The 341,791-nt window shown below is 71.8% G+C and carries 321 protein-coding genes, 5 tRNA genes, 5 pseudogenes and 1 riboswitch (1 of these 332 running past the window's edge); of the genes and pseudogenes, 154 read left to right on the forward strand and 177 right to left on the reverse strand.

Translation table 11 applies throughout. The features are described from left to right. The 9 genes from rpoB to ACH4VO_RS16845 form a co-directional block, all read right to left on the reverse strand. Positions 1-2,258: the 5' portion of a DNA-directed RNA polymerase subunit beta gene (gene rpoB, locus ACH4VO_RS16805; RefSeq protein ID WP_360997724.1), read on the reverse strand. Its footprint begins 1,228 nt before the window's first position; the window shows 2,258 of its 3,486 coding nt (coding positions 1-2,258); it begins with the start codon at positions 2,256-2,258; its stop codon lies beyond the left edge, outside the window. 601 nt (positions 2,259-2,859) lie between these two features. Then, a complete protein-coding gene (gene rplL, locus ACH4VO_RS16810) occupies positions 2,860-3,243 on the reverse strand; it encodes a 50S ribosomal protein L7/L12 (RefSeq protein WP_360997726.1) in 384 nt (127 codons plus the stop codon). A gap of 84 nt (positions 3,244-3,327) precedes the next feature. Then, the gene (gene rplJ, locus ACH4VO_RS16815) at positions 3,328-3,885 is read right to left on the reverse strand and encodes a 50S ribosomal protein L10 (RefSeq protein WP_360997727.1); all 558 of its coding nucleotides are present in this window, start codon (positions 3,883-3,885) and stop codon (positions 3,328-3,330) included. Between the two features lie 293 nt (positions 3,886-4,178). Next, entirely contained in the window at positions 4,179-5,102 is a 924-nt protein-coding gene (locus ACH4VO_RS16820) for a hypothetical protein (RefSeq protein WP_360997729.1), read from the reverse strand. A gap of 123 nt (positions 5,103-5,225) precedes the next feature. Next, positions 5,226-5,948, reverse strand: a complete 723-nt coding sequence (gene rplA, locus ACH4VO_RS16825) for a 50S ribosomal protein L1 (RefSeq protein ID WP_069171193.1) — start codon at positions 5,946-5,948, stop codon at positions 5,226-5,228. Positions 5,949-6,030: 82 nt separating this feature from the next. Then, positions 6,031-6,465 (reverse strand): 50S ribosomal protein L11, encoded by a 435-nt coding sequence (gene rplK / locus ACH4VO_RS16830; RefSeq protein ID WP_003967000.1) that lies wholly within the window; start codon positions 6,463-6,465, stop codon positions 6,031-6,033. A 195-nt stretch (positions 6,466-6,660) separates the two neighbouring features. Next, positions 6,661-7,572: a transcription termination/antitermination protein NusG gene (nusG, locus tag ACH4VO_RS16835; protein ID WP_360997731.1), complete on the reverse strand. Its 912-nt coding sequence runs from the start codon at positions 7,570-7,572 to the stop codon at positions 6,661-6,663. 73 nt (positions 7,573-7,645) lie between these two features. Beyond that, the gene (secE, locus tag ACH4VO_RS16840) at positions 7,646-7,933 is read right to left on the reverse strand and encodes a preprotein translocase subunit SecE (protein WP_069171195.1); all 288 of its coding nucleotides are present in this window, start codon (positions 7,931-7,933) and stop codon (positions 7,646-7,648) included. A gap of 106 nt (positions 7,934-8,039) precedes the next feature. Beyond that, a tRNA-Trp gene (locus ACH4VO_RS16845) sits at positions 8,040-8,112 on the reverse strand. A gap of 214 nt (positions 8,113-8,326) precedes the next feature. On the opposite strand from ACH4VO_RS16845, the gene ACH4VO_RS16850 reads away from it, so the two are divergent. Next, positions 8,327-9,553: a pyridoxal phosphate-dependent aminotransferase gene (locus ACH4VO_RS16850; protein WP_360997733.1), complete on the forward strand. Its 1,227-nt coding sequence runs from the start codon at positions 8,327-8,329 to the stop codon at positions 9,551-9,553. A 125-nt stretch (positions 9,554-9,678) separates the two neighbouring features. Next, on the forward strand, positions 9,679-10,692 hold the full coding sequence (locus ACH4VO_RS16855) for an adenosine deaminase (RefSeq protein WP_360997734.1): 1,014 nt from the start codon (positions 9,679-9,681) through the stop codon (positions 10,690-10,692). Positions 10,693-10,710: 18 nt separating this feature from the next. Here ACH4VO_RS16855 and ACH4VO_RS16860 read toward each other — a convergent pair whose 3' ends face one another. The 6 genes from ACH4VO_RS16860 to ACH4VO_RS16885 form a co-directional block, all read right to left on the reverse strand. Then, entirely contained in the window at positions 10,711-11,766 is a 1,056-nt protein-coding gene (locus ACH4VO_RS16860; protein ID WP_360997735.1) for a UDP-N-acetylmuramate dehydrogenase, read from the reverse strand. Positions 11,767-11,919: 153 nt separating this feature from the next. Next, positions 11,920-12,348, reverse strand: coding sequence for a MaoC family dehydratase (locus ACH4VO_RS16865; protein ID WP_360997737.1), 429 nt, complete (start codon positions 12,346-12,348; stop codon positions 11,920-11,922). Next, the gene (locus tag ACH4VO_RS16870; RefSeq protein WP_360997739.1) at positions 12,348-12,800 is read right to left on the reverse strand and encodes a MaoC family dehydratase N-terminal domain-containing protein; all 453 of its coding nucleotides are present in this window, start codon (positions 12,798-12,800) and stop codon (positions 12,348-12,350) included. Before ACH4VO_RS16870 ends, ACH4VO_RS16865 begins: the two co-directional genes overlap by 1 nt. Before the next feature lie 112 nt (positions 12,801-12,912). Continuing rightward, positions 12,913-13,077, reverse strand: a complete 165-nt coding sequence (gene rpmG / locus ACH4VO_RS16875; protein ID WP_003956487.1) for a 50S ribosomal protein L33 — start codon at positions 13,075-13,077, stop codon at positions 12,913-12,915. 89 nt (positions 13,078-13,166) lie between these two features. Next, positions 13,167-13,239, reverse strand: a tRNA-Met gene (locus ACH4VO_RS16880). A 45-nt stretch (positions 13,240-13,284) separates the two neighbouring features. Continuing rightward, positions 13,285-13,357 (reverse strand) — tRNA-Thr (locus ACH4VO_RS16885). Between the two features lie 467 nt (positions 13,358-13,824). Here ACH4VO_RS16885 and ACH4VO_RS16890 point away from each other — a divergent pair. Both ACH4VO_RS16890 and ACH4VO_RS16895 read left to right on the forward strand, forming a co-directional pair. After that, the gene (locus ACH4VO_RS16890; RefSeq protein ID WP_360997741.1) at positions 13,825-15,093 is read left to right on the forward strand and encodes a hydrolase; all 1,269 of its coding nucleotides are present in this window, start codon (positions 13,825-13,827) and stop codon (positions 15,091-15,093) included. A 34-nt stretch (positions 15,094-15,127) separates the two neighbouring features. Next, a complete protein-coding gene (locus tag ACH4VO_RS16895; protein ID WP_360997743.1) occupies positions 15,128-15,784 on the forward strand; it encodes an SDR family oxidoreductase in 657 nt (218 codons plus the stop codon). Positions 15,785-15,896: 112 nt separating this feature from the next. Here ACH4VO_RS16895 and ACH4VO_RS16900 read toward each other — a convergent pair whose 3' ends face one another. Together ACH4VO_RS16900 and ACH4VO_RS16905 are read right to left on the reverse strand one after the other, a co-directional pair. Next, positions 15,897-16,253 (reverse strand): DUF1330 domain-containing protein, encoded by a 357-nt coding sequence (locus ACH4VO_RS16900; RefSeq protein ID WP_360997745.1) that lies wholly within the window; start codon positions 16,251-16,253, stop codon positions 15,897-15,899. 250 nt (positions 16,254-16,503) lie between these two features. Further along, complete coding sequence (locus ACH4VO_RS16905) at positions 16,504-17,673, reverse strand: spore photoproduct lyase family protein (RefSeq protein ID WP_360997746.1); 1,170 nt, start codon at positions 17,671-17,673, stop codon at positions 16,504-16,506. Positions 17,674-18,181: 508 nt separating this feature from the next. On the opposite strand from ACH4VO_RS16905, the gene ACH4VO_RS16910 reads away from it, so the two are divergent. Next, positions 18,182-19,771: a cryptochrome/photolyase family protein gene (locus ACH4VO_RS16910; RefSeq protein WP_360997747.1), complete on the forward strand. Its 1,590-nt coding sequence runs from the start codon at positions 18,182-18,184 to the stop codon at positions 19,769-19,771. 98 nt (positions 19,772-19,869) lie between these two features. Here ACH4VO_RS16910 and ACH4VO_RS16915 read toward each other — a convergent pair. Beyond that, positions 19,870-19,951: transfer RNA gene (locus tag ACH4VO_RS16915), tRNA-Tyr, on the reverse strand. Between the two features lie 164 nt (positions 19,952-20,115). Between ACH4VO_RS16915 and ACH4VO_RS16920 the strand changes: the two genes are divergently transcribed. Further along, a complete protein-coding gene (locus tag ACH4VO_RS16920; protein WP_069171205.1) occupies positions 20,116-20,604 on the forward strand; it encodes a YajQ family cyclic di-GMP-binding protein in 489 nt (162 codons plus the stop codon). Positions 20,605-20,799: 195 nt separating this feature from the next. Continuing rightward, entirely contained in the window at positions 20,800-21,318 is a 519-nt protein-coding gene (locus tag ACH4VO_RS16925) for a methylated-DNA--[protein]-cysteine S-methyltransferase (protein ID WP_360985101.1), read from the forward strand. A gap of 57 nt (positions 21,319-21,375) precedes the next feature. On the opposite strand, the gene ACH4VO_RS16930 is transcribed toward ACH4VO_RS16925, so the two are convergent. From ACH4VO_RS16930 to ACH4VO_RS16995, 14 genes are all read right to left on the reverse strand, one after another. After that, positions 21,376-21,648 carry a GlsB/YeaQ/YmgE family stress response membrane protein gene (locus tag ACH4VO_RS16930; RefSeq protein WP_267074168.1) on the reverse strand — a complete coding sequence of 91 codons (273 nt, stop codon included), beginning with the start codon at positions 21,646-21,648 and terminating at the stop codon, positions 21,376-21,378. A gap of 143 nt (positions 21,649-21,791) precedes the next feature. Continuing rightward, a complete protein-coding gene (locus ACH4VO_RS16935) occupies positions 21,792-22,184 on the reverse strand; it encodes a YccF domain-containing protein (RefSeq protein WP_360985104.1) in 393 nt (130 codons plus the stop codon). Next, complete coding sequence (gene htpX / locus ACH4VO_RS16940) at positions 22,181-23,044, reverse strand: zinc metalloprotease HtpX (protein WP_360985107.1); 864 nt, start codon at positions 23,042-23,044, stop codon at positions 22,181-22,183. Before htpX (ACH4VO_RS16940) ends, ACH4VO_RS16935 begins: the two co-directional genes overlap by 4 nt. 283 nt (positions 23,045-23,327) lie before the next feature. Beyond that, positions 23,328-23,792, reverse strand: a complete 465-nt coding sequence (gene mscL / locus ACH4VO_RS16945; protein WP_069171209.1) for a large conductance mechanosensitive channel protein MscL — start codon at positions 23,790-23,792, stop codon at positions 23,328-23,330. Between the two features lie 115 nt (positions 23,793-23,907). Continuing rightward, positions 23,908-25,443: an NADH-quinone oxidoreductase subunit N gene (locus ACH4VO_RS16950; protein WP_360985111.1), complete on the reverse strand. Its 1,536-nt coding sequence runs from the start codon at positions 25,441-25,443 to the stop codon at positions 23,908-23,910. Next, positions 25,440-26,990 (reverse strand): NADH-quinone oxidoreductase subunit M, encoded by a 1,551-nt coding sequence (locus ACH4VO_RS16955; RefSeq protein WP_360985876.1) that lies wholly within the window; start codon positions 26,988-26,990, stop codon positions 25,440-25,442. Before ACH4VO_RS16955 ends, ACH4VO_RS16950 begins: the two co-directional genes overlap by 4 nt. Positions 26,991-27,017: 27 nt before the next feature. Continuing rightward, positions 27,018-29,018, reverse strand: a complete 2,001-nt coding sequence (locus tag ACH4VO_RS16960; protein ID WP_360985114.1) for an NADH-quinone oxidoreductase subunit L — start codon at positions 29,016-29,018, stop codon at positions 27,018-27,020. After that, complete coding sequence (nuoK, locus tag ACH4VO_RS16965; protein ID WP_360985117.1) at positions 29,015-29,425, reverse strand: NADH-quinone oxidoreductase subunit NuoK; 411 nt, start codon at positions 29,423-29,425, stop codon at positions 29,015-29,017. The genes ACH4VO_RS16960 and nuoK (ACH4VO_RS16965) overlap by 4 nt, the downstream gene beginning before the upstream one ends. After that, positions 29,425-30,204: an NADH-quinone oxidoreductase subunit J gene (locus ACH4VO_RS16970; RefSeq protein WP_360985120.1), complete on the reverse strand. Its 780-nt coding sequence runs from the start codon at positions 30,202-30,204 to the stop codon at positions 29,425-29,427. The genes nuoK (ACH4VO_RS16965) and ACH4VO_RS16970 overlap by 1 nt, the downstream gene beginning before the upstream one ends. Continuing rightward, on the reverse strand, positions 30,201-30,749 hold the full coding sequence (locus ACH4VO_RS16975; protein WP_360985123.1) for an NADH-quinone oxidoreductase subunit I: 549 nt from the start codon (positions 30,747-30,749) through the stop codon (positions 30,201-30,203). The genes ACH4VO_RS16970 and ACH4VO_RS16975 overlap by 4 nt, the downstream gene beginning before the upstream one ends. After that, a complete protein-coding gene (locus ACH4VO_RS16980; protein ID WP_360985126.1) occupies positions 30,749-31,717 on the reverse strand; it encodes a complex I subunit 1 family protein in 969 nt (322 codons plus the stop codon). The genes ACH4VO_RS16975 and ACH4VO_RS16980 overlap by 1 nt, the downstream gene beginning before the upstream one ends. After that, positions 31,714-33,681, reverse strand: coding sequence for an NADH-quinone oxidoreductase subunit C (locus ACH4VO_RS16985; RefSeq protein ID WP_360985129.1), 1,968 nt, complete (start codon positions 33,679-33,681; stop codon positions 31,714-31,716). Before ACH4VO_RS16985 ends, ACH4VO_RS16980 begins: the two co-directional genes overlap by 4 nt. Next, positions 33,678-34,304, reverse strand: a complete 627-nt coding sequence (locus ACH4VO_RS16990) for an NADH-quinone oxidoreductase subunit B family protein (protein ID WP_360985132.1) — start codon at positions 34,302-34,304, stop codon at positions 33,678-33,680. Before ACH4VO_RS16990 ends, ACH4VO_RS16985 begins: the two co-directional genes overlap by 4 nt. After that, a complete protein-coding gene (locus ACH4VO_RS16995; protein WP_360985135.1) occupies positions 34,295-34,696 on the reverse strand; it encodes an NADH-quinone oxidoreductase subunit A in 402 nt (133 codons plus the stop codon). The genes ACH4VO_RS16990 and ACH4VO_RS16995 overlap by 10 nt, the downstream gene beginning before the upstream one ends. A 172-nt stretch (positions 34,697-34,868) precedes the next feature. Between ACH4VO_RS16995 and ACH4VO_RS17000 the strand changes: the two genes are divergently transcribed. The 5 genes from ACH4VO_RS17000 (at position 34,869) to ACH4VO_RS17020 (ending at position 42,230) form a co-directional block, all read left to right on the forward strand. Continuing rightward, positions 34,869-36,137 (forward strand): sensor domain-containing protein, encoded by a 1,269-nt coding sequence (locus ACH4VO_RS17000; protein ID WP_360985138.1) that lies wholly within the window; start codon positions 34,869-34,871, stop codon positions 36,135-36,137. A 304-nt stretch (positions 36,138-36,441) separates the two neighbouring features. Next, positions 36,442-37,797, forward strand: a complete 1,356-nt coding sequence (locus tag ACH4VO_RS17005; protein WP_360985141.1) for a sensor domain-containing protein — start codon at positions 36,442-36,444, stop codon at positions 37,795-37,797. A gap of 274 nt (positions 37,798-38,071) precedes the next feature. Beyond that, complete coding sequence (locus tag ACH4VO_RS17010) at positions 38,072-38,731, forward strand: response regulator transcription factor (protein ID WP_360985879.1); 660 nt, start codon at positions 38,072-38,074, stop codon at positions 38,729-38,731. A 486-nt stretch (positions 38,732-39,217) separates the two neighbouring features. Then, a complete protein-coding gene (locus ACH4VO_RS17015; protein ID WP_360985144.1) occupies positions 39,218-41,173 on the forward strand; it encodes a 2-oxoacid:acceptor oxidoreductase subunit alpha in 1,956 nt (651 codons plus the stop codon). Then, on the forward strand, positions 41,166-42,230 hold the full coding sequence (locus ACH4VO_RS17020; protein WP_360985147.1) for a 2-oxoacid:ferredoxin oxidoreductase subunit beta: 1,065 nt from the start codon (positions 41,166-41,168) through the stop codon (positions 42,228-42,230). Before ACH4VO_RS17015 ends, ACH4VO_RS17020 begins: the two co-directional genes overlap by 8 nt. A gap of 66 nt (positions 42,231-42,296) precedes the next feature. Here ACH4VO_RS17020 and ACH4VO_RS17025 read toward each other — a convergent pair whose 3' ends face one another. After that, the gene (locus ACH4VO_RS17025) at positions 42,297-42,692 is read right to left on the reverse strand and encodes a helix-turn-helix domain-containing protein (protein ID WP_360985150.1); all 396 of its coding nucleotides are present in this window, start codon (positions 42,690-42,692) and stop codon (positions 42,297-42,299) included. A gap of 108 nt (positions 42,693-42,800) precedes the next feature. On the opposite strand from ACH4VO_RS17025, the gene ACH4VO_RS17030 reads away from it, so the two are divergent. The 6 genes from ACH4VO_RS17030 to ACH4VO_RS17055 all read left to right on the forward strand — a co-directional run bounded on the left by ACH4VO_RS17030 (position 42,801) and on the right by ACH4VO_RS17055 (position 48,466). Then, entirely contained in the window at positions 42,801-43,673 is an 873-nt protein-coding gene (locus tag ACH4VO_RS17030; protein ID WP_360985153.1) for an SDR family oxidoreductase, read from the forward strand. 155 nt (positions 43,674-43,828) lie between these two features. After that, entirely contained in the window at positions 43,829-44,854 is a 1,026-nt protein-coding gene (rarD, locus tag ACH4VO_RS17035) for an EamA family transporter RarD (protein WP_360985156.1), read from the forward strand. A 69-nt stretch (positions 44,855-44,923) separates the two neighbouring features. Next, the gene (locus tag ACH4VO_RS17040; RefSeq protein ID WP_360985159.1) at positions 44,924-46,603 is read left to right on the forward strand and encodes an FAD-dependent oxidoreductase; all 1,680 of its coding nucleotides are present in this window, start codon (positions 44,924-44,926) and stop codon (positions 46,601-46,603) included. Next, positions 46,560-47,009: a hypothetical protein gene (locus ACH4VO_RS17045; RefSeq protein ID WP_360985162.1), complete on the forward strand. Its 450-nt coding sequence runs from the start codon at positions 46,560-46,562 to the stop codon at positions 47,007-47,009. The genes ACH4VO_RS17040 and ACH4VO_RS17045 overlap by 44 nt, the downstream gene beginning before the upstream one ends. Positions 47,010-47,115: 106 nt before the next feature. Then, positions 47,116-47,565, forward strand: coding sequence for a VOC family protein (locus ACH4VO_RS17050; RefSeq protein ID WP_360985165.1), 450 nt, complete (start codon positions 47,116-47,118; stop codon positions 47,563-47,565). Positions 47,566-47,653: 88 nt separating this feature from the next. Then, the gene (locus tag ACH4VO_RS17055) at positions 47,654-48,466 is read left to right on the forward strand and encodes an HAD family hydrolase (RefSeq protein WP_360985168.1); all 813 of its coding nucleotides are present in this window, start codon (positions 47,654-47,656) and stop codon (positions 48,464-48,466) included. Between the two features lie 58 nt (positions 48,467-48,524). Here ACH4VO_RS17055 and ACH4VO_RS17060 read toward each other — a convergent pair whose 3' ends face one another. The 5 genes from ACH4VO_RS17060 to ACH4VO_RS17080 form a co-directional block, all read right to left on the reverse strand. Then, positions 48,525-49,124 carry a TetR/AcrR family transcriptional regulator gene (locus ACH4VO_RS17060; RefSeq protein ID WP_360985171.1) on the reverse strand — a complete coding sequence of 200 codons (600 nt, stop codon included), beginning with the start codon at positions 49,122-49,124 and terminating at the stop codon, positions 48,525-48,527. Positions 49,125-49,323: 199 nt separating this feature from the next. Then, positions 49,324-50,220: an ABC transporter permease gene (locus ACH4VO_RS17065; RefSeq protein ID WP_360985174.1), complete on the reverse strand. Its 897-nt coding sequence runs from the start codon at positions 50,218-50,220 to the stop codon at positions 49,324-49,326. After that, a complete protein-coding gene (locus tag ACH4VO_RS17070; RefSeq protein WP_360985177.1) occupies positions 50,207-51,199 on the reverse strand; it encodes an ABC transporter ATP-binding protein in 993 nt (330 codons plus the stop codon). Before ACH4VO_RS17070 ends, ACH4VO_RS17065 begins: the two co-directional genes overlap by 14 nt. Positions 51,200-51,298: 99 nt before the next feature. Then, positions 51,299-52,528 carry a DUF2092 domain-containing protein gene (locus ACH4VO_RS17075; protein WP_360985180.1) on the reverse strand — a complete coding sequence of 410 codons (1,230 nt, stop codon included), beginning with the start codon at positions 52,526-52,528 and terminating at the stop codon, positions 51,299-51,301. 207 nt (positions 52,529-52,735) lie between these two features. After that, the gene (locus ACH4VO_RS17080) at positions 52,736-53,746 is read right to left on the reverse strand and encodes a polyprenyl synthetase family protein (RefSeq protein ID WP_360985183.1); all 1,011 of its coding nucleotides are present in this window, start codon (positions 53,744-53,746) and stop codon (positions 52,736-52,738) included. Positions 53,747-54,059: 313 nt separating this feature from the next. Here ACH4VO_RS17080 and ACH4VO_RS17085 point away from each other — a divergent pair, with 313 nt between their 5' ends. From ACH4VO_RS17085 to ACH4VO_RS17095, 3 genes are all read left to right on the forward strand, one after another. Beyond that, positions 54,060-56,081: a CocE/NonD family hydrolase gene (locus tag ACH4VO_RS17085; protein ID WP_360985186.1), complete on the forward strand. Its 2,022-nt coding sequence runs from the start codon at positions 54,060-54,062 to the stop codon at positions 56,079-56,081. 110 nt (positions 56,082-56,191) lie between these two features. Further along, positions 56,192-57,421: a fumarylacetoacetase gene (fahA, locus tag ACH4VO_RS17090; protein ID WP_360985189.1), complete on the forward strand. Its 1,230-nt coding sequence runs from the start codon at positions 56,192-56,194 to the stop codon at positions 57,419-57,421. A 276-nt stretch (positions 57,422-57,697) separates the two neighbouring features. Further along, positions 57,698-58,306 (forward strand): Uma2 family endonuclease, encoded by a 609-nt coding sequence (locus ACH4VO_RS17095; RefSeq protein WP_360985192.1) that lies wholly within the window; start codon positions 57,698-57,700, stop codon positions 58,304-58,306. Between the two features lie 29 nt (positions 58,307-58,335). Here ACH4VO_RS17095 and recQ read toward each other — a convergent pair whose 3' ends face one another. The 15 genes from recQ to ACH4VO_RS17170 all read right to left on the reverse strand — a co-directional run bounded on the left by recQ (position 58,336) and on the right by ACH4VO_RS17170 (position 76,489). Beyond that, entirely contained in the window at positions 58,336-60,306 is a 1,971-nt protein-coding gene (gene recQ, locus ACH4VO_RS17100) for a DNA helicase RecQ (protein WP_360985195.1), read from the reverse strand. Between the two features lie 140 nt (positions 60,307-60,446). Next, positions 60,447-62,111: an NADH-quinone oxidoreductase subunit NuoN gene (gene nuoN / locus ACH4VO_RS17105; RefSeq protein ID WP_360985198.1), complete on the reverse strand. Its 1,665-nt coding sequence runs from the start codon at positions 62,109-62,111 to the stop codon at positions 60,447-60,449. Next, on the reverse strand, positions 62,108-63,718 hold the full coding sequence (locus ACH4VO_RS17110; protein WP_360985201.1) for an NADH-quinone oxidoreductase subunit M: 1,611 nt from the start codon (positions 63,716-63,718) through the stop codon (positions 62,108-62,110). Before ACH4VO_RS17110 ends, nuoN begins: the two co-directional genes overlap by 4 nt. Before the next feature lie 4 nt (positions 63,719-63,722). After that, positions 63,723-65,669 carry an NADH-quinone oxidoreductase subunit L gene (gene nuoL / locus ACH4VO_RS17115; protein ID WP_360985204.1) on the reverse strand — a complete coding sequence of 649 codons (1,947 nt, stop codon included), beginning with the start codon at positions 65,667-65,669 and terminating at the stop codon, positions 63,723-63,725. A gap of 12 nt (positions 65,670-65,681) precedes the next feature. Next, positions 65,682-65,981 carry an NADH-quinone oxidoreductase subunit NuoK gene (gene nuoK / locus ACH4VO_RS17120; protein WP_069171239.1) on the reverse strand — a complete coding sequence of 100 codons (300 nt, stop codon included), beginning with the start codon at positions 65,979-65,981 and terminating at the stop codon, positions 65,682-65,684. Next, positions 65,978-66,814 carry an NADH-quinone oxidoreductase subunit J gene (locus ACH4VO_RS17125; RefSeq protein ID WP_360985208.1) on the reverse strand — a complete coding sequence of 279 codons (837 nt, stop codon included), beginning with the start codon at positions 66,812-66,814 and terminating at the stop codon, positions 65,978-65,980. Before ACH4VO_RS17125 ends, nuoK (ACH4VO_RS17120) begins: the two co-directional genes overlap by 4 nt. Beyond that, positions 66,811-67,407 carry an NADH-quinone oxidoreductase subunit NuoI gene (gene nuoI, locus ACH4VO_RS17130; protein WP_360985211.1) on the reverse strand — a complete coding sequence of 199 codons (597 nt, stop codon included), beginning with the start codon at positions 67,405-67,407 and terminating at the stop codon, positions 66,811-66,813. The genes ACH4VO_RS17125 and nuoI overlap by 4 nt, the downstream gene beginning before the upstream one ends. Next, on the reverse strand, positions 67,400-68,803 hold the full coding sequence (nuoH, locus tag ACH4VO_RS17135; protein ID WP_360985214.1) for an NADH-quinone oxidoreductase subunit NuoH: 1,404 nt from the start codon (positions 68,801-68,803) through the stop codon (positions 67,400-67,402). The genes nuoI and nuoH overlap by 8 nt, the downstream gene beginning before the upstream one ends. Next, the gene (locus ACH4VO_RS17140) at positions 68,800-71,307 is read right to left on the reverse strand and encodes an NADH-quinone oxidoreductase subunit G (protein ID WP_360985217.1); all 2,508 of its coding nucleotides are present in this window, start codon (positions 71,305-71,307) and stop codon (positions 68,800-68,802) included. The genes nuoH and ACH4VO_RS17140 overlap by 4 nt, the downstream gene beginning before the upstream one ends. Further along, the gene (gene nuoF, locus ACH4VO_RS17145) at positions 71,304-72,671 is read right to left on the reverse strand and encodes an NADH-quinone oxidoreductase subunit NuoF (RefSeq protein WP_360985220.1); all 1,368 of its coding nucleotides are present in this window, start codon (positions 72,669-72,671) and stop codon (positions 71,304-71,306) included. The genes ACH4VO_RS17140 and nuoF overlap by 4 nt, the downstream gene beginning before the upstream one ends. After that, the gene (nuoE, locus tag ACH4VO_RS17150; RefSeq protein WP_360985882.1) at positions 72,668-73,492 is read right to left on the reverse strand and encodes an NADH-quinone oxidoreductase subunit NuoE; all 825 of its coding nucleotides are present in this window, start codon (positions 73,490-73,492) and stop codon (positions 72,668-72,670) included. Before nuoE ends, nuoF begins: the two co-directional genes overlap by 4 nt. Positions 73,493-73,521: 29 nt before the next feature. Next, complete coding sequence (locus tag ACH4VO_RS17155; RefSeq protein ID WP_360985223.1) at positions 73,522-74,844, reverse strand: NADH-quinone oxidoreductase subunit D; 1,323 nt, start codon at positions 74,842-74,844, stop codon at positions 73,522-73,524. Further along, the gene (locus ACH4VO_RS17160; RefSeq protein WP_360985226.1) at positions 74,844-75,560 is read right to left on the reverse strand and encodes an NADH-quinone oxidoreductase subunit C; all 717 of its coding nucleotides are present in this window, start codon (positions 75,558-75,560) and stop codon (positions 74,844-74,846) included. The genes ACH4VO_RS17155 and ACH4VO_RS17160 overlap by 1 nt, the downstream gene beginning before the upstream one ends. Next, the gene (locus ACH4VO_RS17165) at positions 75,557-76,111 is read right to left on the reverse strand and encodes an NADH-quinone oxidoreductase subunit B family protein (RefSeq protein WP_069171248.1); all 555 of its coding nucleotides are present in this window, start codon (positions 76,109-76,111) and stop codon (positions 75,557-75,559) included. The genes ACH4VO_RS17160 and ACH4VO_RS17165 overlap by 4 nt, the downstream gene beginning before the upstream one ends. Positions 76,112-76,129: 18 nt before the next feature. After that, positions 76,130-76,489 (reverse strand): NADH-quinone oxidoreductase subunit A, encoded by a 360-nt coding sequence (locus tag ACH4VO_RS17170; protein ID WP_031093067.1) that lies wholly within the window; start codon positions 76,487-76,489, stop codon positions 76,130-76,132. Positions 76,490-77,802: 1,313 nt separating this feature from the next. Between ACH4VO_RS17170 and ACH4VO_RS17175 the strand changes: the two genes are divergently transcribed. Then, on the forward strand, positions 77,803-78,648 hold the full coding sequence (locus tag ACH4VO_RS17175; protein WP_360985230.1) for a C40 family peptidase: 846 nt from the start codon (positions 77,803-77,805) through the stop codon (positions 78,646-78,648). An 82-nt stretch (positions 78,649-78,730) separates the two neighbouring features. On the opposite strand, the gene mptB is transcribed toward ACH4VO_RS17175, so the two are convergent. From mptB to ACH4VO_RS17190, 3 genes are all read right to left on the reverse strand, one after another. After that, positions 78,731-80,221 carry a polyprenol phosphomannose-dependent alpha 1,6 mannosyltransferase MptB gene (mptB, locus tag ACH4VO_RS17180; RefSeq protein ID WP_360985885.1) on the reverse strand — a complete coding sequence of 497 codons (1,491 nt, stop codon included), beginning with the start codon at positions 80,219-80,221 and terminating at the stop codon, positions 78,731-78,733. A 225-nt stretch (positions 80,222-80,446) separates the two neighbouring features. Next, positions 80,447-81,019 carry a hypothetical protein gene (locus tag ACH4VO_RS17185; protein WP_360985233.1) on the reverse strand — a complete coding sequence of 191 codons (573 nt, stop codon included), beginning with the start codon at positions 81,017-81,019 and terminating at the stop codon, positions 80,447-80,449. A 362-nt stretch (positions 81,020-81,381) separates the two neighbouring features. Continuing rightward, positions 81,382-82,665, reverse strand: a complete 1,284-nt coding sequence (locus ACH4VO_RS17190) for a geranylgeranyl reductase family protein (protein ID WP_360985236.1) — start codon at positions 82,663-82,665, stop codon at positions 81,382-81,384. 96 nt (positions 82,666-82,761) lie between these two features. On the opposite strand from ACH4VO_RS17190, the gene ACH4VO_RS17195 reads away from it, so the two are divergent. Continuing rightward, complete coding sequence (locus tag ACH4VO_RS17195; protein ID WP_360985239.1) at positions 82,762-83,280, forward strand: GNAT family N-acetyltransferase; 519 nt, start codon at positions 82,762-82,764, stop codon at positions 83,278-83,280. 97 nt (positions 83,281-83,377) lie between these two features. Here ACH4VO_RS17195 and ACH4VO_RS17200 read toward each other — a convergent pair whose 3' ends face one another. After that, positions 83,378-84,070 (reverse strand): demethylmenaquinone methyltransferase, encoded by a 693-nt coding sequence (locus ACH4VO_RS17200; RefSeq protein WP_360985242.1) that lies wholly within the window; start codon positions 84,068-84,070, stop codon positions 83,378-83,380. Between the two features lie 249 nt (positions 84,071-84,319). Between ACH4VO_RS17200 and ACH4VO_RS17205 the strand changes: the two genes are divergently transcribed. Together ACH4VO_RS17205 and ACH4VO_RS17210 are read left to right on the forward strand one after the other, a co-directional pair. Next, entirely contained in the window at positions 84,320-84,871 is a 552-nt protein-coding gene (locus ACH4VO_RS17205; protein WP_360985245.1) for a hypothetical protein, read from the forward strand. Between the two features lie 214 nt (positions 84,872-85,085). Beyond that, entirely contained in the window at positions 85,086-85,865 is a 780-nt protein-coding gene (locus tag ACH4VO_RS17210; RefSeq protein ID WP_360985248.1) for a DUF3152 domain-containing protein, read from the forward strand. Between the two features lie 105 nt (positions 85,866-85,970). Here the strand turns inward: ACH4VO_RS17210 and ACH4VO_RS17215 are convergent, their stop codons facing one another. The 4 genes from ACH4VO_RS17215 to ACH4VO_RS17230 form a co-directional block, all read right to left on the reverse strand. Beyond that, a complete protein-coding gene (locus ACH4VO_RS17215; protein WP_360985251.1) occupies positions 85,971-86,618 on the reverse strand; it encodes an imidazolonepropionase-like domain-containing protein in 648 nt (215 codons plus the stop codon). Between the two features lie 7 nt (positions 86,619-86,625). Continuing rightward, on the reverse strand, positions 86,626-87,825 hold the full coding sequence (gene mqnC, locus ACH4VO_RS17220; protein ID WP_360985254.1) for a cyclic dehypoxanthinyl futalosine synthase: 1,200 nt from the start codon (positions 87,823-87,825) through the stop codon (positions 86,626-86,628). A 72-nt stretch (positions 87,826-87,897) separates the two neighbouring features. Next, the gene (locus ACH4VO_RS17225) at positions 87,898-89,532 is read right to left on the reverse strand and encodes a serine/threonine-protein kinase (protein WP_360985257.1); all 1,635 of its coding nucleotides are present in this window, start codon (positions 89,530-89,532) and stop codon (positions 87,898-87,900) included. A gap of 732 nt (positions 89,533-90,264) precedes the next feature. Then, positions 90,265-91,143, reverse strand: coding sequence for a menaquinone biosynthesis protein (locus ACH4VO_RS17230; protein WP_360985260.1), 879 nt, complete (start codon positions 91,141-91,143; stop codon positions 90,265-90,267). Between the two features lie 284 nt (positions 91,144-91,427). Here ACH4VO_RS17230 and ACH4VO_RS17235 point away from each other — a divergent pair, with 284 nt between their 5' ends. The 3 genes from ACH4VO_RS17235 (at position 91,428) to ACH4VO_RS17245 (ending at position 95,494) form a co-directional block, all read left to right on the forward strand. After that, positions 91,428-91,631 carry a cold-shock protein gene (locus ACH4VO_RS17235; protein WP_003967102.1) on the forward strand — a complete coding sequence of 68 codons (204 nt, stop codon included), beginning with the start codon at positions 91,428-91,430 and terminating at the stop codon, positions 91,629-91,631. 524 nt (positions 91,632-92,155) lie between these two features. Further along, positions 92,156-95,125 carry a BTAD domain-containing putative transcriptional regulator gene (locus ACH4VO_RS17240; RefSeq protein WP_360985263.1) on the forward strand — a complete coding sequence of 990 codons (2,970 nt, stop codon included), beginning with the start codon at positions 92,156-92,158 and terminating at the stop codon, positions 95,123-95,125. Between the two features lie 195 nt (positions 95,126-95,320). Then, the gene (locus ACH4VO_RS17245) at positions 95,321-95,494 is read left to right on the forward strand and encodes a hypothetical protein (RefSeq protein WP_360985266.1); all 174 of its coding nucleotides are present in this window, start codon (positions 95,321-95,323) and stop codon (positions 95,492-95,494) included. 175 nt (positions 95,495-95,669) lie between these two features. On the opposite strand, the gene ACH4VO_RS17250 is transcribed toward ACH4VO_RS17245, so the two are convergent. Beyond that, positions 95,670-96,218: a hypothetical protein gene (locus tag ACH4VO_RS17250; protein WP_360985269.1), complete on the reverse strand. Its 549-nt coding sequence runs from the start codon at positions 96,216-96,218 to the stop codon at positions 95,670-95,672. Positions 96,219-96,446: 228 nt separating this feature from the next. Between ACH4VO_RS17250 and ACH4VO_RS17255 the strand changes: the two genes are divergently transcribed. After that, complete coding sequence (locus ACH4VO_RS17255) at positions 96,447-97,088, forward strand: hypothetical protein (protein WP_360985272.1); 642 nt, start codon at positions 96,447-96,449, stop codon at positions 97,086-97,088. A 132-nt stretch (positions 97,089-97,220) separates the two neighbouring features. On the opposite strand, the gene ACH4VO_RS17260 is transcribed toward ACH4VO_RS17255, so the two are convergent. Together ACH4VO_RS17260 and ACH4VO_RS17265 are read right to left on the reverse strand one after the other, a co-directional pair. Continuing rightward, positions 97,221-99,584: a PQQ-binding-like beta-propeller repeat protein gene (locus ACH4VO_RS17260; protein ID WP_360985275.1), complete on the reverse strand. Its 2,364-nt coding sequence runs from the start codon at positions 99,582-99,584 to the stop codon at positions 97,221-97,223. Between the two features lie 300 nt (positions 99,585-99,884). After that, on the reverse strand, positions 99,885-100,682 hold the full coding sequence (locus ACH4VO_RS17265; RefSeq protein WP_360985278.1) for a VOC family protein: 798 nt from the start codon (positions 100,680-100,682) through the stop codon (positions 99,885-99,887). A gap of 376 nt (positions 100,683-101,058) precedes the next feature. Here ACH4VO_RS17265 and ACH4VO_RS17270 point away from each other — a divergent pair, with 376 nt between their 5' ends. The 5 genes from ACH4VO_RS17270 (at position 101,059) to ACH4VO_RS17290 (ending at position 105,400) form a co-directional block, all read left to right on the forward strand. After that, positions 101,059-101,706: a TetR family transcriptional regulator gene (locus tag ACH4VO_RS17270; RefSeq protein WP_360985281.1), complete on the forward strand. Its 648-nt coding sequence runs from the start codon at positions 101,059-101,061 to the stop codon at positions 101,704-101,706. 169 nt (positions 101,707-101,875) lie between these two features. Next, positions 101,876-102,541 carry a pyridoxal 5'-phosphate synthase gene (locus ACH4VO_RS17275; protein WP_360985284.1) on the forward strand — a complete coding sequence of 222 codons (666 nt, stop codon included), beginning with the start codon at positions 101,876-101,878 and terminating at the stop codon, positions 102,539-102,541. A gap of 71 nt (positions 102,542-102,612) precedes the next feature. Further along, the gene (htpX, locus tag ACH4VO_RS17280) at positions 102,613-103,521 is read left to right on the forward strand and encodes a zinc metalloprotease HtpX (protein ID WP_360985888.1); all 909 of its coding nucleotides are present in this window, start codon (positions 102,613-102,615) and stop codon (positions 103,519-103,521) included. A 9-nt stretch (positions 103,522-103,530) separates the two neighbouring features. Further along, a complete protein-coding gene (locus ACH4VO_RS17285) occupies positions 103,531-104,121 on the forward strand; it encodes a hypothetical protein (RefSeq protein WP_360985287.1) in 591 nt (196 codons plus the stop codon). 91 nt (positions 104,122-104,212) lie between these two features. After that, the gene (locus ACH4VO_RS17290; protein WP_360985290.1) at positions 104,213-105,400 is read left to right on the forward strand and encodes an NAD(P)/FAD-dependent oxidoreductase; all 1,188 of its coding nucleotides are present in this window, start codon (positions 104,213-104,215) and stop codon (positions 105,398-105,400) included. 359 nt (positions 105,401-105,759) lie between these two features. Here the strand turns inward: ACH4VO_RS17290 and ACH4VO_RS17295 are convergent, their stop codons facing one another. From ACH4VO_RS17295 to ACH4VO_RS17305, 3 genes are all read right to left on the reverse strand, one after another. Continuing rightward, a complete protein-coding gene (locus ACH4VO_RS17295; protein WP_360985293.1) occupies positions 105,760-106,209 on the reverse strand; it encodes an ATP-binding protein in 450 nt (149 codons plus the stop codon). 666 nt (positions 106,210-106,875) lie between these two features. Continuing rightward, entirely contained in the window at positions 106,876-107,424 is a 549-nt protein-coding gene (locus ACH4VO_RS17300) for an EF-hand domain-containing protein (protein WP_360985296.1), read from the reverse strand. 108 nt (positions 107,425-107,532) lie between these two features. After that, positions 107,533-107,907, reverse strand: coding sequence for an STAS domain-containing protein (locus ACH4VO_RS17305; RefSeq protein WP_360985299.1), 375 nt, complete (start codon positions 107,905-107,907; stop codon positions 107,533-107,535). A 316-nt stretch (positions 107,908-108,223) separates the two neighbouring features. Here ACH4VO_RS17305 and ACH4VO_RS17310 point away from each other — a divergent pair, with 316 nt between their 5' ends. Both ACH4VO_RS17310 and ACH4VO_RS17315 read left to right on the forward strand, forming a co-directional pair. After that, positions 108,224-108,805: a sigma-70 family RNA polymerase sigma factor gene (locus ACH4VO_RS17310; RefSeq protein ID WP_360985302.1), complete on the forward strand. Its 582-nt coding sequence runs from the start codon at positions 108,224-108,226 to the stop codon at positions 108,803-108,805. Next, positions 108,802-110,091 (forward strand): maleylpyruvate isomerase N-terminal domain-containing protein, encoded by a 1,290-nt coding sequence (locus tag ACH4VO_RS17315; RefSeq protein ID WP_398440956.1) that lies wholly within the window; start codon positions 108,802-108,804, stop codon positions 110,089-110,091. The genes ACH4VO_RS17310 and ACH4VO_RS17315 overlap by 4 nt, the downstream gene beginning before the upstream one ends. 94 nt (positions 110,092-110,185) lie before the next feature. On the opposite strand, the gene purU is transcribed toward ACH4VO_RS17315, so the two are convergent. Further along, positions 110,186-111,085 carry a formyltetrahydrofolate deformylase gene (purU, locus tag ACH4VO_RS17320; RefSeq protein ID WP_360985308.1) on the reverse strand — a complete coding sequence of 300 codons (900 nt, stop codon included), beginning with the start codon at positions 111,083-111,085 and terminating at the stop codon, positions 110,186-110,188. A gap of 28 nt (positions 111,086-111,113) precedes the next feature. Beyond that, a complete protein-coding gene (locus ACH4VO_RS17325; RefSeq protein ID WP_360985891.1) occupies positions 111,114-111,560 on the reverse strand; it encodes a hypothetical protein in 447 nt (148 codons plus the stop codon). 174 nt (positions 111,561-111,734) lie between these two features. Here ACH4VO_RS17325 and ACH4VO_RS17330 point away from each other — a divergent pair, with 174 nt between their 5' ends. After that, complete coding sequence (locus ACH4VO_RS17330) at positions 111,735-113,003, forward strand: ABC transporter substrate-binding protein (RefSeq protein WP_360985311.1); 1,269 nt, start codon at positions 111,735-111,737, stop codon at positions 113,001-113,003. Positions 113,004-113,215: 212 nt separating this feature from the next. On the opposite strand, the gene ACH4VO_RS17335 is transcribed toward ACH4VO_RS17330, so the two are convergent. Next, a complete protein-coding gene (locus tag ACH4VO_RS17335; protein ID WP_360985314.1) occupies positions 113,216-114,703 on the reverse strand; it encodes a hypothetical protein in 1,488 nt (495 codons plus the stop codon). A 158-nt stretch (positions 114,704-114,861) separates the two neighbouring features. Continuing rightward, a complete protein-coding gene (locus tag ACH4VO_RS17340; protein WP_360985317.1) occupies positions 114,862-116,244 on the reverse strand; it encodes a transcriptional regulator in 1,383 nt (460 codons plus the stop codon). 280 nt (positions 116,245-116,524) lie between these two features. Between ACH4VO_RS17340 and ACH4VO_RS17345 the strand changes: the two genes are divergently transcribed. From ACH4VO_RS17345 to ACH4VO_RS17355, 3 genes are read left to right on the forward strand one after another with little or no spacing between them, the layout of a single operon-like run. Next, positions 116,525-117,202 (forward strand): bifunctional DNA primase/polymerase, encoded by a 678-nt coding sequence (locus tag ACH4VO_RS17345; RefSeq protein WP_360985320.1) that lies wholly within the window; start codon positions 116,525-116,527, stop codon positions 117,200-117,202. Between the two features lie 39 nt (positions 117,203-117,241). Next, on the forward strand, positions 117,242-118,099 hold the full coding sequence (locus ACH4VO_RS17350; protein WP_360985323.1) for an ABC transporter ATP-binding protein: 858 nt from the start codon (positions 117,242-117,244) through the stop codon (positions 118,097-118,099). After that, complete coding sequence (locus ACH4VO_RS17355) at positions 118,096-119,745, forward strand: transporter (protein WP_360985326.1); 1,650 nt, start codon at positions 118,096-118,098, stop codon at positions 119,743-119,745. Before ACH4VO_RS17350 ends, ACH4VO_RS17355 begins: the two co-directional genes overlap by 4 nt. 147 nt (positions 119,746-119,892) lie before the next feature. Here the strand turns inward: ACH4VO_RS17355 and ACH4VO_RS17360 are convergent, their stop codons facing one another. Further along, entirely contained in the window at positions 119,893-120,786 is an 894-nt protein-coding gene (locus ACH4VO_RS17360; protein WP_360985893.1) for an alpha/beta hydrolase, read from the reverse strand. 754 nt (positions 120,787-121,540) lie between these two features. After that, the gene (locus tag ACH4VO_RS17365; RefSeq protein ID WP_360985329.1) at positions 121,541-122,233 is read right to left on the reverse strand and encodes a metal-dependent transcriptional regulator; all 693 of its coding nucleotides are present in this window, start codon (positions 122,231-122,233) and stop codon (positions 121,541-121,543) included. A gap of 197 nt (positions 122,234-122,430) precedes the next feature. Here ACH4VO_RS17365 and ACH4VO_RS17370 point away from each other — a divergent pair, with 197 nt between their 5' ends. Next, positions 122,431-123,186, forward strand: a complete 756-nt coding sequence (locus ACH4VO_RS17370; RefSeq protein WP_360985332.1) for an SIS domain-containing protein — start codon at positions 122,431-122,433, stop codon at positions 123,184-123,186. Between the two features lie 214 nt (positions 123,187-123,400). On the opposite strand, the gene ACH4VO_RS17375 is transcribed toward ACH4VO_RS17370, so the two are convergent. Beyond that, a complete protein-coding gene (locus ACH4VO_RS17375) occupies positions 123,401-124,795 on the reverse strand; it encodes a PAS domain-containing protein (protein ID WP_360985335.1) in 1,395 nt (464 codons plus the stop codon). A gap of 414 nt (positions 124,796-125,209) precedes the next feature. Continuing rightward, positions 125,210-125,836 (reverse strand): pyridoxamine 5'-phosphate oxidase, encoded by a 627-nt coding sequence (gene pdxH, locus ACH4VO_RS17380; RefSeq protein WP_360985896.1) that lies wholly within the window; start codon positions 125,834-125,836, stop codon positions 125,210-125,212. 281 nt (positions 125,837-126,117) lie between these two features. On the opposite strand from pdxH, the gene ACH4VO_RS17385 reads away from it, so the two are divergent. Further along, positions 126,118-127,224, forward strand: coding sequence for a citrate synthase 2 (locus ACH4VO_RS17385; protein ID WP_360985338.1), 1,107 nt, complete (start codon positions 126,118-126,120; stop codon positions 127,222-127,224). A 30-nt stretch (positions 127,225-127,254) separates the two neighbouring features. Here the strand turns inward: ACH4VO_RS17385 and ACH4VO_RS17390 are convergent, their stop codons facing one another. Beyond that, positions 127,255-128,208 carry a peptidoglycan-binding domain-containing protein gene (locus ACH4VO_RS17390; RefSeq protein WP_360985341.1) on the reverse strand — a complete coding sequence of 318 codons (954 nt, stop codon included), beginning with the start codon at positions 128,206-128,208 and terminating at the stop codon, positions 127,255-127,257. Between the two features lie 256 nt (positions 128,209-128,464). On the opposite strand from ACH4VO_RS17390, the gene ACH4VO_RS17395 reads away from it, so the two are divergent. Further along, on the forward strand, positions 128,465-128,962 hold the full coding sequence (locus tag ACH4VO_RS17395; protein WP_360985344.1) for a hypothetical protein: 498 nt from the start codon (positions 128,465-128,467) through the stop codon (positions 128,960-128,962). Positions 128,963-129,086: 124 nt separating this feature from the next. Here the strand turns inward: ACH4VO_RS17395 and ACH4VO_RS17400 are convergent, their stop codons facing one another. The 8 genes from ACH4VO_RS17400 to ACH4VO_RS17435 all read right to left on the reverse strand — a co-directional run bounded on the left by ACH4VO_RS17400 (position 129,087) and on the right by ACH4VO_RS17435 (position 139,403). Continuing rightward, the gene (locus ACH4VO_RS17400; protein WP_360985347.1) at positions 129,087-129,704 is read right to left on the reverse strand and encodes a TetR/AcrR family transcriptional regulator; all 618 of its coding nucleotides are present in this window, start codon (positions 129,702-129,704) and stop codon (positions 129,087-129,089) included. After that, entirely contained in the window at positions 129,692-130,435 is a 744-nt protein-coding gene (locus ACH4VO_RS17405) for an enoyl-CoA hydratase family protein (protein ID WP_360985350.1), read from the reverse strand. Before ACH4VO_RS17405 ends, ACH4VO_RS17400 begins: the two co-directional genes overlap by 13 nt. Further along, complete coding sequence (locus ACH4VO_RS17410; RefSeq protein ID WP_360985353.1) at positions 130,432-132,006, reverse strand: 4-coumarate--CoA ligase family protein; 1,575 nt, start codon at positions 132,004-132,006, stop codon at positions 130,432-130,434. The genes ACH4VO_RS17405 and ACH4VO_RS17410 overlap by 4 nt, the downstream gene beginning before the upstream one ends. 98 nt (positions 132,007-132,104) lie before the next feature. Then, entirely contained in the window at positions 132,105-133,268 is a 1,164-nt protein-coding gene (locus ACH4VO_RS17415) for an acyl-CoA dehydrogenase family protein (RefSeq protein ID WP_360985356.1), read from the reverse strand. Beyond that, a complete protein-coding gene (locus ACH4VO_RS17420; RefSeq protein ID WP_360985899.1) occupies positions 133,265-135,199 on the reverse strand; it encodes a biotin carboxylase N-terminal domain-containing protein in 1,935 nt (644 codons plus the stop codon). Before ACH4VO_RS17420 ends, ACH4VO_RS17415 begins: the two co-directional genes overlap by 4 nt. Before the next feature lie 102 nt (positions 135,200-135,301). After that, on the reverse strand, positions 135,302-136,900 hold the full coding sequence (locus ACH4VO_RS17425) for a carboxyl transferase domain-containing protein (RefSeq protein WP_360985359.1): 1,599 nt from the start codon (positions 136,898-136,900) through the stop codon (positions 135,302-135,304). Next, the gene (locus tag ACH4VO_RS17430) at positions 136,897-138,600 is read right to left on the reverse strand and encodes an acyclic terpene utilization AtuA family protein (protein WP_360985362.1); all 1,704 of its coding nucleotides are present in this window, start codon (positions 138,598-138,600) and stop codon (positions 136,897-136,899) included. The genes ACH4VO_RS17425 and ACH4VO_RS17430 overlap by 4 nt, the downstream gene beginning before the upstream one ends. Beyond that, entirely contained in the window at positions 138,597-139,403 is an 807-nt protein-coding gene (locus tag ACH4VO_RS17435) for a TIGR03084 family metal-binding protein (RefSeq protein ID WP_360985365.1), read from the reverse strand. Before ACH4VO_RS17435 ends, ACH4VO_RS17430 begins: the two co-directional genes overlap by 4 nt. Before the next feature lie 88 nt (positions 139,404-139,491). Here ACH4VO_RS17435 and ACH4VO_RS17440 point away from each other — a divergent pair. Further along, a pseudogene (locus ACH4VO_RS17440) lies at positions 139,492-139,761 on the forward strand (VapC toxin family PIN domain ribonuclease); the annotation flags it as partial. A 237-nt stretch (positions 139,762-139,998) separates the two neighbouring features. On the opposite strand, the pseudogene ACH4VO_RS17445 reads toward ACH4VO_RS17440, so the two are convergent. Continuing rightward, a pseudogene (locus tag ACH4VO_RS17445) lies at positions 139,999-140,949 on the reverse strand (EamA family transporter); the annotation flags it as partial. Between the two features lie 140 nt (positions 140,950-141,089). Between ACH4VO_RS17445 and ACH4VO_RS17450 the strand changes: the two are divergent. Next, on the forward strand, positions 141,090-142,013 hold the full coding sequence (locus tag ACH4VO_RS17450) for a LysR family transcriptional regulator (RefSeq protein ID WP_360985368.1): 924 nt from the start codon (positions 141,090-141,092) through the stop codon (positions 142,011-142,013). Between the two features lie 95 nt (positions 142,014-142,108). Here the strand turns inward: ACH4VO_RS17450 and ACH4VO_RS17455 are convergent, their stop codons facing one another. Further along, complete coding sequence (locus tag ACH4VO_RS17455; protein ID WP_360985371.1) at positions 142,109-143,893, reverse strand: LCP family protein; 1,785 nt, start codon at positions 143,891-143,893, stop codon at positions 142,109-142,111. Positions 143,894-144,337: 444 nt separating this feature from the next. Here ACH4VO_RS17455 and ACH4VO_RS17460 point away from each other — a divergent pair, with 444 nt between their 5' ends. From ACH4VO_RS17460 to ACH4VO_RS17500, 9 genes are all read left to right on the forward strand, one after another. Then, positions 144,338-145,825 (forward strand): ATP-binding protein, encoded by a 1,488-nt coding sequence (locus tag ACH4VO_RS17460; protein WP_360985374.1) that lies wholly within the window; start codon positions 144,338-144,340, stop codon positions 145,823-145,825. Next, entirely contained in the window at positions 145,822-146,271 is a 450-nt protein-coding gene (locus ACH4VO_RS17465) for a roadblock/LC7 domain-containing protein (protein WP_360985377.1), read from the forward strand. Before ACH4VO_RS17460 ends, ACH4VO_RS17465 begins: the two co-directional genes overlap by 4 nt. Continuing rightward, a complete protein-coding gene (locus ACH4VO_RS17470) occupies positions 146,268-146,639 on the forward strand; it encodes a DUF742 domain-containing protein (RefSeq protein WP_360985380.1) in 372 nt (123 codons plus the stop codon). The genes ACH4VO_RS17465 and ACH4VO_RS17470 overlap by 4 nt, the downstream gene beginning before the upstream one ends. Continuing rightward, positions 146,620-147,273 (forward strand): ATP/GTP-binding protein, encoded by a 654-nt coding sequence (locus ACH4VO_RS17475; RefSeq protein ID WP_360985383.1) that lies wholly within the window; start codon positions 146,620-146,622, stop codon positions 147,271-147,273. Before ACH4VO_RS17470 ends, ACH4VO_RS17475 begins: the two co-directional genes overlap by 20 nt. Continuing rightward, on the forward strand, positions 147,270-148,505 hold the full coding sequence (locus ACH4VO_RS17480; RefSeq protein WP_360985386.1) for a cytochrome P450: 1,236 nt from the start codon (positions 147,270-147,272) through the stop codon (positions 148,503-148,505). The genes ACH4VO_RS17475 and ACH4VO_RS17480 overlap by 4 nt, the downstream gene beginning before the upstream one ends. After that, positions 148,502-149,710 (forward strand): cytochrome P450, encoded by a 1,209-nt coding sequence (locus ACH4VO_RS17485; protein WP_360985389.1) that lies wholly within the window; start codon positions 148,502-148,504, stop codon positions 149,708-149,710. The genes ACH4VO_RS17480 and ACH4VO_RS17485 overlap by 4 nt, the downstream gene beginning before the upstream one ends. Positions 149,711-149,807: 97 nt before the next feature. After that, positions 149,808-150,926 (forward strand): phosphoserine transaminase, encoded by a 1,119-nt coding sequence (gene serC / locus ACH4VO_RS17490; protein ID WP_360985392.1) that lies wholly within the window; start codon positions 149,808-149,810, stop codon positions 150,924-150,926. 143 nt (positions 150,927-151,069) lie between these two features. Continuing rightward, positions 151,070-151,681: a Uma2 family endonuclease gene (locus ACH4VO_RS17495; RefSeq protein ID WP_360985395.1), complete on the forward strand. Its 612-nt coding sequence runs from the start codon at positions 151,070-151,072 to the stop codon at positions 151,679-151,681. 45 nt (positions 151,682-151,726) lie between these two features. Beyond that, positions 151,727-152,233: a DinB family protein gene (locus tag ACH4VO_RS17500; RefSeq protein WP_360985398.1), complete on the forward strand. Its 507-nt coding sequence runs from the start codon at positions 151,727-151,729 to the stop codon at positions 152,231-152,233. Here the strand turns inward: ACH4VO_RS17500 and ACH4VO_RS17505 are convergent. Continuing rightward, entirely contained in the window at positions 152,218-152,730 is a 513-nt protein-coding gene (locus tag ACH4VO_RS17505; RefSeq protein ID WP_360985401.1) for a GNAT family N-acetyltransferase, read from the reverse strand. The genes ACH4VO_RS17500 and ACH4VO_RS17505 overlap by 16 nt on opposite strands. Positions 152,731-152,954: 224 nt before the next feature. On the opposite strand from ACH4VO_RS17505, the gene ACH4VO_RS17510 reads away from it, so the two are divergent. Beyond that, positions 152,955-153,356 (forward strand): PPOX class F420-dependent oxidoreductase, encoded by a 402-nt coding sequence (locus tag ACH4VO_RS17510; RefSeq protein ID WP_360985404.1) that lies wholly within the window; start codon positions 152,955-152,957, stop codon positions 153,354-153,356. 36 nt (positions 153,357-153,392) lie between these two features. On the opposite strand, the gene ACH4VO_RS17515 is transcribed toward ACH4VO_RS17510, so the two are convergent. Next, positions 153,393-154,379: a WD40 repeat domain-containing protein gene (locus ACH4VO_RS17515; RefSeq protein WP_360985407.1), complete on the reverse strand. Its 987-nt coding sequence runs from the start codon at positions 154,377-154,379 to the stop codon at positions 153,393-153,395. Positions 154,380-154,437: 58 nt separating this feature from the next. On the opposite strand from ACH4VO_RS17515, the gene ACH4VO_RS17520 reads away from it, so the two are divergent. Both ACH4VO_RS17520 and ACH4VO_RS17525 read left to right on the forward strand, forming a co-directional pair. Then, positions 154,438-155,136 (forward strand): GDSL-type esterase/lipase family protein, encoded by a 699-nt coding sequence (locus ACH4VO_RS17520; RefSeq protein WP_360985410.1) that lies wholly within the window; start codon positions 154,438-154,440, stop codon positions 155,134-155,136. Between the two features lie 110 nt (positions 155,137-155,246). Continuing rightward, positions 155,247-156,233, forward strand: a complete 987-nt coding sequence (locus ACH4VO_RS17525; RefSeq protein ID WP_360985902.1) for an endonuclease/exonuclease/phosphatase family protein — start codon at positions 155,247-155,249, stop codon at positions 156,231-156,233. Between the two features lie 141 nt (positions 156,234-156,374). Here the strand turns inward: ACH4VO_RS17525 and ACH4VO_RS17530 are convergent, their stop codons facing one another. Further along, the gene (locus ACH4VO_RS17530; RefSeq protein WP_360985413.1) at positions 156,375-157,016 is read right to left on the reverse strand and encodes a TetR/AcrR family transcriptional regulator; all 642 of its coding nucleotides are present in this window, start codon (positions 157,014-157,016) and stop codon (positions 156,375-156,377) included. A 315-nt stretch (positions 157,017-157,331) separates the two neighbouring features. Between ACH4VO_RS17530 and ACH4VO_RS17535 the strand changes: the two genes are divergently transcribed. Then, entirely contained in the window at positions 157,332-157,805 is a 474-nt protein-coding gene (locus ACH4VO_RS17535) for a carboxymuconolactone decarboxylase family protein (RefSeq protein ID WP_360985416.1), read from the forward strand. A 40-nt stretch (positions 157,806-157,845) separates the two neighbouring features. Beyond that, positions 157,846-158,772 (forward strand): RNA polymerase sigma-70 factor, encoded by a 927-nt coding sequence (locus ACH4VO_RS17540; protein ID WP_360985419.1) that lies wholly within the window; start codon positions 157,846-157,848, stop codon positions 158,770-158,772. 124 nt (positions 158,773-158,896) lie between these two features. Here the strand turns inward: ACH4VO_RS17540 and ACH4VO_RS17545 are convergent. Next, a pseudogene (locus ACH4VO_RS17545) lies at positions 158,897-159,127 on the reverse strand (transposase); the annotation flags it as partial. 326 nt (positions 159,128-159,453) lie between these two features. Between ACH4VO_RS17545 and ACH4VO_RS17550 the strand changes: the two are divergent. Continuing rightward, positions 159,454-159,993: an ester cyclase gene (locus ACH4VO_RS17550; RefSeq protein ID WP_360985422.1), complete on the forward strand. Its 540-nt coding sequence runs from the start codon at positions 159,454-159,456 to the stop codon at positions 159,991-159,993. A 118-nt stretch (positions 159,994-160,111) separates the two neighbouring features. Here ACH4VO_RS17550 and ACH4VO_RS17555 read toward each other — a convergent pair whose 3' ends face one another. After that, complete coding sequence (locus tag ACH4VO_RS17555; protein ID WP_360985425.1) at positions 160,112-160,606, reverse strand: hypothetical protein; 495 nt, start codon at positions 160,604-160,606, stop codon at positions 160,112-160,114. A 354-nt stretch (positions 160,607-160,960) separates the two neighbouring features. Between ACH4VO_RS17555 and ACH4VO_RS17560 the strand changes: the two genes are divergently transcribed. After that, a complete protein-coding gene (locus ACH4VO_RS17560) occupies positions 160,961-161,956 on the forward strand; it encodes an aldo/keto reductase (RefSeq protein WP_360985428.1) in 996 nt (331 codons plus the stop codon). Between the two features lie 144 nt (positions 161,957-162,100). On the opposite strand, the gene thpR is transcribed toward ACH4VO_RS17560, so the two are convergent. Next, positions 162,101-162,673, reverse strand: a complete 573-nt coding sequence (gene thpR, locus ACH4VO_RS17565) for an RNA 2',3'-cyclic phosphodiesterase (RefSeq protein ID WP_360985431.1) — start codon at positions 162,671-162,673, stop codon at positions 162,101-162,103. 99 nt (positions 162,674-162,772) lie between these two features. Between thpR and ACH4VO_RS17570 the strand changes: the two genes are divergently transcribed. Continuing rightward, entirely contained in the window at positions 162,773-163,363 is a 591-nt protein-coding gene (locus ACH4VO_RS17570; RefSeq protein ID WP_360985434.1) for a Uma2 family endonuclease, read from the forward strand. Positions 163,364-163,436: 73 nt separating this feature from the next. Here ACH4VO_RS17570 and ACH4VO_RS17575 read toward each other — a convergent pair whose 3' ends face one another. Next, on the reverse strand, positions 163,437-164,594 hold the full coding sequence (locus tag ACH4VO_RS17575) for a transposase (protein WP_360985437.1): 1,158 nt from the start codon (positions 164,592-164,594) through the stop codon (positions 163,437-163,439). A gap of 23 nt (positions 164,595-164,617) precedes the next feature. Here ACH4VO_RS17575 and tnpA point away from each other — a divergent pair, with 23 nt between their 5' ends. After that, positions 164,618-165,046, forward strand: coding sequence for an IS200/IS605 family transposase (tnpA, locus tag ACH4VO_RS17580; protein WP_360985440.1), 429 nt, complete (start codon positions 164,618-164,620; stop codon positions 165,044-165,046). A gap of 164 nt (positions 165,047-165,210) precedes the next feature. On the opposite strand, the gene ACH4VO_RS17585 is transcribed toward tnpA, so the two are convergent. Both ACH4VO_RS17585 and ACH4VO_RS17590 read right to left on the reverse strand, forming a co-directional pair. Next, the gene (locus ACH4VO_RS17585) at positions 165,211-166,545 is read right to left on the reverse strand and encodes an MFS transporter (protein ID WP_360985443.1); all 1,335 of its coding nucleotides are present in this window, start codon (positions 166,543-166,545) and stop codon (positions 165,211-165,213) included. An 88-nt stretch (positions 166,546-166,633) separates the two neighbouring features. Further along, the gene (locus ACH4VO_RS17590) at positions 166,634-167,074 is read right to left on the reverse strand and encodes a MarR family transcriptional regulator (RefSeq protein ID WP_360985446.1); all 441 of its coding nucleotides are present in this window, start codon (positions 167,072-167,074) and stop codon (positions 166,634-166,636) included. A gap of 134 nt (positions 167,075-167,208) precedes the next feature. Between ACH4VO_RS17590 and ACH4VO_RS17595 the strand changes: the two genes are divergently transcribed. Beyond that, complete coding sequence (locus ACH4VO_RS17595; RefSeq protein WP_360985448.1) at positions 167,209-167,424, forward strand: hypothetical protein; 216 nt, start codon at positions 167,209-167,211, stop codon at positions 167,422-167,424. A gap of 36 nt (positions 167,425-167,460) precedes the next feature. Here the strand turns inward: ACH4VO_RS17595 and ACH4VO_RS17600 are convergent, their stop codons facing one another. Continuing rightward, positions 167,461-168,915, reverse strand: coding sequence for an NCS2 family permease (locus ACH4VO_RS17600; RefSeq protein WP_360985451.1), 1,455 nt, complete (start codon positions 168,913-168,915; stop codon positions 167,461-167,463). Positions 168,916-169,167: 252 nt separating this feature from the next. On the opposite strand from ACH4VO_RS17600, the gene ACH4VO_RS17605 reads away from it, so the two are divergent. After that, on the forward strand, positions 169,168-169,467 hold the full coding sequence (locus ACH4VO_RS17605; RefSeq protein WP_360985454.1) for a DUF2530 domain-containing protein: 300 nt from the start codon (positions 169,168-169,170) through the stop codon (positions 169,465-169,467). Between the two features lie 117 nt (positions 169,468-169,584). Then, complete coding sequence (locus ACH4VO_RS17610; RefSeq protein WP_360985457.1) at positions 169,585-171,993, forward strand: HAD-IC family P-type ATPase; 2,409 nt, start codon at positions 169,585-169,587, stop codon at positions 171,991-171,993. Between the two features lie 22 nt (positions 171,994-172,015). Here the strand turns inward: ACH4VO_RS17610 and ACH4VO_RS17615 are convergent, their stop codons facing one another. From ACH4VO_RS17615 to ACH4VO_RS17625, 3 genes are all read right to left on the reverse strand, one after another. Beyond that, the gene (locus ACH4VO_RS17615) at positions 172,016-172,882 is read right to left on the reverse strand and encodes a DUF5707 domain-containing protein (RefSeq protein WP_360985460.1); all 867 of its coding nucleotides are present in this window, start codon (positions 172,880-172,882) and stop codon (positions 172,016-172,018) included. 377 nt (positions 172,883-173,259) lie between these two features. Further along, positions 173,260-176,439, reverse strand: a complete 3,180-nt coding sequence (locus tag ACH4VO_RS17620; RefSeq protein ID WP_360985463.1) for a sacsin N-terminal ATP-binding-like domain-containing protein — start codon at positions 176,437-176,439, stop codon at positions 173,260-173,262. Positions 176,440-176,666: 227 nt separating this feature from the next. Continuing rightward, positions 176,667-177,599, reverse strand: coding sequence for a DUF3027 domain-containing protein (locus tag ACH4VO_RS17625; RefSeq protein ID WP_360985466.1), 933 nt, complete (start codon positions 177,597-177,599; stop codon positions 176,667-176,669). Between the two features lie 461 nt (positions 177,600-178,060). Between ACH4VO_RS17625 and ACH4VO_RS17630 the strand changes: the two genes are divergently transcribed. The 4 genes from ACH4VO_RS17630 to ACH4VO_RS17645 are packed head-to-tail and all read left to right on the forward strand — an operon-like array spanning position 178,061 to position 181,620. After that, positions 178,061-179,488 (forward strand): MFS transporter, encoded by a 1,428-nt coding sequence (locus ACH4VO_RS17630; RefSeq protein ID WP_360985469.1) that lies wholly within the window; start codon positions 178,061-178,063, stop codon positions 179,486-179,488. Positions 179,489-179,515: 27 nt separating this feature from the next. After that, positions 179,516-179,998: a DUF2771 domain-containing protein gene (locus ACH4VO_RS17635; protein WP_360985472.1), complete on the forward strand. Its 483-nt coding sequence runs from the start codon at positions 179,516-179,518 to the stop codon at positions 179,996-179,998. A gap of 25 nt (positions 179,999-180,023) precedes the next feature. Then, positions 180,024-180,740, forward strand: a complete 717-nt coding sequence (locus ACH4VO_RS17640) for a futalosine hydrolase (RefSeq protein ID WP_360985905.1) — start codon at positions 180,024-180,026, stop codon at positions 180,738-180,740. After that, complete coding sequence (locus ACH4VO_RS17645; RefSeq protein ID WP_360985475.1) at positions 180,712-181,620, forward strand: 1,4-dihydroxy-6-naphthoate synthase; 909 nt, start codon at positions 180,712-180,714, stop codon at positions 181,618-181,620. The genes ACH4VO_RS17640 and ACH4VO_RS17645 overlap by 29 nt, the downstream gene beginning before the upstream one ends. A gap of 58 nt (positions 181,621-181,678) precedes the next feature. On the opposite strand, the gene ACH4VO_RS17650 is transcribed toward ACH4VO_RS17645, so the two are convergent. Continuing rightward, the gene (locus ACH4VO_RS17650) at positions 181,679-182,062 is read right to left on the reverse strand and encodes a cold-shock protein (protein WP_360985478.1); all 384 of its coding nucleotides are present in this window, start codon (positions 182,060-182,062) and stop codon (positions 181,679-181,681) included. A gap of 166 nt (positions 182,063-182,228) precedes the next feature. Between ACH4VO_RS17650 and ACH4VO_RS17655 the strand changes: the two genes are divergently transcribed. Then, on the forward strand, positions 182,229-182,465 hold the full coding sequence (locus ACH4VO_RS17655; RefSeq protein ID WP_360985481.1) for a hypothetical protein: 237 nt from the start codon (positions 182,229-182,231) through the stop codon (positions 182,463-182,465). Between the two features lie 9 nt (positions 182,466-182,474). Here the strand turns inward: ACH4VO_RS17655 and ACH4VO_RS17660 are convergent, their stop codons facing one another. Further along, on the reverse strand, positions 182,475-183,095 hold the full coding sequence (locus ACH4VO_RS17660; protein ID WP_360985484.1) for a haloacid dehalogenase-like hydrolase: 621 nt from the start codon (positions 183,093-183,095) through the stop codon (positions 182,475-182,477). 137 nt (positions 183,096-183,232) lie between these two features. Between ACH4VO_RS17660 and ACH4VO_RS17665 the strand changes: the two genes are divergently transcribed. The 3 genes from ACH4VO_RS17665 to ACH4VO_RS17675 are packed head-to-tail and all read left to right on the forward strand — an operon-like array spanning position 183,233 to position 186,221. Further along, complete coding sequence (locus ACH4VO_RS17665; protein ID WP_360985487.1) at positions 183,233-184,240, forward strand: iron ABC transporter permease; 1,008 nt, start codon at positions 183,233-183,235, stop codon at positions 184,238-184,240. Then, the gene (locus ACH4VO_RS17670; protein WP_360985490.1) at positions 184,237-185,331 is read left to right on the forward strand and encodes an iron ABC transporter permease; all 1,095 of its coding nucleotides are present in this window, start codon (positions 184,237-184,239) and stop codon (positions 185,329-185,331) included. Before ACH4VO_RS17665 ends, ACH4VO_RS17670 begins: the two co-directional genes overlap by 4 nt. Next, a complete protein-coding gene (locus ACH4VO_RS17675) occupies positions 185,328-186,221 on the forward strand; it encodes an ABC transporter ATP-binding protein (RefSeq protein ID WP_360985493.1) in 894 nt (297 codons plus the stop codon). Before ACH4VO_RS17670 ends, ACH4VO_RS17675 begins: the two co-directional genes overlap by 4 nt. Positions 186,222-186,878: 657 nt before the next feature. Here ACH4VO_RS17675 and ACH4VO_RS17680 read toward each other — a convergent pair. Further along, positions 186,879-188,036, reverse strand: a complete 1,158-nt coding sequence (locus ACH4VO_RS17680) for a hypothetical protein (protein ID WP_360985496.1) — start codon at positions 188,034-188,036, stop codon at positions 186,879-186,881. A 65-nt stretch (positions 188,037-188,101) separates the two neighbouring features. Between ACH4VO_RS17680 and ACH4VO_RS17685 the strand changes: the two genes are divergently transcribed. After that, positions 188,102-190,567, forward strand: coding sequence for a helicase C-terminal domain-containing protein (locus tag ACH4VO_RS17685; RefSeq protein ID WP_360985499.1), 2,466 nt, complete (start codon positions 188,102-188,104; stop codon positions 190,565-190,567). Positions 190,568-190,612: 45 nt separating this feature from the next. Here the strand turns inward: ACH4VO_RS17685 and ACH4VO_RS17690 are convergent, their stop codons facing one another. Both ACH4VO_RS17690 and ACH4VO_RS17695 read right to left on the reverse strand, forming a co-directional pair. Then, positions 190,613-191,395: a uracil-DNA glycosylase gene (locus tag ACH4VO_RS17690; RefSeq protein WP_360985502.1), complete on the reverse strand. Its 783-nt coding sequence runs from the start codon at positions 191,393-191,395 to the stop codon at positions 190,613-190,615. A gap of 83 nt (positions 191,396-191,478) precedes the next feature. Next, positions 191,479-191,925 (reverse strand): DUF1772 domain-containing protein, encoded by a 447-nt coding sequence (locus ACH4VO_RS17695; protein ID WP_360985505.1) that lies wholly within the window; start codon positions 191,923-191,925, stop codon positions 191,479-191,481. Positions 191,926-192,014: 89 nt separating this feature from the next. Here ACH4VO_RS17695 and ACH4VO_RS17700 point away from each other — a divergent pair, with 89 nt between their 5' ends. Together ACH4VO_RS17700 and ACH4VO_RS17705 are read left to right on the forward strand one after the other, a co-directional pair. Then, a complete protein-coding gene (locus tag ACH4VO_RS17700) occupies positions 192,015-192,596 on the forward strand; it encodes a TetR/AcrR family transcriptional regulator (RefSeq protein WP_360985508.1) in 582 nt (193 codons plus the stop codon). 343 nt (positions 192,597-192,939) lie between these two features. Next, positions 192,940-194,580 (forward strand): DNA repair helicase XPB, encoded by a 1,641-nt coding sequence (locus tag ACH4VO_RS17705; RefSeq protein ID WP_360985511.1) that lies wholly within the window; start codon positions 192,940-192,942, stop codon positions 194,578-194,580. Between the two features lie 496 nt (positions 194,581-195,076). On the opposite strand, the gene ACH4VO_RS17710 is transcribed toward ACH4VO_RS17705, so the two are convergent. Further along, on the reverse strand, positions 195,077-195,274 hold the full coding sequence (locus tag ACH4VO_RS17710) for a hypothetical protein (protein WP_360985514.1): 198 nt from the start codon (positions 195,272-195,274) through the stop codon (positions 195,077-195,079). A gap of 453 nt (positions 195,275-195,727) precedes the next feature. On the opposite strand from ACH4VO_RS17710, the gene ACH4VO_RS17715 reads away from it, so the two are divergent. Continuing rightward, positions 195,728-197,794 (forward strand): UvrD-helicase domain-containing protein, encoded by a 2,067-nt coding sequence (locus ACH4VO_RS17715; protein ID WP_360985517.1) that lies wholly within the window; start codon positions 195,728-195,730, stop codon positions 197,792-197,794. A 162-nt stretch (positions 197,795-197,956) separates the two neighbouring features. Here ACH4VO_RS17715 and ACH4VO_RS17720 read toward each other — a convergent pair whose 3' ends face one another. After that, a complete protein-coding gene (locus ACH4VO_RS17720) occupies positions 197,957-198,646 on the reverse strand; it encodes a copper homeostasis protein CutC (protein ID WP_360985520.1) in 690 nt (229 codons plus the stop codon). 198 nt (positions 198,647-198,844) lie between these two features. Here ACH4VO_RS17720 and ACH4VO_RS17725 point away from each other — a divergent pair, with 198 nt between their 5' ends. Beyond that, on the forward strand, positions 198,845-199,489 hold the full coding sequence (locus ACH4VO_RS17725; RefSeq protein WP_360985523.1) for a hypothetical protein: 645 nt from the start codon (positions 198,845-198,847) through the stop codon (positions 199,487-199,489). A 189-nt stretch (positions 199,490-199,678) separates the two neighbouring features. After that, a complete protein-coding gene (locus ACH4VO_RS17730) occupies positions 199,679-200,905 on the forward strand; it encodes a Cmx/CmrA family chloramphenicol efflux MFS transporter (RefSeq protein ID WP_360985908.1) in 1,227 nt (408 codons plus the stop codon). A gap of 41 nt (positions 200,906-200,946) precedes the next feature. Here ACH4VO_RS17730 and ACH4VO_RS17735 read toward each other — a convergent pair whose 3' ends face one another. Continuing rightward, positions 200,947-201,228: a DUF4031 domain-containing protein gene (locus ACH4VO_RS17735; protein ID WP_069171341.1), complete on the reverse strand. Its 282-nt coding sequence runs from the start codon at positions 201,226-201,228 to the stop codon at positions 200,947-200,949. Then, positions 201,225-201,593, reverse strand: coding sequence for a hypothetical protein (locus ACH4VO_RS17740; RefSeq protein WP_360985527.1), 369 nt, complete (start codon positions 201,591-201,593; stop codon positions 201,225-201,227). The genes ACH4VO_RS17735 and ACH4VO_RS17740 overlap by 4 nt, the downstream gene beginning before the upstream one ends. A gap of 168 nt (positions 201,594-201,761) precedes the next feature. Between ACH4VO_RS17740 and ACH4VO_RS17745 the strand changes: the two genes are divergently transcribed. From ACH4VO_RS17745 to ACH4VO_RS17765, 5 genes are all read left to right on the forward strand, one after another. Beyond that, positions 201,762-202,679, forward strand: coding sequence for a MurR/RpiR family transcriptional regulator (locus ACH4VO_RS17745; RefSeq protein WP_360985530.1), 918 nt, complete (start codon positions 201,762-201,764; stop codon positions 202,677-202,679). Positions 202,680-202,847: 168 nt separating this feature from the next. Beyond that, the gene (gene murQ / locus ACH4VO_RS17750) at positions 202,848-203,846 is read left to right on the forward strand and encodes an N-acetylmuramic acid 6-phosphate etherase (RefSeq protein ID WP_360985533.1); all 999 of its coding nucleotides are present in this window, start codon (positions 202,848-202,850) and stop codon (positions 203,844-203,846) included. 36 nt (positions 203,847-203,882) lie between these two features. Further along, positions 203,883-205,388: a PTS transporter subunit EIIC gene (locus ACH4VO_RS17755; RefSeq protein ID WP_360985536.1), complete on the forward strand. Its 1,506-nt coding sequence runs from the start codon at positions 203,883-203,885 to the stop codon at positions 205,386-205,388. Positions 205,389-205,532: 144 nt separating this feature from the next. Beyond that, the gene (locus ACH4VO_RS17760; RefSeq protein ID WP_069172072.1) at positions 205,533-205,703 is read left to right on the forward strand and encodes a hydrophobic protein; all 171 of its coding nucleotides are present in this window, start codon (positions 205,533-205,535) and stop codon (positions 205,701-205,703) included. Between the two features lie 162 nt (positions 205,704-205,865). After that, positions 205,866-206,219: a PRC-barrel domain-containing protein gene (locus tag ACH4VO_RS17765; protein ID WP_360985539.1), complete on the forward strand. Its 354-nt coding sequence runs from the start codon at positions 205,866-205,868 to the stop codon at positions 206,217-206,219. Positions 206,220-206,448: 229 nt separating this feature from the next. Here ACH4VO_RS17765 and ACH4VO_RS17770 read toward each other — a convergent pair whose 3' ends face one another. Next, the gene (locus ACH4VO_RS17770) at positions 206,449-206,685 is read right to left on the reverse strand and encodes a hypothetical protein (RefSeq protein WP_360985542.1); all 237 of its coding nucleotides are present in this window, start codon (positions 206,683-206,685) and stop codon (positions 206,449-206,451) included. Next, positions 206,675-206,929, reverse strand: a complete 255-nt coding sequence (locus tag ACH4VO_RS17775; RefSeq protein ID WP_398440957.1) for a hypothetical protein — start codon at positions 206,927-206,929, stop codon at positions 206,675-206,677. Before ACH4VO_RS17775 ends, ACH4VO_RS17770 begins: the two co-directional genes overlap by 11 nt. 103 nt (positions 206,930-207,032) lie before the next feature. Between ACH4VO_RS17775 and ACH4VO_RS17780 the strand changes: the two genes are divergently transcribed. The 4 genes from ACH4VO_RS17780 (at position 207,033) to ACH4VO_RS17795 (ending at position 211,009) form a co-directional block, all read left to right on the forward strand. Next, complete coding sequence (locus tag ACH4VO_RS17780; RefSeq protein WP_360985545.1) at positions 207,033-207,875, forward strand: helix-turn-helix transcriptional regulator; 843 nt, start codon at positions 207,033-207,035, stop codon at positions 207,873-207,875. Further along, positions 207,856-208,122: a DUF397 domain-containing protein gene (locus ACH4VO_RS17785; protein WP_360985548.1), complete on the forward strand. Its 267-nt coding sequence runs from the start codon at positions 207,856-207,858 to the stop codon at positions 208,120-208,122. Before ACH4VO_RS17780 ends, ACH4VO_RS17785 begins: the two co-directional genes overlap by 20 nt. A gap of 389 nt (positions 208,123-208,511) precedes the next feature. Beyond that, positions 208,512-210,227: a histidine kinase gene (locus ACH4VO_RS17790; protein ID WP_360985914.1), complete on the forward strand. Its 1,716-nt coding sequence runs from the start codon at positions 208,512-208,514 to the stop codon at positions 210,225-210,227. Positions 210,228-210,355: 128 nt separating this feature from the next. Further along, on the forward strand, positions 210,356-211,009 hold the full coding sequence (locus tag ACH4VO_RS17795) for a response regulator transcription factor (RefSeq protein ID WP_360985551.1): 654 nt from the start codon (positions 210,356-210,358) through the stop codon (positions 211,007-211,009). A gap of 15 nt (positions 211,010-211,024) precedes the next feature. Here ACH4VO_RS17795 and ACH4VO_RS17800 read toward each other — a convergent pair. Beyond that, positions 211,025-211,120, reverse strand: a pseudogene (locus ACH4VO_RS17800) (zinc-binding dehydrogenase); the annotation flags it as partial. Positions 211,121-211,411: 291 nt separating this feature from the next. Here ACH4VO_RS17800 and ACH4VO_RS17805 point away from each other — a divergent pair. Continuing rightward, a complete protein-coding gene (locus ACH4VO_RS17805) occupies positions 211,412-212,314 on the forward strand; it encodes a hypothetical protein (RefSeq protein WP_398440958.1) in 903 nt (300 codons plus the stop codon). Between the two features lie 229 nt (positions 212,315-212,543). Here ACH4VO_RS17805 and ACH4VO_RS17810 read toward each other — a convergent pair. The 5 genes and pseudogenes from ACH4VO_RS17810 to thrC all read right to left on the reverse strand — a co-directional run. Further along, positions 212,544-212,708: pseudogene (locus ACH4VO_RS17810) on the reverse strand (SDR family NAD(P)-dependent oxidoreductase); the annotation flags it as partial. A gap of 326 nt (positions 212,709-213,034) precedes the next feature. Next, entirely contained in the window at positions 213,035-214,657 is a 1,623-nt protein-coding gene (groL, locus tag ACH4VO_RS17815; RefSeq protein ID WP_069171351.1) for a chaperonin GroEL, read from the reverse strand. A gap of 506 nt (positions 214,658-215,163) precedes the next feature. Beyond that, on the reverse strand, positions 215,164-215,370 hold the full coding sequence (locus tag ACH4VO_RS17820) for a cold-shock protein (RefSeq protein WP_003967346.1): 207 nt from the start codon (positions 215,368-215,370) through the stop codon (positions 215,164-215,166). 435 nt (positions 215,371-215,805) lie between these two features. Next, complete coding sequence (locus tag ACH4VO_RS17825) at positions 215,806-216,081, reverse strand: MoaD/ThiS family protein (RefSeq protein ID WP_360985554.1); 276 nt, start codon at positions 216,079-216,081, stop codon at positions 215,806-215,808. Positions 216,082-216,109: 28 nt separating this feature from the next. After that, positions 216,110-217,408, reverse strand: coding sequence for a threonine synthase (gene thrC / locus ACH4VO_RS17830; RefSeq protein WP_360985557.1), 1,299 nt, complete (start codon positions 217,406-217,408; stop codon positions 216,110-216,112). Between the two features lie 18 nt (positions 217,409-217,426). Beyond that, a riboswitch (SAM riboswitch) is annotated at positions 217,427-217,554 on the reverse strand. Between the two features lie 152 nt (positions 217,555-217,706). Here thrC and ACH4VO_RS17835 point away from each other — a divergent pair. Together ACH4VO_RS17835 and ACH4VO_RS17840 are read left to right on the forward strand one after the other, a co-directional pair. Further along, the gene (locus ACH4VO_RS17835) at positions 217,707-218,657 is read left to right on the forward strand and encodes a glucosyl-3-phosphoglycerate synthase (protein ID WP_360985560.1); all 951 of its coding nucleotides are present in this window, start codon (positions 217,707-217,709) and stop codon (positions 218,655-218,657) included. 43 nt (positions 218,658-218,700) lie between these two features. Beyond that, positions 218,701-220,080: a trehalose-6-phosphate synthase gene (locus ACH4VO_RS17840; protein WP_360985563.1), complete on the forward strand. Its 1,380-nt coding sequence runs from the start codon at positions 218,701-218,703 to the stop codon at positions 220,078-220,080. A 57-nt stretch (positions 220,081-220,137) separates the two neighbouring features. On the opposite strand, the gene otsB is transcribed toward ACH4VO_RS17840, so the two are convergent. The 3 genes from otsB to ACH4VO_RS17855 all read right to left on the reverse strand — a co-directional run bounded on the left by otsB (position 220,138) and on the right by ACH4VO_RS17855 (position 222,886). Further along, positions 220,138-221,007 (reverse strand): trehalose-phosphatase, encoded by an 870-nt coding sequence (otsB, locus tag ACH4VO_RS17845; protein WP_360985566.1) that lies wholly within the window; start codon positions 221,005-221,007, stop codon positions 220,138-220,140. Positions 221,008-221,415: 408 nt separating this feature from the next. Continuing rightward, positions 221,416-221,658, reverse strand: a complete 243-nt coding sequence (locus ACH4VO_RS17850; RefSeq protein WP_360985569.1) for a DUF3263 domain-containing protein — start codon at positions 221,656-221,658, stop codon at positions 221,416-221,418. A 10-nt stretch (positions 221,659-221,668) separates the two neighbouring features. Then, complete coding sequence (locus ACH4VO_RS17855; RefSeq protein ID WP_360985920.1) at positions 221,669-222,886, reverse strand: extracellular solute-binding protein; 1,218 nt, start codon at positions 222,884-222,886, stop codon at positions 221,669-221,671. 246 nt (positions 222,887-223,132) lie between these two features. On the opposite strand from ACH4VO_RS17855, the gene ACH4VO_RS17860 reads away from it, so the two are divergent. The 4 genes from ACH4VO_RS17860 (at position 223,133) to ACH4VO_RS17875 (ending at position 226,534) form a co-directional block, all read left to right on the forward strand. Then, positions 223,133-224,065, forward strand: coding sequence for an ROK family protein (locus tag ACH4VO_RS17860; RefSeq protein ID WP_360985572.1), 933 nt, complete (start codon positions 223,133-223,135; stop codon positions 224,063-224,065). Then, positions 224,065-225,222 (forward strand): N-acetylglucosamine-6-phosphate deacetylase, encoded by a 1,158-nt coding sequence (gene nagA / locus ACH4VO_RS17865; protein ID WP_360985575.1) that lies wholly within the window; start codon positions 224,065-224,067, stop codon positions 225,220-225,222. The genes ACH4VO_RS17860 and nagA overlap by 1 nt, the downstream gene beginning before the upstream one ends. A 155-nt stretch (positions 225,223-225,377) precedes the next feature. Beyond that, positions 225,378-226,328, forward strand: coding sequence for a 1-phosphofructokinase family hexose kinase (locus ACH4VO_RS17870; protein ID WP_360985923.1), 951 nt, complete (start codon positions 225,378-225,380; stop codon positions 226,326-226,328). A 62-nt stretch (positions 226,329-226,390) separates the two neighbouring features. Further along, positions 226,391-226,534: a hypothetical protein gene (locus ACH4VO_RS17875; protein WP_360985578.1), complete on the forward strand. Its 144-nt coding sequence runs from the start codon at positions 226,391-226,393 to the stop codon at positions 226,532-226,534. A gap of 48 nt (positions 226,535-226,582) precedes the next feature. On the opposite strand, the gene ACH4VO_RS17880 is transcribed toward ACH4VO_RS17875, so the two are convergent. Together ACH4VO_RS17880 and cdgB are read right to left on the reverse strand one after the other, a co-directional pair. Further along, positions 226,583-227,569 (reverse strand): CBM35 domain-containing protein, encoded by a 987-nt coding sequence (locus tag ACH4VO_RS17880; protein WP_360985581.1) that lies wholly within the window; start codon positions 227,567-227,569, stop codon positions 226,583-226,585. Between the two features lie 132 nt (positions 227,570-227,701). Next, a complete protein-coding gene (gene cdgB, locus ACH4VO_RS17885) occupies positions 227,702-229,360 on the reverse strand; it encodes a diguanylate cyclase CdgB (RefSeq protein ID WP_360985584.1) in 1,659 nt (552 codons plus the stop codon). 354 nt (positions 229,361-229,714) lie between these two features. Between cdgB and ACH4VO_RS17890 the strand changes: the two genes are divergently transcribed. Beyond that, a complete protein-coding gene (locus ACH4VO_RS17890) occupies positions 229,715-230,221 on the forward strand; it encodes a flavin reductase family protein (protein ID WP_360985587.1) in 507 nt (168 codons plus the stop codon). Positions 230,222-230,461: 240 nt separating this feature from the next. Here the strand turns inward: ACH4VO_RS17890 and arfB are convergent, their stop codons facing one another. Further along, positions 230,462-230,896 (reverse strand): alternative ribosome rescue aminoacyl-tRNA hydrolase ArfB, encoded by a 435-nt coding sequence (arfB, locus tag ACH4VO_RS17895; RefSeq protein WP_360985590.1) that lies wholly within the window; start codon positions 230,894-230,896, stop codon positions 230,462-230,464. 172 nt (positions 230,897-231,068) lie between these two features. Here arfB and ACH4VO_RS17900 point away from each other — a divergent pair, with 172 nt between their 5' ends. Next, entirely contained in the window at positions 231,069-231,644 is a 576-nt protein-coding gene (locus ACH4VO_RS17900; RefSeq protein WP_360985593.1) for a TerD family protein, read from the forward strand. Positions 231,645-231,941: 297 nt separating this feature from the next. Beyond that, complete coding sequence (locus ACH4VO_RS17905; RefSeq protein WP_360985596.1) at positions 231,942-232,439, forward strand: hypothetical protein; 498 nt, start codon at positions 231,942-231,944, stop codon at positions 232,437-232,439. A gap of 39 nt (positions 232,440-232,478) precedes the next feature. Here ACH4VO_RS17905 and ACH4VO_RS17910 read toward each other — a convergent pair whose 3' ends face one another. Next, complete coding sequence (locus tag ACH4VO_RS17910) at positions 232,479-233,183, reverse strand: pentapeptide repeat-containing protein (protein WP_360985599.1); 705 nt, start codon at positions 233,181-233,183, stop codon at positions 232,479-232,481. 108 nt (positions 233,184-233,291) lie between these two features. On the opposite strand from ACH4VO_RS17910, the gene ACH4VO_RS17915 reads away from it, so the two are divergent. Both ACH4VO_RS17915 and ACH4VO_RS17920 read left to right on the forward strand, forming a co-directional pair. Continuing rightward, positions 233,292-234,482: an NAD(P)-binding protein gene (locus ACH4VO_RS17915; RefSeq protein ID WP_360985602.1), complete on the forward strand. Its 1,191-nt coding sequence runs from the start codon at positions 233,292-233,294 to the stop codon at positions 234,480-234,482. Between the two features lie 46 nt (positions 234,483-234,528). Further along, entirely contained in the window at positions 234,529-235,527 is a 999-nt protein-coding gene (locus ACH4VO_RS17920; protein ID WP_360985605.1) for a zinc-binding dehydrogenase, read from the forward strand. Positions 235,528-235,534: 7 nt separating this feature from the next. On the opposite strand, the gene ACH4VO_RS17925 is transcribed toward ACH4VO_RS17920, so the two are convergent. Continuing rightward, positions 235,535-236,011 carry a GNAT family N-acetyltransferase gene (locus ACH4VO_RS17925; RefSeq protein WP_360985608.1) on the reverse strand — a complete coding sequence of 159 codons (477 nt, stop codon included), beginning with the start codon at positions 236,009-236,011 and terminating at the stop codon, positions 235,535-235,537. 37 nt (positions 236,012-236,048) lie between these two features. Next, entirely contained in the window at positions 236,049-236,960 is a 912-nt protein-coding gene (locus ACH4VO_RS17930) for an aminoglycoside phosphotransferase family protein (RefSeq protein ID WP_360985611.1), read from the reverse strand. Positions 236,961-237,053: 93 nt separating this feature from the next. Here ACH4VO_RS17930 and ACH4VO_RS17935 point away from each other — a divergent pair, with 93 nt between their 5' ends. After that, positions 237,054-238,463 carry an FAD-dependent oxidoreductase gene (locus ACH4VO_RS17935; RefSeq protein ID WP_360985614.1) on the forward strand — a complete coding sequence of 470 codons (1,410 nt, stop codon included), beginning with the start codon at positions 237,054-237,056 and terminating at the stop codon, positions 238,461-238,463. Between the two features lie 493 nt (positions 238,464-238,956). Here the strand turns inward: ACH4VO_RS17935 and ACH4VO_RS17940 are convergent, their stop codons facing one another. Next, on the reverse strand, positions 238,957-239,391 hold the full coding sequence (locus ACH4VO_RS17940) for an Rrf2 family transcriptional regulator (protein WP_030942118.1): 435 nt from the start codon (positions 239,389-239,391) through the stop codon (positions 238,957-238,959). Positions 239,392-239,519: 128 nt separating this feature from the next. Here ACH4VO_RS17940 and ACH4VO_RS17945 point away from each other — a divergent pair, with 128 nt between their 5' ends. Further along, a complete protein-coding gene (locus ACH4VO_RS17945; RefSeq protein WP_360985617.1) occupies positions 239,520-240,269 on the forward strand; it encodes an SDR family oxidoreductase in 750 nt (249 codons plus the stop codon). 766 nt (positions 240,270-241,035) lie between these two features. Here the strand turns inward: ACH4VO_RS17945 and ACH4VO_RS17950 are convergent. Next, a tRNA-Thr gene (locus ACH4VO_RS17950) sits at positions 241,036-241,110 on the reverse strand. 176 nt (positions 241,111-241,286) lie between these two features. On the opposite strand from ACH4VO_RS17950, the gene ACH4VO_RS17955 reads away from it, so the two are divergent. From ACH4VO_RS17955 to ACH4VO_RS17965, 3 genes are all read left to right on the forward strand, one after another. After that, positions 241,287-242,423, forward strand: coding sequence for a sn-glycerol-3-phosphate ABC transporter ATP-binding protein UgpC (locus tag ACH4VO_RS17955; RefSeq protein ID WP_360985620.1), 1,137 nt, complete (start codon positions 241,287-241,289; stop codon positions 242,421-242,423). A 372-nt stretch (positions 242,424-242,795) separates the two neighbouring features. Beyond that, entirely contained in the window at positions 242,796-243,209 is a 414-nt protein-coding gene (locus ACH4VO_RS17960; RefSeq protein ID WP_360985623.1) for a hypothetical protein, read from the forward strand. Positions 243,210-243,245: 36 nt separating this feature from the next. After that, positions 243,246-243,965 (forward strand): nucleotidyltransferase family protein, encoded by a 720-nt coding sequence (locus tag ACH4VO_RS17965; RefSeq protein ID WP_360985626.1) that lies wholly within the window; start codon positions 243,246-243,248, stop codon positions 243,963-243,965. 189 nt (positions 243,966-244,154) lie between these two features. Here ACH4VO_RS17965 and ACH4VO_RS17970 read toward each other — a convergent pair whose 3' ends face one another. The 9 genes from ACH4VO_RS17970 to ACH4VO_RS18010 all read right to left on the reverse strand — a co-directional run bounded on the left by ACH4VO_RS17970 (position 244,155) and on the right by ACH4VO_RS18010 (position 255,144). Next, complete coding sequence (locus ACH4VO_RS17970) at positions 244,155-245,840, reverse strand: DoxX family membrane protein (RefSeq protein ID WP_360985629.1); 1,686 nt, start codon at positions 245,838-245,840, stop codon at positions 244,155-244,157. Between the two features lie 277 nt (positions 245,841-246,117). Beyond that, the gene (gene rlmB / locus ACH4VO_RS17975) at positions 246,118-247,074 is read right to left on the reverse strand and encodes a 23S rRNA (guanosine(2251)-2'-O)-methyltransferase RlmB (protein ID WP_360985632.1); all 957 of its coding nucleotides are present in this window, start codon (positions 247,072-247,074) and stop codon (positions 246,118-246,120) included. Between the two features lie 109 nt (positions 247,075-247,183). After that, entirely contained in the window at positions 247,184-248,584 is a 1,401-nt protein-coding gene (gene cysS, locus ACH4VO_RS17980) for a cysteine--tRNA ligase (protein WP_360985635.1), read from the reverse strand. Positions 248,585-248,587: 3 nt separating this feature from the next. Beyond that, entirely contained in the window at positions 248,588-250,588 is a 2,001-nt protein-coding gene (locus tag ACH4VO_RS17985; protein WP_360985638.1) for an ABC transporter permease subunit, read from the reverse strand. A gap of 4 nt (positions 250,589-250,592) precedes the next feature. After that, a complete protein-coding gene (locus ACH4VO_RS17990; protein WP_360985641.1) occupies positions 250,593-252,110 on the reverse strand; it encodes an ABC transporter substrate-binding protein in 1,518 nt (505 codons plus the stop codon). Between the two features lie 38 nt (positions 252,111-252,148). After that, on the reverse strand, positions 252,149-252,784 hold the full coding sequence (locus tag ACH4VO_RS17995) for a GNAT family N-acetyltransferase (protein WP_398440967.1): 636 nt from the start codon (positions 252,782-252,784) through the stop codon (positions 252,149-252,151). Positions 252,785-252,865: 81 nt separating this feature from the next. Beyond that, the gene (gene ispF, locus ACH4VO_RS18000) at positions 252,866-253,378 is read right to left on the reverse strand and encodes a 2-C-methyl-D-erythritol 2,4-cyclodiphosphate synthase (RefSeq protein WP_360985647.1); all 513 of its coding nucleotides are present in this window, start codon (positions 253,376-253,378) and stop codon (positions 252,866-252,868) included. After that, complete coding sequence (gene ispD / locus ACH4VO_RS18005; protein ID WP_360985650.1) at positions 253,368-254,132, reverse strand: 2-C-methyl-D-erythritol 4-phosphate cytidylyltransferase; 765 nt, start codon at positions 254,130-254,132, stop codon at positions 253,368-253,370. Before ispD ends, ispF begins: the two co-directional genes overlap by 11 nt. A gap of 529 nt (positions 254,133-254,661) precedes the next feature. Then, a complete protein-coding gene (locus tag ACH4VO_RS18010; protein ID WP_006380568.1) occupies positions 254,662-255,144 on the reverse strand; it encodes a CarD family transcriptional regulator in 483 nt (160 codons plus the stop codon). A gap of 633 nt (positions 255,145-255,777) precedes the next feature. Here ACH4VO_RS18010 and ACH4VO_RS18015 point away from each other — a divergent pair. Continuing rightward, positions 255,778-256,437, forward strand: a complete 660-nt coding sequence (locus ACH4VO_RS18015) for a DUF461 domain-containing protein (protein ID WP_360985653.1) — start codon at positions 255,778-255,780, stop codon at positions 256,435-256,437. A 68-nt stretch (positions 256,438-256,505) separates the two neighbouring features. Here the strand turns inward: ACH4VO_RS18015 and ACH4VO_RS18020 are convergent, their stop codons facing one another. Further along, positions 256,506-257,186 carry a response regulator transcription factor gene (locus tag ACH4VO_RS18020; protein WP_069171393.1) on the reverse strand — a complete coding sequence of 227 codons (681 nt, stop codon included), beginning with the start codon at positions 257,184-257,186 and terminating at the stop codon, positions 256,506-256,508. Beyond that, a complete protein-coding gene (locus ACH4VO_RS18025) occupies positions 257,183-258,454 on the reverse strand; it encodes an ATP-binding protein (protein WP_360985656.1) in 1,272 nt (423 codons plus the stop codon). Before ACH4VO_RS18025 ends, ACH4VO_RS18020 begins: the two co-directional genes overlap by 4 nt. 199 nt (positions 258,455-258,653) lie before the next feature. Between ACH4VO_RS18025 and phoU the strand changes: the two genes are divergently transcribed. Both phoU and ACH4VO_RS18035 read left to right on the forward strand, forming a co-directional pair. Continuing rightward, positions 258,654-259,331 carry a phosphate signaling complex protein PhoU gene (gene phoU, locus ACH4VO_RS18030; protein WP_360985659.1) on the forward strand — a complete coding sequence of 226 codons (678 nt, stop codon included), beginning with the start codon at positions 258,654-258,656 and terminating at the stop codon, positions 259,329-259,331. A gap of 166 nt (positions 259,332-259,497) precedes the next feature. Then, positions 259,498-259,647, forward strand: coding sequence for a hypothetical protein (locus ACH4VO_RS18035; RefSeq protein WP_360985662.1), 150 nt, complete (start codon positions 259,498-259,500; stop codon positions 259,645-259,647). Positions 259,648-259,874: 227 nt separating this feature from the next. Here the strand turns inward: ACH4VO_RS18035 and ACH4VO_RS18040 are convergent, their stop codons facing one another. Next, positions 259,875-261,296 (reverse strand): MFS transporter, encoded by a 1,422-nt coding sequence (locus ACH4VO_RS18040; RefSeq protein ID WP_360985665.1) that lies wholly within the window; start codon positions 261,294-261,296, stop codon positions 259,875-259,877. Between the two features lie 197 nt (positions 261,297-261,493). Here ACH4VO_RS18040 and ACH4VO_RS18045 point away from each other — a divergent pair, with 197 nt between their 5' ends. Then, a complete protein-coding gene (locus tag ACH4VO_RS18045; RefSeq protein ID WP_360985668.1) occupies positions 261,494-262,255 on the forward strand; it encodes a phosphoglyceromutase in 762 nt (253 codons plus the stop codon). 280 nt (positions 262,256-262,535) lie between these two features. Here ACH4VO_RS18045 and ACH4VO_RS18050 read toward each other — a convergent pair whose 3' ends face one another. Next, positions 262,536-264,326, reverse strand: a complete 1,791-nt coding sequence (locus ACH4VO_RS18050) for a carboxylesterase/lipase family protein (RefSeq protein WP_360985671.1) — start codon at positions 264,324-264,326, stop codon at positions 262,536-262,538. A gap of 357 nt (positions 264,327-264,683) precedes the next feature. On the opposite strand from ACH4VO_RS18050, the gene ACH4VO_RS18055 reads away from it, so the two are divergent. From ACH4VO_RS18055 to ACH4VO_RS18070, 4 genes are all read left to right on the forward strand, one after another. After that, positions 264,684-264,932, forward strand: a complete 249-nt coding sequence (locus tag ACH4VO_RS18055; protein WP_069171399.1) for a hypothetical protein — start codon at positions 264,684-264,686, stop codon at positions 264,930-264,932. Next, the gene (locus ACH4VO_RS18060; protein ID WP_360985674.1) at positions 264,929-265,171 is read left to right on the forward strand and encodes a hypothetical protein; all 243 of its coding nucleotides are present in this window, start codon (positions 264,929-264,931) and stop codon (positions 265,169-265,171) included. The genes ACH4VO_RS18055 and ACH4VO_RS18060 overlap by 4 nt, the downstream gene beginning before the upstream one ends. 82 nt (positions 265,172-265,253) lie before the next feature. Then, positions 265,254-265,487 (forward strand): hypothetical protein, encoded by a 234-nt coding sequence (locus ACH4VO_RS18065; RefSeq protein WP_398440959.1) that lies wholly within the window; start codon positions 265,254-265,256, stop codon positions 265,485-265,487. Positions 265,488-265,534: 47 nt separating this feature from the next. Beyond that, positions 265,535-265,891 (forward strand): EamA family transporter, encoded by a 357-nt coding sequence (locus ACH4VO_RS18070; RefSeq protein ID WP_398440960.1) that lies wholly within the window; start codon positions 265,535-265,537, stop codon positions 265,889-265,891. On the opposite strand, the gene ACH4VO_RS18075 is transcribed toward ACH4VO_RS18070, so the two are convergent. The 3 genes from ACH4VO_RS18075 to mshA all read right to left on the reverse strand — a co-directional run bounded on the left by ACH4VO_RS18075 (position 265,875) and on the right by mshA (position 268,953). Then, positions 265,875-266,663, reverse strand: coding sequence for a hypothetical protein (locus ACH4VO_RS18075; RefSeq protein WP_360985677.1), 789 nt, complete (start codon positions 266,661-266,663; stop codon positions 265,875-265,877). The genes ACH4VO_RS18070 and ACH4VO_RS18075 overlap by 17 nt on opposite strands. A gap of 315 nt (positions 266,664-266,978) precedes the next feature. After that, positions 266,979-267,488: a YbjN domain-containing protein gene (locus tag ACH4VO_RS18080; protein WP_360985680.1), complete on the reverse strand. Its 510-nt coding sequence runs from the start codon at positions 267,486-267,488 to the stop codon at positions 266,979-266,981. Positions 267,489-267,561: 73 nt separating this feature from the next. After that, entirely contained in the window at positions 267,562-268,953 is a 1,392-nt protein-coding gene (gene mshA, locus ACH4VO_RS18085; protein WP_360985683.1) for a D-inositol-3-phosphate glycosyltransferase, read from the reverse strand. A 266-nt stretch (positions 268,954-269,219) separates the two neighbouring features. On the opposite strand from mshA, the gene ACH4VO_RS18090 reads away from it, so the two are divergent. The 3 genes from ACH4VO_RS18090 (at position 269,220) to ACH4VO_RS18100 (ending at position 273,020) form a co-directional block, all read left to right on the forward strand. Further along, positions 269,220-270,008: a class I SAM-dependent methyltransferase gene (locus ACH4VO_RS18090; protein ID WP_360985686.1), complete on the forward strand. Its 789-nt coding sequence runs from the start codon at positions 269,220-269,222 to the stop codon at positions 270,006-270,008. A gap of 214 nt (positions 270,009-270,222) precedes the next feature. Then, entirely contained in the window at positions 270,223-271,305 is a 1,083-nt protein-coding gene (locus ACH4VO_RS18095; protein WP_360985689.1) for an NlpC/P60 family protein, read from the forward strand. A gap of 374 nt (positions 271,306-271,679) precedes the next feature. Next, positions 271,680-273,020: a fused response regulator/phosphatase gene (locus ACH4VO_RS18100; RefSeq protein ID WP_360985692.1), complete on the forward strand. Its 1,341-nt coding sequence runs from the start codon at positions 271,680-271,682 to the stop codon at positions 273,018-273,020. Here the strand turns inward: ACH4VO_RS18100 and ACH4VO_RS18105 are convergent. The 4 genes from ACH4VO_RS18105 to ACH4VO_RS18120 form a co-directional block, all read right to left on the reverse strand. Beyond that, entirely contained in the window at positions 273,002-273,334 is a 333-nt protein-coding gene (locus ACH4VO_RS18105; protein ID WP_069172085.1) for a DUF2516 family protein, read from the reverse strand. The two genes, ACH4VO_RS18100 and ACH4VO_RS18105, sit on opposite strands and share 19 nt — an antisense overlap. Before the next feature lie 113 nt (positions 273,335-273,447). Beyond that, positions 273,448-274,116: a hypothetical protein gene (locus ACH4VO_RS18110; RefSeq protein ID WP_360985695.1), complete on the reverse strand. Its 669-nt coding sequence runs from the start codon at positions 274,114-274,116 to the stop codon at positions 273,448-273,450. Between the two features lie 28 nt (positions 274,117-274,144). Continuing rightward, the gene (locus tag ACH4VO_RS18115; RefSeq protein WP_360985698.1) at positions 274,145-274,663 is read right to left on the reverse strand and encodes a helix-turn-helix transcriptional regulator; all 519 of its coding nucleotides are present in this window, start codon (positions 274,661-274,663) and stop codon (positions 274,145-274,147) included. Positions 274,664-275,027: 364 nt separating this feature from the next. After that, positions 275,028-275,876, reverse strand: a complete 849-nt coding sequence (locus ACH4VO_RS18120; RefSeq protein WP_360985701.1) for a putative RNA methyltransferase — start codon at positions 275,874-275,876, stop codon at positions 275,028-275,030. A gap of 701 nt (positions 275,877-276,577) precedes the next feature. On the opposite strand from ACH4VO_RS18120, the gene ACH4VO_RS18125 reads away from it, so the two are divergent. From ACH4VO_RS18125 to ACH4VO_RS18135, 3 genes are all read left to right on the forward strand, one after another. Then, positions 276,578-277,432 (forward strand): alpha/beta fold hydrolase, encoded by an 855-nt coding sequence (locus ACH4VO_RS18125; protein WP_360985704.1) that lies wholly within the window; start codon positions 276,578-276,580, stop codon positions 277,430-277,432. 182 nt (positions 277,433-277,614) lie between these two features. Then, positions 277,615-278,283 carry a class I SAM-dependent methyltransferase gene (locus tag ACH4VO_RS18130; RefSeq protein ID WP_360985707.1) on the forward strand — a complete coding sequence of 223 codons (669 nt, stop codon included), beginning with the start codon at positions 277,615-277,617 and terminating at the stop codon, positions 278,281-278,283. Positions 278,284-278,621: 338 nt separating this feature from the next. After that, positions 278,622-279,266 (forward strand): dihydrofolate reductase family protein, encoded by a 645-nt coding sequence (locus ACH4VO_RS18135; protein WP_360985710.1) that lies wholly within the window; start codon positions 278,622-278,624, stop codon positions 279,264-279,266. 146 nt (positions 279,267-279,412) lie between these two features. Here ACH4VO_RS18135 and ACH4VO_RS18140 read toward each other — a convergent pair whose 3' ends face one another. From ACH4VO_RS18140 to ACH4VO_RS18155, 4 genes are all read right to left on the reverse strand, one after another. Further along, positions 279,413-280,054, reverse strand: a complete 642-nt coding sequence (locus ACH4VO_RS18140; RefSeq protein WP_398440969.1) for a TetR/AcrR family transcriptional regulator — start codon at positions 280,052-280,054, stop codon at positions 279,413-279,415. 779 nt (positions 280,055-280,833) lie between these two features. Then, positions 280,834-282,087: a GNAT family N-acetyltransferase gene (locus tag ACH4VO_RS18145; protein ID WP_360985713.1), complete on the reverse strand. Its 1,254-nt coding sequence runs from the start codon at positions 282,085-282,087 to the stop codon at positions 280,834-280,836. Between the two features lie 228 nt (positions 282,088-282,315). Beyond that, the gene (locus tag ACH4VO_RS18150; protein WP_360985716.1) at positions 282,316-283,281 is read right to left on the reverse strand and encodes an asparaginase; all 966 of its coding nucleotides are present in this window, start codon (positions 283,279-283,281) and stop codon (positions 282,316-282,318) included. 53 nt (positions 283,282-283,334) lie between these two features. Continuing rightward, the gene (locus tag ACH4VO_RS18155) at positions 283,335-284,024 is read right to left on the reverse strand and encodes an ABC transporter substrate-binding protein (protein ID WP_360985719.1); all 690 of its coding nucleotides are present in this window, start codon (positions 284,022-284,024) and stop codon (positions 283,335-283,337) included. A gap of 115 nt (positions 284,025-284,139) precedes the next feature. Here ACH4VO_RS18155 and dtd point away from each other — a divergent pair, with 115 nt between their 5' ends. Continuing rightward, positions 284,140-284,589 carry a D-aminoacyl-tRNA deacylase gene (dtd, locus tag ACH4VO_RS18160; protein WP_360985722.1) on the forward strand — a complete coding sequence of 150 codons (450 nt, stop codon included), beginning with the start codon at positions 284,140-284,142 and terminating at the stop codon, positions 284,587-284,589. 32 nt (positions 284,590-284,621) lie between these two features. Here the strand turns inward: dtd and ACH4VO_RS18165 are convergent, their stop codons facing one another. Genes ACH4VO_RS18165 through ACH4VO_RS18175 form a run of 3 tightly spaced genes read right to left on the reverse strand, consistent with a single transcriptional unit; the run spans position 284,622 to position 286,742 of the window. Beyond that, positions 284,622-285,587 (reverse strand): folate-binding protein, encoded by a 966-nt coding sequence (locus tag ACH4VO_RS18165; RefSeq protein ID WP_360985725.1) that lies wholly within the window; start codon positions 285,585-285,587, stop codon positions 284,622-284,624. Positions 285,588-285,609: 22 nt separating this feature from the next. Next, positions 285,610-286,116 carry a transcriptional repressor gene (locus tag ACH4VO_RS18170; RefSeq protein WP_360985728.1) on the reverse strand — a complete coding sequence of 169 codons (507 nt, stop codon included), beginning with the start codon at positions 286,114-286,116 and terminating at the stop codon, positions 285,610-285,612. A 53-nt stretch (positions 286,117-286,169) separates the two neighbouring features. Then, entirely contained in the window at positions 286,170-286,742 is a 573-nt protein-coding gene (locus ACH4VO_RS18175) for an FABP family protein (RefSeq protein WP_360985731.1), read from the reverse strand. Positions 286,743-287,103: 361 nt separating this feature from the next. Here ACH4VO_RS18175 and ACH4VO_RS18180 point away from each other — a divergent pair, with 361 nt between their 5' ends. Further along, positions 287,104-287,466 carry a DsrE family protein gene (locus tag ACH4VO_RS18180; protein ID WP_360985734.1) on the forward strand — a complete coding sequence of 121 codons (363 nt, stop codon included), beginning with the start codon at positions 287,104-287,106 and terminating at the stop codon, positions 287,464-287,466. Between the two features lie 30 nt (positions 287,467-287,496). Here ACH4VO_RS18180 and ACH4VO_RS18185 read toward each other — a convergent pair whose 3' ends face one another. From ACH4VO_RS18185 to ACH4VO_RS18220, 8 genes are all read right to left on the reverse strand, one after another. Continuing rightward, the gene (locus ACH4VO_RS18185) at positions 287,497-287,865 is read right to left on the reverse strand and encodes a DUF3099 domain-containing protein (RefSeq protein WP_360985737.1); all 369 of its coding nucleotides are present in this window, start codon (positions 287,863-287,865) and stop codon (positions 287,497-287,499) included. A 95-nt stretch (positions 287,866-287,960) separates the two neighbouring features. Then, complete coding sequence (locus tag ACH4VO_RS18190) at positions 287,961-288,248, reverse strand: DUF1416 domain-containing protein (protein ID WP_014154938.1); 288 nt, start codon at positions 288,246-288,248, stop codon at positions 287,961-287,963. 62 nt (positions 288,249-288,310) lie between these two features. Further along, positions 288,311-289,150 (reverse strand): sulfurtransferase, encoded by an 840-nt coding sequence (locus tag ACH4VO_RS18195; RefSeq protein ID WP_360985740.1) that lies wholly within the window; start codon positions 289,148-289,150, stop codon positions 288,311-288,313. Between the two features lie 146 nt (positions 289,151-289,296). Continuing rightward, positions 289,297-289,377 (reverse strand): putative leader peptide, encoded by an 81-nt coding sequence (locus tag ACH4VO_RS18200; RefSeq protein WP_350310325.1) that lies wholly within the window; start codon positions 289,375-289,377, stop codon positions 289,297-289,299. Positions 289,378-289,613: 236 nt separating this feature from the next. After that, on the reverse strand, positions 289,614-290,309 hold the full coding sequence (locus ACH4VO_RS18205) for a DUF2993 domain-containing protein (protein ID WP_360985743.1): 696 nt from the start codon (positions 290,307-290,309) through the stop codon (positions 289,614-289,616). Positions 290,310-290,505: 196 nt separating this feature from the next. Next, positions 290,506-291,918, reverse strand: coding sequence for a hypothetical protein (locus ACH4VO_RS18210; RefSeq protein ID WP_360985746.1), 1,413 nt, complete (start codon positions 291,916-291,918; stop codon positions 290,506-290,508). 10 nt (positions 291,919-291,928) lie between these two features. Beyond that, positions 291,929-292,183 carry a MoaD/ThiS family protein gene (locus tag ACH4VO_RS18215; protein ID WP_360985749.1) on the reverse strand — a complete coding sequence of 85 codons (255 nt, stop codon included), beginning with the start codon at positions 292,181-292,183 and terminating at the stop codon, positions 291,929-291,931. A 41-nt stretch (positions 292,184-292,224) separates the two neighbouring features. After that, on the reverse strand, positions 292,225-293,127 hold the full coding sequence (locus ACH4VO_RS18220; RefSeq protein WP_360985752.1) for an alpha/beta fold hydrolase: 903 nt from the start codon (positions 293,125-293,127) through the stop codon (positions 292,225-292,227). A 300-nt stretch (positions 293,128-293,427) separates the two neighbouring features. Here ACH4VO_RS18220 and ACH4VO_RS18225 point away from each other — a divergent pair, with 300 nt between their 5' ends. The 5 genes from ACH4VO_RS18225 (at position 293,428) to ACH4VO_RS18245 (ending at position 298,794) form a co-directional block, all read left to right on the forward strand. Continuing rightward, positions 293,428-294,231 carry a response regulator transcription factor gene (locus ACH4VO_RS18225; protein ID WP_360985755.1) on the forward strand — a complete coding sequence of 268 codons (804 nt, stop codon included), beginning with the start codon at positions 293,428-293,430 and terminating at the stop codon, positions 294,229-294,231. Positions 294,232-294,255: 24 nt separating this feature from the next. After that, positions 294,256-295,299 (forward strand): LacI family DNA-binding transcriptional regulator, encoded by a 1,044-nt coding sequence (locus ACH4VO_RS18230; RefSeq protein WP_360985758.1) that lies wholly within the window; start codon positions 294,256-294,258, stop codon positions 295,297-295,299. Positions 295,300-295,399: 100 nt separating this feature from the next. After that, complete coding sequence (locus tag ACH4VO_RS18235; RefSeq protein ID WP_360985761.1) at positions 295,400-296,461, forward strand: trypsin-like peptidase domain-containing protein; 1,062 nt, start codon at positions 295,400-295,402, stop codon at positions 296,459-296,461. Between the two features lie 195 nt (positions 296,462-296,656). Next, the gene (locus ACH4VO_RS18240) at positions 296,657-297,388 is read left to right on the forward strand and encodes a response regulator transcription factor (protein WP_360985764.1); all 732 of its coding nucleotides are present in this window, start codon (positions 296,657-296,659) and stop codon (positions 297,386-297,388) included. Then, positions 297,385-298,794, forward strand: coding sequence for a HAMP domain-containing sensor histidine kinase (locus ACH4VO_RS18245; RefSeq protein WP_360985767.1), 1,410 nt, complete (start codon positions 297,385-297,387; stop codon positions 298,792-298,794). Before ACH4VO_RS18240 ends, ACH4VO_RS18245 begins: the two co-directional genes overlap by 4 nt. Positions 298,795-298,801: 7 nt before the next feature. Here the strand turns inward: ACH4VO_RS18245 and ACH4VO_RS18250 are convergent, their stop codons facing one another. Together ACH4VO_RS18250 and ACH4VO_RS18255 are read right to left on the reverse strand one after the other, a co-directional pair. After that, on the reverse strand, positions 298,802-299,692 hold the full coding sequence (locus tag ACH4VO_RS18250; protein ID WP_360985770.1) for a phosphatidylinositol-specific phospholipase C: 891 nt from the start codon (positions 299,690-299,692) through the stop codon (positions 298,802-298,804). Positions 299,693-300,055: 363 nt separating this feature from the next. Next, positions 300,056-301,873 carry a bifunctional metallophosphatase/5'-nucleotidase gene (locus ACH4VO_RS18255; RefSeq protein WP_360985773.1) on the reverse strand — a complete coding sequence of 606 codons (1,818 nt, stop codon included), beginning with the start codon at positions 301,871-301,873 and terminating at the stop codon, positions 300,056-300,058. 376 nt (positions 301,874-302,249) lie between these two features. Here ACH4VO_RS18255 and mshD point away from each other — a divergent pair, with 376 nt between their 5' ends. From mshD to pstB, 11 genes are all read left to right on the forward strand, one after another. Continuing rightward, positions 302,250-303,173: a mycothiol synthase gene (gene mshD / locus ACH4VO_RS18260; protein ID WP_360985776.1), complete on the forward strand. Its 924-nt coding sequence runs from the start codon at positions 302,250-302,252 to the stop codon at positions 303,171-303,173. 93 nt (positions 303,174-303,266) lie between these two features. Beyond that, positions 303,267-303,677: a GntR family transcriptional regulator gene (locus ACH4VO_RS18265; protein WP_360985779.1), complete on the forward strand. Its 411-nt coding sequence runs from the start codon at positions 303,267-303,269 to the stop codon at positions 303,675-303,677. Then, positions 303,674-304,576 (forward strand): ABC transporter ATP-binding protein, encoded by a 903-nt coding sequence (locus tag ACH4VO_RS18270; RefSeq protein ID WP_360985782.1) that lies wholly within the window; start codon positions 303,674-303,676, stop codon positions 304,574-304,576. Before ACH4VO_RS18265 ends, ACH4VO_RS18270 begins: the two co-directional genes overlap by 4 nt. Continuing rightward, positions 304,573-305,547 (forward strand): hypothetical protein, encoded by a 975-nt coding sequence (locus ACH4VO_RS18275; protein WP_360985785.1) that lies wholly within the window; start codon positions 304,573-304,575, stop codon positions 305,545-305,547. Before ACH4VO_RS18270 ends, ACH4VO_RS18275 begins: the two co-directional genes overlap by 4 nt. Positions 305,548-305,829: 282 nt before the next feature. Next, positions 305,830-308,082, forward strand: a complete 2,253-nt coding sequence (locus ACH4VO_RS18280; protein ID WP_360985788.1) for an RNA degradosome polyphosphate kinase — start codon at positions 305,830-305,832, stop codon at positions 308,080-308,082. Further along, the gene (locus ACH4VO_RS18285) at positions 308,069-309,058 is read left to right on the forward strand and encodes a CHAD domain-containing protein (protein WP_360985791.1); all 990 of its coding nucleotides are present in this window, start codon (positions 308,069-308,071) and stop codon (positions 309,056-309,058) included. Before ACH4VO_RS18280 ends, ACH4VO_RS18285 begins: the two co-directional genes overlap by 14 nt. Further along, entirely contained in the window at positions 309,055-309,474 is a 420-nt protein-coding gene (locus ACH4VO_RS18290) for an NUDIX hydrolase (protein WP_360985794.1), read from the forward strand. The genes ACH4VO_RS18285 and ACH4VO_RS18290 overlap by 4 nt, the downstream gene beginning before the upstream one ends. A gap of 820 nt (positions 309,475-310,294) precedes the next feature. Next, complete coding sequence (pstS, locus tag ACH4VO_RS18295) at positions 310,295-311,431, forward strand: phosphate ABC transporter substrate-binding protein PstS (RefSeq protein ID WP_360985797.1); 1,137 nt, start codon at positions 310,295-310,297, stop codon at positions 311,429-311,431. 130 nt (positions 311,432-311,561) lie between these two features. Then, positions 311,562-312,554, forward strand: a complete 993-nt coding sequence (gene pstC, locus ACH4VO_RS18300) for a phosphate ABC transporter permease subunit PstC (RefSeq protein WP_360985800.1) — start codon at positions 311,562-311,564, stop codon at positions 312,552-312,554. Next, on the forward strand, positions 312,551-313,639 hold the full coding sequence (gene pstA, locus ACH4VO_RS18305; protein ID WP_360985803.1) for a phosphate ABC transporter permease PstA: 1,089 nt from the start codon (positions 312,551-312,553) through the stop codon (positions 313,637-313,639). The genes pstC and pstA overlap by 4 nt, the downstream gene beginning before the upstream one ends. A 39-nt stretch (positions 313,640-313,678) precedes the next feature. Then, complete coding sequence (gene pstB, locus ACH4VO_RS18310; RefSeq protein ID WP_360985806.1) at positions 313,679-314,455, forward strand: phosphate ABC transporter ATP-binding protein PstB; 777 nt, start codon at positions 313,679-313,681, stop codon at positions 314,453-314,455. A 166-nt stretch (positions 314,456-314,621) separates the two neighbouring features. Here pstB and ACH4VO_RS18315 read toward each other — a convergent pair whose 3' ends face one another. Continuing rightward, complete coding sequence (locus ACH4VO_RS18315) at positions 314,622-315,620, reverse strand: inorganic phosphate transporter (RefSeq protein WP_360985809.1); 999 nt, start codon at positions 315,618-315,620, stop codon at positions 314,622-314,624. 5 nt (positions 315,621-315,625) lie between these two features. Continuing rightward, positions 315,626-316,246 (reverse strand): DUF47 domain-containing protein, encoded by a 621-nt coding sequence (locus ACH4VO_RS18320; RefSeq protein WP_069171443.1) that lies wholly within the window; start codon positions 316,244-316,246, stop codon positions 315,626-315,628. Between the two features lie 222 nt (positions 316,247-316,468). Between ACH4VO_RS18320 and ACH4VO_RS18325 the strand changes: the two genes are divergently transcribed. After that, positions 316,469-316,816: a metal-sensitive transcriptional regulator gene (locus tag ACH4VO_RS18325; protein WP_360985813.1), complete on the forward strand. Its 348-nt coding sequence runs from the start codon at positions 316,469-316,471 to the stop codon at positions 316,814-316,816. A 93-nt stretch (positions 316,817-316,909) separates the two neighbouring features. Here the strand turns inward: ACH4VO_RS18325 and ACH4VO_RS18330 are convergent, their stop codons facing one another. Then, positions 316,910-317,215 (reverse strand): hypothetical protein, encoded by a 306-nt coding sequence (locus ACH4VO_RS18330; RefSeq protein WP_360985941.1) that lies wholly within the window; start codon positions 317,213-317,215, stop codon positions 316,910-316,912. 294 nt (positions 317,216-317,509) lie between these two features. Continuing rightward, positions 317,510-318,442 carry a hypothetical protein gene (locus ACH4VO_RS18335; RefSeq protein ID WP_360985929.1) on the reverse strand — a complete coding sequence of 311 codons (933 nt, stop codon included), beginning with the start codon at positions 318,440-318,442 and terminating at the stop codon, positions 317,510-317,512. 153 nt (positions 318,443-318,595) lie between these two features. On the opposite strand from ACH4VO_RS18335, the gene ACH4VO_RS18340 reads away from it, so the two are divergent. Next, the gene (locus tag ACH4VO_RS18340) at positions 318,596-318,787 is read left to right on the forward strand and encodes a hypothetical protein (RefSeq protein ID WP_360985816.1); all 192 of its coding nucleotides are present in this window, start codon (positions 318,596-318,598) and stop codon (positions 318,785-318,787) included. A gap of 478 nt (positions 318,788-319,265) precedes the next feature. Here ACH4VO_RS18340 and ACH4VO_RS18345 read toward each other — a convergent pair whose 3' ends face one another. From ACH4VO_RS18345 to ACH4VO_RS18365, 5 genes are all read right to left on the reverse strand, one after another. Then, on the reverse strand, positions 319,266-320,000 hold the full coding sequence (locus ACH4VO_RS18345; protein ID WP_360985819.1) for a phosphatase PAP2 family protein: 735 nt from the start codon (positions 319,998-320,000) through the stop codon (positions 319,266-319,268). 327 nt (positions 320,001-320,327) lie between these two features. Then, complete coding sequence (locus ACH4VO_RS18350; RefSeq protein ID WP_360985932.1) at positions 320,328-321,317, reverse strand: bifunctional lytic transglycosylase/C40 family peptidase; 990 nt, start codon at positions 321,315-321,317, stop codon at positions 320,328-320,330. Between the two features lie 115 nt (positions 321,318-321,432). After that, on the reverse strand, positions 321,433-321,888 hold the full coding sequence (locus ACH4VO_RS18355) for a hypothetical protein (protein WP_360985822.1): 456 nt from the start codon (positions 321,886-321,888) through the stop codon (positions 321,433-321,435). Between the two features lie 98 nt (positions 321,889-321,986). Then, on the reverse strand, positions 321,987-323,768 hold the full coding sequence (locus tag ACH4VO_RS18360; RefSeq protein ID WP_360985825.1) for an alpha/beta hydrolase: 1,782 nt from the start codon (positions 323,766-323,768) through the stop codon (positions 321,987-321,989). After that, the gene (locus ACH4VO_RS18365; protein WP_398440961.1) at positions 323,765-324,166 is read right to left on the reverse strand and encodes a hypothetical protein; all 402 of its coding nucleotides are present in this window, start codon (positions 324,164-324,166) and stop codon (positions 323,765-323,767) included. The genes ACH4VO_RS18360 and ACH4VO_RS18365 overlap by 4 nt, the downstream gene beginning before the upstream one ends. 189 nt (positions 324,167-324,355) lie before the next feature. Here ACH4VO_RS18365 and ACH4VO_RS18370 point away from each other — a divergent pair, with 189 nt between their 5' ends. Further along, complete coding sequence (locus ACH4VO_RS18370; RefSeq protein WP_360985828.1) at positions 324,356-324,979, forward strand: histidine phosphatase family protein; 624 nt, start codon at positions 324,356-324,358, stop codon at positions 324,977-324,979. A gap of 93 nt (positions 324,980-325,072) precedes the next feature. After that, complete coding sequence (locus ACH4VO_RS18375) at positions 325,073-326,668, forward strand: adenosine deaminase (RefSeq protein ID WP_360985938.1); 1,596 nt, start codon at positions 325,073-325,075, stop codon at positions 326,666-326,668. 284 nt (positions 326,669-326,952) lie between these two features. On the opposite strand, the gene ACH4VO_RS18380 is transcribed toward ACH4VO_RS18375, so the two are convergent. Next, the gene (locus ACH4VO_RS18380) at positions 326,953-327,414 is read right to left on the reverse strand and encodes an ATP-binding protein (RefSeq protein ID WP_360985831.1); all 462 of its coding nucleotides are present in this window, start codon (positions 327,412-327,414) and stop codon (positions 326,953-326,955) included. A 209-nt stretch (positions 327,415-327,623) separates the two neighbouring features. Between ACH4VO_RS18380 and ACH4VO_RS18385 the strand changes: the two genes are divergently transcribed. The 4 genes from ACH4VO_RS18385 (at position 327,624) to ACH4VO_RS18400 (ending at position 329,554) form a co-directional block, all read left to right on the forward strand. Next, entirely contained in the window at positions 327,624-328,475 is an 852-nt protein-coding gene (locus tag ACH4VO_RS18385) for a helix-turn-helix transcriptional regulator (RefSeq protein ID WP_360985834.1), read from the forward strand. Positions 328,476-328,480: 5 nt separating this feature from the next. After that, positions 328,481-328,675, forward strand: coding sequence for a DUF397 domain-containing protein (locus ACH4VO_RS18390; RefSeq protein ID WP_360985837.1), 195 nt, complete (start codon positions 328,481-328,483; stop codon positions 328,673-328,675). Beyond that, positions 328,668-328,910 (forward strand): DUF397 domain-containing protein, encoded by a 243-nt coding sequence (locus ACH4VO_RS18395; protein WP_360985840.1) that lies wholly within the window; start codon positions 328,668-328,670, stop codon positions 328,908-328,910. The genes ACH4VO_RS18390 and ACH4VO_RS18395 overlap by 8 nt, the downstream gene beginning before the upstream one ends. 407 nt (positions 328,911-329,317) lie before the next feature. After that, complete coding sequence (locus tag ACH4VO_RS18400; protein WP_360985843.1) at positions 329,318-329,554, forward strand: hypothetical protein; 237 nt, start codon at positions 329,318-329,320, stop codon at positions 329,552-329,554. Between the two features lie 233 nt (positions 329,555-329,787). Here ACH4VO_RS18400 and ACH4VO_RS18405 read toward each other — a convergent pair whose 3' ends face one another. Continuing rightward, on the reverse strand, positions 329,788-330,306 hold the full coding sequence (locus tag ACH4VO_RS18405; RefSeq protein WP_360985846.1) for a proline dehydrogenase: 519 nt from the start codon (positions 330,304-330,306) through the stop codon (positions 329,788-329,790). Positions 330,307-330,502: 196 nt separating this feature from the next. Here ACH4VO_RS18405 and ACH4VO_RS18410 point away from each other — a divergent pair, with 196 nt between their 5' ends. From ACH4VO_RS18410 to ACH4VO_RS18445, 8 genes are all read left to right on the forward strand, one after another. Continuing rightward, on the forward strand, positions 330,503-331,402 hold the full coding sequence (locus ACH4VO_RS18410; RefSeq protein WP_360985849.1) for an aldo/keto reductase: 900 nt from the start codon (positions 330,503-330,505) through the stop codon (positions 331,400-331,402). Continuing rightward, on the forward strand, positions 331,399-332,064 hold the full coding sequence (locus ACH4VO_RS18415; RefSeq protein WP_360985852.1) for a DUF402 domain-containing protein: 666 nt from the start codon (positions 331,399-331,401) through the stop codon (positions 332,062-332,064). The genes ACH4VO_RS18410 and ACH4VO_RS18415 overlap by 4 nt, the downstream gene beginning before the upstream one ends. 371 nt (positions 332,065-332,435) lie before the next feature. Next, the gene (locus tag ACH4VO_RS18420; protein WP_014047394.1) at positions 332,436-332,744 is read left to right on the forward strand and encodes a hypothetical protein; all 309 of its coding nucleotides are present in this window, start codon (positions 332,436-332,438) and stop codon (positions 332,742-332,744) included. 183 nt (positions 332,745-332,927) lie between these two features. Further along, positions 332,928-333,791, forward strand: a complete 864-nt coding sequence (locus tag ACH4VO_RS18425) for a hypothetical protein (protein ID WP_360985855.1) — start codon at positions 332,928-332,930, stop codon at positions 333,789-333,791. After that, positions 333,781-335,124: a hypothetical protein gene (locus ACH4VO_RS18430; RefSeq protein ID WP_360985858.1), complete on the forward strand. Its 1,344-nt coding sequence runs from the start codon at positions 333,781-333,783 to the stop codon at positions 335,122-335,124. The genes ACH4VO_RS18425 and ACH4VO_RS18430 overlap by 11 nt, the downstream gene beginning before the upstream one ends. Beyond that, on the forward strand, positions 335,121-336,671 hold the full coding sequence (locus ACH4VO_RS18435; RefSeq protein ID WP_360985861.1) for an SCO6880 family protein: 1,551 nt from the start codon (positions 335,121-335,123) through the stop codon (positions 336,669-336,671). The genes ACH4VO_RS18430 and ACH4VO_RS18435 overlap by 4 nt, the downstream gene beginning before the upstream one ends. Before the next feature lie 18 nt (positions 336,672-336,689). Continuing rightward, a complete protein-coding gene (locus ACH4VO_RS18440) occupies positions 336,690-338,108 on the forward strand; it encodes an ATP-binding protein (RefSeq protein ID WP_360985864.1) in 1,419 nt (472 codons plus the stop codon). A gap of 1 nt (position 338,109) precedes the next feature. After that, positions 338,110-339,708, forward strand: a complete 1,599-nt coding sequence (locus ACH4VO_RS18445) for a type VI secretion protein (RefSeq protein WP_360985867.1) — start codon at positions 338,110-338,112, stop codon at positions 339,706-339,708. A 111-nt stretch (positions 339,709-339,819) separates the two neighbouring features. Here ACH4VO_RS18445 and ACH4VO_RS18450 read toward each other — a convergent pair whose 3' ends face one another. Together ACH4VO_RS18450 and ACH4VO_RS18455 are read right to left on the reverse strand one after the other, a co-directional pair. After that, a complete protein-coding gene (locus ACH4VO_RS18450) occupies positions 339,820-340,371 on the reverse strand; it encodes a GNAT family N-acetyltransferase (RefSeq protein ID WP_360985870.1) in 552 nt (183 codons plus the stop codon). Between the two features lie 521 nt (positions 340,372-340,892). Beyond that, positions 340,893-341,462 (reverse strand): SMI1/KNR4 family protein, encoded by a 570-nt coding sequence (locus ACH4VO_RS18455; protein WP_360985873.1) that lies wholly within the window; start codon positions 341,460-341,462, stop codon positions 340,893-340,895. Positions 341,463-341,791 lie beyond the last annotated feature (329 nt).

The raw sequence follows: 341,791 nt of genomic DNA on the forward strand, positions 1-341,791 counted from the left end.
TCCGGGCCGAGCTTGGTGTCACGGGCGTCGACCTCGTGCTCCTCGATGTGGATCGAGGAGAGGACGTCGTCCTGCACGAGGCGCTGCGACAGGATGATCGCGTCCTCGTAGTTGTGACCCTCCCACGGCATGAACGCCACGAGCAGGTTCTTGCCGAGGGCCATCTCGCCGTCCTCGGTGGCCGGACCGTCGGCGAGCACCTGGCTCTCGACGACCCGGTCGCCCTCGGAGACGACGACCTTCTGGTTGACCGAGGTGCCCTGGTTGGACCGCATGAACTTGGCGATGCGGTACGTGGTGTACGTGCCGTCGTCGTTCGTGACGGTGATGTAGTCCGCGGAGACCTCCTGGACCACACCCGACTTCTCGGCCTTGAGCACGTCACCGGCGTCGGTGGCACAGCGGTACTCCATGCCGGTACCGACCAGCGGCGCCTCGCTCTTGATGAGCGGGACGGCCTGACGCATCATGTTCGCGCCCATGAGGGCACGGTTGGCGTCGTCGTGCTCGAGGAACGGGATCATCGCGGTGGCGACCGACACCATCTGGCGCGGCGAGACGTCCATGTAGTCGACGTCGTCGCCGGGGATGTAGTCGATCTCGCCGCCACGACGGCGGACCAGGACGCGGGCCTCGGTGAAGCGCATGTCCTCGGAGAGCGTCGCGTTCGCCTGGGCGATCACGAAGCGGTCCTCTTCGTCGGCCGTGAGGTAGTCGACGTCGTCGGTGACGACGCCCTCGACGACCTTGCGGTACGGCGTCTCGATGAAGCCGAACGGGTTGATGCGCCCGTAGGAGGCGAGCGAGCCGATCAGACCGATGTTCGGGCCTTCGGGCGTCTCGATCGGGCACATGCGGCCGTAGTGCGACGGGTGCACGTCGCGGACCTCGAAGCCGGCCCGCTCACGGGAGAGACCACCCGGGCCGAGGGCGTTGAGACGACGCTTGTGCGTCAGGCCCGACAGCGGGTTGTTCTGGTCCATGAACTGGGACAGCTGGCTGGTGCCGAAGAACTCCTTGATGGAGGCGACGACCGGCCGGATGTTGATCAGGGTCTGCGGCGTGATCGCCTCGACGTCCTGGGTGGTCATGCGCTCGCGCACGACACGCTCCATACGGGCGAGACCCGTACGGACCTGGTTCTGGATCAGCTCACCGACGTTACGGATACGGCGGTTGCCGAAGTGGTCGATGTCGTCGGTCTCGACCATGATCGAGCGGCCGGACTCGCCGACCGTCTCGGTCACACCGGCGTGCAGCTTCACCAGGTACTTGATGGTGGCGATGATGTCGTCGCTGGTGAGGACACCCGCGTCGAGCGGCTCGTCGGCGCCGAGCTTCTTGTTCACCTTGTAGCGGCCGACCTTCGCGAGGTCGTAGCGCTTCGGGTTGAAGTAGAGGTTCTCGAGCAGCGTCTGAGCGGCCTCACGCGTGGGCGGCTCGCCCGGGCGCAGCTTGCGGTAGATGTCGAGCAGCGCGTCGTCCTGCCCCTGGGTGTGGTCCTTCTCCAGGGTGGCGCGCATGGACTCGTACTCGCCGAACTCCTCGAGGATCTGCTCGGTGGTCCAGCCGAGAGCCTTCAGGAGGACGGTGACGGACTGCTTGCGCTTGCGGTCGATGCGGACACCGACCATGTCGCGCTTGTCGATCTCCATCTCCAGCCAGGCACCCCGGGACGGGATGATCTTGGCGGAGAAGATGTCCTTGTCGGACGTCTTGTCGATGGAGGAGTCGAAGTAGACGCCCGGCGAGCGGACGAGCTGCGACACGACGACACGCTCGGTGCCGTTGATGACGAAGGTGCCCTTGTTGGTCATGAGCGGGAAGTCGCCCATGAAGACCGTCTGGGACTTGATCTCGCCGGTCTCGTTGTTGGTGAACTCGGCGGTGACGAAGAGCGGGGCGGCGAAGGTGAAGTCGCGCTCCTTGCACTCGTCGATCGAGTTCTTCGGGGGCTCGAAGCGGTGGTCGCGGAACGTGAGCGACATCGACCCGGAGAAGTCCTCGATCGGGGAGATCTCTTCGAAGATTTCCTCGAGGCCCGACTTGGTGGGGACGTCTTGTCCGCTGTCCAGAGCAGCCTCGACGCGAGCCTTCCAGGCGGCATTGCCGAGGAGCCAGTCAAAGCTCTCGGTCTGCAGCGCGAGGAGGTTCGGAACCTCGAGGGGCTCCTTGATCTTTGCAAAAGAGATGCGCAGCGGGGCGGTGCTGGCACCGTTGTTCGTATTCGAGGTCGAGGCGTTGCGCGAGGCGGCCAAGAGGGGGTCCTTCCGAGGGCTCGGACTCACTACGCGCGTACCGGCCCCAAGCCGCACACAGAGACAGAGATCCCAAGGTCAGGGACTGATCGGTCATCGGCGTCAGGCGTGGGCATGCCCCTGGTGACGGGCAGGAGGCAGCTAACAGGCAGCGCAAAGGGTCAGTGTAGCCAAACGCCACACTGATGTCCAGTCGCGGTTCTCAGAGACCCACGTTGTTCTCAACAGCTGTTCTCAACACCCATGAATAGCCCTCGCGCGGTGTGCGCTCTTCTTTACTGCCCTCTTCGCTCTCGATCCATGCCTCGGATGCGGATCGGGATGACGACGCGTCCTGAGAATTGCGCGCCGCGTGCGGTTCGTCAAGGCCTCCAGGCCACGGACGCACAGCCGACGATCTTCACCCTGCGCCCGGAGGACCCCGGTTGACGCCTGGAGAAGCGCACGGCGAAAGATCACCCTACTCGTCGCGGCCGGAAGATCAAGGCAGCCTCCGCACGCACGCCGAAGGGCGACCACCCGGATGGGTGATCGCCCTTGGCGATGTGACATCTCCGCCTCGCGGCAGAGACGGTCCTGAGGAGTCAGAGGACTCGCAGGGTCACTTGACCTCGACGGAGGCGCCGGCGCCCTTGAGGGACTCGGCAGCCTTCTCGGCGGCCTCCTTGGCGACCTTCTCGAGGACGGGCTTCGGGGCGCCGTCCACGAGGTCCTTGGCCTCCTTGAGGCCCAGCGAGGTCAGCTCACGCACGACCTTGATGACCTGGATCTTCTTCTCGCCGGCGCCGGTGAGGATGACGTCGAACTCGTCCTTCTCCTCAGCGACCTCGGCGGCCGGGCCGGCGCCGGCGGGGCCGGCAACGGCGACCGCGGCGGCGGCGGTGACGTCGAACTTCTCCTCGAACGCCTTAACGAACTCGGAGAGCTCGATGAGGGTCATCTCTTCGAACTGCGCGAGCAGGTCGTCCTGGGACAGCTTCGCCATGACAGGCGTCCTTCCACTATTCGGCAGGTGCCGGATGTATATGTCGGCGGGCGTACGTGGAGCCCGCTGGACCGCTGAGCGAAATTACTCGGCGGCCTCGGCGGGAGCCGGAGTACCGGCACCGCCCTGCTCTTCCCTCTTGGCACGAAGCGCTTCCGCGGTGCGGACGAACTTCGACGGCAGAGCCTGGAAGAGCTGCGCAGCCTGAGTCTGCTTGCCCTTCATGGCCCCGGCCAGCTTGGAGAGCAGAACCTCGCGGGACTCGAGGTCCGCAAGCTTCTTGATCTCATCGGCGGACAGCGCCTTACCGTCAAGGACACCGCCCTTGATGATGAGGTTGGGGTTCTCCTTGGCGAAGTCACGAAGACCCTTCGCCGACTCCACCGGGTCACCGGTGACGAAGGCAACCGCCGTCGGACCCGAGAACAGGTCGTCCAGCGCGTCGATCCCGGCCTCGTTGGCCGCAATCTTGGTCAGCGTGTTCTTCACCACGGCGTACTGGGCGTTCTCACCGAGCGAACGGCGCAGCTGCTTGAGCTGTGCCACGGTGAGACCCCGGTACTCGGTCAGCACGGCGGCGTTCGAGCTGCGGAACTGGTCCGTCAGCTCGGCTACCGCGGCAGCCTTGTCGGGCCTTGCCATGAGCGTCGGCCTCCTTCCGGGTGATGAGGACCGCTCAGAAGGGGCCGGTAAAGACGAAACGCCCCGGCGCAGGCGCCAGGGCGTAGCTCGACCGGACAGAGTCCGGGAGCTTTCCACAGTCACCTGCGCAGGTCGCCCGTTCTCGACGGATCCTTCGGTCACCGGCCTCTTGCGAGGGCACGGCAACGACCAGCGGTCTTTGGCTTCCTGTGGAGCGTACGCGACCGGGGCCACGCGGAGCAAATCCGTCCAGGTTCGACCGGTGCGGGAGGTTTACGGCGGGGCCGCGGGGGTCAGGACGCGCCCGCCGTGCCGCCCTGCTGCTGTCCCAGGATGTCCTTGAAGTCGACCGTGTCCCCGGCCGCCGGCTTCTCCACCCGGACCTTCGCACCGTAGTCGCTGTAGAAGACCGTCGAATTGAGCGCGCCGGTCTTCGTCTCGCCCTTCTCGGTCTTCTTCACCAGCAGGTTGTCCTTGTCGACCCAGATGTCGACGGTCTCCGTCGTGATGCCGAGCCCGCTCAGCTGCTTCTTGAACGCGGCCAGCTGACCGGCGTCCAGGGCCGACGTCTTCGCGCTCAGCTCGGCGATGTCGACCGTGCCGGAGTAGTGGGTCGTGGCGACGCCCCGTACGTCCTCCTGGCCGACCTTCTTGACGTCTCCCGAAGCCAGCAGGGCGTTCACCCCCTGCTGGGGGGTGCTGTTCCGCATCTGCTCCTTCATGACCTCACCCGAGGCGCCCGCGAGCTCGGCCAGCTCCGCGTATCCGTAGCGGATCCAGTGCTTGCCGCCCACGTTGGCCGCGAAGGCGTCGCCCATGTTCGCGTAGTACTCGTCCTTGAGGTAGCGGGCCCGCATCGAGCCGTCTCCGCCGGACTGCTTCAGGGCGTCCCCCATGGTGCCGCCGGTGTACGTGATCGTCAGCGCGCCCGTGATCCCGTCCGACCAGTCGATCGCGCCGGACTGCCTCATGGACATGGCGGAGCCCATGACCGTGGTGCCCTCCACCATGGCCGACTGCGCCCCGCCCGTCTCCTTCTGCACCAGGCGCAGCGCGGCGACGGCGTCGGTCCCCAGCGCTCCCGGGCCGCTCCGGCCGCCGCCGTCCGCCGTGGAGGTTCCCGTGGAGCCGCCAGGCCCTCCACAGGCGGCCACCGACATGAGCGCCGTCACCGCCGCGACCGCGATCCCCGTCCGCCGCACCGTTGTGATCATCATGTAACGCTCCACCCCTTGGTCCACAGACGCGTCCTGCACATACGAGGACGGGCCCCGCACCTCGAAAGGTTGCGGGGCCCGTCACATGCCGTGAAAAACCGGCTACCGGATGACCACGGTGGCTCAGACGGCGGCCGGGTCCTCCTCGACGAGGAGGTTGCGCACGCGGTTGGCGTCCAGCGGGATGCCGGGGCCCATCGTCGTGCTCAGGGTCGCCTTCTTGATGAAGCGGCCCTTGGCGGCGGACGGCTTCAGACGGAGGATCTCCTCCAGCGCCGCGCCGTAGTTCTCGACCAGCTTCGTGTCATCGAACGAGGTCTTGCCGATGATGAAGTGCAGGTTCGAGTGCTTGTCGACGCGGAACTCGATCTTTCCGCCCTTGATGTCGTTGACGGCCTTGACGACATCGGGGGTGACGGTGCCGGTCTTCGGGTTCGGCATCAGACCACGCGGACCGAGCACGCGGCCCAGGCGGCCGACCTTGCCCATGAGGTCCGGCGTGGCGACGACGGCGTCGAAGTCCAGACGGCCCTTCGCCACCTCGTCGATGAGCTCGTCGGCGCCGACGATGTCGGCGCCCGCGGCTTCCGCGGCCGCAGCACGGTCACCGGTCGCGAAGACCAGGACCCGGGCGGTCTTGCCGGTGCCGTGCGGGAGGTTCACGGTGCCACGGACCATCTGGTCGGCCTTGCGAGGGTCTACACCCAGGCAGAACGCGACCTCGACGGTGCCGTCGAACTTCGTGGTGGCGGTGTCCTTGGCGAGACGGACGGCCTCGAGCGGGGCGTACGTACGCTCCCGGTCGATCTTCGCGTCCGCAGCGCGGAGGTTCTTGCTGCGCTTCACTTCTACTCCTGTGGGTTTGCGAGTGTGGAGTCGTGGTGCGGACCAGCGCTTGGTCCTACCACTGAGGGCTTACGGGGCTGAATCAGCCTTCGACCGTGATGCCCATGGAACGGGCGGTGCCAGCGATGATCTTCGACGCGGCGTCGAGGTCGTTGGCGTTCAGGTCGGGGAGCTTCGTCGTGGCGATCTCGCGGACCTGGGCGGCCGTCAGCTTGGCGACCTTGGTCTTGTGCGGCTCGCCGGAGCCCTTGTCCACGCCCGCGGCCTTGAGGATCAGCTTGGCGGCCGGCGGAGTCTTGGTCACGAAGGTGAAGGAGCGGTCCTCGTAGACCGTGATCTCCACCGGCACGACCATGCCACGCTGCGACTCGGTCGCGGCGTTGTAGGCCTTGCAGAACTCCATGATGTTGACGCCGTGCTGGCCGAGCGCGGGGCCGACCGGCGGGGCCGGGTTGGCCGCACCGGCGTTGATCTGGAGCTTGATAAGCCCCGTGACCTTCTTCTTCTTGGGAGGCATTGCTCTCTCCGGGTCCTAGTGAGAGTGTTTCGCCGCCATTCCGGTCTTCCGGACGGAGGCATACCGCGCAACGATAACGGGTATAGGTGCGCGACCAAAAACCGAGCAGGTCAGACCGGCTGCGAAGCCGGTCTGACCTGCTCGGTAGGCATGTGTCCAGAAGCGTCCGGACGTCCCTGCTGTCGCAGGAGGACGCTAATTCTTCTGGATCTGGTCGAAGCTGAGCTCGACCGGGGTCTCGCGGCCGAAGATCTCGACGAGGCCCTTGACCTTCTTCGAGTCGGCGTTGATCTCGTTGATCGTCGCCTGCAGGGTGGCGAACGGTCCGTCGGTGACGGTGACCGAGTCGCCCACCTCGAAGTCCAGCACCTGGACCTCGACCTTGCGGGCCGGAGCCGGCTTGCCCTCGGCCTCGGCGGCCTCGCGGGCCGCCTTCTCCTCGGCCTCGGGGGCGAGCATCTTGACGATCTCGTCCAGGGTCAGCGGGTACGGGTCGTAGGCGTTGCCCACGAAGCCGGTGACGCCGGGGGTGTTGCGGACAACGCCCCAGGACTCGTTCGTCAGGTCCATGCGCACCAGGACGTAGCCCGGGAGCTTGTTCTGACGGACGTTCTTCCGCTCGCCATTCTTGATCTGGACGATCTCTTCCTCGGGCACCTCGGCCTGGTAGATGAAGTCCTCGACGTTGAGCGAGACGGCGCGCTGCTCCAGGTTGGCCTTCACACGCTTCTCGTAGCCGGCGTACGTGTGGATGACGTACCACTCGCCGGGGAGACCGCGCAGCTCCTCGCGCAGTGCTGCCACCGCGTCGACGGGGGCGGCCGGCTCGGCGGGCTCCGCCTCGTCCTCGGCGGACTCGTCCTCGGCGGCGTCGGTCTCGTCCGCGTCCGTCTCCTCGGACGCGGCGGCCTCCTCGGCCTCCGCCTCCTCGTCGGACCCGACGCTCACGGCGTCCTGCTCGGCGGGCTCGCCCGCAGCGGCGTCAGCAGCCTCGACCTGGTCCGGGGCCACGGCATCCGCCGCCTCGACGATGTCGAGCTCGTCCTCGGCGGACTCGACGGCGCTCGCCGTGGGCTCGGCGTCGTCGTTCAGGTTCGGGTCAGACACGATGGCTGCTTCTTCCTGGATACATATGGGTGGAACATGCGAAAGGAGCGCCCATGAGGCGCCCTCCGCGGGATCAGCCGAAGACGTACTTGATGACCCGCGCGAAACCGAAGTCAATCACGGTAACGAGACCGATCATGACGACCACGAACATGATCACGACGGCCGTGTACGTCGTCAGCTGGCTGCGCGTCGGCCATACGACCTTGCGGAGCTCGGCGACGATCTGTCGGTAGAAGAGCGCGAGGCGGCCCAGCGGGCCCTTCTTGCCGCGCTTGCCGCCCTTGCGGTTCTTCTTCTTCGACTCGAGGGCTTCGTCCTCGGCATCAGGCATGTCGATGGAGCCCACGGCGTCCGTCACGCTACTCACCTGATTCCGGGTCATGGCCGTGCCGCGCCCGGTGGAGCCGCACGGCGGTGCATTGAAGTACGTACATGCGCACACATCCTGGCGAAGGAGTGTGTAGCAGGGCCGGAGGGACTTGAACCCCCAACCGCTGGTTTTGGAGACCAGTGCTCTACCAATTGAGCTACGACCCTTTGTGGTTTCCACCAACCTACCGCATCCTGCCCGGGGTGCCGGGTGCGAAAACGGTGCGGCTGATGAAGGCCAACGACAGGTGAGTGTACGTGCTCGGCGGCGCCGCGTCGAACAGACAACTACCGACCGGTCCTGTCCGGATGCTGTCCGAGTCCTGTCCGGTCCCTGAAACCCGCGTGCCCGGGCCGATTCCGGTCTGCGAGCATGGGGGGCATGAGCGCTGCAACTTCTCCCACCGAGCGCCGGGTCTCCGCCCGCGTCGGTGCGATCTCCGAGTCCGCCACCCTCGCCGTGGACGCCAAGGCGAAGGCCCTCAAGGCCGCCGGGCGTCCGGTGATCGGCTTCGGCGCCGGCGAGCCCGACTTCCCGACCCCCGGGTACATCGTCGAGGCCGCGGTCGAGGCCTGCCGCAACCCGAAGTACCACCGCTACACCCCGGCCGGCGGGCTTCCCGAGCTGAAGGCCGCCATCGCGGAGAAGACGCTGCGCGACTCGGGCTACGAGGTCGACACCGCCCAGGTCCTGGTCACCAACGGCGGCAAGCAGGCCATCTACGAGGCCTTCGCCGCGATCCTCGACCCGGGCGACGAGGTCATCGTCCCCGCCCCCTACTGGACGACCTACCCGGAGTCCATCCGTCTGGCGGGCGGCGTCCCGGTCGAGGTGGTGGCCGACGAGACCAGTGGCTACCGGGTCTCCGTCGAGCAGCTCGAGGCCGCCCGTACCGAGCGCACCAAGGTCGTCCTGTTCGTCTCGCCGTCCAACCCGACCGGCGCCGTGTACAGCGCGGCCGACACCGAGGCGATCGGCCGCTGGGCCGTCGAGCACGGTCTGTGGGTGATGACCGACGAGATCTACGAGCACCTGGTCTACGGCGACGCGACGTTCACCTCGCTCCCGGCGGTCGTGCCGGAGCTGCGCGACAAGTGCATCGTGGTCAACGGCGTGGCCAAGACGTACGCCATGACCGGCTGGCGGGTGGGCTGGATCATCGGCCCCAAGGACGTCGTGAAGGCCGCGACCAACCTGCAGTCGCACGCCACCTCCAACGTGAGCAACGTCGCCCAGGTCGCCGCGCTGGCCGCCGTCTCCGGCTCGCTGGACGCGGTCGCCGAGATGCGGACCGCCTTCGACCGCCGCCGCCGGACGATCGTGCGCATGCTCAACGAGATCGAGGGCGTCTACTGCCCGGAGCCCGAGGGCGCGTTCTACGTGTACCCGTCGGTCAAGGCCCTGCTGGGCAAGGAGATCCGCGGCAGGCGCCCGGCGGACTCGGTCGAGCTGGCCGCCCTCGTCCTGGACGAGGCCGAGGTCGCCGTCGTCCCCGGCGAGGCGTTCGGTACGCCCGGCTACCTCCGGCTGTCGTACGCCCTGGGTGACGACGACCTCGTCGAGGGCGTCTCGCGGCTCCAGAAGCTGCTGGGCGAGGCCCGCGACTGATCGGCGTACTCACCGCGCGTGAGTCGGCCCCCGGTTCCGGCCGGGGGCCAGTTTTTTTGTTCGACGGGCAACTCAGGAGGGAATCCGGCTACCGCTCGGCGGGGTCTCTGCGGCAAGATCCTGAGATGGAGCGTGACGTACGGCTGTTGCCCAAGGCCCACCTGCACCTGCACTTCACCGGGTCGATGCGGCCCACGACGCTGCTCGAACTGGCGGACAAGTACGGCGTCCGCCTGCCCGACGCGCTGACCGGCGGCGAACCGCCCGAACTGCGGGCGACCGACGAGCGCGGCTGGTTCCGCTTCCAGCGCCTCTACGACATCGCCCGCTCCTGCCTGCGCGCCCCGGAGGACATACAGCGGCTGGTGCGCGAGACCGCCATGGAGGACGTCGCGGACGGCTCCGGGTGGCTGGAGATCCAGGTCGACCCGACCTCGTACGCCCCGCTGCTCGGCGGTCTCATCCCGGCCATCGAGATCATCCTGGACGCCGTGGACAGCGCGGCCCGCGAGACCGGGCTCGGGATCCGGGTCCTGATCGCTGCCAACCGCATGAAGCACCCGCTGGACGCCCGGACGCTGGCCCGGCTGGCCGTGCGGTACGCCGACCGCGGGGTCATCGGCTTCGGGCTCTCCAACGACGAGCGCCGCGGGATGGCCCGTGACTTCGACCGCGCCTTCGCCATCGCACGGGAGGGCGGGCTGCTCGCGGCGCCGCACGGCGGCGAACTCGCGGGCCCTTCGAGCGTCCGGGACTGCCTGGACGACCTCGACGCGGCCCGGATCGGGCACGGTGTGCGCGCCGCCGAGGACCCGAGGCTGCTGGCCCGCCTCGCGGAGCGCGGGGTCACCTGCGAGGTCTGCCCCGCCTCCAACGTGGCGCTCGGCGTCTACGAGAAGCCTGCGGACATCCCCCTGCGCACTCTGTTCGACGCGGGCGTCCCCATGGCGCTCGGCGCGGACGACCCGCTGCTGTTCGGCTCCCGGCTGGCCGCCCAGTACGACCTGGTCCGCCGCCACCACGGCTTCGACGACGCGGAGCTGGCCGAGCTGGCGCGGCAGTCGGTCCGGGGCTCGGCGGCGCCCGCCGACGTCCGGCAGAAGCTGCTGAGCGGCATCGACGCGTGGCTGGCCGGCTGATCCCCGCCGGCGCGGCCCCTACAGGCTGACGCCGACCGTCACCGGCTCGTTGACCAGCGTGATCCCGAAGGCGTCGTGGACCCCCGCGACGACCTCACGGGCCAGGGCGAGCAGGTCCTCGGTGGTCGCGTCGCCCCGGTTGGTGAGGGCGAGGGTGTGCTTGGTGGAGATGCGGGCGGGGCCCGCCCCGTACCCCTTGGTGAAACCGGCCCTGTCGATGAGCCAGGCGGCGGAGGTCTTCACCCGGCCGTCGCCGGCCGGGTAGGCGGGGGGCTCGGTGTCCTGGCCCAGGCGGTCCTTGGCACGGGCGAGGAAGGCGGCGTGCTCGGCGGTGTCGAGGACCGGGTTCATGAAGAAGGAGCCGGCCGACCAGGTGTCGTGGTCCTCCGGGTCGAGGACCATCCCCTTGCCGGCCCTCAGCCGCAGGACGGTCTCGCGGGCGGCCGAGGCGGGGACGCGCTCCCCCTGGCGGACGCCCATGGCCCGCGCCGTCTCCGGGTACAGGAGGGGCGCCGACAGGCCGTCCGCGTCCTCCAGCCCGAAGCGGACCCGGAGCACCACGAAGCGGTCGGGCTCCGCCTTGAAGCGGCTGTGGCGATAGGAGAACGCGCACGCACCGGCGGGGAGGGTGACCGTCTCACGGGTGTACCGGTCGTAGGCGACGACCTCGGTGATGACCGAGGACACCTCCTGGCCGTACGCCCCCACGTTCTGGATGGGCGTCGCCCCGGCGGATCCGGGGATCCCGGCGAGGCACTCGATCCCCGCGAGGCCGGCCTCGACCGTACGGGCCACGGCGTCGGTCCAGACCTCACCGGCGGCCAGCTCCAGCGTCGTACCGGAGAGGTCGAAGCCCTCGGTCGCGACGCGCAGGGCGATGCCGTCGAAGCCCTTGTCGCCGATGACCAGGTTGGAGCCGCCGCCGATGACCAGGAGCGGGGTGCCGCTCTCGTCGGCCTCGCGGACGGCGGCGATCACCTCGGCGTCGGTGGTGGCCGTCAGGAGGCGGTCGGCGGGGCCGCCGAGCCGGAAGGTGGTCAGGGGGGCGAGGGGGGCGTCGTGGAGTTCCTGCACGGGGACAAGAGTACGGTCCGTGGCCCCGCCGCTCGGGCGGGGCCACGGACCGTACTGACGCGGGCCTGACCGGGGCGTCCAGCCGTGGTGACCCGGGCCTCAGCGACCGTCCGGCCGTCGAGGGCCGGGCGGCGCCGCCTCGCCCGTAGCGGCTCAGGCCAGCCGTACGACCGCGCGGGACATGCCCAGCACCTTCTTACCCTCGCTCATCGCGGTCAGGTCGACCCGCACCAGGTTGTCGTCCAGCAGTGCGGCGACCTTGCCGCTGACCTCGACGGACGCGCCCGTGTCGTCGTTCGGTACGACGACCGGCTTGGTGAACCGCACCCCGTACTCGACGACGGCGCCCGGGTCACCGACCCAGTCCGTGACCACCCGGATCGCCTCCGCCATGGTGAACATGCCGTGGGCGATCACGTCCGGGAGGCCGACCTCGTGTGCGAACTTCTCGTTCCAGTGGATCGGGTTGAAGTCACCCGAGGCACCGGCGTACTGCACCAGCGTCGCCCGGTTCACGGGGAACGACTGCGCCGGCAGCTCCGTACCGACCTCGACCGAGCCGTAAGCGATTCCCGCAGTCATCACGCCTCCTCGGCGGCGCGCGCCACCAGCTTCGTCCACGCGGTCACGACATGCTCCCCGGACTCGTCGTGCACCTCGCCCCTGACGTCCACGATGTCGTTGCCCGCGAGCGACTTGATGGCCTCGATCGTCGAGGTGACCGTCAGCCGGTCCCCCGCCCGCACCGGACGGGTGTACGCGAACTTCTGGTCACCGTGCACCACACGGCTGTAGTCCAGGCCCAGCTGCGGGTCCTGCACCACCATGCGCGCGGCCTTGAAGGTGACCGAGAAGACGAACGTCGGCGGGGCGATCACGTCCGGGTGCCCCAGGGCCTTGGCCGCTTCCGGGTCCACATACGCGGGGTTACCGTCCCCCACCGCCTCCGCGAACTCCCGGATCTTCTCCCGGCCGACCTCGTACGCCGGGGTGGGCGGATAGGTCCGCCCCACGAAGGACTGGTCGAGCGCCATGAGCCCGCTACCTCCTGATGAAAAGTCGAGTGGTGCGCGGAACCACCCGAGCCGTCGGACAAAACGACACGAGGCCGCCCCCAGTGGGGACGGCCTCGTGTACGAGCCTGATTCAGCGCGTTTCGCGGTGCGCCGTGTGCGAGTTGCAGCGCGGGCAGTGCTTCTTCATCTCAAGACGGTCCGGGTTGTTACGCCGGTTCTTCTTGGTGATGTAGTTCCGCTCCTTGCACTCCACGCAGGCCAGCGTGATCTTCGGGCGGACGTCGGTGGCAGCCACGTGAGTGCTCCTTGGACGGACGGATGGACGGATGAACGCAAAAAAGAGTAGCCGATCGAAGGACCGACCCCACAATCGGCTACCGTAAGTAGCGGTGACCGGACTTGAACCGGTGACACAGCGATTATGAGCCGCTTGCTCTACCGACTGAGCTACACCGCTTTGATGACGAGCTCCCCCGCCGAAGCGGGGAGACCCGATCACCAGAGCCCCAATGCGGAATCGAACCGCAGACCTTCTCCTTACCATGGAGACGCTCTACCGACTGAGCTATTGGGGCGAGCGAGGAAGACATTACACGCTCCGTCGCCGATCGCCCAAATCCGTTTCCGCGACCCGCACCCGGTCCGTGATCACCCCCCGGGACGCGATCGCCCCTGGCCCCCTGACCGGCCGCTGATCAGGCCTTGATCAGGTCGTACGGCGTCCCTCCGCCCGCCCGGCGAGCCCTCGGACCCCCGCACGCCCCGGCCGCCCCGGAGGGCCACATTCGTACGACTTTTCCGCTCCTCCTCGGAGCGAGCCGGACACCCCCTGAGAGCTGTCCCGCACGTCCCCGGCGGGCGCTGCGACCACAGCTACGGCACCTCGCCGCGTTACCGGAACCTCCCCGTGCGTCCGTACGCGGACGCTCCTTTGCCGTGCGACGCACCGCATCCGACGCCGCGCGCTGATCCACCGGGAATCGCGGGACACCCCTTAGGCTCGGCCCACTCCGAGTGATCTTGTCCCTCTCCCAGGAGCGCGATGCCCGACAGCCGGCCGCGGCGGCCAGACGACAACGCGGCCGGCCCCGGCACCCCGGCCGGCACCTCCGCGCTCCTGCTCGGCGGCGCACGGCTCACGGACGGGCGCGTCGTGGACGTACGGATCAGCGGTGGGCGGATCGAGGCCGTCGGCACCGCGGGCAGCCTGACCACCCGGGGCGCCCGCCTGGACCTGCGCGGCTACCTCCTGTTGCCGGCCCCCGCGGAGCCGCACGCGCACGGCGACACGGCCCTCACCGCCGCCGCGGAGGGCACCGGCCCGGCGTCCCACCGCCCCGAGGACATCCGGCGCCGCGCCACCGAGGCGGCCCTCCTCCAGCTGAGCCACGGCGCCACGGCGGTCCGCGCCCATGTGCGCGTCGGCGACGTCCAGGGCCTCGCCTCCCTCGAAGCCGTCCTGGAGGCCCGCCGCTCCCTGCGCGGGCTCGTCGACGTGACCGCCGTCGCCGTCCCCCGGCTCCTCACCGGCGTCGCGGGCGCGGACGGCCTCGCCATGCTCCGCGAGGCCCTGGACATGGGTGCCGGGGTGGTCGGCGGCTGCCCCGACGTGGACCCCGACCCGGCGGGCTACGGCGAGGCCGTGCTGAACCTCGCCGCCGCTCGCGGCCGCCCCGTGGACCTCCACACGGACGCCGAGGACCCTGCCCGCCTCGCCCGGCTCGCCGCCATGGCCGGCGGGCTCCGCCCGGGCGTCAGCGTCGGCCCCTGCGCGGGCCTCTCCGGGCTTCCGGCCGGCGCGGCGGGCCGTGCGGCCGACCAGCTGGCCGCCGCCGCCGTGACGGTGGTCTGCCTCCCCCAGGGCGGCTGCTCGGGCGCCCGGATCACCGGGGCGGCCCCGGTCGCCCTGCTGCGGGCCGCCGGGGTGCGCGTGGCCGCGGGCAGCGGCGCGCTGCGCGACGCCGCCAACTCCGTGGGGCGGGGCGACCCGCTGGAGGCGGCCTACCTCCTGGCCTCGCAGAGCGGCCTCGGCCCCGGACAGGCCTACGACGCCGTCTCGTCCACCGCCCGAGCGGTCATGGGCCTGCCCGGCGTACGCATCGAGGCCGGCTTCCCCGCGGAACTGCTCGCCGTCCGCGGGGAACTGCTGTCCGGGGCCCTCTCGCTCGCGTACAGCCGGATCGTGGTGCACCGCGGACGCGTGGTGGCCCGGACCAGCGCCGTGCGCGAGTACTGCGGCTCCGAGGCGACCGCCGCCCTGGACCTGCCCCGCCAGGGCCGCACCGATTCCGGCCCCGGCGGCGGACCTTGAGCGCGAGTGGGCGCTGCGGCGTACCGTCGGAAGCATGCGCATTGTCATTGCAGGAGGACACGGTCAGATCGCGCTCCGCCTCGAGCGGCTGCTCGCCGCGCGCGGCGACGAAGCGGTCGGCATCATCCGCAACCCCCAGCAGAGCGAGGACCTCCGCTCGGCCGGGGCCGAGCCCGTCGTGCTCGACCTCGAATCCGCCACGACGGAGGAGGTCGCCGAGGTCCTGCGGGGCGCCGACGCGGCGGTCTTCGCGGCCGGCGCCGGCCCCAGCAGCGGGATCGAACGCAAGGCCACGGTGGACCGCGGCGCGGCCGTGCTCTTCGCGGACGCGGCGGAGCAGGCGGGCGTGCGCCGCTACGTCGTCGTCTCCTCCATGGGAGCCGACCCCGGCCATCCGGGCGACGAGGTCTTCGACGCCTATCTGAGAGCCAAGGGCGAGGCGGACGCGTACGTACGGTCGAGGGCCGGCCTCGACTGGACGATCCTGCGGCCCGGGATGCTCGTGAACGACGCCGGTACGGGCCGGGTCCTGATGGCCGCCTCCACGGGCCGCGGCCCGGTCCCGCGCGACGATGTGGCGGCCGCACTGCTGGAGTTGCTGGACACCCCCGCGACGGCGGGCCTGACCCTGGAGCTCATCTCGGGCGAGCAGCCGGTGACGGTCGCGGTGAAGGGCGTCGCGGGCAACTGAGCCGGGCCCGGAGCCCGCTGCCCGACCGGGTGGCTCCCGTCGTCGTGCGACGTACGCGCCCCGGGGTCACCGCGCGAACTGCGGTCGTCGTGCGACGTCCTCGCGCTGGCGGTTACCGCGCGGGCTCCCCGGACAGGGCGTCCCGCATCGTCTTCGCGGTGGCCCGCGGGTCGTAGCCCTCGGGGACGCCCTCGACCAGGATGATGTCGCCCGCGATGTGCCGCGAGCGCCGTGGAGCGATCTCCTGGTACGCGGGCGAGTCCCACCACGCCCGGGCCTCGTCGATCCCGGGGAAACCGATGATCACGACGGCTCCGGCCCAGCTGCCCTCCCTCACCTCGTGCGGTGTGGCGTGCACGAGGAAGCGGCCGCCGTACGGCTCGAAGGTGCCGGGAATGCGCTCGATGTACTCGGCGATCTCGGGGTGGGGGGCGGAGTCCTGCAGGTGGGCTACGGCGTAGGCGGGCATGGTGTCCTTCCGGTCGGTCGGGCTCCGTACGCCGGAGATCGTGGCATGGCGGTGAGGTCGGGGTCGATGACCTGAGAGGTAAGCGAACCGGTCCGGGGGTGTGCCCGTCCCGCCGGGGGACGAGGGGTGTCGCGGCGGTCCCGGGCGCCGGCCGTGTCCCCGTGGGCGGGTGGGGGCCGGACGGAGCCGTCGAGGGCCGCGGTGGTCATCCCCGCCACGGCTGACGACGAGCGCAGGACGCCGAACGGGCTCAGAACGCGTACCGGATCCGCAGCCACGGTGTGTGGGCCCTCATCAGCTCCCGCAGGCTGCTGAGGGCCTCGTGCTTGACCTCGCGGGCGTAGCGGACGTTGAGGGCGCCGTTCTCCGAGCGTTTGGTCTCCTGCGCCGTCGGCTGCCACAGAACGTCCTCGGCCCGCGGGTGCCAGCCGAGGTTGACCTCATGGAGCTGCTGGTTGTGGGTCAGCATGATGATCTCGGCCGCCGCCTGCTCCTTCACCCGGGCGGGGAGGACGTCGTCGAGGTGGACGAGCAGCTGGGCCCAGTCGTGTCGCCAGCCGGGGCGCAGCACCACCGGTGAGAGGTTGAAGTGCACCTCGTAGCCCGCGTCCACGAAGTCGGCAGCGGCGGCGATGCGGTCCGCGACCGGGCTGGTGCGGATGTCCAGCAGGCGGGAGTCCTCGGCGGGCATCACCGAGAAACGCACCCGGGTACGGGCGCGGGGGTCCAGCGCGAGCAGATCCGGGTTGACGAACTTGGTGGCGAACGACGCCTTCGCGGTGGGCAGCCCCCGGAACGCGGCGACGAGGTCGGCCGTGTTGTCGCTGACGAGGGCGTCGACGGAACAGTCGCCGTTCTCGCCGATGTCGTACACCCAGGACCGCGGGTCGCACTGGTTGGGCTGCTGTTTGGGGCCCTGCGCCTGTACGTGCCGCCTGACGTGGGCGACGATCGCCTCGATGTTGGTGCACAGCGTGATCGGATTGGCGTAGCCCTTGCGGCGGGGAACGTAGCAGTAGGCGCAGGCCATGGCGCAGCCGTTGGAGGCGCCCGGGGCGATCCAGTCGGCCGACCTGCCGTTGGGCCGGGTCGTCAGGGTCTGTCTGACCCCCAGGACCAGTGTCTCGGTCTTGACGCGGGCCCAGCGCTCGACGTTGCCCTCGTTTCCGTGCAGCGAGGGGATGCGCCAGTGGCTGGGCACCTCCGTGACGGGCACTCCCGGCAGCCGTGCGAGGATCTGCCGGCCACGGGGGGCGGCGAGCGCGGCGGGTTCGGCGTACACCTCCCGGATGTCCAGCATCCGCCGCGCCTGAGGGCTGTCACGGAACCCGCCGGCCGCCGGCGGGGAGGCGTCCTCCCAGTCGAAGAGCGCCGGCTGCTCGGGCCCTTCCGGTGAGGGCCCCGCGGGACGAGGGTTCACGGCACTGCCCCTGTTCCTGTTCCAGGTGTGCGTTCGGGTTCCTGGTTTCGTTCCTGGCACGCCCGGCCTCCGGGAGCCCGTACCGAGACCTTCCCGGTGCGGGGCCTCCGGGCGCGAGGCCCTCTCGCGCGAGCCGCACGTGTCCGCGGACGGGTTCGAGGGTACGCCGGGGTGCCGCGGGGAGGCGCCTGCCCCGCGGTACCGCGGCGCGCGGCCCAGGCAGCACGTCCTGCGGCTCGGACACCGCGTGCCCGTCCGCCGCAGGAGCGGCCGGTGTGCCGGGGCCGTCCCCCCGCGCCGGTCCGGCGGAGTGTCGGCGCGCGGGCGGCGGCGGAGGCTGGCAGCATCGGCCGGGCGGGAGACCCGTGGCCAGGGTGGTCGCGGTACGGCCACGCCGGTCACCCTCTCCGGCCGCTGCGCCGGACCCTTCGACCCGCCCTCGCCCCGGTCGCGCCGTCAGCCCGGCGCCGTACCCGCGCGGGCCTCCGGCCGCGAGAGGCGGAACTCCATGACGCCACGCCCCCACTGGCTGTTCGGGGACCAGCTCGGCCCGCATTTCCTCGACCCGCGCCACGGCGGTCCCGACGTCCGGGCGCCGGTGGTCATGATCGAGGCGCGCTCGGTGCTGCGCCGGCGCCGTTTCCACCGCGCCAAGGCCCACCTGGTGCTGTCGGCGATGCGGCACCGTGCGGCCGAACTCGGAGACCGGGTCACCTACGTCCGGGCCGAGACGTACGCCGAGGGCCTGGAGCGGGCCCTCGGCCGCCCGGTGCCCCGCGGGCCGATACCTCGAGGCAGGGCCACGGGCCCGTCCGGGGACCGCGGCGCCGGGGACCGCGGTGCCGGGGACCGGCTGACGGTCTGCGGCCCCACCTCCCGCCGGGCCCGGGATTTCGCCGGCGCCTTGGAGGGCGTGCAGATCCTGCCGCCGAGAGGCTTCATGGTGAGCCAGGACGACTTCGCCGCCTGGGCCGGGCGGAGCAGCGGACAGGGCCTGCGTCTGGAGGGCTTCTACCGCTGGGTGCGCGAGCGGCACGACCTGCTCATGGACGGCGACGGGCCTGCCGGCGGGAGGTGGAACCTGGACCACGAGAACCGTGAAGCCCCGCCGCGGGGCCGGGACACCCTCGAGGTCCGGGGCCCCTGGCAGCCGCGCGAGGACGCCATCGACGAGGAGGTCCGCCACGACCTCGACCGCTGGGAGCGCGACGGTGATGTCTCCTTCGTCGGCCGCGACGGCCCGAGGCGCTTTCCCGCCACCCGTCGCGAGGCGCTGTCCACGCTGCGGCACTTCGTCACCCACCGCCTGCCGACGTTCGGGCGGTACGAGGACGCCATGCTCGCGGCCGACCCGGTGATGAGCCACAGCCTCCTCTCCGCCCCGCTGAACCTCGGTCTCCTCGACCCGGCCGAGTGCGTGGAGCGGGCCGAAGATGCCTACCGCGCCGGCGACGCCCCTCTCAACAGCGTCGAGGGCTTCGTCCGGCAGATCGCCGGCTGGCGTGAGTACGTCTGGCACCTGTACTGGCACTTCGGGGAGGACTACCGTCACCGCAACGCACTGCACCACACCGCCCCGCTGCCCGACTGGTTCCTCGACCTGGACGCCGACGCGGTCACCGCCAACTGTCTGTCCACCGTGCTCGCGCAGGTGCGGGACACCGGCTGGACCCACCACATCCCGCGCCTGATGGTGCTCGGCAGCCGCGCTCTGCAGGACGGCTGGGATCCGGCTGCCGTCACCGACTGGTTCCACCGCTGCTTCGTCGACGGCTACGACTGGGTCATGCTGCCCAACGTCACCGGCATGTCCCAGTACGCCGACGGGGGTCTCATGACCACCAAGCCGTACACCTCGGGCGGCGCGTACATCAACAGGATGAGCGACCTGTGCGGACCCTGTGCCTACCACCCGGCGCACCGCACCGGCGACGACGCCTGCCCCTACACCGCCGGCTACTGGGCCTTCCTTCACCGCCACCGCACGCGCCTCGCCGCCAACCACCGCACCGCCCGCGCCGTCCGGGGCCTCGACCGGCTCACGGACGTCCAGGAGGTCCTCGACACGGCGGCCCGGCGGGGGGCCACGCCCCCTTGAACCGCCCGCGGCGCACCGCTCGGTGGCCCGGCCCGTACACATGCAGAAACCCCGCCCGACCTGGTGTTCAATCAGGTCGGACGGGGTTTCCCCTCCTGTGGCGGCGCCAGGGTTCGAACCTGGGTAGGCGAAGCCGGCAGATTTACAGTCTGCTCCCTTTGGCCACTCGGGCACACCGCCTGGAACGACGCGTCGGAATCCGTTACGGGGCTCCTTGGCGACGACGTAAACGATACCCGATGCTCAGGGGTGCTCCGCCACCCGATTGATCAGTGCTCGGGGCGCGCGGGGGTGGCTAGGCTTTGTGCCGTACCCAACGCTTACGACACAAGGAGCCACACGTCATGGCCGACTCCAGTTTCGACATCGTCTCGAAGGTCGAGCGGCAGGAGGTCGACAACGCCCTCAACCAGGCCGCCAAGGAGATCTCCCAGCGTTACGACTTCAAGGGCACGGGTGCCTCGATCGCGTGGTCCGGCGAGAAGATCCTGATGGAGGCGAACGGCGAGGAGCGGGTCAAGGCGATCCTCGACATCTTCCAGTCCAAGCTGATCAAGCGCGGGATCTCCCTCAAGTCGCTGGACGCGGGCGAGCCGCAGCTGTCCGGCAAGGAGTACAAGATCTTCGCCACGATCGAGGAAGGCATCTCCCAGGAGAACGCCAAGAAGGTGGCGAAGATCATTCGCGATGAGGGGCCCAAGGGTGTCAAGGCGCAGGTCCAGGGCGACGAGCTGCGGGTCAGCTCGAAGAGCCGGGACGACCTGCAGGCGGTGCAGGCGCTGCTGAAGGGCAAGGACTTCGACTTCGCCGTGCAGTTCGCCAACTACCGGTAGCCGGATCGCTGCCGTGTGCAGCGTTGCGGGCGGGGCGGCCCGCGCCGGACGGACGGCGCGGGCCGCCCCGCTTCCGCCGTAGGGGTGCGCGATGTCCGAATACCGCCGGTCATGGCCTTCCCGGAACCGCAGACTCGGGGGTGTACGGACGTGAGCGGACCGGTTGCGGGGCCCGCCGGACAGGGAGCGTGAGGCGTGACGGCGACGGTGTACGCGAGGGTGGACAGCCCGCTGGGTGAGCTGCTGCTGGTCGGCGAGGAGCGTACGGACGCGGCGGACGGGGTGGTTCTCGCCTCGCTGTCCCTGCCGGGACAGAAGGGTGCCGCGGTCGTGCGGGAGGACTGGCGGCACGCACCGGAGGCGTTCACCGGGATCACCGAGCAGCTGGCCGCCTACTTCGCGGGGCGGCTGACCCACTTCGACATCCCGTACGCGGACGGCGTGGGCACGGAGTTCCAGCAGCGGGTCTGGAAGACCCTGGACACCATTCCGTACGGGGAGACGGTGTCGTACGGGCAGATCGCCGCTCAGGTGGGGTCACTGGGGGCGGGGGTGCGGGCGGTCGGCACGGCGATCGGGCGTAATCCGCTGCTGGTGGTCCGCCCGTGTCACCGCGTGATCGGTGCGGACGGAGCTCTGCGGGGCTACGCCGGCGGGGTGGGGCGCAAGGAGCAGCTGCTGGGGCTGGAGGGCGCGCTGCCGGCGGTGCGGTGAACCGTGGGTCCCGGGGCCGCCGTGTCGACGTCTTGCGACGCCGCGCGCCCGGCCGGGTCAGCGGCGGTCGCGGGAGTTGCCGAAGAGCAGGCGGTAGGCGATCAGCAGGACCAGGGATCCGGCGATGGCCGCGACCCAGGTGGCCGTGTCGTAGAAGTCGGTCGAGATCGGGCGGTCGAGGAAGCGGGACGACAGCCAGCCACCGAGGAAGGCGCCCACGATGCCGATCAGCGTGGTGCCGACGATCCCGCCCGGGTCGCGGCCGGGCAGCAGGAGCTTGGCTATGGCGCCTGCCAGGAGACCGAGAATGATCCAGCTGATGATGCTCATGATCACGAACCTACCCGTCACTTGATCCTGTACGCCAGGACGTGTGACGGGCGGTCACGGTTGCCCCCAGGAGGTCGTGGTTGCCGCGGGCAGCGCGGTCGCCAGGCGGTCGCGGTTGCCGGGCGCCCTCTGCCCGTCAGCCCTCAGCGAGCGGCGAAGGCCTGGTCGGTGCGGACGATCTCCTTGCCGAAGGGCATCAGCGAGACCGGGATGAGCTTGAAGTTGGCGATGCCCAGCGGGATTCCGATGATGGTGACGCACAGGGCGATGCCGGTGAAGATGTGGCCGAGCGCGAGCCACCAGCCGGCCAGGATCACCCAGAGGATGTTCCCGATGAGGGAGGGGCTGCCGGCGTCGTGGCGGTCGACCACGGTGTAGCCGAAGGGCCATAGCGCGTACACGCCGATGCGGAACGCGGCGACCCCGAAGGGGATGCCGATGATCGTGATGCACAGCAGGAGGCCCGCGGCGACGTAGCCGAGGAACATCCAGAAGCCGCACAGGATCAGCCATATGACGTTCAGGATTGTGTTCACGGTCGATACCCTGCCATCTGCTCGAGTCGGGCGATGCGTTCCGCCATGGGCGGGTGGGTGGAGAACATCTTGGACATGCCCTGGCCGGGGCGGAACGGGTTCGCGATCATCATGTGGCTCGCGGTCTCGATCCTCGGTTCGGGCGGCAGCGGGAGCTGTTCGGTGCCGGCTTCCAGTTTGCGCAGGGCGCCGGCGAGGGCGAGCGGGTCGCCGGTCAGCTGGGCGCCGGAGGCGTCGGCCTCGTACTCCCGGGAGCGGCTGACGGCGAGCTGGATGACGGAGGCGGCGAGGGGGCCGAGGATCATCACCAGCAGCATCCCTACGATGCCGGGGCCCTCGTCGTCGTCGGACCGGCCGACCGGGATGAGCCAGGCGAAGTTGACCAGGAACATGACGACGGAGGCGAGTGCGCCCGCGACGGACGAGATGAGGATGTCGCGGTTGTAGACGTGGCTGAGCTCGTGGCCGAGAACGCCCCGCAGCTCCCGCTCGTCGAGGATCTGGAGGATGCCCTCGGTGCAGCAGACGGCGGCGTTGCGCGGGTTCCGACCGGTGGCGAAGGCGTTGGGTGCCTGCGTCGGGGAGATGTAGAGCCGGGGCATGGGCTGGCGGGCGGCCGTCGAGAGCTCACGGACGATGCGGAAGAGCTGCGGCGCCTCGAACTCACTGACCGGCCGGGCCCGCATGGCGCGCAGGGCCAGCTTGTCGCTGTTCCAGTACGCGTAGGCGTTGGTGGCGAGCGCGACGAGCAGGGCGATGATCAGGCCCGTGCGTCCGAAGAAACTGCCGATGACGATGATGAGCGCGGACAGTCCCCCGAGGAGTACTGCGGTCTTCAGCCCGTTGTGCCGGCGGTGCACGGTACGCCCTCCAAGTGGTGCGGTAGGGGAACCCTTGCTCGGTGGTGCTCCACTCCCAGTGGAGCCTCCCGTACCGGTCAACGCGAGGCGGCGGGAGCTAGTTCCCTTGTGCGGCGGGGCGGGGCACAGGGCGAAGGGGCGGAGCTGGTCCAGGGTGGACCGATCCGCCCCTGGGCCGTACGGGTGGCATGTGCCCGCCGGGCCGGCGGAGGGGGCGCGCCTGCCGCGCGGAGGGTGCCTGTCCGCCTGGGGCGGATGCGCCGTACGCCGGTGGCGGGCGGGGTCAGCGCTGGGCGGGGAGGCCGGCGAGTGCGCGGGCCTCCGGGTCCGGCTCGACGTCGCTGGTGCAGTGGCCGCAGCGGGTGGCGATGGCGGGGATCTCGGTGAAGCAGCGCGGGCAGTCGCGCAGCGCGGCCTTGATGTCGGCCTGCTTCTCGTCCTCCTTGGCCGTGAAGCGGTTCTGGACCTGGGCCATGGGGACGACGACCAGGAAGTAGAGCACGGCGGCGGTGATGACGAAGGCGATGGCCGCGCTGACGAAGAGGCCGTACGGGAACTTCACCCCGTCGACCGTGAAGACGGCCTTGCTGAAGTCGCCGGTTCCCCGGGTGAAGAGCCCGATCAGAGGAACGATGAACGCGTTGCTGAAGCCGGTGACGACTGCGGTGAACGCGGCTCCGACGGCGAGGCCGATGGCCATGGAGATGACGTTTCCGCGCAGAATGAAGTCTTTGAACCCGTTCAGCACCGCTTTGCTCCTTGTTGCTCTGTTCAGGTGACGCGTGCACGCAAGACCATGCCCTGTGCGCGCCCGCACGGGCAAGCCGATGTTCCTACGGTCCAGGGGGTCACGCGCGCAGGGGTCAGAAGAGACTGACGGCGGCGAAGCGGAGAACCAGCTGGGGGGCGCCGGAGAGGGCGAGCGCGGCGGCTGCGGTGAGCGCGATCGCGGTGGTCAGAGGCACCGGGACGCCGAGCGTGCGGGCAACGGGTGCCTGCACGCCCTCCGGTGCGCCTTCCGGGGCGCGGAAGAGTGCCGCGGTCCACCGGAGGTAGTAGTACAGCGCGATCACCACGTTGACGGCCATGACGACGGCGAGCCAGCCGAGCCCGGCGTCGACAGCCGCCGAGAAGACCGTGACTTTGGCGAAGAGGCCGATGATGCCGGGTGGCAGTCCGGCCAGGCAGAGCAGGAAGAAGGCCATGACGAGGGCCGCCACGGGGCGGGTGGCGTACAGGCCGCCGTAGTCGGCGAGGCGGTTGCCGGGGTGGCTGCGTGCGACGAGGGCGACCACGGCGAACGCCCCGAGGTTCACGGCGGCGTACATGAGGGCGTACGCGACGGTGGAGCCGATCTGCTCGTCGCCGGAGTACGCGGCGGCGGCGATGGGGACGAGCAGGTAGCCGGCCTGGCCGACGGACGACCAGGCCAGCAGGCGTACGGCGCTGCGTGCGCGGGTGGCGCTCTGCCGGAGTGCGGCCACGTTCCCGACGGTCATGGTGAGGGCGGCGAGGACCGCGAGGGCGGGCCCCCAGACGTCGGCGTACGCCGGGAAGCCGATCACGGTGACGAGGATCAGCCCGGAGAACCCGACGGCCTTGCCGACGACGGAGAGGTAGGCGGCGATGGGGAGCGGGGCTCCGACGTAGGTGTCGGGGACCCAGAAGTGGAAGGGCGCGGCGGCCGTCTTGAAGGCGAAGCCGACGAGCGTGAGGACGACCCCCGCCTCGGCGAGGGTTGCGAACCGGCCGGGTACGTCGTCGAGACGTGCGGCGATCTCCGTGAGGTGCAGGGTGCCGGTCGTCGCGTAGACGAAGCTGACGCCCAAGAGCATGACGGCGGTGGCGACGACGGAGGACAGGAAGAACTTCAGGGCCGCCTCGGAGGAGCGGCGGTCACCGCGTTTGATCCCGACGAGGGCGAAGGCGGGGAGTGAGGCGACTTCGAGGGCGACGACGAGGGTGGCGAGGTCGCGGGCGGCGGGCAGCAGCGCGGCGCCCGCCACGGAGGACAGCAGCAGGAACCAGAACTCGCCCGCCGGGAGCCTGCGGGTGTCGCCGAGTGACAGCAGTGCGGTGAGCAGTGCGCCGCCGAGCACGAGGGCCTGGATGACGAGGGCGAAGTGGTCGGCCGCGTAGCTGCAGGCCTGCGTCCCGCCGGTGAGGCAGAAGGTGGAGCGGTCTCCGGCCCGCAGGGGGACGAGCAGGGCGAGCGCGGCGACGAGCCCGGCGACGGCTCCGTAGCCGAGCAGCGGCTTCTGCCGCTCGGGGACGAACAGGTCGGCGACCAGGACGAGCAGCGCCACGGACGCGGCGACGACGGGGGGCGCGACGGCGAGCCAGTCGACGGACTGGACGAGGCTCGCGGCCCCGGTTGCGCTGTCGGCTGCCACGGTCACGACTTGCCTCCTGCGAGGAGCTTCTGCACGGCCGGGTCGGTGAGGCCGAGAAGGACGGCCGGCCAGAGTCCGGCGAGGACGGTGAGAGCGGCGAGCGGGGTCCAGGTGGCGAGTTCGTAGCCCTGGACGTCGGCGAGCGGGTGCGGCTGTTCACGGTTCCCGCCCATGCAGACACGGCGGACGACCATGAGCATGTACGCGGCAGTGAGCAGGGTGCCGAGGGCGCCGAGGGACATGTACGTGAGGAAGGCGGGGCGGCTGAGGCCCTCGGCGGGGTCGAAGGCACCGAACAGGGTGAGCATCTCCCCCCAGAACCCGGCCAGGCCGGGGAGACCGAGCGAGGCGATGGCCGCGAACGCGAGCAGGCCGCCCAGGCGGGGGGCGCGGCCGTAGAGGGCGGCCCCGGTCGCTCCCGACAGGGTGTCCAGATCGGCTGTGCCGTAGCGGTCCTTGACGGCTCCGACCAAGAAGAACAGCAGGCCGGTGATGAGGCCGTGGGCGATGTTGGCGAACAGGGCGCCGTTGACTCCGGTGGGGGTCATGGTCGCGATGCCGAGGAGGACGAAGCCCATGTGGCCCACGGAGGAGTAGGCGATGAGGCGCTTGAGGTCGCCCTGGGCGCCGCGGCGGACGAGGGCGAGGCAGGCGAGGGACCCGTAGATGATCCCGACGACAGCGAACGCCGCGAGATACGGCGCGAAGGTCCGCATCCCGTCGGGGGCGACGGGGAGCAGGATACGGACGAATCCGTACGTACCCATCTTGAGCAGGACGCCGGCGAGGAGGACGGAGCCGACGGTCGGGGCGGCGGTGTGGGCGTCGGGCAGCCAACTGTGCAGCGGCCACATGGGGGTCTTCACCGCGAGGCCGACGCCGATGGCCAGTACGGCGGTGACCTGCACGGACGCGGTGAGACCGCGGCCGTTGTCAGTGGCGAGTGCCACCATGTCGAAGGTGCCGCTCTTCAGCCCGACAAGGAGCAGCCCCAGCAGCATGATCACGGAACCGAGCAGGGTGTAGAGGATGAACTTCCAGGCGGCGGGCTGCTTCCGGTCGCCGCCCCAGCGGGCGATGAGGAAGTACATCGGGATGAGGACCGTCTCGAAGGCCAGGAAGAACAGCAGCAGGTCGAGGACGGCGAAGGTCGCCAGCGTGCCGGACTCGAGGAGGAGGACGAGTGCGACGAAGCCCTTCGCGGAGGGGCCCGCGGGGAGCTTGAAGTAGCTGTAGAGCGCGCAGAGGAAGGTCAGCAGCGCGGTCAGGACGAGAAGGGGGAGCGAGATGCCGTCCGTACCGAGATGGATCCGCACGTCGAGTGCCGGGATCCAGCTGATGTCCGTGGTGGCCTGCATCCTCGACGGGTGGCTGTGGTCGAAGCCCGCGGCCAGGAGGAGGGCGGCGAGCAGGACCGCGCCGGTCACGGTCACGCCGTGGCGGAGTACGGCCTGGCCGGGGTCCCTTCCCCTGAGTCCCGGCGGGGCGGGCAGCAGTGCGGCGACCGCGCCGAGGAGCGGGGCTACGACGATGAACGCCAGAAGGAACTGCATCACGGATGCGCTGATATCGATCACGGCTCACGCCCCGGCGTTGACGTTGGCAAGGACGACGGCGGCGATCACCAGGACGAGGGTTCCGGCGAGCAGCGCGCCCAGGTAGGTCTGCACGTTGCCCGTCTGGGCGCGACGGACCGCTGCGCCGAGTCCGCGGGCGAGGGTGCCGGAGCCGCGCACGTAGGTGTCGACGACCTCGCGGTCCAGGAAGCGGACGAGGAGGGCGGCGGCCCGGACGGGGCGTACGAAGAGCGTCGTGTAGAGGGCGTCGAGGTGGAATCCGGTGACCGCGTGGCGGTGCAGGGGGCCGAGCAGGAGGCGGCCGGGGTCCGAGGGGTCGGGGGCGCCCGCGATGGTGCCGTAGGCGGCGGTGTGCGACGCCATCGCCTCGGCTTCGACGAGGGCCGGTTCGGCGTCGGGGTGGGCGGCGACCGCGCCCACCGGGGGGCGGCCGGCGAGCGTGGTGGTGTGGCGCCAGGCTCCGTAGGTCACGAGTCCGCCGACGAGGCCGACGCCGGTGGACAGGACGGCGGTCGTGAGGGTGGGGGTGAGGCTGTGTCCATCGAACCAGCCGGTGAGAGACCCGGCCGTGAGGCCGAAGGCGATCGTGGGGACGGCGAGCACCCACAGGACGGAGGTCATCGCTGCGGGCTGCTTGCCGTGGTCGGGCACCTCGGTGCCGCGTCCGCGGAAGGTGAGGAGCCACAGGCGAGTGGCGTAGGCGGCGGTCAGCAGCGCCGCGGCGAGTCCGGCGACGAGGATCGTCCAGCCGGCCGCCACCGGGGCCACGTCGCGCTCGCCGAGGGCGGTGTGTTCGGCGGCGACCAGGACGGCTTCCTTGGAGAAGAAGCCGGCGAACGGGGGGATGGCGGCGAGCGCGAGCAGGGCGACGGTCATCGTCCAGTAGGCGTCGGGGATGCGCTGGGCGAGGCCGCTCATGCGGGACATGGCCGCGAGTGAGTTGGTCCCTGCCGCGTGGATGACGACACCCGCGGCGAGGAAGAGGACGGCTTTGAACGCACCGTGCGACAGGAGGTGGAAGACGGCGGCTCCGCGGTCGCCGACGGCCAGGGCACCGGACATGTAGCCGAGCTGGCCGATGGTCGAGTAGGCGAGGACACGTTTGATGTCGTCCTGCGCGAGGGCGGCCAGGCCCGAGCCGATCATCGTGACGGCCGCCATCACGGCGAGGACGACGAGCGCCGCCCCGGAGGCGGCGAAGACGGGAAGGAGCCGGGCGACGAAGTAGATGCCGGCGGCGACCATCGTCGCGGCGTGGATGAGCGCGGAGACGGGGGTGGGGCCGGCCATCGCGTCGGGCAGCCAGGTGTGCAGGGGGAACTGCGCGGACTTGCCGGCGACGCCCGCGAGCAGCAGCAGGGCGATGAGGGTGGGGTGGTCGAGTCCGCCGTTGCCGACGGCGGCCAGGATGCCGGTGACGCGGAAGGTGCCGGTGTCCGCGGCCAGGGCGAACAGGCCGATGAGGAAGGGCACATCACCGAGCTTGGTGACGAGGAAGGCCTTGAGGGAGGCGGCGCGGGCCTCGGGCGTCTCCCAGTAGTGGCCGACGAGGAAGTACGAGCAGATGCCCATGACCTCCCAGCCGACCAGGAGCACCATCAGGTCGCCCGAGTAGACGACGAGCAGCATCGCGGAGGTGAAGAGGGAGACGAGGGCCGCGTACGAGGGGTAGCGGGCGTCGTCCTTCAGATAGGCGGTCGAGTAGACCTGGACGCAGGTCGCGACGAGTCCGACGAGAACGGCGACGAGGACGGCGAAGCCGTCGAGGTGCAGGGCGAGGTCAATGGGGACCGAGCCGGTGGGGGTGAGCTGGGTCGCGGCGTCGATGGCACGCCCACCGCCCTGGCGGGCGGCGACGACGGCGGCGATGACGGCCGCGACGAGGGTGGGCAGCACGGCGAGGGGCCGCACGAATCCGGGGACGGTCCTGCCGAGCAGGAGTCCGGCGACGGCGCCCAGGAAGGGGAGGAGGGGGACGAGGACGGCAAGGGTCGTGGTGGTCACGCGGTGGCCTCTGCCTTCTTTGCCTTCCCTGCCGGAGCAGTGGCCTGGTCTGCGGTGCCGTCGGCGGCGTCCTCGTCGTCGGGGAGTGTCTCGGCGTCGTCGGTCTCGGCGGTGTCGCGGAGTCGGTCGATGTCCGAGCTGCCGCGGTTGCGGTGGACGGCCAGGACGATCGCCAGGCCGATGCCGATCTCGGCTGCCGCGATGGCGATCGTGAAGAGGCTGAGGGCCTGCCCGGAGTGGAGTGCGTCGCGGAGCCAGACGTCGAAGGCGACGAGGTTGAGGTTGACCGCGTTGAGCATCAGCTCGACGGACATCAGGACGAGGATCGTGTTGCGGCGGGCGAGCACGCCGTACAGCCCGACGCAGAAGAGGAGGACGGCGAGCACGGCGGGATAGGCGAGGTGCATCAGCTCTTGTCCTCTCGGTCCGTGCGGGAGGCGGCTTCCTCGCCCCCGGCGGGCGTCGCTGCCCGGTCCTCGGCGGGCGCGGCTCCCCCGGCGGGTGCGGCTGCCCCGGCGGGCGTCGCTGCCCGGTCCTCGGCGGGCGCGGCTCCCCCGGCGGTGCGCAGCGTGGCTGCCCGGTCCTCGGCGGGTGCGGCTCCCCCGGCGGTGCGCGGCGTGGCCGCCCGGTCCTTGCCCGGGGCTGCTTCCCGATCCTTGCGGGAGAGGACGATCGCGCCGACGAGGGCGGCGAGCAGGAGGACGGACAGGGCTTCGAAGGGCAGCACCCAGTGCCGGAAGAGGAACTCGCCGGTGGCGTTGGTGGAGCCCTGGGCGGGGCCGTCCAGGTCGATCCATGTCGTACGGAAGGCGTCCACGACGACCCAGACCAGTACGGCGGCCGAGGCCCCGGCCACGCCTACCGCGATCCACCGGTTGTCCGAGTCGGCGTCCGGGGAGCGGCCTATGGGGGCGCGGGTGAGCATGAGCCCGAAGAGAAGGAGGACGACGATGGAGCCGACGTAGATCAGGACCTGTACCCAGGCGATGAACTCGGCCGTGAGCAGAAGGTATTCAACGGCCAGGCCACCGAGCGCGACGACGAGCCACAGGGCGGCGTGCACGAGTTGCCTGGTCGTGACGGTGACGAGGGCCGCGCCGAGGGTGGCGAGGCCGACGAGGACGAAGGCGATCTCCACACCGGTCGGTGACAGGAAGCCGGGAGGGCCGGCGGCTGCGGGGATCACTCCTCTCCCCCCTGTTCGCCGTCCCGGGCCCGGAGCTTGTCGGCCGTCTTGCGGGCGGCGGCGATCTCCTTGGGTTCCTCGGCCGCCGCGTCGAGTGCCGGCGGCTCGGGCACGGTCCACATCCACTCGCGGAGCTTGTCGCGCTCGTGGGTGAGCTCGTGGATGTCCGTCTCCGCGTACTCGAACTCCGGTGACCAGAACAGTGCGTCGAAAGGACATACCTCGATGCAGATACCGCAGTACATGCAGAGGGCGAAGTCGATCGCGAAGCGGTCCAGGACGTTGCGGCTGCGCTCACGGCCGCCGGGGGCGGCGGCGGGCACCGTCTCCTTGTGGGAGTCGATGTAGATGCACCAGTCGGGGCACTCACGGGCGCAGAGCATGCACACCGTGCAGTTCTCCTCGAACAGACCGATGACACCGCGGCTGCGGGGCGGCAGTTCGGGCTGGACGTCCGGGTACTGGGCGGTGACCGTGCGCTTCGTCATGGTGCGCAGGGTGACGGCGAGGCCCTTGGCCAGGCCTGAGCCGGGGATCGGGGGCACTAGTCGATCGCCACCTTCACGATGCCGGTGAGCGCGATCTGCGCGAGGGCGAGAGGGATGAGGGTGGTCCAGGCGAGCTTCTGCAACTGGTCCTCGCGCAGCCGGGGATAGGTGACACGGAGCCAGATGACGACGAACGCGAGTACAGCGGTCTTGAGCAGGGTCCAGACCCAGCCGAGTCCGTCGGCGCCGAACGGGCCGTGCCACCCGCCGAGGAACAGGACGGTGGTCAGCCCGCACAGGACGACGATGCCGGCGTACTCGGCGAGGAGGAACAGGGCGAAGCGGAGGCCCGTGTACTCGGTGTACGCGCCGAAGATGATCTCCGAGTCGGCGACCGGCATGTCGAAGGGGGGACGCTGGAGTTCGGCGAGCCCGGCCACGAAGAAGACCAGGGCACCGACGATCTGCCACGGCAGCCACCACCACTGGAAGGCGTTCAGGATGCCGGGGAGCGAGACGGTGCCCGCCGCCATGGCCACCGAGGCGGCGGCCAGCAGCATCGGCAGTTCGTAGGCGAGCAGCTGGGCGGCGGTGCGGAGGCCGCCGAGGAGGGAGAACTTGTTCGCGGAGGCCCAGCCCGCCATCAGCGAACCGAGAACGCCGACCCCCATGACGGCGAGCACGAAGAAGATGCCCGCGTCGACCACCTGGCCGACCGCGCCCTCGCTCGGGCCGACCGGAATCGCGACGAGTACGAGGAGGTACGGGAGGAGGGCGACGGCGGGGGCCAGCTGGAAGACGCGGCGGTCCGCGTCGGCGGGCACGATGTCTTCCTTCTGCGCGAACTTCACCCCGTCGGCGACGAGCTGCGCCCACCCGTGGAAGCCGCCCGCATACATGGGGCCGAGCCGGCCCTGCATGTGGGCCATCACCTTGTGCTCGGCCTGCCCGACGACCAGCGGGAGGACCATGAACACGGCGAACACGATGACGAGCCGGATGGCGACGTCGAGTACGTCGTTCACGCGGTATCGCCTCCGGCGGGACGGTCGGACGGGGGTGCGGGGCGGGAGCCGGGACGGCCGGGCTTGCTGGGCTCGGCGGGACCGGCGGGCCCCGAGCCGGTCGCACCGGGGCCGGGACCGTCCGGCGCCTGGTCGGCGGGGCCGTCGGCGGACCGGTCCGCAGGTCGCGCCGGGGGCTGCGGGGCCTGCCCGGTCGGCTCGTCCCGGTCGGTCTCCTCAGGCCGGTCGGCTCGTGCGGGCTTCCCGGTCGGCTCGGCCTCGGACTGCTCGGTTTCTCCGGGTCGGCCGAACGCTTCAGGTTGCTCGGCCTCGGACCGCCCGGGCCGCTCGGTATCGGGCTGTGCCGGCTGGTCGGTATCGGGCTGTGCCGGCCGCTCGGCATCGGACTGTCCCGGCCGCTCGGCATCGGGCTGTTCCGGCCGCTCGGTATCGGACTGTGCCGGCTGGTCGGCCAGTTCGCGCGGCTCGGCTGCCCGCCCCGGCTGGTCGGCCTGCTCAGACGCCTCGGCCCGCCCGGACGGTCCGGACCGCTCGGCCTCGGACCGCTCCGGCTGCTCGGCCCGTTCGGGCCTCGCCTCGGACCGCCCGGCCCTCTCGCTGTCGCCGTTGCCGTCACCGGCAGGACCACCCGCGGCGCCACCTTCGGCACCACGGTCGGCACCGCCGTCGGCACCGCCGTCGGCACCGCTCTCCGGGGTGTCGCCGAACGCCGGCTGGGCGTGGTGCCAGGGCGCGTCCGTGCTCCGGGTGGATCGCGGCTCGCGCCGACTCGCGGGTGGGGCGCCGGTGGTCCCGGGACCTGCCGGGGCATCGGCGGTGGGCGGCTCCGTCGCCGGGGCGCCGGAAGCCGGCGCGGGCGCGGACCCGGTTGCCGCCGCCGGGTCCTCGGCCGGAGACGTCCTGGGCACGTGGGTTCCCTCGGACTCCGGAGTCCCCTCGGCCGCAGCGGCCTCCCCGGATACCGAGGCCCTTCCGAAGGCCGAAGTCGCCTCGGTCGCCGAAGTCGCCTCGGTCGCCGGGGTCGCCTCGGCCTCGGCAGCCTCACCGGGCGCCGGGGCCGCCCCGGACGCCGGTGGCGTCGCAGACGCGGCGGCCGTCCGGCCGGCCGAGCCCTGGGAAGCGCTGCGGGTACGGCGCGGCGTCGGCGCCGCCTCCGGTGCCGGGGCCGCCTCCGATGCCGGTGCCACCCCGGGCGTCGGCGCCGCCTCCGGTGCCGGTGCCACCCCCGATGCCGGTGCCGCCTCGGGCGCCGGGGCCTCCGCGGCCCGCTGGGCCGCCGAGCCCTCGGCCGCGCTGCGGGCCCGGCGCACGGGGCGGTCGCCCGCCGCACGCGCCCCCCTGGCCGGGCGTGCCGGGGCGGGCGGGAGCTGGCCCTTGAGCGGGCCCCATTCGTTCGGGTCCGGCACCCCGGGCGGAAGCATCGTGCGCCGCTTGGGCCCCCCGTGCTCCGACTCGCCCGGCTCCTTCGCCCCTGGCCAGGCCTTGACGACCCGGGCCGCGAGGACGAAGTCCTTCCGCAGCGGGTGCCCTTCGAAGCCCTCGGGCAGCAACAGGGGCGCCAGGTGCGGGTGGTCCTCGAATTCGATGCCGAACATCTCGTACGTCTCCCGCTCGTGCCAGGCCGCGCCCGCGTACACGCCGACGGCGCTGGGCAGTGCGGGGGACTCGTGCGGGACCGTCGTGCGGACCAGCAGACGCCGGACCGTGCCGTCACCCAGGGCCGCGACATGGGCGCAGACGCGGAAGCCGGTGCCCGGTTCGTCGACGGCGCTCAGCCAGTCGAAGTAACTGCAGCCCAGGGTGTCGCGGGCCGTTTCGAGAGCGGTGATCCAGGAGGCGGCGGGCACGTCGACGGTCAGCAGGTCGTACGCGTACGAGGCCGTGGCGTCCGCGCCGAAGACGTCGGTGACGGCGTCGGGCAGCCGGGCGTACGTGGCGGCGGCGCTCAGGTCGGCGGCGCTCACGTCGGCTCCTCCCCCGGCGCCTTCGGGCCGGCGACGAGACCGCTGCGCAGGGCCGTGGCCGACGGCCGGGCCGCCCCGTGCTGCGCGTACCGCTCGGCGAGCGACTCGCGGGCGATCTTCTCCTGAAGCGTGAGGATGCCCTGGAGGAGCGCCTCGGGCCGGGGCGGGCAGCCGGGTACGTACACGTCGACGGGGATGATCTGGTCGACGCCCTTCGTCACGGAGTACGAATCCCAGTAGGGCCCGCCGCAGTTGGAGCAGGCGCCGAAGGAGATGACGTACTTCGGTTCGGGCATCTGCTCGTACAGGCGCTTCACGGCCGGCGCCATCTTGTCGGTCACCGTGCCCGACACGATCATGAGGTCGGCCTGCCGGGGGCCGGGCGCGAAGGGGATCACACCGAGCCGGATGAAGTCGTGCCGCGCCATGGAGGCGGCGATGAACTCGATGGCACAGCAGGCGAGTCCGAAGTTGAAGACCCAGAGGCTGTAGCGGCGGCCCCAGTTGAGGACCACCTTCATCGGCTCGGGTGCGAGCCGGGACAGCACACCGAGCTTCTTCGGCTCCGGGAGCAGCGTCGGATCGGGCAGCGGTTCGGGATGCGGCCGGCTCGTCACGCCCATTCGAGGACGCCCTTCTTCCATGCGTAGAGCAGTCCCACGGCCAGGAAGCCGAGGAAGACGAACATCTCCACCAGCGTCGTCGCGCCGTATCCCGGGGCCGCGAACACCGTCGCCCACGGGAACAGGAAGATCGAGTCGACGGCGAAGATCACGTACAGGAAGGCGTAGACGTAGTAGCGCACCTGGGTGTGGGCCCAGCCCTCCCCCACGGGGTCCACGCCGCATTCGTAGGTGAGGAGTTTCTCCGGCGTCGGGACCACGGGCCTCAGCAGCCGGCCGGCCCCGAAGGCGACGGCGACGAACAGCACGCCGACGAGGGCGATTAGTCCGACCACCGAGTAGCTGTGGAAGTATTCCGACGCGAGAACGGTCGGTCCCGGCACGTCCGCCACGTCCGTCCCTCGCTCCCTCAACCTGTCCGACGGTCTGTACGTACGCACGGGAGTCTAGGCCCTGCCGAAGAAGGGCTGAGCAGCCGCGTCGTGCGGGAGGTGGGGTTATCCCTACTTCCCCTCACCCACGAACCCCATGGCGTGCGCGTCTTCCGCCCGGCAGGCTGGTCGAATGACCCTGAGCCCCCCACCGCCGGACCACGACCCGTCGGACACCGCCGCCGCCCCTGCCCGCACACCGTCGGAACGCGCCCTGCCGGGGAGCGCGCGCCTCGACGACTCCGGGCCACCGCCCGTGCGCTTCGCCTTCGACCGGTGCACCTGGAAGGAGATCGCCCACCTCCTGGCCAATCTCCCGGCGGCGATCGCCGGGTTCGTGTACACGGTGTTCCTGGTCGGTGTGGGCGTCGGGCTGTCGGTCACCGTGGTCGGACTGCCCCTGCTCGCGCTCGGCCTGCGGGGCGCCCGCGGACTCGGGCGGGGGGAACGGGCCCGGGCGCGGGCGATGCTCGGGGTGCGGGTCGATGAGCCGAGCGCGCCGGCGCGCGGCCAGCGGGACCGGGGCTTCTTCCCCTGGCTGTGGTCGGGGCTGAAGGACCCGGTGGCCTGGCGGGCGTTGCTGTACTCGTTCATTCGCCTGCCCTGGGGTGTGGCCACGTTCGCCGTGACGCTGGTGGGTCTGTTCGTGCTCTGGCCCGTGCTGCCGTACATCGCACGGGGGCTGACCAACGCCGACCGGGCGATGGTCCGCGGCATGCTGTCGCCCTCGGACGAGTTGGAGCGCAGGATCGCCGAGCTGGAGTCGGACCGGGGGGTGGTCGTGGACACCGCCGCGGCCGACCTGCGCCGCATCGAACGCGACCTCCACGACGGCGCCCAGGCCCGCCTCGTCGCCCTCGCCATGGGCCTCGGGCTGGCGAAGGAGAAACTCACCGACGACCCCGAAGCCGCCGCCCGCATGGTCGACGAAGCCCACGGAGAAGTGAAGGTCGCCCTCCAGGAACTCCGCGACCTCGCCCGCGGCATCCACCCCGCCGTCCTCACCGACCGGGGCCTGGACGCCGCCCTCTCCGCCATCGCCTCCCGCTGCACCGTCCCCGTCGACGTCTCCGTGGACCTGGAGTCACGGCCCGCCCAAGCCATCGAGGGCATCGCGTACTTCACCGTGTCCGAGCTCCTCCAGAACGTCAGCAAGCACGCGCGGGCCACCCACGCCTCCGTCGACGTGTGGCGGGTCGCGGACCGGCTGCTGATCGAGGTGCGGGACGACGGTGTGGGCGGTGCGCGGCTGGACGGCGGTACGGGCATGGCGGGGCTGGCGGAGCGGCTCGGGGCCGTCGACGGGGTCTTCACCGTCGACAGCCCGGCCGGCGGACCCACCACGGTGACGGCGGAGCTGCCCTGGCGTGACCGCGCGGCAGTCACGGTCACGGGCGTTTGACCCCACCGCGCCCCGTCGGCCCGCGGCGGACGCGCGGCGGCGGTCGTCACGGCACCTGACCGCGCGGACTCCCGGTCCCACCACCCACCGGCCGGGGTCCCGCAGCCGGTGGGTGGTGGGTCAGCGGTCTCCGGGACCGGAAGGTGGGGAAAACCCCCGGCCCGATACGGAGACCGTCCTCATGGTGCGAAGCCCCGGGGCGCAGCAGTCTTGGGATATCAGTCGAAGTACCGGGCCGGCGGGAGCACCCCGCCCGGAAGACCCGCGGGAGTTCCCGCCCAGGAGAAACGGACGGACGCCACTGATGGCCACGGCATACGGACCGGACACGCGGGGCCGCCAGGGCCCCGCGGCCGGACCGGGGCACCAGCCCCCGGCACAGCACTTCCTCCCGGCCGTGGTGCGTGCGCCCTTCGAGGCGCGTACCTGGCGTGAGCTGGCCTATCTGCTCCTGAGCCTGCCGATCAGCGTGGTGCTGTTCAGCTTCGCGGTCGCCATGGTGTCGCTGGGCCTGGGCATGCTGATCACCTTCCTCGGCATTCCGGTCCTCGCCGCCGGACTGGTCATGTGCCGCGGCTTCGGCGTGATGGAGCGGGGCCGTGCGCGCGGGCTGCTGAAGCTCGAGGTCGCGGACCCGGCCCCGGTGCGCGGCAGGAAGGGCGGCCTGATGTCGTGGGTCGGTGCGGTCCTGAAGAGCGGGGTGTCCTGGCGCCATCTGCTCTACGCGCTCCTGCACATGCCGTGGGCGGTCTTCGCGTTCAGCGTCTCGCTGACGTTCTGGGCGTACGGGTGGGCCGCGTTCACCTACCCGCTCTGGCAGTGGGTCTTCCCGGCGTACGTGGGAGTGGGCGGCCTCCAGCTGTACGGCGACAGCACCCACCAGGTCTACCTGGACTCGTCCCTGGACCTGATGCTGACCAGTGCCCTCGGTCTGGTGATCGTCGTGGTGACCCCGTGGATCATCCGCGGTCTCGCGTCCGTGGACCGGCTGATGGTGCTCGGTCTGCTCGGCCCGTCCCGCCTGGCCACCCGGGTATCGGAACTGGAGTCGGACCGGGGGGTGGTCGTGGACACCGCCGCGGCCGACCTGCGCCGCATCGAACGCGACCTCCACGACGGCGCCCAGGCCCGCCTCGTCGCCCTCGCCATGGGCCTCGGGCTGGCGAAGGAGAAACTCACCGACGACCCCGAAGCCGCCGCCCGCATGGTCGACGAAGCCCACGGAGAAGTGAAGGTCGCCCTCCAGGAACTCCGCGACCTCGCCCGCGGCATCCACCCCGCCGTCCTCACCGACCGGGGCCTGGACGCCGCCCTCTCCGCCATCGCCTCCCGCTGCACCGTCCCCGTCGACGTCTCCGTGGACCTGGAGTCACGGCCCGCCCAAGCCATCGAGGGCATCGCGTACTTCACCGTGTCCGAGCTCCTCCAGAACGTCAGCAAGCACGCGCGGGCCACCCACGCCTCCGTCGACGTGTGGCGGGTCGCGGACCGGCTGATGCTGCAGGTGGCCGACGACGGGCGCGGCGGGGCCGACGTGCCGTCGGGCAGTGGTCTGGCCGGCCTGACGGAGCGGCTGGACGCGGTGGACGGTGTCCTGGTCGTCGACTCCCCCGCCGGCGGACCCACCACGGTCACCGCGGAGCTGCCCTGGCGTGGCTGAGGCAGGCGCCTCCGGGCGCGGACAGCACACGCGCAGCGCCCCGGCCCCGCCCCCTGGCGGCCGGGGCGCTGCAGCGCGGCGGGCGGGCAACCGCTCGTACTCGCCGGGGGCCGGGCAGGAGCCGGCCCCCAAAAGAGCCCGGCAGGCGCGGGGAACCCACCGGGCGGGCCCGCCCGGGCGCTGGAGCTGGAATGCTGGGGGCCGTAGGGGCGCCGCACCGGGCGGCGTGCGGAGCAGGACCGACAGTGGGGGACACAACGTCGTGGAGGACAGGGTGCGGGTCGTCATCGCCGAGGATTCGGTACTGCTCCGGGAGGGACTCACCCGGCTGCTGACCGATCTGGGGCACGACGTCGTCGCGGGGGTGGGGGATGCCGAGGCCCTGATCAGGACGGTGAACGATCTCGCCGCGCTGGACGCGCTGCCGGACGTCGTGGTGGCCGATGTGCGGATGCCGCCCACCCACACCGACGAGGGCGTGCGGGCGGCGGTGCGGCTGCGCAAGGAGTACCCCGGCATCGGGGTACTGGTGCTCTCGCAGTACGTCGAGGAGGAGTACGCCACCGAGTTGCTGGCGGGCAGCAGCCGGGGCGTGGGTTACCTGCTCAAGGACCGGGTCGCCGACGTGAGGGAGTTCGTCGACGCCGTGGTGCGGGTGGCGCGGGGCGGGACCGCCCTCGACCCGGAGGTGGTGGCGCAGTTGCTGGGCCGGAGCCGCAAGCAGGACGTGCTGGCCGGGCTCACGCCGCGCGAGCGGGAGGTCCTGGGCCTGATGGCGGAGGGGCGGACGAATTCGGCGGTCGCCCGGCAACTGGTGGTCAGCGACGGGGCCGTGGAGAAGCACGTCAGCAACATCTTCCAGAAGCTCGGCCTCTCGCCCAGCGACGGGGACCACCGCCGCGTTCTGGCGGTCCTCACGTATCTCAACTCCTGAGGGCGCGGCGCCCGCGGGCGCCACATGCCCACAGCCGACACGAGCACGTACACGCACACCCGCATACCCGCATACCCCGCACCTCTCAGTGCCCTGTCCGCGGACCGCATTCCGGAACCACGCTCCGGGACTGCGCTCCGCGGAAAGCACGATCGAGAACCTCGGCGGGGCCACGAGCGGACGCGATCCGTAATCGGGGGAAGAAGATCCTTGACCAGATCCGGAACCCGATCCGGAACCCGATCCGGGAGCCGAGCCCGAAGCCGTCCCTCTCCTTGGTCCTACGTCGAAAGGCTGAGCCCGCAAGCCCCGGAGCGTCATCCGGCAGGTTGCTGAATGGGACGTAGTCGGATGAATTCCTGTTTCGACGTCGCGTCCACCATATGATCGGTCCAGGGAAGGCGACCCTTACAGAAGTAGGGTGGGGCCTGGACCGCCGGCGGGTCGGCCGGTCCTGTGCCGCCGCATCCAGGGAGGTCCAGTTCAGTGACCAGCCAGGTCAGTAGCCCAGCCGGAAAGACCGACGACGCCGGCGAGGCCGTCGTCGGGGAGCACAGCGCCCCCTTTGCCGATGGAACGCGCGCCACTGAGAAGGAAATCCGCCGTCTGGACCGGGTGATCATCCGTTTCGCGGGTGACTCGGGCGATGGTATGCAGTTGACGGGCGACCGGTTCACCTCGGAGACTGCGTCGTTCGGCAACGACCTGTCGACGCTGCCGAACTTCCCGGCCGAGATCCGGGCTCCTGCCGGGACTCTGCCTGGCGTGTCGTCGTTCCAGCTGCATTTCGCCGACCACGACATCCTCACGCCGGGCGACGCACCGAATGTGCTGGTCGCGATGAATCCGGCGGCATTGAAGGCGAATATCGCCGATGTGCCGCGCGGCGCCGACATCATCGTGAACACGGATGAATTCACCAAGCGCCCCATGGCCAAGGTGGGTTATGCGGTCTCACCCCTGGAGGACGGATCGCTCGAGGCGTACAACGTGCATCCGGTGCCGTTGACGACCCTGACGATCGAGGCGCTGAAGAAGTTCGGGCTTTCCCGTAAGGAAGCCGAGCGGTCGAAGAACATGTTCGCGCTCGGGCTGCTGTCCTGGATGTACAACCGTCCGACGGAGGGTACGGAGAAGTTCCTCCGGTCGAAGTTCGCGAAGAAGCCGGCGATCGCCGAGGCGAACGTGGCGGCTTTTCGGGCCGGCTGGAATTTCGGGGAGACCACCGAGGATTTCGCGGTCTCCTACGAGGTCGCTCCGGCGTCACAGGCCTTTCCCACGGGCACGTACCGCAATATCTCCGGGAACCTGGCCCTGTCGTACGGGCTGATCGCGGCGAGCCGTCAGGCGGATCTGCCGCTGTATCTGGGCTCGTATCCGATCACGCCCGCCTCGGACATCCTGCACGAGCTCAGCAGGCACAAGAACTTCGGTGTGCGCACCTTCCAGGCCGAGGACGAGATCGCCGGGATCGGCGCGGCGCTCGGTGCGGCGTTCGGCGGATCCCTCGCGGTGACGACGACCTCCGGGCCCGGGGTGGCGCTGAAGTCGGAGACGATCGGCCTGGCGGTGTCGCTGGAGCTGCCCCTGCTGATCATCGACATCCAGCGGGGCGGCCCCTCGACCGGACTGCCGACGAAGACGGAGCAGGCCGACCTGCTGCAGGCCATGTACGGGCGTAACGGCGAGGCCCCGGTCCCTGTCGTCGCGCCCCGGACCCCGGCGGACTGCTTCGACGCGGCCCTGGACGCCGCGCGGATCGCCCTGACCTACCGCACCCCGGTCTTCCTGCTCTCCGACGGATACCTCGCCAACGGCTCGGAACCGTGGCGGATCCCGGAGATCGACACGCTGCCCGACCTGCGGGTGCAGTTCGCGACCGGTCCGAACCACGAACTCGCCGACGGTACGGAGGTGTTCTGGCCCTACAAGCGGGAACCCAGGACGCTGGCCCGTCCGTGGGCGGTACCGGGGACCCCGGGCCTGGAGCACCGGATCGGCGGGATCGAGAAGCAGGACGGCACGGGGAACATCTCCTACGACCCGGCCAACCACGACTTCATGGTCCGCACCCGCCAGGCCAAGATCGACGGGATCGAGGTCCCCGACCTGGAGGTCGACGACCCGGCCGGCGCGACCACCCTCGCCCTGGGCTGGGGTTCGACGTACGGTCCGATCACCGCGGCGGTCCGCCGGCTGCGTGCGGCGGGCGAGACGGTGGCCCAGGCACATCTGCGCCACCTCAACCCGTTCCCGAAGAACCTCGGGGAGGTGCTGAAACGGTACGACAAGGTCGTCGTGCCGGAGATGAACCTCGGTCAGCTCGCCACCCTCCTGAGGGCGAAGTACCTCGTCGACGTGCAGAGTTGCAACCAGGTCAACGGAATGCCCTTCAAGGCCGAGCAGCTCGCCACCGCGCTCAAGGAGGCCATCGATGCCTGACGTCACCACCAACGAACTCCTCCACCTGGTGCCCAAGGCCGAGGGCACGCAGTCGATGAAGGACTTCAAGTCCGACCAGGAGGTGCGCTGGTGCCCGGGGTGCGGTGACTACGCGGTGCTCGCCGCCGTGCAGGGGTTCATGCCGGAGCTCGGCCTGGCCAGGGAGAACATCACGTTCGTCTCCGGCATCGGCTGCTCCTCGCGCTTCCCGTACTACATGAACACCTACGGGATGCACTCGATCCACGGCCGCGCGCCCTCCATCGCCACCGGGCTCGCCACCTCACGCCGCGACCTGAGCGTGTGGGTCGTCACGGGCGACGGCGACGCGCTGTCCATCGGCGGGAACCACCTCATCCACGCCCTGCGCCGCAACGTCAACCTCAAGATCCTGCTCTTCAACAACAGGATCTACGGCCTCACCAAGGGCCAGTACAGCCCCACGTCCGAGGTCGGCAAGATCACCAAGTCGACGCCCATGGGGTCTCTCGACGCCCCCTTCAACCCGGTGTCCCTGGCGATCGGCGCCGAGGCCTCCTTCGTCGCCCGCACCGTCGACTCGGACCGCAAGCACCTCACGAGCGTGCTCCGCGCCGCCGCGGCCCACCCCGGCACGGCGCTGGTGGAGATCTACCAGAACTGCAACATCTTCAACGACGGCGCCTTCGAGGTCCTCAAGGACAAGGAGCGTGCCGAAGAGGCCGTCATCCGCCTGGAGCACGGCAAGCCGATCCTCTTCGGGGCCGACGGCGGCAAGGGTGTCGTGCGGGACGCGCTGACCGGCGACCTGGAGGTCGTCAATGTCACCGAGGACAACCGGTCGAGCGTCCTCGTCCACGACGCCCACAACCCGAGCCCCACCACCGCCTTCGCGCTCTCCCGCCTCGCCGACCCCGACACGCTGCACCACACCCCCATCGGGGTGTTGCGCAGCGTGGAGCGCCCCGTCTACGACACCCTCATGTCCGACCAGCTCGACACCGCGATCGAGCAGCACGGCAAGGGCGACCTGAGCGCCCTTCTGGCGGGCAACGACACCTGGACGGTCGTCGGCTGACCCTCCGTCACCCCCGCGAACACGTACGACGAGGCCCGGAGCCGGCCCGCCGGTCCCGCCGGCCGGTCAGCTCCGGGCCTCGTCGTACGCCCCGCGCGCCGTCTCCACCGCGTCCAGCCGCCGCTCCACCCAGCGGGCCAGCCCCCAGACCTGTTCCGCGGCCTCCCTGCCGAGCGGCGTCAGCGAGTAGTCCACGCGCGGCGGGATCACGGGCTTGGCGTCGCGGTGGACGAAGCCGTCCCGCTCCAGCGTCTGCAGGGTCTGGGCGAGCATCTTCTCGCTGACGCCCCCCACGGTGCGCCGCAGCTCACCGAAGCGGTACGAACGCTCCAGCAGCGCGGCGAGCACGAGTACCCCCCAGCGGCTGGTGACGTGCTCCAGCACCAGCCGGGAGGGGCACATCGGCTGGTTGACGTTCGGGAGCCTGTCCGCCGTGTCACCGCTCATCACGCGCACACTCATACCAGTACCTTACTTCAAGGTGGGTACTTTCATTTGGTTAGTGCAGCCCCTACGGTGAGTACACAGAGTCCGCACGGATCAACGCACCCGCACCCCAGGAGCAGAACCATGAGCATCGTTGTCACCGGAGCCACCGGCGAGCTCGGCCGCCACGTCGTCGAGCAGCTGCTCGTCACGGTCCCGGCCGAGGGGATCGCCGCCGTCGTCCGCAGCAAGGAGAAGGCCGCCCCCCTCGCGGACCGCGGCGTCGAGATCCGCGTGGCGGACTACGACCGGCCGGAATCGTTGGCCGGGGCGTTCCGCTCCGGTGACCGCGTGCTGCTGGTCTCCGGCAGCGAGGTCGGCAAGCGGGTACCGCAGCACACCGCGGTGATCGAGGCCGCCAAGGCCGCGGGTGTCGCGCAGCTGGCGTACACCGGCGTGCTGGGCGGGCCGGAGGCCGACTTCCGGCTGGCCGAGGAGCACAAGGCCACGGAGCAGCTGATCCTCGATTCCGGGCTGCCGTACACCTTCCTGCGCAACGGCTGGTACACCGAGAACTACACGGCGAATCTCGCCCCGGTCCTGGAACACGGCACCGTCGTCGCCAACGCCGGTGACGGCCGGGTCGCCTCCGCCACCCGGGCGGACTACGCAGCCGCCGCTGCCGCGGTACTGACGAGTGAGGGCCACCTCGGCGCGGTCTACGAGCTGAGCGGGGACGTCGCCTGGTCCCTGGCGGAGTACGCGGACGCGGTGGCGGCGGCGGCCGGCAGGGAGATCACGTACTCCGACGTGCCCGCGGCCGTCCACCAGGAGATCCTCGTCGGGGCGGGGGTGCCCGAGGGCTTCGCGGCGATCCTCGTGGACGTCGACGAGGCGATCCGGCGCGGGCTGCTCGCCGGGACGACCGGCGACCTGGCCCGCCTGATCGGCCGCCCGACGACGCCCATGGCCGAGACGGTGGCCGCCGCGGTGTCCGCCGCCGCGCCCGCCGCGTGAAACGACGGCCCGCGAGGGCCCGGGAGAGCCCCGGGAGGTACCCCACGGCCGGCTCGTCACGACCGTTACCGTGAGACGGGTATGACACGGGGCCCTTCCGGCGCTACCGTCGTGCGGTCGGCCGATCGCCGGCGCCGGGAGTGCCAGGAGGGCCCGTGAAGGGGAAGAACGAACAGCGGGCAGGTCTGCTGTACGGAGTCGGCGCGTACGGGATGTGGGGCCTCGTGCCCCTCTTCTGGCCGCTGCTGGAGCCGTCCGGGGCGGTGGAGATCCTCGCCCACCGGATGGTCTGGTCGCTGGGTGTGGTCGGGATCGCCCTGCTGGTCCTGCGCCGCTGGGCCTGGATGGGCGAACTGCTCCGGCAGCCGCGGAAGCTCGGCCTGATAGCGACCGCCGCCGCCGTCATATCGGTCAACTGGGGCCTGTACATCTGGTCCGTCAACAACGGCCATGTCGTCGAGGCGTCACTGGGCTACTTCATCAACCCCCTCGTGACGATCGCGATGGGAGTCCTGCTGCTCGGCGAGCGGCTGCGGCCTGTCCAGTGGACTGCGGTCGCCACCGGACTGGCCGCGGTGCTCGTCCTGGCGATCGGGTACGGGCAGCCGCCGTGGATCTCGCTGACGCTGGCGTTCTCCTTCGCGACGTACGGCCTGGTGAAGAAGAAGGTCAACATGGGCGGCCTGGAATCCCTGGCCGCCGAGACCGCCGTCCTGTTCGTCCCCGCGCTCGGGTTCCTGCTGTGGCTCGGCGCCCGCGGCGACGCGACGTTCCTGCACGGTGGCGCGGGCCACGGCGCCCTGCTCGCCGCCACGGGCCTGGTCACCGCGATCCCGCTCGTCGCCTTCGGCGCGGCGGCGATCCGGGTCCCGCTGTCCGTGCTGGGGCTGCTGCAGTACCTCGCGCCGGTCTTCCAGTTCGCCCTCGGCGTCCTGTACTTCCGCGAGGCGATGCCCCCCGAGCGGTGGGCCGGGTTCGCCCTGGTCTGGGTGGCGCTGATGCTGCTGACCTGGGACGCGCTCCGTACGGGCCGGCGCACGCGCGCGGAGGCCCTGCGCCTGGCCGTGCGGGCGGCGGCCTCGGCGCCGACGGGCACCGCGGCCGCCACGGACCCCACTCCCCCGCCGGCACCGGCCCCGGATCCGGATCCGGCCACCCCTGGGCAGTCACGCACCTCTTAGCAACTCGGTTGCTTTATTAACTCGGTTGCGTTTTTCTGGTCCCCAGACGACGCGAACCGAGGAGCAGGCATGACCGACGTAGTGATCGTGGGCGCGGGCCCGACCGGGCTGACCCTGGCGTGCGACCTCGCCCGGCGCGGTACCACCGTCAGGGTCCTGGAGAAGTCGCCGGAGTACCCGCGCAGTTCACGGTCCAAGGGCCCCAACGCCCGCTCCCTGGAGGTCCTGGAGGATCTGGGTGTCGTGGACGCGGTACTGGCGGCAGGGTCGCCGCCGCTCCCGATGCGCACGTACCGGGACGGCCGCCCGGTCGCCGACACCGACCCGTACGCGGACTGCTCCCCGGCACCGGAGGCGCCGTACGACCGCGGCCGGCTGATCGCGCAGTGGCGGCTGGAGGAGATCCTGCGCGACCGCCTCGCCGGGTACGGCGTCCACGTCGAGCTGGGGGCCGAGGTCGTGGGCCTCACGCAGAACGCCACCGGCGTGACCGCGGAACTGGCCGACGGCTCCCGTGCCGCGGCCCGGTACGCGGTGGGCTGCGACGGAGGACACAGCTCCGTACGGAAACTGCTCGGCGTCCCGTTCGACGGGGAGACCCACGAGGAGCAGCTGATGGTCTGCGGGGACGTCGAGATCACGCCCGGCCTCCTCGACCGGGGCGTCTGGCACCAGTGGTTCGACGAGGACGGCGCCGTCATGCTGTGCCCCGTGCCCGGCACCCGGGCGGGCTGGTGGTACCAGTCGAGCCCCGAGCGGGACGCGGCCGGCCGCGCCTTCGCCCCCAGCGTCGAAGGCTTCCGGCGCCTCTTCGCCCGGCACACCCGGCTCCCGGGCGAGCACCTCACCGGGGCCACGCTGCTCTCCACGTACCGCGTCAACGTGCGCATGGTGGACCGCTACCGGGTGGGCCGGGTCCTCCTCGCCGGTGACGCCGCCCATGTGCACGCCATCGCGGGCGGCCTCGGCATGAACACCGGCATCCAGGACGCCTTCAACCTCGGCTGGAAACTCGCGCAGGTGGTGCGGGGCCGCGCCGAGTCCGGGCTCCTCGACACCTACGAGGAGGAACGGCTCCCGGTCGCCGCCCGGACGCTCGACCTCGCCTCGGACCGGCTGCGGGCCACGCTCGAGGCGATCAGGAGGCCGGGCGGCGGGCTGGACACCGCGATCACCTCGGACACGACCGGGCTCGGCCTCGGCCTCGGCTACCGCCGGAGCTCGCTCTCCGCCCCGCAGGACGGGCACCGCCTGCTGCGGTCCGGCGACCGGGCCCCCGACGCCCCCTGCCGCGACGGGTCCGCCGGCACCCCGACCCGGCTCTTCCACGCCTTCGCCGGCCCGCACTTCACCGTGCTCGGCTTCGGGACGGCCACGGCGGAGACGCTGCGGGCGGCGGCGGCCCACGGCGACTCGGTACGCGCGTACCAGGTGTACGGCCCCGGGGACCGGGCGGCCACCCCCGCCGCGCCCGGTCCCGGCGCGCTGTACGACGAGGAGGGGCACGCGCGGGCGGCGTACGGCGCCGAGGGCGACACCGTCGTGGTGATCCGCCCCGACAACCACGTGGGCCTCGTCGCGGGAGCGGACGCCACCCCGACGGTGCGGCGCTACCTCGGCGCTCTGGACCGGGTGCCCCGGCCGGACGGGACGGGTACGGCAGACATGGTGGACGGCGCGGGCAAAGGCTGGTTGAGTGCCCCGGATGGGGACGCTTCTGGGGGACATGAGGCACGTCCGGTGGCATGAGCTGCGCCATGCCCAGGGTTCCGCCTCCCAGGTCCCCGGCCTGCTCTCGCGGATCGCCTGGGACGACGGCGAGTCGGCCGGGGACGCGCTCGGCGACCTGCGGCAGTGGATAGGCGCCATGGCCCTCTTCGACTCGACCGTCGCCACCGTGCCGTTCCTGTGGGAGCTGGCCGGAGCGCGGACGGTCAAGGACCGCGCCGGGGTCCTCGACCTGCTGCGGACGATCCTCGCCCGCGGCCACGCCCACCAGCCGGAGTGGACACGGGCCGCCCACGCGGCGGTCCTGGCGGGCCTGGCGACGGCGGAGCGGCTGGCCGGGGACGGCGATCCGGCGGTGCGGGACGCCGCCGGCACGTTCCTCACCGCGGCCGACGGGCACACCTGCGGGGCCTGCCCGCCGGGCTGACGGCCACCGCGGCCGAAAACCGTCCGCCGGCGCCCTTTCGGCAGGAACCGGACGGGCACCGGCAATCGTGTTGCCGGTCCCTCGTTCAGCCGCTATGAACGGTCCCATGACCCTGCACTGGAAACTCGTCATCGACGCGAACGACCCGCACGGCCAGGCCGACTTCTGGGCCGAGGCCCTCGGCTACCTGGTCGAGGACAACAGCGTCCTGATCGGGGAGCTGCTCGGTGCGGGGATCCTGCCCGAGTCGGCCACGGTCGAGTCCCACGGGCGCCACGCCTTCCGCGATCTCGCGGCGGTGCGGCATCCCGACGACCCGTACGAGCAGAAGAGCGGCACCGGCCTCGGCCGGCGCCTGCTCTTCCAGCGCGTCCCGGAGCCCAAGACGGTGAAGAATCGCCTCCACCTGGACGTGCACGCGGCCCCCGGGCAGCGCGACGCGGAGGTGGAGCGGCTGGTGCACCTCGGGGCGAGCGTGCTGCGCACCGTCGAGCAGCCGGGCGGTTCCTGGCAGGTCCTCCTGGACCCGGAGGGCAACGAATTCTGCGTCCAGTGACGGGCGGGCCTCCGCGGGACGCGGGCCGCTGACCGTCCCCGCAGGTCAGCGGCGTCCCCCCGGGGGACGATCTCTCTACGCTGGCCTCATGTTGACGCCACCCGCCTACGCCCTCGTCGCCACGGACCTGGACGGCACCCTCCTGCGCTCCGACGACACGGTGAGCGCCCGCTCGCGCGCCGCCCTGGCCCGGGCCGCGTCGGCCGGCGCCCGCCATCTGATCGTCACGGGGCGGCCGGTGCCCGGCATACGCGCCCTGCTCGCGGACCTCGCCTACGGCGGCCTCGCGGTGTGCGGGCAGGGCACCCAGGTGTACGACGCCGGTTCCGGCCGGATGCTGAGCTCGGTAACGCTCGACCGGGACCTGGCCGCCACGGCCCTCGGCAAGATCGAGGCCGAGGTCGGGCCGGTGTTCGCCGCCGTGGACCAGGACGGTCCTGAGGGCAGGACCCTGATCGAACCGGGTTACCGCATGCCGCACCCCACCCTCCCCGCGCAGCGGACCGGGCACCGCGCCGAACTGTGGGAGTCCCCCGTCATCAAGGTCCTGGTGCGCCACCCCGGGCTGACGGACGACGAGCTGGCCGCCGCCGCCCGCGCGGTCGTGGGGGATCTGGCGACCGTCACGATGGCGGGCCCCGGCACCGTGGAGTTGGCCCCGTACGGCGTGGACAAGGGCATCGGCTTCGCCCTGGCCGCCGAGGCCCTGGGCCTCGACCCCGCCGGCGCGGTGGCCTTCGGTGACATGCCCAACGACCTGCCCATGTTTCGCCGCGCGGGGCACCGGGTGGCGATGGCGGGCGCCCACGCCGAGCTGCGGGCGGCGGCGGACGAGATCACGCTGTCGAACGACGAGGACGGGGTCGCGGTGGTCCTGGAGCGGCTGTTCGGCCGCGACTGACCTCCCCCGGCGGCCCCCGGAGGACGCGGGCCCCGGCCGCAGCGGGGGGTGTGCCCCGTCAGCCCGCGTCCCCCGGGGCCGCCCCCAGCGACCTCAGGACGTGGGCCACCAGGGCGGCGACCGTCTCCTCGTCCTGGGACGGCTTGCGCAGCACATGGCGGTAGTAGACGGGGCCGTAGAGCATCTCCACCGCCAGCGGGAGGTCGGCGCCCGCCGGGATCTGCCCCTGCTCCTGTGCCCGTCGCAGTCGCTCCACGGCGGCCTCGAAGCGCGGGTCGACCAGCTGCTCCAGGACGGCCGCGGCCAGCGCATCGTCGTGGTGCATCTCGGACAGGATGCCCGCGAACGCCGGGCCGTACGGCGGCGTCGAGACGAATCTCACCGCGCTGTTGATGTGGTTCCGCAGGTCGGCGGCGACGTCCCCGGTGTCGATGAACGGGGTGGCACCGACGAACACCTCGGTGAAGGCCTCCAGCAGGACGGCGCCCTTCGACGGCCACCAGCGGTAGATCGTCTTCTTGCTCACCCCGGCGCGGGCCGCGATGGCCTCCACGGTGACCCGGCCGTACCCCTTCTCCGTGCACAGCTCCAGGGCGGCGTCCAGCGTCGCCCGCCGTGATCGCTCGCTGCGGCGCGCGGAACTCGGCGATGTGATCATTCGGTGAGCATAGGGGGATTCCGGCCATCGCTTGTTGACAGCTCGTCGCCAGAAGTCGAACAATGACGAGGCAGAAACGGAACGTACCGTGTCGTGTGCGTTCCGGGCCTCACACCGTTCGTGCCGTTCGTGCCGCGACGAGCCGATCGGGGGACGGCTCGACCGGCCGACGGCGCGAACCGGCCACGGCGGGCCCCCTTCACGCGGTGATGTCCTTGGCCGTGAAGCGCGCCCAGGCCGCCGAGCCGAACACCGCCACGTACACCGCCTGCAGCCCCAGATCGCGGATGATGCCGTCCCAGTAGAACGGATCCCGGAGCAGGTCCGCGAAGGACATCCAGTGGTGCGGGAAGAGATACGGGTGGATCGCGTCCAGCTGCGGCATCGTGTCCAGGATCTGCACGGTGATCAGCACCCCGACGGTGGCGGCCATCGCGGCGATCCCGCTGTCGGTGAGCGTGGAGACGAACAGGCCGAGCGCGGCGAACCCCGTGAGGGAGACCGCCACCGCCAGGGCGATCAGCCCGGCCCGCAGCAGACCTTCGCCGAAACCGATCCGGGTCCCCGAGATCGTCGTGACCTCTCCGACGGGGAAGAGCAGCAGCCCCACCGCGAGCGCCGACACGGCCACGACCAGGGTCGCCGCGAGGCAGAACGCCAGCACCGACACGTACTTCGCGAGGAGCAGCCTGGCCCGGCCCGCCGGGGCGACCAGCAGATAGCGCAGGGTCCCGCCGCCCGCCTCGCCGGCGACGGAGTCCCCCGCGACCACGCCGACCGCCATGGGGAGGAAGACGGGGAGCGTCGCGGAGAGCGCCGCGAAGACCAGGAAGAGCCCGTTGCCGGCGACCTGCGCGAGGAAGGCGGGGCCGTGGGGGCCGTCCGGGCCCGCCGACGAGCCGTCACCCGTCTCGATCCGCACGGCGACCCCGACGAGCACGGGGACGGCGGCCAGCACCCCGAGCAGGGCGAGGGTGCGCCCCCGGCGCAGCGTGGTGGTCAGCTCGGAGCGGAGGATCCCGAACGTCCACACGGCACGCCGCGTTGCTCCGGGTACGCCGTCCGCGACGGCCGTGGTGAGGTCAGCCCGCGACATCGAAACCCTCTCCGGTGAGTGCGACGAACGCGTCCTCCAGCGAGGCCCGCTCCACGCCGAAGGACCGTACGCGGACGCCGCCGCGCACCAGGGCGGCGCTGACGTCCGCCAGCTCCACGTCCCCGGGCGGGGCGTCCGCGCTCACCCGGTCCCCGTCGGCCACGAGCCCGGTCGCCCCGTGCTCCTGCAGGACGCGTACGGCGTTTCCCGGGTCGGGGGTGGTGACCGCGAGCCTGCCGCGGGCCCCCGCCGCGAGATCGGCGACCGGCCCTTGGACGAGGAGCCTGCCGCGCGCCATCACCGCCGCGTGGGTGCAGACCTGCTCGATCTCGTCGAGGAGGTGGGAGGAGAGGAAGACGGTGGTGCCCTCGGCCGCCAGTTCCCGGACGAGGGCGCGGATCTCCCGCATCCCCTGCGGGTCGAGGCCGTTGGTCGGTTCGTCCAGGACGAGCAGCCTGCGCGGCCGGAGCAGCGCGGCGGCGAGCCCGAGGCGCTGCTTCATCCCGAGGGAGTAGGCCTTGGCCTTCTTGCCTGCGGCGGCGGCCAGGCCGACCCGGTCGAGGGCGCTGTCGACGCGGGCCCGGCGGGTCCGAGGATCGGCCGAGGGGTCGGCGCTGTCGTAGCGCACGAGGTTGTCGCGGCCGCTCAGGAACCCGTACGCCGCCGGTCCCTCGATCAGTGCGCCGACGTGCGGGAGGACCGTGCGGGCGGCGGCCGGCATGGGGTGGCCGAGGACGCGGGCGCTGCCGGCGGTCGGGGCGATGAGGCCCATGAGCATCCGGATCGTGGTGGTCTTCCCGGAGCCGTTGGGCCCGAGGAAACCGAAAATGCTGCCGTCCGGGACGCTGAGGTCGAGCCCGTCGACGGCCGGCCGGCCGCCCCGGTAGCGCTTGGTGAGGCCGCGGGTCTCGATCACGGTGCCCCGTTCCGGCCGCCGGGCCGGCTCCGCCGCCACCGCCCGGGCCGCTGTGTCCCTCATGGCCCCTCCCGTTCCTTCCGCCGTGTACGGGCGGTACGGCCACGGCCGGCGCCGCCCCGCCGTACGGAGCGTACGGCGGGGCGGCGCGGACCGTGCGTCCTACTTGGCGGTGTCGGCCGCCTTCACCAGCGCGTCCTTGGTGACCGCGCCGACGTACACCCTGCCGTCGTCCGTCATCAGGGCGTTGACCAGGCGGGTCTTGAAGACCGTGCCGGAGCCGAAGTCGCCGGTGACCTTGTCGCCGAGCGCGTCCAGGAACTGCTGCGCCTGGGCGGGCATGTCCGTGGAGCCCTCGGCCGGGAGGCCCGCGCCGCCCGGGACCTTGATCTCGGCGACCGCGTTCCAGCCCTCGCCGATGACGTTCAGGCCCTTGAAGTCCTCCAGGGCACCGAGGTCCTGCGGCGTCCTGTGTGCGGCACCCTGCTTCCCGGCGTCGGCCTTCAGCTCGTCGGCCTCGGTCACCTCGGCCCCCTTGGGCGGGGTGAAGGAGAAGGAGGACGCGTCGGGCTTCGCGAAGTCGACCTTGGTGAACGCGGCGTCGACCGCGGCCTTGCCGCCGCTGCTCGGCGCCAGGGTGAACTTCAGCGGTACGCCGGTCGAGGCGTCGACCGCGATCCGGACCGACCCGATCGTCGAACCGGACTGCTTCGGCTTGATCAGCAGCTGGTACGCGTCGCGGCCCGCCACCTGGGCCGTGCCGTCGACCGTGACCGACGTGGTGTCACCGGCCGCCGCGAGAGCCTCCTCGGCCAGCTCCTTGGGCGTGGCCGGCATCCCCTCGGGCGCCGTGTGCTTCCCGGCCTTGCCGCCGGTCCCCTCGGAGCGCGCGTGGTAGACCTCGTTGCTCTCGCTGTCGTACGCCCAGACGTCGCTCCCGTTGTGGACGACGCTGTACTCGGAGCCCTCGCCGAGGATCGACAGGCGCTGCCTGTCGGGGCCGTCGGCCGCCACCCGGAGCGTGTGCGTACCGGACGCGAGCTCCATCAGCTTCGTGTCGGGGGCGGCGCTCGACGTACTGCCGCTGCTCCCGCCTCCCTGCGCGAAGGAGCCCGCGAGTCCGCCGAGCGACGGGATGCCGAGGTCGGTGCTGATCTTCACCGTGCCGGAGATCTGCTGCTGGTCCGACGCCGCGATCTTCTCGACGAGTTGCTGCGCAGTGATCTTCGGCAGCTCCGGGTCGCCGGAGTCCGCGAGCGCCGGGACGAGTCCGATCGTCGCCGCGGCCACCCCCGCCACCGCGACGGGGACGATGTAGCGTGCCGCCCTCCGGCGGCCCACGACAGTGCCCGTGGCCTTGCCGGTGGTCTCCGCGCTGTCGTTCGATGCCATGTGTGCCCTACCTCCGTGGTCGGCGGCTGCCATCCCGTTGCACTCGTCCACCCCTCGCCGCCCTTCTCACCCGATGTGGTCAGGAGTGGTTGTTCTCCATCTGACCAAATCGGGCGGCGACAAGCGTCAGCCCCGGGGAGCAACTGTGGCTACCTCTCCGGGATGACACCGCGGCGGAGCCCCTAGGGGCTGCCGGCGCACACGGTGTCAGCCCGCCCGGTGCACCACGGCGTCGCACAGCTCTTCGAGCGCGGCCTTCGCGTAGCCCTCGGGCAGCGGCGCCAGGGTGGCCCTCGCCTCCTGGGCGTAACGGACGGTGTCCCGGCGCGCCTGCTCCAGCGCGGGGTGGGCGCGGAGCCCGCCGAGCGCCCGGGCGAGCCGGTCGTCGTCGGCGAGGTCACCGTCCAGCAGTTCCACGAGTTCCAGGTCCTCCGGCTTGCCGCCGGCCGCCGCCTGCGCGCGCAGGTGGAGGACCGGGAGCGTCGGGATGCCCTCGCGCAGGTCGGTGCCGGGGGTCTTGCCGGACTCGTGGGAGTCGGAGGCGATGTCCAGTACGTCGTCGGCGAGCTGGAAGGCGATGCCGAGCCGTTCCCCGTACTGGGTGAGGATGTCGACGACCGAGGCGTCGGCCCCCGCCATCATGGCGCCGAACCGCCCGGAGACGGCGACCAGGGAGCCGGTCTTGCCGCCCAGCACGTCCATGTAGTGGGCGACCGGGTCGCGGCCGTCGCGCGGACCCGCGGTCTCCATGATCTGGCCGGTGACCAGGCGTTCGAACGCCTCGGCCTGGATGCGCACGGCCTCGGGGCCGAGGTCGGCCAGGATGTGCGAGGCGCGGGCGAAGAGGAAGTCGCCCGTCAGGACGGCGACGGAGTTTCCCCAGCGGGTGTTCGCGCTGTCCACCCCGCGGCGCACGTCCGCCTCGTCCATCACGTCGTCGTGGTACAGCGTCGCCAGGTGCGTCAGCTCCACGACCACGGCCGCGGGCACGATCCCGGGAGCGCCGGGGTCCCCGAACTGGGAGGCCAGCATCACCAGCAGCGGACGGAAGCGCTTGCCGCCCGCGCTGACGAGGTGCTGTGCGGCTTCCGTGATGAAGGGGACGTCGCTTTTCGTGGCGTCCAGCAGTCCCGCCTCGACAGCGGCCAAACCGGCCTGGACATCGGCCTCAAGAGCCTGGTCCCGCACGCGCAGTCCGAACGGCCCGACGACGGTCACGAGGGGATCTCCTGTCTGCTGACGATCACACGGAATGTCGATGTGTCGCTGTCTTCACCCAAGCCAGCGTATCCGGTCCCCTTTGGATCACCGTGGGCGCCTTCCCGCCACCGCCGGTATGTTCGGGATCAGCTCACACGATCAGGAGTTGTCGCTTTGTCCCCCAGCGCGATCTGGGCCGAGCCGGCCCGGCCGCCACCGAGGACGAACAGGCCCGCAACGGCCCTGTCGCGGTGGTGACCGGTACGGCCGTCACCGCCACCGCTCCCCCGGCCCAGGCGCGCCACGCACCCCGTCCACCCGAGGTACCGCCATGCAGATCCGCACCGCGTTCCCGTACGGGACGACCCACGAGGACCTCTCCATCCCACTGCCGGACGGCACCCGGTTGTACGCCCGGATCTGGCGGCCGGTCACCGACGACCCCGTGCCGGCCCTGCTGGAGTACCTGCCCTTCCGGCTGAGCGACCGGACGGCGCCGCGCGACCGCCGGCGCCACCCCTGGTACGCGGGCCACGGCTACGCCTCCGTACGGGTGGACGTGCGCGGGCACGGCAACAGCGGGGGGATGCCGGGCGACGCGTACGACGCGACCGAGCTGGCCGACGGGGTCGCCGTCGTGCACTGGCTCGCGCGCCAGGAGTGGTGCACCGGCCGGGTCGGCATGTTCGGCGTCGGCTGGGGCGGTTCCGACGCGCTGCGGATCGCCGCGCTCGCCCCGGAGCCCCTGAAGGCGGTCGTCACCGTCTGCTCGTCCGACGACCGCTACGACAACGACGTGCACTACCTGGGCGGCTCCGTCCTCGGCGTCGACATGCACGCCTGGGCCGCCACCCTGCTGGCCTTCGTCTCCTGTCCCCCGGACCCGGCGCACGTCGGCGACGCCTGGAAGGACATGTGGCTGAGCCGGCTGGAGGCCGTGGAGCCGTTGATCCACACCTGGCTGGCGCACCCGACCCGGGACGACTACTGGAAGTACGGCAGCGTCCGCGAGGACTACGGCGCCGTCGAGGCCGCCGTGCTGGCGGTCGGCGGCTGGCACGACCCGTACCGCGACACCGTCCTGCGGCTCGTCGAGCACCTGGCCCCCTCGAAGGTGCGCGGTCTGATCGGCCCCTGGTCGCACCAGTACCCGGAGCGGGGGCTGCCTCCGGGGCCCGCGATCGGCTTCCTGCAGGAGACGCTGCGCTGGTGGGACCAGCACCTCAAGGACCAGGACACCGGGGTGATGAACGAGCCCCTGCTGCGGTCCTGGATCAGCGGATCGCACCGGCCGGCCACCGTCCACGAGACGCTGCCCGGGCGCTGGGTCGGTGACGCGACCTGGCCGTCGGCGAACGTCACCCCTATGGTCTACGCCCTCCAGGGCGGTCCGCGGATCGTCCGGTCGCCGCAGCAGACCGGGCTGGACGCCGGACGCTTCCTCCCCCTCGGCAACGAGGCCGACCTGCCTCCCGACCAGCGCGACGAGGACGCCAAGTCGGTGTGTTTCGAGTTCCCCGTCGAAGGTGGCCCGATCGAGATCCTCGGCAGACCCCGGGTGACGCTCCGCGTCCGGATGGACGTGCCACGCGGCCAGGCCGTCGCCCGGCTCTGCGACGTGGCCCCCGACGGCGCGTCGACCCTGGTGACCCGCGGGGTCCTCAACCTGTCGGCCCGGCACGGGCGCGACCGGTCCGACGACTGGCCGGCCGGGGGGACCGAGGACGTGTCCTTCGAGCTCGACGGCATCGGGTACACCTTCCCGCGCGGCCACCGGATCAGGCTGGCCGTCTCGTCCGCGTACTGGCCGTGGGTCTGGCCGCAGGCGGGCTCGGCGGGCTTCACCCTGGAGGCGGACGGAAGTCTCGTCGAGCTGCCGGTGCGCCGGCACACCGAGGACCCGGGGATCACCTTCGGCGCACCGGAGCAGGCGGAACCCCTCGGTGTCGCCGTCCCCGCCACGCTCGACGGGCAGCGACCCGAGCGCCTGGTGGTCAGGGACGTCGCCGCGGGCGAGTGGCGTCTGGAGGTCGATCCGCGCTACGGCGGCACGCACGTCCACCCGGACGGGCTCGAGTTCACCGAGGACGCGCTGGATACCTACACGATCCGGGAGGACGACCCGCTGTCGGCGCGGGCACGATCGGACTGGAGGATCCGGCTGCACCGGCCGGAGACGGGTTGGGACGTGCGGATCGAGACCCGTTCGGAGACCGGAGCGGACGACGACGACTTCCTCACGTCGAACGAGGTGGTCTGCAGGGACGGCGACGAGATCGTCTTCCACCGGACCTGGGAGAAGCGGATCCCGCGGACGGCGGGCCGGGGGCGGGCCGACGGCGGGGCCCCGTAGAGGAGTACGCCGTAACGTTCCGGGCATTACGCCTACTTGAGCCCTGCCGCCGGCCGGTACGTCCGACGTAACGTGTCCCCCAAGCGACCTGGAAAGCGAGGCAGCAACAGATGCCCGAGCAGAGCAGCCCGCTCGATCTGGCCGAGGGCGACCCCTTCGGTCCGCACAACCTTCCGTACGGCGTGTTCTCCACCCCGGGACGCCCGCACGAGCGCAGGGTCGGTGTCCGCGTCGGCGGGCATGTGCTGGACGCCGGAGCGGCCGCCCACGCGCTGGGTTCGCCGTACGCCCGGCTGCTGGACCGGCCCAGCCTGACCCCGCTCCTCGCGGCAGGGCGCACCGCATGGCGCGACGTCCGGCGGGCGCTCACCGCCTGGGTGACCGTGCCGGCCCACCGGCCGGACATGGAGCCCCTGCTGTACCCCCTGGACTCGGTGACGCTGCACCTGCCGTACGAGGTGGCGGACTACGTCGACTTCTACGCCAGCGAGCACCACGCCACGAACGTCGGCCGGATCTTCCGGCCGGACGGTGCGGCACTCACCCCCAACTGGAAGCACCTGCCGATCGGTTATCACGGGCGCGCGGGCACGGTCGTCGTCTCCGGTACGGACGTGGTGCGCCCCTCCGGCCAGCGCAAGGCGCCCACCGATCCCGCCCCGGTCTTCGGCCCCTCGGTGAAGCTGGACATCGAGGCCGAGGTCGGCTTCGTCGTCGGTGTCCCCTCCGCGCAGGGGTCCTCCGTCGCGCTCGGCGACTTCCGGGAGCACGTCTTCGGGCTGAGCCTGCTCAACGACTGGTCGGCGCGTGACATCCAGGCCTGGGAGTACGTGCCGCTCGGCCCGTTCCTCGGGAAGTCCTTCGCCACCTCCGTGTCGGCGTGGGTCACCCCGCTGGAAGCCCTCGACGCGGCCCGCACGGCTCCGCCCGCCCGGGACTTCGACCCGCTGCCCTACCTCGACGACGCGGACGAGGAGGAGCCGGGCGGTTTCGACATCCGGATCTCGGTGGCCGTCAACGGCCAGGTGGTGTCCGAGCCCCCGTTCGCCTCCATGTACTGGACGGCGGCCCAGCAGTTGGCCCAGATGACGGTGAACGGCGCCTCGCTGCGCACCGGCGACCTGTACGGCTCCGGCACGGTCAGCGGCGCGGAGCCGGGGGAGCGCGGCTCCCTGCTCGAACTCACGTGGAACGGCCGTGACCCGCTGGAACTGGCCGAGGGCAAGCGAACGTTCCTGGAGGACAGTGACACGGTCACCCTGACCGCCTGGGCACCCGGGCCGCACGGCACGCGGGTCGGGCTCGGCGAGGTCACCGGGCGGATCGTGCCTGCGGCGTGAGCCCGGACGCCCTCACGCCGGCCGGCGTTCGCCGTGGCGAGGGCGGTCCCGGGCGGGGGCGGTCGGGCGGGACGACGGCACACTCCCGGCGGACCCGGATTCCGCGGGCGCCCCGCCGTCCGGGTCCCTGGGCGACCCGGACGGGGATGTGCGCACGCCGGGAAGGGAGCTGGCGGTCAACGACGCGTGAGTCGCTTACACGTGCGGGTGGGCTTGATCCGGTTGCCGGCGGATACGCTGGACGGACCCGCGAGACTCCTTCGTATGGGAGCACCGATGAGCATCGAATCCGAGGCCTCCGAGCCGAGGTGGGCGGTCCCGCCCGCGGGCGGCTGGACCGCCGATGACCTGGACACGCTTCCGAATCTGCCTCCGCATACGGAGCTGATCGACGGGAGCCTGGTTTTCGTGAGTCCGCAGACCGTATTCCATGAGCGTGCGATCGACTACCTGAAGTGGCAGCTGCAGTCGCTCGCTCCGCTCGACCTGGAGGTCTTTCGGGAGTTCACCATCGATGTCGACTTCCAGAACCGGCCCGAACCCGATGTCGTCGTCGTGCGCGCGGAGGCGGTCGAGAGTCTGCGGCAGACACGGTTCCCCGCCAGCAGTGTGCTGCTGGCGATCGAGGTCGTGTCCGACGAGTCCGTCACCCGTGACCGGGAGACCAAGCCCGTGAAGTACGCGCGGGCCAGGATCCCGCACTTCTGGCGGGTGGAGAACCAGGAGGGCCGAGCCGTCGTCTACGTCTTCGAGCTGGAGCCCGCGACCGGCACGTACACGTCGACGGGGATCTTCCACGACCGGATGAAGGTCTCCACTCCCTTTCCCGTCGACCTCGACCTGAACGCCATCGTGTCCCGGCGCCGGGCGGCGGACCCGCGATAGGCCCGCCCGAGAGCCTCCGGCCGCCCGGCTCACTCGTACGCGGGGGGCTCCTCGTCCCAGCCGAACTCCGGGTCCTCCTCCGGGACCGCGGTCCGGGCGGCCGGCACCGGTGCGGCTGCCACCTCCGCCTCCGGAGCCGCTGCGGCAGCCGCGTCTCCCAGCCCCGCCAGCACCTCCAGCACTCCCTCGCCGTACGTCGCCAGCTTCTTCTCGCCGAGTCCGCTGACCCCGCCCAGCTCCGCCAGTGAGCCGGGCCGCAGCGCGGCGATCTCCCGCAGCGTCGCGTCGTGGAAGATCACGTAGGCCGGGAGGCCAAGCTCCTTGGCCTGGGCACCCCGCCAGGCCCGCAACGCCTCGAAGACGGGGACGGCCTCCGCCGGAAGCTCGGCCACCGCGGCGGCGGACCTGGCCGTGCGCTCGCCACGGCCCGACGAGCGGGTCGTCGGCTTCTTCGGCTCCTTGCGGAGCAGCACCTCGCGCTCCCGCCCGAGGACGGAGCCGCTCTCCTCGGTGAGCACCAGCGTGCCGTACTCGCCCTCGACGGCGAGGAGCCCCTGCGCGAGCAGCTGGCGCACCACGCCCCGCCACTCGGCCTCGGACAGCTCCTCGCCGATGCCGAAGACCGAGAGCTGGTCGTGGTCGAACTGGATGGTCTTCGCGGTCTTGCGGCCCAGCAGGATGTCGATGACCTGGCCGGCGCCGAACTTCTGGTTCCGCTCCCGCTTCAGCCGGACGACGGTGGACAGCAGCTTCTGGGCGACCACCGTGCCGTCCCAGGTCTCGGGCGGGGTCAGGCACGTGTCGCAGTTGCCGCAGCTCTCGGCGCCGGGCTCCTGGCCGAAGTACCGCAGGAGCTGGCCGCGGCGGCACCGCACCGTCTCGCAGAGCGCCAGCATCGAGTCCAGGTGCGAGGCCGCCCGGCGCCGGAAGGCCTCGTCGCCCTCGCCGCCCTGGATCAGCTTGCGCTGCTGGACGACGTCCTGGAGGCCGTACGCCATCCACGCCGTGGAGGGCGCCCCGTCGCGGCCCGCGCGGCCCGTCTCCTGGTAGTAGCCCTCGACGGACTTGGGGAGGTCGAGGTGGGCGACGAAGCGGACGTCGGGCTTGTCGATGCCCATGCCGAAGGCGATGGTCGCGACGACGACCAGGCCCTCCTCGCGGAGGAAGCGCGACTGGTGGGCGGCGCGCGTCCCCGCGTCCAGACCCGCGTGGTAGGGCACGGCCTCGATGCCGTGCCGGCAGAGATATTCGGCGGTCTTCTCCGTGGAGTTGCGCGAGAGGCAGTAGACGATGCCCGCGTCCCCGGCGTGCTCCTCCTGGAGGAAGGTCAGCAGCTGCTTCTTCGGGTCGGACTTCGGCACGACGCGGTACTGGATGTTGGGCCGGTCGAAGCCGGCGACGAAATGCCGGGCGTCGGGCATGCCGAGGCGCCGGGTGATCTCCTGGTGCGTGGCCTCGGTGGCCGTGGCCGTCAGCGCGATGCGCGGGACGTCCGGCCAGCGCTCGCCCAGAACGGACAGGGCCAGGTAGTCAGGCCGGAAGTCGTGGCCCCACTGAGCGACGCAGTGGGCCTCGTCGATGGCGAAGACGGAGATCTCGCCGCGTGCCAGCAGGGCGAGGGTGGAGTCCAGCCGCAGGCGCTCCGGGGCGAGGTACAGCAGGTCGAGCTCGCCTGCCAGGAACTGGGCCTCCATCGAACGGCGCTCGTCGAAGTCCTGCGTGCTGTTCATGAAGCCGGCGCGGACCCCGAGCGCCCGCAGGGCGTCCACCTGGTCCTGCATGAGGGCGATCAGGGGGGAGATCACCACGCCCGTACCGGGCCTGACCAGGGCGGGGATCTGGTAGCAGAGGGACTTGCCGCCACCGGTGGGCATGAGCACCACGGCGTCTCCGCCGGCGGTCACATGGTCGATGACCGCGCCCTGCTCGCCGCGGAACGCCTCGTACCCGAACACTCGGTGCAGGGTCTGCTGCGCAGCGCTCTCGGTCGTCGTACTCATCGTTCCGCCCGTTCCGTTCCGTCCCGCACCCGTCCCCACCCGTCCACAGCAACCATAGGCGCCGCCTACGACAACACCGGACGGGCTCGACTTCCCGGGCCCGTCCGGCGTGTGTGCTGCGTCGCGTCCTCCGGTCACCGCTACCGCACGAAGACACCCGCCTGGCTCGCGAGATCCAGGAAGTACTGGGGTGCGAGGCCCAGCACGAGGGTGACGGCGACGCCGACCGCGATCGTGGTCATCGTGAGCGGGGACGGGACGGCGACCGTGGGGCCGCCCGCCTTCGGCTCGCTGAAGAACATCAGGACGATGACCCGGATGTAGAAGAACGCGGCGATGGCCGACGAGATCACACCGACCACGACGAGACCGGCCGCGCCGCCGTCGGCCGCCGCCTTGAAGACGGCGAACTTGCCGGAGAACCCGGAGGTGAGCGGGATACCGGCGAAGGACAGCAGGAAGACCGCGAAGACCGCGGCGGTCAGCGGGGAGCGCCGGCCGAGCCCGGCCCACTTCGACAGGTGCGTCGCCTCGCCGCCCGCGTCGCGCACCAGGGTGACGACGGCGAAGGCCCCGACGGTCACGAAGGAGTACACGCCGAGGTAGAAGAGGACCGACGAGATCCCGTCGGGGCTGGCCGCGATGACACCGGCGAGGATGAAGCCCGCGTGCGCGATCGAGGAGTACGCCAGCAGCCGCTTGATGTCGGTCTGCGTGATCGCGACGACCGCGCCGCCCAGCATCGTGACGATCGCGACGCCGTACATGACGGGGCGCAGGTCCCAGGTGAGGCCCGGCAGCACCACGTAGAGCAGACGGAGCAGGGCCCCGAAGGCGGCGACCTTGGTCGCCGCGGCCATGAAACCGGTGACCGGGGTGGGGGCGCCCTGGTAGACGTCCGGGGTCCACATGTGGAACGGGACCGCGCCGACCTTGAACAGGAGGCCCATGAGGATCATCGCCCCGCCGATCAGCAGCAGCGCGTCGTTGCCCATGGTGGCGGCGAGTGCCGGGTCGATCTGCTGGACGGTGCCGTCGACCACGTTGGCGATGCCCGCGTACGAGACGGTGCCCGCGTAGCCGTAGAGGAGGGCGATCCCGAAGAGCAGGAACGCCGAGGAGAACGACCCGAGCAGGAAGTACTTCACCGCGGACTCCTGCGACATCAGCCGCTTACGGCGGGCGATGGCGCAGAGGAGGTAGAGCGGGAGGGAGAAGACCTCCAGGGCGACGAAGAGGGTCAGCAGGTCGTTGGCCGCGGGGAAGACGAGCATGCCCGCCACGGAGAAGAGGACCAGCGGGAAGACCTCGGTCGTGGTGAAGCCCGCCCTGACCGCCGCCTTCTCGCTGTCACTGCCGGGGACCGACCCCGCCTGGGCGGCGAAGGAGTCCACGCGGTTCCCGTGCGAGGCCGGGTCCAGGCGCCGCTCGGCGAACGTGAAGACCGAGACCATCGAGACGAGCAGGATGGTGCCCTGCAGGAACAGGGCCGGGCCGTCGACCGCCACGGCGCCCATCGCGGCGATGTGCGCGTTCTTCGTGGCGTACCCGTCGGCGGCGAGGCCCACCACCGCGGCGAACGCGGCGGCCAGGGCGACGACCGTGAGGAACACCTGGGTGGTGTACCGGGCCCGGCGCGGCACGAAGGCCTCCACCAGGACGCCCAGGACGGCCACGCCCACCACGATGAGGACGGGAGCCAGTTGGGCGTACTCGATGGTGGGCGCGGTGAACCTGTCGCCCGGGGCGGCCGAGGTCACCCCGCCCGCCGTCGTCCACAGGCTGTGGACAGCTGTTGCGCTCACTTGGCGGCCTCCACCTCGGGCTGGGGGTCCTTCTTCTGTACGTCGTGCATGGTGTGCTGCACCGCCGGGTTCACGACCTCGGTGAGGGGCTTCGGGAAGACGCCCAGGAAGATCAGCAGGGCGATCAGCGGCAGCGCCACCGCCAGTTCACGGACCCTGAGGTCGGGCATGCCCCCGACCCCCTGCCTGACCGGCCCCGTCATCGTCCGCTGGTAGAGGACCAGGACGTAGAGGGCGGCGAGGACGATCCCCACGGTGGCGATGACGCCCGCCGCCGGATAGGCGCTGAAGGTCCCCACCAGGACGAGGAACTCGCTGACGAACGGGGCGAGTCCGGGCAGCGAGAGCGTGGCCAGACCCCCGACGAGGAAGGTTCCCGCCAGGACGGGCGCCACCTTCTGCACCCCGCCGTAGTCGGCGATGAGCCGCGAGCCCCGCCGGGTGATCAGGAATCCGGCGACCAGCATCAGCGCCGCCGTCGAGATTCCGTGGTTGACCATGTAGAGCGTGGCGCCGGACTGGCCCTGACTCGTCATCGCGAAGATACCGAGCACGATGAAGCCGAAGTGCGAGATCGACGCGTAGGCGATGAGCCGCTTGATGTCGCGCTGGCCGACGGCGAGCAGCGCCCCGTAGACGATGGAGATCAGGGCCAGCGCGAGGATCACCGGCGTCGCCCACTTGCTGGCCTCGGGGAACAGTTGGAGGCAGAAGCGGAGCATCGCGAAGGTGCCGACCTTGTCGACGACCGCCGTGATCAGGACGGCCACCGGAGTGGTCGCCTCCCCCATGGCGTTGGGCAGCCAGGTGTGCAGCGGCCACAGCGGGGCCTTCACCGCGAAGGCGAAGAAGAACCCGAGGAACAGCCACCGCTCGGTGCCGGTCGCCATGTCCAGCGAGCCGTTGGCGCGGGCTGCGGCGATCTCGGAGAGCGAGAAGCTCCCCGCGACGACGTAGAGCCCGATGACGGCGGCCAGCATGATGAGGCCGCCGGCCAGGTTGTAGAGGAGGAACTTCACGGCCGCGTAGCTGCGCTGCGCCGCCGCGTTCTCGTCGCTGCCGGTGTGCGCACGGTCTCCGAAGCCGCCGATGAGGAAGTACATCGGGATGAGCATGGCTTCGAAGAGGATGTAGAAGAGGAAGACGTCGGTGGCCACGAAGGAGAGGATCACCATCGCTTCCACCATGAGGATCAGAGCGAAGAAGCCCTGGGTGGGACGCCAGTGATAGGGGGAGGTCTTCTCGGGACCTCCCCCGCTCGAACCGAGCCGCGCGCCGGGGGAAGGGTCGGCGTCGTGCCAGCCGGCCAGGATGACGAAGGGGATCAGCAGCGCGGTGAGCGCGAGGAGCGCCACCCCGATGCCGTCGACGCCCAGTTCGTACCGGACGCCGAAGTCCCTGATCCAGGCGTGCGACTCGGTCAGCTGGTAGCGGGCGCCGCCCGGTTCGAAGCGGGCGAACACGGCGCCGGCCAGGACGAGCGTGGCCAGCGAGACGGCCAGCGCGAGCCACTTGGCCGCGGTGCGGCGTGCGGCCGGTACGGCGGCGGTGGCGATCGCGCCGATCGCCGGGAGTGCCGCCGTCGCTGTCAGGAGGGGAAACGACATGGGATCAGACCGCCCTCATCAGCAGGGTGGCGGCGATGAGGACCGCCGCACCGCCGAACATCGAGACCGCGTAGGAGCGGGCGTAGCCGTTCTGCAGGGTGCGCAGCCGGCCGGACAGCCCGCCCATGGAAGCGGCCGTGCCGTTGACGACACCGTCGACCAGGGTGTGGTCGACGTAGACCAGGGAGCGGGTGAGGTGTTCGCCGCCGCGGACCAGGACCACGTGGTTGAAGTCGTCCTGGAGCAGGTCCCGCCGGGCCGCCCTGGTGAGCAGCGAACCGCGCGGGGCTACGGCGGGTACGGGCCTGCGCCCGTACATGGCCCAGGCGATGGCGACGCCCACGACGAGCACCACCATGGTGGCGGCGGTGACGGTGGCCGCGCTGACCGGGGCGTGGCCGTGGTCGTGTCCGGTGACGGGCTCCAGCCAGTGCAGGAACCGGTCGCCGATGGAGAAGAACCCGCCGGCGAAGACCGACCCGAAGGCCAGCACGATCATCGGGACCGTCATCGACCTGGGTGATTCGTGGGGGTGCGGCTCGCTGTGCTCGCCGCCCGTCTCTGCGGCGGGTTCCACGTCCGGCTCGGCCGGCGACGGTGTCGTCGCGTGGCGCCAGCGCTCCTCACCGAAGAAGGTCAGCAGCATCACGCGCGTCATGTAGAAGGCGGTGATCCCGGCGCCCAGGAGGGCGACCGATCCGAGGATCCAGCCCTCGGTGCCGCCCTTGGCGAACGCGGCCTCGATGATCTTGTCCTTGGAGAAGAAGCCGGAGAGGCCGGGGAAGCCGATGATCGCGAGGTAGCCGAGGCCGAACGTCACGAAGGTGACCGGCATGTACGTCCGCAGACCGCCGTACTTCCGCATGTCGACCTCGTCGTTCATGCCGTGCATGACCGAACCGGCGCCGAGGAAGAGACCGGCCTTGAAGAAACCGTGCGTCACCAGGTGCATGATCGCGAAGACGTACCCGATGGGGCCGAGGCCCGCGGCCAGGATCATGTAGCCGATCTGCGACATCGTCGAGCCCGCGAGGGCCTTCTTGATGTCGTCCTTGGCGCAACCGACGATCGCCCCGAAGAGCAGCGTGACGGCGCCGACGACCACCACGGCCAGCTGCGCGTCCGGCGCGGCGTCGAAGATCGCGCCGGAGCGGACGACGAGGTAGACGCCCGCGGTCACCATGGTGGCGGCGTGGATGAGGGCCGAGACGGGGGTCGGGCCCTCCATCGCGTCGCCGAGCCAGGACTGCAGGGGCACCTGCGCCGACTTGCCGCAGGCGGCCAGCAGGAGCATCAGGCCGATCGCCGTGAGCTTGCCCTCACTCGTGTCGCCGGTGGACCCGAGCACCGGGCCGAAGGTGAAGGTGCCGAACGTGGTGAACATCAGCATGATCGCGATGGACAGGCCCATGTCGCCGACCCGGTTGACCAGGAAGGCCTTCTTGGCGGCGGTGGCCGCGCTGGGCTTGTGCTGCCAGAAGCCGATGAGCAGGTACGACGCCAGACCGACGCCTTCCCACCCGACGTACAGCAGGAGGTAGTTGTCGGCGATGACCAGGAGGAGCATCGCCGCGAGGAAAAGGTTCAGGTAGCCGAAGAAGCGGCGGCGCCGCTCGTCGTGCTCCATGTAACCGACCGAGTAGATGTGGATGAGCGTGCCCACGCCGGTGATCAGCAGGACGAACGTCATCGACAACTGGTCGAGCTGGAAGGCCACATCGGCCTGGAATCCCTCGACGGGGATCCAGCTGAACAGCTTCTGGTGCAGGGTCCGGTCCTCGGCGCCCCTGCTCAGCATGTCGGTGAACAGCACGGCGCCGACGACGAAGGACGCGCCGGCGAGGAGGGTGCCGATCCAGTGGCCGGTCCTGTCGAGGCGCCGGCCGCCGCACAAGAGGACCGCGGCTCCGAGCAGGGGCGCCGCGACCAGCAGCGCGATCAGGTTTTCCACGACTGCGACCCCTTACAGCTTCATCAGGCTGGCGTCGTCGACCGAGGCCGAGTGGCGTGAGCGGAACAGCGACACGATGATCGCGAGCCCGACGACGACCTCCGCGGCGGCGACGACCATCGTGAAGAACGCGATGATCTGGCCGTCGAGGTTGCCGTGCATCCGGGAGAACGCGACGAACGCGAGGTTGCAGGCGTTGAGCATCAGCTCGATGCACATGAACACCACGATCGCGTTCCGCCTGATCAGCACACCGGAGGCGCCGATCGTGAACAAAAGGGCCGCGAGGTAGAGGTAGTTGACGGGATTCACTTGGCGACCTCCTCCTCTTCTTCTTCGTGGTCACGGCCCAGCCGCTCCTGGGAGCGCTGTTCCAGCGCCCTGAGGTCGGCGAGCGATTCGTCCGACACGTCGCGGATCTGGCCGCGCCGGCGCAGTGTCTGCATGACGGTGAGCTCGGAGGCGGTGCCGTCCGGGAGCAGTCCCGCGATGTCCACGGCGTTGTGCCGTGCGTAGACGCCGGGGGCGGGCAGTGGCGGGAGGTGGCTGCTGCGGACCCGCTCCTGCGACATCTCCCGCTGGGTCTTCGCCCGTTCCGTGCGTTCCCGGTGGGTGAGCAGCATCGCGCCGACGGTCGCCGTGATGAGCAGGGCGCCGGTGATCTCGAACGCGAAGACGTACTTCGTGAAGATGAGGTTGGCGAGGCCCTCGACGTTTCCGCCGTGCCGGGCGTTCGCCGCGCCGAGGCCGTCGAAGCTCCGCAGGGAGGCCTGCCCGATGCCGGCGATCAGGAGGGTGCCGAAGCCGAGTCCGCAGGCGGCGGCCAGCCAGCGCTGGCCCTTGATGGTCTCCTTGAGGGAGTCCGCCGCCGTGACGCCGACGAGCATGACGACGAAGAGGAACAGCATCATGATCGCGCCGGTGTAGACGACGATCTGGACGATGCCCAGGAAGTAGGCGCCGTTGGCGAGGTAGAAGACCGCCAGCACGATCATGGTGCCGGCGAGCGACAGCGCGCTGTGCACCGCCTTCCTCATGAGGACCGTGGAGAGCGCGCCGATGACGGCGACGGTGGCGAGCAGCCAGAACTGCACGGCCTCGCCGGTCGAGGTGGCGGAGGCCGCTGCGGCCAGGGAGGCGCTCATGCGTCGACCTCCTTGTCCGCCTCTTCCTTGGAGACGGCTCGCTGGCGCTCCGTACCCGGCGCGGCCTCGGTGACCAGGCCTCGGTAGTAGTCCTGTTCGTCCATGCCGGGGTAGATCGCGTGCGGGGTGTCGACCATGCCTTCCTCCAGGCCCGCGAGCAGCTCGTCCTTGGTGTAGATGAGGCTCTCGCGGGTGGTGTTGGCGAGCTCGAACTCGTTCGTCATGGTCAGCGCGCGGGTGGGACACGCCTCGATGCAGAGCCCGCACAGGATGCAGCGGGCGTAGTTGATCTGGTAGACGCGGCCGTAGCGCTCACCCGGGGAGTAGCGCTCCTCGTCGGTGTTGTCCGCGCCCTCCACGTAGATCGCGTCCGCGGGACACGCCCAGGCGCAGAGCTCGCACCCGACGCACTTCTCCAGGCCGTCCGGATGGCGGTTGAGCTGGTGGCGGCCGTGGAAGCGCGGAGCCGTCACCTTCTGTGTCTCCGGGTACTGCTCGGTCAGCCGCTTCCTGAACATGGCCTTGAAGGTCACGCCGAAGCCGGCGACCGGATTCATGAACCTGTCCCCTGAGGGCTCCGATGACTCAGACACCGTCAGCCTCCTTTCCGTTGACCTCGGAGTCGTCACTCTGAGTATCCGCCCCCCCACTGACAACGAGCTCCCGCTCGCGTCGCGGTGTGCGGCGCGGCACCGGCGGCAGGGTCTGGCCGGGCAGCGGCGGCACCGGGAATCCGCCCGCCATCGGGTCGAACTCCGGTTCCGGACCGGCCGCTTCCTCGTCGGACCTGTTCCTGCGGTCGCGGAAGACGTCGGCGACGAACGAGATCAGCAGGACGGCGATGACCGCCCCCGCGACGTACAGCAGGATCTTCGAGAAGTCGTACCCCTCGTTGCGCAGCGCCCTGACCGTGGCGACCAGCATCAGCCAGACCACGGAGACCGGGATGAGCACCTTCCAGCCGAGCTTCATCAGCTGGTCGTAGCGGACCCGGGGCAGCGTGCCGCGCAGCCAGATGAAGAAGAAGAGGAGCAGCTGCACCTTGACGACGAACCAGAGCATCGGCCACCAGCCGTGGTTCGCGCCCTCCCAGAAGGTGCTGACCGGGTACGGTGCCCGCCAGCCGCCCAGGAAGAGGGTCACGGAGACCGCGGAGACGGTGACCATGTTGACGTACTCGGCGAGCATGAACATCGCGAACTTGATGGACGAGTACTCGGTGTTGAACCCGCCGACCAGGTCGCCCTCGGACTCCGGCATGTCGAACGGGGCACGGTTGGTCTCGCCGACCATCGTGACGACGTAGATGATGAAGGAGACCGGGAGCAGGATGATGAACCAGCGGTCCTGCTGCGCGGCGACGATCTGCGAGGTCGACATCGACCCGGAGTAGAGGAACACCGAGGCGAACGCGGCGCCCATCGCGATCTCGTAGCTGATCATCTGGGCGCACGAGCGCAGACCGCCGAGCAGCGGGTACGTCGAGCCGGAGGACCAGCCCGCCAGCACGATGCCGTAGATGCCGACGGAGGCGACCGCGAGGATGTACAGCATCGCGATCGGCAGGTCGGTCAGCTGCATCGTCGTTCGCTGGCCGAAGATCGACACCTCGTTGCCGGCGGGGCCGAAGGGAATCACCGCGATCGCCATGAAGGCAGGTGCGGCGGCCACGATCGGGGCCAGGACGTAGACGACCTTGTCGGCACGCTTGACGACGACGTCTTCCTTGAGCATCAGTTTGACGCCGTCGGCGAGCGACTGGAGCATGCCCCAGGGCCCGTGCCGGTTGGGACCGATGCGCAGCTGCATCCAGGCGACGACCTTGCGCTCCCACACGATGGAGAAGAGCACGGTCACCATCAGGAACGCGAAGCAGAACACGGCTTTGAGGGCGACGAGCCACCACGGGTCCGTCCCGAACATCGAGAGGTCCTCGGCGGCCAGGACGGTGCCTCGGGGCGCTGCGGCGAGTTGAGCGAGGCCGGTCACTCTCCTACCTCCGATGTCACGACGTGGGAGCCGGGTGCGGCAGGACCGATCCGCACGGGACGGCCCGGCTGGGCGCCGGTGTCGGCGGGGACGCCCCGGCCGACGGAGTTGAGGGGCACCCAGACCACCCGGTCCGGCATGTCGGTGACCGCGAGCGGGAGTTCGGTGGTGCCGGCGGGGCCGGTGACGGCCAGCAGGTCGCCGTCCTTCACCCCTGCCTCGGCTGCGGTGGCGGCGGAGAGCCGGGCGACGGCAGCGTGCCGGGTGGCGGCCAGCGCCTCGTCGCCCTCCTGCAGCCTGCCCCGGTCGAGCAGCATCCGGTGACCCGCGAGGACCGCCTCCCCGTCACCGGGCCGGGGCACCGGACGGGACGTGGCGTGCGGGCCGTCGGCGTACGGACCCGGCCGGCCGCCGAGGCGGTCGAGCTCGCGGCGGGCCGCCCTCAGGTCGGGCAGTGCGAGGTGCACGTCCAGTGCGTCGGCCAGCATGTGCAGGACCCGCGCGTCGGTCGGGCAGAGCGTACGGGGCATCTGCTCGGGCTTCAGCGCGGCCTCGAACATGCGGGAGCGTCCCTCCCAGTTGAGGAAGGTGCCGGGCTTCTCGGCGACGGCGGCGACGGGAAGGACCACGTCGGCGCGCTCGGTGACCAGGCCCGGCCGCAGTTCCAGCGAGACCAGGAACCCGACCTCGTCCAGCGCCTCCAGGGCCCGTGCCGGGTCGGGCAGGTCCTCGGGGTCGACGCCCGCGACCAGCAGTGCGGCCAGCTCGCCGGTGGCGGCGGCCTCCACGATCTGGCCGGTGTCGCGCCCGAAGCGGGTGGGGAGCTGGGCGACGCCCCAGACGGACGCCACCTCCTCCCGGGCCCGCGGATCGGTCGCCGGCCGGCCGCCCGGCAGCAGCGAGGGGAGCGCGCCCGCCTCCACCGCGCCGCGTTCGCCGGCCCGCCGCGGGATCCACACCAGCGCGGCGCCGGTCGCCGCCGCGGTGCGTACGGCCGCCGTCAGCGCGCCGGGCACCCCGGCGAGCCGCTCGCCCACCACGATCACGCTGCCTTCGCCGCGCAGTGCCTCCGCGGCGACCGCGCCGTCGCCCTCCAGACCGACACCGCCCGCGAGCGCGTCCAGCCACTCCGTCTCGGTGCCGGGTGCGGCGGGGAGCAGGGTGCCGCCCGCCTTCTCCAGGCCACGGGTGGCGTGCGAGGCGAGGGCGAAGGTCCGCTGCGCGTGCTTGCGGTGGGCCTTGCGCAGCCGCAGGAAGACGCCGGGGGCCTCCTCCTCCGACTCGAAACCGGCCAGCAGCACCGCGGGGGCCTTCTCCAGGGAGGTGTAGGTGACCCCGCTGCCGTCCAGGTCCCGTCCGCGCCCGGCCACCCGGGCCGCCAGGAAGTCGGCTTCCTCACCGCTGTGGACCCGGGCCCGGAAGTCGATGTCGTTGGTGTCCAGGGCGATCCGCGCGAACTTGCTGTACGCGTAGGCGTCCTCGACGGTCAGCCGGCCGCCGGTGAGCACCCCGGCCCTGCCGCGGGCCGCCGAGAGACCGGCCGCCGCGGCCGCCAGTGCCTCGGGCCAGCTCGCCGCCTCCAGGACGCCGTCCGCGTTGCGGACGAGCGGGGTGGTGAGCCGGTCGCGCTGCTGGGCGTAGCGGAAGCCGAAACGGCCCTTGTCGCAGAGCCACTCCTCGTTGACCTCGGGGTCGTTGAGGGCGAGCCGCCGCATGACCTTGCCGCGCCGGTGGTCGGTACGGGTGGCGCAACCGCCCGCGCAGTGCTCGCACACGGACGGCGTCGACACGAGGTCGAAGGGCCGGGAGCGGAACCGGTACGCCGCCGAGGTGAGCGCCCCGACGGGGCAGATCTGGATGGTGTTGCCTGAGAAGTACGACTCGAAGGGGTCGCCCTGACCGGTGCCGACCTGCTGGAGGGCGCCGCGCTCGATGAGCTCGATCATCGGGTCGCCCGCCACCTGGTTGGAGAACCGGGTGCACCGCGCGCAGAGCACGCAGCGCTCGCGGTCCAGCAGCACCTGGGGGGAGATCGGTACGGGCTTCTCGAAGGTGCGCTTCTTCCCGTCGAAGCGGGAGTCGGCGCCGCCGTGCGACATGGCCTGGTTCTGCAGGGGGCATTCGCCGCCCTTGTCGCAGACCGGGCAGTCCAGCGGGTGGTTGATGAGCAGGAGCTCCATCACCCCCTTCTGCGCCTTCTCCGCGACGGGCGAGGTGATCTGCGACTTCACGACCATGCCGTCGGTGCACGTGATGGTGCAGGACGCCATCGGCTTGCGCTGGCCCTCGACCTCGACGATGCACTGCCGGCAGGCGCCGGCCGGGTCGAGGAGCGGGTGGTCGCAGAAGCGCGGGATCTCGATGCCGAGGAGTTCGGCGGCCCTGATGACCAGGGTTCCCTTGGGCACGCTGATCTCGATGCCGTCGATCGTGAGCGTGACCAGGTCCTCGGGCGGGATGGCCGCCTCGCCGCCCCCGGAGGGCGCACTCGTGGTGACTGTCATGCGTTCACCCCCCGGTGAGCGTTCTTGTCGTCGGCCCAGACGGTCGACTTGGCGGGATCGAAGGGGCAGCCCTGGCCGGTGATGTGCTGCTCGTACTCCTCGCGGAAGTACTTCAGCGAGGAGAAGATCGGCGAGGCGGCGCCGTCACCGAGGGCGCAGAAGGACTTGCCGTTGATGTTGTCGGCGATGTCGTTGAGCTTGTCGAGGTCGGCCATCTGCCCCGTGCCGGCCTCGATGTCGCGCAGGAGCTGGACGAGCCAGTAGGTCCCCTCGCGGCAGGGTGTGCACTTGCCGCAGGACTCGTGGGCGTAGAACTCGGTCCAGCGGGTGACGGCCCGCACCACACAGGTGGTCTCGTCGAAGCACTGCAGGGCCTTGGTGCCCAGCATGGATCCGGCGGCGCCGACACCCTCGTAGTCGAGGGGGACGTCGAGGTGCTCGTCGGTGAACATCGGGGTGGAGGAGCCGCCGGGGGTCCAGAACTTCAGACGGTGCCCGGGCCGCATGCCGCCGCTCATGTCGAGCAGTTGGCGCAGGGTGATGCCGAGCGGTGCCTCGTACTGGCCGGGACCGGCGACGTGGCCGCTCAGCGAGTACAGCGTGAAGCCCGGGGACTTCTCGCTGCCCATCGCCCTGAACCAGTCCTTGCCCTTGTTCAGGATCGCGGGAACCGAGGCGATGGACTCGACGTTGTTCACCACGGTGGGGCAGGCGTACAGACCGGCGACCGCGGGGAAGGGGGGCCGCAGCCGGGGCTGGCCGCGCCGTCCTTCGAGCGAGTCGAGCAGCGCGGTCTCCTCCCCGCAGATGTACGCGCCGGCACCCGCGTGCACCGTGAGTTCGAGGTCGAGCCCGGAGCCCAGGATGTCGGTCCCCAGGTAGCCCGCAGCGTAGGCCTCGCGCACGGCCTCGTGCAGCCGCCGCAGGACGGGGACGACCTCGCCGCGCAGGTAGATGAAGGCGTGCGAGGAGCGGATCGCGTAGCAGGCGATCACGATGCCCTCGATGAGGCTGTGCGGGTTGGCGAAGAGGAGCGGGATGTCCTTGCAGGTCCCGGGCTCCGACTCGTCGGCGTTGACGACGAGGTAGTGCGGCTTGCCGTCGCCCTGCGGGATGAACTGCCACTTCATGCCGGTGGGGAAGCCGGCGCCGCCGCGTCCGCGCAGACCGGAGTCCTTGACGTAGGCGATGAGGTCGTCGGGCGACATCGCGAGGGCCTTGCGCAGTCCCTCGTACCCCTCGTGGCGGCGGTAGGTCTCCAGGGTCCAGGACTCCGGCTCGTCCCAGAAGGCGGACAGTACGGGAGCCAGGAGCTTCTCCGGGCTGGTCCCGTCCTGGCCGATCTCGGCTGCCAAGGTCATCACTCCCCCTCCTCGGCTGCGGGCCCGGCCGGGTACTCCGGATCGGAGGCCGAGGTCTGCTGCGGTGCGTCGTGCGAGCTGAGGTGCTCGGACGGCGACGGATCGTGCGCCGGTGTGCCCCGGGGCGCCTCGCCTCGCGGGCCGACCACCCGTGCCTGCGGCGCGGCCTCGCCCTTGGCGAGCTTCAGCCCGGCCAGCGAGGCGGGGCCCGCCCCGCCGGTCGCCTCGACGGCGCCGGGGCGCGTGTCGGGGAAGCCGGCCAGGATGCGGGCCGTCTCCTTGTACGTGCACAGGGGTGCGCCGCGGGTGGGTTCGACGGTCCGGCCGGCGATCAGGTCGTCGACGAGCCGGGTCGCGCTCTCGGGCGTCTGGTTGTCGAAGAACTCCCAGTTCACCATCACGACGGGCGCGAAGTCGCAGGCGGCGTTGCACTCGATGTGTTCGAGGGTGACCTTGCCGTCGTCGGTCGTCTCGTCGTTGCCGACGCCCAGGTGCTCCTTGAGCCGGTCGAAGATGGCGTCGCCGCCCATGACGGCGCACAGGGTGTTGGTGCAGACCCCGACCTGGTAGTCGCCGCTCGGCCGACGCCGGTACATCGTGTAGAAGGTGGCGACCGCGGTGACCTCGGCGGTGGTGAGGCCGAGGAGTTCGGCGCAGAACGCCATGCCCGTCCGCGAGACGTACCCCTCCTCCGACTGCACCAGGTGGAGCAGCGGCAGCAGGGCGGAGCGGCTTCCGGGGTAGCGGGCGATCACCTCCTTCGCGTCCGCTTCGAGCCGGGCGCGCACCTCTACCGGGTAGGCGGGGGCGGGGAGCTGCGGCATCCCCAGGCTGACTTCTCGATTGGCTGCGGTCACCGGTCGACGCCTCCCATCACGGGGTCGATGGACGCGACGGCGACGATGACGTCGGCGACCTGGCCGCCCTCGCACATCGCCGCCATGGCCTGGAGATTGGTGAAGGACGGGTCGCGGAAGTGGACCCGGAAGGGGCGCGTGCCCCCGTCGGAGACCACGTGCACGCCGAGTTCGCCCTTGGGGGACTCGATGGCCGTGTACGTCTGTCCGGCCGGGACCCGGAAGCCCTCGGTCACCAGCTTGAAGTGGTGGATCAGGGCCTCCATGGAGGTGCCCATGATCTTCCTGATGTGGTCGAGCGAGTTGCCGAGGCCGTCGGGTCCCAGCGCGAGCTGCGCGGGCCAGGCGATCTTCTTGTCACCGACCATGACCGGGCCGGGCTCCAGCCGGTCCAGGCACTGCTCGATGATCCGGAGCGACTGGCGCATCTCCTCCAGGCGGATGAGGAAGCGGCCGTAGGCGTCGCTGGAGTCGGCTGTGGGCACGTCGAACTCGTAGGTCTCGTAGCCGCAGTACGGGTCGGTCCTGCGCAGGTCGTGCGGCAGGCCGGCGGACCGGAGGATCGGGCCGGTGGCGCCCAGCGCCATGCAGCCGGCCAGGTCGAGGTAGCCGACGTCCTGCATGCGGGCCTTGAAGATGGGGTTGCCGGTCGCGAGCTTGTCGTACTCCGGCAGGTTCTTCTTCATGGTCTTCACGAACTCGCGGATCCGGTCGACCGCGCCGGGGGGGAGGTCCTGGGCGAGTCCGCCGGGCCGGATGAACGCGTGGTTCATGCGGAGGCCGGTGATCAGCTCGAAGAGGTCGAGAACGAGTTCACGATCGCGGAAGCCGTAGATCATGATCGTGGTGGCGCCGAGTTCCATACCGCCGGTGGCGACGCACACGAGGTGCGAGGAGAGCCGGTTGAGCTCCATGAGGAGCACCCGCAGGACGGTGGCCCGGTCGGGGATCGCGTCCTCGATCCCGAGGAGCTTCTCGACCCCGAGGCAGTACGCGGCCTCGTTGAAGAACGGGGTCAGGTAGTCCATGCGCGTCACGAAGGTGGTGCCCTGGGTCCAGTTCCGGAATTCGAGGTTCTTCTCGATGCCGGTGTGGAGGTAGCCGATCCCGCAGCGGGCCTCCGTGACGGTCTCGCCGTCGATCTCCAGGATGAGCCGGAGCACGCCGTGCGTGGAGGGGTGCTGGGGGCCCATGTTGACGATGATGCGTTCGTCGTCGGAGGTGACCGCGGACTCGACGACCTCGTCCCAGTCCCCGCCGGTGACTGTGTATACGGTGCCCTCGGTCGTGGCACGGGGCGTTGCGTGTGGAGTGGTCATCAGCTGTACGACCTCCGCTGGTCCGGAGCCGGGATCTGGGCGCCCTTGTACTCGACGGCGATGCCGCCGAGGGGGTAGTCCTTGCGCTGCGGGAAGCCCTGCCAGTCGTCCGGCATCATGATCCGGGTCAGGGCGGGGTGCCCGTCGAAGATCAGCCCGAAGAAGTCGTAGGTCTCGCGCTCGTGCCAGTCGTTGGTCGGGTAGACCGCCACGAGGGAAGGGACGTGCGGGTCGCTGTCCGGGGCGGACACCTCGAGGCGGATCAGCCGCCCGTGGGTCAGCGACCGCAGGTGGTAGACCGCGTGCAGTTCGCGGCCCTTGTCCCCGAGGTAGTGGACACCGCTGACGCCCGTGCAGAGCTCGAAACGCAGGGCGGGATCGTCGCGCAGGGTGCGGGCGACCTGGAGCAGGTGCTCGCGGGCGATGTGGAAGGTGAGTTCGCCGCGGTCGACGACGGTCTTCTCGATGGCGTTCTCGGGGAGCAGGCCCTGTTCGTCCAGGGCTCCCTCCAGTTCGTCCGCCACTTCGTCGAACCAGCCGCCGTACGGGCGGGACGTGGCGCCGGGCAGGGTCACGGTGCGGACGAGGCCGCCGTAGCCCGAGGTGTCGCCGCCGTTGTTCGCGCCGAACATGCCCTTGCGTACGCCGATGACCTCACCGGAGTCGTCACGGGGCGCGGGGACCTGGCCGCTGTTCGTGTTCGGTACGTCGCTCATCGCAGCAGCCCCTTCATCTCGATCAGGGGCAGTGCGTTGAGGGCCGCCTCCTCCGCCTCACGGGCGGCCTCCTCCGCGTTGACCCCGAGCTTGGAGCCCTGGATCTTCTGGTGGAGCTTGAGGATGGCGTCGATCAGCATCTCGGGACGCGGCGGGCATCCCGGCAGGTAGATGTCGACCGGCACAATGTGATCGACGCCCTGCACGATGGCGTAATTGTTGAACATTCCGCCCGATGACGCGCACACCCCCATGGAGATGACCCACTTGGGGCTGGGCATCTGGTCGTAGACCTGCCTCAGGACGGGCGCCATCTTCTGGCTGACCCGCCCCGCGACGATCATCAGGTCCGCCTGCCGCGGGGAACCGCGGAAGACCTCCATGCCGAAGCGGGCCAGGTCGTAACGGCCGGCCCCTGTCGTCATCATCTCGATGGCGCAGCAGGCGAGGCCGAAGGTGGCCGGGAAGACGGAGGACTTCCGTACCCAGCCGGCGGCCTGTTCGACGGTGGTCAGCACGAAGCCGCTCGGCAGCTTCTCTTCGAGTCCCATGGTGTGCCCCTCAGCCCCTCAGTCCCATTCCAGGCCGCCCCGCCGCCACACATATGCGTAGGCGACGAAGACGGTGAGCACGAAGAGCAGCATCTCCACGAGCCCGAAGATCCCCAGGGCGTCGAAGGTGACCGCCCAGGGATAGAGGAAGACGATCTCGATGTCGAAGACGATGAACAGCATCGCCGTCAGGTAGTACTTGATGGGGAAACGGCCGCCTCCGGCTGGAGTGGGGGTGGGTTCGATACCGCACTCGTACGCTTCGAGCTTTGCCCGGTTGTACCGCCTGGGGCCGATAAGCGTGGCCATGACCACGGAGAAGATCGCAAACCCTGCCCCGAGGGCGCCGAGCACGAGGATGGGCGCGTAGGCATTCACGCTCCTCGCTCCTTCCAGTCGTCCTTGACCGTTGGACCGCATCGGGCGACCGGCTCGCCACCTCACCAAGATCGTGCACATGTGAGGCAGTTCACAAGCCCGACTGCCCCGCATCCTATGCCTGCCGTCCTGTGATCTGCGACACGGGGTGCGTCACCGAGTTTGTGATCTCCACCACCCGACGAACGATCATGAAGCCGGTTGAGCGGTGATCTACACACGCGAAGCGGCCGAGCCGTTACGAGACGTGACATTTGGCGGTGTTGCTGCTGGTCAAAGCCGTGCGGGCACTATCAATCGTAGGCACCTACATGCAAATTGGCGATGGACGCCATGGACGTGATATGGGCAAGGGCCGCAGTTCGCACCCACCCGGAAGAGGGGAAGCCCGGACGGAGGTGGACGGCGGCAACGCGCGCTCGTTCACCAACCCTCCGGATGCGGGTGGCAACTCTGCGCATGCGGGCCCGAAGTGGAGGATCGGACGGCTGAACGTGGGCCCTGGAGGGTGCGCCCGGCCCCCGGAACGGCCGGCACGCCGGCCCGGGGGCCGTTCCGGAATCCGGGCGCCGCCTCAGCACGGAGGTTGATCCCGGACTCGACCGTCGCGCCTGCCTGGGCGTGGTCCCGGACTCGGAGGTCACATCAGCCCAGGGGGCCGGGTCCCGGACTCGGTTGGGACTCGACCCGCACGTCGGCCCGGGGCTCGGCCGCCACATCAGCCCGAGGATCGCCCGGGGCTCGGCCGGCGCATCGACCCATACGTCGGCCCGATCGCTCGGCCGACGCATCGGCAACGGGGGCGGGCGCCCGGCCACCGGAAGGCGGGGCAGTCGTCGACGGCCGCCGGAGGGGGCGACGGAGGGCTGGACTCCGCGACCGAGGCCATCGGGCCCCCACCGCGGGCTCCCGGTTGCACGCCCCCGCGGAGCGCCCCCGAAAACCTCCCGAGCAAACCGGGCATGACTCACCAATAGGTCGCGAGGTGACACGAAGCGGGGTCCTCCGGGGGCCCACTTCCCACCCGGTCGCACGGTTGCCTCTCACCCCGGACCCACAGTGTGACCTGCGTCACTTCACGTATCCTGCGAATAAAGCGGGCTTGGCCAACCGTGTGAACAGATGGTAAGTGGCGGGCAATTCGGACGTATTGCTGAAAACCCGTGATCACGCGGGTGATTCCGTGTGCCCGTTTTGCCCGTTAGGGCGTCAATAAAGGCCACTGCTAAGCGGATTCACAAATTCCGAACGTAACTGTGTCGCAACACACGTTTCTTGATGGGACCCCTACAGCCCTGATAGCGCTAGTACCCATGTCCCACACCGCTCACATACCCAGCCACCGGAAGCCCCGCCAGAGTGCCTCGAAGACGGCGCTGCGGGCAGGAGTTGCCGGTGGCGTCCTCAGCACCATCGCGGTCGCAGGCGCGGCCGGCCCGGCTCAGGCCGAGCCGGTGACCCAGACCATCGAGATGCCCACCATCACGGCAGGCCTCTCCACCTCCGTCGCCGCCTCCGCGCAGGCCACCCAGGCCGTCGCTCTCGACCTCGAGACGCAGGCCTACGAGGACGCCGCGGCGGCCGACGCCGCCAAGACCGCCAAGAAGGCCAAGGCCGAGGCGGTCCGCAAGGCAGAGGCCAAGAAGAAGGCCGAGGCGGCCGCCAAGGCCAAGGCGGAGGCCGCCGAGCGCGCCTCCCGCACCGCCGAGCGCACGACGCTCAGCGCCTCTTCGGGCTCGTCCGGCTCCTCGGGGTCCTCGGCGTCCTCGGCGTCCCCCGCATCCTCGGCGTCCTCGAACGCCACGGGCTCCGCCGCGTCCGTCGTCGCGTTCGCGCAGGCCCAGGTCGGCGACGCGTACGTCTCCGGCGGCACCGGCCCCAACTCCTGGGACTGCTCCGGCCTCGTCCAGGCCGCGTTCCGTACGGTGGGTGTCGACCTGCCGCGCGTCTCGCAGAGCCAGTCGACCGCCGGAACCCAGGTCTCGCTCAGCAACCTCCAGCCCGGCGACATCCTGTACTGGGGTGGCGCGGGCAGCGCGTACCACGTCGGGATCTACGTGGGCGGCGGCCAGTTCGTCGGCGCGCAGAACTCCTCCACCGGTGTGGTGCAGAAGTCCCTGGACTACGACCCGCCGTCGGGCGCGGTCCGCGTTCTCTGATGCACAAGCACCGGACGCCCACGCTCCGGAACGCCTGAGTACGACAGCGGGCCGTCACTTCCCCTCCGGGAGTGACGGCCCGTCATCGTGCCGTGGACGGGGTACCGGGAGCCGCGTCCACGCCTGTTGCGGTGGTGGCCGCGGAGAGCAGGTGCGGCTCCGGCCCCCGGGCCTCGCCCGCCGCCCTCTCCCGCCGCAGGAGCAGCACGCCCGCCACGCACGTGAGGGCCACGAGCACGAAGCCGTACGGCGGAGTCGACCCCGAGGGCTGGGTCTCGTAGACGAGCGCCGCCGACAGGACGGCCACCACGTTCCGGACCCGGCCTTCGGTCGCGGTGGCGGCGAGCACCACCGTGCTCCACAGCAAGTACCACGGCTGCACCATCGGCGAGAGGGCCACCAGCGCCAGCAGTGCCAGGCCCAGGGCGTGCACCGGTTCCGTACGCCCGGTCGCGGAGTGCCACGCCAGGCGGGCGATCAGCGCCAGGGCCACAGCCAGTCCCAGGCTCTGCACCACGGACCTGACCGGGTCCGGGTCCGTGCCCGCCAGGAGTCGCAGCAGGTGCCCGAGTCCCAGGCCGAGGTCGCTGCTGACCGACAGCGCCGTGTGGATCCGGCCCGCGACCCCCTGGGTCCCCAGCCAGCCGAGACCGGTCCCGCCGAGCAGGCTCGTGCCCAGCGCGACCGCCACGGCGACCAGTCCCGGCGCCAGCAGCCCCTTCGCCACCCGGCGCACCACGGGACCGGCCGCGGCCCTGCCGACGACGACGCCGACGAACAGGAGCGCCACCGCCGCCGGGGACTTCACCGTCATGGCGAGCCCGATGAGCGCGGAGCCGGTGATCCACCTCCCGCGCAGGGCGAGCACCACGCCCGCCAGCATCAAGCCGGCCATCAGCCCGTCGTTGTGGACGCCGCCGATCACGTGCATGAGCAGCAGCGGGTTCAGGGCGCCCAGCCACAGCGCGGCGCTCTCGCTGCGGCCGTGCTCGCGGGCCAGCCGCCGCAGGGACCACACGACGAGGGCCAGGGCGCCCACCGCGATGATCCGCATGCCCAGCACGGCGGGGACGATCGTCCCGCCGGTCACCCACGCCACGCCCCGGGCGAGAAGGAGGAAGAACGGCCCGTACGGCGCGGGCGTGTCGGTCCAGTGCCCTCCGACGCTCGCCGCCGCGTCCCCGCCGGGTCCCGCGGGGTCCAGGACCGACGGCCCCACGCTGTAGACGTCGTGGCCTTCGAGGACCATCGCCCCCTGGGCGATGTAGCTGTACACGTCGGCGCTGTACAGCGGCGGCGCCAGCGCGAACGGGACCGCCCACCAGACCAGCGTGACGAGGCTGTGCCGGACGGAGGCTCCCGCCCGGCCGTACAGCCACCAGGCCACGACGAGGAGCGTCAGACCGCCGTACGCCAGGGCGTAGCCCGCGGCGTTCACCAGGGAGCCGTGCGGGACCCACAGGCCCCACGGGTCATGGGCCGGCAGTGTGCCGACGGCCCAGCCGCCCACGGCGGCGGCCGCCGAACCCGCCGCGCCCAGCCGGCGGTATCCGTCGGCGGTCCATGCCCGCATTGCCCGCATGGCCGCAACCTATCGCAGCGTGTGCGGGGTGCTGACCCCAGGACCGGGGGTTCCGGCGCCCTGGCCGGTGCGCTGCCGAGCGGGGCCGGGGTCTGTCCATCGCGGTGGAGAGCGGGTGGTCGAGGTTACTGACGGGCGGCGGAGAGCCGCGCGTAGGGCGGGCGTCGACGGTGGCAGAAGCCCCGCGGGTCCGGGGTCTCGGCTCCGGTCGAAGGGTCAGTGGTCGTCGGTGATGCGGGTGGCGATGCCGTCGCTGATCTTCACCTCGGCGGAGACGCCCTTCTTCGCGGCGGCTTCCAGCTCCTCCTCGGTGCACTTGGTGGCGGACTGGCCGCCCTCGTCGCCGCAGATGTCACCCGCGCCCCAGATCTCCGTGTCCTCGGCCGTGAAGAACGCCTGCTCCTCACCCTTCGGGCCGGAGACCGTGTACTTGCCGGGCGCCAGGTACGACACGTTCCCGAACCACGTGCCGCTCACGCCTTTGCCCCCCGTGCCCTGGCCTGCCCCGTCGCCGGCGCTCTCGGGGGCGGATCCCGAGCCGGCCTTACCGGTACCGCTGGAGTCGCTCCCCGCGGCCGGCGCCTTCGTGCCGGCGGAGGCCGACGCATCGGCCTTGCTGTCCGAACCCGACGAGTCCTCAGCCTCGGCAGCCGCCTCCGGCGAAGAGGCGGTGGCCGTCGCGGACGAGGAGGCCTTGTCGACCGTGTCGCTCTGGCAGGCCGTCAGCAGAGCGGTTCCAGCGACGAGGGCGGCGGCGAGCAGAACGGAACGAGTACGCAGGGAGGCCATGAGGGCGGTCCTTCGAAGAGTGGGAACAGCTGACTTCTGGGAACTGATTGTTCCTGCACCATGCACCACGTCGGCCACCGAGAACGGAGTGTCCTCGATCCACGACGCTCCTGTGACGATTCACGGACACGCCGGAGGGTCGTTGTCCGGAAGGCGGATACCCTCGTCCGCCGCTCGCCGGACGGAAGGGCGCGAGGCGATCTGCCGCGACCGTTCCGACGCCTCCGCACCGGCTGCCTCCGCCGCGGCTCCCGGCGCGATCCGGATCGCGACTCGGTGGCATGCCCGGCGGAGCCGGTGCAGCTCCTCCGACGTACGCCGATGACCGGGCCCGGAACGTCCCCAACCTCCCGGGACAGCCCTCAGGCCTTCGGGGCCACCTTGGAGAGGCCGTTGATGATGCGGTCCATGGCGTCGCCGCCCGTCGGGTCGGTGAGGTTGGCGAGCATCTTCAGCGTGAACTTCATCAGGACGGGGTGGGTGAGACCGCGCTGGGTCGCGATCTTCATGACCTTCGGGTTGCCGATCATCTTCACGAAGGCGCGGCCCAGTGTGTAGTAGCCGCCGTAGGTGTCCTTGAGGATCTTCGGGTAGTTGTGCAGGGCCAGTTCGCGCTGGGCGGGCGTCGCACGGGCGTGGGCCTGGACGATGACGTCCGCGGCGAGCTGCCCGGACTCCATGGCGTACGCGATGCCCTCGCCGTTGAACGGGTTGACGAGGCCGCCCGCGTCACCGACGAGCAGCAGGCCCTTGGTGTAGTGCGGCTGGCGGTTGAAGGCCATCGGAAGGGCCGCGCCCCGGATCGGCGTCGTCATGTTCTCGGGGGTGTAGCCCCAGTCCTCCGGCATGGAGGCGCACCAGGCCTTGAGCACCTCGCGCCAGTCGAGCTCCTTGAAGGCGGAGGAGGAGTTGAGGATGCCGAGGCCGACGTTGGACGTGCCGTCGCCCATGCCGAAGATCCAGCCGTAGCCGGGCAGCAGGCGGTCCTCGGCGCCGCGGCGGTCCCACAGCTCCAGCCAGGATTCCAGGTAGTCGTCGTCATGGCGGGGCGAGGTGAAGTACGTGCGGACGGCGACGCCCATCGGGCGGTCCTCACGGCGGTGCAGGCCCATGGCGAGGGAGAGCCGGGTGGAGTTGCCGTCCGCGGCGACGACGAGGGGGGCGTGGAAGGTGACCGGGGTCTTCTCCTCGCCGAGCTTGGCGTGCACGCCGGTGATGCGGCCGGTGCGCGGGTCCGTGATCGGGGCGCCGACGTTGCAGCGCTCGTGCAGCCGTGCGCCCGCCTTCTGCGCCTGCCGGGCCAGTTGCTCGTCGAAGTCGTCGCGCTTGCGGACCAGCCCGTAGTCCGGGTAGGAGGCGAGATCCGGCCAGTCCAGCTGGAGGCGGACGCCGCCGCCGATGATGCGCAGGCCCTTGTTGCGCAGCCAGCCGGCCTCTTCGGAGATGTCGATGCCCATGGCAACGAGCTGCTTGGTCGCGCGCGGGGTGAGACCGTCACCGCAGACCTTCTCCCGGGGGAAGGCCGTCTTCTCCAGGAGGAGGACGTCGAGTCCGGCCTTGGCGAGGTAGTACGCGGTCGTGGAGCCGGCTGGACCCGCTCCGACGACGATCACGTCCGCGCTGTGCTCGGAGAGGGGCTCGGTCACGGTCGGATCTCCCGAAGACTCGAATTCGCGTGCCGCGCGGCACTGGTCACGTGCAGTCTATGGGTGCCTGCTGATCCGTCACCGAAGGGCTCCCCGATGTCGCTCGCGCCTCCCGCCGCCCCCTCCGTACACCTGCGTGTCCCGACCGACGAGGACACCCTGGCCTGGCACCGCGTCTTCGACGACCCGGAGGTGATGGAGTTCCACGGCGGCCGTGCGGCCGAGTACTCGGTGTACGAGGAGCTGACCGCCCGGCAGCGCCGGCACGACGCCGAACTGGGCTACTGCCTGTGGACGCTGACCGACGACGCCGGGCAGGTGCTCGGCTTCACGGGCGCCCAGCCCTGGCCGCACACCTCCTTCGGTCCGGTGGGCGCGACCGAGATCGGCTGGCGGCTGGGCCGGGCCGCCTGGGGACGCGGGTACGCCACCACCGCCGCGCGGGCCACCCTGGAGCGGGTGCGGACCGCTGGCGTCGCCGAGGTGGTGGCGATGGTCGACGTGCGCAACGAGCGTTCCCTCGCGGTCGCCCGGCGGCTCGGCATGCGGCAGGCGGAGTCGTACACGAGCCCGGTGACGCGGCAGGAGGCCCACTGCTTCCGGCTGGAGCTGTGAGTGACGCCCCGCCGCACCGGGCGGCCGGGGCTCGGACGCACACGCATCGCTGCGGTGCCGGGGCTCGGACGCGCACGCACCGGTGCGGTGCCGGGGCTCAGGCGCGCACGCCCCGGTGCAGTGCCACCACGCCTCCCGTGAGGTTGCGCCAGCCGACCTTCGACCAGCCGGCCTTCTGCAGCAGGCCCGCGAGACCGGCCTGGTCGGGCCAGGCGCGAATGGACTCGGCGAGGTAGACGTACGCGTCCGGGTTGCTGCACACCGTGCGGGCGACCGGCGGCAGGGCCCGCATCAGGTACTCGGTGTACACCCGGCGGAAGGGCTCCCAGGTCGGCTGCGAGAACTCGCAGATCACCACCCGGCCGCCGGGCTTGGTCACCCGGTACAGCTCGCGCAGCGCCTGGTCGGTGTCCTGGATGTTGCGCAGTCCGAAGGAGATCGTGACGGCGTCGAAGGTCTCGTCCTTGAAGGGGAGCCTGGTGCCGTCGCCCGCGGTGAACGGCATCCACGGGTGGCGCTCCTTGCCGACCCGCAGCATGCCGAGCGAGAAGTCGCAGGGCACCACGTAGGCGCCGGCCCGGGCGAACGGCTGAGAGGAGGTGGCGGTTCCGGCGGCCAGGTCGAGGATCTTCTGCGCCGGGCGGGCGTCGACCGCCCGGGCGACCTCCTTGCGCCAGAGCCGGGCCTGCCCGAGGGAGATCACATCGTTGGTGAGGTCGTAGTTCGCCGCGACATCGTCGAACATCGAGGCGACTTCGTGCGGCTGCTTTTCCAGGGATGCTCGGGTCACCCACCCATTGTGCCGGTCGCGCCCCGGCGTGGACCGGGCAGGACCGTACGCGGCGCGCTGCCCGCCGCCGTACCCGCCCGTGGCGGACCCGGACGGCCTCGCGCTGCCGGGGCGCCGCTCCCCCGCTCACCGGCGGTCATGTCCATCCGTTCGTATTCGCCTTCAACCTTTTCGGCCGCAGTCCTCTCTGTAAGGGCGGAGCAGAAACCGGCGGCACCGCCGGGCGGGCCGGACGCGGGAGGAGGGCGGATGCACACGGACGCGGAGGGAGCGGTCGCGGACGGCGGCGGGGACGGTTTCGAGGCGTACGCGCGGAGCGGGCAGCGGCGGCTGTACCGGACGGCGTACCCGCTGTGCGCAGACGCCGAGGCGGCGCGGGACCTCACGCAGACCCCGTCGGCCAAGCTCTTCCGGTACGGGCACCGGGCCGGTGCGGCCGGCCACGTCGACGCGTACGCCAGCACCGTGCCGGTCCGCACCTCCGGTACCCGTGAGCGCCTGACCTGCGGCCCGGTGTCACTGGCGGACGGTACGGTCGCCCGTGCGTACCGGCAGCCCGTCGACTCCCCGGCGCGCGGGGAGGTCTCCCTCCGTCTCGCCGTCGGGAGCAGCGACGTCTTCCTGACCGTCTCGCCGCCGGAGCCGACGCGACCGGCGACGACGCCGCAGTCCTCGGCCGCATCCGCTCCTCCCACGCTGCCCCAGCTGATCAGCGCGGTGGACGACACCCGGTTGCAGGAGCCGGTGTCGTACGCCGACGCGCATCCCGTACTGAAGAGTGGAACGAACAGTGCCGACTGAACGACACCTCCCCGCCCGTGGGCCGCGCCCCTCAGGCCAGGCACCGCGCCCGTCGGGCGGGCCGCCCGTATCCGGCAGCGGGCGGGAGGACGGGCCCCGGGGCCGCGGCGCCGGCCCGTACGGCCGCGCCCCCCGGACGGCCGGGAGCGGCGGCCCGGGTTCCCGCACCGGGCGCGGCCGGGCGCGGCACAGACCTCGTGCCCGGCGCCGCGCGGTGCTCGCCGCGCTCGCGGTGGCGGCCGCGGTGACCGCCGCAGCGGTGCTCCTGGACCTGCTGCCGGGAACGGACGGCGGCGGGGCGGTCGCGGACGAAGCGCCGACGAGGGCCCTCTCCGCCTCCCCGGATCGCACGTCCGCGCCGGCCGCGGTCGCCGAGGACACTCCGCCCCCGTCCCCGCCGGCTTCCCCGCGCGTCACGGCGACGGGGAAGAGCGTTCCCCGGTCGGGGCCCGGCACGTTCACGGTCGCCCGCGCGGGGCTCTCACCGGCCTCGGGCGGGAAGCACTACCGGGTGGAGGTCGAGGACGGCCTGGACGTCGATCCCGACGAGGCCGCCGACGACATAGCGGAGATACTCGGCGACCCGCGTGGCTGGTCCCACGGGGGGAGGACGACCTTCCACCAGGTGGCCGACGCCTCCGCCGGACTGGTGATCAAGATCGCCACCCCGGACACCACGGACGCGATCTGCGGAAAGTACGGGCTGGACACCGGCGGCGAGGTCAACTGCCGCGTCGGCGAGAAGGTGATGGTCAACCTGAAGCGCTGGGAGCTCGGTTCGCCGACCTTCGACGGTACGGCGGCCGAGTACCGCGCCCTGATCATCAATCACGAGGTCGGCCACTGGCTCGGGCACGGCCACGAGACCTGCCCCGGTGCCGGACGCCCGGCCCCCGCGATGATGCAGCAGATCAAGGGGCTCAAGGGATGCAGGTCGAACGCGTGGCCGTACGACAGGAACGGCCGCTACCTGAGCGGCCCGTCCGTACCGTAGGCGCGTCCGAACCGTAGGCGCGGCAGGGCCACCGGGGGGCGTACGCCGCACCGGCTGCGGCGCGCGCCACCCGCCTCACCGCCGCCGGTGGACAGTCGGCCGTCCTCACCGCCGCCGGTGGACCAGCCGGCCGCCGAGCACCGTGGCGACGCAGGCCCCGGCGCCCGCCGCGACCAGCGCCGCCTCGTCGGGCACATCGAAGACGGCGAGGTCGGCGCGGCCCCCGACGGTGAGCGGGCCGTGCACGGAGCCCGCCAGGTCGCGGCCGTGGACGAACGGGTCCAGGTCCGGCTCGCCCGGGAGGCCGCCGGCAGCGGCGGCGACCGGCGTGAGGCCCGAGCGGACCACGGCGGTGCGTACGGCCCGGTCGTCGAACGGGCCGGCGAGGTGCGTGGTGCCGTGGCGCAGCATCCGCTGCAGCCCCCGGCGCACGCTGCCGGCCCGGCGCGGCTCGTCCAGCCGCCCACCCAGCCGCTCGAACTCCGCGGCGGTCAGCGGCTCTTCACCGAGCTCGTCCGCCTCGCGCGGGTCGGGGTGGTAGCGGCGGGTCAGCAACCCGAGGCCGTGCCACTGCCGGAGGCCGGGGGTGAGGACGCCCGGCCACCGCCGCACGCGGGCCGCGGGGTGGGCCTCCACGACCGCCTCGTACGGTCCGAGGGCCACGACGCGGTCGCCGTCCACGGCGACGGCACCCTCGGACATGGCCGCCGCGCCGACCGGAAGGACCAACGGCGCGGTGTGAACGGTCAGCATGAATGGCTCAGTTGGCGCTCAGGAGCTTCAGCTCCGGGTGCGCCGTGCCGCCGGAGATCGCCGTGGACGAGATGTGCGAGACGACGCGCTCGTCGACCGGGTCGTTCGCCGGGTCGTCGTGCACGACGAGGTGCTCGTACGTCGTGGCGCGCTGGGCCGGCACACGGCCCGCCTTGCGGATCAGGTCGATGATCTCGAGCCGGTTCGAGCGGTGCCTGGCGCCGGCCGAGGAGACGACGTTCTCCTCCAGCATGATCGAGCCGAGGTCGTCCGCGCCGTAGTGCAGCGACAGCTGGCCGACCTCCTTGCCGGTGGTCAACCAGGAGCCCTGGATGTGGGCGACGTTGTCGAGGAAGAGCCGGGCGACGGCGATCATCCGCAGGTACTCGAAGAGCGTGGCCTGCGTCTGCCCCTTCAGCTTGTTGTTCTCCGGCTGGTAGGTGTACGGGATGAAGGCGCGGAAGCCGCCCGTGCGGTCCTGCACGTCGCGGATCATCCGCAGGTGCTCGATGCGCTCGGCGTTCGTCTCGCCGGTGCCCATCAGCATGGTGGAGGTGGACTCGACGCCGAGGCCGTGCGCGATCTCCATGATCTCCAGCCAGCGCTCGCCGGACTCCTTGAGCGGGGCGATCGCGGTGCGCGGCCGGGCCGGCAGCAGTTCGGCACCGGCGCCCGCGAAGGAGTCGAGTCCGGCGGCGTGGATCCGCTGGATGGCCTCCTTCGCCGGGACGCCGGAGATGCGGGCCATGTGCTCGATCTCGGAGGCGCCCAGCGAGTGGATGACCAGCTGAGGGAACGCCTTCTTGATGGCGGAGAAGTGCTCCTCGTAGTACTCCACGCCGTAGTCCGGGTGGTGGCCGCCCTGGAACATGATCTGCGTACCGCCCAGTTCGACGGTCTCGGCGCAGCGGCGCAGGATGTCGTCGAGGTCGCGCGACCAGCCCTTGGCCGTGTCCTTGGGGGCGGCGTAGAACGCGCAGAACTTGCACGCCGTGACGCAGACGTTGGTGTAGTTGATGTTGCGCTCGATGATGTACGTCGCGATGTGCTCGGTGCCGGCGTAGCGGCGGCGGCGTACGGCGTCGGCGGCGGCGCCCAGGGCGTGCAGCGGTGCCGACCGGTACAGGTCGAGGGCCTCTTCCGGAGTGATCCGCCCGCCTTCGGCGGCTCGGTCGAGGATGGGCTGGAGGTCGGCCTTCTCGGTCACCGGGCTGTCACCTTTCGGCGGTTTTTCAACGGATCTGCGGACCGATCCAGCCTACGCCAGCCCCTGCCGGGGTCAGCCGCCGGACCGGCTGAGCGTGCCCTGCGGGTTGCCCGCGGCCTCCTCGTGGGACCGGTAGCGCAGCGTGCCGGCGGAGGTGAGCGTGAAGTCGAGGTCGGCCTCCCCGCCGGTGCACAGGGAGCTGCCGGCATTCTCCGGGTCGGTGCGCTCCCGGATCCTCAGTTCGTCCGGGGTGGCGGAGACGAGCCTGCCGATGCCCTTGCAGACGACGGTCGTGCCGAGGACGTCGAGCCGGTGTGTGAGACGGACGACGTCCTCGCCCTTCGCGCCCTGGGTGAACACGGCGGTGACCGTGCCGTGCGGCAGTCCGCCGCGTTCGGTGGCGGACCCCTTCCACGTGCCGGCGAACGCCGAGGGGAGCGCGTCGACGGAGGCGGGGCCCCCGGGATTCTTCGACGCGGTGGCCGCCGGGGGCGGGGCCGCTCCTTGGTCGGTCCCCCGGTCGCCGCCGGGAAACCAGTCTCCCAGCGTCGCGGCTCGGACGGTCACGGCGGCGAGCGCCCCGGCGACGGCGAGCGCGACGGTGCAGCTCACCCGCCGCCCCCGGCGCTCGCCGGGCCGTGTGCCCGGCTGCCCGGCGTCCATGGTGAGGGCGATCCGGGCGCCGCCGTCCGCCGTGGGCGACGGTACGTCCGGCGGGGGCGGCACGAGCGGGGGCCCGAAGGAACCGGGCGGAGGGCTCGTGAGGGAGGCGTTGCTGAACGGCACCGGACCCGACCGCACCGGTGCCTCCTGGGGCTCCAGGTCCAGCAGGGCCACCGCCGCCCGGCTCACCTCGCGCTCCAGGGCGCCGGGCAGCCATCCGGCCGCCACGAGTACGGCCGCCCCGCCGGGCGCGAGCGTGCGGGCCAGCTCCGCCGGGGCGGGCCGGTCGGCGGGGTCCTTGGCGAGACATCCGGCGACCAGGTCGCGCAGCTCGCCCTCCAGGTCCCCGAGTTCGGGCTCCTCGTGCACCACCTTGTAGAGGAGTACGGCGGAGGAGTCGCCCGGGAAGGGCTCGCTGCCGGTCGCCGCGTAGGCGAGTACGGCTCCGAGCGAGAAGACGTCGGCCGCGCCGGTGATGTCGAGGCCCCGGATCTGCTCCGGCGCCATGTACCCGGGTGAGCCGACGGAGACTCCGGTGGAGGTGAGGGAGACGGTGGCGCCGACCGCCCGGGCGATCCCGAAGTCGATGAGCCGGGGGCCCTCGACGGCGAGCAGGACGTTGGAGGGTTTCACGTCCCGGTGGATGAGGCCGTGCGCGTGTACGGCGTGGAGCGCCTCGCCGAGCCCGGCGCCCAGGGCCCGCACCGCGTGCACGGGCAGCGGCCCGTACCGGGTGACCGCGTCGGAGAGCGGCGGCCCGGCCACGTAACCGGTCGCCACCCAGGGCACGGGCGCGTCCGGGTCGGCGTCCAGGACGGGGGCCGTCCACTGTGCGCCGAGCCGGCGCGCGGCCTCGACCTCGCGGCGGAACCTCGCGCGGAACTGCTCGTCGAGCGCGAAGTGCGGGTGCACGACCTTGACGGCGACGGTCCGCCCGCCCGCACTGCGGCCGAGGTACACCCGGCCCATTCCGCCGGCACCGAGCCTGCCGAGGAGCCGGTAGGCGCCGATCATCCGCGGTTCGCCGGCTTCCAGCGGCTGCATATGGTCTCCCCTTGTGGACCGTGGGACCTCCCAGGCAGCGTAGAGGCCCGGGGTCGCATGGTCGCAGAGCGCCGTTCCGCCGATTTCACCCCTAACGGCACGAAGTGCGGTTTTCGCCATCGCGAAAGGCGTGAATACATCGCTCGCCGTTACGCATAGCGGTTCGACGGCCGGATACCGGAACGTAAACCGGAGGCGTTCGGGATGCCATCCGCTATTCGCCGCACGGCCGACCCGGTCCATTCGCGGCATTGCCCGGGATGGGAATGCGCGCCGCACTCCGGAGAAAAAGGGACGGACCGGGAGGGCGGGCCGGAAAGTAAGGGTGTCCCGCAATTCCCGGCGGATCGGCGCGCGGCGTCGGACGCGGTGCGTCGCACGGCGGAGGGATGTCCGCCTACGGGACGCGTGGGGACCGTTCCGACGACCCGGCGAGGTGCCGTGGCCGTCGTCGCGCGCCCGCCGGGACGTGCCGGACAGCCCTCGATGCCGGGAAGGCGCGGCGGCGGACCGGGACGGCGCCGGCACGGCGAGCCGGCCGACGCCACGGGCCGCGACGACACCGGAAACAGAGACGGGGCCGGGACGCGGCGGCCGGGAAGGCGGCGGCCGGACGGGCACGGAAGACAGGCCGGCAAGGAGCGCCGAGCGGAGCCAGGGAAGGCGCGTCAGGCGGGACCGGGAAGGCACGGGCTTCCCCTTCTCTCCCGCACCGTTCCCGCACCGCCCACCTCAGCCGCCGAGGAGTTCGACCCTCACATCCGCGGGGAAACCGGTCGTCGGGCCGGTCCTGCGGGCGAACTCGCGCACCCCCGCCAGCTGGTCCGGTCCGAAGCGGAAGTCCAGCGTGGTGAAGTAGCGCTCCAACGTCTCGGAGTCGAAGGCCTCCCAGCGGGCCGCCTGCTCCGCGACCTTGGTGACCTCCTCCAGCGACAGGTCGCGCGAGGCCAGGAACGCCTCGTGCACCTTCTCCACGTACCGGGGATGCGAGGCCAGGTAGTCCTTGCGGACCGCCCAGACCGCGAAGACGAAGGGCAGCCCCGTCCACTCCTTCCACATCCGGCCCAGGTCGTGGACCTGCAGCCCGAGCCGCGGGGCGTCGTGCAGATGGGCACGCAGCGCGGCGTCGCCGATGAGAACCGCCGCGTCGGCCTCCTGCATCATCAGGCCGAGGTCGGGCGGGCAGGTGTAGTAGTCGGGGGTGACGCCGTAGCGCTCGGCGAGCAGCAGCTGGGCCAGGCGTACGGAGGTGCGGGAGGTCGAGCCGAGCGCCACCCGGGCCCCGTCGAGCTGGTCGAGCGGTACCTGCGAGACGATCACGCACGACATGACCGGCCCGTCGCAGCCGACCGCGATGTCGGGGAGGGCGACCAGGTCATCGGCGTGGCGCAGGAACTCGACCAGGGTGATGGGACCGATGTCGAGGTCCCCTGCGACCAGCTGCTCGCTGAGTCTCTCCGGAGTGTCCTTCGAGAGCTCCAGGTCGAGCAGGGTTCCGGTCCGCGCCAGGCCCCAGTACAGGGGGAGGCAGTTCAGGAACTGGATGTGGCCGACGCGCGGCCTGCTGCGACGGTCGTCGCCTTCCACGGGAGAGACGGTTGAATTGTCCACATCGCGAGGCTAGACCCGTGCCCGCAGACGGGCATCATCGGGGCGCCCGGAGAGTCCCCGGCGCCTTGTCCGTCAGCTCTTCGGCGGCGCAATCAAACATCCGGGTGAAGTGATCTTTCCCTCTACCGCTCGCCGCTGAGTGCGTGCTAGGCTCGTTCGCAAGTTGCAGTTTGGTTTCCCTTGCAGTACAGAGCCTGCGGAGCATGTAACCCGCAGGCTTTTGTAGTTTTCAGACTTGTTTGCAGGTTCTGGAGCAGGGCAACCCTTTGGCCCAAGGAGGGCTTATGGCTACCGGAACCGTCAAGTGGTTCAACGCTGAAAAGGGCTTCGGCTTCATCGCCCAGGACGGCGGCGGCCCGGATGTCTTCGTTCACTATTCCGCGATCAACGCGTCCGGGTTCCGCTCCCTCGAGGAGAACCAGGTCGTGAACTTCGACGTCACTCAGGGACCCAAGGGTCCGCAGGCTGAGAACGTCACCCCGGCCTAGTTGCCCGGGTCGGCCGATCGCGGCCGGCGCGCAGTACCCAAGGAGCCCCGTTCCCCGTCCCGGCGGAGGAGCGGGGCTCCTGCCCGTGCGGCGGGCTGGGCGGGATCCGTCGCACGGCCACACCGGCGGCCGCACTCAGGGCGGCAGCCGCCGGAATCCGGCCGCAGGACATCGGCCGGGGCGACTCCCGCACGCGAGGGGAACACGACCTGACCGGCCGGATCACCGGCCCCGGACGACGTACCGCCGGGTACGCCGGGAGGCCGCCCCGGAATGCCCGGCGGTCCGCACCAGGAGGGTCACCGGACTCCGGCCGCCCCTCATCAACTGACCCGCCGTCACCCTCCTTGCGCGTCAAGGGCCCTCGTTCATGTCGAGGGCCTGTGCAGAGCGTCACCCGATGCTGACGAGCCCGCCCATAACAAGGCAGACTGTTGAGCGCGATACCGGCGGTACAGCGGTACAGACGTACGGATCAGAGCGGGACCAGCAGGACCGGCGGGGCGAGCAGAACAGGGGGCATCATGGACCGCGACAACGGACCCGGCGTGCGCGTTCCGGGGCAACGCGCCGCACGGGAACGGGCGGCCGGCACCGACCTGCGCTTCACCGTGCTCGGCCCCGTACGCGCCTGGCGCGGCGGCGAGGCCCTGCCGTCCGGGTCTCCGCAGCAACGGGCCCTGCTGGCGGCCCTGCTCCTGCGCGGCGGCCGCACGGCCACCGCCGCCGAACTCATCGACGCCCTCTGGGGCGACGACCCCCCGTCCCAGGCCCTGGCCACGGTACGCACGTACGCGTCCCGGCTGCGCAAGACCCTGGGCCAGGACACCCTGGTCAGCGAGGCCGGGGGCTACGCGCTCCGGATCCCCCGCGAGGCCCTGGACCTGTCGCTCGCCCAGGACCTGGCCGCCGAGGCGGAGAAGGTACGCGGCGCGGACCGCTGCCAGGCCCGCACCCTGATCAACAAGCTGCTCGGCCTGTGGGACGGCGAGGCCCTGGCCTCCCTCCCCGGGCCGTACGCGGAGAACCAGCGCACCAGCCTGGAGGAATGGCGCCTCCAGCTCACCGAGACCCGGCTGGATCTGGACCTCGAGGTCGGCTGCCACGCGGAAGCGGTCTCCGAACTGACCGCGCTCACCGCCGCGCACCCCCTGCGCGAGCGGCTGCGCGAGCTGCTGATGGTCGCCCTGTACCGCAGCGGCCGGCAGGCCGAGGCCCTCGCGGTCTACGCCGACACCCGCCGCCTGCTCGCGGAGGAGCTGGGAGTCGACCCGCGCCCCGAACTGGCCCAGCTCCAGCAGCGGATCCTGCGGGCCGACGAGGAGCTGGCCCGGCCGGCCGACGAACCGGCCACGGCCTCGGCACCGGTCCGTCCCGCCCAGCTCCCGGCCACCGTCCCCGACTTCACGGGCCGCGCCGCCTTCGTACGCGACCTGGGTGACCGGCTCATCACCGCCGAGGGCTCCGTCATGGCCGTCTCCGCGCTGGCCGGTATCGGCGGTGTGGGCAAGACGACCCTGGCCGTGCACATCGCCCACCGGGCCCGGCCGCACTTCCCGGACGGCCAGCTGTACGTGGACCTCCAGGGGGCGGGCTCCCGGGCCGCCGAACCCGAGACCGTACTCGGCGCGTTCCTGCGCGCGCTGGGCACGCCCGACTCCGCGATCCCGGACTCCCTGGACGAGCGGGCGGCCCTCTACCGCTCCACCCTCGACGGCCGCCGCATCCTGATCCTGCTCGACAACGCGCACGACGCGGCCCAGATCCGGCCGCTGCTCCCCGGCACGGAGGGCTGTGCGGCGCTGGTCACCAGTCGTGTCCGCATGGTCGACCTGGCCGGCGCACACCTCGTGGACCTGGACGTGATGTCGCCCGAGGAGGCGCTGCAGCTCTTCACCCGCATCGTCGGCGACGAACGCGTCCGCTCGGAGCGCGAGGCCGCCCTGGACGTGGTGGCCGCCTGCGGCTTCCTGCCGCTGGCCATCCGTATCGCCGCCTCCCGGCTGGCCGCCCGCCGCACCTGGACGGTGTCGGTCCTGGCCGCGAAGCTCGCCGACGAGCGCCGCCGGCTGGACGAGCTCCAGGCGGGCGACCTCGCGGTGAAGGCCACCTTCGAGCTCGGCTACGGCCAGCTGGAGCCGGCCCAGGCCCGCGCCTTCCGCCTCCTGGGCCTGGCGGACGGCCCGGACATCTCCCTCGCTGCGGCGGCGGCCGTCCTGAACCTGGATCCGCACACGGCGGAGGACCTCCTGGAGTCCCTGGTCGACACCAGCCTCCTGGAGTCCGCGGCCCCGGGCCGCTACCGCTACCACGACCTGGTGCGCCTCTACGCGCGTGCGTGCGCTGAGCGCGACGAGGAGCCACCGGCGGAGGGGGACCTGGCGCTGTCGCGGCTGCTGGACTTCTACCTGGCGACGGCGGCGGCGGTGTACGCGCTGGAGCGGCCCGGCGAGCGGGTGCTCGACCACTTCTCGCGCACCGCGTACGTCGGCCTCACGTTCACGGTGCGGGAGACGGCTCTGGACTGGCTCTTCTCGGAGTCCAGCGGACTGCTGGCCTGTGCGGCCCAGTCAGCCGGGCGCGGCATGCCGCGGCGTGCCGCTGACCTGCTCATGGCCGTGGTGGACCTGGGTGAGTCCGGTGCCAACTCCCACCAGTTCGCCACGGCGGCCAAGGCGGTGAGCGACGCGGCGCGGACAGCGGGCGACGCACAGGCCGAGGGCCGGGCCCGGACGATGCTGACCCACGCCCTCAGCGTGTCCGGGCGGTTCGCGGAGGCCGAGACCGAGGCCCGGCGCGCCCTGGAGCTCGGCCGGCTGGCCGACGACCCGGTCTCCCTCGGCCAGGTCCCGAACCAACGGGGCATCATCGCCCTGTACGAGAACCGCCACGCCGACGCCGAGGACCACCTGCGGGAGGCGCTGGCCGCCTTCCGCGCGGACGGCAACAAGCCCGGCGAGGCCTCGGCCCTGTGCAATCTGTCCCGGGTCCACCTGGCCACGGGCAGGACGGCGAGCGCGGTCGAGCTCGCCCAGCAGGGCGTCACGATCTACGAGGCGGACACCTCGGGCCTGGCCCTGCGCCTCGCCAACGGGAAGTACGCCCTGGGGCTGGCGCTCACCGGTACGGGGCAGACAGCCTCCGCCCTGGAGACGCTCACGGAGGCCATGGCGGTGTTCCGCGACAGCCGGCAGCAGCTCTGGCACGGAATGACGCTGTTCCGTCTGGCGGAGCTGCACCTCACCATCCGGCAGCCGGCCCACGCGGCGTCCCATGCCGAGCACGCCCTGGCGATCCTGCGCGGTATCGGGGGCGACTGGCGCCGGGCCAACGTCCTCACCACCCTGGGCCGCGGCCTCGCGGGCATCGGCCAGACGGACCGGGCGCAGGTCTGCTGGAACGAGGCGCTCGCGGTGTTCGAGGACCTCGGCTCACCGGAAGCGGCCACGGTCCGCCAACTGCTGGCCCCGGCCCCCATCGCCAGGGCGTCCTGACGGGCGTTCATCAATCGTTTATCGCCACACGGCACTCTCTTACTCATCGATCCGTCGCGTCGGGGGGCAGGCGGATCGTCGAGTGGCCTCACCGCTAGGGTGATCGGCCCTGGGATGCCCGCCCGGCGATCCACGGGGGAACCGCCGGGCGGGCCCATCCGTCCGCTGTCAGAACCGTTTCAGGAGTTGAACTTCATGGCCGACAAGAGCGACATCCTCAAGCCGACGGACGCGCACGCCACGGGCGAGGAGATCACCACCCAGGACGCCCACGCCACCGGCTCGCCGCTCAAGCCCACGGACGCGCACGCCACGGGCGGGACGCTCACCACCCAGGACGCGCACGCCACCAGCGAGCCGGCCAACTAGACCATCATCTGCACGGGGGAGCGGCCGCGGCGGCGCGGAGGGGGAGCCGCCGCGGCCGCAGCACGTCCGCGGCCGGTGCGGTCCACCGCACGAACCGCGACGGGGAAGACAGGGCAGGGCCCGAGCCGTTCGGCTCGGGCCCTGCCCTCGTTCCGCTCACCGCGCCGGGCCGGCGTCAGTAGCCCTCCGCCGTGACCTGGCAGCGCTTCACGCGGGAGACCAGGCGCGGGCTGTCCATCCTGACCGTCAGCGTCCTGGTCTCGTCGTGGTCGAGGTCGACCGTGGCCTCGCCCGTGTCGACGGTCAGGCCCTTGGCGTCCAGGAACGTCACGTCCACCTCGTACGTCTGCGTGACGGACGCCGTCGAACGGATTTCGACCGTCGAGGAGGTCACCGCCTTGCGCGTGCCCTTCTTGGGCCGGGCGCACCGGATGACGCGGACCTCGGGGGCTGCGGTGGCGGTGGCGTCCGGCGTGGGGTCCGCGTAGGTGGAGCCGCCGGAGGAGCCCGACGAGCTGTCGTAGTCGTCGTCGTAGTCGTAGTCGTGGTAGCCGCCGTTGCTCTTCTTCGAGTTGGAGCACCCGCCGCCCGAACTGCTGCTGCTCTTCCCGCTCCGGCTCTTACCGCTCTTGCCGCTCTTGCCTCCGCTGGACGTCGAGAACCCGGTGAGTGCGAGCACCACCACGACCAGCACCGCTGCGAACCTGATCCGTCGCCGCATCATCGATGCAGCCCCCCTTGCTGTTGTCGGCTCTCCTGGGCCGTCGCACGGCCGCGCGACACCGTAACGCACAGCCTTCCGCGCACGGACCGACAGCCCGGTCATGACCCTGTCACAGTCAGGTCATGGTCTGGTGGCGGGCCCCACCCGCCCGGCGTAGCGTCGCAGGAGGGGAAACCCGCGTGGTCGGGAACGCCGGACGGGGGTTCCAACGCCGCAGGAGGCTGACCGATGATCCGCAACGTCCTCGGCTCGGTGATCGCTCTCGTCGGAGCGGCGGCTGCCGTCGTGAGCCCCTTCCAGCCCTGGTACAACGACCGCCTGGGCCGGGACTACCGCATCCAGGACCTGTTCGGCGGCATCACCGGCGCGCACGCGGCGGTGATGACGTCGATCCTGCTGCCCTTCCTGTTCGCCGCCGTGGTGACCGTCGCCGGCGTGATCCTGCGTTCCCGGGCCGTGGTGGCGTTCGCGGGGCTGATCGTGCTCGGTTTCACCGTGCTGTGGATGGTGCGCCAGGGGCAGGCGGCGGGCAGCCTGTCGGTCGGCAGCGACGGGTCCGGGCTCCGCTGGGGGGCCGCCCTGGCCACCGGGGGCGGGCTGCTGCTCCTGCTGGGCGCCCTCCTGATGTCGGGCCGCCCGCCGGGGCGGGGCAGGCGCCGCCGCGGTGGCACCGAGCCCTACCCGGTCCCGCGGGACGACCGCCCGGACACGTGGCCGCCCACCCAGGAGCCCGGCCCGGCCGCGCAGACGTCGCCCTGGCCGGAGCAGGAGCGGGACCCGTACACGGGCCCGGATCCGCACGGCCCGCGCGACCGGGGGCAGTCCCCCGGACACTACCGGGGGCAGGGCCGTGACCAGGACACCCCTTAGGTCGTGCGCGGAGCGCACGGCGGCGGGTGACCCCGGTCCCGGAATGCCCCGGGGTGGTCCCGGCAACGCGGTGCGTGCGCGCCGGAGGCAGGCGGGACGTTCGCCGCACGCCCGCCCGGAGGCACAGCCGCCTCAGGCCCGCGGCGCCCGGCCTCCCGTGCCCGTGCCCTTCAGCGCGTCCAGCGCGTACACGCACCGGTCCTTGCTGCACGCGTACACGACGCCCGCCCGGGCCACCGGGGAGCCGGTGATCTCGCCGCCCGTGGCGAGCTTCCAGCGGAGCTGGCCGCCCGCCGCGTCCAGGGTGTAGAGGACGTGGTCCGCCGAACCGAAGTGGACCCGCCCGTCGGCGACCACCGGGGCGCCCACCACCTCGCCGCCCGCCGCGAAACGCCACTTCGGCGTACCGGTGACGGCGTCCAGCGTGTACAGCGCGCTTCCGCTGCCGACGTGCACGTTGCCCGCCGTGACGAGCACGGGCTCGATGGACTGGCGGGCCTCGGTCGCGATGCGCCAGCGGTCCTTGCCGGTCGACGCGTCCAGTGCGTACACGGTGCCCAGGTAGTCGGCGAGGTACACCCCGCCGCCCGTGACCGCGGGTCCCGGGGCGAAGGAGGGCGGGGAGAGGAAGACGGCCGGCGACTCGAAGTGCCAGCGCACCCGGCCCGAGACCGTGTCGACCGCGAGTACCCGGGTCCCCGCGGCGACGTACACGAAGCCGTCCTGCGCCGGTGTCACCCGTACCGGCACACCGCCGCACGAGGCGGCGTCGCCGATGGGGTACGACCACCGCTCGGCGCCCGAGCGCGCGTCGACGGCCCGCAGCCGGGCGCTCTGCCAGAGGTACACCGTGCCGTCGTGGATGACCGGCCCGGCCTCCGCGGTCTCGAAGTCCGTCTGGACGCCCCCGGTCTCCCACAGCTTCTCACCGCTGGACGCCTCCCAGGCCTGGACGCCGCCGCCCCTCGTCGCCGTCAGGACGGTGCCGCGGTCGGCCTTGAGGGAGTACACCCAGGCATCGGTCTGCAGCCGCCACCGCTCGGCGCCGGTCGCCGCGTCCAGCGCGTACAGCGACGGGCCGTCCGAAGCGTGGATCCGGCCGCCTTCCACGGCCATCGCCCAGGCGACGTCGCGGGTCTTGAACTGCCGCCGGCCGTTGCCTACGTCCAGGGCGTGGACCTCGAACGACGTCACGTACAGCAGGTCACCGACCACGACCGGGGTGCCCCACACGTCGTTCGACATGCGGAAGCGCCACGGGCGCCAGCGCTCGGGCCCGGCGGGCGGGGCCTCCGGGGACGGGGTGGGCGCGGGCACCGGTGCGGTCGCGGTGCCCGGGCCGCCGTCCGCCCCGGGGGCGCGCACCCAGCCGGTGGCCGGGTCGGCGTGTGCCGCGGCCGGTCCGCGGACCTCCGCCGGGCGGGGCCCGGGGCCGATCGGCACCTGGGCGCCGGGCAGCCGCACGGGGCCGCCGGCGGCGGGCGCGGGCGCGGTGCGGACGTCGCCGCTGCCGCGCCACGTCCCGGCGGGGGCGGCGCCCGGCGGGGGCTGCTGCGGAGGCGGCGGCGCGGCCACCGGTGCGGGGGCGGCCACGACGGCGCGGCCGCCGCCCCGGCGCTGCTCGATCATGGCGGTCGCGGGGGTGGGCAGCCAGGCGGACGCCGTACCGCTGTCGTCGCTGCCGGAGGCGAACAGGTGCGGGGCCAGCTGGGCCTGGAGGTCGGCCGGGCTGGGCCGCCGGGTGGCGTCCATCTGCATGCAGGATTCGATGAGCGGGCGCAGGTCGTCCGGCAGCCCCTCCGTGTCCGGGCCGTCACGCAGCAGCATGAACACGGTCTCGACCGGGTTCGCCCCGTGGAAGGGCGCGTGCCCGGTCGCCGCGAAGACCAGCGTCGAGCCCAGCGAGAAGATGTCGCTGGCCCCTGTCACGCTGCGCGAGTCGCGGGCCTGTTCGGGAGACATGTACGCGGGCGTGCCCACGGCGACGTTCGTCATGGTCAGCCGCGTGTTGGAGACGCCCGACGCGATCCCGAAGTCGATCACCCGGGGCCCGTCCTCGACCACGAGCACGTTGGACGGCTTCAGGTCGCGGTGGACGAGTCCCGCCCCGTGGATCGACTGCAGGGCCTCGGCGATGCCGGCGGCCAGCCACCGTACGGCCTGGGTCGGCATCGGCCCGCACTCGCTCACTATCTCCTCGAGCGAGGGGGCGGGGACGTAGGCGGTGGCCAGCCACGGGACGGCCGCCCGGGGGTCGGCGTCCACCACCGCGGCGGTGTAGAACCCGCTGACCGCGCGGGCCGCCTCCACCTCCCGCGTGAAGCGGACCCGGAACAGCTGGTCCTCCGCCAGTTCCGTACGGACCGTCTTGATCGCCACCCGCCGGCCCGACGCCGACCGTGCGAGATAGACCAGCCCCATGCCGCCGGCCCCGAGCCGTCCCAGCACCTCGAACGGGCCGATCCGCCGCGGGTCATGCTGCGTCAGCTGCTCCACTTGCCTGCCACCTCCCCGTACGGGCCTCAGGAAACGAAGCCCGCGTCATCCCGCCCTGTGCGGTGTCTCACCACTGAGCACCACCTGGCGGCGCGCACCCTGATTGTTGCTGGCTCGGGCCCCGGTTGCGAACCCGGGGGCGGATCAGGGTGTCTTGTGGCACTCCACCCGTTTCAGGACAGTGGATGCGGAGCCGGAGGGCGTCCCCGGACCGGCTGCCGGCTGTCCGGCGGGCGCACGACCACGGCTGAGGCACCTCGCCGCGCTGCCGGAGCATCGGCATACCGGCACATGCCGCCCTCAGGGCTGCGGTTCGGTCGGCTGCAGCACGGCGAAGGCGGCCCCCTGGTCGTCCTGGAGGACCGCCGTCCGCCCGTACGGGGTGTCGAGAGCCGGGGCCGAGATCCGGCCACCTAGGCGTACGGCCGTCTCGGCGGCCCGGATGCAGTCGGCAACGCCGAAGTAGGTGAGGAAGTAGCTCGGCAGCATCGCGGGGACGGCGTCCGTGAGGACGCCGCGCCCGAGGACCGCGGTGTCCGGGCCCGGCTCGCTGCCCGCCGGGGAGAACACGCGGAAGTCCGCTCGGTCCCCGTCGCCGCCCGCGACGTCGTCCGGGCCGGCGCCCACGAGGCCGAAGACCTCCTCGTAGAAGGCGTCGACCCGTTCCGGCTGCCGTGTGCGGACCTCGGTCCAGCAGAAGGCGCCGGGCTCGTAGCGCTTCTCGAAGCCGGCGCGGTCGCCCGCCTGCCACAGGCCGAAGACGGCACCCCCCGGGTCGGCCGCCTGGGCGAGGACGCCGGCCCGGCCGGCCCGCACCGGGTCGGTGATCACCCGGCCGCCCGCCTTCCGGATCAGGGCGACGGTGGCGAGGATGTCGTCGGTGGAGAAGTACACGCCCCAGGCGGTCGGCATGCGGCCGTCCTGCTTGGCGGCGAGCGCGGCGACGAGCCGGCCGTCGCTGTACGCGTCGGCGAAGGGCATCCCGTCCTCCGCGTGGAAGGTCCAGCCGAAGAGCTCGCCGTAGAAGCGCTTGCCCGCTTCGAGGTCGGCGAGCTGCACGTCCACCCAGCACGGCACGGACTGTGCGAATGCGGCCATGGCCCGGGTCCTTCCGTCGCGGTGACGCCCGTCACACTCAACGTATCGCCGGGCGTCGCGGGCCGCGCCCCGAAAGCGCCGCCGCAGCCCACCGGTCACCCCTGAAAATCGAACGTCCGGGCGCCTCGTGAAGGCGGTGCCCCCGGAGTGGACGCACGTTGTCCACCGAAGTTATCCACAGGCTGTTGATAAGACGATCGCACCGGCCCCCTCCCGTCACGGAGACCTCCAGGAGGCTCGCCGGGCACGCTGGGTAACCGCCGCCGCACCCGCGCCCGGCCGACGAAAAAGGGCCGTTCCCCTTGTGCGGACTGAGGCGTTCCCCATTTGCAGTCGGTCAGATCGCGCCTCGATCACCCCTCGGTAAGCTGACGGCATGACAGGACAAGTACGCACCGTTGACGGCCGCGTGGCCGGTCGGCGAGGCCAGGCGACGCGGCAGAAGCTGCTCGACTGCCTCAGCGAGATGCTCAGCTCCTCGCCGTACCGGGACGTCAAAGTCATCGACGTGGCCCGTAAGGCGGGGACTTCGCCCGCGACGTTCTACCAGTACTTCCCCGACGTGGAGGGCGCCGTCCTCGAAGTCGCCGAGGAGATGGCCAAGGAAGGCGCCGGACTGACCGAACTGGTCGCCGGCCGCTCCTGGGCCGGCAAGGCCGGCCGGCAGAGTGCCGAAGAACTCGTCGACGGCTTCCTCGACTTCTGGCGGCGTCACGACGCGATCCTGCGCGTCGTGGACCTCGGCGCGGCCGAGGGCGACAAGCGGTTCTACAAGATCCGCATGAAGGTCCTGACCTCCGTCACCAGTCCGCTGACGGAATCGGTCAAGGAACTCCAGGCGAAGGGCAGGGTCGACAAGGAGGTCAGCCCCGCCGCGATGGCCGGCTCCCTCGTCGCGATGCTGGCGGCGGTCGCCTCGCACCAGAAGGGCTTCAGCACCTGGGGCGTGAAGCAGGCCGAGCTCCGGCCGAACCTCGCTCTCCTGGTCCACCTCGGCATCACCGGCAGGAAGCCGGCCAGGTAGGCGCCGGCCCCCGCACCCCCTTCGGCGCCGCACGGACACTCCGCAGCGCCCCACGTCCTGTCTCACCGACGGCGGACCACCCACGTGGTCCGCCGTCGGTGCTTGGGGCACCCGGCCCGGGCGGGGGAACAGGACCGCGAGCGAGCACAGAGCCATGCACAGTAGGACCATGAGTGACGCACAGAAGGCCTTCCGCGACCTGCTCCACGCCCAGCGGGTCTGGGACGTCCCCCTCCCCCGCTTCGACACCTCCGCCGCGCCCGCCGACCCGCTCGCCCTGTTCCACACCTGGTTCGCCGAGGCGGTGGCGGCCGGCCAGACGGAGCCGCACACCATGACGCTGGCGACCACGGACGCCGAGGGCCGGCCCGACGCGCGGACGGTGATCCTGCACGACGCCGACGAGCGCGGCTGGCACTTCGCCACGCACGCCACGAGCGAGAAGGGCCGGCAGCTCGCCGCCCACCCGCACGCCGCCCTCGGCTTCTACTGGCCCGCCCAGGGCCGCCAGATCCGCGTGCGCGGCGCCGTCACCCCGGCGAGCCCGGCGGAGAGCCGGGCCGACCTGCACGCCCGGTCGGCCGGGGCGCTGGCCGCCGCGCTGACCGGCAGGCAGAGCGAGGTGCTCCCGTCGCAGGAGGATCTCGTACGGGCGTCCGAGGCCGCCTGGGAACGCGCGCGGGCCGAGCCGGACGCGGAGGTGGAGACCTGGACGCGGTACGTCGTCGAGCCGCGCGAGGTGGAGTTCTTCCAGGGCGACGCGCGCCGGCGGCACATACGCCTGCGCTACCGCCGGGGCGGCGCGGAGTGGACACACGAGCTGCTCTGGCCGTAGCCCACCAGGGGTTTACCCCGTTTCTACACGAAAGGAGCACTATGGGATCAGGCGAGCTGCTGGAGGTACCCATGGCACGAGCCCGTTCCCGTTACGCCCCCGACCACGGACTGACCACCCGCATGGTGAGCACGATGTTCTTCATCGGGCTTCTGTACGTGGTCCTGGTGGGCGTGCTCCTGGCCGTCCTGCGCGGCGCCTGGCCACTCATCCTGATCGTCGCGGGCGGCCTCTTCGTCGCCCAGTTCTGGTTCAGCGACCGCATCGCCGCGTACGGCATGGGGGCCCGCGAGGTGACCCCGCAGAAGGCGCCGGAACTGCACGGGGCCGTCGACCGGATCTGCGCCCTGGCCGACATGCCCAAGCCCCGGGTGGCCATCGCGCAGAGCGACGTCCCGAACGCCTTCGCGACCGGCCGCAGCGAGAAGACCTCACTCGTCTGCGCCACAACCGGACTCCTGCGCAGACTGGAACCCGACGAACTCGAGGGGGTCCTCGCCCACGAGATGTCGCACGTCGCCCACCGGGACGTGGCCGTCATGACGATCGCGTCGTTCCTCGGCGTCCTCGCCGGCATCATCACCCGCGTCGCCCTGTGGGGCGGGTTCGCCCGCAGCAGGGGCAACGACCCGGCGGGCATCATCATCATGCTCATCCCGCTGATCAGCGCGGTCGTGTACGCCCTCAGCTTCCTGCTGACCCGGCTGCTCTCGCGCTACCGCGAGCTGTCCGCCGACCGCACGGCCGCCCTGCTCACCGGCCGGCCCTCCTCACTCGCCTCGGCCCTCACGAAGGTGAGCGGCCAGATGGCCAGGATCCCGACGGAGGACCTGCGGAAGGCGGAGCCGTACAACGCCTTCTACTTCGTGCCCGCCTTCTCCTCCAAGGAGAGCCTGGGCCGGCTGCTCTCCTCGCACCCGACGCTGGAACAGCGTCTGGACCAGCTGGCCCGGATCTCGGCCGGGCTCTCCCGCCCGTAAGGAGCTCCTGTGGGCCTGCTCGACAGCATCCTGGGCCGCAGCAAGCCGGTACGCCCCGATCTCGACCAGCTCTTCGCCGTCCCCTCCGCCGCCCTCACCCTCCAGGCCGGCACCGGCTTCGCCCCGACCGGCCTCGGCTCGGTGTGCTTCGCGGGGGTGGAGGGCGGCACGTTCGCCCGTATCCAGCAGGACGTACGGGAACTGCTCGACGCCGACACGGCACGGGGCGGCGTCCCCGTGGAGTTCAGCCGGGACGGCTACGGCTACACCTGGCTGCTCGCCCGTCAGGAGCCCGGTACCGACGGCACAGCCGAGCTGGTCAACGACCTGCACGCGGTCAACACCCTGCTCCAGGACGGTGGCTTCGGGCCGCACCTGCTCTGCTCGATGATCGGCTTCCGGAACGCGGAAGGGCGCTCGCTGGCTCTGGTCTACCTCTACAAGCGCGGTACGTTCTATCCGTTCGCCCCGGCGCCGGGCGGCGGGGAGAAGCGCGACAACCAGCTGGAGCTCCAGGTGCGGGCGGTGCTCGGGGACGACCTGCGGGTGGAAAGCGATCTGGCCCGCTGGTTCCCGGTGTGGGGGGCGCCCGGGCTGTGAACGGACCGGAACGGCCGGCCGTGATCGTTTCGCAATCGATTTCGACCTTGACCGAGACCCATCAACCTTTCGCCGGATTACGCTCCGAACCATGCCAGACAGCATGTCTTCCGCCGGGGATGCCCTGCCCGCCGCCATCGACCGCACCGACGGCCGGCCGGTCTACGTGATCGGCGGCGGTCCGGGGGGTCTCGCCGCCGCGGCGGCCCTGCGGGCCCGGGGCGTCCGGGCGGTCGTCCTGGAGAGGTCCCAGGACGTCGGGGCCTCCTGGCGGCGCCACTACGACCGGCTGCACCTGCACACGACCCGGCGCTGGTCGGCGCTGCCGGGGCTGGCGATACCCCGCCGCTTCGGGCGGTGGGTGTCCCGTGACGACATGGTGCGCTACCTCGAGAAGTACGCCGAACACCACCAGCTGGAGGTGGTGACGGGGGTCGAGGTGACCCGGATCGACCGGGTCGCCGACGGGTCCGGCTGGCAGCTGAGCGCCACCGGGGGCCGGGTGCTGACCGGGCGGGCGGTCGTGGTCGCCACCGGTTTCAACCACACCCCGCGGATCCCCGGGTGGCCCGGCCGCGCGGGCTTCGCCGGTGAACTGGTGCACGCGGCGGAGTACCGCGCCCCCGCCCCGTACACCGGTAAGGACGTCCTCGTGGCCGGCATCGGCAACACCGGGGCGGAGATCGCCGTGGACCTGGCCGAGGGCGGCGCCGCCCGGGTGCGGATCGCGGTCCGCACGGTCCCGCACATCGTGCGCCGCTCCACGGCGGGCTGGCCCGCGCAGGCCACCGCCGTCCTGGTCCGCAGGCTGCCGGTCCGGCTCGTCGACCGGGCCGGGGACCTGATGTGCCGTATCTCCGTCCCGGACCTCTCCGCCCAGGGCCTGCCCCGCCCGGACACCGGTCTGTACTCACGGGTCAGGGAGGGCGCGATCCCGGTCCAGGACGTGGGGCTGATCGACGCGGTGAGGAGCGGCCGGGTGGTTCCCGTGGCGGCCGTCGAGTCGTTCGACGGCGACGCCGTGGTGCTGGCCGACGGGTCCCGCGTCACCCCCGACGCGGTGATCGCGGCGACCGGCTACGAAAGGGCCCTGGAGGGTCTGGTCGGCCACCTCGGCGTACTGGACGCCCGTGGCCGCCCCGTGGTCCACGGCGGCCGGACCCCGAAGCAGGCGCCCGGCCTGTACTTCACCGGCTTCACCAATCCGATCAGCGGCATGCTCCGCGAGATGGCCCGGGACGCCCGGAAGATCGCCGCGAGACTGGCCGCGAAGGGCTGAGCGGCTGCCCGGCGCCCCCTGGCCGGAGTGCGTCGGGCCATGACCGCGGCCCGCACCCCGTCGTACTGCTCGCTGCGGACCACCAGGGCCATCGGGGCGGCCGCCGCGCACAGGGCACCCGAGGCGTACCGGACCACGACGCACCAGCCGCCCGCGCGGCGGCTCGCCCAGCAGCGGGTGGAGCGGACAAGGCGGCTGCTCACCTCCACTCTGCCGGTCGGCCAGGTGGCCGGGGAATCCGGGTCCGGTACGGCGCCCTTCCCGCGCCGGCCCCCGCCCGCGGCACCGGGCGTGCCGCCGGCGGGCGTTCCGGTCGACGCGGGCCGTACGCCGCAGGGCGGCACCCCGGGCCGCCGGGCTCAGATACGGGCGGGGTCGCCGGCCTGGTCGTCGGTCACCGGGACCAGCACCGGGCCGCCCCGGTCGACCTCGCACCAGATCCGCTTCCCGGCGCCCTCCGGCTGCCATCCCCAGCGGTCCGCGAGGCCGTCCACCAGCTCGAGGCCGCGGCCGCCCGTGTCCTCGCCCGCCGCGTGACGCGGCTGGGGCGGTCGGCAGCTGGTGTCGGCCACCTCGACCCGTACGGTCCCCACCGAGCCTGAGCCGAAGAGCATCCGCAGGACGGCCGGGCAGCCCGTGTGGACCACCGCGTTGGTGACGAGCTCCGAGATCAGCAGGAGGAGCGTCTCGGCGATCGGCTCGTCATCCGCGACCCCGGACCCGACCAGTCGTGACCGAGCCCATCTGCGGGCCCGGCCCACCTCCGCGGGATCCGGCCCGACCTCCATCTGAACCTGAAGCACCTGCACCGCTCACACCATCCGAACCGGCGGACACATCGCCTCGCGCCTCCTCAGGGTCACGGAACGTGACTCCCCTGGTGCACAGCATGGTTGACGTACAGTCACCGCAACAAGCGCTTCGGGCATATTCCAGCGCGAAGGAGTACGCGTGCCGCATACTGTGCGACGCGCGCGGCGGAGAGTCGAACAGGAGCGTCCCCGGTATCGGGGAACCGACTCCCCGGCAGGCCCGGCGCATCTCCCGGGGCCGCGAGCAGGGCACCGCTCCCGGGCCGGAGTGGCCGTACGGGCCACAGCCGGATCCCTCGGTCCCAGAACCACTCGCATCCACCGGAGCCTACCGGAGCGGAGCGGACGACTCCGCGCCGTCACCGGCTGACCGCGCCTCCCGACCGGGCGCCGACTGCGCAGGGTCACACGCCGGGTTCGACCGGCACCGCGCGGCCGCCGTGCCCCCCGTCAGCCACGACCGTGCCGCGCCGGGCCCTACGGCAGGGCCCGGCGCAGGGCGGGACCCGCCGCACGAAGGGGCGTGAACTCGTCGCTTCGCTGCGCGTGTTGGCGCCCGCCCGACGGACGCGGTCTGCCCGTCGGCCGCGTTCTGCCCGTCGGCCGCGGGCTGCGCGCCGGCCGCGGGCTGCGCGCCGGGGTGGGACCGCGCGCCGGGGCGGCCTACGCGTCGGGCGCGATCACGGTGAAGTACGCGGAGAGCGCCGCGACGGCGTCCATCTCGGCGACCTGCCCGTCATGGTCGGTGTCCAGGCTCTGCGCGGCGACGCTCGCGACGTCGGCTCCGGCGCCCAGGACCCGCAGGGCCCGCTCCACGGCCGCGACGGGGGCCGAGGCGGGGGCCGAAGCGGCCGCGGACCCCTCGTGGCCCTGTGCTCCGGCCACGGCGATCGCCGCCCGCAGGAAGGGGCGTGCGATCTCCGCGAAGCGTTCGGGGTGGTCGCGCAGCCGCTTCACGGCTCCGCCCACGAACTCCTCCCGGGTGACGCGCTGGTCCCCGTCCACGTCGGCGATGCCGGCCAGGCCCTGCCAGAAGGCCTCGGCGCCCGTGTAGAGGGCCTGGCCCTTGTCGCAGCGGGCCGTCGTACCGAATGCGGTGAGCAGACGTGCCGCCGCGGCGTTGAAATCGGCGCGATCGATGTGGCCGTTGCCGTCCTGGTCCAAGGCGGCGAACCGGTGCGCGATCTTGCGCTCGTACTCTGCGCTGTCCATGCGGGGAGCGTACGACGCCGACGGACGCCACGTGTCACCAACTACCGTTGGGGGCGTAACGACCTCGTACTGACCGGCGTGTCCCGCACGGCTGTTCCGGCCGGGGTGTCACGCGCTGAGCGGGCGGGCCTCCGCGTCGGTGGCGGACCGGGTGTCGGGGTAGACCTCGAAGAGTCTGCGCACGCCCAGGGCGCCGAGCACCTTGTTGACGTGGGAGCCGTCCACCGCGCCGCGGGCCGGGAGGATCAGCCGCAGCCGGCCGCCGCAGGACTTCATGAGACGGCGGGTGGCGATCAGCACGTTGACGCCGCTGGAGTCGCAGAAGAGCACGCCCGAGAGGTCGAGGACCACGTCGTGCCGCCCGTCGGCCACCGCTCCGTGGACGGACTGGCGTACGACGGGTGAGCTCACCAGATCGAGTTCACCCCGGGCCTGCAGCACGGTCCAGCCGTCCTGCTCCGTCTCGTCCACCGTCAGCGTCACGCGCCTGGGCCTCTCGTTCCGGGGGGATCCGGAGGATCATCCGGAAGTTTCCGTTCCTCCTCGCGGCTGCCCAGGTCCTCCCCCCGCGAAACCCCGGCCGGGCCACCGGTAGGGCTCCGATGAGGCTCCGCCACCGCGCAGGAGTCGCCCCTGAATGATCGCTCAGGCGCCGTTTACCCGATCAGGAAACGGCAAGGCATGACGTATTCCCTATCATCCGGCGCCGCTCGGGGGACGTACTTGGTGCAAAGCTACGTGACCTCCTGGGGGCGCCGACTACATTCGACGTGACGAGGGGTACAGGGCTGGGGGCCGGATGGCGAAGGACGCACCACCGCGCTGGGACCGCCGCATGCAGCAGCGGCTTGCGCGCGGCGAGGCGGCGGCGCTCGGTGAGCTCTACGACCGGTTCGCCGCCCTCGTGCACAGTCAGGCGCACCGGATGCTCGACGACGAGGACGCCGCGGACCTGGTGACCCGGGAGGTCTTCGGTTACGTCTGGGAGAACCCCGACGCCTACGACCCCAAGCAGGGCTCGATGCGCTCCTGGGTGGCGCGGCTCACCCACCGGCAGTCCGTGGAGCGGCTCCGCGACACGCACGGCGAGACCGGGCAACCGTACGCGCGGGAGCGCGCCCACGAGCTCGAGCAGCGGGTGCGCAAGGCCACCGCCGCAGCCCGCGCCGACTACATCGTCTCCTCCATGCCGGCGCCGTTGCGCGCGGCTCTGGAGCTCGCCTACGTCCAGCGCCGGGACTACCGTCAGGCCGCCGCCGACCTGGGAGTGACCGGGGACGAGGCGCGGCGCCGGCTGCGGCTCGGCCTGCAGCTGCTCTCCACGGCGAGCACGAGCCCGCCGACGGGCTCCGCGCCGCCCGGACACGGGCGGACACGATGACGGGCGAGACCCGCGGCAAGGACCACGACGAGGAGTCCCCGGCCGCGCACCGGATACCGGAGCAGCGCCCCGGCGGTGTGCGGGACCCGGCCGACGGTGCCCCGACGGCGGTGCCCAGCGCGTCCCCGCAGGCGCCGCCCGCCTGTCCGGCGACGGTCCCGGTGAGCGTTCCCCCGCCGGCTCCGGTGCTCTCCCATCAGGTCCTCGCGTCCCTGCTCGGCGCCTGGGCGCTGGCCGCCTGTTCAGCCGAGGAGACGGCGGCGGTCGAGGAGCACCTCACCTCGTGCGCCCCCTGCGCGGACGAGGCGCTGCGACTGCGCGACGCGGTGGGGCTGCTGCACACCGAAGGCAGCCTGGACCTCGACCCGATGCTGCGCAACCGGGTGCTCGAGGCATGTCTGGGCCGCCGCCCGGCGCGCATCCCCGTCCCGTCCTGGGCCGCCCCGTACGACGCCGAGACCGCCAGGCTCGACGCGCTGCTGCGGGACATCAGGGACGCGGAATGGCATGCGCCGGTCCGGCTGAAGTGGTTCCAGGACGAGCGGCCGGCCCACCGCAGGACGACGGTGGCCGGAGTGATCGGCCACCTCATGACCGTCGACGGGCTGGTCTCCGCGGCGCTGGGCCTGGACGACCCGCTCGGGCGCGGTGACAAGCCGCTGTCGCCGACCGCGCGCACCGAGAGCTGGTGGTCGTCCGCCGCCCGGCCGCCCACCCGGGCCGTGCGGGAGCCGTGGCGGGACCAGAGCCACACCCTCGTGCGCACGGCGTCGTTCGCCGGCCGGGGCGTCGCGGACCTCTCCGTACCGTACGGGGACTTCGCCCTGCCGCTGCGGGACTCGCTCCTGGAGCGGGCCTTCGAGTGCTGGGTGCACGGCGGCGACATCGCGGACGCGGTGGACTATCCGTACGAGCCGCCCGCCGCCGCCCATCTCCACGGGATGATCGACCTGGCGGTCAGGCTGCTGCCGGCCACCCTCGCCGGGCGCCGCCGCGCGGGGCTGGCCGGACCGGCCCGGGGGCTGGTGACCGCCGGGTCACCGGGGCGTTCGCTGCACCTGGAGGTCGAGGGGCGGGGCGGCGGCGACTGGTACATCGCGCTGGACTCACCGGCCGCCGTCGGATCCGCGGGCCACGCGGTGGCGCAGGTGGCGCTCGACGGTGTGGAGTTCTGCCGGCTGGTCGCCGGGCACGTCCCGCCGGAGGAGGCGGCGGCCGGGCAGGAGGGCGACCGGGAGGCCGTCCGCGACGTGCTGTTCGCGGCGGCCTCGCTCAGCAGGCTGTGAGCAGGGCCTGGCTCAGCAGGCTGTGAGCACCGCCCGGCTCAGCAGGCTGTGAGCACGGGAGCCGGCCGCCCCCGGTCACGCCCCCGGGACGCGTCTACGCGAAGACCACCGTGCGGCGGCCGTTGAGCAGGATGCGCCGTTCCGCGTGCCACTTCACCGCGCGCGCCAGAGCCTGGCACTCGACGTCGCGCCCGACGGCCACGAGCTGGTCCGGCGTGACGCCGTGACCGACGCGCTCGACCTCCTGCTCGATGATCGGCCCCTCGTCGAGGTCGGCCGTCACGTAGTGCGCCGTCGCCCCGATCAGCTTCACGCCCCGCGCATGGGCCTGGTGGTAGGGCTTCGCTCCCTTGAAGCTCGGCAGGAAGGAGTGGTGGATGTTGATGATCCGGCCGCTGAGCTGCTTGCACAGGTCGTCGGAGAGCACCTGCATGTAGCGGGCCAGGACGACGAGTTCGACGTTCTCCCCGCGCACCAGCTCCAGGAGCTGCGCCTCCGCCTCCGGCTTGTTCTCCCGGGTGACGGGGATGTGCCGGAAGGGGATCCCGTACGAGGCGACGAGCTCGGCGAAGTCCGTGTGGTTGGAGACCACGGCCACGATCTCGACCGGCAGCGCGCCGATGCCGGACCGGAAGAGGAGGTCGTTGAGGCAGTGCCCGAACCTGCTCACCATCAGCACGACCCGCATCCGGTCCGCCACACGGTGTATCTGCCAGTCCATCCGGAAGGAGTCACCGATCGCGGCGAAGCTGGCCCGCAGTTTGTCCAGGTTCACCGTGGCGTCGGCCGAGAAGTGGACGCGCATGAAGAAGAGACCGGTGTCGTGGTCGCCGAACTGCTGGCTGTCCTCGATGTTGCAGCCGGTCATGAAGAGGTAGCTCGACACGGCGTGCACGATGCCCTGTTTGTCAGGGCACGAGAGCGTGAGGACGTACTGCTCGGGGGCGTCCGAGGCAGCGGCGGGAACGGATACGGCGGGCTGCGGCGCGGTCATCCCCGTAGGGTGCCACACCGTCCGCAGGTCAGGCCGATCCGGTCATCATGCGGAGCACGTCCAGGGGGCGCGGCGGGATGTCCGGGTCCTCGGCGTCGTTGCCCGCGAGCATCACATGGGCCTCGCGGGCGGCCAGGACCGCGTCCTGCCAGCCCGGGTGCTCCAGGTAGGCGGAGACGGGGGCGTCCGCACCGACCTGGTGCATGATGCGCAGCACCCGCAGGGCGGCGACGTCCACGAGGGCGGCCTCGGCGGAGTCCCGGAAGATGGTGCCCACGTACTTCTCGGCGGACCAGTTGTCCAGCCAGGTGTCCTCGACCAGGCGGTACACGGCGTCGGTGACGTCGCCGTAGCCTTCCTGGCCGGCCAGCCAGCACTGCTGGTGGAAGACGGGGTCGGAGAGCATGTGCAGCGCCGAGCGCACGTTGCTGCGCCAGCGCCACCAGGGCATGTCGTTGAGCGGCATGCCGCCCATGGTGGAGGAGCGACGGCCGCGACGGGAAGAGTTCTCCGAACCTTGCTGCACGATGGTCGATCGTACGTTCCCTCTCGCCGCGCGCACACGGACCCCCGGAATTCACCCTCCCGTCACCGAGCGTCGAACACCGCACACAGTGGCGTTACCTCCCCCACGCAAGTATTCGTGCTCATGACCGGACGGCGACGCCTCACCTCCCCCCGCCCCTGCAGACTCCTCACCAGTGCGGCGGCGGTCGGCGCGCTGCTGTCCGGCTGCGGTGTCCTCCCTGGGGTTTCGGGGGGCTCCAGGGAGCCCGTGACCGTCATGACCTGGTCCCCCGACACGACGGGTGCCGACGCGGTGAACATGGCCGGCATGGCGGCCATGGCGCGCACCTACGCCGCCTGGATCAACGACCAGGGCGGGATCGACGGGCACGAGCTGCGCGTCCTGACCTGCAACGAGGGGGACACCCCGGCCGGCGCCTCGCGGTGCGCCCGCCGGGCGGTCGACGAGGACGTGGCCGCCGTCGTCGGCTCGTACAGTCGGCACGGGAGGGCGTTCCTGGCCCCGCTGGAGGCGGCGGGCATCCCGTACATCGGCGGTTACGGCGCCTCGGCCGACGAGTTCACCAGCTACCTCTCCTACCCCGTCAACGGCGGCCAGCCGGCGCTCGTCGCCGGCAACGGCGAGCAACTGGCCTCCCGGTGCCACCGGGTGTCCCTGGTCCGGCCCGACTCGCTGGTCGGCGACAGCATGCCGGGCCTCCTGGACACCAGCCTCGGCCGGGCCGACCTCCCCGCCGCCTACGACATCAGGGCGCCGGAGGAGGCCACCTCGTACGACTCCCAGGCGGCCAAAGCGCTCGCCCAGGCGGCCGACGGCTGTGTGACGGCGGTGCTGGGCCAGGGGACGGAGACGTTCTTCGACTCGTTCCGCCGCCTCGAACCGGAAGGCAGCGGGGTGCGGATCTCGTCCGTGCTGGGCAGTATCGGGCAGCCGCTCATCAACCGGACCGGCGGCCGGAACGGCCCCTTCGAGGGGGCCTACGTCACCGGCTGGTACCCGGACTCCGGGGACGCGCGCTGGACCGGGATGCGCCAGGTGATCAGCAGGTTCGCCTTCGGCGACAACCGCATCGACCCGGAGGACACGGGGGTGCAGACCACCTGGATCGCGTACACCGTGCTCAAGGCGGTCATCGAGGCGATGGACCAGCCGGAGATCACCGCCGGCGGCATCAGCGTCAGCCTCAACCGGGGCACCGAGGTGGACACCGGCGGACTCACCCCGGTCCTGCGCTGGCGCTTCCGGGACATGGTGGGCACGGCCGCGTACTCCCGCATCGTCAACGGGCGGGTGACGTTCCAGGTGGTGCGCGAGGGCCGGCTGATCGCCGAGAAGAAGGGGTTCGTGGACGTCACGGAGACCCTGGTGGACGCCCGCCTCGGCCGCTGAGCGCCACCGCCTCGACCGCCGGTCCCAGCCGCCCCGGACACGGAGCGCCGACGCGCGGCTTCCGGCGCGCGCGGGGACGGGGCCGCGGTGCCGGAGGCTCCCGGTCCACCCGGGCCCGCCGTCTCCGGAGGGAGGTCCGGACCGCGCGTGGCCCGGACCGCGTGGCCCGGACCGCGCACTCCCGGCCCGCGGCCGGGGCTCCCGACGTCGGCTCAGAGCTGCTGGGGCGTCCTCTTCGTCAGCCCGTACTTCTCCGCGATGGAGTTCCAGAGGCCCGATGCCTCCTGCTTCGCCCGGGTGGCCTCGCCGCTCGCCGCCTCGGCCCTGGCCGTCGCGTCCGTCGACCGGGCCTTGCCGCCCTTGCACACCTTCTTGCCGTGCTTGGCCTGTCCCGCCCACGCGGCGTACTCGTCGTCGGCCTGGGCCGACGCCCGCCACGCCTTGGTCAGCGAGGACTTCAACCCGGCGTTGTCGGGGAGCCGGTCCACGGCGAGCCCGTCGAGCCGGGTCACCAGGTCGCGGCGCTGCGTGGCCGCGCCCTTGAGGTCGGTGGCCGCCTGGTCGAGCGCCGTGCAGTTCTTGATCTTCTCCACGGCGCTGATGACGGCCGCACGGCTGTTGTTGCTGTCGGCGAGCAGTTTGTCGAGCGCCTCCGCCTGCGGCTTCGCGGGGTCGGCCGCCGCCTGCGTGGAGGGGTCGGCACCGGGTGAACTCTGCGCGGCCACCGGCTGCTTGTCGTCCGAAGACGTCTCGTCACCTCCGCTCAGCAGGGCTCCCGCCCCGAGCCCGACCACGGCACAGCCGACGACGACCGCGGCGATCAGCGGGATGTGCGCGGACCGTCGGCGCGGCGTCCCGGGCCCGTGGTCGTCGGGCTCCTGCATGCCCTGCACGCCCTGCAGACCCGACTGGTACGGCGGGGGCGTGGGCTGCGGCCGGCCGTGCGCACCCGGGTGCTGCTGGTGCGGCGGCTGGGACTGCCGGGGCTGCCGGCGCGCCGAGTCGACGTGCGGCATCTGCTGGGTGGCGCCCGCGGGCCCCTCCTCGCGGAAGAGGCTGTCGAACTCGGCGGGCGGCTGCCGGTCGCCCGGGGTGCCGGGCCGGATGCCGTACGGAGCCCCACCGGGCACCGGAGGGATGTACTGGGTCGCGTCGGCGTCACCCGCCTGCGCCGGCCCGCCCAGGTGCTGGGTGGCCTCCGCCGGGCGCTCGGGCGGCAGGCCGGCCGGGCCGCCGTGCCCGCCGGGAACGGGGGCGATGTACTGCGTGGCGTCGGCGTCCCCGCCCGGCACCCCACCGGCCCCGGCCTCCGGCGGCAGCGACTGACCGTACTGCTGGTACTGCGGAGAGCCGGACTGCTGGTGGAACTGCTGCGGGTACGGGTCCTGCTGCGGCGCGTAGGACTGCTGCGCCGGATAGGGCTGCTGCGCGGGCTCGTACGGCCCGGCCTGCGGCGCGTACCCGCCCGGCGGCTGCTCGGGGGGCAGCTGCCCCGGGAGCGGGCCGGCCGGGTGCGCGGCCTGCGGACCCCAGGCATCGCCCCACGGCTGCCCGCCCGCAGGGGCCGCCCTGCCGGGTGCCGGCCCTCCTGCGGGCCCGCCCGCGGCCCAGGCACCACCCTCCGCGGGCAGCACGACACCTTCGTGCGCGGGCCGTACAGCAGGGAGCTGCTGCTCGTCACCCTGTCCGCTCTGCGTCACCGGGACTCCTACGTGTCAACCTACGGAATCGTCGGCTCACGCTATCGGGTGGCTGCGGCCCCGCGCCAAGCGCCCGTGGGCACTCACCACCCCTTCACACCGCGGATCGCACGCGGTGGCCTTCCGGCGCTGCCCGGGGGAACGGGCCCGGTCGCAGGTCAGGCGGCCTGCAGTTCCAGCCGGGCACCGAACTCGCGGACCGCGGGCTCGTTCCCGTACGGCAGGAGGCGCTGCTGGAGGTCGTCGAGGTATTCGGCGCCCCGGCTGGAACGGACCGTGCTCAGCAGTTCCACGGCACGGAGCCCCGTGTGGCACGCCTCCTCGACCTCGCGCTGCTGCACCTGAGCCGTGGCCAGCAGCACCAGGCCGATACCGCGGCGCCGGGTCCGGGAGGCGGGGAGGGCCGCCAGCGCCTCCTTCGCCCGGCGCGCGGCCGGTTCCGCCTGCCCCAGGTCGCGGTGGCAGTGGGCGAGTTCGTCCGCGAGGTAGCCGGCGTCGAAGTGGGCGATCCAGGCCGGGTCGTCCCCGGTGTCCGGGTCGGTGCGCTCCAGGGCCGCCGTCGCCCGGGCGGCCACCACCTGGAAGGTGCGGGCGTCTCCCATGAGGGCGTGGCCCCGGGCCTCTGCGGCGTGGAACATGGCCTCCGCGCGCGGGGTCACCCGGCCCCGGGTGCCCTCCTGCGCGGCCCGCGCCAGCTGGGCGATCTCCCGCGGATTGCCCAGCTGGGCGGCGAGGTGGCTCATCGACGCGGCCAGGACGTAACCCCCGTAGGCCCGGTCGCCCGCCGCCTGGGCGAGGCGCAGCGCCTGGATGTAGTACCGCTGGGCCAGCCCCGGCTGGCCGGTGTCGACGGCCATGTACCCGGCGAGTTCGGTGAGCCGGGCGACCGCGCCGAACAGCTCCCGGCCGACCGATTCCCGGTACGCCCCCGAAAGGAGCCCGGCCACCACGCTGTTGAGGTAGTGCACGAGGACGGGCCGCACGTGTCCGCTGCCGAACCGGTGGTCCAGGTCGACGAGGGCGGCGGTCATGGCCCGCACAGCCTCCACGTCCGGCAAGCCGACCCTGGCCCCCGCCGTGCGCGCCACCTGCGGGTCGGGGCCCGTGATCAGCCAGTCACGGCTGGGCTCGACCATGGCGGAGGCCGCGACCGCCGACCCGGCCAGCAGGTCACGGCGGCCCACGTCGCTGCGCCACAGCTCGGAGACCTGCTCGATCGCGCCGAGCACGGTGGGGGCGAACCGCAGGCCCACGCCCGAGGCCAGGTTCTTCCCGTCGGCCATCCCGATCTCGTCGATCGTGACCGTACGTCCGAGCTTGCGGCCGAGCGCCTCGGCGATGATTCCCGGTGCCCTGCCGCGTGGTTGCTGTCCGCGCAGCCAGCGGGCCACGGAGGTCTTGTCGTAGCGGAGGTCGAGTCCGCGCTCGGTACCGACCATGTTGACGCGGCGGGCGAGACCCGCGTTGGAGCAGGCTGCCTCCTGGATGAGCGTCTGGAGCCGTTCGTTCGGCTGGCGGGCGACGAGAGGCCTGGCTGCCATTTTTCCCCCTGGGACCGCAGTGACCGGTGAAGGGATCACTGCCCGGCACATACACAAGAAATGCGCACATTCATCTTCATCAGGTACAGCGGTGCCAGGCGGGCACGGGCCCGCGACGGGCTTCCTGGCACAGTCCTGCAAGTGGTTACCCGCACATCGGCGACCTGCCGCATGCGCGCCCCCGTCCATGCACCTGTGCGCCCCGCATGCGGGACCGATCCGTCATGACGGTCTGTCAGCGCGCCCGTAACCCCTGCGTGCGACGGCAGTTGAGTTGTGCGTGGAAGAGGCCATCGGAGTGACGGAAGCCGTGCGGGTGCCCCGGCAGCGGGGAGAACAGCTGCCCGACGCGGCGGCGTGGTACGCGCAGGAGCAGGAATGGGATGTGTTTCCCGGCACCTGGCTCGAAGCCGTGGACGGAAGGGAGCGCTGCTCGTGCGGTGACACCGGCTGTGTCTCCCCCGGAGCCCACCCGACGGGGCCCGGCTGGGCGAAGCAGGCGACCAGCAGTGCCGCGGCCGCCCGCCGGATGTGGTCCGAACAGCCCGGCTCCTCGGTACTCCTGGCGGCGGGCCGCGCCTTCGACGCGCTCGACGTCCCGGAGTCCGCGGGCTTCCTCGCTCTGGCCCGGATGGAGCGGATGGGGCTCGCGCTCGGGCCGGTGACGCGCACCCCTGACCGCCGGACGGTGTTCTTCGTCCTGCCGGGCGCCGCCGCCGGGTACCCCGGCCTCGTGTGCCGCGCGGGCTGGGACCCCGCGGCGATCGACCTGGTGGGCCGCGGAGAGGGCCATTACGTGGCCGCTCCCCCGACGCGTGTCGGCGGGCGCGGGGTCGTCCAGTGGGTCCACCGGCCCGGCCGCGCCGGCCACCGCCTGCCGGACGCGGAGAGCCTCATCGGTCCGCTCGCCTACGCCTGCGCACGGGAGGCGGCCGACGCCCGGGGCCGCGTTTCGTAGGGTGGTCCCCCGGACGTGGGGATACCGAAAGGCAGTGTCATGCCGGACCAGGCGAACAGCACGAGCGGAGTGGACCGGGCGGGCGGAGCGGTCCGGGTCGAGGGGGTGGACCGGGCCGGTGGGGCGACGCCGCCGCCCGCCGTACGGGTACAGGGGCTGTGGAAGAGGTTCGGTGAGCAGGTCGCGGTCGGTGGTATCGATCTGGAGCTGCCCGCGGGCAGGTTCGTCGGCCTGGTCGGACCCAACGGCGCGGGCAAGACCACCACGCTCTCGATGGTGACCGGACTGCTCAGGCCCGATAGGGGGACGATCGAGATCGGTGGTCACGACGTGTGGCGGGACCCGGTCGCGGTGAAGTCCCGGATCGGCGTCCTCCCGGAGGGGCTGCGGCTGTTCGAGCGCCTGTCGGGCCGCGAACTCCTGGCGTACACAGGCAGGTTGCGCGGGCTGCCGGGCGCCGAGGTGGACAAGCGGGCCACCCAGCTGCTCGACGTCCTGGGCCTCGCGGGCGCCCAGCACAAGCTGGTCGTGGACTACTCCACGGGCATGCGCAAGAAGACCGGCCTCGCGGCCGCCCTGCTGCACAACCCCGAAGTCCTCTTCCTGGACGAGCCGTTCGAGGGTGTGGACCCGGTGTCCGCGCAGACGATCCGGGGGGTGCTGGAGCGGTACACCGCGTCCGGGGCGACCGTCGTCTTCTCCAGCCATGTGATGGAGCTCGTCGAGTCGCTCTGCGACTGGGTGGCCGTCATGGCCGCGGGCCGCATCCGGGCCCAGGGCACACTCGCCGAGGTACGTGGCGACGCGCCCTCGCTGCAGAGGGCCTTCCTCGAACTGGTCGGCGCGAACGCCCGGGACACCGGCGAGTCCCTGGACTGGCTGGGCGGTGCCCGATGACCGTGCTCGACGCCCCGGTGGGTCCCGCCGCGCCGGCGGAGCGGGGCCAGGGCCTCGTCCCCGTCTTCGTACGGCTCAAACTGACGTTGCTGCGCAACGGACTGCGCCAGTCCTCCGGGCGGCGGGCGGCCTACATTGCCTCCCTCGTCGTCACGGCGCTGTTCGCGGTGGGCCAGGCGATCGGCCTGGTCGCGCTGCGCGGCCACGCGCAGGCCGGGACCCTGGTGGTCCTGCTGACCGCTGTCGTGGCGCTCGGCTGGACGGTGATGCCGCTGTTCTTCCCGAGCGGAGACGAGACCCTCGACCCGAGCCGGCTGGTGATGCTGCCGCTGCGGCCCCGCCCGCTGGTCGGGGCCCTGCTGGCGGCCTCGCTGATCGGGATCGGTCCGCTCTTCACGCTGGCCCTGGCGCTCGGTTCGGTGATCGCGCTCGCGCACGGTCCGGCGGGGGTGGTGGCCGGCGTGATCGCCGTACCGCTGACACTGCTGGTCTGCGTGGCGCTGGCGCGGTCGGTCGCCACGGCCAACATCCGGCTGCTGACCTCGCGCAAGGGACGTGATCTCGCGGTGCTCAGCGGGCTGGTGATCGCGGTGGGCATCCAGTTCGTCAACGTCGGTGCGCAGCGCCTGGGGCAGGCGGGCGGGCTCTCCGCGCTCGAACCGGCCGCCGACGTGGTGCGCTGGCTGCCCCCGTCCTCGGCGCTCGGCGCCGTGGAATCCGCCTCCGAGGGCGCCTACGGGTCCGCCGCGGCCCAGTTGCTGCTCGCGGTGCTCGCCCTGGCGGCCCTGATGTGGCTGTGGCAGCGGAGCCTGGTGAAGCTGATGACGTCACCGGACGGCTCCACTGTCGCCGCCGCGGAGCCGGCCCGCGGCCGGTCCGCCGCCGGTACGGAAGGCTCCGGGTTCTTCGCGCTGCTGCCCGAGGGCCGTACGGGGACGGTGATGCGGCGGAGCCTGCGCTACGTCGTACGGGACCCGAAGACCAAGGCGTCCTGGGTGACGGCGCTGGCGATCGGCCTGATCGTCCCGGTGCTCAACGCGGTGCAGGGGGCGGGCTCGGTCTACTTCGCCTGCTTCGCGGCGGGGATGCTCGGCATGCAGATGTACAACCAGTTCGGTCAGGACACCTCGGCCTTCTGGATGGTGGCGCTCTCGATCTCCTCCCCCCGGGACGCCTACCTGGAGTTGCGCGCCCGCGCGCTGGCGCTGCTGTTGATCACGCTGCCGTACACGGTCCTGGTGACCGTGGTGACGACGGCGGTCGTCGGGGACTGGGCGGCCCTGCCGGGGGTCATGGGGCTGTCGTTCGCACTGCTCGGTGCGATGCTGGCGACGGGCGCCATGGCCTCGGCGCTCTTCCCGTACTCGATCCCGCAGGACGGCGCGTTCAAGAACGTGGTGCCGGGCCAGGCGGGGCTCGCCTGGATCTCCGTCCTCGGCGGGATGGTGGCGGCCGCACTGCTCAGCTCACCCGTGATCGGACTGACGGTCTGGCTGCACGTGGCGGATCTGCGGGGCTGGCTGTGGCTGCTGCTGCCGGTGGGAGCGGTCTACGGGGCGGCCGTCGGCCTGCTGGGGGTGCGGCTGGCCGCACCCCGCACGGCGGACCGGCTCCCGGAGATCCTGGCCGCGGTCAGCAAGGGCTGAGCGGGGGCCCGGGGGCGGCCGAGGAGCCTGCCGCTCGCCTCGGACCGGCCCGCCCGGACACGTACGGGCAAGGCTCAGGGGACGTACGGGCAGGACCGAGGGACCCACGGACCCACGGACCCACGGACCCCACCAGGGTTCGGTGGATCACGGGCTGACCGGCTCCCGGTCGTCGCGGACGTCCTCGGCGAGCTGTTCGAGGAACGGCTCCACCGCCGTGCGCCAGCCCTCCGGCTGGTCGTAGTGGACGAGGTGGCCGGCGTCCGCGACCTCGGCGTACTGCCCGCGCGGCAGGACGCGGACCATTTCCTGCGCCTCGGCCCTGCCCAGCTCCCCGTCGATCCCCCGCAGGACCAGCGTGGGGCACCGCACCTGCGCCAGCTCCTCCCAGTGGGCGTCGTAGACCCAGGTGGCCCTCGACGCGAGCATCTGCCGGCGGGAGAACACGGGCCGCCACCCGTCCGCGCTCTCCGCCATCACCTCGGCGAAGAACTCGCCCCGGGACGGATTGGGCCGCTCCACCCAGGGATCGTCCTCGCCGAACCATTTCCGTACCTCGGCAAGCGTCGCGAAGGGCACCGGCCACGAGGTGAACCAGTCCTCCCACTCCCGCTGGGAGGCCGCCCCCAGGGAGGAGGCCCGCATGTCGCAGATGATCAGGGCCTTGACCAGGTCCGGGCGTTTCGCGGCAAGCTGCCAGGCGGTGAGTGCGCCCATGGAGTGCCCGATGAGGGTGACGGGAGCGAGATCGAGCTGTTCGATCGCGGCCTCGACATCGGCGACGTACGCGTCGCGGGTGTACGGGCCCTCGGCGGGCTTCTCGCTGCGGCCGTGGCCCCGCTGGTCGAGGCCGACCGGGCGGTGACGCTCGGAGAGCCAGCGGGCGGTGGAGGCCCAGTGCGCGGCCCGGCCCATCAGCCCGTGCAGCAATAAGATCCCCGGGGCGCGTTCGTCCTCCGCGCGCCCTTTGGGCGGATCGGCGAACTCCCAGGCCGCAAGGCGTAGGCCGTCGGAGCCGGTCACATCAACGCGCCGCACCATGGGTTCCGGCACCTCCTTCGCGTCCTCGGTCACCGCAGGCTCGTCGGTGACCATGTGCTCGTCGGCCCTCGCATGCCGGCGTCCGCAAGACTATCGAACCTTTATTCGAAAACCGGGGTCCGGCGCGCAACATCCCACGTTTGAGTGACAGCGGTTCAGGATTGACGCCCGTCACCGCGGGGAGATCTCCAACGGGAAGCGGACCACTCGGGGACAGGGGTCCGCGGGGACTGACTTCGAGAGCTCGGGGCTCCAGGTCAGCGCGGGGGAGGACCGGCCCCGGCACCCTCGGGCGCCGGGGCCTTTCCCCTGTCCGGGAAGCAGCCGGACCGCACCCGTCCGCGTCCTCGCAGAGGCCCTCGTACCGGACCGTGCGCGCGCCCGGAAGGCACCCCGGGGCAACAGGCCGCCCGGCAGTCCCCCCGCGGCGCACATGCCAGTGCGACGGGCGCATTCGCCGCTCCCTCCCCGACCGCGCGGCAGTATCTGCCGGCCCCTCAGGTCATATGCCTGGCCACAGCCTGGCACGCGATTCGCCCGGGCGCTGCGATTCCGGACGGAAAACAGAAAGCGGGCCGTACCCGGTCACTTCTGCACGTGCATCTGCACCGGTGTATGCAACTGCAACACCTGCATCAGTGGCCCTGGCACGCCCCGCAGGCGCCGTCCACACCTTGCATCCGCCTGACATCCGCACTGGTCAGCGCGATATCAGGACCTCCTCAGCGACGCATCCGTGCCGCGTCCCCACCCCTCAGCGCTTCGCTACGAAGACATGCGAGGCAACGTCGGCGCCCAGCTCGGCCGCCTCGCCGCTGGACCCGACCAGCACGCCGCCGGCCGACTCGGTCACGCTGACGACCGAACCGGGCTGCACGCCCGCCCGGCGCAGCGTGTACATCAGCTGGGCGTCCGTCTGGATCGGCTCACCGATCCGGCGCACCACCACGGTCTTGCCCTCCGTCCCCGGGTCGAGCTCGGAGAGGCTCACCATGCCCTCGTCCAGGAACGGGTCGGCCTCCGCCTCCTCGCCCAGCTCCTCCAGGCCCGGGATCGGGTTGCCGTACGGAGACTCCGTGGGATGGCGCAGCAGCTCCAGGACACGGCGCTCCACGGCCTCGCTCATCACGTGCTCCCAGCGGCACGCCTCGGCGTGGACCTGCTCCCACTCCAGGCCGATCACGTCGACGAGCAGGCACTCGGCCAGCCGGTGCTTGCGCATGACGCGGGTGGCGAGGCGGCGGCCCTCGTCGGTCAGCTCCAGGTGGCGGTCGCCCGCGACCTGGACGAGCCCGTCCCGCTCCATGCGCGCGACCGTCTGGCTGACCGTCGGACCGCTCTGGTCCAGCCGTTCGGCGATGCGGGCGCGCATCGGGACCACGCCTTCCTCTTCGAGCTCGAGGATGGTGCGGAGATACATCTCCGTCGTGTCGATCAGTCCGGACATACGTGCCCCTCGATGCTGTGACGTGAAGTCGTCGTGCGATGGCCCTCCACCAATTCTGACGCATAGCACCGACAACCGTGCCGCACCGGCCGGAGGCAGTGCGCGGGACGGACCGGAGCGGTATTGACAGGCCACTGGTCCAGACCGCAACGTGATCCGCGGCACGGTCCCCCACTCCCGCAGGAAAGGCCTCCTCGATGAGCGACACGAAGCTCGCCGGTCAGTTCTTCGACGCGGCGATCGGCCTGCTGGAGCGGGTACGCGACGAGGAGGCCGGCCCGATCGCCGCCGCGGGTGCCGCGATCGCCGACACGGTCGCGTCGGGCGGCCGGCTCTTCGCCTTCGGCGCCGGGCACTCGTCCCTCGCCGCCCAGGACGTCGTCTACCGGGCGGGCGGCCTCGCGCTGATGAACCTGCTCGCGGTCCCGGGCACCGTGGGCGTCGACGTCATGCCCGCCACGCTCGGCTCGGCGCTGGAGCGGGTGGACGGCCTGGCGGGCGCGGTGCTGGACTCCAGCCCGGCGACCTCCGGTGACCTCCTGATGATCATCTCGTTGTCCGGGCGCAACGCGCTGCCGGTGGAGATGGCGCAGAACGCCCGGGCGCTCGGCCTGACGGTCGTCGGGATCACCTCGGTCGCGTACGCGACGGGCACCAGGTCGCGTCACGTCTCGGGAGGCTTCCTGCGCGACCACTGCGACATCGTGCTCGACAGCAAGATCGCGATCGGGGACGCGGAGCTGACGGCGGACGGTATCGAGGCGCCGTTCGCGCCCGCGTCGACCGTCGTGACCAGCGCCCTGATGCAGGCCGTGATGGCCACCGCCGCGGAGGAGCTCGTCGCCCGGGGGATCGAACCGCCGCTGCTGCGGTCGGGGAACGTGGACGGCGGCCACGAGTGGAACGGGCGCGTGATGCGGGAGTACGCGGACCGGATCTTCTACCGGCACTGAGCCGCCCGTCGCGAGGACGGCGGCCGCATCCGGAGCGCCGGCCCGTGGCAGCCCCGTACGCGGCTCGGTGCGCCCGCGCCGGGTACGACCGCACCACCGGTCGGCACCCGCCGTACAGCCGCCGACGGCCCTACGGCCCGCACCCCTGGGGCTCCCCGGCTCTACCCGGCTCGGAGCGCGCGCACCCGGACGTACGCCGCCCGGCCCGCCGCCCTCACTCGCTTGAAGGTCCCGGGACGCCGCTCACGCCCGTCAGCTGGGCCAGGTCGACGGCCGAGGCGACCCGGACCGCGACGCTCTCCGCGTACAACGCGTCCGCTCGTTCGAAGGCGCTGCGGTTCGCCGCCCGCAGGAACGTCACCACGCCCAGCGTCCGCCCCCGGCTCCGCAGCACCGCGCACAGGGCGTGGACCGAGTCCTTGGGCCACCGGTGCTCCACCGCCCACTGCTCGCCGGCCCCGGGCCCGGCGCTGGTGCGGACCGCGCCCGTACGCTCCACCGCCTGCACGGCGGGATGCCTCGTGCCGTACCGCACGGGGAGCGGGCCGCCCGACACCGGGAGGCAGGGCCCCGGCGCGTCGGCGGGCGTCGCGGCGGCCCGTACCAGCCGCTCCCCCGCCAGCAGGTCCACCACCACGTGGTCGGCGAACCCGGCCAGGGCGTAGTCCAGCGACGAGGTCGCCGCCTCCATGGGGTCCTCGCACTCGGCGGCCTGCCGGGCGGCCCGGTGCAGCTGGTTGGACCGGAAGCGCATCCGGTCCGCCTCCTGCTCGGCGAGCCTGGCCGCCGTCACGTCCTGGAACACCCAGCCGACGCCGAGCGGAACGGGCTCCTCGGAGAGCGGCGACGCCAGCCGGAGGAATCCGCTGCGCCAGCAGCGCCGCCGGTCACCGTTCAGCGTCCGCAGGGTCACCCACAGCTCGGCGGGGGCGGGCGGCGCCCCCTCGGCGAGCACATGCTGCAGGGCACCCTCCAGCTCCTCGACCCCCTGGACGATCAGCTCGCCCAGCGGGCGGCCGAGCAGCGTCGTACGGCCGCCGCCCAGGGCCCGGGCCGCGTGGGCGTTGACGACGGTCGGGCGAAGGTCGACGTCGACGAGGACCACACCCCAGGAGGCGTCCTCCAGCAGCGCCTCGCTCAGCGCGATGGAGCGCTCCAGGTCGATCTGCGTGTGCACCTCGCTGAACGCGCAGTACACCCCGGCGGGCCTGCCGTTCTCGCCGCGCACACCCGAGGACTGGGTGCGGACGAGCACCCGCCCGCCACCCTTGCGCAGCAGTGCGAACTCGTGGACCTGCCGGCCCGGGGAGTCCATCACGGCCATGAGCCGCCCGTGCACGTCGTCCGCGTCCGCGCTGCGCACGGCCCACCCGGCGAACCCGGTCCGGCCCACGGCCTCCGCGGCGGTCCAGCCGAGGATGCGCTCGGCCTCGCGGTTCCAGTGCGTGATCGTGCCGTGCGCGTCGAACGCGCACAGCGCCGCGTCCATGCCGTCGAGCAACGCGGCCAGCAGCCGTGACCCGGGAACGGCCCCCGCCGGGGGCTGCCGCCCGGGGCCCTCGTCGGGACCGAGCGCGTCGGTGGTCCCACTGCTCCTGGAAGCACTCACTCCGTACCCCCGCAGGACGTGTCCGTCATGGCTGTCCGCATTACCGCACGTCAGACCATTGAACTCGAACGTGAGCCACCGCACAGCCACTTCCCGGAAATCGGGCGGCCACCTCCCCGATAAATCACTTGTGCCGCTCGGGGGCGAGTTCCTAGGCTGTGGTCACACGTTGAAAGGAGGTGATCCGAAAAGTGCAGTCTTATCGGATTCGTGAGGTGGCTGCGGGCTGACAGCCCGTCGTCGCACACAGTGCACCTCGGCAGCTGTCTGCCGAAACCCACGCAGTCACCGACCCGCAGGCTCGCCGGTAGATCCGGCCGGCCCCTCCGCAAGGAGGGACCAGAGCCTGCGGGTTTCCGCGTGTCCGGGCCCGGGCGACGGGGCCGCCCGCCGGGGAGGCGGGCCGCCGCCGGGTCACGGGCAGAGGCGCTCCACCCGCCAGCCGGAGCCCTCGCGTACGTACCGCAGCCGGTCGTGCAGCCGGTTCTCGCGGCCCTGCCAGAACTCGATCGTCTCCGGCACCACCCGGAAGCCGCCCCACTGCGGGGGCGCGGGGACCTTCTCCCCCTCGGGGTAACGGGATACCAGCTGCTCGTAGCGGTCGACGAGCTCCCGGCGCGAGCCGATCACCGTCGACTGCTCGCTCGCCCACGCGCCGAGCTGGGAGCCGTGGGGACGGGTACGGAAGTACGCCACCGTCTCCTCGCGGCCCACGCGGGACGCCGTGCCGTTGACGATGACCTGGCGTGCCAGCGGGTGCCAGGGGAAGAGGAGCGAGACGTACGGGTTCGCGGTCAGTTCCCGGCCCTTGCGTGAGCCGTAGTGGGTGAAGAAGACGAAACCGCGGTCGTCGTAGTGCTTGAGCAGGACCGTGCGCGAGGACGGCCGGCCCTCGGGTGTGGCGGTGGAGACCACCATCGCGTTCGGCTCGTGGAGGGCGCCGCCCCCGGCGACCTGCCGGAACCAGTGGGCGAACTGCTCCATCGGGTCGGCGGCGAGGTCCTTCTCGGTGAAGTCCTCGGAGCGGTACTGCTCGCGCATCGCGGCCGGATCGGTGGTCCAATCGGAGGAGGCGCGGGAGGAGGCGGAAGCGGAAGACGGAGTGGCATCAGCTGTGGGCACGAGGCCCATCCTGCCGCAGGGGACGCCGCCTCCGTCGGGAAGGGGCGTACACGCAGCCCGCGGCCGTCGGGGGACCGGCCGGACGCCGGGAGTTGTGCCGGATGTCACCCTTCCGAACACCGTGCGTACCCGCCAGTATCGTGGGCAGGCCCCGTGGGACCAGGGGCCGCATACAGCCGCCGAGCCGAGGGAGCCGCCTGATGTCCGACTTCGTACCCGGACTTGAAGGAGTCGTCGCGTTCGAGACGGAGATCGCCGAACCCGACAAGGAGGGCGGCTCGCTCCGCTACCGCGGCGTGGACATCGAGGACCTCGTCGGCCACGTCTCGTTCGGCCACGTCTGGGGTCTGCTGGTGGACGGGGCGTTCACCCCCGGCCTGCCGCCCGCAGAGCCGTTCCCGATCCCCGTGCACTCCGGTGACATCCGTGTCGACGTGCAGTCCGCACTCGCCATGCTGGCCCCGGTCTGGGGACTGAAGCCCCTCCTCGACATCGACGAGGAGACCGCGCGCGACGACCTGGCGCGGGCCGCCGTGATGGCCCTGTCCTACGTCGCCCAGTCGGCGCGCGGCCAGGGGCTCCCGATGGTCCCGCAGAGCGAGATCGACAAGGCGCAGTCCGTGGTGGAGCGGTTCATGATCCGCTGGCGCGGTGAGCCGGACCCCAAGCACGTCAAGGCCGTCGACGCCTACTGGACGTCGGCCGCCGAGCACGGCATGAACGCCTCGACGTTCACCGCCCGTGTGATCGCCTCCACCGGCGCCGACGTGGCGGCGGCCCTGTCGGGCGCCGTGGGCGCGATGTCGGGCCCGCTGCACGGCGGCGCCCCGTCCCGGGTGCTCGGCATGATCGAGGAGATCGAGCGGACCGGGGACGCCACGGCCTACGTGAAGCAGGCCCTGGACAAGGGTGAGCGGCTCATGGGGTTCGGTCACCGCGTCTACCGCGCCGAGGACCCCCGCGCCCGCGTCCTGCGCCGCACGGCGAGGGAGCTGGCCGCGCCCCGCTTCGAGGTCGCGGAGGCCCTGGAGAAGGCCGCGCTGGAGGAGCTGCACTCCCGCCGCCCGGACCGCGTCCTGGCGACGAACGTCGAGTTCTGGGCGGCGATCGTCCTGGACTTCGCGGAGGTCCCGGCGCACATGTTCACGTCGATGTTCAGCTGTGCCCGTACGGCGGGCTGGTCGGCGCACATCCTGGAGCAGAAGCGGACCGGCCGCCTGGTGCGCCCCTCGGCGACGTACGTCGGCCCCGCCGCCCGCGACCCGCGCGAGATCGCGGGATACGACCAGCTGGCGCTGGGGCACTGACCTCTGCTTCCAGGGGCCCCGGTCGCGCGGTCAGCCGTGCAGCCGGGGCCTTTGGGCTGTCAGCGCCACGAGCCACACAGCGGAGTCGGCGCGCCCCGTCGTGGGAAGGCCGTACGCGGCCTGGAAGACGCGCAGGGTGTCCTCGGTGTCCGTGGTGAAGGTACCCGTGACCGCCGTGGGGTGGTCCGCGCCGGCGAGGAGCGCCTGCAGGGCCGTGACGGCGGGGCCGCGGTCCCCCGCCGCCAGCGGCATGATCAGGCGGGGCCAGGTCAGGGGGCCGACCCGGCCGTCCGGGTCGAGGCCCTGTGCGCTCTGGAAGCGTTTCGCCTGCGCCTCGGTGGCCCTGTCGAAGGTGCCCGTCACCTCGGTCCCGTACCCCCGCGCGTTGAGAAGGTACTGAACCGTCCTGGCTTCCCAGAGCACGTCGCCCAGCCGGGCCACCGGCCAGGTCGGCCGCACGGCGACCGGTTCGCCCGGCACGGCGGGCGCCGGGCCGACCGGCGCCGCAGGGGCGGGGCCCGGCGGCAGCCGGAGCACCAGCCCGAGTACGACGGCCAGGAAGAGCGCGCCCGCGCCCCAGAGCCACGTCTGCGGGACGGTCACCACCCGTCTGCGCGGAGTGGCCGGTGCGGCGGTGACAGCCGGCCCCGGCATGCGTTCCTCGGTGCCACCGCCCGCCCGGGGAGAGCGCCCCGCCCCCTGGGCGGCCTCGGCGAGCCGGAGCGCCTCGCGCAGGCATCCGGGGTCAGCCGCGAGAGCCGCGTGCAGCACCTCCACGACGCGCGGCGGCGCCGTCGTGGGCAGGGCCGGGTTCAGGTAGCGGGACATCGTGGCCTGGTTGACCCCGGCCCGCCTGGCCAGCGCTGTCTGGGTCGGAGGCGTACCCGGGCACCGCTCCCACCAGGTCCGCAGCATCACGCTGAGCGCGGCCGAGGGCTCGGCCGACTGCGGATCCGGGGTGGGAGGGAACTGCCGACTGTCCAATGCGTTCCCCCGAGGACGGTGCATCTCTGCAGGTCAAGCCCATGCAGCGCATCGCGCATAGACGCATGGTCACTGGTCGGGTGCAGATGGTAGCGGAGAACGGGCCGCGCCGGGCATGGTGATCCGGCGGGCCGGCTCCGGCCCACCCGCCCCCTCGCCCCGTCCCGCCCATCCGGCGACGGCCGCGCCCTGCCCCCGGTCCGGACTCCGGTCGTCGGCAGGCATCTCACCCACCCACCCGAAAGAAGGACGCCCCATGCGCATCCACACCCTCACCCCCCTCTTCGCCGCCGCCCTCACCGCACCCCTGCTGCTCACCGCCGGCGTGGCCGAGGGCGCGCCGGCGAAGTACACGCACGCCGCGGCGGCGCAGCAGTTCCGTAACGCCGGCATCTCGTGGACGTCGAGCGGCGGCTGCTCCGACTGGAACAAGGGGACGTGCACGTCGTTCACCAACATCAACCGGACGACCGTGGCCGGTGCCATCGCCTTCAAGAAGGCGAGCCGCTGCGCCGTCGTCATCACCGGCGGCACGGAGAAGGGCCACAGCGCGGGCACGTACAGCCACCGCAACGGCTACAAGGTGGACATGTCCGTCAAGAAGCCCTGCCTGGACACCTACATCACCAAGCACTACAAGAAGGCGGGGACCCGGAAGGGCGACGGTGCCGCCCTCCGCAAGTCCCCGAACGGCAACGTCTACGCCCGCGAGGGCAGCCACTGGGACGCCACTTACTACAACGGCAAGGCCTGACCCTGACGAGCCCCTCGTGGGCCGGTCGTTGTGAGTCGAGGGGCGGACAAACAGGGCACTACGCCCCCAGTCCTGCCCCTTGGCTCACACCCGCTGCACGGGTGGCCGACTCGCACCGACTGACTCACACCGAGCGGTCCGCTCCCGTCGCCGGGCCGAGGGCCTCGTCCAGGAGGTGGGCCCACTGGGAGACCACGCGTGTGCGGCGGGCCGCGTCGTCCGTCAGGAGGTTGGCGAGGCCGAGGCCGCGGGCCATGTCGAGGAAGCCCTGGACCGTCTCGCGGACGCCGGGGCGGTCCTCGTCGGCGCGGAGGAGTTCGACGGCGATGCGGTGGGTCTCGCGGCCGACCCGGGCTTCGAGCTCGGTGACGCGGGGGCGCAGCTGGGCCTCGTTGCACGCGGCCACCCAGAGCTGGATCGCGGCGCGGAAGAGGGGGCCGGTGTACAGGTCGACGAGGGCGGCGACCACGTCGGCGCGGCCCTGGACCGGCAGGGCGCGCAGGGCGGCGGAGCGTTCCTCGGCGACGTACTCGACGGCGCCGGTGAAGAGATCCTCGCGAGTCGGGAAGTGGTGCTGTGCCGCGCCGCGTGAGACCCCGGCGCGTTCCGCGACGACGGAGACCGTGGAGCCCGCCCAGCCGTGTTCGGCGAGGCAGGCCACGGCGGCTTCGAGGAGGCGCTGACGGGTGGCGCGGCTGCGGTCCTGCTTGGGGGTCTTCGCGGGTGGGGTCACAGCCGCCATGCGGGATCCCGTCGTTCCAGGAAGGCCGTCATCCCCTCCCTGGCCTCGTCGGAGGCGAAGAGCGCTGCCGAGCGGGCGATGAGGTCTTCGGCGTACTGATCGAAAGTCTCCAGCACAGTAGCCGTGACCAGCTCCTTCGACGCGGCCAGCCCCTGAGGTGAGGCCCTGCGCAGTCCGTCGAGTACCGGTTCGAGCGCATTGTCCACATCGTCGGCGGAGCCGGCGGCCAGGGAGACGAGGCCGATGCGCACCGCCTCGGCCGCGCCGAAGCGTTCACCGGTGAGGTAGTAGCGGGTGGCGGCGCGGGGGTCGAGGCGGGGCAGCAGGGGCAGGGAGATGACGGCGGGGGCGAGGCCGAGGCGGGATTCGGTGAGGGCGAAGGTCGCCGCCGGGCCGGCGGCCGAGATGTCGCACGCGCCGAGCAGGCCGAGTCCGCCGGCCCGGACGTGGCCGGTGACCCGGGCCACGACCGGTTTGGGCAGGGCCACGATGCGGCGCATGAGGGCGACGAGGGCGTGCGGGTCGGGCGGGGCGGTCAGGTCGGCGCCGGCGCAGAACGTGGTGCCGGTGTGGGTGAGGAGGACCGCCCGGACGGCCGGATCGGCCGCGCAGCCGGCCAGCGCCTCGTCCAGTTCGCCGACGAGCGGCGCGGAGAGGGCGTTGCGGTTGGCCGGGGAGTCGAGGGTGAGGACGGTGATCCCACGGTCGTGGGCCTGCTGGACGAGGGTCATGTCCGCTTCTCCCGGTCGCGCAGTTCCCGCCGAAGGATCTTGCCCGAGGCCGCTCGCGGGACGGCGTCCACGAACTCGACCTGTCTGACCTTCTTGTACGGGGCGGCCCGCTCGGCGACGTACGCCATCACGTCGTCGCCGGTGAGGCCGGGGGACTGCGGGGAGCGGACCACGAAGGCCTTGGGGACCTCGTTGCCGGTGTCGTCCCGGACGCCGATGACGGCCGCGTCCGCGATGGCGTCGCTGCCGAGGAGCAGGGCCTCCAGTTCGGCGGGGGCGACCTGGTAGCCCTTGTACTTGATGAGTTCCTTGACCCGGTCGACGACGTACAGCCAGCCGTCGGCGTCGACGCGCCCGATGTCGCCGGTGTGGACCCAGCCGTCCTCGTCGATCATGCCGGCGGTGGCGTCGGGGCGGCCGAGGTAGCCCTTCATCACCTGCGGGCCCCGGATGAGGATCTCCCCGTCGGTGCCGGCCTCGACGTCCGCGCCCGGGTCCACCAGCGAGACGATGCGCATCTCGGTGCTGGGCAGGAGCTTGCCCACGGTGCCGGGCGGGGGGTTCGGCTCGTCGAGCGGTACGACGTGGGTGCCGGGCGAGAGTTCCGTCATCCCGTACGCCTGCCGGACGGGCGGAAGGCCCAGGCGGGCCGAACAGGCGGCCGCGAGTCCGGCGTCCAGAGGCGCGGCGGCGCTGACGATGTAGCGGAGCGAGGAGAGGTCGTACGCGTCGACCATGGGGTGCTTGGCGAGGGCGAGGACGATCGGCGGGGCCACGTACAGTCCGCTGATCCGGTGGGTCTGGATCGCGTCCAGGAACTGCGCGAGGTCGAAGCGGGGCAGGACGACGACGGTGGCGCCGAAGCGGAGCGGGGCGTTCATGAGGGCGGTCAGCCCGTAGATGTGGAAGAAGGGCAGGACCGCCAGGATGCGGTCGCCCTCGCCGATGGGGACGAAGGGGCGCAGCTGCTCCAGGTTGGTGCCGATGGAGCGGTGCGTGAGCATGACGCCCTTGGGGACGCCGGTGGTGCCGGAGGAGTAGGGCAGGGCTGCGACGTCCTCGTCGGGGTCGATGACGACGGTGGGTTCGGGAGCGGTCGAGCCCAGCATGTCGAGTACGGAGGTGTGTCCTTCGGCCTGGTCGCAGACGAAGATCTCGCGGACGCCACCGGCCAGTGCTGCGGCACGGCGGGCGGCGTCCAGGAGCGGCGAGACGGTGACGATCCAGCGGGCTGCGGAGTCCCCGAGCTGTGTGGCGAACTCCTCCGGGGTGGCGAGGGGGTGGATGGTGGTGACGGTGGCGCCGGCCCGGGTGGCCCCGTAGAAGACGGGTGGGTAGGCGATCGTGTTGGGGCTGTGGAGGGCGAGTACGTCGCCCTTGCGCACTCCGGCCTCGGCGAGGGCTGCGGCGATGCGGCGGTGGAAGACGGCGAGCTGGGCGTAGGTGACGCTCACGCCGTTCGTGGCGTCGATCAGGGCGGTCGTGTCACCGAAGCCGGCGGCGTTCCCGAGGACGGCTTCGTGGATGGGGGTGGAGAGGGCCGGGACATCTGCGTACTCGCTGCGGAACACCGGGGCGGTCCCTTCGACGCGGGTGGACGGGCAGTCAGGATCCTCTCCGCGCCGGGATGGGGGGAGCCCGCGCGCGGCAGCCGTTACGGTGCGGGCCCTCAGTAGGACTTGGGCAGGCCGAGGGTCTGGTGGGAGACGTAGTTCAGGACCATCTCGCGGCTGACGGGGGCGATCCGCGCGACGCGGGAGGCGGTGACCAGGGAGGCAAGCCCGTACTCGCGGGTCAGTCCGTTGCCGCCGAGGGTGTGGACGGCCTGGTCGACGGCCTTCACGCAGGCTTCGCCGGCCGCGTACTTGGCCATGTTGGCGGCCTCACCGGCGCCGGTGTCGTCGCCGGAGTCGTAGAGCGCGGCCGCCTTCTGCATCATGAGCCGGGCGAGTTCCAGTTCGATGTGGGCGACGGCGAGCGGGTGCGCGACGGCCTGGTGGGCGCCGATGGGCGCCTTCCACACCTGGCGGGTGCGGGCGTACTCGACGGCCTTGCCGAGTGCGTAGCGGCCCATGCCGATCCCGAACGCGGCGGTCATGATGCGTTCCGGGTTCAGTCCGGCGAAGAGCTGGAGCAGACCCGTGTCCTCCTCCTCACCGACGAGGGCGTCGGCGGGGAGCCGTACGTCGTCGAGGACCAGCTCGAACTGTTTCTCGGCGGCCTGCAGTTCCATGTCGATGGGGGTGCGGTCGAAGCCGGGTGTGTCGCGGGGCACGATGAAGAGGCAGGGCTTGAGCCTCCCCGAGCGGGCGTCCTCGGTGCGGCCGACGACGAGGGTGGCGTCGGATATGTCGACGCCGGAGATGAAGACCTTGCGGCCGGTGAGGATCCAGTCCCCACCGTCGCGGCGGGCGGTGGTGGTGATGCGGTGGGAGTTGGAGCCCGCGTCCGGCTCGGTGATGCCGAACGACATGGTCAGGGTGCCGTCGGAGAGGCCGGGGAGCCACCTCCGCTTCTGGGCACCGGTGCCGAAGCGGGCGATGACCGTGCCGCAGATCGCCGGGGAGACGACCATCATGAGCAGCGGGCTGCCGGCCGCGCCGAGCTCCTCCAGGACGATGGAGAGCTCGGCCATGCCGGCGCCGCCGCCGCCGTACTCCTGGGGGAGGTTGACGCCGAGGTAGCCGAGCTTTCCGGCCTCGGCCCACAGCTCGCGGGGGTGTGCGCCCTCGCGGGCCAGGGCGGTGATGTACTCCCGGCCGTACCGCTTGCCGAGCGCGGCGACGGCGGCGCGCAGCGCCTTGTGCTCTTCGGTTTCGAGGACGGTGCTCATGGGTTCGTCTCCTCCTGGTGCGCGGGGCCGTCCTGGACGACGGCGAGCAGAGCGCCGACCTCGACCTGGAGGCCGGGGGCGGCGTGGAGCGCGGTGAGGGTGCCGGAGGCGGGGGCGAGGATGCGGTGCTCCATCTTCATCGCCTCCAGCCAGATCAGCGGCTGTCCGGCCTCGACGGCCGAGCCCGGGGCGAGGCCGTCGGCGAGGCGGACCACGGTGCCGGGCATGGGGGCGAGGAGGGAGCCGGGTTCGGCGGTCGCGGCGGGGTCGGTGAAGCGCGGCAGGACGGTGAAGGTGTACGAGCCGTGTGCGCCGTCCACGTGGACGCGGTCGCCGTGCGGGGTGACGGTGAACCGCCGGGTGACGCCGCCCGCTTCGAGTCCCACCTCGCCGGGCCCGGCGGTGGTGACGCGTTCGCCGGTGACGGGTGCGGGCCCGTCGCGGCCGGTGCGGTACGCGATCTCGTGTTCGGTGCCGTCGGGTTCGCTGCGGTAGCGCTTGGTCTGGTGCTGCGAGGGCAGGTTGCGCCAGGCGCCGAAGCGGGTGGGGGCCGAGGCCGCGGCGAGCGCGGCGGCGGTGGCGGCGAGACGGCGGTGGTCCTCGCAGTCCGGGGCGGTGAGCGTGTCGAGGTGCCGGTCGTAGAAGCCGGTGTCCGGGCGCCCCGCGACGAAGTCCGGGTGGCGCAGGGATCGGACGAGCAGGTCGCGGTTGGTGACCGGTCCGTGGATGCGGGCGCGTTCCAGGGAGCGGGCGAGGAGGCGTACGGCCTCGGTGCGGGTGGGGGCGTGGGCGATGACCTTGGCGAGCAGCGGGTCGTAGTGCACCCCGACCGTGTCACCGCCGGTGTACCCGGTGTCCAGGCGCAGGCCGGGCGCAGGCGGTACCTCCAGGGTGAGCAGTGCTCCGGTCTGCGGCTGCCAGTCACGGGCGGGGTCCTCGGCGTAGAGCCGGGCCTCGACGGCGTGGCCGCCGGGCGGCGGGGGCGCCGGCGCGGGCAGCGGTGCGCCTTCCGCGACGCGCAGTTGCAGGGCGACGAGGTCGAGCCCGTACACGGCCTCGGTGACGGGGTGTTCGACCTGGAGCCGGGTGTTCATCTCCAGGAAGTACGGCTGTCCCGCCGCCGATACGAGGAACTCGACGGTCCCCGCCCCCCGGTATCCCACCGCGCGGGCGGCGGCCACGGCGGCGTCGTGCAGCCGCTGCCGCAGGGCGTCGTCGAGGCCGGGGGCGGGGGCTTCCTCGATGACCTTCTGGTGACGGCGCTGGAGGGAGCAGTCGCGGGTGCTGAGCGCCCACACCGTGCCCTGGGCGTCCGCCATGACCTGGACCTCGACGTGCCGGCCACGCTCGACGTACGGCTCCGCGAAGACCTCGCCGTCCCCGAAGGCGGCGGTGGCCTCGGCGACCGCCGCCGTCAGCTCCCCGGGCAGGTCCGCGAGGTCCCGGACGATCCGCATCCCCCGTCCGCCGCCGCCGGCCGCCGCCTTGAGCAGCAGCGGCAGGTCCCCGGCGGTGGCGGCAGCCGGGTCGACGGGGGCGAGCAGCGGTACGCCCGCGGCGGCCATCAGCTCCTTGGCCCGGGTCTTGGACGCCATCAGCTCGACGGCCTTGACCGGCGGTCCCACCCAGAGCAGCCCCGCGTCCTGCACGGCGCGGGCGAACCCGGCGTTCTCGGAGAGGAACCCGTACCCGGGGTGCACGGCGTCGGCACCCGCCGCGTGGGCGGCGGCCACCACCAGATCGCCGCGCAGGTAGGTGTCGCCGGGCGCGGCCCCGGGGAGGCGCACGGCGGTGTCGGCCTCCCGTACGTGCAGGGCTCCGGCGTCCGCGTCGGAGTACACGGCGACGGTGGCGATGCCCAGTTCGCGGCAGGTGCGGAAGATCCGGCAGGCGATCTCGCCCCGGTTGGCCACCAGGAGCGTACGCATCATGTCTGGCATGGAAGAGACTCTTTCCGCTGGGACACGGGGAGCATCGGTCGGGGAACCTCCGGGGCGGCGGTCCGGTAGCGGGTAGCGGGCCTCACACCCGCCTCACATCCGGAAGACGCCGAAGCCGCCGCGGGCGCCCTCGACCGGTGCGGTGTGGAGGGCGGAGAGGCAGATGCCGAGGACGGTGCGGGTGTCGCGGGGATCGATGACCCCGTCGTCGTACAGTCGGCCGGACAGGAACATCGGCAGGGACTCCGCCTCGATCTGCTGCTCCACCATGGCGCGCAGGCCCGCGTCGGCCTCCTCGTCGTAAGGCAGGCCCTTCGCGGCGGAGGAGGCGCGGGCGACGATCGACAGGACGCCGGCGAGCTGCTGGGGGCCCATGACGGCGGACTTGCTGCTGGGCCAGGCGAAGAGGAAGCGGGGGTCGTAGGCGCGGCCGCACATGCCGTAGTGCCCGGCGCCGTAGGAGGCGCCCATCAGCACGGACAGGTGCGGGACCCGGGAGTTGGACACCGCGTTGATCATCATGGCGCCGTGCTTGACGATGCCGCCCTGCTCGTACTCCTTGCCGACCATGTAGCCGGTGGTGTTGTGGAGGAAGAGGAGCGGGATGTCGCGCTGGTTGGCGAGCTGGATGAACTGGGCGGCCTTCTGGGACTCCTCGCTGAACAGCACGCCCTGCGCGTTGGCGAGGATGCCGACCGGGTAGCCGTGCAGACGGGCCCACCCGGTGACCAGACTGGTCCCGTAGAGCGGCTTGAACGCGTCGAAGTCCGATCCGTCGACGAGCCGGGCGATGACCTCGCGCGGGTCGAAGGGCACCTTCAGGTCGTCCGGGACGATCCCGGCCAGTTCGTCCTCGTCGTACTTCGGCGGCTCGGCGATCCCCGGATCGGGGTGCGCCTTCCGCCAGTTGAGGCGGGCGACGATCCGGCGGGCCTGGCGCAGCGCGTCGTGTTCGTCGACGGCGAAGTGGTCGGCGAGCCCGGACGTGCGGGCGTGCATCTCCGCGCCGCCGAGTGACTCGTCGTCGCTCTCCTCGCCGGTGGCCATCTTGACCAGGGGCGGGCCGCCGAGGAAGACCTTCGACCGCTCCTTGATCATGACGGTGTGGTCGGACATGCCGGGGACGTACGCGCCTCCGGCGGTGGAGTTGCCGAAGACGACGGCGACGGTCGGAATGCCGGCCGCCGACAGCCGGGTGAGGTCGCGGAAGAGCGCCCCGCCGGGGATGAAGATCTCCTTCTGGGAGGGCAGGTCGGCGCCCCCCGACTCGACGAGGCTGACGCAGGGCAGCCGGTTGGCGAAGGCGATCTCGTTGGCGCGCAGGGCCTTCTTCAGCGTCCAGGGGTTGGAGGCGCCGCCGCGTACGGTCGGGTCGTTGGCCGTGATCAGGCACTCCACCCCCGCCACGACGCCGATCCCGGTGACGAGCGAGGCGCCGACCGTGTAGTCGCTGCCCCAGGCGGCGAGCGGGGAGAGCTCCAGGAACGGAGTGTCCGGGTCGACCAGCAGCTCGATGCGTTCGCGGGCGAGGAGTCTGCCGCGCTTCCGGTGCCGGGCCACGTACTTCTCGCCGCCGCCCGCCAGGGCCTTGGCGTGCTCGGCGTCGAGCTCGGCGAGCTTCGCGAGCATCGCCTCGCGGTGGGCGGCGTATGCGGGGCAGGTGGTGTCGAGTGCGGTGGGCAGGACGGTCATACGGCCTCCTCCGGAGGGTCCAGCAGCGCCACGGGGACGGGGAGGTGCCGGGAGCGCAGCCACTCCCCCACCGCCTTGGCCTGGGGATCGAAACGGGCCTGCGCGGCGACGCCTTCGCCGAGGAGGCCGTGGACGACGAAGTTGAGCGCCCGCAGGTTCGGCAGGACATGGCGTACGACGGTGAGCCCCGCGGTCTCCGGGAGCAGTTCCCGGAAGCGCGCGACGGTCAGCTCGTGCGCCAGCCACCGCCAGGCCGCGTCGTCGCGCACCCATACGCCGACGTTGGCGTCGCCGCCCTTGTCGCCGCTGCGGGCTCCGGCGACGCGGCCGAGCGGGGCGTCGCGGACGGGCCCGGCGGGCAGCGGCTCGGGGAGCGGGGGCGCGGCGACGGCCTCCGGTTCCCGGTACCGGCCGGCCGGCGGCACGCTCTCCCGCCGCCCGTCCGGCAGGACGGCCACGTGTGCGGCCTCCTCCGCCGGGAGGGACCCGGCCTCGAACACCCCGTACGGGGCGCCCTTCCCCGGGGGCGCGGTCATGTGGAAGCCCGGGTAGCTGCCGAGCGCGAGCTCGACGGCCGCCCCGGACACCGCGCGCCCGACCGCCTCGGCATCCTCGTCGCGCACGACGAGCCGGAGCAGGGCGCTCGCGGTCTCCTCCGTGGCGGCGTCGGGCCGGTCGGTGCGGACCAGCTCCCACCGCACCTCGGCGGGCCGCGTACCGGCACGGTCCAGGGCGTCGGCGAACTGCGCCTGGACGAGGTCGGCCTTGGCCTCGATGTCGAGTCCCGTCAGGACGAGGACGACCTCGTTGCGCCAGCCTCCGAGGCGGCACCGCCCGACCTTCAGCGTGGGCGGCGGGGCCTCGCCCCGGGCCCCGGCGATCCGTACCCGGTCCGGCCCGTCGGGTGTCAGCGTCACGGTGTCGAGACGGGCGGTGACGTCGGGTCCGGCGTACCGGGCCCCGGCGGTCTCGTACAGGAGTTGCGCGGTGACGGTGCCGACGTCGACGACGCCGCCCGTCCCGTCGTGCTTGGTGATGACGCTGCTGCCGTCCTCGTGGATCTCGGCGAGCGGGAAGCCCGGACGGCGGACGTCGTGGCCGGTGAAGAAGGCGTAGTTGCCCCCGGTGGCCTGCGTCCCGCACTCCAGGACGTGCCCGGCGACGACGGCCCCGGCCAGGGCGTCGAGGTCGTCCGGCCCCCAGCCGAAGTGGGCGGCGGCCGGGCCGGTGACGAGGGCCGCGTCGGTGACCCGGCCGGTGACCACGATGTCGGCCCCGGCGCGCAGGCAGGCGGCGATCCCTCCGCCCCCGAGGTAGGCGTTGGCGGTGAGGTGGCCCTCGGGTACGGGCAGGCTGTCGCCCTCCACGTGCGCGACGCGCACGTGGACACCCACGGTGGCGGCCAGCTCCCGCACGGCGTCGGCCAGCCCGGCGGGGTTGAGGCCGCCGGCGTTGGCGACGATCTTCACACCCCGCTCGTGGGCGATCCCGAGGTTCCCTTCCAACTGCCGCAGGAACGTGGTGGCGTAGCCGCGTCTCGGGTCCTTCAGGCGGCTCCTGCCGAGGATCAGCAGGGTGAGTTCGGCGAGGTAGTCGCCGGTGAGGACGTCGAGGGGGCCGCCGGTGAGCATCTCGTGCACGGCGTCGAAGCGGTCGCCGTAGAAGCCGGAGGCGTTGCCGATGCGCAGCGGCCGGGTCACCGGTCCGCCCTGCGGGGGCGCCCGGGGCCCGCGGGTCCCGCGAAGGCCTGGGCGATGTCCAGCCACCGGTCGGCGTCCGGGCCGGACGCCTCGACGGCGAGGTCGGCCCGGTGGGCACGCTGGGTGACGAGGAGGCAGAAGTCGAGGAGCGGCCCGGTGATCCGCTGGGCGGCGTCCTCGGGGCCGTACACGGCCGGTTCACCGTCCTCGGACCGCAGTTCCACCCGGAACTCCTCGGCCGGCGGCTGCAGGCCCCGCACGGCGTAGGCGTAGTCCCGGGCGCGTACACCGATCCTGGCGACGTGCCGCAGCCTCGCGGTCGGCTTCCGGGCCACACCGAGCGCGTCGGCGATGTCCTGGCCGTGCGCCCAGGTCTCCATGAGCCGCGCGGTGGCCATCGAGGCCGCGCTCATGGGCGGGCCGTACCAGGGCATCCTGGCTCCGGCGGGCATCCGGCGCAGGGCCTCCTGGAGTCTGGCGCGCCCCTCCCGCCACTCCACGAGCAGCGCCTCGGGCGTCAGGGCGGCCACGGCCTCCCCGGCCGCCTCGTCGACGAAGGTCCCGGGGGCGGACAACGCCTTCTCCACCTCGGCGGCGAAGGCGCCGGGCTCGGTGGCGGCGACCAGGGCCACCTCGTCCGTCCACGTGAGGTGGGCGATCTGGTGGGCGACGCCCCACCCCTCGGCGGGGGTCGGCGCGGCCCACTCGTGTGCACTCAACCCCGCTACCAGCAGGTCGAGTTCGGCGCTCTCCTGCGCCAGATCGTCGAGCACGGCGGCGGTCACGGCCGAAGCATCGGACACGGTGCGCTCCCTCGGGGCGTGGCGGTGTGCCCTGGAGCATGGCAGTGGGCCTGAAAACAAGCAAGCGTGCTTGCATGATTTGCTCACGGCAACCCAGGTGATGGAGGCGCTCAACTCCCGCATGTCGGACGGTCAGTACAGGCTGGCCGAGCTGAAGCCCGTGGACCTCGGTGCGGCTCATCAGGTGCGTCGGACCTATGAGGGACTGCGGCTCGATCTCGCGGACGCCGTGGGGGTGATCCTCGCGGACCGGTACAAGACCGACCGCATCTTCACGCTCGACCAGCGGGACTTCCGTGCCATCAGACCCCTGACACCCGGTCTCACGGCGTTCCGCATCCTGCCGGTCGACGGCTGAGCCGGATTGCCCCTAATCCGTGCGGTCCCCCTCGGCCTGCGAGGGTTCGGTACGGGGGACGTCGGGGTGCGTCTCGGGCGCCCTGCCGCGCGCGGCGGGCTCGTCGCGTTCGCCCTCGGCCTGCGAGGGGGTGTGCGCGTACAGGCCGTCGTCGTGGTCACCGGTCTTCTTGGTGGAGCCCATGGGCAGGCCTCCTTCCTCCGCTCCCTTCCATCCTGCCCCCCGCACCCGGCCCCGGCGCGGTGACGGCGTGCGGGCCGTCCGGCTGCGTACGGCGCCGATGCTCGCGCCGATGACCAGGGCGATGGCCAGGGCGTCGGTCGTGGAGAGCGCCTGGTCGAGGAGGAGGAAGCCCGCCGTGGCCGCGATGGCCGGTTCGAGGCTCATCAGGACGGCGAAGGTGGGCGCGGGCAGCCGGCGCAGAGCCATGAGCTCCAGGGTGTACGGGAGGACGGAGCTCAGCAGCGCCACGGCGAAGCCCAGGCCCAGCGTGGAGGGGACCACGAGTTCCGCGCCCGACTCCATGATGCCGAGCGGCAGCGACAGGGCCGCGGCCACGGCCATCGCCAGGGCCAGCCCGTCGGCCTGCGGGAAGCGCCGGCCGGTCCGGGCGCTGAAGACGATGTACGCCGCCCACATGGCGCCCGCGCCCAGGGCGTACACGGCCCCGACCGGGTCCAGGCGGTCGAAGCCTCCGCCGCTGAGCAGGACGACGCCGCAGAGTGCCAGGCCCGCCCAGACGAGGTTGACCAGGCGGCGCGAGGCGACGACGGAGAGGACCAGCGGACCGAGGACCTCCAGGGTGACGGCGGCGCCCAGCGGGATACGGTCGACGGCCTGGTAGAAGAGCGTGTTCATGGCGCCCATCGCGACGCCGAACGTGACCACGGTGCCCCAGTCGGCCCGCGAGTGTCCGCGCAGTTTCGGGCGGCAGACGACCAGCAGGACGAGCGCGGCGGCGGCGAGACGCAGGGTGACGACGCCGAGCGCGCCCGCCTTCGGCATCAGCAGGACCGCGACCGCCGCGCCGAACTGGACGGAGAGCCCGCCCGCGACCACCAGGGCGACGGGGCCGAGTGCCGCCCCGGGGCCGGTGGGCCGCCCCGGCTCCGGTCCGTCGAGCGCGGTGACCGCCTCAGGCAGGGCGACGGCTGCGGCCGGCTGTACGGCGCTGCGCGGGTCGTTCACCTGAGACCTCTCAGAAAGTTCATCACCATGTACCGGCCGTCCACCGTACGATACCGAGCGGGTGCGCACGGCTCCCCCACCGTAAAGACCTGCGCGCGTCCCGTGAAATGCCGATTGCGCTCCCGTTATGCTCCGCACGCATGAGCACTGGACAGGGCGGGGAGCACAGCACGGAACACGGCGGTGGACGCGGTATCGAGGTCCGGCACCTCCGGGCCTTCCTGGCGATCGCGGACGAGGGCAGCGTCACCCGGGCCGCCGCCCGCCTCCACCTCACCCAGCCCGTCGTCTCCCGTACGCTCGCCGCCCTGGAGCGGCATCTGGGGGCCCGGCTCGTCGACCGGTCCACCCACCACCTCGCCCTCACCGCCGACGGTGTCGCCTTCCGCGACAAGGCGGCCGCGGCCGTCGGCGCGTTCGACGAGGCCCTCGACCCGGGACGGCTGCGCCGACGGCCGCTGCGGCTCGGGCACGCCTGGTCGGCGTTCGGCCCGTACACCACACCGCTGCTGCGGACCTGGCAGCGGCGCTGTCCGCTCACCCCGCTGGAGATGCTCCGGATCGACGACCGCACGGCCGGTCTCACCCGCGGTGAGGTCGACGCGGCCGTCCTGCGCGGGCCGGTGGACACGCCGGGGCTCGTCACCGAGGTCCTGTTCACCGAGGACCGGGTCGCCGCCGTCACCGCGGACGGGCCGCTGGCCGCGCGCTCCTCCCTCTCACTGGCTGATCTGACGCGCGACGCCGTGGTCCTGAACACCGTCTCCGGGGCCACCACCCTCGACCTGTGGCCACCGCACGCACGGCCCGTCGCCACGCTCACCGTCGCCAACACCGACGACTGGCTCACCGCCATCGCGGCCGGACGCGGCAACGGGGTCTCAGGCGCCTCCACCGCCGCCATGCACCCGCACGCGGGGGTCACCTACCTGCCGCTCCACGACGCCCCGCCGCTCCCCGTACTGCTGGTCCGCCGGGACGGACCCGGCCACCCCGCACTGCCCCACCTGGCCGCGCTCGCCCGCGAGATCGTCGCGCGCGACGAACACCCGCCCCCGGTGTGAGGGAACCTCGCACCGCCGATGTGAGGGTGGGACGCCGAAAGCGGGCGTAACCGCCCGCGTTCCGGTCCCTGACCTCACAGCGGCCCGGTGGGGGACTACTTGGCGCAGACCGCTTTGTCGGCCTCGACGCGCTGGATCTGGTCGGGGGCCTTGCGGGGGGCGCTGAGCGGGGTGCCCGCCTCCTGGAAGTCCGGGCCCAGAGTGAGCAGCATCGGGTCCATGGCACCGGCGTCCGTCGTCGTCGGCTTCAGGGCCGCGGCGGACAGGCCCATCATGTCGGCGAGCCGGCGCGCCTGGTCCGCCTGGTTGGGGGCGTAGACGAGCTGGGTCTTCTTCACGTCCGCCGGCGCGTTGGCCTTGTTGGTGGACTTCAGCACGCCCTCTTCGTTCTGCAGCCAGTCGAGGGCGTTCTGTGCGGAGCCGGCGGGGGCACCGCCGTTGTAGACGTCGACCCGCACGTCCGCCGCGTCCGCCATCTCACCCTTCAGCTTGGCGTCCGCCGCCGCCTTCGCCGCGGCCTTCTCCTGCTTCTCCACGGCGGTGAAGGAGACGTCCTCGCGCATCATCGAGAAGACCTTCTGAGCCTTGGGGCTGTCCAGCAGGACGGTCGCCTTGTCGTCAGGGTTGTCCAGCACCGGGACGGTGGTGAACGTGATGTTCTTGGGATCGACCGACGCCAGCTCCATGCCCAGCTTGCGGAGCTGGTTTATGTCGGCGATCTTGTCGTCGACGGTGAGCGCCTCGGTGGCCGCCTCCGCGAGTGACCACATCTTGGTGGGGCTGGTCAGGGTGTCGTTGGACTTCAGCTTGCGCATCAGCGAACCCAGGAACTGCTGCTGGATCTCGATGCGGCTCAGGTCGCTGCCGAATCCGACGGAGTGCCGGGTACGCAGGAAGGCCAGGGCGTCCTCGCCCTGGAGGGTGTGCTTCCCCTCGGACAGTTTGAGGTGGGAGTCCTTGTCGTCGATGTCCTTGGCCAGACAGACTTCCACCCCCCCGACGGCCGTCGTCAGGGACTTGACCGCGTTGAAGTCGGCCACCATGAAATGATCGACCTTCAGGCCGGTGAGCTCGGTGACGGTCCGCATGGTGCAACTGGGCGTGCGGTCGGACTGCCCGAGGCTGGTGTTGAAGCGCGCCCCCGTGGTCGCGGGGATGTCCCTCTCCTCCCCGCTCTCCAGCTTCGTGGGGCAGTTCGGGATGTCGGTTATCAGGTCACGCGGGATGCTCAGCGCGGTCGCGTTCGTGCGGTCCTTGGAGACGTGGAAGAGGATGTTGGTGTCGGCGTGGCCGACACTGCCCGCGTCCCCGTAGCCCTCGTTGCCCTCACCGGTCCGCTTGTCCGTCCCGATCACGAGGACGTTGATCGCACGGTCCTTGCTGAAGCCGCCCGTGCCCGCGCCGTCGCTGGAGACGGAGGTGATGTTGCCGTTGAAGTGGTCGTAGACGAGGTAGCCGGCCGTGCCGACGCCCAGCAGCAGGAAGGCGAGCACCCCGCCGGTCCAGACCAGCGCCTTCTTCTTGGCGGACTTTTTGGGCGGCGTCCTGCGCCGGCCCGCGGGCGGGGCGTCCGCCGCCGCCCGGCCGGCCGCCCGGCCGCCCGGCTGACGCGCGCCGTCCCGGCCTCCGCGGCCACCCGCGCCCCTGCGTCCGCCGCGCTGACCCGGTACGGAGGCGCGGTCGCCGGAGGGTGCGCTCGTGGGGGCCGGATCACGGCGCCGGCCCGGAGCGGACGCTCTGGAGCCCGACGACCGGGTCGGTGCGGCCGGTCGCCCTGCGGAGGGCGTCAGTCGCAGTTCGTAATCACCGGTGTCCGGGTTGAGTACCCACTGGTCTGCGGGGTCGATGTTCTCGTCCCGCCCACGGCCTTGCGCGTCCACGGTTGCCTGCGTCCTCCGTCGGGGCCCACGCGGCACCTCCCCCTCAAGGTGCGCGGTGTGTCTTACGGCAGTGCCGCGACCTGGGGGTCGGCTGCACCGGAGCGCTCACACTAGCCGCCCGCCCGCCCGCGGGCGACGATCGCGGTAATTCAGGCCCCCCACAGGGGACATAGCGGCATATTCCCTGTCGCCTTCCCGACCGTTCCGCCCCTTCACTGTCCACCGGGCACCCGCGACGGACCCCCAGAAGTCGCCAAGGAAACCCTTCCAGCCAGATTTCAAACAGAAGTGGCCACAAGGAAACCCCAAACAAGCCATCAATTCTCCTATAGTTGCCCTGGCTTGATCAGGAAGAACCAGCTCCCGTCGTGGCTCTTTCCTCGCCGAGGCACCGAAAACACCCGGAACGTCCCTTCCCCGCACCGTCCGCCCCGAGGACTCCGATTGCGCCCTTCACTCCGGCCGACCGCACTCGCCCTGCTGATCTCGGCAGCCGTCACCGGTTCCCTGTGCCTGTGGGCGGTCGCCGCCGCTCCCGATGCGGTGCGGACCCCGCTGGCCTGGGGGGCGGGCGCCGCTTCCCTGCTGCTGTGCGCCGCGGTGACCGTCACCGTCCACACGCTCGGCGCCGCACGCCGTCTGCGGGCCCTGCGGGCCGCCGACGCCGAACGCTTCACCGCCGAGACCTCTCGTCTCGTCTCGTCATCCGCCGCCGAGGCGCAGCGCTTCACCGCCGAGACGGCCCGGATCCGGTCGGCCGCCGCGGCCGAGACCGGCCGGGTCACGGCCGCGGCCGAGAACCGGGTCGCCCAGGTGACCGCCGAGGCGGCCGAGCAGCACACCCGGCTCACCGCCGAGGTCGCGCGGCTCACCGCCCGGGTCCGGCGCAGCGAGACCGAACGCTCCGCCGCCGTCGCCGCCTGCGCCAACGCCGCCGGCCGGATGCAGGCCCTGGCCACGAGCATGCTGGCCGACCTGCGCGAGATGGAACACCGCCACACCGCCGAGGACGTCCTGGGCGACCTGCTGCACCTGGACCACCGCACCGCCCAGGCGGGCCGCCTCGCCGACTCCATCGCCGTGCTGACGGGTGCCCGCTCCGGCCGGCGCTGGGCGAAGCCGATCGTGATGGAGTCGATCCTGCGCGGCGCGATGGGCCGGATCGGCGGCTACCAGCGCATCCGCCTGCACTCCACCAGTGACGTGGCGATCGCCGGCCACGCCGCCGAGGGCGTCATGCACGCCCTCGCGGAACTCCTCGACAACGCGGCCAACTTCTCGCCGCCCACCGCCGAGGTCCATGTGTACGTCGAGGAGGTCCCGGCGGGCATCGTCGTCACCGTCGAGGACAGCGGCCTCGTGATGAGCGAGGTGCAGCTGCGCCGCGCCGAGCGTGCCGTGGCCACCGAGAACCAGGACCTCACGGGCCTGTCCGGTACCCGCCTCGGCCTCGCCGTGGTCGGCCGGCTGGCCCGCAAGCACGGTCTCACCGTCTCGTTCCGGCCGTCGGCACGCGGCGGTACGGGTGCGCTGATGATGCTGCCTCAGGAGCTCATCTCCCGCGTCCCCGCCTCCGCACCCGTCCCGGCACCGGCCGCCGTCCGCGCGCCCGTGCCGGTACCGGCTGCCACCCCCGAGCCGGAGCCGGACCACGCGACGGCCGCGGCCCCGGCGGGCTCCCCCCGGCCCGCGCCGGAGTCCCCGTCCGAATCGACCGGTGCCGTCCCGCAGTTCGGCGAGAGCGGCCTGCCCAAGCGCCGCCGCGGCCGCACCCTGGCCGCCGCCGAGTCCCGTACCGGCAACGCCGACCACGGCGGAGCCGACTCCCCCCGGCCCCGTACGACCGACCCGAAGGTCCAGGCCGCGCGCTTCAGCACCTTCAGCCAGGCCGTACGAGCCAACTCCCCGCACCCGGAAGGCAACACCCGATGACCGCGACCACCGACGAGAAGCTCAACTGGCTGCTGGAGGGCCTGCTGGAGCGCACGCCCGGCACCCGGCACGCCCTGGTCCTGTCCCGGGACGGCCTGAAGTTGTGCCGTACCCCCGAGCTCTCCGTCGACCAGGCCGATCAGCTGGCCGCCATCTCCGCCGGGATCCAGAGCCTGTCGCACGGCGCGTCCATCGAGTTCGGCGACGGCACCGGTGGCGTGCGGTCCGCGATGGCCGAGTTCTACGGCGGTGTGCTGTTCATCGTCGAGGCGGGCGCGGGCGCGCACCTCGCCGTCGTGGCCGCCGAGGACTCCGACGTCGGCCTGGTCGGCCACAACATGAGCGAACTCGTCGAGCAGCTCGGCGAGTACCTCGTCGCCCCGCCGCGCTCCGCGGCGCCCGGCACCCCGGCAGCGGCCCCGTCCGCGGAAACCGCGGACGTATGACGTCCGTGCCGCGCCCCCGCCCCGGACGCGACGACGATCCGGACCGGCTGTACACCCTCACCGGTGGCCGCAGCCGGTCCGACTCGGCCGCCTTCGACCTGGTGACGCTCGTCGTCGCCGAGTGCGATCCGAACCCCGGGATGCAGTCGGAGCACACCGCGATCCTGCGGATGTGCCAACGCCCCACCGCGGTCGTCGAGATCTCGGCCACCCTGAAACTGCCCGTCAGCATCGTCCGCATCATGCTCTGCGACCTGCTCGACACCGGCCGGATCAGCGCCCGCCACCCCCGTACTGCACGTGTCGCGGACCGGCTCCCCGACACCGACACCCTGGAACAGGTGCTCGTTGGACTCCGCAACCTCTGACCGTGCCGCCCTGCAGGCGACAGCCGACAACGGACTGAAGATCGTCGTTGTCGGCGGCTTCGGGGTCGGCAAGACCACCATGGTCCGTTCCGTGAGCGAGATCCGTCCGCTCAACACGGAAGAGACCATGACCAGCGCGGGCGAGGCGGTCGACGACCTCGACGGTGTGCAGTCCAAGACGTCCACCACGGTCGCCTTCGACTTCGGCCGGATCACCCTGGACGCGCGCTCGGTCCTCTACCTGTTCGGCGCGCCCGGGCAGGAACGCTTCTGGTTCCTGTGGGACCGCCTGTTCTCCGGGACCCTGGGTGCCGTCGTCCTCGTCGACACCCGGCGGCTCGCCGACTCCTGGTACGCGATCGACCGGCTCGAGCACCACGGCACGCCGTTCATCGTCGCGTGCAACGACTTCGGCGGTCCGCTCCACACCGAGCAGCAGATCCGCGAGGCGCTGGACCTCTCCCCCGACGTGCCGCTCGTCGAGTGCGACGCGCGGGACCGGTCCTCCAGCAAGTACGTCCTGATCACGCTCATCGAACACCTCCACGCACTCTCCACCGCCCGCGGGGCGACCGCGGACCCCGCCCTGGCGGGGAGCACCGCCGCCGCACAGACCCCGGAGCCCACACCGTGAGCGGATGCCCCGTGTCCCCCGGGTCCGTACCCCTGTCCGGACCACAGTTCCAGGCCGACCCCGTGCGCCGCTACCGGGACATGCGACGCGACCACGGCGCCGTCGCCCCGGTGACGCTCGACGGGGACGTACCCGCCTGGCTGATCCTCGGTTACCGCGAGCTGCACCAGGTCACCAACGACCCGGTGCTCTTCAGCCGCGACTCGGAGCTGTGGAACCAGTGGGACTCCATCCCGGACAACTGGCCGCTGCTGCCCATGATCGGCCGGAAGCAGCCGTCGATCCTCTACACGGTCGGCGAGCGGCACACCGTTCGCGCGGCCATGATCAGCAACGCCCTGGAGGCTGTCGACCCGTTCGCGCTCAAGCGGTACGCGGAGGAGTTCGCCGACGGCCTCATCGACCGGTTCTGTTCCGTGGGACGCACCGACATCATCGCCGAGTACGCGATGCTGCTCCCCGCCCTCGTCCTCGCGAGGCTCTACGGCTTCTCCAACGAGGTCGGTGCCTCCCTCGTCGGCGCGCTCAACGACATGATCGACGGCCGCGAGCGGGCTCTGGCGGGGCAGCAGCACCTCGGCTCGTCCATGGCGCAGCTCCTCGCCGACAAGCACGCCGAACCCGGGGACGACGTCGCCACCAGGATGCTGGAGGACCCGGGCGGCTTCACCGACGAGGAGGTCGCCCAGGACCTCATGGTCATGATGGCCGCGGGCCACCAGCCGACCGCCGACTGGATGGGCAACTCGCTGCGGCTGATGCTGACCGACGACCGTTTCGCCGCCTCGCTCTCCGGTGGCCGGCACAGCGTCGCCGAGGCCATGAACGAGGTGCTCTGGGAGGACACCCCCAGCCAGAACGTGGCGGGCCGCTGGGCTTCCCGCGACACCCACCTCGGCGGGCGCCACATCCGCGCCGGCGACCTGCTCCTCCTCGGCATCGCCGCCGCCAACGGCGACCCCCAGGTGCGCACCGACGGCTCCACGCTGACCGGCGGCAACAACGCCTTCCTCTCCTTCGGCCACGGCGAGCACCGCTGCCCCTTCCCCGCCCAGGAGACCGCCGAGGTCATCGCCCGTACGGGGATCGAGGTGCTCCTGGACCGGCTCCCGGACGTCGACCTCGCCGTTCCGGAGGAGCAGCTGACCCGGCGCCCGTCCCCCTGGCTGTCCGGCCTGACGGACCTGCCGGTGCACTTCACGCCCACCCCCGCCCTTGGAGGTCTGTCATGACCCGGATCGTCCTCGATCCCTTCGTCGCCGACCTGGACGGCGAGAGCGCCGCCCTGCGCGCCGCCGGACCGCTGGCCGAGGTCGAACTCCCCGGCGGGGTGCACTGCTACGCCGTCACCCATCACGCCGAGGCGCGCCAACTGCTCACCGACAGCCGGTTGGTCAAGGACATCGACGTCTGGTCCGCGTGGCAGCGGGGCGAGATACCGATGGACTGGCCGCTGATCGGCCTCGCCAATCCGGGCCGCTCGATGCTGACGGTGGACGGCGTTGAGCACCGCAGGCTGCGCTCCCTGGTCGCGCAGGCGCTGACCGTGAAGCGGGTGGAGCGGCTGCGGGCCGGTATCGAGGCGCTGACGAACGCGAGCCTGGACCGGCTCGCGGCGCTGCCGGAGGGGGAGACGGTCGACCTGAAGGCCGAGTTCGCCTACCCGCTGCCGATGAACGTCATCAGCGAGCTCATGGGGGTGGACGCGTCCGACCACCCCCGGCTCAAGGAGCTGTTCGAGAAGTTCTTCTCGACGCAGACCCCGCCGGCCGAGGTCCCGCAGATGATGGCGGATCTCGGCGCCCTCTTCACGAAGATCGTGGACGGCAAGCGCGCGAACCCGGGCGACGACCTGACCAGCGCGCTGATCGCCGCCTCGGAGGACGGCGACCACCTCACGGACGAGGAGATCGTCAACACCCTCCAGCTGATCATCGCGGCCGGCCACGAGACCACGATCAGCCTGATCGTCAACGCCGTGGAGGCCCTCCAGACCCACCCCGAGCAGCGCGAGCGCGTGCTGAACGGGGAGGTGCCGTGGGAGAACGTGATCGAGGAGACCCTGCGCTGGAACACCCCGACCTCGCACGTCCTGTTCCGCTTCGCGACCGAGGACATAGAGGTCGGCGACAGGGTGCTGCCCAAGGGCGAGGCCCTGATCGTCTCCTTCGGCGCGCTCGGCCGGGACGAGAAGCAGTACGGGCCGACCGCCGGTGACTTCGACGTCACCCGCTCCCCGAACCGCCACATCGCCTTCGGCCACGGCCCGCACGTCTGCCCGGGTGCGGCCCTGTCCCGGCTGGAGGCGGGCGTGGCGCTGCCCGCGCTGTACGAGCGCTTCCCGGACCTGGACCTCGCGGTGCCGGCGTCCGAACTGCGCAACAAGCCCATCGTCACCCAGAACGACCTGCACGAACTCCCGGTCGAGCTGGGCTGATCGTCGTACCGCTCGGGCCGTCCACCGGCCGGAGCGCGCGTCTCATCCGACGGACACGGTTCCCCGCCCGTGTCCGGGAGGGACTACGCTCCGGCTCGTGGCCGATATCCAGATTCCCGCTGACATCAAGCCCGCCGACGGACGTTTCGGCGCCGGCCCCTCCAAGGTGCGGACGGAGGCGCTCGACGCGCTGGCCGCCACCGGCACCTCTCTCCTCGGTACGTCCCACCGCCAGGCCCCGGTCAAGAACCTGGTCGGCGAGGTACGGGACGGTGTGCGCAGCCTCTTCTCCCTCCCCGACGGGTACGAGGTCATCCTCGGCAACGGCGGCTCCACCGCCTTCTGGGACGTCGCGACGCACGGTCTGATCGAGTCGAGGTCCCAGCACCTGAACTTCGGCGAGTTCTCGTCGAAGTTCGCGAAGGCCGCCAAGCTCGCCCCGTGGCTCGCCGACCCGACCGTCATCTCCTCCGACCCGGGCACCCACCCGGACCCGAAGGCCGAGGCGGGCGTCGACGTCTACGCCCTGACCCACAACGAGACCTCCACCGGTGTCGCGGCCCCCGTCGAGCGGGTCGCGGGCGCCGACGAGGGGGCCCTCGTCCTGGTGGACGCCACCTCCGGAGCGGGCGGTCTCCCGGTCGACATCACCGAGACCGACGTCTACTACTTCGCCCCGCAGAAGTCCTTCGCCTCCGACGGTGGGCTGTGGATCGGCGTGTTCTCCCCGGCGGCCCTGGACCGCGCCGCGCGGGTCCACGCCTCCGGCCGGCACGTCCCGGAGTTCTTCTCGCTGCCCACCGCGATCGACAACTCCCTGAAGAACCAGACGTACAACACCCCGGCGCTGGCCACCCTCTTCCTGCTGAACGAGCAGCTGAAGTGGATGAACACGCAGGGTGGCCTGGACTTCACCACCGGCCGCACGGCCGCGTCCTCGCAGGCCCTGTACGGCTGGGCGGAGAAGTCCGCGTACGCCACCCCGTTCGTCACCGACCCGGCGAAGCGCTCGCAGGTCATCGGCACGATCGACTTCGAGGACGGCGTCGACGCGGCGGCGGTCGCGAAGGTGCTCCGCGCCAACGGCATCGTGGACACCGAGCCGTACCGCAAGCTGGGCCGCAACCAGCTGCGCGTGGCGATGTTCCCGGCGATCGACCCGGCGGACGTCGAGGCGCTGACGGCGTGCATCGACTACGTGATCGAGAAGCTGTAGCGGTCACCCGCCCGAGAACGGCCCTGCACACGTCGTGAGACGTGTGCAGGGCCGTTTCTGCTTCACTCGACCTGGTGACAGATCCCGTCCATGCCCCGTCCTACCATGATGGTCTCGACACCAGCCATTCCAGGAGACCCGCAATGTCTGCAGCAGCAGTCGAGCACCCCTGTGACCATGAGCCGGAACCGATGCTCGTGACGGCGAACCACCTCATGGAGCGGCTTCCGGGTTATCGCGTCGAGATCATCGGAGGCGTCATCACCGTGGCCCCACTCCCGGACGGCCCGCACGCCCGTGCTCTGACCAAACTGATGCGGCCTTTCATCGCCGCGGGGCTCGACGACGGAGACTCGGCGGTCCTCCAGGCGATCGGCCTGTGGCTGCCCGGCGGCCCCGAGGACTACGCCATCCCTGATCTGGCCCTGGTGGACGCCGATTTCGACGAGCACCTGGTCGAGAACAACTGCTACGACCCGGCCGTGTTCCGCCTGGTGCTGGAGGTGACCTCCAGCACCTACCGCAACGACCTGCGCAACAAGGTCGCCACGTACGCCGAGGCCAAGATCCCCGTCTACGTGATCGTCGACCGCAGGCACAGCCGTGTCCACGTCCTGACGGTCCCCACCGGCGGGACGTACGACAACCACGAGGTGTACTCACCGGGCCAGACGGTGACGCTTCCCGACTCCATCGGCGCTGAGGTGACCCTCGACGTGGAGGATCTGGTGAAGGCCGGGCGCCCCCGCGCGTAAAGCCCGTACGGCGTCGATGTCGGTGCCGGTTGCTACGTTCACCGGATGACGACGACCACGCCGAAGACCGTGCCGTACACCGGTGGCGAGAAGGAGTCCCTGCACGCGAGTCTCGACCGGCACCGTGATGTGGTGCTGTGGAAGCTTCAGGGGCTGGACGACGAACAACTGCGCCGCCCCATGACCCCGAGCGGCACCCATCTCCTGGGCCTGGTCAAGCATCTGGCCACCGTCGAATACGGCTGGTTCTGCAGCACGTTCGGCCGGCGGACGGAGGAGTTCTGGTTCGACCCGGTCCGTGACGACATGACGGTCGCCCCGGACGAGTCGACCGCCGACATCCTCGCCTTCTACGCCCGGGCGCGCGCCGCCGCCGACCGGTCGATCGAGGAGACGGACCTGGACACCACGGGCACCTCCTGGAACGGCACCACGGTGTCCATGCGCTGGGTGCTCGTCCACATGCTGGAGGACGTCCTGCGGCACGCCGGGCACATGGACATCGTCCGGGAGCTGCTCGACGGGGCGACGGGCTCTCACCCGGTCTCCTGATCTCCCCCCGTGCGGCGCCAGCGGACCTCACCGTCCTCGCGCTCGTCCGTGGGCACCAGGCCCGCCGCCTCGGCGACGGCGGCGGAGGCGGTGTGGCCGGGATGGATGTGGGCGACGACGGTACGGACACCCGGGGTGGTCAGGAGATGAGCGACCAAGCCCCGCGCGGCCTCCTTGGCGTATCCCCGGCCCTGCCAACCGGCCCCCACCACCCAGGCGGCCTCGGCCTGTTCGCCGCGCACGGTGGCCTGGACGTATCCGGCCAGGCGGCCGTCGGCGCGCACCCGGAGCACCCAGTTCCACCACCGTTCGCCGGGGTCCGGCGAACCCGCGGTCCAGCGTGCGTAGCGGGCCCGCAGGGTGTCCGCGTCCTCCGGGGCCCCTCCCGTGTACGTGTGCAGGACGGGGTCGGAGAGGACCCGCGCCATCTCGTCGGCGTGCACGGGGGCGAGGGGGACCGCGTCGAGGCGGGCGGTGGAGAAGGGTCGCGGCTGCACAGGCCGATCGTACGGGGCGGATCGGCGGCTGAGGCCGCCGATCCGCGGACGGCCGGCAGGACAGGGGCACCGTCCACGGAGCGGGAGGGAGAGGGGCGGAGCGGACCGGGAAGCCGAGCTGCCGGACGACGGCCGGGGCGCGCCGGCAGCGGGGAGACGGAGCCGAGCGATCTTCCAGATGTCCTGAACATCCCGTATCAGCCGATTCAGGCACCATGGAACGTATGGAGACGATCAGCGAACTGGCACCCTTCGTGAAGCAGTACACCGTCCTGCTCAGCAGCCGCCGGCCGAACGGAACACTCGCCCACACCCCGGTCAGCATCGCCGTCGAGGGCGATCACGCCTACATCCGTACGTTCTCGTCGGCGTGGAAGGTGGACCGCATGCGCAACCACCCCGTCGTGGACATCTCCCCGTGCACCGTGCGCGGCGCGCCCACGGGCCCGCCCATGAAGGCCTGGGCACGGCTCCTGCAACAGGGCTCCAAGGAGGACGTCCACGCCGCCCGGACCCTCTCCCGCAAGTACCCGGCCCTGCACGGGGTGGTCGTCCCGCTCCTCCACCGGCTGAAGCGCGACCGGACCCTGCACTACGAGCTGCGCCCCCACTCCGAGGAGCGCTGAGCGGCCGCCGGGCCGGTCCCGCCCCGTGCCCGCACGCTAACCTCGCCGCCGCCTGAACCCGATCCAGGCCACGGCGATGATCGCGAGGAGTACGGCGCCCCCGGTCACGGTGACCTTCTGCGAGCCGTCACCGCCGCTCCCGCCCGCCGCGGAGAAGGCCGCGCCGCTCCCGTCGGAGGACGGTGCCCCGCCGCCGCCCTGCCCCTCGACCTCCACGCGCACCACGTCGCTCCGCGCCCCCTCGGAGCCGAACATCATGGCCGAGCCGTCCGCCGTGTACGTGACCGACTCGGCCTGCCCCTGGAGCGGCACGGTCACCCGGTAGTCCGCCCCGAGCCGCCCGTCGGCGAAGGCGTAGCCGCGGGTGCTGAAGTACGAGCGGAGCACCAGGTTCTTCCCGTCCGGCGAGAACGCCCCGTCCGTCACCCACGGCACCTCGCCCACGCGCCGGAACACGTTGGTCCCGCCGGTGGAGAGCTTCGCGGGGCCCTCGTAGAGCCCGCCGCCGTCCTCGTTCTTGGAGGCGATGTACACCCGCCCGGTCTTCGGGTGGACCATCATCGCCTCGGCGTTGCGCGGCCCGTCGGCGTACTTCACGTCGTACTGCGTCGCCCGCACCGTGGCGTCGGCGAGCGTCGCGGGCTCGGGGAAGCGGTAGATCCACACGTGGTCCCAGGAGCCGTCGAGGTTGTCGCCGATGTCGCCGACGTAGAGATCGCCGTCCGGCCCGAGGGAGATCGCCTCCACGTCCCTGGGCTCCCCCACGCCCCGCATGGTGATCGTCGCGACGGTCTTCCCGGTGCGGGAGTCGACGGCGTAGACGTACGGCCCGTCATCGCTGTCGTTGTGCGTCCAGTAGACGCCCGGGTGGACGCGGCTGGCGGCGAGACCGCTGGACTCGGTGATCCTGGGATCCTCGATCGTGAAGGTGCGGTCGGCCCCGTCCCCGTCGTCCGCCACGGCGGGTGCCGCCGCCGCGAGGAACAGGAGGGCGGCGGCGGTGGCGGTGAGCAGCGGTCTCATGGGGCAAGTGTCCACTGTCACGTAGGAGGCCGGAGCAGTGATCGGCCATGATGTCGCCATGCGTTTTCTCCTGGTCGGCGACTCCATGACCATCGGGCGTGCCGGCGACTTCACCTGGCGCTACCGCATGTGGCAGCACCTGGAGGCGACCCTCGGCGCCGGCGGGTACACGATCACGGGCCCGCGCACCGGGCTGTACGACTCCGACGCGGACGCCCCGCTCTCCCACGCGTACGGCGACCCCGCCTTCCCCGCGTCCGCGCGGCGGCACCTGGCCGGCTGGGGCGAGGGCTGGCTGCACATGGCTCCCGTCATCGCGGACGTGGTCGCCGACACCCGCGCCGACGTCCTGCTCGTCTCCCTCGGTCTGATAGACCTCGGCTTCTACACCGACAGCGGGCAGACGGCCGCCAACGCCCGGGCCTTCGTCGCAGCGGCCCGCACCGCGAACCCGCACGTCAAGATGGTGCTCCTGCCCGTGATCCCGAACATACGGGCCGAGTCCGACGCACCCTTCGCCGCCGAGTGCGCGCGCTTCAACCTGCTCCTGGCCGAGGCGGTGGCCGATCTGGACACCCCCCGCTCCCCTCTCGTACTGGCCCGGCGTCCGGCGGGTTACGACATCCACACGGACACCTACGACGGCACCCACCCCGGCCCCAGCGGCGAACACCGGCTGGCGGGGGCCTTCGCGGACGCGATGTACGGGGCGTGGTCCGTGGGCGGCCCGTACGCGGGAGCCCTGGCGACCGTCTGAGTGCACGGCCCGGTCCGGAACCGGGCGGGTTACCCGGAGCGTCGTCCTACCGGACGGCGCCGTTCCGCGTGGACACGGTACGAGGAGCGACCGAGCGGACCTGGCAGGCGATGAGGAACCCGGGGAGACGCCCTGCGCGATGGGGCTGGAGACAAGGGCGCGTCGTGGCGCTGCTCGCCGTCCTGGCCGCCTGCCTCCTCGTCTTCCACGGCGCCGTGCCCCAGACGCCCGGCCGCATGGGCAGCCTGCTGGAAACGTTTCTTCCCTGGCTCGGACTGGCCGTCCCGGTCCTGCTGGTCCTCGCGCTGGCACGCCGCTCGTATCCCGCGACGGCCGCGCTCGCGTTGCCCGTCGCGGCGTGGGCCGGTCTCTTCGGCGGTCTCGTCCTCTCCCCCGAGGGCTTCCCCCGCGACGGCTTCTCCCACGGGGACGGGCCGGAAGGCCGGCTGACGGTGGTCCAGCACAACGTCAGCGACGTGAACCCCGATCCGGCGGCCACCGCACGGGCGTTGGCGGCGGTGGGGGCCGATCTCGTCGCGCTGGAGGAGCTGACCCCGTCCGCCCTGCCGGCGTTCGAGGCGGCGCTGGCCGCGGGCCATCCGCACCACGCGACCAGGGGCACGGTCGGGCTCTGGTCGGCGTACCCCCTCACGGACGTACGCCTCGTGGACATCCGGCCGCAGGGGGTGGGCGAGGGCTGGAACCGCGGGCTGCGGGCCACCGCCCGGACACCGTGGGGAGAGGTCGCCGTCCATGTGGCCCACCTGCCCTCGGTCCGGCTCGGACCGGCCGACGGCTTCAGCTCCCGTCTGCGGGACGAGAGCGCCGTCCTCCTCGGCGAGGCCGTCGCGGCGGAGCCCCTGGACCGGGTGATCCTGCTCGGCGACCTCAACAGCACGGTGGACGACCGGGGGCTGGACCCGGTCGTCTCCCGGATGAGCGTCCCGGCCTCGGGGTTCGCGTTCAGCTGGCCGGCCTCCCTGCCCGTCGCCCGTATCGACCAGGTCCTGACCCGTTCCGCGACGGTCACGGGCATCCGGTCGCTGCCCGCGACGGGAAGCGACCACCTGCCCGTCGCCGCGCACATCAGGTGGTGAGACAGGTGGGCCGGCCGACCGCCGGACGGGGCGGTGAGGCGGCCGTGCGCCGGGCGGGACCCACAGGACCGGCAGACGGCCGCACGGACCCGGACCCGCAGACCGTCTGCGGGAGGGCGTGAAGCGGTGGGCCGTGGCCCCTCACTCCACCGTCTCGGTACCCAGCATGGCGAGCCCGAGCTGGGTCAGTTCGGCCGACACCTCGTCCGGGCGGGCCCTTCGGGGGCGGCGGGCGTGGTGGGCCATGAGCTCGTGGACGGTACCGACCATCACCATCACCACGACCCGGTGGTCCCGCTCCTCCGCCTCGCCGCGCACCGCGGCCCGTTCGGCCTCACCGGTCAGGAAGTCGGCCCACAGGTCCCGCCACCGCTTGCAGTGCTCGTCGACCGCCGGGCTCACACCCAGCACCTCGACGAACGTGACCCGGGCCTCCCGCAGGTCCCGGGTCACGGCGGACACGTACGCGTCGAACAGGCGCCGGAAGCGCTCGGCCACCGGGCAGTCGTCCATCCCCTCGGAGAGCAGGGCGCGTTCGGCGGCCCGCAGCCCGTTCGTCGTGACCTGGTTGTGCAGGGCGGTCAGCACTCCCTCCCGGGAGCCGAACTCCTCCCGCAGCACCTCCTCCGGCACCCCGGCCGTCGCGCAGAGCGCCCACTCCGACGTCTGCGCGTAGCCGTAGACACCGAACAGTTCCAGCCCCGCGTCAAGGAGCTGCTCGCGGGCCCGCGCGCGCGTCCTGTCGACCGTGCCGGTCACCTGATCCACCGAGACATCCACCACGGGTCCTCCTTCGTCTGCCGCGTCCCCCACCGTTCGCGGCAGCGGCTGACCGGGGCCGCGAGCGCGGAAGAGGGCTTCGTCACCTCTGCGTGGCGCGTGCGCCATTGTCCGGGGCCCGCCTCCGTGCCCCCTCTCCGCCGCGCCGCCCGGCGGGGGGTGAACCCCAGTTCGGGATCGGCCCGGCGCGCCCCGGGCGCACGCCGGGCGGCGCACGCCGGGCCTGACGGATGTGCCACGTCACCGCCGGCCGTGTCACAGACGACAGGGCTACCTCGTCCCAGAGGTGTAGCAGTTCACCACGGCACAGGAGCACCCATGGAAGCGCGACTCGACTACTTCTCCGACCCGACCGCCGGCAAGGCCCTCAAGCACCTCATGGCGGCAGGCACGGCCATCAAGGACTCGGCGCTGCCGGCCGTGACGCAGGAGCTGGTGGCCCTGCGCGTGAGCCAGATCAACGGCTGTGCCGTCTGCATCGACATGCACACCAAGGACGCCGCCGCAGCCGGTGAGACCTCGGTGCGACTGCACCTGGTGGCGGCGTGGCGCGAGGCCACCGTCTTCACCGACGCCGAACGCGCCGCGCTGGACCTCGCGGAACAGGGGACCCGGGTCGCGGAAGGCGCCGGCGGTGTCAGCGACGAGGTGTGGGCGTCCGCAGCCGAGCACTACGACGAGGAGCAGCTCATCGCCCTGGTCATGCTCATCTCCTTCATGAACACGGCGAACCGGCTGAACATCATCGCCCGGCAGCCGGCCGGGGACTACGTGCCCGGACAGTTCCACTGATGTCCCGGAGACGGAACGCCGCTTTGGACGAGGGGTCGACGTGAGCAAGGTCGAGGACTTCGAGGAACTGCGGCCACTGCTGTTCTCGATCGCCTACCGGATCCTGGGCAGCGTCAGCGAGGCCGAGGACGCCGTGCAGGAGACGTGGCTGCGCTTCGACGGCTCGGCGACCGTACCGACGTCGGTCAAGGCCTTCCTGTCGACCGCCGTGACCCGCGTCTCGATCGACGTGCTGCGTTCCGCGCGGGTGCGGCGGGAGGAGTACGTCGGGCCGTGGTTCCCCGAGCCGCTGCTGAACGATCCGTACCAGGATCCGGCACGGTCGGTGGAGCTGGCGGACTCCGTGTCGATGGCGGCCCTGCTGCTGCTGGAGCGGCTCACCCCCCTGGAGCGGGCGGTCTTCCTGCTGCGGGAGGTGTTCGCCTTCGGGTTCGACGACATCGCCGCGGCGGTGGGACGTTCGGAGGCGGCGTGCCGGCAGCTCCTCGTACGGGCCCGTCGGCACATGGAGGCCGGGCGGCCGCGGTTCGAGGCGGACCGTCAGGAGCGGCGGGAGCTGGCGTCACGGTTCTTCGAGGCGCTGAAGGACGGCGAGGTGGGCGGGCTGCGGAGTCTGCTGGCCGCCGACGCGCAGATGGTCGGGGACGGCGGCGGCAAGGCTCCGCAGCTGGCCAAGGCGGTCGTGGGCGCGGAGCGGGTGGCCCGGATGCTGGCGACCTTCCTCCCCCGGCTGTTCGAGATCGACGTGACCCTCGAGCCGCGTGAGGTCAACGGCCAGCCGGGCGCGATCTTCCGCGACCGGGACGGCAAGGTCCTCTACACGATGGTCCTCGACGTGCTCGACGGCCGGATCCAGACCATCCGCACGGTGATCAACCCCGAGAAGCTCGGCCACCTCGGTCCGGTCGCCGACGCGTGGGCCGTCGACCGGGAGGTGAAGCGTACCCACCGTCGGACGCATCCCTGACCCGGCGCGCGCCACGGCCGCCGGTCCGGGATTCCGCCCGGGGAGCGCAGGTCCGGGCCGTGGGCGGATCCGCCGCCCGGACGGCGGCGGCCGGCTCGCCGGGGCGGGAGTTCTATCTTGATCTTCAACCTGTGCGGCGTGGGCGTGGGGTCGTTGGCTTCTTCGTTCGTCGCTTTGCGGGGCCGGGTTTGCCGACGCTGTGCACGTCGTAGCGTGCGGTGGGCTGGCTGTTCTTGCGGCCGGGTGGCCGTCCTGGGCCGGGCTGCGTGAATTTCGGTGCTCCGGCTGGCCAGGCGGCCTTCGGGCGGAGGTGCCGAAAGTCGCGGCGTACTCGTGCGGGGGTGAGCCTGTCAGGCGAGGCGGAGGAGCGTCCGCATACGACGCCGCGCGCTGATCCACCGGCGATCGCGGGGCAGCCTTCAGGCCCACGGGCCGGTCACGGCCCGCTGAACCCTCACTGCGCACGTCCGTCACCGGCGCCTCCGGCCAGGATCACACCGGCCTCGGCTCCGGGCCCCGGGCCGTCGGGCCCCCTCCGAGGCCGAGGCGGCCCCCGTCCTCCTGTCGCGCGAGACGCGGAGCGGCCGCACGCTGAACGAGAGACCGCGGCGAGGGCCGGGCGCGGCATCGGCTCGAACGACGCGTCCGCCGTCGCGCCATCGCCCTACCCAGGAGGCGGCCGTGAGCACAGCACCCACCCCTGTCACCCCCGTCGAGGTAACCCGTGACGCGTTCCTCGCCATCGCCACGGGAGACCTGGACCGGTTCGCCGAACTGCTCCACGCGAACGTCGTCTACGACATCGTTCCGGTCGGCATGCGCCACGGTCGGCCGGCGGTGCGGAGGTACTTCGAAGAAGTCCGCCGGGCCATGCCGGACGTCACGATGACGCTCGAGCACGTGGTCGGCGACGACCGTCACGCGGCGGTGAAGTGGCATCTGGCGGGCACCTTCACGGGTACGCCCTATCAGGGCGTCGCCCCCAACGGGCGCCGGATCGAACTGGCGGGCCTCGACTTCACCGAGGTGGACGAGGGCCGCATACGGCACGCGCGCACCGTGTTCGACGGGGCCGGGGTGGCGCGCCAGATCGGTGTGCTGCCCATGCGCGGTTCGGTCGCCGACCGCGCCGTCACCCGCGCGTTCAACGCGAAGACCCACGCGGCGGGCCGTTGGGAGGAGCGCCGCAGGGCCCGGCGCCCGGGCGCGTCGCGGAAATAGCGTCGTCCGCCCGGAGGACGGACTCGGCCGCATCCGGTGCGTGCGATCCCCGGGGCGGGAGGGCCCCATCACCGGAGGTACCGGGAAGATCCCGACCGCGCGCCCGCCGTGCGCTTCGCTAGCGCTCCGGGAAACGCTCTCCGCAGGCGCTGCAGAAGACGGGTGCCCGGTCGGCCGACAGGCGGCCGCACGCCGGGCAGACCAGGTCGAGCATGCACGGGGCCTCGCCGCCCTCCTCACCCGCCCGCCGGCCGGCCGCCGGCGTGATGGTGAGCCCCGGGCGGCGGCGGTGCACGGTGAGGTACGTCAGGCCCTCCGGGCCCGCCTCCAGGGCGCGGCGGGACGTGCGGGGCAGCCAGGTGACCGTCGTCGGGGTGAGGTCCAACGTGTCGCCGCCCGTGCGCAGCGAGCCGCTGCCCCCGAGGACGACCAGGAGCACGTCCAGCACGTCCTCCTGGTGCTCCCCGACCCCGGCGCTCGGCGGCAGACGCACGACGTTGGCGTCCAACTCCCGGCCCTGCTCGGCGAGATGCCACAGGGCGCCGCGCCGGTCCGGGGCGGCGGCTGCGAGGAGTTCGTCCAGTACGGCAAGGACCTGAGGAGTCGCGTTCACGGGCTCCACGCTACGCCCGGCAGCACGGCGCGCGCCGGGCTGCCGTTCGCGGCACAGAGCGCCGCTCGGCTGCCGGCCTGCGAGGGCCCCCTGTCAGACCCGCCCGGGCCACCGGCCCCCGCGCCGGACCCCCGCCGCACGCCACCGGGCCGTCGGAGCCGCCTGTACGGACCCCGAACCGGGCGGGACGCACCCGTCGAACGCAGCGTATGACCACCGGATGCCGGCCCCCCGGCGACGGCACCCAGGTGAACGGGGAGGTCCGGTCGGGCGGCGCCGGCGAGGTGCTCGGGACCCACCCCGCCGGGAACCCCCCTTGCTTCGAGCGCGCTCGAAGGCGTTGGGTTGGGGGTCATGAAGTACACGCAGCTCGGACGCACCGGACTCAAAGTCAGCCGCCTCGTCCTGGGGACGATGAACTTCGGCCCCCAGACCAACGAGAGCGACAGCCACGCACTCATGGACGCCGCCCTGGACGCGGGCGTCAACTTCTTCGACACCGCCAACGTCTACGGCTGGGGCGAGAACAAGGGTCGCACCGAGGAGATCATCGGCACCTGGTTCGCCCAGGGCGGCGACCGCCGCGACAAGGTCGTCCTCGCCACCAAGGTCTACGGCAACATGGCCGCCGACGGAGAGGCGTGGCCCAACCACGACAAGCTCTCCGCCCTCAACATCCGCCGGGCCGTCGACGCCAGCCTCAAGCGGCTGCAGACGGACCACATCGACCTGTACCAGTTCCACCACGTCGACCGGGACACCCCGATCGACGAGATCTGGCAGGCCATCGACGTACTGATCCAGCAGGGCAAGATCCTCTACGCCGGATCGTCCAACTTCTCCGGCTACAAGATCGCCCAGGCCAACGAGCGGGCCAGGCAGCGGGGCAGCTACGGCCTCGTCAGCGAGCAGTGCATCTACAACCTGATGGAGCGCGGCGCCGAGATGGAGGTCATCCCGGCCGCCCAGGAGTACGGCCTCGGCGTCATCCCGTGGTCGCCGCTGCACGGCGGGCTGCTCGGCGGCGCGATCCGCAAGGAGCGGGAGGGGTCCGGCACCCGGTCCACCTCCGGCCGCGCCGGCGACGCGCTCGCCGACCCGAAGCAGCGGGCGCGGATCCAGGCGTACGAGGACCTGCTGGAGAGGCACGGCCTGGAGCCGGGCGAGGCCGGCCTGGCCTGGCTGCTGACCCGTCCCGGAGTCACGGGCCCCATCTCCGGTCCGCGTACGCGGGAGCAGCTCGACTCCGCACTGCGTGCGGTGGAACTGGAGCTGTCGGACGAGGTGCTGACCGCGCTGGACGAGATCTTCCCCGGCCCGGGCCCGTCGCCGGAGAACTTCGCCTGGTAGAGGCGCCGTGGGCGGACGGCCGTTCCCCGGGATCAGCCCCCGAGGGCGGCCGCCGCCGCGACGATGAGGAACATCAGCACGAGCACGGCCGCCATGATGCGGTTTCTGGTCTTCGGGTCCACCCGAGGAGCGTAACCGCCCCGCTCACCGCTCCAGCGGCCAGGCCCGCACCACCTCGTACCGCGGCTGCTCCCCCGGCACCCCGTCCACGGGCAGGTGGCTGCGTACGAGACTGAGCTCACCGGCCTCCCAGCGCGTGCCCTCGAAGCCGGTGAGCGCCTCGGCGAACGGGCCGAGGCCGGCCGGGACCCGGCTGCGGGCCAGGGTGAGGTGTGGGGTGAAGCGGCGGCCCTCCTCCATCGGCACCCCGGCCTTGCGGGCGGCGGCGTGGGAGCGCTGGGCCAGCAGCCGCAGGGTGTCCAGGTCGCCCGCCGCCCCCGCCCACAGCGCCCGCCCGTCGAACCGGCCTCCGCCGTGGATCCGCAGCGGGATCGGCCGGGTCCGGTGCGCGGCCCGCCCCAGCCGGGTGTACAGCTCCGGCAGCAGCTCCTCGTCGACGTTCCCGAGGAAGGCCATGGTGTAGTGCCAGCCCTCGCGGGCGGTCCAGCGGAGGTCTCCGGCGCCCGGCAGCTCGTGCAGCGCGGCCACGGCTCCGGACAGCTCCTCGGCTGCTGAGGGGGGTGGCAGGACGGCGGCGAAGAGTCTCTGGCTGCTCATGGGGCGAGTGTCGCAGCGTCCCGACGTGTCCTGGGTGCCGGGCATATCGTTGTACTACGCGGCTGCCCGCGCCGTGCGGCAGCGGGGAGGAGCGGCACGATGACCGTCGTAGACACCGACAGGATCGACATGGCCGACACCAGCGACGGGCGCACCTTGGACATGATGTTCGAGTGGCTTGAGCCCACCCCCGAGGGATTCAAGGTCGAGATCGTCGAGGGGAACGTCTACATGTCGCCGCAACGGGACACGCACTGGGAGATCATTTTCGACATCCTGGAGCAACTGCGTGCCGCTTACCCGCGCAAGCGCCTCAAGACGGATGTGCGCATCGACTTCCCGGGCCGCCTCAACGGCTTCGCCTCCGACGTGGTCGCTCTCGCGGAGGAGGCCGCCAAGGACGCCAAGGGCCGCTGGCGCTACCAGGACATCGAGTTCGTCGCCGAAGTCATCTCCAAGGACACCGCCGCCAACGACTACGGCTCCCAGAAGGCCACCTACGCCACCGCGGGGGTGCCGGTGTACCTCATCGCCGACCCGTACACGGGCACGTGGCACCTCCACACGCTCCCCAAGGACGACGAGTACCGCAGCACACTGAGCCTCGACTTCGGCGCCGCGATCGACCTCACCGGGACGGTCGTGGGCCTCACGCTGGAGACCGGCGACTTCCCCCGCGAGTCAACTTGACCCGGCCCTGGAGGGCCGGGCTTGGAGGTAGCGCCCAACTGGCTGCTGGGTTGGCCCCTCCGTCCAGACACCCCTATGGGGTGGCAGGGACGCGTGACTCACGCCCCGCGGTCCACACCGTCTCGCCCTTGCGGCCGATGTTGTGGGACGCGTTGTCGTCCGCGTGCATGAGGGCCCCGCAGGACCGGCAGGCGAACGTCGCTTGTGACTGGCGGTTGCGCCGGTCGATGTAACCGCACTCGGAGCATTGCTGGCTGGTGTACGCCGGATCGACGTACACCAGCGGGACTCCGGCCCGCTTCGCCTTGTACTCCACGAAGGAGGCGAGCTGGTGGAAGCTCCACGAGTGCAGTTGTGTCCGCTGGTCCTTGCGGAGCCGTACCCGGCTCCGGATGCCCGTGAGGTCTTCCAGGGCGATACCGGAGCCGGTGCGTTCAGCGGTGGTGACGATGGTCTTGGAGACGATGTGGTTGACGTCGGCGGTGTGCCGGGCTTCCTTGCGGGAGCGCTTCTTGAGGAGGCGCTTCGCGGACTTGGTGCCCTTGGCCTGGAGCTTCTTCCGCAGATCGAGCTGTCGTTTCCGATGCCGGTTCAGGCCGCGCCCGGCAGCCCGGTAGCCGGTGGAGGTGGTGGCGATGTTGGTGATCCCGAGGTCGACGCCGATGAACCCGCCGGGCTCGTACTGCTCGGCCTCGGGAACATCACAGACGGCGATCAGGTAGAACACGCCGTCGCATTCGACCAGGTCGGACTCGCCCTTACGGTGCTCGCGAAGCGTCTTGAGCGCGTCCGGGGAGCAGGCGAAGCGGACGCCTCTGAGCCGTCCAGCCGTCGTCCAGATCGACACCGTTCCGGCGTCGTACTGCCAGCTCAGACACCGGTCGTCGTACGGTTGCGCGGCCTCGGACCGGAACGTGATCGGCTTCGTCTCCGCTTTGACCCTGCGCTTCGACCCCGGCTTGCCCAGGTTCCCGGCGCGGATGTTCGCCTTCAACGTGGTGTAGGCGTCACGCGTCTTCTTGATGACGTGCTGAGCGGCCTGCGCCCCCAGCCCGCGTGTCTTCAGCTCGGCGTAGGTGTGCTTCCGCAGCTCGTACTCACGCGGGACACCGCGCTCGAACGCCACACCGGATACCCAGCACGCGGCCTCATTGACCGTACGCAGGGTCGCGAGAAGCGCGGCGGCCTGGTCGGCCTCCGGCATCAGTTTGACCCGCGTCACGATCTTCACATCCGTGATCGTAGCATTGCTCTATGTCGCCACGCTGGGAGCCAAACCCCAATATCCGCAGGGGTCGTACGGTCGTCTACACCCTCCATGCTCATTTGGTCTTCACACCCAAGTACCGGCGCGGGCCGTTCACGGACGAGATCCTGCGCCGCTGCGAGGAGGTCATGCGCGACGTATGCGCAGACTTCGGAACGGAACTGGTCGAGTTCAACGGCGAACGCGATCACGTCCACCTGCTCGTGCACTACCCGCCGAAGGTCGCCCTGTCCCGGCTGGTCGGCTCACTCAAGGGCGTATCCGCCCGCAGGCTCCGACAGGAGTTCCCCGCCCACATCCGCACGTACCTATGGGGCGCACACTTCTGGTCGCCGTCGTACTTCGCGGCCTCCTGCGGCGGGGCTCCCCTGTCGATCATCAAGGAGTACATCGAGAACCAGAAGCGCCCGGACTGAGCGGACCAAGGTCACCCGTGCGGACCCGTGGGAACCTGCGGGTCAGAGCAGTCCAGAGAAGCGCTTCCTCCCGGGCGTGAACGCCCGGGGTTCCGCGCTAGATCATGCTGAAACGCGAACGCCGCCCTCTCCGAGGAGGAGCAGGGCGGCGTCCGTGGGCCGGTTCAGGCCGCCGTGGCCAGCTGCTCGCGCGGGACTATTCGCACGTGCGGGCGGCCCGACCGCAGGTCGAGCTTGAGGCGGAGGCCGCCGACCCGGGTCAGCATGAAGCCGACCCCGAGCGCGGCCAGCACGGAGACCGTCCCGCCGGCCGCCATGCCGATCCGGGCACCGTAGGCGTCGCTGATCCAGCCGACGATCGGGGCGCCCACCGGCGTCCCTCCGGCGAAGACCATCATGTACAGGCTCATCACCCGGCCCCGCATCTCCGGGTCGGCGGCCATCTGGACGCTCGTGTTGGCGCTGATGTTGGTCGTCAGGCCGATCATGCCGATCGGGACCAGCAGCAGCGAGAACATCCAGACGGACGGGGACAGCGACGCGGCGATCTCCAGCAGTCCGAACAGCGTGCCCGCGGCCACCAGCATGCGCAGCCGCGAGGAGCGGCGGCGGGCGGCGAGGAGGGCCCCGGCGAGGGAGCCGGCTGCCATCAGGATGTTGAAGAAGGAGTACATCCCGGCGTCGCCGTGGAAGACGTCGCCGGCGAAGGCCGTCAGGAAGATCGGGAAGTTGAAGCCGAACGTGCCGACGAAGCCGACCAGGACGATCGGCCAGATCAGCTCGGGCCTGCCGGACACGTACCGCAGGCCCTCCCGCAGCTGGCCCTTGGCGCGCTTGACGGTCACGGACGCGTGGAGCTCGTTCGTACGCATCATCATCAGGCCGACGAGCGGGGCGATGAAGGACAGCCCGTTGAACATGAACGCCCAGCCGCTGCCGACCGTGGTGATCAGGACACCCGCGACGGCGGGGCCGATGAGCCGGGCGGACTGGAAGTTCGCCGAGTTCAGGCTGACGGCGTTGCGCAGCTGCGCGGGGCCGACCATCTCGGAGACGAACGACTGGCGCGCCGGGTTGTCGACGACGGTGACCATGCCGAGCAGGAACGCGATCAGGTAGACGTGCCAGACCTCGACGACCCCGGAGAGGGTCAGGACGGCGAGTGCGATCCCGCACAGGCCGAGCGCCGCCTGGCTGATGAGCAGCAGGCGCCTCTTCGGGAGCCGGTCGGCGATGACGCCGCCGTACAGGCCGAAGAGCAGCATCGGGAGGAACTGGAGGGCCGTGGTGATACCGACGGCTGTGGCGGACCCGGTGAGGCTCAGGACGAGCCAGTCCTGCGTGATGCGGGACATCCAGGTACCGGTGTTGGAGATCACGGCGCCCGTGGCGAACAGGCGGTAGTTACGGATCTTCAGCGACGAGAAGGTCCCGCCGGTCTTGCTCTCGTGGGTGGAAGTCGGTGCGGGGGCGGAGTCTGCTCCGGATCCCGTACTCAAAAGAGTTCGCCTCCTCGGGCGTGGACGACGTACGTGCTGACGAGGACGTGCCTGAGGGGGCGCGGGCCGCGGCCTGCGCCCCGCCGGGTCAGAGGTGGGCGAGCTTCTCCAGCACGGGCGCGGCGGCCCGAAGCTTCTCCCACTCGTCCTCGTCCAGGCCCCCGGCGAGCTCGGCCAGCCAGGCGTTCCGCTTGGAGCGGCTCTCGGCGAGCATGGCTTCCGCCTGCTCGGTCCGGCTGACCATCTTCTGCCGGCGGTCATCGGGGTGCGGTTCGAGTCTGACCAGACCCTTGGCCTCCAGCAGCGCCACGATGCGCGTCATCGACGGCGGCTGCACGTGCTCCTTGCGGGCCAGCTCACCGGGGGTGGCGGAGCCGCAACGGGCAAGTGTACCGAGCACCGACATCTCGGTGGGGCTCAGCGACTCGTCGACGCGCTGGTGCTTCAGGCGCCGGCCCAGCAGCATCACGGCCGAGCGGAGGGAGCTCACGGCGGCGGCTGTTTCGCCGTCGTGGATCAGGTCAGGCATGTTTATTAGCCTAACTCATTAGCTACACTAAAGACCAGTCGGTGGTACGCGCGCGAGAAACTGACCACCCGAACGAGTGAGTATGGGCCGGAAAGACTCCCGGAACGGCCCTGTGTGCAGCGACCCTGCATGGCATGGGATCGACAGTGCTCAGCCTGCGCATGGACGGTGAGCTGCTCGACCGGCTCCGTCGGCACGCCGCCAGACGCGGCATGAGCGTCCAGGACTACGTGGTCCGCACGCTCGTCCGCGACGATTTCGACGAACGCTTCAACGCCGCCGTCGACGAGACGGAGAAGTTCTACGGGGCGGACCCCCGTCAGGCCGGCCCGGCAGACCGGGTGACATGACGGGGCTCCGCCCCGTAGGGGGTCGTTCCGAGGTCCTTACGTGAGTCCGAGCGCCGGCATCGCGTAGTAGAAGACGAAGACCGCGGAGACCGCGTACATCGCCGCCGGGACCTCCCGGCCGCGGCCCGCCACCAGGCGCATCAGGCTGAAGGCGATGAAGCCGATGCCGATGCCGTTGGTGATCGAGTAGGTGAGCGGCATCATCAGCATCGCGAGGAAGGCCGGGATCGCGAGCGTGAGGTCGCTCCAGTCGATGTCCCGCACGGAGTTCGCGAGAATCAGGAACCCGACCGCGATCAGGGCCGGAGTGGCGGCCTGCGAGGGGACCATCGTCGCCAGCGGAGTCAGGAACAGCGACACCGTGAAGAGCAGGCCGGTCACCACGCTCGCGATTCCGGTACGGGCGCCCTCGCCGACGCCCGCCGTCGACTCGACGAAGCAGGTCGTGGCGGAGGAGGAGCTCGCGCCGCCTGCGGCGACGGCGACACCGTCGATGAACAGGACCTTGTTGATACCGGGGAACCTGCCGTCCTGGTCCATGAGCTTCGCCTCGTCACCGATGCCGAGGATGGTGCCCATCGCGTCGAAGAAGCAGGACAGCAGCACGGTGAACACGAAGAGGACACCGGTCAGGACGCCGACCTTGCCGAAGCCGCCGAACAGACTGACCTGGCCGAGCAGCCCGAAGTCCGGGGAGGCGACCGGATTGCCCGGCCACTCGGGGACGGTCAGCCCCCAGGCGCCCGCGGGCAGGCCGGCGACCGCGTCGATGACGAGCGCGACGACCGTCATGGCGACGATGGAGATGAGGATCGCGCCCGGCACCTTGCGGACGATCAGCGCCAGCGTCAGCAGCGTGCCGAGGACGAAGACGAGCACCGGCCAGCCGTCGAGGTGACCGTTGCTGCCGAGCTGCAGCGGCACCGTGGTGTGCGCGGCGTCCGGCATCCGGGAGACGAAGCCCGAGTCGACGAGGCCGATCAGCAGGATGAACAGGCCGATCCCGATGGCGATGCCCTTGCGGAGCGATCTCGGTACGGCGTTCATCACGCGTTCGCGCAGCCCGGTCGCGACCAGCAGCATCACCACGATGCCCGCGAGGACGACCATGCCCATCGCGTCGGCCCAGCTCATCCGGGGGGCGAGCTGGAGGGCGACGACGGTGTTGACGCCGAGACCGGCGGCGAGCGCGATCGGCACGTTGCCGATGACACCCATCAGGAGCGTGGAGAACGCCGCCGACAGCACGGTCGCCGTGACGAGCTGGCCGCCGTCGAGCTGGTGCCCGTACAGGTCCTTCGCGCTCCCGAGAATGATCGGGTTGAGCACGATGATGTACGCCATCGCGAAGAAGGTGGCGAATCCGCCGCGGATCTCGCGGGCGACCGACGACCCCCGCTCGGAGATCTTGAAGTAACGGTCCAGGCCGTTGTGCGGCTGAGGAGCCGGCGGCGGCACGGAGTCGACCGGAGCGGTGGCCGAGGGGGGCATGTAGGGACCTCAGTCATGACATAGAGGGGAGAAAAATGGTCAGCCTTGGACTTTCGCACGAATAAATCGAGACATCCACAAGCGGATTCAGTATGAATACATCAGGCGAAGATCGCTATCTCCGCGCGTAGACCCCCGCGCCGACCGGCCTGTCACCGTGAGGATCCGCCACCGGAAGCAGGCGTCATGCACCGCTGGGGTGTCCCTTGCCTCCCCCCGATCGGTGCTGTGGCGGGGGCCTAGACTGAGGGCATGGAGAAGTGGACACCTCGGCACGAGGCACCCGAGCCCCTGGAGGGTCCCGTCGTCGCCACCGTGACCGGGGGCACGATCCTCTGGTTCGTCCTCTTCCTCGCGCAGCTCCCCTTCTACGGCTGGTTCGACGACCACGGCCACACGTGGTGGATCTGGACCTGCCTCGCCGGAGCCGGACTCGGCCTGATCGGCGTCTGGTACGTACGGGGACGGGACGCCGCGATCAAGCGGTCCGCCGCCACCGCCGGGGAGAACGCCCCGGGTGCGGGACGGACCGACGCCGGCGCCCGGCACTGAGAGCCCCGCGGAGCTGTCCCCCCGCGTACACCCACGGGACCATTCGGGTCCCCCCGCGGTCGGATCTTCCGGCTCCCCGGCGGGTGAACCGCCTCCAGCGCCCGTACCGTCGGATCCATGACGCAGCGGGCACTCGACTCCTCCGGTGACCGGCCGGGCTCCGGACGGCCTTCCCCTCCGCCCGCGCCCCCCTCGGGGCTGACCACCTCCGAGGTCGCCGAGCGGGTCGCCCGCGGCGAGGTCAACGACGTACCGGTCCGCTCCTCCCGCTCGGTCACCGAGATCGTCCGGGCGAACGTCCTCACCCGCTTCAACCTGATCATCGGCGTGCTCTGGGTGATCATGCTGATCGTCGCGCCGATCCAGGACAGCCTCTTCGGCTTCGTCATCATCGCCAACACCGGCATCGGCATCGTCCAGGAGTGGCGCGCCAAGAAGACACTGGACAACCTCGCCGTCATCGGGGAGGCGAAGCCGACCGTCCGCCGCGACGGGAGGTCCGCCGAGGTCTCCGTCTCCGAGATCGTCCTCGGCGACCTCATCGAGCTCGGCCCCGGCGACAAGGTCGTCGTGGACGGTACGGTCGCCGAGGCCGACAGCCTGGAGATCGACGAGTCGCTCCTGACCGGTGAGGCCGACCCCGTGATCAAGCAGCGCGGTGACGCCGTGATGTCGGGCAGCTTCGTCGTCGCCGGCGGAGGTGCCTTCACCGCCATGAAGGTCGGCCGTGAGGCCTACGCCGCGCAGCTCGCCGAGGAGGCCTCCCGCTTCACCCTCGTCCAGTCCGAGCTGCGCAGCGGCATCAGCACGATCCTCAAGTACGTGACGTGGATGATGGTGCCGACCGCGCTCGGGCTGATCATCAGCCAGCTCGTCGTCAAGAACGACAACTTCAAGGGCGCGGTGGGCCGCACCGTCGGCGGCATCGTCCCGATGATCCCCGAGGGGCTTGTGTTGCTCACCTCGGTCGCCTTCGCCATCGGGGTCATCCGGCTCGGCCGCAAGCAGTGCCTGGTGCAGGAGCTCCCCGCCATCGAGGGGCTGGCCCGGGTCGACACCGTCTGCCTGGACAAGACCGGCACGCTGACCGAGGGCGGCATGGACGTCACCGAGGTCCGCCCGCTGAACGGCGCCGACCGGGCCTACGTCGACCGCGTCCTGGGCGCTCTCGGCGCCTCGGACCCGCGGCCCAACGCCAGCCTCCAGGCCATCATCGACGCCTGCCCCGACGGGCAGGGCTGGGCCGTCACGGCGGCCATGCCGTTCTCCTCCGCCCGCAAGTACAGCGGCGCCGCCTTCACCGAGGGCGGCGGCGAGGCGTCGGCCTGGCTCCTCGGCGCCCCCGACGTGCTGCTGCGGGACGGCGACCCCGCCCTGGCCGAGACCGGACACCTCAACGAACAGGGACTACGCGTCCTGCTCCTCGCCCGGGTACGCGGCGGGCTCGACGCCCCGGACGCCGCCGCCGGTGCCGTACCCACCGCGCTGGTCGTCCTGGAGCAGCGGCTGCGGGCGGACGCCGGGGCGACCCTGGCCTACTTCGCCGACCAGAACGTCGCCGCCAAGGTCATCTCCGGCGACAACGCCGTCTCGGTCGGCGCGGTCGCCCAGAAACTGGACATGCCGGGCGCCGAACATCCGGTGGACGCCCGCCGGCTGCCCGCCGACCCCGATGACATGGCGAGCGTCATCGAGCGCAACGCCGTCTTCGGCCGGGTCACCCCGCAGCAGAAACGGGACATGGTCGGAGCCCTCCAGACGCGCGGGCACACGGTCGCGATGACGGGCGACGGCGTCAACGACGTCCTGGCGCTGAAGGACGCCGACATCGGCGTCTCGATGGGATCGGGCTCGGAGGCGACCCGTGCCGTGGCCCAGATCGTGCTCCTCGACAACAGCTTCGCCACGCTCCCGTCGGTCGTCGCGGAGGGCCGCCGGGTCATCGGCAACATCACCCGGGTCGCCACCCTGTTCCTGACGAAGACCGTCTACTCGGTGCTCCTGGCGATCCTGGTGGTCTGCTTCCGGGTGGAGTACCCGTTCCTGCCGCGCCACCTCACCCTGCTCTCCACGCTGACGATCGGGGTCCCCGCCTTCTTCCTGGCGCTCGCGCCGAACAAGGAACGGGCCCGGCCGCACTTCGTCCACCGGGTGATGCGGTACGCGATCCCCTCCGGGGTCATCGCGGGGACGGCCACCTTCGTCGCGTACCTGATCGCCCGGCACCACTACTCCGGCGCGGGCGCACTGGAGGCCGAGACGAGCGCGGCGACGCTCACGCTCTTCCTCGTCTCGATGTGGGTGCTGGCGATCATCGCCCGCCCGTACACCTGGTGGCGCGTCGCCCTGGTGGCGGCGATGGGCCTGTGTTTCGTGGCCGTGCTGGCCGTGCCGTCGCTCCAGCACTTCTTCGCGCTGAGACTGGTCGGTACGACGATGCCGTGGGCCGCGGTCGGGATCGCGGCGGTCGCGGCGGCCGTCCTGGAACTGGCCTGGAGGCTGGTCGGCCGCCGCTTTCCCTCGTAGATCGACGGGGGTGCCGCCCTGGTTACTGCACGTCGACGAAGTCACCCGCGGCCGTGACGGCCGGGGTGGTGGACGTACCCGCGAAGCTGTAGCGCCAGTAACCGTCCACGGACGCCGTGACGGTGGTCTTCAGCTCACCGGTGCTGCTCGTCTTGATGGTCTTGACGGTGGTGTAGGTGCTGCTGCTCTTCTTGCGGAACTGCAGCTTGACGGGCTGGGTGGCGTAGCCCTTGTACGTGCCGGTCTCCCAGTTCGCACGCGAGAGCTTGCCGGTGACCGTGATGGTCCTGCCCTTCCTGACGGGCTCCGGGGCCGCGTTGACGGTGACCTTGGAGAGGCGCTGGACCCGGGCCGTGGAGTAGTAGTCGTTCCACGCGACCGAGTTCATGTCACCGGCGAGCGCACCGGCGGTGACGTGCCAGGTGCCGGCCAGGGCGTTCTTGTACAGGTCCTCGCCGGGGACGACCGTGATCGTCATCTTGCAGGTGGCGGTGGTGGCGCTGGAGTTGGTGCAGGTCGCCGCGCTCTCGTTCGGCGCCAGGAACCCGTCGACGTCGGTCTCGACGTCCGAGCCGTGCCACAGGTCGATGTATCCGTCGACGATGCCCGACGGGTGCGAGGCGGTGACCGACACCGTGATCTTCTTCGAGGCCGTCGTGCCGAGGACGATGTCCTTGCCGCCGTTGACGACGACCTTGGAGATCACGGGCTCGCCCACGGCGGAACGTGCCGCCGCGCGCGGGGCCCCGGCCCCGAGACCGAACGCCTCCGCGGCGGTGGGCTTGTCCAGGCGCGGTACGGCCTGGTCGCCCGCCTGCGCCGCCGGAACGGCGAGAGCGGACAGGGCCAGGGCGCCGGTGACAGCGGCGACAGTGGCGCGCATACGCATGTATTCCCCAAGTGGAGAAGGGGGGCCGTGGCACGTCCCTCGTCCGACGGTCCCCGTGTGGACTGTGAGTCTGATGACTCCACAGATCCAGACAGCCCGGGCACGTGAAAGGTTGTGCTCATCGAATGACCTTTCCGTGAAGATCACATCGGCTCCGCGACACCGTGGGCCACTCACCCCCACCCGCTTCTCCGGCAGAAGCGCGGGAGACCGTCACAGGAACCGGCGAAGCGCTCCCCGGATCCGCGTGGAGGGGGACGAGGTCCGCGCCGCAGGCGGCGCGCGAGAAGACGTCCAGGCGGCCGTCCGGGACCGTCACCCGCACGCCCCACGCGAACCGGTACGCCGAGGAGCCGTGAGCCCCGGCGCGGGACGGCTCAGTCGAACCAGCGGTCCCGGGCCAGTTCCTCCGTACGGGACGGGTCCTCCAGCAGGGCGGCCACCTCGAAGCGGCGCGGCCACTGACCGGCGGCCCACGCCAGGCCCGCCGCCACTCCCTCCAGCGTGGCGGCGTGGACCGTGCCGTCCGGGGTGCGCCGCCAGTCGAGCTCCACCCCGCCGGCCCGCAGTTCGCCGTGTTCGACGTAGGTGTCCGGGGTCCCGGCGCCGAGCAGGACGCGCACGGAGTCCGGCACCCGGTGCTCCTCGCCCTCCGTCGTCACCTCGGCCTCGACGGACTCGCCGAGCCGCCGCACCTGGAGCAGGTCCGCCAGCTCCGCCGCCCGGGCCGGAGCGACCGGCAGCAGGGGGAGTCCCCCGGTCAGCGGCAGCAGGTCCGGGGCGTCGGCGATCAGGGCGTCCGCCGCGTCGACCACCCGCACCTCGTCGTCGACGACGGCCCGCAGTTCGTCGGGCAGCGTGACCTGGTCGGGGTCCAGCTCGGCGAGAGCGGTGTAGAGCGAGTGCAGTTGTACGGGGCCGATCGGCCGGTCCTCGTCGGCGAGCCGCCCCAGCAGCTCGGCGGCGCCGCCGGGCTCGTCCAGCAGCGCGGCCACCGACGTCCGTACGCCGAGGGCGCGCAGCACCTGCGCGTCGTCGAAGCCCGTCGCGTCGGCGGGGTCGTAGAGGCCGGTCAGGCGCGGGTCACCGCCCGCGGCGCGCAGGCCGGCCGGGCGCCGGCCCCCGAGGACGGGGTGGTCACGCAGCCACCACGCCGTGTACGGGCGCACGGACTGCGTCGTGCCGTCGGGCAGGAGCACCCGTACCGGCTGGATCAGCGCGTCACGCAGCGGCGGCCGGGCGAGCAGGGCGAGCGCCTGGGGCCAGGCGTCGTCGTCGACGAGGTCCAGGTCGCGTACGGCGACGAGCTCGGTGGCGACCGGTGGCACCGGTGTGTCCGGGAGCTGGTCGAGCACGTCCTCGCACCACACGTCGACGGCGTCGAGCAGTCCGGCGTCGTCCGGTTCGGCGAAGTCGCCTTCCCGGGGCTCGAGTTCGTCGGGGTCCAGCACGACATCGGTGGCCCGTACGAGTGCGAAGGTGGCCAGCACCCCGCAGGCGGTCAGGGGCTGTTCGCCCCAGCGTTCGGCCAGTTCCCCGTCGCACAGGGCGAGTTCGCCCTCGCGCATCACCTGGGCGAAGGGACTGCCGGGCAGCACCAGCTCACCGGCGGGCGCGGGTTCGCCGTCCTCGTCGGGCAGGGCCAGGGCGCCCAGCCAGGGCTCCTCGCCCGGTCCGAGGTCCGCGTCCCGTACGAGGGTGAGGACGGTGTCGGCGAGTTCCTCGCCGTCCAGGCCGTCCTCGTCCCAGATCTCCCCCGCGTCCAGCGACCCGGCCACGGCGGCCCGGACCTGCGGGGTCGTCAGGACGGCCCGGGGCGTGGCGGGCAGGGCGCCCAGCTTCTCCAGCAGCGGGTGGGAGGCGTCCGGGTGGGCGACCTTCAGGCCGAGCCGGGACAGCCGGGCGAGGACGGGGGCGGTCAGCGCGTCGGGCAGCGGGAGGAGGACCTGGCGGGGCCCGACGGTGGTGCGGGGCGGGTGCCCTTCCGTAGGTCCGGCCAGCGGGACGGGGAGGCCGGAGAGGCGGTCCGGATCGACACCGGCCAGGCTGTCGTACAGCCGCCGCCACCAGTCGGGCTCCCGTTCCAGACCGGCCAGCCGGTCGATGGCCTCGGTCAGCGGGACGCGCGCCACCCCGAGCGTACGGAGCTCTGCGCGGCGCTCCAGCCCGGCGGGCAGCAGGCAGGGCAGGACCTCGGCGAGCACGCGTACGGTTTCGGCCCCGACGCCCTCGACGACCTCGGCCTCGATGGGCCGCAGCCCGGCCGCCCGGCCCGGAGTACCACCGTCGGTCTCCCAGTCGCCCGGCCGGCCGTCGGCGGCGTCGGGGTCCCGGGGCACGGCGGGCTCCAGGAAGGCGATACGGGGCAGCCGCTCCAGGATCGCGGCCCGCAGCGCACCGTCCAGCACGCCCTTGCCGAGCGGCCCCGGCACGAGCGTGATCGTGGCGGCGGACAGGGGCTCCCAGCCGGCGAGCAGCTCGGCGTACGCGTCGGCCGCGCGCTGCACCAGGAAGTCGGTCAGCGGCCCGGGCGCGGGGTGCCGGCGGGTGGTGTCCAGCGGCAGCGAGGCGATGAGCAGCGCGGGGACGCCGAGGGGTTCGTCGGTGGGCGTCGGCGCGTGCACGACGGGTGCCGTGCGGGGGTGTTCGGGCCCTCCGTCCTCGCCGACGGGCACGGCCCAGGTCACCGACCAGTGCGGACGCAGCCGTTCCTCGACGGGCCGGCCGGTCAGGAGCGCGGGCTCGACGGGACCGTGGTGGGCGACCGTGCGCCAGCGGCGCGTCCCGTGCGCGGAGTCGTCGACGTGCGTGTACGGACCGTGCTGCGACCGGGTCAACGTCCTGACGCCGTCCGGGGTTTCGATGACGACCTCGTCGAGGCCGGGAAGCGTGAGCAGCAGTGCGTCGTCCACACCGGCGAGCAGCCGGCCGACGAGATCCTCGGCGACGCCGTCGCGGAGCGGGAGGACGACGACGGTGTCGTACCCCTCGGGTGCGGAGCCCTCGGCGGGCAGCGGGAGCCGGAGCAGCGGCACGTGGCCGTCGCGGCGGCGGAGCTCGTCACCGAGGCCGGGGCTGCCGACGGCGGCCTGCCGGGCGAGATCGCGGGCCTCGGCGAGGGACCAGCGGACGCCGCCGTGGCGCCCGATGACGGCGGGCTCGTCGCTGACGGCGAGCACGGCGGCGAAACCGACGCCGAAGCGGCCCACGGACGCCTCGTGGCCCTCGCGCTTGGCGGAGGCCCGCAGCGTGCTCAGGGACTCGACGCCGGTGGCGTCCAGCGGGGCGCCGGTGTTTGCGGCGGCCAGGACGGCCCGGCCGTCGCCCACCTCGTGCAGGGTGAGCCGGAGCCGGCCGGGGACGCCCGCGCGGGCGGCGGCGTCGGCGGCGTTCTGGGCCAGCTCGACGACCAGGCGGTCGCGGTAGCCGCCGAGTGCGAGGTCCTCCTCGGCGTTGGCGTCCTCCCGGAAGCGGGCCGGACCGGCGCCCCAGGCGTCGAGCACGCCGCGCCGCAGCCGCGCCGTCCCGAACGGATCGGCCCCCTCGGTCGCATTCACGCCCACGCTCGTAACTCCGCTCTTCCGGTGACCCACCACGCCCAGTGTGCGCCCGAAGGTACCGCGCGCGAAGCCCGCCCCGTACCGCCACCGTGACCGCACCGTACGGAGGCCGCACCGCGCGGGGGCCCCCGGCGGGCGGACGTGGGAGGCGGGCGCGGGCGTCGGCCCACCCCGCTCACGGGAGCGTGCGGGGCCGGCTCCGCGGCGACGGCGACCCCGGTGGGTCAGGAGTGCCCGAGGTCCTCGGTCGGACCGTCCGGGTGGGAGGGGACCGAGCCGGAGTCGTCCGCCGGCCGCAGCGAGTACGTGTCCACCCGCATCGTGTCCATGGCGTGCGGCGCCCGCTTCGGCGGCTTCGGCATCACCGCGGCCTCGGAGTGCCCTCCGCAGCCGTAGGACAGCGAGACCACACGGCCGTCCGCCGGGGCGAACTCGTTCGCGCACACCCCGAAGGCCTGCTTCAGCGAACCGGCCATCGGCACCAGGAAGGCGCACGTCACGCAGGAGGCGGGTGCCGCCTGCGCCATCGGCGTCTGCGCGCCGAACGCCTCGTCCCACCGCTCCGCTGCCAGCCGCAGGCCGTACCGGGACAGCACCCGCGCACGGCGCGTGCCGAGCTCCTCCGCGACCGAGGCGATCGAACCGCGGCTCGTCCCCGGCCGGGTCGTCAGCTCCGCGTCCTCGACGTCCACGAGAGCCGCCAGCTCCTGGGACACGTCGGAGACCGCGGAGTTCGGCGGCGGCTCGTCCTCGCCGGTCCAGCCGGGCTCCAGGCGGGGGTCCTCCGCCTCCGTGGGAAGCAGGTCGCCGGGGCCCATGTCGCCGGGCCGCAGCCGCTCGCTCCATGGCACCCACTCGGGCGCCAGGAGCGCGTCGGTCCCGGGCAGCAGCACCGTTTCGTCAAGGGTGACCCTCTTGGCGCGGGAGGCCCTGGCGACCGTCACCGCCCAGCGCCAGCCCCGGTAACCGGGCATCTCGCTCTCGAAGTAGTGCGTGACGACCCGGTCCCCCTCGGAGACGAGGCCCACATGGTCACCGACCACTCCGGGAGCGGCGGCCTCCTCGGCCGCCGCGCGTGCGAGGTCTACCGCCTCGGCGCACAGGCGGTCGGGGGCGGGGGTACGGGCCGTACGGCTTCGCGTCGTCGCAGCACTCACAGGTCTCGCTTCTCTCCATACGCCGTCTCACGAGCGCGCCAGCAGCTCCATCGATGTCCGATTTCAGCCATGACGGTCGTGGGCGGAGCGGACCTGGGGGCCGCGTCGACGTCCACACCCGTTGTGCCTGCCTCGGGCGCGCCTTCTGTCACCCATTCTGCGGGATGGCGGAGAGGCGCGCGGCCAAGAACAACCGCCGGTGGCGCGTGAGTGCACGCTACCCTCTCCGCCGCCCGGCGCCCACCTGCCCGTCCCGATCGGGACCGGAACGGCATCGGATCCGCGGCCGGGCCGGGCGGGAGCGGGCCGGCCGGGTGCGGATCCGGCCCGGCCGCGGGCGGCCCGCGCGTCGCTTCCCGGCCATGTCGCGGGGCCGGACGACTCACCCGACAGAGCGCCCCGCGGCCGCGCCCCGGCCCTAACCCGGTTCGGGACGGCGGGGGGTGGGGCACTATGACCACGTGGCCGCCACCGGGTCGTCCGAGGAGACCGGTCCGCTCCGCAGGGCGGGCCGGGCGACGGGCCGTGTCCTGCGCGCCCCGTTCACGGCCACCGCGCGGGGCGTCCGCAGGGCGACCCACGCCCACGGTGCCGGCGAGTCCGGTCTGGGCAAGCTGATCGAACTGCACGCGGTCAACGGCGCGGGCGACGTGATGATCACCGTGGCACTCGCCTCCACGGTGTTCTTCTCCGTGCCGACGGACGAGGCCCGCGGGCGCGTCGCCCTCTACCTCGCCGTGACGATGGCCCCCTTCACCCTGCTGGCCCCGGTGATCGGCCCGCTCCTGGACCGCCTGCCGCACGGCCGCCGCGCCGCGATGGCCGGCGCGATGTTCGCCCGGGCTGTGCTGGCGCTCACGATGTCGGGCGCCGTGGCCACGGGCGGACTGGAGCTCTATCCGGCGGCGCTGGGCGTCCTGGTCTCCTCCAAGGCGTACGGGGTCGTGCGCAGCGCCGTCGTGCCCCGGCTGCTGCCACCCCGCTTCTCCTTGGTGAAGGCCAATTCACGGGTCACCCTGGCCGGGCTGCTGGCCACGGGGGTGGCGGCCCCGATCGGCGCGGGGCTGCAGAGCATCGGCTCCCCCTGGCCGCTCTACGGCGCCTGTGTGATCTTCCTCGGCGGGACCGCCCTCGCCTTCACCCTGCCGCCCAAGGTGGACTCGGCCAAGGGGGAGCGCAGGGCCCGTCTCGTCCCCCCGCACGGCGAGGCCGCCCCGCCCGCCCCGGCCCGCCCGGGCAACGGCCGGAGGAACGGGCGGAAGAACGGGCGGAAGAACGGGCGGAGCAAACCGCCGGGGCTGCGGTCGGTCGGACCGGCCGTCCTGCACGGCCTCCAGGCCAACGCCGCACACCGCGCGCTCTCCGGCTTCCTGATCTTCTTCCTGGCCTTCCTGCTGCGTGAGCATCCGCTCTCCGGGCAGAGCGCCGCCGTCTCGCTGGGCATCGTCGGCGTCGCGGCCGGAGCCGGGAACGCCTGCGGTACGGCGGTGGGATCCTGGCTCCGGGCCCGCGGCCCCGAGGTGATCATCGCGACGGTGCTGGGGCTCGCCCTGGGGGTCGCCGTCCTCGCGGCGGTCTTCTTCAGCACCGTCATGGTCGCCGCCCTCGGCGCGGTCGCCGGCTTCACCCAGGCCCTGTCGAAGCTGTCCCTGGACGCGATGATCCAGCGGGACGTCCCGGAGGAGGTGCGCACGTCGGCGTTCGCGCGGTCCGAGACCCTGCTCCAGATGGCCTGGGTGGTGGGCGGAGCCATCGGTATCGCCCTCCCCCTCAACGGAGTACTCGGCATGTCGGTGGCGGCGGGGATCCTCGCGCTCGGCGCCACCGCCTCCGTACGGGGCCTCCTGGGGGCGGCCCGGCGCGGCTCACCGCACCCCCGCGTGGCATGAGCGGCGGCGACCGATAGCCTTCGGCGCATGACCGTTGCGTTCTTCTCCGGTAAGGGCCGTCGAATCGGCGTCGCTCTTGGTGCCGTGTCCGCGGGACTCCTTGTCCTGTCCGCCTGCGACAAGCCGACGCCGCTCGCCACCGTGACGGTCGGCGACACCTCGGTGAGTACCGAGGCCGCCTGCTACAACGACGGCAAGGCGCTCAAGGAGTCCGAGATCCAGGGCTGCCTCAACAAGAAGGCGGAGAAGACCGTCGAGGTCGCGATGGACGACAAGGTCCGCTTCGGCGTCGACCCGGAGATCGCCGACCACGGATGGACCCTGTTCATCAACGGCCAGCAGGCCGAGCAGGAGCCCTACAAGAAGACCTACCGGTCCATCCCGGGCAGCGCCTTCTTCGCCAGCCAGACCGGCGAGACCACGGCGAGCAAGACGCAGATCAGCATCGTCGAGGCCCAGGGCCAGAAGCTCACGGGTGTCTGGCACTTCGAGCTCAAGAAGACCTCCTGACCGCCCGGCTCCGATGACCACCGCCGTGCGGGTCCTCGTGGTGACCGCCGTTCCGGTCGAACGGAACGCGGTCACATGCGCGTTCGGTGAACCCCGGCGGGTACACGTACCGGGTGGTGAGCTGCACAGGGCCGGGCCGTTCGACGTCCTCGCCGGCGGCGCGGGTCCGGCCGCCGCGGCGGCCGCGGCGGCCTTCGCACTCGCCGCCGCCCCACCCTCGGAGCCGTACGACCTCGTCGTCTCGGCGGGTATCGGGGGTGGCTTCGCCTCCGTCGCACCCGTGGGCTCGCTCGTCGTGTCGACCCGGATCGTCGCCGCCGACCTGGGCGCCGAGACCCCGGACGGCTTCGTGCCCGTCACCGGTCTCGGCTTCGGCCGGGACACCTTCCTGCCGCCCGCGTCCCTCGTACGGGACGTGGCGAAGGCCACCGGCGCCGTCCCGGGCGCCGTCCTCACCGTGTCCACCGTGACGGGCAGCGCGGCCCGCACGGCCGCCCTGCTGGCCGCCCATCCCGGGGCCGCCGCCGAGGCGATGGAGGGCTTCGGGGTCGCGGAGGCCGCCGCGCGGACCGGCGTGCCGGTCCTCGAACTGCGGGGGGTCTCGAACACGGTGGGGCCGCGCAACCGTAATGCCTGGCGCATCAGGGAGGCCCTCGCCGCGCTCACCGAGGCGTTCGGGAAGCTCGCACCTGTAGTGGAAGGCTGGACCCACCATGACCGACACGACCACGACCGTGACTGACACCGCGACCGGCGCCGCAGCCGCAGCCCGTCCGGAGCTGCGGATCGCCTTCTCGCCCTGCCCGAACGACACGTTCGTCTTCGACGCCTGGGCGCACGGCAGGGTCCCCGGCGCGCCCGCCCTCGACGTCACCTTCGCCGACATCGACCTCACCAACGGCATGGCCGAGCGCGGCGAGTTCGACGTGCTGAAGGTGTCCTACGCCGTCCTGCCGTGGGTCCTGGACGAGTACGCGCTGCTGCCCTGCGGCGGCGCGCTGGGGCGCGGCTGCGGGCCGCTCGTCCTCACCAGGGAGCCGGGCACCGACCTGACGGGGAAGACCGTCGCGGTGCCGAGCGAGCGTTCCACCGCGTATCTGCTCTTCCGGCTCTGGGCGGCCGAGGTGGTTCCGGGCGGTGTGGGCGAGATCGTCGTCCTGCCGTTCGACGAGATCATGCCCGCGGTGCGCGACGGGCGGGTGGACGCCGGGCTCGTGATCCACGAGGCCCGCTTCACCTACCGGAACTACGGGCTGCACAGTCTCGCCGACATGGGCGAGCACTGGGAGTCGACCACCGGCCTGCCGATCCCCCTCGGGGCGATCATCGCCAAGCGGTCGCTGGGCGAGGAGACGCTGCGGCAGCTGGCGCAGGCCATCCGCACCTCGGTACGGATGGCCTGGGACGACCCGGAGCGGTCACGCGGTTACGTCCTGGAGCACGCGCAGGAGATGGACCCGGCCGTGGCCGACCAGCACATCGGCCTGTACGTCAACGAGTTCACCGCGGACCTCGGCGAGAGCGGCTACGCGGCGGTCCGCGGGCTGCTGACCCGGGCGGCGGCCGAGGGCCTCGTGCCGCCCCTGCGCCCGGACGCGCTGGCGTTCACCGCGGCCCGCTGACGCCCCGGCCCGCCGGCGCGCGCCGCCCCCGGCGCCGTGCCGGGGGCGGCGCGTGCCGTCAGACGTCGAGCTGGTCGGCGACCGCCCTCAGCAGGCCCGCGATCTTCGCGCCCGCGGCCTTGTCCGGGTACCGGCCCCGCTCCAGCATCGGCGTGATGTTCTCCAGCACGGTCGTCAGGTCCTGCACGATCGAAGCCAGCTCGTCGGGCTTGCGCCGCTGGGCGGCGGCGACGGACGGTGTGGGGTCCAGGACCACCACAGACAGGGCCTGATCACCGCGCTGACCCGCGACCACGCCGAACTCGACGCGCTGCCCGGGCTTGAGGGCGTCGACACCGTCCGGGAGCACCGAGGAGTGGACGAAGACGTCGGCGCCGTCGTCGCGCGAAAGAAAGCCGAAGCCCTTTTCCGAATTGAACCATTTGACCTTACCCGTGGGCACGTCTGTCCTCGTCCTCGTACTCGTCGGTGAGCGGCGGAGCCGGAAACGGCTCCGGATAGCAGTACAGCGGGTCCTGACGACCCGCCGGGTCCCAGGCTAGTGGCCCGGAGGCCGGAGACAAGACGTCACCGGACGGTTCCGCCGAGCGGGGAACTACCCTGGCCGGGTGAGTACTACTCCTTCCGGCGCAGGCGACCGGCTCGTACGGGTCGGCGCGATCGTCTTCTTCATCGGCGCAATCGCCACCCTGATCACGGTCGCACCGCTGTTCCTGGGCACCGATCCGTTCCCGTCCGTCGCATATGCGGTGTGCATGCTGATGGGAGTCGGGTTCCTGATCGCCGCGGCGGGGGTGGTGCGCTCGGTGTGGAAGAACTCCCCGAAGCGCGCCGCGACGCGTTAGAACCCTGCGTCAGCGCCCCGCTGTGCGGGCGCGCAGCCAGGCCGGGAACTCCGTCAGATTTGGCAGGATCACGTCGGCGCCCGCCGCCCGCAGTTCCGCCGCGTCGCAGGGACCCGTGGGGACGCCGACCGACAGGGCGTTCGCTGCCCGCGCCCCCCTTACGTCCCCGGTGTGGTCGCCGACGTATATCCGCGCGCCGTGCTCCAGCAGCGCCTGCGCCTTGCCCTCGGCCCAGAGCCCGCCGACCAGCACGTCCGCCGTGATGCCCAGGTGGGCGAGGTGGAGCTTGGCGTTGGGTTCGTACTTCGCCGTGACGACGAGCGTCCGGCCGCCCAGTTCCCGCACCGCCTCCACGGCCTCCCGGGCGCCGGGCATGGCGGTCGTCGGCGCGATCGCGGTGTCCGGGTAGAGCGCGCGGTAGCGGTCGGCGACCTCGGCGACCGCTTCGGCCGGGTACCAGTGGGCCAGCTCGTCCTCGAGCGGCGGGCCGAGCCGGCTCACGACGAGGTCGGTGTCGATGAGCGCCCCGGTCTCGGCCGACAGGGCGAGGTAGGCGGCCTTGATGCCGGGCCGGGAGTCGATGAGCGTCATGTCCAGGTCGAAACCGACCGTCGGGGCGGGTGCGTGCATGCCGCCATTGTGCCGAGCCGCCGGGCGTGGGGAGGCTCCCCCGCCCGCCCGGAGCGCCCGGCGGGCGGCGGCTTAGGCTTAGCCAAGCCTTACCTCTCTCGCCCTGTCCGCCCCGCCCGCTCACCCGATTGGTTCCGATGCCCGACGCACCCCGCCTGTCCGGACGCGCCCTCGCGACGGCCGCGGCCGTCGTCGCGCTGCTCGCGGCCGTACTGCTCAGTCTGGCCGTGGGGGCCCGGTCCGTCGCCCCGGCCGCCGTGGCCGACGCCCTGCTGCACGGCGGGCACTCCGACGCCGCCGAGGTGGTCCGGCAGATGCGTGTGCCGCGCACCCTGATCGGCCTGATGGTCGGCGCGGCACTGGCCGTCGCGGGCACGGCGCTGCAGGGCATCACCCGCAACCCCATCGCCGACCCGGGGATCCTCGGGATCAGCCAGGGCGCCTCGGTGGCCGTGGTGCTGGCCATCGCCTACGCCGGGATCCACACGCTCACGGGGTACGTGTGGTTCGCGTTCGCGGGCGCCGCGGTGGCCTCCGTCGCCGTGTACGCCGTCGCCGCCCGGGGGCGCGGCGGCGCCACGCCGGTGAAGCTCGCGCTGGGCGGCGCGGCGATCAACGCCCTGCTGGTGTCGGTGACCATGGCCGTACTCACCACGAAGGCGTCGGCGCTCGACGAGTTCCGCTTCTGGCAGGTGGGCTCGATCGCCGGCCGGGAGGCCCAGGTCGCCCAGCAGATCTGGCCGTTCCTGCTGGCCGGCGTGGTACTCGTCCTGTCGGTGGCGCGCGGGCTGGACGCGCTGGCCCTGGGCGAGGACGTGGCGAAGGGCCTCGGGCAGAACGTGGCGGCCGTACGCGTCGTGGGCGGCGTCGGGGCCACGGTGCTCACCGGCGCCGGAGTGGCGGCGGCCGGGCCGATCGCGTTCGTCGGCCTCGCGGTCCCCCACATCGCCCGCGCGATCGTGGGCGGCGACCACCGCTGGCTGCTGCCGATGGCGGCCCTGGTGGGCCCCACGATGCTCCTCGTCGCCGATGTCGTCGGCCGGATCGTCCTGCCGCCGGGCGAGGTCCCGGCCGGTGTGATGACGGCACTGATCGGGGTGCCGTTCCTGGTCACCCTCGTACGCCGGAAGGCGGTGCCCGCATGAGCCCGGACACGGCGGTGCCCGCCCGGAAGGCCCCGGCGCCGGTGCGCCCGGCCGGCTACAGCGTCGTACGGGCCGGGAGGCGGACGGGTTTCCTGCTCCACCGGCGGGCCGCATGCGTGGCCGCCGTCCTCACCGTCCTGCTGGCCGCCGCCTGTGTGGCCTCCCTCTGCGTCGGTGAGAGCTTCGTGGCACCGGCGGAGGTGGTGAAGGTGGTGTTCGGCCGGCCGTCCCCGGACGAGCTGGTCGTGGGCACGCTGCGGCTGCCCCGACTCGTCGTCGGCCTGCTCGTCGGTGCCGCGTTCGGTGTGGCCGGGGCACTGATCCAGACCGTCGCCCGCAACCCGCTCGCCAGCCCCGACATCATCGGCATCAGCCAGGGCGCGAGCGCGCTCACGGTCGGGGCGATGACCTTCGGGGTCACCTCGTACACCGTCCTGCCGTACCTCTCCGTCCTCGGCGGGGTCGCCGCGGCGGCGCTCGTCTACGTGTTCGCGTGGCGCGGCGGACTGCACGCCACCCGGTTCGTCCTGATCGGCATCGGCTTCGCGATCGCCCTGCGGTCGGTGACGACACTGTTCCTGACGAAGGGCGACTACCTGGTCGCCCAGCAGGCACAGATCTGGATGACGGGGTCGCTCAACGGCCGGGGCTGGGACGAGGCCGCCCCGATCGGCTGGGCGCTGCTGGTCCTGCTGCCCGCGGTGCTGTGGGCCGCCCGGGCGCAGCGCACCGTCTCGATGGACGACGACACGGCGACAGCGCTCGGCGTGCGGCTCGGCCGCGTACGGCTGGGGCTGGTGGCCGTCGGAGTGGTCCTCGCGTCGGTGGCGACCGGGACCGCCGGGCCGGTCGACTTCGTGGCGCTCCTCGCCCCGCAGATCGCCCGCCGCATGACGCGTACGGCGCAGATTCCGCTGCTGTCCTCCGCCCTGCTCGGGGCCGTCGTCGTGGTCCTCGGCGATCTCCTCGCCCGCAGGCTCTTCTCACCCACCGAACTGCCCGTGGGCGTCCTGACGGCGGCGGTCGGCGCCCCCTACCTCATCTGGCTGATCATCCGCGGTCACCGCGGCCGCACTGGAGGCAACGCATGAGCACGACCGGCCCCGGTTCCGTCTCCGACGCCGCACCCGTTCCGGTGCCCGGCACCGTGACCAGCCGGCTCAGGGCGCGCGGGCTGACCCTCGCCTACGAGGACCGCACCGTCGTGCACGAGCTGGACCTGGCCGTGCCCGACGGGCGGGTGACGGTCATCGTCGGCCCGAACGCGTGCGGCAAGTCGACCACCCTGCGCGCGCTCGGCCGGCTGCTGAAGCCCGCGGGCGGGTCGGTGCTCCTGGACGGTACGGAGCTCTCCCGCATACCCACCCGGAAGATCGCCCAGTCGGTCGGGCTGCTCCCGCAGACGCCCGTGGCACCCGAGGCGATCACCGTCTCCGACCTCGTCGCCCGGGGCCGTCAGCCGCACCAGCACTGGTGGCAGCAGTGGTCGGAGGCGGACGAGCGCGCGGTGACGGACGCCATGGAGCGCACCGGCGTCACCGCGCTCGGCGACCGGCCGGTGGACGAGCTGTCCGGCGGGCAGCGTCAGCGGGTGTGGATCGCGATGGCGCTCGCCCAGGAGACGGATCTCCTGCTGCTCGACGAACCGACGACGTACCTCGACATCGCGCACCAGGTGGAGGTCCTGGACCTGGTGCGCCGGCTGGCCGCCCCGGCGGCGGACGGTACCCGCGGGCGGACCGTCGTCACGGTGCTGCACGACCTCAACCAGGCGGCCCGGTACGCCGACCACCTCGTCGCCATGAAGGCGGGACGGATCGTCGCCGAGGGCCGCCCCGGGGACGTCGTCACCGCGGATCTCGTACGCGAGGTCTTCGGCCTGGAGGCGGTCGTCGTCCCGGACCCGGTCACGGGTTCGCCGCTCGTCGTGCCCGGCGCACCTTGGTCCCCTCCTGCGGCCACCCCGGGAGAGGCCCACTGACACGTCCGAGTCGCCCCGCCCCCTCCCCGCGGCCCCGCCCCCTCCCCGCGGCCCGCCCCCTCCCCCGCGGGGCTTACTCCTCGCGCGGCCCGCTTACTCCTCGCGGCCCGCTTACTCCTCGCGGCCCGCTCGTGGTGAGGGCAGCGCCGGCCCTCACCCGCCCCGGGCTTGTCGGGCACCGGCTCCGACGCGGCCGGCGGCGACGGCACCACCGCGGCCGGGACGCACCCTCTCCCCACGGCCCGCCACTCCCCGCGGCCCCGCTTACTCGTCGCGGCCCGCTCGTGGTGACGGCAGCGACGGCCCTCACCCGCCCCGGGACTGTCGGGCACCGGCTCCGACGCGGCCGGCGGCGACGGCACCACCGCGGCCGGGACGCACCCTCTCCCCGCGGCGACGGGTAGGGTCGAGGTCCCCCTGGCACCGAAGCGGGTCGCCGTCCCGGAGACCGCCGCGCCGGACCCCGCGCTCGGCCTCGGTTGCGCCGTCACGGCGCCGGGCCCGGATGCGGCCGCCGCGCTCCTGCCCGGTCCTGACCGGAGCTGACCGGAGCTGACCGCCCCTGACGGATACTGTCGGGTACTGACGGGTACTGACCGGCACGCCGACGCCTTCGACGAGCGGCGGAGCAGAGGATCCGCTGGGCCGCCCGCCGGATCAGCGCCCGAGCCGCCGCGAGCGCCACACCAGGTACAGCGCGGACGCCACCGCCGCCGTGCGGACCACCACCGGCCACACGTCGGCGATCGCGTCCCCCATGGCGCCCTCCGCGATCGGGGTGCCCCATCGGCCGTCCATGCGGCCCCAGAGCCAGACGAGGGCCCCGGCCACCACGACGCCCGGCAGCCCCATCGCCACCCACTTCGCCTCCGCCCGCGAGAACCTGCGCGAGCTGTACGCGAGCAGCCAGCCGCCCGCGAGAGCCAGCCACGATCCCAAGACGGCGCCGGCCACCAGCAGTGCGGCGGCCAGCAGCAGCAGGGGGTGCGCGAACCGGGGCCCCGTGGCCTCCCCCGCCACGACCGCGGCGGACGTCCGGCGGCGGGGCCGCAGGCGCAGCCGGCGGCCCCGGGGCGGCGGGGTGCTCTCCTCGGCGGGACCGGACTCCTCGCCGGGCTCCGCCGCAGCCTCCTCCTCCGGCCGGGGCGGCCGGGCCCGCAGGAGCTCCGGGCTGAGCCCGCCGACGAAGCCCGGCACGGCCGTGTCCAGCGTGCCGGGACCGCCGAAGGGCTCCGGTTCGGCCTGCCACCACTCGGTCTCGTCACCGCCCAGCCCCGCCATGTGCGGAGCCGACGCGGACGGCCAGCCGGGCAGCGGTTCCGTGTCCGGCGCTCCCGGATCCGCGGTCGGCTTCCGCGACTCACCGTCCGGCGCCGCGGGCCGGGCGTCGTCGGGAGCCTCCGCGCCCGGCGGCGGGCCGGCCGCCTCCGACGCGCCCTGGCGGAACGCGTCTTCGCGGAACGCCGCGCCCTTGCGGGACGCGTCTTTGCGGAGCCCCGGGAACCGCGCCCGGGGCACCGTGCGCGGCTCGGCCGCCTCCGCCCCGGTGCCCGTACGCGGCCGGGGCAGCGGAGCCGTACCGTCGCCCGACTCGGCCGCCGCGGCGACCAGTTGGTCCGGTGTGCCGAGCCGGCCGAGGATGCGCCGGACCACCGCGGGGGAGTCCGAAACGTCGGCCCCCCGCTGCCGGTCGATCTCGCCCCGCAGCGTCGAGACGAGTCTCATCCGGGCGCCCGACGACAGCTGTTGCTGCTGCGCCAGGTCACCGACCCGGCTCAGATAGTCGTAGACAAGCTGGTCGCTCTCGATCCCCACGCGAACGTTCTCCCTCTACCCGCCCTTGCCCCGACGGTAGCGTTCCAGCGGCTACCGTGGGACGGATGGGGACGACCACACCACCGCGCACGCTCGCCGAAGCCCTGCGCGCCCGGGACGACGAGGCGCTGGCGGGGCTGCTGCGCGCCCGCCCCGACCTGCTGAGTCCCGTGCCGAACGACATCACCCAGCTCGCCACCCGGGCCGGTACGCGGGCTTCCGTCGTGCGGGCGCTGGAGCACCTGGACCGGTTCGCGCTGCAGACCGCGGAGGCCCTGGCGGTGGCGCCGGACCCGGCTCCGTACGCGACGCTGCTCGGGCTCCTCACGGGTGACGGCGCCGATGACGGCGCGGGGCGGGACGACGCCGGCGCGGCGATCACCGCGGCGCTGCCCCGGGCCCTCGGCACGCTGCGCGAGCAGGCTCTCGTCTGGGGCGAGGACGAGCGCCTGCACCTGGTGCGCACCGCGCGTGAACTGCTCGCCCCGTCCCCCCAGCACCCCTCCCCCACCGGTCTGGGCCCGACCGTCGCGGAGGCGACGGCCGGGATGTCGCCCGGCCGGATCCAGGAGATCCTGACCGCCGCCGGGCTTCCGGCCACCCACGACCCGGTCTCCGCCGTCGCCTCGCTGAGCGCTCTCTTCACGGACCGCTCCCGGATGGGCGCGCTCCTGGACACCGCCCCGGCCGAGGCCCTGTCCGTGCTCGACCGGCTGGTGTGGGGCCCGCCGTACGGAGAGGTCACCCCGCATCCGGCCCCGCCCGTGCAATGGCTGCGCGACCGCGGGCTGTTGCTGCCCGTGTCGACGCGGACCGTCGTCCTGCCGCGCGAGGCGGCGCTGCACCTGCGGGCCGGCCGCGCCCACCGCGTCCCGGAGCCCGTGCCGCCGGTCCTGGTGGCGGCGGCCGAGCGCGATCCCCAGGCTGTGGACAGAGCCGCGGCCGGGCAGGCCTTCACCGCGCTCTCCACCGTCGAGGAACTGCTCACGCTCTGGAACAACGGCGGCCCGGCCATCCTGCGGGCCGGCGGGCTGAGCGTGCGCGAGCTGAAGCGGGTGGCGAACGCCCTCGACGTCTCCGAGCCCGTCGCCGCCTTCTGGGTCGAACTCGCCTACGCTGCCGGTCTGGTGGCCCCGGACGGCGAGGCCGACGAACGGTACGCCGCGACGCCCACGTACGACGGCTGGCTCGACCTCCCCGCCCAGGACCGCTGGACCCGCCTCGCCACCGCCTGGCTCGCCGCCACCCGCACCGCGGGCCTGGTCGGCGGTCAGGACGCCAAGGGCCGGGCCCTGTCCGCACTCGGCCCGGAACTGGACCGCTCGGCCGCGCCCGGGGTACGCCGCCGGGTCCTGGCCCTGTTCGCCTCGCTCCCCCCGGGTACCGCCCCCGATCCGCAGACGCTGCTGGCCAGGCTCCGCTGGGAACGCCCGCTGCGGGCCTCCGCGTCCGGCGGCGCCCCGCCCTCCGGTGACACCTCCGACCTGCGCTCCCGGATCGCCCTGTGGACGGTCAACGAGTCGGAGCTCCTCGGCATCACCGGGCGCGGCGCCCTCTCCTCCCAGGCCCGCGCCCTGCTCGACGACGGTCCGGCCCAGGCCGCCGCCCGGCTGGCCCCGCTCCTCCCCGAGCCGCTGGACCACGTACTCCTCCAGGCCGACCTGACGGCGGTCGCCCCCGGCCCCCTGGAACGCCCGCTCGCCGAGACCCTGTCGGTCCTCGCCGACATCGAGTCCAAGGGCGGCGCCACGGTCTACCGCTTCACCCCCGGTTCCGTCCGCCGCGCACTGGACGCCGGCCTGGCCGCGGCCGACCTGCACGCCTTCCTGGCGACCCACAGCCGTACGCCCGTCCCGCAGCCGCTGAGCTACCTCATCGACGACGTGGCCCGCCGCCACGGCCATCTGCGGATCGGGGCCGCCTCCGCGTACGTGCGCTGCGACGACGAGGCGGTGCTCAACGAGATCCTGGCCGACAAGCGGTCCGCCGCCCTGCGGCTGCGCCGCCTCGCGCCGACCGTCCTGGCCGCGCAGAGCGAACCGGGCGCCCTGTTGGAGGGGCTGCGCGAGATGGGGTACGCCCCGGCCGCCGAGTCCGCGGAGGGCGATGTCCTGATCGCCCGGGCGGGCGCCCGCAGGACCCCGCCCCGCACGCCCCCCGTACCGGTCCCGGAGGGCCCGCCGGTCCCGGACGCGACCTTGCTGACCGCCGCCGTACGGGCCGTCAGGGCTGGCGACACGGCCGCCCGGGCGGTCCACCGGGACACCCCGGACGCGGCGGTGCCCGGCGCCCTGCCCCGTACGTCCCCGGCCGAGACCCTGGCCACGGTGCAGGCGGCCGCGATGACGGGATCGGCGGTCTGGATCGGCTACGTCAGCGCGGACGGTGCGGCCAGCCAGCGGGTGATCGCCCCGGTCAAGGTCGAGGGCGGCTTCGTCACCGGCTACGACCACACGGCGGACGAGGTCCGTACCTATCCCCTGCACCGCATCACGGGCGTGGCCGAACTGGCCGACGACCAGTCGGTCTGAGCGGGGCGGCCGGCCCCGGGCGGGCCGGGCCGGCGTCCCGCGGCCTCACCCGGCGACCCCGCCGAGGCGGGCGGCGTCGCGGAGCACGTCCACGAGCATGGGCATGGTGAGCCGGCCGGTGAAGGTGTTGCGCTGGCTGGGGTGGTAACTGCCGAGCAGGTGCAGCTCCTGCCGGTGCTCCGTGGGGGGCAGGACGACGTGTGCTCCGTGGCCGAAGCGGGGGCGCGGGCGCGGCACCGACCACCCCGCGTCGGCGAGTACGGGCAGGACCGCCTGCCAGCCGAAGCCGCCGAGGACGACCACCGCGCGCAGCCCGGGGCTCAGCAGGTCCAGCTCGGCCGCCAGCCAGGGCCGGCAGGTGTCGCGTTCCTCAGGGGTGGGTTTGTTGGCGGGCGGGGCGCAGTGCACGGGAGAGGTGAGCCGTACGCCGTGCAGGCGGAGCCGGTCCCCGGCGTGGAGAGAGCGCGGGGCGGAGGCGAGGCCCGCCTCGTACAGGGCCGCGAAGAGGAAGTCGCCGGCCGCGTCCCCGGTGAACATCCGCCCGGTCCTGTTGCCGCCGTGCGCGGCGGGCGCGAGCCCGACCACCGCGACCCTCGCGTCCTCGGGGCCGAAGCCGGGCACCGGCCGGGCCCAGTAGTCCTGGTCCCGGAAGGCGGCACGCTTCACCACGGCGACCTCCTCCCGCCAGGCCACCAGCCGGGGGCAGGCCCGGCACTGCACGACGAGCCCGTCCAGTTCCCCGGGCCCGGCGCACCGGGGCGCGTGATACGCCGGGAACCCCTTCTCCTCGGGGCCCGGCGCCCGGCCCGCCGCTTGCGCTCCGTCCATCCGTCCACGCTACGTGCTGGGCGCTGCCCGCCCCGTGGCCGCTCGCGCAGGAGGGCACCACCTGCGCGGCCGGGACCCACACCTCAGGCGAGGGCGGTGACCAGCAGGACGAAGGCGGCGATGATGACGGCGACGCGGACGTAGTGGAAGCGGTCCCAGCGGTTCGACTGCTCCTTCCAGTCCTCGGGCCGGTTCTCGGCGGTCCACGTCTTGCTCCGGTTGTTGATCGGGACGAGCAGCAGGAGCGACATGATCACGCTGAGGAGCAGCAGCGCACCGGCGGTGACGACGAGGCCGGTGCCGTGGTGGTGCCGTCCGGCGACGGCCCAGATCGCAACGAGGACGAGCGAACCGATGTACCAGACCGGCATCACGGCGCCGAGCATCCGGCCCCCGTGGGCGCGGCCGAGTTGGCCACTGTCCTCGGGGAGTGCCTTGAGGATCGGGTTGATGACGAAGGCGACGGCGAACTCCACGCCCACCATGAGGCCGACGACCACGGTGGTGAAGACCTCGAGTGCGTTGAGCATGATGACCCCCTGAAGTCTAGTGTTGCTAGATGATGAGTCAACGCTAGCGCTAACGTCGATCGATTGTCTAGCGATGCTAGGATCGAGCCATGTCAGTACAGGAACGCAAGCAGCGCGAACGGGCGGAGCGTGAGCGCCTCATCGTGGCGACCGCCCGCGAACTCGCCGAGCAGCAGGGCTGGGAGGCGGTCACCACCCGCCGGCTCGCCGAGCGCATCGAATACAGCCAGCCGGTCCTCTACAGCCATTTCCGCGGCAAACGGGAGATCATCGGTGCCGTGGCCCTGGAGGGTGCCGCCGAGTTGGCCGCTGCGCTTCGGGTCGCCGCGTCCTCGGCCGAGGACGGACCCCGCACCCGGGTCGCCGCCCTCGCCCGTGCCTACCTCGACTTCGCCGAGCGCAACCCGGCGGTCTACGACGCCGTCTTCCAGCTCGACGGCGGCCTGGTGTTCGCGGACGAGGCCACCCCGGAGCCGCTGAAGGACGCCTTCGCCGCCCTGCTGGAAACCCTCGGCGAGGTCGCCGGGGAGGGCGTTCACCCGGGACTGTTCACCGAGGTGTTCTGGGCCGCCCTGCACGGGCTGGCCACCCTGGCCCGGGCCGGCCGGCTGCTGCCGGGGGACGCCGAGCGGAGGACGGATCTGCTGGTCGACCGGCTCGCCCTGGTCTGACACACCGTCCGGGCGGGCGGCACAGGGGTTGCCGAGAGCCCCCGGGGCCTCTCACGAGCACCCGTGGCGGCTCCGGCGATCCCGCCCAGGGGAATAGCCGGACGCCTCGATGCCTTCTCCCTCTGCCACGGCGTCCCGGCCCGTGGCCCGGCACGTCCACCTCGCACGCGGCTCGCCGACGCTCCCCCGAGGTAGAATCTTCCGTTTCCCGCGACAGACACGGCCGTCCGCGCGCCCCCCGGCGCACCGGCCGGAACACCCTTCGCGCGCCGGGCACGGGGCAGAGCCCGAGCCGTCACGGGTGTGCTGTCCGTCACGGGACGACCTACTTCCGGAGGTACATGTGTCCTGCCTGATCGTCCAGAGCGACAAGACGCTGCTCCTCGAAGTCGACCACGACATGGCCGACGCCTGTCGTCGTGCGATCGCCCCCTTCGCGGAGCTGGAGCGTGCGCCCGAGCACATCCACACCTACCGGGTCACCCCGCTCGGCCTGTGGAACGCCCGCGCCGCGGGGCACGACGCCGAGCAGGTCGTCGACGCCCTCGTGGAGTACTCGCGCTACCCCGTGCCGCACGCGCTGCTCGTCGACATCGCCGAGACGATGGCGCGGTACGGCCGGCTCACCCTGTCCAAGCACCCGGTCCACGGTCTGGTGCTGACCAGCACCGACCGGCCCGTACTGGAGGAGATCCTCCGCTCGAAGAAGGTCCAGCCGCTGGTCGGCGCACGCATCGACCCGGACACCGTGGCCGTGCACCCCTCCGAGCGCGGGCAGATCAAGCAGACCCTGCTGAAACTGGGCTGGCCGGCCGAGGACCTCGCCGGGTACGTCGACGGGGAGGCCCACCCGATCGAGCTGGACCAGAACGGCTGGGCGCTGCGCCCGTACCAGAAGCAGGCCGTCGAGGGGTTCTGGCACGGCGGCTCCGGTGTCGTCGTACTCCCCTGCGGTGCGGGGAAGACGCTGGTCGGTGCGGGGGCGATGGCCGAGGCCAAGGCGACGACGCTGATCCTGGTCACCAACACCGTCTCGGCCCGGCAGTGGAAGCACGAGCTGGTGAAGCGGACCTCGCTGACCGAGGACGAGATCGGCGAGTACAGCGGTACGCGCAAGGAGATCCGGCCGGTCACCATCGCCACCTACCAGGTGCTGACGACCCGGCGCAAGGGCGTCTACCCGCACCTGGAGCTGTTCGACTCCCGCGACTGGGGCCTGGTCGTCTACGACGAGGTGCACCTGCTGCCCGCCCCCGTCTTCAAGTTCACCGCCGACCTCCAGGCACGCCGGCGCCTCGGGCTCACCGCGACGCTGGTCCGTGAGGACGGGCGCGAGTCGGACGTCTTCTCCCTCATCGGGCCCAAGCGGTTCGACGCCCCGTGGAAGGAGATCGAGGCACAGGGCTACATCGCGCCCGCCGACTGCGTCGAGGTCCGCGTCAATCTGACGGACTCGGAGCGGCTGGCGTACGCGACGGCGGAGCCCGAGGAGAAGTACCGGTTCTGCGCGACGACCGCGACGAAGCGGAAGGTCACCGAGGCGCTCGTACGCAAGCACCAGGGCGAACAGACCCTCGTCATCGGGCAGTACATCGACCAGCTCGACGAGCTCGGCGAGCACCTGGACGCCCCGGTGATCAAGGGCGAGACGACCAACGCGCAGCGCGAGAAGCTGTTCGGCGCGTTCCGGGAGGGTGAGATCAGCGTGCTGGTCGTGTCGAAGGTCGCGAACTTCTCGATCGACCTGCCGGAGGCGACGGTCGCCATCCAGGTGTCGGGAACGTTCGGGTCGCGCCAGGAGGAGGCGCAGCGGCTCGGCCGGGTCCTGCGGCCGAAGGCGGACGGGCACGAGGCCCGGTTCTACTCGGTGGTCGCGCGGGACACGATCGACCAGGACTTCGCGGCGCACCGCCAGCGGTTCCTGGCGGAACAGGGGTACGCGTACCGGATCGTCGACGCGGACGAACTGCTCGCGGAGAACTGAGCGGACCCGCACGACAAACTGACGCGGCCCGGAACGCGGGGCTCAGGGGGCGGCTCGCGCGGTGCCGACGCGGTCCGGAACGCGGGGCTCAGGGGGCGGCTCGCGCGGTGCCGACGCGGTCCGGAACGCGGGGGCTCAGGGGGCGGCTCGCGCGGTGCCGACGCGGTCCGGAACGCGGGCGCAGGCAGAGTCGGCCCGGAACGCAACGCTGCCGCCCCGGCTCACGCAGGACCGAGGCAGCGCCCGGCTCACGCGGCCCGGCTCGCGTGGGGGCCGACGCTTCGCGGACCCCGCGAGCTGTCGGGGCGCGGCTCGCCAGGGGGCCGGCGCGGAGCGCGGCTCACGCCCGGCCCGACTCGCGTGGGGCTGTCGCGGCGCGCGGCTCACGCGGCCCGGAACGCAACGCGGCCGGTGCCCGGCTCGCGGGAGGCTGACGCGGCCCGGACCGGGGCCAGACGCGGCGCGGCTCGCCCGGGGGTGCCGCGGGGCGCCGGGTTCAGCGGTGGCGGCGGACGACGCCCGCCTCCTCGGCGTACTCGCCGAAGACGGTCACTCCGAAGGCGGTACGCACGAAGACGGCGACGGCGCGGACCGCCTCGCCGAACCGATGGCGGTCGGCGGGTGAGTGCCCGGTGACCGCCGTCGCGCCGTGCGCGGGGCCGGTCGTGCGCGGGTTCAGGTGAAGGGTGCTCATGTCTTCCATGGTGCGCCGCCCGCGCCCGGAACAGCATCGGCCTGCGGACGGAAGCCCGCGGGGGCCCGGGTAGCCCGCAGGTCGCAGGCGGTCCCCCACGGGGTGGACGGTCACCGGCCGGGGCGGCACCGCGCCCAGCGCCGTACCACCGCCACGCCGCCGCCGACCTGCCGGCCCGCCCTCGCCCACTCACCTTCCCGCCCCCGCCGGTTCAGCGGTTCGCCCCGGTGGCCGCCGCTCGATACACTCTCCGGTCTGCCCGCCTCCCGCACCGTGGTACCGGACCGCCGCACCTGAGCGTCCGGCAGCCGGGGGAGCGCCGCCGACCGGACGGAAACCGGCCTGCAACAGCCGTACGCGCCCCGGGCGCGTACGCACCTGTGTGAACGTCCCGAGCGGACCGCGCGGTGAGCGCGGTCCGCCGTCCTGCGTCGAAAAGCCGGAGGCAGCACCGTGCCCGCGCACGAAGAGACACGTAATCCCCTGGTCGCAGAGCGCGCCCATCTCGCCGACTCCCGCGCCGCGCTGCGCGCCATGCGCGAGGACGTGCAGGCGCTCGACATCCGCGACGTCACCGCGAACTGGGTCAACGCCGCCGTACTGCAGGCCCAGATCGACGACCGCATCAAGGCACTCGCCGACCTCACGCACACCCCGCTGTTCTTCGGCCGCCTCGACTACCTGCACACGGTCGGCGCCGAGGACGCGGAGGGCAGCGAGGGGGAGCGGTTCTACATCGGCCGCCGCCACGTCCACGACGCACACGGCGACCCCATGGTCATCGACTGGCGAGCCCCGGTCTCCCAGCCGTTCTACCAGGCCTCCAGGAACAACCCGCTGGACGTCGACCGCCGCCGCCGCTTCGGCTACACCGGCGGGGACCTGACCGCGTACGAGGACGAGCGCCTCAGCGACCCGTCCGAGACCGAGCGGACCAGCAAGCTCCTCCAGGCGGAGATCGAGCGGCCCCGTGTCGGTCCGATGCGGGACATCGTGGCGACGATCCAGCCCGAGCAGGACGAGATCGTCCGCAGCGGGCTCGGCGGGACGGTCTGCGTCCAGGGCGGTCCCGGCACCGGCAAGACGGCCGTGGGCCTGCACCGCGTCGCCTACCTGCTGTACGCGCACCGCGAGCGGCTCGCCCGTACCGGCACTCTCGTCATCGGCCCCAACCGGTCCTTCCTCCACTACATCGAGCAGGTCCTGCCCACCCTGGGTGAGCTGGAGGTGAAGCAGGCGACGGTCGAGGACCTGGTGGCGGGGCGGGTCGAGGTCCGGGGTACGGACGAGGCGGCCGCCGCCGTGGTCAAGGGCGACGCCCGGATGGCCGAGGTCCTGCGGCGCGCGATCCGCTCGCACGTGACGCCCCCGACGGAACCGGTCGTCGTGGTGCGCGGCTCCCGCCGCTGGCGGGTCCCCGCGTACGAAGTCGAGGAGATGGTCGGCGAGTTGCTGGCCCGTGACATGCGTTACGGCGCCGCCCACGAGGCCCTTCCGCAGCGCATCGCGCACGCCGTGCTCGTCCGGATGGAAGAGGCGGGCGAGGCCCCGGACGACCGCGTGCAGAACGCCGTGGCGCGCAACCCCGCGGTGAAGGCGGCCGTGAAGGCCATCTGGCCGGCGGTGGAACCGGCCAGGCTGGTGCTGCGGCTCCTGACGGACGCGGAGTTCCTGTCCATTCACGCGGAGGGGCTGCTCACCGAGGACGAGCAGAAGCGGATCCTGATGGCGAAGCCCGCCCGCAGCGTGAAGTCGGCGAAGTGGACCGCGGCCGACGCGGTCCTGATCGACGAGGCGGCCGACCTGGTGGCCCGTACGCACTCGCTGGGCCACGTCGTGATCGACGAGGCCCAGGACCTCTCCCCGATGCAGTACCGCGCGGTGGGCCGCCGCTGCTCGACCGGCTCGGCGACGGTCCTCGGCGACCTTGCGCAGGGGACGACCCCGTGGTCGACGGAGAGTTGGGCGCAGGCACTGTTCCACCTGGGCAAGGCGGACGCGGTGGTGGAGGAGCTCACAGCCGGGTTCCGTGTGCCGCGCGAGGTCATCGCGTACGCCTCACGGCTGCTCCCCGCGATCTCACCGGGCCTGGCCGCCGTGGAGTCCGTACGGGAGACACCCGGCTCGCTGGACGTGCGGGAGGTGGCTCCGGGGGCCCTGGACGCGGCGGTGGTCGCGGCGTGCGAGGAGTCGCTGCGCCACGAGGGATCGATCGGCCTGATCGCGGCGGACGCCCGTGTCCCGGTCCTGGCCGGGGCACTGGCCGCCGCCGGCCACAGCTACCTCTCACCCGGTGAGGAGACGACAGCCGATTCCCGGCTGACGCTGGTCCCGGCGTCGCTGGCCAAGGGCCTGGAGTACGACTACGTGGTGCTGGACGAACCGGCGGCCGTGGTCGACGGCGAACCCGACGAACGCACGGGCCTGCGCCGCCTCTACGTGGCCCTGACCCGAGCGGTCTCCGGCCTGGTGGTCCTGCACGCGGCGCCCCTCCCGGACCACCTCACGCAGGACGACTGACGCCGAGCGGCACCCCGGGAAGGGCGGTGTCCGCGACGCGACGGTCTCCACGGCCTCTGCCGGAGATCCGCGGGTACGGGGGACGGCGGCGCGAACGCCGCCCGTCCCGGTGACGGGTGTGCCGGAGCAGCCGTCGGGGCGGGGCGGCCGGGCGGGGGCGTGTCAGCCGTCGAGCGCCGCGCGCCACGCGCGTACGGCCGCCACGTCGACGGGTCCCGACCAGCCTCCGGGACGGGCCGCGCCTCCGATGTGGAAGGCGTCGATGCCCGCCTCCAGCAGGCGCGGCAGGTGGTCCAGGCGGAGGCCGCCGCCGACCATGATCTGCGCTCGGTAACCGGGCCGGCCCGAGCGGGCCGCCTCGGCCAGCAGGGTCGGGATGCCGTCGTCGACGCCGGTCGCCGCGCCTGCCGTGAGGTAGGTGTCCAGGCCCGGCAGTTCGGCGAGGTGCGTGCGCAGGGCGTCGCGGTCGACGGCCCGGTCGATCGCGCGGTGGAAGGTCCACCGGCAGCCCTCCAGTTCGGCCACGAGCCGCTCGACGGCCACCAGGTCCACGTGCCCGTCCCGGTCGAGGAACCCGAGGACGAACTCCTCCGCCCCTGCGGCCCGCATCTCGCGCGCCTTCTCCGCCAGGGCGCCGATGTCACCGGCCGCGAATCCGTCCGCCGCCCTGAGCATCACCCGCAGGGGGATGTCGACGGCGGACCGGATCCGCGTGAAGGTCGCCAGGGACGGGGTCAGGCCGTCGGCGGCCATGTCGGTGACCAGTTCGAGGCGGTCCGCACCACCCGCCTGAGCCGCGACCGCGTCCTCCGCGTCGAGAGCGATCACCTCCAGGACTGCACGGTTGCTCATGGGATTCCCATTCTTCGGAGCGGCTGTAGGTGTATAGGTCTAGTCCATTGGCCAGCCTACGGGGCGTCTCCCCGCACACGCAGCTTCCCGCAGATCCGCGTCCACGGGCGTGCGTCCGGGCCGCGCGGCCGTGGCGTGGGACAGCGGCCGGGAGCGGGGCAGCCCCACGACAAGGTCCGGCCGCTCTACAGTCGCCCTATGACCGACGCGCAGACGCTCCGCACCCGCTGGCAGGACACCCTCCTCGCCGTCCGGGGTCCTGCCCCGGGGCCCGACCCGCTCCTGTACGCCGACCATCTCCTGGCCCGCTGGGCCGAACCGCACCGGAAGTACCACACCACCGTCCACCTGACGCAGGTCCTGGACCACGTGGACACCCTGGCGGCGCACGCCGCCGACCCGGAGCTGGTGCGCCTCGCCGTCTGGTTCCACGACGCGGTCTACCGCCCGGACCGCTCGGAGAACGAGGAGCGCAGCGCAGCGCTGGCCGAACGGGCCCTGCCCGAGGCCGGTGTCCCCGGCGCGGCGACGGCGGAGGTCGCCCGGCTGGTGCGCCTGACCGCCACCCACGACCCGGCCGGTGGCGACACCAACGGCGAGGTGCTGTGCGACGCGGACCTGGCGATCCTCGCGGCGGGCCCGAAGGAGTACGCGGCCTACGCGGCCCAGGTCAGGGAGGAGTACGGCTTCGTCCCGGACGAGGCGTTCCGCGAGGGCCGGGCCGCCGTCCTGCGGCAGCTGCTGGGCCTGCCCTGCCTGTTCCGTACCCCGTACGGGGCGGCGGAATGGGAGCCGAGGGCCCGCCAGAACCTGACGACGGAACTGGACCTGCTCCCCCGCTGAAGACGCCACGGGTGCCGCCGCATCCTTTGATCGGCAACCTGACCGAACGCCCCCTCGCTCACCCACAGGGACGGGGGAATTCCGGGGCGTACTCACCTGTTGCCCACTGTCATGCCCGACTCTGCCCCGGCCGGCTCCGCAGCCGCCGCTGTACCCGACGCAGCCCCCACCGCTTCCGGCCGTGCCCGTATGCCGCTGGCCGTCTACATCCTCGGCCTCTCGGTCTTCGCGCTCGGTACCAGTGAGTTCATGCTGTCCGGGCTGCTGCCGCCCATCGCCGACGACATGAACGTGTCGATCCCCCAGGCCGGACTCCTCATATCCGCCTTCGCGATCGGCATGGTGATCGGGGCCCCGCTGCTGGCCGTCGCCACGCTCCGGCTGCCTCGCCGGACGACCCTGATCGCGCTCATCTCCGTCTTCGGCCTCGGCCAGATCGCGGGGGCGCTGGCGCCGACGTACGAGGTGCTCTTCGTCTCCCGGGTGGTGAGCGCGCTGGCGTGCGCCGGGTTCTGGGCCGTGGGGGCGGCCGTCGCCATCGCGATGGTGCCGGTCGGCGCGCGGGCCAGGGCGATGGCCGTGATGATCGGCGGGCTCTCGATCGCCAACGTCCTGGGCGTGCCGCTGGGCGCGTTCCTCGGGGAGAGCCTCGGCTGGCGTTCGGCGTTCTGGGCCGTGGGGGCGGCGTCCGCCGTGGCACTGGTCGGCGTCGTCACCCGCATCCCGCGTATCCCGCTGCCGGACCGGAAGCCGCAGTTGAGGCGCGAGGTCGCCATCTACCGGGACCGTCAGGTCTGGCTGTCCATCGTCATCACCGCGCTCGCGGCGGGCGGTGTCTTCTGCGCGTTCAGCTATCTCGCGCCGCTGCTCACCGATGTCGCCGGGCTGAGCGCGGGCTGGGTGCCGTGGGTGCTCGCGCTGTTCGGTCTCGGCGCGCTGATCGGCACGACGATCGGCGGGCGGGTCGCGGACGCGCACCTCTTCGGCGTACTGATGAGCGGCATCGGCGCGTCGACGGTCTTCCTGGTGGCGCTGGCGCTCCTCGCCTCGCACCAGGTCGCGGTCGTCGTCCTGGCGTTCCTGCTCGGTCTGTCCGCCTTCTACACGGCTCCGGCGCTCAACGCCCGGATGTTCAACGTCGCGGGTGTGGCCCCCACGCTCGCGGGCGCGACGACGACCGCCGCGTTCAACCTGGGCAACACGAGCGGCCCCTGGCTGGGCGGTGCGGTGATCGACGCCGACTTCGGCTTCCCGGCGACGGCTTGGGCGGGCGCGGCGATGCTGCTGCTCGGCCTGGCGGCCGTGGTGGTCTCGCTGCGGCTGGGCGGCGGTACTCCCTCGCGCCGCGTGGCGGGCGCACCCGCGCAGGCCGTCACCGGGCAGGCGGCGGAGCAGGCCGTCAGCGCACAGACGTGACCGAGTGAACCGTCAGCGCGCAGACGTGACCGAGCGAACCGTCAGCGGGACGGCGACGGCGCAGGCCGCCCCTTCGGGCGCCGCAGCCCGGCGGCGGTGAGCCGGCGGACGATCTCCTTCGGCCCGACCTCCCGCGCCCCGGCGCGCACGGCGTCGGCGTAACGGGCCTCGGGGATGTCGTAGTGGTCCCGCTCGAACGCCTTCGGCGGGCAGCCGATCGACGCGGCGAAGGCGTGCAGCTCCTCGAACGACACGTCGCTGACCAGGTGCGACCACATGCGCCCGTGCCCCGGCCAGGTCGGCGGGTCGATGTAGACGGTCACCGGCGCATGACCCCGGCGAGCGCCCCCACGGGCGCCACGGACACCATGGACTTGCTGCAGACCCAGTGCGGGTCGGGGCCGAGTTCCGGCTCGACCTCCAGCGCGTGGGGGCCGCCTTCCACGCAGACCGGGCACAGTGGCCAGCGGCCGTACCGTTCCAGCAGGGCGTCCTGGACGTCCTGGGCTATCAGGCCGGTGACGAAGGCCGCGCCCTCGGGCCATTGCTCGACCCACCACCGGCGATGGGTCACCGCGTCCTCCACCAGCGAGACGATCTCGGCCTCGGCCACGTCTCCCGCGACCAGGTCCGCCATCACCAGCGCCCGCGCCGTATGCAACTCCCGCTCCACCCCGTCCACCTCCATACCCCCATTGTCCCCCGGCGGTCCCAACCGGCCCCCCGGTGGCCTCAGACCTGGTCGGCGGAAAGTTCCGGACGACTGAATCGGTCATATCACCCTCGATGCAGTCCTTGACCCCCCATGGGGCGACAGGGGATTGACGAGAGGGCGGAGCGGAAATAACTTTCAAGGGTGACCAATGACGTGAAGGAAAGTTTCAGCGCCGATTCACCTCCCGCGCCCGCCGCGCTCGCGGCCAAGGTGCGGACCCTGGCCCCGTCCATGACCCGTTCCATGCAGCGGGTCGCCGAAGCCGTCGCCGGGGACCCCGCAGGGTGCGCCGCCCTCACCGTCACGGGTCTCGCCGAGCTCACCGGCACCAGCGAGGCCACCGTGGTCCGCACAGCCCGCCTCCTGGGCTATCCCGGGTACCGCGACCTGCGCCTGGCCCTGGCGGGGCTCGCCGCCCACCAGCAGTCCGGGAGGGCGCCGGCCGTCACCGCCGACATCGCGGTCGACGACCCGATCGCCGATGTCGTCACCAAGCTCGCCTACGACGAGCAGCAGACCCTCGCCGACACCGCCGCCGGTCTCGACACCGTCCAGCTCGGCGCCGCCGTCGCCGCCGCGGCTACCGCCCGCCGCATCGACATCTACGGCGTCGGGGCCTCCTCCCTCGTCGGCCAGGACCTGGCCCAGAAGCTCCTGCGCATCGGCCTGATCGCCCACGCCCACACGGACCCGCACCTCGCCGTGACCAACGCCGTGCAGCTCCGCTCCGGCGACGTGGCCATCGCGATCACGCACTCCGGTTCCACGGGGGACGCCATAGAGCCGCTCCGGGTCGCCTTCGACCGGGGCGCGACCACGATCGCGATCACCGGCCGCCCGGACGGACCGGTCTCGCAGTACGCCGACCACCTCCTGACCACGTCCACCGCCCGCGAGAGCGAGCTGCGGCCGGCCGCCATGTCGAGCCGGACGAGCCAGCTGCTCGTCGTCGACTGCCTGTTCATAGGCGTGGCCCAGCGCACGTACGAAACGGCGGCACCGGCGCTGGCCGCCTCCTACGAGGCGCTCGCCCACCGCCACACCCCCCGCAGCCGCTGACACCGCCCGGACCCACCCGGCACCCCCCGTGCCGCGCGCACCGCACCGGACCGCACTCAAGCCACGCGCTCCGCACCCCGGACCACACGCTTACGCGCGCCACCCGCACCCGCACCCGCACCCGCACCCGCAGAACCGTACGAGCACGAGAAAGCAGAGCCGCTGTCCATGACCTCGACCACCGACCCCAGCGCCGGACCCGGCACCGGACCCGGCACCGAACCCGACGCCGCCGCCCCCGACGGCTACGGCGAGCTCCGCGCCCAGCTCGACACCCTCACCACCGAGGCGTTCCGCCCGGAGCTCGCCGAGATCGACCGGCTGCCGACGCGGGAGATCGCCCGAATCATGAACGGCGAGGACAGCACCGTCCCCGCCGCCGTCGCCGAGAAGCTGCCGGAGATCGCCGCCGCGATCGACGCCACCGCCGAGCGCATGGCGCGCGGTGGCCGGCTGATCTACGCGGGGGCGGGCACGGCGGGCCGCCTCGGTGTCCTCGACGCCAGCGAGTGCCCGCCCACCTTCAACACCGACCCGTCCGAGGTCATCGGCCTGATCGCGGGCGGCCCCTCCGCCATGGTCAAGGCCGTGGAGGGTGCGGAGGACAGCAAGGAGCTGGCCGCCGCGGATCTGGACGGGCTGGGCCTCACGGCGGACGACACCGTGGTCGGGATCTCCGCCTCCGGCCGCACGCCGTACGCCATCGGGGCGGTGGAGCACGCCCACCGCAAGGGCGCGCTCACTCTCGGCCTGTCCTGCAACGCGGACTCGGCGCTCGCCGCGGCCGCCGAACACGGCCTGGAGATCGTCGTCGGCCCGGAGCTGCTCACCGGCTCCACCCGGCTGAAGGCCGGCACGGCCCAGAAGCTCGTCCTCAACATGCTGTCGACGATCACGATGATCCGGCTCGGCAAGACGTACGGAAACCTCATGGTCGACGTGCGCGCCTCCAACGAGAAGCTGCGTGCCCGCTCCCGCCGGATCGTCTCCCTCGCCACCGGCGCCTCCGACCAGGAGATCGAGGACGCGCTCACCGCCACCGACGGCGAGGTGAAGAACGCCATCCTCACCATCCTGGGCGGGGTCGACGGCCCCACCGCCGCCACGCTCCTGACCGATGCGCACGGTCATCTCCGCGCCGCCCTGGCGTCCGTACGCACCACCTGACGCACCACTCCCCCGCACAGCAAGGCACCACGCACCATGGCTACTGAAGACAAGAACCGCGCCACCGCCGCCGCGATCCTGCCGCTTGTCGGTGGCGCCGCGAACGTCAGCTCGATCGCCCACTGCATGACCCGGCTCCGGCTGGGCCTGCACGACCGCTCCCTCGTCGACGGCGAGGCCCTGAAGGCGGTCCCCGCCGTGATGGGCGTGGTCGAGGACGACACGTACCAGATCGTCCTCGGCCCGGGCACGGTCGCCCGGGTCACTCCGGAGTTCGAGCGGCTGGTCGAGGAGGGCCGTGCCTCCGAGGAACCCGCCGTCCACACCGCGGAGGAACTCGCGGACAAGGGCGCGGCCCTCAAGGCGCGGCAGAAGGCGAAGAACGCCACCCCGTTCAAGCTGTTCCTGCGCAGGATCGCGAACATCTTCGTCCCGCTGATCCCGGCCCTGATCGGCTGCGGCATCATCGCCGGCCTCAACGGCCTCCTGGTGAACCTCGGCTGGCTCACCTCGGTCACACCGGCCCTGGCGGCGATGGCTTCCGGCTTCATGGCGCTGATCGCGGTCTTCGTCGGCTACAACACGGCGAAGGAGTTCGGCGGAACGCCGATCCTGGGCGGCGCGGTCGCGGCGATCATCGTCTTCCCGGGTGTGGCGAACATCCACGCCTTCGGCCAGACACTCTCGCCCGGCCAGGGCGGCGTCCTCGGCGCCCTGGGCGCCGCGGTCCTCGCGGTGTACGTCGAGAAGTGGTGCCGCCGCTGGGTGCCGGAGTCCCTGGACGTCCTGGTCACCCCCACCCTGACGGTGCTGGTCTCCGGCCTGGTCACGATCTTCGGCCTGATGTACGTGGCCGGTGAGGTCTCCTCCGCCATCGGAACCTTCGCCGACTGGCTGCTCTCCACGGGCGGTGCGGGCGCGGGCTTCCTGCTCGGCGGCTTCTTCCTGCCCCTGGTGATGCTGGGCCTGCACCAGGCCCTGATCCCGATCCACACGACACTGATCGAGCAGCAGGGCTTCACCGTGCTGCTCCCGATCCTCGCCATGGCCGGCGCGGGCCAGGTCGGCGCGGCCGCCGCGGTCTACCTCCGCCTCCCCCGTAACGAGTCGATCCGCAGGACCATCAGGTCGGCCCTGCCCGCGGGGCTGCTGGGCGTCGGCGAGCCGCTGATCTACGGCGTCTCGCTGCCCCTGGGCCGCCCGTTCGTCACGGCCTGTGTGGGCGGCGCGTTCGGCGGTGGCTTCGTGGGCCTGTTCAACCAGCTCGGCGACTCGGTCGGCTCCACGGCCATCGGCCCGTCCGGCTGGGCCCTGTTCCCGCTCCTGGACGGCAACCACGGCCTGGGCTCCACCCTCGCGATCTACGCGGGCGGCCTGCTCGTCGGATACGTCGCGGGCTTCGTGGTGACGTACTTCTTCGGCTTCAGCACGTCCCTGCTCGCGGAGTTCAACGTCTCCCAGGGCACGGCCCACTCCACGGTGGCGGCCCCCGGCCCGGCTGCGGCGGGCGGGCCCCCGGCCAAAGAACCCGCCGGGGTCTGAGGGGAAGACCTGCGCGGCTCCGCGCCGCAGGGACTGACTTCCGGAGTGCGTGAGGGGGAGCCGGAGAGCGTGCGGAACAATTTCCCAGCCTCGATGTGTAGGCATTTGATTGCCGGGCATCAGATGTCTCGGAGGTTGATAACTATGGTTCCCCTGCTTCTCGTCCTACTTCTCGCCCTGATCCTTTTCGGTGCCGGTTTCGCTCTCAAGGCACTGTGGTGGATCGCAGTCATTGTGCTGGTGGTCTGGCTGATCGGATTCTTCGTCCGCCCGACCGCGAGCGGCGGCCGCCGTGGCCGGTGGTATCGCTGGTAGGACCCACCTTTACCAGCACCGATGGACATGGCCCGGACCCAGACGGTCCGGGCCATGTCCTATGTCGCACCCTTTTTCTGGAAGGCACGAGGTATGACTTCTCGAACAGAGGGCACGCGAACTGATGAGCACCGAATTGTGCCGTCGAGAATGGAGCCGATGATGAGCGACCACCTGTGGGGTTATCAGCCGACAAGCGGTCACACAGCGGGCGCCGACCTGACCGGCTACACGGTCGAGGCGACGGACGGGAGTATCGGAAAGGTCGACAAGCATTCCGACGATGTGGGCGCGGCCTATCTCGTCGTCGACACCGGAGTCTGGATCTTCGGCAAGGACGTCCTGCTTCCGGCAGGCACGGTCAGGGCGATAGACACCGAGAAGCGGACGATCCACGTCGACCTGACCAAGGAGCAGATCAAGGACTCCCCGGAGTTCGACAAGCACAAGCATGCGGGTGACCCGGGCTATCACGCCCAGGTCGGCAGCCACTACAGCAGCCACCGCATCGAGTGACGCGTGACGCACCATGATCAGAGGCGGGGCCGGCTCCGAACGCGAAGCGGGCCCCGCTGTCATGTGCGTAAGGACCCGCCGGACCTCGCGCACCAGGACGACGACATCCGCGAGCGGACAGCACGAGGACCGTCCGTGCGGGGGTGCCCCGTCCCCGCGCACGCGCCTTGTCCCGACCGGTGGCCCCCGCGCGTGGACCACACCGGCCCAGCCGCCCTGGCCCGGCCCGTCACCGGGGCAGCTGCCCTTCCCGGTTGATCTCCGTCACCCGCGCCCGGAGCACGAGCCCCGGCGGCGCCGGCCGGACGGCCTCCGGCGGACAGTCCCACTCCGCGCCACCGCCCGGAGGACGCAGCTGTACGTACGCTCCGACCCGGCCCATCACGCGGCCCACCCGCCCGTCCCTGGCGTCCATGGCGAACGTGCCGGGCTCCGGCGGACACGGTTCAAGCCCTTCAACTGTCATGGGCGGCCTTCGCTTCCAGCTGTGCGCTCAGCCGCAACGCCGTCTCGATCGAGCACCGGCCGAGATCGACCAGCGGCATCGGCTCGTTGCCCGCGCACGAGACCGGGTCGATCCTCAGGGACGGCAGCTTCACGCCAACCCCCGCGAGCCCGGCCCTGAGTCGCGCCACCGCGTCCTCCGCCGCCCGCACTCTGCCCGCTGCTTCTCTGCGCCGTTCCGTAGCCGTCATCATGATCTTCCCCATTTCCACGCTGAGTAGTGGCTATGCCTACTCAGCGTGTCCAATTCCCCGCTACCGTGGAAGAGGTGCAGTTCCAACACCCGCACGTGTGTCACCTGGAGTCGCCATGCCCGGGCCGAAGAAGCTCGATCCCTCCTCCTCACCTCGCGCCCTCCTCGGAGCGGAACTCCGTCACCGCAGAGAGGCCGCCGGGCTATCCCAGGAGGACTTGGGGGCTCCACTCTTCGTCAGCGGCTCCTTTATCGGCCAACTGGAGTCCGGCACGAGGCGCATGCAGGTGGACCAGGCCCAGAAGCTGGACGAGGTGCTGGGCGGGGGCGGTTTCTTCGCCCGGAACTGCGCGGCGCTGAAGAAGTCCAAGTACCCGGACCACTTCGCGGAGGCGGCGGAGGCGGAGCGCGAGGCCACGACCATCAGGGAGTACGCCCCCCTGCTGATTCCCGGGCTGTTGCAGACGGAGGCGTACGCCCGGGCGGTGTTCCGGGCGGGTCGCCCCACGGCGGCCGATGAGTTGATCGACGAACTGGTGGCCGCGAGGTTGGAGCGAGCACAGTTGCTGACTGATCCAACAACGCCTCTGTTTTGGGTGGTTCTTGATGAAGCGGCATTACGTCGCCACAAGGGTGGCCGGACCGTCATGGCCGAAGCTCTTCGCCACATCGCCGCACTTGTCCGCCGACACCGCGTCATCGTGCAGGTCTTGACGTTCACCGCAGGTGCGCACATGGCCCTCGAAGGCCCTCTCAAGTTGATGTCGTTCGACAGCGCTCCACCACTGGCTTACCTGCAGGGGCTGGGCACAGGCCAGCTACAGGACGATCCGGCTACGGTCCGACAGTATGAATTGACCTACGATCTGGTCGTGGCCAACGCGTTGTCACCGGGGGCGTCCCTGGCCTTGATCCAGTCCTTGGCGGAGGATTACGACCATGAAGACCAGCAGCTCTGACTACGATCTGGCAGTGGTGACCTGGCACAGGCCCTGGGACAGCGATGCCAGCGGCGGCAACTGCCTGGAGGTCGCCACTTGGCGCAAGTCCTCCTACAGCGGAGCTAGCGGCGGCGATTGCCTCGAAGTCGCCGACGGGCTCCCCGATGTCGTGCCCGTCCGGGACTCGAAAGTGACCGACGGACCGGCGCTGATGTTCCGGCCCGCCGCGTGGGCCACCTTCGTCGCGGACCTCAAGCGCCTGTAGGCCGCTGGTCCCGCCCCCAGGTGGCCGGGCCGGTTGTTCCCGCCCCGACGCGCGCCGCGTAGGGACGGAGGGCAGGCACGCCGAAGGATGGCCCCGCTCATCCTCACCGCCGTGGCCCCAGTAGACGCCGCCGCAGCTGAGCGGGATCGAGGCGACACCCCTTGACACGGGGAGGGTCGCCCGGGTCCTGTCCGGGAAGGGTGGCGACTTTCGTCGTCCGCCCTCGCGACCAATGGCGACGGCGGGGTCCGGGCGGAGGTCTCTACCGTGGGCGTGTGACTCGTGTGGATTCCAAGGCCCCCGCAACACCCGCGCACCAGGCACCGGAGGTGAGGGTGCGACGGGTGTCCTGGCCGGCTGTGCCGTGGCACGACCTCTCCGCGCCGGGGATGTGGCCGACCGGGCGCATCGTGGCGGAAGCGCTCCTGGGCCTGACCTTGGCGCTGCTGGCGGCGGGTGCCGGCCTCCTGGCACGCGAGGGTGTGGTGCAGGCCGTCGCCGTCGGGCTGGCGGCCGGGTTGCTGTCACCCTTGCGCCGGGTGTTCCCCGCGTCCGTACTGCTGGCAACCACCTGCTTCGTACCGTTCGGTGGCTTCGCTCCGCTCATCCTCGTCGTGTCCTGGTCGGCCGGGCGGCGGATCGACGGCCTCGGCCGGGCACTCGGCGTCTTCGGGCTCGCCTACGCTCTCACCCTCGGCCTGACCGTCGTGACGGAGCAGCCTCGCTTCTCCCCCTCGCTCCTGCTCCTGAGCGGCCTGTTCCTGCTCGTCCCGCTGATCGTGCCGGGCCTCGCCGGCCGGTACTGGTCGCAGCGCCGGACGCTGTCCGACACGCTCCACGAGTACAACGCCCAGCTCCTGCGCGAGCGCGCCATGATCGCCGGGCAGGCCAGGATGCTGGAACGCCAGCGCATCGCTCAGGACATGCACGACAGCCTCGGCCACCAACTCGCGCTGATCGCCGTGCACACGGGCGCGCTGGAGGTCGACCGCGAACTGGCCGGGCGGCAGCGCGAGGCCGTCGGTGTGCTGCGCGAGGCCTCGGTGGTCGCCATGCACGAACTGCGTGACGTGGTGGGTGTGCTGAGGGACGGCGCCGACGTCTCCGGGCCGGGCGGGGGCCCGGAGGCCATGGACGTGGGGGGCGGGGGCCCGGGAACGCCTTCGCGCGGGGTGGCCGGCATCGAGGGCCTGGTCGACGCGTCCCGCAGGGCGGGGACGGCCGTCGAACTGCGGCGCTCGGGCGAGGAGCGCCCGCTCGCCCCGGCCGCCGACCACGCCGCGTACCGCGTGGTCCAGGAGGGCCTGACCAATGCCCACAAGCACGCCCCCGGAGCCACGATCACCGTCGGACTGCGGTACGAGCCCGACTCGCTGGTCGTGGAGATCGCCCACGGCCCGGCGGCGGAGCCCGTGGACCGTGGCAGCGTGGCCAGTGGCGGCCAGGGCCTGACAGGGCTCGGGGAAAGGGCCCGGCTCGTGGGCGGCATGGTGCACGCGGGCCCCACGGCGGACGGCGGCTTCCGGCTCGCGGGCGTACTGCCGTACACCTCGGCGGAGGGCGGTCTCCGCGGCTCGCCTTCCCGCGACGCCGTGACGACGTTCGTCACTCCGTCCGACGGGACGACGTTCGTCGCTCCGTCCGACGACTTTCGGGCGCAGAACCCGGCGGGCCCTTCCGGCGAGAGTGATCCCGTCATCGAGTGGAACGGTCTCCCGAAGGAGTTGGCCAAAGCAGTGAGCAGGACCAAGAGGGGCAACGGAATAGCGATCGGCTGCGGGGTGGTGGCCGTGGTGGTGGTGACAGCGGTGGTCGTCGGGGGCGTCTTCCTCGTGCGTGAGGCGGACAAGGCCATGATCGATCCCAAGCAGTACGACGCCGTGAAGGTGGGCCAGTCCGAAGAGGCCGTACGCAGGCAACTGCCGCGCGGGGACTCGTTCCTGAACACCGAGACGGGCGACGGCACACCGCCCGTGCCGGACGGGGCGTCATGCCTCACCCTGATGTCCACGGAACTCGGAAGCAGCTGGGACAAGGAACCGGTGTTCCGGTTCTGCTTCAAGGACGGCACGCTCATCGAGAAGAAGTCCTTCGAGACGAACTGAGGGCGCGCCTGACGCCCGCCCGTTGCCGGGGGGTTGCCGCCCGCCCCCCGGCCGGCGATCGGGGATGATGGGCCGGACCGCCCCGGGGCAGGACCGCCCAGGACTGCCGAGGACCGCTCAGGAGAGTCATGATCAGGGTTCTTGTGACGGACGACGAGCCGCTCATCCGGGCAGGGATCAGAATGATCCTCTCCTCGGCCGACGACATCGACGTCGTCGCGGAGGCGTCGAACGGCCGCGAGGCCGTCGACCTCGCCCGGGCCCAGCGGGTCGATGTCGCCCTCCTCGACATCCAGATGCCGGTCATGGACGGGCTGACGGCCCTGGCGGAGCTGCGCAGGTCCGCGCCCCAGGTGCGGGTGCTGATACTGACGACCTTCGGGGAGCGGAACAACGTGCTGCGCGCCCTGACCGAGGGGAGCGCGGGCTTCCTCCTCAAGGACTCGGCGCCCGGGGAACTGATGCGCGCCGTACGGGCGGCGGCGGCCGGGGAGGCGTACCTGTCGCCCGGGGCCACCCGGCACGTCGTGGACTCGCTGGCCACCGGCGGGACCGCGCAGCGGGCGGAGGACGCCCGCCGCCGGCTGGAGAAGCTGACGGGCCGCGAGCGGGACGTCCTGGCCCTGCTGGGCGAGGGCCTGTCCAACGCGGACGCCGGTCAGCGGATCCACATGAGCGAGGCCACGGTGAAGACGTACGTGAGCCGCATACTCGCCAAGCTGGGGTGCGAGAACAGGGTGCAGGCCGCCCTGCTGGCGCGGGACGCCGGCCTCGGCGTGTGAGTGCGGGGCGGCTCGGACCACCTGGATGACGTGCTTGCCCCGTACGCCGCCCGCCTCCGAGGCCCGGTGGGCGGTGGCGATCTCCGAGAGCGGGTGGACGGTGTCCACCACCGCGGGCTCCCCGCGCCCCCTGCGGACGCGGCGGGCCGGCTACGGAGGAACCCGCAGGTGGGAGCCGGTACTGGGCCCGGGGCTCAAGTCCTGGAGTCCGAGCGCTCTTTCGGAGGAATGGGTGGAGGGCCTGTGCCCACCCACCCACCCTCACCAACGGGTTGACTTCTCGTGACTGACTTGCCACGCAGCGTGGCGACGCTCTAGCGTGCGCCATGGCATAGAACGACCCCCGCCGGTGCGCCAACACCGAACAGGGGTCTGACCACCAAGATCGAAAGCGGCGAACTGATGGCTGTCGAGCAGCTTAGTGCCACCCCCTGCCCCCCGCACGTATCCGCACCCGCCGCCGCCCACCCCATGGCCGGTCCCGGCTACGGCAAGCGGTCCGCCCCCGGCCAACGGCCGCGCACCGGAACCGACTTCGCACACCTGGCGCCCCGCGAGGCGGCCATCGCGTCCTACATCGACCGGCTGCCCGACGGCTCGGACATCTCCGTGAAGACACTGGCCAGGACGCTCCCGTACGGGCAGTGCGCGCTGCGCACGGCGCTCAACAGGCTCCAGGCCGCCGGACATCTGCGCCGGGGCAGCGAGTGCGTCACCACCGACAGGGTCATGCTCTGGGTGACGCGGACCTTCTTCTCCCGTACCGCACGCGACGACGCGTGGTGGGAGGCCTTCGAGCGCGGGGACGTGCCCGTCGAGCGACGCGAACGGCCCACCCGGTCCCGGGCGTTCGCCCTGCTGGCCGCACTGGGCCGTACCGCGCCCGCGCTGAGCCTGTCGGCGGCGGAGTGCGCGGGCCTGGAGCCCCAGGTCGGCGAGTGGTTCGAGCGGGGCGCCACCGAGGCCGAGATCGTCGGCGCCCTGTCCACAGGGCTGCCCACGCCTGTGCACCACGCCGCCTCACTGCTCCGCAGGCGGCTGACGGACAAGTTGCCACCGCACCGGCCCGCCCCGGTGGAGCGGTCGGCGCTGATCACCCTGGAATGCGGCGAGTGCCGCGCCCCGGGCAGCCCGGAGGCCCTGCGCGGCGGGCTCTGCGGGCCGTGCCGGGGCGAGGGGAACACAGCACCCACGGGCCCGCCCGGTGCCGTCCCCACCGGCGGCGTGCGGGAGCGGATGGCGTCGGTCCGGGCGGGCCTGGTGCCGCGCCCGGACAGGACGTCCTGGTCCCGCGGCCGCGGCTGACCACCCCACCTGCCCCGGCCGCCGGGCGGATCGGCCCCTTCGGGACCCAGGCACCCTCGCCGTCGTACGGGTCGTGCAGGACGCTCCGGAGGCGCGGACACTCGGCGGGTCGCGCCACTCGTCCACGGTGCCAGATCTCGTTCAGCGCGCCCGGCGGATGGCCCCACTCCCCGTCCACCGAGTCCGGCGCCCCCACGAACGGCGCGTCGGTCACCACCCGCAGGTCCAGCTTCTCCGTCAACACGCGCACTCCGTATGCGGAGCGCAGGGACGAGGTGAGTGCCTCCAGTTTGTCGCCCGATCGGGCGACGAGGACGATGTCCGCGCCGCGCTGGGCGAGTCTCGCGGCGAACTCGGCGCCTATTCCGCCCGACGCTCCCGTGACCAGCGCCATGATGCTCCTCGGACTGGAGGCCGATGGGCTCGGTCGTTCACGCTAACCATGTAAGCGGTCGGCACCGTCCATTTGGCAGCAAGTGAGAAACATGCCTGCCGAGGTCTCTCGTAACGCGGCGAGCCACCCGCCAGAAGGACACCGGGGCGCGGCCGTAGGACGGGCCGGGCCCCCACGTGGTGGATGCGCCGCCGCAGGCCCGGCACCGGCTGAACCCGTGTCGGCTGAACCGTCGGCCGGAACGACGTCGGCCCCCCGGGACGAATCCCGGGGGGCCGACGTCGTTCAGATACTGCGGGTACTGCCCTGAACTGCTGATCCGGGGATCAGAAGTCCATGTCACCGCCCGGCATGCCGCCCGGAGCAGCCGCGGCGGCCTTCTCCGGCTTGTCGGCGATGACGGCCTCGGTGGTGAGGAAGAGCGCGGCAATGGACGCGGCGTTCTGCAGGGCGGAGCGCGTGACCTTCGCCGGGTCGATGATGCCCTCGGCGATCATGTCGACGTACTCGCCGGTCGCGGCGTTGAGGCCGTGACCGATCGGCAGGTTGCGCACCTTCTCGACGATGACGCCACCCTCGAGACCACCGTTGACGGCGATCTGCTTGAGCGGGGCCTCCAGCGCGAGCTTCACGGCGTTGGCGCCCGTGGCCTCGTCACCGGTCAGGTCGAGCTTCTCGAAGACGGCCGAGGCCTGGAGCAGAGCCACGCCACCACCGGCGACGATGCCCTCCTCGACGGCGGCCTTGGCGTTGCGCACCGCGTCCTCGATGCGGTGCTTGCGCTCCTTGAGCTCCACCTCGGTGGCGGCGCCGGCCTTGATGACGGCCACGCCGCCGGCCAGCTTCGCGAGGCGCTCCTGGAGCTTCTCGCGGTCGTAGTCCGAGTCGGAGTTCTCGATCTCGGCGCGGATCTGCTTGACGCGACCCTGAACCTGGTCGCTCTCGCCGCCACCGTCGACGATCGTCGTCTCGTCCTTGGTGATGACGACCTTGCGGGCGGTGCCGAGCAGGTCCAGGCCGGCGTTCTCCAGCTTGAGACCGACCTCCTCGGAGATGACGGTGCCACCGGTGAGGATGGCGATGTCGCCGAGCATGGCCTTGCGGCGGTCACCGAAGCCCGGAGCCTTGACGGCCACGGACTTGAAGGTGCCACGGATCTTGTTGACGACCAGGGTCGACAGGGCCTCGCCCTCGACGTCCTCCGCGATGATCAGCAGGGGCTTGCCCGACTGCATGACCTTCTCGAGCAGCGGAAGGAGGTCCTTCACGTTGCTGATCTTGGAGTTGACGATCAGGATGTACGGGTCGTCGAACGACGTCTCCATACGCTCCATGTCGGTGGCGAAGTACGCCGAGATGTAGCCCTTGTCGAAGCGCATACCCTCGGTGAGCTCCAGCTCCAGACCGAAGGTCTGGGACTCCTCGACGGTGATGACGCCTTCCTTGCCGACCTTGTCCATAGCCTCGGCGATCTTGGCGCCGATCTCGGTGTCAGCAGCGGAGATGGAGGCGGTGGAAGCGATCTGCTCCTTGGTCTCCACGTCCTTCGCCTGCTCCAGCAGAGCGGCGGAGACGGCCTCGACGGCCTTCTCGATGCCGCGCTTGAGAGCCATCGGGTTGGCACCCGCGGCGACGTTGCGCAGACCCTCGCGGACGAGAGCCTGGGCGAGAACGGTGGCGGTGGTCGTACCGTCGCCGGCGACGTCGTCCGTCTTCTTGGCGACCTCCTTGACCAGCTCCGCACCGATCTTCTCGTACGGGTCCTCGAGCTCGATCTCCTTGGCGATGGAAACACCATCGTTGGTGATCGTGGGCGCGCCCCACTTCTTCTCGAGGACGACGTTACGGCCCTTGGGGCCGAGGGTGACCTTGACGGCGTCGGCGAGCTGGTTCATCCCGCGCTCGAGACCGCGCCGTGCCTCTTCGTCGAACGCGATGATCTTGGCCATGTGAAGTGGTCCTCCCGGACTGATGGGGTCTCCCCTGCTCGAACGCAGTTGAGAGCTTGGGGAAGGATTTCTCCGGACCGAGAGGCGCCCGCGACGGACGGCCAGCGTGCCCGGTGGTTCCCTGCCCCACCAGGCCTGCGGGCCTCACCGGCCCGGTCCACGTTCTGTCACTCTCACCTGGAGAGTGCTAACGCCAATGATTAGCACTCGACCCCTTCGAGTGCAAGCGCCTTCGAGGATGGCTCGCTGCGGGCGAAGGTGCGAACGGCAGGTGGGACGGGCGTACGTCCCGGCCCGTGGACAGCCCCGAAGGCGGGGCGCCACCGCGCGCGGGGGCCGCCCGACCGGCCCGTGGCGCGCCCGGGGACGCCAGTGACCCCGCACGGAGGGAGGCGCCCGGCGCGCCGCACGCCGCGCCCGGACGCACGCGGGGCCCGTCCCCCCGAGGAGGTACGGGCCCCGCGTGTGCGAGTAGTGTTCGGTGTGGTCGGCCGACCGCGCCGAGCTCAGCCGACGGCGAGTTTGACCATGTCCGCCTGCGGCCCCTTCTGGCCCTGCGAGATCTCGAATTCAACTCGCTGACCCTCTTCGAGGGTGCGGTATCCGTCCATCTGGATCGCGCTGTAGTGGACGAAAACATCCGCACCACCGTCGACCGCGATGAAGCCGTACCCCTTCTCCGCGTTGAACCACTTGACGGTGCCCTGAGCCATGCCTAACTCCCCTATTACTGGCCCTTGCACAGGACCGCACTTCGCGGACCCGGGTCAAACTCACCCCCCGACAGGAGGGGGCGGCGTGCGCCGGAACGCGTCGACCGCGGCCGAATGTATCTGCCCAACTGCCCTCTGCAACAGGTCAGTCGGACGAGAATTCTGGGCACACGGGAACGCCCGGACAGGGGTAACTCGCAAGATTCCAGGGCAACTCGGGCCAGACAAAGGCCACTTATGACGCAAGGAGTGCACGCACATTGGCTGCTTCTCGTCGCGTCCGGGCGCATTCTCATATGCGCGTGGCACGGGCAGCTGCGGGGGCTTCCCCAACTGTACCCCGCTCAACCATGCAGAATGACCCCCTCCGCTTCTCTCGCGGAGGGGGTCATCGTGGTCACGTCGCGCAGCCGGCACGGACGTCCGGCAGCCGCGTCAGCCTCCGGCGACGGCCGGGATGATCGAGACGCCGGCACCGTCCGGCGTGGCCGCGTCCAGGCCGCCCTCGAAGCGCACGTCGTCGTCGTTGACGTACACGTTCACGAAGCGGCGCAGCTTGCCCTGGTCGTCCAGGACCCGCGCGGCGATGCCCGGGTGGTCCTTCTCCAGGGACGCGATGACCTCGGAGAGGACGGCGCCCTCGGCCGGGACCTCGGCCTGGCCGCCCGTGTAGGTGCGGAGGATGGTGGGGATACGGACCTTGACGCTCATGGGGGTGCCTTCCTTCGGTCTCGGGTGGTCAGCTGCCGGCGGCGAGGCCGGCGTCGCGGAACGCGTCCAGGCTGGGCCGGATCGTCGCCGACAGGCCGGTCGTCGGGGCGACGGCGTCGAGCGTCTTCAGGCCGTCGCCCGTGTTCAGGACGACGGTGGTCAGGGCCGGGTCGAGCAGGCCCGCGTCGATCAGCTTCCTCGTCACACCGACCGTCACACCCCCCGCGGTCTCCGCGAAGATGCCCTCGGTCCGGGCCAGCAGCTTGATCGCGTCGACGATCTGCTCGTCGTTCACGTCCTCCACGGCCCCGCCGGTACGCCGGGCGATGTCCAGGACGTACGGGCCGTCGGCCGGGTTGCCGATCGCGAGGGACTTCGCGATCGTGTTCGGCTTCTGGGGCCGCACGACGTCGTGTCCTGCCTTGAAGGCGGTGGACACCGGGGAGCAGCCCTCGGCCTGCGCGCCGAAGATCTTGTACGGCTTGTCCTCGACCAGGCCGAGCTTGATCAGCTCCTGGAGGCCCTTGTCGATCTTCGTGAGCTGCGATCCCGACGCGATCGGGATGACGAGCTGGTCGGGCAACCGCCAGCCCAGCTGCTCGCAGATCTCGTACGCCAGGGTCTTGGAGCCCTCGCCGTAGTACGGGCGCAGGTTGACGTTGACGAAGCCCCAGCCCTCGCCGAGCGGGTCGCCGATGAGCTCCGAGCAGAAGCGGTTGACGTCGTCGTAGTTGCCCTCGATGCCGACGAGCTCGCCGCCGTACACCGCGGCCATGACGACCTTGCCCTGCTCCAGGTCGTGCGGGATGAACACGCAGGACCGGAAGCCGGCACGGGCCGCCGCGGCACCCACCGCGCCGGCGAGGTTGCCCGTGGAGGAGCAGGAGAGCGTGGTGAACCTGAAGGCGCGGGCGGCCTCGACGGCGATGGCGACGACACGGTCCTTGAAGGAGTGCGTCGGGTTGCCGGAGTCGTCCTTCACGTACAGGGCGCCGGTGACACCGAGCTCACGGGCGAGGTTGTCGGCCTTGACCAGCTTGGTGAAACCGGGGTTGATGTTGGGCTTGTCCGCCACGTCGGAGGGGACCGGCAGCAGCGGCGCGTAGCGCCAGATGTTGTCCGGGCCCTCGGCGATGCGCTTCTTCAGCTCGTCGGGGGAGCCGCTCGGGAGGTCGTAGGCCACTTCGAGCGGCCCGAAACACGACGCGCAGGCGAAAAGGGGGCCGAGTTCGAAACGCTCGCCGCATTCGCGGCAGGAAAGTGCCGCGGCGGGACCGAGGTCCACGGTGGAAGAATCGGTGTCGGCTACAACTGTCTGCACGGCCATGATGGCGGAGGCCCTTTCTCCTCATCTTCCTTGCGACGTATCTCGCCACAAGACGGAATTGGCACCTTCCCCACCGTGACCTCGCGGTCGGCAGGAGGGTTGCCGGGACTTCGACGGGCCGTTCCCTCAGTCCCTCTGGATGAGCGCTGTGGCACCGGGTCGCGGACCCGGGCATTTGTTCGCGGACCCACCCCGACGTGCGAGGCTCATCCGCGTTGCTCAGACTGTAACCGACACATCGGACGGTCGAACCAGTCGTCCGTACCGCGAGATGGATCACACCCAGGGAGAATCGACCGTGCCGGAAGAGATGGAACGCTGGTTGAGCAGGCGTTCCTGGTCAGCCGCCGATCGCCCGCTGGACCGGCTCGTGGCCGCCAGGACACAGGATCCGCACCGTACGACCGTCAGTGTCGTGCTGCCCGCGCTGAACGAGGAGGCGACGGTCGGAACGATCGTCGAGACGATCCGGCGTGAGCTCATGGAACGCGTCGCGCTGGTCGACGAACTCGTGGTGATCGACTCCGGCTCCACCGACCGCACCGCCGCCGTGGCCCGGGAGGCGGGCGCCCGGGTCGTGCACCGCGACGAGATACTGCCGCGCATACCGGCCGTCCCCGGCAAGGGGGAAGTGCTCTGGCGGTCACTCCTGGTGACCGGCGGCGAGATCCTCTGCTTCGTCGACGCCGACCTCAGGGAGTTCTCGCCGGACTTCGTCTCCGGCACCGTCGGCCCCCTCCTCACCGATCCCGGCGTGCACTTCGTCAAGGCGATGTACGACCGCCCGCTCAACGGAACCGCAGGTCAGGGCGGGCGGGTGACCGAACTGATGGCCCGCCCCCTGCTCAACCTCCACTGGCCCCAGCTGGCCGGCTTCGTCCAGCCCCTCGGCGGCGAGTACGCGGTACGCCGCTCCCTGCTGGAACAGCTGCCCTTCCCCGTCGGCTACGGAGTGGAGCTGGGCCTGCTCATCGACGCCCTGAACACGGTGGGGCTCGACGCCCTGGCCCAGGTGGACGTCGGCGAACGCAGACACCGCCACCAGGACGGTCAGGCCCTGGGCAGGATGGCGGCGACGATCTACCGCACGGCCCAGCTCCGGCTCGCCCGGGGCACCATCGTGCGGCCCGAGATCACCCAGTTCGAACGGGGCGAGAACGGCTTCGTCCCGCACACGTACCCCGTCGACACGGAGGAACGGCCGCCGATGCTCGAGATCACCGAGTACGCGGCCCGCCGCGCGGCCTGATTCCTCACGTTTGACACCTCCCCGATCGGGCTAGGTTCCGCACATGGTCTCCGAGCACGCTGCACAGGTCCTCGTCGCGTCCAACCGCGGCCCGGTGTCGTACTCGCTGCGCGAGGACGGCTCCCTCGGCTCCAAGCGCGGCGGGGGCGGCCTCGTCTCCGGGCTCAGCGCCGTCGAGGACAAGCTCTGGGTGTGCGCGGCCCTCAGCGACAGCGACCGCGAGGCGGTCCGGCGAGGCCTGTCCGAGCCGGACGTCCGCATGCTCGACATCGACGCCGGGGTCCATGCCGACGCGTACAACGGCATCGCGAACTCCGTGCTCTGGTTCGTGTACCACATGCTCTACCAGACCCCCGTCGAGCCGGTGTTCGACGCGGAGTTCCGGCGTCAGTGGGCGTCCTACGAGGCGTACAACCGGGCCTTCGCCGAGGCGCTCGCCGAGGAGGCGGGCGAGGGCGCCGCCGTCCTGGTGCAGGACTACCACCTCTCGCTGGTACCGGGCATGCTCCGCGAACTCCGCCCCGACCTGCGGATCGGGCACTTCTCGCACACTCCGTGGGCGCCCGTCGACTACTTCCGGCTGCTGCCCGACGACATCGGCGAACAACTGCTGCGCGGCATCCTGGGCGCCGACCGGGCCGCGTTCCTGACCCACCGCTGGGCGGACGCGTTCATCGGGTGCTGCACCGCGATCCTCGGCGGCACCGGGCGCACCCGCGTCGGAGCCCACGGGCTCGGCGCCGACGCGGAGTTCCTGCGCCGCCGCTCCCACGAGGCCGACGTGGACGCGTGGATGGAGACCCTGCGGGAACAGATCGGCGAGGGCCGCCGGACCATCGTGCGGGTGGACCGCACCGAGCTGTCCAAGAACATCGTGCGCGGACTGCACGCCTACCGGGCCCTGCTGGAGGAACATCCTGAATGGCGCGAGCGCGTGGTGCACGTGGCGTTCGCCTATCCCTCCCGGCAGGACCTCGCCGTGTACCGCGACTACACGGCCGAGGTCGAGCGGGTCGCCCACACGATCAACGCCGAGTTCGGCACGGGCGGCTGGACCCCGGTCCTGCTCCACCTCGACGACGACTTCGCGCGTTCGCTGGCGGCCTACCGGCTGGCGGACGTGGCCCTCGTCAACCCCATCCGCGACGGCATGAACCTCGTCGCCAAGGAGGTCCCCGTCGTCTCCGACAACGGCTGCGCGCTGGTCCTCTCACGGGAGGCCGGGGCGTACGAGGAGCTCGGCGAGGACGCGCTCGTCGTCAACCCCTATGACGTGTCCGCCACGGCGGCGGCGCTGCACAAGGGGCTGACGATGGACGACGACGAGCGAGCGGCGCGCACCAAGAGGCTGGCCGCCGCGGCGATTTCGCTGCCGCCGCAGCAGTGGTTCCTCGACCAGCTGGACGCCCTCCGCACGGAGTAGCTCTCACTCCCTCCGCCCGTCGGCAGCGCAGCCGTCGCTGACGGGCGGGGTGCCGCGTCACGCGCCGATGCGCTGGGCCAGGGATGCGAGGTACTCGACGACCGCGGCGGGGCCGGGCAGCAGCAGGTCGGCACGCGCGGCGAGTTCGGGGACCTCGCCGCCGCTGCAGATCAGCAGGCCCGTGACGCCGGATTTACGGAGCTCGTCGACGGCGGTGTACGCGGCGAGGTCACCGAGGTCGTCGCCCGCGTAGAGGACGGACTCGGCGCCCGTCTCCCGTACGTACTCCTCCAGCGCGACGCCCTTGTCCATGCCCGGGGGGCGCAACTCCAGGACCAGGCGGCCCGGTTCGACGATGAGGCCGTGCCGGGCGGCGAGCGCGGCCAGCGGGCCGCGCAGGGTCTCGAAGGCGGCGCGGGGGTCGGCGGCGCGGCGGGTGTGCACGGCGATCGCGTGGCCCTTGTCCTCGACCCGGACGCCGTCCTCGTCCCCGGTCTTCGCCCCGGCCTCGCGCAGCACGCCGGGGAGCTCCTCGCGGACGCCGGCGACCCCGGGGTCCGGCGCGGGGGCGTTCACGGTGCCGGTGACGGCGTCCCAGCGCTCGGCGCCGTAGTGCCCGAGGACGACGAGGTGATCGAGGCCGGGCACGCCGGCGAAGCCGCCGTAGCGGACCGCGATGCCGGCCGGCCGGCCGGTGATCACGGCGACCGAGCCGACCTTCGGTGCGAGCGCCGAGAGCGCCGGTACGGCGCCGGGGTGGGCGCGGGACTGCTCCGGGTCCGGGACGATCTCGGCGAGCGTGCCGTCGAAATCGAGCGCGACGACCGCGCGGTCGGGGCGGGCCAGGAGCGCGGCCAGGCCTTCTCGGCCGGCCTGGGTGGTGGGGGTCGGGGTGGGGGTCGGGAGGGAGTGATCCGGATTGCCCATGGTCCGAGCGTATCGGGGGACCGGGGGTTCTCGGCGGGGGCCCGCCTGGGTGCGGGGCCTGTCCGGATGGGGCGAGGCCTGGGAGTCAGCCACGTGCGGGCAGGTGCGCGGGGCCTGCGCCTGCCGGTGACCGGAGCCCTCGGGTGGGCGGGGGCTGGAGGTGGGCGGGGGCTGGAGGTGGGCCACGCGTCCGGCGGGCCTGTTCTCCTGCCCGCCCCTTCCCGAACCCCGGGCTCCGCCCCGCCCCCCGCGCCGCAAACGTCGGCAGGGCTGAAGTCCCCTGTACCGGGGGGCGCCCGGTTTCCCCTTTACCGAGAAGCGCAGGGGATGCCCTGTGCCGGCAGGCTCGCGGGCCCCTGCCCCAGCGGGCACGCAGGGTGGACCCCCGCCCGCGACGGCCGGTCCGCCTCAGCGGCGGTTGCGGCGGGATTCCCGGACCCGGCGTAGGCGGTTGACCGTCACCGGGTCCTCCGCCAGGGCGCGGCGGTCGTCGAGGAGGGCGTTGAGCAGCTGGTAGTAGCGCACCGGCGAGATGCCGAGCTGTTCCCGGATAGCCCGTTCCTTCGCGCCGGGGCCCGGCCAGGAACGCCGCTCGACGGCGAGTACCGCGCGTTCCTGGTCGGAGAGCGGGGCGGCGGCGTCGGCGGTCATATCAACCAACCTACTCCGCGCTCTCCGCCTCCCGTGCCCTGGTCGCGATGGAGTTCAGCACACTCTCCGGGGTGCTGTTCGGCTCGACCGCGGAGCCGATGTTCTCCTTGATCGCCTCGCTGGTCTGCGCCCAGGAGGTCTTGCCGAACGGGTACAGCTGGGAGTTCGGCAGGGCCACCAGGAACTCGTGCAGCGCCTTGTGCTTGTCGTCGGCCTCCATCGCCGCGGAGGCGCTGCCGGTCACGGGCAGCAGGTCGTACTGGTCGGCGAAGGCCAGCACGTTCTCGTCGGCGTACGCGAAGTCGAGGAACTTGCCTATCTCCACGCGGTGGTCGTTCTGCTTGAAGCCCATCATCCAGTCGGCGACGCCCATCGAGCCCTCGGTCGGCCCCTCCGGTCCGGGAAGGGGGACCATGCCGACCTCGACGCCCTTCTTCTCGGCGTCCTGCATCAGCGTCGGGTGGCCGTTGAGCATGCCCACCTCGCCGTCGGTGAACGCCTCGAACGCCCTCGCCCGGTCGAGCTTGCCGGGTGCGACGGGCCCGGTGAGGCCCTTGCCGACGAGGTCGTCCCGCAGCCACTCCAAGGTCTCTATGTTTGCCGGGGAGTTGATGTCGTAGTTGCCGACCTCGTCCGTGTAACCGCCGCCGCCGCTGAGCAGCCACATCAGGGTCTCGGCCTGGGACTCCTCCTGGCCGAGCGGCAGGGCGAAGGGGTACTTCACGCCCCGCGCCTTGAGCGCGGTGGCGTCGCTACGGATGTCGTCCCAGGTCTGCGGGGCGTCGATCCCCGCCTTCGAGAAGAGGCCCTTGTTGTAGAAGAGGAGCCGGGTGCTGGCCACGAACGGCAGCCCGTACAGGGTGCCCTCGACCTTGCCCGCGTCGCTGAGCGAGGGAAGGAAGTTGGACGCGGTCCGGATGGCGAGCATCTCGTCCGACGAGTAGAGCTTGCCGGCCTTCGCGTAGTCCGCGTAGGCGCCTATCTGGGCGATGTCGGGGGCCTGGCCCGCCTTCACCATCTCGGCGACCTTCCGGTCGACGTCCTTCCAGGAGTAGACGTGGACGTCCACGTCGATCCCCGGATTGTCCGCCTCGAACTCCTGGGCGAGGCCGTTCCAGTACTTCTCGGAGCTGTTCTCCGCGCCGGTGCCGTAATCGGCCGCGACCAGCTTCAGGGTCACGTCACCCGAACCGCTCTCGGACCCGCATCCCGACAAGGTCACCGTCATGCCGAGTGCGGCCACCACCGCGGTCAGACCTATAAAGCGCCGCTGCACAGCCCCTGCCACCCCTACGTTCGTTCGCGCCGATCACCGCCGTGCGGTGACCCGTGGTCCTGTCCGAGGACCGACCGCGGAGGTCTACACCACCGTGGTACCGATTCCGCAATCTAGCAGGGGCGTTTTGTATGGGTGCTCAACAAACCGCGCTAGTGGACTAGACCTTTTAGGGTCCGTGGGGCGAAACTGTCTCCCGTGAGACACGTCATCGCCCTCGATGTGGGCGGCACAGGAATGAAGGCCGCACTGGTCGGGGAAGACGGCACCCTGCTCCACGAGGCACGCCGGGCCACCGCCAGGGAGCGCGGTGCGGAGGCCGTCGTCGACACCATCCTCGGCTTCGCCGCGGATCTGTACGCGTACGGCGGGGAACACTTCGGCCAAGGCGCCGTCGCCGCCGGAGTCGCCGTACCCGGCATCGTCGACGCGGAACGCGGCATCGCCGTCTACGCGGCCAACCTGGGCTGGCGCGACGTACCCCTGCGGAAACTGATCGGCGAGCGGCTCGGCGGCATACCCGTCGCGCTCGGCCACGACGTCAGGACCGGCGGCCTCGCCGAAGGCCGGATCGGCGCGGGCAGAGGCGCCGACCGTTTCCTGTTCGTGCCCCTGGGCACCGGAATCGCCGGGGCCATCGGCATCGACGGCACCATCGAGGCCGGAGCACACGGTTACGCGGGCGAGATAGGCCACGTCGTCGTCCGGCCGGACGGCCCCGACTGCGGCTGCGGCCAGCGCGGCTGCCTGGAGACACTCGCCTCCGCGTCCGCCGTCTCCCGTGCCTGGGCCGCCGTGTCCGGCGACCCGGACGCCGACGCCGCCGACTGCGCGAAGGCCGTGGCATCGGGGGACCCCGCGGCCCACCGCGTCTGGCAGAACGCCGTCGACGCGCTCGCCGCCGGGCTGGTCACGGCCCTCACCCTGCTGGACCCCCGCACGCTCATCATCGGTGGCGGTCTGGCCGAGGCGGGGGAAACCTTGTTCACACCACTGCGTGCGGCCGTCGAGGAACGGGTCACGTTCCAGAAACTGCCTCACATCGTCCCGGCGGCCCTCGGGGACACCGCCGGATGCCTGGGCGCGGGCCTGCTCGCCTGGGATCTTCTCTCCACGGAGGTATCCGCCTGATGGCCGGACGCGCAGACAGCACAGTTCTCGCAGGTGCCCGGGTGGTACTGCCCACCGGGACCGTGGAGAACGGCCGGGTGATCGTCGAGGGCACCCGGATCGCCGGCAGCACGCCGGAGGGCGCCCGGACCGTCGACCTCACGGGCCACTGGGTGGTCCCCGGCTTCGTGGACATGCACAACCACGGCGGCGGCGGCGCGTCCTTCGCCACCGGCACCGCCGAGGACGTCCTGACCGGCGTCCGCGCCCACCGCGCACACGGCACCACGACCGTCGTCGCCTCCACCGTCACCGGCGACATGGACTTCCTGGCCCGGCAGGCCGGCATGCTCTCGGAACTCGTGGAACAGGGCGAACTCGCCGGAGTCCACTTCGAGGGCCCCTTCATCGCGCCGTGCCGCAAGGGCGCGCACAGCGAGGAACTCCTCCGCCACCCCGACCCCTCCGAGGTCCGCAAGCTGCTCGACGCGGCACGCGGCACCGCGAAGATGGTCACCCTCGCCACCGAACTGCCGGGCGGCATCGAGTCCGTACGGCTGCTCGGTGAGCACGGGGTGATCGCCGCCGTCGGGCACACCGACGCGACGTACGAACAGACCGTCGAGGCCATCGAGGCGGGCGCCACCGTCGCCACGCACCTCTACAACGCGATGCCCGCGCTCGGCCACCGCGCACCGGGCCCGATCGCCGCCCTCCTGGAGGACGAGCGGGTCACCGTCGAGCTGATCAACGACGGCACGCACCTGCACCCCGCGTCCCTGGGACTGGCCTACCACCACGCGGGCGCCGACCGGGTCGCCCTGATCACGGACGCCATGGACGCCGCCGGCGCCGGTGACGGGCACTACGAACTCGGCCCGCTCGCCGTCGAGGTCAGGGACGGTGTCGCACGCCTGGTGGAGGGCGGCTCGATCGCGGGCTCCACCCTGACCCTGGACACCGCGTTCCGCCGGTCCGTGACACTCGACGGGATCCCGGTCGACGACGTCGTACGGTCCATCTCCGCCACCCCGGCACGCCTGCTCGGCCTGTACGACAGGGTCGGCTCCCTCGACCCGGGCAAGGACGCCGACCTGGTCGTCCTGGACGCGGACTTCACGGTGAAGGGCGTCATGCGCCGCGGCGAGTGGATCATCGAGCCGCAACTGGACCGGTGACCGCGGTCCCGGTGACTCCGTGCTGAACACGTAACGAAGAGACGGCGGTTGTCCGGGGGGTCTGGGACGGCCGCCGCCTCTTTGGCATGATCACCGGGATGCGCCGCGAGGAGACGGCGCGCAGGACGAGACCGAGGAACCGGGGGCCGGTGCAGGTGATACTGACCGTCACGCTGAACGCCGCACTCGACCTGACGTACACCGTCCCCGCCCTGGTCCCGCACACCAGCCACCGGGTCGACCACACCTGCGAACGCCCCGGCGGCAAGGGCCTCAACGTCGCCCGCGTGCTGACCGCGCTGGGCCACGACACCGTGGTCACCGGCTTCGCGGGCGGCGCCACCGGAGCCGTCCTGCGCGGGCTGCTCGGCGCGCTCCCCCACGGCCCCGCCGGCGCCCGCCTCACCGACGCACTCGTCCCCGTCGCCGGGAACACCCGCCGCACCCTGGCCGTCGTCGACCGGTCCACCGGCGACACCACCCAGCTCAACGAGCCCGGACCGCACATCGGCGCCGGCGAATGGGCCGCGTTCCTCGGTACGTACGCCGAACTCCTCACCGGCGCCCAGGCGGTCGCCCTCTGCGGCAGCCTCCCACCCGGCATCCACGTCGGCGCGTACGCGGAACTCGTCCGGCTCGCCCGCTCCGCCGGCGTCCCCGTGCTCCTGGACACCAGCGGCGAACCGCTGCGCCGCGGCATCGCCGCCCGCCCCGACCTCGTCAAGCCGAACGCCGACGAGCTCGCCCAGCTCACCGGAGCCCGCGAGCCGCTGCGCGCCACCCGCGACGCCCGCCGCAGAGGCGCGCACAGCGTCGTCGCCTCGCTGGGCGCGGAAGGACTGCTCGCCGTCACCGCCGACGGCGTCTGGCGGGCCGCACCGCCGTCCGCGGTACGGGGCAATCCGACGGGCGCCGGCGACTCCGCGGTAGCCGGGCTGCTGTCGGCCCTCGCCGAGGGGCTGGACTGGCCGGACCGGCTGGCGCGCGCGGTGGCCTTGTCCACCGCGACCGTACTGGCGCCCGCCGCAGGTGAGTTCGACCGCACGGCGTACGAACAACTGCTGCCGCGCGTCGGTATAGAGGAACACGCAGCAGACGCGGCCTGAACGCCGGGCGCCTGTCCGCCGCGCCCCTGTCCGCCGGGCCCGAGGAAACCCCAGGTGCCGGCATGCCGCTCCGGGCGAACCTGTCTCCGCCGCCCGGGCACAGGGGCGCCGGATCGCCGTTGGACGTCATCACGGTGGAGCACGCCGAGGCGATCGCCGCCGGGCCGAGCGCGTCGGCCATCTCCCAGATCTCCGAAGAAGCGTGATCCGCCACGACGGTCGGCTCGCCCCCATCGCGGCGGCGCCGGGGGATCTCAGTCGCGCGCGGGTGTGACCTCGACCCAGTCCAGAATCACGTCGCACTGATTTCCGTCCTGGCACGAGATGCTGATCTCGTTCTCACCCTTGTCCAAGCTGACGGGCGCCCAGGTGGTCTGCCAGTTCTTCTCCCAGTTCGGGTCCGAGGAGTTGATGAAGTCCTTGAGCCCGATCGGCTGCGGGTTCGGCTTCCCGTTGACCGTCAAGGTCGCGTTGGCGTCCTTGTCGGGGATCGCGTAGCGCACCGTCAGACGGTACGCACCGGCGCTCTCCATGGTGGCCCGCCACGTCACGGACGATCCGACGGCGTTGAAGCCGGACACGTACGAGCCGTTGGGGCCCTCGGCTCCCTTGACACTGTTGGCCACAGCTGCCGTACCGCCGAGCTTCAGCGACGCGGCGTCCTGCTTCGGGAGCTCGACGGGAGCCTCAGAGCTCTTGGACCGGTCAGGCGTCGGCGACTGCTCGACCTGACCGTCGGGACCGGACGAGGACGTGGCCTCGTCCTTCTTCTTTCCGCCCGTGTCGTCGTCCGTCATCAGCGCGGCACCGATACCGATGAGCACCACCGCCACCACGGCCACCGCGGCGATCAGCATCGCCTTGGTGTTGGGGCCGCCACGACCCGGTCCGTTACCCCGGCCACCGCCCTGCGGTCCGGACTGCGCCGAGGGCGCACCGCCCGGATAGGTCTCCGGGGCCGCGTACGGCGAATGCGGCTGACCGTAGGCCTGCTGCTGCGGCGGGGGCTGCTGGCCGTAGGCCTGCTGCGGCACCTGCCCGTAGGACCGCTGACGCTCACCGACGGTGCGCACCTGGTTGTACGAGGTTCTGGGCACGCCGGGCTGCGCGGCGGCCGGCCCGGGGTAGCCGTAACCACCCTGGCCGGGCGGCTGCGCTCCCGCCGCCTGCCCGTCCGCGTACAGATAGCCGAACGGATCGTCGTCCTCGGGCTTGCTCGCGCCGTTGTTCCCGGCCGTCATCCCTGGGTCACTCCTCACCATGTCGCCAGCCGTCGCCGACCGGCCGAGCCTACCCCGAACGGAGCACGCGTCGAATTGCCCTCGGGTACCCCGGAAACGGGGTGTGGTACGGGGCCGGCGGCGGCGTGAACGTCATCCGACTCTGCGGTGAACCTTCGACCTGGACCGCTTCTCCACGTACATCCGCTGGTCGGCGGAGTGCAGGACCTCTTCCTCGGTCATGCCGCACTCGGCCCAGCCGATACCGAAACTCGCCCCGACCCTGACCGCCCGGCCGTCCACCCGGATGGGCGGAATGATGGCGTTACGCAAGCGTACGGCCAGGTCCGCGGCGTCGGCCGCCCCCAGCCCGTCCGCGAGGACGACGAATTCGTCACCTCCGAGCCGCGCGACGGTGTCCCCGTCCCGTACGCAGGTGGTGAGCCGCCGGGCGACCTCGATGAGAACCGCGTCACCGGCATGGTGCCCGAAGCGGTCGTTGATCGACTTGAAGCCGTCGAGGTCGCAGAAGAGCACGGCGAGCCCCTTCGTGCCGTCGTCGCGCTCCGGATGGGGTGCCACGGTGTGCACGTGATGGTCGTACGGGCCGGCGCCCGGGGGGCCGTCCGCCTCGTAGACGTCGGCGCGGTATCCGTGCGGGGAGGAGCCCTCGATGTCCCCGTACGCCGCGTCCAGCGCCTCGACCGCCGTGGAGGTGGCCGAGGAGTGGGGCCTCTCGCACAGCCGGGCGCTGAGCCGGGCGCGCAGCTCCGCGCTGTTGGGCAGGCCGGTGAGCGCGTCGTGCGAGGCGCGGTGCGCGAGGTGCAGCTCGTTGCGCTTGCGCTCCTCGATGTCCTCGACGTGGGTGAGCAGGAAACGCGGACCGTCGGCCGTGTCGGCGACGACGGAGTTGCGCAGCGACACCCAGAGGTACGTGCCGTCCCTGCGCCCGAGCCGCAGCTCCGCCCGCCCTCCCTCGGCCGACGTGCGCAGCAGGGTGCCGATGTCCTCGGGGTGGACCAGGTCGGCGAAGGAGTAGCGGCGCAGGACGGACGCCGGGCGGCCCAGGAGGCGGCACAGCGCGTCGTTGGTCCGCAGCAGTCTGCCGTGCTGGTCCCCGCCCATCTCGGCGATGGCCATCCCGCTGGGGGCGTATTCGAACGCCTGGCGGAAGGATTCCTCACTGGCCCGCAGCGCCTGCTGCTCACGCTCCAGCCGGACCAGTGCGCGCTGCATGTTTGCTCGGAGGCGTGCGTTACTGATCGCAATCGCCGCCTGGGAGGCGTACATCTGGAGGGCCTCACGGCCCCAGGCGCCCGGACGCCGGCCGTTGCGCGGTCTGTCGACGGAGATGACGCCCAAGAGGTCCATACCTCCGCCGGACGCGTACATCGGGGCGTAGAGGCGGTCCAAGGGGTGCCACTCGTCCTCGAAGCGCGGCTCGGGCCCCTCGGTGTGCCATTGCGGCACGTCGTCGTCGAGGAGGACCCAGCCCTCGGTGTGCGGTATGAACCGGAGCCCGTCCCACGCCTCGCCCATCGACAGCCGGCGGTCCCACGAGTCGCGCGAGCCGACACGGCCGGTGATCAGGGCTTCCGCGGCGGAGTTGCCGGCGAAGGCGGCGACGACGAGGTCGCCGTCGGGGCGGACCAGGTTGACACAGCCCAACTCGTAGCCGAGGCCGACGACGATGCCGTCGGCCACGGCCTGCAGCGTGTCCGCCAGACTCCGCGCCGTGTTGAGATCAGCGACGGCCTGGTGCAGCTGCCGCATGGTCGCAAGGCGGACGTACGGCTCCGACTCGGCCTCCATTGCTCGCACTCCCCGAGACCTCGACAGCAACTCCAGGTTTCATATCGACGTACTTGTTGCAGTGTCACGGTCACTGAATCACAGTGAGCTGCACACCCGGTACACAGGGTCAACAAATACCGGGCTCTGTGACTCAAGTCACAACACGGGGTGAAGGGGCCTGTGATGCCCTTGAGGTCCTCCGATTATTTTCTGAATGCAAATCTGCTGGGCATACGGATGGTCCGGGGGTCCTAGGACCCGCCTGGTCCCCTGGCCCGATGCGAGGGCGCACCGTGCGGCACTAGCGTGCCCGGTGTGCTGCAGAAGACTCCCCACGCCCCGCGCCCCGAAGCCGTCCCCCATGCTGAAGGGGTGAGCAATGACCAATTCCGCGCCGCCCTGTCCCGTCTGGCCGCGGGCGTGGTGCTGATCACCGCCCAGGAACCGCCGCTCGACGAGCACGGCCGCGGCGAGGACGTCGGGATGACCGCGACCGCCTTCGTGTCGGTCTCCCTGGACCCGCCGCTGGTCATGGTGAGCCTGCGCAACGACTCGCGGATGGACGACCTGCTGGCCGAGCAGCCCCTGTGGGCGGTCTCGGTCCTGGCGGAGAGCCAGCGGCAGATCGCGGGACGGTTCGCCATGAAGGGCAGGATCAGCGACCGGCTGCTGTTCGAGGACCTCCCGTATGTGCGGGGCGAGGTCACGGACGCCCCGCTGATCGGCGGCGCGCTGGCCACGCTGGAGTGCCGCACGGAGCAGCGGGTGACGGCCGGCGACCACACGCTGGTGATCGGCCGGGTGCTGACGGCGGACCTGCCCAGTGCGGACGGCGAGCCCCTGACGTACTTCAAGGGGCGCTACCGGCGTCTGGGGTGACGGGGCCGGGGGCGGTAGGGGGCACGGGGCTCACTCACGAGCCCGTGTGACCTGACGCCGCACGGCGGCGCCTCTACCGCCGCGCCCGTACGGAGCGCGTCGGCGCCTGCGCCGCGGTGTCGTACGCCGGTGTCCGGACGGCTACGGCCGTGCGGCGCCTCCCATGCCCGAGGGCCCGACGACGACGGCCGTACAGCGGTGCCTGAACGCCGGCGCACGGACGGCGACGCCCGCACGCGCCTACCAGTCGCGGCCGGAACGTCCGCGTTTGGTGTCGCCACGCTGCTTCTTCTCGCGCAGGCGGCGTTCGTTGATGCCCCGCGGGATCTTCTTCTTGAGGCGCGGCTTGGGTGGCGGGGCGGTCGCCTCCGCCAGGAGTGCGGCGAGCCGCACGGCGGCCGTCTCGCGGTTGCGCCACTGGGAGCGGTGCTCGGAGGCGCGTACGGACACGACCCCGCCCACCAGCCTGGGCGCCAGGCGTTCGAGGGCCCGGGCCTTCCAGACCTCGGGCAGCGCCTCGGTCGCCGCGAGATCGAAGCGGAGCTCCACCTGGGAGTCGCTGGTGTTGACGTGCTGCCCGCCGGGCCCGGAGGACCGCGAGAAACGCCACATGAGTTCGGCCTCCGGCAGGGAGACCGAACCGCGGATGACATAGGGCCCGGACATGACACCCATGGTCCCTGGCCCGCAGGCCGTTCGTCACCTTCTTTTGCGGTCGTTCGGCCAGAAGTTCGGCAAAGAAAGTAAAGGGAGCTGGAACCTCGTGGTCCCCCGCCTGCGTTAGGACGGGTGACGGTAGCTTTCGTGATGGCACGAAGCCCGCACACGACGAGGAAAGGGACTTCCCATGGCAGTAAGCCTGTCCAAGGGCGGCAACGTCTCGCTCACCAAGGAGGCACCGGGCCTTACCGCCGTCACGGTCGGCCTCGGCTGGGACGTCCGCACCACCACCGGCACCGACTTCGACCTCGACGCCTCGGCGATCGCGGTCACCACCGCCGGCAAGGTCTACTCCGACGGCCACTTCGTCTTCTTCAACAACAAGTCGACGCCGGACCAGACCATCGTCCACACCGGTGACAACGTCACGGGCCAGGGCGAGGGCGACGACGAGCAGATCAACGTCAACCTGGCGGGCCTCCCGGCGGACATCGACAAGATCGTCTTCCCGGTCTCCATCTACGACGCCGAGTCCCGCAGCCAGAACTTCGGCCAGGTGCGGAACGCCTTCATCCGTATCGTCAACCAGGCCGGCGGCACCGAGATCGCCCGCTACGACCTGAGCGAGGACGCCGCCACCGAGACCGCCATGGTCTTCGGCGAGCTCTACCGCAACGGCGCCGAGTGGAAGTTCCGCGCGGTCGGCCAGGGCTACGCCTCGGGGCTGCGCGGCATCGCGCAGGACTTCGGCGTCAACCTCTGACGTAACGGCTCATCCCACGGAACCCCTGGCCGGCCCCGCCGACCGGGGGTTTCCGCAGGTCCGCACCTCCCGCACCGCCGCACGCACCTCCCGCCGCGCCGCCGCACCGCCGCACGCACCTTCCGCAGGGCCGCAGCTCCGCCCGCACCGCCGCACCCCCGCCCGCACCGCCGCCGCACGTACCTGCCGCGTACCTGCCGCATCAGCCCGGCCGCCCCCCACGCCGACGGACCCCCGCCCGGCGGCACCGGAACCGGCCCTGCCCGGACCGGTCGCCGGGCATGACACCATCTGAGCGTGCTCGACATCGGCTACTCCCTCTCCCGGCGCTTCCCGGACCCCCCGCAGACCGACTACCGCCGCGCGGACGTCCACGCCCTGCGGCACGACCTGTTCTCCGGGGACGTCTACCTCGCCGACACCAAGGCGGACCGCGAACTGTCCACAGCCTGGGGATGGGTGCCCGTACTGGACTTCGCCTGGGCGCTCTGCGACATCGTCGAGCAGATCGACCAGGACCCCCGGGGCAACCGCTCCCACCGGCAGCAGTACGCCGAGCTGGACTTCACCGAATCCTCCGACCGCATGCTCTTCGAGCGCCGCTTCGGCTGGGTGGACGTCGAGGCCGACTGGATGCCCGGCGACGAGCCCCCGCTCACCTTCAGCCACTCCGTCCTGCGCCGCGAAGCCCGCGACTTCCTCCACGACCTGATCGCCGACCTGGCCGACATGCACGAAGGCCTCGCCGACAACCCCGTCATCTGGGACCTGCAGGCCCGCTTTCCCCGCCTCTGACGCCCGGCACCCCCCACACCGCCCCGGCGACGGGCCCCCCTACGCCTCCACCCGCACCCCGATCTGCGCCGCGAACGCCGGAGCCAGCTCCATCAGCTGCGAGGGGCTGATCACCGCCCCCGCCAACCGCTCCACCCCCCGCGCGATGTCCAGCTCGGTGGCCGCCCGCAGATCGACCGACTCCATCCGGACAGCGCTGAAGTCGGCCCGCCTCACCACACAGTCACGGAACTCGACCCGCACCAGCTGCGCGTCCCCGAAATCCGGCTCCGACAGCACACACCCCTCGAACACGACGTCCTTGAGCCGCGCCCTGCGCAGATTCAGATAGTCGATCTTCCCGCCGCGCACGAGCACCCGCTCCAGCACCGCGCCGTGCAACTGCGCCCCGCCCAGCCGCGCGTCCACGATCTCGACATCCCGCAGCGACGCCCCCGCCAGGTCCGTGCCCACCCCCCGGACACCCGTCAGCACGGAATCGATGAACCTGGACCGACCGAGCTCCGCCCGGTCCATCGCGCATCCCCGCAACGCGCAGTCCATGAAGCGTGCACCCGCCCCCGAGGCGTCCGCCAGATCCACCTCCTCGAACCGCACACCGTCGTAGTCCCCGTCAGGCTCCAGGCCCTCGCCCTCGTACGCCACGAGCGCCGGCAACCGGACCTCCGGCCGCCGCGCCACCGCCACGGCACCCTTCCCGTCCGCCCCCGCGCCCCCGCGACCTGTGCTGCTTCTCCCTGCCATGCCCCCATCGTGACGCACGCCACTGACATCGACCCGCCGCCGATGTCACACCCCCGCCCCGCCGATCCGTCACAGACACAGAAGCGCCCACCGCGAGGAGACAAAGCCATGCAACGCCTCCACATCGTCGGCGGCGGCCTCGCCGGACTCACCGCGGCCGTCACCGCCGCCGAATCCCGCACCCAGGTCACCCTCCACGAAGCCCACCACACCCTCGGCGGACGGGCCAGGACCGCCGAAGGGCCCTACCTCACCAACGAGGGACCGCACGCGCTGTACCGCGGCGGACCGCACTGGACCTGGCTGAAGCAGCGCGGCCTCCTCGGACCCCTCGCCTCCGTACCGCTCCGCGAGGGCAGCCGCTTCCTCTTCCACCGGAACGGCGCCCTGCGCAGGCTCCCGCCCCTCGCCCTGCTCCGTCTCGCCCGCCGCCGGAACGCCCCCGTCGACACCGACTTCCTCAGCTGGGCCACCGGGCAGGCAGGCGAGGAGACGGCCCGCGCCGCCGCGCACTACATGGGCGTCGCCCTCTTCCACCACGACCCCGGCTCGCTCTCCGCCGCCTTCGTCCAGGACCGCCTCCGTCGCGCCACCGCGCTGCCACCCGAGGCCCGCTATCCCGTCGGCGGCTGGGCCCAGCTCGTCGACCGGATGGCCGCCCGGGCCTGGAACCTCGGCGTACGCGTCGAAACGACCCGGCGCATCGACGCCTCCGCCCTGGCCGGGCTCGCCCGCACCGGCCCGGTCATCGTCGCCACCCATCTGGACTCGGCCCGCACCCTGCTCGACGACCCCACCCTGACCTGGGACAGCGGACGCACCACCCTCATCGACCTCGCCGTACGGACCCGGCGCGGCGACCCCTACATCCTCTCCGACCTCGACGCACCCGGCTGGATCGAACGGTTCACCGCCGCCGACCCCACCCTCGCGCCCCACGGCGAACAACTCGTCCAGGGCCAGATCCCCCTCGCCCCCGGCACCCCGCGCACCGAAGCCGTCCGACGCGCCGAACACCTCCTCGACCTCGGCTTCCCCGGCTGGCGCACCCGCACCACCTGGCGCCGCGAAGCCCTCGCCACCGGCCGCACCGGTGCCGTCGACCGGCCCGGCACCACCTGGCGCGACCGCCCGGCCATCGACCGCGGCGACGGCATCCTCCTCGCAGGCGACCAGGTAGCCGCCCCCGGACTCCTCAGCGAGGTCTCCTTCACCAGCGGCATCGAAGCGGCCCTCCTGGCCCTGGAACTCCTCGGCACCGCACCCCGGCACACCGGACTTGACCTCAAGCGCGGTTGAGGACCGAGGGTGGAACGATCAGCCGCCCAGAACCGGGGAGCACGCCGTGCATGCCATCCGCCTCCACGCCTTCGGACCCGCCGAGAACCTCACCTACGAACGGACCGACGACCCCGAGCCCGCCCCCGGCCAGGTACGGATCAGCGTCGCCGCTGCCGGCGTGCACCTCCTGGACACCGCCCTGCGTGAAGGAATGACCGGCCCCTTCCCGGCCCCCTCCCTGCCGACGATCCCCGGCCGGGAGGTCGCCGGCACCGTCACCTCGCTCGGCAGGGGCACCGACCCCTCCTGGCTCGGGCGCCGCGTCGTCACCCACCTCGGCACGGCCCCCGGAGGTTACGCCGAACTGGCCGTCGCCGACGCCGGAAGACTCCACCCCGTCCCGGACGGACTCGGCGCCGCCGAAGCCGTCGCCATGATCGGGACCGGCCGCACCGCCCTGGGTATCCGCCAGTTCACCGACCTCGGCCCCGACTCCGTCGTCGTCGTCCTCGCCGCGGCCGGCGGCATCGGCACACTCCTCGTCCAGTACGCGAAGAACGCCGGCGCCACCGTCGTCGGCCTGGCCGGCGGCCCGGCCAAGGTCGCCCACGTCACCGCCAACGGCGCCGACCTCGCCGTCGACTACACCCTCCCCGACTGGCCCCACCAGGTCCGCGCCCACCTCGACACCCTCGGCCGCGACGCCACCGTCGTGTACGACTCCGTCGGCGGCGACACCGCACGCGCCGCGACCGACCTGCTCGGCAAGGGCGGCCGGCACATCGCTTTCGGCTGGTCGGGGACGGGCCTGCGCGAGGGAGGTCCCTTCACCCTGCCCGACGACGAACTCACCGCACGCGGCCTCACCTCGCAGAACGTACTCGGACCCGCCATGACCGAGAAGGCCGGCGGCCTACGGCCCCTGGAAACCGCGGCACTCGCCGAAGCGACCTCCGGACGGCTCCGCCCCGCCGTCCAGCGCTACCCCCTCGCCGAGGCGGCCACCGCCCACCGTGCCCTCGAGAACCGCGGCACCATCGGCAAGGTGGTCCTCATCCCCTGACCACCACTCACCGGCCCCCGAGCTCGGCCAGTGCCCCGTCCGTCAGCCGGTACACCGTCCACTCGTCCTGCGGACGAGCCCCCAGCGACTCGTAGAACGCGATGGACGGGGCGTTCCAGTTCAGCACCGACCACTCCAGGCGCCCGTACCCCCGCTCCACGCAGACCCGTGCCAACTCCCTCAGCAGGGCCTTGCCGTAACCGCCCCCGCGCCGCTCGGGACGCACGTACAGGTCCTCCAGATACACACCGTGCACCCCGCGCCACGTCGAGAAGTTCAGGAACCACAGCGCGAACCCGACCACCTCGTCGTCCTCCTCCGACACCGCCACGTGCGCGTACGCGGCGGGCCGCTCCCCGAACAAGGCCTCCCTCAACTGCTCCTCGGTGGCGTTGGCCTCATGGAGCGCCTTCTCGTACTCGGCCAGCTCCCGGACCATGGCGTGAATGACGGGAACATCTGCGGTGGTGGCGACACGAATCATGAGCGCAGCCTAGACACGCAGGCCACACGCCCGCCTCTCACCTCCGCCCCAGCAACTGCCGAGCGATCTCCGCATGGTCCGCCGACAGCTGCGGCTCCCCACCCTCGATCCCCCACAGACCGTTCTGCAGGACCCGCCCCAGCGTCCACGCCCGCGCCCGCTCCCGCTCCAGACCCAGCACGTCCGTCAGCAGATCGAACCGCCACAGCACCTCGGACGCGTCGAACCGGTTGTCCAGCGCCGGGAACAACTCGAAACCCGGATCCCCCGCCAGAGGCTTCGGGTCGAGCGCCACCCACTCACCGGCCCGCCCCTCCTCCGCACGTCCGGCCAGAACGTTGTCGTAGTGCAGATCCCAGTGCAGCAGCCGGTCCCCCGGCTCCCCGGCCACCTCCCGCACCGCCGCCGCACAGTCCAGGAACAACCGCCGCTCGGCCTCGTCCACCAGCGAACCGGCCGCCCCCGGAGCCGCCCGCAGCATCCGCGCCGTCACGTCCCCCAGCCGCCGCATCCCCGCCGGAGCCGGTACGGCCACGAGCCAGGCCAGCGACGCCGCCAGCACCCGCACCGCCTCCCGCGCGTCCGGAACGCCGGTCAACGGCCGCCCCTCGTCGAGCCGTTCCAGCAGCATCGCCCCCGATGCCACGTCGTACTCCAGCAACTCCACCGCCCCGGCCCCGGCCACCCCCCAGGCTCGCAGCGCGATCGGCTCCCCCACCGTCTCCTCGTCGACCGCCTGCAGTTTCAGCGCCGCCCGCCGCCCGTCCGCCACCCGCACCACGGGGAGCACCAGCGCGCACATCCCGCACATCGCGGCCCCGTCCCGCCGCAGCCCCCACTCCTCCAGGAAGCGTTCCGCCAGCACCGGCAACGCGGCGACGAACGCCCGCCCCCGCTCCCCGTTCAGCGCGGCCTGGCAGGCCGCCAACTCCTCCGGAACCTCGATCACACCCCCGAGCGTAGGGGTCGGCACGACGAAACCCCCGGCCGCGCAGTACCGTCCCTCCAGCGACTCGGCTGCACACGGACACGCAGGGGACACATGAGCACCGTCAGTACCGTCAACGGCGGCATATCGTTCTGGTACGCGCACGAGGGCACCCCGGCCCCCCGCGAACCCCTGCCCGGTGACACCACGGCCGACGTCTGCATCGTCGGCGGGGGCTACACCGGGCTCTGGACGGCGTACTACCTCAAGAAGGCCGTCCCCTTCCTCAACATCACCGTCCTGGAAGCCGCGTTCTGCGGCTACGGCGCCTCCGGCCGCAACGGCGGCTGGCTCTACAACGGCATCGCCGGCCGCGACCGCTACGCCCGGCTCCACGGCCACGACGCCGCCGTCCGCCTCCAACAGGCCATGAACGACACCGTCGGCGAGGTCGTCCGTGTCGCCGGCGAGGAGAAGATCGACGCCGACATCCACCACGGTGGCGTCCTCGAGATCGCCCGCACCCCCGCCCAGCTCGCCCGCCTCAAGGACTTCCACTCCGTCGAGATCGCCTTCGGCGAGACCGGCCGCGTCCTGCGGGGCGCCCGGGAGACCGCCGAACGCGTCCGGGTCACCGGAGCCGTCGGCTCCAGCTGGACCCCGCACGGCGCACGCCTGCACCCCGCCAAGCTCGTCAAGGGCCTCGCCGAGACCGTCGAAGCCCTGGGCGTCACCCTCCACGAGTCGACCCCCGTCACCGAGATCAGACCCAAGCACGCCATCACCCCGTACGGCACCGTCCGCGCCCCCTACGTCCTGCGCTGCACCGAGGGCTTCACCGCGAACCTCAAGGGGCAGAAGCGGACCTGGCTCCCGATGAACTCCTCCATGATCGTCACCGAGCCGCTCCCCGGGGCCCTCTGGGACACCATCGGCTGGGACGGCCGCGAAACCCTCGGCGACATGGCCCACGCCTACATGTACGCCCAGCGCACCGCCGACGACCGCATCGCCCTCGGCGGCCGGGGCGTCCCCTACCGCTACGGATCGGCCGCCGCCCAGGTCAACGGCACGGACCGCACCCGTCCCGCCACCGTCGACGCCCTGCGTGACCTGCTCGTCCGCTTCTTCCCCACCGCCGCGGGCGCCCGCATCGACCACGCCTGGTCCGGCGTCCTCGGCGTCCCCCGCGACTGGTGCGCCACCGTCACCCTGGACCGCTCCACCGGCCTCGGCTGGGCCGGCGGGTACGTCGGCTCCGGCGTGGCCACCGCCAACCTCGCCGCCCGCACCCTGCGCGACCTCATCCAGCAGGACTCCGGCCAGGCCGGCCCCACCGACCTGACCACCCTCCCCTGGGTCGGTCACCAGGTCCGCCGCTGGGAACCCGAACCCCTGCGCTGGCTCGGCGTCCACGCCCTCTACGCGGCCTACCGCACCGCCGACCGCCGGGAATCCACCTCCGCGACCCCGGACACGCACCGCCTCGCCAAGCTGGCGAACCGGGTGGCGGGACGGCGCTGAGCGGCCGGCAGCCGGACATCCTGGCGGCCGTAGGGCGGGTGGCGGCCGCGTCGGCTGCTCCTCAGCCCGACAGAGGTGTGCTCGTCGGCGAGCTGTTCACTCATCCGCTCAAGGACCCGCTCTGCGACGGCGACCTCGTCCCGCTCGGCTCCCACCTCCGCCAGCTGCTTGGCCAGCTGTTCCCCGACTTCGTCCAGCTCCGCGCGCCGGAGCGAGAGATGGCGCAACCGTCTGTGTTCATGACTGGTTGCCAGGCTGTTCACCGGCCTGGGGCATGGACGGGGGATCTCGGTGAGGTCAGGGCGTAACGGGGAGGCTAGGGCGTGTGTCGAAAGTAGCGCCGTCTGCCCGAAGGGCAGGCTCGGCGGTGTCCGGTGCGTGCGATCGCAAGGCGGAGGGTCGCCCCGATACTGGATGTATCGGGGCGATCCCGACAACGCGGCGAGTGTGCGTGCCGGGCGCCGCCGGGCAGGCGGGACTTTCGATACACGGCCTAGCGAGGTGCCGCGAGTACGTCCCGGAGTACGTTCTCGAGCGTGACGCGGGCCAGCTCGTGTCTCAGGGTCTCCTCGATGCCCTCGTAGATGCCCTGCATCGCCGGCTGGATGCCGTAACCCACCACACATCCCTGGTCCGGGGTAGTGCGGTGCATCGCGAACAGCGGGCCGGGTTCCACTGCCTCGTACACGTCGAGCAGGGTCATCGACTCCAGCTCGCGCGCCAGCGACCAGCCCGCGCCCACGCCACGCCGGGACTCGACGAGCCCGGCCCTGCGCAGCTCGCCGAGCAGCCGCCTGATCACCACGGGGTTGGTGTTCGCGCTGGTCGCGATCTGCTCGGAGGTGGCGACCTCATGGCCCTGGCGCTGGTAAAGACCGATCCAGGCCAGCGCGTGGGCGGCAATGGTCAACCGGCTGTTGGCACTCATGCACCCCTCCTCTCGGCTGCAACGCCTTATGTTACGACCCCCAGTCGTAACAGTGAAGGTTGCATCTGCCTGTCGTAACAATTAACGTTGCGACTGCCAGGAAGGGTCGAATCAACGAGGTGAGAAGTATGAGCAAGCCACTCATGGGCAAGGTCGCCCTGGTCACCGGGGGGTCGCGCGGACTGGGAGCCGCGACCGTACGGCTGCTGGCCGAGCAGGGCGCCGACGTCGCCTTCACCTACGTCAGCTCCGAGAAGCAGGCGCAGGCCGTCGTCGACGAGGTGCGCGGCAAGGGAGCGAAGGCCGTCGCCTTCAAGTCCGACCAGGCGGACATGAGTCGGGCGCCGGCACTGATCGACGACGTGGTCGCGCACTTCGGCGGCCTGGACATCCTCGTCAACAACGCGGCGATCTCCGTGGCCGGCACGGTGGACGCCCCGGACGCCGACACCGCCGCACTGGACCGGATGCACGCCACCAACTACCTCGGCGTGATCGCCGTCATCCGGGCCGCCTCCCGAGTGCTGCGCACGGACGGCCGCATCATCACCGTGAGTTCCGGACTGGGCTCCCGGGTCGGCGCCCCGGGCCTTGCCGACTACTCGGCGACCAAGTCAGGGATCGAGAGGTACACCATGGGGGTCGCACGCGACCTCGGGCCCCGGGACATCACGGCCAACGTCGTGGAGGCCGGACTGATGGAGGGCGGCATGGAACCGCCGGACCCCGAGACCCTCAAGGTGCTGGTCAGCTCGCTGTCCCTGCAGCGTATGGGGCACCCCGACGAAATCGCCGCGGCGATCGCCTTTCTGGCGAGCCCCGCCGCCTCGTACATCACGGGCGCGGTGCTGGACGCCCACGGTGGCTACAACGCCTGAACCGGAACCCCTGCAGCGCGCCCCGGAGGACATCGCGCCTTCGGGTGCGCGCAAAGGAGAGCGGCTCCTGACGCACGATCTCCTCCGCAGACTGCCGCCCACGAGCAGGGCGATTTCCTCGAGTACGGGTCACACCAGCCCTTCGACCTGCCGCTTCCACGTTGGCGGAGGCTCCTGGCATCGCCGCGTTCGCACGCGGTGGTCTGCCCGCTGCGGCGGACACCGACGACGGCAATACGTGGACGGACGGGCTTCTGCCGGCTCTACCGCGGCCGGCGACGGACCCGTGTCCTACGAATCGGGCCTGTGCGCGTGGCCGGCGCCCAGGCGGCGATGTTCGCCTGTGGCCCATGCATCCGCGCATTACGGGAGCAGGTCCGGCAAGCCCTTCTCCTTCACGGTGAACCAGCCCCTCCGGCCCAAGTGAGCACGGCTTCCGAGCCCGAGCCGCCCGGTGGACGCCGTTTCGGAAGGCATCGTGCACGGGGCGGCATGTTCAGTCGCGGACGAGGCCGATGGACGGCGGCCCCAGCGACACCCGGATCACCCGGATCACCTACCGGAGCGTCCTGCCCCATGTCGGCGGGAGCGCGCCGAGGCCCCGCGAAGCTCGTCCCCCTCCAGCGCAAGGCCCAGGCCAAGAAGCAGGGTCCCTGAGCGGCTCCCCTCACGCAGGCCCTCCTGCCGCGTCCCGGCTATCCGGCACACCAGCCCCGGAACAGCGGAAACCCCAGGCCACGGGCTGCGTGACCTGGGGTTTTCCCGGAGCCCCCTGTCGGATTCGAACCGACGACCTACGCATTACAAGTGCGTTGCTCTGGCCGGACTGAGCTAAGGAGGCGTGCCGGAGCAGTCTAACCAACCCGGCGACCGGCAACAGCACAATATCCGGGACCCAGGACTACTGACAGATTCGAAAACGCCAGGTAGCGTCACTGCAGGTTCACTCCGGTGGACCATCCACTCCCTTACTCGGATCGTCCGGCACGTTCCTGCCGGTGGAGGAGAAGAATCGCCATGGCCAGTGTCACGTTCGACAAGGCGTCCCGCGTCTACCCCGGCTCCACGAAGCCGGCTGTGGACCAGCTCGAGATCGACATCGAGGACGGCGAGTTCCTCGTCCTCGTCGGTCCTTCCGGTTGCGGCAAGTCGACCTCCCTCCGCATGCTCGCGGGTCTCGAGGACGTCAACGGCGGCGCGATCCGCATCGGTGACCGCGACGTCACGCACCTGCCCCCGAAGGACCGGGACATCGCCATGGTGTTCCAGAACTACGCGCTCTACCCGCACATGACCGTCGCGGACAACATGGGCTTCGCGCTCAAGATCGCCGGCATCAACAAGACGGAGATCCGGGCGAAGGTCGAAGAGGCCGCCAAGATGCTGGACCTCACCGACTACCTGGACCGCAAGCCGAAGGCGCTCTCCGGTGGTCAGCGCCAGCGTGTGGCGATGGGCCGCGCCATCGTGCGTGAGCCGCAGGTCTTCCTCATGGACGAGCCGCTGTCGAACCTCGACGCCAAGCTCCGTGTGTCGACGCGTACGCAGATCGCCTCCCTGCAGCGCCGCCTCGGCATCACCACCGTGTACGTCACCCACGACCAGGTCGAGGCCCTCACCATGGGTGACCGGGTCGCGGTCCTCAAGGACGGCCTCCTCCAGCAGGTCGACTCGCCGCGGAACATGTACGACCGCCCGGCGAACCTCTTCGTGGCCGGCTTCATCGGCTCCCCGGCGATGAACCTCGTCGAGGTCCCGATCACCGACGGCGGCGTGAAGTTCGGCAACAGCGTCGTCCCGGTCTCCCGTGCGGCGCTCTCCGCCGCGGCCGACCGCGGCGACCGCACGGTCACCGTCGGCATCCGCCCCGAGCACTTCGACATCGTCGAGCACGGCGGCGCCGCCGCGCAGGGCCTGTCCAAGGGCTCGGCCGACGCCCCGGCCGGTCTGGCCGTCTCCGTCAACGTCGTCGAGGAGCTCGGCGCCGACGGGTACGTCTACGGTGCCGCGCAGGTCGGTGGCGAGCACAAGGACCTGGTCGTCCGCGTCGGCGGCCGCGCCGTGCCGGAGAAGGGCACCGAGCTGCACGTCGTGCCGCGCCCGGACGAGCTGCACGTCTTCGCGACGTCGACCGGTGAGCGCCTGACCGCCTGACCGCTTGGCCGCTTGGCCGCTTGGCCGCCTGGCCGTCTCACCGCCTGACCGTGCGGCCGGATCACCGGCCGCACGACGGCGAGTGTCCGACCGCCTCGCGGTCCGGCCGCCGCTGAGGCCCGACCGGTGATCCGGCCGCACGGCTCGTCGTACTCGCCGTGCCGCTAACGGCCCCGCGTCCCCCAGGGACGTGGGGCCGTTCGCGTGGCGGGGGGTGCGCGGGGGTTTCGGGCCGGAGGGCGCCGAATACCCCGTGACAGCGGCCGATTCGCCCGTGCACGTCAACACGCGATTCGAAAGACTCCCTCGAACCATCCCCCGCAAGAGTGACGAAATGTCGCCATGTCATCACTGACCGCTACGCTCGCCTGCGTGACCCACACCGCGCGCCGCATCGGCCGAACCCTAGCTCTCGTACTGCCCGTCGTCATGGTCCTGTCCGGGACCCTCGCGGTCACCCGCGTGCAGTGGTCGGGGCAGGACACCGAGACCCAGCTGCTGACCGCTGCCTCCGAGACCGTGTCCAAGCGCGCCAAGGCGCGCGCACCGCAGGACGTCCTGCGCGACAAGCTCCTCCTGGAACTGCGCGAGAAGGACCCGGGTGTCGCGCTGACGCACCTCCAGCGCACGGTGGAGGCCCGGCCGTCGCTGGCGAAGCACTGCATGTCGATCGCGAAGGCCCTGGGCAGGGCGGCCGTCGACCAGTACGGTCCGACGCGGGCACACCGCTTCTCCCGCCCGGTGTGCGACACGTCGTTCGCCTCCGGCGTCGCGCAGTTCAGCTGAGCGGGGTGTGCGCGGGCACGGCATATCGTGCCTCGCATGCATACGTTTCCGACGCAGGCCGTGATCCTGGCGGGTGGTCAGGGCTCGCGGCTGCGCCCGTACACCGATGACCGTCCCAAGCCGATGGTCGAGATCCCGGGCACCGGGACCCCGATCATCGGCCATCAGCTTTCCTGGCTGGCCGCCGAGGGTGTCACCGACGCCGTGGTCTCGTGCGGCCATCTTGCCGATGTGCTGCAGGAGTGGTTGGCCTCCTCGGTGCTGCCCTTGCGTGTCACGACCGTCGTCGAGACCGAGCCCCTGGGCCGTGGCGGCGGTCTGAAGCATGCCGCGGCACGGCTGCCCAACGCGTCGGCTCCGTGGTACGCGACCAACGGCGACATCTGGACCCGCTTCTCGCTCCGGGAGATGGCCTCGTTCCACGCCGAGCGGGACGCCCTAGCGACGCTGGCACTGGCCCGTCCGCGGATTCCGTGGGGCGCGGTGGAGACGGACGCGTTCGGTCACATCACCGACTTCATCGAGTCGCCTCCGTCCCCGTACCTGATCAACGCGGGGGTGTACGTCTTCGCGCCCGCCTTCACGGCCATGCTGCCGGACCGGGGCGACCATGAGCGGACGACGTTTCCCCGGCTGGCCCGGGAGCGCCGGCTGGCCGGGTACCCGCTGCCGCACGGGGCGTACTGGCGGGCGATCGACACGGCGAAGGACCTGACGGAGGCGGCGAAGGAACTGGGTTCCCGGCCGGGCGACTGAGGCTGCTGCGGGGGCCCGCCGAGGCGGCGGCCGAGGATGGCTGCGGGCGGCGGGGCAGACGTACGGCGAGGGCGGTCACCGGGTGTCCGGTGACCGCCCTCGCCGTACGGGTGAGGCCTCCCCGCCTTCGGGGCGCGTACGCGCTCTCGCGGTGCCGGGCCCCCGCCCTGGCGGTGGGGGCCCGGCAGATCAGCCGAGCAGGCCGCCGATGGGGTTCTGGCCGGCGCCCCCGGCGGAATCGCCGCCACCGCTGTCCGAGCCGCCGGAATCCGAGCCACCGCCGCCGGTGGTGCCGCCGGATCCGGTACTGCCCGAGGAGGCCGGTCCTGAGCTGCTGGTGGCCGGGGGTTCCTGCGGAGTCGTCTCCTGCGGGGGCTGCTGGCCGGTGCCCTGCGTCTGGCTGGGCTGCCCGGTACTCGCCCCCGTGGCGGGGCCGGGTTCGCGGGCGGAGTCGTCGCCCGCCGGAGTGGATTCCCTGGCCGCCGGGGTGTCGGGCGCGCTGGACGGGCCCGTCTCGGGCCGGCGTTCGGCCGGGGAACCGGAGGGCTTCCCCTTGCCGGTGGTCTCGTCGGGCAGCGGGGAGCCCGGCAGCTGGTTGGTGGGGTTGTCGTCGGGGCCGGGCACGGTGACGACCTCCGTGGAACGGACGGCCCCGCCGAGCATCGAGCCGACCAGCAGGGTCAGGCCGACGACGACGGTGGCGACCACAGCGCCGCGGCGCAGGACGCGGCGGCGCAGGTCCCAGATCTCGGAGCGCGGGCCGAGTGTGCGCCACGCCTCCCCGGCGAGGCGTCCGTCGACGGAGTAGACGGGGGCGCCCGCGATGACCAGGGGACTCCAGGCCGCCAGGAAGATGATGTCGGGGGCGTCGTACGCGGCGACGCTGCGCCAGCTGACCGTGACGAGGAGCGCGGCGGAGAGCAGGGCACCGAAGGCCGCGGCCACGCGCTGCCAGAGGCCGAGGACGGTCAGGACACCGACGACGACCTGAAGGAAGGCGACCGCCAGTCCGGACCCCACAGGGTGGGCGAGGGCGAAGTCGCGGAGGGGTTCGGCAACAGCCCAAGGGCGCATCGACGTCAGCCACTTGACCATGGAGCCGCGGTGGCCGCCGTCGAAGTAGACGGGGTCGCAGAGCTTGCCCATGCCGGCGTAGATGGAGAGGAAACCGAGGAAGACGCGCAGCGGCAGGAGGACGACGCCGAGGTTCATCCGGCGTCCCGGGTAGTAGGCGTGCCGGACCTTGTCGCTGGGGCGCCGCTCGCCGGACGCGGCGGTGTCACGCCCGGTGTCCTCGTGTCCGGGACCGTCGAGCCCGAGGTCGTCGTACTCCGGGTCGTCGTGCTCCGGGTCTCCCGAGTGGCCGTACGGGGCGTCGGGCCTCGTGTCGACGGAGTCGTAGGCGCCGACGGCCTGCCGCATGGGGGGCAGCAGCGGACCGGTCCGGCCGCGCCCCGGTTGTGGGGCGATGAGGACGGGGTTCGGCTGGGTCTCCTCGAGGAGCGGGATGACCTGCGTGCCGCCGCCCGTGTCGTCGTTCCCCGTGCCGAAGTCCCTGCCGGCGCCGGCGCCGAGGCTGCCTGCGGTGGAGTTGCGTACGGCCTGCAGGAGCCCGGTCGCTCCGGGGTCCCCCGGCTCCGACCTGCCGCTCCAGACGACGGGGGCCCGCCTACGGCCGCCCGCGCCGCTCATGGCGGGGATCCTGGCCGGCCCGGCGGGGCCCGCCGGGCCGCGCAGACGGGTGCGCTGGCCCGGGGCGAGCCGCACCCGGAAGCTGGCGTGGCTGACGATGACCTGGGCGGGGTCGCTGTCCACCTTCGTCATGCTCAGGGCGGGTTGGTCGTCGAACCGAGGCGTTCTGGTGTCCACACTCATCTAACCGAGTGATGTGTGATTAGGACACTGCCTTGACGCCTCGGAGTGTCCGAGACCCGTCAACAGCGGTCTCGTGCCCGTGTCTCGTGCACGCCGAGGCCTCTCGGAGCGCGAGACACGGGCCGTGCGCGACGCCGAAGCGTAGGGCGTGGACGCCGATGCGGGAGCTGGCACGGAAACGCGCCAAGGGAGAGCAGCCCGGAGAAGGAGGCGCCCGGAGGCCACCGGGCAGCCCCTGACCGGGTGCGGCGCGGACGCCGCCGCCGGGCGGCCCCGCTCAGGCGCGGCGGCGGGCCACCTCGTACAGGACGATGCCCGCGGCGACCCCGGCGTTCAGGGACTCGGCGCCGCCCGGCATGGAGATGCGGACCCGGTAGTCGCAGGTCTCGCCGACGAGGCGGCCGAGGCCCTTGCCCTCACTGCCGATGACGATGACGACGGGGCCGGCGAGCTCTTCCAGGTCCTCGACCGTGTGTTCGCCGTCGGCGGCGAGGCCGACGACGGTGAGGCCCGCCTTCTGGTAACCCTCCAGGGCACGGGTGAGGTTGGTGACGCGGGAGACCGGGGTGCGGGCCGCGGTGCCGGCCGACGACTTCCAGGCTCCGGCCGTCATGCCGGCCGCCCGGCGCTCGGGGACGACGACGCCGTGGCCGCCGAACGCGGAGACGGAGCGGACGATCGCACCGAGGTTGCGGGGATCGGTGACGCCGTCGAGCGCGACGATCAGCGGGTCCTCGTTGTTGTCGTACGCGGCCGAGGTGAGGTCCTCCGGGTGCGCGTACTCGTACGGCGGGACCTGGAGGACGAGGCCCTGGTGGTTCAGGCCGTTCGTCATCCGGTCGAGCTCCGGGCGCGGGGCTTCCATCAGGTTGATGTTGCCGCGCTCGCCGGCGAGCTGGAGGGCCTCGCGCACCCGCTCGTCGTTGTCGATGTACTGCTGGACGTAGAGGGTGGTGGCCGGGACGCCGTCGCGCAGGGCCTCGTAGACCGGGTTACGGCCGACGACCATCTCCGACGTGCCCTTGACGCCGCCGCGGCGCGGTGCGGGGCGGCGGGCGGCGGCCTGCTTGGCCTGGGCGTTCGCCACCCGGTTCTTCTTGTGTCCCTTGCGGGCGGAGGCGGGCGGCGTCGGTCCCTTGCCTTCGAGACCACGGCGTCGGTTACCGCCGCTGCCGACCTGCATGCCCTTCTTGTTGGACGTGCGGCGGTTCCTGCGCTGGCTGTTCCCGGCCATGACCTACCTGTTTCGTTGCTTCAGAAAGACGTCGTCAAGTGAAAGTGTGCCGCCCGGATGGCCGGGCGGCACATTTGCGCTGTTCACGCATGGTGCGGTGGCAGTCCGCTCAACGCGGGCCGAGGGTCCACCGGGGTCCGCTCGGGCTGTCCTCGATGACGAGGCCGGACTGGTTGAGCTGGTCGCGGATGGCGTCGGCCGCGGGCCAGTCCTTGCGCTCGCGAGCCGCCTGGCGCTGGTCGAGAACGAGTCGTACGAGGGTGTCGACCACGCCGTGCAGGTCCTCGCCGCGGTCGCTCCCGCCCGCCCAGTGCGGGTCGAGCGGATCGAGGCCCAGGACGCCGAGCATCGCACGCACCTCGGCGAGGCGGGCGACCGCGGCTTCCTTGTCGTCGGCGGCGAGGGCGGAGTTGCCCTGCCGGACGGTGGTGTGGACGATCGCGAGGGCTTGCGGAACCCCGAGGTCGTCGTCCATGGCCTCGGCGAACGCGGGCGGCACCTCGGCGGCCGGGGCGACCTCGCGGCCCGCCTTCTCCAGGACGCGCTGGACGAATCCCTCGATCCGCGCGAACGCGGACTCGGCCTCGCGCAGTGCCTCGTCGCTGTACTCGATCATGGAACGGTAGTGCGGGGTGCCGAGGTAGTAGCGCAGGACGATGGGGCGCCACTGCTTGACCATCTCGCTGACCAGCACCGAGTTGCCGAGGGACTTCGACATCTTCTCGCCGGACATGGTGACCCAGCCGTTGTGCACCCAGTACGTCGCGAACTCGTCGCCGAAGGCCTTCGCCTGGGCGATCTCGTTCTCGTGGTGCGGGAAGATCAGGTCGATGCCGCCGCCGTGGATGTCGAAGGCACTGCCGAGGTACTTGTGGGCCATCGCGGAGCACTCCAGGTGCCAGCCGGGTCGGCCGCGGCCCCACGGCGTCTCCCAGCTGGGCTCCCCGGGCTTCGCGGACTTCCACATGGCGAAGTCGCGCTTGTCCCGCTTGCCGGTCTCGTTGTCGCCGGAGGGCTGGCGCAGGTCGTCAAGATCCTGGTTGGAGAGCTCGAGATAGTCCTCGTACGAGCGCACGTCGAAGTAGACGTTGCCGTCGGCCGCGTAGGCGTGGCCGCGCTCGATGAGGCCGCGCATCATCTCGACCATCTCGGTGATGTGCCCGGTGGCCCGCGGCTCGTACGTGGGCGGGAGGCAGCCCAGGGCGTCATAACCGGCGTTGAACGCGCGCTCGTTCTCGTAGCCGATGGACCACCAGGGGCGGCCCTGCTCGGCGGACTTCGCGATGATCTTGTCGTCGATGTCGGTGACATTCCGGATGAACGTCACGTCGTAGCCGCGGTGGTCGAACCAGCGGCGCATGATGTCGAAGTTCAGTCCGGACCTGATGTGCCCGATGTGCGGGGCGGCCTGGACAGTCGCGCCACAGAGGTAGATCGAGACGCAGCCCGCTGTGAGCGGGACGAAGTCACGGATCTGCCGGGCGTTGGTGTCGTACAGGCGAATAGTCACCCCTCAAGGGTAGTGGGCGCGCACCAGTGCCCGGCGCACCCTGTGGAAAACCCGTGACCCACGGGTGAAGCCGCTGCCTGGGCCGGTCGCGGCAGACCGGGTAGGTGCCGGACGTCCTGTGCCGCCGTGGGTACGGACGTGCGTCCACGGGTCTTCTTCCGGCGACCTTCTCGAGCGGGCCGCCGGTGTCCGGTCCGCCCCGGGCGGGGCCGTCATGACTGCGACGGGCGTGGTCCGGGGCGCCGTGCCGGGCGGTGGGCCGTCCTCGCCGTCCTCGCCGTCCGCCACCGCCCGGTTCGCCCTCCCGCCCCGTACGGCCGCCGAGGTCAGCACCGCCAGGACACCGAGGGCGGCCAGGGCCGCTGCGGGGGCGAGGACGGGCCAGGGGGAGCGTTCGGCGTACGGCATGTTCTCGGAGAGCATGCGTCCCCATTCGGGGGCCGGGGCCTGGGTCCCGAGGCCGAGGAAGCCGAGGGAGGCGAGCGCCAGGGCGACGCTGGGGACGCGGAGTGCCGCGTGGCGGACGACGGGCGGCAGGATCCCCGGCAGGAGGTGCCGGCGGAGCAGGTGGAGGCGTCCGGCGCCCAGGGAGACCGCGACGGCCACGTGCGGGGCGGCCCGTTCCTGGGCGTACAGCGCGGACGTGTGGGCGGCCAGGGGCGCCCAGGCGACGGCGGTGACCGCGGCTGCCGCGCCCCAGGCGCCGGGGCCCGCGATGCCCGCCGCGACCAGGCCCGCCAGCACGGCGGGCAGCGCGTTGGCCGTCTCGGTGAGGGCCCCGGCGCGGGCGGCGCCCACGAGCAGTCCCAGCGCGAGGGTGACGGCGCTGATGGCCGCAGCGGTGAGTACGGTCCGGGCGGCACCGTGGCCGAGCCGGGCGAGGACGTCGCGGCCCAGGGAGTCGGTGCCCAGGGGGTGGGCCGCCGAGGGGGTCGCGAGCCGGGCGGCGGCGTCGACGTGCAGCGGGTCGCGGAGCAGGCCGGCGAGGGTGACGGCGAGGAGGAGCCCCGCCAGGACCGCGGCGGCGGGGGCCACCGTGCGGCGGGCGGGCAGGCGCGGGGCGACGAGTGGCGGCAGGGCGCCGTCGGCGCGGGCGGGGCCGAGCAGCAGCCGGGCACCGGTCCGGGCCGCGAGGCCGGCGGCGAGGCCGAGCAGGAGCAGGGCGAGCACGCAGGCCTGGAGGACGGGCAGGTCCTGGGCCAGCGCGGCGGAGAGCGCGGTGCCGCCGAGGCCGGGTACGGCGTAGAGCGATTCGACGGCGACAGCGCCGCCGGTGAGTCCGACGACGATCAGGCCGAGCTGCGGCAGCAGGGTGGGAAGGACGCGCCGCAGGGCGTGGGCCGCGATGCGCCGGGCGGGCAGGCCGCCCGCTGTGGCGGCGCGGGCCCAGGGCTCGGCGAACGCGGCGGGCAGCGCGTCGTCCAGCAGCCGCCCGAGCAGCGCGCCCGCCGGTACACCCATGGCGAGGGCGGGCAGGACGAGCCGGTCGGCCCCGCCCCAGCCGAGAGCGGGGAACCAGCCCAGCTGTACGGCGAGGACGATGGCCAGGACGGCGGCGACCAGGAATTCCGGGAGCGCGGCGAGCGCCGCGGCTGCGGCCCCCGCCCGGGTGGTGACGAGCCGGCGGTGTGCACCGCGGCGCAGGGTGCCGGCGGAGAGGGCGAGGGCGAGGAGGAGGGCGACGGCCAGGGAGGCGCCCATGAGGGCCAGGGAGACGCCGAGGGCGAACGTCACGTCGGGTCCCACGGGCTGCCCGGAGACCCAGGACTCCCCCAGGTCGCCGCGGAGCAGCCCGGCGGCCCACCGGCCGAGGACGTGGAGCGGTCCGCCGTCGAGTCCGGTACCGGTGCGGATCGCGTCGAGTACGGCGGGCGTCGGCGGCCGGTCCGCGTAGCGGGCGTGCAGGATCGTCAGGGCGGGGTCCGTGCGGGTCAGCCGGGGCAGCAGGCCGATGACCGCGACGACGGCCAGGAGGACGCCGAGGCGGGCCGTCAGGTACTTCACGCGGTCACCGGACGCGGGTGTCGGTGGTGATGAGGGTGCGCTCCATGGGGTCGAGCGCGACCCCTTCGACGCGCGTCTCGTCGTATCCCTGGACGAAGCGCTCGTGGACGAGCGGTACGAGGGCGTCGGTGCCGAGGACGGCGGCCTCGGCGGCCATCACGGCGCGGTGGCGGTCCTCGGTGGAGGCCTGGGAGGCGGCCTCGCCGACCGCGGCGTCGACGCGTTCGTCGCAGAGCTGGGAGATGTTGAAGCTGCCGTCGCAGGTGAAGTCGGAGGCGAGGTAGGAGACCGGGTCGGCGGTGTCCAGGAGGGTGTTGCGGGCCTGGATGAACGCGTCGTACTTCCCTGCGAGCGCGTCCGCCTCGAGTTGCGCGTAGTCACGTACGACCTGCTTCACCGTGAAGCCGCGGCCACGGAGCTGCTGTTGGACGATCGTGGCGACTTCGGGCAGCTCCGGGCGGTTGGTGTAGGTGGCGAGGACGATCTCCTTCGTCGTCGCCACCTCGGCGCGGCCCGCGGCCGTGGCCCGGCCCGCCGGTGCCGTACGGGCCCCGGCGGCCCAGGCGACGCCGGGGCCGAGGAGTCCCTGCCCGGTGTCGGCCCTGCCCTCGTACACGCCCTCGACCAGCGACGTGGGGCCGATGGCCTCACGGGCGGCCGCGCGCATGGCCGGATCGGCGAAGACGCCGCGCCGGGTGTTGAGGGAGAGGCCGTTGGTCCGTGCGGAGGGGAACTCGTGGACGTACGCGTCGCCGAGCAGTGACGCCTGGGAGACGGGTACGTATTCGGCGACGTCGACGGCCTTCGTCCGCAGGGCGTTGGCCCGGGCGGTCCCGTCGGCGACGAACGTCACGTCGACGCCCGGTGCCTTCGCCCTGCCGCCCCAGTACGTGGTGTTGCGCTTCAGGGTGGCGCCGACCGCGCCGTTCAGGCGGGTCATGGTGAAGGGCCCCGTGGCGTGCCCCAGGGGGTCCACGCCGCCCTTCCCGTACGCGGCGGCGGACAGGACGGCCAGGGAGGGGTTGGCGAGCCGCTGGGGCAGGAGCGGGTCGGCGTCCCTGGTGACGATCCGTACGGTGCGCGGGTCCGTGGCGGTGGCGGTCAGCGTCGTGTCGGACAGGACGCGCGGGAGGGGGGAGGCCTTCGCCGCCGCGGTGAGGGAGCGCACGACGGCAGCGGCGTCGACCTTCGCGCCGTCCTGGAAGACGGCGTCGCGGAGGGTGAACGTCCAGGCGCCGGCGCCGGTCCGCTTCCACGATGCGGCGAGCGCGGGCCGGGCGGCACCGTCCCTGCCGAGCGTGGTGAGGCCTTCGGTGACGGCGAGCCGGCTGAGGGTGACCGCGTCGTCGCCGTAGGGGGACATGGCCTGGGCGGGCGGGAAGGCCATGACGACCCGGAGCGGCCGCGCGTCGCCGGACGCCCCGTCGCCGCCCGGGGCGGAGCAGGCTGCCAGAGGCAGGAGGAGGGCCACGGTGGCGGCGACGGCCGGCAGCGGTGAGCGGCGGCTTCGGGGCGTAGGCATGACGGTGACCTTATATGAAAACGATAATCATATGGAGGTCAGGGTGCCCGTCTCACACGTCCCGGCATCGGCAGCTCGAAGTGGACGATCCCCTGTCCGCCGCCCGGCAGCGCACGCTCGTCGCACACCTCCTCGGCCAGCGACCGCCAGAACGGCTCGGCACCCGGCACGGCGGGATCGGTGTGGAGGTAGAGCCGGGTGTAACCGCCGGCCCGGTCCGCGAAGGCCGTGAGCGCCCGGACCAGCCGGCGCGCCAGCCCGTGCCTGCGGTGCTCGGGGCGTACGTAGATCCGGCACAGCTGGGCCGTGGAGCCGGAGGGGAACCGGTCGGCGACACACTGCGGATTGGGCGGCGCCTGGGGCCCCCGGTCGCGCACGGCCCCGGTCGCGACGATGTCGTCACCGTGCCGGACGACCAGGAGCGCGCATCGCGCGGGGCGCAGATAGGCGCCCTCCAGGTCGATGATGTCGGCGTGCCAGTGCGGGACGTAGCCGGACTTGAGGTCGCCGTAGACGGTGTCCAGCATGACGGCGCGGGCGCCGCCGAGATCCTGCGCGGTCGCGGTCCGCAGGACGTACCCGTCCGCATCCTCCCGCGCGTCCTGCGTCCTCGCCGCCCCGGCGGTCACGCTCACCACTGACGCCCACCCTCGCTCCCGGCCCTTACGGCACATCACCTGCCGCTTCAGCGTAGCTGCAAGTGATGTGCAACAAGGCTCGGGGGGGCCTGGGGGCCCGGCGCTCACGCCCTCAGCTCAGACAGCGGTGCGGTACACGAGGGCGGTCGCGATGCCCGCAAGTCCCTCGCCCCGGCCGGTGAAGCCGAGGCCGTCGGAGGTGGCGGCGGAGAGCGAGACGGGGGCGCCAACCGCGTCGGAGAGCACCTTCTGTGCCTCGCCGCGCCGCTTGCCGATCTTGGGGCGTACCCCGACGACCTGCACGGCGACATTGCCGATCCCGAAGCCCTCGGCCCGCACGATGCGCGCCGCCTCGGCGAGCAGGGTGACACCGGAGGCGCCGGCCCACTCCGGGCGGCCGGTGCCGAAGTGCTGCCCCAGGTCACCGAGCCCGGCGGCCGAGAACAGGGCGTTGCACGCGGCGTGCGCCACGACGTCGGCGTCGGAGTGGCCGGCCAGCCCGGGGCCCTCGCCCTCCCACAGCAGCCCGGCGCACCACAGCTCACGGCCCTCTTCGAAAGCGTGGATGTCGGTCCCGACACCCACCTGCGGGATCACGGGCAGCGGCTGGTCAGCGGTCTCAGAACCCATCGTTCGCCCTCCGGCGTGCGAGAACGGCCTCGGCCAGGACCAGGTCCAGCGGCCGGGTCACCTTGAACGCCTCCTCGTGCCCGGGTACGACGACGACCGGCGAGCCGAGGCGTTCGACCATGCCCGCGTCGTCGGTCGCGCCGTCGCCGTCGACAACCACGCTCGCGTGGGCGCGGACGAGCGTGTCGCGGTCGAACCCCTGGGGTGTCTGGACGGCGCGCAGCCGGGCGCGAACGGGCGTCGAGAGGACGGGCTCGGGATCGCCCGGCGGGCCGGGCTCGACCTCCTTGACGGTGTCGGCGAGCGGGAGCGCGGGCACGACGGCTGGCGCCCCGTCACGAACGGCCTCGATGACCGCGTCCACGGTGTCGACGGGGACCAGCGGCCGGGCCGCGTCATGGACGAGTACGACGGAGACGTCCGGCGGCAGCGCGTCGATGCCCAGTTTCACCGACTCCTGGCGGGTCGCGCCTCCGGGAACCACGAGGTAGTCGGTGCGCTCGGGCAGGGCGTGCTCGTCGATGAGGTTCTTCACCTCGGGCGCGCCGCCCGGAGGCGCCACCACGACGACGAGAGAGACGGCACGGGAGGCCGCCATGGCGCGTACGGCGTGGATCAGCATCGGCGTCCCGCCGAGGGTGCGCAGCGCCTTGGGGGCTCCGGGACCCAGCCGGACGCCCCGGCCGGCTGCGGGGATCACCGCTGCGGTGCGGAACGGGCGTGGATCGGCGGGCGTCGGTGACATCGGTGACATCGGTTGCACTCCGAAGCTTCGGCAGGTTTGTTTCCACGGCACCCGTGGGTATGGCCTGGGCGTGCCCCCGACCGTAGGCCGGGGAGAGCCGGACGCGACGCCTGACCTGACCGGGACCCCTTCCGTGAACCCCGGCCGGTCGAGCGGTAGCGGCGGCTCGGTCGGCAGGGCTCTCGGCCGGGACCGTTTCGGTCGCGGCGTCTCGGTCGGGCGGTGGCCGATCGAGGTTGTCGGTGTTCGGTCTGCTGCGAATCTCGGCCGAATGCGCTTCGGTCGAATGCGCGTCGGTTCCACCGCGAACGGCGGGACCGAGGGGCTCACAGGGTCGAGTCGGCCCGACGGCTGGGTGGTATCCCGGCATCGTCGGATCCGTACGCCGGAATCCGAACGTCGGGTTCGGATCTCCGGTCCGCGCGTCAGGGTCCGAACATGCCGCAGCGCCCGACGACTCACCGTCGAAGAAGACGGTTGGTCAGCGGGCACCGCGGCACTTCCTACGACCGGATTCCTGACCCCGGTGGGACCCGGTTCAGGACGCGAGGACCTCGTCCAGCAGAGCCTCGGCCTTGTCCTCGTTGGTGTTCTCCGCGAGGGCGAGTTCGCTCACCAGGATCTGGCGGGCCTTGGCGAGCATGCGCTTCTCGCCTGCGGAGAGTCCACGCTCGCGCTCACGACGCCACAGGTCGCGGACCACTTCGGCGACCTTGATCACATCGCCGGAGGCGAGCTTCTCGAGATTTGCCTTGTAGCGCCGGGACCAGTTCGTCGGCTCTTCGGCGTACGGTGCGCGCAGCACCTCGAAGACCCGGTCCAGGCCCTCCTGCCCGACCACGTCACGCACACCGACGAACTCCGCGTTGTCCGCCGGCACACGAACCGTCAAGTCGCCCTGGGCGACCTTGAGCACCAAGTAGGTCTTGTCCACGCCTTTGATCTGGCGAGTTTCGATAGCCTCGATCAGCGCGGCCCCGTGATGGGGATAGACCACGGTGTCGCCAACCTTGAACGTCATGTGACAGGTACCCCTTCCGTGGCTATCAAGAGTAACACGAGAACGGCTTCTCCTGAATGGCGTTTTCGCAGGTCAGGGCATATCTCAGGGCTTGACAACAGCAACACGAACGTGCTGCGGAGGGCTTCCGGAAGGCGATATTCGCAGGTCGGAGCAGGCGCGCGACCGACGCGAAACACACCCGTCACACGTCCAGGAAGTCACTCGGAAGGGGCCAAACGTCCCGTATTGTCGGGTTCCGTATGGTGAACTTTCCGTACTCCGTTCGGGCGTTGATCACACGTACGGACCTAAGAGTCGGTGGTCATTGAAATTGATCAACGGTCGGCCGCCGGGTGGATTATGCGCAAGAAATGCGCCACTGCCGGAAAATCGATCACCCGCCGGCCGGACGGTGCACCCGCGCGTTCCCTGCGGTGCACCCGTGTCTTATCGGAACGCGGCGGGAATGGGCGCGTTCCGGCCGACTGTCAGGTCCGACGGCCGTAGGGGCGGGTCGGGTGCGGGGCCGGGAGGGCGGCTCGGTAACCTGAGCCCGCTGACACACCCTTAGGGCGGCTTTACGTCGCTCGGCCTTCCCGTCCGCAAGAGTCCGAAGTCCGCAGTCCGAACGTTCAAGGAGTTGCCGCCGCCGTGAGCCGCAGCCTTCGACACGGCGCCCTCGCCGCCACTGCCCTCGTGTTCTCGATCGCCTCGCTGTCCGCGTGCAGCGCCGGCAACGACGCGCAGACGCTTCAGGTCAGGCCGGACAACGCAGCCACCGCTGTCGAGAACATCAAGATCCAGAACGCGAGCATCGTCACGCAGCCCGAGCCCGGCGCCGAGGGACCGGCCGTCGTCAACGCCACGCTGTTCAACGAGGGCCCCAAGGCGCAGGTCCTGGAGGCCGTCAAGCTTCCGGGCACGAACGCCAAGGTCGCTCTGCACGCCGCCAAGGGCAGTGGACCGATCGAGGTCCCGGCCGGCGGACGGGTCATCCTCGGAGGCAAGGGCAACGCCTCCGCGGTCATCGAGAACGGCCGTCAGGCCGGAAGTGACGGCGACGTGCAGAACGTCGTCTTCACCCTCAGCGAGACGGGGGACGTCGAGCTCGGCGCCCTGGTCGTCCCGGCGACCAGCTTCTTCGAGAGCTTCGGCCCGAGCACGCTGCCGTCGCCGAAGCCCACGCCCTCGGGGAGCACCTCCGAGACGCCGGGCGCCCCGAGCCCGTCGGCGACCGGGCAGTCCGGCGCCCCGGCGGACGGCGGCAACGGCTCCGTCGAGCAGACCGACGAAGAGTCCGCAGGGCACTGACGCGGGACATGCGCAGGGCGCCGCCCCCCTCGGGGGCGGCGCCCTGCGCACAGCCGTACGGCACCGGTTTACGGCTCGAACTTGTAGCCCAGTCCCCGCACCGTCACCAGGTAGCGGGGCGCACCCGGATCCGGCTCGATCTTCGCGCGCAGACGCTTGACGTGGACATCCAGCGTCTTCGTGTCGCCGACGTAGTCCGCGCCCCAGACCCGGTCGATCAGCTGCATCCGCGTCAGGACGCGGCCGGCGTTGCGCAGCAGCATCTCCAGGAGGTCGAACTCCTTCAGCGGCAGATCGACCTTGCCGCCGGACACCGTCACGACGTGGCGGTCGACGTCCATCCGCACCGGGCCGGCCTCCAGCGCCGCCGGGGTGACCTCCTCCGGTTCACCGCGACGGCGCAGGACCGCGCGGATGCGGGCCACCAGCTCCCGCGAGGAGAAGGGCTTGGTCACGTAGTCGTCGGCTCCTATTTCCAGGCCGACGACCTTGTCGATCTCGCTGTCCTTGGCGGTCACCATGATCACCGGCACGTTGGACCGCACGCGTAGCTGCCGGCAGACCTCCGTACCGGGCAGGCCGGGGAGCATCAGGTCCAGGAGGACCAGGTCGGCGCCGTTGCGCTCGAATTCGTCGAGGCCGTCGGGGCCGGTGGCCGCGACGGCCACCTCGAAGCCCTCCTTGCGGAGCATGTAGGACAGGGCGTCGCTGAAGGATTCCTCATCCTCGACGACAAGCACTCGGGTCACGGAAGAGCCTCCGGGGCAGGAAATGGTTCAAGAGTGTCGGGGCCGTACGGGCCGTCGTCGTCAGCGGGGTGACCGTTGACGATGAGCGGTCCGCCGGTGGTGCGCCCGCGTACCACGCCGGACTCGGGCAGTCGAAGAGTGAAGGTGGAGCCCTGTCCCTCGGAGCTCCAGACGGTGACCTCCCCGCCGTGCGAGGCGGCCACGTGCTTGACGATGGCGAGGCCGAGGCCGGTGCCACCGGTGGCCCGTGAGCGGGCCGGATCGACGCGGTAGAACCGCTCGAACACCCGCTCGCGGTCCTTCTCGGAGATGCCGATGCCCTGGTCGGTCACCGCTATCTCGATCAGATCCCCGCCGGGTGCGGCGATCCGCCGGGCCGCGATGCCCACGCGGGTGCGGGCGGGGCTGTAGTTGACGGCATTCTCCACGAGATTGCCGAGAGCGGCGGCGAGCTGGCCGCGGTTTCCCCAGACGGAAAGGTCCGCGGTGCCGCCCGAGGCCATGGTGATCTGCTTGGAGGACGCCTGCTGGCGGCACCGGTCGACCGCCTCGGCGACCAGCTCCTCCACCCGTACGGGCTCGGCGTCCTCCAGGGGATCGTCGTTCTGCACCCGTGAGAGGTCGATGAGCTCCTGCACGAGGTTGGTCAGTCGGGTCGCCTCGATCTGCATGCGGCCGGCGAACCGCTCCACCGCCTCCGGGTCGTCGGAGGCGTCCATCACGGCTTCGGAGAGCAGCGACAGGGCGCCGGTGGGTGTCTTGAGCTCATGGCTGACGTTGGCGACGAAGTCGCGCCGCACCGCTTCTATGCGCCGGGCCTCCGTGAGGTCCTCGACCAGCAGCAGCACCAGCCGCGAACCCAGCGGTGCGACCCGGGCCGAGACGGCCAGCGCCTCCCCCCGTCCCGTCCCCCGCCGGGGGAGGTCCAGCTCCACCTGCCTTATCTCGCCGTCCCGCCGGGTGTCCCTGGCCATGTTGAGCATCGGCTCGACCGACAGCCGGCCGCCCCTGACCAGGCCCAGCGCATACGCGGCGGAGCTGGCCTTGACGACGCTGTCGCTCTCGTCGAGCACCACGGCGGAGGAGCTGAGCACGGACAGGACCGTGTCCACCCCGGGGGGCAGTGGCGCATTACTGTCGGGCCTCAGGGACGTACGCGTGGGACGCCTCTGCTCACGCTCGCTCCAGCGGAACGCCAGCATGGCGATCACACCGGTGAGTACACCGGCAATCGCAGCAGCTGCGGCGACCGCCGCGTTCACGTCCATGCTTAAAGGTTATGCGGGCGCGCCGACACTCTCCCAGCCATGCGGGTGCCATCTCGAACACTCGTCGCCCAGAGTTCACCGAGGGGATGGGGTTGGTTCATTTCGGGGGCCGGATCCCGACGCGTTGGGCCCGCACCGTGGGAGCGTGGGGGTCGGCCCAGAGACCCCGGCCTCAGTAAGGATCTGGAGAGGGACTTCCATGCGCGACGCTTATCACGAGGAACTCGACTCGATCGGCGAAGGCCTGGTCGAGATGGCCCGGCTCGTCGGCTCGGCGATCGGCCGGGCGACGACGTCCATGCTCGACGCCGATCTCAAGCTGGCCGAGAGTGTGATCGCCGCGGACCAGAAGGTCGACGACCTGCAGCACGACCTCGAGGCGCGGGCCATCGCGCTGCTGGCCCGCCAGCAGCCGGTCGCCACCGATCTGCGGATCGTGGTGACCTCCCTGCGCATGAGCGCCGACCTGGAGCGCTCGGGCGACCTCGCCCAGCACGTCGCCAAGCTGGCACGGCTGCGCTTCCCCGACTCGGCGGTGCCGCACGACCTGCACGCCACCATCCTGGAGATGGGGCAGCTGGCGCAGCGGCTGATGGCGAAGGCCGCCGAGGTCATCATCACGAAGGACGTCGACCTGGCACTGCAGCTGGAGCAGGACGACGACGAGATGGACCTGCTGCACCGCACGCTCTTCCAGCACCTGATGGACGACCGCTGGAAGCACGGCATCGAGACCGCCGTCGACGTGACGCTGCTCGGCCGCTACTACGAGCGCTTCGCCGACCACGCGGTGTCGGTCGCCAAGCGGGTCGTCTACCTGGTGACGGGTGAGCACGCGGACGAGATCCAGGCGGCGGCGCAGGCGGAGGGAGCGTAGGGGCGCGGGCGCCAAGGGGGGTCGCACGTCTGTTCCCCCGCGTGCGCCGTTGATGCGCCCGCCGGGTCGGGCATGCAATAGGGGCGGGGGCGGCACGCCATGCCGTACGCCCCCGTCGTACGCACATGCCGTACGCCGTCGAGTCGTACCCCCCTGAGGAGGGACCATGGCCGATTACCCCATGACCGAACCCCAGCAGGAGCCCCCGACCGAAGTGGTGCGTCTGACCGTGCTCGGCGCCTGCGGCTGCGGCTCGGGCTGCGGGTGCGGCTGCCAGTCCGGTGCTCCGTGCCAGTGCGGTGGCTGCTCCGGCTGACCGGAGCCGTACCTGAGAGGCGCAGTGGTGCCCCGCGACGGACGTGTGTCCGCCGCGGGGCGTCCACGGGCCCCCGGGTGTCCGGGCTGCGGCGCACCGGTGGTGCCGTTCGTGCCGCGTCCTGTCCTGTCGGTCCGCGCCATGCCGTTCCGTGCTGTGCCGTGGCGCACAGCGTGAGGCCGGTCCGTGGCGTGCGATGCCGTGCCGTGCCGTGCGCGTGCCGACGGTCAGACCGCGGGGCCGGTGTCGGCCGCGGTGACGGCCTTCGGCTCCTCGACGATCGGGGAGGCTGCCGGACCGGCTCCGGCTCCGGCTCCGACGGCGAGGACGGTGGGTTCGGCTCCCGGGACGACCGGTTCGGGCACCGCTGCCCACACGCCCCCCGGCTGGGGCTGCGGCTGCGCCGGCGCTTCCGTCTCCCTGCCCGCCTCCGTCCCCGTCCCTCTCTCGAGGCTCCGCATCAGCAGCCAGTAGCCGATCGCCGCGATCGTGCCGACGACCGCACAGGCCCCCCAGAGCCAGGCCGCACCGTAGTGGTCGATGACGAAGCCGGACATCAGCGGGGCGATGAGCGCCGCCACCGACCAGGACATGGTGTACATGCCCTGGTAGCGGCCCCGGCCGTGCGCCGGGGACAGCTGGACGACGATGCCCGTCTGCGTCGGGGCGTTCACGATCTCGGCCAGGGTCCAGACACTTACGGTCAGGGCGTACACCCCGACCGAACCCGCGAACGCGGTGAGCCCGAATCCGTACCCGGCGAGCAGGGACGAGAGGATCAGCAGCCGACGGGGGTCGCGGTGCTGGATGAACCGGGTCACCGGAATCTGCAGGGCCACGATCAGCACACCGTTGACGGCGACGGCCGTGCCGTAGTCAGAGCTGGAGAGGCCGTCCGTACCCATGGCCACCGGCAGGCCCACGTACCCCTGCTGGAAGATCAGCGCGACGAGGAACGACAGACCGACCACGCCCATGAAACGCCCGTCGCGCAGGACGGTGCCCAGCCGTACGTCGTCCGGCTCGCGGACTCCGGCGACGCGGGGCTTCTCCTCCGGGCGGGATTCGGGAACCTTCAGGAAGACGACGACCGCGCAGACCAGCGTCATGGCCGCCTCGCCCACGAAGCCGGCCAGGTAGCTGTACTCCGCGATGAAGCCGGCCCCGGCGGAGGAGACGGCGAAACCCAGGTTGATCGCCCAGTAGTTGAGGGAGAACGCCCGCACCCGGTCCTCGGGCCGCACGATGTCCGCCATCATCGCCTGCACCGCCGGGCGCGAGGCGTTGCTGGCCATGCCCACGACGAACGCCATGCTCGCGATCGCGGCCGGATGGACCATGAAGCCGAGCACGGCGACGGACACGGCGGTCGAGAGCTGCGCGATCAGCATCGTGGGCCGGCGTCCCAGGCGGTCCGTCATCACCCCGGCCCCGAGCGAGGACACGACCCCGCCGAGGCCGTGGAGGGCGGCTACGAGACCGGCGTACGAAGCCGAGTAGCCCCGGTCCAGCGTCAGATACAGCGCCATGAACGTGGCGACGAACGCCCCGAGACGATTGACCAGCGTGCTGATCCACAGCCACCAGAACTCCCTGGGGAGCCCGGACAGCGTTTCGTGTGCCGCCTTCCTGAGACCGGCGACAGACATGGACTTCCCCCCGGGGACGAACGGAACAGGTGCGGGCCCTGTAAGCGGCCCGATGGCAGTGCGAACATTACGAAGGCACGTTCCCGGGACGCCACTCGATTGACGCCGCACGTCAAACGTCGGCCCGCCGCCGCGCCGCCTGTCCGCCCAGTGACCGGGCGCGCGGAGCCTTCACGGGTTCCATTACGCTCGGACTCATGGCCGACGCACCGTACAAGCTGATCCTCCTCCGCCACGGCGAGAGCGAATGGAACGCGAAGAACCTGTTCACCGGCTGGGTGGACGTAGACCTCACCGACAAGGGCGAGAAGGAGGCGGTCCGCGGCGGTGAGCTGCTCAAGGACGCCGGCCTGCTCCCCGATGTCGTGCACACCTCCCTCCAGAAGCGCGCGATCCGCACGGCCCAGCTCGGGCTGGAGGCCGCGGACCGCCACTGGATCCCCGTTCGCCGCTCCTGGCGGCTGAACGAGCGCCACTACGGCGCTCTCCAGGGCAAGGACAAGGCCCAGACGCTCGCCGAGTTCGGCGAGGAGCAGTTCATGCTGTGGCGCCGCTCGTACGACACCCCGCCGCCCGCCCTCGAGGACGGCACCGAGTTCTCGCAGAGCGACGACGCCCGCTACGCGACGATCCCCTCGGAGCTGCGTCCGCGCACCGAGTGCCTCAAGGACGTCGTCATCCGTATGATGCCGTACTGGTACGACGCCATCGTCCCGGACCTGCTGACCGGCCGCACGGTCCTGGTCGCCGCCCACGGCAACAGCCTGCGCGCACTGGTCAAGCACCTCGACGGCATCTCCGACGCCGACATCGCGGGCCTCAACATCCCGACCGGCATCCCGCTCACGTACGAGCTGGACGCCGACTTCCGCCCGCTGAACCCGGGCGGCACGTACCTCGACCCGGAAGCGGCGAAGGCCGCCATCGAGGCCGTGAAGAACCAGGGCAAGAAGAAGTAGGGCCGCGCGCACAAGCCCCCTGCCTGCGGTTTTTCCGCGAGCAGGGGGCTTGTTCGTGCCTCTGGGGCGTCAGGTGCTGGGCGGAGCCGGCCAGGCCTCGAAGAAAGCGCCGAACGCCTCGCGGAAGCGTTCCTGGCTGGACGGCACCCTGCGCACGTATACGCGGAGCGTCAGCCCGAGTCCGGGTAGTCCTGCCCCATGGGGCCAAGCGGGCGCAGCGGCGCCGGATCGGCCGGAGGCCGATGCATCGGACCCGGTCAGCACTGCGCGGTAAGAGCGCTCAGGGAATGAACTGATCGGGCGGAACGGGCGGGAGTTCCGGGAGCGGGCCCAGATTCACCGTGATGGCGTCCTTCCGCAGCCACAGGGGCTCCCAGAAGCCGCACTGGTGCTCCGCTGAGAAGTCACTCTCGGGTCGGACGCCGCCGACGCCCGGGCTCAGCGACTGCACCGAAGGAGCGGCCGTGGTGAACCGCGGCCAGTGCGGGGCGCGGTCGCCGTTGGGGGTCCCTGTCGCGGCGAAACGGCTCCAGTAGCCGGCCATGGTGTCGGACAGCACCTGCTGTGCCCGGTTGAAAGCGGGTTTCCCCGTGTCCCCTTGGCCGAGCTTCCGCTGGAAGACATAGGGGAGCTCCGAGCCGTGGTAGGCACCCAGGGGACCGTTCGGCCACCAGCGGAAATCGCTATCGCTACTGTCAACCGGATGGTGGTCGTTGAACTCGTAGGCGTGGACGGGCTGCCTGGACGCCAACTGCTTGTTGGACAGGTTGACGGCGCATGAGAAGGCGCCGTCGCCGAGGGCTGCGCTCAGAGCCTTGCGTGGATCACCCTCGTACATGTCCAGCGGGTAGCGGTCCATGATGTCCTGAACGACTTGGTCACGGTCACCAGCTCGGAAGTGGTGAGCGATCGCCTTCCTGTAGAAGTCCGATGGCAGAGGGAGGCCCTCCGGGTACAGGAGGTAGACGAAGAAGGTGCCCTCGTCGTGGGTGGTGCCTGCGATCACCGGTACGTGATGAACGCGGCCGGCCCGTACGGCTGCCCTGACCGGCTCGGGCAGGAGGGGACCGCCGTAGGCCGGGGACCACCCGAATCTTCCTTGATTCCTCATGATGGCGTGGACCGGCAGGTCACGCAGGCAGGCGGCCTCGTTCGCGGACCCGCATCCGGCCTGACTCGCGAAGTCTGCGCCCTGCAGCTTGGCCGTGGTCTGCTCAGGAGTATCCGTGACACAGACGCTCTGGGCGATCGCTCGCTGGAACAGGCCCGCCGCCGGCGGGGAGGCGAGATGGTCGCAGATGCTGCCGCCACCGGCAGACTCTCCGAAGACCGTCACGTTGTCCCGGTCGCCGCCGAACGCTCCTGCGTTCTCGCGTACCCAGCGCAGCGCGGCCTGTTGGTCCATCAGGCCGTACTGCCCGGACACTGCGTCCGGTGACTCCTCCGACAGTCCGCCCAGGGCGAGGAAACCAAGCGCCCCGAGCCGGTAGTTGATCGTCACCACCACACTGCCCCGGGCTGCCAGCGCGCTGCCGTCATAGTCATTGCCACTGCCGCTGACCAAGGAACCGCCGTGGATCCATACCAGCACCGGTCGGGGGCTGTGTGACGGCCGGGCCGGGGTATAGACGTTGAGGAACAGGCAGTCCTCACTCTCCGGCAGGTCTTTCCCGAATTCAACCGACTGCGGGCACCGAGGACCCATAGCCTTGGCCGGCCGGGTCCCGGGCCAGTGGCGGACGGGCTGAGGCGGTCTCCAACGCAGCTGGTCCTTCGGTGGGGCGGCATAGGGGATTCCCAGGAAACGGTCCACGCCCCTCTTCTCGACGCCCTGAAGGCGGCCTTGCCTCACCGTCACCACGGGCCCGTCGCCGTCGCTCGCCGTCGCTGTCGCCGTCGCCGTCGCCGGTGACGCGAGCGCACCTGCGGCCGCGACGATGACCGCCACAAGGACGGCACCAGCACGTCGCCCCGCCCGGACCCCGCTTCGCGCCAGGTACTGGGAAAAGGAACCAGCCCCACCGAGCCCGGCTTCGGTGGATGGTCGTCTGCATCTCATGCCCAGCACCATTACAGCCAGGAAGTGGCATGTCTTATCAAAATGCACCGCCCTAAGACATATTCACCATCTCGGGCGCATGGTACGGCGGGCCGGGTGCCGTCCGGCGAGTGCTCATGCGCTTCCTCGCATCACGCGGACAGCTCGGGCTGCCGCCGTGTCGTGGCCGGCCGGCACCCCGTACTGCTCTGCCGGGGCCAAGGACGCACCGGGCCGAACCCGACGGGCAGTACAGTGCATGCTCCGCCGTAGCCTTCCCTCGGTGCCACGAGGGAACGTGTCCACTGTGCACGGCTGTTGGCACCGCACCGTGCGTCGCGTAGCGGGTGCACACCGGGGCAGAGCGCAGGGAGATCGGGGAGAGCGATCATGGGTGAGGCTCTGAAAACCTTTGTCGGCGGTGCCGAGGTCGAGGTGCCGAACAGCATCCCGGCGATCCGTGCCGCGTTGCCCGAGGAGAGACGCGAGGAGTTCGACCAGGCGATCAACGACGCCGGCGTCCATGAGATCCAGGCCGTCATGCGGCACTGGATGCTCGAGTCCGTTCCCGATCCGGAGGCCGAGCAGATCCTGGACCGGCTGGCGCAGGACGAGGCCGAGAGGCGGAGCGTCGCTTGAGCTTCCGCATCTCCTACGCCCCACCCGCCGACGACACCCTGGCCAAGATGCGGGACGGCGACACGTTCCGCGACGAGATGGCGCGCACCCTGGGCCGGGACCCGTACGGCCACGCCTCGACCGCCGTCAAGCGTGAACGCGACCGGCGCGAGGCGACGGTCTACGGGGCGATCGTCCTCTACTACGTATCCGGATCCGTGCTGACAGTCACCGTCGTCAGACTCGTCCCACTGCCCTGAAACGGCAGTCGGCAAACGGCAGTCGGCTTTCACGGGCACTCACCTGCCGGGCCGTCAGGTGCGGTGCTGATGATGGTGGTCCGTGCAGCTGGCGATCGTACTCGCCCTGCGTGCCGTGGTACCGAAGCAGCGGATCACCCCAGCGCACACGGTCGCCTGTGCGTTCGGAATCACCGGCGTCGGTCTGCTGGCCCTCACGCCACACGCGGGTCTCGACGTGGCCGGAGTCGGTGCGGGGCTGCTGGGCGCCGTGAGCATGGCGAGCGGCATCGTGCTGACGAAGCGCTGGGGACGGCCGGCAGATGTGGCCTACTGACGTTCACGGGGTGGCAGCGGAGCTTCGGGGGGCTGTTCCTCCTGCCGGTGGCCCTGATCGGCGAGGGACTGCCCGGCGCGCTCAGCGAGCGCAATGTCGCGGGATTCGCCTATCTCGGCGTCGTCGGGGCGCTGTTCGCCTACGTGTTCCGGTTCCGTGGCGTGGAGCGGCTGCCGGCGCTGACCGTCTCCGTCCTCGGGTTCGCGTCCCCGCTCGCCGCGACGGCTCTCGGCTGCCTCGTACGGGGCGGAACGCTGTCCCCGGTACAGCTGGCAAGCGCGGTGGCGGTCGTCGCCGCCGTTCCTCCTCGCCGGGCCACGGACGGACAGGCGGAAGCGGACGGGGAGGCAGGCGCCGCCCGGCCCGCCCCTCGCCCCGTCCGGAAGATCAGCCGAGCTTCTTGACCTGGGCCGCGACCACGTCGGACGGCATGTCGAAATCGGCCTTCCCGCTGGCCACCACACCGAGGTTCACGGCGAAGAACGTCCCCACCGTGCCGCCCTGGCGGAGACTCACGAGCTTGAGCGGGGTCTTGGTGCCGTCCTGCTCAGCCCTCACCGTCCAGGCCACGTTCTCCTCGCCGCCCGACACCTTCTCCTCGGCCAGCTCGGCGATCTTCGTCTTGTCACCCTTGATCGTCACGGTGAAGCCGCCGGCGGCGCACGCGGCCGCGGAGTCGCGGAGCTCGGCCACGCTCTTCACGGCGCCGTCGCCCTCGTAGGAAGCGAGCGTCACCAGGGTCGACGTCACGTCGAAGGCGGCCTTCATGATGTCCTCGGGATCCGTGCCCGCACCCTTCTTGGGCTCCTGCACGACCTGCCGGCCCGCGGTGGCGACCGGGGTGCCGCGCTTCGCACCCGCATAGGCGAGCCCGAACGGTTCGCACTCCTCCTTGTCCACGGTGACGTCCTCGGGCCGCACGAGGTCCTTGGCACCCGCCTTCGTGACCTTGTGACCCGCCACGTCCCCCTGCTCCAGGGAGGCCTTCTCCAACTCGGCCGCGGTCAGCGCCTTGACCGCCGGCTCGGCCGAGCCGCTCCCGGCGCCCGACGCGGCACCGTCACCCTTGCCGGCGGAGCCGGAACCGGCGTCGGAGCCGCCGCATGCGGTGACGAGCAACGCCAGGGAAGCGGCGGTAGCGGCAAGGGTGGTACGGCGTACGGCAATGGCGCGCATGGTTCATCTCTCCGGCTGGAAGGAACAACAGCCCATCACCGTCGCCGAGTTCCTTCGTCCAGGGAGTGCTGTCGCAGTGCACGACACTCTACGATCGGACACCTGTCCGAGGGTCGCCGTGAACGGTCACGGGACGTGATCGTGATTCCTCCGTGATCCCCCGTCGAACAAGTACCTGCGGGCGCGCGAAACCGCAGCTTGAGGGCTGTCCCGCTGACGCCCGGCACGCCCATCCGGCCGGCCTCCGTGACCTCACCGCTGCCGGCCGTCGCGCCGTAGGGCGCCGGCCCGTCGACGCAGGCGGGGAAGCCGGGATCAGGGGGCGGGGCGCTGCGTCAGGTGGGCGAACGCGTCGAGGTTCCGGGTCGATTCGCCACGCTCCACCCGCCAGGCGTACTCCTTGCGGATCGCGCTCGCGAAGCCCAGTTCGAGGAGCGGGTTGAAGGCTCCGTCCGCCCCTTCCAGGACCGCTCCGAGCAGCCGGTCCAGCTCCTTCGGCGTGACCACGGACAGCGGGAGTCTGCCGACGAGGTAGATGTCGCCGAGGCTGTCGATGGCGTAACTCAGCCCGAACAACCGCAGATTGCGCTCAAGGAGCCAGCGGTGCACCGCGGCGTCGTTCTCGTCCGGGTGGCGGATGACGAAGGCGTTGAGGCTGAGGGAGTGCTTGCCGACGCGCAGGGAGCACGTCGTGGAGAGCTTCCGGGTGCCGGGCAGCGTGACGACGTAATTGCCCGGGCCGGGGCTCTCCCACGCGAGCTCCGCGTCGTTCAGCACTGCCTCGATGACCTGCGCCGCTGCTGCTTCCTCGGATACGTCAGCCATGGTCCGAGCGTACGACACGGGCTCGGAACCACGGCCAGGAACCGACCGTGCGCACCGGCGGCGGGAGCGGACGTCAGCCGCGGTGCGAGCGCGCGCGGCGCCGGTGGTCGTACATCGCCGACGTGTACACGTCGGCCGTCGCCGACGCCGCCGTGTCCCAGCCGAACGACTGGGCGTGCGCGGCGGCCGCCGCCCCCATCCGGTCGACCAGCTCCGGGCTGTCCGCGAACCGGCCGAGCGCGCGGGCGTACGCCTCCGGCTCGTGGCCCGGGATCAGGAAGCCGCTGACCCCGTCCCGCACCGCCACCGGCAGGCCGCCGACCGCCGCCGCCACCACCGGGGTACCGGCTGCCTGGGCCTCTATGGCGACGAGCCCGAAGGACTCGTTGTACGAGGGCATCACCAGCACGGACGCGGCCCGGAACCAGTCGGCGAGCAGGTCCTGGCCGACCGGCGGCTGGAACCGTACGACATCGGCTATGCCCAGCCGTGCGGCCAGCTTCTGCAGGCCCTCCGGCTTGGCGAGCCCGCTTCCGCTGGGGCCGCCGACCACCGGCACGAGGATGCGCGAGCGCAGCGACGGATCCCGTTCCAGGAGTACGGCGACGGCGCGCAGCAGCACGTCGGGGGCCTTCAGCGGCTGGATCCGGCCGGCGAAGAGGGGGATCAGGGCGTCCTGCGGCAGTCCGAGGCGGGCCCGGGCTGCGGCGCGGGCGGTCGTGGCCTCACCGGGGCGGAGCGGGCCGGAGCCCTGGGGGAAGGGTCGGAAGCGCTCCAGGTTGACGCCGGGGTGGACGACGGCGACCGCGGCCGGGTCGGCCTCGTAGAAGCGGACGAGTTCGTCCGCCTCGCCTGCGGTGTTGGCGATGAGCCGGTCGGCGGCGTGCACGATCTGCGTCTCACCGATGACCCGGGCCGCGGGCTCCGGGGTGTCGCCCTGGGCCAGGGCGGCGTTCTTGACCTTGGCCATGGTGTGCATGGCGTGGACGAGCGGAACGCCCCAGCGCTGGGCGGCGAGCCAGCCGACCTGGCCGGACAGCCAGTAATGGGAGTGGACGAGGTCGTAGTAACCGGGGCGCTGACCGGCCCAGGCCTGCATCACGCCGTGCGTGAAGGCGCAGAGCTGAGCGGGCAGCTCCTCCTTGGCCAGACCCTCGTACGGACCCGCGTCGACGTGGCGGACGAGGACACCGGGCGCCAGTTCCACCACCGGAGGCAGGGCCCCGGTGGTCGCGCGGGTGAAGACCTCCACCTCGATGCCGATCGCGGCGAGGCGCTCGGCCAGCTCCACGATGTAGACGTTCATGCCGCCCGCGTCGCCGGTGCCCGGCTGGTGCAGGGGAGAGGTGTGGACGGAGAGCATCGCGACGCGACGCGGCTTGCGGTGGCCGCCCGCCAGACCACTGGGGAGCCGGAGGCGGGGCGCCACACGGCCGCTGCCGAGCCGAGAGACGTACTGGCTCATGTGGTCTCCTCCTCGCTCGGGGCATGACAGGCAGGGGGCACACGACCCCGTCCAAGGGTCCGAACAGTGGAACCCGGTCGTTCATTTCCGTTTTGCCAAATCATTACGGTATGACCGGCGTGCACCCGGACCGCCTCCCGCCCTCGCCTTCCGCTCCACCTGAGCCGTCCGCCCCACCCGACCCGCCGCTCCCTCCTTCCCCGTCCGCCCCCTCTCCCCCGTCCGCCCCGTCCGCTCCCTCCCGCGCTTCGCCTACGCTCGCAGTCATGCACCAGCGCCCCATCGGCACCGCGACCCGCGGGACGACGAACCCCAACCGGCTGCGCCGCATGGACCGCTGGATCGCCGCCACCCACGGCCCCGCCCTGCGCCGCAGCGACTCCCCCGTCGCGGTGGACCTCGGCTACGGCGCGGCGCCCTGGACCGCCGTCGAACTGCTGGCACGGCTGCGTACCGCCGAGCCGCGCACGGCCGTCGTCGGCGTCGAGATCGACCCGGCGCGGGTCGCGGCCGCGAAGCCGTACGAGCGTGAGGGCCTCACCTTCGTCCACGGCGGCTTCGAGGTCCCCCTGCCCGGCCGCCCCGACCTCATCCGGGCCGCGAACGTACTGCGCCAGTACGACGAGGACGAGGTGAAGGCCGTCTGGCAGCGGCTGTGCGCGCGGCTCGCCCCCGGCGGGCTGCTCGTCGAGGGCACCTGTGACGAGATCGGGCGCCGGCACGTCTGGGTGGCGCTGGGACCGGAGGGGCCGCGCACGGTCACCTTCGCGACCCGGCTCGGCTCGCTGGCACGCCCCTCCGACCTCGCGGAACGCCTCCCCAAGGCCCTGATCCACCGCAATGTGCCGGGCGAACCCGTCCACGCCTTCCTGCGCGACCTCGACCGGGCCTGGGCGGCCGCGTCCCCGTACGCTTCGCTGGGTGCGCGCCAGCGCTGGATCGCGGCGGTCCGGGCCGTCTCCGCCGACTGGCCGCTGACGGACGACGTACGGCGTTGGCGGCAGGGCGAACTGACGGTGCGGTGGGCCGCGCTGCGGCCCGGTCCACCCCTCTGAACGCACGTCCGGCGAAGACCGTGCGGAAAACCGGCCCGATCCGGGAACACCGGGGGATCACCGTTCGTCTCCCTGTATGGCATGCCGGGCGGGACGGGCCTCTGTTGCTTTGCGGGACGACATGGCACGATCGCGTCGTCATCTGAACGTTACTGACGTTACGTCAGCTGGCCGTGCCCTGGCTTTCGCCGCCTTGCGCCCGGAGGGGGAGTTCGTGAACCGACGCCACTGTGCCGCCGCCGCGGTCACCCTGGTCTGTGCCCTGGCCGTGTTGACCGCTCCGGTCCAGGCGATGGCGGCTCCGGTCCCCGAACCGGTTCCGACCGCTCCCGCCGTTCCTTCCGCTCCTTCCGTTCCGGGGAAGAAGAGCCTGGAGGACGTGCGTGAGGAGATCGACACCCTCTATCGCAAGGCGGGCGCGGCCACGGACGCGTACAACCTCGCCGAGGAGCAGTCCAAGAAGCAGTCCGGCGAGATCGTCGCACTGACCAAGGCGATCGCCGACGGGCGGGCGAAGATCGCCGAACTGAAGAGCAGGGCCGGCGCCCAGGCTCGCGAGCAGTACCGCAGCGGCGGCCTGCCTCCGGGCGCCCAGCTGGTCCTCAGCGGGAACCCGGGCCTCTTCCTGGACGGGGTGAACCAGGTCAGGCAGAGCCAGCAGGCGACCAAGGGCCTCCTGGCCGAACTGACCCAGTCGCAGCAGGACTTGGAGACGTACACCGAGGACGCACGTCTCAACCGGAAGAAGCTCGAGTCCAACCGGCTCAAGCAGGCCGAGGCGAAGAAGAGCATCAACGCCCGGATAGCGGCGGCGAAGAAGCTCGAATCACGACTCGCGGCGGATGAGCGGGCCCGGCTCCTGCGTATGGAGCAGGACGCGGCCTCCACGGCGCAGTCCGCCTGGCTCTCCTCCGGGGCGCTCTCCGACATCGACCGCGAGGCGAGCGCGGCGGGCAGGCAGGCCGTGGCCTTCGCGACCGCCCAGATCGGCAAGCCCTACGTATGGGGAGCCGAGGGCCCGGGCTCGTACGACTGCTCCGGGCTGACCTCGCAGGCCTGGGCCGCGGCGAAGAGCCCCATTCCCCGGACCTCCCAGGAGCAGTGGCGGCAGCTGCCGCACATACCCGTCCAGGACATGCGGCCCGGCGACCTGATCATCTACCACAGCGATGCGAGCCACGTCGGCATGTACGTCGGTGACGGCTCCATCGTGCACGCGCCACGGCCCGGGAGGAACGTCACCCTGGCGGGCGCCGGCTCCATGCAGATCCTCGGCGTGGTCCGCCCGGACCGGTAAGGGCGCCCGCCGGGCGAGGTGGGTAGCCCCACCGGGCGGGCGGCGGAGTTACTGCCGGCGTCACCGGAGCGGTACGCCACGGATCGGGGTGGCACCGGTCGAGGTGGTACGACGACGGTGCCGCGGTTTCGCAGTCGCGTCGGCGCGGCGGCCGGGCGGCGCGCGTGATGTTTGTCATGGCCCGCCCACCCGCTCCGGGCCCGCGGATCGCGCCGGATCCATGGCAGGAAGCGGCTTATGGCCGCGCATACGACTGCTGCGGATCTTCGAGCGCCATTCCGTTCCCCTGCCGGAGACCGCTATCGTCCCCGTCTGGCGGGTCGTCGATCGTCGTCCCGCCGCACCCTCGGGGGGAGGGAAGGAAACCCGAACCGATGCCCGTACCCGTACCGCAGCAACGTGCCGCTTCCGCTGCGGAGGCCGCTCATGGCACCGACCTCACCGTCCTGGTGATCGAGGACGATCCTGCGGGCACCTTCACCGTTCCCGAGCTCCCGTCCGCCGCCGGGACGAGGATTCGCGTCCGGACGGCCCGCAACCTCACCGAGGCGACCCGGCTGCTCACCGACGACGTCGACTGCATCCTGCTCGACCTCGACCTGGCCCCGCCCTCCGGCGCACGCTCCGAGGGCGGGGAGGCCGAGGCGGGGCGTCCGGACGAGCTGGCCACCCTCCAGTACGTCCTGCGCATCGCTCCGCGCCACGCCGTCCTCGCCCTGACCGCCGCCGACGACGCCGAGCGGGCCGCGGAAGCCGTACGGGTGGGGGCCCAGGACTACCTCTTCCGCGGGGAACTCGACGGGCGCCTCCTCAGCCGCGCCATCCGGTACGCCGTGGAACGCAAGCGCGCGGACACCGCCCAGCACCAGCTCACCGAGTCCCGCCTGCGCGCCGAGGAGAACGCCCGGCTGGAACGGGGCCTGCTGCCCACCCCGCTCCTCGACGGCTCCGACCTGGGTTTCGCCGCTCTCTACCGGCCCGGCCGCAGCCGGGCCCTGCTCGGCGGGGACTTCTACGACACGGTCCGCACCCCTGACGGAACGGTGCACGCGATGATCGGCGACGTCTGCGGACACGGGCCGGACGAGGCGGCGCTCGGCGTCGAGCTCCGCATCGCCTGGCGGGCCCTGACCCTGGCCGGTCTCTGCGGAGACGAGCTCCTCTGCACCCTGCAGCAGGTCCTGGAGCACGAACGGCAGAGCGAGGAGATCTTCGCGACGCTCTGCACCGTGGACATCGCTCCCGACGGCCGACGGGCCGGGCTCTGCCTCGCGGGCCACCCCGCCCCCCTCATCGCCCGCCGGGGCCGGGCGGCCCATCTGCTCCCGAACGACGCCGGCGGCCCGGCTCTCGGCCTGCTGCCGCGCGCCCGGTGGCCGCGCCGCCAGGTCGAGCTGGGCGGGTCCTGGAGCCTGATGATGTACACCGACGGACTCATCGAGGGCCGCGTCGGAGCGGCGGGGACCCAGCGGCTCGGCCAGGACGGCATGGTCGCCCTGGTCGACGGCCAGCTGGACCAGGGGCTCGGTGGCGAAGCGCTGCTGGCGGCCGCGGTCACGCAGGTGCAGGAACTGAACGGCGGCGAGCTGACCGACGACGTGGCGGTCCTACTGCTGGAACGCGACGAGTCCCGCATACGCCGGAGGGGCGGAAGCGCCGCGCGCTCCCGCCCCGTCCCGGCCTCACCCGCGAGCGCTCAGCGCCCGCCGTTGTAGGGGCCGTAGGGCCCGTCGCTGCTGGAACCCCCGCGACGGCCGCCACCCGACACCGCCTTGAGCGCCGGTCGCACGTCCACCATGAAGACGATGGACGCGATCACGCCCGCGATCTGCAGGAACAGGATCGGGATGACGAGGTTCACGAAGACCGTGATCCCGAGGATGATCAGCCAGAAGGACTTCTTCTGCTTGTCCGCCGCCCGGTAGGCGTCCTCCCGCGCCGTCACCGCGAAGACCAGCGCGACCACGGCCAGGACGAGCATGGCCAGGTACAGCAGCTGGAGGATCGAGCCGAATGCTTCGAGCAACACGGTGAACACCGCCTAGTCAGTGGATGAGCGCCTCGCGGCCAAGGTACCGGGACAACGATCCGGCACACCCGAAGGTGCCCGGACCGTACCCGTTCACGCCCGCATCGCCCGTACTACTTCGCGGACGGCGGAGTGGTCTTCTTCGCCGCGGGCTTGCGGACCGGCGCCGGCTTGGCGGGCGCCGACTTCCGCGCGGACGCGGCGGGCGGGGCGGACGCTGCGGGCGAGGCCTTGGACTCGGCGGCCTTAGGCGCCGGCTTCCTGGCGGGCGCGGAGCCCGACGCCGACTCGCCCGCCACGTCGGACTTCTGCTTCGGCACCGGCTTCGGCTCCGCCTCGATGACGGTGGCGATCTCGACGATCTCGTCGGCGGTCTCACCCCGCCAGGTCCGCACGGACTGCTCACCGCGCTCGGCGACCTTCTCGTACGTCTCCCGGGCACGCACCGCGTACTCGGCGGCGACGCCCACGCTCCGCAGGGCGAGATCCTGAGCGGTCTCACCCAGCTTCTTCAGGTCCGTGTCCAGCGATCCGAAGACCTCGGTCACCTTCGCCTGGACGGTGGCCTGGGCCTCCCGGGCCTGCGAAGCGACCCGCTCCTGGACGGCCTTGGGGTCGGTGTTGCGCACCGCCTCGATGCGCTCGGGCGCCTCGGCCCGCAGCTGCTCGATCAGCGCCGGGACCTTGCGCGCCTGCTCCACCGCGAGACCGGCGGTGCCGGCGGCGAAGTAGAGGGGGGTGGGGTCGGTGAGGGTCTTACGCAGGTCATCGGTGATGGCCATGACTGTGGTCCTCCCGGATCATCAGAAGTCAGTTCTGGGGCGTGCCTGGCGTATCTGCATCACTGCCGCCGGCCGTGCGGGGGCCGCGGGCTTCCGTACCGGCGCCGCGCTCGTCGCCGGCACCGCCTTCCGCGTCGGGGTCGATTCTGCTCCCCGCGCCCGTGGCACCGGGGACCTCCGCGCCGGTGTCGGGCACGGCGTCGAAACCGTTCTCCTTGCGGAAGGAGTCGTAGATCTGCAGCAGTACGTTCTTCTGCCGCTCGTTGATCGACGGATCGGCCAATATGACCGCTCGCGTCTCCAGCTCCTCCCGCTCCCGCTCATCGAGGATCCCGGCCCGCACGTAGAGCGTCTCCGCCGAGATCCGCAGGGCCTTGGCGACCTGCTGCAGCACCTCGGCGCTCGGCTTGCGCAGCCCGCGCTCGATCTGGCTGAGGTACGGATTGGACACTCCGGCGGCGTCGGCGAGCTGCCGCAGGGAGAGCTGCGCGGTACGCCGCTGCTCACGCAGGTACTCGCCGAGATTGCCGACGTTGAGTGATGCCATACCCCGATGGTGCCCCACCCCTGCTAACTTTTGCAAGCGCCCGCTTGCAAAAGTGTTCCATGCCACCCGATGCCCCGGGTGAGCCGAGGCACGGGCCGGTGTCCGTTCCCGGCCTATCTGCGATTTCCCACCGGGTCGGGTCTGCAGTGTGGAGCGAACGGGTCCCGGACGACCTGCGCAGCGACCAGCCCACCAGAGCCACCTGCCCGCGACGGCAGTGCCCACCGCTCCGGCTGTCGGATGGCCTGGGAGATGACGACGGCCAGCGGGCGGACGCCCCACCTTGCCCGAGTTGCCAGGAAGGTGGGGCGCCAGGCGCGCCCATTGGTTCGTCGATTCACCAGGCGTATCCGCCTGCTCGTGGTTACCGAGGCTGGTAGGAGGTGGCTAGCACGGAGACGGTCACCTGACTGGGTAGGGAGCCGTGGCCGCTCAGGTCCGCGTTGGTCAGGTGACGTGCGCTCGGTGTCATCCCCACCAGGTCGATGGCTTCTTGCCTGGTCAGGGGCGTGGTGTATTCGACGTGGTGGGTACCGGCGGCCTGGAAGTAGGGGTCCAGCGCCTGTTGCAGGCGCTGTTCCTTGTCCGGGTCGGTCGTGACCATCGCGGGCACATGGCACCGTAGCTCGGCCAGGTGCCGCTCGATGGGGCGCACGACGATCAACCGGCCGGTCGGGCGGAGCACTCGGTGGAACTCGGACGGGTTGCGCGGGGCGAACACGTCCAGCACGACGTCGACCCCATGGTCCACCAAGGGGAAGGGGCGGAAGACGTCCCAGCTCGCCGCAGCGGCTCGCGGATGGGCTCGGGCTGCTGAGCGCAGGGCGCGTGCTGACGTGTCCAGCCCCAGGCCGCGGGTGCCGGGCAGTTGATCGAGTACGCCGGCCAGGTAGTAGCCGGTGCCGCACCCGATGTCTACGACCGTGCCTTGACCAGTCAGGGTGTCGGCTGTCATACGAGTCAGAGTCCGGTGGACAGGGGCGTACCTGCCGGTGGACAGGAACCGGTTTCGGGCCTGAACCATGGCTGCGTCGTCACCGCTGGTGGCGCGGATGCCCGTCAGCAGGCTGACGTAGCCCTGACGGGCGATGTCGAAGGTGTGGCCCGCCGGGCAGCGCAGTGAGCCACGGCCGGGTCGGAGACGGGCGCGGCACACCGGGCAGCGCAGCACGTCGAGAAATGGTACGAGGGCAGGGGGAAGCAACGCAGGCACGAGGCACTCCAGGCAACGGTGAAGGGAAGGGACCGTGCCTGCACGCGCTCTCAGAAGCCGCCGTCTTACGAGGACGAGGCCCGGCATCTCGCCGCCTCGGTGGGGGCGGCACAAGGAAGATGGATCACGTAACAGGCACGCCAAGGAGGGCGACGCCCTACGGCATCGCCCTCAACGCCTCGTGATTACAGAGCCTGGGTGTGCTGGGTCCACATGCCTACACCTTACGAGCCTTACCGAAAGCCCTTCGCCTCAGCAGTCAAGAGACTCGGCCCAGCGATCGGTCCCGTTCGAACTGCCCAGTCCCTGCAGGTCTGCAAAGTGACATCCATGGGGCTGGGTGAAGCTTCCCCTTGATCACGGACGCCTGGAGACCAGGGAGACGAGTTCCGCTCGGACCGGACGACGGGGAACTTCACCCCGGTGAGGTCTTCGGAGACGGCCCACAGCCGCTGCTGGACGGCCACGTCGTACGACGTCTGTGCTGCCCCGCCGCTGACCTGCGTGGCACTGGACAGGCCGGAACCTCTGTACGTCTCGCGCTCGGCCCGTGGAGGGGCCGGGGCACCCACGCTCGGGCCACTGCCCCTGACCCCTGCGGAGTCCGCGTCAACGCTCTTCCTCGGGTACGGGCGGGGGTGTCGGGCCGGTGCCACATCCCTTGATCTTGCCCGGAAGACCGTTCTGTTGGAGGCTGAGGCATGCAGAAACCGCCGACCTTCGTTCTTGTCCACGGGGCCTTCGCGAACTCGTTCTCGTTCGCGCCGCTGCAGGCCGAGCTCGCCCTCCTCGGGCACCGCTCGGCCGCGGTCGACCTTCCCGGGCACGGATTCGAGGCGACCTTTCCCGCGGCCTACCAGGCTCCCCAGATCCTCGACGCCCTCGCCGAAGAACCGGGAGGCATCAAGGGGGTCACGCTCGCCGACAACGCCGCCCGCGTGATCGACGTCCTCGAACGGGCCAAGAGGAACGGGCCCACCGTCCTCGTCGCCCACAGCAGGGGCGGCATCACGGCCACCGCCGTCGCCAACGCCCGGCCCGAGCTGATCGACCGGATCGTCTACGTCTCCGCCTGGTGCCCCGTCGATCTGGAAGTGAGCGGCTACTACGCCCAGCCGGAGATGGCGGACGTCGACGCGGGAGCCTTCGCCGGCGCGCTCGTCGGGAACCCGGCCGAACTCGGTCTGCTCCGGTGCAACTTCCGCACCGCCGACCCGGCGACGCTCGCGGCGTTCAAGCGCGCGTTCGCCGCCGACCTGACCGATGACGAGTTCCGGTCCTTCCTGAACACCTTCCAGCCCGACGAGAACCTCGACGCCGGAACGTCCACCGACCGGGCACAGGCCCCGACCTGGGGCCGGATTCCCAGGACCTACGTGCGCCTGGCCGCCGACGCCAGCGTTCCGCTCGCCGTGCAGGACCGCATGATTCGCGAAGCCGACGCGCTCACACCCGACAACCCCTTCGACGTCCGGACACTCGAGGGGAGTCACCTGCGCTGGCTCGTCCACCCGAAGCCCGCCGCCGAGCTGCTCGCGGATCTCGCGGTGCGCTGACACACCATCAGGCGCTCGGTCGTGCCACAGTGGGCGGACGGGCATCGCGCCCGGTACCCGCCCGTGGTGTTCCGGGCGCCCGAATGCCCTCCCGCGTTCCGACGTCGGTCAGTGCCCCAGCCACGACCACCGGAACCTGAGTATCAGCATCAATGTCAGTGCCCTGCCCTAAAGTCACCCGCGTGACTGAGCCCTCCTACCTCGCCGCCGTCCGGGAGTCCTACGACACCGTCGCCGCCGCCTACGCGAAACGCGTCAAGAGTCCGGCGGAACTGGACCCGTTGTCCCGCGCGATGCTGGCCACGTTCGCCGAAGTCGTGCGGGCGGCGGACCGGGGCCCGGTCGCGGACCTGGGCTGCGGTCCCGGCAAGGTCACGGCTCACCTGGCGGATCTGGGGGTCCCCGCGTTCGGTGTCGACCTGTCCCCGAGGATGACCGAAATCGCCCGGGCGGCCTATCCGCACCTGCGGTTCACGGTGGGGTCGATGACGGCGCTGGACCTTGCGGACGACGAGCTGGGCGGCATCCTGGCGTACTACTCCGCCCACCACACGCCGCCGGACCTGCTGCCGGGGGTGTTCGCCGAGTTCCAGCGCACACTCGCCCCCGGTGGCCACCTGATGCTGGCCGGCCACGTCGGGGACGACGAACACCTGCGCCCGACGCAGGGGTACGGCGGCCACCCGGTGTCGTACGGGTCCCACCTGCTGCCTCCGGACCGGATAGCCGGGCTGCTGGGACAGGCCGGGCTGACCGTCACCGCGCAGCTCGTGCAGGCGCCCGACGAGGGCGCCAAGCGGGCCGTCGCCACGTTCCTGGCACAGAAACCTGAATCCCCGGCGCCCCGTTGACCGGTGATGGGTCCGGCCATGACTCGGGGCATCGACCGCGTCGGAGCCCCCGGCCGGTCGAGCATGGCACGACCGGCGGACCGGACCACGGTGCGCCGTACTCGTCGGCGTCGGCCATCCCCGCCGTCGCCGCACCAGCTCGCATCCCGGCACCGCCGGCCGGGGTCCAGCGCCGGGTCAAGCCCGCGACCAGCGGGCTGCGGGCGGCCGCGGATCCCGAACGTCCGACCGCTGCCCCGAAGGCGACCGCTGCACCGGACAGCAGGCCTCCGCCGGGTGCCGATGAATACCCCCGGCCCTCCGGGGCCGCCTGCCAACGCACTGAGGATGAGGAACCCATGGAGCAGCTGCTGAGAGTCCAGAACTTCAACGTGTCCAGCGACGGCTTCGGTGCCGGGGAGAACCAGAGTCTCGAGAGACCGTTCGGCGACGCCGATCCCGGCGAGATGTTCGCCTGGGCCGGTGCCACGGCGAGCTGGCCCATGCGCACCGAGCCCGGTGGGAGCCGGGGTCTGGACGATTACATGACGCGGGACTACGCGCGCGACATCGGGGCCGAGATCATGGGCCGCAACAAATTCGGGCCCCAGCGTGGCCCCTGGAAGGACCTTGACTGGCGTGGCTGGTGGGGTGACGAGCCTCCGTTCCGCACCCCGGTGTTCGTCATGACCCACCACGAGCGCCCGTCGTTCACCCTCGCCGACACCACGTTCCACTTCGTCGACGCCGACCCCGCCACGGTCCTCGGCCAGGCGCGGGAAGCGGCTCAGGGAAAGGACGTCCGCCTGGGCGGCGGAGCCACCACCATCCGGGAGTTCCTCGACGCCGACCTCGTCGACACCCTGCACGTGGTGGTCTCCCCGGTGCGGCTGGGAGTGGGGTCCCGGCTCTGGGAGTCACCCGACGAACTGCTCGACCGGTTCCACCTCGATGTCGTGCCCAGCCCGAGCGGGGTGACGCACCACCTGTTCTGGCGGAAGTGAGAGGAGGAGCGCAGGGGAACCACCTCAGGTCGATGGGAAGGTGGGGACCGCAGGCTTCACTCCCACCTGGGCCGTTGCGGCCGGACGCAGTCCGCGACCTCCCGACGACCAGGCGTGCTGGCCCGTCCCGCCGTCGGGGGAGCTCTTCAGGTCAGCCCGTTCCTCAGCTGTACGAAGGCGAGTCCGGCCGCCGCCACCGCATCGCCGTACACCTGCGCGGCGGTCTCGCCCGCCTCGATCCGGCGCCAGTTCTCCTCGGCCAGGATGCGCAGGACCGCGACGATCTGCCCGGCGGCCAGGCGCGCCGCGACATCGGCGGAGGGGTCCAGAGCGCGGGCGAGGGCGGCCTCCGAGCGGCTCTGGTAGGCGTACAGCCGGGCGACGAGTGACGGGGTCCTGTAGAGCAGGCCGAGGAAGGCGAGCACCGCCGGGGTGTCGCAGAGGCCCGTCACCGGGTCGCGCCGTTCCAGGCCGTCCAGGAAGTGGCGGTGCAGCGCGTCCAGGGGGGAGGTGTTCCCCGCCCGGCCGGACACGACCCGCGCAGGCTCGTCCTCGTGGTCGGCGAACCGGTGCAGCACCAGGTCCTCCTTGGTGGGGAAGTACCGGAACAACGTCGGCTTGGAGATCTCGGCCGCCGCCGCCACCTCGGCCACGGAGACCTTGTCGAAGCCCCGCTCCAGGAAGAGGGAGATGGCGGTTTCGGAGACCGCCTGATACGTCCGCTGCTTCTTGCGCTCGCGCAGCCCGCCCGGCGCCCCGCGCCGCCCCCCGCCCGTGTCCCCGTTCATGTCCCCGTTCATGCCACCCGGCCCCTTCCGTACGAGCACGTCGATGTCGTCGAGTACCCGCTCGGGCCCGAACACGAACTCATGATCGACCTGACGGTCGTGGGCGGGGCCGTCCGGCTCGCTCATGCCCTCGGTGGCCGGCAGCCCCCTCAGCGCCGGATGCCGCACCGTGCTCGTCCCCTGACACCTCTGCGGTGACACGCCCTCCGCCTCGAGGGCCGCCGCGGGATCGCTCATGAGCAGTCACCCGAAGCCGCCTTCCCCAGTACCGCCCCTGACCACCATCCTAGGGAGACGTCGTGCCGACGCGGTAAGGCGTACGCGATGCGTAGAAGGGGAAGACCGCGGCTCGGCCTCGTGGTCGGGGCGCTCGGCCTCACCGGGTCCGGGGAAGATCCTCGGCCCGGGCCCACGGACTCGGGCGCCACGGCTCTCGGCCGCCGTCGGCCTCATCACCCGGACGACACCAGGCCTCCCGGGCACCCCGACGCCAGGCCACCCCGGCCACCGGGCCACCGGGCCACCCCAGAGACACCGGGGCACGGGGCCACCCCGGAGACACCCGGGCACCCGGACGCCGGGCCACACCGGCCACCCGGCCACCCGGCCACCCGCAGGAGTACGCGCCGGTTCGGGAGCGCCGCCCGGGCGTTCCCGAACCGGATCTTCGGACCAGGTCACGTGCGCACGGACCGCGCCCGCCCGTACGCGGGCAGCGCGCAGCGCGCGGCCCCCGCACCATCCCCGTCGTTCGCTCGCCCGGCCGCCCCCGCCGTCCGTCAGAACACGTCCGGGCACCACGCCCGCCGTGCCGTCCTGAACACCGCGTCCGCCCTGGCCGCCGCCTCCGGGCGGTGCTCCTCGATCCGCCCCAGCGCCGCCAGCCGCAGGGCGGACTCGTCGCCCAGGTACAGCGTGCCCAGCTCCCGCACGTCCAGCGCCAGGTCAGCGGTCCGGGTGGTCGGGGTGCAGGAGGCACCGGACGGCGAGGTCTCCAGCAGGTAGCGGCCGGAGGCCAGGCCCGCCCCGTCGTGAATGTCCAGGACCAGAGTGGCCTCGGCCGTGTACGTGCGCGCCTCCAGGGCCCGGGGGACGTCCAGGACCCGCAGCCACAGCCAGTCCGCCTGCGTCACGACGCGGGCGGCGCGCGGGTCCGGGAGGAGCAGAGGGAGCAGGTCGTCGGGGGCGCGGTAGCCGGTACGGACCGTGGTGATCCAGTCGATGGAGCAGACGAACCGCCACAGCGCGCGTTCCGCCGCCGGGGTCACCGCGATCAGGCCGGCCACCGTCGCCTTGTTCAGCGGCTGCTTCCGGTCGCCCCAGTTGTCGTCGGCGCGGTAGGTGACCAGCCCGTCCGTCTCCCCGTCCGCCGACCGGTGGACCGCGTGGAAGGGCTCCGTCCACCCCTCGTACGCCGGGACGTCCACCCCCGTGTTCCGCTGCCACCAGCGCTCGTCCCGGGAGACCACACCGTGCTGCCGGGCCGCGAGACGGCTGTGCAGTTCCGGACCCAGCTTGCGCACGTCGGCGCCCTCGACCAGTTCGATCCGGCCGCCGTCCTGCTCGGACGGGACCCGCTCGCGCGGATCGAGACCCGCCCGGGGCACGTCGATCTCCCACTCGGTGGCCCAGGACGCCGGGCCGAACCCGTACCGCCCGTAGATCGGGTACTCCGCCGCGATCAGCGAGGCGACCACGTCACCCCGCTCCTTCGCCGCCGCCAGGTCCGCCGCCATCATCCGGCCGAGCAGCCCGCGGCGGCGGTGCGTGGGCGTCACCGTCACGGCGGTGATCGCGTCCGCCGGCACGGTGGCGCCACCGACGACGGTCAGTTCCTGCGCGAACGACCGGAAGGTGGCCACACAGCGCCCGGCGTCGAACACCCCCTGCACACGGCCGAGATCGATGGTGGCCAGACGCACCGCGACCTCCTCGTCCGGCGCCGGGATCGACGAGCGCAGGAATCCCGTCCCCACAGCGCGGTACCAGTCGGGGAACTCGGCGGCGGACACGGTACGCGGATCGAGGCTCATGGGCTCACGCTAGGCACACGCCGCACGCTGTGTCGCGCTCTTTTCCGGCCGCCCGCAGGCTCTCAGAGCCTGTCGGATGACCTCCGACCGAGCGTCCACGCCCCGGCCCGCACGCGTCCCGCGTTGCCGACATGCCCACGTATCTCCGCTACGAGGGCGTTCCCGCGCCGTGGAATCGCCCGCGGCGGACCGCGTCCGCTTTCCGGTTCCAGGTCACCGACAGGCTCCTCAGAACGCCGCCCGGACCGCACCGACCTCCGCGCCGCCGCCCAGCAGCGGCGCCCTGCCGATGCGCGAGACGACCGGGGCGTCGACGCCGAGCAGGTCGAGCGACCGGGCCAGCACCGGTCCCAGGGCCCGCGTCGAACCGTCGTCGATCTTGAAGGCCAGCGCCCTGCCGTCCGCGAGCGCCACCGCCTGCACCGCCTCGGCCCCCATCTTGGACAGGGTGCCCGGCACCTCCCGCATCAGCCAGGTGTCCGGCCGCCGCGTGCCCGCCACGTACTCCGGGTGCGCACGCATCGCGTCGGCGACCCTCCGCTCCGCGCTGCCCGGCTCCGCCAGCACGAACGTACGGAACGCGCGGGCCAGGCCCACCAGCCCGATCGCCATCAGCGGAGCGCCGCAGCCGTCCGTGCCGACCGCCGCGACCGGCTCGCGCGCCGCCTCCGCCACGACCTGGCCGACCAGCAGCTGCAACGGGTGCGCCGGGTCGAGGTACGTCGCCGTGTCCCAGCCGTTGCGCACACAGACCGCGAGCATCGCCGCGTGCTTGCCGGAGCAGTTCATGGTGAGCGGTTCCCGCACCCGCCCGGCGGCGAGGTACGCCTCGGCCTCCACCGGGTCGAGCGGCAGGTCCGGCGGGGTCTGCAGGTCGTCCGGCTTCAGCCCGTGCTCGCCGAGCATCGTGCGCACGAGGTCGAGGTGGAAGTCCTCGCCCGAGTGGCTGGCGGCAGCCAGCGCCAGACGCTCGCCGGAGAGGTCGAGACCGGCCCGCAGGATCGCGGCGGCCTGCATCGGCTTGTTCGACGAGCGCGGGAAGACCGGGGCCGCCGGATCACCGAGCGCGAACTCCACGCTCCCGTCGGCGGCCAGCAGCACCAGCGATCCCCGGTGGTGCCCCTCGGTGAAGCCGGACCGGACGACCTCGGCCAGGACCGGGAGCGGGGCGGGCGCGGAGGATATGGAGGTCATGGTGGCTGGTGGCCTTCCGGGGGCGGGCGGAACCCGCCCCCGGAAGGATCGCTTCAGGCGAGCAGGTCGTCTACGTGTGCTTCCCCGTCACGGTACCTGCGGGTGATCTCCGCGCTGCAATCGTCAACGGTGTGCTGGAGCCGGTGACGGCGCCGGGACACCTGCCGCTCGTAGCGCACGAGCCGCCCCGTGGCCGTCAGCAGCTCTTCGTCCGTCCGGGCGTCGAGGTCCGACAGCCCGATCTCGGCAAGCGTGTCGGCGGCCAGCTGCCGGTACTCGTCGGTACGCGGCGTGGTGAGGGTGACGTGCCGTGCCGAGGAGCGGTGGACCGACGGCGTGTCCCGGAGGATCTCCGGGAGCCGGTCCACCACCGGCGACTGCGGGGCCGCCCGCCGGGCGAGTTCGGCCCGCAGGATGTCGATCCGGCCCTGCACCAGGCGGCGTACGTAACTCAGGTCCGCCTCGTCGCGCTGGGCGTCCCGTCGCAGGGTGCGCAGTTCCGGCAGGCGCAGCCCGCGGAATCCGGCCTGCGGCCGGGCCGCAGCCGGCCCTTCGCCCGCCCCGGTCTGCCCGGGCACGGACACCGGCGCGGGCAGCGGCCCGGACAGGGGCCCCGGCAGTGGTGCGGGCAGCGGACCCTGCGCGGGTGCGGTACCGGTCCGTTGCACCGGTGGCCGCACGGCACCGGCGGTACGCGTCACCGGTACGGCACCGGGTGATGGCCCGGTTCCCTGTGTACTCATGCTGTTCCGTCCCCTCGACCGGTGCGTCGGCACACCGACATCGTGCATGGTGCCACTACGCAGGGTGCTCACGCAGGTACTCTGTACCCGTTCGGCCCAAGATAGGTTGGTCTGTATGCGTGCAGTGATACAGAGAGTGGACGGCGCGACCGTCACCGTCCCCGGCCTCGCGGACGATCCGCAGGGGACCGGAACCGTCGGCGAGATCGTCGGCGAGGGGCTGTGTGTGCTGGTGGGGGTCACCCACGGGGACACCGTCCAGAAGGCGGCGCAGCTCGCCCGCAAGCTGTGGACCCTGCGGATCCTGGAGGGCGAGAAGTCCTGCTCGGACGTGAACGCCCCGCTCCTGGTGATCTCGCAGTTCACGCTCTACGGCGACGCCAGGAAGGGCCGCAGGCCCACCTGGAACGCCGCCGCCCCGGGCGAGGTCGCCGAACCGCTCGTCGACGAGGTGGTGGCGCAGCTGCGCGCCCTGGGCGCCCGGGTGGAGACGGGCAGGTTCGGAGCGCAGATGCGCGTCTCGCTCACGAACCAGGGCCCGTTCACCGTACTCGTCGAGGTCTGAGGGCTGTCCGGTGGACCCGCGCCGTGGGCGGGCTACGGCTCGACGACCGTCTCCTGGGCCGCGGCGGTGTCCCCGGCGATCAGCTCCGCGTCCACGGCCACGTTCCGCTTGACCAGGGCCAGGGCGATGGGTCCCAGCTCGTGGTGGCGGGCCGAGGTGGTGACGAAGCCGAGCTGGCGGCCCTCCGCACCGTCCGCGGCGAGCCGGACCGGCGTGCCGTGGCCGGGCAGGTGCACCTCGCTGCCGTCCAGGTGCAGGAAGACCAGCCGGCGCGGCGGCTTCCCCAGGTTGTGGACACGGGCGACCGTCTCCTGCCCCCGGTAGCAGCCCTTCTGGAGGTGGACGGCGGTGCCGATCCAGCCCAGCTCGTGCGGGATGGTCCGGTGGTCGGTCTCGAAGCCGAGCCGCGGGCGGTGCGCCTCGACCCGCAGCGCCTCGTAGGCCAGGATGCCCGCCACCGGGCCGTGCGCGGCGGCGTACTCCTCCAGAGAGGCGCGCTCCAGGAAGAGGTCCCGGCCGTGCGCCGTCTCCCGTACGGCGATGCCGTCCGGGGCCTCGGCGATGGATCCGGCCGGCAGGTGCACGACGGCGAAGTCCTCGGTGCGGTCGGCGACTTCGACCCGGTAGAAGAACTTCATCGACTCCAGGTACGCGATCAGCTCGCCCTGCGTCCCCGGTTCGACGTGCATCCACACCGTCGTCCCGTCGTCCACGAGGTAGAGGGCGTGCTCGATGTGACCGGTGGCGGAGAGGATCAGCGCCTCGGTCGCCCGGTGGGGGGCGAGGTCGCTGACGTGCTGGGTGAGCAGCAGGTGGAGCCAGGTCAGCCGGTCGTCGCCGGTGACCGTGACGACTCCGCGGTGCGAGAGGTCGACCAGGCCGTTGCCCTCGGCCAGGGCGCGTTGCTCACGGAACAGGTCGCCGTAGTGCGCGGCGACGCCTTCGTCGCGCCCCTCGGCGGGGACGGCGCCGGGCAGGGACAGCAAGGGGCTCTTCATGCGACCAAGCGTACGACTCGTCTCACAGCGTGTCCGACTCGCTGTGCCGCCCACCGCCGGGCTCCTCCGCGGGGCCTGGACCGGGTGCCTCCGCGCCGGCGGACCGGGACGCCTTCGCCGTGCAGCCGGCGCAGCGCCCGAAGATCGCGAAGTGCTTCATGTCGGTCTCGAAGCCGAACGTGTCACGGAGCTTGGCGGTGAAGTCGGCGACCACGTCGACGTCCGCCTCGATGACGTCCGCGCAGTCACGGCAGACCAGGTGGATGTGGTGGTGGCGGTCGGCCAGATGGTACGTGGGCGCCCCGTGTCCCAGGTGGGCGTGGCTGACGAGCCCGAGCTCCTCCAGGAGCTCCAGGGTCCGGTAGACCGTGGAGATGTTGACGCCCGACGCGGTCCTGCGCACCTCGCAGAGGATGTCGTCGGGGGTCGCGTGCTCCAGCGTGTCGACGGCCTCCAGGACGAGCTGGCGCTGAGGCGTCAGCCGGTAACCACGCCGGCGAAGATCGGTCTTCCAGTCGGTGCTCACCACGGGCCCAGTGTAGGGCGGGCGGCGCCCCGGCCGGGGCGCCGTCGCGGGAGCTCCTACTTGAAGAACGCGATGCCGTCGTCGGGCATGTCGCCGAGGCTCTTCGCCATAGCGGCGACCTCCTCGGGGGTGACGACCTTCTTGAGGTGCGCCGACATGTACGGTCGCAGCTCGACGTCGGGGGTGGCCTTCTCCCCGACCCACATCAGGTCGCTGTTCACGTAGCCGTAGAGCCGCTTGCCTCCGCTGTACGGGCCGGAGGCCGCGGTGCGGGCCACCGCGTCGGTGACCACGTCGATCTGCGGCTTCTGCTTCGCCAGCTCGCCGTACCAGACCTCGACGACGCCCTGGTCGCGGACCATGACGATCTCGACCTTGCGGTCCTTGCCGACGCGCCAGTAGCCGGACTCGGACTCCAGCGGCCTGACCTGGTTGCCGTCGGCGTCCAGCACCCAGGAGTGCGAGACGTACTCGAGGAAGTCCCGGCCGTCGTGGCGGAAGGTGACCTCCTGGCCGAAGTTGCACTTCTCGGCCCCGGGGAAGTCGGAGACGCCCGCACCCGCCCAGTTGCCGAGGAGGAAGGCCAGCGGTACGAGGTCCGGGTGGAGGTCGGACGGAATCTCGATCATGAACGGCTCAGACGATCTGTGAGGGTGTACGGGAGGTGTTCGGCGAGGGTCAGCGCTGGCCCTGGTACAGCTTCTTCACGGTCAGGCCGGCGAAGGCGAGCACGCCGACGCAGACCAGGACCAGCAGGGCGGAGAAGAAAGCCTCAAGCACGGGAGCTCCTCGATACGAACGACGTGACGGCGGTACGCGGCCGGGCCTCCAGCCTAATGGGTGGAGGCCCGGGGCGACGGCCCGGGGTTTCCCGGGCGCGGTCCGCCCGGCCCTGCGGCCCCCGGCCCCGGACGGCGACCTCGGGGGCGAACCCGGCCGGTCCGCGGGCTCCCCGGAGAGGGGCCCGGCCAGGCGATTACAGTTCCGTCCATGTCCAAGAAGCTCGTCATCAAGGTGACCGCCGGGGCCGATTCCGCCGAGCGCTGCTCACAGGCCTTCACCGTGGCGGCCGTGGCCGTCGCCAGCGGGGTCGAGGTCTCGCTCTGGCTGACCGGCGAATCCGCCTGGTTCGCCCTGCCCGGGCGGGCCGCCGAGTTCGAACTGCCGCACTCCGCGCCGCTGCCCGATCTCATCGAGTCGATCCAGGCGGGCGGGCGGATCACGCTCTGCACCCAGTGCGCGGCACGGCGCGGCATCACGGAGAAGGACGTCCTGAAGGACGTACGGATCGCCGGCGCCCAGGTGTTCGTGCAGGAGGCCATGGCGCAGGACACGCAGGCGCTCGTCTACTGATCCGGGCGTCCCGGCCGGCGGCGGGCCGCCTCAGGGGCGGCGGCGGCGTTTCCTGCCGTCGAGCTCGTCCCACCACTCGTCCGACACCGGGTCACCGGTGGGGGTGAGCCCGCCCTCGCCGGGTCCGGCGCCGCTCGGGCGGGACTTCGCGCCGCCGGGTCGGGGGTCCGCGGTGGGCGCAGGGGGCGGGGGGTCCGGCGGGGGGTCGTCCCACCAGCGGTCGTCCGGGCCCCGGCGGTTGGCCACGATCGCCGCGACGGGCGGAATGACCATGGCGACCACACACATCGCCACGGCCGCGGGAATCGACCACAGACGCACGAAAGCCCAGGCGGAGACGAAGAGGACGAGGCATCCGCCCATCATCAGGAAGTAGGCACGTCGGCGCCGGGCGTACATGCTTCCAGGTTAGGACCGGAGCACGGAGGGCCGCACCCCGATCAGGTGGCGTCCAACCCCCTGGGGTGCGGCCCTCCGGCCGTATGCGCGCCGGACTACACGGCGATGGCCACCTCGGCGAGGCCGCCGGTCTGCGCCACGACCGTACGGTCGGCGGTGCCGCCCGGCACCAGGGCGCGGAGCGTCCAGGTGCCCTCGGCCGCGTAGAAGCGGAACTGTCCGGTCGCCGAGGTCGGGACCTCCGCGGTGAACTCGCCGGTCGAGTCCAGCAGCCGCACGTACCCGGTGACGGGCTCGCCGTCACGGGTCACGCTGCCCTGGATCGTCGTCTCGCCGGGCTTGATCGTCGAAGCGTCCGGGCCGCCGGCCTGTGCTCCACACATGGTGTTCTGTCCTTCTGGTCGGGGTCCTGCGGTACGGATCCTGCGGTACGGGTCCTGCGGGACTACTTGCCGGCGCCGAGCTCGATCGGCACGCCCACCAGGGAGCCGTACTCGGTCCACGAACCGTCGTAGTTCTTGACGTTCTCCTGGCCGAGCAGCTCGTGCAGGACGAACCAGGTGAGCGCGGAGCGCTCACCGATGCGGCAGTACGCGATGGTGTCCTTCGACAGGTCCACCTGCTCGGCCTCGTACAGGGCCTTGAGCTCGTCGTCCGACTTGAAGGTGCCGTCGTCGTTGGCGTTCTTCGACCACGGGATGTTGCGGGCGCTCGGCACGTGGCCGGGGCGCTGCGACTGCTCCTGCGGGAGGTGGGCCGGCGCGAGCAGCTTGCCGCTGAACTCGTCGGGCGAGCGCACGTCGACGAGGTTCAGGCTGCCGATGGCCTTGACCACGTCGTCGCGGTAGGCGCGGATCGACTCGTCCTGCGGCTTGGCCGTGTACTGGGTGGCCGGGCGCGTCGGGACGGCGTCGGTCAGGTCGCGGGAGTCGAGCTCCCACTTCTTGCGGCCGCCGTCGAGGAGCTTGACGTTCTCGTGGCCGTACAGCTTGAAGTACCAGTACGCGTACGAGGCGAACCAGTTGTTGTTGCCGCCGTAGAGGACCACGAGGGTGTCGTTGCCGATGCCCTTCTCGCTCAGGAGCTTCTCGAAGCCGGCCTGGTCGACGAAGTCACGGCGGACCGGGTCCTGGAGGTCCTTCGTCCAGTCGATCCGGATCGCGTTCCTGATGTGGTTCTTCTCGTACGCCGAGGTGTCCTCGTCGACCTCGACGATGGCCACCTGCGGGTCGTCGATGTGGGCCTCGACCCAGTCGGCGTCGACCAGGACGTCTGCGCGGCTCATGTGTTTCTCCTCCGGGGCAGTCTGCGGCGGTGCGGTGTGCGGGTGCGAGGTGTACGCGCAGGTGCGTCGAGCGGGACGCGTACGGGAGGCACGGGTCCGGCCCTGATGTCGTCGAAGGGCCGGGGGGAAACGGGAGAGGGTCCCGCTCAGAAGGTGCGACAGAGCATGGCGGCGACGCGGCACAGGTCTACTGCCCGCCGCTTCGTGAGGTCCGCCTGTCGCTTCATGCGTCCGATCGTAGGGAGGTACGGGCGGAGATGTCACCGCCGTGTCGCATGATGAGACGCGATCGTCCGCCATGCAAGATGAAAGGGTCGGCGACCGGCCTCCTCCGCCAGGCCCGAGGCCTGTGGACGGAGAAGCCATCTGCGGGTCGGACGAGGCCGTCTCATCATCTGGATCCCCGGCCCGGTCCCTCCGCACGGTCGGCCGCCCCGCCCGGAGATCGGCTCCGGTTCCGCCGTCAGCCGGCGAGCTCGACGTCCGCCCCCGTCATCGAGATCTCCAGGCCCCCGGGAGTCACCTCGATCTTCTCCAGCTCCAGCCCCTCGGGCAGCCCACCGATCTCCCGCTCGAAGTCGGTCTTCTTCCGCACCAGCCCCTCCAGGCCCGGGATGCCCTCGCCGGGCACCTCGTCCGCGCGCACCTTGACGGTGGCGCCGTCGACCAGCGTGACGGTGGAGAGCACGCTGCGGGAGACCGCGCGGTCCAGCAGGGGAATCCGGATCGTGCCGGTGACCTTGACCTTCCCGTCGCCCCCGTAGGCGACCGTGACGCCCTCGTCGGCCGCCGCGGTGAGGTCCGCGTACGAGACGACGGCCGTCCCGGTGGCCCGGGCGGCCGTCGCGCTGCTGTATCCCGCCCCCAGCGTCACCTCGCTCAGCCGGGCCCGGATCTCACTGATCCGGATCGACCGGCCCGCCGCGCTGGTCCGGAGGTCCGTCACCCTGACGTCGACCCGGTCCAGGCGGCCGTCGGCGACCTGGGTCAGGAAGGGGAACCCCTTGATCGAGACGTCCGTGGAGCCGGCCTCGGCACCGCTGAAGCCGATCCTGCCCTCCGCCTCCGACTCCGCGACGTACACGGCGGCCCGATCGACGGCGACGAAGACGCCGCCCAGCACCACGGCGACGATCAGCAGTATTCGCAGTGCGCGCATACCCGTTGCTCCCCCACTCCGACCGGCCGGACCCCTGGGGCCCGCGAGCCCACTGCCGCTGCACGGCACGCCCGGAATCACCGACGAGGAACAGGCCCGGCCGGTTCCGTACCCTGCCCGCGCGCTCACATGCGTGCACACGCGACTCTCGGGAGAGAGCGGAACCGGCCGGAGGGCGCGGCGAGGGTGACGCGGTTCAGGTGAGGACGCGGCCGATCAGATAGACCGCGGGGGCCGCGGCCGTGAGCGGCAGGGCCACACCGGCCGTCATGTGCACGAAGCGGGAGGGGTAGTCGTAGCTCGCCACCCGCAGCCCGACCAGCGCGCAGCCACCGGCCGCGAAGGCGAGCAGAGCCGCCTGCGCGCCGAAATCCGTGAACCCGCCGAGGAGGGCGCCGGCCGCCGCGGGGGCCAGCAGCGCCGCGGCCACCGAGACGGGTCCCGGGAGCGGCAGGGCCCGGACCACCACGGCCACGGCGACCGCGATCCCTGCGACCGTGACCGCGTCCGGTACGGCCGCCAGGTGCCCGGCGGCCAGCACGGCGAGCGCGGCCGAGGCGACGGTGGCCGTCAGGCCGTACATCCGTTCGTCGGCGCCGGCGTGGCTGCGCAACTGGAGCACGAGGGTGAGCAGCACCCAGACGCCGAGCGTGCCGAGGAGAGCCGCCGGCGCGTTGTCGCGGCCCGCCACGAGCAGGACGACGTCGGCGGCGAGACCGCCCGCGAAGGCGAGCGCGATGCCCTGCCTGGCCGGCCACATGCCGTTGAGCCGGAACCAGCCGGCGGCGGTCACGGCCTGGAGCAGGACCAGCGGCACGAGCAGGGCGTAGGGGCCGACGGCCGCACCGAGCGCCAGGAGCAGGCCGAGACCGGCCGTGAGGGCGGCGGGCTGCATCCCGGGCGCGATGATCGGCGAACGTCCTTCGGCGCGGGCCCGCTGGGCGTCGGTGATCCTGCTGTTCCCGAGGGTGGTGGGAGCGCTGTAGCCCGTGTCGTCCCCGGTCGGTACCGTCCCCGTCCCGGGGCCGGCGTGGGCTTCCGGGGCGGGCGGGGTGACCGGGGCTTCCGGCGGCAGCGGGTAGGCGGCCGGGGCCCCGCCCCGCACGGCTGCGGGCTGCGGGGCCGGGCTGTAGTACGCGGCGTCCTGGGGTCGCGGCTCGGGCTGGTGGTACGGCTGCGGCTCCTCCACCGGCCGGTAGGCGGCCTGCGGGGCCTGCGGGGCCTGCGGCTGGATCGTCGGCTGGTACTGGGTGTCCCAGGTCTGACCCTGCCACGTCTGGGACGCGCCCTGATCCGCGGCGCCGTGGACGTCGTTCCCGGCGTGGCCCTGCCAGGGGTGCCCGGCGGACTCCTGCGGCGCCTGCCCCGGCGGCCGGCCGTCCTGGCCGGAGGGGTGCGCGTACGGGGCCGCGTAGGCGTCCTGGGAGGGCGTGGGCGGGTCACCGTACGCCTCCTGCTGTCCCTGCTGCGGGTACGGCTGTCCCTGCTGGGCGTACCCCTGCCCCTGTGGGTACCGGTCGTACCGCGGGTCGTGCTGCGGGTACGGCTGTCCCTGCTGGTCGTATCCCGGGTCGTGCGGGTACGGATACTGCTGATCGTTGTCGCTCATGGTCTGCGGTTCACCCTCCTGCGAACGGCGGGAGCACCTCGACCGTGCCGCCCTCGGCAAGCCGTACGGTCTCATGCCCGCGCGTCCCCACGGGGTCCCCGTCGATCAGGAACGAGCAGCGGAGCAGGACGCGTGCCAGCTCACCGGGGTGCCGTTCGCGCATCCCGTCGAGCGCCTCGGCCAGCGTCTGCGCCGCGTACGGCTCCTCGGCGGTCCCTGCGGCGGCCTTGGCCGCGGCCCAGTAGCGGATCGTCCCCGCTGCCATGGCGGCACCCCTTTCGTTGTACGTCAGCTGCCCATGATGAATCACGCCGGCGCCGCCCAGTCGGCGATACGCGTGAGCAGGGCCTCGTCCGCCGCGTTCTCGGCGTGCCCCATCCCCCGCTCGATCCAGAGTTCCGCGCGGCCCCCGGCGGCCGCGGCCAGCATCCGGGGGTGGTCCACGGGGAAGTACGGGTCCCGGTCGCCGTGCACGAGCAACAGGGGAGCCGTGATCAGCGGGACCGCCTCGGCCGGGGAGAGCGGTACCGGGTCCCAGTCCTCCCGGTGGATCCTGGTGCGGAAGCCGTACCGGCCGACGAGCCGGCCCGCGGGGCGGGTGACCACCCAGTGCAGGCGCCGCATGGGGGCCGTGCCCCGGTAGTACCACCGGGCGGGAGCGCTCACCGCGACCACGGCATCCGAGTACGCCGTGCGCGCCCCGCGCACAGCGGCGCGCCCCTTCACCCGTTCGGCCTCCGGGAGGGAGTCCGTTCCGGCGGCACCGGGCGCCGCGTACAGAGCGGCGTGCCGCAGCACCACGGAGCCGCCCATGGAGAAGCCGACCGTGACGACGCGCCGGTGCCCCAGGGACCGCGCCCAGGCGACCGCCGCGGCCAGGTCCAGCACTTCGCGGTCGCCCACGGTCGACCGTCCGCCGGACCTCCCGTGGCCCCGGAAGGAGAACGTGACCACGGCAGCACGCCGGGCGAACACCTCCGCGGCCCGCCGCACGGCCGGCCGGTCCGCGGCTCCGGTGAAGCCGTGCGCGACGACCACCGCAGTCCGGTCGGCAGCGCCGCGGCCCCCGGGCGCGGAACCCGCCGTACACGGGGTGTACACCGCCTCGATACGGACCCCGTCACCGGTCAGCAATGTGGCGTGCCGGGGGCCCGGCGTGATCGAGGGAACAGAAGAACTCGGGAAACAACCCTCGGACACTGAACTCATGTGGGCTATTCTGCTGCGAAGAGGATCCGGGCAATGCAGCCCCCGGGTCCTTTTGTGCTTTCCGAGTGTTGTTACGGAGACGTTTCAGCAACCTCAGCGGCCCTCGGACAGGGGGCCGCACCGTAAGAACCGTAGGACGCTCGCCTCAGGGTGAACGGCCGTACGGGAGTACGAAGCAGTGCCGCATACTCCCCCGGGTCCGACCCGGGAGTGCCCCTCTCGCAGGGAAACGAGGAGGACCGACGTAATGGGCGAGCGAACCGTGCACGATCGACCGACGACCCAGGCAGGTGGGCGGCGATGAGTTCACTGCTGCTTCTGACGAATGCCCTTCAACCGTCGACGGAGGTGCTCCCCGCCCTCGGCCTTCTGCTCCACAGCGTGCGGGTCGCCCCCGCCGACGGACCCGCACTCATCGACACCCCGGGTGCCGACGTCATTCTCGTCGACGGCCGGCGCGACCTCCCCCAGGTGCGGTCGCTGTGCCAGCTGCTGCGGTCCACCGGGCCGGGCTGTCCGCTGATCCTCGTGGTCACGGAGGGCGGTCTCGCGGCCGTCACCGCCGACTGGGGCATCGACGACGTCCTGCTGGACACGGCGGGCCCCGCCGAGGTCGAGGCCCGGCTCCGGCTGGCCACCGGCCGTCAGCAGCTCACCGCCGACGACTCCCCCATGGAGATCCGCAACGGCGACCTGTCGGTGGACGAGGCGACGTACAGCGCCAAGCTGAAGGGCAGGGTCCTGGACCTCACCTTCAAGGAGTTCGAGCTCCTGAAGTACCTCGCCCAGCACCCCGGCCGGGTCTTCACCCGCGCCCAGCTGCTGCAGGAGGTGTGGGGCTACGACTACTTCGGCGGTACGCGCACGGTCGACGTCCACGTACGGCGGCTGCGCGCCAAGCTCGGCCCCGAGCACGAGTCGCTGATCGGCACCGTCCGCAACGTCGGCTACCGCTTCGTCACCCCCGAGAAGGGGGAGCGCGCGGCGGACGAGGGCACCACCGGGGCGGCGCCGGGGACGGGCGGGGAAGCCGTCGCCCGTACGGAGCAGTCCGCGCAGGACGAGATCAGGGAAGAAGCCCCGGAACGAACCGCCAAGAGGTAGGTCGATCCGCGTAGACTGCCGCGCGTGGCCAAGGTGACGCGGGACGATGTGGCGAGACTGGCGGGGACCTCGACAGCGGTCGTCAGCTACGTCATCAACAACGGACCCCGGCCGGTTGCCCCGGCCACGCGCGAGCGGGTGCTCGCCGCGATCAAGGAGCTGGGGTACCGGCCCGACCGGGTCGCCCAGGCGATGGCCTCGCGGCGCACCGACCTCATAGGGATGATCGTGCCGGACGCGCGGCAGCCCTTCTTCGCCGAGATGGCGCACGCGGTCGAACAGGCCGCCGCCGAGCGCGGGAAAATGGTGCTCGTCGGCAATTCCGATTACCGCGACGAGCGCGAGGTCCACTATCTGCGTGCCTTTCTCGGCATGCGCGTCTCCGGGCTGATCCTGGTCAGCCAGGGCCCCAGCGAACGGGCGGCGGCCGAGATCGAGGCCTGGGACGCCCGCGTCGTCCTGCTGCACGAGCGCCCGGAGGCCATCGACGACGTCGCGGTCGTCACGGACGACGTCGGCGGCGCCCAGCTCGCCACCCGCCACCTGCTGGAGCACGGCAACGACTACGTCGCCTGCCTCGGCGGCACGGAGTCGACCCCGGTGGTCGGTGACCCGGTCGCCGACCACATCGAGGGCTGGCGCCGCGCCATGCAGGAGGCGGGGCTGACGACACAGGGGCGCCTCTTCCACGCCCCGTACAACCGTTACGACGCCTACCGGGTGGCTCTGGAGCTGCTGGCGGGACCCGACAGGCCCCCGGCGATCTTCTGCTCGACCGACGACCAGGCCATCGGGGTGCTGCGGGCGGCGCGCGAACTGCGCATCGACGTACCCGGGGAGCTCGCGGTCGCCGGATTCGACGACGTCAAGGAGGCGGGCCTGACCGATCCGCCCCTGACGACGGTCTTCTCGGACCGCCCGGCCATGGCGCGGGCCGCCGTCGACCTCGTCCTGGACGACTCGCTGCGCGTCTCGGGGTCGCGGCGGGAGCGCCTGAAGCAGTTCCCGTCCGCCCTGGTGGTGCGGCGGTCGTGCGGCTGCGGGGAGCCACCGGTCACCGCCCGGTAGCGGCGACGGCGGGCTTCCTCATCTCGGCCGTACGCGGTTCTGCCGGGCTTCTCAGGGCGCCCTCAGGCTGTTCTCATGTTGGCTGGCCACTCTCGTAGACATGACAGACAGCCACCGCCCGAGCGGCGAGTACCCGACGTACCCGATGCACCCCCCGTACGGCAACGGTGAGGCGGCCTACCCGCCGCCGCCCGCCTACGGCCCGGGCCCGCAGGAGCACTCGGCGGTACCCGGTGCTCCCGCCCCGCACCGCGCCCCGGACGCCCCGGCACCGGAGCGCCGCGTCAAGCGGCCGTTCGCCCTGCTGGCGGCCGTGGCGATCGCCGCGGCGGCGGTGGGCGGCGGCACCGCCACCCTCATCGGCGAGCTCTCCGGGGGCGGGCAGGGCACCACCACGTCCGCCGGCGCGGTCCACGGCACCACCGTCGCGCAGAGCAGCACGGGCACCGTGTCCGGAGTGGCGGCGGCCGTGTCGCCGGCCATCGTCGAGATCAGCGCGGCCTCCTCGTCGGGCAACGCCACCGGCTCCGGGGTCGTCATCACCTCGGACGGCGAGATCATCACCAACAACCACGTCATCTCCGGTGCCTCCCAGATCAAGGTCGCCCTCAGCACCGGCAGGTCGTACACCGCCGACGTCGTCGGTACGGACCCGGGCAAGGACCTGGCGCTCATCAAGCTCCAGGGCGCGAGCGGGCTCAGGACCGCGACCCTGGGCGACTCCTCGTCGGTCGCGGTCGGCGACCAGGTCGTGGCGATCGGCTCCCCCGAGGGCCTCACCGGCACGGTCACCAGCGGCATCGTCTCCGCGCTGGACCGCGACGTCACGGTCGCCAAGGACGACCAGCAGAGCCAGCAGCAACAGGGCGGCGGGAACTGGCCGTTCGAGTTCGGCGGACAGCAGTTCAACGGCGACACGGGTACGTCCAGGACGACGTACAAGGCCATCCAGACGGACGCCTCGCTCAACCCCGGCAACTCCGGTGGCGCGCTCATCAACATGGAGGGCCAGATCATCGGCATCAACTCCGCCATGTATGCACCCGGTTCGGCCGGCTCCGCCGACAGCTCGGCGGCGGGCAGTGTCGGTCTCGGCTTCGCCATCCCGGTCGACACCGTCAAGGCCGACCTGTCCGCCCTGCGCGCCGGCGACGGCTCCTGACCGGCCGGTCCCGATGCGTCGGCACCGGCCCGCCCGCCCCGGCCGCCGGGACGGCCGCCCGGGCCCCCGCCGCCTCCCGCCGGGCCGGGCCCCGCACCGGCCGGGCACGCCGCGCCGCGAGACGCCGTAGCGAGGCCGTGCGAGGCTGAGGGAACAGCACGCCGTACCGGACCGAAGGAAGAGGACGAAGAAGCGATGAGCCCCGCCGAAGACGATCCCCAGCGCGTCCTGATCGTCGACGACGAGCCCGCCGTGCGCGAGGCCCTGCAACGCAGCCTCGCCTTCGAGGGATACGGCACCGAAGTCGCCGTGGACGGCTACGACGCCCTCGCCAAGGCGGAGGCGTACGCCCCCGACCTCATCGTCCTGGACATCCAGATGCCCCGCATGGACGGCCTCACCGCCGCCCGGCGCATCCGGTCCACCGGCTCCACCACACCCATCCTGATGCTCACCGCCCGCGACACGGTGGGCGACCGGGTCACCGGCCTGGACGCCGGCGCCGACGACTACCTGGTCAAGCCCTTCGAGCTGGACGAGCTCTTCGCCCGCATCCGGGCCCTGCTGCGCCGCAGCTCGTACGCGAGCCCGGCGGGCGGTGCCGTCCCCGACGACGACGTCCTGTCCTTCGCCGACCTCCGTATGGACCTGAACACCCGCGAGGTCACCCGGGGCACCCGTCGGGTCGAACTGACCCGCACCGAGTTCACCCTGCTGGAGATGTTCCTGTCCCACCCCCGGCAGGTGCTGACCCGCGAACAGATCCTCAAGGCCGTCTGGGGCTTCGACTTCGAACCCAGTTCCAACTCCCTGGACGTGTACGTGATGTACCTGCGCCGCAAGACCGAGGCCGGCGGCGAGCCGCGCCTCGTCCACACCGTGCGGGGCGTCGGCTACGCCCTGCGGCCCGGCGGCGGTGAGGGGTGAGCGGACCGGCACTCCGCCTGCGCGCGCTGCCGCTCCGCTCCCGGCTCGCGCTGCTGGTCGCCGCGGCCGTGGCGGCGGCCGTCGCGGCGGTGGCCGCCGCCTGCTGGTTCGTGACGCGCGAGCAGCTGGAGCACCAGCTGGACGAGTCGCTGCGCAATTCCCGGACCGTCGACAGGTCCTACGTCTCCGACCTGCTGGCCAGCTGCCGCGGCACGGGCCGTGGTCCGGTGCAGTCACCCGGCGCGTACTCCCTGCAGATCATCGACGCGGCCGGCACCGTCTGCGCCCGGCCCGGGACCCCGCGCATCACGCCGACGGCCGAGGACCTGGCCGTGGCCGCCGGCACACGCGCCGACGTGCTGCGCTCCGCGACCGCCGCCGACGGCACGAGGATGCGGGTCTTCACCTACGGCGTGGAACTGCGCCCCTCCCAGGAGGTCTACGCCGTGTCCGTGGCCCGGCCCGAGGCCGAGGTGACCGGTCCGCTCTCCACCCTCGCCTGGGTCCTCGTCCTCGTCTCCGGCATCGGAGTCCTCGGCGCCGGGGCGGCCGGCCTGTGGATCGCCCGTACCGGCCTGCGCCCCGTCGACCGGCTGACCGACGCGGTCGAGCACGTGGCCCGCACCGAGGACCTCACCGTCCGCATCCCGGTCGAGGGGGAGGACGAGATCGCCCGGCTCTCCCGCTCCTTCAACACCATGACCAGCTCCCTGGCCACCTCCCGCGACCGCCAGTCCCAGCTCATCGCGGACGCCGGGCACGAACTGCGCACCCCGCTCACCTCGCTCCGCACGAACATCGAACTGCTCGCCCGTAGCGACGACACGGGCCGGGCCATCCCACCCGACGACCGCAGGGCCTTGATGGCCTCCGTCAAGGCCCAGATGACGGAGCTCGCGGCGCTCATCGGCGACCTCCAGGAGCTCTCCCGTCCCGACGCCGCCCAGCCGGGCCCGCTGCAGGTGGTCGCGCTGCACGACGTCACCCGTACCGCCCTGCGGCGGGCGCGGCTGCGCGGGCCCGAGCTGACGGTCACCGCCGACCTGGCCCCCTGGTACGTGCGGGCCGAACCGGCGGCCCTGGAGCGGGCGGTCGTCAACGTCCTGGACAACGCGGTGAAGTTCAGCCCGCCCGGCGGGACGATCGACGTCGTCCTGCACCGGGGCGAGCTGACCGTGCGCGACCACGGTCCCGGTATCCCCGCCGAGGAACTCCCGCACGTCTTCGAACGCTTCTGGCGCTCCCCCTCGGCCCGCCAGCTCCCGGGCTCCGGCCTGGGCCTGTCCATCGTGGCCCGCACGGTCCAGCAGGCCGGCGGGGAGATCACCCTGCGCCCGGCGGACGGGGACGGCACGGTGGCCACGATCCGGCTGCCGGGGGCACCGACGCCGCCGCCGGGGGTGTGAGCGGGCCTCAGCCCGCCGGGTTGTGCCGGATCAGCGACTCGACGAGGCCGGACCGGGTCGCCGGGTAGTCCAGCGGAACGATGCCGAGGCCGGTCCAGCCCGACGCCGACCCGTCGAGGAACGCGTGCACCTGCGGGTTGAGCCGGTCGGAGTTCCAGCGCGGCGGCATCAGGGCGGCGGTGCTCACGTAGTTCATGAACAGCTTGCCGGGCTGCTGGGCGGCCTTGCGGAACTGCGCCTCGATCTTCGGGTACTTGGCGAACGGCTCGGCCATGTAGTCGTCCTGGATGTCGAAGAGTTCAGGATCGGCGTACCGGACACCGGGCAGTCCGCCGTTGTCGGCCAGCAGCACGACCTTGCCGCGCGCGGCGCCCAGCGAGGGCAGCGACGGCTCGATGCGGAACAGCGGGCGCCAGCCCCTGTTGTCGAGGTAGTCGTCGAAGACCGCCCGGAACGCCGCGTCGCTCTCCTGCGAGTACTCCTGCTTGACCCGCATCAGCACGGTCTCGGTGGGGTGGGCCGCCAGGAAGTCCCAGCAGGCGCCCAGCACATCGCCGAACATCAGGTTCTGGTACGAGGCCCCGTGATGGATCGCGAAGGAGCCGCCGGTGATCCGGCACCGTACGTCGAGGAAGCGGATGCCGCTGTTCAACTGCTCGGCGATCGTGGTGTTCTGGCACTCGGTCCAGGGGCCACCGTAGCGGGCGCCGGAGTCGTGCGATCCGGGGATCGTGAGGCGTTGCAGCGCGGTGGTGCCGGGGACGGCGCCCATCCAGTCCTGGGTGGTGAGGGCCTGGCGGGTCACGGCGCCCGCGGGGTCCGCGCCGATCAGGACGGTGGCGGTGGCGGCGAGGGCGCCGGCCAGGAAGTTCCGGCGACTGGCGGTGTACGGGCTCATGCGGAAGGTGCCTCCGTCTGCCGTGGGGGGTCGACCTCCGGATTATGACGGGTGCACGTCACTACCGGAACAGGGCCGACGGCCGTCCCGGCGGGAGATCACGAAGTACGGCGGCCGGCCGCCGGAGATGGTTCGCGCACAGGGCGGGCCGGGGGAATCCCGTGGACGCCGTACGCATCCACGCATCGGACAGCGTCGCGTGGTGGTCGTCCGGGGGTGACGGTGCTGGACGGCTGTCACCCGTACGGGAAGGCGGTGCGGCTCACGCCGGTCCGGTCCGGACCGGCGCCCTGGACAGGCCGTGGAAACGCGGAAGGGCGGTGGGCCCGCCGGCCCACCGCCCCGCTCACCCGCGTACGGGGGTTACTCCTTGATGACCGTGATCCGGTCCGCCGCCGGCGGGGCCAGCGGTGCCTCGGCCGTGGAGTGGGCCGCCAGGTAGGCGTTGAACAGGTCCAGGTCGGACGGGCCGACCAGCTTGTTCGTGCCCTGGCCGAGGGCCGCGAAGCCGTCGCCGCCGCCCGCGAGGAACTCGTTCATGGCGACGCGGTACGTCTTCGCCGGGTCGATCGCCTCACCGTTCAGCCGGATCGAGTCCGCGACCACCCGGGCCGCGCCCGACTTCGTCATGTCGAGGGTGTAGGTGAGGCCCCGGGAGATCTGGAGGATCTTGGGGGAGGCCTCGTTGGAGCCGCTGACCTGCTGCTGGAGCGCGGTGACCAGCTGAGCACCGGTCAGGTCGACGACGTTCATCATGTTGGTGAACGGCTGGACGGTGAACGACTCGCCGTACGTCACCACTCCGTCGCCCTCGCTGCCGGACGCCGCGTACACCAGGTCCGAGCGGATGCCGCCGGGGTTCATGAACGCGACGACCGCACCGCCCTTGTCGGCCGGGGCCATACCCTCCAGCTGCGCGTCGGCGATCAGGTCGCCGAGGGGCTTCTCCGGGGCCGTGGAACCGCGGCCGTTGATGTCGGCGGAGATGAAGCCCTGCGGACGGCTCGCGATGGGCGCGGCGAGCGCGTTCCAGCGGGCGATCAGCGCGGTCATGTCGGAGGCCTTGGCCTGGTCCCGGCTGACGATGTGGTTCGCCGACCGCACCGACGTACGCACGATGTCCTTGGTGCGGCGGTCGTAGGTGAGGGTCGTGTCCGTGTAGAGCTTGCCGAACGACGAGGCGGACGTCACCATGCGCGGCTTGCCGGACGGGTCCGGGACGGTGCACACGTATGCCTGGTGGGTGTGGCCCGTGACCAGGGCGTCGACCTTCGGGGTGATGCCCTTGGCGATGTCCACGATCGGCCCCGAGATGCCGCTGCCGGCACCGGGGCTGTCGCAGTCGTAGTTGTACGACGAGGAGGCCGGGGCCCCGCCCTCGTGGATCAGCGCCACGATGGACTTGACGCCCTGACGGTCGAGCTCCTTGGCGTACGTGTTGACCGTCTCGATCTCGTCGTGGAACTTCAGGCCCTTGACGCCGTTGGCCGTGACGATGTTCGGCGTGCCCTCCAGAGTCACCCCGATGAAACCGATCTTGACGCCGTCCTTCTTCCAGACGGTGTACGGCTTGAGGACCGGCTTGCCGGTCTTCTCGTCGGTGACGTTGGCGGCGAGATAGGGGAAGTCCGCGCCTCCGAACGTCCTGTCCTTCTCGTAGCAGCCCTCCACCGGGTGGCAGCCGCCGTTCTGCAGGCGGCCCAGCTCCGTGGCCCCCTCGTCGAACTCGTGGTTGCCGACGGCCGTCACGTCGAGGTCGAGCTTGTTCAGCGCCTCGATGGTGGGCTCGTCGTGGAAGAGCCCCGACAGCAGCGGGCTGGCGCCGACCATGTCGCCACCGGCCGCGGTCACGGAGTACGGGTGGCCCTCGCGCGCGGTGCGCAGCGAGGTGGCGAGGTACTCGACACCGCCGGCCGGGACCGACTTCACCGTGCCGTCGGCCTGCTTCTCGCTGACCGACCCGGCGGAACCGGCCGGCGGCTCCAGGTTGCCGTGCAGGTCGTTGAAGGACAGCAGCTGGACGTCGACGGTACGGGCCGGGTGACCGTGCCCCTGGCCGTCACCGTGGGCCCGTTCGTCTGCCCCGGCCGGCATCGCGGCGACGAGCGCGCCCACGGTGGCCAGGCCGGCGGCGGCGAGCACCCGCCGGGACACGCGGTTCTTCTGCGGAGTGACTGACATCGGTCCCCTTGTGAGTGTCTGGATCCTGCGTGCGGCAGCCTAGAGTCAACGCGCGTAGCGCGACAGGTGTTTGGGGTTACGAACTGGTTGCCGCCCCATCAGAAAGGGGTCGATCACCCGTAGGTCGTACATATGCACACAGAGGTGTCATCGGGTGCGCAAGCACCGCAAGCCCGGACGCCGGAGGAGCGACATCCGCCTGGCACCCATGAAGAGCCGACCGACGCCCGAGCTGCCGCCCGGAACACCGCGGGACAGCGGGTGGCCGAAAACCGCCCTCCGGGCACCCGGCCACACCGCCCGAACGGACCGCGCGCGGAGCCGTCGCGCACTCACCGCCCCCACCGCCCCACGAGCTCCCCGTACGCTCGTCCCCATGACGACAGACGTACCCCTCCCCGCCCCCGGACGTGCGATCCAGACCCTCGACGCGCTCACCCCCGAGCAGGCCGACGCCGTCCTGGCGCTGCTCGGTGAGGCCGCCCGGACCGACGGAAGGGAGGCCGTCTCCGAGCAGGGCCGGCTGCAGCTCCGGGGCGGGCACCGCGAGGGCGTGCGGCACTTCCTGCTCACCGCCGACGGCGTCCTCGCCGGGTACGCGCAGCTGGAGGACACCGACCCCGTGGAGGCGCCCGCCGCCGAGCTCGTCGTCCACCCGGCCCACCGCGGGCGCGGGCACGGACGGGCCCTGGGGGCCGCCCTGCTGGCCGCGACGGGGAAGCGGCTGCGGGTCTGGGCCCACGGCGGCAAGTCCTCCGCCCGGCACCTCGCTCAGGTGCTGGGCCTCTCCCTCTTCCGCGAACTGCGCCAGCTGCGCCGCCCGCTGGACGCGCCCCCCATCGCCGAACCGGTCCTGCCCCCGGGTGTCACCCTCCGCACCTTCGTACCCGGCCAGGACGACGAGGCCTGGCTCGCGGTCAACAGGGCCGCGTTCGCCCACCACCCCGAGCAGGGCTCCCTGACCCAGCGAGACCTGGACGACCGCAAGGCCGAGCCGTGGTTCGACCCGAAGGGCTTCTTCCTCGCCGAGCGCGACGGCGCGCTCATCGGCTTCCACTGGACGAAGGTGCACGCCGAGGAGAACGTCGGGGAGGTGTACGTGGTCGGTATCCGGCCCGACGCCCAGGGCGGCGGCCTCGGCAAGGCGCTCACCGCGATCGGACTGCGCCACCTGGCAGCCCAGGGCCTGCCCACCGCGATGCTCTACGTCGACGCCGACAACCCGGCCGCCCTCGCGGTGTACGAGCGCATGGGCTTCGTCACGCACGAGACCGACCTGATGTACCGCACGGAATCCTGACGTGTAGTCAGACATGGCAGGGGCGGCGCCACTTGACGCCGCCCCTGCCTTACGCCACCCTTTCACTACTCAATTAGTGAAAGGGTGGTGAGTATGGCCGAGTCCGCAGCGGTCGAATTCCGCATAGACCGGCGCAGCGGCGTCGCCACCTACCTCCAGATCGTCCAGCAGACCAAACAGGCCCTGCGCCTGGGTGTCCTGGAGCCGGGCGACCGCCTGCCCACGGCCCGGGAGGTCGTGGAGGCCACGGCCATCAACCCCAACACCGTGCTCAAGGCCTACCGCGAACTGGAACGCGAGGGCCTCGTCGAGGCGCGCCGCGGCCTCGGCACCTTCGTCCGCCGCACCCTCGGCAGCGCCGCCGTCACCACCGACGCGCCCCTGCGCGCCGAACTCACCGACTGGACCCGCAGGGCACGCGCCGCCGGACTCGACAAGGACGACGTGCACGCGCTCTTCACCGCCGTACTGGACAGCACCTTCGAGGGGGAACCGCACGCATGAAAGGCGCCGCGATCGAGGCGAACGGCCTCGGTATGACCTACGGGCGAAAGCGCGGGTGGGCGCTGCGCGACTGCTCGTTCCGGCTGCCCACCGGACGGATATGCGCCCTGGTCGGGCCCAACGGCGCGGGGAAGTCCACCCTGCTCGCCCTCGCGGCCGGCCTGCTCCGGCCGACCGAGGGCACGCTACGCGTCCTCGGCTCCCACCACCCCGACGAGACCCGTGCCCGCATCGCCTACGTCTCCCAGGACAAGCCCCTGTACCCGCAGCTCACGGTGGCCGACACCCTGTGGGCCGGCGCACAGCTCAACCCCGCCGTCTGGGACAGCGCCGCTGCCGCCCGGGTCGCCGGGTCCCTCCCGCAGGACGCCCGGGTCCGCACCCTCTCGGGCGGCCAGCGCACCCGGCTCGCCCTCGCCCTCGCCCTGGGCAAGCGGCCCGAACTGATGCTGCTGGACGAGCCGATGGCCGACCTCGACCCGCTCGCCCGCCACCAGCTCATGGGCGTGCTCATGGCCGAGGCCGCCGAGCACTCCACCACCATCGTGATGTCCTCGCACATCCTCACCGAGCTGGAGGGCGCCTGCGACTACGTCCTGCTCGTCGACGGCGGCCGGGTCCGGCTCGGCGGCGAGAGCGACGACATCGTCGCCGCGCACGCCGTCCTCACCGGCCAGGCCCGCGACCTGGCCCCGCACACCGTCGTCGAGACCCGCACGACAGGGCGCCAGCTCACCGCTCTGGTGCGGAAGGAAGGGCCGGTCGACGGCCGGGTCTGGGAGGTCACCCAACCCTCCCTGGAGGACCTGCTCCTGGCCCACCTCCGCTCCCCGGACGCACCGGCGCTGCTCACCCCGAGCGCGTGCGCCGGCGCCTGCGAGGAGGTGGCTGCGGCATGAGCACCCCCACCCTCGGCGGCCCCGTCCGCGTGCTGGTGCGCCAGCACCGTCTCCCCCTGCGGATCGCGGGCGGCATCGCGCTGGCCACTCTCCTCGGCATGGCCGCCCTCACCCTGCGGTCGTCCCGTGTCACCGACGTCTTCGCGGCCAGCGGCTGCAGGGTGGACGGTGCCGACGGAAACCGGGCCTGCATGCAGATAGCACGCAATTACCTGGACAGCATGGCGACCTACGACCACCTCCTCGGCGATGTCGCCGTGCTCTTGGTCGCCCTGCCCGTGCTCCTCAGCGCCTTCGTCGCCGGCCCCCTGATCGCCAGGGAACTGGAGAGCGGCACCTACAAGGTGTCCTGGACCCAGTCGGTATCGCCCGCACGCTGGCTGGTCGCCAAGCTCGCCGTTCCGGCCGTACTGCTGATGGCGGGTACGGCTGCGCTGTCGTCCGCCCTGCTCTGGGCCCGGTCCTCCTCGGACAACCCCTACGCCTTCGAGTGGTATACGTGGCAGGCCTTCGCCACCACGGGCACGCTGCCTTTCGCCTACCTCGTGTTCAGCCTGTGCGTGGGAGCACTCACCGGACTGCTGATGCGCCGCACCGTCCTCGCCCTGACCGTCTCCGCGTTCGTCACCGGCGCGGTGATCACGGCCTTCACCTACCTCCGCGGCGGGCTGTGGCCACCACGGACGTTGTCCGGCCGGACTCTGGACGTGGCGTCGGGCATCTGGTGGGTGGAAGTGGGCGACCTCGACAGCAGCGGCAAGCGGCTGCCGCCCGACCTGTGCTCGGCGGCCGGATCCGAGGCAGCCCGACTCCGGTGCGTGACCGACCACGACATCACCAGCCACTACCTCGACTACCACCCCGCCTCCCACTTCTGGCCCCTCCAGCTCGTCGAGACGGGCATCCTGCTCGCCCTCGCCGCCCTGGCCCTCGCGCTCGCCTTCCGGGTGCTGCGCCGCCGCCACGGCTGACACAGCCGCCCGTCCTGGGCTCCGGCCTCCGGGGGGAGCCCGGAGCCCAGGACGGGGAACACACACCGTGACCGGACGCGGCCCCGCAGCCACACCGCTTCCTGCACGTCATGTCGCCGTTACCGTCCATTCAGCCACGCTTGCGACCCTGACGGGATGCAGCCAGCTGTGCCCACCCCCCGCAACGGGAGAGGCCGGGGTTCGCCGTCCGCCCCCGCCTCGTCCGCGATCTTTAACGGCTCCGACGCGCCTGAGAAGCCGAACGCGCGGAACAATAGGGCCATGAGCCAGCAGCCCAGCTCCGAGGTCCCGGTCCCGCCCGCCCAGCCGTCCGTCGGCTCCCTCGCGGCGCACCGGCCCCAGGCCGTCGCCGGATCCTCGTCCGTGTCCGCCGGTCTGTCCACGGCCCCCGGCCTCGACCCCGACCTGGACAACGACGCGGACGCGTACGAGCCCGACGCCGACGGCGACGAGCTGCCGCAGGGCCGCTTCCTGGATCGGGAGCGCAGTTGGCTCGCGTTCAACGAACGCGTTCTGGAGCTGGCCGAGGACCCCACCACGCCCCTCCTCGAACGGGCTAATTTCCTCGCGATCTTCGCCTCCAACCTGGACGAGTTCTTCATGGTCCGGGTGGCCGGCCTCAAGCGCCGCATCGCCACCGGTGTCGCCACCCGCTCCGCGTCCGGGCTGCAGCCCCGCGAGGTCCTCGACCTGATCTGGACCCGCTCCCGCGAGCTCATGGCCCGGCACGCCGCCTGTTACCAGCAGGACGTCGCGCCCGCGCTGTCGGACGAGGGCATCCAGCTGATCCGCTGGCCCGAACTGACCGAGAAGGAGCAGGCCCGCCTCTTCACCTTCTTCCGGCAGCGGGTCTTCCCCGTACTGACCCCGCTGGCCGTGGACCCGGCACACCCCTTCCCGTACATCTCCGGGCTCTCCCTCAACCTCGCCGTCGTCGTCCGCAACCCGGTCAGCGGCCACCGCCACTTCGCCCGCGTCAAGGTGCCGCCGCTGCTGACCCGCTTCCTGGAGGCGTCCCCGCAGCGGTACGTCCCGATCGAGGACATCATCGCGGCCCACCTCGAAGAGCTCTTCCCGGGCATGGAGGTCCTGGCCCACCACATGTTCCGCGTCACCAGGAACGAGGACCTCGAGGTCGAGGAGGACGACGCCGAGAACCTGCTCCAGGCCCTGGAGAAGGAGCTCATGCGGCGCCGCTTCGGCCCGCCGGTCCGCCTGGAGGTCGAGGAGTCCATCGACCCGTACGTCCTGGACCTCCTCGTACGCGAGCTGAACATCTCCCAGACGGAGCTCTACCCGCTGCCCGGGCCCCTCGACCTCACCGGACTGTTCGGCATAGCGTCCCTGGACCGCCCGGAACTGAAGTACCCCAAGTTCATCGCGGGCACCCACCGCGACCTCGCCGAGGTCGAGTCGGCCTCCGCCCCGGACATCTTCGCCGCCCTGCGCGAACGCGACGTGCTGCTGCACCACCCGTACGACTCCTTCTCGACCTCCGTCCAGGCGTTCCTGGAACAGGCGGCGGGCGACCCCGACGTGCTCGCGATCAAGCAGACGCTGTACCGGACCTCCGGCGACTCGCCGATAGTGGACGCCCTCATCGACGCCGCCGAATCCGGCAAGCAGGTCCTCGTCCTCGTCGAGATCAAGGCACGCTTCGACGAGCAGGCCAACATCAAGTGGGCCCGCAAACTGGAGGAGGCCGGCTGCCACGTCGTCTACGGCCTGGTCGGACTCAAGACCCACTGCAAGCTGTCGCTCGTCGTCCGCCAGGAGGGCGACACCCTGCGCCGCTACTCCCACGTCGGCACCGGCAACTACCACCCCAAGACGGCCCGGCTCTACGAGGACCTCGGCCTGCTCACCGCCGACCCCCAGGTCGGCGCGGACCTCTCGGACCTCTTCAACCGGCTCTCCGGATACTCACGCCGCGAGACCTACCGCCGCCTGCTGGTCGCCCCGAAGTCCCTGCGGGACGGCCTGATCGCCCGCATCAACAAGGAGATCACCCACCACCGCGCGGGCCGTCCCGCCTACGTCCGCATCAAGGTCAACTCCATGGTCGACGAGGCGATCATCGACGCCTGCTACCGGGCCGGACAGGCTGGCGTACCGGTCGACATCTGGGTACGCGGCATCTGCGCGATCCGCCCCGGCGTCAGCGGGCTCTCCGAGAACATCCGGGTCCGCTCCATACTGGGCCGCTTCCTCGAACACTCCCGGGTCTTCGCCTTCGGCAACGGCGGTGAGCCCGAAGTGTGGTTCGGCAGCGCCGACATGATGCACCGCAACCTCGACCGCCGGATCGAAGCACTGGTCCGCGTCACCGACCCCGCGCATCGCGCCGCGCTCAGCAGGCTCCTGGAAACAGGCATGTCCGACACCACCTCCTCCTGGCACCTGGGACCCGACGGGAACTGGACCCGGCACGCCACGGACGCGGACGGCCAGCCACTGCGGCACGTACAAGAGATGCTCATTGACGCCCGGAGGCGCCGGCGTGCGACGCCCTGACCACCACACGACGACGCTGTCCGCCGAGACGGTCCTCGCCCCCTACCTGTCCGAACAGGCCGCCGGTTTCCTCCGCGGCCTGCGCCTGCACCGCGAGCACAGCGCCCCGACGGACGCCGGCACCCATGGGGCCGAGGAGGCCGCCGCGGCCCTGCGCCACGCCGCCCGCCGCATCAGCGGCACGCTCCACACCTTCCGGTCCGCGCTCGACCCGGCCTGGGCCGACCAGCTCCGTACGGAACTGTCCTGGCTCTCCGGCACCCTGGCCCGCGAACACGCGTACGCCACCCGGCTAGGACGGCTGCTGGAGGCCCTGCACCAGCTCTCCGGCACCGCGCTCCCCGCCGCCCGCACCGCCACCTCGTCGGGCGGAGACGGTGACACCGCACGCGCGGCCCTCGGCGTGGGCGCGGCCCGTGCCGGGGCGCTCCTCGAACGTCGGCTGACCCTCGCCCGGACCCGAGCCCACTCGGCCGCCCTCCAGGCGCTCGGCTCCTCCCGCTTCCACGCCGTCGCCGACGCCGTGGCCCTGCTCGCCTCCGAGGTCCCCCTCGTCCCCGCGGCCGCGGGTCCCGCAGCAGACCTGCTGCGCGCCCCGGCGGAACTGGCCGAGGAGCGCATGCTCGCCGCGGTCGCCGCGCTGCCGCCCGACGAGGGGGCCGAACCGTACAACGAGGGCCACGACACCCTCTGGCACCAGGCCCGCCTGCTCCTGCGGCTGCACCGGTACGCGCACGAGGTGGTCCAGGGCGCACCCGATCCGGTCCTGGCCGGGGCGGGGCGGGCGCTCGACCTGCACCGGGACGCCGCCGAGGCGGCGGGGGCCGCGGCAGCGGCGGCGCGCACCCCCCGGATCGCCCCGGCGACGGCGTACGCCCTGGGCGTCCTCCACGCCGACCAGCGGCACGAGGTGGAGGCGGCGCGCGCCGTGTTCCGCGAGACCTGGCCGTACGCGACGGCCGTACCGGCGTCATGACCCCCCGCGACCGAACCCCCGTCCGGGCCGCGGGCTGCGTCCTGTGGCGCCGTTCCCCGGACGGCGGCCTGGAGATCTGCCTGGTCCACCGCCCCCGCTACGACGACTGGTCGTATCCCAAAGGCAAACTGAAGCGCGGCGAAACCCCCGCGGAGGCCGCCCTGCGCGAGGTCCTGGAAGAAACAGGCCACCACTGCGTCCCTGGCGCCGCACTGCCCACGGCCCGGTACACGGCGAACGGGCGCCCGAAGGTGGTCAGCTACTGGGCGGCCGAGGCGACGGACGGCACCTTCGTCCCCGGCAACGAGGTCGACCGCCTGGCCTGGCTCTCCCCCGCCGCGGCCCGCAACCGCCTCACCCGCCCCGGCGACCGCATCCAGCTGGCCGCGTTCCTGAGCACCCTCCCCCCAACCTGACCCCCACCCGAGCACCCCACCGACCGACCCGGAACCCCCAGCAGCCCCACCATCACCAGAGCCGAACAGGGAGCGCACAACACCACCAGGCAACCGCCCCGGACCCGTGCCCCCACCCGCCGGAACGGGAAACAACCGGCCCGCAGAACACCACCAGACCCACCCCACCACCAGACTCACCCCACCTCCCCCACCAACCACCCGCCGAGGGTGGATAACGGTCCACCCGAGCGAGGCCCCCACCGACCCCACCCCCGGACCACCCCGACCCACCACCACCCGCCGGGCCGGGAACGGCCGGTCCGGGGGCGTGCAGGAGGGTCCCCGCAGGGTGACGAACGCATTCCTGGGCAGGCTCGCGTGGAGCTGGAAACGTTCGTCACCCGAGGAGACACTCCGGAGGGCCCCCGGGCCCCACCCACGATCGGCCCGGCACCCCCGGAGGAGCCCCACCCCGCAGGTGCCGGCACCACCAAGCCCGTCCGGCGCTTGAGGACGGAACCCCGCGCCCCGCACCAGGCCCGCCCCCGGACCAGGCCGCCCCGCACCAGGCCCGCCCCCGGACCAGGCCGCCCCGCACCAGGCCCGCCCCCGGACCACCCCACCGCCCCCCACCGCGCCAGGCCCCCGCGCCAGGCCCCCCGGAACCAGCCCGCCCAGCACGGTTCACCTGCCGTTCACTCTGCCCCGTAGGCGGCTTCACCTCTTCTGCCTAATTTCGGACGTACACGGTGCACGGCGCCAAGCCACCGCACCTTTCCTCATCGCACGCCGCCTCGCACCCCCGGCCGCGGCGGCTCCTGGAAGGAACACCCCGAAAGTGAAGCTTCAGCGCAAGAACCGGCTTCGTGCCACCGCGCTCGGTGCCCTCGCCGTCTCCGGCGCCCTGGTCCTCACGGCGTGCGGTTCGGACGACAACACCGGAAGCCCGGACGGAGGCGGCAAGAAGACCAGCGCCGCCGCGTCGAACATCAAGTGCGACGACGCCAAGGGCCAGCTCCGCGCCTCCGGGTCGAGCGCGCAGAAGAACGCGATGGACCTCTGGGTCAAGAACTACATGGCCGCCTGTTCCGGCGTGGAGATCAACTACAACTCCTCCTCGTCCGGCGAGGGCATCGTGGCCTTCAACCAGGGCACCGTCGGCTTCGCCGGCTCCGACTCGGCGCTCAAGCCGGAGGAGGTCGCCGACTCCAAGAAGATCTGCAAGACGGGCCAGGGCATCAACCTCCCGATGGTCGGCGGCCCGATCGCGGTCGGCTTCCACCTCGAGGGTGTCGACAGCCTGACGCTGGACGCCCCCACGCTCGCCAAGATCTTCGACACCAAGATCAAGAAGTGGAACGACCCGGCGATCGCCGCGCTCAACAAGGGCGCGAAGCTCCCGGACAAGGCGATCCAGCCCTTCCACCGCTCCGAGGACTCCGGCACCACGCAGAACCTCGGCAAGTACCTGGGCGCCGCGGCCCCGAGCGACTGGAAGTACGAGGCCGAGAAGAAGTGGCCGGCCCCCGGTGGCCAGGCCGCGTCCGGCTCCTCCGGTGTCGCCTCCCAGGTGAAGGCGGTCGACGGCTCGATCGGTTACTTCGAGCTGTCCTACGCCGCCTCGCAGGACATCAGCACGGTGGACATCAACACCGGTGGCGCCACCCCGGTGAAGGCCACCTCGGAGAACGCCTCCAAGGCCATCGCCGCCGCCAAGGTCAAGGGCACCGGCAAGGACCTGGCGCTGGACCTCGACTACACCACCAAGGCCGAGGGCGCCTACCCGATCGTCCTGGTGACGTACGAGGTCGTCTGCGACTCCGGCAACAAGGCCGACACCCTCGGCACCGTCAAGTCCTTCCTCACGTACACCGCTTCCGACGAGGGCCAGAAGGTCCTGACGGAGGCCGGTTACGCCCCGATCCCGGCCGAGATCAACGCCAAGGTCCGCGAGACCATCGGCGCCCTCTCGTAACCAGGGAACCGCACGACGAAACAGGGCGGGACGGTCCGGAACACCCCTCCGGACCGCCCCGGCCACCGACCGATCCGGTGCACCGCCGCCAGGGGAGCCCGCAGGCTCCCCCACACAGACCGGAAAGACCATGGCTTCCACCACTCAGCTCGACATACCGCCGGCCCCGCCGGCCCCACCACGGCGCCCCGGGTCCACCGGGCGCGCGGGCGACAAGATCTTCCTGAGCCTCTCGCGGGGTTCGGGCATCCTGCTGCTGCTGATCATGGCGTCGATCGCCGTGTTCCTCAGCTACCGTGCCGCGACGGCCATCTCGAAGGACGAAGGCAACTTCTTCACCACCTTCGACTGGAACCCGGCCGGTGACCCGCCGGTCTTCGGCATCGCGGTCCTCCTCTTCGGCACCGTCGTCAGCTCGATCATCGCGATGGTCATCGCGGTCCCGGTCGCTGTCGGCATCGCCCTCTTCATCTCGCACTACGCGCCGCGCAAGCTGGCCGCCCCCCTCGCGTACGTCGTCGACCTGCTCGCCGCCGTACCCAGCATCGTCTACGGCATCTGGGGCGCTCTCGTCCTCGTGCCGTACCTGGAGGGCCTGAACCTCTGGCTCGACCAGTTCTTCGGCTGGACGTACATCTTCGAGAAGACCGAGGTCGGCGTCGCCCGCTCGCTCTTCACCGTCGGCATCCTGCTCGCGATCATGATCCTGCCGATCGTGACCAGTGTCAGCCGCGAGGTCTTCCTCCAGGTCCCGAAGATGAACGAGGAAGCCGCGCTCGCCCTCGGAGCCACCCGCTGGGAGGTCATCCGCCTCTCGGTCCTGCCCTTCGGCCGGTCCGGCATCATCTCCGCCTCGATGCTGGGCCTGGGCCGCGCGCTCGGCGAGACGATGGCCGTCGCCACGGTCCTGTCGCCGAGCTTCCTGATCTCGCTGCACGTGCTCAACCCGGGCGGTGGCACCTTCGCCCAGAACATCGCCGCGAAGTTCGGCGAGGCCGACGCCTTCGGCCGGGACGCCCTGATCGCCTCGGGTCTCGTCCTGTTCGTCCTCACCCTGCTGGTCAACGGCGCGGCCCGGCTCATCATCGCCCGCCGCAAGGAGTACTCGGGGGCCAACGCATGAGCAACGCCACCACCACCAACGTCCAGGACGCCCCTCCGCAGACCCCGCCGGGTACCCGCGGGACCGGCCTCAGCAGCCGCAGCCTCCCCCGCTGGGCCCCGCTCGGCTTCGCCGCCCTGTCCGTCGCGCTCGCCATCGGCATCAGCACGGCCGCCGGATGGCAGAGCCGCGTCCAGTGGGGTCTGATCGCCGCCCTGCTCTTCCTGGCCATCTCGTACGTGGCGACCACCGTCGTCGAGAACCAGCGCCAGGCCAAGGACCGCCTCGCCACCAGCGTCGTCTGGGTGTGCTTCCTGGTCGCCGTCGTCCCGCTCGCCTCGCTGCTGTGGACGACCGTCAGCCGCGGCTCCGAACGCCTGGACGGCTACTTCCTCACCCACTCCATGGCCGGGGTCCTCGGCTCGGAGGCCACCGGCGGTGTCTACCACGCGCTGATCGGCACCCTGGAGCAGGTCGGTATCGCCACGGTGATCTCCGCCCCGCTCGGCCTGCTGACGGCGGTCTACCTGGTGGAGTACGGGAAGGGCGGCCTCGCCCGCGCCGTCACCTTCTTCGTCGACGTGATGACGGGCATCCCGTCCATCGTGGCCGGCCTCTTCATCCTGTCGATCATGCTGATCGCCGGCCTGGAGCCGTCCGGTCTGATGGGCGCCCTGGCCCTGACCATCCTGATGATCCCGGTCGTGGTCCGCTCCACCGAGGAGATGCTCAAGCTCGTCCCCAACGAGCTCCGCGAGGCCTCCCTCGCCCTGGGCATCCCGAAGTGGCGCACCATCCTGAAGGTGGTCCTGCCGACCGCGATCGGCGGCATCACCACGGGTGTCATGCTCGCCATCGCCCGTATCGCCGGCGAGACCGCACCGATCATCCTGCTGGTCTTCGGCAGCCAGCTGATCAACACGAACCCCTTCGAAGGCGCCCAGTCCTCGCTGCCCTTCTACATCTACGAGCAGTACAAGATCGGCGAGGCCGCCTCCTACGACCGCGCCTGGGCCGCCGCCCTGGTCCTGATCGCCTTCGTCATGATCCTCAACCTCGTGGCCCGCGGCATCGCCCGCTGGAAGGCCCCGAAGACCGGTCGCTGACGCGGCCATCAGCGACCTCCGAAAGAAGCAGTGATTCACATGGCCAAGCGCATCGACGTCGGCGGACTCACCGCCTACTACGGCTCCCACAAGGCCATCGAGGACATCTCGATGACCGTGGAACCCCGCTCCGTGACCGCCTTCATCGGCCCGTCCGGCTGCGGCAAGTCCACCTTCCTGCGCACCCTGAACCGTATGCACGAGGTCACCCCCGGCGGCCGCGTCGAGGGCAAGGTGCTGCTGGACGACGAGAACCTCTACGGCGCCGGGGTCGACCCCGTCACCGTGCGCCGCACGGTCGGCATGGTCTTCCAGCGGCCGAACCCGTTCCCGACCATGTCGATCTTCGACAACGTCGCCGCCGGCCTCCGGCTGAACGGCTCCTACCGCAAGAACCAGCTGTCCGAGATCGTCGAGAAGTCCCTCAAGGGCGCCAACCTCTGGAACGAGGTCAAGGACCGCCTGAACAAGCCCGGCTCCGGCCTGTCCGGCGGCCAGCAGCAGCGCCTGTGCATCGCCCGTGCCATCGCCGTCGAACCCGACGTGCTGCTGATGGACGAGCCGTGCTCGGCGCTCGACCCGATCTCGACCCTCGCCATCGAGGACCTGATCGGCGAGCTGAAGGAGCGCTTCACGATCGTCATCGTGACGCACAACATGCAGCAGGCGGCACGCGTCTCCGACCGTACGGCCTTCTTCAACCTCTCGGCGGTCGGCAAGCCCGGGCGGCTGATCGAGATCGACGAGACGGAGCGGATCTTCTCCAACCCGTCCGTGCAGGCGACCGAGGACTACATCTCGGGCCGCTTCGGATAACCCCAGACGGCCTTGGGGTGCTGCATGGCGGTGCCACCACAAGGCAACGGGTCCGCCCCCGCTCCCTGGGAAGGGAGTAGGGGCGGACCCATTTCCGTACGTGTGACGGTGGTGGCCCGGCGGACTCACAGGCCGGACGGGGCCGGCGGGGCGCACGGCCCGCCGGTCAGCCGAAGAGCAGGACCACTACCCCGTAGCTGAGCGCGGCGACCAGGGCCGCGGCCGGCATCGTGATGAACCACCCCAGGATGATGTTCTTGGCCACCCCCCAGCGCACCGCGTTCACCCGCTTCGTGGCGCCCACACCCATGATCGCCGAAGTGATCACATGAGTCGTGGAGATCGGAGCGTGGAAGAGGAAGGCCGAGCCGAACATGATCGACGCACCGGTGGTCTCCGCCGCGAATCCCTGCGGCGGGTCCAGCTCGATGATCTTGCGGCCGAGCGTCCGCATGATGCGCCAGCCGCCCGCGTACGTACCCAGGGACAGCATCGCCGCACAAGCGATCTTCACCCAGACCGGAATCTCGTCGTTCGGACCCTCGACGTCGGCGATGACCAGGGCCATCACCACGACGCCCATCGTCTTCTGGGCGTCCTGCAGACCGTGCCCCAGCGCCATCCCCGCCGCCGAGACCGTCTGCGCTATGCGGAAACCACGCTTGGCCTTGTGCGGGTTGGCGTTGCGGAACATCCACATGATCGCGACCATCACGAGGTAACCGACGAACAGCCCCACGATCGGCGAGAGGAACATCGGGATGACGATCTTCTCGAGCACGCCGTCCCAGTGCACCATCGTCCCGCCGGCCAGCGCCGCGCCGACCATGCCGCCGAACAGCGCGTGCGAGGACGAGGACGGCAGACCGTAGTACCAGGTGACGAGGTTCCAGATGATCGCCCCGACCAGCGCCGCGAAGAGGATGCCCATCCCCTTCTGGCCCTCGGGGGTCGCGATGAGGCCTTCGCTGACGGTCTTGGCGACCCCCTGGCCCAGGAACGCGCCTGCGAGGTTCATCACAGCGGCCATCGCCAGAGCCGCACGCGGCGTCAGCGCCCGGGTGGACACCGAGGTGGCGATGGCGTTCGCCGAGTCGTGGAAGCCGTTCGTATACGTGAAGCCGAGCGCGACACCGATGGTCACGATCAGCGCAAAGGTGTCCACGAGGTTCAGGACTCCTTGACCGCGATGGTCTCCACGGTGTTGGCGACGTGCTCGAACGCGTCGGCCGCCTCTTCCAGCACGTCCACGATCTGCTTCAGCTTCAGCACGTCCATGGCGTCGTACTTGCCGTTGAACAGATGGGCCAGCAGCTTGCGGTGGATCTGGTCGGCCTGGTTCTCCAGGCGGTTGACCTCGATCCAGTACTCGGTGAGGTTGTCCATGGTCCGCAGGTTCGGCATGGCCTCTGCGGTCAGTTCAGCGGCCCGGGCCAGCACCTCGATCTGCTGCTCCACACCCTTCGGGAGCTCCTCGATCTGGTACAGCACGACCAGGTCGACGGCCTCCTCCATGAAGTCCATGATGTCGTCGAGCGACGAGGCCAGGTTGTAGATGTCCTCGCGGTCGAAGGGCGTGATGAACGAGGAGTTCAGCTGGTGGAAGATCGCGTGGGTGGCATCGTCCCCCGCGTGCTCCGCTGCCCGCATGCGCTCCGCGATCTCGACTCGGGAGGCAGAATCCGCCCCGAGCAGTTCCATCAGGAGTTTCGAGCCCGTGACGATGTTGTCCGCGGATGCGGAGAACATGTCGTAGAAGCTCGTCTCCCTGGGGGTCAGACGAAAGCGCACGTGGGGTCCTCGGGGTGCTTTGGTTTCGGTCAGGCTGATGCTAGGCGCATCATCCGGCCACGGCTAACCGGCGTTCTTCAGTGTCGCGCATCGGGCACAGTGATCAGCACGGACCCCCGGTCACGTTTCGGCGCGATTCGTTACCATATACGGGGCGGGGGTATACAGACGGCGCGGACCGGTATACAGACGGCAGGGCAAGAGGACAACGGGAGGACCCCCATGACCACCACCGAGGCCGGCGAGGCGGCCGGCACGGAAGCGGTCGTCACCGACCACGACCGCGGCATCCACGGCTACCACCACCAGAAGGACGAGCACCTCAAGCGGCTGCGCCGCATCGAGGGGCAGATCCGCGGCCTGCAGCGGATGGTGGACGAGGACGTCTACTGCATCGACATACTCACCCAGGTCTCGGCCTCGACGAAGGCCCTGCAGTCCTTCGCACTCCAGCTGCTGGAGGAGCATCTACGCCACTGCGTCGCCGATGCGGCCGTCAAGGGCGGTGACGAGATCGACGCGAAGGTCGAAGAGGCCACGAAGGCGATCGCCCGCCTGCTCCGCACCTGAGCCGCGGGGCGGGCCGCCCGCACCGCGCTCCGCAGAGGTGCCCGCCCTGCTCCGGGGCCCCGTCAGGACGTCCGGGCGGGCGGGTGCCGCAGTTCACCCCCGGCGGACGGAGTGTGACTGCCGGGGGACGCGCGGGGCGGGCTCGTCGAGCACCGCGTCGGCGCCCTGCCCGAGGTCGATCACCGAGGCGGCGCCCCGCGTGACGTCGATCACCGCGTCGGGATCCTGCCCGACCCCGATCACCGCGTCGGCGTCCTGTCTGACGTTGAGCACCTCGTCGATACGGTCGTGACTGAGCCGGTCCTCCAGCGCGGCCGACGCCGCGATCATGAGCTCGCCGCAGAGTTCGATCTCGGCCAGGGCCACACAGTCCTGAGCGTGCGAAGCGCTGAGCGTCACCACCTGCGTCACCTCTCTCTGCCGTCGCCGCATCCTGGCGCACCGACTCCCCAAGGGCTGGCCCGCACCCCGGACGGGCACACGACGACAGCCGCGGCACCTCGCCGCGCTGCCGGAACGCCCGGATACATCCGGTATGCGGACGCCCCTCCGCCGTGCGACGCACAGCGTCCGACGCCGTGCGCTGTTCCACCGGAGATGACGGGACAGCCCCTAGCGTAGGGAGCGCGGTGTGCACCGCGCATGGCACGGACGGGTCATTTCGATCCCCTCCCTACGGTGTTCCCGGCCCCCCTACGGTGTTTCCGGGCCATTCCCGCTCTGCTGGATCCGGCCCGTGTAGATGTCCGCGTCGCGGGGCAGCTCCACGGAGACCGGCACACCGAAGCGATGGAGGAACAACGTCGACACCACCGCGGCCGCCGGGCCCCCGGTCGCGAAGCTGAAGCGGTGCCGCACCTTCCGCAGCAGGCCGTCGTCATCCAGGTAGGCGTCGAACCGGACGGCGTCCGTGCCGAACCCCTTCGCCGCCGCGGTCAGCGCGCCGCGTGAGGACGGTGAAGCGGCCAGCGCCGCACGCCCGAGATCCGCTGTCCCACGGAAGTGACGCACCGCCACCCCGGCCAGCTCCGTCCGTCCGACGTATGCCACCCTGCCCGCGCCACGCAGCAGCTCGGCGGCGGCCATCGGGTCGGTCACCCCACCGGTGACGAGGTTGCCGTCCTCCAGGACCGTCGTATCGATACGGACCCACTTCCCGGCAGGCACACCAGCTCCCCGGTTCTTCATGTACAGCGCCCCGGGAGCCAGCAGTTCGGTGATCGGCCGGTGCGCGTCCGCCCCTGCGGCGTCCTTCGGCAGCACGACCTCGATCCGGCCGAGCTGCTTGCGGAAGTCGTAAGCGCCCTGCCCCCTGATGGTGACCCGCGTCCCGCCCGCCGCGGTCTCCATCGACGTACGCGCCTCGGCGGTGCCCGCACCGGCCAGCATCGCGGCAGCCCGGCGGACCACGGCTGCCGCATCCCCGACGACACCGTCGGTGGCCATGGCCCGCTCCCCGGCCGGGTTCCCGCCGGCACGGTCGGTGGCCACGGCCCGCTCCCCGGCCGGGTCCCCGCCGGCACCGTCGGTACCGGAACACCCGGTGCCCGCCGCCATCACGCCCGCCACGGCCACGGCGCAGACAGCCAGTGCCCCGCCTCCGCACCTGCGCTGCCGCACCACCATCGCCTGCCAACTTCCAACGACGACCACCTGACCGAACTCCCGCCCGCCACGCCTAACGACCACCCGGTCCCCCCGTCACGCCGACAGGGCCCTTCGGGAAGCCGTTCGGCCCACGCGCGTACGGCCACGGGCCGCCGCCAGTACCGTGGACGCGTGTATGAGGAGACCTCGGGCCCGGCCGCCCACGCCCCCGCGCCGGCACACACCACCACCACCGTCGAACGGGGATCGTTCTGCCTGGCCCGCTGCACCTGCGGCTGGTCGGGAGCGGCCCGGCGCTCCCGCGACCGGGCCCGCACGGACGCCGACGACCACCGCGCGGCCACCACCGGCCCGGCTGCCTGACCGCACTCCCCGAGGAGCCCGTGGCGTACACCTCCGCCTCCGCCTCGCCCTCCCGCACACGGGGCTTGCGGTTGCCGCCGCGGCGGCTTCCACCGTCCTGACAGGGCCGGAGAAACCGGCCCTGTCAGAGCGTTCGTGAGAGAGGACGGCGAGGGCCTGGCCGATCTCGGAAGTCGCCCGGATGCCGGGCGGGACGGCCGTACCCGCCGGCACGACGACATCGGCCTGCAGCCGCTCCTGCGTGGACAACTCCCCATGGCAGGCGGCCTACGCGGCGATCGCCCCGGGCCTGGCCGCCTATCAGCGTGACGCCATCGAGACGTACGCCGAGACGTACGCCGATTCCCGACTGAGCTGAGAGGCACTCGGGGCGGCCAGCCCCAGCAGGAGTGCGGGGGGGGGGCGCCCCCTCAGGGACGCCCCCCCCCCGCACTCCGACGTTCAGCGCGAACCTCCGGCCAGGCCGGCCGGACAGCACCTAGGCGGCGAGATCCTTCTCGTCGGGCGAACCGCCCCGGCCCGATCCCGGGCGCGGCTCGGGAATCCCCCGCGGCTCGTCCTGCCCGTCGGCCCCTGCGGTGGCAGGCATGCGCGAGCGGACGAGCCGTCCGACCGATCCGGCACGGGCCACGGCCCCCACCAGAGGGGTCAGCATCATCATCGCCAGCGGGGCGAGCAGGAGGGCCACCGCCGTACCGAGAGCGAAGCCGCCGATCACATCGGTCGGGTAGTGCACGCCCATGTACACGCGGCAGAAACCCTCCAGGAGAGCCAGCGCGATCGCCGCCAGACCGAACTTGCGGTTGGCCACGAAGAGGCCGACGCCGATGGCCATCGCCATCGTCGCGTGGTCGCTGACGAAGGAGAAGTCCTCCTTGCCCGCGACCAGGACATCCAGCCCCTGATGATCGTTGAACGGGCGGGGCCTCTCCACGAACCCCCGGATCGGGATGTTGATGATCAACGCGATTCCGGCGGCGAGAGGCGCCCAGACCAGCCCAGCGACCGCTGTCACCGAGTCCTCGGTCGTCCCGCGTCGGCGAACGCTCCACCAGCACCACAGGACCACCAGGACCATGCCGAGCATGATCCCGTATTCACCGACGAACTCCATGACCCGGTCGAACCAGGCGGGAGCGGCCTTCGCCAGCCCATTGATGTCGTAGAGCAGGCTGACGTCCGGGTTCGACCCATCGAGTGCGAGTCCAGCCATCTGCTGCGGCCCCTTGCCTTGTCTTCTGCTGCGCCGCACAACGCCGTGCGCCGCCTTGGTCGGACCCCCGTGGTCGGTGCGGATTCAGTACTGCGTGTCATCGCGATGCGGTGACGCGTGCCTGCCCTGGCCCGGTCGCCGCGTGGTCAGTGCGCATGCTGTCCCAGTCCAGGGAACGACGTGACGGCACCGGACGTTCCGCTCTCCACCGAATGATCACCATGACGTTATCGAAGAGTGACTCGTCGTCGCAGCTCAGGGCCCAGGCTTTACGGAGAGTTCCGGCCACGTCCGACCCTCCGTCAGCTCCGCGGCCGGCCCTCCCAGTCAGCTTTCCGGGAGCGCCGTCGGAAGGGCAGCGGCCCCCTCCTTGGTGACCCGGGTGGCACCGAAGTAGTCAGGGGTGTCGATCTTGTCGAATCGGATGACGGCCCCGGTGTACGGCGCATTGATCATGTACCCGCCACCCACGTAGAGGCCCACATGGCGAATGGCCCGTGAGTTGGCCAGGTCATCCGAGAAGAACACCAGGTCGCCGGGGAGCAGCTCGTCCCGCGAGGGATGCGGACCGGCGTTGTACTGGTCGTTCGCCACCCGGGGCAACTCGATGTCGACGGTCCGGTACGCGGCCTGGGTCAACCCGGAGCAGTCGAACCGTCCTCCCTGGTCGGCCGTGCCGTTACCGCCCCAGAGATACGGGGTGCCGAGCTTCTTCTGCGCGAAGTAGATGGCCCCAGCCGCCTGCTGCGACGGCTGCACCCGGCCGACCGGCCTCGCGAAGCTCTTCTCCAGGGAACGGATGATCTTGACGTAGTTCTGGGTCTCGGCGATCGCGGGCACACCGCCCGACCTGATCACCCGGTACGCCCCGGCGTTGTACGCGGCGAGCATGTTGTCGGTCGGATCGCCCGGGACCTTCTTGACGTATCCGGCGAGCTCGCAGTCGTAGGAGGCGGCCGACGGAATCGCGTCGGCCGGATCCCAGACGTCCCGGTCCCCGTCCTTGTCCCCGTCGATGCCGTGCGTGGCCCAGGTCCCGGGGATGAACTGAGCGATGCCCTGCGCGGCGGCCGGACTCTGAGCACGCGGATTCCAGCCACTTTCCTGATACAACTGCGCGGCCAGGAGCGCCGGGTTGATCGCGGGACAGAGGCCACCCCACTTCTCCACGAGCGGCTGGTACCGAGACGGCACAGCACCCTTGACCAGCCCCACCGCCCCACCCGCCCCGCTGATCCCGGCAGCGGCGGAGTACGTGCCGACGACGAGCAGGGCGATGAAGCACAGGCCGAGCCCGATCCCACCACCGACGAACACCCAGTATTTCCGCACACCCCAACCATCCCCCATTCGGGCGCCGTTAAGGGCGCGATTCGCTGGTGTGTGCGGGTGGAGAGAAGCATGAGGGGGCGTCAGGGGCGGCTACGGGGGGTCAGGGGGCGCCGGCCGACCAGAAGGGGGAGCGGATGTTGGGGCGGGGGATGTTCTCCATCCCCTCGTACAGGGGCGCGGTGGGCTTGGTGGTGGACTCGGCCACCTTGGACTCCTTGACGCAGGGACTGTCGACCTCGAAGAACACCTGCCCCTCGCCCCCGACGATCAAGCTGACGCCGAAGCCGTCCTCGGTCTGAGCGAAGATGGCGGGAAAATCTGGGTCATTGTTGATGGTATTGATTCGGTAACCACTTTTTCGCCAGAAGCGATCAGCAACGCCCAGAAAGCTACCGCGGCGTTGCTCGGAGATGATTGTCATCACGGTGCGCCTGCGAGTGACCTCGCAACTACCCAAACTCGTCGCATCGTGAGTCCAGTGCACTTCTGGATTGAACGCGCGCAGCACGGAGTTAAGGATCTCATCCTCGCGATCTGCCGCCTCCTGCATGTCCATGCCCACCTTTTCATCCTGATTCCGCCTTCCAGGATCAACACAGGCGGTAATCAGAAAGTAGAGGAGTAGTAGAAGGGTCACATTTCCGTAACGACGCATTAGCGCTGCTCCTCCATTTTCACCTTGTCCGCACGACCCGCCGCAATCATCGAAATGCTACTTGCACCGATCGAGCCCTTCGGGGCATCGAAATAGCCAGAATGTGAAGCCAAGGAAATTCCGTCAGGGCCGACCACCGGTGGCCCTTCGGCCACATGGAAGCGCCTCGCGCCAAATGCCTCGCTGGCCGGATCTTTGCCAAACCAAGTATCGTCATTCCCCCGGTCGGCCATACTGCCCACAAGAAGCCCGAAGGGTCCTGTCGCTGCGCCCACGGCCGCCTGCTGCGGAGACGGCATCTTGGGGACGGGGTCATTCTTCGCTGCTGCCACAAATACGTGCCCAGCTCCGACTCCAAGGTCTTCTGCGCGATCCACGCCGACACCAGGGCTGCCGACGAGAATGATATCGTCCACGCCTGGCATCCCCCCATCTTGGCGAGCGGCAGCGCCGACAGTGCGCGAACCATATGAATGACCAATTGCAGTCAGGTGAGGATCCTGGTTCTCGTTCGTAGCGGCCATTCCCTCCATAAATTCACTAAAAGCCGCCCCACCCTTCTCCGCTCTACCTTCTCCCGCGACTGCGAAACTCGCCCTCCCGTCAATCAACTGGGGCGCGTCATATCCAAGCCACACAACCGCCGCACCAGATGGATCGAAAAACCGCGTCCCCTTGGCTGTATCGAAGGCTCGCTTGAGGTCATTCTTTGCAAAGTCTTCGTCCAGTGAAGTATTCAGGCCAGGAACGTAGGAAGAAACGTTCTTCGCTGTATCCGGGTTACCGTAGGAGATAATTGCTCGCCCATTCCCTTCGTCCGCAATTCCGAGCAACAGTATTGGTGGCCTGCCCGGACCGGTCCCCGCCGACAACTGCCGGTCGATCTCGCGGAGCCCCGCCAGCTGGGTGACCGACCTCGCGTCGTCGCGGCCCTCCAGCTTGCCGATCAGCAACTGCAGGTTGTCCCGGTTCGCCGCATCCCGGACGAGGGCGGGGATGCCGTCCAGGTTGCCGATCTGGTCCGGATACACGGCGAGGTACTCCTCGCGCTGTTCCTGGGTCAGCCCGCGCCACCAGTCCCGGCGCTCGGCCGGCGTCGCGTCGTGCGGGATGCCCGACTTCAGGTAGCCCGCCGCCGCGTCGCGTACCGCAGCCGCGTCGCCCGCCGCGTCCTTCCACGTCGAGTCCGGGACCTTGAGGCCCTCCTCGGCCTTCAGTTCCCGCAGGATGCGGGTGAACCGCCAGTCGATCTCGGCTGCCGTCCGCACGGCCTTCGCCACCCGGTCCGCGATGTCCTGGGCCTTGGCCACGTGGGGATTCGGCGCGACCAGCCCCGAGGGCGGCACCAGTCCCGGCGTAGCCGATGAAGCCGTACCGCCCTTGAGCGGTCTGCCGTCGAGGAGCCCTTCGCCGGCCTCCGGGTACGTCACCGACCCGTCCGCGTGCACCGTGAACCGCAGCGCTTCCGCATCGTCCAGCGCCTCCATCAGCGCCCGCTGCTGCGCCCTCAACTCGTGGGCCAGGCTGTTCAGCGTCGTACGGACCAGCCCGCACTCCGTGTACACGTACTGCAGGTTCCGGCCCAGCCTGCGCAGCCGGGCGACCGCCGACTCCGCCGCCTCGCCCTCCTGGGTGTCCCGCAGCCCGGTCAGCAGGTGCTGCTCGATCCGGTCCCGCGCGGCGTCCGCACGGTTGCTCGTCCTGCCCCAACCGTCGGCCGCACCCTCCAGTTCGGCACACCGCACGTCCCGTAGCTGCGCCCAGGTAAGGGTCGGCGTCACCGCTCACCGCCGGTGCGACCGGCCACCGGGGCGAACGACGACCGCACTGCCTCGTTCGTCTCGCCCTGCGCCCGGGCCACGGCTCGCAGCTTCCCGGCCAGGCTGCCGCACTCGCCCCGCGCTGCCTCGATCCGCCGCTGCCAGGACTCCCGTACGGCATCCAGCTCCGCGAGCGCCTTCAGCGCACCGGCCCCCGCGACCAGCCCTTCGTGCGCCGCCGCCAACTCGGTCCGCACCGGCCCCAGCTGCGTGACCAGCCCCTCCGTACCCCCGGCGGCCCGCAGCCACGGACCGTCGCTGTGCCTCAGCGCCGGGCGGCCACCACTCCCCCCACCCGGCCCCGCCAGGTCACTCAGCCTCCGCACCACGGACACACCGCTCACCCCGTTCCTGATCACGGAGCGGCACTGTGCCAAATCCGACGTACCCGACACGCCGGACGGTCCCGAGCGGATGCCGGTCGCCCCCGGCCTCCCAAGGAAACGTCCGCGCCGATGTCACCCGAACGCGGGACAAGGAACCACGGGTCCCGGGCACCCCGTCCACCTCCGCGACCGCATGTTCCGCCTCACAGCCGAGGACACCCCGTGAGCGCAGCCGCCACCCGTCATCTCTACATAGCCCGGCACGCCGAGGCATCACCGGACGAGACCGAGCTGACGGAGAACGGCCGGCGCCAAGCCGTGCTGCTCGGCCGGCGCCTCGCGGACGTCCCCTTCTCCGCCGTCCACCACGGCCCGCTGCCGCGAGCCGTCGAGACCGCCCGGCTGATCGGGGAGCAGCTCGGCGACGTCCCGCTGCATCCGTCGGAACCGGCCGGGGACTACATCCCGTACGTCCCGCGACGCGACGAGATCCCGCCCGCGTCGGCGGACCGCCTGCTCGGTTTCCTGGACGGCTTCTCGGCCCGGGAACGCGAGCACGGCCCCGAGTTGGTCCGGACCGCGCTGGCGCGGTTCACCGGCCCCGTCGACGGCGACGAGCCCCGCCACGAACTGCTGGTCACCCACGCCTTCCTGGCCGCCTGGCTGGTGCGCGACGCTCTCGACGCCCCCGCCTGGCGGTGGATGGGCCTCAACCACGCCAACGCGGCACTGACCGTCATCCGGTACACCCCGGGCAGGCCCGCCACACCGCTCGTCGTCAACGACATGGGCCACCTTCCACCGGAACTCCGCTGGACCGGCTTCCCTCCGGAGCTGCGCCTGTAGGAATCGGGCACCGGGCATGGCTGTCCCCCGGACGGATGGTTTACCGGGACGTATCACCACAGTTCGGGGTGGCGCACCCCGGTCTTCGTGATCATGCGAGGCGTGATCTCAGTACACCGCACCTCAACGCGCGGCCACCGCCTGCTGCTGACCGCAGGGCTTGCCGCGGCGGCCCTCGTCTCGTCGCTGCCGGCCGGACCGCCGGCCCGGGCCGCCACCACCACCGCCACCGTCGGCTCCGTACCACCCCGCCCCACGACCGCCGCCGAGACCCGCACCGCCACCTGGCTGGATGCGCACCTGAACGGAGACGGGGCGGCCGCCCGTTTCTTCCGGGACCTACCCAAGGGCGGTGACCTCCACAACCACCTCTCCGGCGCGGTCAGGACCGAGTACCTCATCCAGCTCGCCGCCGACGACGGCCTCTGCATCGACACCACGATGACCGCCGTCGCACCCCCGTGCGGTCCCGGCAGTCGACCGGCGGCCGACGCACTCACCGATGCCGCGTTCCGGCAGTCCATCGTCCGCGCCTGGTCCATGCAGGACTTCCCGCAGGGCGAGTCGGGGCACGACCACTTCTTCGCCACCTTCGGGAAGTTCGGAGCCGCCACGGCACACCGCGGGAAAATGCTCGCCGATGTGGCGGGATCGGCGGCGGCCCAGAACCAGACGTACCTGGAGACGATGGTCAGCCCCGCGTCGGCGGGCGCGAAGCAGCTGGCCACGGACGTCGGCTGGGACCCGGACTTCGCCGCCCTGCACAACAAGCTGCTCGCCGGCGGCCGCCTCGACCAGCTGGTGTCGGAATCCAAGCAGGAGGCCGACGCGGCCGACGCCGAGTTCCGCGAGACGGCTCACTGCGCGAGCCCCGCCCCCGCACCCGCCTGCCGGGTCACCGTGCGCTGGATCTCCCAGGTGTCACGCAACAGCGCGCCGGAACGGGTCTTCACCCAGATCGCCCTGGGCCTGCGCCTGGCCGAGCGCGACCAGCGGTTCGTCGCGGTCAACCTGGTCCAGCCGGAGGACGGGGAGATCTCCCTGCGCGACTACCGCCTCCACATGCGCATGCTGAACTACCTGCACGGCGTCTACCCGCGCGCCCACATCACCCTGCACGCCGGCGAGCTCGTCCCCGGCCTGGTGAAGCCGGAAGACCTCACCTTCCACATCGACGACGCCGTACGCACCGGGCAGGCGGAACGGATCGGCCACGGCGTCGACCTCGTGCACGAGAACAACTGGCACGCACTGGCCCGGGACATGGCACGCCGCCAGATCGCCGTGGAGGTGCCGCTCACCAGCAACGCGCAAATCCTCCAGGTCGAGGGGGACGAGCACCCGTTCCCGGTCTACCGGAAGTACGGAGTCCCCGTGGTCCTCGCCACCGACGATCCGGGCGTCTCCCGCGGTGACATCGGCCAGGAGTACCGCCGCGCGGCCCGTACCTACGGACTCGGCTATCCGGAGCTGAAGGACCTGGCCCGCGCCTCCCTCGAGTACTCCTTCCTGCCCGGTCGCAGCCTCTGGCGACCCGACCCCGTACGCCAGGGATTCAGCCCGGTCGAGGAGTGCCGCTTCCCGCAGTCGGCACGCTGCGCCCGGTTCATCGCCCAGAACCCGAAGGCCCTCCTGGAATGGCGCCAGGAGGAGTCCTTCCGGACATTCGAGGGCCGCTACACCCGCTGACTCTCCGAACAGGGGCGCGGGGCCCGCCGGGACCAACCCCGCGCCTCGCCGGCCGCACCGATCCCCGCCGCTCTCCGGGCGGGTGTGGAGGACCCACGCGCCGTGACGGGGGTCGAGCACAACGGGGGGTGATACCCGCGGGAGCGCACGCGAGGGGAGGGCCCGTCTCACGCTCCGCGGTGGTTTCACCGTGCTGCCGGAGGTACTCATACGCTTCGGACACGCAGATCTCCCTCGGTCCTCGAGCCCTCGCACTTCGTCACGCACCGTCACATCAGATCGCTTCACCGACATTCCGGCTTGCCCACGCATTCGACCCACAGCACCTTGCCGCCCTGCCCTGGCAGACCGCTCCTGATCGGGTAGGCACCCCAGCTGTCCGCGTACTCCTGCACGAGGTACAGCCCCCGTCCCCGCTCGGCGAGAACAGGGGGCAGGTCTGCGAAGCCCCCGCCGCCGCCCGCGCCGCCGAACGGTGCGGGGATCTCCGGGCAGGAGTCCCACACCCCGACCCGCACCCGGTCCCGCCCGGCCCCCCGCAGTCGGAGTGAGTACGGTCCGGAGGAGTACCGGTAGGCGTTGGTCACCAGCTCACCGGCCAGCAGTTCGGCGGTGTCGATGAGATCCGGCATGCCGTGCACCCGCAGCACGGTCCGCAAGGTGGCTCGTGCGACCCCCGGTGCCCGTGGATCCTGCGGAAGTTGGAGGGTGTACGCCCAAGGCGGCGTTACGGTGGCCAGAGCCATGGAAGTCTCCGTTCACGGAGGAGCGTTGAGGTGTGCGTCGCGTTGCCCAGTGACCAGGTCGCTCCGTCGAGCGGGGTTCTTCCGGGCGGGTGGCCTGAGGACGAGACTAGACTTTCGCAAGGATTACTTGCGTGCTATGGGCGGAATCCTTGATGCGAACCACTCGTGCGAGTGACGCTGCAACTCCGGTGAAGTCAGGGGCGGTACAGATGGCAGGCAGGGCGGCTCCCACCGCACGCCGGACGCGACTGGGCGCGGAACTGCGCAAGCTACGCGAGCGCGCAGGGATGACCACTACCCAGGCAGCAGCGTTGCTGGGCACCAGCTCGGGCCAGCTGAGCAACATGGAGGTGGCCCGGTTCGGCGTCAGCCCGGAGCGCGTCCGCGTCGCGGCGGGTGCGTACTCGTGCACGGATCAGGCCCTGATCGAAGCCCTGGTGGCCATGACCGGCGACCGCCGACGCGGTTGGTGGGAGGAGTACAGGGGGATCCTGCCTCCCCGGCTGCTCGACCTGGCCGAGATCGAACACCACGGAACCGGCCTGCGGGCCGCTCACGGCATGCACATCCCCGGCCTCCTCCAAACCGTTGATCACGCGCGCGAGATCCATCGCCAAGCCGTGCCGGAGTTGTCACCGCCGGAGATCGAACACCGGGTTTCGTACCGCGTGAAGCGCCAGAACGTGCTGTACCGACCGAAAGCCGTCCCCTACCGGGCGGTCATCCACGAGGCGGCCCTGCGGATGAGGTTCGGAGGCCCGGCTGTCACCCGCGCCCAGCTCCGCCATCTACTGGAGGTCGGCGAGCGAGACCACGTGACGATCCGGGTCATTCCCTTCACAGCCACGAACTACCCGGGGTCAGGTCAGTCCGTCTACTACGTCCACGGTCCGGTTCCCGGCCTCGACACCGCTCAACTCGACCAGTCCCACGGGCCGGTCTTCATCGACTCCGCGGCCCAGCTCGCTCAGTACCGGCTTCTCTTCGAGCGCCTCGACGCCGCGGCCCTCGAGCCGGATCGTTCACGCGACCTCATTCATGCCATCGCTCAGGAACTGTGAAGGACATGACGATGAACGTCACCGACTGGCAGAAGTCCTCCTACTGCGCGCAGGGCGAAGCCTGCATACATGTCAGCGGTTCCCCAGGGGCGGTCGAGCTGACCGAGACCGGCGATCCGGCAGGCGCGACACTCCGCGCCGCTCCCCCCGCATGGGCCGCCCTGGTCCGCAGCATCAAGGACGCCGACAACCATGGCTGACCCCGGCGCGTCCGACGTCACCTGGACCCGCGCCGCCCCCGAGGACGCCGAAGGCCCCGGACCCTGGATCGAGATCGCGTTCGGCCCCGGGGACCTCGTCCGCCTCCGCGAGACCGGCGACCCGGACACCGTGGTGACCACCACCAGGCAGAAGTGGGAGGCGTTCACCCGAGGGGTAGTGGCTGGCGAGTTCGACCACTTCGGCGAACTCGGCGACCGGCAAGCGCTCCAGTGAGGTCGTTGGTGGCCAGAAGGTCAACCAGCCATCGGGGCAGGCGATGAGACCGGGGAGTCCGCGGACCAGAAATCGGAGCGGACGTTCGAGCGGGGAATTTCGACGCCTTCATGGGCGGGACCATTGGGGCGGGGCAGTGGGGGCGGCTACCTCCGACTTCCTTACGCAGGGGGTAGCCACCTCGAAGAACACCTGTCCCCGATCCAATCAGCAGGGAGTCCTGAACCCTTCCGGAGGGGCGACAGAGAGCGGCGACGAGCCCAAGGAAGGCCAGGTAGTTGTGGCGATCCCGGGTTGCGGCCGGCCGCATCGGCGCACCGGCCGCAGCTCGACCGTAGCCGTGGAGCCCCCGCTCGCGCAGGGTTGCTTGTTCCTTGTCCGAGCGGCAGGTGACGAGGGTGGCGTCGATGTCCAGGACCAGTCCCGGCAGGTCCCGCCCGAACGTGACGGCGAGCCTCGGCGCCGCGGCCCTGACGTTGATCCTTGCCCAGTTCGCCCTCTGGTGGGCCTTCCCCCATCCGGACATGACTCCCCTCGGCAGCACCATCGCCGGGATCCTCTACCTGCCGCTGGTCGCCTGGGGACCACTCCTTGCCGCCGTCACCCTCGACTACCACCGGCGGCGTCGAGCCGCAGGGCTCTGACTGATTCAGCATCTCCCGTTCCAGCTTCGATCCAAGGCCGTAGGGCGCGCTGTGCACCTTTGCGTGTAAGCGGCTGTGCAGGCCGACCTGTATTCCGACACTCGCCGACGTCGGCGCGCGTCACCGCCAGATCGACGGCGATCCGCCCGGGGCTGTGCCCGGCACCCCACGGCCGTCGGCCGGGACGACGAGCTTTGGACGCGACGCGGTCGTCTGCCCGCAGAACTGAGTGGTCAGTTCGCATTGCCGAGGACATCACCAGCTACCTCGCGGAAGCCCTTCACGGCCTGGTAGAGGGTGTGCTCTCGCTCGGCGGCGAGAGCGGTGTCTACCACCTTCTGGGAGGAGTCTCCTGAATGCGCGTTCTTCACCATCCGCCGCATCACGTCGGAAAGGTCGCCGGATGCGTGAGCCACACAGTCAGCCGCTTCCACTATCGAAGGCGGACCTTCGAGACTGACGACTTCAACGGCACGATGGACGTCCCGCGCCAGCGCGACGAAACGGTGGACCTTCTCGTCCACATCCCGCAGGTCAGGAGACTCTGACTGGAGCGCGCCCAACACCGCGTCCATGGCGATGTCTCGATCGTGAAGAGCACCGAGGTAGTTCGCGTAGGCGTCCCTGCGATGCTGCCTACGCGACTGGCGAAACTGCGAACGTGCGGCAGCACGCCCGTTCACCATCGCCGCGCCGAGGGTGGCGAAAGAACCTACGGCGGCGCCGAGCAGTGCGGCGATTCCAGCATCCATGATTCCATTTTGCCTTTTCCTCTTATCCGTCAACAGCCCGGTCTGCGGCCCTGCATGGTCTGGGAGCGGGCAGACAGAACGACCGGCTGATCCGACTACTTCGCCCGCCCCGACAAGGGCATCCGGGCAACATCGGGTGTGCGTGGGACTGTCCCGTCAGCACCACAACCACGAGCCCTGGTGAGACAATCCGATGATGGCCTCATCCACGGAAACGATCGACGCGTCGGTATCCGGCACCTGGGAACTCGGCGACCTGACGGTCAACCGCATGGGCTTCGGCGCGATGCGGCTGACGCAGAACGGTGCGGCCTTCGGGAAGGGCGACTCCAGCGACCGGAGCCGGGCCATCGCCGTCCTCCGCCGTGCGGTCGAGCTCGGCGTGAACCACATCGACACCGCCGCGTTCTATTTCTCGCCCCTGCGGTCCGCCAACGAACTCATCAACAGCGCCCTGGCCCCCTACACCGACGACCTGGTCATCACCACCAAGGTCGGCCCCGGCCGGGACCCCTCCGGTGAGTGGCTCTGGGCCACCCCGGGGCAGCTGCGCGGACAGGTCGAGGAGAACCTGCGCCAGCTCGGCCGGGACCACCTCGACGTGGTGAACCTGCGCGTCGCGCGCAGTCACATGTCCCAACCCGTCGCCGAGCACTTCGGCGCACTGGCCGACCTGCGCACCGCCGGCCTCATCCGCCACCTCGGCATCTCCAACGCCTCGCCGGAACAGCTGGCCGAGGCCCAGGAGATCGCCCCGGTGGTCTGCGTACAGAACAGGTACGGCATCGGCTCCCCACCCGAGCACCACGCGTTCCTGCGCGCGTGCGGTGGCCAGGGCATCGCCTTCGTCCCCTTCTACGCGATCGCCGGCGCCGGGGGCGAGGACGGCGCGGGCGACGTCCACAGCGAAGCGGTCCTCACCGTCGCCCGGAGCCACGGCGTCACGCCCGCACAGGTACGGCTCGCGTGGACGCTCCACCAGGGGCCGCACGTACTGGCCATCCCCGGCACCGGCAACCCGGACCACCTGACCGAGAACGTGGCGGCGGGCGCGTTGCGGCTCCCCGACGACGATCTCGCCCTGCTCGCGTCATGACCCGGCCGGAGCAGCAACCGAGCGAACCGGCCGGGCAGGCCGGGCTGCCCGGGCAGGTCCTTCGCTGGAACCTCTACATCGGCGGCCACCTCAGCTCGTCCGTCCCCGTACGCCTGGTAGAACGCACGGACGAGGGCCAGTTGGTGTGGCTGGAGACCGGCACCCCGATGTGGCGTACGCGTCTGCCGGGCCGGGCGCACCTCCGCGACATCCCTCCCGAGAAGCGGCCGGCCGGGGGCTACACGGTGACCGCCGATCGGTGGCCCATGGGCAGCGCACTCATCCACCAGCCCATCGGAGCGGGGCACGCGGTGTTCTGGTTCTTCGGACGGAAGCAGAAGTTCCGTGGCTGGTACGTGAACCTCGAGCGCCGGGTCCATCACGGCGAGGACATCGACGTCGCCGACCACGAACTCGACGTCACCGTGTCACCGGAATACGTCTGGCAATGGAAGGACGAGCGGTCGTTCGCCGAGAAGACCGGCCACCCCGCCTACTGGTCGGCCGACGAGGCAGTGGCGATCCGTGCCGAAGGGGAGCGCATGGTCCGGTGCGCCGAATCGAGGTCCTTCCCGTTCGACGGCTCCTGGTGCGACTTCAGGCCACCGCCCCACTGGACCATCCCTCGCCGACCCCCGGCACCGGCCCGGACCGTTCTTTGAGCGGGGCGAGCGTCCGTCCCTTCCCTGTACCTCGCCTGACGAAGCGTCCGCCGGAAGCCACCGGCGCGCTCACGGCTCTCGAACAGCGCGTACGCACGCCCATCTCCCGCGAACGCCGCAACCGCACCCTCAACCCATGGCCACATTCATTGCTAGCGGTCACAGAGCGTGATACACAGAGTAACCATGCATATGCGCTCGGATGCCGGGACGAGCCGCAGGTCAGGGCGGCCGTCCCGGTCAAACGTGCGAGATCCGGGTAAAGAGACCCGGGAAGGCGTCGTGCGAACGCGGTTTCATCAGCGAAGATAGAGACCGACCCGTGTCGAACGGCGCGGGCTGCGAACTACCCAACAGGGGCGGTGACTTACATGATCCTGGCAGCTGAAAAGGGCGACATCACCACCATCATCGGCGGAATCGCCCCGAACTGGGGGCCGTTCGGGACCCTCGGCAACGAGGCGCGCATCATGATCGAAGTGGTGATGGCGGTAGCCATCCTGCTCTGCCTCGGCATCGCGATCTGGGGTGCGGCCAAACAGCGCATCGGAGCGACGGCCCTGCGCGACACCTTCAGCGCGGAGCAGGGCAAAGGCCTCATCGTGGCGGGCCTGACCGGCGTCTTCATCATCGGCTCCCTCGGCACCCTGTTCACCATCGTGTACGGAATGGCTGTCTGACCGGACGTCAGCCGTCGAGCCGCCGGGTCCGTCCCCCCGGCCCACCCCACCCACCGTCCGTCGTGCCCACCGGCAGAGGTTGCGTCCCCTGATGTCGACTCACCACACCGCGTCCACGCGGGAACCAGCACAGCTACCGCCGTACTCCGCGGAACTGCAGACGGCCGAAGGGGCGTACGCGGCATGAGCCAGGGCGACGAGCGCGGCTACGGGGACGAAACCGGCGGCCGTACGGAGGACCCGTACAGCACCCTCGGTGGGACGCGGCAGACACGGACTCGGCTGCCCGGTGGGGACGACAACGACGGGTACAACCGCCGGCCGACGCGCGGCTCCCGTTCGCTGGTCATGGTGGTCGGTGTGGTGGTCCTGCTGATCGCGGCGATCGCGTTCGCGAACAGAGGCGGCGGGGACGACACCGCGGACGGCGGGAACGGCACGGACAAGAAGGCGGATTCGGCCCCCACCGCCCCCACGGGCACGAAGCCGGTCACCGGCCGCAACGGCGTGACCGCATCGGGCTTCGCACACGACGAGCAGGGGGCCCAGAGCGCGGCGGCGAACTACGCGGTGGCGCTGGGGTCGGCGGACATGTTCGACAAGGCGAAGCGCGATGACATCCTTAACGCTGTCATCGCTCCAGAGTCCGTCAACAGGTTCCGCACTACGCTTGACCAGGCCTACTCAACCGACTTCTTCAGAAACCTGGGGCTCAACGACGACGGCACAGTCCCTACTGGCTTCTCCTTCATTTCGCGCACGTCACCTATCGGCACGAAGGTAACGAAAGCCACGGTGGATCAAGCCACTGTTGAAGTCTGGTGTTCCGGTCTCATCGGTTTGGCAGGGGAAGGTTCGACCAAGCCCGTCACAGACGGCTGGTTCACCATCATCATGGATCTTCGATGGAGCAACGGTGACTGGAAGGCTCTGACCCACTCGCAGAGGGATGGCCCTGCTCCGGTAGGTGGCGACAACAGGGCGTCAAGCGCTGACGAGATCGCCGGAGCGGTCAACGGGTTCGGAGGGTTCACCTATGCCCGGTAGTCGGCGTCGCCGTACAACGACACTTGCAGCCCTGGTCGGTACAGTGCAGACATCGGCCATCCTCCTCGCCACTGGCGCGGTGGCTGCCCCAACTCCCACCCCCACACCCAGTGGCAGTAACAACCCCTGTGACCTTATTTACGGGGCAGCCAGGGACTACTGCGAGGACGGCGAAAGCGCACGCAGCACCTCCACGCCCCCCGCCACGGACAACGCCCTGGACCCCCTCTCCTCCCTGGCCCGCGGCTGCGCCGACGCCGCCTCCTGGACTGTCGGGAAGCTCAGCGAGGCCGTCGAGACCACCGCCACCGTGGACTTCACCAACCCCACCTTCCGCCAGCAGTACGCGGTCGTCTTCGCGGCCTCCACCGTCCTCACCCTCGTCCTGTGGCTGTTCGCCGTGGCCAAGCGCGCCATCCGGGGCGTCCCGCTCACCACCGCGATCTCCGAGGCCGTCGGGTTCCTCTGGCTCACCGTCCTGGCCTCCGCCTTCACGCCCCTCATCCTCTACGTCGTCGTGTCGGCCACGGACGGCGTCACCGCGATCATCGGGAAGGCGACCGGCAGCGACTCCGACGTCTTCTTCGGATCGTTCGCCGAGGCGCTGAAGAAGGGCGACGACATCGGCGGCGGGCCGATCATGCTCATCGTCGTCTCACTCGTCTCCGTCCTCGCCGCCGGCATCCTCTGGCTGGAGCTCGTCATCCGGGCAGCCCTGCTCTACGTCGGCGCCCTCCTCGGGGTCGTCGTCTACGCCGGGCTCGTCGACAAGAACATGTGGGGCCACGTCCGCCGCTGGGCGGGCATCATGATCGCGGTGATCATGGTGAAACCGGTGATCGTGATCGTGCTCGGCCTGGCCGGCGCGCTCTCCGCCGACGACGGGCCGAACGCCATGTCCGCCGTCGTGTCCGGCCTCGCCATCATCCTGCTGGCGATCTTCGCCTCCGCCATGATCTACCGCTTCGTCCCCGGTTTCGGCGACGAGATCCAGGGCGCCCGTACCAACCGCAAGCAGGCCACCGACGGCTCCCAGGCCGCCGCCCTCATCAGCTCTCCGGCCGCCCTGGTCTCCCAGGGCATCAAGACGCACAGCGGACGCGGCGGCGGAGAGGGGGGCGGTGGTGGCGGTGGCGCCCGGCCCGCGAACCCGGTGAGCGGCGGGGTCGCGGCGCACAGCTCCCGCACCGCCGGAGGCGGCGGGTCGGTCCCCTCGGCGGCACCCGCGCCCCGCAGCGGGGCGGGCCCCACCTCCGGCACCCCCCACGGCAGCCGCTCCCCACGCGGTTCAGGCAGCACAGGTAACACGAGCACAGGAGGTGGAGGGCGTTGACGACCCAGTCCCACACGATCGCGCCCCGCCGTACGTATCTCATCGGCCGCGCCAGGCCCAATGCGATCGTCGGCAAGAACCGTGAGACGGGCGAGATCGCCCTGATCATCGCCGGGGCCTTCCTCGGCATGATGAGCGGGCTCCTCGTCCCGGCACTCTCCCTGCGGATCGTGACGCTCGTCGGCTTCCCCATGCTGGCCCTGGCCGTCGTCTACCTGCCCTACAAGGGCCGTACGTTCTACAAGTGGTTCGAGATCAACCGCAGCTACAAGCGGACCCTGCGCCGCGGGACGGCCTACCGTTCCGCCGCCATGGAGGCCGGTGTCAGCGCCGACGGGCGTGAGGTGGAGATCGGGCCGCCGCCCGGCATCGGCAGGATCAGCTGGCTCGCCGCCCCGTTCGGGCCCGACGAGATCGCCGTCCTCCTGCACGCCGACCGCCGCACGGTCACCGCCGCCATCGAGATCGAGGGCCCCGGTGTCGGGCTCCGCGACAGCGAGGACCAGGAGGCCCTGGTCGACCGGTTCGGCACGCTACTCAAGCACGTCGCCAACGGGGACGGGTTCGTGACCCGCCTCCAGATGCTGGCCCGCACCCTCCCCGCCGACCCCGACGCACACGCGAAGGACGTCGCCCAGCGCGGTGACAGGAACGCGCCCGGCTGGCTGCAGGACTCCTACGACCAGCTCCAGTCGATGGTCTCCACCTCCAGTGAGCAGCACCGCGCCTACCTCGTCGCGTGCATGCACTACAGCCGCGACCTGGCCGCCGAGGCCCATGCCATGGCCCGCGCCATGCGCCCCCAGGGCGGCCGCAAGGTCGACCGGGACGCCGGCCTCGCCGTCGTCATGGCGCGCGAGCTCACCGACATCTGCGCCCGTCTCGCCGAGGCGGACATCCGGGTGCGCCAGCCGCTCGGCCAGAGCCGCGTGGCCTCCCTGGTGCACTCGATGTACGACCCCGACCACCCCATCGACCACATCCAGGCCATGACGAAGCGCAACGCCTGGCCCGCCGAACTGGACGCGGTCGAGCCGACCTTCCTCCAGGCCAAGACCCGTGAGTCGACGACACGCGCCCCCTGGTGCCACGCCACGGCCTGGGTGAAGGAATGGCCGATGACACCCGTCGGCGTCAACTTCCTGGCCCCGCTGCTCGTCCACACGCCCGACGTCATCCGTACCGTCGCGGTCTGCATGGACCTCGAGCCCACCGAGGTCGCCATCGAACGGATGCTGACCGAGAAGACCAACGACGACGCCGAGGCCAGCCGCCAGGCCAAGATGAACCGCACCGTCGACCCCCGCGACATCGCCGCGCACGGCCGGCTGGACCAGCGGGGTGAAGATCTCGCGAGCGGCGCGGCCGGAGTCAACCTGGTGGGGTACATCACCGTGTCGTCGCGTTCCCCCGAAGCCCTCGCCCGTGACAAGCGGACGATCCGGGCCTCGGCCGGCAAGTCGTACCTGAAGCTGGAGTGGTGCGACCGCGAGCACCACCGCGCCTTCGTGAACACCTTGCCGTTCGCCACCGGAATCCGACGCTAACGAGAGGGCAGTCACGCCATGCGAGATCCGCTGTCCGCGCTGTCGGATGCCTTCACCGCCTTCCTCTTCGGGAAGGTGGAGACGACCCGGCTGCCGGTCCGCACGTCGACGGGCCAGGCCCAGGCCGTCTACCTGCCGACCGCCGCACCCGGCCTCGGCGACTCCGGCGTGATCATCGGGCGCGAGGTGTACTCCGGCAAGGGCTACATCTACGACCCGTTCCAGCTGTACGGGCAGCAGCTCCCCGCCCCGCACTGGTTGGTGCTCGGTGAGTCCGGCAACGGCAAGTCCGCGCTGGAGAAGACGTACGTCCTCCGCCAGCTTCGCTTCCGCGACCGCCAGGTCGTCGTCCTCGACGCCCAGGGCGAGGACGGCGTCGGCGAGTGGAACCTCATCGCCCAGGAGCTGGGCATAACCCCCATCCGGCTGGACCCCACGGCCGCCCTGAACGACGGCATCCGCCTCAACCCGCTCGACCCGTCGATCACCACGACCGGGCAGCTCGCCCTCCTGCGCACGATCATCGAAGTCGCCATGGGCCACGGCCTCGACGAGCGGTCCGGTTTCGCGCTCAAGGTCGCGCACGCCTATGTCAACGAGACCGTCACCGACCGGCAGCCGGTCCTGATGGACATCGTCGAACAACTGCGCCACCCGGAACCCGAGTCCGCCCAGGCGATGAACGTCGACCTGGACGACGTACGGGCCTGGGGCCTGGACGTCGCCCTCGTCCTGGACCGGCTGGTCGACGGTGACCTGCGCGGCATGTTCGACGGCCCGACGACGATCGGCATCGACCTCGACGCCCCCCTGATCGTCTTCGACCTGTCCCACATCGACCGGAACTCCATCGCGATGCCCATCCTGATGGCGATCGTCGGCGTATGGCTGGAGCACACCTGGATCAGGCCCGACCGGAAGAAACGCATCTTCCTGGTCGAGGAGGCCTGGCACATCATCAACTCCCCTTTCGTCGCCCAGCTCTTCCAGCGCCTGCTGAAGTTCGGGCGCCGGCTCGGGCTGTCGTTCGTGGCGGTCGTCCACCACCTCAGCGACGTCGTCGACGGGGCCGCGGCGAAGGAGGCGGCGGCCATCCTGAAGATGGCGTCCACCCGCACGATCTACGCCCAGAAGGCCGACGAGGCCAGAGCGACCGGCAAAGTGATCGGCCTGCCCCGGTGGGCGGTCGAGATCATCCCCACGCTGACCCCGGGCATCGCCGTCTGGGACGTCAACGGCAACGTACAGGTCGTCAAACACCTGATCACCGAAGCGGAACGGCCGCTGGTCTTCACCGACCGCGCGATGACCGAGGGCTCCGCGGCCGACCTGCTCCCCGAGGACGTACGAGCCGCGGAGCTGGAGGCGGAGCAGCGAGCGGCGCGGATCGAGCACCAGCAACGACTGAACGAGTCCTCCGAGTCGACGGTGGCATGACATGGCACGCCAGGCACCCTCCGGTACGGGACGCGGCGGTGAGGGCGGCGGTATCCCGGACGGCCTGCTGATCGGCCTCCTGGCCTTCCTGTTCGGGCTGACGGTCCTGGCGTGGACGGCCACCGGCCTGGCCGGACTGTTCGCCCACGGCGCCTGGCCGCCGGGCGTCACCTTCACCCGCACCCCCCTGGCACTGCGCGCCCTGGCCCTCGATCCGCAGAACCTGCCGGGAGCCTGGCCCGACACCCCCGCGGACGCGCTCTCCGGATACGGGCTGTTCTGGGGGCTGTTCGTCGGCGAGCTGATGGTGTTCATGGTGCTGACGGTGTTCGTGATCGGTGTGGTGGCCCGGGGGCGCCTGGTCCGGAAGCGCCGGCAGGCCGAGGCCCGGGCGGAACGCTACGAAGCCGCCCCGGAGCCCGCACGCGGCCACGAGGCAACGCTTACGCACCGTCCCGGAGCGGAGCCCGCACACCACCCCGAGCCGGTATCGACGCCCGGCCCGACAACGACCCCCGGGCCGGTGCCCGTACGCCCGGCGGCCGCCGCCCCCTGGTCCACCGAGGCGGCCCCCGCCCGAGCCGGCGTTCCGTCCCCCGCCTCCGTACCGGCCGCCCCCGCGGCCGCGTACGCCCACGAGACGGCCCCCCTCGTACCGTCCCCCCGTCCCCCGCTCCTCCTCTACGGGACCGCCGCCACGCGCCGGCCCACCGTCGTCCAGGCCGTCCGGGAAGCCGACGGACCCGTCCTCGTCGTCACCTCCGACCCCACGGTCTGGGCCGAGACCAAGGACGCGCGCGGCAAGCTCGGCCCGGTCCTCGTCTACGACCCCGGCCACCTCTGCGACACACCGGCCCGCCTCCACTGGTCCCCCGTCGCCGGCTGCGAGGACCCCAGCACCGCGGCCGCGCGTGCTGCGGCCCTCCTCACCCCCGTCCGCCCGTCGGCCAAGGCCGACACCGCCGTCGCCGACACAGCGCAGACGCTCCTGCAGTGCTGGCTGCACGCGGCCGCCGTGGACGGCCGCCCCTTCCGGCAGGTCCACCGCTGGGCTTCCGGAGGCAGCGCACACGAACCGGTCCGCCTGCTCCGCACCCACCCCAAGGCCGCCTCCGGGCTCGCCGGCCTCCTGGAGTCCGCGCTCACCGCCTATCCCGAACGCCGGGAAGCAGCCCAGGAACTGACCGTGCGGGCGTTCACGGCCCTCTCCTCCGTACACATCCGCGAGGCCTGCACACCGAACCGCACCGACGCGCTCGCGCTGGCATCTTTTGCGGACGAAGGGGGAACCCTGTATGTGGTGGGTGAGCCCATTGAGGATCCACGCCACCGCCCCGGCGCGATGCCCCTGCTCACCGCACTCGCCTCGCACGTGGTCGAGCACGGCCGCCGCATGGCCGCACGGTCACCCGACGGTCGGCTCGACCCACCACTGACGCTCGTCCTCGACGACGTCGCGGCCGTGGCACCGCTCGCGCAGCTCCCCGGACTCCTGGCCGCCGGCCAGACCCAGGGACTTCCCACGCTGGCGCTCCTGCGCTCGCAGGAACAGGCCCGCGCCCGCTGGCGCGAACAGCTGCCGTCCCCGGGAGCACGCTGACCTCTCCTGCCACCCCGTAATCGCCGGCACCCGCCGGTGACCCGCCCACGGCCCGGCTCGCCGCAGGCCAGAGCCACCCGGGTGGGCCGTAGGCCAGCGCCGTCAGCGCCGTCAGCGCCGGATCTCGAACTCCACCTCCCGGGAGGACGGGTCCCCCGGTACGGGTGTGCTCTGCCCGGTCGGCACGAAACCGATCCGGCGGTAGAAGGCGGCGGCCCGCTGGTTGGCCTCGTGCACGTAGAGCCGCACCCGTTCGACCCGTGGATCGGTCAACGACCACGACCAGTCGACCGCCTCCCGGAACAACGCGTCGGCCACCCCGCGGCCACGGTCCTGCGGCCGGACGAAGACGCCCACCACATGGGTCTGGTCGAACTCGGCGGGAGTACCGAACCGCACGGCGTCGTCAGCCGCCCGCTCCACGAGCACCGACACCGTGCCCGCGAGACTCCCGTCCGGCCTCTCCGCGACGAACTGCCGGGCCGACCTGCCCTCCGCGACCTGGTCCGTCCGCTCCTGCCAGAAACCGTCCGGCTTCCTGACCGCGTTCTCGTACGTCTCCAGGAACGCGACGGGCGCGGCTGGGTCCTGGAGCGCCAGGAGCCGCAACTGCCGGGCCTGCTGCCAGTCCTCGCTCCGCACGGCACGCACTGTGTAGTCCATCCGCCGATCCTGCCCCGCACCCAAGCACCCCGACAAACAGGTTTCGCACACCGCGCCGTCGTACCCCGGTACTACGGCGCCCGACGTTCCGGTGCCCTGGTCGGACGACCGGCGCCCGCACGCTCCGTAGCGTCGACCGCATGATCAAAGCCTACGAACTCACCAAACGGTACGAAGACACCAACGTCGTCCAGGACCTCGACTTCACGGTCCGCCCGGTGCCGTCACCGGCTTCCGCGTCCTCAACAGCACCAGGACGTCCACCACCATGCGCATGCTGCTGGGCCTGGAAGCCCCGAACCGCGGCCGGTCCACCGCTGCGCGTGCCGCAGGCCACCCGGCCGCTGCGGAGCCACCGGCCCGCACCGCCGCAGGGAGCGGGCCGGCGTCCCGCAACTCACGAGGAGTCGGGACCGCCCACGCCTACGTCACGGCCGTCGTCGATCACCTGTGCCGCCGGGCACCCGGTCTGCTGTGCAGATCCTCCGCCGGGCCCGCTGCAGATCCAGTGGGGAACCGTCTCAGGACCAGGCAAGTCGGCCTTCGGCGAATTGACAGACCGGGTAGCTTCCCTCGGCGATCCTCGTCAGCGTCTCCGCCACCGAGTCGAAATACTGAGCCATCGATTCGTACTCGCCCGTGACCGTGACCTCACCCACGAACCATCTGCCGACGCGGCCGTCCCGCACATCGATGAACTTTCCCATCCAGCCGTCCTGGTCCGACAGGAACGGGATCCACTCGTTACGCCAGAACGGATTGTCCGGCTGGTCCGGAGGGTCGAATCCACCAGGCGTGGAGCGGTTCGCGTAGAGCCTCTCCATCGCCCGGATGCCCAGAAAGAAACTTCCCTCGTCGGGGAACCCGTCGAAGCCGCAGCATGCCACTTCGTCGTCGACGTCTTCCTCCGGCAGATCCAGATTGTTCTGCAACAGCCACGTCCGCAGGTCCCCATGCAGGGAGATCCCCATCCGTTCCTCGGCTGCCGCGAGCACCTGCTCCGTAGCGGGCCCTGGCAGATCCGCGTGATCGGCCGGCCCGTGCTCCCGAAGAAGACTCATCACACGCGACCAACTCTCAGCCACACTCATCATCCTCTGCCCTCTGCCCTCTCTACAGGGTTGTCTCCGTCCGACTACACCCCAGCGGAGGCTGGGAAGTACCGGCCGGAGAACCTTGCCGGGATGGTACTTCGAGCATGCGTTCCCTCCCTCCCCACGATGTGATCGTGGCCGGGCTCGAGTACGGCGCGGACGGCTGAGGTAGGGACTGCGCAGGCCGACCGTAGGGGAAGGTCGGGTTGTCGAACTGTCGGAGGTCGGGCTGTGAACGCAGAAAAGCCCCGTGCCACAAAGGCACGGGGCTTTCCCGGAAAAATTGTTCGGCGGCGTCCTACTCTCCCACAGGGTCCCCCCTGCAG

The organism is Streptomyces sp. NPDC020780, assembly GCF_044334475.1.
GTDB lineage: Bacteria > Actinomycetota > Actinomycetes > Streptomycetales > Streptomycetaceae > Streptomyces.

Coding starts and splice junctions, on each gene's coding strand:
- rplL (WP_360997726.1), bottom strand. CDS start 3,243: ATGGCGAAGCTGTCCCAGGACGACCTGCTCGCGCAGTTCGAAGAGATG.
- rplJ (WP_360997727.1), bottom strand. CDS start 3,885: ATGGCAAGGCCCGACAAGGCTGCCGCGGTAGCCGAGCTGACGGACCAG.
- ACH4VO_RS16820 (WP_360997729.1), bottom strand. CDS start 5,102: ATGATGATCACAACGGTGCGGCGGACGGGGATCGCGGTCGCGGCGGTG.
- rplK (WP_003967000.1), bottom strand. CDS start 6,465: ATGCCTCCCAAGAAGAAGAAGGTCACGGGGCTTATCAAGCTCCAGATC.
- ACH4VO_RS16850 (WP_360997733.1), top strand. CDS start 8,327: ATGAGCGCTGCAACTTCTCCCACCGAGCGCCGGGTCTCCGCCCGCGTC.
- ACH4VO_RS16855 (WP_360997734.1), top strand. CDS start 9,679: ATGGAGCGTGACGTACGGCTGTTGCCCAAGGCCCACCTGCACCTGCAC.
- ACH4VO_RS16865 (WP_360997737.1), bottom strand. CDS start 12,348: ATGACTGCGGGAATCGCTTACGGCTCGGTCGAGGTCGGTACGGAGCTG.
- ACH4VO_RS16870 (WP_360997739.1), bottom strand. CDS start 12,800: ATGGCGCTCGACCAGTCCTTCGTGGGGCGGACCTATCCGCCCACCCCG.
- ACH4VO_RS16890 (WP_360997741.1), top strand. CDS start 13,825: ATGCCCGACAGCCGGCCGCGGCGGCCAGACGACAACGCGGCCGGCCCC.
- ACH4VO_RS16895 (WP_360997743.1), top strand. CDS start 15,128: ATGCGCATTGTCATTGCAGGAGGACACGGTCAGATCGCGCTCCGCCTC.
- ACH4VO_RS16900 (WP_360997745.1), bottom strand. CDS start 16,253: ATGCCCGCCTACGCCGTAGCCCACCTGCAGGACTCCGCCCCCCACCCC.
- ACH4VO_RS16910 (WP_360997747.1), top strand. CDS start 18,182: ATGACGCCACGCCCCCACTGGCTGTTCGGGGACCAGCTCGGCCCGCAT.
- ACH4VO_RS16920 (WP_069171205.1), top strand. CDS start 20,116: ATGGCCGACTCCAGTTTCGACATCGTCTCGAAGGTCGAGCGGCAGGAG.
- ACH4VO_RS16930 (WP_267074168.1), bottom strand. CDS start 21,648: ATGAGCATCATCAGCTGGATCATTCTCGGTCTCCTGGCAGGCGCCATA.
- ACH4VO_RS16955 (WP_360985876.1), bottom strand. CDS start 26,990: ATGCAGTTCCTTCTGGCGTTCATCGTCGTAGCCCCGCTCCTCGGCGCG.
- nuoK (WP_360985117.1), bottom strand. CDS start 29,425: ATGCACCTCGCCTATCCCGCCGTGCTCGCCGTCCTCCTCTTCTGCGTC.
- ACH4VO_RS16990 (WP_360985132.1), bottom strand. CDS start 34,304: ATGGGCGTGACGAGCCGGCCGCATCCCGAACCGCTGCCCGATCCGACG.
- ACH4VO_RS17000 (WP_360985138.1), top strand. CDS start 34,869: ATGACCCTGAGCCCCCCACCGCCGGACCACGACCCGTCGGACACCGCC.
- ACH4VO_RS17005 (WP_360985141.1), top strand. CDS start 36,442: ATGGCCACGGCATACGGACCGGACACGCGGGGCCGCCAGGGCCCCGCG.
- ACH4VO_RS17020 (WP_360985147.1), top strand. CDS start 41,166: ATGCCTGACGTCACCACCAACGAACTCCTCCACCTGGTGCCCAAGGCC.
- ACH4VO_RS17025 (WP_360985150.1), bottom strand. CDS start 42,692: ATGAGTGTGCGCGTGATGAGCGGTGACACGGCGGACAGGCTCCCGAAC.
- ACH4VO_RS17030 (WP_360985153.1), top strand. CDS start 42,801: ATGAGCATCGTTGTCACCGGAGCCACCGGCGAGCTCGGCCGCCACGTC.
- ACH4VO_RS17040 (WP_360985159.1), top strand. CDS start 44,924: ATGACCGACGTAGTGATCGTGGGCGCGGGCCCGACCGGGCTGACCCTG.
- ACH4VO_RS17045 (WP_360985162.1), top strand. CDS start 46,560: ATGGGGACGCTTCTGGGGGACATGAGGCACGTCCGGTGGCATGAGCTG.
- ACH4VO_RS17050 (WP_360985165.1), top strand. CDS start 47,116: ATGACCCTGCACTGGAAACTCGTCATCGACGCGAACGACCCGCACGGC.
- ACH4VO_RS17055 (WP_360985168.1), top strand. CDS start 47,654: ATGTTGACGCCACCCGCCTACGCCCTCGTCGCCACGGACCTGGACGGC.
- ACH4VO_RS17060 (WP_360985171.1), bottom strand. CDS start 49,124: ATGATCACATCGCCGAGTTCCGCGCGCCGCAGCGAGCGATCACGGCGG.
- ACH4VO_RS17065 (WP_360985174.1), bottom strand. CDS start 50,220: ATGTCGCGGGCTGACCTCACCACGGCCGTCGCGGACGGCGTACCCGGA.
- ACH4VO_RS17070 (WP_360985177.1), bottom strand. CDS start 51,199: ATGAGGGACACAGCGGCCCGGGCGGTGGCGGCGGAGCCGGCCCGGCGG.
- ACH4VO_RS17075 (WP_360985180.1), bottom strand. CDS start 52,528: ATGGCATCGAACGACAGCGCGGAGACCACCGGCAAGGCCACGGGCACT.
- ACH4VO_RS17085 (WP_360985186.1), top strand. CDS start 54,060: ATGCAGATCCGCACCGCGTTCCCGTACGGGACGACCCACGAGGACCTC.
- fahA (WP_360985189.1), top strand. CDS start 56,192: ATGCCCGAGCAGAGCAGCCCGCTCGATCTGGCCGAGGGCGACCCCTTC.
- ACH4VO_RS17095 (WP_360985192.1), top strand. CDS start 57,698: ATGAGCATCGAATCCGAGGCCTCCGAGCCGAGGTGGGCGGTCCCGCCC.
- recQ (WP_360985195.1), bottom strand. CDS start 60,306: ATGAGTACGACGACCGAGAGCGCTGCGCAGCAGACCCTGCACCGAGTG.
- ACH4VO_RS17110 (WP_360985201.1), bottom strand. CDS start 63,718: ATGTCGTTTCCCCTCCTGACAGCGACGGCGGCACTCCCGGCGATCGGC.
- ACH4VO_RS17125 (WP_360985208.1), bottom strand. CDS start 66,814: ATGAGCGCCTCCCTGGCCGCAGCGGCCTCCGCCACCTCGACCGGCGAG.
- ACH4VO_RS17140 (WP_360985217.1), bottom strand. CDS start 71,307: ATGACAGTCACCACGAGTGCGCCCTCCGGGGGCGGCGAGGCGGCCATC.
- nuoE (WP_360985882.1), bottom strand. CDS start 73,492: ATGCCGCAGCTCCCCGCCCCCGCCTACCCGGTAGAGGTGCGCGCCCGG.
- ACH4VO_RS17155 (WP_360985223.1), bottom strand. CDS start 74,844: ATGACCACTCCACACGCAACGCCCCGTGCCACGACCGAGGGCACCGTA.
- ACH4VO_RS17160 (WP_360985226.1), bottom strand. CDS start 75,560: ATGAGCGACGTACCGAACACGAACAGCGGCCAGGTCCCCGCGCCCCGT.
- ACH4VO_RS17165 (WP_069171248.1), bottom strand. CDS start 76,111: ATGGGACTCGAAGAGAAGCTGCCGAGCGGCTTCGTGCTGACCACCGTC.
- ACH4VO_RS17175 (WP_360985230.1), top strand. CDS start 77,803: ATGTCCCACACCGCTCACATACCCAGCCACCGGAAGCCCCGCCAGAGT.
- mptB (WP_360985885.1), bottom strand. CDS start 80,221: ATGCGGGCATGGACCGCCGACGGATACCGCCGGCTGGGCGCGGCGGGT.
- ACH4VO_RS17185 (WP_360985233.1), bottom strand. CDS start 81,019: ATGGCCTCCCTGCGTACTCGTTCCGTTCTGCTCGCCGCCGCCCTCGTC.
- ACH4VO_RS17195 (WP_360985239.1), top strand. CDS start 82,762: ATGTCGCTCGCGCCTCCCGCCGCCCCCTCCGTACACCTGCGTGTCCCG.
- ACH4VO_RS17205 (WP_360985245.1), top strand. CDS start 84,320: ATGCACACGGACGCGGAGGGAGCGGTCGCGGACGGCGGCGGGGACGGT.
- ACH4VO_RS17215 (WP_360985251.1), bottom strand. CDS start 86,618: ATGCTGACCGTTCACACCGCGCCGTTGGTCCTTCCGGTCGGCGCGGCG.
- ACH4VO_RS17225 (WP_360985257.1), bottom strand. CDS start 89,532: ATGCAGCCGCTGGAAGCCGGCGAACCGCGGATGATCGGCGCCTACCGG.
- ACH4VO_RS17235 (WP_003967102.1), top strand. CDS start 91,428: ATGGCTACCGGAACCGTCAAGTGGTTCAACGCTGAAAAGGGCTTCGGC.
- ACH4VO_RS17240 (WP_360985263.1), top strand. CDS start 92,156: ATGGACCGCGACAACGGACCCGGCGTGCGCGTTCCGGGGCAACGCGCC.
- ACH4VO_RS17245 (WP_360985266.1), top strand. CDS start 95,321: ATGGCCGACAAGAGCGACATCCTCAAGCCGACGGACGCGCACGCCACG.
- ACH4VO_RS17250 (WP_360985269.1), bottom strand. CDS start 96,218: ATGATGCGGCGACGGATCAGGTTCGCAGCGGTGCTGGTCGTGGTGGTG.
- ACH4VO_RS17255 (WP_360985272.1), top strand. CDS start 96,447: ATGATCCGCAACGTCCTCGGCTCGGTGATCGCTCTCGTCGGAGCGGCG.
- ACH4VO_RS17265 (WP_360985278.1), bottom strand. CDS start 100,682: ATGGCCGCATTCGCACAGTCCGTGCCGTGCTGGGTGGACGTGCAGCTC.
- ACH4VO_RS17270 (WP_360985281.1), top strand. CDS start 101,059: ATGACAGGACAAGTACGCACCGTTGACGGCCGCGTGGCCGGTCGGCGA.
- ACH4VO_RS17275 (WP_360985284.1), top strand. CDS start 101,876: ATGAGTGACGCACAGAAGGCCTTCCGCGACCTGCTCCACGCCCAGCGG.
- htpX (WP_360985888.1), top strand. CDS start 102,613: ATGGCACGAGCCCGTTCCCGTTACGCCCCCGACCACGGACTGACCACC.
- ACH4VO_RS17290 (WP_360985290.1), top strand. CDS start 104,213: ATGCCAGACAGCATGTCTTCCGCCGGGGATGCCCTGCCCGCCGCCATC.
- ACH4VO_RS17300 (WP_360985296.1), bottom strand. CDS start 107,424: ATGGACAGCGCAGAGTACGAGCGCAAGATCGCGCACCGGTTCGCCGCC.
- ACH4VO_RS17310 (WP_360985302.1), top strand. CDS start 108,224: ATGGCGAAGGACGCACCACCGCGCTGGGACCGCCGCATGCAGCAGCGG.
- ACH4VO_RS17315 (WP_398440956.1), top strand. CDS start 108,802: ATGACGGGCGAGACCCGCGGCAAGGACCACGACGAGGAGTCCCCGGCC.
- purU (WP_360985308.1), bottom strand. CDS start 111,085: ATGACCGCGCCGCAGCCCGCCGTATCCGTTCCCGCCGCTGCCTCGGAC.
- ACH4VO_RS17325 (WP_360985891.1), bottom strand. CDS start 111,560: ATGGGCGGCATGCCGCTCAACGACATGCCCTGGTGGCGCTGGCGCAGC.
- ACH4VO_RS17330 (WP_360985311.1), top strand. CDS start 111,735: ATGACCGGACGGCGACGCCTCACCTCCCCCCGCCCCTGCAGACTCCTC.
- ACH4VO_RS17340 (WP_360985317.1), bottom strand. CDS start 116,244: ATGGCAGCCAGGCCTCTCGTCGCCCGCCAGCCGAACGAACGGCTCCAG.
- ACH4VO_RS17350 (WP_360985323.1), top strand. CDS start 117,242: ATGCCGGACCAGGCGAACAGCACGAGCGGAGTGGACCGGGCGGGCGGA.
- ACH4VO_RS17355 (WP_360985326.1), top strand. CDS start 118,096: ATGACCGTGCTCGACGCCCCGGTGGGTCCCGCCGCGCCGGCGGAGCGG.
- ACH4VO_RS17360 (WP_360985893.1), bottom strand. CDS start 120,786: ATGGTGCGGCGCGTTGATGTGACCGGCTCCGACGGCCTACGCCTTGCG.
- ACH4VO_RS17365 (WP_360985329.1), bottom strand. CDS start 122,233: ATGTCCGGACTGATCGACACGACGGAGATGTATCTCCGCACCATCCTC.
- ACH4VO_RS17370 (WP_360985332.1), top strand. CDS start 122,431: ATGAGCGACACGAAGCTCGCCGGTCAGTTCTTCGACGCGGCGATCGGC.
- pdxH (WP_360985896.1), bottom strand. CDS start 125,836: ATGCGCGAGCAGTACCGCTCCGAGGACTTCACCGAGAAGGACCTCGCC.
- ACH4VO_RS17385 (WP_360985338.1), top strand. CDS start 126,118: ATGTCCGACTTCGTACCCGGACTTGAAGGAGTCGTCGCGTTCGAGACG.
- ACH4VO_RS17395 (WP_360985344.1), top strand. CDS start 128,465: ATGCGCATCCACACCCTCACCCCCCTCTTCGCCGCCGCCCTCACCGCA.
- ACH4VO_RS17400 (WP_360985347.1), bottom strand. CDS start 129,704: ATGGCGGCTGTGACCCCACCCGCGAAGACCCCCAAGCAGGACCGCAGC.
- ACH4VO_RS17405 (WP_360985350.1), bottom strand. CDS start 130,435: ATGACCCTCGTCCAGCAGGCCCACGACCGTGGGATCACCGTCCTCACC.
- ACH4VO_RS17415 (WP_360985356.1), bottom strand. CDS start 133,268: ATGAGCACCGTCCTCGAAACCGAAGAGCACAAGGCGCTGCGCGCCGCC.
- ACH4VO_RS17420 (WP_360985899.1), bottom strand. CDS start 135,199: ATGATGCGTACGCTCCTGGTGGCCAACCGGGGCGAGATCGCCTGCCGG.
- ACH4VO_RS17425 (WP_360985359.1), bottom strand. CDS start 136,900: ATGACCGTCCTGCCCACCGCACTCGACACCACCTGCCCCGCATACGCC.
- ACH4VO_RS17450 (WP_360985368.1), top strand. CDS start 141,090: ATGAGCACTGGACAGGGCGGGGAGCACAGCACGGAACACGGCGGTGGA.
- ACH4VO_RS17465 (WP_360985377.1), top strand. CDS start 145,822: ATGACCGCGACCACCGACGAGAAGCTCAACTGGCTGCTGGAGGGCCTG.
- ACH4VO_RS17470 (WP_360985380.1), top strand. CDS start 146,268: ATGACGTCCGTGCCGCGCCCCCGCCCCGGACGCGACGACGATCCGGAC.
- ACH4VO_RS17485 (WP_360985389.1), top strand. CDS start 148,502: ATGACCCGGATCGTCCTCGATCCCTTCGTCGCCGACCTGGACGGCGAG.
- ACH4VO_RS17495 (WP_360985395.1), top strand. CDS start 151,070: ATGTCTGCAGCAGCAGTCGAGCACCCCTGTGACCATGAGCCGGAACCG.
- ACH4VO_RS17500 (WP_360985398.1), top strand. CDS start 151,727: ATGACGACGACCACGCCGAAGACCGTGCCGTACACCGGTGGCGAGAAG.
- ACH4VO_RS17510 (WP_360985404.1), top strand. CDS start 152,955: ATGGAGACGATCAGCGAACTGGCACCCTTCGTGAAGCAGTACACCGTC.
- ACH4VO_RS17515 (WP_360985407.1), bottom strand. CDS start 154,379: ATGAGACCGCTGCTCACCGCCACCGCCGCCGCCCTCCTGTTCCTCGCG.
- ACH4VO_RS17520 (WP_360985410.1), top strand. CDS start 154,438: ATGCGTTTTCTCCTGGTCGGCGACTCCATGACCATCGGGCGTGCCGGC.
- ACH4VO_RS17525 (WP_360985902.1), top strand. CDS start 155,247: ATGAGGAACCCGGGGAGACGCCCTGCGCGATGGGGCTGGAGACAAGGG.
- ACH4VO_RS17535 (WP_360985416.1), top strand. CDS start 157,332: ATGGAAGCGCGACTCGACTACTTCTCCGACCCGACCGCCGGCAAGGCC.
- ACH4VO_RS17560 (WP_360985428.1), top strand. CDS start 160,961: ATGAAGTACACGCAGCTCGGACGCACCGGACTCAAAGTCAGCCGCCTC.
- thpR (WP_360985431.1), bottom strand. CDS start 162,673: ATGAGCAGCCAGAGACTCTTCGCCGCCGTCCTGCCACCCCCCTCAGCA.
- ACH4VO_RS17570 (WP_360985434.1), top strand. CDS start 162,773: ATGACCGTCGTAGACACCGACAGGATCGACATGGCCGACACCAGCGAC.
- tnpA (WP_360985440.1), top strand. CDS start 164,618: ATGTCGCCACGCTGGGAGCCAAACCCCAATATCCGCAGGGGTCGTACG.
- ACH4VO_RS17590 (WP_360985446.1), bottom strand. CDS start 167,074: ATGCCTGACCTGATCCACGACGGCGAAACAGCCGCCGCCGTGAGCTCC.
- ACH4VO_RS17595 (WP_360985448.1), top strand. CDS start 167,209: ATGGGATCGACAGTGCTCAGCCTGCGCATGGACGGTGAGCTGCTCGAC.
- ACH4VO_RS17600 (WP_360985451.1), bottom strand. CDS start 168,915: ATGCCCCCCTCGGCCACCGCTCCGGTCGACTCCGTGCCGCCGCCGGCT.
- ACH4VO_RS17605 (WP_360985454.1), top strand. CDS start 169,168: ATGGAGAAGTGGACACCTCGGCACGAGGCACCCGAGCCCCTGGAGGGT.
- ACH4VO_RS17610 (WP_360985457.1), top strand. CDS start 169,585: ATGACGCAGCGGGCACTCGACTCCTCCGGTGACCGGCCGGGCTCCGGA.
- ACH4VO_RS17615 (WP_360985460.1), bottom strand. CDS start 172,882: ATGCGTATGCGCGCCACTGTCGCCGCTGTCACCGGCGCCCTGGCCCTG.
- ACH4VO_RS17635 (WP_360985472.1), top strand. CDS start 179,516: ATGACCGTTGCGTTCTTCTCCGGTAAGGGCCGTCGAATCGGCGTCGCT.
- ACH4VO_RS17645 (WP_360985475.1), top strand. CDS start 180,712: ATGACCGACACGACCACGACCGTGACTGACACCGCGACCGGCGCCGCA.
- ACH4VO_RS17660 (WP_360985484.1), bottom strand. CDS start 183,095: ATGCACGCACCCGCCCCGACGGTCGGTTTCGACCTGGACATGACGCTC.
- ACH4VO_RS17665 (WP_360985487.1), top strand. CDS start 183,233: ATGCCCGACGCACCCCGCCTGTCCGGACGCGCCCTCGCGACGGCCGCG.
- ACH4VO_RS17670 (WP_360985490.1), top strand. CDS start 184,237: ATGAGCCCGGACACGGCGGTGCCCGCCCGGAAGGCCCCGGCGCCGGTG.
- ACH4VO_RS17675 (WP_360985493.1), top strand. CDS start 185,328: ATGAGCACGACCGGCCCCGGTTCCGTCTCCGACGCCGCACCCGTTCCG.
- ACH4VO_RS17685 (WP_360985499.1), top strand. CDS start 188,102: ATGGGGACGACCACACCACCGCGCACGCTCGCCGAAGCCCTGCGCGCC.
- ACH4VO_RS17690 (WP_360985502.1), bottom strand. CDS start 191,395: ATGGACGGAGCGCAAGCGGCGGGCCGGGCGCCGGGCCCCGAGGAGAAG.
- ACH4VO_RS17695 (WP_360985505.1), bottom strand. CDS start 191,925: ATGCTCAACGCACTCGAGGTCTTCACCACCGTGGTCGTCGGCCTCATG.
- ACH4VO_RS17700 (WP_360985508.1), top strand. CDS start 192,015: ATGTCAGTACAGGAACGCAAGCAGCGCGAACGGGCGGAGCGTGAGCGC.
- ACH4VO_RS17710 (WP_360985514.1), bottom strand. CDS start 195,274: ATGAGCACCCTTCACCTGAACCCGCGCACGACCGGCCCCGCGCACGGC.
- ACH4VO_RS17720 (WP_360985520.1), bottom strand. CDS start 198,646: ATGAGCAACCGTGCAGTCCTGGAGGTGATCGCTCTCGACGCGGAGGAC.
- ACH4VO_RS17725 (WP_360985523.1), top strand. CDS start 198,845: ATGACCGACGCGCAGACGCTCCGCACCCGCTGGCAGGACACCCTCCTC.
- ACH4VO_RS17730 (WP_360985908.1), top strand. CDS start 199,679: ATGCCGCTGGCCGTCTACATCCTCGGCCTCTCGGTCTTCGCGCTCGGT.
- ACH4VO_RS17740 (WP_360985527.1), bottom strand. CDS start 201,593: ATGGAGGTGGACGGGGTGGAGCGGGAGTTGCATACGGCGCGGGCGCTG.
- murQ (WP_360985533.1), top strand. CDS start 202,848: ATGACCTCGACCACCGACCCCAGCGCCGGACCCGGCACCGGACCCGGC.
- ACH4VO_RS17755 (WP_360985536.1), top strand. CDS start 203,883: ATGGCTACTGAAGACAAGAACCGCGCCACCGCCGCCGCGATCCTGCCG.
- ACH4VO_RS17760 (WP_069172072.1), top strand. CDS start 205,533: ATGGTTCCCCTGCTTCTCGTCCTACTTCTCGCCCTGATCCTTTTCGGT.
- ACH4VO_RS17765 (WP_360985539.1), top strand. CDS start 205,866: ATGAGCGACCACCTGTGGGGTTATCAGCCGACAAGCGGTCACACAGCG.
- ACH4VO_RS17770 (WP_360985542.1), bottom strand. CDS start 206,685: ATGACAGTTGAAGGGCTTGAACCGTGTCCGCCGGAGCCCGGCACGTTC.
- ACH4VO_RS17775 (WP_398440957.1), bottom strand. CDS start 206,929: ATGGGGAAGATCATGATGACGGCTACGGAACGGCGCAGAGAAGCAGCG.
- ACH4VO_RS17780 (WP_360985545.1), top strand. CDS start 207,033: ATGCCCGGGCCGAAGAAGCTCGATCCCTCCTCCTCACCTCGCGCCCTC.
- ACH4VO_RS17785 (WP_360985548.1), top strand. CDS start 207,856: ATGAAGACCAGCAGCTCTGACTACGATCTGGCAGTGGTGACCTGGCAC.
- ACH4VO_RS17790 (WP_360985914.1), top strand. CDS start 208,512: ATGTGGCCGACCGGGCGCATCGTGGCGGAAGCGCTCCTGGGCCTGACC.
- ACH4VO_RS17795 (WP_360985551.1), top strand. CDS start 210,356: ATGATCAGGGTTCTTGTGACGGACGACGAGCCGCTCATCCGGGCAGGG.
- ACH4VO_RS17805 (WP_398440958.1), top strand. CDS start 211,412: ATGGCTGTCGAGCAGCTTAGTGCCACCCCCTGCCCCCCGCACGTATCC.
- groL (WP_069171351.1), bottom strand. CDS start 214,657: ATGGCCAAGATCATCGCGTTCGACGAAGAGGCACGGCGCGGTCTCGAG.
- ACH4VO_RS17820 (WP_003967346.1), bottom strand. CDS start 215,370: ATGGCTCAGGGCACCGTCAAGTGGTTCAACGCGGAGAAGGGGTACGGC.
- ACH4VO_RS17825 (WP_360985554.1), bottom strand. CDS start 216,081: ATGAGCGTCAAGGTCCGTATCCCCACCATCCTCCGCACCTACACGGGC.
- thrC (WP_360985557.1), bottom strand. CDS start 217,408: ATGGCCGTGCAGACAGTTGTAGCCGACACCGATTCTTCCACCGTGGAC.
- ACH4VO_RS17840 (WP_360985563.1), top strand. CDS start 218,701: ATGGTCTCCGAGCACGCTGCACAGGTCCTCGTCGCGTCCAACCGCGGC.
- otsB (WP_360985566.1), bottom strand. CDS start 221,007: ATGGGCAATCCGGATCACTCCCTCCCGACCCCCACCCCGACCCCCACC.
- ACH4VO_RS17850 (WP_360985569.1), bottom strand. CDS start 221,658: ATGACCGCCGACGCCGCCGCCCCGCTCTCCGACCAGGAACGCGCGGTA.
- ACH4VO_RS17855 (WP_360985920.1), bottom strand. CDS start 222,886: ATGACGGTGACCTTGTCGGGATGCGGGTCCGAGAGCGGTTCGGGTGAC.
- nagA (WP_360985575.1), top strand. CDS start 224,065: ATGGCCGGACGCGCAGACAGCACAGTTCTCGCAGGTGCCCGGGTGGTA.
- ACH4VO_RS17875 (WP_360985578.1), top strand. CDS start 226,391: ATGCCGCTCCGGGCGAACCTGTCTCCGCCGCCCGGGCACAGGGGCGCC.
- ACH4VO_RS17880 (WP_360985581.1), bottom strand. CDS start 227,569: ATGACGGCCGGGAACAACGGCGCGAGCAAGCCCGAGGACGACGATCCG.
- cdgB (WP_360985584.1), bottom strand. CDS start 229,360: ATGGAGGCCGAGTCGGAGCCGTACGTCCGCCTTGCGACCATGCGGCAG.
- arfB (WP_360985590.1), bottom strand. CDS start 230,896: ATGGGTGTCATGTCCGGGCCCTATGTCATCCGCGGTTCGGTCTCCCTG.
- ACH4VO_RS17900 (WP_360985593.1), top strand. CDS start 231,069: ATGGCAGTAAGCCTGTCCAAGGGCGGCAACGTCTCGCTCACCAAGGAG.
- ACH4VO_RS17910 (WP_360985599.1), bottom strand. CDS start 233,183: ATGGCAGGGAGAAGCAGCACAGGTCGCGGGGGCGCGGGGGCGGACGGG.
- ACH4VO_RS17915 (WP_360985602.1), top strand. CDS start 233,292: ATGCAACGCCTCCACATCGTCGGCGGCGGCCTCGCCGGACTCACCGCG.
- ACH4VO_RS17925 (WP_360985608.1), bottom strand. CDS start 236,011: ATGATTCGTGTCGCCACCACCGCAGATGTTCCCGTCATTCACGCCATG.
- ACH4VO_RS17935 (WP_360985614.1), top strand. CDS start 237,054: ATGAGCACCGTCAGTACCGTCAACGGCGGCATATCGTTCTGGTACGCG.
- ACH4VO_RS17940 (WP_030942118.1), bottom strand. CDS start 239,391: ATGAGTGCCAACAGCCGGTTGACCATTGCCGCCCACGCGCTGGCCTGG.
- ACH4VO_RS17945 (WP_360985617.1), top strand. CDS start 239,520: ATGAGCAAGCCACTCATGGGCAAGGTCGCCCTGGTCACCGGGGGGTCG.
- ACH4VO_RS17955 (WP_360985620.1), top strand. CDS start 241,287: ATGGCCAGTGTCACGTTCGACAAGGCGTCCCGCGTCTACCCCGGCTCC.
- ACH4VO_RS17965 (WP_360985626.1), top strand. CDS start 243,246: ATGCATACGTTTCCGACGCAGGCCGTGATCCTGGCGGGTGGTCAGGGC.
- ACH4VO_RS17970 (WP_360985629.1), bottom strand. CDS start 245,840: ATGAGTGTGGACACCAGAACGCCTCGGTTCGACGACCAACCCGCCCTG.
- rlmB (WP_360985632.1), bottom strand. CDS start 247,074: ATGGCCGGGAACAGCCAGCGCAGGAACCGCCGCACGTCCAACAAGAAG.
- ACH4VO_RS17990 (WP_360985641.1), bottom strand. CDS start 252,110: ATGCCTACGCCCCGAAGCCGCCGCTCACCGCTGCCGGCCGTCGCCGCC.
- ACH4VO_RS17995 (WP_398440967.1), bottom strand. CDS start 252,784: ATGTGCCGTAAGGGCCGGGAGCGAGGGTGGGCGTCAGTGGTGAGCGTG.
- ispF (WP_360985647.1), bottom strand. CDS start 253,378: ATGGGTTCTGAGACCGCTGACCAGCCGCTGCCCGTGATCCCGCAGGTG.
- ispD (WP_360985650.1), bottom strand. CDS start 254,132: ATGTCACCGATGTCACCGACGCCCGCCGATCCACGCCCGTTCCGCACC.
- ACH4VO_RS18010 (WP_006380568.1), bottom strand. CDS start 255,144: ATGACGTTCAAGGTTGGCGACACCGTGGTCTATCCCCATCACGGGGCC.
- ACH4VO_RS18025 (WP_360985656.1), bottom strand. CDS start 258,454: ATGGACGTGAACGCGGCGGTCGCCGCAGCTGCTGCGATTGCCGGTGTA.
- phoU (WP_360985659.1), top strand. CDS start 258,654: ATGCGCGACGCTTATCACGAGGAACTCGACTCGATCGGCGAAGGCCTG.
- ACH4VO_RS18035 (WP_360985662.1), top strand. CDS start 259,498: ATGGCCGATTACCCCATGACCGAACCCCAGCAGGAGCCCCCGACCGAA.
- ACH4VO_RS18040 (WP_360985665.1), bottom strand. CDS start 261,296: ATGTCTGTCGCCGGTCTCAGGAAGGCGGCACACGAAACGCTGTCCGGG.
- ACH4VO_RS18045 (WP_360985668.1), top strand. CDS start 261,494: ATGGCCGACGCACCGTACAAGCTGATCCTCCTCCGCCACGGCGAGAGC.
- ACH4VO_RS18050 (WP_360985671.1), bottom strand. CDS start 264,326: ATGGTGCTGGGCATGAGATGCAGACGACCATCCACCGAAGCCGGGCTC.
- ACH4VO_RS18055 (WP_069171399.1), top strand. CDS start 264,684: ATGGGTGAGGCTCTGAAAACCTTTGTCGGCGGTGCCGAGGTCGAGGTG.
- ACH4VO_RS18075 (WP_360985677.1), bottom strand. CDS start 266,663: ATGCGCGCCATTGCCGTACGCCGTACCACCCTTGCCGCTACCGCCGCT.
- ACH4VO_RS18080 (WP_360985680.1), bottom strand. CDS start 267,488: ATGGCTGACGTATCCGAGGAAGCAGCAGCGGCGCAGGTCATCGAGGCA.
- mshA (WP_360985683.1), bottom strand. CDS start 268,953: ATGAGCCAGTACGTCTCTCGGCTCGGCAGCGGCCGTGTGGCGCCCCGC.
- ACH4VO_RS18090 (WP_360985686.1), top strand. CDS start 269,220: ATGCACCAGCGCCCCATCGGCACCGCGACCCGCGGGACGACGAACCCC.
- ACH4VO_RS18100 (WP_360985692.1), top strand. CDS start 271,680: ATGCCCGTACCCGTACCGCAGCAACGTGCCGCTTCCGCTGCGGAGGCC.
- ACH4VO_RS18110 (WP_360985695.1), bottom strand. CDS start 274,116: ATGGCCATCACCGATGACCTGCGTAAGACCCTCACCGACCCCACCCCC.
- ACH4VO_RS18115 (WP_360985698.1), bottom strand. CDS start 274,663: ATGGCATCACTCAACGTCGGCAATCTCGGCGAGTACCTGCGTGAGCAG.
- ACH4VO_RS18125 (WP_360985704.1), top strand. CDS start 276,578: ATGCAGAAACCGCCGACCTTCGTTCTTGTCCACGGGGCCTTCGCGAAC.
- ACH4VO_RS18135 (WP_360985710.1), top strand. CDS start 278,622: ATGGAGCAGCTGCTGAGAGTCCAGAACTTCAACGTGTCCAGCGACGGC.
- ACH4VO_RS18140 (WP_398440969.1), bottom strand. CDS start 280,054: ATGAACGGGGACACGGGCGGGGGGCGGCGCGGGGCGCCGGGCGGGCTG.
- ACH4VO_RS18145 (WP_360985713.1), bottom strand. CDS start 282,087: ATGAGCCTCGATCCGCGTACCGTGTCCGCCGCCGAGTTCCCCGACTGG.
- ACH4VO_RS18150 (WP_360985716.1), bottom strand. CDS start 283,281: ATGACCTCCATATCCTCCGCGCCCGCCCCGCTCCCGGTCCTGGCCGAG.
- ACH4VO_RS18155 (WP_360985719.1), bottom strand. CDS start 284,024: ATGAGTACACAGGGAACCGGGCCATCACCCGGTGCCGTACCGGTGACG.
- dtd (WP_360985722.1), top strand. CDS start 284,140: ATGCGTGCAGTGATACAGAGAGTGGACGGCGCGACCGTCACCGTCCCC.
- ACH4VO_RS18165 (WP_360985725.1), bottom strand. CDS start 285,587: ATGAAGAGCCCCTTGCTGTCCCTGCCCGGCGCCGTCCCCGCCGAGGGG.
- ACH4VO_RS18175 (WP_360985731.1), bottom strand. CDS start 286,742: ATGATCGAGATTCCGTCCGACCTCCACCCGGACCTCGTACCGCTGGCC.
- ACH4VO_RS18180 (WP_360985734.1), top strand. CDS start 287,104: ATGTCCAAGAAGCTCGTCATCAAGGTGACCGCCGGGGCCGATTCCGCC.
- ACH4VO_RS18185 (WP_360985737.1), bottom strand. CDS start 287,865: ATGTACGCCCGGCGCCGACGTGCCTACTTCCTGATGATGGGCGGATGC.
- ACH4VO_RS18190 (WP_014154938.1), bottom strand. CDS start 288,248: ATGTGTGGAGCACAGGCCGGCGGCCCGGACGCTTCGACGATCAAGCCC.
- ACH4VO_RS18195 (WP_360985740.1), bottom strand. CDS start 289,150: ATGAGCCGCGCAGACGTCCTGGTCGACGCCGACTGGGTCGAGGCCCAC.
- ACH4VO_RS18200 (WP_350310325.1), bottom strand. CDS start 289,377: ATGAAGCGACAGGCGGACCTCACGAAGCGGCGGGCAGTAGACCTGTGC.
- ACH4VO_RS18205 (WP_360985743.1), bottom strand. CDS start 290,309: ATGCGCGCACTGCGAATACTGCTGATCGTCGCCGTGGTGCTGGGCGGC.
- ACH4VO_RS18210 (WP_360985746.1), bottom strand. CDS start 291,918: ATGAGCGACAACGATCAGCAGTATCCGTACCCGCACGACCCGGGATAC.
- ACH4VO_RS18215 (WP_360985749.1), bottom strand. CDS start 292,183: ATGGCAGCGGGGACGATCCGCTACTGGGCCGCGGCCAAGGCCGCCGCA.
- ACH4VO_RS18220 (WP_360985752.1), bottom strand. CDS start 293,127: ATGAGTTCAGTGTCCGAGGGTTGTTTCCCGAGTTCTTCTGTTCCCTCG.
- ACH4VO_RS18225 (WP_360985755.1), top strand. CDS start 293,428: ATGAGTTCACTGCTGCTTCTGACGAATGCCCTTCAACCGTCGACGGAG.
- ACH4VO_RS18235 (WP_360985761.1), top strand. CDS start 295,400: ATGACAGACAGCCACCGCCCGAGCGGCGAGTACCCGACGTACCCGATG.
- ACH4VO_RS18240 (WP_360985764.1), top strand. CDS start 296,657: ATGAGCCCCGCCGAAGACGATCCCCAGCGCGTCCTGATCGTCGACGAC.
- ACH4VO_RS18250 (WP_360985770.1), bottom strand. CDS start 299,692: ATGAGCCCGTACACCGCCAGTCGCCGGAACTTCCTGGCCGGCGCCCTC.
- ACH4VO_RS18255 (WP_360985773.1), bottom strand. CDS start 301,873: ATGTCAGTCACTCCGCAGAAGAACCGCGTGTCCCGGCGGGTGCTCGCC.
- mshD (WP_360985776.1), top strand. CDS start 302,250: ATGACGACAGACGTACCCCTCCCCGCCCCCGGACGTGCGATCCAGACC.
- ACH4VO_RS18265 (WP_360985779.1), top strand. CDS start 303,267: ATGGCCGAGTCCGCAGCGGTCGAATTCCGCATAGACCGGCGCAGCGGC.
- ACH4VO_RS18270 (WP_360985782.1), top strand. CDS start 303,674: ATGAAAGGCGCCGCGATCGAGGCGAACGGCCTCGGTATGACCTACGGG.
- ACH4VO_RS18275 (WP_360985785.1), top strand. CDS start 304,573: ATGAGCACCCCCACCCTCGGCGGCCCCGTCCGCGTGCTGGTGCGCCAG.
- ACH4VO_RS18280 (WP_360985788.1), top strand. CDS start 305,830: ATGAGCCAGCAGCCCAGCTCCGAGGTCCCGGTCCCGCCCGCCCAGCCG.
- ACH4VO_RS18290 (WP_360985794.1), top strand. CDS start 309,055: ATGACCCCCCGCGACCGAACCCCCGTCCGGGCCGCGGGCTGCGTCCTG.
- pstC (WP_360985800.1), top strand. CDS start 311,562: ATGGCTTCCACCACTCAGCTCGACATACCGCCGGCCCCGCCGGCCCCA.
- pstA (WP_360985803.1), top strand. CDS start 312,551: ATGAGCAACGCCACCACCACCAACGTCCAGGACGCCCCTCCGCAGACC.
- pstB (WP_360985806.1), top strand. CDS start 313,679: ATGGCCAAGCGCATCGACGTCGGCGGACTCACCGCCTACTACGGCTCC.
- ACH4VO_RS18325 (WP_360985813.1), top strand. CDS start 316,469: ATGACCACCACCGAGGCCGGCGAGGCGGCCGGCACGGAAGCGGTCGTC.
- ACH4VO_RS18335 (WP_360985929.1), bottom strand. CDS start 318,442: ATGGTGGTGCGGCAGCGCAGGTGCGGAGGCGGGGCACTGGCTGTCTGC.
- ACH4VO_RS18345 (WP_360985819.1), bottom strand. CDS start 320,000: ATGGCTGGACTCGCACTCGATGGGTCGAACCCGGACGTCAGCCTGCTC.
- ACH4VO_RS18355 (WP_360985822.1), bottom strand. CDS start 321,888: ATGGACATGCAGGAGGCGGCAGATCGCGAGGATGAGATCCTTAACTCC.
- ACH4VO_RS18375 (WP_360985938.1), top strand. CDS start 325,073: ATGCGAGGCGTGATCTCAGTACACCGCACCTCAACGCGCGGCCACCGC.
- ACH4VO_RS18380 (WP_360985831.1), bottom strand. CDS start 327,414: ATGGCTCTGGCCACCGTAACGCCGCCTTGGGCGTACACCCTCCAACTT.
- ACH4VO_RS18385 (WP_360985834.1), top strand. CDS start 327,624: ATGGCAGGCAGGGCGGCTCCCACCGCACGCCGGACGCGACTGGGCGCG.
- ACH4VO_RS18390 (WP_360985837.1), top strand. CDS start 328,481: ATGACGATGAACGTCACCGACTGGCAGAAGTCCTCCTACTGCGCGCAG.
- ACH4VO_RS18395 (WP_360985840.1), top strand. CDS start 328,668: ATGGCTGACCCCGGCGCGTCCGACGTCACCTGGACCCGCGCCGCCCCC.
- ACH4VO_RS18400 (WP_360985843.1), top strand. CDS start 329,318: ATGTCCAGGACCAGTCCCGGCAGGTCCCGCCCGAACGTGACGGCGAGC.
- ACH4VO_RS18405 (WP_360985846.1), bottom strand. CDS start 330,306: ATGGATGCTGGAATCGCCGCACTGCTCGGCGCCGCCGTAGGTTCTTTC.
- ACH4VO_RS18410 (WP_360985849.1), top strand. CDS start 330,503: ATGGCCTCATCCACGGAAACGATCGACGCGTCGGTATCCGGCACCTGG.
- ACH4VO_RS18415 (WP_360985852.1), top strand. CDS start 331,399: ATGACCCGGCCGGAGCAGCAACCGAGCGAACCGGCCGGGCAGGCCGGG.
- ACH4VO_RS18420 (WP_014047394.1), top strand. CDS start 332,436: ATGATCCTGGCAGCTGAAAAGGGCGACATCACCACCATCATCGGCGGA.
- ACH4VO_RS18425 (WP_360985855.1), top strand. CDS start 332,928: ATGAGCCAGGGCGACGAGCGCGGCTACGGGGACGAAACCGGCGGCCGT.
- ACH4VO_RS18430 (WP_360985858.1), top strand. CDS start 333,781: ATGCCCGGTAGTCGGCGTCGCCGTACAACGACACTTGCAGCCCTGGTC.
- ACH4VO_RS18440 (WP_360985864.1), top strand. CDS start 336,690: ATGCGAGATCCGCTGTCCGCGCTGTCGGATGCCTTCACCGCCTTCCTC.
- ACH4VO_RS18445 (WP_360985867.1), top strand. CDS start 338,110: ATGGCACGCCAGGCACCCTCCGGTACGGGACGCGGCGGTGAGGGCGGC.
- ACH4VO_RS18450 (WP_360985870.1), bottom strand. CDS start 340,371: ATGGACTACACAGTGCGTGCCGTGCGGAGCGAGGACTGGCAGCAGGCC.
- ACH4VO_RS18455 (WP_360985873.1), bottom strand. CDS start 341,462: ATGAGTGTGGCTGAGAGTTGGTCGCGTGTGATGAGTCTTCTTCGGGAG.